The 447,460-nt window shown below is 54.9% G+C and carries 402 protein-coding genes, 3 tRNA genes, 1 other RNA gene, 6 pseudogenes and 1 other annotated feature; of the genes and pseudogenes, 145 read left to right on the top strand and 267 right to left on the bottom strand.

Annotation, left to right across the window (positions count from 1 at the left end):
- Window positions 1-367 precede the first annotated feature (367 nt).
- Window positions 368-1,651 carry a tyrosine--tRNA ligase gene (tyrS, locus tag QGM61_RS09655; protein WP_272907143.1) on the bottom strand — a complete coding sequence of 428 codons (1,284 nt, stop codon included), beginning with the start codon at window positions 1,649-1,651 and terminating at the stop codon, window positions 368-370.
- A gap of 146 nt (window positions 1,652-1,797) precedes the next feature.
- Here tyrS and QGM61_RS09650 point away from each other — a divergent pair, with 146 nt between their 5' ends.
- Together QGM61_RS09650 and QGM61_RS09645 are read left to right on the top strand one after the other, a co-directional pair.
- Window positions 1,798-3,249, top strand: coding sequence for a peptidoglycan DD-metalloendopeptidase family protein (locus tag QGM61_RS09650; protein ID WP_237131983.1), 1,452 nt, complete (start codon window positions 1,798-1,800; stop codon window positions 3,247-3,249).
- On the top strand, window positions 3,249-4,433 hold the full coding sequence (locus QGM61_RS09645; protein ID WP_281132817.1) for an anhydro-N-acetylmuramic acid kinase: 1,185 nt from the start codon (window positions 3,249-3,251) through the stop codon (window positions 4,431-4,433). The genes QGM61_RS09650 and QGM61_RS09645 overlap by 1 nt, the downstream gene beginning before the upstream one ends.
- 6 nt (window positions 4,434-4,439) lie before the next feature.
- Here the strand turns inward: QGM61_RS09645 and erpA are convergent, their stop codons facing one another.
- The 4 genes from erpA to argC form a co-directional block, all read right to left on the bottom strand.
- Entirely contained in the window at window positions 4,440-4,793 is a 354-nt protein-coding gene (gene erpA / locus QGM61_RS09640; RefSeq protein WP_237131985.1) for an iron-sulfur cluster insertion protein ErpA, read from the bottom strand.
- A gap of 88 nt (window positions 4,794-4,881) precedes the next feature.
- The gene (locus QGM61_RS09635; RefSeq protein WP_237131986.1) at window positions 4,882-5,322 is read right to left on the bottom strand and encodes a polymer-forming cytoskeletal protein; all 441 of its coding nucleotides are present in this window, start codon (window positions 5,320-5,322) and stop codon (window positions 4,882-4,884) included.
- Window positions 5,306-6,019, bottom strand: a complete 714-nt coding sequence (locus QGM61_RS09630) for a DUF6776 family protein (protein ID WP_237131987.1) — start codon at window positions 6,017-6,019, stop codon at window positions 5,306-5,308. Before QGM61_RS09630 ends, QGM61_RS09635 begins: the two co-directional genes overlap by 17 nt.
- Before the next feature lie 54 nt (window positions 6,020-6,073).
- A complete protein-coding gene (gene argC, locus QGM61_RS09625; RefSeq protein ID WP_281132816.1) occupies window positions 6,074-7,111 on the bottom strand; it encodes an N-acetyl-gamma-glutamyl-phosphate reductase in 1,038 nt (345 codons plus the stop codon).
- Window positions 7,112-7,250: 139 nt separating this feature from the next.
- Here argC and hemJ point away from each other — a divergent pair, with 139 nt between their 5' ends.
- The 5 genes from hemJ (at window position 7,251) to QGM61_RS09600 (ending at window position 11,535) form a co-directional block, all read left to right on the top strand.
- Window positions 7,251-7,673, top strand: coding sequence for a protoporphyrinogen oxidase HemJ (hemJ, locus tag QGM61_RS09620; protein WP_237131989.1), 423 nt, complete (start codon window positions 7,251-7,253; stop codon window positions 7,671-7,673).
- Window positions 7,670-8,473, top strand: a complete 804-nt coding sequence (locus QGM61_RS09615) for a hydroxymethylpyrimidine/phosphomethylpyrimidine kinase (RefSeq protein WP_281132815.1) — start codon at window positions 7,670-7,672, stop codon at window positions 8,471-8,473. The genes hemJ and QGM61_RS09615 overlap by 4 nt, the downstream gene beginning before the upstream one ends.
- 78 nt (window positions 8,474-8,551) lie before the next feature.
- A complete protein-coding gene (thiE, locus tag QGM61_RS09610; protein WP_237133376.1) occupies window positions 8,552-9,166 on the top strand; it encodes a thiamine phosphate synthase in 615 nt (204 codons plus the stop codon).
- A 32-nt stretch (window positions 9,167-9,198) separates the two neighbouring features.
- Entirely contained in the window at window positions 9,199-10,509 is a 1,311-nt protein-coding gene (hemL, locus tag QGM61_RS09605) for a glutamate-1-semialdehyde 2,1-aminomutase (protein WP_237131991.1), read from the top strand.
- A 30-nt stretch (window positions 10,510-10,539) separates the two neighbouring features.
- Window positions 10,540-11,535, top strand: a complete 996-nt coding sequence (locus QGM61_RS09600; protein WP_281132814.1) for an adenosine kinase — start codon at window positions 10,540-10,542, stop codon at window positions 11,533-11,535.
- Between the two features lie 96 nt (window positions 11,536-11,631).
- Here the strand turns inward: QGM61_RS09600 and dnaJ are convergent, their stop codons facing one another.
- The 3 genes from dnaJ to grpE all read right to left on the bottom strand — a co-directional run bounded on the left by dnaJ (window position 11,632) and on the right by grpE (window position 15,466).
- The gene (gene dnaJ, locus QGM61_RS09595; RefSeq protein ID WP_237131993.1) at window positions 11,632-12,756 is read right to left on the bottom strand and encodes a molecular chaperone DnaJ; all 1,125 of its coding nucleotides are present in this window, start codon (window positions 12,754-12,756) and stop codon (window positions 11,632-11,634) included.
- A gap of 18 nt (window positions 12,757-12,774) precedes the next feature.
- Window positions 12,775-14,709: a molecular chaperone DnaK gene (gene dnaK / locus QGM61_RS09590; protein WP_237131994.1), complete on the bottom strand. Its 1,935-nt coding sequence runs from the start codon at window positions 14,707-14,709 to the stop codon at window positions 12,775-12,777.
- An 85-nt stretch (window positions 14,710-14,794) separates the two neighbouring features.
- On the bottom strand, window positions 14,795-15,466 hold the full coding sequence (gene grpE / locus QGM61_RS09585; RefSeq protein ID WP_281132813.1) for a nucleotide exchange factor GrpE: 672 nt from the start codon (window positions 15,464-15,466) through the stop codon (window positions 14,795-14,797).
- Window positions 15,467-15,615: 149 nt separating this feature from the next.
- Between grpE and recN the strand changes: the two genes are divergently transcribed.
- The gene (gene recN / locus QGM61_RS09580; RefSeq protein ID WP_281132812.1) at window positions 15,616-17,307 is read left to right on the top strand and encodes a DNA repair protein RecN; all 1,692 of its coding nucleotides are present in this window, start codon (window positions 15,616-15,618) and stop codon (window positions 17,305-17,307) included.
- A gap of 19 nt (window positions 17,308-17,326) precedes the next feature.
- Here the strand turns inward: recN and fur are convergent, their stop codons facing one another.
- Window positions 17,327-17,749 (bottom strand): ferric iron uptake transcriptional regulator, encoded by a 423-nt coding sequence (fur, locus tag QGM61_RS09575; protein WP_237131997.1) that lies wholly within the window; start codon window positions 17,747-17,749, stop codon window positions 17,327-17,329.
- Between the two features lie 129 nt (window positions 17,750-17,878).
- Between fur and QGM61_RS15360 the strand changes: the two genes are divergently transcribed.
- On the top strand, window positions 17,879-18,283 hold the full coding sequence (locus QGM61_RS15360) for an outer membrane protein assembly factor BamE (RefSeq protein ID WP_411268238.1): 405 nt from the start codon (window positions 17,879-17,881) through the stop codon (window positions 18,281-18,283).
- Window positions 18,284-18,330: 47 nt separating this feature from the next.
- The gene (locus QGM61_RS09565; RefSeq protein WP_237131998.1) at window positions 18,331-18,810 is read left to right on the top strand and encodes a Fur family transcriptional regulator; all 480 of its coding nucleotides are present in this window, start codon (window positions 18,331-18,333) and stop codon (window positions 18,808-18,810) included.
- Window positions 18,811-18,834: 24 nt separating this feature from the next.
- On the opposite strand, the gene QGM61_RS09560 is transcribed toward QGM61_RS09565, so the two are convergent.
- The 6 genes from QGM61_RS09560 to QGM61_RS09535 form a co-directional block, all read right to left on the bottom strand.
- Window positions 18,835-19,359: a hypothetical protein gene (locus tag QGM61_RS09560; protein WP_281132811.1), complete on the bottom strand. Its 525-nt coding sequence runs from the start codon at window positions 19,357-19,359 to the stop codon at window positions 18,835-18,837.
- Window positions 19,360-19,445: 86 nt separating this feature from the next.
- Complete coding sequence (locus tag QGM61_RS09555) at window positions 19,446-20,426, bottom strand: ArsA family ATPase (RefSeq protein WP_237132000.1); 981 nt, start codon at window positions 20,424-20,426, stop codon at window positions 19,446-19,448.
- On the bottom strand, window positions 20,417-20,689 hold the full coding sequence (locus QGM61_RS09550; RefSeq protein WP_237132001.1) for a cory-CC-star protein: 273 nt from the start codon (window positions 20,687-20,689) through the stop codon (window positions 20,417-20,419). The genes QGM61_RS09555 and QGM61_RS09550 overlap by 10 nt, the downstream gene beginning before the upstream one ends.
- The gene (locus QGM61_RS09545) at window positions 20,686-21,015 is read right to left on the bottom strand and encodes an RnfH family protein (protein WP_281132810.1); all 330 of its coding nucleotides are present in this window, start codon (window positions 21,013-21,015) and stop codon (window positions 20,686-20,688) included. Before QGM61_RS09545 ends, QGM61_RS09550 begins: the two co-directional genes overlap by 4 nt.
- A 2-nt stretch (window positions 21,016-21,017) precedes the next feature.
- Complete coding sequence (locus tag QGM61_RS09540) at window positions 21,018-21,449, bottom strand: type II toxin-antitoxin system RatA family toxin (RefSeq protein ID WP_281132809.1); 432 nt, start codon at window positions 21,447-21,449, stop codon at window positions 21,018-21,020.
- A 14-nt stretch (window positions 21,450-21,463) separates the two neighbouring features.
- Window positions 21,464-22,894 (bottom strand): sodium-dependent transporter, encoded by a 1,431-nt coding sequence (locus tag QGM61_RS09535; RefSeq protein ID WP_281132808.1) that lies wholly within the window; start codon window positions 22,892-22,894, stop codon window positions 21,464-21,466.
- Between the two features lie 111 nt (window positions 22,895-23,005).
- Here QGM61_RS09535 and smpB point away from each other — a divergent pair, with 111 nt between their 5' ends.
- From smpB to QGM61_RS09515, 4 genes are all read left to right on the top strand, one after another.
- Window positions 23,006-23,488, top strand: coding sequence for an SsrA-binding protein SmpB (smpB, locus tag QGM61_RS09530; protein ID WP_237132005.1), 483 nt, complete (start codon window positions 23,006-23,008; stop codon window positions 23,486-23,488).
- Window positions 23,489-23,509: 21 nt separating this feature from the next.
- Window positions 23,510-24,163, top strand: a complete 654-nt coding sequence (locus QGM61_RS09525; RefSeq protein ID WP_237132006.1) for an HAD family hydrolase — start codon at window positions 23,510-23,512, stop codon at window positions 24,161-24,163.
- 66 nt (window positions 24,164-24,229) lie between these two features.
- Window positions 24,230-24,591, top strand: a transfer-messenger RNA (tmRNA) gene (ssrA, locus tag QGM61_RS09520).
- Between the two features lie 173 nt (window positions 24,592-24,764).
- The gene (locus QGM61_RS09515; protein WP_281132807.1) at window positions 24,765-24,944 is read left to right on the top strand and encodes a hypothetical protein; all 180 of its coding nucleotides are present in this window, start codon (window positions 24,765-24,767) and stop codon (window positions 24,942-24,944) included.
- A gap of 126 nt (window positions 24,945-25,070) precedes the next feature.
- Here QGM61_RS09515 and QGM61_RS09510 read toward each other — a convergent pair whose 3' ends face one another.
- Genes QGM61_RS09510 through nirB form a run of 6 tightly spaced genes read right to left on the bottom strand, consistent with a single transcriptional unit; the run spans window position 25,071 to window position 34,606 of the window.
- Window positions 25,071-25,724: a molybdenum cofactor guanylyltransferase gene (locus QGM61_RS09510; protein ID WP_281132806.1), complete on the bottom strand. Its 654-nt coding sequence runs from the start codon at window positions 25,722-25,724 to the stop codon at window positions 25,071-25,073.
- Window positions 25,725-27,740 carry a uroporphyrinogen-III C-methyltransferase gene (cobA, locus tag QGM61_RS09505; protein WP_281132805.1) on the bottom strand — a complete coding sequence of 672 codons (2,016 nt, stop codon included), beginning with the start codon at window positions 27,738-27,740 and terminating at the stop codon, window positions 25,725-25,727.
- On the bottom strand, window positions 27,728-30,421 hold the full coding sequence (locus tag QGM61_RS09500) for a nitrate reductase (protein WP_281132804.1): 2,694 nt from the start codon (window positions 30,419-30,421) through the stop codon (window positions 27,728-27,730). Before QGM61_RS09500 ends, cobA begins: the two co-directional genes overlap by 13 nt.
- The gene (locus QGM61_RS09495) at window positions 30,418-31,725 is read right to left on the bottom strand and encodes an NAD(P)/FAD-dependent oxidoreductase (protein WP_281132803.1); all 1,308 of its coding nucleotides are present in this window, start codon (window positions 31,723-31,725) and stop codon (window positions 30,418-30,420) included. The genes QGM61_RS09500 and QGM61_RS09495 overlap by 4 nt, the downstream gene beginning before the upstream one ends.
- Before the next feature lie 2 nt (window positions 31,726-31,727).
- Complete coding sequence (gene nirD / locus QGM61_RS09490) at window positions 31,728-32,087, bottom strand: nitrite reductase small subunit NirD (protein WP_237132011.1); 360 nt, start codon at window positions 32,085-32,087, stop codon at window positions 31,728-31,730.
- Window positions 32,087-34,606, bottom strand: coding sequence for a nitrite reductase large subunit NirB (nirB, locus tag QGM61_RS09485; protein WP_237132012.1), 2,520 nt, complete (start codon window positions 34,604-34,606; stop codon window positions 32,087-32,089). The genes nirD and nirB overlap by 1 nt, the downstream gene beginning before the upstream one ends.
- Before the next feature lie 625 nt (window positions 34,607-35,231).
- Here nirB and QGM61_RS09480 point away from each other — a divergent pair.
- From QGM61_RS09480 to QGM61_RS09470, 3 genes are read left to right on the top strand one after another with little or no spacing between them, the layout of a single operon-like run.
- Complete coding sequence (locus tag QGM61_RS09480; protein WP_317622172.1) at window positions 35,232-36,638, top strand: CmpA/NrtA family ABC transporter substrate-binding protein; 1,407 nt, start codon at window positions 35,232-35,234, stop codon at window positions 36,636-36,638.
- A 33-nt stretch (window positions 36,639-36,671) separates the two neighbouring features.
- Window positions 36,672-37,637, top strand: a complete 966-nt coding sequence (locus tag QGM61_RS09475; protein ID WP_317622171.1) for an ABC transporter permease — start codon at window positions 36,672-36,674, stop codon at window positions 37,635-37,637.
- A 30-nt stretch (window positions 37,638-37,667) separates the two neighbouring features.
- A complete protein-coding gene (locus QGM61_RS09470; RefSeq protein ID WP_281132802.1) occupies window positions 37,668-38,465 on the top strand; it encodes an ABC transporter ATP-binding protein in 798 nt (265 codons plus the stop codon).
- Window positions 38,466-38,525: 60 nt separating this feature from the next.
- On the opposite strand, the gene QGM61_RS09465 is transcribed toward QGM61_RS09470, so the two are convergent.
- Both QGM61_RS09465 and QGM61_RS09460 read right to left on the bottom strand, forming a co-directional pair.
- Window positions 38,526-39,770: a nitrate regulatory protein gene (locus QGM61_RS09465; RefSeq protein WP_281132801.1), complete on the bottom strand. Its 1,245-nt coding sequence runs from the start codon at window positions 39,768-39,770 to the stop codon at window positions 38,526-38,528.
- A 25-nt stretch (window positions 39,771-39,795) separates the two neighbouring features.
- The gene (locus QGM61_RS09460; RefSeq protein ID WP_237132015.1) at window positions 39,796-40,344 is read right to left on the bottom strand and encodes a DUF2058 domain-containing protein; all 549 of its coding nucleotides are present in this window, start codon (window positions 40,342-40,344) and stop codon (window positions 39,796-39,798) included.
- A gap of 112 nt (window positions 40,345-40,456) precedes the next feature.
- Here QGM61_RS09460 and QGM61_RS09455 point away from each other — a divergent pair, with 112 nt between their 5' ends.
- Window positions 40,457-42,103 (top strand): diguanylate cyclase, encoded by a 1,647-nt coding sequence (locus tag QGM61_RS09455; protein ID WP_281132800.1) that lies wholly within the window; start codon window positions 40,457-40,459, stop codon window positions 42,101-42,103.
- A gap of 429 nt (window positions 42,104-42,532) precedes the next feature.
- On the opposite strand, the gene QGM61_RS09450 is transcribed toward QGM61_RS09455, so the two are convergent.
- Window positions 42,533-42,790: a hypothetical protein gene (locus tag QGM61_RS09450; RefSeq protein ID WP_281132799.1), complete on the bottom strand. Its 258-nt coding sequence runs from the start codon at window positions 42,788-42,790 to the stop codon at window positions 42,533-42,535.
- A gap of 96 nt (window positions 42,791-42,886) precedes the next feature.
- Between QGM61_RS09450 and QGM61_RS15275 the strand changes: the two genes are divergently transcribed.
- Window positions 42,887-45,367: an amidase family protein gene (locus QGM61_RS15275; RefSeq protein WP_317622170.1), complete on the top strand. Its 2,481-nt coding sequence runs from the start codon at window positions 42,887-42,889 to the stop codon at window positions 45,365-45,367.
- On the opposite strand, the gene QGM61_RS09435 is transcribed toward QGM61_RS15275, so the two are convergent.
- Window positions 45,356-46,732, bottom strand: coding sequence for a PAS domain-containing protein (locus QGM61_RS09435; protein WP_281132798.1), 1,377 nt, complete (start codon window positions 46,730-46,732; stop codon window positions 45,356-45,358). The genes QGM61_RS15275 and QGM61_RS09435 overlap by 12 nt on opposite strands.
- A 66-nt stretch (window positions 46,733-46,798) precedes the next feature.
- Window positions 46,799-47,668 (bottom strand): glutathione-dependent disulfide-bond oxidoreductase, encoded by an 870-nt coding sequence (gene yghU / locus QGM61_RS09430; RefSeq protein WP_281132797.1) that lies wholly within the window; start codon window positions 47,666-47,668, stop codon window positions 46,799-46,801.
- 202 nt (window positions 47,669-47,870) lie between these two features.
- Between yghU and QGM61_RS09425 the strand changes: the two genes are divergently transcribed.
- On the top strand, window positions 47,871-50,321 hold the full coding sequence (locus tag QGM61_RS09425) for a PAS domain-containing protein (protein WP_281132796.1): 2,451 nt from the start codon (window positions 47,871-47,873) through the stop codon (window positions 50,319-50,321).
- A 3-nt stretch (window positions 50,322-50,324) separates the two neighbouring features.
- On the opposite strand, the gene QGM61_RS09420 is transcribed toward QGM61_RS09425, so the two are convergent.
- Window positions 50,325-50,819, bottom strand: a complete 495-nt coding sequence (locus QGM61_RS09420; RefSeq protein ID WP_237132022.1) for a DUF6265 family protein — start codon at window positions 50,817-50,819, stop codon at window positions 50,325-50,327.
- 126 nt (window positions 50,820-50,945) lie between these two features.
- Here QGM61_RS09420 and QGM61_RS09415 point away from each other — a divergent pair, with 126 nt between their 5' ends.
- A complete protein-coding gene (locus QGM61_RS09415; protein ID WP_237132023.1) occupies window positions 50,946-51,965 on the top strand; it encodes an aldo/keto reductase in 1,020 nt (339 codons plus the stop codon).
- A 13-nt stretch (window positions 51,966-51,978) separates the two neighbouring features.
- On the opposite strand, the gene QGM61_RS09410 is transcribed toward QGM61_RS09415, so the two are convergent.
- Complete coding sequence (locus tag QGM61_RS09410) at window positions 51,979-53,403, bottom strand: alpha/beta hydrolase (RefSeq protein ID WP_281132795.1); 1,425 nt, start codon at window positions 53,401-53,403, stop codon at window positions 51,979-51,981.
- Window positions 53,404-53,609: 206 nt separating this feature from the next.
- On the opposite strand from QGM61_RS09410, the gene QGM61_RS09405 reads away from it, so the two are divergent.
- Window positions 53,610-54,233, top strand: a complete 624-nt coding sequence (locus tag QGM61_RS09405; protein WP_237132025.1) for a class I SAM-dependent methyltransferase — start codon at window positions 53,610-53,612, stop codon at window positions 54,231-54,233.
- A gap of 68 nt (window positions 54,234-54,301) precedes the next feature.
- Window positions 54,302-54,892 carry a TVP38/TMEM64 family protein gene (locus QGM61_RS09400; RefSeq protein ID WP_237132026.1) on the top strand — a complete coding sequence of 197 codons (591 nt, stop codon included), beginning with the start codon at window positions 54,302-54,304 and terminating at the stop codon, window positions 54,890-54,892.
- A 25-nt stretch (window positions 54,893-54,917) separates the two neighbouring features.
- On the opposite strand, the gene QGM61_RS09395 is transcribed toward QGM61_RS09400, so the two are convergent.
- Together QGM61_RS09395 and QGM61_RS09390 are read right to left on the bottom strand one after the other, a co-directional pair.
- Entirely contained in the window at window positions 54,918-55,721 is an 804-nt protein-coding gene (locus QGM61_RS09395) for an acyl-CoA thioesterase (protein ID WP_237132027.1), read from the bottom strand.
- Window positions 55,722-55,765: 44 nt separating this feature from the next.
- The gene (locus QGM61_RS09390; RefSeq protein WP_237132028.1) at window positions 55,766-56,242 is read right to left on the bottom strand and encodes an SRPBCC family protein; all 477 of its coding nucleotides are present in this window, start codon (window positions 56,240-56,242) and stop codon (window positions 55,766-55,768) included.
- A gap of 187 nt (window positions 56,243-56,429) precedes the next feature.
- Here QGM61_RS09390 and QGM61_RS09385 point away from each other — a divergent pair, with 187 nt between their 5' ends.
- Entirely contained in the window at window positions 56,430-56,855 is a 426-nt protein-coding gene (locus QGM61_RS09385; protein ID WP_237132029.1) for a hotdog fold thioesterase, read from the top strand.
- 77 nt (window positions 56,856-56,932) lie between these two features.
- Window positions 56,933-58,462 (top strand): alanine/glycine:cation symporter family protein, encoded by a 1,530-nt coding sequence (locus QGM61_RS09380; RefSeq protein WP_237132030.1) that lies wholly within the window; start codon window positions 56,933-56,935, stop codon window positions 58,460-58,462.
- A gap of 15 nt (window positions 58,463-58,477) precedes the next feature.
- Here the strand turns inward: QGM61_RS09380 and QGM61_RS09375 are convergent, their stop codons facing one another.
- The gene (locus QGM61_RS09375) at window positions 58,478-59,077 is read right to left on the bottom strand and encodes a YhgN family NAAT transporter (protein ID WP_237132031.1); all 600 of its coding nucleotides are present in this window, start codon (window positions 59,075-59,077) and stop codon (window positions 58,478-58,480) included.
- 74 nt (window positions 59,078-59,151) lie between these two features.
- Here QGM61_RS09375 and QGM61_RS09370 point away from each other — a divergent pair, with 74 nt between their 5' ends.
- The 9 genes from QGM61_RS09370 (at window position 59,152) to QGM61_RS09330 (ending at window position 70,246) form a co-directional block, all read left to right on the top strand.
- Window positions 59,152-60,654, top strand: a complete 1,503-nt coding sequence (locus QGM61_RS09370) for a UbiA family prenyltransferase (RefSeq protein WP_272907145.1) — start codon at window positions 59,152-59,154, stop codon at window positions 60,652-60,654.
- Window positions 60,651-61,964 carry an FAD-dependent oxidoreductase gene (locus QGM61_RS09365; protein WP_281132794.1) on the top strand — a complete coding sequence of 438 codons (1,314 nt, stop codon included), beginning with the start codon at window positions 60,651-60,653 and terminating at the stop codon, window positions 61,962-61,964. Before QGM61_RS09370 ends, QGM61_RS09365 begins: the two co-directional genes overlap by 4 nt.
- A gap of 25 nt (window positions 61,965-61,989) precedes the next feature.
- Window positions 61,990-62,754, top strand: a complete 765-nt coding sequence (locus QGM61_RS09360) for an SDR family NAD(P)-dependent oxidoreductase (RefSeq protein WP_237132033.1) — start codon at window positions 61,990-61,992, stop codon at window positions 62,752-62,754.
- A gap of 4 nt (window positions 62,755-62,758) precedes the next feature.
- Window positions 62,759-64,492 (top strand): hypothetical protein, encoded by a 1,734-nt coding sequence (locus QGM61_RS09355; RefSeq protein ID WP_281132793.1) that lies wholly within the window; start codon window positions 62,759-62,761, stop codon window positions 64,490-64,492.
- Window positions 64,493-64,497: 5 nt separating this feature from the next.
- Window positions 64,498-65,481: an NAD-dependent epimerase/dehydratase family protein gene (locus QGM61_RS09350; protein WP_237132035.1), complete on the top strand. Its 984-nt coding sequence runs from the start codon at window positions 64,498-64,500 to the stop codon at window positions 65,479-65,481.
- A complete protein-coding gene (locus QGM61_RS09345) occupies window positions 65,482-66,786 on the top strand; it encodes an NAD(P)/FAD-dependent oxidoreductase (RefSeq protein ID WP_237132036.1) in 1,305 nt (434 codons plus the stop codon).
- Window positions 66,783-67,190 (top strand): GtrA family protein, encoded by a 408-nt coding sequence (locus tag QGM61_RS09340; RefSeq protein WP_237132037.1) that lies wholly within the window; start codon window positions 66,783-66,785, stop codon window positions 67,188-67,190. The genes QGM61_RS09345 and QGM61_RS09340 overlap by 4 nt, the downstream gene beginning before the upstream one ends.
- 75 nt (window positions 67,191-67,265) lie before the next feature.
- Entirely contained in the window at window positions 67,266-68,246 is a 981-nt protein-coding gene (locus QGM61_RS09335) for a calcium/sodium antiporter (RefSeq protein ID WP_237132038.1), read from the top strand.
- A gap of 41 nt (window positions 68,247-68,287) precedes the next feature.
- Window positions 68,288-70,246, top strand: coding sequence for a NosR/NirI family protein (locus QGM61_RS09330; protein ID WP_281132792.1), 1,959 nt, complete (start codon window positions 68,288-68,290; stop codon window positions 70,244-70,246).
- Between the two features lie 160 nt (window positions 70,247-70,406).
- Here QGM61_RS09330 and QGM61_RS09325 read toward each other — a convergent pair whose 3' ends face one another.
- A complete protein-coding gene (locus QGM61_RS09325; RefSeq protein ID WP_237132040.1) occupies window positions 70,407-72,539 on the bottom strand; it encodes a TonB-dependent receptor plug domain-containing protein in 2,133 nt (710 codons plus the stop codon).
- A 205-nt stretch (window positions 72,540-72,744) separates the two neighbouring features.
- Here QGM61_RS09325 and QGM61_RS09320 point away from each other — a divergent pair, with 205 nt between their 5' ends.
- The gene (locus QGM61_RS09320) at window positions 72,745-74,019 is read left to right on the top strand and encodes a DEAD/DEAH box helicase (RefSeq protein WP_237132041.1); all 1,275 of its coding nucleotides are present in this window, start codon (window positions 72,745-72,747) and stop codon (window positions 74,017-74,019) included.
- On the opposite strand, the gene QGM61_RS09315 is transcribed toward QGM61_RS09320, so the two are convergent.
- The gene (locus QGM61_RS09315) at window positions 74,003-74,656 is read right to left on the bottom strand and encodes a response regulator (protein ID WP_237132042.1); all 654 of its coding nucleotides are present in this window, start codon (window positions 74,654-74,656) and stop codon (window positions 74,003-74,005) included. The two genes, QGM61_RS09320 and QGM61_RS09315, sit on opposite strands and share 17 nt — an antisense overlap.
- Before the next feature lie 165 nt (window positions 74,657-74,821).
- Between QGM61_RS09315 and QGM61_RS09310 the strand changes: the two genes are divergently transcribed.
- The gene (locus QGM61_RS09310) at window positions 74,822-76,687 is read left to right on the top strand and encodes an ATP-binding protein (protein ID WP_281132791.1); all 1,866 of its coding nucleotides are present in this window, start codon (window positions 74,822-74,824) and stop codon (window positions 76,685-76,687) included.
- Here QGM61_RS09310 and QGM61_RS09305 read toward each other — a convergent pair.
- Complete coding sequence (locus tag QGM61_RS09305) at window positions 76,650-77,921, bottom strand: Glu/Leu/Phe/Val family dehydrogenase (protein WP_281132790.1); 1,272 nt, start codon at window positions 77,919-77,921, stop codon at window positions 76,650-76,652. The genes QGM61_RS09310 and QGM61_RS09305 overlap by 38 nt on opposite strands.
- Before the next feature lie 134 nt (window positions 77,922-78,055).
- Here QGM61_RS09305 and QGM61_RS09300 point away from each other — a divergent pair, with 134 nt between their 5' ends.
- Both QGM61_RS09300 and QGM61_RS09295 read left to right on the top strand, forming a co-directional pair.
- Complete coding sequence (locus QGM61_RS09300) at window positions 78,056-80,221, top strand: EAL domain-containing protein (protein ID WP_281132789.1); 2,166 nt, start codon at window positions 78,056-78,058, stop codon at window positions 80,219-80,221.
- Between the two features lie 93 nt (window positions 80,222-80,314).
- On the top strand, window positions 80,315-80,932 hold the full coding sequence (locus QGM61_RS09295; protein WP_237133382.1) for a glutathione S-transferase family protein: 618 nt from the start codon (window positions 80,315-80,317) through the stop codon (window positions 80,930-80,932).
- A 41-nt stretch (window positions 80,933-80,973) separates the two neighbouring features.
- On the opposite strand, the gene QGM61_RS09290 is transcribed toward QGM61_RS09295, so the two are convergent.
- Window positions 80,974-82,896, bottom strand: coding sequence for a hypothetical protein (locus tag QGM61_RS09290; RefSeq protein ID WP_237132046.1), 1,923 nt, complete (start codon window positions 82,894-82,896; stop codon window positions 80,974-80,976).
- A gap of 162 nt (window positions 82,897-83,058) precedes the next feature.
- Here QGM61_RS09290 and QGM61_RS09285 point away from each other — a divergent pair, with 162 nt between their 5' ends.
- Together QGM61_RS09285 and QGM61_RS09280 are read left to right on the top strand one after the other, a co-directional pair.
- Entirely contained in the window at window positions 83,059-83,475 is a 417-nt protein-coding gene (locus tag QGM61_RS09285; protein ID WP_281132788.1) for a hypothetical protein, read from the top strand.
- 5 nt (window positions 83,476-83,480) lie between these two features.
- Window positions 83,481-83,945, top strand: a complete 465-nt coding sequence (locus QGM61_RS09280; protein WP_281132787.1) for a CYTH domain-containing protein — start codon at window positions 83,481-83,483, stop codon at window positions 83,943-83,945.
- 4 nt (window positions 83,946-83,949) lie between these two features.
- Here QGM61_RS09280 and QGM61_RS09275 read toward each other — a convergent pair whose 3' ends face one another.
- Window positions 83,950-85,296, bottom strand: coding sequence for an MFS transporter (locus QGM61_RS09275; RefSeq protein ID WP_281132786.1), 1,347 nt, complete (start codon window positions 85,294-85,296; stop codon window positions 83,950-83,952).
- Window positions 85,297-85,396: 100 nt separating this feature from the next.
- Between QGM61_RS09275 and QGM61_RS09270 the strand changes: the two genes are divergently transcribed.
- Window positions 85,397-86,707 (top strand): parallel beta-helix domain-containing protein, encoded by a 1,311-nt coding sequence (locus QGM61_RS09270; protein ID WP_237132050.1) that lies wholly within the window; start codon window positions 85,397-85,399, stop codon window positions 86,705-86,707.
- Between the two features lie 5 nt (window positions 86,708-86,712).
- Window positions 86,713-87,855, top strand: coding sequence for an SO2930 family diheme c-type cytochrome (locus QGM61_RS09265; protein ID WP_237132051.1), 1,143 nt, complete (start codon window positions 86,713-86,715; stop codon window positions 87,853-87,855).
- A gap of 60 nt (window positions 87,856-87,915) precedes the next feature.
- Here QGM61_RS09265 and QGM61_RS09260 read toward each other — a convergent pair whose 3' ends face one another.
- Window positions 87,916-90,150 (bottom strand): acyl-CoA dehydrogenase, encoded by a 2,235-nt coding sequence (locus QGM61_RS09260; protein WP_237132052.1) that lies wholly within the window; start codon window positions 90,148-90,150, stop codon window positions 87,916-87,918.
- Between the two features lie 248 nt (window positions 90,151-90,398).
- Between QGM61_RS09260 and QGM61_RS15270 the strand changes: the two genes are divergently transcribed.
- From QGM61_RS15270 to QGM61_RS09245, 3 genes are all read left to right on the top strand, one after another.
- Window positions 90,399-90,683 carry an alkaline phosphatase gene (locus tag QGM61_RS15270; protein WP_317622176.1) on the top strand — a complete coding sequence of 95 codons (285 nt, stop codon included), beginning with the start codon at window positions 90,399-90,401 and terminating at the stop codon, window positions 90,681-90,683.
- 73 nt (window positions 90,684-90,756) lie between these two features.
- Window positions 90,757-92,865 (top strand): 3-hydroxyacyl-CoA dehydrogenase NAD-binding domain-containing protein, encoded by a 2,109-nt coding sequence (locus QGM61_RS09250; RefSeq protein WP_281132785.1) that lies wholly within the window; start codon window positions 90,757-90,759, stop codon window positions 92,863-92,865.
- On the top strand, window positions 92,858-94,150 hold the full coding sequence (locus QGM61_RS09245) for an acetyl-CoA C-acetyltransferase (protein ID WP_281132784.1): 1,293 nt from the start codon (window positions 92,858-92,860) through the stop codon (window positions 94,148-94,150). Before QGM61_RS09250 ends, QGM61_RS09245 begins: the two co-directional genes overlap by 8 nt.
- Here QGM61_RS09245 and QGM61_RS15265 read toward each other — a convergent pair.
- Together QGM61_RS15265 and QGM61_RS15260 are read right to left on the bottom strand one after the other, a co-directional pair.
- Window positions 94,151-95,149: pseudogene (locus QGM61_RS15265) on the bottom strand (phosphate acyltransferase); the annotation flags it as partial.
- 72 nt (window positions 95,150-95,221) lie between these two features.
- Window positions 95,222-96,448: pseudogene (locus tag QGM61_RS15260) on the bottom strand (malic enzyme-like NAD(P)-binding protein); the annotation flags it as partial.
- Between the two features lie 392 nt (window positions 96,449-96,840).
- Between QGM61_RS15260 and QGM61_RS09235 the strand changes: the two are divergent.
- Window positions 96,841-99,684 carry a TonB-dependent receptor domain-containing protein gene (locus tag QGM61_RS09235; RefSeq protein ID WP_281132782.1) on the top strand — a complete coding sequence of 948 codons (2,844 nt, stop codon included), beginning with the start codon at window positions 96,841-96,843 and terminating at the stop codon, window positions 99,682-99,684.
- Window positions 99,685-99,757: 73 nt separating this feature from the next.
- On the opposite strand, the gene QGM61_RS09230 is transcribed toward QGM61_RS09235, so the two are convergent.
- The 17 genes from QGM61_RS09230 to QGM61_RS09150 form a co-directional block, all read right to left on the bottom strand.
- Window positions 99,758-100,792: an alpha/beta fold hydrolase gene (locus QGM61_RS09230; protein WP_281132781.1), complete on the bottom strand. Its 1,035-nt coding sequence runs from the start codon at window positions 100,790-100,792 to the stop codon at window positions 99,758-99,760.
- Window positions 100,793-100,888: 96 nt separating this feature from the next.
- Window positions 100,889-102,613 (bottom strand): potassium/proton antiporter, encoded by a 1,725-nt coding sequence (locus QGM61_RS09225; protein ID WP_281132780.1) that lies wholly within the window; start codon window positions 102,611-102,613, stop codon window positions 100,889-100,891.
- 120 nt (window positions 102,614-102,733) lie between these two features.
- A complete protein-coding gene (locus QGM61_RS09220) occupies window positions 102,734-104,026 on the bottom strand; it encodes an adenylosuccinate synthase (RefSeq protein ID WP_281132779.1) in 1,293 nt (430 codons plus the stop codon).
- A gap of 25 nt (window positions 104,027-104,051) precedes the next feature.
- Entirely contained in the window at window positions 104,052-105,263 is a 1,212-nt protein-coding gene (locus QGM61_RS09215; protein WP_281132778.1) for an ATP phosphoribosyltransferase regulatory subunit, read from the bottom strand.
- Window positions 105,264-105,330: 67 nt separating this feature from the next.
- Window positions 105,331-106,197, bottom strand: coding sequence for a protease modulator HflC (hflC, locus tag QGM61_RS09210; protein ID WP_281132777.1), 867 nt, complete (start codon window positions 106,195-106,197; stop codon window positions 105,331-105,333).
- A 6-nt stretch (window positions 106,198-106,203) separates the two neighbouring features.
- Entirely contained in the window at window positions 106,204-107,427 is a 1,224-nt protein-coding gene (hflK, locus tag QGM61_RS09205) for an FtsH protease activity modulator HflK (RefSeq protein WP_281132776.1), read from the bottom strand.
- A 76-nt stretch (window positions 107,428-107,503) separates the two neighbouring features.
- Window positions 107,504-108,772, bottom strand: coding sequence for a ribosome rescue GTPase HflX (gene hflX / locus QGM61_RS09200; protein ID WP_281132775.1), 1,269 nt, complete (start codon window positions 108,770-108,772; stop codon window positions 107,504-107,506).
- Window positions 108,773-108,785: 13 nt separating this feature from the next.
- Window positions 108,786-109,058, bottom strand: coding sequence for an RNA chaperone Hfq (gene hfq / locus QGM61_RS09195; protein WP_237132063.1), 273 nt, complete (start codon window positions 109,056-109,058; stop codon window positions 108,786-108,788).
- Window positions 109,059-109,144: 86 nt separating this feature from the next.
- Entirely contained in the window at window positions 109,145-110,125 is a 981-nt protein-coding gene (gene miaA, locus QGM61_RS09190) for a tRNA (adenosine(37)-N6)-dimethylallyltransferase MiaA (RefSeq protein ID WP_281132774.1), read from the bottom strand.
- A gap of 4 nt (window positions 110,126-110,129) precedes the next feature.
- Window positions 110,130-111,986, bottom strand: coding sequence for a DNA mismatch repair endonuclease MutL (gene mutL / locus QGM61_RS09185; RefSeq protein ID WP_281132773.1), 1,857 nt, complete (start codon window positions 111,984-111,986; stop codon window positions 110,130-110,132).
- A gap of 14 nt (window positions 111,987-112,000) precedes the next feature.
- Window positions 112,001-113,617 carry an N-acetylmuramoyl-L-alanine amidase gene (locus QGM61_RS09180; protein ID WP_281132772.1) on the bottom strand — a complete coding sequence of 539 codons (1,617 nt, stop codon included), beginning with the start codon at window positions 113,615-113,617 and terminating at the stop codon, window positions 112,001-112,003.
- A 26-nt stretch (window positions 113,618-113,643) separates the two neighbouring features.
- On the bottom strand, window positions 113,644-114,153 hold the full coding sequence (gene tsaE, locus QGM61_RS09175; protein ID WP_237132067.1) for a tRNA (adenosine(37)-N6)-threonylcarbamoyltransferase complex ATPase subunit type 1 TsaE: 510 nt from the start codon (window positions 114,151-114,153) through the stop codon (window positions 113,644-113,646).
- Window positions 114,150-115,724, bottom strand: coding sequence for an NAD(P)H-hydrate dehydratase (locus QGM61_RS09170; protein ID WP_281132771.1), 1,575 nt, complete (start codon window positions 115,722-115,724; stop codon window positions 114,150-114,152). Before QGM61_RS09170 ends, tsaE begins: the two co-directional genes overlap by 4 nt.
- Before the next feature lie 7 nt (window positions 115,725-115,731).
- Complete coding sequence (locus QGM61_RS09165) at window positions 115,732-116,172, bottom strand: MarR family winged helix-turn-helix transcriptional regulator (protein ID WP_237132069.1); 441 nt, start codon at window positions 116,170-116,172, stop codon at window positions 115,732-115,734.
- Window positions 116,169-118,229 carry a 2Fe-2S iron-sulfur cluster-binding protein gene (locus QGM61_RS09160; RefSeq protein WP_281132770.1) on the bottom strand — a complete coding sequence of 687 codons (2,061 nt, stop codon included), beginning with the start codon at window positions 118,227-118,229 and terminating at the stop codon, window positions 116,169-116,171. Before QGM61_RS09160 ends, QGM61_RS09165 begins: the two co-directional genes overlap by 4 nt.
- The gene (locus QGM61_RS09155; RefSeq protein WP_281132769.1) at window positions 118,226-119,134 is read right to left on the bottom strand and encodes an FAD binding domain-containing protein; all 909 of its coding nucleotides are present in this window, start codon (window positions 119,132-119,134) and stop codon (window positions 118,226-118,228) included. Before QGM61_RS09155 ends, QGM61_RS09160 begins: the two co-directional genes overlap by 4 nt.
- Before the next feature lie 10 nt (window positions 119,135-119,144).
- On the bottom strand, window positions 119,145-119,873 hold the full coding sequence (locus QGM61_RS09150; protein WP_237132072.1) for a YdiY family protein: 729 nt from the start codon (window positions 119,871-119,873) through the stop codon (window positions 119,145-119,147).
- A 224-nt stretch (window positions 119,874-120,097) separates the two neighbouring features.
- On the opposite strand from QGM61_RS09150, the gene QGM61_RS09145 reads away from it, so the two are divergent.
- On the top strand, window positions 120,098-120,592 hold the full coding sequence (locus QGM61_RS09145) for a SixA phosphatase family protein (protein WP_237132073.1): 495 nt from the start codon (window positions 120,098-120,100) through the stop codon (window positions 120,590-120,592).
- Between the two features lie 12 nt (window positions 120,593-120,604).
- Here the strand turns inward: QGM61_RS09145 and QGM61_RS09140 are convergent, their stop codons facing one another.
- Entirely contained in the window at window positions 120,605-121,420 is an 816-nt protein-coding gene (locus QGM61_RS09140; protein WP_237132074.1) for a DUF4159 domain-containing protein, read from the bottom strand.
- Window positions 121,421-121,529: 109 nt separating this feature from the next.
- On the opposite strand from QGM61_RS09140, the gene QGM61_RS09135 reads away from it, so the two are divergent.
- Entirely contained in the window at window positions 121,530-123,755 is a 2,226-nt protein-coding gene (locus tag QGM61_RS09135) for a DUF6351 family protein (protein WP_281132768.1), read from the top strand.
- On the opposite strand, the gene QGM61_RS09130 is transcribed toward QGM61_RS09135, so the two are convergent.
- The 4 genes from QGM61_RS09130 to QGM61_RS09115 form a co-directional block, all read right to left on the bottom strand.
- Complete coding sequence (locus QGM61_RS09130; RefSeq protein WP_237132076.1) at window positions 123,756-125,717, bottom strand: TRAP transporter permease; 1,962 nt, start codon at window positions 125,715-125,717, stop codon at window positions 123,756-123,758.
- Window positions 125,717-126,943, bottom strand: coding sequence for a TAXI family TRAP transporter solute-binding subunit (locus QGM61_RS09125; RefSeq protein WP_281132767.1), 1,227 nt, complete (start codon window positions 126,941-126,943; stop codon window positions 125,717-125,719). Before QGM61_RS09125 ends, QGM61_RS09130 begins: the two co-directional genes overlap by 1 nt.
- A 245-nt stretch (window positions 126,944-127,188) precedes the next feature.
- Window positions 127,189-127,563 carry a hypothetical protein gene (locus QGM61_RS09120; protein ID WP_281132766.1) on the bottom strand — a complete coding sequence of 125 codons (375 nt, stop codon included), beginning with the start codon at window positions 127,561-127,563 and terminating at the stop codon, window positions 127,189-127,191.
- A gap of 182 nt (window positions 127,564-127,745) precedes the next feature.
- A complete protein-coding gene (locus QGM61_RS09115) occupies window positions 127,746-128,927 on the bottom strand; it encodes an iron-containing alcohol dehydrogenase (RefSeq protein ID WP_281132765.1) in 1,182 nt (393 codons plus the stop codon).
- Window positions 128,928-129,112: 185 nt separating this feature from the next.
- Here QGM61_RS09115 and QGM61_RS09110 point away from each other — a divergent pair, with 185 nt between their 5' ends.
- Window positions 129,113-129,631 carry a (2Fe-2S)-binding protein gene (locus QGM61_RS09110; RefSeq protein ID WP_281132764.1) on the top strand — a complete coding sequence of 173 codons (519 nt, stop codon included), beginning with the start codon at window positions 129,113-129,115 and terminating at the stop codon, window positions 129,629-129,631.
- Window positions 129,628-131,865: a xanthine dehydrogenase family protein molybdopterin-binding subunit gene (locus QGM61_RS09105; protein WP_281132763.1), complete on the top strand. Its 2,238-nt coding sequence runs from the start codon at window positions 129,628-129,630 to the stop codon at window positions 131,863-131,865. Before QGM61_RS09110 ends, QGM61_RS09105 begins: the two co-directional genes overlap by 4 nt.
- Before the next feature lie 55 nt (window positions 131,866-131,920).
- On the opposite strand, the gene QGM61_RS09100 is transcribed toward QGM61_RS09105, so the two are convergent.
- Together QGM61_RS09100 and QGM61_RS09095 are read right to left on the bottom strand one after the other, a co-directional pair.
- Window positions 131,921-133,888: a peroxiredoxin family protein gene (locus tag QGM61_RS09100; RefSeq protein ID WP_281132762.1), complete on the bottom strand. Its 1,968-nt coding sequence runs from the start codon at window positions 133,886-133,888 to the stop codon at window positions 131,921-131,923.
- Window positions 133,889-134,007: 119 nt separating this feature from the next.
- Window positions 134,008-134,919: a hydrogen peroxide-inducible genes activator gene (locus QGM61_RS09095; protein WP_237132083.1), complete on the bottom strand. Its 912-nt coding sequence runs from the start codon at window positions 134,917-134,919 to the stop codon at window positions 134,008-134,010.
- A gap of 214 nt (window positions 134,920-135,133) precedes the next feature.
- On the opposite strand from QGM61_RS09095, the gene QGM61_RS09090 reads away from it, so the two are divergent.
- Window positions 135,134-135,583 (top strand): hypothetical protein, encoded by a 450-nt coding sequence (locus QGM61_RS09090; protein ID WP_281132761.1) that lies wholly within the window; start codon window positions 135,134-135,136, stop codon window positions 135,581-135,583.
- Window positions 135,584-135,599: 16 nt separating this feature from the next.
- Here QGM61_RS09090 and QGM61_RS09085 read toward each other — a convergent pair whose 3' ends face one another.
- Together QGM61_RS09085 and QGM61_RS09080 are read right to left on the bottom strand one after the other, a co-directional pair.
- Complete coding sequence (locus QGM61_RS09085; protein ID WP_237132085.1) at window positions 135,600-136,187, bottom strand: ATP-dependent Clp protease proteolytic subunit; 588 nt, start codon at window positions 136,185-136,187, stop codon at window positions 135,600-135,602.
- A 57-nt stretch (window positions 136,188-136,244) separates the two neighbouring features.
- Window positions 136,245-138,755, bottom strand: coding sequence for an efflux RND transporter permease subunit (locus QGM61_RS09080; RefSeq protein WP_281132760.1), 2,511 nt, complete (start codon window positions 138,753-138,755; stop codon window positions 136,245-136,247).
- A gap of 352 nt (window positions 138,756-139,107) precedes the next feature.
- On the opposite strand from QGM61_RS09080, the gene QGM61_RS09075 reads away from it, so the two are divergent.
- A complete protein-coding gene (locus tag QGM61_RS09075) occupies window positions 139,108-139,713 on the top strand; it encodes a redoxin domain-containing protein (protein WP_237132087.1) in 606 nt (201 codons plus the stop codon).
- Between the two features lie 162 nt (window positions 139,714-139,875).
- On the opposite strand, the gene QGM61_RS09070 is transcribed toward QGM61_RS09075, so the two are convergent.
- The gene (locus QGM61_RS09070; protein WP_281132759.1) at window positions 139,876-140,646 is read right to left on the bottom strand and encodes a ferredoxin--NADP reductase; all 771 of its coding nucleotides are present in this window, start codon (window positions 140,644-140,646) and stop codon (window positions 139,876-139,878) included.
- A 147-nt stretch (window positions 140,647-140,793) separates the two neighbouring features.
- Between QGM61_RS09070 and QGM61_RS09065 the strand changes: the two genes are divergently transcribed.
- Complete coding sequence (locus tag QGM61_RS09065) at window positions 140,794-141,708, top strand: LysR family transcriptional regulator (protein WP_237132089.1); 915 nt, start codon at window positions 140,794-140,796, stop codon at window positions 141,706-141,708.
- Window positions 141,709-141,736: 28 nt separating this feature from the next.
- Here the strand turns inward: QGM61_RS09065 and QGM61_RS09060 are convergent, their stop codons facing one another.
- The 3 genes from QGM61_RS09060 to QGM61_RS09050 form a co-directional block, all read right to left on the bottom strand.
- Window positions 141,737-142,564 carry an inositol monophosphatase family protein gene (locus QGM61_RS09060; RefSeq protein WP_281132758.1) on the bottom strand — a complete coding sequence of 276 codons (828 nt, stop codon included), beginning with the start codon at window positions 142,562-142,564 and terminating at the stop codon, window positions 141,737-141,739.
- Complete coding sequence (locus QGM61_RS09055) at window positions 142,561-143,181, bottom strand: TIGR02466 family protein (RefSeq protein WP_281132757.1); 621 nt, start codon at window positions 143,179-143,181, stop codon at window positions 142,561-142,563. The genes QGM61_RS09060 and QGM61_RS09055 overlap by 4 nt, the downstream gene beginning before the upstream one ends.
- A gap of 69 nt (window positions 143,182-143,250) precedes the next feature.
- A complete protein-coding gene (locus tag QGM61_RS09050; RefSeq protein ID WP_281132756.1) occupies window positions 143,251-144,006 on the bottom strand; it encodes a transcriptional regulator in 756 nt (251 codons plus the stop codon).
- 202 nt (window positions 144,007-144,208) lie between these two features.
- On the opposite strand from QGM61_RS09050, the gene QGM61_RS09045 reads away from it, so the two are divergent.
- Complete coding sequence (locus QGM61_RS09045; protein ID WP_237132093.1) at window positions 144,209-144,772, top strand: DUF4329 domain-containing protein; 564 nt, start codon at window positions 144,209-144,211, stop codon at window positions 144,770-144,772.
- Here QGM61_RS09045 and QGM61_RS09040 read toward each other — a convergent pair.
- The 3 genes from QGM61_RS09040 to QGM61_RS09030 are packed head-to-tail and all read right to left on the bottom strand — an operon-like array spanning window position 144,762 to window position 151,222.
- Window positions 144,762-145,385 (bottom strand): DJ-1/PfpI family protein, encoded by a 624-nt coding sequence (locus QGM61_RS09040; protein ID WP_272907146.1) that lies wholly within the window; start codon window positions 145,383-145,385, stop codon window positions 144,762-144,764. The genes QGM61_RS09045 and QGM61_RS09040 overlap by 11 nt on opposite strands.
- A 4-nt stretch (window positions 145,386-145,389) precedes the next feature.
- The gene (locus QGM61_RS09035; protein WP_281132755.1) at window positions 145,390-147,666 is read right to left on the bottom strand and encodes a PQQ-binding-like beta-propeller repeat protein; all 2,277 of its coding nucleotides are present in this window, start codon (window positions 147,664-147,666) and stop codon (window positions 145,390-145,392) included.
- Window positions 147,653-151,222, bottom strand: a complete 3,570-nt coding sequence (locus QGM61_RS09030; RefSeq protein WP_281132754.1) for a 7TM diverse intracellular signaling domain-containing protein — start codon at window positions 151,220-151,222, stop codon at window positions 147,653-147,655. The genes QGM61_RS09035 and QGM61_RS09030 overlap by 14 nt, the downstream gene beginning before the upstream one ends.
- An 84-nt stretch (window positions 151,223-151,306) precedes the next feature.
- Between QGM61_RS09030 and QGM61_RS09025 the strand changes: the two genes are divergently transcribed.
- Entirely contained in the window at window positions 151,307-153,481 is a 2,175-nt protein-coding gene (locus QGM61_RS09025; RefSeq protein ID WP_237132096.1) for a PQQ-binding-like beta-propeller repeat protein, read from the top strand.
- A 74-nt stretch (window positions 153,482-153,555) separates the two neighbouring features.
- Here the strand turns inward: QGM61_RS09025 and QGM61_RS09020 are convergent, their stop codons facing one another.
- Window positions 153,556-155,322 carry an SLC13 family permease gene (locus QGM61_RS09020; RefSeq protein WP_237132097.1) on the bottom strand — a complete coding sequence of 589 codons (1,767 nt, stop codon included), beginning with the start codon at window positions 155,320-155,322 and terminating at the stop codon, window positions 153,556-153,558.
- A 106-nt stretch (window positions 155,323-155,428) separates the two neighbouring features.
- The gene (locus QGM61_RS09015; protein WP_281132753.1) at window positions 155,429-156,295 is read right to left on the bottom strand and encodes a pirin family protein; all 867 of its coding nucleotides are present in this window, start codon (window positions 156,293-156,295) and stop codon (window positions 155,429-155,431) included.
- A gap of 116 nt (window positions 156,296-156,411) precedes the next feature.
- Here QGM61_RS09015 and QGM61_RS09010 point away from each other — a divergent pair, with 116 nt between their 5' ends.
- Window positions 156,412-157,320: a LysR family transcriptional regulator gene (locus tag QGM61_RS09010; protein ID WP_237132099.1), complete on the top strand. Its 909-nt coding sequence runs from the start codon at window positions 156,412-156,414 to the stop codon at window positions 157,318-157,320.
- On the opposite strand, the gene QGM61_RS09005 is transcribed toward QGM61_RS09010, so the two are convergent.
- From QGM61_RS09005 to QGM61_RS08990, 4 genes are all read right to left on the bottom strand, one after another.
- Window positions 157,302-158,891, bottom strand: a complete 1,590-nt coding sequence (locus QGM61_RS09005; protein ID WP_281132752.1) for a carboxylesterase/lipase family protein — start codon at window positions 158,889-158,891, stop codon at window positions 157,302-157,304. The genes QGM61_RS09010 and QGM61_RS09005 overlap by 19 nt on opposite strands.
- Window positions 158,892-158,979: 88 nt before the next feature.
- On the bottom strand, window positions 158,980-159,831 hold the full coding sequence (locus tag QGM61_RS09000; RefSeq protein ID WP_281132751.1) for a PA2778 family cysteine peptidase: 852 nt from the start codon (window positions 159,829-159,831) through the stop codon (window positions 158,980-158,982).
- On the bottom strand, window positions 159,831-160,223 hold the full coding sequence (locus QGM61_RS08995; RefSeq protein WP_237132102.1) for a PA2779 family protein: 393 nt from the start codon (window positions 160,221-160,223) through the stop codon (window positions 159,831-159,833). The genes QGM61_RS09000 and QGM61_RS08995 overlap by 1 nt, the downstream gene beginning before the upstream one ends.
- A 73-nt stretch (window positions 160,224-160,296) precedes the next feature.
- On the bottom strand, window positions 160,297-161,133 hold the full coding sequence (locus tag QGM61_RS08990) for a mechanosensitive ion channel family protein (RefSeq protein ID WP_237132103.1): 837 nt from the start codon (window positions 161,131-161,133) through the stop codon (window positions 160,297-160,299).
- A gap of 288 nt (window positions 161,134-161,421) precedes the next feature.
- On the opposite strand from QGM61_RS08990, the gene QGM61_RS08985 reads away from it, so the two are divergent.
- A complete protein-coding gene (locus QGM61_RS08985; protein ID WP_281132750.1) occupies window positions 161,422-162,666 on the top strand; it encodes an amidohydrolase family protein in 1,245 nt (414 codons plus the stop codon).
- Window positions 162,667-162,690: 24 nt separating this feature from the next.
- Window positions 162,691-163,839 carry a sensor histidine kinase gene (locus QGM61_RS08980; RefSeq protein ID WP_281132749.1) on the top strand — a complete coding sequence of 383 codons (1,149 nt, stop codon included), beginning with the start codon at window positions 162,691-162,693 and terminating at the stop codon, window positions 163,837-163,839.
- Between the two features lie 8 nt (window positions 163,840-163,847).
- Here the strand turns inward: QGM61_RS08980 and phnE (QGM61_RS08975) are convergent, their stop codons facing one another.
- The 5 genes from phnE (QGM61_RS08975) to QGM61_RS08955 all read right to left on the bottom strand — a co-directional run bounded on the left by phnE (QGM61_RS08975) (window position 163,848) and on the right by QGM61_RS08955 (window position 168,001).
- A complete protein-coding gene (gene phnE / locus QGM61_RS08975) occupies window positions 163,848-164,660 on the bottom strand; it encodes a phosphonate ABC transporter, permease protein PhnE (RefSeq protein ID WP_281132748.1) in 813 nt (270 codons plus the stop codon).
- Window positions 164,660-165,499 carry a phosphonate ABC transporter, permease protein PhnE gene (gene phnE, locus QGM61_RS08970; protein WP_281132747.1) on the bottom strand — a complete coding sequence of 280 codons (840 nt, stop codon included), beginning with the start codon at window positions 165,497-165,499 and terminating at the stop codon, window positions 164,660-164,662. Before phnE (QGM61_RS08970) ends, phnE (QGM61_RS08975) begins: the two co-directional genes overlap by 1 nt.
- Window positions 165,496-166,323, bottom strand: a complete 828-nt coding sequence (gene phnC, locus QGM61_RS08965; RefSeq protein WP_281132746.1) for a phosphonate ABC transporter ATP-binding protein — start codon at window positions 166,321-166,323, stop codon at window positions 165,496-165,498. Before phnC ends, phnE (QGM61_RS08970) begins: the two co-directional genes overlap by 4 nt.
- A 15-nt stretch (window positions 166,324-166,338) precedes the next feature.
- Window positions 166,339-167,322, bottom strand: a complete 984-nt coding sequence (gene phnD / locus QGM61_RS08960) for a phosphate/phosphite/phosphonate ABC transporter substrate-binding protein (protein WP_281132745.1) — start codon at window positions 167,320-167,322, stop codon at window positions 166,339-166,341.
- Window positions 167,323-167,476: 154 nt separating this feature from the next.
- A complete protein-coding gene (locus QGM61_RS08955) occupies window positions 167,477-168,001 on the bottom strand; it encodes a gluconokinase (RefSeq protein ID WP_281132744.1) in 525 nt (174 codons plus the stop codon).
- Window positions 168,002-168,098: 97 nt separating this feature from the next.
- Between QGM61_RS08955 and QGM61_RS08950 the strand changes: the two genes are divergently transcribed.
- Window positions 168,099-168,821, top strand: a complete 723-nt coding sequence (locus tag QGM61_RS08950) for a YebC/PmpR family DNA-binding transcriptional regulator (protein ID WP_237132111.1) — start codon at window positions 168,099-168,101, stop codon at window positions 168,819-168,821.
- Here the strand turns inward: QGM61_RS08950 and QGM61_RS08945 are convergent.
- The 16 genes from QGM61_RS08945 to ftsH form a co-directional block, all read right to left on the bottom strand.
- A complete protein-coding gene (locus QGM61_RS08945; protein WP_281132743.1) occupies window positions 168,797-171,415 on the bottom strand; it encodes an EAL domain-containing protein in 2,619 nt (872 codons plus the stop codon). The two genes, QGM61_RS08950 and QGM61_RS08945, sit on opposite strands and share 25 nt — an antisense overlap.
- Before the next feature lie 107 nt (window positions 171,416-171,522).
- Window positions 171,523-172,104: a tRNA-uridine aminocarboxypropyltransferase gene (locus QGM61_RS08940; RefSeq protein WP_281132742.1), complete on the bottom strand. Its 582-nt coding sequence runs from the start codon at window positions 172,102-172,104 to the stop codon at window positions 171,523-171,525.
- A 77-nt stretch (window positions 172,105-172,181) separates the two neighbouring features.
- The gene (pnp, locus tag QGM61_RS08935) at window positions 172,182-174,296 is read right to left on the bottom strand and encodes a polyribonucleotide nucleotidyltransferase (protein WP_281132741.1); all 2,115 of its coding nucleotides are present in this window, start codon (window positions 174,294-174,296) and stop codon (window positions 172,182-172,184) included.
- A gap of 105 nt (window positions 174,297-174,401) precedes the next feature.
- Window positions 174,402-174,671, bottom strand: coding sequence for a 30S ribosomal protein S15 (gene rpsO / locus QGM61_RS08930; RefSeq protein ID WP_237132115.1), 270 nt, complete (start codon window positions 174,669-174,671; stop codon window positions 174,402-174,404).
- 75 nt (window positions 174,672-174,746) lie between these two features.
- Window positions 174,747-175,670, bottom strand: coding sequence for a tRNA pseudouridine(55) synthase TruB (truB, locus tag QGM61_RS08925; RefSeq protein ID WP_281132740.1), 924 nt, complete (start codon window positions 175,668-175,670; stop codon window positions 174,747-174,749).
- Window position 175,671: 1 nt separating this feature from the next.
- Window positions 175,672-176,133, bottom strand: a complete 462-nt coding sequence (rbfA, locus tag QGM61_RS08920) for a 30S ribosome-binding factor RbfA (protein WP_237132117.1) — start codon at window positions 176,131-176,133, stop codon at window positions 175,672-175,674.
- Window positions 176,133-178,736 (bottom strand): translation initiation factor IF-2, encoded by a 2,604-nt coding sequence (gene infB / locus QGM61_RS08915; protein ID WP_281132739.1) that lies wholly within the window; start codon window positions 178,734-178,736, stop codon window positions 176,133-176,135. Before infB ends, rbfA begins: the two co-directional genes overlap by 1 nt.
- Before the next feature lie 31 nt (window positions 178,737-178,767).
- On the bottom strand, window positions 178,768-180,252 hold the full coding sequence (gene nusA, locus QGM61_RS08910) for a transcription termination factor NusA (protein ID WP_281132822.1): 1,485 nt from the start codon (window positions 180,250-180,252) through the stop codon (window positions 178,768-178,770).
- Between the two features lie 35 nt (window positions 180,253-180,287).
- Complete coding sequence (gene rimP / locus QGM61_RS08905) at window positions 180,288-180,737, bottom strand: ribosome maturation factor RimP (protein ID WP_237132119.1); 450 nt, start codon at window positions 180,735-180,737, stop codon at window positions 180,288-180,290.
- A gap of 197 nt (window positions 180,738-180,934) precedes the next feature.
- Window positions 180,935-181,011 (bottom strand) — tRNA-Met (locus tag QGM61_RS08900).
- A gap of 145 nt (window positions 181,012-181,156) precedes the next feature.
- Window positions 181,157-181,243 (bottom strand) — tRNA-Leu (locus tag QGM61_RS08895).
- A 7-nt stretch (window positions 181,244-181,250) separates the two neighbouring features.
- Window positions 181,251-181,628, bottom strand: coding sequence for a preprotein translocase subunit SecG (gene secG, locus QGM61_RS08890; RefSeq protein WP_237132120.1), 378 nt, complete (start codon window positions 181,626-181,628; stop codon window positions 181,251-181,253).
- Between the two features lie 2 nt (window positions 181,629-181,630).
- Window positions 181,631-182,386, bottom strand: a complete 756-nt coding sequence (gene tpiA / locus QGM61_RS08885; protein ID WP_281132738.1) for a triose-phosphate isomerase — start codon at window positions 182,384-182,386, stop codon at window positions 181,631-181,633.
- Between the two features lie 115 nt (window positions 182,387-182,501).
- Entirely contained in the window at window positions 182,502-183,845 is a 1,344-nt protein-coding gene (gene glmM, locus QGM61_RS08880; protein WP_281132737.1) for a phosphoglucosamine mutase, read from the bottom strand.
- A gap of 91 nt (window positions 183,846-183,936) precedes the next feature.
- A complete protein-coding gene (gene folP, locus QGM61_RS08875) occupies window positions 183,937-184,833 on the bottom strand; it encodes a dihydropteroate synthase (RefSeq protein WP_237132123.1) in 897 nt (298 codons plus the stop codon).
- A gap of 34 nt (window positions 184,834-184,867) precedes the next feature.
- Window positions 184,868-186,805 carry an ATP-dependent zinc metalloprotease FtsH gene (gene ftsH / locus QGM61_RS08870; RefSeq protein WP_237132124.1) on the bottom strand — a complete coding sequence of 646 codons (1,938 nt, stop codon included), beginning with the start codon at window positions 186,803-186,805 and terminating at the stop codon, window positions 184,868-184,870.
- A gap of 280 nt (window positions 186,806-187,085) precedes the next feature.
- On the opposite strand from ftsH, the gene yhbY reads away from it, so the two are divergent.
- Entirely contained in the window at window positions 187,086-187,421 is a 336-nt protein-coding gene (gene yhbY / locus QGM61_RS08865) for a ribosome assembly RNA-binding protein YhbY (RefSeq protein WP_237132125.1), read from the top strand.
- Window positions 187,422-187,476: 55 nt separating this feature from the next.
- Here the strand turns inward: yhbY and greA are convergent, their stop codons facing one another.
- From greA to dapB, 4 genes are all read right to left on the bottom strand, one after another.
- Window positions 187,477-187,953, bottom strand: a complete 477-nt coding sequence (greA, locus tag QGM61_RS08860) for a transcription elongation factor GreA (protein ID WP_237132126.1) — start codon at window positions 187,951-187,953, stop codon at window positions 187,477-187,479.
- Between the two features lie 138 nt (window positions 187,954-188,091).
- The gene (gene carB, locus QGM61_RS08855) at window positions 188,092-191,316 is read right to left on the bottom strand and encodes a carbamoyl-phosphate synthase large subunit (protein ID WP_237132127.1); all 3,225 of its coding nucleotides are present in this window, start codon (window positions 191,314-191,316) and stop codon (window positions 188,092-188,094) included.
- 37 nt (window positions 191,317-191,353) lie between these two features.
- A complete protein-coding gene (gene carA / locus QGM61_RS08850; protein WP_237132128.1) occupies window positions 191,354-192,502 on the bottom strand; it encodes a glutamine-hydrolyzing carbamoyl-phosphate synthase small subunit in 1,149 nt (382 codons plus the stop codon).
- Between the two features lie 162 nt (window positions 192,503-192,664).
- Window positions 192,665-193,477, bottom strand: a complete 813-nt coding sequence (gene dapB, locus QGM61_RS08845; RefSeq protein ID WP_237132129.1) for a 4-hydroxy-tetrahydrodipicolinate reductase — start codon at window positions 193,475-193,477, stop codon at window positions 192,665-192,667.
- A gap of 129 nt (window positions 193,478-193,606) precedes the next feature.
- On the opposite strand from dapB, the gene QGM61_RS08840 reads away from it, so the two are divergent.
- Both QGM61_RS08840 and QGM61_RS08835 read left to right on the top strand, forming a co-directional pair.
- Window positions 193,607-194,179 (top strand): sigma-70 family RNA polymerase sigma factor, encoded by a 573-nt coding sequence (locus tag QGM61_RS08840; RefSeq protein WP_272907147.1) that lies wholly within the window; start codon window positions 193,607-193,609, stop codon window positions 194,177-194,179.
- A gap of 65 nt (window positions 194,180-194,244) precedes the next feature.
- Window positions 194,245-195,012, top strand: coding sequence for a DUF3379 family protein (locus tag QGM61_RS08835; protein WP_237132131.1), 768 nt, complete (start codon window positions 194,245-194,247; stop codon window positions 195,010-195,012).
- Between the two features lie 63 nt (window positions 195,013-195,075).
- On the opposite strand, the gene QGM61_RS08830 is transcribed toward QGM61_RS08835, so the two are convergent.
- From QGM61_RS08830 to bioB, 4 genes are all read right to left on the bottom strand, one after another.
- Window positions 195,076-196,866, bottom strand: a complete 1,791-nt coding sequence (locus tag QGM61_RS08830; RefSeq protein ID WP_281132736.1) for an acyl-CoA dehydrogenase C-terminal domain-containing protein — start codon at window positions 196,864-196,866, stop codon at window positions 195,076-195,078.
- 102 nt (window positions 196,867-196,968) lie between these two features.
- Window positions 196,969-197,634 (bottom strand): dethiobiotin synthase, encoded by a 666-nt coding sequence (bioD, locus tag QGM61_RS08825; RefSeq protein WP_237132133.1) that lies wholly within the window; start codon window positions 197,632-197,634, stop codon window positions 196,969-196,971.
- Window positions 197,635-197,651: 17 nt separating this feature from the next.
- Window positions 197,652-198,899 carry an 8-amino-7-oxononanoate synthase gene (bioF, locus tag QGM61_RS08820; protein WP_281132735.1) on the bottom strand — a complete coding sequence of 416 codons (1,248 nt, stop codon included), beginning with the start codon at window positions 198,897-198,899 and terminating at the stop codon, window positions 197,652-197,654.
- 20 nt (window positions 198,900-198,919) lie between these two features.
- Window positions 198,920-199,909 carry a biotin synthase BioB gene (bioB, locus tag QGM61_RS08815; RefSeq protein WP_411268761.1) on the bottom strand — a complete coding sequence of 330 codons (990 nt, stop codon included), beginning with the start codon at window positions 199,907-199,909 and terminating at the stop codon, window positions 198,920-198,922.
- A 162-nt stretch (window positions 199,910-200,071) separates the two neighbouring features.
- Here bioB and QGM61_RS15355 point away from each other — a divergent pair.
- The 3 genes and pseudogenes from QGM61_RS15355 to bioA all read left to right on the top strand — a co-directional run.
- Window positions 200,072-200,287, top strand: a pseudogene (locus tag QGM61_RS15355) (double zinc ribbon domain-containing protein); the annotation flags it as partial.
- Window positions 200,288-200,407: 120 nt separating this feature from the next.
- Complete coding sequence (locus QGM61_RS08810) at window positions 200,408-200,860, top strand: ComF family protein (RefSeq protein ID WP_237132135.1); 453 nt, start codon at window positions 200,408-200,410, stop codon at window positions 200,858-200,860.
- Window positions 200,850-202,163, top strand: a complete 1,314-nt coding sequence (bioA, locus tag QGM61_RS08805; RefSeq protein ID WP_281132734.1) for an adenosylmethionine--8-amino-7-oxononanoate transaminase — start codon at window positions 200,850-200,852, stop codon at window positions 202,161-202,163. The genes QGM61_RS08810 and bioA overlap by 11 nt, the downstream gene beginning before the upstream one ends.
- On the opposite strand, the gene QGM61_RS08800 is transcribed toward bioA, so the two are convergent.
- From QGM61_RS08800 to pilM, 9 genes are all read right to left on the bottom strand, one after another.
- Window positions 202,164-202,979 (bottom strand): hypothetical protein, encoded by an 816-nt coding sequence (locus QGM61_RS08800; protein WP_281132733.1) that lies wholly within the window; start codon window positions 202,977-202,979, stop codon window positions 202,164-202,166.
- A gap of 123 nt (window positions 202,980-203,102) precedes the next feature.
- Complete coding sequence (folK, locus tag QGM61_RS08795; RefSeq protein ID WP_281132732.1) at window positions 203,103-203,654, bottom strand: 2-amino-4-hydroxy-6-hydroxymethyldihydropteridine diphosphokinase; 552 nt, start codon at window positions 203,652-203,654, stop codon at window positions 203,103-203,105.
- A complete protein-coding gene (gene hemE, locus QGM61_RS08790; protein ID WP_237132139.1) occupies window positions 203,626-204,690 on the bottom strand; it encodes a uroporphyrinogen decarboxylase in 1,065 nt (354 codons plus the stop codon). Before hemE ends, folK (QGM61_RS08795) begins: the two co-directional genes overlap by 29 nt.
- Before the next feature lie 55 nt (window positions 204,691-204,745).
- Window positions 204,746-205,837: a 3-dehydroquinate synthase gene (aroB, locus tag QGM61_RS08785; protein WP_237132140.1), complete on the bottom strand. Its 1,092-nt coding sequence runs from the start codon at window positions 205,835-205,837 to the stop codon at window positions 204,746-204,748.
- A complete protein-coding gene (gene aroK / locus QGM61_RS08780; protein ID WP_237132141.1) occupies window positions 205,834-206,367 on the bottom strand; it encodes a shikimate kinase AroK in 534 nt (177 codons plus the stop codon). Before aroK ends, aroB begins: the two co-directional genes overlap by 4 nt.
- A gap of 92 nt (window positions 206,368-206,459) precedes the next feature.
- Entirely contained in the window at window positions 206,460-207,665 is a 1,206-nt protein-coding gene (locus QGM61_RS08775) for a secretin N-terminal domain-containing protein (RefSeq protein WP_281132731.1), read from the bottom strand.
- A 67-nt stretch (window positions 207,666-207,732) separates the two neighbouring features.
- Window positions 207,733-208,506 carry a hypothetical protein gene (locus tag QGM61_RS08770; protein WP_281132730.1) on the bottom strand — a complete coding sequence of 258 codons (774 nt, stop codon included), beginning with the start codon at window positions 208,504-208,506 and terminating at the stop codon, window positions 207,733-207,735.
- On the bottom strand, window positions 208,503-209,051 hold the full coding sequence (locus tag QGM61_RS08765; protein WP_237132144.1) for a hypothetical protein: 549 nt from the start codon (window positions 209,049-209,051) through the stop codon (window positions 208,503-208,505). The genes QGM61_RS08770 and QGM61_RS08765 overlap by 4 nt, the downstream gene beginning before the upstream one ends.
- Window positions 209,051-209,956 carry a type IV pilus biogenesis protein PilM gene (pilM, locus tag QGM61_RS08760; protein ID WP_281132729.1) on the bottom strand — a complete coding sequence of 302 codons (906 nt, stop codon included), beginning with the start codon at window positions 209,954-209,956 and terminating at the stop codon, window positions 209,051-209,053. Before pilM ends, QGM61_RS08765 begins: the two co-directional genes overlap by 1 nt.
- 224 nt (window positions 209,957-210,180) lie before the next feature.
- Here pilM and QGM61_RS08755 point away from each other — a divergent pair, with 224 nt between their 5' ends.
- The gene (locus QGM61_RS08755; protein ID WP_237132146.1) at window positions 210,181-212,505 is read left to right on the top strand and encodes a penicillin-binding protein 1A; all 2,325 of its coding nucleotides are present in this window, start codon (window positions 210,181-210,183) and stop codon (window positions 212,503-212,505) included.
- A 72-nt stretch (window positions 212,506-212,577) separates the two neighbouring features.
- On the opposite strand, the gene rpmE is transcribed toward QGM61_RS08755, so the two are convergent.
- Complete coding sequence (rpmE, locus tag QGM61_RS08750; RefSeq protein ID WP_237132147.1) at window positions 212,578-212,790, bottom strand: 50S ribosomal protein L31; 213 nt, start codon at window positions 212,788-212,790, stop codon at window positions 212,578-212,580.
- A gap of 142 nt (window positions 212,791-212,932) precedes the next feature.
- Window positions 212,933-213,328 carry a chorismate mutase gene (locus tag QGM61_RS08745; RefSeq protein WP_237132148.1) on the bottom strand — a complete coding sequence of 132 codons (396 nt, stop codon included), beginning with the start codon at window positions 213,326-213,328 and terminating at the stop codon, window positions 212,933-212,935.
- 115 nt (window positions 213,329-213,443) lie between these two features.
- Here QGM61_RS08745 and QGM61_RS08740 point away from each other — a divergent pair, with 115 nt between their 5' ends.
- The 10 genes from QGM61_RS08740 to QGM61_RS08695 all read left to right on the top strand — a co-directional run bounded on the left by QGM61_RS08740 (window position 213,444) and on the right by QGM61_RS08695 (window position 222,422).
- Window positions 213,444-215,489: a primosomal protein N' gene (locus tag QGM61_RS08740; RefSeq protein WP_281132728.1), complete on the top strand. Its 2,046-nt coding sequence runs from the start codon at window positions 213,444-213,446 to the stop codon at window positions 215,487-215,489.
- 64 nt (window positions 215,490-215,553) lie between these two features.
- Window positions 215,554-216,276: an SPOR domain-containing protein gene (locus QGM61_RS08735; RefSeq protein ID WP_281132727.1), complete on the top strand. Its 723-nt coding sequence runs from the start codon at window positions 215,554-215,556 to the stop codon at window positions 216,274-216,276.
- A 64-nt stretch (window positions 216,277-216,340) separates the two neighbouring features.
- Entirely contained in the window at window positions 216,341-216,880 is a 540-nt protein-coding gene (gene hslV, locus QGM61_RS08730; protein ID WP_237132151.1) for an ATP-dependent protease subunit HslV, read from the top strand.
- A gap of 19 nt (window positions 216,881-216,899) precedes the next feature.
- On the top strand, window positions 216,900-218,246 hold the full coding sequence (gene hslU, locus QGM61_RS08725; protein ID WP_237132152.1) for an ATP-dependent protease ATPase subunit HslU: 1,347 nt from the start codon (window positions 216,900-216,902) through the stop codon (window positions 218,244-218,246).
- Window positions 218,246-218,647 (top strand): DUF971 domain-containing protein, encoded by a 402-nt coding sequence (locus QGM61_RS08720; RefSeq protein WP_281132726.1) that lies wholly within the window; start codon window positions 218,246-218,248, stop codon window positions 218,645-218,647. The genes hslU and QGM61_RS08720 overlap by 1 nt, the downstream gene beginning before the upstream one ends.
- Entirely contained in the window at window positions 218,644-219,426 is a 783-nt protein-coding gene (gene ubiE, locus QGM61_RS08715) for a bifunctional demethylmenaquinone methyltransferase/2-methoxy-6-polyprenyl-1,4-benzoquinol methylase UbiE (RefSeq protein WP_281132725.1), read from the top strand. Before QGM61_RS08720 ends, ubiE begins: the two co-directional genes overlap by 4 nt.
- Before the next feature lie 10 nt (window positions 219,427-219,436).
- Window positions 219,437-220,045, top strand: a complete 609-nt coding sequence (locus QGM61_RS08710; protein ID WP_237132155.1) for an SCP2 domain-containing protein — start codon at window positions 219,437-219,439, stop codon at window positions 220,043-220,045.
- 226 nt (window positions 220,046-220,271) lie between these two features.
- Entirely contained in the window at window positions 220,272-220,739 is a 468-nt protein-coding gene (locus tag QGM61_RS08705; protein WP_237132156.1) for a hypothetical protein, read from the top strand.
- 14 nt (window positions 220,740-220,753) lie between these two features.
- Window positions 220,754-221,569 carry a DUF692 domain-containing protein gene (locus QGM61_RS08700; RefSeq protein ID WP_281132724.1) on the top strand — a complete coding sequence of 272 codons (816 nt, stop codon included), beginning with the start codon at window positions 220,754-220,756 and terminating at the stop codon, window positions 221,567-221,569.
- A 34-nt stretch (window positions 221,570-221,603) separates the two neighbouring features.
- The gene (locus QGM61_RS08695) at window positions 221,604-222,422 is read left to right on the top strand and encodes a putative DNA-binding domain-containing protein (protein ID WP_281132723.1); all 819 of its coding nucleotides are present in this window, start codon (window positions 221,604-221,606) and stop codon (window positions 222,420-222,422) included.
- Between the two features lie 6 nt (window positions 222,423-222,428).
- Here the strand turns inward: QGM61_RS08695 and QGM61_RS08690 are convergent, their stop codons facing one another.
- Entirely contained in the window at window positions 222,429-222,848 is a 420-nt protein-coding gene (locus QGM61_RS08690; RefSeq protein ID WP_237132159.1) for an OsmC family protein, read from the bottom strand.
- A gap of 143 nt (window positions 222,849-222,991) precedes the next feature.
- On the opposite strand from QGM61_RS08690, the gene crp reads away from it, so the two are divergent.
- Entirely contained in the window at window positions 222,992-223,627 is a 636-nt protein-coding gene (crp, locus tag QGM61_RS08685; protein WP_237132160.1) for a cAMP-activated global transcriptional regulator CRP, read from the top strand.
- Here crp and QGM61_RS08680 read toward each other — a convergent pair whose 3' ends face one another.
- The 8 genes from QGM61_RS08680 to QGM61_RS08645 form a co-directional block, all read right to left on the bottom strand.
- Window positions 223,628-224,335 carry a hypothetical protein gene (locus QGM61_RS08680; protein WP_237132161.1) on the bottom strand — a complete coding sequence of 236 codons (708 nt, stop codon included), beginning with the start codon at window positions 224,333-224,335 and terminating at the stop codon, window positions 223,628-223,630.
- A gap of 73 nt (window positions 224,336-224,408) precedes the next feature.
- Window positions 224,409-225,206, bottom strand: coding sequence for an indole-3-glycerol phosphate synthase TrpC (gene trpC, locus QGM61_RS08675; protein WP_281132722.1), 798 nt, complete (start codon window positions 225,204-225,206; stop codon window positions 224,409-224,411).
- Window positions 225,203-226,231: an anthranilate phosphoribosyltransferase gene (gene trpD / locus QGM61_RS08670; RefSeq protein WP_281132721.1), complete on the bottom strand. Its 1,029-nt coding sequence runs from the start codon at window positions 226,229-226,231 to the stop codon at window positions 225,203-225,205. The genes trpC and trpD overlap by 4 nt, the downstream gene beginning before the upstream one ends.
- A gap of 7 nt (window positions 226,232-226,238) precedes the next feature.
- The gene (locus tag QGM61_RS08665) at window positions 226,239-226,820 is read right to left on the bottom strand and encodes an anthranilate synthase component II (RefSeq protein WP_281132720.1); all 582 of its coding nucleotides are present in this window, start codon (window positions 226,818-226,820) and stop codon (window positions 226,239-226,241) included.
- Window positions 226,821-226,957: 137 nt separating this feature from the next.
- Window positions 226,958-228,094, bottom strand: a complete 1,137-nt coding sequence (locus tag QGM61_RS08660) for a DUF6607 family protein (protein ID WP_281132719.1) — start codon at window positions 228,092-228,094, stop codon at window positions 226,958-226,960.
- 117 nt (window positions 228,095-228,211) lie between these two features.
- The gene (locus QGM61_RS08655; protein ID WP_281132718.1) at window positions 228,212-229,219 is read right to left on the bottom strand and encodes a hypothetical protein; all 1,008 of its coding nucleotides are present in this window, start codon (window positions 229,217-229,219) and stop codon (window positions 228,212-228,214) included.
- A gap of 91 nt (window positions 229,220-229,310) precedes the next feature.
- On the bottom strand, window positions 229,311-230,276 hold the full coding sequence (locus QGM61_RS08650; RefSeq protein WP_281132717.1) for a radical SAM protein: 966 nt from the start codon (window positions 230,274-230,276) through the stop codon (window positions 229,311-229,313).
- 22 nt (window positions 230,277-230,298) lie between these two features.
- Complete coding sequence (locus tag QGM61_RS08645) at window positions 230,299-230,769, bottom strand: YaiI/YqxD family protein (protein WP_281132716.1); 471 nt, start codon at window positions 230,767-230,769, stop codon at window positions 230,299-230,301.
- Window positions 230,770-230,947: 178 nt separating this feature from the next.
- Between QGM61_RS08645 and QGM61_RS08640 the strand changes: the two genes are divergently transcribed.
- Window positions 230,948-232,447, top strand: coding sequence for a cryptochrome/photolyase family protein (locus QGM61_RS08640; protein WP_281132715.1), 1,500 nt, complete (start codon window positions 230,948-230,950; stop codon window positions 232,445-232,447).
- On the opposite strand, the gene QGM61_RS08635 is transcribed toward QGM61_RS08640, so the two are convergent.
- Window positions 232,428-233,087 (bottom strand): response regulator transcription factor, encoded by a 660-nt coding sequence (locus tag QGM61_RS08635; protein WP_281132714.1) that lies wholly within the window; start codon window positions 233,085-233,087, stop codon window positions 232,428-232,430. The two genes, QGM61_RS08640 and QGM61_RS08635, sit on opposite strands and share 20 nt — an antisense overlap.
- 229 nt (window positions 233,088-233,316) lie before the next feature.
- Here QGM61_RS08635 and QGM61_RS08630 point away from each other — a divergent pair, with 229 nt between their 5' ends.
- Window positions 233,317-234,084 carry a hypothetical protein gene (locus tag QGM61_RS08630; protein ID WP_281132713.1) on the top strand — a complete coding sequence of 256 codons (768 nt, stop codon included), beginning with the start codon at window positions 233,317-233,319 and terminating at the stop codon, window positions 234,082-234,084.
- A gap of 339 nt (window positions 234,085-234,423) precedes the next feature.
- Complete coding sequence (locus QGM61_RS08625; protein ID WP_281132712.1) at window positions 234,424-235,302, top strand: GGDEF domain-containing protein; 879 nt, start codon at window positions 234,424-234,426, stop codon at window positions 235,300-235,302.
- Window positions 235,303-235,338: 36 nt separating this feature from the next.
- Here QGM61_RS08625 and lipA read toward each other — a convergent pair whose 3' ends face one another.
- The 3 genes from lipA to rpe form a co-directional block, all read right to left on the bottom strand.
- Window positions 235,339-236,421 carry a lipoyl synthase gene (gene lipA, locus QGM61_RS08620; protein WP_281132711.1) on the bottom strand — a complete coding sequence of 361 codons (1,083 nt, stop codon included), beginning with the start codon at window positions 236,419-236,421 and terminating at the stop codon, window positions 235,339-235,341.
- 81 nt (window positions 236,422-236,502) lie between these two features.
- Window positions 236,503-238,005: an anthranilate synthase component I gene (gene trpE, locus QGM61_RS08615; RefSeq protein ID WP_411268760.1), complete on the bottom strand. Its 1,503-nt coding sequence runs from the start codon at window positions 238,003-238,005 to the stop codon at window positions 236,503-236,505.
- Between the two features lie 68 nt (window positions 238,006-238,073).
- Window positions 238,074-238,751, bottom strand: a complete 678-nt coding sequence (gene rpe / locus QGM61_RS08610) for a ribulose-phosphate 3-epimerase (RefSeq protein ID WP_237132175.1) — start codon at window positions 238,749-238,751, stop codon at window positions 238,074-238,076.
- A gap of 554 nt (window positions 238,752-239,305) precedes the next feature.
- On the opposite strand from rpe, the gene QGM61_RS08605 reads away from it, so the two are divergent.
- A complete protein-coding gene (locus tag QGM61_RS08605; protein ID WP_281132709.1) occupies window positions 239,306-239,956 on the top strand; it encodes a TorF family putative porin in 651 nt (216 codons plus the stop codon).
- An 81-nt stretch (window positions 239,957-240,037) separates the two neighbouring features.
- On the opposite strand, the gene murU is transcribed toward QGM61_RS08605, so the two are convergent.
- Together murU and QGM61_RS08595 are read right to left on the bottom strand one after the other, a co-directional pair.
- The gene (gene murU / locus QGM61_RS08600) at window positions 240,038-240,769 is read right to left on the bottom strand and encodes an N-acetylmuramate alpha-1-phosphate uridylyltransferase MurU (protein WP_237132177.1); all 732 of its coding nucleotides are present in this window, start codon (window positions 240,767-240,769) and stop codon (window positions 240,038-240,040) included.
- On the bottom strand, window positions 240,766-241,875 hold the full coding sequence (locus QGM61_RS08595; RefSeq protein ID WP_281132708.1) for an aminoglycoside phosphotransferase family protein: 1,110 nt from the start codon (window positions 241,873-241,875) through the stop codon (window positions 240,766-240,768). The genes murU and QGM61_RS08595 overlap by 4 nt, the downstream gene beginning before the upstream one ends.
- Window positions 241,876-242,038: 163 nt before the next feature.
- On the opposite strand from QGM61_RS08595, the gene QGM61_RS08590 reads away from it, so the two are divergent.
- The 8 genes from QGM61_RS08590 (at window position 242,039) to QGM61_RS08555 (ending at window position 252,223) form a co-directional block, all read left to right on the top strand.
- Window positions 242,039-244,582 carry an LPS-assembly protein LptD gene (locus QGM61_RS08590; RefSeq protein ID WP_281132707.1) on the top strand — a complete coding sequence of 848 codons (2,544 nt, stop codon included), beginning with the start codon at window positions 242,039-242,041 and terminating at the stop codon, window positions 244,580-244,582.
- Window positions 244,575-245,918: a peptidylprolyl isomerase gene (locus QGM61_RS08585; protein ID WP_281132706.1), complete on the top strand. Its 1,344-nt coding sequence runs from the start codon at window positions 244,575-244,577 to the stop codon at window positions 245,916-245,918. Before QGM61_RS08590 ends, QGM61_RS08585 begins: the two co-directional genes overlap by 8 nt.
- An 8-nt stretch (window positions 245,919-245,926) precedes the next feature.
- Entirely contained in the window at window positions 245,927-246,964 is a 1,038-nt protein-coding gene (gene pdxA / locus QGM61_RS08580) for a 4-hydroxythreonine-4-phosphate dehydrogenase PdxA (protein WP_237132181.1), read from the top strand.
- On the top strand, window positions 246,961-247,785 hold the full coding sequence (gene rsmA, locus QGM61_RS08575) for a 16S rRNA (adenine(1518)-N(6)/adenine(1519)-N(6))-dimethyltransferase RsmA (protein WP_237132182.1): 825 nt from the start codon (window positions 246,961-246,963) through the stop codon (window positions 247,783-247,785). The genes pdxA and rsmA overlap by 4 nt, the downstream gene beginning before the upstream one ends.
- 40 nt (window positions 247,786-247,825) lie before the next feature.
- Window positions 247,826-248,647, top strand: coding sequence for a symmetrical bis(5'-nucleosyl)-tetraphosphatase (locus QGM61_RS08570; RefSeq protein ID WP_237132183.1), 822 nt, complete (start codon window positions 247,826-247,828; stop codon window positions 248,645-248,647).
- A gap of 13 nt (window positions 248,648-248,660) precedes the next feature.
- Entirely contained in the window at window positions 248,661-249,911 is a 1,251-nt protein-coding gene (locus QGM61_RS08565; protein ID WP_281132705.1) for a multifunctional CCA addition/repair protein, read from the top strand.
- A complete protein-coding gene (locus QGM61_RS08560; RefSeq protein ID WP_281132704.1) occupies window positions 249,908-250,672 on the top strand; it encodes a pteridine reductase in 765 nt (254 codons plus the stop codon). The genes QGM61_RS08565 and QGM61_RS08560 overlap by 4 nt, the downstream gene beginning before the upstream one ends.
- A 144-nt stretch (window positions 250,673-250,816) precedes the next feature.
- On the top strand, window positions 250,817-252,223 hold the full coding sequence (locus QGM61_RS08555; protein WP_237132186.1) for a xanthine permease: 1,407 nt from the start codon (window positions 250,817-250,819) through the stop codon (window positions 252,221-252,223).
- A gap of 40 nt (window positions 252,224-252,263) precedes the next feature.
- On the opposite strand, the gene folK (QGM61_RS08550) is transcribed toward QGM61_RS08555, so the two are convergent.
- Genes folK (QGM61_RS08550) through tsaD form a run of 3 tightly spaced genes read right to left on the bottom strand, consistent with a single transcriptional unit; the run spans window position 252,264 to window position 254,259 of the window.
- Entirely contained in the window at window positions 252,264-252,785 is a 522-nt protein-coding gene (gene folK / locus QGM61_RS08550; RefSeq protein ID WP_281132703.1) for a 2-amino-4-hydroxy-6-hydroxymethyldihydropteridine diphosphokinase, read from the bottom strand.
- Window positions 252,782-253,135 carry a dihydroneopterin aldolase gene (gene folB / locus QGM61_RS08545; RefSeq protein ID WP_281132702.1) on the bottom strand — a complete coding sequence of 118 codons (354 nt, stop codon included), beginning with the start codon at window positions 253,133-253,135 and terminating at the stop codon, window positions 252,782-252,784. Before folB ends, folK (QGM61_RS08550) begins: the two co-directional genes overlap by 4 nt.
- Window positions 253,135-254,259: a tRNA (adenosine(37)-N6)-threonylcarbamoyltransferase complex transferase subunit TsaD gene (gene tsaD / locus QGM61_RS08540; protein WP_317622169.1), complete on the bottom strand. Its 1,125-nt coding sequence runs from the start codon at window positions 254,257-254,259 to the stop codon at window positions 253,135-253,137. The genes folB and tsaD overlap by 1 nt, the downstream gene beginning before the upstream one ends.
- Before the next feature lie 159 nt (window positions 254,260-254,418).
- Here tsaD and rpsU point away from each other — a divergent pair, with 159 nt between their 5' ends.
- The 4 genes and pseudogenes from rpsU (at window position 254,419) to rpoD (ending at window position 259,011) form a co-directional block, all read left to right on the top strand.
- Window positions 254,419-254,634, top strand: coding sequence for a 30S ribosomal protein S21 (rpsU, locus tag QGM61_RS08535; protein WP_058023391.1), 216 nt, complete (start codon window positions 254,419-254,421; stop codon window positions 254,632-254,634).
- A gap of 92 nt (window positions 254,635-254,726) precedes the next feature.
- Entirely contained in the window at window positions 254,727-255,185 is a 459-nt protein-coding gene (locus QGM61_RS08530; RefSeq protein ID WP_281132701.1) for a GatB/YqeY domain-containing protein, read from the top strand.
- 18 nt (window positions 255,186-255,203) lie between these two features.
- Window positions 255,204-257,015: pseudogene (gene dnaG / locus QGM61_RS08525) on the top strand (DNA primase); the annotation flags it as partial.
- Between the two features lie 121 nt (window positions 257,016-257,136).
- Window positions 257,137-259,011, top strand: coding sequence for an RNA polymerase sigma factor RpoD (gene rpoD, locus QGM61_RS08520; RefSeq protein WP_281132699.1), 1,875 nt, complete (start codon window positions 257,137-257,139; stop codon window positions 259,009-259,011).
- A gap of 121 nt (window positions 259,012-259,132) precedes the next feature.
- Here rpoD and QGM61_RS08515 read toward each other — a convergent pair whose 3' ends face one another.
- Entirely contained in the window at window positions 259,133-260,701 is a 1,569-nt protein-coding gene (locus tag QGM61_RS08515; protein WP_281132698.1) for a DUF3612 domain-containing protein, read from the bottom strand.
- Between the two features lie 191 nt (window positions 260,702-260,892).
- On the opposite strand from QGM61_RS08515, the gene QGM61_RS08510 reads away from it, so the two are divergent.
- The 5 genes from QGM61_RS08510 (at window position 260,893) to QGM61_RS08490 (ending at window position 268,296) form a co-directional block, all read left to right on the top strand.
- Complete coding sequence (locus tag QGM61_RS08510; protein ID WP_237132193.1) at window positions 260,893-263,085, top strand: malate synthase G; 2,193 nt, start codon at window positions 260,893-260,895, stop codon at window positions 263,083-263,085.
- 58 nt (window positions 263,086-263,143) lie between these two features.
- Entirely contained in the window at window positions 263,144-264,739 is a 1,596-nt protein-coding gene (locus tag QGM61_RS08505) for an isocitrate lyase (RefSeq protein ID WP_237132194.1), read from the top strand.
- A gap of 247 nt (window positions 264,740-264,986) precedes the next feature.
- Window positions 264,987-266,543, top strand: a complete 1,557-nt coding sequence (locus QGM61_RS08500) for an alanine/glycine:cation symporter family protein (protein WP_281132697.1) — start codon at window positions 264,987-264,989, stop codon at window positions 266,541-266,543.
- Between the two features lie 156 nt (window positions 266,544-266,699).
- Entirely contained in the window at window positions 266,700-268,139 is a 1,440-nt protein-coding gene (locus QGM61_RS08495; protein WP_281132696.1) for a sodium:solute symporter family protein, read from the top strand.
- Window positions 268,140-268,219: 80 nt separating this feature from the next.
- A tRNA-Ile gene (locus QGM61_RS08490) sits at window positions 268,220-268,296 on the top strand.
- A gap of 403 nt (window positions 268,297-268,699) precedes the next feature.
- On the opposite strand, the gene QGM61_RS08485 is transcribed toward QGM61_RS08490, so the two are convergent.
- The 4 genes from QGM61_RS08485 to QGM61_RS15350 all read right to left on the bottom strand — a co-directional run bounded on the left by QGM61_RS08485 (window position 268,700) and on the right by QGM61_RS15350 (window position 271,419).
- Window positions 268,700-269,931 (bottom strand): IS3 family transposase gene (locus tag QGM61_RS08485; protein WP_281132695.1). Its coding sequence is split into 2 segments (ribosomal slippage): window positions 268,700-269,634 and window positions 269,634-269,931, totalling 1,233 coding nucleotides; the frame shifts between segments, so codons are not numbered across the junction.
- Window positions 269,528-269,644 (bottom strand) — a sequence feature (AL1L pseudoknot). It overlaps the preceding gene by 117 nt.
- 218 nt (window positions 269,932-270,149) lie before the next feature.
- A complete protein-coding gene (locus tag QGM61_RS08480) occupies window positions 270,150-270,647 on the bottom strand; it encodes a hypothetical protein (protein ID WP_281132694.1) in 498 nt (165 codons plus the stop codon).
- A gap of 1 nt (window position 270,648) precedes the next feature.
- On the bottom strand, window positions 270,649-271,164 hold the full coding sequence (locus QGM61_RS08475) for a type II toxin-antitoxin system HicB family antitoxin (protein ID WP_281132693.1): 516 nt from the start codon (window positions 271,162-271,164) through the stop codon (window positions 270,649-270,651).
- A gap of 3 nt (window positions 271,165-271,167) precedes the next feature.
- Complete coding sequence (locus tag QGM61_RS15350; RefSeq protein ID WP_411268757.1) at window positions 271,168-271,419, bottom strand: type II toxin-antitoxin system HicA family toxin; 252 nt, start codon at window positions 271,417-271,419, stop codon at window positions 271,168-271,170.
- Window positions 271,420-271,813: 394 nt separating this feature from the next.
- Between QGM61_RS15350 and QGM61_RS08470 the strand changes: the two genes are divergently transcribed.
- From QGM61_RS08470 to QGM61_RS08435, 8 genes are all read left to right on the top strand, one after another.
- The gene (locus QGM61_RS08470) at window positions 271,814-272,431 is read left to right on the top strand and encodes a restriction endonuclease subunit S (RefSeq protein ID WP_281132692.1); all 618 of its coding nucleotides are present in this window, start codon (window positions 271,814-271,816) and stop codon (window positions 272,429-272,431) included.
- Between the two features lie 2 nt (window positions 272,432-272,433).
- A complete protein-coding gene (locus tag QGM61_RS08465) occupies window positions 272,434-273,972 on the top strand; it encodes a type I restriction-modification system subunit M (protein ID WP_281132691.1) in 1,539 nt (512 codons plus the stop codon).
- A gap of 12 nt (window positions 273,973-273,984) precedes the next feature.
- A complete protein-coding gene (gene dinD, locus QGM61_RS08460; RefSeq protein ID WP_281132690.1) occupies window positions 273,985-274,845 on the top strand; it encodes a DNA damage-inducible protein D in 861 nt (286 codons plus the stop codon).
- Window positions 274,846-274,907: 62 nt separating this feature from the next.
- Entirely contained in the window at window positions 274,908-276,110 is a 1,203-nt protein-coding gene (locus QGM61_RS08455) for a restriction endonuclease subunit S (RefSeq protein WP_281132689.1), read from the top strand.
- Window positions 276,110-277,489, top strand: coding sequence for a KAP family NTPase (locus QGM61_RS08450; protein ID WP_281132688.1), 1,380 nt, complete (start codon window positions 276,110-276,112; stop codon window positions 277,487-277,489). The genes QGM61_RS08455 and QGM61_RS08450 overlap by 1 nt, the downstream gene beginning before the upstream one ends.
- Before the next feature lie 24 nt (window positions 277,490-277,513).
- Window positions 277,514-278,221 (top strand): UPF0149 family protein, encoded by a 708-nt coding sequence (locus QGM61_RS08445; RefSeq protein ID WP_281132687.1) that lies wholly within the window; start codon window positions 277,514-277,516, stop codon window positions 278,219-278,221.
- Window position 278,222: 1 nt separating this feature from the next.
- Window positions 278,223-281,513 carry a type I restriction endonuclease subunit R gene (locus tag QGM61_RS08440; RefSeq protein WP_281132686.1) on the top strand — a complete coding sequence of 1,097 codons (3,291 nt, stop codon included), beginning with the start codon at window positions 278,223-278,225 and terminating at the stop codon, window positions 281,511-281,513.
- Window positions 281,514-281,518: 5 nt separating this feature from the next.
- Window positions 281,519-282,274, top strand: a complete 756-nt coding sequence (locus tag QGM61_RS08435; protein WP_281132685.1) for a M48 family metallopeptidase — start codon at window positions 281,519-281,521, stop codon at window positions 282,272-282,274.
- A gap of 310 nt (window positions 282,275-282,584) precedes the next feature.
- Here QGM61_RS08435 and istB read toward each other — a convergent pair.
- A pseudogene (istB, locus tag QGM61_RS08430) lies at window positions 282,585-283,118 on the bottom strand (IS21-like element helper ATPase IstB); the annotation flags it as partial.
- 53 nt (window positions 283,119-283,171) lie between these two features.
- Window positions 283,172-284,119 (bottom strand): IS3 family transposase, encoded by a 948-nt coding sequence (locus tag QGM61_RS08425; RefSeq protein WP_281132684.1) that lies wholly within the window; start codon window positions 284,117-284,119, stop codon window positions 283,172-283,174.
- 6 nt (window positions 284,120-284,125) lie between these two features.
- On the opposite strand from QGM61_RS08425, the gene QGM61_RS15345 reads away from it, so the two are divergent.
- Window positions 284,126-284,461 (top strand): response regulator transcription factor, encoded by a 336-nt coding sequence (locus QGM61_RS15345; protein ID WP_411268759.1) that lies wholly within the window; start codon window positions 284,126-284,128, stop codon window positions 284,459-284,461.
- On the opposite strand, the gene ggt (QGM61_RS08420) is transcribed toward QGM61_RS15345, so the two are convergent.
- The gene (ggt, locus tag QGM61_RS08420; RefSeq protein WP_281132683.1) at window positions 284,443-286,269 is read right to left on the bottom strand and encodes a gamma-glutamyltransferase; all 1,827 of its coding nucleotides are present in this window, start codon (window positions 286,267-286,269) and stop codon (window positions 284,443-284,445) included. The two genes, QGM61_RS15345 and ggt (QGM61_RS08420), sit on opposite strands and share 19 nt — an antisense overlap.
- 350 nt (window positions 286,270-286,619) lie before the next feature.
- Here ggt (QGM61_RS08420) and QGM61_RS08415 point away from each other — a divergent pair, with 350 nt between their 5' ends.
- A complete protein-coding gene (locus QGM61_RS08415) occupies window positions 286,620-286,865 on the top strand; it encodes a hypothetical protein (RefSeq protein ID WP_281132682.1) in 246 nt (81 codons plus the stop codon).
- Between the two features lie 4 nt (window positions 286,866-286,869).
- On the opposite strand, the gene QGM61_RS08410 is transcribed toward QGM61_RS08415, so the two are convergent.
- The 3 genes from QGM61_RS08410 to QGM61_RS08400 all read right to left on the bottom strand — a co-directional run bounded on the left by QGM61_RS08410 (window position 286,870) and on the right by QGM61_RS08400 (window position 289,687).
- Complete coding sequence (locus QGM61_RS08410) at window positions 286,870-287,262, bottom strand: DUF4345 family protein (protein ID WP_281132681.1); 393 nt, start codon at window positions 287,260-287,262, stop codon at window positions 286,870-286,872.
- Between the two features lie 88 nt (window positions 287,263-287,350).
- Complete coding sequence (locus tag QGM61_RS08405) at window positions 287,351-288,634, bottom strand: EAL domain-containing protein (RefSeq protein WP_281132680.1); 1,284 nt, start codon at window positions 288,632-288,634, stop codon at window positions 287,351-287,353.
- 138 nt (window positions 288,635-288,772) lie between these two features.
- Window positions 288,773-289,687 (bottom strand): LysR family transcriptional regulator, encoded by a 915-nt coding sequence (locus tag QGM61_RS08400; RefSeq protein ID WP_281132679.1) that lies wholly within the window; start codon window positions 289,685-289,687, stop codon window positions 288,773-288,775.
- Window positions 289,688-289,855: 168 nt separating this feature from the next.
- On the opposite strand from QGM61_RS08400, the gene QGM61_RS08395 reads away from it, so the two are divergent.
- From QGM61_RS08395 to QGM61_RS08385, 3 genes are all read left to right on the top strand, one after another.
- The gene (locus tag QGM61_RS08395) at window positions 289,856-290,344 is read left to right on the top strand and encodes a hypothetical protein (protein ID WP_281132678.1); all 489 of its coding nucleotides are present in this window, start codon (window positions 289,856-289,858) and stop codon (window positions 290,342-290,344) included.
- Between the two features lie 14 nt (window positions 290,345-290,358).
- Window positions 290,359-291,285, top strand: coding sequence for a sulfate adenylyltransferase subunit CysD (gene cysD / locus QGM61_RS08390; protein ID WP_281132677.1), 927 nt, complete (start codon window positions 290,359-290,361; stop codon window positions 291,283-291,285).
- A 75-nt stretch (window positions 291,286-291,360) separates the two neighbouring features.
- Complete coding sequence (locus QGM61_RS08385) at window positions 291,361-291,723, top strand: diacylglycerol kinase (protein WP_281132676.1); 363 nt, start codon at window positions 291,361-291,363, stop codon at window positions 291,721-291,723.
- On the opposite strand, the gene QGM61_RS08380 is transcribed toward QGM61_RS08385, so the two are convergent.
- Window positions 291,724-292,203 (bottom strand): TetR/AcrR family transcriptional regulator, encoded by a 480-nt coding sequence (locus tag QGM61_RS08380; RefSeq protein WP_281132675.1) that lies wholly within the window; start codon window positions 292,201-292,203, stop codon window positions 291,724-291,726.
- Between the two features lie 67 nt (window positions 292,204-292,270).
- On the opposite strand from QGM61_RS08380, the gene QGM61_RS08375 reads away from it, so the two are divergent.
- Window positions 292,271-292,576, top strand: coding sequence for a hypothetical protein (locus QGM61_RS08375; protein WP_281132674.1), 306 nt, complete (start codon window positions 292,271-292,273; stop codon window positions 292,574-292,576).
- On the opposite strand, the gene QGM61_RS08370 is transcribed toward QGM61_RS08375, so the two are convergent.
- Window positions 292,573-293,745: a serine hydrolase domain-containing protein gene (locus QGM61_RS08370; RefSeq protein WP_281132673.1), complete on the bottom strand. Its 1,173-nt coding sequence runs from the start codon at window positions 293,743-293,745 to the stop codon at window positions 292,573-292,575. The two genes, QGM61_RS08375 and QGM61_RS08370, sit on opposite strands and share 4 nt — an antisense overlap.
- Window positions 293,746-293,820: 75 nt before the next feature.
- Here QGM61_RS08370 and QGM61_RS08365 point away from each other — a divergent pair, with 75 nt between their 5' ends.
- Window positions 293,821-295,311 carry a LytTR family DNA-binding domain-containing protein gene (locus QGM61_RS08365; protein ID WP_281132672.1) on the top strand — a complete coding sequence of 497 codons (1,491 nt, stop codon included), beginning with the start codon at window positions 293,821-293,823 and terminating at the stop codon, window positions 295,309-295,311.
- A gap of 16 nt (window positions 295,312-295,327) precedes the next feature.
- On the opposite strand, the gene QGM61_RS08360 is transcribed toward QGM61_RS08365, so the two are convergent.
- The 8 genes from QGM61_RS08360 to pqqA all read right to left on the bottom strand — a co-directional run bounded on the left by QGM61_RS08360 (window position 295,328) and on the right by pqqA (window position 302,458).
- Window positions 295,328-296,461 (bottom strand): zinc-binding dehydrogenase, encoded by a 1,134-nt coding sequence (locus tag QGM61_RS08360; protein WP_281132671.1) that lies wholly within the window; start codon window positions 296,459-296,461, stop codon window positions 295,328-295,330.
- Window positions 296,462-296,577: 116 nt separating this feature from the next.
- A complete protein-coding gene (locus QGM61_RS08355; protein ID WP_281132670.1) occupies window positions 296,578-297,354 on the bottom strand; it encodes a glutathione S-transferase family protein in 777 nt (258 codons plus the stop codon).
- A 138-nt stretch (window positions 297,355-297,492) separates the two neighbouring features.
- Window positions 297,493-298,350 carry a zinc-dependent peptidase gene (locus QGM61_RS08350; protein ID WP_281132669.1) on the bottom strand — a complete coding sequence of 286 codons (858 nt, stop codon included), beginning with the start codon at window positions 298,348-298,350 and terminating at the stop codon, window positions 297,493-297,495.
- A gap of 869 nt (window positions 298,351-299,219) precedes the next feature.
- A complete protein-coding gene (pqqE, locus tag QGM61_RS08345; RefSeq protein ID WP_281132668.1) occupies window positions 299,220-300,371 on the bottom strand; it encodes a pyrroloquinoline quinone biosynthesis protein PqqE in 1,152 nt (383 codons plus the stop codon).
- A complete protein-coding gene (gene pqqD, locus QGM61_RS08340; RefSeq protein WP_281132667.1) occupies window positions 300,343-300,615 on the bottom strand; it encodes a pyrroloquinoline quinone biosynthesis peptide chaperone PqqD in 273 nt (90 codons plus the stop codon). The genes pqqE and pqqD overlap by 29 nt, the downstream gene beginning before the upstream one ends.
- Window positions 300,612-301,352, bottom strand: coding sequence for a pyrroloquinoline-quinone synthase PqqC (gene pqqC, locus QGM61_RS08335; RefSeq protein WP_281132666.1), 741 nt, complete (start codon window positions 301,350-301,352; stop codon window positions 300,612-300,614). Before pqqC ends, pqqD begins: the two co-directional genes overlap by 4 nt.
- A 33-nt stretch (window positions 301,353-301,385) precedes the next feature.
- Window positions 301,386-302,303 (bottom strand): pyrroloquinoline quinone biosynthesis protein PqqB, encoded by a 918-nt coding sequence (gene pqqB, locus QGM61_RS08330; RefSeq protein WP_281132665.1) that lies wholly within the window; start codon window positions 302,301-302,303, stop codon window positions 301,386-301,388.
- A gap of 83 nt (window positions 302,304-302,386) precedes the next feature.
- Window positions 302,387-302,458 carry a pyrroloquinoline quinone precursor peptide PqqA gene (gene pqqA / locus QGM61_RS08325; RefSeq protein WP_156412798.1) on the bottom strand — a complete coding sequence of 24 codons (72 nt, stop codon included), beginning with the start codon at window positions 302,456-302,458 and terminating at the stop codon, window positions 302,387-302,389.
- 253 nt (window positions 302,459-302,711) lie between these two features.
- Here pqqA and pip point away from each other — a divergent pair, with 253 nt between their 5' ends.
- Genes pip through QGM61_RS08310 form a run of 3 tightly spaced genes read left to right on the top strand, consistent with a single transcriptional unit; the run spans window position 302,712 to window position 305,728 of the window.
- On the top strand, window positions 302,712-303,665 hold the full coding sequence (pip, locus tag QGM61_RS08320; protein ID WP_317622174.1) for a prolyl aminopeptidase: 954 nt from the start codon (window positions 302,712-302,714) through the stop codon (window positions 303,663-303,665).
- 9 nt (window positions 303,666-303,674) lie between these two features.
- Complete coding sequence (locus QGM61_RS08315) at window positions 303,675-305,093, top strand: HAMP domain-containing sensor histidine kinase (protein WP_281132664.1); 1,419 nt, start codon at window positions 303,675-303,677, stop codon at window positions 305,091-305,093.
- Entirely contained in the window at window positions 305,090-305,728 is a 639-nt protein-coding gene (locus tag QGM61_RS08310; RefSeq protein ID WP_281132663.1) for a response regulator transcription factor, read from the top strand. Before QGM61_RS08315 ends, QGM61_RS08310 begins: the two co-directional genes overlap by 4 nt.
- A gap of 176 nt (window positions 305,729-305,904) precedes the next feature.
- Here the strand turns inward: QGM61_RS08310 and QGM61_RS08305 are convergent, their stop codons facing one another.
- Window positions 305,905-308,880, bottom strand: a complete 2,976-nt coding sequence (locus QGM61_RS08305; protein ID WP_281132662.1) for a TonB-dependent receptor domain-containing protein — start codon at window positions 308,878-308,880, stop codon at window positions 305,905-305,907.
- 336 nt (window positions 308,881-309,216) lie between these two features.
- Here QGM61_RS08305 and QGM61_RS08300 point away from each other — a divergent pair, with 336 nt between their 5' ends.
- Window positions 309,217-309,816 (top strand): 2OG-Fe(II) oxygenase family protein, encoded by a 600-nt coding sequence (locus QGM61_RS08300; protein ID WP_281132661.1) that lies wholly within the window; start codon window positions 309,217-309,219, stop codon window positions 309,814-309,816.
- Window positions 309,817-309,921: 105 nt separating this feature from the next.
- Here the strand turns inward: QGM61_RS08300 and ggt (QGM61_RS08295) are convergent, their stop codons facing one another.
- From ggt (QGM61_RS08295) to QGM61_RS08285, 3 genes are all read right to left on the bottom strand, one after another.
- Window positions 309,922-311,691 carry a gamma-glutamyltransferase gene (ggt, locus tag QGM61_RS08295; protein ID WP_281132660.1) on the bottom strand — a complete coding sequence of 590 codons (1,770 nt, stop codon included), beginning with the start codon at window positions 311,689-311,691 and terminating at the stop codon, window positions 309,922-309,924.
- A 170-nt stretch (window positions 311,692-311,861) separates the two neighbouring features.
- Window positions 311,862-312,458 (bottom strand): outer membrane beta-barrel protein, encoded by a 597-nt coding sequence (locus QGM61_RS08290; RefSeq protein ID WP_281132659.1) that lies wholly within the window; start codon window positions 312,456-312,458, stop codon window positions 311,862-311,864.
- A gap of 196 nt (window positions 312,459-312,654) precedes the next feature.
- On the bottom strand, window positions 312,655-313,833 hold the full coding sequence (locus QGM61_RS08285) for a PQQ-dependent sugar dehydrogenase (RefSeq protein ID WP_281132658.1): 1,179 nt from the start codon (window positions 313,831-313,833) through the stop codon (window positions 312,655-312,657).
- Between the two features lie 301 nt (window positions 313,834-314,134).
- Here QGM61_RS08285 and QGM61_RS08280 point away from each other — a divergent pair, with 301 nt between their 5' ends.
- Together QGM61_RS08280 and QGM61_RS08275 are read left to right on the top strand one after the other, a co-directional pair.
- Entirely contained in the window at window positions 314,135-314,329 is a 195-nt protein-coding gene (locus QGM61_RS08280) for a PLDc N-terminal domain-containing protein (RefSeq protein WP_281132657.1), read from the top strand.
- A 59-nt stretch (window positions 314,330-314,388) separates the two neighbouring features.
- Window positions 314,389-314,976, top strand: coding sequence for a DUF488 family protein (locus QGM61_RS08275; RefSeq protein WP_281132656.1), 588 nt, complete (start codon window positions 314,389-314,391; stop codon window positions 314,974-314,976).
- On the opposite strand, the gene QGM61_RS08270 is transcribed toward QGM61_RS08275, so the two are convergent.
- From QGM61_RS08270 to QGM61_RS08240, 7 genes are all read right to left on the bottom strand, one after another.
- Window positions 314,963-316,591, bottom strand: coding sequence for an alkaline phosphatase D family protein (locus QGM61_RS08270; RefSeq protein ID WP_281132655.1), 1,629 nt, complete (start codon window positions 316,589-316,591; stop codon window positions 314,963-314,965). The genes QGM61_RS08275 and QGM61_RS08270 overlap by 14 nt on opposite strands.
- Before the next feature lie 98 nt (window positions 316,592-316,689).
- Window positions 316,690-319,278 (bottom strand): M14 metallopeptidase family protein, encoded by a 2,589-nt coding sequence (locus tag QGM61_RS08265; RefSeq protein ID WP_281132654.1) that lies wholly within the window; start codon window positions 319,276-319,278, stop codon window positions 316,690-316,692.
- 17 nt (window positions 319,279-319,295) lie between these two features.
- Window positions 319,296-320,012, bottom strand: coding sequence for a flagellar brake protein (locus QGM61_RS08260; RefSeq protein ID WP_281132653.1), 717 nt, complete (start codon window positions 320,010-320,012; stop codon window positions 319,296-319,298).
- Window positions 320,013-320,108: 96 nt separating this feature from the next.
- Window positions 320,109-320,876, bottom strand: a complete 768-nt coding sequence (gene djlA / locus QGM61_RS08255) for a co-chaperone DjlA (protein ID WP_281132652.1) — start codon at window positions 320,874-320,876, stop codon at window positions 320,109-320,111.
- Window positions 320,870-322,237: a ribonuclease J gene (locus QGM61_RS08250; RefSeq protein WP_317622168.1), complete on the bottom strand. Its 1,368-nt coding sequence runs from the start codon at window positions 322,235-322,237 to the stop codon at window positions 320,870-320,872. The genes djlA and QGM61_RS08250 overlap by 7 nt, the downstream gene beginning before the upstream one ends.
- 69 nt (window positions 322,238-322,306) lie before the next feature.
- Window positions 322,307-324,784, bottom strand: coding sequence for a DUF305 domain-containing protein (locus QGM61_RS08245; protein WP_281132651.1), 2,478 nt, complete (start codon window positions 324,782-324,784; stop codon window positions 322,307-322,309).
- A gap of 70 nt (window positions 324,785-324,854) precedes the next feature.
- Window positions 324,855-325,349 (bottom strand): GNAT family N-acetyltransferase, encoded by a 495-nt coding sequence (locus QGM61_RS08240; protein ID WP_281132650.1) that lies wholly within the window; start codon window positions 325,347-325,349, stop codon window positions 324,855-324,857.
- A 51-nt stretch (window positions 325,350-325,400) separates the two neighbouring features.
- On the opposite strand from QGM61_RS08240, the gene QGM61_RS08235 reads away from it, so the two are divergent.
- From QGM61_RS08235 to QGM61_RS08220, 4 genes are read left to right on the top strand one after another with little or no spacing between them, the layout of a single operon-like run.
- Window positions 325,401-327,050, top strand: coding sequence for an N-acyl-D-amino-acid deacylase family protein (locus QGM61_RS08235; protein ID WP_281132649.1), 1,650 nt, complete (start codon window positions 325,401-325,403; stop codon window positions 327,048-327,050).
- A gap of 44 nt (window positions 327,051-327,094) precedes the next feature.
- A complete protein-coding gene (locus tag QGM61_RS08230) occupies window positions 327,095-327,679 on the top strand; it encodes a hypothetical protein (RefSeq protein WP_237132253.1) in 585 nt (194 codons plus the stop codon).
- Between the two features lie 26 nt (window positions 327,680-327,705).
- Entirely contained in the window at window positions 327,706-328,083 is a 378-nt protein-coding gene (locus tag QGM61_RS08225; protein WP_281132648.1) for a FixH family protein, read from the top strand.
- Window positions 328,084-328,099: 16 nt separating this feature from the next.
- On the top strand, window positions 328,100-329,377 hold the full coding sequence (locus QGM61_RS08220) for a cytochrome-c peroxidase (RefSeq protein WP_237132255.1): 1,278 nt from the start codon (window positions 328,100-328,102) through the stop codon (window positions 329,375-329,377).
- Between the two features lie 23 nt (window positions 329,378-329,400).
- Here the strand turns inward: QGM61_RS08220 and QGM61_RS08215 are convergent, their stop codons facing one another.
- Window positions 329,401-330,570, bottom strand: coding sequence for a dicarboxylate/amino acid:cation symporter (locus QGM61_RS08215; RefSeq protein ID WP_237132256.1), 1,170 nt, complete (start codon window positions 330,568-330,570; stop codon window positions 329,401-329,403).
- 157 nt (window positions 330,571-330,727) lie between these two features.
- Between QGM61_RS08215 and QGM61_RS08210 the strand changes: the two genes are divergently transcribed.
- The 6 genes from QGM61_RS08210 (at window position 330,728) to QGM61_RS08185 (ending at window position 337,314) form a co-directional block, all read left to right on the top strand.
- On the top strand, window positions 330,728-331,978 hold the full coding sequence (locus QGM61_RS08210) for a serine hydrolase domain-containing protein (protein WP_237132257.1): 1,251 nt from the start codon (window positions 330,728-330,730) through the stop codon (window positions 331,976-331,978).
- A gap of 335 nt (window positions 331,979-332,313) precedes the next feature.
- Window positions 332,314-333,588: an efflux RND transporter periplasmic adaptor subunit gene (locus QGM61_RS08205; RefSeq protein ID WP_237132258.1), complete on the top strand. Its 1,275-nt coding sequence runs from the start codon at window positions 332,314-332,316 to the stop codon at window positions 333,586-333,588.
- 12 nt (window positions 333,589-333,600) lie between these two features.
- Window positions 333,601-334,293, top strand: coding sequence for an ABC transporter ATP-binding protein (locus QGM61_RS08200; RefSeq protein ID WP_317622167.1), 693 nt, complete (start codon window positions 333,601-333,603; stop codon window positions 334,291-334,293).
- Window positions 334,294-334,308: 15 nt separating this feature from the next.
- The gene (locus tag QGM61_RS08195; protein ID WP_237132259.1) at window positions 334,309-335,616 is read left to right on the top strand and encodes an ABC transporter permease; all 1,308 of its coding nucleotides are present in this window, start codon (window positions 334,309-334,311) and stop codon (window positions 335,614-335,616) included.
- 9 nt (window positions 335,617-335,625) lie between these two features.
- A complete protein-coding gene (locus tag QGM61_RS08190; protein WP_237132260.1) occupies window positions 335,626-336,837 on the top strand; it encodes an ABC transporter permease in 1,212 nt (403 codons plus the stop codon).
- A gap of 36 nt (window positions 336,838-336,873) precedes the next feature.
- Entirely contained in the window at window positions 336,874-337,314 is a 441-nt protein-coding gene (locus QGM61_RS08185) for a DUF3429 domain-containing protein (protein WP_281132647.1), read from the top strand.
- 4 nt (window positions 337,315-337,318) lie between these two features.
- Here QGM61_RS08185 and QGM61_RS08180 read toward each other — a convergent pair whose 3' ends face one another.
- Entirely contained in the window at window positions 337,319-338,707 is a 1,389-nt protein-coding gene (locus QGM61_RS08180; protein WP_237132262.1) for an MFS transporter, read from the bottom strand.
- A gap of 105 nt (window positions 338,708-338,812) precedes the next feature.
- Entirely contained in the window at window positions 338,813-339,427 is a 615-nt protein-coding gene (locus tag QGM61_RS08175; RefSeq protein WP_237132263.1) for a YbhB/YbcL family Raf kinase inhibitor-like protein, read from the bottom strand.
- 127 nt (window positions 339,428-339,554) lie between these two features.
- On the opposite strand from QGM61_RS08175, the gene QGM61_RS08170 reads away from it, so the two are divergent.
- A complete protein-coding gene (locus QGM61_RS08170; protein ID WP_281132646.1) occupies window positions 339,555-341,312 on the top strand; it encodes an ABC transporter transmembrane domain-containing protein in 1,758 nt (585 codons plus the stop codon).
- 59 nt (window positions 341,313-341,371) lie between these two features.
- Window positions 341,372-342,955, top strand: coding sequence for a diguanylate cyclase (locus QGM61_RS08165; RefSeq protein ID WP_281132645.1), 1,584 nt, complete (start codon window positions 341,372-341,374; stop codon window positions 342,953-342,955).
- Here QGM61_RS08165 and QGM61_RS08160 read toward each other — a convergent pair.
- Both QGM61_RS08160 and QGM61_RS08155 read right to left on the bottom strand, forming a co-directional pair.
- The gene (locus QGM61_RS08160; RefSeq protein ID WP_237133388.1) at window positions 342,945-343,676 is read right to left on the bottom strand and encodes a TrmH family RNA methyltransferase; all 732 of its coding nucleotides are present in this window, start codon (window positions 343,674-343,676) and stop codon (window positions 342,945-342,947) included. The genes QGM61_RS08165 and QGM61_RS08160 overlap by 11 nt on opposite strands.
- Window positions 343,677-343,691: 15 nt before the next feature.
- A complete protein-coding gene (locus tag QGM61_RS08155) occupies window positions 343,692-345,311 on the bottom strand; it encodes an NAD(P)/FAD-dependent oxidoreductase (RefSeq protein WP_281132644.1) in 1,620 nt (539 codons plus the stop codon).
- Between the two features lie 89 nt (window positions 345,312-345,400).
- Between QGM61_RS08155 and rlmE the strand changes: the two genes are divergently transcribed.
- Complete coding sequence (rlmE, locus tag QGM61_RS08150) at window positions 345,401-346,024, top strand: 23S rRNA (uridine(2552)-2'-O)-methyltransferase RlmE (protein ID WP_237132267.1); 624 nt, start codon at window positions 345,401-345,403, stop codon at window positions 346,022-346,024.
- Here the strand turns inward: rlmE and ggt (QGM61_RS08145) are convergent.
- The 5 genes from ggt (QGM61_RS08145) to QGM61_RS08125 all read right to left on the bottom strand — a co-directional run bounded on the left by ggt (QGM61_RS08145) (window position 346,021) and on the right by QGM61_RS08125 (window position 353,700).
- The gene (gene ggt / locus QGM61_RS08145) at window positions 346,021-347,724 is read right to left on the bottom strand and encodes a gamma-glutamyltransferase (RefSeq protein ID WP_281132643.1); all 1,704 of its coding nucleotides are present in this window, start codon (window positions 347,722-347,724) and stop codon (window positions 346,021-346,023) included. The two genes, rlmE and ggt (QGM61_RS08145), sit on opposite strands and share 4 nt — an antisense overlap.
- 48 nt (window positions 347,725-347,772) lie before the next feature.
- Window positions 347,773-348,639 carry a D-amino acid aminotransferase gene (locus QGM61_RS08140; protein ID WP_281132642.1) on the bottom strand — a complete coding sequence of 289 codons (867 nt, stop codon included), beginning with the start codon at window positions 348,637-348,639 and terminating at the stop codon, window positions 347,773-347,775.
- Window positions 348,640-348,671: 32 nt separating this feature from the next.
- Window positions 348,672-350,666, bottom strand: a complete 1,995-nt coding sequence (locus tag QGM61_RS08135; protein ID WP_281132641.1) for a DUF885 domain-containing protein — start codon at window positions 350,664-350,666, stop codon at window positions 348,672-348,674.
- Window positions 350,667-351,082: 416 nt separating this feature from the next.
- Window positions 351,083-352,492 (bottom strand): Na+/H+ antiporter NhaC, encoded by a 1,410-nt coding sequence (nhaC, locus tag QGM61_RS08130; RefSeq protein ID WP_281132640.1) that lies wholly within the window; start codon window positions 352,490-352,492, stop codon window positions 351,083-351,085.
- A gap of 5 nt (window positions 352,493-352,497) precedes the next feature.
- On the bottom strand, window positions 352,498-353,700 hold the full coding sequence (locus QGM61_RS08125) for a serine hydrolase domain-containing protein (RefSeq protein WP_237132272.1): 1,203 nt from the start codon (window positions 353,698-353,700) through the stop codon (window positions 352,498-352,500).
- Window positions 353,701-353,893: 193 nt separating this feature from the next.
- Between QGM61_RS08125 and QGM61_RS08120 the strand changes: the two genes are divergently transcribed.
- Window positions 353,894-354,820, top strand: coding sequence for an NAD-dependent protein deacetylase (locus QGM61_RS08120; protein ID WP_317622166.1), 927 nt, complete (start codon window positions 353,894-353,896; stop codon window positions 354,818-354,820).
- Window positions 354,821-354,895: 75 nt separating this feature from the next.
- Here QGM61_RS08120 and QGM61_RS08115 read toward each other — a convergent pair whose 3' ends face one another.
- A complete protein-coding gene (locus QGM61_RS08115; protein WP_237132273.1) occupies window positions 354,896-356,092 on the bottom strand; it encodes a pectinacetylesterase family protein in 1,197 nt (398 codons plus the stop codon).
- A gap of 125 nt (window positions 356,093-356,217) precedes the next feature.
- Between QGM61_RS08115 and QGM61_RS08110 the strand changes: the two genes are divergently transcribed.
- The 3 genes from QGM61_RS08110 to QGM61_RS08100 all read left to right on the top strand — a co-directional run bounded on the left by QGM61_RS08110 (window position 356,218) and on the right by QGM61_RS08100 (window position 359,608).
- The gene (locus QGM61_RS08110; protein WP_237132274.1) at window positions 356,218-356,538 is read left to right on the top strand and encodes a 2Fe-2S iron-sulfur cluster-binding protein; all 321 of its coding nucleotides are present in this window, start codon (window positions 356,218-356,220) and stop codon (window positions 356,536-356,538) included.
- Window positions 356,539-356,559: 21 nt separating this feature from the next.
- Window positions 356,560-357,825 (top strand): cytochrome P450, encoded by a 1,266-nt coding sequence (locus QGM61_RS08105; protein WP_281132639.1) that lies wholly within the window; start codon window positions 356,560-356,562, stop codon window positions 357,823-357,825.
- 133 nt (window positions 357,826-357,958) lie between these two features.
- Window positions 357,959-359,608, top strand: coding sequence for a methyl-accepting chemotaxis protein (locus QGM61_RS08100; protein ID WP_281132638.1), 1,650 nt, complete (start codon window positions 357,959-357,961; stop codon window positions 359,606-359,608).
- Between the two features lie 72 nt (window positions 359,609-359,680).
- On the opposite strand, the gene fabV is transcribed toward QGM61_RS08100, so the two are convergent.
- The 18 genes from fabV to metE all read right to left on the bottom strand — a co-directional run bounded on the left by fabV (window position 359,681) and on the right by metE (window position 375,803).
- Window positions 359,681-360,892 (bottom strand): enoyl-ACP reductase FabV, encoded by a 1,212-nt coding sequence (gene fabV, locus QGM61_RS08095; RefSeq protein ID WP_281132637.1) that lies wholly within the window; start codon window positions 360,890-360,892, stop codon window positions 359,681-359,683.
- Window positions 360,889-361,422 carry a GNAT family N-acetyltransferase gene (locus QGM61_RS08090; RefSeq protein WP_237132278.1) on the bottom strand — a complete coding sequence of 178 codons (534 nt, stop codon included), beginning with the start codon at window positions 361,420-361,422 and terminating at the stop codon, window positions 360,889-360,891. The genes fabV and QGM61_RS08090 overlap by 4 nt, the downstream gene beginning before the upstream one ends.
- 113 nt (window positions 361,423-361,535) lie before the next feature.
- Window positions 361,536-362,810 carry a M20/M25/M40 family metallo-hydrolase gene (locus QGM61_RS08085; RefSeq protein WP_272907149.1) on the bottom strand — a complete coding sequence of 425 codons (1,275 nt, stop codon included), beginning with the start codon at window positions 362,808-362,810 and terminating at the stop codon, window positions 361,536-361,538.
- A gap of 33 nt (window positions 362,811-362,843) precedes the next feature.
- Window positions 362,844-363,143: a hypothetical protein gene (locus QGM61_RS08080; RefSeq protein ID WP_237132279.1), complete on the bottom strand. Its 300-nt coding sequence runs from the start codon at window positions 363,141-363,143 to the stop codon at window positions 362,844-362,846.
- A gap of 1 nt (window position 363,144) precedes the next feature.
- The gene (locus tag QGM61_RS08075; protein ID WP_281132636.1) at window positions 363,145-363,900 is read right to left on the bottom strand and encodes an SDR family NAD(P)-dependent oxidoreductase; all 756 of its coding nucleotides are present in this window, start codon (window positions 363,898-363,900) and stop codon (window positions 363,145-363,147) included.
- A 42-nt stretch (window positions 363,901-363,942) separates the two neighbouring features.
- The gene (locus QGM61_RS08070; RefSeq protein ID WP_281132635.1) at window positions 363,943-364,491 is read right to left on the bottom strand and encodes a GNAT family N-acetyltransferase; all 549 of its coding nucleotides are present in this window, start codon (window positions 364,489-364,491) and stop codon (window positions 363,943-363,945) included.
- Window positions 364,484-365,488, bottom strand: coding sequence for a mechanosensitive ion channel domain-containing protein (locus tag QGM61_RS08065; protein ID WP_237132282.1), 1,005 nt, complete (start codon window positions 365,486-365,488; stop codon window positions 364,484-364,486). The genes QGM61_RS08070 and QGM61_RS08065 overlap by 8 nt, the downstream gene beginning before the upstream one ends.
- A complete protein-coding gene (locus tag QGM61_RS08060; protein ID WP_237132283.1) occupies window positions 365,489-366,229 on the bottom strand; it encodes an aspartate/glutamate racemase family protein in 741 nt (246 codons plus the stop codon).
- Window positions 366,226-367,251, bottom strand: a complete 1,026-nt coding sequence (locus QGM61_RS08055) for an asparaginase (protein WP_281132634.1) — start codon at window positions 367,249-367,251, stop codon at window positions 366,226-366,228. Before QGM61_RS08055 ends, QGM61_RS08060 begins: the two co-directional genes overlap by 4 nt.
- Window positions 367,248-367,757, bottom strand: a complete 510-nt coding sequence (locus QGM61_RS08050; RefSeq protein ID WP_281132633.1) for a DNA-deoxyinosine glycosylase — start codon at window positions 367,755-367,757, stop codon at window positions 367,248-367,250. The genes QGM61_RS08055 and QGM61_RS08050 overlap by 4 nt, the downstream gene beginning before the upstream one ends.
- Window positions 367,758-367,796: 39 nt before the next feature.
- Entirely contained in the window at window positions 367,797-368,372 is a 576-nt protein-coding gene (locus QGM61_RS08045) for a YbhB/YbcL family Raf kinase inhibitor-like protein (RefSeq protein ID WP_281132632.1), read from the bottom strand.
- A 47-nt stretch (window positions 368,373-368,419) separates the two neighbouring features.
- On the bottom strand, window positions 368,420-369,043 hold the full coding sequence (locus QGM61_RS08040) for a hypothetical protein (protein WP_237133391.1): 624 nt from the start codon (window positions 369,041-369,043) through the stop codon (window positions 368,420-368,422).
- A gap of 48 nt (window positions 369,044-369,091) precedes the next feature.
- On the bottom strand, window positions 369,092-369,934 hold the full coding sequence (locus tag QGM61_RS08035) for an ABC-type transport auxiliary lipoprotein family protein (protein WP_281132631.1): 843 nt from the start codon (window positions 369,932-369,934) through the stop codon (window positions 369,092-369,094).
- Window positions 369,931-370,848 carry an MlaD family protein gene (locus tag QGM61_RS08030; RefSeq protein ID WP_281132630.1) on the bottom strand — a complete coding sequence of 306 codons (918 nt, stop codon included), beginning with the start codon at window positions 370,846-370,848 and terminating at the stop codon, window positions 369,931-369,933. The genes QGM61_RS08035 and QGM61_RS08030 overlap by 4 nt, the downstream gene beginning before the upstream one ends.
- Window positions 370,848-371,615 (bottom strand): ABC transporter ATP-binding protein, encoded by a 768-nt coding sequence (locus QGM61_RS08025; RefSeq protein WP_281132629.1) that lies wholly within the window; start codon window positions 371,613-371,615, stop codon window positions 370,848-370,850. The genes QGM61_RS08030 and QGM61_RS08025 overlap by 1 nt, the downstream gene beginning before the upstream one ends.
- A gap of 2 nt (window positions 371,616-371,617) precedes the next feature.
- The gene (locus QGM61_RS08020) at window positions 371,618-372,745 is read right to left on the bottom strand and encodes an MlaE family ABC transporter permease (protein WP_281132628.1); all 1,128 of its coding nucleotides are present in this window, start codon (window positions 372,743-372,745) and stop codon (window positions 371,618-371,620) included.
- Between the two features lie 29 nt (window positions 372,746-372,774).
- Complete coding sequence (locus QGM61_RS08015) at window positions 372,775-373,317, bottom strand: pyridoxamine 5'-phosphate oxidase family protein (protein WP_237132291.1); 543 nt, start codon at window positions 373,315-373,317, stop codon at window positions 372,775-372,777.
- 140 nt (window positions 373,318-373,457) lie between these two features.
- The gene (gene metE / locus QGM61_RS08010; RefSeq protein WP_281132627.1) at window positions 373,458-375,803 is read right to left on the bottom strand and encodes a 5-methyltetrahydropteroyltriglutamate--homocysteine S-methyltransferase; all 2,346 of its coding nucleotides are present in this window, start codon (window positions 375,801-375,803) and stop codon (window positions 373,458-373,460) included.
- 95 nt (window positions 375,804-375,898) lie between these two features.
- Between metE and QGM61_RS08005 the strand changes: the two genes are divergently transcribed.
- The gene (locus QGM61_RS08005) at window positions 375,899-376,813 is read left to right on the top strand and encodes a LysR family transcriptional regulator (RefSeq protein ID WP_281132819.1); all 915 of its coding nucleotides are present in this window, start codon (window positions 375,899-375,901) and stop codon (window positions 376,811-376,813) included.
- Window positions 376,814-376,825: 12 nt separating this feature from the next.
- Here QGM61_RS08005 and QGM61_RS08000 read toward each other — a convergent pair whose 3' ends face one another.
- From QGM61_RS08000 to QGM61_RS07910, 19 genes are all read right to left on the bottom strand, one after another.
- Complete coding sequence (locus tag QGM61_RS08000; protein WP_281132626.1) at window positions 376,826-377,515, bottom strand: VIT family protein; 690 nt, start codon at window positions 377,513-377,515, stop codon at window positions 376,826-376,828.
- Window positions 377,516-377,644: 129 nt separating this feature from the next.
- Window positions 377,645-378,460: a RimK family alpha-L-glutamate ligase gene (locus tag QGM61_RS07995; protein WP_281132625.1), complete on the bottom strand. Its 816-nt coding sequence runs from the start codon at window positions 378,458-378,460 to the stop codon at window positions 377,645-377,647.
- A gap of 33 nt (window positions 378,461-378,493) precedes the next feature.
- The gene (locus tag QGM61_RS07990; RefSeq protein ID WP_281132624.1) at window positions 378,494-379,114 is read right to left on the bottom strand and encodes a hypothetical protein; all 621 of its coding nucleotides are present in this window, start codon (window positions 379,112-379,114) and stop codon (window positions 378,494-378,496) included.
- 53 nt (window positions 379,115-379,167) lie between these two features.
- A complete protein-coding gene (locus QGM61_RS07985) occupies window positions 379,168-380,247 on the bottom strand; it encodes a VOC family protein (protein WP_281132623.1) in 1,080 nt (359 codons plus the stop codon).
- Window positions 380,248-380,298: 51 nt separating this feature from the next.
- Complete coding sequence (locus QGM61_RS07980; RefSeq protein WP_237132297.1) at window positions 380,299-381,285, bottom strand: arsenic resistance protein; 987 nt, start codon at window positions 381,283-381,285, stop codon at window positions 380,299-380,301.
- Window positions 381,282-381,821: a cytochrome b gene (locus tag QGM61_RS07975; RefSeq protein WP_281132622.1), complete on the bottom strand. Its 540-nt coding sequence runs from the start codon at window positions 381,819-381,821 to the stop codon at window positions 381,282-381,284. Before QGM61_RS07975 ends, QGM61_RS07980 begins: the two co-directional genes overlap by 4 nt.
- A gap of 40 nt (window positions 381,822-381,861) precedes the next feature.
- Window positions 381,862-382,836, bottom strand: coding sequence for an alpha/beta fold hydrolase (locus QGM61_RS07970; RefSeq protein ID WP_281132621.1), 975 nt, complete (start codon window positions 382,834-382,836; stop codon window positions 381,862-381,864).
- A gap of 24 nt (window positions 382,837-382,860) precedes the next feature.
- On the bottom strand, window positions 382,861-383,715 hold the full coding sequence (locus tag QGM61_RS07965) for a bifunctional transcriptional activator/DNA repair enzyme AdaA (RefSeq protein WP_237132300.1): 855 nt from the start codon (window positions 383,713-383,715) through the stop codon (window positions 382,861-382,863).
- 27 nt (window positions 383,716-383,742) lie between these two features.
- A complete protein-coding gene (locus QGM61_RS07960) occupies window positions 383,743-384,372 on the bottom strand; it encodes a DUF998 domain-containing protein (RefSeq protein ID WP_237132301.1) in 630 nt (209 codons plus the stop codon).
- A gap of 64 nt (window positions 384,373-384,436) precedes the next feature.
- Window positions 384,437-385,087, bottom strand: coding sequence for a hypothetical protein (locus tag QGM61_RS07955; protein ID WP_281132620.1), 651 nt, complete (start codon window positions 385,085-385,087; stop codon window positions 384,437-384,439).
- A 44-nt stretch (window positions 385,088-385,131) separates the two neighbouring features.
- Entirely contained in the window at window positions 385,132-385,446 is a 315-nt protein-coding gene (locus QGM61_RS07950; RefSeq protein ID WP_281132619.1) for a cupin domain-containing protein, read from the bottom strand.
- Between the two features lie 34 nt (window positions 385,447-385,480).
- On the bottom strand, window positions 385,481-385,942 hold the full coding sequence (locus QGM61_RS07945; RefSeq protein ID WP_281132618.1) for a GNAT family N-acetyltransferase: 462 nt from the start codon (window positions 385,940-385,942) through the stop codon (window positions 385,481-385,483).
- A gap of 22 nt (window positions 385,943-385,964) precedes the next feature.
- Window positions 385,965-386,573 carry a class I SAM-dependent methyltransferase gene (locus QGM61_RS07940; RefSeq protein ID WP_281132617.1) on the bottom strand — a complete coding sequence of 203 codons (609 nt, stop codon included), beginning with the start codon at window positions 386,571-386,573 and terminating at the stop codon, window positions 385,965-385,967.
- A gap of 85 nt (window positions 386,574-386,658) precedes the next feature.
- Entirely contained in the window at window positions 386,659-387,375 is a 717-nt protein-coding gene (locus QGM61_RS07935) for a ZIP family metal transporter (RefSeq protein WP_281132616.1), read from the bottom strand.
- 52 nt (window positions 387,376-387,427) lie between these two features.
- Window positions 387,428-387,886 (bottom strand): helix-turn-helix domain-containing protein, encoded by a 459-nt coding sequence (locus tag QGM61_RS07930; protein ID WP_237132307.1) that lies wholly within the window; start codon window positions 387,884-387,886, stop codon window positions 387,428-387,430.
- A gap of 183 nt (window positions 387,887-388,069) precedes the next feature.
- Window positions 388,070-388,477: a DUF1801 domain-containing protein gene (locus QGM61_RS07925; protein ID WP_281132615.1), complete on the bottom strand. Its 408-nt coding sequence runs from the start codon at window positions 388,475-388,477 to the stop codon at window positions 388,070-388,072.
- A 32-nt stretch (window positions 388,478-388,509) separates the two neighbouring features.
- Window positions 388,510-388,878: an STAS/SEC14 domain-containing protein gene (locus QGM61_RS07920; protein WP_281132614.1), complete on the bottom strand. Its 369-nt coding sequence runs from the start codon at window positions 388,876-388,878 to the stop codon at window positions 388,510-388,512.
- Window positions 388,879-388,915: 37 nt separating this feature from the next.
- Window positions 388,916-389,698, bottom strand: coding sequence for an amidohydrolase family protein (locus tag QGM61_RS07915; RefSeq protein WP_281132613.1), 783 nt, complete (start codon window positions 389,696-389,698; stop codon window positions 388,916-388,918).
- 14 nt (window positions 389,699-389,712) lie between these two features.
- Complete coding sequence (locus QGM61_RS07910; protein WP_281132612.1) at window positions 389,713-391,785, bottom strand: 7TM diverse intracellular signaling domain-containing protein; 2,073 nt, start codon at window positions 391,783-391,785, stop codon at window positions 389,713-389,715.
- A 264-nt stretch (window positions 391,786-392,049) separates the two neighbouring features.
- Here QGM61_RS07910 and QGM61_RS07905 point away from each other — a divergent pair, with 264 nt between their 5' ends.
- The 3 genes from QGM61_RS07905 (at window position 392,050) to QGM61_RS07895 (ending at window position 407,658) form a co-directional block, all read left to right on the top strand.
- Window positions 392,050-404,016, top strand: a complete 11,967-nt coding sequence (locus QGM61_RS07905; RefSeq protein ID WP_281132611.1) for a YDG domain-containing protein — start codon at window positions 392,050-392,052, stop codon at window positions 404,014-404,016.
- Window positions 404,013-405,833, top strand: coding sequence for a ShlB/FhaC/HecB family hemolysin secretion/activation protein (locus tag QGM61_RS07900; RefSeq protein ID WP_281132610.1), 1,821 nt, complete (start codon window positions 404,013-404,015; stop codon window positions 405,831-405,833). The genes QGM61_RS07905 and QGM61_RS07900 overlap by 4 nt, the downstream gene beginning before the upstream one ends.
- Before the next feature lie 97 nt (window positions 405,834-405,930).
- Window positions 405,931-407,658, top strand: a complete 1,728-nt coding sequence (locus QGM61_RS07895; protein WP_281132609.1) for a methyl-accepting chemotaxis protein — start codon at window positions 405,931-405,933, stop codon at window positions 407,656-407,658.
- Window positions 407,659-407,701: 43 nt separating this feature from the next.
- Here QGM61_RS07895 and QGM61_RS07890 read toward each other — a convergent pair whose 3' ends face one another.
- From QGM61_RS07890 to QGM61_RS07880, 3 genes are all read right to left on the bottom strand, one after another.
- Window positions 407,702-408,424 carry a carbohydrate porin gene (locus tag QGM61_RS07890; RefSeq protein WP_281132818.1) on the bottom strand — a complete coding sequence of 241 codons (723 nt, stop codon included), beginning with the start codon at window positions 408,422-408,424 and terminating at the stop codon, window positions 407,702-407,704.
- Window positions 408,425-408,473: 49 nt separating this feature from the next.
- Window positions 408,474-408,899 carry a hypothetical protein gene (locus tag QGM61_RS07885; RefSeq protein WP_281132608.1) on the bottom strand — a complete coding sequence of 142 codons (426 nt, stop codon included), beginning with the start codon at window positions 408,897-408,899 and terminating at the stop codon, window positions 408,474-408,476.
- A gap of 142 nt (window positions 408,900-409,041) precedes the next feature.
- Complete coding sequence (locus QGM61_RS07880; protein ID WP_281132607.1) at window positions 409,042-410,010, bottom strand: sensor domain-containing diguanylate cyclase; 969 nt, start codon at window positions 410,008-410,010, stop codon at window positions 409,042-409,044.
- 255 nt (window positions 410,011-410,265) lie between these two features.
- Here QGM61_RS07880 and QGM61_RS07875 point away from each other — a divergent pair, with 255 nt between their 5' ends.
- Entirely contained in the window at window positions 410,266-410,754 is a 489-nt protein-coding gene (locus tag QGM61_RS07875) for a pyridoxamine 5'-phosphate oxidase family protein (protein WP_237132317.1), read from the top strand.
- Between the two features lie 49 nt (window positions 410,755-410,803).
- Here QGM61_RS07875 and QGM61_RS07870 read toward each other — a convergent pair whose 3' ends face one another.
- From QGM61_RS07870 to QGM61_RS07740, 27 genes are all read right to left on the bottom strand, one after another.
- Window positions 410,804-411,415 (bottom strand): alpha-ketoglutarate-dependent dioxygenase AlkB family protein, encoded by a 612-nt coding sequence (locus QGM61_RS07870; protein WP_281132606.1) that lies wholly within the window; start codon window positions 411,413-411,415, stop codon window positions 410,804-410,806.
- 32 nt (window positions 411,416-411,447) lie between these two features.
- Window positions 411,448-411,819, bottom strand: a complete 372-nt coding sequence (locus QGM61_RS07865) for a VOC family protein (protein WP_281132605.1) — start codon at window positions 411,817-411,819, stop codon at window positions 411,448-411,450.
- 26 nt (window positions 411,820-411,845) lie between these two features.
- On the bottom strand, window positions 411,846-412,217 hold the full coding sequence (locus tag QGM61_RS07860; RefSeq protein ID WP_281132604.1) for a DUF6768 family protein: 372 nt from the start codon (window positions 412,215-412,217) through the stop codon (window positions 411,846-411,848).
- A 24-nt stretch (window positions 412,218-412,241) separates the two neighbouring features.
- Complete coding sequence (locus tag QGM61_RS07855; RefSeq protein ID WP_281132603.1) at window positions 412,242-412,760, bottom strand: RNA polymerase sigma factor; 519 nt, start codon at window positions 412,758-412,760, stop codon at window positions 412,242-412,244.
- Between the two features lie 70 nt (window positions 412,761-412,830).
- Window positions 412,831-413,325: a GNAT family N-acetyltransferase gene (locus QGM61_RS07850; protein WP_317622165.1), complete on the bottom strand. Its 495-nt coding sequence runs from the start codon at window positions 413,323-413,325 to the stop codon at window positions 412,831-412,833.
- The gene (locus tag QGM61_RS15340; protein ID WP_237133393.1) at window positions 413,295-413,555 is read right to left on the bottom strand and encodes a YdeI/OmpD-associated family protein; all 261 of its coding nucleotides are present in this window, start codon (window positions 413,553-413,555) and stop codon (window positions 413,295-413,297) included. The genes QGM61_RS07850 and QGM61_RS15340 overlap by 31 nt, the downstream gene beginning before the upstream one ends.
- Window positions 413,556-413,622: 67 nt before the next feature.
- Window positions 413,623-414,159: an MOSC domain-containing protein gene (locus QGM61_RS07840; protein ID WP_281132602.1), complete on the bottom strand. Its 537-nt coding sequence runs from the start codon at window positions 414,157-414,159 to the stop codon at window positions 413,623-413,625.
- A gap of 23 nt (window positions 414,160-414,182) precedes the next feature.
- A complete protein-coding gene (locus QGM61_RS07835; protein ID WP_281132601.1) occupies window positions 414,183-414,623 on the bottom strand; it encodes an ion channel in 441 nt (146 codons plus the stop codon).
- 31 nt (window positions 414,624-414,654) lie between these two features.
- Window positions 414,655-415,239, bottom strand: a complete 585-nt coding sequence (locus QGM61_RS07830; RefSeq protein WP_281132600.1) for an outer membrane beta-barrel protein — start codon at window positions 415,237-415,239, stop codon at window positions 414,655-414,657.
- 47 nt (window positions 415,240-415,286) lie between these two features.
- Window positions 415,287-415,889: a LysE family translocator gene (locus QGM61_RS07825; protein WP_281132599.1), complete on the bottom strand. Its 603-nt coding sequence runs from the start codon at window positions 415,887-415,889 to the stop codon at window positions 415,287-415,289.
- 2 nt (window positions 415,890-415,891) lie between these two features.
- The gene (locus QGM61_RS07820) at window positions 415,892-416,281 is read right to left on the bottom strand and encodes a cupin domain-containing protein (protein WP_281132598.1); all 390 of its coding nucleotides are present in this window, start codon (window positions 416,279-416,281) and stop codon (window positions 415,892-415,894) included.
- Between the two features lie 59 nt (window positions 416,282-416,340).
- Entirely contained in the window at window positions 416,341-416,805 is a 465-nt protein-coding gene (locus QGM61_RS07815) for a VOC family protein (protein WP_281132597.1), read from the bottom strand.
- A gap of 71 nt (window positions 416,806-416,876) precedes the next feature.
- Window positions 416,877-418,430, bottom strand: a complete 1,554-nt coding sequence (locus QGM61_RS07810; protein WP_281132596.1) for a glutamate synthase-related protein — start codon at window positions 418,428-418,430, stop codon at window positions 416,877-416,879.
- Window positions 418,431-418,548: 118 nt separating this feature from the next.
- Window positions 418,549-419,259 carry a GNAT family N-acetyltransferase gene (locus QGM61_RS07805; RefSeq protein WP_281132595.1) on the bottom strand — a complete coding sequence of 237 codons (711 nt, stop codon included), beginning with the start codon at window positions 419,257-419,259 and terminating at the stop codon, window positions 418,549-418,551.
- A gap of 18 nt (window positions 419,260-419,277) precedes the next feature.
- Window positions 419,278-420,390 (bottom strand): DNA glycosylase AlkZ-like family protein, encoded by a 1,113-nt coding sequence (locus tag QGM61_RS07800; RefSeq protein WP_281132594.1) that lies wholly within the window; start codon window positions 420,388-420,390, stop codon window positions 419,278-419,280.
- A 5-nt stretch (window positions 420,391-420,395) separates the two neighbouring features.
- A complete protein-coding gene (locus QGM61_RS07795) occupies window positions 420,396-420,743 on the bottom strand; it encodes an SH3 domain-containing protein (RefSeq protein ID WP_281132593.1) in 348 nt (115 codons plus the stop codon).
- A gap of 48 nt (window positions 420,744-420,791) precedes the next feature.
- The gene (locus QGM61_RS07790; RefSeq protein WP_237132333.1) at window positions 420,792-421,181 is read right to left on the bottom strand and encodes a VOC family protein; all 390 of its coding nucleotides are present in this window, start codon (window positions 421,179-421,181) and stop codon (window positions 420,792-420,794) included.
- An 18-nt stretch (window positions 421,182-421,199) separates the two neighbouring features.
- Complete coding sequence (locus tag QGM61_RS07785) at window positions 421,200-422,678, bottom strand: carboxylesterase/lipase family protein (RefSeq protein WP_281132592.1); 1,479 nt, start codon at window positions 422,676-422,678, stop codon at window positions 421,200-421,202.
- A gap of 262 nt (window positions 422,679-422,940) precedes the next feature.
- Entirely contained in the window at window positions 422,941-423,273 is a 333-nt protein-coding gene (locus QGM61_RS07780; protein WP_281132591.1) for a hypothetical protein, read from the bottom strand.
- Between the two features lie 164 nt (window positions 423,274-423,437).
- Complete coding sequence (locus QGM61_RS07775) at window positions 423,438-423,839, bottom strand: GFA family protein (protein WP_281132590.1); 402 nt, start codon at window positions 423,837-423,839, stop codon at window positions 423,438-423,440.
- Between the two features lie 50 nt (window positions 423,840-423,889).
- Window positions 423,890-424,516 carry an FMN-binding negative transcriptional regulator gene (locus QGM61_RS07770; RefSeq protein ID WP_281132589.1) on the bottom strand — a complete coding sequence of 209 codons (627 nt, stop codon included), beginning with the start codon at window positions 424,514-424,516 and terminating at the stop codon, window positions 423,890-423,892.
- Window positions 424,517-424,739: 223 nt separating this feature from the next.
- Complete coding sequence (locus QGM61_RS07765) at window positions 424,740-425,834, bottom strand: serine hydrolase domain-containing protein (RefSeq protein WP_281132588.1); 1,095 nt, start codon at window positions 425,832-425,834, stop codon at window positions 424,740-424,742.
- Window positions 425,835-426,006: 172 nt separating this feature from the next.
- A complete protein-coding gene (locus QGM61_RS07760) occupies window positions 426,007-426,939 on the bottom strand; it encodes a DUF5694 domain-containing protein (protein ID WP_281132587.1) in 933 nt (310 codons plus the stop codon).
- Window positions 426,896-427,633 carry a class I SAM-dependent methyltransferase gene (locus QGM61_RS07755; RefSeq protein WP_281132586.1) on the bottom strand — a complete coding sequence of 246 codons (738 nt, stop codon included), beginning with the start codon at window positions 427,631-427,633 and terminating at the stop codon, window positions 426,896-426,898. The genes QGM61_RS07760 and QGM61_RS07755 overlap by 44 nt, the downstream gene beginning before the upstream one ends.
- 80 nt (window positions 427,634-427,713) lie before the next feature.
- The gene (locus QGM61_RS07750; RefSeq protein WP_281132585.1) at window positions 427,714-429,126 is read right to left on the bottom strand and encodes an erythromycin esterase family protein; all 1,413 of its coding nucleotides are present in this window, start codon (window positions 429,124-429,126) and stop codon (window positions 427,714-427,716) included.
- Between the two features lie 70 nt (window positions 429,127-429,196).
- Window positions 429,197-429,640: a hypothetical protein gene (locus QGM61_RS07745; RefSeq protein WP_281132584.1), complete on the bottom strand. Its 444-nt coding sequence runs from the start codon at window positions 429,638-429,640 to the stop codon at window positions 429,197-429,199.
- 51 nt (window positions 429,641-429,691) lie between these two features.
- On the bottom strand, window positions 429,692-430,600 hold the full coding sequence (locus tag QGM61_RS07740) for a lipid kinase (RefSeq protein ID WP_281132583.1): 909 nt from the start codon (window positions 430,598-430,600) through the stop codon (window positions 429,692-429,694).
- A 202-nt stretch (window positions 430,601-430,802) separates the two neighbouring features.
- On the opposite strand from QGM61_RS07740, the gene QGM61_RS07735 reads away from it, so the two are divergent.
- From QGM61_RS07735 to QGM61_RS07720, 4 genes are all read left to right on the top strand, one after another.
- Window positions 430,803-431,159 carry a DUF6249 domain-containing protein gene (locus QGM61_RS07735; protein WP_281132582.1) on the top strand — a complete coding sequence of 119 codons (357 nt, stop codon included), beginning with the start codon at window positions 430,803-430,805 and terminating at the stop codon, window positions 431,157-431,159.
- A 138-nt stretch (window positions 431,160-431,297) separates the two neighbouring features.
- Window positions 431,298-432,382, top strand: a protein-coding gene (locus tag QGM61_RS07730; RefSeq protein WP_281132581.1) for an IS3 family transposase whose coding sequence is annotated in 2 segments (ribosomal slippage) — window positions 431,298-431,559 and window positions 431,559-432,382 — 1,086 coding nt in all. Because the reading frame shifts where the segments join, the coding sequence is not laid out codon by codon here.
- Window positions 432,383-432,439: 57 nt separating this feature from the next.
- Window positions 432,440-432,976, top strand: a complete 537-nt coding sequence (locus QGM61_RS07725) for an RNA polymerase sigma factor (protein ID WP_281132580.1) — start codon at window positions 432,440-432,442, stop codon at window positions 432,974-432,976.
- Window positions 432,969-433,316 carry a hypothetical protein gene (locus tag QGM61_RS07720; RefSeq protein WP_281132579.1) on the top strand — a complete coding sequence of 116 codons (348 nt, stop codon included), beginning with the start codon at window positions 432,969-432,971 and terminating at the stop codon, window positions 433,314-433,316. Before QGM61_RS07725 ends, QGM61_RS07720 begins: the two co-directional genes overlap by 8 nt.
- A gap of 59 nt (window positions 433,317-433,375) precedes the next feature.
- Here the strand turns inward: QGM61_RS07720 and QGM61_RS07715 are convergent, their stop codons facing one another.
- The 21 genes and pseudogenes from QGM61_RS07715 to QGM61_RS07620 all read right to left on the bottom strand — a co-directional run bounded on the left by QGM61_RS07715 (window position 433,376) and on the right by QGM61_RS07620 (window position 447,356).
- Window positions 433,376-433,687, bottom strand: a complete 312-nt coding sequence (locus tag QGM61_RS07715) for a hypothetical protein (RefSeq protein ID WP_281132578.1) — start codon at window positions 433,685-433,687, stop codon at window positions 433,376-433,378.
- Window positions 433,688-433,729: 42 nt separating this feature from the next.
- Window positions 433,730-434,940, bottom strand: a protein-coding gene (locus QGM61_RS07710) for an IS3 family transposase (protein ID WP_281132577.1) whose coding sequence is annotated in 2 segments (ribosomal slippage) — window positions 433,730-434,616 and window positions 434,616-434,940 — 1,212 coding nt in all. Because the reading frame shifts where the segments join, the coding sequence is not laid out codon by codon here.
- A gap of 510 nt (window positions 434,941-435,450) precedes the next feature.
- On the bottom strand, window positions 435,451-435,828 hold the full coding sequence (locus QGM61_RS07705) for a hypothetical protein (RefSeq protein WP_281132562.1): 378 nt from the start codon (window positions 435,826-435,828) through the stop codon (window positions 435,451-435,453).
- Window positions 435,825-436,205, bottom strand: coding sequence for a HEPN domain-containing protein (locus QGM61_RS07700; protein WP_281132561.1), 381 nt, complete (start codon window positions 436,203-436,205; stop codon window positions 435,825-435,827). The genes QGM61_RS07705 and QGM61_RS07700 overlap by 4 nt, the downstream gene beginning before the upstream one ends.
- Before the next feature lie 102 nt (window positions 436,206-436,307).
- Complete coding sequence (locus QGM61_RS15335) at window positions 436,308-436,772, bottom strand: DUF5946 family protein (protein ID WP_411268758.1); 465 nt, start codon at window positions 436,770-436,772, stop codon at window positions 436,308-436,310.
- Window positions 436,773-436,905: 133 nt separating this feature from the next.
- Complete coding sequence (locus QGM61_RS07695) at window positions 436,906-437,304, bottom strand: hypothetical protein (protein WP_281132576.1); 399 nt, start codon at window positions 437,302-437,304, stop codon at window positions 436,906-436,908.
- Complete coding sequence (locus QGM61_RS07690) at window positions 437,294-437,866, bottom strand: hypothetical protein (protein ID WP_281132575.1); 573 nt, start codon at window positions 437,864-437,866, stop codon at window positions 437,294-437,296. The genes QGM61_RS07695 and QGM61_RS07690 overlap by 11 nt, the downstream gene beginning before the upstream one ends.
- A 128-nt stretch (window positions 437,867-437,994) precedes the next feature.
- On the bottom strand, window positions 437,995-438,360 hold the full coding sequence (locus QGM61_RS07685; protein WP_281132574.1) for a nucleotidyltransferase domain-containing protein: 366 nt from the start codon (window positions 438,358-438,360) through the stop codon (window positions 437,995-437,997).
- 9 nt (window positions 438,361-438,369) lie between these two features.
- Entirely contained in the window at window positions 438,370-438,810 is a 441-nt protein-coding gene (locus tag QGM61_RS07680) for a hypothetical protein (protein WP_281132573.1), read from the bottom strand.
- 100 nt (window positions 438,811-438,910) lie between these two features.
- Window positions 438,911-439,294 carry a DUF1232 domain-containing protein gene (locus tag QGM61_RS15330; RefSeq protein ID WP_281132572.1) on the bottom strand — a complete coding sequence of 128 codons (384 nt, stop codon included), beginning with the start codon at window positions 439,292-439,294 and terminating at the stop codon, window positions 438,911-438,913.
- A 62-nt stretch (window positions 439,295-439,356) separates the two neighbouring features.
- Entirely contained in the window at window positions 439,357-439,632 is a 276-nt protein-coding gene (locus QGM61_RS07670) for a hypothetical protein (protein WP_281132571.1), read from the bottom strand.
- Window positions 439,633-440,203: 571 nt separating this feature from the next.
- Window positions 440,204-441,022 (bottom strand): alpha/beta hydrolase family protein, encoded by an 819-nt coding sequence (locus tag QGM61_RS07665; RefSeq protein ID WP_281132570.1) that lies wholly within the window; start codon window positions 441,020-441,022, stop codon window positions 440,204-440,206.
- 146 nt (window positions 441,023-441,168) lie between these two features.
- Complete coding sequence (locus QGM61_RS07660) at window positions 441,169-441,777, bottom strand: hypothetical protein (protein ID WP_281132569.1); 609 nt, start codon at window positions 441,775-441,777, stop codon at window positions 441,169-441,171.
- A 77-nt stretch (window positions 441,778-441,854) separates the two neighbouring features.
- Window positions 441,855-442,607: an endonuclease/exonuclease/phosphatase family protein gene (locus tag QGM61_RS07655; RefSeq protein WP_281132568.1), complete on the bottom strand. Its 753-nt coding sequence runs from the start codon at window positions 442,605-442,607 to the stop codon at window positions 441,855-441,857.
- Between the two features lie 91 nt (window positions 442,608-442,698).
- A pseudogene (locus QGM61_RS07650) lies at window positions 442,699-443,424 on the bottom strand (DapH/DapD/GlmU-related protein); the annotation flags it as partial.
- Between the two features lie 267 nt (window positions 443,425-443,691).
- Window positions 443,692-444,075 carry a VOC family protein gene (locus tag QGM61_RS07645; RefSeq protein ID WP_281132566.1) on the bottom strand — a complete coding sequence of 128 codons (384 nt, stop codon included), beginning with the start codon at window positions 444,073-444,075 and terminating at the stop codon, window positions 443,692-443,694.
- A 104-nt stretch (window positions 444,076-444,179) separates the two neighbouring features.
- Complete coding sequence (locus QGM61_RS07640; protein ID WP_281132565.1) at window positions 444,180-445,151, bottom strand: hypothetical protein; 972 nt, start codon at window positions 445,149-445,151, stop codon at window positions 444,180-444,182.
- Between the two features lie 131 nt (window positions 445,152-445,282).
- Window positions 445,283-445,873: a hypothetical protein gene (locus QGM61_RS07635; protein WP_281132564.1), complete on the bottom strand. Its 591-nt coding sequence runs from the start codon at window positions 445,871-445,873 to the stop codon at window positions 445,283-445,285.
- A 73-nt stretch (window positions 445,874-445,946) separates the two neighbouring features.
- Entirely contained in the window at window positions 445,947-446,486 is a 540-nt protein-coding gene (locus QGM61_RS07630) for a hypothetical protein (protein WP_281132563.1), read from the bottom strand.
- Between the two features lie 115 nt (window positions 446,487-446,601).
- Window positions 446,602-446,979: a hypothetical protein gene (locus QGM61_RS07625; RefSeq protein WP_281132562.1), complete on the bottom strand. Its 378-nt coding sequence runs from the start codon at window positions 446,977-446,979 to the stop codon at window positions 446,602-446,604.
- Window positions 446,976-447,356 carry a HEPN domain-containing protein gene (locus QGM61_RS07620; RefSeq protein ID WP_281132561.1) on the bottom strand — a complete coding sequence of 127 codons (381 nt, stop codon included), beginning with the start codon at window positions 447,354-447,356 and terminating at the stop codon, window positions 446,976-446,978. Before QGM61_RS07620 ends, QGM61_RS07625 begins: the two co-directional genes overlap by 4 nt.
- Window positions 447,357-447,460 lie beyond the last annotated feature (104 nt).

Here is a 447,460-nt window from a genome sequence, read left to right as displayed (position 1 = left end):
ACTACTGTCTATAAGACTTAAATAATTAACTCAATAATTAACGCAGTTGCTTACCTTTGATATCTTTACGAAATGACGCAAAAACACCTCGGCAAGCACCCACCTCTATTACTTAATCTCTGTCTTTTAAAGAACCTTTCCTCGAAGCCTTCGTGGCTAAGAGGCCGCGTATTATACGCGTTTGAATCAGTCTGGCAAGGCTTTTTTCGAACAATTTTTTGATCAACCGTCGATCAAAATTCCTTACCGGGCCTGCCTGCTGAAGTTGCCCTTCAGCTGTCAGGGGCGCGCATTATGCCACAGTTTTTGATGCCTGCAAGCGATTTTTATGACAGCACTGTCATTTTCTTTAAATCGCGCCGCAACACTAGCAAATACGTAATAGATGAAACTGCTTCTTGCCGCGCTTGAGGATAATGAAGCGACCAAAGCGAGCCTGCTCGCGACCTATGCTCGCCTCAAGGTCGGAGATCTTTTCCCCATTCACTGACACGGCACCGGCATTAATGAACTCCCTGGCGACACGATTGGACTGCGCCAGCCCGCTGTCCACCAGGGCCTGAACCAGCGTGAGCGCTTCGCCACCGATATCTGTGGCTGGCAAGCCATCCAGACGCAGCTGCTCGAAATCTTGTTCCCGCAGATCATCCAGCCTGCCCGAGAACAGAGCCGAACTGATTCGCTCGGCCGCCTCTACACCTTCTTGCCCATGGACCAGTCCAGTCACCTCGCGCGCCAGAATGCCCTGCGCCTGCGGCCGACCGCTGGCACCCACATCGGCGGCCTCGATTTCATCAATCTGTGCCGGCGTCAGAAACGTAAAGTAGCGCAGAAATTTATAGACGTCCGCATCTGCGGCATTTAACCAGAACTGATAAAAAGCATAGGGAGATGTCTTTTCCGCGTTCAGCCACACAGTGCCCGTTTCAGTCTTGCCGAACTTCTGTCCATCGGCCTTGGTGACCAGCGGCACTGTCAAGCCATACACCTGCCCCTGATAAAGCCGGCGGGTCAGATCAATACCGCCGGTAATGTTGCCCCACTGATCACTGCCACCGACCTGTAAAGTACAGTTGTGCTGGTGATAGAGCTGCGCAAAATCATAGGACTGCAGAATCATGTAACTGAACTCAGTAAAGGAGATGCCTGAGCCCTCTCTTTCGATGCGTTGCTTGACCGACTCTTTCTGAATCATTGCATTGACCGAAAAATGCTTGCCAACATCCCGTAGAAAATCCAGCACACTGAGCTGCTTGGTCCAATCCAGATTGTTTACCACCACTGCCGATGCAGCACCGCAGTCAAAGTCGAGAAACTGCTCCAGCTGCGCTTTAAGGCTGGACACCCAACCGCTGATCACTTCAACAGAGTTTAACTGCCGCTCGGCCGCCTTAAAGCTGGGGTCACCAATCATGCCAGTCGCACCGCCGACCAGAGCCAGGGGTTTATGGCCGGCCAGCTGAAAGCGGCGCAGCACCAGCAATGGAACCAGATGGCCAATATGAAGACTGTCTGCCGTCGGGTCAAAGCCGCTATACAGAGTGCGGCTACCACCCGCCAGGTGCGCTTTTAATTCATCTCCGGAAGTAGTCTGGGCGATCAAACCACGCGCCTCCAGATCGGCAACAATTTCCACTTTATTTACAGACATATCGGTCATTCCAATCATCGAGTTTCTACAAGGCGGACAATTCTACACCATACGTTGGAATAAGACTTGACCTTGCCCGTGAAAGCCTTAAGAATTGGGGGATAATTTGGTCCGCCAGCCAGTAATATCGAGACAACAAGAATTCCATGGAACCGATACACCAAAGAACAACCGTACCTCGCAAAAAGCCAACGCTTCAGAAGCGATACCAAGCCAGCGCCATACCCGGGCCCCAGCAGGGCAAGCGTCTCAGCCTGAAACAGATTCCCCGACAGCATATTGTGCTCGCGAGCATACTCAGCGCAGTGCTGTTTGCCGTCACAACAATGATGCCGGAAGAGTCCGCCCACGGGGACAGACTGGCATCCGACCAGCAATTGCCAAGACTGGCTTCGATGCAGAGCCAGCTGGCAGATCAGGTCGGGCCGCAACCAATGATTGGCCCCATGCAGCCTAAAAATCACGGCTGGACGGAATTGACGGTCGCCCCCGGCGACACACTTTCATCTATTTTCAACGAAGTGGGCCTCTCGGCTCAGGAGCTGCACCGGCTGATCGACACCACAGATGAAGCCACTGTGCTGAACCGTCTTCGGCCTGGCTATCAACTGAGCTTTCACATTCCCAGCCCCGGCGAACTGCGACAACTGCAGGTTCTGACGTCCCCACTGGAAGGCTTTGTCTACAAGCGCTACGACGCACGTTATGAAGTTGAGCCGGTTTTGCGGACTCCAGATATCCGGGAAGTCGTCAGACAGGGCGAGATATCAGACAGCCTGTTCCTGGCCGCACAACGAGCCGACATCCCCGCCAATGTCATCATGGGCATGGCCGATGTGTTTGGTGGCGTAATCGACTTCCTGCTCGATCCGCGACAGGGCGACCGCTTCAGTATCATTTATCAGGAAAAGTATCTCGACGGCGAATACGTCGGCCCTGGTGAAATAATAGGTGCACAATTCATCAACCGCGGTCGCGAGCATATCGCGGTCCGATATGAAAACACCCAGGGTGAAAGCGGCTTCTTTAGCCCAACTGGCGAAAGCATGCAGAAGGCCTTCCTCAGGAACCCGCTGGATGTATTCAGAATCAGCTCCAATTTCAACCCGAACCGCCGCCACCCAATTCTGAACACCATACGTGCGCATAAGGGCACCGACTACGCAGCACCGACTGGAACACCAGTACGCGCAACTGCGGACGGCACTGTAACCTGGGCAGCCCGTAATGGCTCATTTGGCAAGCTGGTCGTTATTGAACATCACGGCTCCTACGAGACCAAGTACGCGCACCTGAATGACTATGCCGATGGTATTCGCAAGGGCAGCCGGGTCAGACAAGGCCAGGTAATTGGTTACGTTGGTGCCACTGGCGGCGCCACTGGCCCGCACCTGCATTATGAATTCCTGGTGAGCGGCGTTCACAAGGACCCACGCACTATCGTCGATCAGCTGCCCCAAGCCGTTACACTGGAGCCTGCTGAAATGCCGAGATTCCTGGAACGTTCACGAGCAATTATTGAGCGCTTCCCACCATCCAGTGCCGACAGTCGCCTGCTGACACTGGCCGGACCAGCACTGCCGTCGCTGGAACACTAGTGAGCAACCGGGCGGATCCTTCGGGTTCAGCCCGCCACGGGCCGGCCGGGCTTTATATTGGGCTTATATCCGGCACCAGTGTCGACGGCATTGACTGCGCTCTGATTGAAACCGGTCCTGAGGGTACCCAGCTGCTGGCCACGCAGGCGCTCGAGTACTCGCCCGCGCTTCGCTCAAAGATTCTGGCCATCTGCCATGATGGACAGGTATCACTATCGGATCTTGGCGACACCGACGTCGCAATCGGCAAGGCCTTTGCGGCGGCAGCCAATGCGCTGATGCGACAGGAAGGACTGACCGCAGGTCAGATAGTCGCCATAGGCAGTCATGGACAGACCATCTATCACCAGCCGCAAGGCACTCACACCTTCAGTCTTCAGCTGGGGGACCCGAACACCATCGCTGCACTTACTGGCGTGACAACAGTTGCCGATTTTCGCCAGCGCGACATGGCGATGGGAGGTCAGGGTGCGCCGCTGGCTCCCCTGTTTCATCAGCACTTCTTTCATTCTCCAGGGCAGCACACCCTGGTGCTGAATATTGGCGGCATGGCCAATATTACAGTTGTGGATATGAATCCTGCTGCCTGTCCAACAGGGTTTGATACCGGTCCCGGCAATGTCCTGATGGATCTGTGGATAGAGCAGTATTGCGGCAAGCCCTACGATGCTGATGGCGCATGGGCCGCCAGTGGTCAGGTGCTGCCAGCACTGCTTTCGGTCTTGATGGCGGAACCCTATTTCTCGCTACCAGCCCCAAAAAGCACCGGTCGAGAATTGTTCAACGCTCGCTGGCTTGGGAGTGCGATGCAACAGGCTCTGCAGCTGGAGGGCGTCGCCAGCTATGCACCAGAGGATGTACAACGCACTCTACTGCAGCTTACAGCTCTCAGTATCGCCGAAGCTGTCGCGGGCTGCGTAGACCAATCAACAGATGCAGGCATAATCGCAGTGTGTGGTGGAGGCGCCCACAATCGCAGCCTGATGTCGCAATTGCAGACCGAACTCCCGACCTATCAGGTAGTCTCCAGCGATCATCTCGGTATGCCGGCCGACTGGGTAGAGGCTGCGACCTTTGCATGGCTGGCCAGCAATACTATCGGCGGCATTGCCTTAGACTGCAGCAAACTGACCGGATCACGCAGCCCCGTGATTCTGGGTGGTATTTATCAGTCGGAGAGATAGGTCGTTTCAGATGGAGAACGACGAGCCACAACCACAGGTAGTGGCTGCCATTGGATTGTTGACAACAAAACGTGAGCCTTCAAGATTCTCGACATAGTCGACGCGCGCGCCGACCAGATACTGATAACTCAATGGATCAACCAGCAGGGTTGCCCCCTTGTGATCCACCACGGTATCTTCGTCCCCAACTTCCTCGTCAAAGCTGAAACCGTACTGAAAACCTGAGCAACCGCCGCCGGTTACGAATACGCGTAACTTCAGGGATGGCTTGCCTTCTTCCTCGATCAGGCTTTTTACTTTGTCGGCCGCGTTATCTGTTAACGCAATAATGACCGGATCGTGTGTCTGTACCGTGGACATATTTCAACTTACTCAAAACAACTGCAGAATATTTCTCACGAAATTATGGACATATCCGAGTATTTTAGTCAACTATTGTGCAGCAGCTTCAGCTGCCCTGGGCGACACTGGAATGGGCGCCATCATCGTGCGTCAGGGCTCTCAATTGAGACTTAGCCTCATCACCGCAGACAAGACTGCCGTTCACCTGGGCGCCCGCCACCATTTCCAGCAATCGATACTGCACCGAGCCAGTAATGCGGGCTTTTGCTGCAAGTTCAAGGTGGGAGGCAACTTTGACGTCACCTTCTATTTCGCCATTAACCACAGCGTTGGGAACGCTGATGTTGCCATTGACCCGTCCTGTCTCTGCTATTCGCAATACGGCCGCGCTATCATCGGCAGCCTTGATGTCCCCAACCACCAGCCCTTCGATAATCAACTCCCCCTTGAAGGCAAGGTTACCGGTCACCTCGGTATCTACCGAAATCAGCGTATGTGCGTCGGTTCGACTTTTGGATACCAGCTTGTTGTCATTCGATTTGAACATGAACGGGCCCCTGTTGTTGCCATTCGGCATTGATAGACGAAGCAGGCAGTGTCGCGCTCGCATCCGCAACACTTATTTCTGCCGCTGTCGGTACAAACCCCTCGGGCAACACAATGCTGCCGGAAAAGCGATACAGATAGTTAAAGCTTGCCTTCAGCTCCTGAGGCAGCACTGCGATGGTATCCAGATCAAACGATTGCGGCTCACCGGCCAGCTCACCATTGATAACTATGTTGGCTTCTACGTCCACCACAGCATCCTGATTGCCATGTACTGCAACCAGTAATTGATAGGCGTAGCCACGTTCTACCTGCGCTACATCCGAGAGCTTGAACTGAACAATAGTCAGCGCGGGCGTCGCACTGCTTGCCAGGCTCATTACCTGTCGGTAGAGCCCGTTGTCACGCTGCAACTCGATATTGCTTTCACGCAGGGACGCGATTGTCGTCTGTGCCTGGCTCAGTGCCTGCTGATCAAGTTCGCGATTGCGTTCACTGACGGCGAGCTGTGCCTGCAGGTTCGTTAGCTGGGTGGCATTCTCCGGCTCCATCGCGCGCAATTGGGCGAGCTGCTGCGCCAGTTGCTGGCGATCGTCGCTGCCATACCAGTAGCCAGCCGCAGCGGCCAGGGCAATAATAACCAGAGCAGCCAGACCGAGGATATACGGCTGCCATGGCCGATACCTGACAACCCGCATCCGATATTGCTTGCTACCCTTGACGGCCCCAGGCATCGCCAGTCAGCGTGTCGTTTACAGTAACAGCGACAGCGTGTCCAGACCGCTGCGCTCACTGAGACCAAACATGATGTTCATATTCTGCACCGCCTGCCCGGAGGCACCTTTAACCAGATTGTCGATGACCGATAGAACCACAATGGTATCGCTGTCAGCCAGATAGTGAACAGCTATCTGGCAACGGTTCGAGCCTTTGACATTGCGTGTAGCTGGATGGCTACCAGCTGGCATCACATCTACAAACGGTTCATCGCGGTAGCGATCTTCAAACAGACTCTGTAGTTGCTGCGCTGTCACATCAGAGGTCGGCCTGGCATAAAGAGTCGCATGAATGCCGCGAATCATTGGTGTCAGATGTGGAATAAAGGTCAGATTAACATCCGTGCCTGCCGCATTTCGCAAACCCTGAGAAATCTCGGGCAAATGACGATGCCCCGCCACGCCATAGGCGCTCATCGACTCTGATGCCTCACACAGGAGACTGCCCACTTTGGCGCCGCGGCCAGCGCCGCTGACACCCGACTTGGCATCGGCAATCAAATGCGCTGGATCTACCAGGCCTTTTTCCAGCAAGGGAATGAGGCCCAACTGCACAGCTGTCGGATAACAACCCGGAACAGCAATCAGCTGTGCATCGCGAATCGCGGCACGATTGACTTCGGGCAGGCCATAAACAGCCTTTTCGATCAGCTCCGGGCTTTCATGCTCCTCTTTATACCACTTCTCCCAAAGCTCGCGATCTTTCAGGCGAAAATCGGCCGACAGGTCGATTATCCGCACGCCGCGCGCCATGAGGCTTGCCGCACTTTTCATCGCAACGGTATGGGGTGTGGCATAAAACACCACATCGCAGGCAGCCAACGCATCATCGTCAGGAACCGTAAAGCGGATATCAAGATACCCCCGCAAATTAGGGAACAGGTCTGCTACAGAGGTCCCCTCAAGCTCGCGCGAGGTGACAACGTCTATTCGCACGTCATCGCGAAGCGCCAGCAAGCGCAGCAATTCAACGCCTGTGTATCCGGTGGCACCGACAATTCCGACTTTGATCACAACTTTCTCCTGATCCCAATAATGGCTTTGTTCCGTATTCTAACACCAGCGAGCAGCTTTTTGCCGGATGCGGCTGTACTCAGGCTGCTGCCATCTGCATAATCGTGAATTCATCAATCCAAGTTTTTGAAGGACAGACATGGCCTGGCTGGAAGCATTTCATTTGATCTCGGTAATCTGCTGGTTTGCAGGTATTTTTTATCTGCCGCGGCTATTTGTCTATCACGCCATGAGCGACGACCCCATCAGCAAAGAGCGCTTTGTTATCATGGAGCGCAAGCTGTACAGGGGCATCATGACGCCATCTGCCGTGGCCACTGTGTTCTTCGGCGCCTGGCTGATCTATAGCGCACCGGATTTTTATCTGCGCCAGGGCTGGTTGCACGTGAAGCTCGTCATCGTTGCCCTGCTGATCGCTTACCACATCAGCTGCGGCTGGTTCTGGGCACGGTTTCGCGACGATCGCAACACTCATAGCCACAAGTTCTTTCGCATCTACAATGAAGTGCCAGTGTTCGCCCTGGTCGCGATTGTCATCCTGGCCGTGGTAAAACCGTTTTGAGCAGGTCAGCGCATACAAAACCCATGGTGCTGTGTCTGAGCGGACTGGATCCCAGTGGTGGTGCCGGCATTCAGGCGGACATGGAGGCAATGCTGATGACCGGCTCACACTGCCTGCCGGTCATTACATCACTGACGGTTCAGAACACCCAGAACGTGCAGGCCACACAGCCCGTTAACGGCGAAATATTGCGTCACCAGGTCGAATCACTCCTGTCCGACCTCAGCATTTCGGCAGTCAAGATCGGCCTGCTTGATGGTCCCGACAATGTCCGTGTGGTGGCGGACATTCTCAAGCAGTTGCGCGACGTCCCAGTGGTTGCGGACCCGGTATTGATCGCGGGAGGCGGCTATGATTTTGGCGCCGTCGATATTATCGACCTCTATCTCGAACAGATCGCTCCTCACGCCACCATCATGACTCCCAATACCCATGAACTTTTCCGGCTCGCCAAGGGATCTGATTCTCAGTCAGAGGCGGCCGAAAGATTGCTGCAGGCCGGTGCGAAACATGTACTTGTGACGGGCGGTCACGAACCCGGCGAGCTGATCACCAACCGCCTCTACTCTAGCCAAAAGGGCGACGAACCCTCTCAGTGGCAATGGGCACGCCAGCCCGGGGAGTATCACGGTTCCGGATGCACACTGGCCGCAGCGTTGGCGTCGTATCTTGCTCAGGGCCATATCGTCACAGACGCCGCCAGCCTGGCGCAGGACTTCACCTGGCAAGCCATCAAGTACGGCTGGCAGCCTGGTGCCGGACAGCTCATTCCCAATCGCCGGTATCCGCTTGAGATATGATACGGCCGCCTGCTTTGCTAGAATGGCGGGCGGTGCAGACAACCCAGGATTAAACTTTTGACCGACCAGCAGGCGCAAATGCTTCGCGGCGTATATGCAATCACTGACGCAAAGCTGCTCGGCGAGAAGCGATTGCTTCCTGCAGTCGAAGAGGCCCTGGCAGGTGGTGTGAGCCTGGTCCAGTACCGTAACAAGAGTGCAGACTGGTCAGTGCGACTTGGCGAAGCGACGAGCCTGCAGGCCCTCTGCAGCAAATTCGGCGCAATGCTGCTGATCAACGATGACATTGAATTGTGCCTGGCGGCCGGCGCAGCCGGTGTGCATCTTGGCCAGAGTGACACCAGCCTTGTGCAGGCCAGACGCACACTCGGCCCGGATGCCATTATCGGCATCACCTGCCACAATCGGGACGAGCTTGTAGTCAAAGCAGAACAGGAAGGTGCAAGTTATATTGCTCTTGGCCGGTTTTTCCCGTCAGAGACCAAACCTGATGCACCAGCTGCAAACCTGAATGACTTGCGACGCGTAAGACAGTTGACGACTTTGCCAATAGTCGCGATTGGCGGTGTCACTGCTGATAATGGCGGCGCTTTGCTGGATCTTGGTGCCGACATGCTGGCAGTCATTCATTACCTGTTCGCCAAGCCAGATGTAAAAAAACGAGCCGAAGCCCTGGCCCAATTATTTGCCTGACAGAACATCCAGACAGAAGGATTAAACCCGATATGACTGAATCACACGTACCCCACCACGACCCCAAACGCTCTGCGGCCCTGTTCGAAGAAGCTCAACAGTATATCCCCGGTGGCGTTAATTCACCGGTCCGGGCATTCCGCGGTGTGGGCGGCACGCCACTCTTTTTCAGTGGCGGACAGGGTGCTTACCTGATAGACGAAGACGAAAACCGTTACGTAGACTTTGTTGGCGCCTGGGGCCCCATGATTCTCGGCCATTGCCATCCGTCCGTCATTCAGGCACTGCAGCTGCAGCTGAACAAGGGCCTCGGATATGGGGCCTCAACAGCAGCGGAAGTAGAGATCGCCAAAACCATCTGCAAGCTGGTTCCGTCCATAGAAAAGGTCCGCCTGGTAACCTCCGGTACAGAGGCAACCATGAGCGCCATTCGCCTGGCACGCGGTTACACCCGCCGCGACAAGGTGGTCAAGTTTGAGGGCTGCTATCATGGCCATGTTGACGGATTGCTGGTCAAAGCCGGTTCAGGGGCACTGACACTTGGCGAGCCTGACTCTTTGGGTGTGCCGACATCGTACACAGATCAGACCTTTGTGCTGACCTACAATGATATCGACGGGATGCGCGAGTTATTCGATCAACGGGGCGAGGAAATTGCCTGCGTCATTGTGGAGCCAGTAGCCGGCAACATGAACCTGGTACCACCAGTGCCCGGATTCCTGGAGGCGATGCGCGAGCTTTGCACCAAGTATGGCGCAGTGCTGATATTTGATGAAGTCATGACTGGATTCAGAACCGCACTGGGTGGAGCCCAGTCGGTTTATGGTGTGACACCCGACCTGACTACATTGGGCAAAGTTATTGGCGGAGGCTTGCCGGTGGGCGCTTTCGGTGGCAAGGCCGAGATCATGAATTGTATTGCTCCACTCGGTGGAGTTTACCAGGCCGGCACACTGGCGGGCAGCCCGCTCGCAGTGGCGGCTGGCCTGGCCATGCTGACAGAGATCCAGCGACCCGGTTTCCATGACCAGCTGACCGCACGCACCGCGCAGATGCTGGCCGGCCTCCAGGAACTGGCAGACGCCGCTGGCATACCCTTCACAACCAATCAGGTGGGAGGCATGTTTGGATGTTTCTTCTCGGAGGAAGAGCAGGTAACACGTTTCGACCAGGTCATGGCCTGCAACGTGGAGCAATTCAAGCGCTACTTCCATTTGATGCTGGAAAATAACATCTACCTGGCGCCATCTGCTTTTGAAGCTGGTTTTGTTTCAGCTGCGCATGGCGACAAAGAAATCGAACTGACTCTGGCAGCTGCCAAAAAAGCTTTTGCCGCTCTGTGACACATCAGGAACCAAAATCAGGAACTATCAATGACAACATATGACGTGTACGGCATCGGCAATGCGCTGGTCGACAAAGAATTCGAAGTAGACGACAACTTTTTTGTCGAAGCAGGTATCGAGAAAGGCTTCATGACACTGATGGATGAGCACCCCCAGCAGGTCATTCTGGACCTGCTGAGCCAGCGCTATCCGTTGAAAAAGCAGGCCGGTGGCGGTTCCGCTGCCAACACGCTATACGCCGTAAGCCAGTTTGGTGGTAAAACATTCTATGCCTGCAAAGTAGCCAATGATGAGACAGGCGACTTTTACGTAAGCGCCCTTGGCGACCATAACATCAGCACCAATCTGGGCGCTCAGCGCGAACCTGGTATGACTGGCCGCTGCCTGGTCATGGTGACACCTGATGCTGAACGGACCATGCTGACACACCTGGGCATCTCATCGCAGGTCTCCCCGTCAGACGTTCAGGAAGAAATCGTGGCTCAGGCCAAATTCGTATATATCGAGGGTTATCTGGTTACATCTGATTCGGCGCGCGCGGCTGCAAAAAAACTGAAGGCCTGCGCAGAGCAGCATGGCGTCAAGACGGCATTGACCTTCTCCGATCCTGCGATGGTCGAGTATTTTAAAGATGGGGTTAATGAAGTGCTTGGTGATGGCGTCGACCTGCTGTTCTGCAATGAGCAGGAGGCCAAGATCTGGGCCGACGAAGACGATTTCGAAAAAGCCTGTAAAAAAATTGCCACAGTGGCCACTAGCTTTGTGATTACACGTGGTGCCAGAGGCGCGTTATTATTCGATGGTCAGAATTACATTGATATTGCGCCACACAGCGTCAAGGCGGTGGACACAAACGGGGCGGGAGACATGTTTTCCGGTGCATTTCTTTATGGCATCACACAGGGCATGTCATTCCAGAAAGCCGGTGAACTTGCCAGTCTGGCATCAGCAACGGTGGTCACTGAGTTCGGCCCACGACTGGATCCGGAGCAGCACTTACGCTTGCTGGAGAAGTTGAACTAGGACTTGTTTTCAGCGGGCCACTGAGTGTAGGCCCGGATGGCAACTTGCCCGGCCCTGCAGGCGTTTAGCCAGCGGGCCGGGCAGCACAGTCACGATTCAGGCACGAAGATCGTCGACGAACTTCTTCACACCATCAAACCAACTGGTTTTCTTTGGAGACTGCTGACCTTCGGTATCTCCGATGGTCTGGAACTCCTGCAGCAATTCTTTCTGGCGGCGCGTCAGTTTGACTGGCGTTTCCACCACAACCCGACACAGCAGGTCGCCCGGGCCACCACCTCTGACAGAACTGACGCCCTTGCCACGCAGACGGAATAATTTCCCGGTTTGTGTCTCGGCAGGAATTTTCAGTTTGACACGGCCATCGAGAGTCGGGACTTCAAGTTCCCCGCCCAGAGCCGCGTCAACGAAACTGATCGGAATTTCGCAGTGCAGGTCTCGGCCTTCACGCACAAATATCTTGTGAGGGCGCATGTGAATCTGCACGTACAGGTCGCCGGGAGGTCCTCCGTTTACACCGGCCTGACCTTCGCCGGTGAGCCGGATTCGGTCACCCTCATCCACGCCCGCAGGCACTTTAACCGAGAGAGTCTTCTGCTCTTCAACCTGACCGCGGCCGTGGCAGGAGTTACAGGGATCCTTGATCTGCTTGCCACTGCCATGACAGCGTGGACAGGTCTGCTGCACAGAGAAAAATCCCTGCTGCATTCGAACCTGACCCAGGCCGTTACAGGTTGAACAGTCAACGGGCGCCGAACCTTTTTTGGCGCCTGTGCCGTCACAGCTATCACAGGTGACCGCGGTTGGGATGCGAATCTTGACCGTTGTTCCCTTGACGGCGTCTTCCAGATTCAGCTCCAGGTTGTAGCGCAGATCCGAGCCCTTGCGGACACCGCTGCGGCCGCCACCAGCGCGGCCGCCTCCACCAAAGATGTCTCCAAAGATATCACTGAAGATATCACCGAAATCACCGGCTCCATGAGCACCACCCTGCTGGTTAACACCAGCGTGCCCGTACTGGTCGTAGCGGGCACGTTTATCCGGGTCGGACAGCACTTCAAATGCTTCGTTGGCCTGTTTGAACAGTTCTTCCGACTCTTTGTTGCCGGAATTCCTGTCAGGGTGATGCTTCATGGCAACGCGCCGGTAGGCCTTTTTGATATCGGCCTCCGACGCATCGCGGGCTACACCCAGTACTTCGTAATAATCTTTTTTCGACATAGTCCGTCAGCCAGTATCTTATTTATCGTCCTTCACTTCCTCGAACTCCGCATCCACTGCGTCATCCGCACCTGAGGACTTGTCGTTGGCTCCAGCGTCATCAGCACCAGCATCTGCAGCTCCGGCGGCACCCTGCTGCTCAGCATACATCTTCTGAGCCAGGCCTGATGATGCTTCGGTCAAGGCTTTGGTCTTTTCCTCGATCTGCTCAAGCTCGCCAGCTTTCATGGCCTCTTCCAGATCGTTGATGGCAGACTCAATCTTGGCCTTTTCATCAGCGTCCACCTTGTCACCGGCATCAGCAAGTGTTTTGCGGGTGGCATGGATCAGACCATCGGCTGTATTGCGGGCTGTCACCAGTTGCTCAAACTTCTTGTCTTCCGCTGCGTTAGCTTCGGCATCCTTGACCATACGCTCGATCTCTTCGTCGGTCAGACCGCTGGACGCCTTGATGACAATCGACTGTTCTTTGCCCGTCGCCTTGTCTTTGGCAGATACGTTCAGAATACCGTTGGCATCGAGGTCGAATGCTACTTCAATCTGTGGCATGCCACGCGGTGCCGGCGGGATATCGCTCAGGTCGAAACGGCCCAGAGACTTGTTCTGGTTAGCCTGCTTGCGCTCACCCTGCACGACGTGAATGGTCACCGCAGTCTGGTTGTCGTCCGCCGTCGAGAAGACCTGTGTCTTCTTGGTGGGGATCGTTGTGTTCTTATCGATCAACACACTGGTTACACCGCCCAGTGTTTCGATACCCAGAGACAGCGGAGTTACGTCCAGCAACAGTACGTCATTCACTTCGCCTGACAGTACGGCAGCCTGAATTGCGGCGCCCATCGCAACCGCCTCATCCGGGTTAACGTCACGACGTGCTTCCTTGCCGAAAAAGTCAGCGACTTTTTTCTGCACAAGAGGCATACGTGTCTGACCACCCACCAGAATGACGTCGTTGATTTTGCCAACATCCAGACCAGCGTCTTTCAGTGCGGTACGAACCGGCTCCAGTGTGCGCTCAACCAGCGCTTCCACCAGTGATTCGAACTTGGCACGGGTCAGCTTTTGCACAAGGTGCTTGGGACCTGATGCATCAGCAGTAATGTAAGGCAGATTCACCTCTGTCTGCTGTGACGATGACAGCTCGATCTTGGCTTTCTCAGCAGCTTCTTTCAGACGCTGCAGTGCCAGCGGATCGCTGCGCAGATCCATGCCGGACTCTTTCTTGAACTCATCCGCCAGGTAGTCGATCAGACGCAGGTCGAAGTCCTCACCACCGAGGAAGGTATCGCCATTGGTCGACAGTACCTCGAAGGTATGTTCACCATCTGTTTCGGCAATTTCGATGATGGATATATCAAACGTACCACCACCCAGGTCGTATACTGCAATGGTGCTGTCGCCGGACTTCTTGTCCATACCATAAGCCAGCGCCGCTGCGGTCGGCTCATTGATGATGCGCTTGACCTCAAGGCCCGCGATTTTGCCAGCATCCTTGGTTGCCTGGCGCTGTGAATCGTTAAAATAGGCAGGCACCGTCACCACCGCCTCAGTGACTGGCTCGCCCAGATAGTCCTCAGCAGTCTTTTTCATCTTTTTCAGCACTTGGGCTGAAATCTGGGGCGGTGACATGTTGTTGTCGTTCACACGAACCCAGGCATCACCATTATCTGCCTTGGTAATTTCGTAAGGCACCATCTTGATGTCTTTCTGAACAACTTCGTCTTTAAACTGCCGGCCAATCAATCGCTTGATGGCAAACAGCGTATTTTTGGGGTTGGTGACCGACTGGCGCTTGGCGGGCTGACCCACCAGCGTTTCGCCATCTTTAGTGTAGGCGATGACGGACGGCGTTGTACGATCCCCTTCCGCATTCTCAATGACCTTGGCCTTGCCGCCTTCCATAATGGAGACACAGGAGTTGGTTGTACCGAGGTCAATACCGATTATCTTGCCCATAATATCCTCTCCAGAAAACCTTTGATTTCTATATTGGTTCACAGCCGCTGATTTCAAGGGCTGCAGCAAATTTATTTAAGCCCGTTCAGGCTTTGACGCTGACGCCATCGTGACCGCCAGCGCCTGATGGCGCCTTGGCGACCATGACCATGGCAGGGCGCAGCACGCGACCATTGAGTGTGTAACCTTTCTGCATAACCGCTACCACGGAATCGGGCTCTGCCGTATCGCTCTCCATCATGCCCATGGCCTGATGGAATTCAGGGTTGAAGGGCTCACCCACCGGATCCAGCGCCGATACATTGAACTTCTGCAGACAGTTGGTGAAGCTCTTCAGCGTCAGCTCCACACCCTGCTTGAGTGCCGTTACCAGCTCATCATCCTTGTCCGCTGCCGCCTGCAGCGCACGCTCCAGATTGTCAATGACAGGCAACAGTTCAGAGACCAGCTTCTCCTGGCCATATTTGTGCGCTCGCTCTACATCCTGTTCGGCCCGGCGCCGAATATTTTGCATGTCAGCATGCAGGCGCAGAACTTCGCTTTGATGAGCCGCCATTGTCTCCTCCGCCTCTGCCAGGCGGTCCAGTGCCTGCTGCAGGGTCAGCCCGTCATTACCGGCCGCATCCTGCTTGTCTGCGGAGGCTTCTTGTGCGCCATCAGACTCAGTGCCGGCAGCCTGCTCGACGCCCTCGTCATTCGGCTGCAAGTTTTCTTCCTTTGTATCCTGCTTGTTGGTTTCAGGCGTTTGCTCACTCATATCTATGCAACCTCAATCCTCTGCAATCTTGATTCTGTAGCTCATCGAATTTCTGCCACGCGGGCTATCTGCTCAATATGGGGGCGTCGTGATATGATTCAAGGCATCAACACAGCGATTTTTCAAACCAGGCACTATAATCAAATTAAATGCTGATACTTCTGTCCATACGCAACTACGCCATCGCCGAGAGCCTGGATATTGAACTGTCGGCGGGCATGACCGCCATTACCGGCGAAACCGGCGCCGGCAAGTCAATCATCCTGGGGGCCATGAGTCTGATCCTCGGCGATCGTGCCGACCGCGACGCAGTTCGCAGCGGCTGCGACCGTGCCGATATCACAGCCGAGTTTGATGTCTCCCGACTGACGGCAGCGCGCCAATGGCTGGCGGACAACGCTCTGGATTCGGACCATCCGGACCAGTGCCTTATCCGGCGCAGCGTATCAGCCGATGGGCGCTCAAGAGCATGGATCAATGGGGCACCAGTAACCCTGCAGTCGCTAGCCGAGCTCGGCGCTCTGCTGATGGACATACACAGCCAGCATGAGCATCACTCTCTGCTCAAGAAGGCTACCCATCAGCAGCTGCTGGATGATTACGCTGGCCATGCGCCAGCAACGACCAGGCTGCGCGAACTGGCAGAGCAATGGCGCCAGACGCATAAAGAGCTGGAGAGCCTGCTGAATGACAGTAATGAACAGTCTGCTCAACTTGAACTTGCCCGATACCAGCTGGAAGAGCTGGACCAGCTGAACCTGCAGGACGACGAGCTGGACAGCCTCGACCACGAACTTGATGAGTTAACTCACGCCGAATCGCGCCTGGCCAAACTGCAGGCGCTGCTTCAGCTATGTCGAGAGGATGACGAAGCCAATATTGTGCAGATGCTTCAGCACAGCCAGGCACTGGCCGCCGAATGCGGGCAGAGCAGCGCACTGCAGAATATTCAGGACATGCTCAGCACAGCCCTGATACAGGTTGAAGAGGCCGCCAGCGAGATCAACCGTCATCTGGACAGTATCGAGATCAACCCGGAACGACTGAATGAAGTAAACGAACGGCTTGGACAGATTCATCAACTGGCGCGCAAACATAAAGTCAGACCCGAGTCACTGGTCGAGATGCGGGCACAGCTGCAGCAACAACTTCAATCTCAGGCGAGCAGCGCCGAAGCAATCACTCACTTACAGGAAGCAGCCGACCGCTTGCAGCGCGAGTGGCAGGATCAGGCCAGCCAGATTAGCTCCGCGCGCTCAAAGGCAGCCGACCTTCTCTCAGAGGCCGTCAATAAGCAGCTCGCTGCACTTGCCATGCCAGACGCGCGGCTTTCAGTTGAGCTGGTCGCACAGGACAGCGCCCACCCGCAGCCCTTCGGCCTGGAACAGGCGGAGTTTCTGATCAGCACCAACACCGGGCAGTCCGCCAAACCTCTGGCCAAGATTGCCTCAGGAGGCGAATTGTCCCGCATCAGCCTGGCCATTCAGGTAATCACGGCGATGACTTCGGACACACCAACGCTGGTATTCGACGAGGTCGACGTGGGCATTGGTGGCTCAGTCGCACGAACCGTTGGCAGACTTCTAAAGCAACTCGGAGCGCGCAGCCAGGTACTATGTGTGACGCACCAGCCGCTGGTTGCCAGCCAGGCCAATCAACACCTGTTTGTCAGCAAGCAGACGCAGGGCAATCAGACACAATCAAGTGTCTCATTGCTGGGCGATGAGGACAGACTGACAGAAATCGCCAGAATGCTGGGCGGTGACAGCGGCTCAAAAGGCCGACCCAGCGAAGAGTCGCTTGCCCATGCACGGGAACTGACGGCTATCAGTATCAGTTGAAAGAATCGTTAGGCAGATCTCAGGCAGAGCGCTGACACTCAGAGCATATGCCGTACAGGTAGAGGCTGTGATCGGTTATTTCGAAGCCAAATTCGGCGGCAATCTTGTCCTGCCGATCCTCAATGACCTCATCAAAAAACTCTTCCACACGTCCACACTTGTTGCAGACCAGGTGGTCATGGTGCTCGGCTGTGTGAAGTTCGAAAACAGAATGTCCGCCCTCGAAGCGGTGTCGCATTACCAGGCCAGCCGATTCGAACTGGGTCAGCACGCGGTACACCGTAGCCAGGCCGACTTCCTCACCAGCTTCAATCAATGCCTTGTAGACATCTTCAGCACTCATGTGGCGGGTTTCGGAACTTTCCAGCAATTGCAGAATCTTTACCCTCGGCAATGTGACTTTGAGGCCCGCTTTGCGTAGTTCCTGATTTTCTGAGGACATTTTGATTCTCGCACAGTTTTTGGCTAAAGGTGTTATCCTGCCTTGTTTTACCGCAGGCAACTGCATACGCTATTATGCACTCTAATCAGGTGAGTTAAAAGTTTGGACCCGTTATCCATGGTTGATCATATGAATACATCCCGCCATCCAAAATGGCGCTTAGCGCCAATGGCCATCATGGCATGCCTCATCCTGGGCGCGTGCTCTTCCCTGCCCGTGCCACAGTTCCCGGGGGTCTATAAGATTCCAATCGCACAGGGCAATATCATTACCCAGGAAATGGTTGACCAGCTTGAACCTGGCATGACGCCCCGGCAGGTGATCTTTGTCATGGGTTCACCGCTGGTGCGTGACCCATACAATCAGCAGCGCTGGGATTACGTCTACAACTACCAGCCAGGCGGCGGCGAACGTGGCCAGGAACGCCTGACACTGTACTTCGAAAACGATGAACTGGTCCGCTTTGAAGGCGACTTTGAGCCAGGCCCGGATGCTGCGTGGCACAGTGTCAGCGAAGCCCAGGAGGCTTCCTGAGCATTTCCACCAGCTATTCGAAACCACTCAAGCGAAGGGTTTAATTCATGATCAGCGACATCGACAAAACGCTTGAACATGCTCAGCAGATCTGTACACAACAGGGTGTGCGGCTAACCGAGAAGCGCCGTCGTGTCCTGCAGGTTGTTCTGGAATCGGCAGAGCCACTGTCCGCCTACCAGATAGCCGACAACTATAGAGATCTCTACGGAAAGACGCTGTCCGTCATGTCTGTGTATCGAATGCTTAACTTCCTCAAGGACAATGAGCTGGTCCATCGCCTGGAGACTACCAACCAGTACCTGCCATGTTCACATATCCGCTGCCAGCACGACCACGAGGTGCCGCAATTCCTGATCTGCGACAGCTGCAAGGGTGTAGAGGAAGTAGGTATCCGCAAAGAAATTCTCAGCGAGCTCAGCGCCAATATCAAAGACACCGGATTCACACTGGCCCGCCAGCAACTTGAATTCAGGGGTATATGTAGCGCCTGCCAGCGGGCTGGCGCTACACTCAAGCTCAACTGAAGAGCTGGGGGTCAGAAGAACCAGTTAAAGAGATACACCCGGCGCAGGTGTAGCATTGCTTAACTGATCCAGTGTTGGCAGCTCCGGAGCAAACTCCCGGTGACAGGTTTCACAGGTCTCAATCAGTTGCCCACCTGCGCGCTGCATCAAATCTGTATTGCGACTACGCACCGCATTGACCGCACGGGCACCGTCCTGGCTCAGCTGTTCCGCCAACTCCAGCCAGCGAGGATCTGCCGCAAGCTCAGCATCGGCCTGCCCCGTGCCTGGCACTTGCAGCAACTCACCACCAAGCTGAACCTGAAAGGCGAGATGCTCCAGCTCTCGAAAGTCGCGGTCAGTCTGTGGATTGTTCCAGGTAGCGGACCAGTAAGGGTCTGAGGCCTTATTGATCAAGGCAACCTTGATTGCATCAAAAGCGACCGGCAACTGGTTGACCACCGTATTGCCACCGCCATCACCGCCGCCGCCACAAGCGCTCAGTGTGGCCATCAGGGCAATCGCTGCCAAGGTTTTACCTGCAAGCTTTTCATTATTATCGTGCCGCATTTGCCAACTCCTGTCAGTTTAGGATCAATCAGTCAAACCAATGCTATGCGTAACACGCAAGCATTACAACCATTCCCCAGCCGCCCTCAGAACTGACTCGCAAAAGCCCGCAGCGCGTCAACTCCAAGCACGTCAGCCGGTGCCAGTTGCAGGTCCTGTCGTGTCACCTGCCCCAGACTGTCATTCAATGTTGCAAGATGGATATCCTCCTGCGACTTTCGCTCTGCCAGGAAACCCTGCAGACCATCTGGCAGCCGTTTATTCACCACCAGGCCGGCAACATCCACGCCGGCGCGAACGAGCTGCGCATGCAGCTCTATCGTCTCCAGCACGGGCAGGCGTTCCGCCGCCAGAACGATCACAAAACCTGTCTTGCCGGCGTCGGAGAGCGCATCACGCAAGCCCGCAAAACGTTGCTTGCGACGATTTAACAGGCGCCGGATCCGGCTTTCGCGATCCTGGTCCTGCTGTGCGGGTTCATCCCCCAGCGCATTTGCGCCGACACTGGAGTCACGGGCCAGACTCTTGAGGACGGCGCTAAAGCTGTCTGCTTTGTCTCGTCTCTTGATCAAACCTTCGGTCCACGCGGACATCATTTCCGGCAATGCCATCAAGCGGGCAGTATGACCTGAAGGCGCCGTGTCAAACACCACCAGATCATAGTCCGATGCCTGTTCAATCACTTCTGCAATACGCTCCAGCATGGCAGCCTCCTGCATCCCGGGGGCATCGCGGGACAGCTCCATGTGCTTGTCAATTTCACCACTCAAATGAGCCGGCATCATACGTCGCAACGCAGCAGTTACCTCCTCAAGGTGGCGATCAACAGTCTTCTCCGGGTCCAGCTCCAGACCGTCCAGCCCTGAAGCCAGCTTTACCGGCTTGGGGCCGATACGTCGATCAAACAGATGCCCCAGATTATGGGCGGGGTCTGTCGAGACCAGCAGCACATTCTTGCCCTGGTCCGCTGCGGCCAACGCAGTCGCTGCGGAAACAGTGGTCTTGCCGACACCACCCTTACCACCAAAAAAAAGAATCTTCCGTGAGCTGGCAAGTTTCAGCAACATTTGATGTGATCCAATGGAGAGTGTTCAAGACCCATGCGGTGGTGCCATTCATGGAAACGGTCGTAGACCACTGGCAGCAGTTCCAGCGTGTAGTAGGCAGCCGGATTCGGTACGCCCAATGTTTCTGCAAACACCATCAGCATAAAAAGATCGTCTTCATCTCTTTGAGCACGCGCAAACGACTGGCGATAGGGCGCCACATAAAACTCTCGCAGCCCTTTCTCCAGCTGCCTGAAAAAGCTGCCGGGCGACTCCTTACTCATGATTTCTCCGTCGATCTTCTTGCGGTGACTTTCTTCGCGCGTTTCGCCCTGAGAAGCCGGGCCTCTTTCGGATCAATGATCAATGGCCGGTATAACTCTACGCGATCGTGGTTGGCGAGCTGGTACTGCTCTGCTGTAGGGTTGCCACGGCCATCGAGCAGACGTGCATAAATCCCTACTCTGACTGTCTCCGGGTCGATTTCCGGAAACTGCTGCAACAGCCCGGAAAGCTCAACTGCCTGCCATGCAGTCGTGCCATCAGGTACCTCAAGGGGCACCTGATGCTGCTGATCCGGCAATGCGTATATCACTGTTACTTCAAGCATAACTACCCGTAGAGTACCCGTGCACGTGCGATGACCGAGTCGACCTGCGAATTGGCCGAATGCTGGAAGAGCTTTTCCATAGCGGCACCCAGCAAGGATCCCGACCACTCAAAATGCATTTCCAGACTGACTTTGCAGGCCGAATCGGACAGCGAGGTAAAGCGCCATGTCGCATCAAAGCTTCGGAACGGCCCCTCAACCAGCTTCATATGCATTGACTCATTGGACACGAGAGTATTGCGAGTAGTGAAACTGTAGCGAATTCCAGCCTTGCCCAGCGTCAGCTTACCCACCACCACATCTTCGTCACGCTCCAGAATCTCTGCCGCAATGCAGCCCTGCATGAAATTGGGATACTGTTCGATGTCGTTCACCAGCGCATACATCTGGGCGGCGGAATAATTGACCAGCGCACTGCGCTCTATGCTTACCATCCTCCGGCTCCCGGCTAGCCCGCCAAAAAGGCAATCAGATCAATAGCGAAATACTTCGCCGCCACTGAATTGATGAATACAAACAACAGCACGACAGGCACAAAGGTGCGCAAAGAGAATGTCAGATAGCGGGCCAGCCCCGAACTGCTGAAACCCGCATCGCCAGAGCTTAGCTCGGCGGCAAAACCGTCACGCCAGCGATAGGCACAGATGATACAGGCAAAGAAACCAACCAGCGGCAGAATCACTTCAGAGAAGGTATCCGCAATCAGATCGAACAATGACTTGGGACCACCGCCATAGGGGATAAAATCCGTCAGCATCGGTGACATGCCGAATGACAGCGCCGCCAGCACGGCACACAGAGTCACCAGTGTTGCCTGCACTAGCACGGCCTTGCGACGTGAGAAATTCAACTCGTCAATCATGTAAGCAATCGGGATCTCCAGGATCGACACCAGAGAAGTTACGGCAGCAAAAAACACAAGTGCAAAAAACACCGTGGCCACCATGCTGGCGCCAAAGTAACCGACCGCATCCTGCATGGACAGGAATATCTGCGGCAGATAGGTAAAGATCAATCCCACGCTGCTGGTAGACAGATCATCCGGATCAGTGGCGGGATTGAAAGCAAAGATAGCTGGCAATATCAGCAGGCCTGCCATAAAGGCAACCGAGGTGTCAGCGATGGCAACCATCTTGCCTGAATTGGGGATATTATCCTCCCGGCTGAAATAGGAGCCGTAAGTAATCATGATACCCATGCCCAGAGACAGCGAGAAGAATGCCTGATTCAAAGCGGCATTGATCACCTGACCATTCAGGCGACTGAAGTCAGGCACCAGGTAGTACTGTACCCCGAGCATTGCATCATCGAGTGTCATGACAAAAAGTATAAGTCCCACCAGCATTAAGGCCAGAGTAGGCATCAGCACACGTGCGAGCCTCTCGATGCCTCCTTTGACACCGCCGAGCAGCACTCCGAACACGAGTATCTGAAGCAGTACAAACCAGGGGAAAATGCCTGGGGACCCAATCATTTCTCCAAATGCGGCATCGGTAGCGAGCTCCGACAGACCACCGGTCAGCGCACGAAACAGAAATATGAGAATCCATACTGTCACGACCGTGTAGAAAACGGCGATCATGAATGGAGTGACTATGGCCAGTTTTCCCGCCCAACGCCAGCCAGTGCTATTGTTGGTCAGGGCAGAAAATGCGCCAACCGGGTTTCGCCGTGTATGGCGCCCGATAGCGATTTCAGCCAGCAATACCGGGAAACAGATCAAGGCGACGAAGAGAATATAGACCATCAGGAAGACAGCACCGCCGTTTTTCGATGCCATGACCGGGAATGCAACCAGATTGCCCAGACCCACTGCCGAACCTGCTGCCGCCAGCACGAAACCCAGGCGTGAACTGAACTGACCCCGATCTATTGCCATGATGTGTCCTCTTGTTGTTGATCTGCGGATTTTAGGGAGTCTGCCCAGCAACCGCAAATATAGGCCGGCAATTTTAGCGAAGGCATGGAAATAAATGTATAATCCGCCGCCATGGCCAAAGCAAAGAAATCCAAAGTCCCCGATACTACCATTGTCCGCAATAAAAAGGCGCTCCACGACTATTTTGTGGAAGACACTTTTGAAGCCGGTATGGCACTGGAAGGCTGGGAAGTAAAAAGTCTGCGCGAGGGGAAAGTGCAGCTGGTGGACAGCTATGTCATTCTGAAAGATGGCGAGGCATCCATTATCGGCTGTCGCATTAACCCGCTGAACAGCGCCAGCACACATGTAGTTGCCGATCCGGATCGCACCCGCAAGCTGCTATTGCACAAGAAGGAGCTGGCACGGATGTTCTCCAGCGTGCAGCAGAAAGGCCACACCTGCATCGCCACCAAGCTTTACTGGAAGGGACACTTGGTCAAGTGTCAGGTAGCGCTGGCAAAAGGCAAGAAGGATCACGATAAGCGTGACACGATCAAGGATCGCGAATGGGCGATTCAGAAACAGCGTGTCGTTCGCCATCAGAACCGTTGAAGCCCGGACACTGATTAATCCATGAGAACCCAGCCCTTCAAGGTGGCGATATTTGACTGGGACGGCACCGTTGTCGACTCCGTCGAACACATCACTGACTGTCTGCATCACGCCGCCACTACCATTGGCTTTCCAGCGCTGGAGCGGGCCGCTTACCGTAACATCATCGGCCTGGGGCTTGTAGAGGCACTGAAACAGCTTTATCCCGGCATAACAGCTGAGCAGATGGGCAGCATGCGTGAGGCCTATAGCCGGCATTTTATGGCAACCTCTGCTGCAAATCAGCGCGTATTTCCCGGGATTACCGGCATTCTGGAAGCACTGCACAGCAGCAACCGCCTCTGCGCCATCGCCACCGGTAAAAGCCGCCGCGGACTCGATCTCGCTCTGCAGGCCAGCGGGCTGGCACACTGGTTTCACCTCAGTCGCTGTGCGGATGAAACACGCTCCAAACCGGATCCCGCAATGCTGCTGGAAATACTGGCACACTTCCAGATCGAGCCAGATGAGGCGGTCATGATCGGAGATACTGTCTACGACCTGGCCATGGCAGAGGCAATTGGTATGCCCGCCATCGGCGTGACCTGGGGCGTTCATGAGTCCGAAGCCCTGGCGGCGCACAAGCCCATCGCGATCACTGGCGACATGGCAGAGCTTCAGGCCCTGCTGCGCTGACAACCACCCACGGTGAAATAAATCAACGGGCTGACCTGTCTTATGTGATACACTGAAAGTCATTTCGGGGCTGATTTGGATTCGACGCCGGTATCAAAATCCGAGGTGCATGCCGAGAGGGTATAGACTCTCGTAAATCAATCTATGCAACTTCTATAGTTGCCAACGACGAAAACTACGCTCTCGCAGCCTAAATAGAGCCGCGAGCGATTGCCACCGGGATGCCTGTAAACCAGTGATCGCAATCGTCATATAGAACAGGATCGCTGTGGAGTGTGCCTGGCGCAAAGCAGCTAAAACTCACCAGGCTCGCCCAAACCGCCCTGCCCGTCGGGCCGGTACGGGTTAACTCAATAGACGACGCTAAGCATGTAGATCCGAGGACAGCGGACTGACGGACGCGGGTTCAACTCCCGCCAGCTCCACCAATTGAAAAGCAAAGGGGCGGTATCGCGAGATACCGCCCCTTTGCTTTTTCAACCCGGGATATGCGCGCTGTTGATCTCAATACGCCCGAGTCCACTCCCGCCACCCCAAAGTTTTGTAATCAGCGGTCGATATCAAAGGATAACTACAACAGGAACCTGTTGCGGAGACTATTGTGTTAAATATTGGCAACAACAAGCTGACCGGCGTTATCCTGGACCGAATAAACACTATCTGTGTAGACTCCAACCAGGAACAGGAACTGATCAATCAGCTTACAACTGTTTTTGCGAGCATCAAAAAGTCGTCCGACCGCGTCAACAAGGCAATGGCAGAGCTGGACGCAATAGGCTGACAACAGCGTAAATGTGGCTTACCTGGGCTGGTTTATTATCACCCATTGCTCATGTCAGGCGTTGAGCACCTCTTGCGTTGGCCCAGGCGGCACGGTCTTTTGCCTAGTCCTACGACACTGGCGCTTTCAGCCAGTCAGTATCTCGAATCTATCGTAATCTTGTGTTTGCCCGCAAACGGCGGCATAGTCGTGCGGGTGATTGATATTGGCAAATTGAACAGCATCGACCCCAGGTAATCGCACCTCGACTACAGGCTTATGTTCCAGCCAGCGGTGCACGGAGCGTCCCCCACTGTCCAGCCAGTCACGCAGATCAGCTCGCCAGTGCCCCGGATTCAACGCCAGGCACAAAGGCTGCCGCTGTGTGCCATCGTGCAACACCGCTATTGTGTCCGGTGAGCACAGGCTGCTCACCAGCTCTAGCGGCAGCAGCGCAGGCAGCAACGGCATATCACAGGGAACAATCACCAAGGGTATGTTGCCTGAGGCGACCGCCAAGATTGACTCAATGCCGCCCAGAGGCCCCACACGCTCCGGTCTCAGGTCAGCAACTACAATCCCCGGCATGCGCCCGTAGATGCTCAGGTTTCGGTTTGCGCTGATAATCACAGAAGTATCTGGCAAGCCGGGACAGCGAAATCGATCCGCAAGCATCTCGACAAATGTGACCTGACGCTCTAGCAGGCGCAGGCCGAGCAGACCTTTATCCTGCCCGCCCATTCGCTGCCCGGCGCCGCCACAAAGAATCGCCAGATCGTATCGGCCGTTGCCGTCAAACATTCAGAACCGTGCCTCTGCCATCAACCAGAACTTACTGGTGTCCCGGGCAAACTGCTCAGCCGTGTAGCGAGCGTATTTGGCTGTTAACGTGTAACGTGGACCTATAGCCCTGCCTAGCTGTATATTCCACTCTTTCCCGTAATCGAGGCCAGATACATCTGCCTGATAGTCATGATGATGCAACTGCAGAGCAAATCCTGCGACGACACCCGATACGCTGAACTGGTTATCCCGCATGCCGGCAGTGGGCGTCGTCAGAAATTTATCTGCCCAGCCCTGAAAAGCGTGCAGTGTCGCCAGTGGCGTCTGCATGGCAACGCCAGCACTGCTGTCCGCGCCCAGCGACTCATGCGCCCAGCCAATCCGCCATCCGGCATGTGTAAGCCCCAGGCCCGCATGATGGTAATTCACGTCAAAACTGGCCGGGTTATTGGCTGCATCCGTTTGCTGTGCAACTTCAGCTCTATAATCCAGCCGCAGATTCTCTCTGGCATCAAACGCCCCGCTGACGATCAGACCCGTGGTTGCAGAGGACAATGCAGCTGCATCGTCGAAATCCAGCGCGATATGATAAGCAGCCACATCAATAGCCGGGCTGACCGTCCAGCGTGCGTTCAGAATATGATGATCGCTGTCCAGCGATGCTGCCGGCACACCTGACTCGGGTCCAAAGATACGTTGAGTATCGTCAACCCAGGCGTAGTTGAGCTGCACCTGCTCAGCGGGTTTATAAGCAACATCAATGGCATCGTAGGTCTGTTCGTTCTGACGCCAGCCGACGCCACCAATCATTCGCTGATTTTCCCGCAGCAGGCGCTGTCGGCCTGCCGTCACGGTCAGCCGGTCACGTTCCAGTCGCAACGCAGCCTGATTAAGATCGGTCCCGTCCGGATCAACAATGACTGGTCGCATTATCATGCCATTACGAGTGTTGTTGAAGCTGTCGTCACCCAGATAACTGACATTGTCCACTTCCACCAATAGCGACAGGCTTTGCCAGCTTCCACTTCGATACGTCAGTCGGGTACGCAGCGTATTGGCCACTGCATCTCTGGGCAGAGCATCGTCGTCAACCTGTTCACTTCGCGCCCTGAATGAAATTGACGTGCTACCTTGCGCCAGCGCTTCGGCGACACTGTCTGAATCTGCAGCGCCTGCCAATGCTGGCGCTGTTGTCAGCATCATGGCAGCAGCGACGTTTCTGCCCAGTGCCATTTTGCTGCGAGACACTTGATGCGATGCCTGTTCAACGGCAGCCCTCGCTTGCTGGGCCAGGGTGATCACTTTGCCCACCACCAGCAGGCAGGGTGTCTGAAGATTGTGCTGTTTTGCCATTTGCTCGATTTCCTTAAGTTTGCAAGTAATAGTTCTCTGATGTGCGTAGCTTCCGTTCTCGATTAGCGCGGCCGGTGTATCGGGCGACATGCCATGAGAGCCAAGGTTCTTCTGAATTCGCTGCAGGGAACTCAGCCCCATGTAAAAGACAAGCGTGCGTTGCGGATCTGCAGCCAGCGAAGCCCAGTCGGTGTCATCCCCATCGTCACTGTGGTGAGCGGTCGTCAGGCAAACGCTATCGGCGACCTTACGCTGTGTCAGCGGAAAGCCCGATGCCGCTGCACAGGCAGCCGCAGCTGTGATTCCCGGCACGACATGTACGGGGATCCCCGCTGCGCGCAGAGTCAACATTTCCTCGCCGCCGCGACCGAAAATAAATGGATCACCGCCCTTTAGCCGGACCACTTTGCAACCACGGCGGGCATGCTTGACCAGCAGCGCCTCGATTTCGTGTTGGGGCACCCGATGAAAGCCCGGCCGTTTACCAACATCCAGCATGACGGCGTCATCGCGCGCCTCTTCTAATAACTGTGGCGAGACCAGACGATCATAGACCAACACGTCCGCCTCTCGGATCAGGCGTAAACCACGCACGCTGATCAGCTCCGGGTCGCCCGGGCCTGCGCCAACCAACCACACCTCACCTACCCTGTGAATATCACTCTGTACTAGTGACAACATACCGCCTCCTCGGCTTCAGCCGGCTGGTTCTCAGCCAATAATCTTTTGATCTCTGGTATGCAGGAACCACAATTGGTACCCGCCCGACAGCATGAGCCGACTTTTTCAACTTCGTCACAACCCGCATCAATCGCAGCCATAACAGTACTTTGATAAACGTTGTGGCAGCTGCAGACCAGGGGTCCGGCTTGTTGTGCAGACTGGTCGGCAGGAATACCCAGCAGTAGCGCCGGCATCGACATGCTCGTTGCAGCAGCGTCCTCTGCCAGCAGTGCGTCAAGCAACCAGGATTCGTCGATCTGTGGAGGCTGGGGGGCTTTGGCAAACCACAGCTGAGCACCGTTTTCACCAGTACCCAGCAATCGCAGGTGTTCGCCGTCATCATCCTCCACTTCCGTCCAGGCTGTGACATGCTCACCCCACAGTGTCCGGCACGTATTCATACTGACAGGTTCGGTGCCTGCCAGCGTTACCACCTGCCAGTCACCCATTTGTCGTCGGCTCCAGTACTGATTTTCCGGCAGTGGCAACGTCGTCCTCGCAATCAGCAAGGCGTGCCACTGAACATTGACAGCCTGCAGTTTCACCGCAATCTGCTTGAATGCCGGCTGCCCAGAATATGGATCGACGCGAGAAGGAGCCAGGGCACCCACTCGTGCCTTGCTGGCAAAACAATCATTCCAGTGGATAGGCATGAACACACAGCCAACCGCCTGACCTGGTTGGGGGCGAGCGCGGACAACACAGTGCCCATGGACGCTGGACACTTTTACAATTGTACCTTCAGCAATATTCAGCTCTGTCATATCCTTCGGGTTCAGCTCAACAAATGGCTCTGAGATATGTCGCTGCAGCCGGGAGCTGAGACCTGTGCGTGTCATCGTGTGCCATTGATCACGGATGCGGCCGGTGTTGAGCACGAACGGGAAATCGACATCAGTCACATCAAGCGTTGCCGGGATGTTGACCGGTACAACATTGGCGCGGCCATCGCGGGTAAAAAAGCGGCCATCAGCAAGCATTCTTGATGTGCCCTGCAGTTGTGTCAGAAAAACGCTTGCCTGGTGAGCAGGGACGGGCCACTGAATAGGTGTCAGCTGGTCGTACTCGGCATTGGACAGTGTGGCTAGCGCACCGATATCAAAATCGCGGCTGCCGTTGTTCTGATGACCGGACAGGGCTGCGTGCTCTCGAAAGATATCGGCTGCGCAGTGGTAATCGAAGGCGTGTCCATAGCCAAGCTTTTCGGCCACCCGACTGATAATCTGCCAGTCCGGCAAAGCCTGGCCAGACAATGGTAGAAAGGCGCGTTGTCGCGAGATACACCGTTCCGAGTTGGTGACGGTACCATTCTTTTCACCCCATGCGGCTGCAGGCAATTGAATGTGCGCCAGACGCAGCGTGTCTGTATCCGCAACACAGTCAGACACCACTACATGATCACATCCGGCAAGGGCGCGAATAATCGTGTCTGATTCGGGCAGGGACACGACCGGATTGGTTGCCATGATCCAGATAAATTTTATTTTGCCATCGGCGACTGCGCGGAACATGTCCACCGCTTTTAGTCCGGGTTTCTCTGGCAGTTTGTCGCTGCGCCAGAATTCACCTACCAGCGCGCGATGCTCTGTATTGTCAATGTCCATGTGCGCAGCGAGCATATTGGCAAGGCCGCCGACCTCGCGCCCACCCATGGCATTGGGCTGCCCAGTGATGGAGAACGGGCTGCTGCCAGGCTTTCCAACACGGCCCGTGACAAGGTGGCAGTAAAGAATCAGACTGGCCTGATCAACGCCATGCGCAGACTGATTAATGCCCTGGGAGAACACGGTTACTGTGGACTGCGTTTGCGCAAATTTCTGATAAAACGCCGCAAGCTCTTCAGCTGTCAAACCACAGCAGCCGGCTATCTCACCAAGGTTGCCACTGCGCGCCTGACTTGCAGCGATCATGTCATCCATGCCATTGGTATGCTGGTCAATGTACTGACGGTCTAGCGCATCATGAGTACCAAGATAGGCAAGCAAGCCATCAAACAGCCACACATCACTGCCAGGTGCAATCTGCAAATGCAGGTCAGCCTGTTCTGCTGTCACGGTGCGTCTTGGATCGATGACAACTATCGTCATTTCCGGACGTTGCTGTTTGGCCGCCATCAGTCGTTGAAAAACAACTGGGTGTGTCCATGCCATATTGGACCCGGTCAACACGACCAGGTCAGCCAGTTCCAGATCCTCATAGCATCCCGGCACTGTATCACTGCCGAATACCCGTTTATGCGCTGCCACCGCTGTCGACATACACAGACGACTGTTGGTATCAATATTGGCGGAGCCCAGAAAGCCTTTGATCAGCTTGTTGGCAACATAATAGTCTTCAGTCAACAATTGACCTGATACATAAAACGCAACCGATTCAGGCCCGTAACGCTTGAGTGTTTTTTCCAGCCGTTTGGCAACTTCGGAGGTCGCATGATCCCAACTGGCCAGCAGACCGTCTACTCGAGGCTGCAGCAGTCGGCTCTGCGATCCAAGAGTCTCTGCCAATGCGCTGCCTTTGACACACAGCCTGCCGCCGTTGGCCGGGTGCTGCGTGTCTCCAAGCAATTCACTGGATTTCGAATCCATTTGAAGACCGCATCCCACACCACAGTAGGGGCATGTCGTTCTGATACTGTTCATGAGGCAGCCCGGCTTGACGGCGCCAACAGCGTGGCAGGATTGGAATCAGCCTTGCACCCATCTTCGATCATACGCAGATAGTGACTGCTGTCTCCTATGTCTCCAAACATCACAGCCCCAACCAGCTGACTGCCACGCCACCAGAGACGTCGATAATGGCCAGTGCGACCATCACGCATTGCCATGCTGCGCAAGGGGGCACTGTTGTCCGGTGACGCCAGCATGCCAGCAGAGAAAACGTCCACACCGCTGACTTTTAAGCGTGTTGGCAGCGGCTGACGCTGGTAATGAGGGAGCACACTGGCATGGTTGTCGACATCAGGCGAGATTCTCTCAGTGCCAGTTGTCGCTTTATATAGCAGCACTGCGGAAAGAATGTCGGCCTGCTGATAGATTGGCGCTACCAGCCCAAACATTTCACTTTCAATCTGGCAACATTCACCCAGAGCGAATACACGCTCATCACTGGTCTGCAACCACTTATCAACGACTATTGCACGCTCTACTACCAGGTCCAACTGACGCGCCAGCGATACCTCCGGAATAATGCCCAGCGCCATGACGGCGGTAGTACACGGCAGGCGCCGGCCGTCAGCGAGTAACAATGCAGAGACAGTCTCACCCGTGGCGTCCGCCTCGAATCTCACGCAGTTTGCTTCTGGATTAAAACCGATTCCACGCTGCTGCAGCGTGCGCCGAAGCAATTCACCAGCTTCACCATCCAGTTGGCGATTCATTGGCCAGGATTCATTGTGCACGACAGTCACTTGCATGCCGCGAGCCTGCAGCGCACACGCCGCTTCCAGGCCAAGCAGACCGCCACCAACCACCACAGCATTTTTGTCAGATTCTGGATTGCCAGCGTCTCGCGAGCGGGCGATAAGCTGCTTTGCCTCCTGGAGCGTACGCAGCGTCATGACGCCATCAAGATCAGTACCGGGGATAGGTAAGCGTGCCGCACGCGAACCAGTTGCCAGAACCAGATAGTCCCAATTCAGTTTCCGTCCACTTTCAGTGGTGGCGCTCTGTGTGTCCAGTTCGATGCTACAGACTGCATCACCGGCGATCAGCTGTATATCATGTTGGCGATACCAGCTCCGGTCCTGCATGGCCAGTGCGGCTTCATCCGATTCTCCGGCAAGCAAGGATGACAGCAGGACGCGGTTGTAGCCGCCAAGCTTCTCGTCGCCAACGATGGTTATGGCAAATTGCCCCGGAGACTTTTCTTCAAGATCGCGGACCAGCCGGGTCGCGGCCATGCCATGTCCAACAATCAGCAGTCGCTTTCTGGATGAGACCAACATAACTACTCCCCGGCTGCGATCCAGACGCGTGAATCACGAACTGTCACAGCGAAGGTCTGCAACCTGACAGAACCATCTTCAAGACATTCTCCACTGCGCAGACAGAAGTGCTGCTTGTAGACTGGAGAAGCCACAACCAGCCGGCCTCCTATATCACCGACAATCCCGCGCGAAAGAACATTGGCGCCACTGAAAGGATCATGATTCTGAACCGCGAAGATTCCATCCCGCGTATTGAATATGGCAACCTGCGCCTTGCCCAGGCGTGCTGCAGCACCTGTGCCCGGGACTATCTGATCGATATCCGCGATATCAAACCAATCGCTGCGCTGCACGGCAGCCGCTTCCATTTGCTGACTCATCACACTACCTCCACGAGTTCTACCTTGTCTTTTTCCTCTGCCCGCGCGGGACGCTTTTGACCGCGCTCGCGCACATAAACGATCTGTTCATCGGGATTGTCGTCGTTCAGGAATGGCCGGAAGCGTTGTAGCGCCACCGGATCTTCGATAGTTCGTTTCCATTCGCACACGTAGGTATCAATGACACCCTGCATTTGTGCCTCCAGTTCAGCGGCTATGCCAAGCGAATCATTGATGATGACGTCCTGCAGGTACTCGAGCCCGCCCTCGAGGTTGTCGCGCCATATTGACGTGCGCTGCAGGCGATCCGCGGTGCGAATGTAAAACATCAGGAAGCGGTCGATGTATCGAATCAGTGTCTCGTCGTCGAGGTCACTTGCAAACAGCTCGGCGTGCCGGGGCCGCATGCCGCCATTTCCACAAACGTAAAGATTCCAGCCTTTTTCCGTCGCAATGACGCCAACATCTTTACTCTGGGCCTCGGCGCACTCCCGTGTACAACCGGAAACTGCCATCTTCAGTTTGTGCGGTGATCGCAGTCCGCGATATCTTTCCTCAACGTAGATGGCCATGCTGACAGAGTCCTGTACGCCGTACCGGCACCAGGTTGATCCGACACAGGACTTCACTGTTCGCAGCGCTTTACCGTACGCGTGGCCCGATTCGAAACCAGCGTCGACCAGATCACGCCATATAAGTGGCAGCTGCTCTACACGTGCACCAAACAGGTCAACACGCTGACCGCCGGTAATTTTTGTATACAGGTCATATTTCTGTGCGACCTGTCCCAGTACGAGTAACTTCTCCGGGGTAATCTCACCACCAGGAATTCTAGGTACGACAGAGTAGCTGCCGTCTTTCTGAAGGTTGGCCAGGAAGTTGTCATTGGTATCCTGCAGACCAACGTGTTTAGGGTCGAGGACGTAGTCGTTCCAGCATGATGCGAGAATGGACGCCACTGCTGGCTTGCAGATGTCGCAACCGCGGCCGGTACCGTGACTTTCAAGCAGCTCATCGAAACTGCGGATCTTGTTCACTCTCACCAGATGGTAGAGACCCTGCCGACTGTAAGCAAAATGCTCGCAGATGTGATCATTGACCTCGACACCACGACGCTTCAGTTCGGCGTCGAGAACCTGTTTGACCAGTGTGGCACAGCCACCGCAGGTCGCTGACGCTCGTGTTTCGGTTTTTAACGCGCCGATTGTCATACAGCCACTTTCTATTGCCTGACACAGGGCGCCTTTCGACACATTATTGCAGCTACAGATCTGGGCCTGCGCCGGCAGGGCATCCACACCCAACACAGGCTTGTTGTCCGAAGGCAGTATCAGGCTGACGGGAGACTCAGGCAAATCAAGTCCATTCAGGGCGTATTGCAGCAACATGTCATAGTCACTGGTATCACCTACCAGCACGGCACCCAACAGGCGGGTAGCGTCCTGGTTGATAACCAGTTTTTTGTAGAAGCCCTTGATGCTGTCTTCAACAACGCACACCCGACTCCCTTCGGTATTACCGTGAGCATCACCGATAGATCCCACTTCTACGCCTAGCAGTTTTAACTTTGTGCTCATGTCGGCGCCACTGAAAGGCTCGCCCTGGTCGCACAGATGGCCGGCAAGTTTGCGTGCCATGTCGTAACCGGGTGCTACCAGACCAAATATGCGAGACTGCCAGAGCGCCACTTCGCCGATGGCAAAAATGGCAGGATCGGATGTCATACAGTGATCATCGATGACAACACCACCGCGATCGCCTATGGTCAGGCCACAGTCTCTTGCCAGTTTGTCCTGAGGACGTATACCGGCTGAAAAGACAACCATATCGGTCTCCAGCTCACCATCAGCAAACACCAGCCGATGCCGGGCCTTATCACCCGCCTCGATACGCTGAGTAGCCTTCGACGTGTGAACATTCACACCGAGTGCTTCAATTTTCTCTCGCAACAACTGACCACCCCGGGCATCCAGCTGCACCGCCATCAGTTGTGGTGCAAATTCAATTACATCGGTCGTCAGGCCCAGGTCTTTCAATGCCTTGGCTGCCTCAAGCCCGAGCAGGCCACCGCCGATGACTACCCCTCGACGACAGCCTTCGGCAGCCGCCTTGATCTGGCGCAGATCTTCCAGTGTGCGGTAAACGAAACAGGCTTCACGGTCGTGCCCTGGGATTGGCGGAACAAAGGGATAGGAACCGCTTGCCAGGACCAGTACATCATAGTCAACGACAGTTCCTTTGTTTCCAGAGACCTTGCGTTCAGCCCGGTCGATCGTTGCTGCCGCTTCGCCAATGATCAGGCGAACACCGTGGCGCTCAAAAAAGGCCAGGTCTGTCAGCGCAAGATCCTCATCAGTGGCGCCGCTGAACCAGCTGCTGAGCTGGACTCGATCATAGGCTGGACACGGCTCTTCACAGAAAACAGTAATCTGAAAATCCTGATCCATGGCGACCAGCTCTTCCAGGAAGCGCTGCCCTACCATGCCATTACCGATCACTACCAGCTGTTTCGTTTGCATCTCTATTCCCCTGCGCTCGTGCGGGCCATTCGATTTTCTGTAAGCCAGAAAACAAAAAAGGCGCTCATCACACGAATGTTCGTGTCATGAGCGCCTTTGCCCGGTGTACTTTTGTCTGCAGTATCTGCTCGCCGTTGAGCAGGACTGATTAAATGAATCCTGCTATGACGCCAGCAATTCCTGTGCCAGATGTTTTGACTACATCAGATCGAGAGTCTCAATTGCCGGAAAATCCTGTGTATAAAGGATCAAATCCTGCCCTTGTCCTTTTGTACTGACTATTCCTGGTTTGCAAAAATCACATTTCCCCAGTCCACTGATGCTTGATTTTTGTGCATGACGCACCAAAAGAATGCGGATTCCTGCCGAATTAGAGACACATACCGGGTCACTGAATTGCAGCCCAATTCCGGATCAAGTTTCCGCCTGGACAATGAGTTAAGTGTGATACCCGTAGTCTTGCCATGGCTCTGGCACACTTCCTGCATTGCCCTTCCTGACATTTGTCGGTAGTCCAATGAAGGGCCAGCCGATCCGATAACGGGCAATGGCGCCCACAGACGCAAGGCACTTAAAACGCCTGACGACTGTGGGCGCTTTTTTATTTATAGCGAGGGGGTTTACCGTGAAGCAGCAAGGAAAACCAGCACAAATTCTGAACCGATTCATCAAAAGTATACGCGCAGTTACATTGTTACTGGGTTCACTGACAGCTGGTGCAGGGACAGCAAGTATTGCTCACGCTGAAACTGGCTGGCCAGAAAAAGCAGAGCTTACTATTGGCTTTATCAAACTGACCGACATGGCACCCCTGGCAATTGCCTATGAGAAATTCTACTTCGAGGACGAAGGTTTATATGTCACTCTCGAGCCACAGGCAAACTGGCGTGTGCTGCTGGATGGCTTGATTGACGGGCGCCTGGATGCAGCCCACATGCTCGCCGGGCAGCCACTTGCAGCGACAATCGGCTATGGCACTCAGGCAAACATCATCACACCGCTTAGCCTGGACCTGAATGGCAACGCCATCACAGTTTCCAACGACATCTGGTCAAAGATGCTGCCACATCTGGAAACCGAGAATGGTGAGGTCAAGCGACCAGTCTCAGCCAGCGCGTTGCGTCCGGTAGTCGACCATTACCGCCAGCAGGGAATGCCCTTCAATATGGGCATGGTATTTCCGGTATCGACGCACAATTATGAATTGCGCTACTGGCTGGCGGCAGCCGGCATTCACCCAGGCTTCTATGCTCCACATAAAGGCGATACCGCTGGAACACTAAGTGCCGAGGTTCTGCTCTCAGTGACACCACCGCCGCAGATGCCTGCCACTCTGGACGCGGGCACGATCCTGGGTTACAGCGTTGGCGAGCCATGGAACCAGCAGGCTATCTACCGCGGAATCGGTGTACCGGTAGTCACCGACTACGAAATCTGGAAGAACAACCCGGAAAAAGTGCTCGGCATGACAGAGGAGTTCGCACGTGAAAATCCGAACACCGCCGTCAGACTGGTAAAGGCGCTGCTACGCGCTGGCAAATGGCTTGATGCGGAGAATAATGCAAACCGGGAAGAGGCCGCTCAAATTCTGTCTCGCAGTGAATATGTAGGGGCCGACTATGAGGTCATCGCAAACTCCATGACTGGCACCTTTGAGTATCAAAAGGACGAGGTTCGATCAGTCCCGGACTTCAACGTATTCTTCCGACATCATGCGACCTATCCCTATTACTCGGATGCGATCTGGTATCTCACCCAGATGCGTCGCTGGGGTCAGATCAGCGAACCCAAAAGTGATGAGTGGTACTTTGAAACTGCAGCAAAAGTCTATCGGCCTGACATCTATCAACAGGCCGCTGAAGACCTGATCAACGAGGGCATTCTGAGCCTTGAAGATTTTCCTGACTTCTCCACCGAGTCCGGTTACAGACCCACTCAGGACGAATTTATAGATGGTATCCCCTACGACGGTAAACAGCCGAATGCGTATCTGCAGTCACTGTCCATCGGATTGAAAGACGAAATATTGTAAGAGGTAGTAACGATGTTGCAACGAGCCCGAGTAATGACCAGCGAACTTCTCAACCGCATGTCTGGCGTCGACATGTCGGCATTGCTCAGGTCGTGGACGCTGACCGTATTTGGCATCATTGCCTTTGTCCTGCTTTGGGAGCTGGGCGCCAGCCGTATCGATACGGCACTGGGTAAATTCCCGGGTCCTCAGCAGGTATGGAGCCAGACCCAGAGTCTGTATGATGATCATGTGCGAGAACAGGAGCGGCGCCAGGACTTTTATGAGCGACAGGACCAGCGCAACGCCGAACGCCTGGCAGCCAACCCGGATGCAGAGGTTCAGTTCCGCGACTACACAGGCAGACCCACGTTCCTGGATCAGGTAAAAACCAGTCTGATCACCGTCGCATTCGGATTCACACTTGCCATGCTGGTAGCGATACCACTTGGCATCGTCTGTGGCCTCAGCAATACCATGTACAGTGTCGTCAACCCGGTGGTGCAGGTATTCAAACCAGTGTCTCCACTGGCCTGGCTGCCGCTGGTTACCATGGTTGTCAGCGCCCTGTACGTTACGGAAAGCCCGCTGGTCAGCAAGGCATTTCTGACCTCCGCCATTACTGTTGCCCTCTGTTGCCTCTGGCCTACGGTCATAAATACAACTGTTGGTGTCGCCAGCGTAGACAAGGACCTGATCAACGTCAGTCGGGTCATACAGTTACCGGCACTTCAGCACGTGCGAAAGATCGTTTTGCCATCAGCCATTCCGATGATCTTTACCGGCATGCGTCTGTCACTGGCGACTGGCTGGATGGTGCTGATCGCGGCAGAAATGCTGGCACAAAGCCCAGGGCTGGGTAAGTTTATCTGGGATGAGTTCCAGAACGGCAGCTCGGACTCACTTGGAAGAATTATGGTGGCCGTGCTCGCGATCGGCCTGATCGGATTTCTGTTGGACAAACTGATGCTGCTGTTGCAGCGCCGCATGAGCTGGGACAAAACCACGGCATTGCGGTAGAGCATCACAAAAAAAGGATAGGAGAGACTCATGAGAAGTTATCTGGAACTCAGCAACGTAAGTATCGAATTCACCTCCAAGAACAGTACATTTCGTGCTCTGGATAAAGTCAATCTGCATGTCAACAAGGGTGAATTCGTATCCTTGATTGGCCACTCCGGTTGTGGCAAATCGACGGTCCTGAATATTGTGGCTGGTCTTTATCAGGCAACTGAAGGCGGTGTCATTCTGGAGGGCAAAGAGATTGATGCGCCAGGGCCCGATCGCGCGGTGGTATTTCAGAACCATGCGCTGTTGCCGTGGCTGACGGTCTATCAAAACGTTGAACTTGCTGTTGCACAGGTATTCAAGGGGAAGCGCAGCCCATCGGAGATTCGGGACTGGATCTTACACAACCTTGACCTGGTTCATATGACACATGCCATGGACAAGTATCCGCACGAAATCTCCGGCGGTATGAAGCAAAGGGTTGGCATCGCACGTGGACTTGCCATGGAACCCAAAGTATTGCTGATGGATGAACCATTTGGTGCCCTCGACGCGCTTACACGCGCTCACTTGCAGGACGAGGTCATGCGCATTCATGCCAGCCTCAACAACACCGTCATCATGATCACCCATGACGTCGATGAGGCCGTGCTGCTCTCGGATAAAATCGTCATGATGACGGTTGGTCCAAACGCGCGTATTGGCAATATTCTGGATGTAGCGCTGCCCAGACCACGTGATCGTCTGGCCATGGCCAACGACACGCAATACAACCACTATCGCCAGGAAGTACTCAAGTTTCTGTATGGCGGCCACAGCCAGCAGGAACTTGCAGCCTGACCAGCCTTAAGTGGCCGGCAGCGCTGGCCAATACTTTGGCAGCTTGACCGCCGGGCACGGTTACGGCTGCAGAATGTCGGCCATCTCTATCACTGAACGTGCCACATCTGTCAGGCGACGGCTCTGGTTCATCGCGGCCTGGCGCAGCGCCCGGTAAGCTTCATCTTCATTCAGCCCTCGATGCTTCATAAGAATCAGCTTGGCGCGTTCGAGCACTTTGCGCTCCTCCAACGCCGATTTGGCTGCATCCAGCTCGGCTCCCATCTCCTGCAGGCGCCGCGCCTGAAATTGCAGCAACTCCATCATTGAGCGTCCCACAGGAGGTTGTTCAGTAACTGAGCTATTGGCGTCTGCCGCGCTGACCGGCACCAGAAAAACGGTATTATCAGGGCCAGCCTGCCTATCCAGCTCTTCGAGCGCAAGCTGATTGCAGCCCAAGAGCTGCCTGGCCTCAGAGAGTTGCACCTGGCACAACTGTTTCAATGCCAACTGAAGTTTCTGTTCAATGTCATGCATGGCATCAATGCGCTCGGTGGCTATCCGAAACCATCGATCAGCCAGCGACTCATCACCAAGACTGCCACCGCGGGCGGCAAGCGCTCGCAGGCCCTTTAACTCAGGAATAATGGCTGCGCTTCCAAGCTCAGACCATAGGCGCAATGAACGCTCATCGGCAAATTGGGCAAAGACTTCAAAGCAGCGCTCCTGGGATTCAACCAGGTGTTGCAGCCGGCTTACCTGATCTGCGGTGAACTGGCGGGCTGCGAAACCAGCCGAGCCGACAGCTCGCTCCTGACCAGCCAGCTCCTTGCCCTGCATGAAATTGAACAGAGCGACCAGGCCTCGCGTAATTGCAGGATCGGACGCGGCATCTGCTGTTTCAAACACAACCCCCAGCAATGATTGAATCACCTGCGAATACGCGTCTGTCACTTTATTCAGCGCAAGCTTTCGCGACAGCACCTGGTCACGCAGCACTGCAATACCGGTCAACAGGTGCACTGCACTGGCTATCCGGCTAAACAGGCGTGCGCCGCCCGGAAACACGCCCAGCTCAGCGTTGGCGCGGCTAAGTGTCAGGTGAAAACTGCCTGTTTCACTGTCAACCTGCTTCTGAATGACCTGCAAACGGTCCTGGTAGTCCTGACCGCCTGAAGCCAGATACACATTCGATGCACCGCGCTCTCTCTGCAAAGCATGCACCAGCGCACCGATAGCTGACACGAGTTCGCCCAGCGCAAGAAAACTTGTCAATCCCTGTATTTCGCACCGTTTGGAGGCAACCAGAAAATCTGCCGCACTCATAGCCAATATCCTTTAGCTTACTTGCTTACCACATCAGGTCATCAGGAATCGGGTAATCCTTGTAAGGATCGTCATCATCCGCACCGTCCGTTGCTTTGTCGGCTCTGAAAATAACCGCATCCGCGAAACGCTCGGCTATCTTGTCCGCTATTGTCGCTGGCACGATAACATAGCGTGTGCCGTCACTGCAGATTGCCAGCATACCGGCAGCCAGTTGGTCCTGCTGCTTCTGGCTGACATAGATCTGTTTGATTTTACTGGTGTTAGGATCCGTGAAATTAAACCGGACGTCACCATCTGTCTTGATACCGCTGTGCTCCAGCATCTGTTTAACCTGCGCCCGCATGGCCTTTTGTCGTTCGGCCTCGACTCGCTGCAGGTTTAACTGTCTGTCGCGCTCGGCTTTCTCCGCACGTTGCTGCTCAATACGAAGCTGTGTGTCATTTGGAGTCGCAACGCCCTTTTTCTGTTTTGGCTGTTTGTTCTGTTGACGCTGCTCTTTCTGCGCCTGCTTGACTTTTTTCTGATCAACCAGGCCGGCTTTCAAAAGTTGGTCGGCGAGTGATTTTGGCATACTAATCGTTCTCTTAGCGTTCCGTTTATGACGTTTATAGCGTTTTCCCCGGGCAAAAACCGGTTTTGAGAAGCCGGGATTGTCGCCATCACCATTATCAGTTCATAATGTGATGACTACCTCGTTGATAGTCTCGTTTATCATGCCCAAGCTGCAACGTCTGCTTGCTATTCTATTCAGCATTATATGCCTGATCACGGTCTTTATCACCGTCAGCGCCGCATCAAAGGCGCGCGAGGAGCGCACCAACCACGCGCTGGCAAGTGATGCCTATCAACGTATTCTGCAGATTGAAAACCTGGTGACAGCCCTGTTCGAGGCCGAATCCAGCCAGCGAGCGCTGCTGGTGACTCAAGACAATGTCTATTTCCTGGAGCATCAAAGTCGGCGGCAAGTGGTCGAGTCCTTACTTGCGCCCTTTCAGACCAACAGTACATCAGGCAATGACAGCACGGCGCAGGAACTGGTATCCCTGACGAATGAGCGCCTGGCGTTGATGGATCGTATCAGTCAGACCCTGCAGTCTAGTGGTGTCGCGGCCGCCGCAGAAAGTCTGCATGCTTACGAAGGTAAGTTTTTGATGGACCAGATCGTTGCCGTAGCTGCGGAACTGACAGCCAATGAGCGGGACGGGCTGCAGGCACGCAGTGCTCTCTCCAGTGACCATACAGATCAGCTTACATGGCTTTTAGCATCAGTGGCTGCTCTGAATCTCATTCTGCTCTCAGGTGCATTTCTGGCGATCAGCAATACGCTTCGCAAAAACTCAACGCTGATGTTCAAAGCGAAAAGCACAACTGATGATATTTCCCATATAAATCAGCTCAGTAGCAGCCTGCAATCATGCAATTCGCTGCCTGAGAGCGTACCGGTACTGCAACACTATTTGCTGCGGCTGTTTCCTTCCAGCAGTGGCGGGATCTATCTGCTTCGTGCATCGCGTAATCTGCTGCAATTATCAGCCTCCTGGGGTGACATCACCGGCTTGCCGGATCCGATCGAACCAAATGACTGCTGGGCACTGCGACTTGGTAAATCACACATCATGCCGGATCGCGGTTCGGCGCTGCCCTGCCCCCACCATGAGTCTGACGCCTCCAGCATCTGCATTCCCTTGCTGGCACAAAGTGACATTGTAGGCCTGTTGACCCTGCGGTTTGAAAACGCCCGATTGCTTGTGGAGTCACAGGTTCGCGCCGAACTGGTCGCAACACATACCAGTGCGGCACTGGCCAGTATTATCCTGCGCGAGGCGCTCCAGCAACAGAGCATCCGTGACCCGCTAACCGGACTTTTCAATCGGCGTTATCTGGAAATCACGCTGGAAAGGGAGCTGACGCGAGCCGAACGCAGTAAAGCCTCACTCAGTATCATGATGCTGGATGTCGACCACTTTAAGTCCTTTAACGATCAGTTTGGCCACCAGGCAGGTGACCATGTACTAAAAGAATTTGGTCAGGTTTTGCGCAAACAGGTCCGGGGGGAGGACATCCCATGCCGCTATGGCGGTGAGGAATTTCTGGTCGCTATGCCCAACACTTCGGCCGACGAGGCCAAAATGCGTGCCGAGGAAATACGACAGCAACTGACAAACCTGTCACTGGCTTTCCAGGGACAGCCGCTGCCCCGCATCACAATTTCAGTCGGTGTCGCAGCATACCCGATGCACGCGAGCGATCGTGATGCGTTAATACACATTGCCGACAATGCGCTGTACAGTGCCAAAAAACAGGGTAGAGACCGGGTAGTGGTTGGCTGATTGACGATCACTTTAACCGGTACTATTGATGATCGACCTGATTGTTGGTGAGTTCTCTGATATGCGGTGCCAACAACTTATTTCGCGCCCAGTTGTAGGCAATAAGGTTTACCACTATAAACACTGGCAGACTCCACTCCACATAGACTAACAACGGATATGTAATCCAGGAAGGCTCCCAATATCCAGCAACGATCCGTGGCAACAGGTAAAAGAGTATGAAATTCGTGATCAAGCAAATTGGGATGAGCAAGTGAAAAAGGGTACTCCTCGGACCTCTTGAAGCGCGGCGAACCGCCTGCTGGAGCAGATAAGGATCCAGTTTTTCTCTTGGCCGGAGCGGCCATGCTTTTCTCAGAAAACTATTCACTTTCCACATCACCGCTCCGGTCTGCTGTTGGCGAAAACTATCTGCTGGAGAGATCCACGTCAGCTGGCCATATGGCAGGACATTCCGTCATCCCGGTACGCCCCTCCTGGAGACGTTGCCAGTGAATAACCAATTGACGCTGTCATCCCAAGTGTAAAACCGGCAACCGCTCCCACTATACCGCCCACGGGACCCGCGACTGTCAAACCTACTGCCATACTGGTGATTCCCGAAGAAAACGCTATAGCAACATCCATTGGGTCGATTAGCTCTCCACCGCCCACCATTCCAACCTCCTGCACACTTAACTCTCTCATCACACTTACTCCCTGTGTATTAATGAAGCCTGCAATAGTGGTATAGACTAGCCAGCAGCACATTGCCCAAAAAAAATCACAACTCAGGCCAAGACAATGCCAAATCTGCTTCCGACATCTGCGCTGTTCCTGCTACTGACAACCAGCACCCTGGTCGTCGCCCAGCCGTCCGACAACACTGATTTTGACCTACAGGCCCACCGCGGCGGTCTGGGGCTGGTGACCGAAAGCACGCTGCAGGCTTTTGCTAATGCGCTTGAGCTGGGTGTCAGCACGCTCGAGCTGGATACTCAGGTAACGGCCGACGGTTATGTGGTTGTCACTCATGATCGTCAGGTGCTGCCACACCGATGCCTGGATACTGCCCCTGCCACAGCTGACGATCCGCAGTTTCCATACGTAGGCAAATACATCAACGACCTGAGCTGGTCTCAGGTCAGAACACTGGATTGTGGCTCACAGCGGGCATCTGCCCATGCCAGTCAACAGACGGTGCCTGGTGCGCGGCTGGTTCTGCTCAGCGAAGTCTTCGATCTGGTCAAGCGTCATCGCGCCTTCGATGTCATGTTGAACATCGAGACCAAGGTCGAGGCTGGTGCACCTGAGGAAACAGCGCCACGTGAGGTCTTCGTGCAGGCAGTCATTGACCAGATCTACGAGCACGATATGCAGCACCAGGTCAGCATCCAGAGTTTTGACTGGGGCGCCCTGATGCATGTGCGTGAGTTGGCTCCTGAGTTGCCCATTATTGCACTGTCCAATGAGCAGTCCTTCCTGCAGTGCGGTATGCCCGGCGCCTCGCCGTGGACTGGCGGCATCGACATGGACGATTTTGACTGCAATCTGCCCGCCGCTGCCGCGTCGTTTGGCGCTGATGCAATCTCTCCTGTGCACGGGCACCCGCAGGATGCCAGCGTGACTGAAGCCAACTACCAGCCTTTCACTACGCCGGAGATGGTCACGCAGGCGCAAACGCTGGGAATAAGAGTGATCCCATGGACCATCAATGACACGGCCACCATGGCACATCTGATAAGCATTGGCGTTGACGGCATCATCACTGATTACCCCGATCGTTTGCGCACCATCCTGGCCACTGAAAATCTTCCACTTCCTGCACCACAGGCGGCTGTTGAACCAGAAACCAGCGACCTTGGCGAGCAATCCATTCTGAGCCTGCAACAACAGATGGCAACTGGCACGCTCAGCGCGGAACAGCTTACCCGGCACATGCTGGGCAGAATCAGTCGGTACGATGATCAGGGACCGGCGCTGAACACAGTCATCACACTGAACCCGGACGCTGTTGCGCAGGCCCGGCTACTGGACGAAGAACGTCAGTTCAGTGGACCGCGCAGCCTGCTGCACGGAATACCGGTTTTCTTGAAGGACAACTACAACACAACGGATATGCCAACGACCGGCGCATCGCGCGCACTGGCTGACTTTACGCCCAGTGCGGAGGCCACGCAGGTCAGGCTGCTGCGGGAAGCGGGCGCGGTGATACTGGGCAAAACCAATCTGCATGAGTTTGCCTACGGCATTACTTCCATCAGCTCGCTGGGAGGACAGTCACGCAACCCTTACGATCCATCAAGAGTGCCAGGTGGCTCCAGCGGCGGCTCGGCTGCGGCTGTGGCTGCCGGTTTCGCCACCATCGCAACCGCATCGGATACCTGTGGCTCAATCCGTATCCCTGCGGCCTTTAACAATCTGGCAGGGCTTCGTCCGAGCAAAGGCCTGAGCAGCATTTACGGCATCATGCCGCTGGCCAGTACGCCTGATGTTGGTGGTCCGCTGGCTCGCCATATCGAAGATCTGGCCATCGTATTGGATCTGACCACGGGTTACGATCCGCTAGATGAGGCAACCACGGTCATGCTGAGCCGCAGTCGTCAGCAGTTCCAGCGTCACCTGCAGACAGCAGATATCGAGGGGCTGCGTGTTGGCCGTCTGAGCAATTATATGGATAGCGCGACTCCCGAAGTTGCACGGATGATGGCGCAGGCTTTCAGCGAGTTTGACCGACTAGGTGCGGAGATAATTGATATTTCGATTGAAGGCATGTCTGCCCTGATCAGTGCCTCAGGCTTGATTGGTCACGAATTCGAAGCTGACCTGAACCACTACCTCCAGACCTTTGGCAGTGTGCGCTACCCGACCTTGCAAAGCATTGTGGACAGTGGCCTGTATCATGAAGCCGTCGCCACCCTGCTGCAACGAAGCGCCGCCGGCGAACAGGACCCGGAAGCCTACCGCCAGGCTCTGGCAGCTCGTCAGCCCTTACAGGCGGCCATTGATTCCGTGATGGCAATGCATGAACTGGACGTGATTGCCTACCCACCCATTGGCGCACTGCCAGTGCTGACAGGTGAGAGCCAGCCAGGCAACAACTGCAGCCTCAGCGCCAATGCGGGCTACCCGGCACTTTCTGTGCCGGTCGGATTTTCTGCGGATGGCCTGCCGATGGGAATCGAGCTGCTGGGCGGCTATATGAGCGATGTACGTCTGCTGTCGATTGGCCACGCCATCGAGCAGGCGTGGCCACAGCGCCGCGCGCCAACATTAGACCAGTGACAACTGAATATTGAATGTCGTGCCGAGGCTTTCATCCGAGGTGACGGACATATGGCCCCGATGATGCTCAGTAACAATAAAGTACGGATACGAGAGGCGCTGTTCAACCGGGCACGCCTCTGCGCCATCGGCGGACGCGAAGAAGGGCTCAAAAATGCAAACCTGAGCCTGCTCGCTCAGCACCTGTCCTTTGTGCTCTATCTTGATCCATATCGAATCAAAAAACTTGCCGATACCGATCTTGATCTGAGGGCGCTGCCCCTCCGCCAGTGAGTCGGTTTTCAGCGCATAGAAGGCACTGCGCAGCACACGCAGGAAGACCTGCTGCAACTCATTTGGATAACAGGCAATTTCCGGTACGTCACTGCCATAGTCGCGTCGAATATCGACATCTGTAAAGTCCAGCCCGTCAACGTCTACCAGTAGTTTTGATGCCAGTTCTATGCTGCGTTCGACGATATCAGGGATCGCAGCGGTCTGTTTGACATCACGGTGACCACGCGACAGATCCAGCAGGTTCTGGACGATAGTATTGGCCTGCCGTGCACTCTGACCAACGACATCAACTTCGCGCAACAGGAAGGTTTTTACATCGCCCAGGTCGCTGCTATCAAGGCGCTCGCGCGAGCGGTCCACGCGCTGCAGTATGGCGTCAATCGGCCTGCTGATATCGTAGGCCATTGCCGATGCAAGTTCTCCCAGTGCCGAGAGCTTGTCCCGCTCGGCAACTTTGTTTTCGGCGTTCACCTGCTTGGTGACGTCGGAAATCAGGATCACGATGCCCGTCTCGTCATTGTGCTTGAGACGGTACAGCGTAATGTCATAGGTGTACTGGCCGCGCTGGCTGTGCTTGAGCTGCAGTGTCTCGCCACGCTCAAGCACGTCATTGACCTGTTCTTCCGTCAGGGTGATTCCAGGATAGGCCTGCCACAGGTTTTCACCCACCACATCCGCGTAGGGCCGGCCAGTAAACTCTTCTGCCGTTTTATTCCATTGGGTGACTTTGAGCTTGTCATTGATACCAACCAGCATCACCGGCATCGAGTTGACGATGCTGGCGATGTAGGCTTCTCGCTTGCGAAGCTGTTCGGCAGTTTCCTGCAACACCTGGGTGCGCTGCGCAACCCGCTCCTCGAGCGTGGCCTTGATCTCGGTCAGCGCCCGGTTGGAGCGTCGCGCCCTCAGGTGAGCTCGAATCAAAAACCCCATGACAATCAAGAGGATGATGATCAGCAGGCTGGCACTGGTGTTGGCAATGTATTGCCAGTTGGTGCGCCCGTCCTCATAGCGAAATACCGCGAAGATATCAGCGTATGCGCTGACACTGACGCTCAACAATGCAAATAGGCCCAGTACCCGCTTCATGCAATCATTCCTACCAATCATGCAGACTTGAAAGGCGCAGATTATATCACGTATGTACGTCAGCGCTCAGCGCCCACCAAGTACGGCATCAATATCAGCAGCGTCATGACGTTCACGCAGCTGGTTTTCCTCTTTGCCCCAGGTTGTATTTACGATACGTCCGCGTCGCACGGCTGGTCGTTCAGCGATCTCATTGGCCCAACGCAATACGTGTGTATAGGAGTGTGCCTCCAGGAACTCGGCAGCATTGTAGACTTTGTTAAGCACCAAAGCGCCATACCAGGGCCAGATGGCAATATCAGCAATGGTATAGCTGTCACCTGCAATAAAGCGATTGTCTTTCAACTGGCGATTGAGGACATCCAACTGTCTTTTGATCTCCATCGTGAAACGATCAATCGGATACTGCCACTGCTCGGGAGCGTAGCAGTAAAAATGTCCGAATCCTCCACCCAGATAAGGCGCGGACCCCATCTGCCAGAACAGCCAGTTAAGCGTTTCGGTCCGTGCAGCCGGCTCTGAGGGCAATAATTCACCAAACTTTTCCGCCAGATAGAGCAGGATGGAACCTGACTCAAAAACGCGCTGTGCGGGCTGTGCACTGGTGTCCAGCAACGCCGGTATTTTGGAGTTTGGGTTAATCCCCACAAACCCGCTGCCGAACTGATCTCCCTCGGTGATGTTGATCAGAAAGGCGTCATATTCCGCGCCAGCATGGCCCAGTGCCAACAGCTCCTCCAGCATGATCGTTGCTTTGACGCCATTGGGTGTACCCAGCGAGTACAGCTGCAACGGATGTTTACCAATTGGCAATGGTTTTTCATGTGTCGCGCCGGCTATTGGCCGGTTGATGCTGGTGAACCGGCCGCCACTCTGTTTGTCCCATTTCCATACAGCTGGTGGCGTGTAACTTGCCGGGTTGTTTTTAGATGGCATAACAGACTCCTTACTTTTTCCCTAACCGGATTACAACAGTGTATGCGTTGTAAAACAATCACTGATGAATACATAACGTTACGCACCGGTTTTCAGCCTGGACTGGACAATTGCACAAAATCGGTGAAGAATGAGTTTAGAGACACGCTGGATTGATTAAACCAATTACAATATTACTATCTGAGCGGGTGTCCTGATTGTCATGATGACGCACGACCAAAGTCAGCTCGATACCGACCAGCAGGCATTGCTGGATCTGGTGGCAGAAGTACTGCCCTCTACTGTCTGGATAGCAAGCGCAGACGGCAAGATCTCCTACATCTCTTCTGATATCAGCGACAAGACCGGCGAACCACCTTCTGTCCTGCTGGGAGATGGGTGGACTCGAACAATTCACCCAGATGACCTGAATGACATTCTTATCAAGTGGCACGCCAGCGTGCAGAGCGGCGCGCCATACGATACTCGGTTTCGCCTCCTGTCTGTCAACTCAGGTGATTATGAATGGCATGAGGCACATGCCCGTGCACAGCGTGATACAACAGGCACCATTATTCGATGGGTCGGCACCACCACAAACACGCACGCTCGCGTTTCAGCCGAAACACGACTGACATTAGATAGGGAAATCGGAGAACTGGAGGCGCGGGTACTTGCGAAAATCAGCCGTGATGATCCGCTTAACGACATTCTGGATGAGATTACCCTCGCCGTTGATCACACAATGTCAGGTGCTCGCTCCTCCATACTGCTGGTCGCGGACGGTTACATCACGCAGTGTTCCGCCCCCGCCCTGCCCAAAGCCTTGTGTCAGGAACTCATTGGGCTGGAAATTGGTGAGTCCGTCGGATCCTGTGGCACTGCCGCCTACAGACGCGAGACTGTCATTGTAACGGATATTCGAACGGATCCGCTCTGGACGAACTACCAGCACATGATTGAGGGCACCCCCCTGAGGGCATGCTGGTCTGTGCCAGTGCTCGATACAGAAGGCAAATGTATCGCCACCTTTGCCGTCTATTTTGACTCCCCAAGGTCGCCAGCCTATGAAGAACTGAAGACTATCGAACGCATAGCGAAATTCGTCCGACTTGCAATCGAGCGCAGCCAGCAACACCAGGCACTGAAGCTTCAAGAAGAGCGACTTAAAATTATTACACAAGGCACCCATGATATCGTCTGGGATTGGGATATCGTGAATGACTCCCTGTGGTGGAGTGACGGCATCAAGGTCCAATTCGGATACGATCCGGCTGAACTGACAGCAAGCTCCGACGCCTGGCTGAAACTGATTCATCCCGATGACCTGCAGCAGCTCCAAATCAGCGTACAACGCGCGTTTGATGGCGACCTGGATCACTGGCAGGGCGAATATCGCATGCGACACAAAGATGGCAAGTACCGGTACGTGCTGGACCGAGGCCATATCATCAGAGATCAGACGGGCAAACCAATCCGTGCGATTGGTTCACTAATCGATATTAGTGAACGCAGGGCCATGGAGGAGAAACTACATCATGCCCAACGGCTTGATTCGATCGGCAAACTGACGGGCGGTATTGCCCATGATTTCAATAATCTTTTGACTGTCATCCTTGGTAACTCAGAGTTACTGGCAATGGAGCTGACATCCAATCCTTCACTCTTGGCGCTGGCTGAGATTACACAAACTGCTGCGACACGCGGCGCGGAGTTGACCAACAGATTACTTGCATTTGCAAGGCGTCAGCCACTTGACCCAAGCGTAACGGACATCAATCGCCTGGTCAGCAACTTTGAACCGCTATTAAGGCGGACTCTCGGCGAAAGTATTGAGATTGAAGTCGTTCAACGTGCCGGCCTTTGGCGCGCCATGGTTGATTCATCTCAACTTGAAAACGCCATTCTTAACCTTGCCATCAATGCCCGGGATGCCATGCCGGCGGGCGGCCGCTTAACCATAGAGACTGCGAATGTCGCCGTCGATGACCACTATGCTGATCTGAACGACTTGAATGCAGGCCAATACGTGCAGCTCGCCATCTCCGACACAGGCGCGGGGATGGATGCCGACACGACCGCCCATGCCTTTGATCCCTTCTTTACAACGAAAGCCACAGGCAAGGGTAGTGGCCTTGGTCTTGCCATGGTGTATGGGTTTGTCCGGCAGTCGAATGGCCATGCCAGGATCTATTCTGAACCTGGGCACGGTACAACTGTAAAGTTGTACCTGCCCCGCTCGTATGAAATTGACCATGACGACGCAGCGGTTTCAAACACATCCGGCATCATTACCGGACATGAGAAAATATTGTTGGTGGAAGACAACGACCTGGTTCGTCGTCACGTGGAAGGCTTGCTGAAATCGTTGGGCTACAGCGTCTTAAGCGCCAGCAATGGCGCAGATGCAATCGTGATACTGGAGCAGGATTCGAGTATCGACATGATATTAACTGACGTCGTCATGCCAGGTGGCATAAGCGGCAAGGTGCTGGCCGACAGGGCCCAGGCCATACGACCGGGTCTGCCAGTTCTGTTTACGTCGGGGTATACCGAGAATGCCATTGTTCACCACGGTCGTCTGGACCCTGGCGTGCAACTGCTACAAAAACCCTTTCGCCGCCAGGAGCTTGCGAGCAAAGTTCGACGCGTGCTCTCCAGCGGCAATCGTTGACTCTTACCAAAGGCTGCGTTTGGTCAGTTGCAGATTGGTTCTCGAACCGTCCGGCTGCTCGATGTGAATGGTGAACGTGTCGCCATCCAGTGTATAACCCAGCGAGCGCATGCCGGTCTCACCGACATTGTTGAAATGCACATGATTGTCCATGATCATGGCCAGCTCCATTTTCATGGGCTCGGGCGTTCGAGGCTGAAAGCCCGGATTGAACTGCTGCAAATGTAATACCAGCGAGCCATCTACTTCTTCAATGGTGATCATCTCGAACATGCTGGTGCCATTGGGACCAGTCATACGGACCATTGCGGCGATGGAGCCACCTTCAGCGCCAATCCAGTTCTCTTCCAGCACATTCGGGCCCAGCTGACCGGCATAGTTGCCCGTCATCCAGTCCAGGTCTTCGATTGTCGCCGCTGGTGGCTGTGCCAGGGCAAAACTCGCGCCCAGCCCCAGAATAGCCGCTGCACACCAGGACGTCAGTTGGGTGATTTTCATGTTGATCTCCATTCGGTTGTTGTTACTGTGCTCAAATCGTATCCGATACGCTCAGCGTTTGACAGTCCACAAGTCACTAATGCCATAATCGGACGCTTGGATGATGATCAACATGGTGGAACAACAATGAAATATCGTTATATAGGCAACAGTGGATTGCGTGTCAGCCCCATTTGCATGGGCACCATGAGTTTTGGCAGCTGGAGCGACGAAGCAGAATCTTTTCGTATCCTGGACAAGGCGTACGAGCGTGGTATCAATTTCTACGATACCGCCGAGGTCTATCCAGTACCGCCGCGCAAGGAGACCGTTGGCGACACCGAGACCATTTTTGGCAAATGGATCAAGACCCGCAACCGCGATTCCCTGATCATCGCGACCAAAGTCGCCGGCGCCGCTTCTGGCTGGTTTGTGCCGCCAATCCGCCACGGCCTGACGGCCATTGATCGTCATCACATTGAGCGCGCCGTTGAAGGCAGCCTGAAACGCATGGGCATTGATTACATTGATCTCTACCAGGTGCACTGGCCCGATACCGTGGTACCGATTGAGGAATCCATGGCGGCACTGGATCGGTTGGTAGAATCGGGCAAGGTCCGCTATCTGGGCACATCGAACGAAAACGCCTATGGACTTACCAAAGCCAATACAGTGGCCCACTACGAAGGTCTGGCGCGCTTCCAGTCAATACAGAACAACTTTTCCTTGCTGCATCGCCGCTTTCTGGATGAGCTCGCCACCGTCTGCCGTCGCGAAAAAGTATCGCTGCTGCCCTACTCGCCCATTGGGGGCGGTGTGCTCAGCGGCAAGTACAATACTGACAATTATCCGGAAGTGGCTCGTTTCAGCGAGTATCTCAAGCTGGAAAACCCGCGCCAGCGTGCCATGGCTGACCGCTTCCTGAATCCCGGTACGCTGGCCGCCACGGCCCGCTATATAGAAATTGCCAAAGAAGCTGGTATCACACCAACCACATTGGCGACTGCCTGGAGCATGAACTTTGATTTCGTGGCATCCACCATCATTGGTGCGCGCACCGCAGATCAGCTTGATGACTCACTGGCGGCACTGGATGTGACCCTGAGCGAAGAAACGCTCAAGGCCTGCGACCAGGTCCATAAAGATATCCCCTACCCCATGGGCTGAGGATATAACACCGTCACGGACGCGAGCAGGCCGGCAGGCCCTCGCGATCCGGCGTCGTGAATGCACATCCATAGCTGTCCTGCGCGACGGCCACAGGATCAAGCACCACATCACCGGCGGGTTTGGGCCCACCATTGACCCAGATCAGCCAGTCGCTCAGCGCAGTGCGAATTTCGTCAGCCGAGAAATCGCAGTGACCGGGCGCCCGGATCGCGCGCTGCACCAGCAGCTCATCATTGCCATTACGAATCGCACCCTGCCGGTAGAGCTGCTGGTGCCGAAACGGCACATAGAAATCACCCAGGGTATGCAGTGTCAGCACCGGGACTGAAAAGTCGCCGTGTATCTCCGGCAGCCAGCGCACGCCATCATTGCGGATGGCATTGACACCGCGGGCAGCCTCTTCCCGCATCATGATGTCATTGAATGACACTTCCATTTCGGTCGGACTTGTATTGTCAGTCCAGCGATAAACACGATCGGCGTTATCGTAAACATTGCGATCGAGAATCCCGCGCACAGAGCCGTCATCCCCTCCGCTGCCCATGACAGTGTATTGATAGCGGGACTGGAAGCCGTACTCAAAGATGGGCCGGTCACCGCCTGTCAGATTCATGGCCATGGCCATCAGGCGCTCACCATTGATATTGGCTGGCTCCCAGGTGGACTGGCCAGTGGCCGGATCAATCACGAACAGATTGCGGACTACCGGACCAGGGGCATCGGGCGTGCCAACCAGCTGTGGGAACTCTGAATATGGCAGATAACTGAATCCGGCCAACGTCATGGCCAGTCGATTGTAGTCCCCCAGCCATTGAAACTGGTTCTGTTCCGCCTGACAGAATGGTGCGGCACCGGCATAGGGCACCGGATACAGGGTGCGCTGCATATTTTCCCACTCTACAGCGGCAGCAGCCGTATGTCCGCCCAGCGACGTGCCGGAAATCAGGTACTGAGCGGGCTCGGCAAGCTGCTGTTGCCAGTCGCGCTGCAGATAGCTGGTAAGCTCACGCGCCAGCTTGTTGGTATCTTCAATACCGGCGCGTACATCATAATAGTTGGCCGAGTAGGATGAAGCGGCCCAGGCATAACCAGCCGCCAGCACTGCCTCGCGAAACGCGGCAGGTGGCAAGGATGGCGCCAGCTCAGCCCCCGTCCCACGATACCCGTGGGTGTACATGACCAGACCGTCGCCGTCCCAGCCAGCGGGGAACTCTGCGGTGTAAACAGCTGAACCCTGCAAACCCTCATAGGTGCCATAAAACGCCCGTGCGCCGGGCTGCGCATCAAAGGCCAGCACAGCCATAGGCGCGAATGTCCGTGCATCATGCTCTCTCTGCCCGGTCATGCCGCCGCCTGCACAGGCGGTCAGAATCGTGGCACTGACAGCCATGGCCAGCAGTTGAGATTTACGGTTGGTTGTGCCATTGAGGGTCATGTCGTAGTTCCTGTCTGAGGCTAGCCGGGAGCTGACATTTGAGGTTCATCGCTCCGGGCAAGCATTATTATTGTGGATGCGGGCCAGTATATGGCTCGCCCCGTCAAATTGCCAATTGGCCCAGCGTCATACGTGACTAAGGGCATGTTTGCATGGGCGACGCTTCGGGTTATGATGCTCGACCTGACTGAGTGACCTGAGCATCAATGCTGATTCAACTGTACCGCCACATCCAGCGCAATATCAAAGAAGACGGCCTGATCGTAAGCAGTTCCCGATTTCTGGTATCGGCCATGCTGAAGCGGGTGGATTTCTCCCGTAACCTGCGTATTCTCGAAATTGGCAGTGGCCGTGGCGCCATTACCGATCAGCTGATTCAACGCATGTCGAACGGTTCAAGTCTGGACATCTGTGAAATCAAGTCTGAGTACAACGACTCGATTCACCGCCTGATGGCATCCCATCCGGATAAACAGGTCGCTCTCTATAACAGCTGTGTGACCCAGCTGCTGACCCGCCCCGGCCACTATGACGTGATCATTTCCTCATTGCCATTGAAGAATTTTGAGGATGCAGCCAGCGCCAACGCCTTCCTGTACCAGATACTGAATGCTGTGCAGTATGGTCTCAGGGAAGGCGGCCTGTACCTGCAATATCAATACTTCAAGAGCAACCAGAGCGATATCGAGCAGGTTTTTGGCAAATCCATGGATGATGTCAGCTTCGTGCCTCTGAATATCCTGCCAGCTTTTGTGTATCAGATGTCCAAGCCAGCAGCCATGGCAACGCCGGCTGTACTCGATCGGGCGCCTCTTAATGAAAGCTCGTGAGTCATGAAACCGTGCAGGCATCCGTCCCACTGAAAGCCAACAACGACCAAGCGGATCGCTGAAACTCCATGGAAAAAGAAAAACTTGAACACCTGAACTTTTTTGGCCTGTACACCTGGCTGGGACTGGTGACGATCTGCCTGTCACTGTACTTCTTTCGACCCGACCTGTTTGAACCCCAGTTTATCCGTCAGTTCTTCAGTGAAAATCTGGTCAGTGGACTGTTTATTTATTTCGTGATCTCTACACTGCGCGGCTTTACGCTGATCCCCTCCACGCCAATTGTGCTGGCGGGCATCCTGGTATTTCCGCCCCTGCCGCTATGGCTGGTCAATCAGCTGGCCGTATACACATCGTCTGCAATTGTGTACTACATGGCACGACATTTACGATTCGATCGCTACTTTCATGCGCATTATCCAAAACAGGTCGCTCAGCTGAGCGGGCTCCTCAAGAAAGCAGAGCTGACGGTGATCTCCACCTGGGGGTTCCTGCCGTTTGTGCCCAGCGACATGATTGTTTATGTGTGCAGTGTTCTGCGCGTCAGTGTCTGGAAAACCCTGTTCGGCATTTCGATCGGGGAAGGTGTTATCTGCGCCATTTACATTTTTGGCGGTGCCTACAGCCTGAATGCTATTCTGCAGTACTTTGCCGGGTGACCTGCGCGGCGGCACCGCCGCGCGCTCAGTCCTTGAAATACACCATTTGATGAGATGTGGCCAGCAGCTCACCTTCTGGTGACCAGACCTCTGCGCTTTGATCGAAGAACCCGTCGCGGTAAGCCTGCGCGCGCGCGACACCCAGAAGGTGTCTGCTGCCCACTCGGCCAAGTGTTTGGCTGTCAGCATGAAAGTATGAAGTCAGTGTTACGGTACCGATGGGAGACCAGCGCTGGCGTCGTATCATGACCCTGGGAAAGAACACATCACAGATGGATGCCAGCGCCGGGAAATCCAGTGGCCGCTCTGGCACATCGCGCACCCAGAGTTGAGATGCGCCATTTTCCCTTTCCGGCTCGGTAAACGTTTTCGGAAGTGAATCGTCGCTATAACGCAGATCGTAACGATGCGTGAACTCCGGGCGTTTGTCCCAGTTCATGGCAGCTACCGATTCCGGCGCCGGCGCATCAGGAAACTTCGCATCTGTGCCGGACCACGTCGGGCGACGAATGGCGAACACAGCTGTCGCCATGGCCACCAGTTTGTCGTCCTGAATGGCATTGATAAGCCAATGCTGTGTGGACCTATTGGTACGAACCGGGCGCGCCTCAATACGGAAAGCCCCATCAGCAATCGGTGCAGCAAAGTGCACGGTCTGCGATACGGGTTCACCTAAACGTTCCTCATGCAGCAGAGCCGCATTCAGCAGTTGCGCCGCAGTTATACCGCCAAATGGCCCGACAGCGTTGGCGTAGCCCGGATGTGTACTGGCGGCAAACATGCCCGGCGCCACGGGTTGCATAGCTATAGCTTCATCCAGCGGATGCATTCCTGTCTCCTGTTTCCCTGTGACCCTGTATCACGTGCACGCGATTACATATGAGCGTCCGACCAGCCCTCTGCAATCATTTCACGTATGACTTCAATGGCTTCCTGGTCATTCTGCACGTAGGCCGATTTCAGAAATTCGTCGGCATCCACACCACTATCGGCACCACTGATGGAGTCGCGCCGGTAACGGAATCGCACCAATAGCTCACCGGCGCCCGCCGACTCAATGCGCGTTACACTCTCGGCATGCATGGGTTGATCGCGACCGTCGATCAGCGTTCTGATCTCCCGGTCTTCGATGACAGTAACCACATCGGTAAACTCCAGTTCACCGGCAAAGATCCGGCGCGTAAACCCCTCAGCATGTTCATCAACAAGCCGACACTTGATGGCCGGATTGAAGTGGCCCGGATAACGTGCGCGAAACAGCAAACCCTTCCATAAGGACTCGCGGGAAATTCGCTGATGATCAGGCTGCCCTTTCTCATTAATGACAATGGTATGTTCGAAATCCAGCACCTGGGCCCCCTTTGACTTAATCGAATGGCAATAATACACAATCAGGCCTGAGCGAGCCCGCTTTCAGCCCTGTCATTTGCAATCCATCAACCCACGGCTTGGCAGCCGCCACCTTGCCCGCGTATTATCCATGGCCTGCCTATAGCACAGTTGATGACCCTGCATGACGTAACAGGAGTAAATACCCATGGCCATCTGGAAGCGCACACCCTCACTGGAACGGCTTGCCGAGAACGCTAAAAACACCGCTGTCGCCCACCTTGGCATAGAAATTACAGAGATTGGCGATGATTTTCTGACCGGGCGTATGCCCGTTGACCATCGCACAGTGCAACCACATCGTATTCTTCACGGTGGCGCCTCGGTGCTGTTTGCCGAAACGCTGGGCAGCATGGCCGCGAATCTGTGCCTTGGCTCTGAGACTCAGGCAGCGGTTGGTCTCGACATCAATGCCAACCATCTCCGCCCTGTCAGCAGCGGCTGGGTGTATGGCACGGCCCGCCCGGTTCATATCGGAGCCACCACACAGGTGTGGGAAATCAAGATCAGTAATGAAGCAGGCAAGGCAGTGTGCATTTCGCGCCTGACCATGGCAGTAATCAAGGCACGTTAGAACCAATTCGGGATTGAATACACCCACCCCCTCGGTTATTGTTTGGCAGCGGCCTAACAATAACACAGGGTACTTAGATGGAAGCTCTCGTCAACACGATCAATAATATCGTCTGGAGTCCGGCACTGGTGTTCCTGTGCCTGGGTGCCGGTCTCTTCTACTCCATCCTCACTCGCTTCGCCCAGCTTCGACATTTCAAAGAGATGTGGCGCCTGCTGTTTCAGGGCAGTGAATCAGCCGAGGGCATTTCATCTTTCCAGGCGTTGGCGGTTTCCCTGTCGGGTCGTGTTGGCGTCGGCAACATTGCAGGCGTCGCGGCAGCCATAGGATTCGGCGGGCCCGGCGCTGTTTTCTGGATGTGGGTCGTGGCATTCCTCGGGGCGAGCACAGCCTATGCAGAATCCACATTGGGCCAGCTCTATAAAGTCGAGGAAGATGGCCAGTATCGGGGTGGCCCTGCCTATTACTTCGAGCGATGTCTTGGACAGCGCTGGCTGGCCGTCCTGTTTGCAATTGCCGCCATTGTGGCCTGTGGTGTGTTTCTGCCGGGTGTTCAGGCCAATGCCGTCGGCAATGCCGTCACTCAGGTTTTTGGCGAGGGCAACATTGTTTCGACCCAGTTTGGCGACGTTGGCACCAATAAACTGGTGGCGCTGGCAGTCATCCTGATGATCCTGGCATTTATCATTTTTGGCGGCATCAAGCGTATTGCCCATTTTACCCAGATCGTTGTTCCGTTCATGGCGCTGGGTTACATCATCATGGCGCTAATCATCGTGTTCATCAATTTTGACCAGATTCCGGGTGTATTTGCGCTGATCGTGGGCGATGCGTTTACTGCCCAGGCCGGTTTTGGCGCGGCAATAGGCTGGGGCGTGAGACGCGGCATCTATTCAAATGAGGCTGGCCAGGGAACCGGGCCGCATGCTGCCTCTGCAGCTGAAGTCGACCACCCGGCCCAACAGGGCCTGGTGCAGGCATTCTCCGTGTATGTCGACACGCTGTTTGTCTGCTCGGCAACCGCATTCATGATACTGATCACTGAACAATACAATATTCAGGGCACCCTGGAAGCCGGTCAGTTTGTCCTGCAGAATGTGCCTGCTGACACCGAGATAGCCTCTGCCGCCTTTACACAGATGGCGCTGTTCAGTGTGTTTGGTAACTTTGGCCCCGTCTTTGTGGGCATTTCCCTGTTCTTCTTTGCCTTCACCACCATACTCGCCTACTACTACATCGCCGAGACGAATGCAGCCTACCTCAATCGCTATTTCAAGGCTCGCATCCCACTGGTTCTGGTCAAAGTTGTGATCATGATGATGGTCAGCTATGGCATGGTGAACAGTGCAGGTTATATCTGGATGATTGGTGACATTGGCGTGGGCCTGATGGCCTGGATTAATATCGTTGGCATCCTGGCCATCTTTTTTGTGTCAGGGCCTGCCATGGCATGCCTCAAGGACTATGAGGAGCAGCGCGCTGCTGGCGGCCCCATTCATTTCGACCCCAGAAAGCTTGGCATCAAGAACGCGACTTTCTGGGAGCAGCGCATGGACAAGCAGGTAAAGCAGGCTGAAGAACAGGCTGATGGTGAGACCCGGCACTGATTTAACATCAGTGCCTTATGCCGGAGCTGAGCTCAGATAACTGGCAATGCCATTGAGCAGCATCTGCACCGATACAGAAATGAGGATCATGCCCATCAGGCGCTCGATGGCCTTCAAACCACGGGCGCCCAGCACCTTGTAAAGTCGCTGCGACATCATCAGGATGATGGCCGTGACAGTCCACGCGCCACCCAGCGCGATCAGCCAGTCAACACTGCGGTCGGGGCCGGATTCGGCGAGTAGAATGAGCGTAGCAAGCACCGATGGGCCAGCAATCAGGGGAACCGCGAGTGGCACGACCAATGGTTCGCCATCATCGTCATCGGAGCCCATGACACCGCCCCGCGACGGGAAAATCATACGTACGGCTATGATCATCAGTACCAGACCGCCGCCGATGGAAACGGCCTCGCGTGACAGGGCCAGCAAATGCAGAATGCCTGGCCCCATGAAGAGAAACAACAGCATAAGCCCCAGGGCGATCAGCAGCTCGCGCAGCAGGACTCGCCTGCGACGTTGCTCAGGCACCCTCGACAGCACGCTGAGGAATATGGGTATATTGCCCAGAGGATCCATAATCAGAAACAGAGTGACAGCAGCAGCGAACGTTTCCATGTACAAGATCACTATGTGTGTAGTGGCTGAAACCGTTATCTTACGCCGGTCTGTAAAAAATTCCCACGGATTTTATGATTACTGCTACCATACCGCCTCATCAGACATGGCTGGCGGATACGTATGCCTGCGCTTTTCAGGGACTGGAGACATTGCGACCACTGGTAGTTGACCTCGACGGCACGCTGATTCATACCGATATGTTGCACGAATCAGCATTGAAGGTGTTCCGGGAATCACCCTGGAGCGCCTTGCTGCTGCCTGTCTGGTTGCTGCAGGGAAAAGCCGTCTTGAAACAACGATTGGCGCAGCGCACCGCGTTCAACGCTGGCGTCCTGCCCTATAACCAGACGCTGATTGACTGGTTGCGCGAACAAAAGCAGCTGGGTCGTGAGATCGTGCTGTGCACCGCATCCGACCAGCGTTTCGCAGAGGCTATCGCTGAGCAGCTGGGGCTGTTCGACAGCGTGCTGGCCAGCGACGGTCAGACAAACCTGTCGGGGCGACAAAAAGCTCAGGCACTGGTTGATCGCTATGGCGAACAGGGATTTGACTATGCAGGCAATTCAACCAAAGACCTGCCTGTCTGGGCCAGCGCGCATCAGGCTGTTGTGGTGAATGCCTCCACGGCAGTCACCGAACGCGCCCAACAGTGTGCGCGCGTAGAGACGGTATTCCCTCCTGCACCCACCGGTATCATGGCCTGGCTGAAAGTAGTTCGTGCTCACCAGTGGCTGAAAAACCTTCTGCTATTTTTTCCGGCTATCGCCGCACACGACCTCAACGACCCGGCGATTCTGGGGGTCCTGGCTTTGGCGTTCTGCTCATTCAGCCTCTGTGCGTCAGCGGTTTACATTACCAATGACCTGACTGACCTGGAGAGTGATCGCCTGCATCCACGCAAGCGCAACCGTCCCTTTGCATCAGGTGCGATTGCAGCCTGGAAAGGTGTGCTGCTGTCACCCATGTTGCTACTCGGCAGCGTTGTGATCGGAAGCCTGGTAAGCATGGAGTTTCTAGGCTGGCTGGCAGTATATTTCCTGCTGACGCTGGCCTACTCATTCGGACTCAAGCGCCTGATGATCGTCGACTGCCTCGTGTTGGCAATGCTGTACACGCTGCGAATTATCGCCGGCGCGGCAGCCTCCGAAAATGCCCTGACCTTCTGGCTGTTGACCGAGTCCGTTTTCCTGTTTTTGTCGCTTGCTTTTGTCAAACGCTATGCGGAACTGAAACTGCAGTCGAAGGCGGGTGCCAGTCAGGCACATGGTCGCGGCTACCTGACCAGCGACGCGCCGCTGATTCAGAACCTCGGGATCAGTGCAGGATTCATTGCGGTGCTGGTACTGGCACTTTACCTGAATAGCGACTCCGTGCTTGGCCTTTACCAGAATACGGCGTTGGTTTGGGCCGCCATCCCTATCCTGCTGTTCTGGATCAGCTGGATGTGGATGCAGGCTAACCGCGGCAATATGAACGACGATCCCCTGGTTTTTGCCGTGAAAGACAAGACAAGTCTGATGGCAGGCGCGGCGTTTGCTCTGGTTCTGGCGCTGGCAACACTGGGGTGGCCATGATAAAACTCAGCTCCTGGGGCCGCCTTAGCCGTCAGCCGCATACCTGTATTGCCTTAAACGACCGCAGCAGCGTGGCAGGCCAGCTTGAACAGTTCCAGCCCGGCATTTGTTATGGCATGGGGCGCAGTTACGGGGATGTGTGCCTGAACAGCGAGGGAATAAGCTGGCAGACTCGCGGTCTGGACCGCCTGATTGAATTCGATGCAGAGACTGGCGTGCTCGTCTGCGAATCAGGAGCCCTGCTAAAGGAAATCCAGGATCTGATGGTACCCCGAGGCTGGATGCTGCCGGTGACACCTGGTACCCAGCTGATCACCGTGGGGGGAGCAATCGCCAATGATGTTCATGGTAAAAACCATCATGTGCACGGCACCTTCGGCGAGCATGTGCAGGAGCTGATTCTGCAGCGCACCGATGGCCAGCTGCTGCGCTGCAGCTCTGCGGAAAATGCCGATATGTTCCGGGCCACCATCGGAGGCCTTGGATTAACGGGCGTCATTCTGCAGGCAAGCCTGAAGCTGCGGCCGGTCGGCTCCGCCTGGCTGGACACAGACACACTGGCTTACCAGTCGCTACCCGAATTTTTTGAACTGTCGCAGGCGTCGGAGGCAGACTGGGAACATACTGTATCCTGGATCGACTGCCTGTCCGGGGACACGCCAAGGGGCATTTTTCTGCGAGCGAACCACCGGGAACAGGTACCCCCTGATCATAAATCACAGTCTTCACGAAAAAAATCAGGCCTGCAGATGCCATTGGTCCCACCAGTGTCTCTGGTCAACCGTCTTAGCCTGCGGCCCTTCAACACTGCCTACTACGCGCTTAACAAACGCAAAGAGGGTGCCGGTATCGCACATTACCAGCCATTTTTTTATCCACTTGATGCAATCGGTCACTGGAACAGAATGTACGGCCCACGCGGCTTCTATCAGTACCAGTGTGTGGTGCCAGAGGACAACATGCATGGAGCGATAGGCGAAATGCTGACTGCCATTGCCCGCAGCGGTCAGGGTTCTTTTCTGGCTGTACTAAAAACATTTGGCAAGCGGCCAGCGGCCGGCCTGCTGAGTTTCCCTATGCCAGGCGCGACACTGGCGCTGGACTTCCCCAATCAGGGGCAAAAAACACTTTCATTGTTTACCAGGCTGGATGACATCGTCAGTCAGGCTGGCGGCCGCCTTTATGCTGCCAAAGACGCACGCATGCCGGCGGATATGTTCCTGCGCGCGTACCCTGCTTTGTCCGAATTCACTAACTACCGAGATCCTGGCATCAGTTCCGACATGTCACGTCGGCTGATGGGCAGTTAAAACAACGGTACGGAGAACTCCACTCATGAGCAGTCCCTCTGCCAATAAAGTACAGCGAATTGTCATCGTCGGCGCCACCTCGGCAATAGCCGAACGTTGCGCCAGATGCTGGGCCGAACAGGGCGCCACGCACTTCTACCTGCTGGCCCGTAATCAGGAGAAGCTGTCGGCAATTGCGGCAGATTTGAAAGTACGACAACCGCAGGCGGAAATCGTCACAGCCGTTGGCGATTTTGTTGACCCTGCAGCCATACAGTCGCAGGTAACTGAAATCATGACGCAGGCGGCAGATATCGTGCTGATTGCGCATGGCAATCTTCCTGACCAGCAGCAGTGCCAGGCCTCACTTTCAGAGACTGCCGAGGCCATACAGATTAATGGCATTTCTCCGGTGTTATTCGCCGAGGCGTTTGCGACATTAATGAGTCAGGCAGATCGTGGCACTCTGGCAGTCATTGGTTCAGTTGCGGGTGACCGGGGACGAAAGTCCAATTATGTTTATGGTTCGGCAAAAGGCCTGGTGACCCGCTATGTGCAGGGTCTGCAACACCGCACTGCCGGCTCCGGGTTTAAAGTGGTGCTGGTAAAACCAGGCCCGACGGACACCCCCATGACTGCGCATCTGAAGCAGAATGGCGCCGCACTGGCCAGCGTAGAGGATGTCGCTGACGACATCGTAAACGGCATAGCAAAAGGCAAACCGGTAATCTACACGCCATCAAAATGGGCGTTGATCATGATGATCATTCGCCATCTGCCACGTTTTATTTTCAACAGAATGGATATCTGATCTCATGCAATTGCAATGGATGCGCCGCAATCCCGCGATGACCGCTGCCTGGTCGTTCGCAATCATTATTGTCCTGCTTGCCGTCATCGGCGCAATTCGTGCGTTTTCGGTAGTGCCGTACTGGGACATGTGGGGTGGCACGCTTGGTTTCTACATCGCCGCTGCGCTGGACGGTAATTCGGCGGCTTGGTGGGCACAACACAATGAGCACCGCATCGTACTGTCGCGACTGTTGTTCTGGCTGGACTATGCCCTGTTCGGCGGGACCAGCGTATTTCTCATCATCATGAACTTCGTGATTGTTGGTCTGGCATTGCTGACCTTTTACCGTATCGTCAGACAACGCATGAGGGATGTGTCTGGCGGCAATCAGTCAGCAGACGTCACGGTATGGGCTGCCATGGCCTTCCTGGTCGCCTGGCTCTACCACTGGATGCAGTGGGAAAATCTGGCCTGGGGATTTCAGAGCCAGTTCTTTCTGGCACAGTTGCTGCCACTGGTCGCTCTTTATTTGTTAAGCGCTGCGCGACAGGCTGACGCGGCGGGGCGCAATCGTTTTGTCCTGGCCTGCATCACTGGGTTTGCGTGTATAGGTACCATGGCAAACGGCGTCATTGCCCTGCCACTGATGACAGTGTATGCCCTGCTCACACGTTTCCCATGGCAGCGCAGTCTGACTCTTGTCCTGCTAACCCTGTTCGCATTATCGCTGTATTTTTATGGCTATAGCTCGCCAGGCAATCATGGGTCGATTCTGGAAACCTTTCTGCGTCAGCCCGATGACCTCGTCTACTATGTTTTACTCTACCTTGGTACGCCGTTCTACTTCTTGACCGGCGGTGATGTCGGCATGCGCTTTGCCGCCGTAGGCACTGCGGTGATGGCGGCACTGACCGTTTACGCTCTGGTTAAAAGTCTGCGCTCTCCGACGCAGAACCTGCTTGCACTGGCGCTGGTGTTTTACATTGCGTACATCGCTGGCACGGCGCTGGGAACCGGTGGTGGTCGACTGGTGTTCGGCGTAGAACAGGCTGCCACTAACCGCTACACCACACCTGCGTTGATGGCATGGGCAGCATTGCTGGTGCTTTTTCTGCCTGCGGTGGAGCGTGCCTGGCGGCAATACCGGCCGGTGGCGCTGATCGCGATAGTCTGCCTCGGCGCAGCCATGCTATGGCGTCAGACACTTGCTCTGCAGCCACAACAGCAAGTGGTATTCAACCGCGAAGTGGCCGCGCTCGCATTGGAACTCAGAGTGAGGGATGAGCAACAGATCAACTCGGTATATGTCATGGACCAGGGATTGTTCAATACCGTTGCAGTCGCTTCGGAATATAATATCGGCATATTTGATCGCTTCCCATGGCGGGATCTGGCACCGCAACTGGGGGATATTGTTCGAGCTGGTGAAGCGGCAAGCTGTCAGGGACATATTGATCAGGTCAGCGCCATTGATGGTGATACCAACTACCTGCGTGTTGACGGCTGGCTCTTCAGCAACACTGAGGACAGCGCGCCTCAACTCATTCAGATACGTAACCCGATCGGAGAAATAAGCGGCTTTGCGCTCACTGGCCAGCCGCGCCCGGACGTCGCCGAAGCAGTTGACGACGACGCTGGACGCTCAGGCTTCCGTGGTTATATTCGCCGTGAATACAGCCAGCCACAAATGATACTCAGTGGTGTTGATGTCGGCTGCGACTTGCAGGTCGACATACCTGCCACTTTGTTAGAGTAAATACAATGACAGCTCAGCCCTCTGAAAAAGACAATTCAGTAAAGTTTGGCACGGAGGCCAGAATAGTGCTCCCCGGCGGCGCCGGCCTGGTCGGCCAGAACCTGGTAGCAAGGCTGCGCGACCAGGGCTTCCACAATATTGTCGTGCTGGACAAACATGAAGCAAATCTGAGCATCCTGCGCCAGGTTCAGCCGGAAATTTGCTGTGAATATGCAGACCTGGCTGAGCCAGGTCCCTGGCAGGAGCACGTTCGCAGCGCAGATGTCGTTGTCATGCTGCAGGCGCAGATCGGTGGGCTGCATTACGACGAATTCATTCGCAATAACGTCACAGCAACCGAGCTGATTCTTGAGTCGATAAAGGACGCTACCGAACAACCCTACCTGGTGCATATCAGCTCTTCGGTAGTCGAGTCGGTAGCCGACGACTTTTATACGCGCAGCAAGCGCGCGCAGGAGCAATTGATTCTCGATAGCGGTATCACTTGTCCCATTTTACGGCCAACACTGATGTTTGGATGGTTTGACCGAAAACACCTGGGCTGGCTCTCACGTTTCATGCAAAAAGTACCGGTTTTCCCTATCCCAAGTCACGGCCGCTATATGCGACAGCCTCTCTACGTTGGCGATTTTTGCGATATCATCATCAGCTGTATTCGCAGCCGCCATGAACAGGGTATCTACAATATTTCCGGGCATGAAAAAATCGACTATATCGACATGATTCGCCTGATAAAGCGGGTTACGGGCAGCAAGACACGCATCATCAAGATCCCCTACCGGCTGTTCTACGCCTTGCTGTGGGTGTGGGCCCTGTTCGATCGCAAACCGCCATTTACTACCCAACAGTTAGAGGCACTGGTCGCCCGGGACGAGTTCGAGGTCATAGACTGGCCTGAACTGTTTGGTGTTCAGTTCACGCCTTTTGCACAGGCACTCGAAGAAACCTTTCACGATTCACGTTACAGCGACATAGTACTGGAGTTTTAAATGCGGATAGCCGTCATTGGCGCCGGCCCGATGGGCCTGGCCGCAGCCTACCAATTGACACGCGACGGCCATCAGGTGGTTGTCTACGAGGCGGATGACCGTCTTGGCGGCATGACGGCGAGTTTCGATTTCTCGGGTCTGAGTATTGAACGTTATTACCACTTTCACTGCACCTCGGACCGCGGCTTTTTGCAGATGCTGGATGAACTCGGCATTGCGTCGTCGATGCGCTGGACTGAAACGCGCATGGGGTACTGGTACGGTGGTTTGTTGCAGGACTGGGGCAACCCGGTGGCCCTGCTCAAATTCAGGGGACTTGGACTGCTCGGCAAACTACGCTACGGGCTGCACGCTTTCGCTTCAACCAAACGTCGTGACTGGCAGCCACTGGATCGTGTCGAGGCCAGTGGCTGGATCAAACGCTGGGTGGGTACGGCGGCCTGGGACGTATTGTGGCGCACACTGTTTGACTACAAGTTTTATCAGTACGCAGACAACCTTTCGGCTGCCTGGATATGGAGCAGAATCAACCGCGTTGGCCGATCACGATACAGCCTGATGCGGGAAAAACTGGGTTATCTGGAGGGTGGATCCGAGACACTGCTGCAGGCGATGGCAGCGGCCATTAAAGCAGCTGGCGGGGAAATCCACCTGTCCTGCCCTGTACAGCAGGTGGTCAGCGCAGACTCCGGTCAGTCGGTCGCAGGGATTCAGCTGACTGGTGACAAATTTGAAGCCTTTGACCGGGTAGTCAGCACCATACCGCTGCCATTTGTGCCAAGGCTGATCCCGGACCTGCCTGCTGAAGTACAACAGCAGTATCAGGCCCTGAACAATATCGCCGTGGTCTGTGTGATCGTCAAACTGGACCAGCCGCTTAGCGACAAGTTCTGGCTGAATATCAACGACCCTGAGATGGACATCCCGGGACTCGTTGAATACAGCAATCTGCGTCCTCTGGATCAGCATGTGGTCTATGTGCCATTTTACCTGCCTGGCGATCATCCCAAGTTTCAGGAGCCAGACAGCAACTTCATAAACAAGGTAAAAAGCTACCTGAGAACAATCAATCCGGGATTAACGGACGACAGCTTTATTGATATACGCGCCAGCCGGTATCGCTACGCGCAGCCAGTCTGTCAGCCGGGTTTCCTGGACAGCCTGCCACCCTACCGCAGCTGCATCGACGGACTGTGGGTAGCAGACACTTCCTACTACTATCCCTACGACCGCGGCATTTCTGAAAGCATAGACTTTGGCCGCAGGCTGGGCCGCGAAGCCGGCAATACCGGGAACAGTCAATGATCAGACAGTTTGCTTCACGTCAATTTCTGATTTTTCTGGCCACCGGCGGCACTGCAGCGCTAGTCAATTTTGTTTCCCGTATCATTTACGACCAGTGGCTTGCATTCTCCACGTCCGTATTACTTGCTTACATGACGGGCATGGTGACTGCCTATGTGCTGGCCCGCGCATTCGTGTTCAAGACCAGCGTTCAACCTCTGTATCGATCGATTGCCTTTTTTGTGCTGGTCAATGTCCTGGCCATTGTGCAGACCTGGGCCATCAGCCTGCTGATGCTCTACCAGGTGCTGCCCGCGTTGCAAATTGACCTGCTCGCGCCAGAGCTGGCGCATGCTACCGGCATCGTGGTGCCTGTATTCACCAGTTACCTCGGGCACAAATACTGGTCATTCCGCTCCGGTTAAAGCTGACAGCCAGCGTCCTTTCAGCATACACTGCAAGGTTCAGTTTTCTGGATTGTTTTGCCAGGTTAGAGCGCTATGTTGTTACCCGTTGTTGCAGTTGTTTCCGGTTTGCTGGTGCTGGTCTGGAGTGCAGACCGCTTTGTTGATGGCGCCGCCAGTGCAGCCAGACATTTCAACGTGCCCGCCCTGCTTATCGGTATCGTCATTATCGGATTCGGTACCTCAGCCCCAGAAATGGTGGTCTCCGCGCTTGCCTCATCGCAAGGTAATCCGGGTATCGCACTGGGTAACGCCTACGGCTCTAATATCACCAACATCGGTCTGATTCTGGGCATCACCGCAGTGCTGGCACCGATTGCTGTAGATTCGCAGGTCCTGCGCCGCACACTGCCTCTGTTGACCATCGTGACCCTGCTGTCTGCTGTGCTGATGCTTGATGACAATATCAGCCGCATTGACGCAATCATCCTGCTGGTGCTGTTTGCCGTTTTGATGGCGCTCACCATCATTCAGGGCATGAAGGATCAAAAACGCCCGGTTCACGATGCCTGGGCGGATGACGTCAGCGAGGCCACTGCCCACCCGATGCCGCTCAAAACGGCCATCATCTGGGTTGTTGTTGGACTCATACTGCTGATTGCCAGCTCCCGACTGCTGGTCTGGGGTGCGGTAACAATCGCGCAGAGTCTTGGTGTCAGCGACCTCATCATCGGCCTGACGATAATCGCCGTGGGTACCTCACTGCCCGAACTGGCCTCATCCATCATCGCCGCTCGTAAAGGCGAACATGACATGGCCGTTGGCAACATCCTCGGATCCAACCTGTTTAACACGCTTGCGGTGGTGGGTATTGCCGGTGCCATCCACCCAATGGCGGTGGGTCACGAGGTGCTGACGCGTGACATGCTGGTCATGGTAGGACTCACCCTGTCACTGTTTGTATTCGGTTTCGGTTTCAAGCGCCGTCAGGGTTGTATCAATCGATGGGAAGGCGCTATTCTTGTGGCGGTTTATCTGATGTACACCGCCTGGCTGGTCCGGACAGCATTTGCCTGACGCGGTGTGTGGTCCTTTTGATCCGGGAACAATAATAAAACATGACACTTCATATCCTGTCGCCAGGATCTCTCCTGCGACCCTTCCTGGCGACCTGCCTGATAGTCATCAGTTCGCTTTTGAATCATACCGCTCTGGCTCAAACACCCTTTACCACTCAGGTAGATGAGGAGCTGCTAAGACAGGTATTCCCGGCTGCCAGCAGCTTTAGCGCAAAAGCAGGTGAACCACCCGTGTTCACCGCTTATGGCACCTCCCAGGGTTCCGAGCCGCCGCCTGTGCTTGGTTATGTCTTCCAGACATCCGACCTGCCACCTGAGGAGATCGGCTTCAGCGCGCCGATTGAGGTGCTGGTGGGTCTGGACAACTCGGCCACAGTGACCGCTATCAAGGTTCTCGACTACCACGAATCATTTCGCTCAAGTCGTGGTGACTTTATGGGAGGGCCGGTTTTCCATGGTCAATTCCGCCAGAAACCACTTAGTGATGACTTCCGCGTGGGGCGGGACATCGACGGCGTTTCCCGGGCAACCATCACTAGCTGGGCAACCACCCGCGGCGTATACAACGCGGCGCGACGTGTGGCCGCCGTTTACCTGCCCGACAGTGGTGTGACTGCCCAAGCCGATGACGCCGAGCGAGTGCGCACCATTCTCGAACCGCTGAGCTGGCAGGACATGCTCGACACAGGCCTGATCAGACAGCTTAAGCACGATTACCCCGATGGCACACAACTGACCTTGTCGATGACCTATATGGGCAATGAAGTGCTGGGTGAAATTCTTGTCGGGCTGGATGCCTACTCGACTGCAGAGCGCGCCGCCAGCGCCCGCTTTGACGACGGCCGGCTGTTTCTGGTGGGCATAGCGGGCAATGCATCCGATCCCTTCCGTCAGGAGCGTTTATCCATCACGCAGGGAGATACCGTTTATCCGATGCCGCGACTGCGCACGGTCTATGCCGGCAGTGCGAACGCCGGCAAAATTGCGGAGATGGAGAACGGCACGTTTGCGGTTGCCATGGTGCTGGATCCAGCGATGGATTTCAGCCAACCGTTTACTGTCTACTACGACCCGGAGAATGGACAGCCTCCTGCCAGTGCAGACGTCGAGATTCTGGGCGTTCAGCGCAATCTGGCGCTGGGGCAGGAAGTGCCTGACCCGAACGCGCAGCTGGCAGCAGACTCGGGCAGTGATACCAACTGGGTACGGGTTGCCGGATTGATCGCCATACTCAGCCTGGTCATGCTCACCTTCTGGCGGAAAAGTGCAAAACTGCGCTGGGTCACGCTGTCTGCAACCCTGGTTTATCTTGGCTTTGTTACCGGCGGATTTCTGTCAGTCTCGCATATCACCAATACCATCAACCTTGGTCCATCGATGATTCTCAGCGATACGCCTTTGCTGATCATGGTCCTGTTTACGCTGATCACAACGCTGATATGGGGGCGCATCTTCTGTTCGACGGTCTGCCCATTCGGTGCTTTACAGGATTTTATTACCCGCTTGAGCCCAAAGCGCTGGCAGATTACCGTACCTGCACACATCCATGACAAAGCGATCTATCTGAAATATGCATTCCTTGGCCTTATCGTGGTGATGGCTATCGTGCAGGGCAGCGTCAGCATTTTTCAGTACTTTGAACCCTTCGGCACACTCTTTTTCTACAGCACCTCACTGGTATTGTGGGCGATCCTGATTGCCATCCTGTTGGCCTCAGTTGTGATCAAGCGCTTTTACTGCCGCTACGTATGCCCGCTGGGCGCCGCACTCGGTGTGCTTTCACTGATCAGCCTGAAACGCATCAAACGCGTCCCGCAATGCACAGCCTGCAAAGTCTGCGAACACAGCTGTCCAACCGGAGCGATCCGCAGGGAGGCAATCGATTTCAAGGAGTGCGTGCGCTGTGACGTTTGTGAAGCAAAACTGATTCAACGCGCAGGGGTATGCCGGCACTCAGTTGAGTCGCTGCAGCTGCGTGGCGTGATAGCACGCGGCTGAGCAGCAACGCCTGTGCCGAGGATCTGATCGATAGACGGTGATTCGCAAGGCGACTCACAGCTCATACTGCACGAGCCAAAACAAAACGCCCCCGGATGATTCAGCCATCCGGGGGCGTTTTTCTTAGGTCAGGTCTGTTCAGATCGATGGTCAGCTCCGGTCAGAACGTACCGTTGATCTTGATTGATACAACTCGCGCAGCCTCAAAACAATAGTTCTCAATCTCGCGGATGCTGCCAGTGCTGATGCGTCCATCATAACGGGTACGAATGCGACACTGGTCATTGTTGGTTGCATTGCGCGCGTCGAAGCGGATTCGAATATTGCTGGCTGTGACAAACTCCAGGAATGCGGTAACGTTCGGATCACCATAAACCGACTCGATATTGTCGATATCATAGCGCTTGATATTGCCATCGAGACGATTGTTCCAGTTCAGGCCGTAATTCATGCGCCACTCCGGGATGTCATGACGGAATCCAAGCTGGAATCGACCTCGATCATAGTCCTGGAAGCGACGGGTGATGCCCAGGAACGGATCGGTAATCTCCGAATCCTTGACATTGAACCGGCTGGTGATCATCAGATTTGGCATGTTGATCATGGCCATACGGATACTGGCGTTCAGCTCCATACCCCACATTTCGCCGTCACCGATGTTGCCATTGGCGGACTGCAGGGAACCACCCTGACGTGTCACGTCAACACGCTCAATGACGTCGTAGTGCTCCATGTAGAAAACGCTGCCATCAATTACGCCGAGGTCATTGGGCAGACGGTATTCACCGCCGACGTTGAAATTCCACACCTGCTCCTGACGCAGGTTGGCATTTCCGGCCATGGTGTTAGCATCATCATCGCGAGTGTCACTGGAAGCAACAAAGTCCGAAAAGCTAAGCTGCCGCACCGCTTTAGTAGCCGAAGCACGCAGCTGCATGCCCGGCATGATGTCGAAACGCCAGTCCAGCTTGGGTTTGACAAAGCTGAAATCACGCTGGTTATTTACATCACCAGTCTGGGTTATCTCAGAGGCTTCATAGATAACAGAGGTTTCCAGCGACATGCGCGGACTGATCTGCCAGTTATGAACAACGAAAGGTTCGTAACGGATCTCTTCAACCATAGAGTCGGCATTGCTCACTGCGACTGGCGTCAATCCACCATGACTGGGCGACCCGGCACCTGAGCCAGCAACACCAAGTTTGAGCAGAGAGTCCAGAGTTGTCTGAGCGCGCTCGACACCAAACTCAACATCCTGTGTTTCAGCAACGCCAAGCGAATACGAGGTACGGACAATCTTCTCTTCCAGAGTGGAGTCCGAGCTTACGTAAAGATCTTTCTGCTCGGAGCCATCAGCAGCTACCTGGAATCGCTCACGTTCACTGAACTCATTGCGCTGGTTGGTAATAAAAAGAATCTTGAAACGATGGTCGTTGGCAAGACGTAGTTCATAGTCTCCGCCTATTTCCCAGTTATTGTTCTCGCCGGGCGTCTCTTCCCGCTGCAGATTTGTCTGCGGTGGATTGACAGTCAAATCGGTAATTGAACGATCAACTTCCAGGGTATTATCGAAGTCGGAATACAGCATGTTGAGGCGAGCGCTGCTGTCGGCGTTGATGTCGTACGCCAGGTTAGCCGCGTAGGTATAGGTATACTGATCGCGTGTACGTTCTTCGACAATCCGGTCGTTTGGTGTGAAGTCGCCAAGAATACTTGATTCGCGGCTGGGACGATAATCGTGGCGCGGCTCTGCCTCAGCGCTTAACAGATAATTCAGCCCACCCTGTGTGCCGTTGACAGAGAACTTGCCACCCGGCTGGACATGGTTATCCATGTAACGATCAGTGTTGATTTCGTACGCATAGCTGCGACTCGACAATGCTTCTGTCAGGACAATATTCAGGATCTGGTCGCCACGCACATCCAGCTCGGCGGAGGTACCACGTATCAGTTCGATATGCTGTACTTTGTCGGCAGAAATACGTTGCAACTGGCTGTTGGCCTCGTTGCTCTTGCCTGCCACGCGTTTGCCGTTAATGAGAATCTGATTGCCTCCGCCACCACCCAGGCCACGGCCAGAGTTGTTATTGGCAAAGTTACCGCCTGTCGGTGACCCGATTCCTGGAATACGATTGATCATATCCTGAGCGGTTACTGGAGCCCACTGAGCAAAATACTCTGATGTGTAGACTACCGTGGAATCTTCAGCGCTGGTCTCCTGAGCCTGCAGCAACACAGGTGCTGCAGCCAGCGTGAGGGTGAGTACGACGCGGGGGAATACAGAAAAACGCATTATTACTATCTCATTATTTTTTAGTTATTGGTTGGTTAAAAACCCGGTAACTTAAGCAATATGGCTGCCTCTGGCAATCAATTTGTATCGGCAAGTTGCGCCAATGTGTTACAATCTTCGATCGTCGATTTAACTGCACAGCGGGCAATCATTGCCTGACTCGATTGATGCTCAATTCCTGAGCTTCCTAATTCCCGGATATTTAATGACTTTTAATGACCTTGGCCTGTCTCAGGCACTTTTGAAGGCTGTTGCCGAACAACAGTACACCCAACCTACTCCCATTCAGGAAAAAGCCATTCCGGCGGTATTGCAGGGCCACGATCTATTGGCCTCGGCCCAGACCGGCACTGGAAAAACCGCAGGGTTTACGCTGCCAATTATCCAGCGTCTGAGTGGCGGAGAAACTGTTGGACGAACACGCATTCGGGCGCTGGTTTTGACACCGACACGAGAACTGGCCGCCCAGGTTCACGACAGCATCAAGACCTATGGCAAATATGAGCGCACGCGAAGCGCGGTGGTGTTTGGCGGCGTCAAAATAAACCCGCAGATCAGTATTCTGCGCGGCGGCCTGGACATTCTGGTTGCGACACCCGGGCGCCTGCTGGACCTGCACCAGCAAAATGCAGTCAGCTTTGATCAGCTAGAAATACTGGTACTGGACGAAGCCGACCGGATGCTGGATATGGGGTTCATCCGGGACATTAAAAAAATCCTCGCGCTGCTGCCAAAGAAACGGCAGAACCTGTTGTTCTCGGCAACTTTCTCGACTGAAATTCAGGCACTGGCCAAAGGCTTGTTGAATCAGCCTGTGGAAATCAATGTGGCACCTGCCAATGCTACTGCAGACCGCGTTGACCAACGTATTCATCCGGTCGACAAGTCCCGTAAAACAGCACTGCTCAGCCACCTGATCAGCAGCAATAACTGGTATCAGGTACTGGTTTTCAGCCGTACCAAACATGGCGCCAATAAACTGGTCAAAATGCTTGAAGGCGATGGTATTGACGCTGCAGCCATCCATGGCAATAAAAGCCAGGCGCAACGGACTCGTGTACTGGAGTTATTCAAAAATGGTGGCCTGCAGGTACTGGTCGCAACCGACATCGCGGCCCGCGGTATTGATATTGAACAACTGCCACATGTGATCAACTATGACCTGCCCGATGTTCCAGAAGACTATGTCCACCGGATCGGTCGAACTGCCCGCGCAGGCTCGGACGGTGAGGCCATATCACTGCTGTCAGAAGACCAGACCAAGCAGATCAAGGCCATCGAGAAAGTCCTGAAGCGCTCATTGCCTCGCACTGTCATCCCTGGTTTTGAGCCCAGCGCGAGACCAGCGGTGGCGGCCGAAGACAAACCGGCTCGAAAAGCACCGGCAGCAAGGCGAAGACGCCCCCAGTCTCGCCCTGGCCGTCAGTCGTCTGAAAATTCACGTTTTGATGCGGACCGTCCGGTCAATCGGCGTCGATAATACCGAGCCGGATAGCCTCAAGGGTTGCTTCTGAGCGGTTGGATACACCAAGTTTGGCATAAATACTCTTGATGTATCCCTTCACGGTATCGGACGACAGCGCGAGCATCTGCGCGCTGTCATCCACGCTGTAACCTTTGCCAATCAAGCAAAGCACATCCGTTTCTCGCGGCGTGAGTCTGGCATCCTGCAGCGCATCGCCTTTGCTGTTGAAGTGCTGAATCAGTCGCTGTGAAGAGGCTGGCGACAGTGGCGGTTGATTCTTCTTGATGCCCTGCAGATAGCTGACAATCCGGGCTCGATCCTGATCCTTCAGGATATAGCCCCTGGCACCTGCCTTGAGCGCAGAGAAAAGGTTTTTGTCGTCGTCATAGATCGTCGCCACCACGACATAGCAGGCACCAGACGCCTGCTGCAAAGCCCGTACGACATCCATCCCACTGCCGTCAGGCAGGCCAAGATCCACCAGCGCCAGATCAAACTGCCCCGTCGAAACAAGCTCCATGGCGGATGCAAGGTTGGCCGCATCGACCACCTGCAGCTCGGGAAATGCCGAATTGACGCACGAAACCAGCCAGGCCCGAGTCTCGGCATTGTCTTCAACTACCAGTGCGCGGGCGTGTTCTGACGACCACATGTTGCGTTTTCCTTGGTCTCAAGCATTGCTTTTCCGTGCCGACTGTAGACAATGACCTGACGGTTGTATACCCCACAATGAGGGGGACGCGAACAGATACCTTGAATACCTGCGGCGCTCCTCGCAGCGTCCAGACCAAAACCGGCTACCAGGATTCACTGACACGTGTTGAGAATCGCGACTTTTTGGGTGTTGTTGCTAGCGGCCGCTGCCGGTTGGCCACAGACAGATGATACCACTGAACTGGAAAGTGCCAGTCAGCTGGTGTTCTCCGGCGCTGGGCTGCCACCGGTCAGTGCCGACTGGCAGCCGACCCGACTGCCATTCAGGGGCATTGATGTCGAGCCTGATGTTTGGCAACAGGCGGTAGAGGAAGGTGCCATCTGGCTGCGTTTCCGGATCGAACGACCGACACAAAGCCCCAACATCAGCCTGCTATTGTGGCGATACAATCATTCTGTAACTGTATATTTCAATCGAGTTGAAATAGCTGGCAATGCCTATCGCGAAGGCAGGCTTACAACAGCATGGAACCGACCTCTACTTGCCAACATTGACGATGACCAGTGGCTGCCGGGAGCCAACGAGGTTTTGATCCGCTTGAATGTTACGGAATGGGGCGGCTTGCTGGCACCGCCTCTGTTGGGTAATAAAGCCGAGCTACAGCAGATTCAGGAACAGCGCCTGTTTCAACAGGTCGATATCAACCGCATATTGCTGGCGTTTGCTTTCTCGATGGGGTTGTTTACGCTGGGCCTGTGGGTGATACGCCGGTCTGATACGGTTTACCTGTGGTTTAGCGGCATATGTTTTGCCTGGGCAACTGGCGCTGCTCACACCGTGATTCTCTACAATCCGCTTAGCTATGACATCTGGCTGCCGGTTGTGCATTCGGCCATGGACCTGACCATCTTTTTCCTCTATGGCTTTATTGGAAGACTTGCGCGTGCCAGACGACCTGCTCGTGAACGCCTGTTTTTTGCATGGACATTGGCAGCCTGTATTGCGCATGCTCTGATGCCAGCGCAGCTGTTCTGGTACAGCGCTTACCTGGCGCACCTGGTCGGTGTGACAGTACTGCTCATTCTGATCGGACGTGTCTCAGTTATTGCGTGGCGCCGGCGCGAGCCAGAGGCGGTCATCCTGTCTGTCGCCATCGTTGGCCAGATAATGCTCTTTCTCACCAATGCCTTTCAGATGTTTTTTGAGGGCGGCTCCGGCTGGGATGGGACATTGGTCTACGCGCACTTTGGCATACCAGTGCTGTTATTGATCTTTGCCGCAGTGTTGTTACATCGGTTCACACAGGCACTGACGGTTGCGGAATCTTTGAATCGTGAACTCGAAAATAAAGTCGAAGTCAGTCGTCAGATAATCGCCAAGAGTTTTGAAGAGCGCAGGTTGCTGGAGATGAAGCAGGCAACCGAACAGGAGCGCCAGAAAATCTATCGTGACCTTCACGATGATGTCGGCTCCCGTCTGCTGTCAATGATCCATGCCAGCGACGATCAAAAAGTAGGCAACATGGCACGATCCACTCTGGAAAGCCTTCGCCAGGCGGTTTCCAGAGCGAACACTCCTGATCAACTGCTGGAGGACATGCTGCATGACATCAACGAGGAGTCAGCGCTCCGATTGCAGGGTGCCGGGCACCTCGTTGACTGGCACCAACCAAACCTGATGCCGGCGCTCATGCTGCCATCGCTGGTGGCATTCAATATCAATCGCATCATGAAGGAACTGGTCAGCAATATTATTCGTCATGCCCAGGCACATGCTGTGAAAATCGATATTGATATATCCGATGACTCACTGGTTATCAGTATCACGGATGATGGCGTTGGATTTGGCGCCAACAACATGACGTCACGCAGTGAGGGCAATGGCCTGAGTAACCTGCGCGCCAGGGCAGTCGAAATCGACGCGCAGATCGACTGGCAGAGCACGCCACACGGCACCCGGACGCGACTGGTGCTGCATGAGCTGAGTCAGCTTATGGACAAAAGTATGCCTGAGTCCCCACCGCTTTGATGGCATCAACAAGCCGCTCCAGACCCAGAACATACGCCGCAGTACGCAGGGTAATTTTCTTGGATTCAGCGAGATCCCAAACCGCCTGACTCTCGGTCTCCATCATTGGTTTCAAGCGGTCGTATACTTCCTGCTCGGTCCAGTAATAGCCTTGCTTGTTCTGTACCCATTCAAAATATGACACAGTAACACCGCCCGCGTTAGCCAAAATATCCGGCACGACTATTACATCATTTTTCTGCAAAATCTCATCGGCATCCGAGGTCACAGGCCCGTTTGCCAGCTCCAGAATCACGCGGGCCTTGATTGCCGAAGCATTGTCACGGGTAATCTGGGACTCGAGCGCCGCAGGTATGATCAGGTCACAGTCACACGCGAACATCTCATCGCGCTCAATCGACTCAATCTTGCCACCGCCGCAAGATTTATCGTAGTCACGAACCGATCCTTTCTTGCGTTTGCGCTCGGCCAGCGCGACCGGGTCCAGTCCCTCTTTGCAATAGATACCGCCCGACGAATCTGATACTGCCACAATTTTCCAGCCGTCTTTATGAAGCATCTCCGCCATCGTGGCCCCGGCATTTCCGAAACCCTGGATCACAACCCGCTTTTCGCACTTGTCGAGATCGAGGGATTTCAAAAGCTGCTGCAGCACGTAGAAACCACCAAGAGCCGTTGCGATGCTGCGTCCCTGAGAGCCGCCTATGGCCAGAGGTTTGCCAGTAATCACCCCGGGCACATGCTGCCCCACCAGCGAGCAGTACTCATCCATCATCCAGCCCATGACCATGGGGTTGGTATACATATCAGGAGCCGGGATATCCCGGTCCGGTCCGATAAGACCCGCGAAGGCATGTACATAGGCGCGTGACAGGCGTTCCAGCTCGGCCTTGGAAAGCTCCCGGGTATCCACTTTAACTGCGCCCTTGGCACCACCATAAGGGACACCGATTACGGCACATTTGAATGTCATCCAGAACGCCAGACTCACTACCTCGTCCATGTTGGCATCAGGATGAAACCTGATACCGCCCTTGGTTGGCCCCCGCGAGCCGTCGTAACGACAGCGCCAGGCCTGGAAGGAGCGGCGGGCGCCATTATCCATACGAATGGTAAGACGTGAACTGAGGACTTCTGCCGGGAACTGCAGGATGTCCAGGATCTCGTCTGGAACTTCGGTGTACTTGGCTGCTTTGTGAAGTTGACTGATAGCTCCTTGCAATGTCTCAGACATACTTGTTTCCCCTTCAGCTGTAGTGAAATTGCGAACCACGTCTCACTATTGTGAGACGATTTACTATCTGTGTTAACGTGCTGCTACAATGATTGGATCATAATAAATTCCGTGCAAGTACAGCGGCCTCTACGATGTTGCCTACCACACCTGCCGAAAAACCCGAACGCCTGTTGATTCTCGACGATGATGCGCTGACCGGGCAAACCATTCTCAATATGGCTCGCATTGCAGGTATTGAGGCGCAATTCACGGACATGCCCGATGAGTTTTTCAGGCTGGTGCAGAGCTGGCAGCCTGACTTCATCGCTATAGACCTCATCATGCCACGAATGGATGGCGTGCAGGTGCTTATCGAACTGGCAAAACTCGACTGTGAGGCTGGGATCATAATCTCCAGCGGTGTGGGTGGACGCGTACTTGACGCCGCAGCCCGCTCGGCAAGCGAACACGGACTCAAGTTACTGGGCGTGCTGGCCAAACCATTCTCACCGGCCAAGCTGAGGGAAATTTTGCGACGGAACTTGCCAGCCGCATCTGCTGACGCTGCACCTGTCCAACAAACCGAGAAGGCGCCATATATTCCTAGCAAAGAGGAGCTGATGCTTGCCTTGCAAAACAGGGAAATCCACGTCGCCTATCAACCCAAGATCAATTGCCGAACCCGTCTGCTGGCAGGCTTTGAAGCTCTCGCGAGATGGCGCCACGCTGAGCATGGACTGATCCCACCCGACACATTCATTCCCCTGGCGGAGGAGAGCGGTCTGATCGATCCGCTAACCGAGTATGTCGTTGCCGAGGCGCTCAGCTGGCTGGCTGCTTTGCCCGACCAGTTTTTTGTGCTCCCCGAGCACCAGTACCTGGTGCGCAGACTGAACGAGGTTTCTCTGGCAATCAACATTTCCAATCGATCGCTGAGCAACCTTAACCTGTTCGAAACTCTTGAAGATCTATGTTACGCGACAGGAATTGCGCCGCAGCGGCTGATATTCGAATTGACCGAGAGCTGCGCGACAGAAGACCCGGTGACGGCGCTTGATGTTTTAACTCGCCTGCGCATGAAAGGGTTTCAATTATCGATTGACGATTTCGGTACTGGCTACTCCTCCATGGTACAGCTGGCACGGTTACCTTTTTCCGAGATCAAAATTGACAGATCTTTTGTGACCACTCTCTCGAAATACAAAGAGTCACGAACCGTTGTCAAAGCCATCATCGACCTTGGGCACGGTCTGGGTCTTTATACTGCAGCCGAGGGCATCGAGAGTTTCGAAACACTGGAATATCTGCGCAGCATCGGCTGCGATCTTGCGCAGGGATATGCCATCAAGGAACCGCTGGACGCCCAGGGCATACATGAATGGTTAAGAAGCCAGCACAGGGATGACGAACAACACCGACTCAGAGTGCTTCACAGCCTGGGGCTGCTTGACACTCCAACTGATGAACGCTTTGACCGCATAACCCGTCTGGCGACTCGTCTGTTCAATGTTCCTGTCGGCCTGTTCAGCCTGGTAGACGAGAACCGGCAGTGGTTTAAATCCCACACCGGCACTGACGTGCGGGAGACCCCGCGCGAATACTCCTTTTGCAGTCATGCCATTCAGAATGATCAGGTCATGGTGGTCGAAGACACCTGGCTTGATACCCGGTTTCAGAATAATCCCCTGGTTACCGGAACACCGCATATACGCTTCTACGCAGGAAGCCCGGTCCGCGCAGGCATGGGCAGTCGGCTTGGCACACTGTGTCTGATTGCTGAACAGCCTAGAACGCTCGATGACGACGGTCGCATGCTGCTCAAGAATATGAGCGTGATGATAGAGAGTGAATTGGCAGGAGACTATCTGGCTCATATAGACCCGATGACGCGCCTGCTCAACCGCCGCGGATTCGATGCGCGCTGTGACGATGTGATCAACATATGCAAACGATCTGGCCTGCGTGCCTGCCTATTCCTTATTGATCTGATCGATCTGAAGCGGTTTAATCAGGAGCATGGACCGGCGGCAGGCGACCGTGCTCTGCGCGAATTCGGCCAATTGCTTGGCAGGGTTTTCCGGGGTTCGGATCTGAGCGCGCGCTACGGCGATGATGATTTTGTTGTCTTACTGATTGATACTGCACCACCCGGCCCGGAGAAGGTTCTGAGTCGCTTCCATCACGCGGCGCAAAGCCTCTATCATCGCATCCCGATTCGTTATCAGGTCGGATGGACAATGCTGGAGCCAGACGACAACATGCAACAAGTGGTCGCACGCGCGAGTCAACGTATGCATGCCCACAACGAAGCAGTCTGACACTGACACATCTGGTTTCGACGCCATTGCTGTGCCAAACTCAGAATCACAAAAATACAAGCTATCAGCGACATAAACAGGTCAGCCATCATGATGAAACTTTACGAAACCCGCGTTGCACCCAATCCCCGCCGAGTGCGGATTTTTCTGGCAGAAAAAGGTCTGCTTGATCAGGTCGAATTGATCGAAGTGGATCTGCAGAAGGGTGACAACCTGACCCGCGAATACGCCGCTCGCAATCCATTAAAAAAAGTTCCGGTGCTGGAACTGGAGGACGGTACCTGTATCGCAGAAACGATGGCCATCTGCCGCTACGTCGAGGAAGCATTCCCCGATACGCCCAGGCTTTTGGGTACAACGGCTCTGGAAAAAGCACATGTAGAGCAGTGGCTACGCTGGATCGACTTCTACTTCATGATGCCTACCGGGATGGCGTTTCAGCATACGACTGGCTTCTTCAAGGATCGCATGACGCCGTACCCTGAATGGGGTGAAGAATGCAAGCGCCAGGCAGCGCGCTTTTTTGATTTCCTTGACAGGTCACTGAGCGATTCTCGATATCTTTGCGGCGATGAGTTTACAGCGGCCGACATCAATGCGCTGTGTGCGCTGGACTTCAACAAAGCGATTCAGCAACGTATAACTCCAGAGCAGCAGAACCTGCGCGCCTGGCATGAACGCCTGTATGAACGCCCATCTGTATCAGCATGAGTGTCAGTCGAAGACGCAGTGAGAGTTAGCAGCGATAACGCTCACTCGTCGCCGACCAGACGACGCGCCAGTACAAGGCTGCGATACCATCGGCGATGTGCATTGGGCACCGCGGTAGGTCGCACCGTCAGCAGGCTTTGTGAAGGCGGATTGTCGGTCTGTTGGTACTGAACCAGGATATCCAGCACTGATTCACGTGCACCATAGGTTTCATAAAGAAACCTGCGCGCTTCATCGCTGAGACTGACGCGGTAGTGGCGTACCAATGCAACGGCCAGGTATTCAGCCGCCTGACTCATATCCTCTTCAACATCCTGAGCCATGGACTCACCCAGAAGCTTTTTATCCTGAGCGCTCATCCCTGGCTCCAGCCCACCCAGATAAGAAGCAAGAGTCGCACTGATGCCACGCTGAACTTCCGGATACGAAAGATGGATGTGTGGTTCAAGAGCAAGAGCAACTTCGATTGCAAGCTGACGTGCTGAATCGAATGTAAGTGGGTTGTCCCGCTCCGCCCGGCGTTTAAACAGTCCCTTGGTTTCGTGTGACTCCAGGTGCTGATGACGCATGTAACGCACCAGGTGCTGACAGACCTCCTTGCGCTCTTCGTCATCCAGTCGAATTACTTTCTCCAGAATATGCACACCGCGACCGCGCGGCCCAATACGCAGCTCAGCGGTATCCAGCTCGACCGAATCCAGCATACGGTTCCAATCTTCCGCTGCAAGCAGAAATTCAGCGTGCAGCTCACCGATCCGACGAAACGAGTCATTTGCGTTGCGATACAGTCTCAATGCGGCAGTCATGATCTCTGCGTACTCACGCAATTGCGCACGGTACTCGACCTGACCATCATTCACCTTCTCGACCAGCAGCTTCATGGTATCGGCAAGGTCATCCAGCGCCGCTATTACGCGATCCGTAAGCAGGTTTGCTGCAACTCCTTCGGGGACGTCCTCATATTTCATGACGTCAACCTCAACCAGCCAGGAAGCCAGGCTCCGAATACGATTACTGCCGGCCGCCTGCGCGATACGGTATCGACTTCGCTTGCGCTCCATTCGGTCAAGCGCCGCGGCCAGCCGCCAGCGGCCTCGGTAATCGAATATCAGCGTGGGTATCTCGCGACCATTGATCAGCTCGAATGCCAGCACCAGCATCGACTCCACGTCCTGCATGGTAATCAACAGCAGATTATCCTGTTCGATTGCAGCCAGGACCCTGGCGATGAAATGCTCAGTGCGTGGCACACCATGACGCAGCGTGGCAATATCACCATGGTATCGATGCCTGAGCACCTCCACCGCCTGCGGAAGTGTCGTGGACAGCTCCGTGATCAGAATATCGAACCGCTGATCCCAGTCACGATGAATATCGCGGATTCGCGAGAAAAGCCCGGCCCTGCGAAAATTGTCGATGTTCGCCAGCATCTGGCTGAAAGCCGGATCACTGGTCAGTTGTTCTGCCGCCATCGCCACACCACCAGGTGACAGATCTACGCGCTGCAGCAGCTGGATGGCTGCCTCTCGCTCACGTATCTCACCCTCATAGCTGGCCACTACCAGGTTTTTTACCGAGAGTATCAAGTCACCCAGTTTATCGATTGCCTCAACAACAGAGCGCTGTGCCTGCTCCGATCTGACGCCCCAGGTACTGTCATAGACAATCTTGGCAATCAGCGCGATAAGCCCGCTCAGAACCGTGAAGCTGACGAAATAGATTAACTGCTGTCTGGACGGTGCCTGACCAAAGCCTATGTAGTAACCGCCGTAAAGTCCCAGTGCAGTCACCGGACCTGCCGTCCAGGCCAGCCCCAGCAGGCTGCGGGAGATTCGCACCCGTCGTACACTACGGGCAATCTGATCCAGTTGCTCAGTATCTTCCCGATTTAGAGAGATACCCTGCTTTACCTGCTTTCTGCGCCAGGACCAGCGCAGCAGATTTGTAATTGATCGATTCAGCAAGTGATCACCCGATTTTCTGGTCTTGGTTCGTGTCGGCAGTATACATGAGCAACTCTGGTGCATCGAACAATGCAATCGCCCTGATAAACCGACTTACTGTGTGGTTATAATGCAGTCCGTATTGAGTAACAACAAATCTTATGACTCTCAGGAGCCAGTTACATGAATAATTCTGCTCAGCCCTCTGCGCGCGCTCGCCTGGTCCGTGTCCTGGTCACTCTCGCCTGCCTGGTCGTTGTCGCGACCATACTTTGGCAGTTATTGCCCAAAGCGGCGTTTTCCAGCGATCTGAGCCAGGTCGGTCAGGGCCGCCCGGCCCTGGTCATGCTGCGAGAGGTAAATTTTGTCGGTGGTGACCGTGTGATAGAGCATATGCTGGAAATTTACCCCGATTACGAGCAAAACATGGTGTTTCTGGTCGTCCATACCGGTAATCCGACGGGACAGAATTTTGCGGCTGAGCATGGGGTCACTGACGGCGATCTGGTACTGTTTGATGCTGAGGGCAACGCTCAGAGTCAGCTATCGCAGCCCTCTGGCACCAACGACATCCGACAGTTTCTGCAGCAGGCCCTGTAAGGGATATGGCTACAGAGATTGAGCGCAAATTTCTGGTCGTTAGCGACAGCTGGCGCGCTCACAGCTGCCGCCAGATCGTTATCCAGCAGGGGTATTTGTGCCGTGGAGCCACCACTGTGCGTGTCCGACGGGCTGACGATGAGGCATGGCTGACGATCAAGGGACCCACCACCGGCATCAGCCGCAGCGAATTCGAATATCGAATACCGCTGGCAGACGCCGAACAGCTGCTCAAGGAACAGTGCCAGGGTCCGCTGATAGACAAGACACGCCACTGGGTATTGTTTGATGGGCATCGCTGGGAAGTCGACGAGTTTCGAGGTGCCAATGCGGGGCTGGTGCTGGCAGAGCTGGAGTTGACATCAGAGAATGCCCGATTCAGTAAACCGGAGTGGCTGGGCCGCGAAGTATCGGCAGACCCCAGATACTCCAACTCAGCACTATCGTTAAATCCTTTGCTGGAGCAATAGGGGCTCAACCCGACACTTCACGCCAGCGCAGACTCAAAATCGCTCCCAGAAGTCCGGCAATCGCCAGCGAAACGATTGTCAGCTGCACCGAGATCACAGCTGCCAGCGCCCCCAGCAGCCCGGTCAACAGTAACAACACACCGATAACCGAGTTGCTGACTGCCACGTAGTCGGTCCGCTTGTTACCGCCTGCCATGTCGACCAGATAGGTTTTGCGCCCCAGCCGGACCCCGGCATGCGCGATGCCCAGCACAAAAAATGCCAGTGGATAAAACCATACGGAGGCCTCACTTGGCAGCCCTGAAACTGACCAGGCCGCTACCGCCAGCGATGTCAACGCTGCCAGACCGCAGGCAACTGCAAACACCTGGCGACTGGAACGGTCTGCCCAGCGCCCCCACACTGGCGAGCTTACCAACCCTGCCAGCCCCTCCGCGGCGATGAATATACCAAGTAATGAGGCGGCGCTACCGAGATCCTCTCTGGCCAGCGTCACATAAAATGGCGCAACCAGACCGGAGCCCATGGCCAGGGCTCTACCGATAACAAACTTGCGAAAGGGTGCGTCTTCGCGCAACAGGGACAAACTCGAAAACGCCTCTGAAAACCCATTCGCCCCCCCATCAGTGGCGCCCGGAAATTCGACTATTCGCGCATAGCTGGCTATTGCCAGAAACCACAGCATGGCAGCCACCGCCAGCAGATCAAGATAGAGGCCGGAAGCGGCCTCGCCCTGCCCAAACGCACCCAGTGCCAGACCGGCGGCAAACGCTGCCAGTCCTGCGATGGCGCTGATCCAGCCAGACAGGCGACCACGACGGGTTTTGGGAATCGTCTTGCCCAGCACGTCCTTGTAGGCTACCGAACAGGCACCACGCGCCAGACTGAACAGTATCAGCAGCCCGGTAACTGCCAGCCCGGCCTGCAGGCCTTCAAGCGTCATACCACACCAGACCATCAGCAGCAGGGAGAAACCCTGCACCGAACCACCTGCCACCCATACCCATTTGCGCACCGCCTGTCGACGGACCACAGCGCCAATGAGCATCTGCGGCAGCATGGAGCCGGACTCACGGATAGGCACCAGCAGACTGATGATCCAGGCCGGCGCACCCAGCTGCATCAACAACCAGGGTAGCGTAGTTTTGGCGCTGGCCAGCTTGTCCGCAATGCTGCTGCAGGTATTGGCCAGCAGAGTGGCCAGGAAATTGCCTGGCGTCTCGCGACAGGCGTCATCACTGATATCCTTGCACACCCGCCCCTCATCATCTTCGGCGAGGCGTTCATACAACAGGGTTTTCCAGTCTTCTTCGGCACCAGCAGCCGTTCTTTGATCGTTGCTCTTAGTCATGACCCGGAGCATAGCCCGATGCGAAGGTGCCGACAAGTTGCAAAAAATACTGGAGCGGCGTAGCTTTAGCAGGTCACTACAGCTTAACCTGAGGTGTTCCATGACAATAAGAACATGCTGGACCCGCCTGACAAGCCGCGTATCTGATTTCACACCGAAGCAACTTACGATCCCTGCTCACAGCCGGCTTCTGCTTCTTGCTATTGCTTCAGTGCTGGCAGCCTGTTCGCCGCCTGCCGATTCCCCGCCCTCTGCTGCATCCATAAACATCGAAATCAATGATCCTGTGTCAGAGTTGCAACTGGCGCTCCTGGAAGCAGAACCAGGTTCCGTCATTACATTGCCCGCAGGCCGTTATGGCTTTGATCGCAGCCTGACACTGAACACTGACGGAATCACGCTGCGCGGCGCCGGAATGGACGAAACGATTCTCACATTTCAGGATCAGGTGGCCGGAGCCGAAGGTCTGCTGGTTAACGCCAGCAACTTTACAATCGAGGATATCGCTATCGAGGACACCCTGGGCGACGCACTCAAGATTGCCAGAGGCGATCATATCGTGATTCGTCGCGTCAGAACTGAGTGGACCAACGGCCCCGATACCAGTAATGGCGCTTATGGAATCTATCCCGTCCAGACACAACACACACTGATTGAAGACTCTGTGGCAATCGCTGCCTCCGACGCTGGCATCTATGTCGGCCAGTCCCAAAACGTGATTGTGCGTGGTAATCGGGCAGAATATAACGTGGCAGGCATAGAGATTGAGAACACAGTTGGTGCAGATGTTTATAACAACACTGCCATCAACAACACCGGCGGAATACTGGTATTTAACATGCCCAACCTGCCGGTCGCCGGCCATACCACCCGCGTTTATGAAAATGATATCCGGGATAACAACACCGCGAATTTCGCACCACCGGGGACCGCTGTTTCCAGCGTGCCGGCAGGTTCTGGACTGATCATAAACTCCAACGACAAAGTCGAGATCTTCAATAACGAGTTCGACAACAATGACACTGCCAACATTCTGATCTCCAGTTATTTCAGTGCTGGGTATTCGGACCGGCAAATGGCTGAAGCTTTCGACCCCTACCCTGAAACGATTTTCATTTATGACAATCAATTCGGCAGCAGCGGCGCATCACCTTCCCGACCGGAACTGGATGCACTGCGGCTCGCCATGTTTGGTGAGCAGGGTCGTCTGCCTGATGTTGTCTGGGACGGAGTCACCCATCCGGAACGGATGGCGGCAGAGTACGCAATCTGTATCGACAATGGCGAGGCTCAGTTACTCAATATAGATGCTGCAAACAACAGTGCCAATCCACACATGGGTGGTGAAGCGCACCAGTGCCGGCATTCGGCACTGCCTGCTGTCAGCCTGCCGACCACCATGGATATGTAAGATCGATGAGTTGGCGTTTTTCATTACTGGTGACGGCGCTGGTTCTAGGCGCCTGCCAGGATCCGTCGGCACCGAAACTGTATGCCCGCGATAGTATTCCGACCCAACTGTCTGACTGGCAGATTGCGCAGGTAGCGGACCGACAGCTGATCCTGAATGCTGCCGTTCTTCCTTACGATCTGGCGACCCCGCTGTTCAGTGACTATGCATTAAAACTCCGCACGTTGTGGCTGCCCGACGGTGCCACTGCCGAGCTGACCGACACCGGCAGCCTGGACTTCCCGGTTGGCACGGTGATCAGCAAAACATTCTACTATCCGCGCGCCCGCGACGCCGCCGACGCCGCGGATGTACAGCTGACCGAACAACGACTTGTTGCATTTGATGGGGCGAGTCTGGCACTGGACCAGGTGCGGCTGATCGAGACCCGACTGCTGGTTCATCAGGCGGATGGCTGGCAGGCACTGCCCTATGTGTGGAATGAGGAGCAGACTGACGCAACGCTGCAGATAACCGGGGCCGTCAAGCGCCTGCGATTACACAGCAACGAAAATCCACGCGCGACGGTTGAATCATTTGCCTACGTGGTTCCCAATCGCAACGAGTGTGCCGCCTGTCACAATCTGGATCAGAATCAGGACACACTCTCGCCAATCGGCCCCTCAGTAGCCAATCTGAATCACGCAATGGTCGCCGACGGCTCTGCGGAAAATCAGTTGGCCGCGCTATGGTCGCGACAATGGCTTGATGAAGAGCCTGCTGTCAACGAGCTGCCTGCCGCGGCAGTATGGCAACCGGGCGCTACTGATAATCTGGAGCAACGCGCCCGAAGTTATCTGGATGTTAATTGTGCACACTGTCATCAGCCTGGCGGTAGCGGCGACACATCCGGCCTGTTTCTGCACTCTGGCGCGAGCAAGCCTCTGGAACTTGGGGTATGCAAACCACCCGTTGCAGCGGGCCGAGGTTCGGGAGGGCGACCTTACTCAATAGTACCAGGTCACCCTCAAGATTCGATTCTGAGTTTCAGAATCGAAAGCAATGAGGTCGGAGTATTGATGCCGGAGGTGGGACGCAGCCTGACCCACGACAGCGGATTGTTGCTGATCGATGAGTGGATCCGGCAGCAGACAGGCAATTGCAGCTAAGGCATCAAAAGCACCTTAGTCCACTATTGCCTGTCTGGCGACCAATCCGGACCCTGCAACTCAGGCAGCGTTTCTGGCTGCCGTCTGCTGTATCTGAAAGTACTCTTCAGGCCTGAACTCATCAACCTCGATGGCATCCATCGCCGCCTGATTGGCCGCTTTTAATGCCTCTCCCTCAGCCTTGCTGATGACCTTTGCTGACACAGCCTGATCAGCCAGTGCGTACGCTGTGCCGCGCGGCAGGTTCCGTTCTTTTTGAGCCTTGACGATTTTCTTCACGATGGGTTGCACTTCTGTGTACAAGCGGAAGGCCTTCAGCAGACGCCCCATACCTGGGGCGTCCTCGGCGAATGGCGCGATTCCCTGCGTCACTCTTGCGTATTGCTCGTTCATTAGCTGAATGGACGCTGCTGCCTGCTTCATGACCTTGTCTGAAGGCCCACGTGACAGTGGGTTCAGGCGCAGGAACAGGGCGGAAGGTCCGCGCAGCCACCAGCCTACAACGGGCACGTCAAAATTCGCGTGAATGCCTTCAAATGCCTCCTGAATCTGCGCCAGGGCGAATTCACAGCTGAACTGCACCAATGGGAGGTCTTCAGGCTTGTTGCCTTCCGCTTTGTAGCGGCGCAGTGCGGCCAGCGCCAGCACCTGCCAGGTCAGTGCATCAGCAAAACGCCCGCCCAGGCTTCCGCGTGCCTTCAGCTTGCCACCAATCAGGTAAAGTGCAAGATCGGCGAGCAGTGCAAAGCGCGATGAGGCCCATGCCAGCCGTCGATAATAGGTGGCCACCGGACCTGATTCCGGGCTGCCGGCGCTGAAACCACGCGTCAGGCCCCGCAGTTTGCTGCGACCAAAATTGCTGGTCGTGTGCCACAACCAACCCAGCAGCTTATTGCGGAATGCCGTTGCGTCGTTGTCTTCAACCGCTTTCACAAGCGGCAGAGCGTAAGGATGACAGCGGGTTGCACCCTGTCCGAAGGTGATCAGCGTCCGCGTCATGATGTTGGCACCTTCCACCGTAATGCTCACCGGTGCACTCGCATAACCGCCACCCAGGATGTTGTTCGGCCCCTGCATGACACCGGCACCGGAAAACACATCCATACCGTCGATCAGGCTGCGCTGCCCGTAGTCAGTGCTGCTGGACTTCAGCAAGGCAGACACCACCGGTGGCTGCTCTCCGGCATCCAGTGCGGAGCACGAGTAGATACGCGCGCCTTCAAACAGGTAGGCAAATGCGGCGATGCGGGCAACTTTTTCCTGCACGCCTTCCATCAGGCCAATCGGAATATCGAATTGATTCCGGATCATCGAGTAGGCGCCTGTTGCCGCAGCGGCAATCTTCATACCTCCAATCGCGCCGGCTGGCAGGGACACGGCACGTCCACCTGCCAACTGTTCCATCAACATGCGCCAGCCCTGCCCGGCATACTCTGGACCACCAATGATCTGATCCACGGGTGCCACCACGTCTTCGCCAATGATGGGGCCGTTGTAAAAGCTCATGCCGATGGGCAGGTGGTGATTGCCGGTGGTCAGGCCAGGCGTGCCTTTATGAAGCAGCATCACTGTAATACCAGGATACTCGCCTTTGCCGAGGAGGTTCTCCGGATCGTGCATTTGAAAGGCCAGTGAGATCAGGTTGGCAATCGGCGCGAGCGTAATATAGCGCTTGCGGAAATTCAGCTTAACCTTGATTACCCCGTCGTCGTCCTTGAAGACCACACCTTCAGCCTTGATGGATGCTGCGTCAGAGCCAGCTGTTGGTTCTGTCAGGCCAAAACATGGCACATACTCACCACTGGCCAGTTTGGGCAGATAGGCGTCCTTTTGCTCCTCAGTACCATAGTGCTTCAGTAGCTCGGCGGCACCCAGCGAATTTGGAATGACTACGAGCGTACCCACGGTGGGGTTGTAAGCGTTGATCTTGGCCATGATGGAGGATATGGCCAGTGTCGAAAACTCTTTGCCACCGTACTGCTTGGGAATCAACAAACCCATAAAACCCTGCTTTTTCAGGAATTTGATGACTTTATCGGGCACTTTCCGGGTTGTAACAACCTCATAGTTGTCGATCATGCGGCACAACTCTTCGACTGGCCCGTCGATAAATGCCTGCTCTTCCTCGGAATGCTGGTTATAGGGCTCAGCCAGCATCTTGCTGAAATCGGGATTACCGGAGAAGATCTGGCCATCCACCCAGACGGTGCCCGCCTCCAGTGCCTGTCGTTCGGTATCGGAGATACGCGGCAGCACATTGTTGTCGCGCATGAACTTCATGATTGCACCAAACATAGCTTCCTCTCACCTTGTCACAACAAATGAACAAAAACGTGTTATCCACATTGTACGCATTAAACGACCGATCGTCTTTATGAATATATTCACTTTTTTACAACACCATTGTTTTTCCGTCCAGGAGTAATAATGGTCGCTCTTGCTAAACTGTCAGTCGCTCTGCTGGGCCTGTGCGTCCCACTAGTGCTCACCGCCCAGAATCTGCAGACTGCCCCATACCCCGCTCCTGCGAACGAAACCCCTGAATACTGGTTCAACAGCGGCCGGCGGGCCCTGGAACAGGCGCTGGCGTTGCACTTTCCAAGACCTATAACACCAATCAGCAAACACCGGACTGTGCCGGCACCATGACAGCCATGATGAGCGGCATCAAGACACGTGCTGGTCTTATCGGCGTTAACCAGCATGTCAATCGGGCCGATTGCGCCTCAGCCATGGGCAATGAGGTACCATCACTGATGCTGCAGGCGGCGAGACATCTGACATCACTGAACCCTCGCTGCCGGAAATGGCACGCGCTGGGCTGGTAGAAGCATTTGTCAGTCTTGGCCCGCTCAGGCAGAATGAGGTAAGGAAGTTCTTTTCAGACTGAGTGAGGTCGCCATGACAGAGACGTCTGCCACGTCAGTACCCGAAGCCGTAGACGCCAATGCCAACAAGTTCCGACACTGGCGTCTGTCGCGTGATCGCGACAATATCATCTATGCCTATCTGGATCGTGAGGGAGAGCGCGTCAATTCGCTTTCCCGCGCCGTGCTTGAGGAGTTTGAGCAGCTTGTCGCGCTGGCTGAGACGTCTTCGCCGCGCGGCCTGGTGCTGATGTCCGGCAAAACCACTGGCTTTGTGTTCGGCGCCGACGTCAAGGAATTTGAAGGTTTCGACGACGCCAGCGCTGTGACACGCGAAATAGAGCGCGTCCACGAGATGTTCAACCGGCTTGAACGACTCAAGTGCATCACCGTCGCCGCAATTGAGGGCTACTGCCTTGGCGGCGGCCTGGAAATGTCGCTGGCCTGTGACTACCGCATTGCCAAAGATGTGCCGTCGACCAAGCTTGGATTCCCTGAGACACAACTGGGTATTTTCCCTGGCTTCGGCGGCTCGGTGCGATCAGTGCGGACCATCGGCGGCATCAAGGCCATGGAACTGATGCTGACGGCTCGCCAGATCAGTGCGCGCGCGGCCCGCTCGATTGGCCTTGTGGATCAGGTGATCGGTCGTCACGAAGAACTGCTCTGGGCGGCCCGTGACGCCGTTCTTAAAGGCAAAAAGCACCGCGGGCCTGGTCTGATGCGCAGCATGAGCAACGTCTGGCCGGTAAGATCGATTCTCGCAGGCCAGATACGCAAGCAGACCCAGCGCAAAGCGCGTCCCGAACACTACCCTGCTCCTTTTCGCTTGATCGATACCTGGCAGACCTATGGCGGTAACCGCAAGAAGATGATGCGGGAGGAGGCACGGGCTGTCGGTGAATTGATGGTATCGCCGACCGCCAAAAGTCTGCGTCGCGTCTTCCACTTGATGGAACGCCTGAAATCTCAGGGCAAGAATGTCGATTTTGCCGTTCGTCACGTTCATGTAGTGGGAGCTGGCACCATGGGCGGTGATATCGCCGCATGGTGTGTTCTGCGAGGCCTGACGGTCACTTTGCAGGACCGCGACATGAAGAGCGTCAGCGCAGCCATAAAGCGGGCCGAGAAGCAGTTCCAGAAAAAACTGAAGGACACTGCAAAGGTCAGGGCAGCGCTGGATCGATTGCGTCCCGATGTCGAGGCCGAATTTGTGGGTCAGGCCGACATTGTCATCGAAGCCATCTTCGAGAACGCCGAAGCCAAACAGTCACTGTTCAAGGATATCGCGCCAAAAATGAAATCAGGCGCGGTACTGGCTACCAATACATCCGCCATTCCGCTTGAGACGCTGGCCAGCGTGCTGGACGACCCAAGTCGTCTTATCGGCCTGCATTTCTTCAACCCGGTCGCAAAAATGCCACTGGTAGAAGTTGTATCCGGGCCAGATACCTCTCAGAAAGAAGCACAGAAAGGAGCAGCCTTTTGCCAGCAGATCAGCCGTTTCCCACTGCCCGTCAAAAGCAGCCCCGGCTTTCTGGTTAACCGTGTGCTTGCGCCCTACATGATGACAGCCCTGCGATTGCATCGCGAAGGTGTGCCAGCCGAGGCGCTGGATGCTGCCGCCGAGGCCTTTGGCATGCCGATGGGGCCTGTCGAACTCGCCGACACAGTAGGCCTTGATGTCTGTCTGATGGTTACCGATGTGCTTCAGTCCGACCAGGAAGACGGTTTGCCTGAAAGCCCGGAAAAAGCATTTATCCAGAAGCTGGTAGATGACGGCAAACTGGGTAAAAAATCCGGACATGGCCTTTACCGGTGGGAAAAAGACAAACCCCAGAAAAACAGCAACAATGTGTCCGGGCACAACCTGGCCGAACTCGCCGAGAAGCTGGTCGATGCCTACATCAACGAGTGCCGCGCGGCACTTAATGATGAAGTAGTCAGTGATGCAGACCTTCTTGATGCAGGCATGATCTTCGGCACTGGCTTTGCGCCGTTCAGGGGTGGGCCACTTTATTACCTGGAACACCAGGACGAGCAATATCGGATTGCATCGCCTGCGAATCAGGAGACATCCGAAAAAACGCCCGACGACAACGCGTCAGAAGAGCCTGAGCAGGAGACCGAAACCCGTGTATAACGCTGATGCAAATACGTCCCTTCGCAAAGTAGTCATTGCTGGCGGCGTGCGGCTGCCATTTTGTCGGTCAAACACGGCCTATGCTGAACTCAGCAATCTGGACATGCTGGCTGACACACTGCAAAAGCTCAGTGACCGCTTCGAGCTGTCCGGTAAAAAGATTGACGAGGTAGTCGCAGGCGCTGTAACCACACACAGCAAAGACTGGAACCTGGCACGTGAGGCAGTGCTGAGCACCGATCTGTCACCGGCCACACCCGGCATTACTCTGCAGATGGCATGCGGCACCTCGCTGCAGGCGGCCCTGATGTCTGCAGCAAAAATAGCCACCGGCCAGATCGACTGTGCGATCGCCGCAGGAACAGACACCACCAGTGATGCGCCGATCGTGTTTCAGCGACGCTTTGCACGCCGCCTGATCAAAATGGGCCAGGCCCGCACCTTCAAGCAGCGGCTTGCAGCCTTCAAGGGCTTTGGACTTTCTGAACTTGCACCACGCCCGCCTGCCAATGGAGAGCCACGAACGGGTCTGTCCATGGGGCAACATTGTGAATTGATGGCGCAGGAGTGGGGAGTGACGCGCGAAGAGCAGGATCAACTGGCACTGGAAAGCCATCAGAAAGCCGCGGCAGCCTACGACGCCGGATTTTTTGATGATCTGGTGAGTCAGTATGAAGGCGTGGCACGCGACAATAACCTGCGGGCAGACTCATCGCTGGAAAAACTGGCATCACTTAAGCCGGCATTCGATCGTAAACACGGCACATTGACAGCTGGCAACAGCACACCACTGACCGACGGTGCTGCAGCAGTACTTCTATGCAGTGAGGAATGGGCAAAAGCCAATAATCTGCCCATACAGGCATACTTGACGGCTGGCCGCAGCAGTGCTGTCGACTTTGTGCATGGCGAAGGCCTGCTGATGGCACCTACGGTCGCCGTCAGTGAATTACTGCAGCAGGCAGGGCTGTCATTGCAGGACTTCGACTGTTATGAGATTCATGAAGCTTTTGCCGCTCAAGCCCTGTGCACACTCAAGGCCTGGGAAGATGATGACTTTTGCCGCTCGCGACTCAATCGAGACAAGGCCATGGGCGCTATCGATCGGGAAAAGATGAATATCAAAGGCGGTTCTTTGGCGTTTGGTCACCCCTTTGCCGCAACGGGTGCCCGCATTCTCGGCTCACTGGCCGCCATCCTCGAGGAGAAGGGCAGCGGCCGTGGCCTGATATCAATATGCACCGCTGGCGGCATGGGAGTTGCCGCCATCGTCGAGCGCCCGTAATCAGGCGCCCGAATGGCTGCTTTGATCGCGCTGGTAGATATCTGCCGATGCCAGCGCAGTCAAATTCAGGATGCCCCTGCCTGACACTGACGGAATCAGGATGTGCACTGGCTTCTCCAGCCCGTTAAGGAAAGGTCCGATCAGGCGGGCGTTTGTCAGCGAACGCAATAGCCCCAGGGCAATACTGGCCGCGTCCATATTAGGCATGACCAGAATGTTTGCACGCCCCTTGATATTGGCGCCGTCAAACACAGTCGCGCGCATCTCAGGATTCAATGCGGTCAACGAGTGCATTTCCCCGTCTATCTGAACCTCTGGCAGTTCCATGCGCAGACGATGCGCAGCGCGCTTCATCTTGATCGCCGAACTATCTTCATAAGTTCCGAAGTTTGAATGTGACAGGAGTGCTACTACCGGTTCGATGTCGAATGACTGCTGCACAAAACGGACAGCATCCTTGGCAATCTCGACAACATCCTCTTCGGTCGGATCCACATTAACAAAGGGATCGGTCAAGAAAAGGGGGCCATCATCCATCAGCAATACACATATGGAAGAGAGGCGGCCTCCCGCCTTGGTAGATCGAATGATGGGCCGAATATCGTGCAGGTGCGTATCAAACCGCCCTACTTTGCCACACACCATGCCATCTGCCTCACCAAGTGCCACCATCAGGGCTGCAAGCACGGTGGTGTTGCTGTGAACAGCTGTTTTGGCTGCCTCGACCGAGACGCCTGAACGGCCGACATGCTGATGATAAAACTGCCAGTAGCGTTCGTGGACGTCAGCTTCCTCAGAGTTGAATACCTGGAAGTCCTTGCCCGGCTCCAATCGCAGACCAATCTTTTTTATCTTGTCATTAATGACCGGAGGCCGGCCGATCAGAATGGGTTTGGCGACCCCCTCGTCCACCACAGCCTGCATGGCAAGCAGTACATCGTCGTTTTCACCCTCGGCATAAACGATTCGGGCCGGGTGTCGGCGCGCCAGGTCTATATTGGGCTGCATGAACAGACGACTGCTGTTTACGTATGCACTGAGCTTGTTGCGATAGGCGTCCAGATCTTCAATTGGTCGGGTAGCGACACCACTTTTCATGGCCGCCTTCACGACAGCCAGTGGCACCTCTTCGATCAGGCGTGGATCGAATGGCTTGGGAATCAGGTACTCGCGCCCGAACTTGAGATCCTCGTCAATATACGCTTTGGCAACTGTCTCGGATACTTCCCGCAACGCAAGGTCAGCGATCGCCTGCACACAGGCTCGCTTCATTTCATCATTGATATGCGTGGCGCCACAGTCGAGTGCGCCGCGGAAGATGAACGGAAAGCACAGAACGTTATTCACCTGGTTCGGATAATCTGAGCGACCGGTGGCAAGAATGGCGTCAGGGCGGGCTTTACGCGCTTCCTCAGGCATAATTTCCGGAATCGGATTAGACATGGCCAGAATAAGAGGGTCACGTGCCATACTTTTGACCATCTTCGCATCCATGACACCTGGACCCGACAGGCCCAGAAACAGATCTGCATCTTTGATTGCATCACTTAAAGTACGATCTTCGGTATCAACAGCGAACTTTTCCTTCCAGGGGTTCATGCCTTCCTGGCGACCTTTATAGATCACCCCATTGCGGTCCAGCATCCGCACGTTATCTTTGCGCACGCCCATGCTCAGCAGCAACTCGACACAGGCAATACTGGCAGCACCCGCACCGGAAGCAACCAGCTTGATGTCTTCGAACTTCTTGTTGACGATTCTAAGTCCGTTATAGACCGCCGCGGCCGCCACGATTGCCGTGCCGTGCTGATCATCATGGAATACCGGAATCTTCATGATGTCGCGCAGCTTGCGCTCGACCAGGAAACATTCTGGCGCTTTGATGTCCTCGAGGTTTATACCGCCGAATGTTGGCTCCAGCGATGCAATGATCTCAACCAGCTTGTCGACGTCTGTCTCATTGATCTCGATATCAAAAACATCGAGATCAGCAAATTTTTTGAACAATACCGCCTTGCCTTCCATGACTGGCTTGGCTGCCAGCGGCCCGATGTTACCCAGTCCCAGCACGGCGGTACCATTTGAAATAACCGCAACCAGATTGCCACGCGAGGTAAGACGCGCAGCTTCGGCGGGGTCTTCCACGATGGCCTCACAGGCAAACGCAACACCGGGTGAATAGGCACGGGACAGATCCCGATTGTTCGCCAGTGGCTTGGTGGGACGAATGGCCAGTTTGCCGGGGACAGGTTCGGCGTGGTAGCGCAGTGCGCTGTCCTTGAAAGAGTCGTCTGACATGAATTCCTTCCTGATCCTTCACAGTAAAAAGTTAACGACACTGTCGCTGCAATGCCCGCGATCCAGCACACTCTATGATGTCCAACACACTGAACGATCGCTCGAGCATTATAGCTGTCCAGCTGTTCTAAATCGAATGCAAAACTACGGGGCGTGTTTTGGTTTGTGGCCGACCGTCATTCGCCGCATATTCAGTTCAAGCTGGCGTATCGGGCTCATGAATAGTGCATATTTGCTTTATTAATAACCAGTCTCGCTGACGATAGCTGGCAAGGAGCGCCACTGCAGCCCTCCAAGTCATTTCTGTCTATCAGCAGGATAGATACGCAAGCAGTCCCGCCCCGGCGGCATGTATCCATAAATGACAATAAAAATAGAACTTGGAGAGCATAATGAAGTCATTCCGACCCTCAAAGTCACTGCTGCTGACGCTTGGCATAATGGCCGCGCATCAGGCAGTTGCCCAGACCAACGAAAACGCCCGAGAAGGTGATATTGAAGAAGTTGTTGTCACCGGCTCATTTATCCGCAACAGCCAGTTTACCAATGCATCGCCTATTGAGACCATCAGTACGGATGACATATGGCAATCCGGTGCAGCAAACCTGGGTGAGTACATCCGTGACCTGCCCTACATGGAGAACATCGATACCGTTGCCAATATCCTGGATACCGCCGATGGTCAGCAGGATTCGAACTCTGCGCGTTTTAACCTTCGCGGTCTGGGCACAGAATCAACCCTGACCCTGATGGACGGTCGCCGTACCGCCAACGAAGGCGCGGTTGCCAGCTTGCTGCCGAGTATCGCTCAGGAACGCATTGAGATCGTTACCGACGGCGGTGCAGCGCTTTATGGTGCCGACGCAGTTGCTGGTGTGGCCAATATCATTCCGTACAAGGAATATGAAGGTCTGCGCTCCCGTGTCTACTACAAGCGGGATGAACGCGGAGGTACCGAGCAGAGTTCCCTGGAACTGATGACCGGTTTGAACTTCGACAGCATCGGCGTCAACTGGGTGGGTGCTTTTGAGTACTCCAATCGTACCTCGCTAATGGTCGCCGAGCGTCCGCGTTACCTGGAAATCGCGGATCAGGATTCATCTTACGGCAATCCGGGCGCCTGGCGCAGCTGGGGCAGTGTCAGCCCGCTTGGCTCACAGGATCCCAGTTGCGCGACCTTCAACGACGGCGCGCAAGACCTGAGCCAGATCGGGGCGCTTCCCAGTGGCACACCGGCCTCGCTCGGCCGGTGCTTCCTGTACTTTGGCGAATGGCAGGACTTTGCCCGCCCGTCCGTAAATTACACGCTATTCAACAACTTCACCTACGAAGCGACGGACTGGCTGAATCTGGAATTCCAGATGAGCCACAATTACCGTGAGTCGCAACTGATGAGCTCGCCCAGCAACGCGGTGACACCGCGAGCTAACCAGCTTCAGCTTCGAGTTCCGGCAAGCCATCCTGCGAATCCTTTTAATCGCGACGTCATGCCCTATTTCTGGCGTCCATTTACCAAGATTGGCACACTGCCCAGCGTGACTGAGGGCAATGGCTATTTGCGAACTATCTACCCCTACTACACAGATGCCTATAAATTCGGTGGCGACTTTGAAATTGGCGACACGTCCTGGCGCGGTCAGTCCTGGGTGGGTTACCAGCAGTCACGACGCTCCATCAAGGATGACGCCTATTCTCTGTCGCGTATGTCAGCAGCGCTTCGTGGCCAGGGCGGCCCCAATGGTAATGAGTGGTTCAATCCCTTCGGCTCGGCTGATCCTCGCTCACCGTTTTATGAAGCAGGTGTCACTGATAACAGCCAGGAATTGGTGGACTGGCTGCTTGTCGAAAACTTCCACGAAACAGACCGTACCCGCCTGACGTACTGGGATACGGTGTTTGATGGCGAAGTAATCGACTTACCCACCGGTACCGTTCTGGGCGCGGTAGGATTCCAGATCCGCAAAGAGCGTATCTGGAACAACAACTCTCCACTGACAGAAGCCAGGGATAGCCTGACGTCCGATATCACTGCGTACATCAATCCCATCGAAGCACGCGATTCGAATGTCCGATCAGCCTTTGTTGAACTGGAGATTCCGCTGCTGCAGAACTCACCTATCGGCAGCATGGGCATCAAGGCCGCTGCTCGACAGGAAGACTTCTACACACTGGGTTACAAGACCACCAAACCCAAAGTCTCACTGTTGTGGGAACCTCTGGACAGCCTGGCGCTGCGCGCCAGCTATGGTGAGTCATTCCTGGCACCTTCAGCCTCACAGCTGCGCCCAGCGCTGATTGAAAACTGCACAGATGTCACGCATGACAACCCTGACCCAATCACAGGCCTGGTGATGACGGGACTACCAAGCTGTTCGTCGGGCAACCCTAACCTGGGCGCGGAAGAGTCCGAGATTGTCAACGTGGGTTTCAGCTGGCTGCCTATCGAAGGCCTCAGCATCGATCTGGATTATCAGGAGATTGAATACTTTGACAAGATTCAGAGCCTGACCAGTGAAGAGGTCACCACGGTGCAGTTTAACGACTTCCTGGCAGCCACCAACTATACCGCTGAGACTTACGACCCAAGCAACCCCAGCAATCTTGCTGATGGTATTGCCTGGGTACAATCCAACCCGAATCCACTGGTTCTGCGCGACAGCAATGGCGCGGTGAACACCATTATTCGTGCGCCAATCAACTACGCGTCACAGTTTGTTGAAGGTTTTGACCTGCGCGTACGTTATGGTTTCAGCGTGAATGACTGGGGCCGATTCAGCGTCAGCTTCAGTGGCAACTACTACACTCGCTGGGAATACCAGCAGTCTCCCACATCTCCGATCGTCGATGCGCGGGGTTCATCCAACTCCGACACCGCCTTTGCACCGCCAATCTCCAAGTGGAAAGGCAATCTGGGGCTTAACTGGTTCAACGATAACCACTCTGTGGGTATTACGACCCGTTACCTGGATAGCATGATCTACGATGAGACCACATCGACACTGGGCTACAATCTGGCTGATTACCCGGAAATCCGGGCCATCACCAAGGTGGATGCACGTTACTCCTATCGCTTCACGGTCGATCGCTTCCTGCGGGCTGATGCCAATCTGACACTCGGTATCAGCAACCTGTTTGATCGCATGGCGCAGCGACTGCCACAGAACGGCGGTATGGAAACCCGTATCGACGATCCATTCGGCAGACAGTTCTACATGTCGGTAGACTTCGAGCTGTAATCGATTCACCGCAACAAAAAAGGGAGCCCTTCAGGCTCCCTTTTTTGTTGCTCTTGAAATTATGCAGCAATAATTACCAATCAGTTGCTTCCGTATCAGGATCTGAACTCAGAAAAGCAATCAGGTCCTCATGATACTGCTCTGGATATTCAAAGTGCGGGTTGTGGCCGATGCCTGGATACTGATGAATATCAGCGTTCTGCAGCGTATTGGCAATATGCTGTGACTGCTCGGCAAAGTTCGGAGTCAGACGGTCATCCTGACCACCCAGCACCAGTGCTTTGGTATCGATGTGCTGCCAGTCATAAACAACAGGATCGAAGTACAGAATACCCTGCTGCCAGGCGCGAATGCGGGCCAGCTTTGGCCATGAGTCAATCAGGGTCTGACCGTACTGCATACGGACGAATTCCAGATACTCAGGTTTTACTTCGGTATTGTAGTAACGCATATGGTTGGCGAGAATGGATTGATAGCTGGTGCCAGTTCTCACACCCTCTGCAGCCTCATGGATATCGCGCCATGGGCGACCCTGGCGCTGGTCGCTCATGCCAATCTGGTTGACCAGCACCATATGTGTAGTGGTATCCGGATAGGTCATGGTGAAGCGCGCGGCCAGCATGCCACCCATGGAATGGCCCACGATGGCGGTCTGTTCAATTCCCAGATGATCGAGCAGCTTCTTCGCGTCCGCGGCGAACATGCTCAGGTTGTAGGGAATATCCAGTTTTGACGATTTACCGTAACCGACACGATCCGGCACGATCACCCGGAAGCCTGCCTCTGAGAGGGCGTCAATAGTCGGCGCAAAACCAATTCCACCAAAGTTCATACCATGGAACAACATCACATTCTGGCCGTTTGGCGTGCCAGTTGGTGCGACATCCATATACGCCATTACACCTTGCTGGCTGAAGTGTTCGATATCCATGAATTCGACGGGGCGGGGGTATTCAATCTCCTCCATCATCTCCGATACGGGGCCCCAGTCGGCTGGTGGCTCATCTGGAGGTGTATAACCTTCCTGCGCAAACACAGGCTGAAAGGCTAGCCCGGCCGACATCGCTGCAGCAACGCCCAGGCGGGTAATCAGTTTACGGAAGGGCATGTAAGTCTCCTGTTATACTCAATTCTTATAGTTGGTAGTAGTCTCTATCAGGGTAGCTCAGTGTACCTGAAACGGGATCAATTGACAGGTGGCCGCTCAGCGCGCCAGCTTCATGCCAACCCGTTTAATCTGTCCTTCGTCCATTGCAGCGATGGTCCAGACAAATCCCTGCCACTCGAGCTGATCGCCCAGTACTGGCTTGCCACCCATGCGGCGGTTAAGGTACTCGCCAATCGTCTGATCGCTGATATCAGTGCCTGGATGCAGACCATAGACCGGCGCCAGATCGGCAAGTCGGGCGGCGGCGTCCAGAATGAAGTCACCGAAGAACCAGTCATCCATGCCGCGCGCAGGTGCTTCGCTGAACAGCTTGCCCAAAGCCGGGAGATCGTGTTCATGGCCAACAATACACAGAATATCGTCAGCCAGAAGTCGTGTGCTACCGGTAGGGTGCAGCAGCTCACGGCCGCGGAACAGCGCCGCAATCCGCGTGCCCTCGGGCATGCGCAATTTGCGCAGCTCTCGCCCAATGCACCACTTTTCCGCCCCAAGCCGGTAAACAAACAGCTCCCATTCACTGGTCGGGTGTATTTCCAGCCCAGAACGCGAGATCGGCTGCGGCTGTGAAGGCACCTGCACCCGTGCCAGGCGGGTGGCCATTGGAATGGAGGCGCCCTGGACGAGCAGCGATACCAGCACCACAAAGAAGGCCAGATTAAAGTACAGCTGCGACTCTGGCAGCCCTGCCATTACCGGGAACACCGCCAGAATGATGGGCACCGCACCACGCAGACCCAGCCAGGAGATATACCACCGCTCGCGCCATTTGAATCGGCTAAAAAATGCCAGGCTCAGCATCACTGCCAGGGGGCGGGCAATCAGAATCATCCAAAGTGCAAGCAGCATTCCCGGCAATGCGATTGGAAGCAGATCGCTGGGCGTCAGCAGCAGCCCCAGGATCAGGAACATGCTGATCTGGCTAAGCCAGGCAAGCCCATCCAGAACGCTCAGAATGGAAACGCGGCTGCGAAGCGGCCGGTTACCCAGGAACAGACCACACAAATAGATGGCCAGAAAGCCGCTGCCACCGGCGTAGTTGGTCAGGGCGAATAACAACAGCCCACCACTGACTGCGAGCAATGGATACAGACCGTTGGCAAGGGTTGAGCGGTTGATAAGCTTCAACAGCAGCCAGCCACCGGCGATACCGAACACGATACCAAAACCAAACTGCTGCGCCAGTTGTATGGCAAAGCTCAACACCGAGGTCTGACCTGCCTGTTGCACCTGTGCCAGCATGCCAATCAGCGTGACCGTCAGGAAGATTGCCATCGGGTCGTTACTGCCTGACTCGATTTCCAGCGTGGCCTTGACCCGCTCATTGATGTGTTTACCACCCAGCAGCGAAAAAACCGCGGCGGCGTCAGTGGACCCAACGATGGCACCGATCAGCAATCCCTGTAACAGGCTGAGCTCAAATAGCCACGCGGCCACCAGTCCAGTGAGGCTGGCAGTAATGACAACGCCGAAGGTAGCCAATGACAGTGCAGGACCCAGAGCGACTTTAAAAGTAGCCACCCGCGTGCGCATACCACCGTCAAACAGGATAACCGCCAGCGCGAGATTGCTGGCGATAAACGCCAGGGTGTAGTCATCAAACTGGATGCGGCCAATACCCTCTTCGCCCGCAAGGATACCTACGCCGAGAAAAATGACCAGGATGGGAATACCCAGCCGGGATGACAGGGCACTGACCAGCACACTGAAACCCACCAGCAGTGCGCCAATCAGAAAAAGACTGTTGATGGACAGAAAATCCATGCTTACCCCGGACTGTCTATTTAGCGTTGACTATCAGTTTAGCAGGCCAACCGCATCATGCGTGAAGTTGGCCAACGCTTATTTTGCAGACAGTCAGGGTACAGGACAATGCCGGCGGTATCAGGCGCCGAAGGGGTGTCTGAGGATGATGGTCTCATCACGATCCGGACCGGTGGAGATAATATCCACCGGCGCCTCAATCACCTCTTCAATATATTTGATGTAGGCGCGAGCATTTTCCGGCAGCTCCTCCAGAGAGCGAATGCCGACGGTGGACTCGCTCCAGCCCGGCAATTCCTTGTAGATTGGCTTGAGCTGTTCGTAGCGATCAACGGTCATCAGGCCGTTCTGAGCTTCATCCTGGCCTTCATAACCAGTGCACACTTTGATGGACTCCAGACCATCAAGCACGTCCAGCTTGGTCAGACAGATACCCGAAACGCTGTTGATGCGTATGGCCAGCTTGACGGCGGCTGCGTCAAACCAGCCACAGCGGCGATCTCGCCCTGTTGTCGCGCCTTTCTCCATGCCTACAGTTGCCAGATGTTTGCCGACATTGTCGAACAGCTCGGTCGGGAAAGGACCTGAGCCTACACGGGTTGTGTAGGCCTTGGTGATACCAAGCACGTAATCCAGATACAGCGGGCCGTAACCACTGCCAGTGGCTGTGCCACCGGCAGTTGTGTTGGAAGAAGTTACAAACGGGTAGGTGCCATGGTCAATATCCAGCAATGAGCCCTGTGCACCTTCGAACATCAGGTTATCACCGGCCTTGCGGTGAGCGTGAATCAGGTCCACGGTATCTGCCAGCATCGGCCGCACCTGCTCAGCGTAAGCCAGACACTCTGCCAGTGTCTTGTCATAGTCAACGGCGTCGACCTGATAGTACTGAGTCAGCATGAAATTATGGTACTCCATGACTTCACGCAGACGCTCCGCGAAATGCTCAGCATTAAACAGTTCGCCGATTCGAATACCGCGCCGGGCTACTTTGTCTTCATAGGCCGGGCCAATACCACGACCGGTGGTGCCGATCTTGCCGGCGCCAAGTCGCTGTTCACGCGCCTGATCCAGGGCCACATGGGATGGCAGAATGACAGGGCTGGCACCACTTATTTTGAGGCGTTCGCGCACCGGAATGCCTTGCGCTTCCAGTTGTCCGATTTCTTTGAGCAGGGCTTCCAGGCTGACTACCACGCCATTGCCGATAACACAGGTCACGTCTTCGCGCAGAATACCAGAGGGAATCAGGTGCAGAACTGTTTTCTTGCCACCAATCACCAGCGTGTGTCCGGCATTGTGTCCGCCCTGAAAGCGGGTCACCACCGCCGCCTGCTCAGTCAGCAGGTCGACAATCTTGCCCTTGCCTTCATCTCCCCATTGTGTGCCCAAAACAACAACGCTTTTACCCATGGTACTAATCTCTGTGCGATAAATTTCAAACGGTAGTGGATGTCAGTGCGACCAACTGCCAGCCACCCTGCGGCGCGGCAATTATACGATGTGTGCACTGTAATTCATGCAGTAATTCTTCCGAAACAGTTGTCTCGTCGAGCTGTGTGATGACAATCGCACCACTGTCCCTGAGTGCTTCGATCTGGGCCAGCAACGCCGGATCCACGCTTGCAGGCGCCAGAATGCGCTGGCCAGTCGCCATTTCCCTGGCGCTGAGCCGCGTCAGAATCTTCAGATCTGCGTCGAATCCCGACGCAGGGCGTGCTCGCCCGAATACCTGTCCGATATCATCGTAACGCCCGCCTCTGGCGATGGCCTTGCCATATTGGGGGGTGTAAGCCGCAAATACGATACCGGTATGGTATTCATACCCGCGTAACTCCGACAGGTCAAATCCGACTGAAATAGATGGATCGAGACGCTGGCCCAGTGCGTCGGCAATACTCACGACTTCTTCCAAAGCTTCCCGCACCTGAGGTGGAGCGTGTGCCAGCGCTTCGCGCGCCTGATCCAGCACCTCGCGACCACCACTCAGACGCGCCAGCGTGCGTAACATCTGCGCATGATTGGGATTGGCTATCTGTGCATCAACCCATTCATCAATATCATTGTAGGCCTTGCGCTGCATGGCGTCGAACAGTTCGGTCTCCAGCTCTTTGCTAAGACCGGCGGCAGCAACCAGGCTGCGGAAAATACCCACGTGCCCAAGCACAATGTGAATCGGCCCGGCATCAGCCACTTGCAGCGTGCGTGCCATTAGCGCAATCAATTCAATATCACAGGCGACACTCTGGTGACCGAACAGCTCCGCGCCAATCCGGATCGGCACGCGTGATGTGAGTAGTCCCTGCGGGCGGGTGTGCACAACACTGTCGGCATAACACAGGCGCACCGGGCCATTGCGATGCAGGTTTCTGGCATCGATACGGGCAACCTGTGGGGTGATGTCAGCACGCAGGCCCATCATTCGCCCGCTTAATTGATCCGTCAGTTTGAAGGTATGCAGATCCAGATCGTGAGAGGATCCAACCAGAAGTGAGTCCAGATATTCGATCAGTGGGGTCATGACGAACTCATAGCCCCAACTTCGGTACAGATCGAGAATTTCGCGACGCAGAGTTTCCAGTTTCTGGGCTTGCGGGGGCAATAATTCCTCTACCCCTTCCGGCAAGAGCCAGCGGTCAGCGCGTGTCATGATGTCATCCTGTGTTCAAGCATTGCCCGACGAGTCCCGGCCCGTTAATCCGGGCCGGGACAAGCAGTCATGGCGTCTGATCTTCTCTCATGTATCGGAAGTAATCGCTGTCTGGTTCCAGCAACAGCACATCCTGTTTTGAAGAGAACGTATTACGGTAGGAGTTAAGGCTGCGCGTGAAGGCGTAAAACTCCTCATCCTTGGTGAATGCTGATGAGTAAATACTGGCCGCCTGAGCATCGCCCTCACCGCGGATTCGTTCTGCGTCCCGGTATGCTTCTACCAGCAGCACTGCTTCCTGGCGGTCAGCATCAGCTTCGATGCCAATGGCCAACTCGTTACCACGAGAGCGCAGCTGCTGCGCTTCACGCTGACGCTCTGAGGTCATACGCTCGTAAACAGATGAGCGAACGTCATCAGGCAGGTCGATACGCTTTACGCGCACATCAATAACCTCAATGCCGTACTCGTCGGACGCGTAGGTATTGAGCTCCTGGGTCAGCTCCATCATCAGCGCATCACGTTGACCGGACACCACTTCCTGCAGATCACGCTCACCAAACTTGTTACGCAGACCGTCGTTCACCCGCTGCGCCAGCAGCTGGTTGGCGCGTGTCTCGTCGCCAGATGTAGCCGTGTAGAAGCGCTGCACGTCAGAAATCCGCCACATGGCATAGGAGTCCACCAGCAATGCCTTCTGCTCGAGTGTCAGGTAGCGCTGGGGAGACGAATCAACTGTCAGCACCCGTGCATCAAATTTGCGAACGGTATTCACGTAGGGAATCTTGAAATGCAGTCCCGGTGGGATATCTGCCTCAACGATGTTACCGAAACGCAGCATCACGGCACGCTCGGTTTCCTTGACCACAAAAATCGAGTTGGCACCTACCAACACGGCAACAATAACAAATGCTCCAACAAAGATATTCTTCATGTACTGTTACCTCCTAACCGGCAGGTTCTGGACTCGCGAGCGATCCGACCCTGCCTGGGCATTGAGTTCACGCGTCACCTGGTCAGCCAGATCACGCAGCTGCTGGCTGTTCAATTGCAGTCGTCCTGACTGCTGCTCGCCAGTTGCTGAATCCATGCTGCCTGACATCAGACGATCAAGAGGCAGGAACATCATGTTGTTACCGCCCTCCACATCAACCAGCACTTTGCTGGTATTCGACAGAACGTCTTCGATGGCGTCGATGTAAAGTCGCTGACGGGTTACCGATGGGGCTTGTTGATACTCGGTCAGCAATTGCTCAAAGCGGAAGGATTCACCCTCGGCCCGGGCAATCACTTCATCACGGTAGGCATTTGCCTGCTCTATGATTCGCTGCGCCTCACCGCGCGCCTCCGGAATCACCCGGTTGGCATAGGCGAGTGCCTGGTTCTGGGCACGCTGCTCATCTTCACGGGCGCGGATCACATCGTCAAACGCTGCCTGCACGGCAACCGGCGGCTGCGCGTTTTCAACGTTGACCTGAGTAACCATGATACCGGTCTGGTAATTCTCCATGTAGCTCTGGGTGCGTTCGCGAACTTCGGCAGCGACGTCTGCACGACCCTGAGTCAGAACACGGTCCATGGTGGTTCCACCTACCACGTGGCGAATCGCGGACTCGACGGCCTGGTCAAGACCGCGCTGAGGTTCACGAACCTGCACAACATACTGCACCGGATCATTTACCACATACTGCACAGACACAGACACAGTTACGATGTTCTCGTCAGTGGTCAGCATGTCGTTTGAGTAGGAACGGGTATTTACACGCGAGATGTTAACCTTGGTAACTTCGTCGATCAGCGGGGGATTCCAGCGCAGACCGGGCATCACCACTTCTTCACGCAACTCACCGAATCGGAGAACAACACCGCGCTCCGCTTCGTCGATCGTGTAGAAGCCCATTGCAGCCCAGACCACGGCTACCAGTACGATAACTCCGCCCAGCATGCCGGCAGATACGCCGGAACCACCGGAGCCTGAGGAGCCACCACCAGACCGACCACTTTTGCCGCCCAGCAGCGAGTTTACCTTTTTGCTCAGATTACGCAGCACCTCATCCAGGTCGGGCGGACCCTGATCGCCGCCACGACGACCGCCGCCACCACCACTACCACCCCCCCAGGGGTCGTTGTCGTTACCTTTGTTTCCAGGTTCGTTCCAAGCCATCGTTTACTCCATACCCAGCGAATGCCGGTCGATTTTAACGAATTATTGTCTATTAACCCAGCATTACTGCCGGTGATTAGCGCCTGTCGTCTTCCTGCAGCAGCCGTTCGAAGTCGGCACGTGGCATCTTGATCCCGAGCACAACCTGACCCTGCTCATCGACGCGTTCGGCGGTCACGGCCCCACGCGCGTAAAGCTTGGCTCGCAGCCGCCCCTGATCAGGCGCCAGCGTCAAATGCTGATTGACTATATCGTGACCCAGCATTTCGCTGATTGCTTGCAAGAGCAGATCAGCACCTTCACCAGTGCGGGCTGACATCCAGACACGCTGGGGTTGCCCCTGATCGTCACGATCGATGCGCGGTACGAATCCGTCCAGCAGGTCGATTTTGTTCAGGACCTGCACTGTGGGTATCTCATCCGCACCGATTTCTGTAAGAACTTCATGGACCTGTTCGATGTAATAATCATGATCTTCATTGGCGACATCAACGACATGAAGCAGCAGGTCCGCCTGGCTGGTCTCTTCAAGCGTCGCACGAAATGCCTCGACAAGCTTATGAGGCAAATGACTTATGAAGCCAACCGTATCGACCAGAATCGCCTCGCCGAAGGAGGGAACGTCAATGCGTCGCAGCGTCGCATCCAACGTCGCGAACAGTTGATCGGCGGCGTAAATTTCCGCTGATGTCATGCGGTTGAAGAGTGATGATTTGCCCGCGTTGGTATACCCAACGAGCGAAACAATCGGAACCTCGGCACGCTTGCGCGAGCGACGACCCTGTTCACGCTGGGCACGCACCTTCTCCAGGCTCTTGTTGATATTCTTGATGCGCTGACGAATCATGCGCTGGTCAAGTTCCAGCTGGGTTTCACCCGCACCACGCAGGTTCACGCCGCCCTTCTGGCGATCAAGGTGCGTCCAGCCACGCTTCAGCCGGGTCACCGTGTGCTGCAGCTGCGCCAGCTCGACCTGGAGTTTGCCCTCGTAGGTTCTGGCACGCTGAGCGAAGATATCCAGGATCAGGCCTGTGCGGTCAAGCACCCGGCATTTGAGCGCTTTTTCAAGATTCCGCTCCTGGCTGGGGGACAGGGCGTGATTGAACAGCACCAGTGCTGCCTCATACTCCTTGACCGCAGCGGCGATTTCTTCGAGCTTGCCCTGACCCACAAAAGTCCGCGCGTCCGGCGTTTTCCGGCTGCCTTTAATAAAGCAGACTGGATCGGCACCGGACGACCTGACCAACTCTTCAAACTCTATCGGATCTTCCTGTTCTCGCTCGGAATCCAGGTCGATATGAACAAGAACGGAGGTCTCACCTCCTTCAGGACGCTCAAAAAACAATCATGCCCTCGATTCAGGCAATATTACCTGGTGCAGACTCATCGTCATCTTGGTTCAGGTCGCTGCCCTGGGTCGGGATCTTGACCGTTCGGGCCGGGACGACCGTGGAAATTGCGTGCTTGTAGACCATCTGGTTCACGGCGTTTTTCAGCAGGATCACAAACTGATCAAAAGACTCGATCTGGCCCTGCAGCTTGATGCCACTGACCAGGTAGATGGATACGGGAATACGCTCTTTTCTGAGCACATTCAGGAAAGGGTCTTGTAAGGAATGCCCTTTTGACATTGCTATTCTCCTTAAAATTTACGCTAAAACCGTGTTAACCAGCATTTGGGATCCGTCCAGCCGAACTAAGTTCCGTCACGGCCATGTCATCTAAGCGAAGATATGGAGGCAGCCTGGATGGTTTTCAAGACCTTGTCCAAAACGTCGCTGCTTTCACTGTCAAAGTCCGTCAGATCGGCCCAGCCTCTAAGCCAGGTTACCTGCCGTTTAGCCAGTTGCCGCGTCGCAATGATACCTCTTTCCAGCATCTCATCATAGCTGAATTCGCCATCGAGATACTGCCATACCTGACGATATCCCACGCACCGGACCGAAGGCATCGTGGTGTCCAGATCACCGCGCCTGTACAACCGCTCTACCTCTGCCACCAGGCCATCGGCAACCATCTGTAAAAAGCGTCTTTCGATCTTCATGTGCAATACGCTGCGCTGTGACGGCTGGATCGACAGGAACAGTAATGGCTCAGATGTAGCCGGCGAAGCCTGTTGCTCGTGCAGCTCGGACATGGGACGACCACTGACCATAAAAACCTCCAGCGCCCGCTGCAGACGTTGGGGGTCATTGGGGTGGATCCGTTGCGCGGAATGCGGGTCGACCTCGGCCAGACGCTGATGGACCGCGGGCCAGCCCTCTGCATCAGCAATCCTGATAATCTCATCACGCACCGCCTGATCTGCCGCCGGCATGTCTGCCAGCCCATCCCGCAAGGCCTTGAAGTAGAGCATGGTGCCACCAACCAGCAATGGCACTTTGCCTTGTTGGCGGATGTCCTGCATTTCCCGGCGGGCGTCAATGCAGAACTGAGCTGCCGAATAACTCTGCGCAGGATCCAGAAAATCGATGAGCCGGTGGGGCGCCAGTGCCAGTGTCGCCGCATCTGGCTTGCCCGTGCCGATATCCATATCGCGAAATATCTGTGCCGAATCGACGTTGATAATTTCCATGGGCAGTCGTTGGACGAGCTCTATTGCCAGCGCGGTCTTTCCGGACGCGGTGGGTCCCATCAGGCAAATGGCAGGACAGTTTTCGGGCTGAAAACCTGCAAGATCAATTTTGGTGACTGGCATTGGCCTACCTGCCACGCAGGAAAAGTTTGTCCAGGTCACTCATACTCTGGTAGACCCAGGTGGGACGCCCGTGATTGCACTGTCCGCTGCGTTCGGTCTGCTCCATCTGGCGCAGCAGTGAGTTCATCTCGGGGATACTCAATTGCCGATTGGCGCGCACTGACCCATGGCAGGCCATGGTCGACAGCAACTCGTCACGATAGGCACTTATTCGTTCACTCTGGCCGTGCTCGCGAATATCAGACAACACATCGCGTACCAGCTGCTCAACATTTGCGCGGGCCAGCAGAGTCGGTACCTGGCGCACGACAATCGATTCTTCGGCAACTCTTTCCAGCTCGAAACCCAGCTCGGCCAGTGACTGTGACTGCTCCTCAGCACAATCCGCCTCGGCGCGACTGACCGCCAGAGAGACCGGCACAAGCAGCGGCTGAGCCTTGATGCCCTGCGTGTCGCAGGCGGTTTTCATGCGTTCATAGGTGATGCGTTCGTGCGCAGCATGCATATCCACAACAATCAGCCCTTCAGCATTCTGCGCCAGAATGTAGACGCCGTGCAGCTGCGCCAGGGCAAATCCGAGTGGCGGAATTTCCTTGTCTTCACCCAGGCTCTGATAGAGCGCCGCCTGGTCAGCCAAGACGCGACTGTTGCTGCTGGCCCCGCTGTAACTGGAAAAGCGCTGAGCACTGTTTTGCGACACCGGCGCAGAATCAGTATGGAGAATTTCGCCCGTGCTCTGATCAACACGCAAGCCCAGGGATGCCTGCTCAACCGGCTTCTGCCAGTTGTCAGCGCTCGACTGCCCCATGACATTATCGTCGCGATCTGACGAGCCCTGCATGTGATCGCTGGGGCGCACATCGGCCAGGGCCTTGTGTAATGAGCGGAACAGAAAGTCATGAACCAGGCGCTGGTCACGGAATCGCACCTCATGCTTGGTCGGATGAACATTGACATCGACCAGCGATGGCTGCAGCTCCAGGTATAAAACAAACGCCGGATGCCGGCCGCCAAACAGCACATCACGGTACGCCTGCTTGATAGCATGCGAGACCAGCTTGTCGCGTATCACACGGCCATTGACGTAAAAGTACTGCAGGTCTGGCTGACTGCGCGAAAACGTCGGCAAACAAACCCAACCCCACAAACGCAGACCGGATGCTTCCATCTCGATAAAAACAGCATGCTCCAGAAATGCAGGCCCACAGACCAGGCCAATGCGTCGCTGTTTCTCCTGAATAGTCTGCGCGGGCTGCAGTTGATGCACCGTGCGCTGGTTGTGACGCAGGGTCACTCCGACATCAAAACGGCTCAGCGCAATACGTTTGACAACCTCATCAATCCGGCCGAACTCGGTATTTTCAGTCCGCAGAAATTTTTTGCGCGCCGGTGTATTAAAAAACAGATCACGAACTTCAACGCTAGTACCTTGCGGGTGTGGCGCCGGGCTTAGCGTGGCAGTCATTTCCTGTCCTGCTGCTTCGACCTGCCAGCCACCCTCTTCCTGGGCGTGCTCAGACCTGGAGACCAGCATCAGTCGTGAAACCGAGCTGATACTGGCCAGAGCCTCACCACGAAAGCCCAGGCTTTCTATGTTCTCCAGATCGTCCAGCTCGACAATCTTGCTGGTAGCGTGACGGCTCAGCGCCAGCGTCAGGTCGTCGCGGGGAATGCCCGTCCCGTTGTCGCGAATCCGGATCAGCTTGCTGCCGCCCTGCTCGACCTCAACATCTACACGGCTGGCCCCTGCATCGAGACTGTTCTCCATCAGTTCCTTGACGACCGAGGCTGGGCGCTCGACGACCTCGCCGGCCGCAATCTGGTTGGCCAGACGTTGGCTGAGCAGTGCAATGCGTTTCATGGGTAAACCTGTTGTTACGATGCCGGGATGATCAGGATCTGACCGACCCGAATTGTATCACCCCTGAGCTGATTGGCCTCGCGCAATCGCGACAGACTGACCTGATATCGGTCGGCAATACCGGAGAGCGTCTCACCCCGGCTGATGGTGTGTTCGTAAACGGTCGGTGGCGCAGACAGCGCGATTGTCTGCGGCCCGCCGCCCGGAATCAGCAGGCGTTGACCAACATGAATAGTGTCGCCACTCAGGCTGTTGGCGGCACGCAGTTGGGCCAGACCGATATTGTGGCGCTGCGCAATCATGGAGAGACTGTCGCCACGGACCACAACATACTGCCGATCCGGCCCCTGATTATTGGCCTTTTGCCATGCCAGTAGCGAGCCTTCCGGCGGGCGTTCGTAAAAATAGTTCATGACACCCTGGACGATGGCGTCGGCCAGACGCTGCTGGTAAGCAGGCGAGGTGAGTTTTCGAGCCTCGCTCGGATTGGAAAGATAGCCGGTTTCGATCAGCAGTGACGGGATGTCTGGCGAGCGCAGCACCCAAAGATTGCCCTGCTGGGGCTTGTCGCGACGCAGGGTGGCGACCTGACCCAGAGAATTTAAGATGTAGGAGCCGGCCGCCATGCTTTGCTCAATACTCCAGGACATGGAGATATCCAGCAGCGTCAATGCCAGATCATCCTCAAAGTCGCGCAGACTGGTGTCACCGGCGCTGCCACCCAGCAATGCGGCAGAGTTTTCTTTCTCGGTGACCCGACGGATATTTTCGTCTTCGGCGGTGGTTTGCGACAGCGCGTAGACCGTTATGCCCTCAGCTCGGGAGGTGCTGTAGGAATCTGCATGGATGGACAGGAATATGTCGGCCCGATTGTCACGTGCCAGCATCGGGCGCTCCTGCAGCTGCACATGGAAATCTGCATTGCGAATCATTACCGGCTGGTAGCCCGGCAGTGAGCGCAGGCGATCACTGATTGCCTGCGAAATTGCCAGCGCCACGTCTTTCTCGCGGATTCGCCCATCATAGCCGATGGCACCGGGATCGCGGCCACCGTGTCCGGCGTCAATCGCCACGACGATATCCCGGAGGCTCACCGTGTTCTGCTCAACGGCTGCTGGCGTGCTGACCATCTGTGCGGGCGGCGGCACTTCGCGATCAAGCCCGTAAAGATCGATCACCAGCCGGTCGCCAGCCTCAACATCAGGCGGCAGCAAGTAGCTGCTCGGGTTAACCGCTTCGGCCATATCCAGCACGATTCTGGTGTCGGTCTGGTTGCGCGCAGCGCTGCGGATATTGCGCACCGGCACATCAGTCAGGGGAACGCGACCCGTATCGACTCGCAATTGGGAGCGTTCGATGTCGATCACGACACGATGCGGGTTATCAAGTACAAACACTGAGTACTGGGCTGGTTCACTCAGGTCCAGCACGACCCGTGTGTAGTCAGGTGACTGCCAGACGCGCAGATCGTCAATATCAGCGGCCAATACCGAGCCGCTCATCAGAGCCGACAGAAGCAGTAAAACCAGGCGGGACGCTGCAGATTTTCGGTCAGCATGATTCGAACGACAGAAGACATGGCCTCTGACGTTTCTGACATGACACTGGAAAACTGCTGCCTGCGATCGCATCGACCGTAACCCTGCTCATAGCTGCTTCAGCGAGCGGGGCTATGCGGCCACACGACTCGCTCCATAATTTCTCGACCTGCCTGCGTCGTTGCACGACACTGAATCTGCCGTCCGCGCTGTTTCACTCCCGGACCACTGGACAAGGTCAACTCGATGTCCGGCAGCGGCAAAAATCCTTTGCCTTTCTCAGCCCATTCGATCACGCAGACCGCGGGCGGCTGGAAGTAGTCGTCAACGCCCAGGAATTCTACCTCTTCAGGATCTGATAGTCTATACAGATCAAAGTGATAGAGGGGAAACTGAAAATCTTCGTAAGGTTCTACCAGCGTGTAGGTCGGACTTTTCACTGCGCCCTGATGCCCGAGGGCCCTGATCAGTCCGCGACTGAGTGTCGTCTTACCCATACCGAGATCACCGTGCAGGTAGACAACAGCGCCATGTCCGGCAGCAGCACTTACACTTATCGCATTGGCCAACACAGCACCAAACTTCTCGGTCTGGCCTTCTGTTTCAAGATAGTAACTACTCACATTCATACCAGGCTATCCTGCATTTTATTGAGCAGCTTGCGGAAAGTGGCGGGCAGGTCGCTGGCCAGGAGGCCGCGCTCGCCGAATTGCGCCGCCAGCAAATCTGCTGCCTTTGCGTGCAGACACACCGCCAGCCGGGCGGCGTCGGCAGAGGGCAGTCCCTGAGCCAGCAGCGCCACCATAAACCCTGACAGCACGTCGCCCATGCCGCCTGATGCCATGCCCGGATTACCATGCATGCATACATCAATCACATCCGAATCGGGGAAAGCCAGAAGAGATCCCGCTCCTTTCAACAGACAGACCGTACCCGCCAAAGACTGCAACTTGCGAACCGCGGCGAAACGATCAGACTGGATTTCCGCCACGCTACAGCCCAGTAGCCTGGCGGCCTCGCCAGGATGAGGCGTGATGACCCAGCGCGCTCGCGCCTCAGCCGGCGCCAGATCACCCCAGGCCAGTTTTTGCATAGCCAGCAGATTCAGCGCATCAGCATCCAGAACCAGCGGTGCGCCAGCGTCAGCCACCCAATCCAGAATTTCGCGCAATACATTGATTGACCAATCACTTTTTCCGAGCCCGGGGCCAATTGCCAGTGCGCTGGCCTGAGTGAGCAGTGATCGCAACGCTGCGCCCTGCAGGACATGCCAGTCATCCACTGGCTGAACCATTACCTCGGGCTGGCGTACCAGCATCGCTGTTCGATGCTGGCTTCGCGTCAGCAGGGTTACTGTGCCGGCTCCCCCCCGGACTGCAGCGCCCGCCGTCAGGAGCGCAGCACCACCAAAACCGTCATCGCCTCCGACTACCACCGCACGGCCAGCCGCACCTTTGTGGGCGCTCTTTGCGCGGGGTTGCAATGCCTCAAGAGCATCATCAGCGAAAATGGCGCGCGCGACTGGTGGCCAGCTCGCTGTCATGTTACCCAGACGTTCAGGCAGGCCAAGATTGTCGAAGCAATGCCTTCCGCAGTAGTCGACAGCATCCCCGGTATACAGCCCCTGAGTCCGGGCGATGAAACTGATGGTCGCGCTGGCGCGAACTGCCACGTCCTTGACCGACCCTGAATTGGCATTGACGCCGGTGGGCTGATCGATGGCCAGCACAGGAAGATCCAGTGAATTGACACGTTCAGTGGCAGCCAGGAAGTCACCCGTCAGGCCAGCGCGCGCCCCATTGCCAAGCATGGCATCGACAATCACCACTGACGCCGACTCGGAGCGGCAATAATTATAAAAATCATCATTTTGCCAGGGCTTAATGGCGACTTCAGACTGCCTTGCCAGTTGCCACGCCTGAGCAGCAGCACCCTTCAACCTGGAACTGTCGACCATCAGGAACGCTGTCACGTCCAGCCCCTGTTCACGGGCAAGTGAGGCCATCACAAGGCCGTCACCACCGTTATTGCCTGGACCGCACAACACGGCAATCCGCTCGGCATCGGGCCACAGTTTCTGCATCTGTCGCCATGCTGAGGCGGCGGCCTGACACATCAGATCAAACGCATCAATGCCAGAGGCGATGGCTCTGGCATCCATATCCCGAATCTGGTCGGTACTGTAGAGCAGCTCCGCCATGAATGGCCTACTCCATCCGGTTGATCAGTCGCTGAATCAGACGCAGACTGGTTTCCAGCTCTGCTGTTGGAACGTCATCCGTTAACCCAATGGCCCAAGGGTCCTGAAGTGACCGCAAGGCGCTATAGACCTCCTGCCCGTGTTCGGTCAGCTGTACCAGTGCCGAGCGTTTGTGGCGCGGATTTTCAACATAGGCAAGCAGGTCATCAGCCGCCATGACGTCAGTGATTCGCTGCACTGCCTGACGCGATTGGCCAAGCGACCTGGCGATGGAAGGAACCGTGACACCAGAGTTCGACAACGCCACGATACCAATAACCTTCCAGCGGGCGCTTGTCAGACCAACCCGCTCGGCCATTCGGTCACCATCAGCAAGCAATAGTCCGTTAAGCCGGAAAACGGCGCGCACCAGATCCAGAAAGAGTTTACGTTTGGGGGAATGCATCATCGTCGCCGCAGCGCTGCTCGTTTTAATGCCTTGTGTATAGAGGCAGGGTTGATGGGGAACTCGCGCAGATTGCCACCCACAGCGTTGGCTACCGCATTCGCGATCGCTGCTGCCGCAACAGCCGTGGCAACACCCAATGCACTTTGTGTACTGGCACCAGGCTCTGCTTGTTCTGTGTTTTCACTGCTGGCAAGCCACACGGCCTCGACTGCGGGCAAATCCAGCACAGCCGGCATACGATAATGCATGACGTCAATATCGTGCAAACTTCCATTTTCGTCGAACATGACCGCTTCGTTCACTATCTGACGAAATGCCTCGGCCAGCGCCTGCTGAAAAAGATTGTCATCCCCACCGGCTTTTGCATCGGCAGCGCCCACGAACACAGTATATCGCGTGACCCTGACCTGCCCGGACAGGGCATCCAGCTCGATGTCACACACATGCGTGCAGCCCATGGCGTGAGCGATACCCCGCCCACCTGTTGCAGCCACTGGCTGCCGATATTGTTCGTGCTCACTTGCTGCCATCAGCGAGTCGCGCTGCCTGGCATTTTGCAGACGCAAGGCCAGAGGGTCGATCCGCAGCTTGCGTGACAATGCATCCATCGCGGTTTCGGTAACAAGCAGTGCGGCCATAGCTGCTGCTTCCAGATGCAGGTTCTGCGGCGGCGTATTGGCAATAACGTCGTAGGCGATCAGGTTCTGATTCGGCAATTGATAACTGGCAAACGCGAGTGCGCATATTTCAGCTGCCAGGGGTGCCGCCGCTGCCCCCGATTGACAGCAAAACACGGCTTCCGCAACCTTCAGAGTGCCATCATTGAGCGCACCCAGACGAAAGCTGGCAAAAACGGCCGGCGTCAATGAGAGCACCGATGCAGGATGTGACTTGATGCAGACAGGCTGTCCTGTCTGCAGGCGCAACAGCTCGGCCAAAGGCAATACCTGCCTGGACAGCGAACGGGCTGGGGGCGAACTATCGTCGTCGCAGCCGACCCGGTCCTCCCCAGTTTCATTCAAGGCAATGCTGACAGCTGGCTCAAAACCACCAGTCAGCACCGGCAGGCACTCGATTTCATCACCCAGCATGACCTCAGCAAGGGCAAAGGCCTTGTCGGGCTGGCCCTTTCGGGAAGTATGGCGCCGGGCAATATTTGATGGTTGCGCAGGCGCCGGATCAACACCTTGTGTGAACAGTGTCTCATCAAGTAGCGGCGCATCTGGCTCCATGGCCGCACGTACAGAGGTAACAGAGGGTAAAAGCGCATATTCTATATCGATCGCAGCAAGAGCGCGTTTTGCGGTTTCAGCATCCTGCGCGGCCACAATGGCAACCGGCTGCCCCTGATACCGGACCTTGTCCCGCGCCAGCAAATTCCCACACAGTTCTGGGTTATCCTTTGCACTGAGAACCGCTGCAACACCATCCATCTGTGCCGCACAACTCAGGTCCACTCGCAAGATTCGGGCATGTGCGAACGGACTTCGCAGGATTGCCCCCTGCAGGGCAGCCTCGGGCCGCAGCTCCACCTGGCACACTGCTGCCCCCTTTACTCGTGCCAGCGCCGCACGACTGCAACCACCTGGCTCGGTCGATGTCTTTACGGCTTGCGACAAGGCACTGACGATCTGCGGATAGCGCGAACAGGCGCACAGATTGCCCGATAGCGCTTCAGCGACCGCTGAACTGTCCGGCTGTGGATCTTTTTTGAACAGGGCCGCTGCCGCCATCAACATACCGGGGCCGCAGGCTCCACAGCTTAACGCCTGATGTTCAGCCAGCGCCTTCTGCAGTGGGTGGAGCCTGGTATCAGAGCCCAGACCTTCAACTGTGGTGAGATGCTTTCCCTGTACTTCTGCAGCCAGGACCAGGCAGGCACATACCGGATCGCCTTCCAGCAAAACGGTGCAGGCGCCGCAGGAACCACTCTCACAGCCGATTTTAGTGCCAGTCATTCCCAGCACCTTGTGCAGCACCGACAGCAGTGTCTGTCCCGGCTGACAGTCCAGCGTTACCGACTGCTGATTGATCACACATGACACATGCATGCTCATCCGGAATCTCCAGAACGACTGATGACAGATCTCTGCCAGGCGGTTCGCGCTGCACTGATGGCCAGTTCTGACGCCACATGGGCCTTATGATCAGCAGTCTGCATGGAATCAGTGCCACCGCGACAGGCGCCGGCGACCTGTCTCCGAAAACGAGCCAGCACATCGGCTTCAAGCCGATTGCCGATTAACATACTGGCCGCACGTTCAGCCGATGCCGGCACCAAAGTCACTGCGGCCAAAGCGACACGGCAACTGTCAATACGGTCGTCTTTCAGGGTGAGGGCGACTGCGACACCAGCATAAGTTTTACCCAGACTGGAACGTGAAGCTACTCTGGCGTAAGCATCTGCAGTACCTGCGCGAGGTGCTGGCAACTCAATACTGACCAGCAGTTCATCCGTCCGCAGGCAGGTTCGACCCGGTGACAAAATCAATTCGGAAACAGGAATGAGTCGCTCACCGCTGACACTGACAACCCGGCAGCACGCGTCAATTGCCATCAAAGCAGCAGCAGCGTCCGCTGTCGAGGCGGCCTGACAAAGCTTACCGCCTATTGTCGCACGGGATCGAATCTGAGCAGGTCCTGTCGCAGCCAGCGCTTCGGCAAGACCTTGCCAGCTTTTCTGAATGGCCGGGTGACTCAAAGCCTCCTGACAGGTGACTGCAGCACCCAAAATAAGGGCACCGTCAGCCAGAACCGTAACTGATCTCAGTTCGGCAAGGCGTTTGATATCGATCAGAACCGGTGCAGAGCCTGATTGTTTGTCGCCACCGGCAAGTGCTGTAGATGTATCATTCAGGGCGGGCAGGACACTTGTGCCTCCCGCCAGAACCCTGGCACTGCCCCTGTGTTGATGCAGACTGCGCAAAGCTTCAACAATAGATGTGGGCGCCAGGTATTCCATTATGCGCCAATCAGAATCGCAGCAGCAGGGTCACGGAAGCTTCAGTGTCTGTCTTCTCACGGGTCACCGGTACTTCCGTCTGATGCTTTACATTGATCGCAAATTTCATCGACAGATTTGACAGTATGTCTGACTCCAGGGCGGTCTCAGATCGTGCAATGGTGGTGCGCTCACCAACATCGGCACTCAGCGTCTGCAGGAAGCGCGCATTGTCAGACAGGTCCCAGCTATAATCTGCAGACAGTCGGATAATGGCTTCTTCAAAGTCACCTTCGTCACTGTCGGAACCTCTGGAAACACGCATACCAGCACCTACTGTGTAGCTGAGTGTCATGTCTTCGAGATCGCGGAATACAACCTGACCATAACTCACCGATACATCAGACTGGCTGTCGTAGCCACTGAACTTGTCAGTCTCATGAGCCACCCTGGTCATGACAAAATTATCAGGATCGAAGTTGTAGGTGGCGCTACCAACCGTATAGAGTCGCTGCGCAGCCAGCTCGTCATCTTTCGATGAGCGGAAACCATCCAGCGTAAGCCGATAGGACCACTGTTCACGAATGGCATCAAATGCAGCCCGAAACCGCAGACTTTCATTGTCCGTGTTACCTGAGGTGTAGACAGCACCAAGTTCCAACTCGCTGGCCAGGTCCCAGGTCTGGGCCTGCAGGGGCAGCGCAAACAGCGCCAGGGTCAACAGTGCCACTCGCACGCTGTTGCGGTAAATTCCAGGCATAACTTCATCCTCTTGATTGTTCAGGTCTGGCCTCATTAGCGTTGGTCCGATTCAAGTCCGGGAACTGTCATAATCGAACGATGTTGTTGCGAGACCGCGTCAGGTCGATGATTCTGAGCAATTAGGCCGATATTGTCCAGCCAGCAAACCGACTGATTCATGGTGTTTTTTGCGCGAGTTTATGGATACAATGCCAGAAATTAAGATGGCTGGAGTTCATCTGTATGAAAACGCTGATTCTGGTGCGTCATGCCAAGTCCAGTTGGAATGATCAGACACAACGCGACATCGACAGGCCATTAAACGAGCGTGGTCGCCATGATGCTCCCATGATGGCTGACAGAATGCTGGCCCGCGGCACGCAACCGCAGCGAATCATCTGCAGCCCCGCACTGCGAACCGTTTCGACCGCAGAAATTTTTGCCACTCACCTGTCCATTCCCAACGAACTGATCCACATGGAGCGCCAGATCTATCTGGCCAGCAGCGGCCACCTGCTGCACCTGCTGCAACATCAGGATGAAAATATAGACGTCATCATGCTGGTCGGCCACAACCCGGCACTGACAGATCTGTTCAACGATCTGTGCGAATCAGCGCGACTGGACAATATGCCAACCTGTTGCGTGGCAGAATTAACGTTTGAGGTGGACAGCTGGGCGCGCCTGGAGTTTGGCAAAGCGCAGCTCAAGCAGATTGATTATCCCAAAAAAGTCTAGTCACGCCGCTGCTCAGTGCGTCATAGAATAGATCAGAAAATTGACACCGAGCTGATACGCTGTATTTGCATGCCGCGTTGGATAATTCGGGTGGTAGGTGTGCTCCCAGCCATCACCCATATCGCTGTTAAAATTGATTAACACCATTACGCGCCCCATATCATCGAGTATGGCGTGCGTTGTCGCGACACTGGCATCCCGCTCGGGAATATTCTCCGGGTTGCCCAGCGCCGGTATCATCTGCGGCCCATTGGTATCGTAGTAGATACGGAAAATCTCATGGTCCGGCGGCAGCTGAACAATGTCACGTTCAGGAAAAACCATTTGAAACGAGTTTTCGAATGCCTGCCATTCGCGCGTACCCCAGAAGTCATCGATCAGCAGGAAACCACCTCGCAGCAGGTACTCCCGCAGGTTCTGCAACTCGGGCGGAGAAAAGTATGGGCCACCATTGCGCCCGACTTCGAGCATGTACAGGAATGGATACTCGAAGATCTCGTCATCGTCCAGTCGCAGGACGATAGGTTCGGACATTACCCTGATATTGCTAAGCCGTGAGACGCCTCTCAGAAAGTTGCGGTCGGCTGCCGGAAAGTCGACAGACCAGGGACCATATCCGAACCCCCCCCGGTAATATGAGTCGTATTGCACTCTGACAAACGCGAATTCGCCGGCGAGGTCGGGCGCATCTTCAGGCAGCTGCGACTGGCCCGGCGAACGCTCGGGCGGTGGCGCCAGAAGTGGCTGGGCATCAAGGAAAGGTGAGAGCAGCATGCCCAGCAAAGACAACACGGCCACCCACTTAACACTGTATTTTCGAATGGACATTTATCAGCTCAATTGCCAGAGACGACAGGGTGTTCAGCTCGTCAGTTTGGTGTAAGCTGCCAAATAATTCAACCTAAACAATAACAACAGTAACACCGGGAGAACAGCCATGCCCCAGGCATTCACCACTTCGCGAACCCCTTCGATTCTGGCCCTTAGCATTGCCGGCCTGATGCTGACAGCCTGCTCTGGCCCAGAGCAAACGGCCACAGAGTCAGTCAATGTGCAGATGCTTTCGAGCGCGCCGCATCTGGTCACCGGTGGTTCAGCGCTGGTAGAACTTGTCTACGACAGCCAGGGCGCCCTGCCACAGATTCATGTCAATAATGATGCATTTACCTGGCCCGCTCCGGCAGATGCTGACGGTCTGCAGACCGCCAGAGTCCTTATCGAGGGTCTGAAAAACGGTGACAATGAGGTGCGGGTGACCGTTGGCGCGGCCCAGGCTGCCCTTACTCTGGTCAATTATCCGATAACCGGACCCGTCATCTCAGGCGAGCATCAACAGCCCTACCTGTGTCTTTCTGAACTCGCCCCGCGGCAGGCTGAGGACGGCAGTGAACAGCCGCGGCGCTTCGCAATCGGCAACGGAGAGTATCTCGAAACTAGTCAGTCCGCCGGCGACTGCTCTGTACCCACCCGGGTCGATTACCTGTACAAAAGCGTCTCAGACGAAGGCTTTCAGCCGCTGCAAGACCCGACCCGGGTACCCACCGATGTGGCTACCACTGAAACAACTTCAGGCCAGCAGCTACCATTCATCGTCAGACTGGAAACCGGCTCCATTAACCGGGCCATCTACCAGATTGCCACACTGTATCAGCACGGACAGACCGTGAGTGCCGTCGAGCCCGCTCCTGATGGATGGAATCAGAGACTGGTATACACCTTTGGTGGCGGCTGCGAGGCTGGCTATTTTCAGGGTACCAGCACAGGAGGCGTTCTCAGAGAGAGCATTCTGGCGAAAGGCTATGCCGTGGCATCGTCAACGCTCAATGTAAATGCCCAGGGCGGCTGCAACGATGTCCTGTCAGCAGAGACAGCCATGATGGTGAAAGAGCACTTCAGTAAGCACTACGGTGTGCCGGTGCACACGATCGGCAGCGGCGCCTCTGGCGGCGCCATGCAACAGTTACTGATAGCCGGCGCCTACCCCGGCATTCTTGATGGGCTTCTGGTAGGCATGACATTTTCGGATGCGGTCACATATTTCACAGATGCCCAGGAATGCAGCGGACCATGGCGCCAGTATGCAAACAATCCCGATAATGGCCTCGATGAAGCAACACGCACGGTGCTTGGCGGCTGGCCAAACTGGTATTTGTGCGATGAGTCGCTGGGGGATCGACCAGACCGAATTTCACCGTTCGACTGTCCCGCCGAAATTCCGCAGGCCATGCAGTATCATCCCGAGCAGAATCCGGACGGCGTTCGTTGCTCAATCTACGACGGCATGCGTAACATATTTGGAGAAAAGTCCTTTCCTTCGATTCCCACACAGCGCCAGGTAGCCCGCAGCCCGCACGACAACACAGGGGTGCAGTACGGACTGGAGGCACTGAACGCCGGCCGGATCACCAAACAGCAGTTTCTGGATATCAATGAGAATTTCGGCGGCTGGAATATCGACTATCAGCTGACCCCGGAACGCACACAAGGTGACCCGGACGCGATACGTATCGCCTATGAAACGGGACGAATCACCAGCGGAGATGCCGGTCTGGCACGTGTGCCCATCATTGACGATCGCCTCTACCTGGACGATCAGGGAAACTTCCACGCAAGCGTCTACTCGTTCACCACCAGGGCACGCCTGCAGCGGGATAACGGTCATGCTGATAACTATGTCATCCGACGCCATGGCAGCGAAATATCACTGGCGGATGAGAATCTGTCCCTGATGGATGAGTGGTTGAGCAATATCGATCGTGAGGACGAGTCGACCCCCTTGCTAGAAAGAATCGTGGCAGCACGCCCACCGCAATTGCTGGACGACTGCTTTGCCGCTGACGGCGAGCGAATTGTTGAGCCAGCACAGTTCGATACTCAGCAACTGTTTGACAATACTGCCGGACGCTGCAATCACTTGTATCCGCCACATGCGGGTCTGCGACTGGTGGCCGGCGGCCCTCTCAGCAATGACATCATGAAGTGCCAGCTTAAACCAATAGAGATCAGTGATTATGCGGTCACGTTTACTGATGCTGAGATGAATCGCCTGCAGAGCATATTCCCGGAAGGGGTGTGCGACTGGAGCCGGCCGGGCGTGGGACAAACCAGTACCCAAACCTGGTTATCCTTCGGGCCGTCTCCAGTCAATCGCTATCAGCCCTGATCAGGACAGGGCGCCCTTATTTTCAATAGCCTGTGACGGCCGTCTGCACAATAGGATGCCGACGGCCGATAGCAGAACGCCAGCGCCAAGCAGCGTCGCATCACCTACCGCCAGCCCGAAAGTCTCAAGGCCGGGCAAGGCAACTAAAATCCCACCCAGACCTGTCAGCAGGCGCCCGCCAGTGCCAGGCACCCCAGTACGATCCAGAAAACCCAATCCCGGCAGGTAGTCCTGCAAAGCTCCCGCAATCAGCACGATTCCAAGCGCCACAGTTGTCGTACCTGTTATCACCTGCCACCAGCTAGCTTCCAGGATCAATGCCGGATCGAGCACAAAAAAGAAGGGAATAAAATAGATCACACTTCCCAGACGCATGGCCTTGAAACCCGTGGTCAACGACGAAGCGCCAGCGATACTGGCCGCCGCAAACGCGCCAAGTGCCACAGGTGGCGTAATGAATGACAGCATGCCCCAGTACAGGATGAACAGGTGCACACTCATCGGACTGAGACCGCCCTGCACAAGCGCTGGCGCCAGCACAATGGCCAGAAAGATGTAGGCTGCAGTCACTGTCATGCCGATACCAAGTACAAAACTGGTCAGTGCGCCCATCAGTAGTAGCAACCAGATGGAGTCACCCGCCAGATATAACAGGTCATTAACCAGTGTGCCTGACAGCCCGGTGACGGAGAGGGCTCCAACAATCAGACCGACACCAGCCATAATGGCCAGCAGCTCCACGAGCAAGCGTCCAGCTGCCACCAGGAATCGACCTGTAGCCGCCAGGTTCCAGCGATGAACACGCGACAGTTGATTCAGTGCCAGCAGCATGCCTGTCGCAAAATACGGCGCAGCTGCTTCGCGCTGCATGACGATCAACAGGAAAATCAGGACTGCGAATGACGCGATGTAGTACCAGCCATCCCGAAACGTTTCTCCCAGTTTTGGCAATTGCTCGCGCGGCGTGCCTTTCAGGCCGGTGCGGGCAGCGTAGGCATCCACCTGCACAAACAGCCCAAAAAAGTACAGCAGCGCAGGTATTGCCGCCGCCAGTGCTACCGAGGTGTAGGGCACATTCAGAAATGTAGCCATGACAAACGCGGTGGAGCCCATGATTGGCGGCAGCAGCACGCCACCCGTTGAAGCACAGGCCTCGACCCCACCGGCGTAAGCTGGTGACATACCATCCTTCTTCATTGCCGGAATAGTCATCTGGCCAGTCGTTAAAACGTTAGTGATGACACTGCCGCTCATGGAACCCATCAGTCCACTGGACACGATGGCGACTTTGGCTGAACCACCTCTGACATGGCCAAACAGGGCAAACGCCAGGTTAATGAAAAAACGACCACCTCCCGTATGCTGCAAAGCTACACCAAAAATCAGGAAACCGATCACCAGTTGTGCAAAGGCTCTAAATGGCAGACCCAGGATACTCTCGATACTCATCACGTGGTACGAGGCAGTATTGGCCAGAGTTGATGACATTCCAGAGATCGGACCGGGCATCAATTCAGCAAAAACCGGATAAACTGAGAATACCAGCACCAGTCCAAACAGGGTTGTTCCACCGCAGCGACGCACGGCTTCCAGGGTCAGTGCCCAGAGCGCGTAAGCCATCCAGACCGCATGGGTCGGTGCGGCGAACTCCCAGCCATAGTCAAGCATGGTCTCTGCACTGAAAAAGAAGAAAGCACATATCCCAAACGTGACAAGCGACAGGATGATGTCGTACCAGTAGCGCCGAGCTTTGGCGAATGGGGGAAACACCAGAAAACTCAGCGGCAACAACAGCCCAAGCAGAGCATAGTAATAATGATTCTGAACAGTAATCACAAAATCCATCAGTGGCTGTTCAGAAAGCAGTCGCTGTGAATCCATGGCAAGGAAAATACACAGTATCGCTGACAGTGCCAGCAGCCAGCGTACCGCAACTGGCATCTCGGTTGTGGATCGCGACATCAGTCCCAGGTCTCCCATACAGGATCAAAACCGGCTGCCTCGAGCCGCTGGGCACGCAGCTGCTGCCAGTGCTCGCTGAACTCATCGCGGTCCCGGATACCGGCTGATTCTGCTTCCTCCCAGGCTTCGGCCAGCACACGCTGCCGTTCCAGCAATGACTGATTATGCGCATCCAGCTCGTCGGTCCAGACACCGATTTCACGCCAGTAGCGAACCGCACCCGCATGATAGGGAACAACCCAGTCAAACACCTGCCGCTCCAGCTGCCAACCTATTGCACCTGGGTCAGCGTCCTTGAAGTCATCGAAATTTTCATGAATCACTCGGGTCATCCAGTACACCATTTCTTCATCCTGGGTGGACTGGGCGATCAATGCGGGATAGGGATAGGTGCCTGCTTCCTGCGGTTGCTCGTCACTGATGCCGGGACCACGGGTTGCCATATGGCGCGTGAAGTATGGAGCTACCGAATGCATGCCCTGCCAGCATGCCTCATCATCATGAGGCGCAGGCAGCCAGGCAATACCTCTTGGCGAAGCTTCCAGACGCCGGGTCGGGCCGGACACTGTTGTGCCAAAGGCAACATCGACATCGCCATTGATGACGCCCTCCCACATGGCCTCGTAGCCAGGAAAGTCAACGCGTTCAACATCTTCCCAGGTCAAACCGCCGCAGGCCAGGTAGGCCTCCATGGAGATATTAAGCGCGGGCGCCGCCCTGACAAAGGGCACACGACGCCCGCGCAACTCTGCGAAACTGGTAACGCCGGTATCAGCCGCCACTGCAACAGCCTGATTACTCAGGCCGTTGGAGGTCATCAATAACTGCAGCGCCTGTGGGCCCCACTGGGGATCGGCGAATTGATAAACACCTTCCTGCGCAAAATAGGTCGCTACCCCGTTGGCAGAGAACTGGACGCGGTTGCTGACCAGAGGCAGTAGTCGCGACACATCATTCTGACCGGGGATGACCCGCAGCGTAATGTTGTAGCGGTCACGCAACATCGCACCAATCGCGACCGACTGATTGTATCCGGTTGTTCCTAGATTGTAGGCTGTCCAGGCCAGCTGGCGTGGCAACTCCGGTGAGGCGGGCTGCTGAGCCGATACTGTCCCGGCAAAACTCAGCGTCAGTATGAATGGCGCCAGCAGTGTAATGATGCCGCGAGGCCCCTTTGCCCTGTTACAGCGATTACGCAGCATGGCGCTGCATGGTGTGCGGTGCATCGCGACTCCCCCTGATAGTTCTTTTAATTGTGCACAGTACAAGCTTGTCATCGATGTCGATAACATCTAGTCAGAGGTTAGCAGGGACAACAGAGAAGTGAAAGAAATAGCGGAACGATCGGGCGCGGCGCAGGAGCAGGTGCAGGTGCAGGAGCAGGAGCAGGCAAACGTTAATTGTCATCGAAGCCGGGCCTCAGGCGAGACCCGGCTTCGATGTATTAGTGGCAAGCTGGACGCTAGACCAATCAGTTAGTGGCGCGACGACCAGTAACAGGGATCGGACCGAAGTCGGTATCAAACGAACCACTCATCATATCCCCGTCAACTGTGCCGGTGAAGGCCAGCGTCATGGAGGTACCCTGGGCGTCAATGTCGGTAGCAAATGACAGTGTGTCACCGGCGATCGCTACAGAGTGAATCGGGGATGAACCCATATCCTGCGAGCTCATGTTGCCAGTCAGATCTTCATTGATAGTCAGATCGGCGTTCATGGCACCAATGGGTGTATCGATGGTAATTACCCACTCACCCACTGCCGGGTGCGGGCCTGTACCAGCACAGGCTGCCAAAAAGAGTGCTACCAGCATACCCGCTACCAGCTTTCCTGTTTTATTGATCATTATGAGTTCCCCTTCTTTTCAATAAGCATAAAATTAAGATAATTGCTGTACCACATCGCTAAATATGCGGCCCTACTTTGATCCCGAATGGCGCGGCCGTCAACGCCTAATTCGTTGAATTAGACGATTTCCGTGACAGATACCTGGCAGTTTCCGAAAACCGCCAATCGTTCACAATTTTTCTACCAGGCTAACTCCAGTATTTGCATGACCTCATCTGATGATTGGATGCTGCGTGGATTGTTGCGCACGACCGGATGTCGCGCAGCAGACTCTGCGATCCGCGCCAGCTGCTCTCTGCCGACGCCCAGGTCCCGTAGGCTGGCTGGCAGATCCATGCCTCTAACCCAGTCCTGCAGCCAGTCTCCCAATGGTGTCTCGCCGGCACCCATCGCCTCAGCCATTTCACGTTGTTGAATGACTGTTTCCTGCGCATTCCATTTGAGCACCGCGGGCAACATGACACAGGACGTATACCCGTGCGGCACACCACATTGTGCGCCCAGAATATACCCAATGCCATGACTGGCGCCATGGCGCACTTTTCCAAGCGCGGCACCCGCCAGCCACACAGCATGCTGTAAAACTGTCCGCAGCTCATCGTCCTGCGGTGATCGCAGGACATCAGGCAACGACTTTGAAAACAGTCTCATGGCGGCCAGGTACTGCCCCTGCAGGTACGGATAGGCATCCGCAGAGCAGTAACCCTCCACAGCATGATCCAGTGACCTGACAGCTGTAGACAGCCATAACCACATTGGGGTGTGCTGAGCCAGGTGCGGGTCGTAAATAATGGCACGTGGACTCAATCCAGCACCGCGATATCCTTCTTTACTGGCTGTTACCGGATTCAGAATGCCAGCATTCTCGCTGAACTCGGCGCCAGACAGGGTACTGGGTACGGCGATCTGGCAAACAGCACTCCTGGACGATTTATCAGCCGAGGCTCCATAAAGATCTCCCGTACTGCCATCTCCGCGTCGAGCATAACGCAGCAGCTCATCTTCGTCCTGAATATCAGCGTTCAGGCAAAGCTGGATAAGCTTGCAGGCATCCATAATGGATCCGCCCCCGATCGACAGCAGCACATCAGCATCGTGCTGTCTGGCCATCTGCATGGCCTGCCAGACAGCCGGTCTGGGTGAGTGCGCCGGAATTCCATCATGACAGGCTACCAGTCGGTCACCTATGATGCTTCTCAGCTGTTGTTCCAGATTCAGATTGCGTTGCAGCGTTGCAGAAACAAACGCCATTACCCGATTCGCGGACTGCCCGCTGCGTTCCAGTTGCCCAAGCGTGACCGGCAATGATTCAGCCAGCGACATGCCAAAGCTTACCTGTGCGAGGGTAGTCTGAATATACATTCCGGCCTTCACGCAACTGCCCTCATACATGCACGGTTTGCGGCACCTGCAGCTCTGTCTGCCGCATAAAAATATCCTGCAATCCCGCGAAAATTGAAGCAATTCATATTCTGCTATATTCTCTTATCTTCCCTGACACGAATACCTTTCTTAAGCACCCGAAACATTACTTGCCGAGGCCCTCAATGATCGAGCTCACTATCAACGGACAGCAACACTCGCTGGACATCGAACCGGAGATGCCCCTGCTCTGGGCGCTACGCAACGAGCTGGGACTGACCGGCACCAAATTCGGCTGTGGTATTGCCGCCTGCGGCGCATGCACAGTGCATGTGGACGGCCGCGCCGTGCGCAGCTGCGTAACACCCGTCAGCGCTGTGCAAAACACAAACGTTACCACCATCGAAGGACTGGCCCATAGTGCCACTAGTCATAGTGCCGGACAGAGCTCCGTCAGCGCTGCGCGCACAGATGTGCAGAATGCCTGGATCGAGCATCAGATTCCGCAATGCGGATACTGTCAGTCTGGCATGATCATGGCAGTCAGCGCTCTGCTTGACAGCCAGCCCGACGCCAATGAAGAGGCCATAAAAAACAGTCTTAGTAATGTATGCCGATGTGGCACTTACCCGCGCATCAGTCGAGCTGTGCGCGATCTGATCGCGGCAAGACAGGCCAGCCGCAGCCAGGAGGAAACCGTATGAAACTTAATCGTCGTCGTTTTCTGCTTGGCACCGCCCTCGCCGGTGGCGCTCTGCTGGTAGGTTACGCTGCCAGCCGTCCAAGCCGTCAAAGTCTCGCGAATGAAAATCACGCCGCACAGGGCCAGACATTTCTGACCACCTGGTTGCGAATAGATCCGGACAATCAGGTTACCGTCATCGTGCCCCACTCCGAAATGGGGCAGGGCGTACTTACATCGCTGCCTATGATGGCTGCCGATGAACTTGATGCCGACTGGAACCTGGTCCGCGTTGAGCAGGCACCGGTAGATGACCTGTTTGCCAACGGCGTCCTGATCAAAGGCTTCGCCGCCTCAATGGGCTTCAGCGTGCCCGCTCTGCTTGATCGCGGTATGGACGCTCTGACATTGAAAGCCGCTGAAATCATGAACATGCAGATCACCGGCGGCAGCAGTTCAGTCCGCTTCACCGGAGAGATGGGTATGAGGACAGCCGGTGCGGCAGCCCGACAGATGCTGGTGAGGGCTGCTGCCGAGCAGTGGCAGGTACGCGAGGACGAGATTCAGGTCGCCAACAGCGTAATTTCGCATCCCGGATCAAACCGTACCGCGAACTTTGGAGAAATGGCGGCGCTGGCTGCCACTTATGAACCACCTCGCAGTCCGGTACTCAAGCGCCCCGAGCAATTCACGTTGATGGGCCGGTCCCTTCCACGCGTCGATATTCCAGCCAAGGTAGATGGCACTGCCCAGTTCGGGATCGACGCCCGGCCAGAAGGCATGCTTTATGCCGCCGTTACCACAGCGCCGGTATTCGGTGGCCAGCTGCAGCGGGTGGAAAATATTGATGCCGTCATGCAACGCCGCGGCGTGGTCCGAGTGGTCGAACTGGAAGACGCCGTGGCTGTTGTCGCCGACAATTACTGGCGCGCCAGTGAGGCTTTGAAGCAGCTGGTCCCGCACTTCACCAGCACCGAACACGATCAGCGCTCCAGTGCCGACATCTTTGCAGAATATGATGCCGCGCTTGAATCTGGTGAACGTAATGAAGACGTTGCCGTCGGAGACGCGTCCGGGGCGCTGCAGAGCGCTGCCAGCGTTGTTGACGCCAGCTATCGCGTACCCTATCTGGCTCATGCCGCCATGGAGCCAATGAATTGCACCGTTCATTTTGCGAATGGCCGCTGTGAGGTCTGGACCGGTACGCAGGACAATCTGGGCATTCGGGGTCAGGTCGCCAGCGCCGCCGGGCTGGATGAGACAGAGGTGACAGTGCACCCATTTTACCTGGGTGGTGGCTTTGGTCGGCGTTTGCCAACATCAACCAACACCATTATTCAGGCAACACAGATCGCCCGGCAGTTTGACGTGCCCGTGCAGACCCTCTGGAGCCGTGAGGAAGATACCCGCCACGACTATTACCGTCCAGCGGTTGCCAGTCGTTTCCGCGCCGGTTTCGATAACGACGGGAAGCTGATCGCGTGGGAAAATGCCTACATCGGCAAGAATGAACCCGCCGAGGCAGCTCATATTGCCTACCAGATTCCCAACCAGAAAATCGATTATGTGGAAAGCCCGACGCACGTGCCATTTGGTGCCTGGCGAAGTGTGGCGCACTCCCAGCACACATTCTTCCTGGAATCGTTTACAGACGAACTGGCCTGGCAGCAACAACGCGACCCTCTTCAGTTCCGTCTGGACTATCTCAGCGACAAACCCCGACACCAGCGGGTGCTTCGAGAGGCTGCGAGTCGGGCTGGCTGGAACACACCACCGCAGGCTGGCCGCGCGCGCGGCATCGCCCTGCAGGAAAGTTTTGGCAGCATTGTTGCCGAGGTTGCTGAAGTCAGCCTGACCGAGGCGGGTGAAGTGAAAGTTGAAAAAGTGGTCTGTGCCATTGACTGCGGACGAGTGGTGCACCCCGACAACGCTGCATCGCAGGTTGAAAGCGGGATCATCTATGGATTGACCGCAGCACTTTATGGCCAGATCACAATTGAGGAAGGCAAAGTCAAGGAAAGCAACTTCCATGACTACCCAATGTTACACCTGGCACAGTCGCCGGAAATTGAGGTTATAATTCTGGAAACGGAGGGTGCCCCGGTCGGCGGTCTTGGTGAGCCAGCCACCCCGCCAATTGCCGCTGCCGTCACCAATGCACTGTACGCATTGACGGGTCAGCGGGTCAGGGAGTTGCCGTTGCGGCACTATCAGTTTTTGCCAACACCGGAAGAGCGTGGCGGGAATCGCGCCTGATCAGAAAAGATAGAAGGGTCGATGGTCGCGCATTGCGGCCACCGACCCTCTGGAGTCACTCAACCAGGGAGCGGTTCTGTGACATTCCAGTCTGAACCATAAACTGACGGAACTGGTCAAAATCCAGCCCACCCGACTTGTCCTTGTCCAGAATGGTGAACGGCAGAACCATGGACTGACGGGCACCCTCGGGCATTTCTGTCAGGGCAATCTGCCCATCCATGTTGGTGTCCATGTAACCCATGACTATGGAAGTCATGTAGTCATCCACATTGATCTCGAAATCATTTTCGCCGGGCTCGGCGTAGCGGAACGAAACGCCACCATAAAGCATCTCTTCCCAGGTCTGCTCACCAAAGGTGACATCCACGCTGGGATCAGGGTTGCTGAGATTTGCCGTGGAGTTATCGTAGGTCGTCCGGTGAATGATCTTGGTACCGGCTGGCGCTTCGATAGGATCTTTGAACTGGAAGTAACGCTGCCAGTTGAAATCGTAATCAGGCGACGATAGCACCACTTCCTCACGACCATCCGGATAACGGATCGCAAACTCGGACGCCCGGCCTCGATAGTGCGCATGCGGGAACAGGGCATAAATCACTGCATCACGCTGCAGCTCGAAGTAGGCTTCAGCCTGGTGCTCAGCCTCGCCTGCCGGAATCTCCAGCTCCAGGTTCAGAATCGAGTAGTGCTGAAGTACATGCTCCGGCGGTTCGTCCGCGAAATAAAGGCCGATACGCGTCTGGTCGCTGGTTGCACGGCCATAGGTTGTGTAATGCATCTGCGTAAAGAAGGAGCTGTTGGCAGGTACGTAAACACCCGTGTCTTCTGGGTAAATGTAGGTTTCATTACCTGGTACGAACGTCATTAACTGCGGCTGGAACAAAGACTCTCCACTGTCAGAGTCAGCGCCCAGCGTGGAGCTGGCACCAAAGGTTGCAATCGCGTGATGTACAACCTGACGATCGCCGGGTGATATCTGCACCGCCTTCACCCAGACGTCTCTGTCCAGAGGGTTTTTAACCTCAAAGAACTGGTAATCCAGCACACCAGTTGCAGGGATATCAAAGGCAGGTAAATCAACAATCAGATCTGGCTCGCCAAGCTCCCATTCCGTTTCTGCTGCCGGAATCTGCGTCAAGGGGTCTGCCCCTTCGCCACGCGGTGAACCTGCATCTATCCAGCCGACCAGCTGTCGCTTCTCATCAACGCTCAGGCTCAGATCATGTTCAAACTCACCAATTTCCGGGTCTGCGTGCCACGGTGGCATACGGCGCGTGAGTACCGTTTCCCGAATCATCGGTGAAAAGCCCTGCACCATGGCATGGCTGGTCATTGCCCAGGGAGCTATGCCACCAGTGCGATGACAGTCCGCACATTTTTCTATCAGCATTGGCGCAATCGTGTCGCTGTAGCTTGCAGTAGCAGGCTGCGCTGCGTGCCGAGGCAATGGCATTGCATCCGTCATGGCCACCTCGCGGTAGTCTCCGGGCTGCTGCTCCAGCAACTGGGCCACAGAAGCCCTCAGTTCCGGATGCACAGAGCCATCAGCAGCCAGTGCAGGACCGCGATATTTGACTTCCCAGCGATTGGGATCAATCACCAGCGTTTCGCCTACCAGATCGAGCTGATAAGTATGCGCAATCAGTCCGGCATCGTCTGCCAGGATTGGTAATTCAATATTCTGCTGCTCGGCATGCGCCAGCAGTGTTTCCCGGGCCGTGTCCGGGACGGGGTTGATCAGCGCAATCGGAACTCCGCGCTCCAGCCATGGCTGCGCCTGCAGAGTCCGGGCGACCTCTGCTGACTGCCCGGTATCGTGACTGTGTGCCGACAGGATGACGGCGCGGCGTTGACCGTAATAGTGGAGATTGAATGCCTTGCCATGTTGATCCATCAAGGTGAAATCAGCAGCGCGCATCGCGTCCTGATCGCTCGATTGGGCCACCGCTGGGGTGACCGCCAGCGCCAGCATCATGCAGCTGGTCGTCAGCAGGGAATTCAGGGTGTCAGAAAACTTCATGGGAAAACCTCTTACCCAGAACAACAAAAATGAATGGATTCATACACGTTGTACTACAACAGAGACCGCCCATAAACGTCAATCGGTCAAAAGTCACGCAAGGAAACGCGCGACGTTGTTCAGGTTTCCGCGGCGGGACGATAGTGACTGCGGATAAAATCACCCAGCATGGCAAATTCGTCGTGGCGTGTGCTGGCCTTACGCCAGACCAGGCCGATCTGACGATAACTGCCCGGCTCCAGCGGCTCTGTCGCAATCTGGGTATTCTTGAGCAGTGGACTATGGATGGCCATCTCCGGCAGATAGGTGACACCCAGATCCGCATCGACCATCTGTACCAGCGTCAAAAGACTGGTGGCGGTAATACTGCTGACTTTGTCGGCGTTTTTGATGTTGCAGGCTGATAGCGCATGATCGCGCAGACAATGCCCGTCCTCCAGCAACAGCACACTGTCACTGGGCAGCAGGCTGACATTGGCGTAGTCGGCGCTGACGAATCGGCTGCGCTTGTGGTGTGCCAGAAAGAAATGATCATCAAACAAGGGCATCTCCACCACATTGCGCAGCTCATACGGCAATGCAACCAGCAGCAGATCCAGCTCACCCTCCATCAAGCGCTCGTAGACACGCTCGGTAAGGTCTTCTTTCAAATAGAGCCTCAGGTCGGGGTAGGCCTCGCGTAAAGCTGGCAACAGCGCAGGCAGCAGGAATGGAGCGATGGTCGGAATAACCCCCAGCTTCAGCTGACCGGTCAGTGGAGCCTGATTTCCCCTGGCCATCTCCACCAGGTCTTCCAGATCCCTCAATACCACACGTGCCTGCCTGGCGATATCGCGTCCGAGACTGGTGATGGTCACATTCTTGTTAGTGCGATCGACCAACTGAATATTGAGCATGTTCTCCAGTTCTTTGATCGCCACACTGAACGCAGGCTGCGACACAAAACAGGATTCTGCTGCTTTTCCGAAGTGTTCATGATGCTCCAGTGCAACGAAATAGCGCAGCTGTTTAGTGGTCGGCAAATGACTCATAGTCTCCCCGTTAACGATACATTTACCATATCAGTTTAATATATTTAATTCATTTTATCTATTCACTGCCGCGACGTATGATTGCTCCATCGTTTAGGAAGGTTCATTGAACAACGATCCCTCATTGCCGGAGTGTGCCCCAAAGCACTCCGGTTTTTTTTTGCCACAGGATTTACTGATATACTGGCTTTCCAGCTTCGTAATGGAGATTGATATGCAGCAACGAACGTTTTTCGACAAGTGCCTGTCTGCAGTTAATCCGCGACGTACGTGGCTGGCAATCGGCACGCTGGGATGTCTGTGGCTGCTGCCAGCACTGGCACAGGCAGCTGATGACAGTTACTCCGGAGATGTTTGGCACGGGCAGTGGCTTGCGGAGGGTACGCTGTTCAGCCTCGAACTGCAGGCAAGTGGTGACCGCTTTCAACTGCTGCCCCGGACCCCGGCCGGCCTGCAATGGCAAGCCAGCGAGGGACGCATAAATGGCAACTCAGCGACGGTTGATGTGCACTATCAGGGCGTTTCAGCAACTGTACTCGTGCAACTGCAAAGCCCGCTGAGCGCCATTGTTCGCCCCATGAGCTGCCAGCCAGACTATCATGTGATCTGCACGCTGGTCAGTAACCAGCAGGCGCGCTTTATCAAGCTGGAAGGCAGCGACTGAGCCCTTTCAGGCCAACCTAGGCCAGCTCATCCATGGAACGGATGCACTTTCCAACAATACCGTATTCAATTGCCTCATCAACCGTCATCCAGTAATCGCGATCAGTATCTTTGGCAACTCGCTCTACTGGCTGACCGGTTTCCTCGGCAATCAACTTGTTGATACGAGCCCGCATTTTGACAATCTGCTCAGCCTGAATCTTGATGTCCGACGCACTGCCTCGCGAACCACCTGAGGGCTGGTGTACCAGGAAGCGGGTATTGGGCAGGGCAAAACGATGCTCTTTCCTTGCCGCCAGATAGATATTTGTCGCTGCGCTGGCCACCCAGCCGGTTCCGACAACCCGCACCTCAGGCCTGATGTATTTGATGATGTCGTAAACAACATCACCAGACTCAACGTGCCCGCCCGGGGAGCTGATGTAAAGTGTGATGGGATCGTCATTCTCACCAGCCAGCGCCAGTAGACGCTCGGTTACCTGTCGGGCCAACTTGTCGTTGATTTCGCCAAAAATGGTAACCGCGCGGGCCTGGAACAGCTTTTCATCCAGTAAACGCCCAGTGGCTGGTTCCCGCGCTTCAGGGGCGGACAACACTTCTTGCATAACAGACTCTCCAAGTATCTTTGACAAATTGCGATAGGCAAACAAAACAGCGCAATATCATACCACGGCCTGGCGATGCTCCCCGTCAGGATGCTGTTCGTCGCCAAGCGCGTTAAATGTGATAAGCAGCTGCGGCAGCAGTGTCAGCGCACCAATTAATGCAACCACCATGGCGACACTGGTCAGCAGACCGAATACCATCGTTGGTATGAAGTTTGAAAGCACCAGAATCGAGAAGCCGGCCACGATCGTCAGCGATGTGAAATACATGGCACGGGCAATACTGTTATGACAGTAGTGCATGGTCTCGCGGTAGTTGCCAATGCGATGGAATTCGCGACGGAAACGATGCATGTAGTGGATTGTATTGTCGACACCAATACCAATCGAGATAGCTGCAATGGTGATGGTCATGATATCCAGCGGTATTCCCAGCCATCCCATGATGCCGAGCACCAGCGCCGCTGCAATCGCATTCGGAATGATGCACAACACAGCAATTTTCAGCGAACGGAACAGCACCAGGAACATCAGCATGATGGCACCCAGGACCACACCCAGTGTCAGGATCTGCGACTGATACAGGCTTTGCAGCACATTGTTGTAAAGCACCAGCATGCCGGTGACGCGCACCTCATCGGCCTCCAGGCCAAATTCTTCCTGCATGCCCTGCTGGACTTCCCTGATCAACTGATCCCTGTTCAATTCCGGGTCGGATTCAATCACCCGGACATTAAAGCGCGCCTCATTGTGCTCAACGGACACAAATGGCGTCAGCACCGTGGAGCGCAGGTCCTCCGGCAGCATGGTGTACAAAAGCGCCCACAGAAAGCTATCTACCGGCTCTCCGCCATTCAGCTGCTCTGCCAGTTGCACAACAGCCCCAAATGAAAGCACTTTGCCGGTTCGCGGATGCTCGTCGAGGTATTCGTGCATACGTCTGATTTCATTCATTTTATCGGCAGTAAACCAGTACGCATTGTTGTCCTGATCAGACCCGCCGTCGTCGAAACCATCGTCAAAACCGTCATCAAACCCATCATCGAAGCTGTCCTGCACCTCAGGCAACTGGACCAGCACATCAAAAGACAGCGTTCCACCCAGCTTGTCATCAAACAGCTTCATGCCCTGGTAGATTTCGGTTTCTTCATCAAAGTAATCAATAAAGCTGTTTTCCACCTGCAGCCTCGAGATGCCCACTGCACTGACAACAAATACCAGTCCGTATACCCATAGCAGGGCTTTGCCGTGACGCTCAGTCAGTGTCGCCAGTGCGCCTGTTACATTCAGTTTGCGCATAGGTCTGTCAGCCAGCTTTTCTTTGGGTAGCAGGCTCATCAAGGCCGGGAACAGCAGGAACACTACGATCAGCGCTGTCAGCACGCCCATGACCATGATCCAGCCAAAGGAAATGATGGGCGTGATACCACTGACTACAAGCGAACCAAACGCCACGATAGTGGTCAGCGCCGTGTACAGACAGGGTCTGAACATGACCAGCACCGCGTGGCGCAGAAGCCGATCGTGAGGACTGTAATGCCGCGATGCCCTTAGCTCGCGGTAGCGCACTATCAGATGCACTGTCAGCGAGATGGTGATGATCAGCAGCAGCGACATGAAATTGGATGAAACGACTGTCACCCGCCAGTCCATGACACCGAGGATACCGACCACGATGAGCCCGGCTATGGCACAGCAGGCCAGCGGCAGAAACACCCAGCGCAAACGCCGAAAGATCAGCCCCAACGCAATCACTATAAAGGCAAAAACGCCAAGGCTGAATGTCGCCAGATCATTCTGGACAAAGGTGACCAGGTCGTCGGCGATCATCGGCGCTCCGCCCAGGTAAAGCTGGACCTCATCCTGATAGCCATTGAGGATTTCGCGTATCTGCGCGATATCCTGATGACGCAATTCGGCTGTCTCAACGCTATAGGCGTCAAACTCTGCACTGACTTGCGCCAGCTCTTCGCGTTCCTGCGCACTTAGGCCTTCCGCGGCCTCCTTGTTAAGCAGCTCGGTACGGCGATTTATCAGTTCAATGTAGCGCTCATCCTGCTGGAACGTCGCAAGCATGGCTCCCGTCTGACCATCAGGGCTGATAATCGCATTGTTAAATACGGGATTGTTCAGCAGCTCCTGACGTGCCGCCTCGCGATCGATGTCATCATCGGTCACGGTGGCATAATCCTCGGATATCCCGGTCAGCGGGGTATCCCCAAAAATTGGCACGTTAAGAAGGCTGTCGACAGAGACAATGCGCTCCATGGCCAGCAGTTCATCACGGATCGACGCCATGATGGCCAGCGATTCGTCGCTAAGCAGGTCCATATCCCGTGGCGTGAATGCGATCGTGACCGAGTCGCGCACTCCATAACGCTGATTGATGGTTCGTGAGTACTCGAGGTCCTCATCATCCTCCATCATCAAGGAATCCGCCGAAACATCCAGCCGAAAGTACTGGGCATACCAGGCGAACCCGCCGGTTATCACCAACAATAGCGCGATAACAAGCCAGGGTTTGTCGAATACCAGACGGGAATAGAATCGCGATACAGCAGAACGCATACAGGTCAACTTCCTTGAAAGGCCATTAGTCTGAACAGTGGCAGCACTATACCCTGTTACGGGCACTTCGTACCAACTGGATTGGAGCACAGCATCGGTGACGGCCAGCACTGGTGCCGCCCCCAGCCCTCTGCTATCTTCGTCGAACGCTCGATCTGTTGCACTACTTACTGAAATATCTCACAAATCGTCACAATTAGAGCCTTGATGCAGGTCAAGATTGTTGGTCTATTAGGGTGTGTAAGTCGTACAACAGCTATCAAAATACCGCTGCTTGGGAGTACCATGAAATTAATTCATGAGAAGAGCGGTATAAAGTGAGGCTGACAATGTCATTAAAGGAGTTTAAACCATGCGCAAGCTGATAACGGCAGTAATGATGTTGGCGATGCTGGGGGGCTGGTCGTCACTTAGCATGGCCCAGGAAGATGGCTACCTGAAAACCATCAAGGAATTTGAGCTGCAGGACCATATGGGTCAGATGCACACGCTGGATGAATACGCAGACAAGGAATATGTTGTCATGTATGTGCACGGCTCCGGCTGTCCAATCGCCCGCCTGTCAGTACCCAAGTACCAGGAAATTCGTCAGGAATACATGGACAAGAACATTGAATTCCTCATGCTGAACGCATTTGTGCAGGATGACATTCCGCGCATCGCTAAAGAAGCTGAAGAGTTCAATATCACATTCCCGATCCTGAAGGATGCTGACCAGTCTGTGGCACGTTCGCTGGGTGTGGAACGTACTGCAGAAGTATTCATCATCGACCCTCGCACACGTGAAGTGCACTATCGGGGCCCGATCGATGACTCGCTGGGCTACGAGACACAGCGCGTGACCACCGAGAACCATTATTTGCGTGATGCGCTGGATACCATCATGGCCGGCGGATCCGTCAACATGAACGACATCCCGGACGCCAAAGGCTGTCTGGTTGGTTACTTCCTTAGCTGATATCGCTGGGCTGGCCCACTGTGGTCAGCAGCGAAGGCCGTGACCGAATGAATTTCACGGCGGCACAAAAAAAAGCCCGTTGTTATATGACAACGGGCTTTTTTATTGGGCTTTCAGCAGCTGGTACGTGCAGTCATGACCACAGAGTCATGCGGCTCGCCTTTACTCCACGAAAGCGCGCTCAATTACATAATCTGCCTGAATGCCATGGCGAGACTCTTTAAACCCGGCAGCTTCCAGGATGCGGACCATATCCTTGAGCATGGACGGGCTGCCACACAGCATAAAGCGATCATGCTCCGGGTCAGGCTGGGGCTGGCCAATTTTTTCGGCCAGTGCGCCATTCTCCAGAATATCAGTTACACGCCCCTGGTTTTCAAACGGATCACGCGTCACGGTCGGATAATAGACCAGCTTCTCGCGAACGATATCTCCGAAGAACTCATTGTTGGGCAGCTCATTGGTGATGTAGTCACGATACGCCAGGTCGATGATACGACGAACACCGTGCACCAGCACAACACGCTCAAATCGCTCATAAACTTCAGGGTCGCGAATGATGCTCATGAAAGGCGCCAGGCCAGTGCCGGTGCCAACCAGATACAGGTTACGGCCAGGCAGCAGGTGATCGGCAACCAGCGTGCCGGTCGGCTTGCTGCTGATCAGCAGCTCGTCGCCCACCTTGATGTTCTGCAGGCGTGAGGTCAGCGGACCATCCGGAACCTTGATGCTGAAGAACTCCAGCTCTTCATCGTAGTTTGCGCTGGCGATACTGTATGCGCGCATCAGGGGTCGTCCATCGACTTCCATGCCAACCATGACAAAATGGCCATTCTCGAAACGCAGGCCCTTGTCACGTGTGGTGGTAAAACTAAACAGGGACTCGTTCCAGTGATGAACACTGGTAACACTCTGTTTTGATATTGCCGCCATAACTTCACTTCCTCGTCGTTCATACAGGATGGATTAGATGGCGCCATGGTAAGGTCGACATCAATATAAATAAAATGATTTAATAAAATATCCTTTATCGATTTTATAGATATAAGGTTCACGACGCGGATAAGACGGAGATCTGCCATGCATTACACCATCAGACAGCTCGAAGTGTTTCTAGCCATTGCCTGGCATGAGAATGTCTCTCAGGCCGCCGACGCCCTGTCAATGTCGCAGTCCGCGGCCAGCGCCTCACTGAAAGAGCTGGAGCAGCGATTCGACATACAACTGTTTGACCGTATCGGCAAACGACTGCAGCTAAACGATTTCGGCAAAAGTCTCAGACCGCGCGCTGAAGCCCTGCTCGCCCAGGCCGCCGAATTCGAAAATCTGCTGGCCGAGCGTGGCGAAATAGGCCATATCCAGGTAGGTGCAACACTGACAATTGGTAATTATCTGGCCGTCCCCATCATGGCGGAGTACATGAATCGCTACCCGGGCTCGCGCGTTGATCTGACTGTAGAAAATACGCGTGCGATCACCCAGCGCGTATTGAATTTCGAACTTGATGTCGGCCTGGTCGAGGGTGAGCAACAGGACGACAATCTGGACGTCATCCCCTGGTATCAGGATGAACTGGCCCTGTTTTGCGCGCCAGACCATCCGCTTGCCGGACGGCCGACGCTGGATGATGATGACCTGCGGACCGCCGACTGGATTATCCGTGAAGCAGGCTCCGGTACGCGACAGGGCTTTGAACACGCGATGTACGGCCTGATGCCACGCATCAATGTGAGACTGGAACTGCAGCATACCGAGGCAATCAAACGTGCTGTCGAGGCTGGCCTGGGTATTGGCTGTCTGTCACGTATTACGCTGCAGGAAGCGTTCCGGCGTGGCAGCCTGCTCCCGCTGTATGCGCCCCATCGCGACTGGGTGCGCCAGTTCTACTTTATTATTCACAAGCAGAAGTATCGAACGGCAGGTATTCGCAACTGGCTGGCTCTGTGCCAGGAGGATGGTGCCGGGAATTTCAGCCACTATGGTCCTGATCAATAGGACGGACGCCAGCAGTTTAAGAAGGCTATCAGCCAATTTCAGCGAGCAGCTCGCGGGCCTTTTCGAACAGTACCGGATTCGCCACCAGGATGTTTTTATTATGCAGCACAGGGCTCACCCCCTCTGGTACTGGCAGAAAATGTCCGTATTGGGCACCAGCCTCGCGGGCAATCAGCTGAGCTGCCGCGAAATCCCAGACACTGAGGTTTTCGTAATAGATATCGAGCCGTCCCACGGCTACCCAGCAGATATCCAGAGCCGCCGATCCAATCCGACGCAGATCCGCGCAGTGCTGCAGCATGACGTCCAGGCGTTGCACCAGTAGCTGCATGTCTTCTTTGATGTAGGGAAAACCCGTTGCAAACAGTGCCCGGCGCAAATCCTGCTTCTCGCCAACCTTTATGCCTGTGTCGTTGATGAAGGCACCCTGGCCTTCTATGGCGTGAAACATTTCATCGCTGAAAGGGTTGTAGACGACCGCACTAATCACCCTTCCCTCTGACAACCACGCGATAGAAACGGCAGAATGGCCATGATCATGGGCATAGTTCACGGTGCCGTCGATCGGATCAATAATCCACAGAGGCGAGGTGATACTGCTGAGCTGATTAATATCCGGCGCCGACTCCTCAGCCAGTATCTGATGGTCAGGATATCTGTCACGTATGGCATCACAGATCAGCCGATCCACTTTGATGTCAGCCTCAGTCACCATTTCCTGGCCGGCATGCTTATAGGATTTCTCCGGACCACCCTGTGCCTGAAGCTCCGCCAGCATCATTGCGCCTGCCTGTCGGGCAATGGCCTGGCTGAATGCCATCAGTTGCTTGATATCAATACTGGTCTGTTCCTTCATGACACCTCTATGTTCAAAGCATTGGAGAACTCATCCCGTCCCAGCTTGCCGGAGAAGAATGTGTTGAACGACAGGCTGACGCGCTGAATATCCTCCTGCACTGGAGGCACACCATGTCGAATGTGTGATGGAAACAGCAGCAAATCACCCGGCTCGGCCTGAATAAAGTAGTGCTTTGCGTTGTAATAGGTTTCCTGCTCGCGCATCAATTCAAACCACAGCTGATCCTCATTGCGATAGAAATTGATACCGTCACGCTGAGCCAGATTGATATAGAGAACACCGCTTACGACACTGTTGGGATGGGTGTGGATGTGATGCGACTGATCCTTGCCCGACAGGGTCAGCCAGGACTGGGTGATTTTCAGGCGGACGTCATTGGAAGTCTTGAATACGGTATCCATATACGCAGCAAGCTGTGTCTCGATCATGGCCTTGATCTGCTGCATCGGTAGTGCGTTCAGAACATGTTTGTCCTGAGAAGAGAAATTGGAGATGGCCGCCACTGGCTGCTGCAGCGCTTCCCGAAAAAATGCCTGTTCGCTTTCACTGAATGACCGCCCCAGTTGTGCCCGACAAACCGGTACGGCAAACAGGTTCATCATCTGCTGGTCCATGGGAGCCTCATCCTGCCTGCAATCGTCTGGGTTGGCACTTTTGCAGGCGCGGACAAGTCTGTCAACTGATCAGGAGAGTTTGTTGTTGTAAAGCCCTACCGTTGTGGAGCGCTCACCTGCGTAGTGGAGGTGGGTTTCCTCTTCGTCAACTGCGTTGCACTCTAGCGTTTGCTGGCTTGAATGGCCATCCGTGACAACCGACACAACACGCCGGGTCAACCAGCCAGAGTCATAGTCGTGCGACGCCTGCACGGGCAGCATCAGTAATGTCTCTGCCTTGTCGGATACCACTTTGGCCAGCGACACCTCTGTCATGCCGTTATCGGCAAGCTCCCAGGTAAGCGTTGCAGTTGCTGCCAGGAAGACGTAGCCAACTGTCATGGCGGTGGCGTGCATCACACGCACTGCTGCCAGAGCCCAGGCTGGCATGCGCAGCGCTGGCCAGGAACGTGCTGTTGGCGACGAATTTGTGGCTACCTTAGCCTGGCTGATGTCGCATTCGAGTGCCTGCGGCTGCGCGATCAGACGATAACCTCGCTTGGGCACAGTCACGATGTAACGTCGCTCTCTGCTGGTATCTCCCAGCAAGGTTCGCAGTTCCGACACGGCACGTGTCAGCACTTCTTCATTGATCACCACGCGCGGCCACACCTGCGACAGTAACTGCTCCCGGCTGGCAAACTGGCCGGGTGCGGCAATCAGTGCCAGCAATAAATCCATCAGCTTGGGCTCAACATGAACATGATGCCCGTTTTTGACAAATACTCCTGCCTCCGGAATTATCTGCCACTCCCCCAGTCGAAATCCTTCCCGATCATTCTTCATTATTAGCTCTCCGGCACTTGTTTGACAGTTACATTGACGCACGAGTGCACTGAAAGGTTTAAATACGCCTAAATTTTCTTCGGGTCAACGTACGAACGTAATCCGAAGGTTTTCCGAAGCATTCTTCCGGATACCCAAAGGCTCTGCGAAGTAATGACTGAGATCCTGACCTCACTGATCAATCAGCCACGAGGTACCAGGTATGAGTCTGAACTTCTCATTTGCCATGATTCTGGCAGGCGTCAACATGCTGGTTGCGGGTGCTGCCCATGCCGGCCAATCGTCAATCATTATGCCTGCGCAGTTTACTTCCGAAACACAGGCGGTGATCCATGCCGCAAATATTTACAACCCGGTGTCTGTCGAAGAAGATCGTGAATTCATGGGCATCATTTTTAGCGAGACAAGCAACGGGATTACGCTGTACGGCTACACGGTGGGTGCAGGCCATGCTGGACATGACCAGGTAACCGTCACTATCCAGGTGCCGGCCGGTGCACAGAAAGTCGCTTTCTGGCATACACATGGCGCACCACACTGGACCCGCAACTACTTTTCTACTACTGACACGGAACTGGCAGAGCAATGGCAGATCCCGATCTATCTTGCAGCGCCTGATGGCAAACTGCGCGTGTATGAGCCAGGTGACTCAACCCTGGGCTGGCGACGAGCCCGGCAACTGGGACTGGCAGGCGAAGACGGAGCCAGCAGCGGAAAGCTGGTCAAAGCAGCCGGCTCATCCGACCCCGTGAGGATCAGGGCATAAGGTCCAGAGCAGGGCTGCTGAACTCCATCTGGGTTGCAGTGGCCCGTGCCAGGGACGGCGATATTAATCGCGACACCAGATACAGACTCATGTCGATGCCTGCTGTAATCCCCGCTGAGGTCACAATATTGTCAGCAACGACCCAGCGTGTTTCCGGGTCGGGATCGACCTGCAGATGCGGGAACTGGCGTTTCAGATCGGCTTTGTCTTCCCAATGGGTGGTTACATTTTGATTTTTTAATATGCCTGCCGCCGCGAGCAGAAAGGCGCCGGTGCAGACAGAAGCGACCACCCCGGCTGTGGCAGCAGCGCCAGCCAGCCACTGCTGCACTGGCCGCTTGTGCATTTCATCTGTGTGGTCGCCTCCGGAAATCAGCAGCACATCAAGGTGTGGATGTTCCTCCATGCTGAAGTCTGACATGACCTGATAGCCAGCCCGCGCAGTCACCAGGCCGCCGTGCTGGCTGATCAGCCAGGTATTAAAGACTGGCTCGCCGTGCTTGAAAGCCTCGCGTCCTGCAATACGAGTGGCGGTTGTGAACACCTCAAAAGGGCCCGAAAAATCCAGCACCTCCGCCCGTTCATAAATATAGATACCGATATTGATAGTCATCGGGTCACTCCGGGGCTGATGAGGGCAAAGACAGAACATAACGACTCAGCAGGTTAATCTGCGTGTCATTCAGTTGCAGCGCAAACGCTGGCATTTCCACACCCCCATCGCTGATCATGCGCTGAACCCGGGTCTGGTCAACAAGACCGGTCAGCGATGGCGCCGAGCCGCCGGGCAATCCCGCTCCGGCATTTCCATGACAGGCCGCACAGGCTTGTTCGAAAAGAGCCATTGCAGACTGTCGTTCTTCTTCAGACAAACTAACCACCGCCATACTTGCGGACGCGGAAGTGGTCACTGCAGTCCCGGAGCCCGTTGTGCCTGCACCGCTTGCAGAGTCGGCCACCGGCGCGCCCGGCAGTGCCAGCGCAACCAGTTCGGCCGGGTGCTCTGCCGTTGCTACCGCAATCACGATGTATTGAAAGCCATCATGAAAATACGTCATCGGGGCGCCGCTTGCTTTAGCGGGCAGCTCCAGCTCCGCCAATACTTCCCCTGTTGCTTTGTTGTAAGCCCTGAACATCGGCCCGCCAGGGTCTCCGCTCAGATGGCCTGCCTCAGCCAGAAACAATAATTCGGCCGTCAGGAGAGGCGATGGCCGGATCATGGGGTGCCCCATATTGGCAAAGTCCAGATCCAGACCCTGCAGGGCCGGGTGTTCCTTAATGTAGTCAGAAGCCGGACCAATGCTGCGCGACCAGATGTGCTCGCCACGGTTCATATCCGTTGCGGTTATCAGACTCCATGGTGGACGTGTAACAGGCAAACCGCGCGGACCCTGAATGAACACTGATGGTGCACGCAGGAACCGCCAGTCAGTGCGACCTGGCTCCGGGTCAAGCAGACCAGCCGCCATCGGCGCGTTGCGTAACGGCACAAACATCATGCCCGTCTCTGGGTCGAAGGCAGCGCCATTCCAGTTGGAGCCGCCTTGATAGCCAGGGTTAACCCAGGTGCCCTGTGTACCACCCTCTCTTATTGGAGTCGGAGGCATATACATGGGGCCGGTCACATACTGGGCCGCAATCGCCAGGGCCTCTGAGCGTAGCTCGGGAGTGAAATCGATCAGGTCCTCTTCGTGAAAACCCTGAGAGAGATAAGGTGGCGGCCGGGTCGGAAAGGGTTGTGTCGCCGAGCTTTGTTCGCCAGGCACTTCGCTTTGAGGCACCGCACGGTCCTCTATCGGCCACAATGGCTCACCGGTGATGCGGTCGAATACAAATGACATGCCCTGCTTCGTCAGCTGGGTAACAGCCTTCACGTGGCGCCCATCCACAAGCACATCACCAAGGATCGGCGCAGCTGGCGGATCATAATCCCACAGCCCGTGTCGCGTCAGTTGATAGTGCCAGACCAGCTCTCCAGTGCGGCCATCGAGACAGACCAGACTCTGCGCAAACAGATTGTCACCGTGTCGATGACCACCATAAAAATCATTGGACCCTGCTTCTACCGGCAAGTAGATATAGCCCGTCTCCTCATCGACGCTCATCATTGACCAGACACCGGTATTTCCTGCATAGCGCCAGGAGTCACTCTCCCAGGTCTCGTGCCCCGGTTCACCAGGCTGCGGTATTGTATTGAAGCGCCAGAGCAGCTCACCTGTGCGAACATCGAAGCCGCGGATATGACCCGGCGTTGCGGCCACATTGGGTGCGGTGATTGTACCGACAACCTGAGCCACAACCACATCACCAACAATGGCAGGAGGCGATGACGAGCCTACGGAATCAGCATCAGATCCATCAGGGTAGAGACCTTCTTTCAGAAGCACGGCGCCGTTTTCGCCAAAAGCCGTGTCCGCCCGTCCAGTCCTGGCATCTATGGACAACAGACGCCCATCGAGAGTGTTGTGAAATATTCGCGCCTGCTCGCCGTCCGTCCAGTACGCCAATGATCGACTACCCAGTCCCAGACCGCGGTCATCCACAGACGCCGGTTGTGGATCGTACTGCCATAATACCTCGCCATTTGCCGGGTCCAGAGCAACCACCTGGTGCTGACCACTTGGCACATACAGAACGCCATCCACCATCAGCGGTGTTGCTTTCAGGTTTCGATCCGGCCGATCGCCCAATGGCAGGGCTTGCCAGCGCCACACGGCCTGAAGGGAATGAACATTTTCGGCGTTGATCTGCGACAGGTTCGAGTAGCGAGTGAAGCCCTGATCACCACCCCAGGTGTGCCACTCACCATCGGGGGCCCCATATTGCGCCCCCGCCGGGACAGCCAGCGCCATCAGTATCAGAACACCGGATGACCGTGAGCTAGTTGAGCGCACGCTGTTCCACAATCTCCTGCAAACGTCCGACCGACGTCTCGAGGGCATCTCTGGCCTCTTCATCATGATTAACCTTGGACAAAACGAAGTATGCAGTACGGGCCACCTGACGCCATCTAGGATTGGAGGGTAGTTTCTCAAGCGACAGGTAACGATTCATTGACCGCGTACGCAGACGCCCGTTATCGACGCTGACACTCCATATTCGGCTCTTTTCTGCCAGATCAATAATGGACTCGCCGGTGATTTTCTGCCAGTAGTAGTGACAGTCCTGCATGACTTTCACCAAAGCTTCGCGATAAGCCTCCTCGCTGTCCTCATTGTCCACACTGAGTGTGGTAGAGAGTTTGGAGATCAGCGAGTCTATATACTTCAGCTCGTCGACCAGCTCACTGTGTTTGTGCAGATCCTCGGGTTTGATATTCGACAGATATTCGCCAAGGGTCTGTGTCCGCTCCACGTTGCGGTTAATCTCGGCAACAATCTGCGGCAGGCTGAGCGACTCCGGATCATTGTTTTCCGTTTCCTGATCAGGAGACGCCGACATAGCTGCCGATCTGTCTTTTTCGAATACGATCAGATAAAACTCCTGATCCATCTGATCAATAGTCAACAGACAGAAACGACCTGTTTCTCCCGCAAGCTCAAAGTCGAAATATTCAATGTCCTCACGCCGCGAAATCATCGCCTCGTTAAACGGAAAATGAACCGCATCAGCAAGCGCCGGTGAACGATTGATCAATGCATCAGCGACGCGATTAACTGACTGTTGCAGATAGTCCTGACTATTGATATCGAGCAATTCCTGGGCAGGTTCGTTGGCATAGATCAAAACCCCGGCTTCATCAACCGCAAGCAATGGGTCACCTGTCACATCCAGCAGCGCTGCAAGCCGCTGCTCTCGTTGGCGCAATCGTTTCTCATTTTCTTCGTATCGCTGCAATTGCCAGTTGAGGCGCTGGTTGTCGCGCCGGACCTGCTGCAGCAACATCAACTCAAACTGCTTATCAATTCTGACTCGCAGCTCTTCTTTGCTGAAAGGCTTGGTTATGTAGTCGTTCGCGCCCAGACTAAGACCTTTGACAAGGTCCTCAGCGCGGTTTTTAGCAGTAAGAATCACAATTGGGAGTTCATCCGCGTCATAGCGTTTACGCATGATCTGGCATACCTGGTAGCCGGTCATGACGGGCATCATCAGATCCAGTATCACCATATCAGGCTTGACCTGACTGAGCTTCTCCAGCGCCTCTGCGCCACTGAGAGCCGTTATCAGGTCGTAGTGTTCCGACAAGTGTGATTCCACAATCCTGAGGTTCAGATACTCATCGTCAACCACCAGAATACGCCCGCGTGACTTGCGGTTCCGGGCAGGACTCTCCATTACATTCGTATCTGATGCATCGTCAGATGCCCGACGTCGATCAACATTCAGACCGGTTGCCTTCAGCGCCGCAGACAGCTCAGCCGGAGCATTTATATCAACACTGAGGTCCTTACTGGCCTGGGCATTGTCCTGCTTTGCTGCTTTCTTGCCTTCAGGCAGGGCCTTCTTCAGTGGGAGATCGAAGTAGAACAGTGATCCCTCGCCCTGCGTGCTGCGCAACACAATCTCCGAGCCATGCAGTTCAAGCAGGCGCTGCGAAATAGAGAGTCCTAGCCCTGTTCCACCTGCTTTTCGTGCCTCGGCAGAGTCAACCTGGTAGAAACGCTGGAATATCTGTTTCTGATCCTCAGCCGAAATGCCGATACCGGTATCACGAACGGAAACCCGCACATCCAGATCCAGAACTTCAACCGCAATAGTGACACTGCCATGCGGCGTAAACTTGATGGCATTGGCCACCAGGTTGAACAACACCTGCTGCAGCCGATCCTCGTCTCCTTCAACAATTACCTGCCCCGGCGGATAATTTTCAACCAGCTTGATGGGTTTCTCACCAATCAAAGGACGCGTCATGCGGACCACAACCTCACAAACCTCTTTCAGGTCAGTGTCGTTACGATTAAGCGCCAGCTGTCCATTTTTCATGGCGGAGAAGTCAATGACATCATTGACCAGACTTGAGAGCCGTTGCGCGCTGACCTTCATCAAGGTCAATGTTTCACGCTGCGATGTTGTCAGTGTGGTCGACTGCTGATCTGCCAGCATGATTTCGGCCAGGCCGATGATGCCAGTCAGTGGCGTGCGCAACTCGTGTGACACATTGGCGATAAACTCTTCTTTGACGCTGTCGGCTTGCTGTAGAGCATCAATTTTTAACTGATTGGCCTTCAGCAGGTCTTCCTGAGCCGCGCGGTAGCCCTCCATCATGTTCTGCAGTCGATCACTGAGTCCGACGGCCAGCACGGTGATCGCCAGCAGTGATGCCAGCTGAATGCCGTTGTAGGCGAGCAGTGGCGGAATCAATACACCCAGACGCTGAGTCAGTTCCAGCAACACACCGACCAGCAGTATGATCCATGCAGAGATGAAAAAACTCGCTGCCCGAGAACCGCGCCGCTGCGCCCGCAGTGCTCCAATCGAGATGATCAGCATATTGAAGGCCGTTGCTGTCAACGCCATACGATTAACCAGCGACGCGTTTAGCACGAATGAAATCACGATGGCAGCCGCCACCACCAGAATATAGATTGTGGCCGCACGGTCGATACGTCGGTCAATCTGTGGCAGATTGAGGAAGCGCTGGACAAAGGCCATGACAAACAGACAGACCAGTAATGCGATGACTCCGGTGGCTTTATTGGACCACTGAGGACTTTCTGGCCACAGGTACTGATAGGCCAGCCCCATGGAGGTCAGTGAGTACAGGCCGCCGAACAGCACGATCAGACCGAAGTACAGGAAACCTGTTTCACGGCTGGTGTGCCAGACAGTAAAACTGTAGATCGCAATCATCAGCATCAGGCCAAAATAAAGACCCGAGGTGAACAGGGATCGCTGGGACTCTGATGCAAAGAACTGCTCATCACCCAGCATCAGTGGGAATTGGAGTGAGCCGGAAGTCTCTACCCGGAAATAGATTGACTGCGCCTGGTCAGGCAACACAGGGAATTCAAAGTTGATACTGCGGTGTGCACGATCGCGGGCACGAAATGGCAAGGAGGCGCCGGCTGACTTTTGTACCCATTCACCTTCTTCCTGAAAGTAAAAGTCCACGCGAGTCAGTTGCGTGAAGGTTGTGAAAGCAATCCACTGTTCCGGTTCGTCAAAGCGATTATCCAGATCGACCCTCACCCAGAGGGCACCGCCGCGATAACCGAGATTTGGCTGTCCTGGAGCAACCCAGGGCTGGCCCTGCGTTTCCAGCTGCAGACGTGCCTGATCAAAGCTCAGTTCGCCCTCGGCATCGTCCAGCAGCAGCATTTCGGAACCTGGCACCATACCGCCGCCAAAGCTGTCCAGATCCAGAGCGCTGACAGGCCTGGCGAACAGCAAAAGCAGCAGGATTGCCCATAGCAGGAACATCACCCCAAGGTGAATTTCCCCAGGATGAGCGGCCGCACTCACCGTTCTGGAATCGGTTTTGTAGTTATCGCAATGCTCTCTGGTTTCCATACCGGGCCTGTGACGCTGTCGGGTATACTCAACCACTCGAATCATATAGAGTTTATGTCAACAATAATACCAGCGGATAGCATCATGCCCATATCAAAAGCCCGTCGAAGCCCATCAATTATGAACAACATCATGTCTGGCAGAATCTCCGCATTGCCGCTTGGCCTGAGCCTGATCGGTCTGGTGGCTGCGTGCAGCCCGTCTGAAGACGCCTCCGAAGCAGGTATCGCTACCTACCATGCCGAACAGGCTGAGCGAGGCGCCATGGTTTACCAGGCGCAATGTGCTCTTTGCCATGGCACAGCGCTGCAGGGCGGTGGCGCGGGGCCAGCCTTGAGCGGCGAGGCATTTGACAGCCGCTGGTCAGACCAGTCCATGAGTGCGCTGGTCCAGCTGATCAGCACCAGCATGCCTCCGGCAGGTTCCTCGGACCTGAGCCAGGAGGACTATCTGGACGTTACCGCCTACATACTGCAGAACAATCAGATTCTGGCCGGTGAACAGGCCCTTGTGGCTGACAGCAGCTACACATTGAGTGATTTTCCGCGCAGTACTGCCGCCGCCGCTGCCCCCACAGAGTCTGCCAACAGCGTGTTCCCGCAAGGGTCTGCTGAGCAGGAGGAATTGGGAGTGACCGTCGCCGGCACAGTAGAAGACTTTACGCCGCTGTCCTCCGCAGAGCTGATGAACCCTTCTCCAGAAGACTGGCTGATGTGGCGCGGCAATCCGCAGGCCTGGAGTTACAGCGCTCTGGACCAGGTCAACGTAGACAACGTCAACTCGCTGCGGCTGGAATGGGTGTGGAATATGCATGAAGGCGACTCAGAGCCAGCGCCAATTGTTTATGACGGCATCATGTACCTCATTAACCCCGGCAATGTCATTCAGGCTCTGGATGCGCGAAATGGTGAGCTGATCTGGGAGCATGCGGCCGGACCCAACAGTGGCGAAGATATGCGCAGCATTGCCATCTATGACGACAAGATCATTCAGGCAACCACCGATGCCCGCCTGGTCGCACTCAATGCCCGAACCGGAGAACAGGTCTGGGAACAGGTTGTCGCCGACAGCAGCAAAGGTTTTGCCAACTCAAGCGGCCCGCTGATTGCAGACGACAAAGTCATCGTGGGCCTGGCCAATTGCGCAACTTACATCCCTGAGGACTGCTATATCAGCGCCTATAGCGCGGATACCGGAGAGCTTCAGTGGCGCTTCAATACGATTGCCAAGACTGGCGAACCTGGCGGCGACACCTGGGGTGATCTGGATGACCTTTATCGTGCTGGTGGTGAGACCTGGATCACTGGCAGCTATGACCCGGAAACACGCCTGACGTACTGGGGGGTTGCGCAGGCAAAACCCTGGGCGCCACCCAGCCGCCACATGTCCATACACGATGCTGGCCTCTACACCAACTCCACCCTCGCGATTGATGTCGATACCGGCGAGCTGGCCTGGCATTTCCAGCACGTGCCGGGCGAAGCCCTGGACCTGGATGAAGTGTTCGAGCGCGTTCTTGTCGACCGTAATGGACGAAAGCTGGTGCTGTCGCTGGGCAAGCACGGCATCCTGTGGAAGAACGATCGCGAAACAGGCGAGTTCCTGGGCTTCAAGGAAACCATGTATCAGAACGTGTTCAGCCACATCGACCCTGAGACCGGTGCCGTGACCTATCGGGAGGATATCGTCAACGCACAGCTTGATGAGTGGATTCCGGCCTGCCCCAGTAGCGCCGGTGGCAAGAACTGGCACTCCATGAGCTACCACGCACCAAGCAACTCTCTGATTGCACCCCTGAGCCAGACCTGTCTGGACAACCGTGCCCGGGAAGTCGCTCTGGAACCTGGCTCCGGCGGACTGGCCAGCAACCGTCGATTCTATGAAATGCCTGATACCAACGGCAACCTGGGCAAGCTCGCAGCCTACGATGTGGACACTATGGAAGAGCGCTGGAGTTACGAACAGCGCGCCTCGTTCATAACCGGCGTGCTCTCCACTGCCGGCAATCTGGCATTTGTGGGAGACCTGGACCGACGCTTCCGCGCGTTTAACGCCGAGACAGGGGACATTGTCTGGGAAACCCGGCTTGGCACAGCTGTACAGGGCCATCCTCTGACATTCAGCATCGACGGCAAGCAATACATAGCAGTTACAACCGCGAATGGTGGCACGAGTCCCAGAATGGTGCCACGGGTGGTAGCAACTGACATTAACCCACCGCGTAGCGGCAATGCCGTGTACGTGTTTGCTCTACCCTGAGCTGCAAAGTCCGCTGGAAGTCGGTAACACGCAAAAGCAACTTGTTACCGTTTCCAGCAGTCCGGGAGCAGATTTTACTGCAACGGGTAGAACAACAGTAAAACGGTGAGGGTGGTTACGCCAACAATTATGTTCATCGGGATACCTGCACGCAAAAAGTCAGAAAACCGGTAGCTACCTGGGCCGTAAACCATCAGGTTGGTCTGATAACCCAGTGGCGTCGCGAAACTGGCCGATGCCGCTACCATGATCGCGAACATGAAAGGCTCTGGATCAAGCCCCGCTTGCTGCGTGATGGCCAGCGCCAAAGGCACCATGATCACTGCGGCCGCATTGTTGGTGATTACCTCGGTCAGCAACGAGACCGCTGCGTATATAAGCACCAGCAGCAACCATGGACGCCCACCACTCAACTCCACAATAGCCAGGGCCAGCGCCGCCGCAACGCCAGTTTTTTGCAGGGCCGCACCCAGGGCGAATGAAGCGGCAATAGTGATCAGCACTGGCAATTCAAGACTTTTCTCCGCCTGGCTGATTGTCAGGCAGCCTGTGGCCATCATGACACCGACTGCAATAAGTGCAGCATCCAGCATGCTCACCAGATTCATTCCGGCCGCGCCTACTGCCAGCAGCAGGATGGTCCAGGCCAGTCCAGCCTTCTCGTGCCTCGGCGCGACTTTATCCAGATCGTTGACGACCAGAAAGTCCTTGTTGTACTGCTGACGCGTAACAAACGCAGGACGGGCCTCCAGCAACAGCGTGTCACCTGGTTTTATAATGATATTGCCCAGGTTGCCCTCTATACGCTCACCGTTTCGGGCCAGTGCCATGACAACCGCACCATAGCGATCATGGAATCGCGAGCTTCGAATGGTCTCGCCAACTGCCGCACATGACTGGGAAACAACGACTTCTATCAGCCGCCGCTCTGCGCGGTCCTGCTGCATCAGGGTATTCTCGCCGGCAGATGCCGTCAGGCCATTAATGCGTAGTAGATCTGTCACGGCCTCTGTTTCCCCGGCGAATACCAATCGGTCACCCGCCAACAATGTCTCTTCAGATGGCGCGGCAGTAACCACCGAATCACCACGGCTGATTTCCACCAGGTATAGTCGCTCCAGATCTCGCAGACCTGCCTTTTCAACGGTCAGTCCAACCAGAGGACCATGGGGGTCGACAGCTACCTCAACAGTAAATTCACGCATGTTGGCAAACGGTCTGCGGGCACTTCGATCGGGCAGAACCCTTGGCAGGACCAGCAGCATGAATATAGCGGAGACCAATGCAACAGGCAGACCAATCATTGTGATGGAGAATATGCCAAACGCATCATTACCTGTGAGCGATTGATATTGACCAGATACAACCAGGTTGGTGCTGGTGCCGATCATGGTCAGTGTTCCACCTACGATGGCAGCATAACTAAGAGGTATCAGCAGGCGCGAAGGCGCAATACCTATCTTGCGTGACCAGGAATTGATGGCCGGTATCATGGTGGCCACGACGGGTGTGTTATTGAGAAATGCACTCAGCGGCAGCACGGGCAAAAACAGGCGCAGCATGGCGCCTCTTATGGACTGTGGTTTACCCAGAAAACGATTGACCAGCAGGTCGATGCCGCCCGAACCATGCAATCCGGCGGCGACCGCAAACATTGCCGCGACTGTAATCAGCCCGGGATTCGCGAATCCTGCAAGCGCCTCAGTCGGCGTCAGAACCCCGGCCAGACTCAGGATTGCCAGGGCCGTCATCAGTACCACGTGAGCGGGCAATCGAGTAGTGATCAGCGCCAGCAGAACGCCGGCGGTCAACCCGAGAGACAACAATGCCTGCCAATCCATAATAATTCACCTGAAAGCCCATTGAGGGAAGGAACGGATTGGCAGTATAGAGCAGCGTTTATATTACATAAAAGAATATTTAATTATAATTAAATCGACTTTGAGACTAAAAAGTCTGTGCCAAAACACCGCGGCGATAGTCATCCAGCGCCTGCTCAATCTCCTGACGGGTGTTCATTACGAACGGCCCGTACTGGACGATCGGCTCGTTTAATGGCTGACCCGCAAGTACCACCACACGTGTGTTGTCCGCCAGCGTGCGCAGATCAATGCGACTGCCATTTCGAGACATTCTTGCCAGCTTGCCTCGCTGCACAAGACTGCCCTGCTCGCCCAGTGCTATTTCGCCTTCATAGACATAGATCAGGGTTGTGGCGCCGTCATTCACTTCAATGGTGTGCGTATCCGACGCCTTGTCGAAATGCAGATCAAGGTATACCGGCTCTGTGTCAGGCCTGGAGACCAGCCCCTCCAGCAACTCTCCGTCCAACTGTGCACGCCCTGCGATCAGTTTGCCGGAGACTGCGGCACCGGCGTATTCCGGAATGCTTGCCGAAGGAATATCTCGGTAGTCCGGCGCCTGCATCTTGCTGTGTGCCGGCAGGTTGAGCCAGACCTGAAAGCCGCGCATACGCCCTTCAGTCTGCTTGGGCATCTCTGAGTGTATGATGCCAGCGCCCGCAGTCATCCACTGCACATCGCCGTTTTGCAGATCACCTACATTGCCCATGTGATCCTGATGCTCCATATGGCCCTGCAACATATAGGTAATAGTTTCAAAACCCCGGTGCGGGTGCGGTGGAAAACCACCGATATAGTCGCTTGCCTCAGCGGAGCCGAATTCATCCATCATCAGGAAAGGGTCAAACCGCGCCGGATCACCGGCCCCTCCGAACACGCGAAGCAGTTTTACCCCATCGCCGTCCGAAGAAGGGCGAGCGACAATCAGTTCTTCCAGTTTTTTCGCCGTCATGATCAATCTCCTGTGAACGCATCGATCAACATTTTAGATACCATTATAATAGCCGCAACAATTTGATGTTATGATGCAAAAAAACCGACCCATACATTAAATTTTTAGATATAACTATGAAGCAGCCACGTATATCTCTGGAACAGTGGGCAGCATTTGTTGCTGTGGTCGATGAAGGCAGCTTTGCCCGGGCTGCCGAGCAACTCAACAAAAGTCAGTCAAGTATCAGCTATGCCATCTCACGTATCAACGAGCTGCTACCCACTGCCGTCCTGACACTGTCGGGCCGCAAAGCCACATTGACGCGTGAAGGCAAGGTCATGTATCGACGTGCCAAGCAGTTGTTACAACAGGCACAGACTGCCGAGCAAGTGGCAGCCACACTGGCACGTGGCACAGAACCTGAGGTTGTACTGGCCGTCGATGGCCTGCTGGAACCGGGGCAGTTACTGCCAACTCTGGAGAAGTTCTCAGCGGCATTTCCGATGACCCGATTGCGAATCCTGGAAACGCAGCTGTCTGGCACGGAAGAAGCCATCCTGGAGCGCAAGGCTGATGTAGTTATCAGCCACCAGGTGCCCGTGGGCTACATGGGAACCCCGCTCAAAGTGGTGCGCATGATTCCGGTCGCGCATCCAGATCACCCCTTGGCGCAGCAGCATGAATCCACGGGAATCAATGATTTTGAGCTCCGCAGCTGGCGGCAGATTGTGCTGCGCGACAGTGGTCAGCGCCGTGAACAGGATGCCGGCTGGCTAGGTTCGGAACAGCGCTGGACTGTCAGCCACTTCTCTACCACGATCAAAGCGCTGCGTGCCGGACTTGGATTCGCCTTCTTGCCGACGGACTGGGTGAAGCGAGAGCTTGCAAGTGGTGAACTGAAGCAGTTGAGCCTAAGTATGGGCGCCGAGCGGCGTCTGCCTCTCTATCTTGTGATGGCGGCGGCTGACAGCGTCGGACCAGCGACCAAAGCGCTGGCCCGACTACTCATCGAATCGCTTGGTGATCAGTCGGAAACTGGCTGACGCCGACGATCCATCACGCGGTCAAACACAGCCCAGTTATCAGGCATCAGATCTGTTTCAGCACTGACCTCAGTGCCCATCAGCAGATAATTGCGCTCGGCATTGCTATAGGGCAGCCATTCTGCCTGGCCAGGCGCAGACGGCTGACCATGGTGAGCAAAGTTGACCCAGTAATCGGACATGATGTCTGCCAGACGATAATCCAGGGCCGTACCACGCGATGACAAGGTCTGGACATTGTTAAATGCGTAGGCAATTTCAGAGGCATGGTAGGCCCCAAGGTTCGCTTCAGCGGCACCGGGCGGTTGATGCGTAAAGTAGTATAGGTACGCGGGCTGCCCAACATGTCGAGTCAGATTTGCCCAGGTCACCATATTCCAGCCGAAGGTGGCGTCACGAAAACTGGCCAGCACTGATTCGCGGATATTGTCCTCAGGGTAAACATCCAGCACCAGGTCAGCGAAGTCGCCAAACTGCGCCTGCAGTCTCGCACGATAGGCTTCGGCCGTTGATGGCAGATTGGCCGCCGCCCCCAGCGTAGTGCCCTCGTCGCTGTTGAACCCCACCATCACGGGAACTGCGCGTTGTCTGCCTTCAGAAAAAATCTCATACGGCTGGGCGGGAATGATCCAGCCATCCACAATGCCGTCCGTGCGGAATCCAGCTGCCATCGCATTGTCCAGCAGTTCCCGGCCGGGCATGTTGCGCAGGTCCGCGAGGCTGGCTGCGCCCAGCTGCGTTGCCAGTTCAACTCCTGAATTGATGGCGGGAGGGCCCGCTGAGGTCTGACGATCCAACGCAACCCGGGTATCAAGACGGGCCCCACTTTGGGCAATTACTTTGTGAAACAGCCCTTCGGTCAATGGACTGGCTGTTAACAGATTCACCGACCAGGCACCCGCTGACTCCCCGAAGATTGTGACGTTGTCCGGATCGCCGCCGAACGCAGAGATATTCTCTTGCACCCAGCGAAGTGCCTCTATCTGGTCAAGGATGCCGTAATTGCCTGCTGAAAACTCTGGTGATTCGGAAACCAGCTCAGGGTGAGCAAAAAAGCCGAACACACCGAGGCGGTAATTGATCGTAACGACCACCACGTCTTTGGCGGCCAGGTTGGTGCCGTCGTAGGTCTCGATGGCGCCTGAGCCACGCGTCAGCGCACCGCCGTGAATCCAGACCATGACAGGCCGGTCGGCCCCGGGTTCTGCTGCACTCCACACATTGAGGTATAGACAGTCCTCGCTGCTGACACGGGCGGGTCGGTAAAAGAAAGAACCTTCTGGATAGGGCTGCTGAAGGCAGTCCGGACCAAAACTATCAGCCAGTCGCTCCCCCTGCCAGGAGGGTGCGGGTTTTGGTGCCTGCCAGCGTGCCTGACCTACGGGTGGCATTGCATAGGGTATGCCCTTGAAGATGGATACCTGAGGATGCCGCTCCGAAGCGGTTCCAAGCAGCGCACCCTGAGGCGTGTCGAGACGGACCAATGCTGTCTGAGTGGGTTGTTGCGCTACGATTGCGCCGGCCCACAGGCCAACGGCGGCAACGAGGAGCGTTTTCAACGTCTTTCTCATGTCCAGTTCCTGTTATTCTGCTGATTTTGACGGAGACCAGACGATGCAGGAATTTGGCATGGAAAACAAGTATTCCGCCAGGCGATGCTCAGCTTTGCATCTCGTTGCGGATGGCAGACAGGTTCTGTTGGGCTGGCTGGTAATCGGGCTGAATCGACAGTAACTGTTCCAGCACACTGGCAGCACGGGCCAGGTCACCCTGTTGATAGAGCCAATTGCTATAGCCCATCGCGATAACAGCCTGATCAGGCCACTGTTGGTAGCCCGCCTGCCAGGCTGCTCCGCTTAGTTCCGGATGCAGCCGCTGAAAATCTGCCACTGCCATAAAATAATCTGACACTTCCGCCGAGGCTGGTAGATCTCCTGGTGTCAGCGCTACATAAGCCCAATGCTCGGCTCGCTGCCAGGTCCGCTCGAACACCGGCAGCGCCACCCGATGTTCACGAACGGTGCCTGAGCGAAGAATTAACTCCTGTTGTTCAGGGTCAAATCCGACAACAACCGCATAGTGCCATTGTGGCAACACGCTTAGTCCCAGATTCTGAAACACCAGCACCGGGTTACCTGCATCCAGTTCATTGATGATGGCAGTCAGCGTGCCCGGTATAACGTATGGAATGCGCTCAAACGTTCGCGTCGCCGCCAGCATTTCCACCTGCAGAGAGCCCTGCCTTGATGGAATATAAACGTGGGAAACGAGCTCATCTGGCTGCACTGCAACCTGATTGTATTGCAGGATTGTCGCCAATGCGGCCGGACCACACTGGTAAAGCTCCTGAGGAAAAAAGGGGACATCGACCAGTTCGACACCCTCAGGCAACTGGTCAGACGGACGGGACAGCAGCTGCTGACTTTGTGGTGTCGCAGCACACGCTACCAGCAGGGAGGCGAGAAACAGGAGAAAAGGCACCCGCAAGCGGGTGCCTGATCGCATTGACATCAGAGTCCCGGGAAAATATCGGTAACGCCAGCGATGTCCAGCAGCATGAAGATTACCAGCAGGAACAGAACGGTTTCCAGCAGGCCCTCACCCGCAGGCAGCTCATCTATCTGTGCTGAAAGCGCTGCCAGTTCCGCCTGGCTCATCGCGTTTACACGCGCCTGGGCATCCGCAGCATCCACGCCACGAGCGGCCAGTTGAGCCTGCACATCGGCTCGACTCAGAAAGTTATTTACCGAGGCTCGCTGATCAGCGACCTGCATCTCCTGCATCAGCTGTTCGGTAGTTACCATGGTTTGCGGCGCAGCGTATGCCTGCTGGAACATTGCTCCGAATGCAAAAACTGTAGCCAACATCCAGGTCGTGACGGACTTAAGTGTTCTGATTTTCATGACTGACTCCTTTTCATTGAAAACAAAATTTACTGCTATCGAACATCTATGTTCAACGGGCAAGCCACCGGAATTATTCCGAGGGCGGTACCTGGTGGACATAGATATCCCGCTGCGGGAACGGAATACTCAAACCTGCTTTATCAAATTCTTTGTAGACCAGCTCATTCATACGGAAATGGACACCCCAGAAATCGGCCGCGTTCACCCACACCCGTACGACAATATTGACAGAGCTGTCTGCAAGCGCCGACACGGCCATAAAAGGGGCCGGGTCTTTGAGGATGCGATCATCGGCTTCAATCAAACGCCCCAGAACACCGTATGCCGTGTCGACGTCGTCGCCGTATGCGATACCAAAGGTCCAGTCGACCCGTCGCGTAGGCTGTGCTGAATAATTGATCAGAGAACCCGTGGACAAAGGCCCATTGGGAACAAATATCGTTTTGTTGTCTGGAGTGGTCAGCTCGGTGACAAAGATCTGGATCTCCTTGACGGTTCCCATATGCCCTTGAGCTTCAATAAAGTCACCGACCTTGAAGTACTTGAAAAACAGGATCATGACGCCGCCAGCGAAGTTCTGCAGCGTGCCTGACAGGGCGAGGCCGATGGCCAGACCAGCCGCACCAAGGATGGCTATAAAGGATGTCATCTGAACACCCAGCACACCCAGTGCCGTGATATATACCAGTACCTTCATCAATATCGACATCAGGCTGGCCAGGAAGGAAGCCAGTGATGGATCAACTTTGCTGCGCTTCAATAAGCGTTTGACCAGGCCAACCAGGATGCTGACGACCCACAGTCCAAGCACCAGAGTGGCCAGCGCACCAACAATTCGTGGACCGTAGGTCAACGCGTAGCTGATGAATACCTCGGTTGAAAAGTTAAGATTCTCTAGTGATTCCATAGTTGTTATTGACTCCCGGAAGGCTTGATGGACACGGACGACATGGCCTGTTTCGCAACATTAACCTACACATCAACTGCGGCTGTCAAACAACTTTTTGCCATGCTTGTCTCGCCGCCGGTCTGACCGCATAATGACTTTTCGCACGCTGTGCCAGGTCAATTTACTGAAAATAGCTGTGTTGTCTGTCGGACGCAGACGTATTGCCAGGAGAGTATGATGTTGCACGCGAGATTGCACTCGACAATTAGAACAGGCCGAACCATATGTCAGGCTGTGCTTCTGCTGATGGCCTCTTCCATGACGACCGCGCAGACAGACACTGTGGCTCTGGTGGATGCCCGTATCATCAATGGCACCGGCACAGCCCCGGTTGACGACGGCGTCATAATTATCAACGCAGGCCGGATTACTGCTATTGGCAACTCAAACGATATCGACATCCCTGACCAGGCCAATGTGGTGTCCATGGCTGGCAAAACCATTATCCCCGGCCTGATCAATGCACACGGTCATGTCAGTGACGTGCTCGGCCTCGAGTCCGGCCACTACAACACAGAAAACCTGTTGCGCCAGCTGAATCTGTACGCCAGCTATGGGGTAACCACGGTCATCAGCCTGGGCGGCGATGAGCGTGAGGCTTTTGAGCTTCGCGACACCCAGCAAACTCCCGCTCTCGACCGGGCACGGATATACGTTGCGGGCCCCGTCCTGTCAGCCGATTCGCCCGACGAGGCGGCAGCTCTGGTCGACGAAGTCGCCAGGTCGAATCCCGATTTCATCAAGATTCGAGTGGATGACAACCTGGGTCGCACCGCCAAGATGGCACCGGAGGTCTATCAGGCTTTCAGCGATCGCGCCGACCATCACGGCCTTCCACTGGCAGTGCACATTTATTACCTGGATGACACGCGACAGGTAATTGAGGCGGGTGGCGACTTTGTCGCCCACAGTGTAAGAGACAGACATGTCGACCAGGCATTTGCCGATCAACTCATAGCGGCAGATATCTGCTACAGCCCGACGTTGACCCGGGAAGTGTCCACCTATATCTACGAGTCGGAACCCGATTTCTTCAGCGACCCCTTTTTCCTCGCTGGTGTTGATAGCGAAATTCTGGACACGCTGCGGGAACCTGCGCGCCAGCAGCGACTTCGCGACAGTGCCATGGCACAGCAATACAAGGCAGCACTGCCAATCGCAATGAGCAATCTCAAGATACTTGCCGACGCCGGCGTGACAATAGCCATGGGCACCGACAGTGGTCCCGCCGCACGTTTTCAGGGATATTTTGAGCACCTGGAAATGTGGATGATGCAGGATGCAGGCCTGACGCCGATGCAGATCATCACCTCTGCCACCGGAGATGCCGCACACTGCATGGGTATCAGCGACGAACTCGGCACACTCGAGGCAGGCAAGTGGGCCGATCTGGTGGTTCTATCAGCTGACCCGCTCGAAGATATTCGCAATACCCGCAGCATCGACCAGGTCTGGATAGCCGGCAAAGCGCTGCCCCGGCCCGGTTTTTAGCATGGATCATAGTAGAGATAATTAATGATGGAAGACTTCTGGAACAGTGATCGGACGCAGAGCCTGATCGGCGCAGCCGTGCTGGTTATCGTGTCCATGCTTTCGGTTTATCTTCTGTCGCAGGGCGGCCCATGGTCCGCCGAGTTGAGCCTGATCGCCGGTTTATTCCTGGTCAACATCGTTTGTTTCTTTTTGTCGACGTCAGACTGGGCTCAGCAACAGCGCCACAGGATGATGGTGGTCATCTGGCTGGAAGCGGCAATTATTGTCAGTCTCTATTTCCTGGTCAGCATCAGTTTTGTGGCGATACTGGGCATTATCTGGGTGGTTCAGATCACTGAACTGTTCCCGATCCGCACAACCAGCTGGATACTACTGGCGGCGGTCAGCATCTTTTCATTCACGCAGATCTTCCACTGGAACGACAGTAGCCTGATGCTGGCCTTGACCGGCTCCATCACGCTTAGCCTGTTTCATCTGTTTGCCGTCATAGCAACCTATCGCGCCAAACGCGAACAGGAATTACGCGAGGAAACGGCCGCGCTCAACCGTGAGCTGCTGGCCACACGCGAATTGCTGACCGAGCACTCGCGGCAGACCGAACGCCTGCGCATAGCACGCGATCTGCACGACCTGCTGGGACATCACCTGACCGCACAGATTCTGCAACTGGAGGTTGCAACACATGTCACCGATGGCACTGGCCGACAGAAAGTCGAACAGGCTCTGGCACTTGGCAAACTGCTGCTCAGCGACCTGCGAACAGCGGTCAGTGAGCTGCGCGAGGACGAACCAATCAATTTCCGAGATGCGGTGAAAAAACTCGTCATTGGTGTTCCGAATATCGACATTCACCTGAACTTCAATTCAACACTTGGCGAGATGCACCAGGCGGAGACCCTGCTGCGGTGCACACGGGAAGCGCTCACCAACATCCTCCGGCATAGCGGCGCCAGCAGATGTGATATCAGTTTCAATAGCACAGACAGCCATTATCATCTACAGATCCGTGATGATGGCCAATGCCGCGATTCTGTGACACCTGGCAACGGGCTTAAGGGAATCAAAGAGCGTGTTGAGGAAGCCGGCGGTGATGTTCGCTGGTATGCAGACAGCGGCTTTGTTATCGATATATATCTGCCTCTTGAATCAGAACTGGCCGAAGCCAGTTGATTCAGCCATCAGAGTACGGCGTGACGCACTTTTGCAGACACCCACTCAGACAGCACCACCGTCGCAAATATCAGCACGAATACGGTAGCGACCTGCGCCCAGGCCAGGTTGTTGATGGCGGCATTCATTTGCAGCCCTATGCCGCCAGCCCCGACCAGCCCAAGAGTTGTCGCTTCACGAATATTAATATCCCAACGATAGACACTGATGCCGGCAAAGGCCGGCAGGATCTGTGGCCAGACGGAGTAAGCAAGCACCTGCGGGCCACTGGCACCAGTCGCCGTGATGGCTTCAACAGGGGTCGGGTGAATCTCTTCAATAGCTTCGTACAGCAGCTTGCCCACAAAACCAATCGAGCGCAACGCGATGGCCAGCATTCCGGCAAAGATGCCAGGCCCGACAATTGTCACCAGCAGCATTGCCCAGATCAGAGCATTAATGGATCGTGAACTGACAATGATGGCCAGTGCGACCGCGCGCAGAGACGCGTGAGGTGTCGTGTTACGCGCGGCCAGAAACGCCAGCGGGAAGGCAATCAGGATACCCAGCGCGGTACCAACCGTTGCGATATTGATCGTATCCCACAAGGGCATCATTAATGAGCCGGTAATACTCCAGTCGGGCGGGATCATGCGGCCAATCAGGCTGGCAGCCTGCTCGTCGGCATCGTACAGAAACTCCCAGATGGTATTTTCGGAAATTAACGCCCAACACCACACAAACAGCATGCCACCGAACATCCAACCCGCCCAGATTGCGTATTGCTTTGCCGGCTCACGCCGCTGCCATTCCTTAAGGCCGTCTTTTTCGCGGATAGGCATTATTGAGTCCACCTTCTCACATAACCAGAGAAATACTCACTCAGCAGGACGATGGCAATGATCAGCAGCAGGATGGCCGCTGAGGTGTCATAGTCATAGCGATTGATCGACGTGTTAAGAGTCGCGCCGATACCACCGGCACCAACAATACCGATAACGGCCGACTCCCGGAAGTTGATATCCAGACGGTAAAGAGACAGACCTATCAGCCTGGGCATGACCTGGGGCTGCACGGCATAGTTGACCCATTGCAGCCAGGTGCCACCCGTTGCCCGGACCGCCTCCAGCGGCTCGCGCTGGGCGTCTTCTATGTCCTCCGCGAGCAACTTGGCCATAAAACCTATTGTCGCGAATGCCAGAGTAATCACACCAGCCAATGGACCAAAACCAAACATGGCAACAAACAGAATGGCGATGATGATTTCCTGAAACGTACGCGACAGGGCAATGATGGTACGACAGAAGTAGTAAACGGGTGCCGGCGCAATGTTGCGCGCTGCGCCGAGCCCCACCGGGACAGCAAGCAGCACTCCGATGATGGTAGCCGTAAAAGTCATCGTCAGACTTTCCTGCAGACCAATAAATATCTCGCCACTGCGGCTGACAAAGTCCGGAGTCATGAACGAGGCTACAAACTCGACGCCACGATCCATGCCCTGAGCAACCCGATCCCAATTGACATCAACACTGAGCCAGGCCGCTATGACATAGGCCAGGACACCCAGATTGAGTGACACACGCAGCCAGCGACGTCTAATCAAAGGCAGCGGTGACCAGACACCTTGCTGCAACTGTTGTAGCCGCTGCACATCCGCGACAGGAGTACTGTGCTGGCTCATGGGTGCGCATCCACTGTCAGTGAACGCACTCTGTCCTCAGGCGAGGCACGCTCTTCATCGTCCTCATTGTCAGCAGGAATCTCCCAATCCTCCTCTCCATAGATGCTTGTCAGAATCGCGGGGCTCAGGTCCTGCGGCGAGCCGTCGAACACGATCCTGCCAGCGCGCAATCCGACAACCCTGTCGACGAACTGCTGGGCCAGCACAACATCGTGGATGTTGATGATGGCCGCCAGTTGCTGCTCCCGACACAGATCGCAGATCAGGCGCATGATCTGCCTGGAAGTTTTTGGATCAAGACTGGCTGTGGGCTCATCAACCAGCAATAGTTTGGGATTCTGCATCAGGGCTCGGGCAATGCCAACGCGCTGTTTCTGCCCGCCCGACAGCGCATCACCCCGTTTGTCGAACATGGTTTCCAGACCGACCCTCTGCAGCAGATGAAAAGCCTGCTGAATATCGGATTTAGGGAAGCGACGAAAGTAGCTGCGCCAGAACCCTACATAGGCCAGGCGTCCCGATAACACATTCTCCATCACGGACAGACGCTCAACCAGGGCGTAATTCTGGAATATCATGCCGATCTGGCGGCGAGCCTGCCTCAGCTTAGCACCTCTGACCCGGGTAATGTCGTCGCCGTCCAGCTGGACTTTCCCGTCAGTGGGTTCTATCAAGCGGTTAACACACCGAATAAGTGTGCTCTTGCCTGCACCAGAAGGTCCGATCAATGCAATGACCTGGCCCGCAGGGATAGTCAGATCGATATCGCTGAGGGCGAGCTCACCGGTCTGGTAGCGTTTGCTCACGCCTGTTAGTGTCAGCATGCTGCGTGATCTCCCTCAGTCACAGTTGTAAATCGTATCATTGGCTTCATCGATATCCCGAATGACCTGCCAGTGCTGCTTGTAGCTGATCGGAATAAACTGGGCCATACCCGCATCGGCAAACTCCTGCTGCAGTGCCGACCCTTCCCAGTCAAAGCTAAAAAAAGCCTGGCGAATGTTCTCGGCGAGTTCCGGCGCCAGGTTGTGTGCCATACCATAAGCTGTGGTGGGAAATGTCAGCGAACGATAAATGCTGCGATACTGATCAGCACTGACAACATCCCTGCCCTCCATTCGGCGCAGGACCTCATTGGCAATGGCTGCCGCCTCGTAGTCGCCGTTAACAACGCCCAGAATCGAGTTATCGTGACTGCCAGAATAAGTGGTCGTGTAGTCGCGATCGGCCTGCAGCCCAAACTCCCGGTCCAGCAGTGTCGACGGTGCTTTAAATCCTGAGTTGGATGTTGGTGATGTAAACGCAAGCTGACGTCCCTGCAGATCAGCAGCGTTGTTAATCCCGCTGTCAGGATAGGTAATTATCTCCATCTCGTAGCCGAAGCTGCCGTCCTCGGCAGCCATCATGGCAAACGGCACAAACCCTGTGCAATTGACGGCAACCGGTGTCGACCCGGTATTAAAGCCGGCAACATGCAGGCGACCTGCCCGCATCGCCTCGAGTTGGGCGGCATTGGACTGCACCGGGAAAAATCGGATCTCTTTGCCAGTCAGGGTTTCCATGTGGGTGATAAACTCGTCCCATACCTGCGAGTACAGCGCCGGGTCTTCCACTGGAGTGTAGGCAAATACCAGAATTCGTGGATCGCGCCATGCTTCCGGGTCCGCCGGGCGGTCAGCGACCAGATCGGCGTCGCTGTCCTCATAGCGCGGCGACAGCTGAGCTGAGGCTACCAGCGGCAATACCGCCGCAAGCAGGCCCGCTGTCACGCGTACCAGGCTGCGGCGAAGCGTCAGCGCTGAGTCGATGGCCTTGAATAACATGATGACTGCCCTATGACTGCATTGAACGGCTGCATGGATGATATAGATGCAGCTGTATATCGCAGATTGTTTATTATTGTCGGTATTTCACCCGCTGTGTCGCCTGATGCCAGCGGGAGGGTGACTGTGGATCATAGCAGGTGGTGGATTGCCGTCAACCGCGCAACAGGGCCTGAAACTGAAGCAGAATATCGTCTGCACTGCCATCATTGACCAGCACCTCTGCGGTCGGGCCTGGCGCCTCAAAATCATTGGTGAGCGCAGTTGCACTGGCAACGCTGATGCCATCACGACGACTGCGTAGCCGGTCAACTATTAACTGTGGGTCCGATTTCACCCAGACAAACCGTGTCTGTGGCAGTCTTGCCTGCAACCAGTCCCGATGACGCTGTTTGTAGGCACCCTGGGTTACAATCAGGGGTTTGTCAGGCTCCCTGGACACTCGCTGACGAATGGTTTGCAGCAGCACCGCAAAAAACTCATCGCGCATCGCGTCGGTAAAGGGTTGAGCCGTATTCAGAGCCTCACGCATGGCAGAAGTAATGTCATCGTCCGCATGGTACACAGGCCAGCCATAGTGCCGGGATAAAACATCACCGGCAAATGACTTGCCGCTTCCAGACAACCCGAACAAGAACCATACCGTTGGCAGGGTCATACCATTTATCGCTTGCTGCATACTGAGACTATCCTGAAACATTCCCCGGAATGGATTTTAGCGTACACCTGCGTGTATTATTCGGCTTTTGCAAATCGATCTGTTGCAGGAACCAAAGATGGGCAGAGCATACCAGAACCGTAAAGAGTCGATGGCCAAAACGGCGGCGGCTAAAACAAAAGTTTACAGTAAATATGCGCGTGAAATTTACGTTTGCGCGAAGTCTGGCGGCACAGACCCCGATGGCAATCTGACTCTGCGCAGCCTGCTGGATCGTGCCAAGAAAGACCAGGTACCCAGCCATGTTATTGACAAGGCGCTGGAGAAGGCACGGGGCAGTGGTGGAGAAGACTTTTCGCCTGCTCGCTATGAAGGGTTTGGTCCTGGCAACTGCATGGTCATCGTTGAGTGCCTGACCGACAATCCCAACCGCACCTTCGGTGATGTCCGTCAGTGTTTTACCAAAACCAAATCGAAAATTGGCGCGCAAGGCAGTGTCAGCCACATGTTCGATCACTGTGCCATTCTGGCCATCATGGGCGATGATGAAGAGAGTGTGCTGGAGGCACTGCTGGGCGCCGACGTCGACGTTACTGATATTGAAAACGAAGACGGCCGTATCACGGTCTTTGCACCTCATACAGAGTATGCAAAGGCGCGCCAGGCATTACGCGACGCTTTCCCTGATGTCGAGTTTGAAGCCGATGAAATTCAGTTTCTGGCGCAGACGCAGACCGAATTGAGCGGCGACGATGTCGCACTCTTCGAGCGTTTTATGGATATGCTGAACGATCTGGATGACGTCCAGAACGTTTATCACAACGCGGTATTACCCGACTGAGGCAAACGCGGCAGCTCTGGCGCAGCCTGTTCAAACACCGGCTGCCAGGCTTCCTCTGGTTGTGGTGCTCCGAAATAATACCCCTGTTTAAAGTAGCAGCCGAGTTCCGTCAGACGCTCGGCTTGAGCTGCTGTTTCCACACCCTCGGCTATCACCCGCAAATCCAGACTGGCACCCAGCGCAATAATGGTTTTCACGATGGCCTCATCGTTAATATCATCCATCAGATCGCGCACAAATGACTGATCAATCTTCAGCTGCGACAGTGGCAGCCGTTTCAGATAACTCAGAGAGGCATAGCCAGTACCGAAGTCATCCAGCGCGAACCTGATGCCCATGGCCCTCAACTCACGCATGCGCTCTATTGTCGACTGCACGTCTTCAATCAACAGGCTTTCAGTCACTTCCAGTTCCAGAAGCCTGCCATCCACACCTGACTGTTCAATACAGTCGGCAATCTGTCGTACAAATTTGGGGCTGCGGAATTGTCGCGAGCTGATATTGATGGCAAGCGTCATTGACCGCGTCGCGCTGTGTTGCTGCCAGCGCTTAAGGATACGACAGGCCTCAGCGATCACCCACTCGCCAAGTGGAACGATCAACCCGGCCGACTCGGCAACTGGAATAAAATCCCCGGGCGGGACGCGTCCAAGCATGGCATCCTCCCAGCGCAGTAACCCCTCCATGCCGACCATTCTGCCGTCGCCATCAACCTGAGGCTGCAGATGCAGATCCAGACCAGTGCCATCGAGTGCGCGCCGCAGGGCTTTTTCGATATTGGTACGTCTGGTGACCTCAATCTGCATAGTGGGGTTAAAAAACTTCACGGTATTGCGCCCTGCATTCTTCGCGGCGCCCAGTGCCAGGTCCACTGCCTTTAGCAACTCATCGACTGATTCGGCATCAGAGAACATCGCCACACCAACACTTACTGATGTGGTGACTTCGTGACCATGCAGATCAATTGGATCACTCAACTGCACGCGCAGAGTTTCGGCCAGATCATTGACACGGTTGACTGCATCATCAAGTTCCAGTGCCAGGTCTTCCACTATGATGACAAACTCGTCAGCACCCAGTCTGCCGGAAGTATCGGTAGGCAGCAGGCTGCGTTCAATTCGATGTGCTACGTGCTTCAATAGCGCATCCCCATGATTGTGGCCCAAAGAGTCATTGATGCTTTTGAAGTTATCCAGATCGAGCAGCACCAGCGCGCCCTGATACCCTGTTATCTCGTGCCCCCCCAGGGCATGCTCCAGTCGCTCCAGTATTAAACGACGATTGGGAAGCCCGGTCAGCGAGTCAAACGAGGCAAGTTGCTGAAGCTGACTGTTCATTTTGCGGTGTTCTGTAATATCAGTCGAAATACCACAAAGAGAAGAGATGGTATTGTCCGGATTGCGCAGTGGAATCTTGACTGACAGGAATGTGTATTCGTCCTTGCCATCGCGGGAAACACTGTGCTCCTCATGGGCAACGCGCTCGCCCTGGCGTATGACACGCATATCATTCTGTCGAATCTGTTCGTAGGTGCGGCTATCAAAGAATGACTCATCGGTCTTGCCAATGATTTCATTCTCTGGGCGCCCGAACAATTCGCATACCTTACGGTTTACGTATTGATAACGCAGTTTGTAGTCCTTGATGTAAATATAGGCATCGACGCTATTGAGGATAACGTTCAGTCGCTGCTCACTTTCCTGCAGACTTCTGGTCCGTGCTTTTACCCGGTAACTCAACGCCAGGCTGAATGCGACTGCCACAAGCAATGCCAGGCCCAATGCTATTGAGCCCCAGATTACCCAGCCCGGGAGACTGCGGTCATTCTGGTAGTTCCACTGCTCCAGAATCCGGTAGTAAACCGAGCCGGGGTCAGCTCGCCACAGGGACAGGTAGTTATCTATCGCCGTAAGCACTGCCTCATGTCTGCCGGCAGGCACCGCATAATATAACTGGCTGGGTTGAAACAGAATGGGTGTGGGCGTCAGCCCGAAGCGACTGGCTTCCATATCACCCGAGTGGGAGCTTGACACCACCGCATCGGCAACGCCCTCAGAAACGGCGCTGAATGCCTGTGTCTGATTGTCGTAAGCCAACCAGTCAACATTCAGGAAAAAATTGTCTGCCAGTGATTCAAGATAGGCTTGCTGAATGGAGTCCTGCAGCAAGGCAATGCGTTTTCCGTCAAGATCCAGCAAGCCCACAATGCCCTGACCACGCGATTCATAAATCTGTGACCAGCTCAGTAGAGCCGGCTGCTGATGGAAATCAAACCGCTGTTGCCTGTCTGAATCAATAGCGACATCCGGCATGATGTCGATCTCGCCGCGCTCCAGCAGCGTCAGACATTCACTCCATTGACAGGGGACGGGTCTCAGTTGCCAACGTTCGGCACGGGCGATTTCACGCAACAGGTCTCCGTGTATGCCGGTAATCCTGCCTTGCTCATCCAGGAACAATTTGGGTGGGTTTTCGTAAACCCCTACTCGCAGTACACTGTTTACCGGCTGTGCATATGCCACCGACATCAGGGTGGTCAACACCGCCAAAGTGATCAGAAATCCAGCACGTAAAAGTGACTTCTTGTCGCACATCGCTATTAGACCAGCCTGCTCCCTGATAATGACAATCAGTCTACCGCGCCGTTGCCCAGACAACCTTATCTTTTACTTTTCTAGCCGGAACCCGGGGTGCGGGAATTCTACCGGTAATTACGTTGATACACATCAGACCCCATGTATTCAATCTGCCTGTCGACCATGCGATCCATGGCCTGCAGCACCCTGTCATGGGTAACTTTGCGACCTTCCAGTTCTTGCAGGGTATACACTATCGCCTCCAGTGTCGATAAGGCGTCGGGCTCGCTCGCCCGACGAATGCGGTATCGACTGACCGGTACGGCATTGAGACTGAATCTTGGCAGGGACTGCAACATCGGCCAGGTATACAGCATTTTCCGACTGCGACGCCAACTGGCATCAAGAAAAACCAGGGGTCTGGGGCTGTGTTCGCGAAGTTCTTCAACCGGCAGGGACTCATCGCCCGGGTAGATCAGCACACAATTTTCAGGCAGCGATGGCAAAACGTCCTGCTTTACAGCAAGCGTTTGCAGGAGACAGTCAGAATAGCTGAGTGATGCGAGCCGGGCTGTCCCCAGCGGGTGTGTCGCCTCGCGTAAATCCTGCAGTATGACCAGCGGCCAGGTATTGGTTGCGGCTACAATGTCGGCGCAAAGGCAGGTTGAGATCGGTCTCTGACATCGGCTGCAGCGTTGTCGAGCCATGGCGAGTCCATTAAGGTGGGAATGATGATGCACCAGCGCCGTCAGTTAATGCACGACGCTGGCTTCATCTGCCGCAATCAGCTTGCAGCAAAAGCTTCTTTTTCGTCTTCGGTCACTTCTTTGATGCTCAGCTTGATTCGGCCGCGCGCATCAAGGTCCATGACTTTAACCAGCACATCCTGTCCTTCACTCAGATACTCACTGATATCTTCAACGCGATCAGAAGAAATCTGCGAGATGTGAACCAGACCGTCTTTGCCCGGCAGAATGGTTACAAAGGCACCGAAATCAACGATACGGGCAACCTTACCCATGTACAGCTTGCCTACTTCGGCTTCCGCTGTAATACGCTGAATCAGCTCAATGGCCTTGTCGCGAGAATCAGCATCTTCGCCATAAATGCGAATATTGCCATCATCGTCGATGTCCACAGACGCGCCACTTTCCTCTGTGATAGAGCGAATGGTGGCACCACCTTTACCAATGACATCACGAATCTTGTCGGAATCGACTTTCATCGTTGCCATGGATGGAGCATTCTCGGAAACGTTCGGACGGGCAGTAGCCAGTACTTTGTTCATTTCGCCGAGAATGTGCAGACGCGCTTCCAAGGCCTGGTTCAGAGCGATCTCCATGATCTCTTCATTGATGCCCTGGATCTTGATGTCCATCTGCAGTGCGGTCACACCCTTGTCAGTACCCGCCACTTTAAAGTCCATATCGCCGAGGTGGTCTTCATCACCCAGAATATCGGTGATCACCGAGAAGCGCTCACCATCCTTGATCAGACCCATTGCGATACCCGCAACCGGGGCAGTCAGCGGCACACCCGCATCCATCATGGCCAGTGAGCTGCCGCATACTGAAGCCATGGAGCTGGAGCCATTGGATTCGGTAATTTCCGACACCACACGGATGGCGTACGGGAATTCCTCTTCGCTCGGCATGACCGCCTGCACACCGCGCTTGGCCAGCTTGCCGTGGCCGATTTCGCGACGCTTGGGACCTGACATGAAGCCAGTTTCACCCACACAGAAGGGTGGGAAGTTGTAGTGGAACATGAAAGCTTCTTTTTTGGAGCCTTCCAGACCTTCGATCATCTGCGAATCACGAACAGCACCCAGAGTGGTAACTACCAGTGCCTGGGTCTCGCCACGCGTAAACAGGGCTGAACCGTGAGCCTTGGGCAGAACGCCTGTCTCGATCGCAATCGGACGAACTGTTTTGCTATCACGACCATCGATACGTGGCTGACCGTCAAGCACGCGATTGCGGACTACTTTTTTCTCGAGTTTTGCGAACACGCCTTTCACGTCGTCAGATGTGACACCTGACTCTTCGCTGACGAACTGCTGCTTGGCCTGCTCCAGCAACTGACCCAGTGCATCGTAACGCTGCATCTTGTCAGAAATCTGGTAAGCGTCGGTAATACCAGCAGTGAACGCATCGGCGATTGCCTTGACCAGTGTTTCGTTCTCTGGCTCTGGCTGCCATTCCCAGACCGGCTTGCCGGCTTCTGCCTTGAGCTCGTTGATTGCCTTAATAGCGCCCTGCATGGCTTCATGGCCATACAGTACCGCGCCCAGCATCTGGTCTTCGGTCAGTTGCTTGGCTTCTGATTCAACCATCAATACGGCTGATTCAGTGCCTGCCACAACCATGTCCAGCAATGAGGTTTCCAGCTGTTTGGCACCCGGGTTCAGGATATATCCATTCTCCGGGTCGAAACCGACGCGGGCTGCACCGATGGGGCCATGGAAAGGGATACCCGAGATAGCCAGAGCAGCTGATGCGCCAATCATGGCTGCTACATCAGGATCTTCGTCCTTGGTTGCAGAGATGACAGTACAGATGACCTGTACTTCATTTTTGAAACCCGATGGAAACAAGGGGCGGATAGGCCGGTCAATCAATCGCGAAACCAGCGTCTCTTTCTCGGTGGGACGCCCTTCGCGCTTGAAAAAGCCGCCGGGGATTTTACCGGCAGCGTAGGTTTTTTCCTGATAGTTGACAGTCAGCGGGAAAAAGTCGGCGCCAGGGGCAGCCGTCTTTTTGCCCACGACTGTAGCGAGCACCTGAGAGCCACCCATGGTGACAATCACAGCGCCGGTAGCCTGTCGTGCAACTTTACCGGTCTCCAGAGTGACCGTCTGGTCACCAAACTGGAAGGTCTTGCTTACAATATTAAACATACTCTGTTCCTGTTTTTTATTTGAGACCCGGGCAGCATTGCAGCAACATCCGTTTTACCAAGAGTCTCTTCTCACTGTCTCATCGTCTTGAAATTGCGATGCGTCTTAGCGACGCAGGCCCAGACGTTTGATCAGATCGGCATAACGGTCAACATCCTTGCGCTTCAGGTAATCCAGCAGCTTGCGACGGCTGTTTACCATGCGGATCAGACCACGACGAGAGTGGTGGTCGTGCTTGTGTTCACGGAAGTGATCCTGCAGCAGATTGATGTTCTCAGTCAGCAACGCAACCTGTACTTCGGGAGAACCCGTGTCATTGTCGCCGCGTCCGTATTCGTTAACAATTGCCTGTTTCTGTTCAGTCGTTAAAGCCATTTTAAAATCTCCAGTTCAATATGCATTAATGTTTAATGACATCCTGTCAGCCAGCATAACCGTGCATAATTACAGTTACCTGGTGTCTTCCTTCATTAATCGGCGTGGAGCCACTCGACCATCATCGAGCACTTCTCCCATACCGAAGAATTCTTCTTCATCGTACAGACGCACCAGACCAGCGTCTGGAAGATGTCTGACCATCACGGCCTGCCCCTGCTTCATGTAGGCTGCAGTCGTTGCTGGCATATGGACTGCCGGCAAGTGCTCAATGGCCTTGTCGGCTGGACGCAATAACGCATCAACAGCCTCCAGCCCCCGGGCTTCATGCAGCTCTTTCAGGGCGTCGAGCGTCACGCACTCGTCAATTCCAAAAACGCCGGCCTGCAGCCTTCGCAGCTCCGTCACGTGCCCGCCGCAACCCAGGCTTTCTCCCAGGTCGTCAGCAATGGTACGCACATAGGTTCCTTTGCTGCAACGTATTTCCAGCTCAGCACTGTCGCCGTCGAACGACACCAGCCGAAGCTCGTGGACTGTCACCAGGCGTGGTGTCCGCTCCACCTGTTGTCCCGCCCGGGCAAGTTTGTACAAGGGCTGACCTTTGTGCTTCAGGGCAGAGTACATCGGCGGCAACTGCTCAATTTGACCGACAAACTGTGTCAGCGCCGTGACAACATCTGACTCACTGACCGAGACCGGTCGGCGACTGATCACTTCGCCTTCAGCGTCTGCAGTGTCAGTCCTTTCTCCAAACTTTACCCGTGTCAGATATCGCTTGTCCGCTTCCAGCAGAAACTGCGACACTTTGGTTGCCTCTCCAAAACACAGTGGCAACACGCCGGTAGCCAGAGGATCAAGCGCCCCGGTATGTCCTGCCTTGGCGGCCTGCAACAACCTTTTGGCTTGCTGCAGACAGGCATTGGAGCTAATACCCTGAGGCTTGTCTACCAGCAGAATACCGCTTATCGGGCGGCCTTTCTGCTTTCTGCCAGCTGCCAATTCAGTGCCTCTCTTCCTGACTGTCACCCGTATCCGGGGTGTCCGCACCTTCACCGTGCTCGCTATCCTCTTCAAGCGCCCTGTCGATCAGGCTGGAGAGGTACCGCCCACGGGCAATACTTTCATCGTAGCGAAACTGCAGGGCGGGTGTTGTTCGCAGGCGCAATTCTTTGCCCAGCAGACTGCGCAGATAGCCAGAGGCTTTGTTGAGAACCGCCAGGCTGTCATCAATCTGCTTGCGGTCCAGCTCGCCCATATCTTTAAGCTGGCTGTCCAGACCAACTGCGTCGCGCGTCATCACAGTCACAAATACTGTGGCATGCGCAAAATCACGACTTACATCAACACCTGTTACCGAAACCATGCCAAGCCGGGGATCACCTATTTCGCGCATGATCAGATCCGCGAGAATTCGCTGGATCTGATCGGCTACCCGTTGTGCGCGCGGAGATGTATTACTCATCAGAGTGTTCTGGCTACCTCAATGGTCTGGTAAACCTCGATCTTGTCGCCTACTTTGACATCGTTGTAGTTCTTCACGCCGATACCACATTCCATGCCGTTGCGGACTTCACTGGCGTCGTCTTTAAAGCGGCGCAGAGATTCCAGCTCGCCTTCAAAGATCACCACGTTGTCACGCAGAACACGGATGGGACGGCTGCGGTATACCGTGCCTTCCACCACCATACAGCCGGCCACCTGGCCAAACTTTGGTGAATTGAACACGTCACGAACCTCAGCCACACCCAGGATTTCTTCACGCAGCTCAGGCTCAAGCATACCGCCAAGAATGGCCTTCACGTCATCAATCACGTCGTAAATGACGTTGTAGTAACGCAGGTTGATGCCTTCGTTTTCGATGACATCACGGGCAGACTTATCCGCACGGACGTTGAAGCCGATCAGCATCGCATTGGAGGTTGCCGCCAGGTGCGAATCGGTTTCGGAAATACCACCGACGCCAGCGGCTACCACGTTGACTTCTACCTCATCGGTACCAAGCTTCTGCAGCGAGCCGACGATGGCTTCCATCGAGCCACGTACATCTGCCTTGATGATGACGTTGAGGATGCTCTTACCCGCTTTGCCGATACCGGCAAACATGGCTTCCAGCTTATTGCCCTGTTGCAGTGCGTTTTGCTTTTCCTTGTGCTTTTCACGGCGGAATTCAGCAACTTCCTTGGCGCGCTTCTCGTCAGCTACAACAACAAATTCATCGCCTGCTTCAGGAACGCCATTGAAACCCAACACCTCAACGGGGATGGAGGGTCCAGCCGACTTAACCTGGCGACCCGCCTCATCAATCAGTGCTCGTACACGGCCAAATTCGTAGCCGGCAAGAATAGTGTCGCCAACATTCAGCGTACCGTTCTGAACCAGAACTGACGCAACCGGGCCACGCCCCTTGTCCAGACGTGACTCGATCACAACACCTTTGCCTGGTGCATCGACAAAGGCCTTGAGTTCCAGCAGCTCAGCCTGAAGCAGAATGGCTTCCAGCAGTTCTTCAATACCCTGGCCAGTATGAGCAGATACCTGAACAAACTGGACGTCACCGCCCCAGCTTTCCGGTATCACGTCTTTGGCAGCCAGCTCACTGGTCACTTTATCAATATCGATATCTTCTTTGTCGACCTTGGTAATGGCGACAACGATTGGCACCTCCGCAGCGCGGGCGTGCTGAATTGCTTCCTCAGTCTGCGGCTTGACGCCATCATCTGCTGCAACCACCAGTACTACAACGTCAGTTGACTTGGCACCGCGTGACCGCATGGCACTGAAGGCCGCGTGTCCCGGGGTATCCAGGAAACAGATCATGCCGTGGTCTGTCTCAACGTGATAGGCGCCAATGTGCTGGGTAATACCACCGGCTTCGCCGGCAGCAACAGATTCTTTGCGAATGAAATCCAGCAACGATGTCTTACCATGGTCAACGTGACCCATGACAGTAACCACAGGTGCGCGTGTGATTGCTTCATCACCGCCTTCATAGACCAGTGACTCGTACAGATCGTCTTCGATTGCATCCGCCGAGACGAATTTTGCGGTATGACCCATCTCTTCAATCAGCAGTGTCGCAGTATCCTGATCCAGAGCCTGGTTGATGGTTGCCATGACACCCATCTTGAACAGCGCCTTGATCAACTCAGCCGACTTGACTGACATTTTTTGAGCGAGGTCGCCAACGGTATTGGCTTCACCGATGGTGATTTCGCGAGAAATAAACTCAGTGGGCTTCTCGAAACCGTGCTGCTTGTTGCGCGACTTCTTGCGGGGACCGCCGCGACGACCACGCCCACCATCGTCGAACTCGCCATCTTCGAGCACAAAATCATCAATCCTGGCTTTACCAGGCTTCTTGCCAGCAACCGCCTTTTTGCGGAAACCGGATTTCTTTTCTTCATCCTTGTCATCGACATCAGCTTTACGCCCGCTTTTTGCAGCGGGTTTAGCTTTACCACGACCGGGTTTGGCGCTGTCTGGATCCTGAGCCGGAACATCGGCAACCGGGGCGGCTGGCTTAGCCTCTGCTGTATCAGCAGCTGGTGCCTTTTCCGGCTCCGCGGCGTCGGAAGTTTCAGCTGGGGATGCCTCAGTAGCAGCATCTTTCTTGCCCACGTCTGCGTCTTTACCAGATTCTTCTGCTGGAGAATCAGTCGTCGCTTCAACTGCAGGCTCTGCTGCTGCCAGTTCCTGATCCAGCGCCTCTGGTGGAACAATCAGTTCCTCTTCAGCCGGCTTCTCTGGTTGCAGTTCACTGCGTTTTACATAGGTACGCTTTTTACGTACTTCAACGCTGACGGTTTTTCCGCGCCCCTGACCGGAGGCGGTTTTTAGGGTTTCAACCGTCTTTCGCTTCAGCGTAATTTTCTTCGGTGAAGCATCGGCGCTGGCCGCGGCTCCATGACTGCGACGCAGGAACAGCAGCAATGTATTTTTGTCTTCATTGGAAATAGGCTCCTCCGCACGCTTATGCGGGAGACCTGCCTCCTTAATCTGGGCAAGAAGCCTTTCTGTGGTCACACCGACCACTTTGGCCAGTTCACCGACTGTTACATCTGCCATCTAGTTACTCCTGTCTGCTCTTGCCGCCTGGTTATTCAAACCACGGTGCACGAGCCGTCATAATCAATTTGCCGGCACGCTCTTCAGTCATGCCGTCAATATCCATCAATTCGTCGATCGACTGTTCAGCCAGATCTTCCATGTTGAGGATGCCTTTCTCTGCCAGCGACATCGCCAGCGCATCATCCATGCCTTCCATGTTCAGCAGGTCTGCTTCCAGATTGGCGCTGGACAGTCCTTCCTCGGATGCTATCGCCTGTGTCAGCAGCGCATCACGGGCACGATCCCTAAGTTCTTTAGCGATATCTTCATCAAAGCCGTCGATACTCAGCAATTCGTCCATCGGAACATAGGCAATCTCTTCCAGTGAGGTAAAACCCTCACTGACCAGCAGTTCGGCGACATCTTCATCCACATCCAGCTTGTTCATGAATGCAGTGATGTAGGTGCTTGCCTCACGCTGCTGTTTGTCTTGCGCTTCCTCAATGCTCATTACATTAATCGCCCAGCCGGTAAGCTCAGCGGACAGACGCACGTTCTGACCGTTGCGACCGATTGCCTGTGCAAGATTGTCTTCTTCAACAGCAACATCCATTGTGTGGCTGTCTTCGTCCATGACGATAGACGCCACTTCGGCAGGCGCCATCGCATTGATCACCAGCTGCGCAGGGTTGTCGTCCCACAGAATGATGTCGATACGCTCATTGGCCAGCTCGTTAGAGACCACCTGCACGCGTGAACCGCGCATACCTACGCAGGCACCAACCGGATCGATCCTGCCATCATTGGTACTGACGACGATCTTGGCGCGCGAGCCAGGATCTCGCGCTGCTGCGCGAATTTCGATTACACCATCAGCAATTTCCGGCACTTCAATCTTGAACAGCTCGATCAGCATGGCCGGAGCGGTGCGACTGAGAAACAGCTGAGGCCCACGGATCTCCTGACGGACATCCTGAAGCAACGCACGAATGCGATCACCAGTGCGGAACATCTCTCTGGGGATCATCTGATCACGAAGCAGAATCGCTTCTGCATTGCCACCCAGATCGACGAGCACACTTTCGCGAGTAACTTTCTTGACAGTACCCGACACCAGCTGACCGATACGATCGCGGTATTCACTGACGACCAGTTCGCGCTCAGCCTCACGCACCTTTTGCACGATAACCTGTTTGGCGGTCTGGGCAGCGATTCGACCGAATTCTACGTTTTCGATTTTCTCTTCCCAGACATCACCGATGTCCAGATCCGGGTTCTTTTCGCGCGCCTGATCCAGAGTCATTTGATGACCTGGCTCTTCCAGATCTTCATCAGCCACTACATCCCAGGTGCGAAATGTTTCGTACTGACCGTTCTTGCGATTAATGGCAACCCGGCAGCTGGCTTCTTCGCTTTCAAAACGCTTTTTGGTCGCAGTCGCCAGAGCAGTCTCAATGGCTTCGAAAATAACGTCGCGTGACACTCCCTTCTCGTTAGAGACCGCGTCTGCAACTGCCAGAATTTCTTTACTCATCATAGTAGTGTCACCTTACAAACGAAACACGCGAATCAGAACGCGATGTTGGCCTTGTCAATCTGGTCAAACGGGATTTCAACCGGTTCGTTATCGACGATCATGGTGATATTGCCCGCTTCAGCGTGCTGCAATAAACCTTTAAATTTACGTCGCCCATTGATCGGACCACGCAAGCGCAAACTGATTACCTCACCAAGGAATTCCTGATACTGCTTGAGCGTAAACAGCGGTCGGTCGAGGCCGGGCGAGGAAACCTCCAATGTATACTCACCAGGGATGGGGTCTTCAACGTCAAGTACCGCACTGACTTGTCGACTGACGCTTTCGCAGTCGTCGATTGTGACACCCTCCGGGCTGTCGATATAAATACGCAGGAGTGATGAGCGCCCTCTGACGAGGTACTCCACACCCCACAGTTCAAGGCCAAGGGCCTTAACCGTCGGTTCCAGCAGCTGTGTAATCTTGTCAGTTGATGTCGCCAAATTTCCGCCAATCCATATCGACTGCACAAACAAAAAGTGGGCCTGCGGCCCACTTTGAAGAATGCTATCACTTGCTTTCGGGGCCAGCCAGTTACAATTCGTCCGCTCTCGGACGACCTGTTTCAGACCACCTAACAAAAAGCCCCATCATGGGGCCTTTTGTAGCAGCGCCGGCAAACGGCTCGGCGGCTGCGAATTGGTAGCGGGGGCAGGATTTGAACCTACGACCTTCGGGTTATGAGCCCGACGAGCTGCCAGACTGCTCCACCCCGCAACAAAACTTTAATTATTTCAATTTGATGCAAAAGATCTTCGCTATTTGCACCCAGATGGCTTCTGGCGTTGCCATCATCTGAGGGTGGGTATTCTAGCGCCGGGCCGGAGAAATAGTCAAGCCCGATTTTACTTTTGCGGTAAGTTGGTGCCGAAGGCGAGACTTGAACTCGCACGACCAAAAGGTCACTACCCCCTCAAGATAGCGTGTCTACCAATTCCACCACTTCGGCTAAAGGTTTACTGCGGCTCCGACTCCGGGACCGCCGGTATATCTGACGAATCTACAGGCGCACTCACCTGCGGAATATCTGATTGCTGCTCCATTTCACGCAGCAACTCCGGATTTACCAATGGCGCGCCGTCTTCCGCACCTGCACCAATGCTGTACTGCTTTGCGTAAATCGCAAGAACCAGACTGGTCGCAAAAAATATCACAGCAGCCACGGTTGTGGATTTAGTCAGGAAGTTACCGCTTCCGGACGCACCGAACACCGTCTGCGAGGATCCGCTACCAAACGCCGCTCCGGCGTCTGCGCCTTTGCCCTGCTGCAAAAGCACCAGCCCGACAATCGCGATCGCGGCGATGACATGCACTACAACTATCAGCGTTTCCATAATTAACTCACGCTCTTACAAATTCGTATAAAGGCCTGCGCGTTCAGCGAGGCACCACCCACCAGACCACCATCTATGTCCGGGCATGCAAACAGCTCTTCAGCGTTATCAGCTGTGACGCTACCGCCATAGACAATCTGCACAGCATCGGCGACCGCTGCATCATGCCTGGCCAGGTACTGCCGGATCACTGCATGCATATGCTGCGCCTGCTCACTGGTTGCGGACAATCCCGTTCCTATCGCCCAGACTGGCTCGTAGGCAATCACCGAACCAGCGAACGCGGAGACTCCGTGTGCCGCTACCACGCTCGCAATCTGCGCCAGCACCGTCTCTTCAGCAGCACCTCTGTCGCGCTGCTCACGCGTCTCACCCACGCATAAAACCGGAATCATTCCCGCTTCCGATACTGCCCCGACCTTGCTGGCAATCAGCTGGTCGGTCTCGCCGTACAGCTGGCGCCGCTCCGAATGCCCTACGATTACATAGCGCACATTGAAGTCGCGCAACATACTGGCAGCAACCTCGCCTGTGTAAGCCCCCGAAGACTGTTCGCAGACATTCTGGGACCCAACAATCAGTTCGCTGCCGTGTGCGGCTTCGGTCACCTGTGTCAGATAGGGGAACGGCGGACAGACAACGACATCGACACCGTTGACTCCCTCGGACAGACCGGTCAGCAGACCCTGCATCAAGTCATTGATATCGGCTCGCGAGCCATTCATTTTCCAGTTGCCGGCCACCAGCGCCCGTCGCATACGCTCAACCCTCTATCCTTCGGCTGCCTGTCCTCGACAGAGCGGGGGCGACACTATAACCACTTTGCTGAAGGCATGCAAGCAGACTCAATACAGGCATGATTCAGCACCTGACCTACTCGACAGCACGCACGATATCTGCCAATTGTGCGGCATACCGGCTGACCTGCTCAGCCTGCTCACCCTCGACCATGACCCTGATCAGAGGCTCGGTCCCTGACGGGCGCAGAAGCACTCGACCACGACCAGCCATTTCAGATTCGAGCTGCTTGACTGCATTGATCACATTGATGTCATTCATCACCCGCTGCTTGTCCGCAATACGGACATTGATCATGGTCTGCGGCATTTTTTGCATTTCAGTGCACAGCGCGTTCAGCGAACTGCCCGTCTGCACCATCGCCGCCAGAACCTGTAGCGCAGAGACGACGCCGTCGCCGGTAGTCGTCGCATCCAGGCAGATGATATGGCCGGATGACTCCCCACCGAGCTGCCACTGGTGCTGCTTAAGAGCCTCCATTACGTACCGGTCGCCCACACTGCTGCGCACAAACGGCACTGCCAGTGACTTCAGGCCCAGCTCAAGACCCAGATTGCTCATCTGTGTGCCAACCACACCACCCAGGTTGACGCCTCGTCGTCGACGGTCCTTCGCAATGATAAACAGCAATTCATCACCATCAACGATGTTGCCCAGGTGGTCGATCATGATGACACGGTCACCATCACCATCGAAGGCAATACCCAGGTCGGCCTTCTCGGACAGCACCTCTCTAACCAGTTGGTCGGGCGCTGTGGAGCCGCAGCCCTCATTGATATTCAAACCATCCGGCTTCACGGAGATTGCCTTGACACTGGCACCCAGTTCAGAAAATACACTGTTGGCAATGTGATAGGTTGAACCGTTGGCACAATCGACCACAATCCTCAGGCCTCGCAGCACACTGCCACCAGGAATCGTGCGCTTGCAGAACTCGATGTAACGCCCAGCCGCATCAGAGATTCGCGACGCCTTGCCCAGCTGCTGGGAAGGAACCGTGGTCAGGTCGCGCTCAAGGTATTCCTCGATGGCAAGCTCGGTTTCGTCAGGCAACTTGGCGCCGTCCCCAGAGAAAAACTTGATGCCATTATCCTGGAAAGCGTTGTGGGAAGCACTGATGACGATACCTGCCTGCGCCTGAAAGGTTCGTGTCAGATACGCAATAGCGGGCGTTGGCATCGGACCAAGCATGTGGATATCTACGCCTGCGGAGGCGAGCCCCGCCTCCAGCGCCGACTCGAACATATAGCCGGAGATGCGCGTATCTTTGCCGATCAGAATCTTGCTACGACCACCACTCTCCCGCGCAAAGACCTTGCCAGCGGCCCATCCCAGTTTCAGCATGAAATCAGGCGTGATGGGATACTCACCTACGTGCCCGCGAATTCCGTCAGTACCAAAGTATCGTTTTTCCTGCATCGTAGACGATTCCTTATTGTTCTTTGATCGTTGTGATATCTGCCATCAGTGTTTACTGCCGCAGATTCAGCCAGCGAACGCCATCAGCGCGCTAGCCATGTTGTACTGTTGCCGCCAGAACCCGCATGGCATCGACTGTCTCTGGCACATCGTGAACACGTATGATGTCTGCGCCATTCGCAGCCGCTATGACTGCCGCCGCCAGACTGCCCGCCATACGCTGATCAACCGGCCGATCCACGACACGACCAATCATCGATTTTCGCGACATACCGACCAGCACCGGCAGATTGTGCCGCCCCCGAAAATAGCTCAAGTGTGCCAGCAGATGATAATTGTGTTCGTCAGATTTACCAAACCCGAAACCAGGATCAACACACAAACGTGATCGGTCGATTCCTGCGGCCTCTGCACTGATAACGCGCCGACTGAGAAAATCATCCACTTCTTCGAGAACATTCTGGTAGCTCGGCTGATCCTGCATATTGGATGGCTGGCCCTGCATATGCATCAGGCAGACGGCCATTTCGCTGGCGGCGGCAGCGGCGAGTGCACCTTCACGCTGCAGGGCCCGCACGTCATTAACCATGCCCGCACCCGATGCAGCTCCCGAGGTGATGACCGACGGCGTGCTGGTGTCGATCGAAATGATGACATCCAACTCTCCGGCAATCGCCTCAACAACCGGTATTACCCGGTCGAGCTCCTCCTGCTCTGAGACCGGTCTGGCGCCAGGCCGGGTCGACTCACCGCCAACATCAAGCAAAGCAACACCCGCCGCGACCATGGACTCTGCCTGGCGCAGTACTTTGTCGATTGATACGGAGAAGGAGGTTTTTCGTGCGGCAAATTGACCGCCATCCGAGAAGGAGTCAGGCGTTACATTAATGACGCCCATGACAACAGGCGTAGAGAGATCAAGCCAGCGGCCTGAACAACACAGCCCCCGTTGCCGGGGGCGTGCCAGATTGGATCTATCAGTTGTCATTCGTGCCGACTAGCTGCCACTCATGAAAGGACGATCAATGTTCGCTGGCCGGACCACCGATCGGATTGTCAGTCCGCTCGCTTTCATCGCTGACCTTGTCGTCGCTCGCATCAGAGCGCGCAGAGCCGGACCCACTGCTCGGGTCAGACCAGTCAGCTGGTGGACGGGGCTTGCGCCCGTCCATGATGTCATTGATCTGCTCAACGTCAATGGTTTCGTACTCCATCAAGGCGTCTTTCATCAACTCAAGCTTGTCGCGGTTCTCATCCAGCAAGCGCTTGGCAGTGCCATAGCAATAATCAATGATACGCTTGATCTCTTCGTCGATCAGTTTTGCGGTTTCGCCCGAATGCTGAGTCTGCGACCCACCAGCTGAGCGCCCCAGGAACACTTCACCATCGTCCTCGGCATACATCAGTGGTCCCAGTTTTTCGGACAGACCCCACTTGGTTACCATGTTTCTGGCCATCTCGGTCGCGCGCTGGATGTCGTTGGACGCACCCGTAGTAACGCCTTCCTCACCCAGAGTCATCTCTTCCGCGATACGACCACCATAGAGGCTGCATATCTGGCTGATAATCGCGCGTTTGCTGATGCTGTAACGATCCTCTTCAGGCAGGAACATTGTCACACCCAACGCACGGCCGCGCGGGATGATACTGACTTTATAGACAGGATCATGTTCCGGCACCAGGCGCCCCACGATCGCATGACCTGCTTCATGGTAGGCAGTATTGGTTTTTTCTTTCTCGGACATGACCATGGACTTGCGCTCTGTGCCCATCATGATCTTGTCTTTGGCTTTCTCGAACTCCTCCATGGTGACCAGGCGCTTGCTGGCACGCGCTGCAAACAATGCAGCCTCGTTAACCAGGTTGGCAAGGTCGGCACCGGAGAAGCCGGGCGTGCCGCGCGCAATCACTGCTGCATCAACGTTGTCCGCGATCGGCACTTTACGCATGTGCACCTTGAGAATCTGCTCGCGACCACGAATGTCCGGCAACCCTACGACAACCTGTCGGTCGAAACGACCAGGGCGCAGCAGAGCCGGATCAAGCACGTCAGGACGGTTGGTAGCTGCGATAACAATAATGCCGTCGTTGACCTCGAAACCGTCCATCTCAACCAGCAACTGGTTCAATGTCTGCTCGCGCTCATCGTGACCACCACCAAGGCCGGCACCACGGTGACGACCTACTGCATCGATCTCGTCGATGAAGATAATACAGGGAGCCTGTTTTTTGGCCTGATCAAACATGTCGCGTACACGAGACGCACCCACACCTACAAACATCTCGACAAAATCAGAACCCGAGATGGAGAAGAATGGCACTTTGGCCTCACCGGCGATGGCTTTTGCAAGCAATGTCTTACCGGTACCCGGCTGACCGACCATCAGAATGCCGCGCGGGATGCGGCCACCCAGGCGCTGGAATTTGTCGGGCTCGCGCAGGAAGTCGACCAGCTCTTTGACGTCTTCCTTGGCCTCTTCAACACCAGCCACATCCGAGAATGTCACTTTGATCTGGTCTTCACCCAGCAGTTTGGCCTTGCTCTTGCCGAATGACATGGGACCGCCCTTGCCGCCGCCAGCACCACCCTGCATCTGCCGCATAAAGAAAAAGAACAGCGCAATTATGATCAGAATCGGGAAACTGGCCACGAGCAGCTGCGTCCACAGGCTCTGCCGCTCAGGTTCCGAGGCCCTGATCTCAACGCCATTGTTAAACAGGTCAGACATCAGTTCATCGTCACCGATCATCGGGATCGTGGTGGTGAAACGGCTGTTGTCAGTACGGACGCCACTGACGGATACGCCGGAAATATTGACCGACTCTACCTGCCCGCTGCGGACTTCCCGAATAAATTCGGAGTAATTAACCTGCGAAGTTGCCGGCTCCTGATTGATATTGTTGAACACTGTCAGCAATACCGCTGCAATCACCATCCAAAGCAGTAAATTCTTCGCCATGTCGTTCAAGGGAGACCCCCTTTTAATGTGTCATTTTCAAACTGATAAGACCGCCTAAACGGCCTTTGCCATTCCCTCAGATCCCGACGTCATTATTGTTGAGTTCGTGACTGCTGCGCTTGGCAACAATGAGACAACCGCGTCTCGCCGGCTGGATTTTCACTATCTGATACGTTATTAAGATGGGGACCGGATTCGATATTACAAGATACAACTCTTGATTGTCCAAGAAATGCTGACCTACAATGCGCGTCCTTTCTTCAAATCACCCGGATTTTTTATGAGCAATCGCAAGCAACCACTGAGTAATCAGGAACTTAAAAAGCTTCGCGCTATCGCACACGGGCTCAAACCAGTCGTGACCATCGCCCAGAACGGGCTCAGCGAGGGCGTTTTGAAGGAAATAAACCGGGCTTTGGCACAGCACGAACTGATTAAAATAAAAGTCAGCGTCGGAGACAGGGATGCTCGTCAGGAAGTAACCGAAGAGGTGTGCCAGCAAACCGGCGCGCAATGTGTGCAGAGTATCGGCAATGTTGTGGTGCTGCTAAAGCCTGCCGCCAAACCCGATCCCAAACTGTCTAATCTGCTTCGTTTTGGCGGAACTCCGCAGTAATCGGGGCGCCATCACCAATCTGGAGGGCCAGGCACTTGGCCCGGCCCGCCAGCGATTAGAGGTGTTCTACCTGATCCACCTCGTACTCGATGTCGCCTGATGGTGCTTTGACCACCACAACGTCACCTTCTTCCTTACCCATGATGGCTCGCGCGATCGGTGAGGCAACAGAGATTTTTCCGGCTTTTACATCAGCCTCATCTTCACCCACGATCTGGTAACGCACGGTCGCATCAGACTCCAGATTCAGCAGCGTCACGGTAGAGCCAAAGATGACCTTGCCAGACTCGGCTATGGTCGTAACATCAATGATCTCAGAATCGGCGAGTTTGCCCTCGATCTCCTTGATGCGACCTTCGCAGAAGCTCTGCTGCTCGCGGGCAGCATGGTACTCCGCGTTTTCGCGCAAATCGCCGTGTTCACGCGCCTCCGCAATAGCCTGGATGATTGCTGGTCGTTTCACCGTCTTCAACTCATTGAGTTCTGCGCGCAGTTTCTCCGCGCCGCCAATGGTCATGGGCACTTTTCTCATATCACTCTCACAGATTCCCCTGGAATCTAAAATCAAGGAATAAAAAAAATACCGGCGGGACTTCCCCAGGGAAGCCCCGCCAGCACTCTCGACTCTATATAATGCTTAGTTTGGACTGCGTTGTCCAGCCACCAGGAATCAGCTCACCGTCAGGCGCGCATGCAGCTCCTGTAGGGTGTAGACGGAAAGCTGATCACCGAATGCCAATGCATCACACACTGCGCTGGCACTGGCCAGTGTCGTCGTGCAGAACACATCATGTCGCAGAGCAGTCCGGCGAATCGTTGATGAATCGGCGATCGCCTGCTTGCCTTCGGTTGTATTGACGATAAGGTCAATTTCCTCATTTTTGATCATATCAACAACATGAGGACGCCCTTCCATCACCTTGTTGACACGCTTGACCTCAAGACCCGCTGCCTCGATGACCGCCGCCGTGCCTGTCGTCGCAACCAGCGAGAAGCCCAGCTCATGGAAGCGTCTGGCAACCGCCGCCACTTTGGGTTTGTCTGCCTCACGAACACTGATGAAGACCGTGCCGCTGCGGGCAATTTCTTCACCGGCACCAAGCTGCGACTTGGCAAAGGCTTCCGCAAAAGTCTCACCAACACCCATTACTTCGCCGGTAGATTTCATCTCCGGACCCAGAATGGGGTCTACACCCGGGAACTTGTTGAACGGGAACACAGCCTCTTTAACTGCATAGGTTTTCGGTATGATCTCTTTGGTGAAGCCCTGTTCCGCCAGTGATGTACCGGCCATGCAGCGCGCCGCAACCTTGGCCAGCGACACACCGATGCACTTGGACACAAACGGCACGGTACGCGAGGCACGCGGATTGACTTCAATCACATAGATTTCACCGTCCTGGTAGGCCAGCTGCGTATTCATCAGGCCAACCACGTTCAATTCTCTTGCCAGGCTGGCAACCTGCTCACGAATCAGATTCTGAACATCCGCCGGCAGGTTGTACGGTGGCAGCGAGCACGCTGAGTCACCTGAGTGAACACCGGCCTGCTCAATATGCTGCATGATGGCACCGACGACGACATCCTTGCCGTCGCTGACCAGATCGACATCGATTTCGATGGCGGCATTAAGGAAGTAATCCAGCAGCACCGGACTGTCATTGCCGACCTTGACGACGTTGCGCATATAACGATTGAGTTCTTCCTCGTTATAGACGATCTCCATCGCGCGACCACCCAGCACGTACGACGGACGCACGACCAGCGGGTAGGAAATACGCTCGGCTTCTGCGATGCACTGTTCGACGCTGCGCACGATACAGTTCGGTGGTTGCTTCAGGCCCAGCTTCTGGATCAGCTTCTGGAAGCGCTCACGATCCTCGGCCAGATCGATGGCATCCGGGCTGGTACCAATGACAGGTACACCAGCCTGCTCCAATCGGGTCGCCAGGTTGAGCGGTGTCTGGCCGCCAAACTGAACTATCACACCCACTGGTTTTTCGACTGCCACAATCTCCAGTACATCTTCCAGCGTTACCGGCTCGAAATACAGGCGATCGGAGATGTTGTAGTCTGTAGAAACAGTTTCCGGGTTGCAGTTGACCATGATGGTCTCGTAACCGTCTTCCCGCATCGCCAGTGCCGCGTGCACGCAGCAATAGTCAAACTCAATGCCCTGACCGATGCGGTTCGGACCACCGCCAAGCACCATGATTTTTTTCCGGTCACTGGGCCGTGACTCGCACTCCGGCTCGTAGCATGAATACATGTAAGCGGTTGTTGACTTGAACTCGGCGGCACAGGTGTCAACGCGCTTGTAGACCGGCCGCACACCCAGAGAATGCCTGCACTCGCGCACGGCCTGTTCGGTCTCAGCGAGCAGATCAGCCAGGCGTGCATCCGAGAAACCCTTACGTTTCAGCGCAAACAGCTGTTCCTTGTTCAGATCCTGCAGGCGCAGCTGCGTTATGTTCAGCTCATCCTTGATCAGGTCTTCGATCTGCGCCAGGAACCAGGGGTCGATGCCCGTCAGCTCAGCCACGGTATCAACTGACCAGCCCTGCCGGAAAGCGTCGCCCACATACCGAATGCGGTCACTGCCCGCATCCATCAGCTCGCCTCTCAGGATATCCATGGCATCACTGACCCCCGTATCCAGAATCGGATCGAGACCATTGATGCCTACTTCCAGTCCACGCAAGGCTTTCTGCAGCGACTCCTGGAAGGTGCGACCTATCGCCATGACTTCACCGACCGACTTCATCTGGGTCGTGATGCGGTCATTGGCTTCCGGGAATTTTTCAAAGGTGAAGCGCGGGATCTTGGTAACCACATAGTCGATGGATGGCTCAAATGAGGAGGGAGTGGCTCCACCCGTGATTTCATTGCGCAGCTCATCCAGTGTGAATCCCACAGCCAGCTTGGCTGCAACGCGGGCAATCGGGAAGCCGGTTGCCTTGGACGCCAGCGCTGATGAACGCGACACGCGTGGATTCATTTCGATAACTACCAGCCGGCCGGTCTTTGGGCACATACCGAACTGAACGTTGGAACCACCGGTTTCCACACCGATCTCGCGAAGTACCGCAATCGACGCGTTTCGCAGAATCTGGAATTCTTTGTCCGTCAGGGTCTGTGACGGCGCCACCGTGATAGAGTCGCCGGTATGCACACCCATCGCATCGAAGTTTTCAATGGTACAGACGATGATGCAGTTGTCATTTTTATCGCGGACAACTTCCATCTCATACTCTTTCCAGCCAATCAGCGACTCATCAATCAGCAGCTCATTGGTAGGGGACAGCTCCATACCACGCGTGCATATTTCAACAAACTCTTCCTTGTTATAGGCAATACCACCACCAGTGCCGCCCATTGTGAACGAGGGACGAATAATGCAGGGGAAACCCACTTCATCCAGCGCTTTGAAGGCCTCCTCCATGCTGCGCGCAATGCCGTGGCGTGGCGTTGCCAGCCCGATGGCTTTCATCGCGTCATCGAACAGCTCCCGGTCCTCTGCCTTGTCGATTGACTCGGCGCGCGCGCCAATCATCTCGACATTGTACTTGGCCAGCACGCCATGCTTTTCGAGATCCAGCGCGCAGTTGAGCGCCGTCTGACCTCCCATTGTTGGCAATATGGCGTCAGGACGCTCTTTTTCGATGATTTTTTCCACGATCTGCCAGGTTACCGGCTCGATGTAGGTCGCATCGGCCATCGCCGGATCGGTCATAATGGTTGCGGGATTGGAGTTGACCAGAATGACGCGGAATCCTTCCTCGCGCAGCGCCTGGCAGGCCTGGGCGCCCGAGTAGTCAAACTCACAGGCCTGGCCGATGACAATCGGACCGGCCCCGATGATCAGGATACTTTTGATATCTGTACGTTTAGGCATAACTGAACCGTATCTGTATGTTGTGTTGGCCGGCGGATCATCGCGCGGCGCGTTTTTCCATCAGGTCAACAAATTTGTCGAACAGCGGTGCAATATCGTGCGGACCGGGACTGGCTTCCGGATGCCCCTGAAATGCGAATGCTGGCTTGTCTGTCCGCTCGATGCCCTGCAGGGTGCCATCGAACAGTGATCGATGCGTTGCCCGCAGGTTAGCCGGCAGCGTTTTTTCATCCACGGCGAAACCATGGTTCTGACTGGTGATCATCACCGTGCCATCGTCCAGGTTCTGTACCGGGTGGTTGGCGCCGTGATGCCCCAGCTGCATTTTGACGGTTTTGGCGCCACAGGCCAGGCCCAGCAGCTGACAGCCCAGACAGATTCCGAATACCGGAATATCTGTTTCCAGTACTTCGCGGATCGCAGCGATTGCGTAATCGCAGGGCTCCGGGTCACCGGGGCCATTGGACAGGAATATGCCATCGGGATTCATGGCCAGCACTTCGCTGGCCGGAGTCTGCGCCGGCACGACTGTCACCTTGCAGTTGCGCTGCGCCAGCATGCGCAGAATATTGCGCTTAACGCCGTAATCGAAGGCCACCACATGGAAGGGTTTCTCGTGCTGCATTTCCGGATAACCTTCGCCACCCGGACGCCACTCACCCTGCGTCCACTCATAAGGTGACTTCACTGACACCACTTTGGCCAGATCCATACCTTTCAGCCCAGGGAAACCCTTGGCCTGGTCGATGGCATACTGTTCACCTTTCTCAGCCAGCATGTCGCCGCTGAGAATACAGCCATTGAGAGGACCTTTGTCGCGTAACAGCTGCGTCAGTGCACGCGTGTCAATTTCTGCAATCGACACAACATTCTGGTCTTTCAGAAATTCTTCGAGACTCTGCTCGCTGCGCCAGTTACTGACAGTCATTGACAGATTGCGGATGACCAGGCCTGCGGCCCAGACGCGATCAGATTCATTATCTTCGGCATTGGTGCCGGTATTGCCGATATGAGGATAGGTCAGTGTAACAATCTGTCTCGCGTAGGAAGGGTCAGTCAATATTTCCTGATAACCGGTCATTGCCGTGTTAAATACCACTTCTCCACTCGCCAGACCCAGGGCACCGATAGCCCTGCCTCTGAAGACACTACCATCCTCAAGGGCCAGAACTGCTGGATTATTCAATGTGATCTCCCGGATAAGTAGACAGGCGAAAAAAAGCGGAATGAAAGCTGTCTCTCATTCCGCTTTTTCAAAAAATCTGTCTTGTGTTGTGCTCAGTGTTAATCATACTGAGGCGTAATTATACGGAAACCGATGCCATACTGTCTATGACGAATCTGGCCTTTATCCGACATTAAGTCCCAGCACATCATCAATTGAGTACAGCCCCGGAGATTTTCCGGATAGCCAGATGGCAGCACGGACTGCGCCACTGGCGAATGTCATGCGACTGCTGGCCTTGTGTGTGATCTCCAGTCGCTCCCCGTTGCCCGCGAAAATGACGGTGTGATCACCTACAATATCCCCTGCGCGAATGGTCGCAAACCCAATGGTCTTGCGATCACGCTCATCGCTGATACCTTCCCGGCCGTATACTGCCACCTCGTCCAGCTTGCGACCCAGCGCATCAGCAATCACCTCACCCATGCGCAGTGCAGTACCGGATGGCGCGTCCTTTTTGTGACGGTGGTGGGCTTCGACGATCTCGATGTCCACATCATCACCCATCGCCCGTGCCGCCAGCTCCAGCAATTTGAGACTGATATTGACGCCAGCACTCATATTGGGCGCCATTACCACCGGCATGCTGCCAGCCGCGGCGCTGATCTGCTGCTTCTGATCCGGCGTAAAACCGGTAGTGCCGATGACGATGGCCTTGCCAGCCGCCTGGCAGATGCCGAGATGTTCGAGCGTCGCCTCAGGCGAGGTGAAGTCGATCAGAACATCGAAGTCCTGCACGCAGTCGGTCAGCGCGGCGCTTGCAGCCACTCCCAATACACCGGTGCCTGCAATCAGGCCGATATCCTGGCCATGCTGGGGGTCGTCCGGCAGTGTTGTACCGGCTCCCACGACTGCCACATCGTTCTTGTCGACAACGGCCTGTACCAGCGTGCGTCCCATGCGCCCTGCGACGCCGGCAATTGCTATACGAATCATTGACTTGATATTACTCATGTTGGAATGGACGGAATGAAGGTCGGAAGTATAACGCGATAACACCTCGGGGCACTAATAGGTCGCTGCCATGGTCAACGGCACGACAGTCAGCTAAGCTAGAAACCGAATATGGAGTCAGCACGGAATAAAATGAGTAAATCTACGGTCTCTGGACCCGACAACGAGCGACGTCAACGCTATCAGGCGATGGTTGATGAGCTGTATCAGGATGTCTATCGTTACGCATTTTGGCTGACACGCAATCAAAGTGTCGCTGAAGACCTGGTGCAGGAGACCTTTCTGCGCGCCTGGCGGTCTTTCGACAGCCTGCAAAGCCAGGGAGCAGCCAAAGCCTGGCTATTCACTATTTTGCGGCGCGAGAATGCGCGCATGTATGAGCGCTACCGCCCCGAGCTGGTCGATATAGAGGATGTGTCTGTCGCTGAAGAAAATGAGATGGAGCCAGACCAGCGCCAAAAACAGGTGGAGCTGCATCAGGCCATCATGCAGCTGGACAAGGATTATCGAGACCCTTTGTTATTGCAGGTAATCGGCGGCTTTAGCGGGAAAGAAATTGCCGAAATTCTCGATCTTAATAACAACACGGTCATGACTCGGCTGTTCCGGGCACGTAGCAAGCTAAAGGCAGTGTTACAGGATGACGAAGCAGTAGACACCGGCGAGGATGTCACTGTCGACTGATCCGGCATTCAAGAGCAGCAAAACAACAATACGATCGGCGAACATCAGAGAGCATACAAACAACTATGGATGATTTGGAATTCCGGACCCGGGCGTATAGCAATCCGAGGGACGACCGGGCGGATTTTATCTCGGCAATTGCCACTGACCCGTCCAGACAGAAGTTAGTCGCAGAACTGCGCGCCCTGGACGACGAGCTGCTGGCCAGTGTCAGCGCTATCAGGGTACCTGACGGCCTGCGTCAGCGGCTGCTTGAGCAGACCCACGGTGAGGCTTCACGGAGCAACACCGTTAGCGACATCCCAGCCGCAAACCAGCCCTGGTGGCGATTCCGCAGCCGCGGTGCCTATGCGCTGGCAGCCAGCATGGTGATCACTGCCGGCCTTGGCTTGAGCCTGTTGCCAAACCGCCCAAGCGCGCAGGACCTGGAGTTTCACGATCAACTTGTCGAACACCTGTACAGCGAAGCCCCCAGCTTCAGCAACAGCGACGCTATAGCCTGGGAGCAGGTCGAACGGGTACTGACTGATGCGGGCGCTTCTCTGGTGATGGACGATGCGACACGGGCATTACACATGACCTTTGCCAACTATTGCGGACTTGGCGGCGCGCAGCATGGCGCCCATCTGGTAGCCCGCGGCGAACACGGGCCAGTATCCATCATCTTTGTAGACAACACCCCGGTCAGCACGCGCGTCAATCTGAAAGACGAGCGGTTTCAGGGTCGCATCATCCCATTGAGCCAGGGCAATATTGCAGTGATTGGGGAAAAGAACGAATCGCTGGACTATTATGAGCAGTTAATGGTCAGCCATCTGCATTGGTCAATCTGACATCTGATAATGCCCGCACCGGCGCCCGACGCGCAGGTGCGGCCCTCATCGTCGACCATTCAATCAGAACAGTTCGGCATCCATCGCCATCAGCACGTCACTGCCCGCCTTGATTTCTGCCGACAGAGCTTTATAGCGCGGCATCAGCCGATCCAGGAAGAAGCAGCCCACATGGATCTTGGCATTGTAAAACGCCGTATCCCCTGATTTGTCAGACAGTGCCTGCTCAGCAGTTTTAACCATCCGCGCCCACATATAGCAGTAAAGCACCAGAGTCATCAGCTCCAGAAACGGCACTGATGCAGCACCAACTTCATGCGGATTATCGTTATTGGCCTGTTTGACCCAGTTGGCAGTGTCTTCCAGACAATCAACGGCGTCGGCAAGGACGCTTGCAAAAGCGGCAACCCGTCCGCTCTTTTCCTTCTCCACAAAAGCGCGAATTTCAGCTGACATCTCGGCCAACAGGCCGTCACGATCAAAAACCACCTTGCGGCCCATGAGGTCCAGTGCCTGAATGCCATTAGTGCCTTCATAAATCTGCGCAATTCGGGCATCCCTTACATGTTGCTCCTGCCCCCATTCGGACACATAGCCGTGCCCCCCCAGAACCTGCTGCCCCAGCACAGTCGCCTCAAAACCACGATCAGTGAAGGCGGCTTTGGCAATTGGCGTCAACAGCGCGACCAGTTTACTGGCTCGGTCACGCTGCGCCGCATCCGGGTGAAAGTAGGCGATATCCAGCTGGCTACCCACATAGGCAGCCAGCGCACGGCCACCTTCGGTATAGGCCCGCATGGTCAACAGCATGCGTCGCACATCGGGGTGAACCAGAAGCGGATCGGCAGCCTTCTCTGGCTGCTCAGGGCCCGCCGGCGAGCGACCCTGGATTCGTTCTTTGGCATATTCAGCTGCCGTGGTGTAGGAGGCTTCTGCCAGACCCAGACCCTGCAGCCCAATAGTCAGTCGCTCATAGTTCATCATCGTGAACATGTAGGTCAGGCCCTTGTGCGGCTCACCAATCAGATAGGCCGTGGCGTCGTCAAAGTTCATCACGCAGGTTGCCGACCCCTTTATACCCATCTTGTGTTCAATCGAACCACAGCTGACGCCATTGGCTGCACCCGGATTACCGTCAGCATCAGGCATCAGTTTGGGGACCAGAAACAGTGAGATGCCTTTCGGACCAGGGGGCGCATCAGGCAGCTTGGCCAGCACCATATGAATGATGTTGTCAGTCAGATCATGCTCGCCACCGGTGATAAAAATCTTGGTTCCGGTCAGCTTGTAGCTGCCGTCTGCCTGCGGCTCTGCGCGTGTTTTGATAATACCCAGGTCGGTGCCCGCATGTGGCTCAGTCAGGCACATGGTGGCGCTCCAGCTGCCTTCGTAAAGTTTCGGCAGATAGGCCTGCTTCAACTCGTCGCTGGCGTGCCGGGCCAGCGCCAGTGTCGCGCCAGCGCTGAGGACAGCGTACAGCGCCAGCGAGCTGTTGGCGCCCATGATCATTTCCTCAAAACAGACTGACAGCATCTTGGGCATGCCCTGGCCGCCATAAGCCGGGTCACCAGACAGACCGATCCAGCCACCGGAAGCAAAGGTGCGATATCCCTCCACAAAGCCTTGCGGCGTTGTCACTTTGCCCTCTTCGAAGCGACAGCCAATCTCGTCGCCCTGCCGATTCAGTGGCGCCAGCAGTGTCTCTGCAACTTTTGCTGCCTCATCTAGAACGGTATTCATCAGCTCGGCGTTTACCTCACTGGTTTTTGGCATTGACGCCAACAGTTGCTCGGCGCCCAGCACCTCATGGAGGACAAACTTCATATCACGCACGGGGGCTTTGTAATCTGGCACAGGTGACTCCACTCACTTAGGAACGTTGGATTGAAAGGGAATGCGAGTCGATAACTTACCGAGACCTGACGTTAACGTCAACGTCAACTTGTCGGACGCAGCTCAGCTCAGCAGCGGGTCCAGATCAAGATGACGGGCAACCTGCCCGGGGTCTGCGCCTGGCTCAAACGGCAGGACCCCCAGCAACGGTCCGGGCAAGAGCGACTGCAGAGTTGCCACGTTGGCATCAGCAACTTCGTCCGCCTCACTCAGATGATTGGCGACCCAGCCCGCCAACGGTACTCCGTCAGCCCGGATCGCCTCTGCCGTCAGCACTGCATGATTGATACATCCGAGACGAATGCCCACCACCAGAACAACTGGCAGCTTGAGCTCAACCGCCAGCGATGACAGCATTTCGCGCGAGTTCAGAGGTACACGCCAGCCACCAGCGCCCTCGATTACAGTAAAATCTGCCGGCGCCATCAAAACGCCGCGCGCCAGCCCCACCAGGCGGGACAGGCTGAGACTTCGGCCCTGCTCGGCAGCTGCCAGATGTGGTGCGATTGCCGATCGCAGAGCGACCGGGTTGATCTCCTGATAACTTAGTGGGGCACTGCAGAAGCGCTGCAAGGTCAGGGCATCTTCGTTGCGCAGCTCCCCGTCTATCTCCTCGCAACCCGACGCAACCGGCTTCATGGCCGCCGTGTTCAGCTCACGCTGTCTGGCCGCCGCCAACAATGCTGCAGCTACTCGGGTTTTGCCCACCTCGGTGTCAGTTCCAGTCACAAAAACGGCAACTCGCCTCAAATCCGCACCTCCTGACCAGCCTTAGTAAGCGCAGCTGGTTGACCCATTGAAAACAATTGCCGCTGAACTGATTCCAGAGCATGCAGCAACCTATACAGCTGTTCGTCACTGTGAGCTGCTGACAGAGTAATGCGCAGTCGCGACTGCCCCTGCGGCACAGTTGGTGGCCGGATAGCACTGACCTGCACACCCTGAGCGCGCAACAGCTGGCTGGCTCTGACGGCCGCCTCGGCAGAACCCATCATGACTGCCTGTACCGGCGTCTCCGATGGCAGCAGAACAAGTCCCAGCTCTGCGGCCCCGCGCCCGAAACCTGAAATCAGTTGCTGCAGACGATCGCGCCGCCACTGCTCGCCGACCACCAGCTTCAGACTGGCCCGGGTCGCCTCTGCCAGAGCTGGCGGCATCGCCGTGGTAAACACGTAAGTCCTGGCGAATTGTGCCAGATAATCGATAAGCACTGCATCACCGGCAACGAATGCACCGGCAGTACCAAATGCCTTACCGAGTGTCCCAATCAGAATCGGCACCTGCGTCTGGGACAGACCCGCTGCGCTCACCGTGCCACTGCCATTTCTACCCAGCACACCCAGCCCATGGGCATCGTCGACCATCAATGCGGCGCGATGCTCATCGGCGATCTCTGCCAGCAGCGCCAGCGGCGCGCAATCGCCATCCATGCTGAAGACTCCGTCAGTAACGATCAGCCTGGATGGGGCGGCTGCGGCCTGCCTCAACTCCAGTTCCAGACTGTCTGTATCACTGTGTGCGTAACGGATACTGCGTCCACGACTCAGCCAGCCGCCATCCAGCAGGGACGCGTGATTCAATGCATCCTGCAGCACCAGTCCATCGGGTTCAGTCAGTGCGTTTATGACGCCCACATTGGCCATGTAACCACTGCAGAACAGCAGGGCTTTTTCTCTGCCAGTGAATGCCGCCAGCTCTTCACTCAATTGATCATGAACGCGGCAGTGACCTGTGATCAGATGCGAAGCACCGCTGCCAACACCATAATCGCGCGCCCCCTTCTGAAGTGCCGCAATAACATCCGGATGATTGGCCAGCCCCAGATAGTCATTGCTGCAGAAACCAAGCAGCTCCTCACCATCGACACTCATGGTGACCTGATCCGCGTTGCCACGGACCAGGTGCGTGCGAAGTAATTGCTGTTCGCGCCTTTGGGCAAGACTGGACTGCAGGCGCGACAGGAGCAGCGCAGAGCCCCTGGAATGATTACTCATGTCAGGCATTAACCGGCCGCTCAAACGGCAGAATAAAAGCGATGGTCACCCGTAATCGGTCGTTCAGGCTGCAGGCCCAGACGATCAAACAGCGCGATGTCCCGGTGCTCTTCCGGCAGCGGCGTAGTGAGCAGCTTGTCACCATAAAATATCGAGTTGGCACCAGCCATGAAACACAATGCCTGGGTCTGGTCGTTCATCTGCTGCCGGCCGGCCGACAGCCTGACGTAGGACTGTGGCATCAGGATGCGCGCCACCGCAATGGTGCGGATAAAATCGAAGGGGTCAATTTCCTCGACATCCTGCAGCGGGGTGCCTTTGACCTTGACCAGATTGTTGATCGGAACGCTGTCAGGGTGCACTGGCATATTGGCCAATTGTTGCAACAGCCCGACGCGATCCTCGGCCTTTTCACCCATACCAACAATGCCACCACTGCATACTTTCATACCAGCATCCCGGACTCGAGCCAGGGTTTCCAGGCGTTCCTGGTAGCTTCGAGTAGTGATAATCTCGCCGTAGTATTCCGGTGAGGTATCCAGGTTGTGGTTGTAATAGTCCAGCCCCGCCTCTGCCAGCGCCGCAGTCTGCTCGCTGCTCAGTGCCCCCAGTGTCATGCAGGTTTCCATGCCCAGCTCTCGCACCTGCCTGACCATGTCAAGCACATAAGGAAAATCTTTTTCCGAGGGATGCTTCCATGCAGCACCCATGCAGAAGCGCGAAGCCCCGCGATCGCGCGCGATACGAGCCTGCGCCACGACTTTTTCGACCTCCATCAACTTCTCTTTCTGCAGACCTGTGTTGTAGTGGCCACTTTGCGGGCAGTACTTGCAGTCCTCCGGGCAGGCGCCGGTTTTTATCGACAACAGCGTACTCATCTGCACTTTGTTGGGATCGAAATGGGTACGATGGATGGTCTGAGCCTTGTGCAGCAGGTCCATAAAAGGCAGGTCAAAAAGCGCCTGAATCTCTTTGCGCGTCCAGTCATTGCGAAGCCCTGTCGCTGGCATGGCATTGTCGGACAGTGGTGCCTGGCGGATGGCTTGTACCTTATCAGTCATCATCGGTGAAATCCTTGTGCCACAGCGACACGGCGGGTCGATGGCTATACTCAATTGGAAAGCGTCCAATTCTAAGTCCAGACAGAACATTGTCAACCAGATACGTATATTTTGATTTACAACCAATTTCATTTCAGGAATATCAGCAGGCGACTGCAACGCGCGGCAAGCACCCTCCTGGGCGAACCCTGTCTTTTTTGTCTGGGACTCGAGGGCGTTGATCGAGGAATCTGCAATCGCTGTCTCGCCTCGCTTCCCTGGCAAGCGCCGGGATGTCTCCGGTGTGGCGTCGTGTCAGAAACCGATGGCGAGCAGGAACCTCTCTGCCATCGCTGTCGCAGCGCCCCCCCTCCATTTGACAGATGTTTTGCGGTGTTCAGCTACCAACAGCCCATATCGCGCCAGATCTCGCGGTTAAAGGATAACGGAGCTTTCCAGGCGGGGCGTGTGCTGGGCAGACTGCTGGCTGACGCCATGTCGGTACACTATCAGGTTGTTGCCTCCACCAAGCCCGGGCTGCTGCTGCCAGTACCCCTGCATGCAGGACGCCTGCGTATGCGTGGCTTCAACCAGGCATCAATTCTGGCTGATTGTGCAGGGCGACGGCTGGGGATACGGGTTCTGCGACAGGCCTGCCAACGATTGCCGGGCAAACATGCCCAGCGCGCACTGAACTCTCAAGCCAGACTCGCCAATCTGGGCAAGTTGTTCACTACAAATGAATCATGCAGGTTGACATATGGCAAGCACGTCGCCATCATCGATGACGTTGTGACGACTACAACAACCACTCGGGATATGGCCCGCGTCCTTCGTGATGCCGGCGCCCGACGAATCGATGTCTGGGCGCTGGCCCAACGAAACCTGACCCTGTCTGATACTCACACTTATGAGCTATAACGCCGAATCGCAGCAACTGCTGGATTTTGACCGCAAACACATTTTACACCCCTACACTTCGATGACTGATCCGCTGCCTGCGCAACTGGTAAACGCGGCCAGTGGTTGCAAACTGCATCTGGCCAATGGCCGGACACTGATTGACGGAATGAGCTCCTGGTGGGCAGCCATTCATGGCTACAATCACCCGGCACTTAACCAGGCGGCCGCTGAACAGCTTCAGTCAATGTCGCATGTTATGTTTGGTGGATTGACTCATGAACCAGCCATCAGGCTTGGACAACAGCTGCTGGATATCTGCCCGGCCGGCATGAGCAAGGTGTTTCTGTCTGACTCTGGCTCGATCGCGGTCGAAGTCGCCATCAAGATGGCCTTGCAATACTGGCATGCCAAAGCCCGGCCGCAGCGGCATCGATTAATCAGTCTGCGCCGCGCATACCATGGCGATACCTTTGCCGCCATGTCAGCCTGCGACCCGGTCACCGGCATGCATACCCTGTTTTCCAGCACGCTCAAGCAACAGCTGTTTGCCGACGCACCGCGCTGTCGCTTTGAAGCCGAGTGGGATCAGACCGATATCACAAGCCTGCAGTCATTGCTGGAACAACATCACGAAGAAGTGGCCGCCGTCATTCTTGAACCAGTGGTACAAGGCGCTGGCGGCATGTTTTTCTATTCGCCAGAATACCTCAGGCAGGCCCGTCTCCTGTGTGATCAATACGATGCACTGTTGATCGCCGACGAAATCGCCACAGGCTTTGGCCGCAGTGGGAAGCTGTTCGCCTGCGAGCATGCCGGCATTACGCCAGACATACTATGTGTTGGCAAAGCGCTGACTGGCGGATACATGACGCTGGCCGCAACGCTGACAACGGATAAGCTGGCCGACACTATCGGGCAGGCGGGGCTGCCGTTCATGCATGGCCCAACCTTTATGGGCAATCCACTGGCATGCGCCGTGGCCTGCGCATCGATCAAGCTGTTATTGGCAAATCCCTGGCAAGATCAGGTCGCTGCGATCGAGACGAGAATGCGGTCATCGCTAGAGTCGTGCCGACACCATGATGCCGTCAGCGATGTAAGAGTCCTCGGCGCGATCGGCGTGGTGGAAATGAAGGAGGCGGTTGATATGCGCTGGATCCAGCAACGCTTTGTGGAATTGGGCGTGTGGGTACGCCCATTCGGCCGGCTGATATATATCATGCCGCCTTATATCATCACTGATTCAGAGCTGGACTTGTTGTGCGGGGCGATTCGGACAGTCGTGGCGGAAATAGACAGCGGGAGCCAAACAGGGCGTTAATCAGAACTGATACTTGATTGTACCGTAGGCAACATGTTCCGAGCCTTCCGGATTGCCGCCAGTTACGGCCCCCGGGCGAAGAGAGTTTACGGGGCGGCGGTCAAACATGTTGCGCACACCCAATGAGAATGAGGCATTACTCTGTCGACCTGTTGACAGATTATAGCCATAGCGCAGATCAACAGTGGTCATCTGTCCGACCAGCTCGTTGAGCTGATCCAGATTCAGCTGCCCGACATTCAGACGCCCGAAGTGATCAAGCCGGTCATTGTAGCTGGTCACTGCTGTGGCAGAGTGATTACCAAACTGCCAGGTCAGCGTTACGCTGCTAAGCAGCTCTGGTGTTTTGCCAAACAGGGCGGCGTTTTCAGGAGCAGTGCGCGCAGCCACCGTGTCACTGACCGCATCAGTGATGCGAGTGTTGTATACATAACTGGTATTGGTGCTGACAACAAACTGCCCGAAGCGTGGTGACTCCCAGACGTAGGAGGCGCTCACATCCAGCCCCGGAACCTGGCCATTACCAATCAGCAAGGCACGCTCATGGCTGACATCAACTGCCTGCAGGGTGTTGTCGGTGGCGCTGAGCGCCGGGAATGCATCCAGCCGTAAGGCCGGAGAAATCAACAGATCTTCAGCCACCTGACCCAGAGGCGATGAATCCACCTGTGAGGCTGCTTGTGTGCTGGCCTGTTCCTGACTCACGGCAGACAGACTGGAGAGACTGTCTGCGATCTGCAGCGTACCTGGTTCGGCATGATTGAGCTGCTGAGATTGCGCGAACACATGCGGCGCGACCAGCATCATAGCTGTCACGATCCCTGTTCGGGCAATATGTCGCAGTGCTCGCGAAGTCAATTTCTGTGGTTCCATGTCCAGGCCGAATGGCTTTTGGTTTTTATCAATCGGCCTTTCAGTATACAGAGTTGCAATCCAGTATCAAGAGTCTGACAGCGCTGTCAGCAGGGATTTTACGGTCTGGTCGGAACCCGGAAATCGATAGTCCGGCCAGATCTGGGAAAGGGGCATCAGCACAAACTCGCGCTGAGTCGCCCGGGGATGCGGAAGCTGTAGTTTATCGTCATCGACGACGGCACCACCAAAGGCCAGCAGATCGAGATCGAGAGGCCTTGCCTCATTACGCAGGCCGGAGCGCTGGCGGCCAAAGACCTGTTCGATACTGTGCAGGTCTGACAGCAGCTGCATCGGAGTGCAATCACCTTTGGGCAGTACAACAGCAACTGCGTTGCAAAAGTCAGGGCTGCCCGGCGGACAGTCGACTGGCCGGCTTGTCATGATTGGCGATAGAAGAACAGGTATGGCAGACAGGCCATCAAGATACCGCTTTGCCGCAACCAGGGTGTCTGACGGGCCACCTGCCAGAGAAGGCAGGTTGGCACCCAGCCCGATCAGGGCCAGCCCCGCCGCCTGATCTGTCGACTGACCAGACTGGCGAAGCCAATCAGCGATGGTAGTCGACAGACAACTCATGGACAGCGTCTACAAATGCAGACACGTTATCCGGGTCCACGTGAGGCGTAATACCATGACCCAGGTTGAAGACATGACCATTGCCGGAGCCAAACGACGATAGAATGCGTGACACTTCTGCGCGAATACTTGCCGGCGATGAATACAGCACTGCCGGGTCCATATTGCCCTGCAGGCAGACACGGTCACCTATCAGTTCGCGCGCCCGACCAATCTCCATGGTCCAGTCCAGACCCACACAGTGGCAACCTGAGCCGGCAATTTCATCCAGCCACAGACCACCATTTTTGGTGAACAGGATAACGGGAACCGGCCGACCGTCTGCCTCGCGCGTCAGCCCGGCGACAATCTTTTTCATATAGGAGAGCGAGAACTCCTGGTACGCAGGCGTGCTGAGAATTCCGCCCCAGGTATCGAATATCTGCACGGCCTGGGCACCTGCCGCGATCTGTGCATTCAGATAGGCAGTCACGGTCTGTGCCAGCTTGTCCAGCAGGGCATGCAGCACCTCTGGCTGGTTGTACATCATCGCCTTGGCATGACGAAAATCTTTGCTGCCACTGCCCTCGATCATGTACGTAGCCAGTGTCCAGGGGCTGCCGGAAAAACCGATCAGCGGGACTGAACCATTCAGTTCACGGCGAATCAGAGAAACCGCATCGGTCACGTAGGCCAGATCTCTTGCCACATCTGGCAGTGGCAAGGCCGCAACGTCCTGTTCGCTGCGCACGGTTTTGCGGAAGCGGGGACCTTCACCGGTTTCGAAATACAGGCCCAGACCCATCGCATCTGGAATGGTCAGAATGTCAGAAAACAGAATGGCAGCATCAAAAGCATAGCGGCGCAGCGGCTGCAGCGTGACCTCACATGCCAGCTCGGGCGACTGACATAGACTCATGAAGTTACCCGCCTGCTCGCGAGTTGCGCGGTATTCAGGCAGATAGCGACCCGCCTGGCGCATCATCCATACTGGGGTGACGTCTACGTCCTGTCCCATCAGGGCTCGCAAAAATCTGTCATTCTTCAACGGTGTCACCAGCAACTCCTGCCTCTAGTCCGTAATGCAATTAAGGGGTCGTTATTCTACACGGTTACGATCGACAAAGCGCGTCGCCGGCCGCCAGTGTCTGCTGCAGCAGCTCTGCGGGAACGTCGCCATCAACCACGGCCTCACCCAGGTTGCGCAGCAAAATAAAGCGAATTTTTCCTGACTGCACTTTCTTGTCAACTGACATCAACTCGACAAAGCGCCCGACGCTGATCTCAGATGGCGGCACGGCGGGCAACCCGGCTCTTTCTATCAATCGTCGCGTTCGTTGCGCATCTTCCTGCGTTATCCAGCCGAGTCGCCAGGACAGATCAGCGGCCATTACCATCCCAGTAGCCACAGCTTCGCCGTGCAGCCAGACTCCGTAACCCATGGCCGCTTCGATGGCATGCCCAAATGTGTGACCAAGGTTGAGCAGGGCCCGTTTGCCACCTTCGCGCTCGTCTTCCGCAACTATCCGTGCTTTTTCCTCACAGCAGATACGAACGGCCTCGGACAGCAGCTTGCCATCCAGCTTCAACAGCTCATCGATGTGTTGTTCCAGCCACTCAAAAAATGCGAAATTACCGAGCAGCCCGTATTTGATGACTTCCGCCAGCCCCGCCTGCAACTCTCTTGGCGGCAGCGTGTGCAACACATCAATATCAGCCAGCACCACCTGTGGCTGATAAAAGGCGCCAATCATGTTCTTGCCCAGGGGGTGATTGACCCCCGTTTTGCCACCCACAGAAGAGTCCACTTGCGCCAGCAACGTGGTCGGCACCTGAATAAAGTTAACGCCGCGCTGATAGCAGGCCGCTGCAAAGCCGGTCAGGTCCCCGGTGACACCTCCACCCAGCGCGATCAGTGTGGTACTGCGCTCATGACGATCACGCAACAGGCGATCAAACACCTGATTCAGGGTATCAAGGTTCTTGGTTTGCTCACCGTCAGGCAGCACCAGCACATCAAAATCGATGCCCGACAGAGACTGCTCCAGCTTCTCCAGATGCAGCGGAGCAACAACTTCATTGCTGACAACCAGCGCGCGGCCGCCTTTAACGTAGGGCGCCAGCAGGCCCTGCTGGCCAAGCAGACCGGGACCTATCAGAATCGGGTAACTGCGCTCACCCAGCTCGACAGTCAATTCATTCATCTTGTTTCATTTCCATCGGTTTTCAGGCGATTGACGATTTCGTTCACGACCGTGCGAGGTCCACGCCGACTGGTTTCAATGATCAGGTCAGCGGTCTCCAGATATAGCGGCTCACGGATGGCCATGAGCTCTTTGATACGCGCCAGCGGATCGGCAGTCTGCAGCAGAGGGCGATTGCGATCTTTGCTGGTGCGCTCAAACTGCTGGGCGATACTGGCTTTAAGGTAAACAACCGTGCCACGCTGCTTCAGGTGCTGGCGGGTCACCGCTGATAAAATGGCGCCACCACCTGTGGCCATGACGATACCGTCCTGCGCACTCAAGGTGTCGATCATGCGCTCCTCACGAACCCGGAAACCGGCCTCTCCCTCGACGTCAAATATCCACGGGATGTCAGCACCCGTGACAGCTTCGATCTCGCGATCCGAGTCCAGAAAGGGTTTATGCAGAGCAGCGGCCAACATTCGTCCGATCGTGCTCTTGCCGACCCCCATGGGCCCTATCAAAAACACATTTGTCTGCTTGCTCATGGATTACCCGTCGACCTGTGCCACGCAAGCGCGCAATCTAACCCGCATGCCTGTCAAACTCAAGCAAAAGCATGTACAAACGCGGCCCTGCGCTAAGGTGCCGGGATGATGGTCGGCGTGATGAATATCAGCAATTCTGTGCGTCGCTCCGACGCTACGGTACGTCGAAACAGCGGACCGATGACAGGAACTGAACGCAGTCCCGGCGTGCCGGTCACGGCCTCGGTCTGCTCCTCACGGAAAATACCGCCGAGCACCAGGGTGTCCTCATTGTCGATCAGGACACGGGTTTGCACGGTGTTTGTGTCAATGGCGGGCGTGTCACCACTGCCTGAAGCCACGGAGTCCTGCCTCACACTCAGGTCCATGATGATTCGCCCATCGGGCGTAATCAGGGGTTTGACATCAAGAGACAACACCGCATCAACAAACTGTGTTATCGAGCCACCAGCAGTCCCGCCCGCCTGGGCCTGATAGGGTATTCGCACACCTGAGCTGATACTCGCTGGCGAGTTGTCCTGTGTCATGACCCGGGGTCGGGCTATCAGTTCGGCCTGGCCGCGCCGCTCAAGCAGGGAGAGCTCCCACTCGAGCAGCCGCGAGTCACGTATCAAAGCCGCTGTCACCGAGCCGGCATCCCGATGCCCGAGCTCAAGGGCAAACTGCGAATTGTCGACGATCGAACCTGCCGCTGCCGACAAACTTGTGGCACCCCAGCGCACACCCAGCTCCCTTCCGGTGTCCAGCGATGCACTGACAATACGAGCCTCGATCAGGACCTGACTGACTGGCACATCCAGCTCGGTCAACAGCACATCTACCTGAGCCAGACCTGCGGGCTGATCCCGGACGATCAGCGTATTGGTGCGACGGTCCAGCATCACCGAACCCTGATCACTCAGAATGCCATTACCTGCAATCAGCTCCAGCAGCTCGTCAGCGTCGGCGTAGTTGATCTGGATATAACGGATCTGCACATCTGCCGAATCTGAAATATAGAGAACCCCGTCATCGACACGGTGGCTCAATCCAGTTGACTCCAGTAGCTGAGAGAGCAGGCCTTCGAATGTCGCGGCTCCGGCAGACACATCCACCTCCTGATTCAGGACAGACTGCGCACCGCTGACATGGAGCTGGAGATTCTGATTCTGTGCCAGCATCTCCAGCACGATCCGCAAAGGCGTAGCTGTCAACTCGAGCGTCAGGTGCTCATCGGCAACTGCCGAGTCCTGCCCTCGCCCGGCAATATCAGCCGTCTGCGCTGACAGCATCCGGTTGCCCGACAGGACGTCATACACAGACGCCGCCATGAGGAGCAGTATGAGGTGGCAACACGTCTTTATAGCTCTCTCGCGCCGGCGGCGCTTACCTGACCTCATTGGCATCGTCCCTGTGATCAACATTCTTGTTATACAGCGGAGATAACTGCCACTGACCCTCAGCATCGACCAGCAGATACCAGCTCTGGCTGCCGCGGCGCACCGCGCCTGCAGACCTTGGGTCATGACTGTTCACGATGGCTGTATCAGGCACCATGCGATCGCTAGTAAGCGGTGCAAACTCCATGACCAGCTGCCATCGTCCGGCGCGAGCTGAAGCTCCGCTGACGTCCCGTGCAAACTGCAAATGATGCAAAACAGCCGTCTGTGCCCCGATGGCATCAGCTCCTGCATACATCGCCAGGAAGCTGGCTGTCTGCGCAAGCGATCCAGACAGATCCAAAACCAGCATGGATTCGCTTGGTCTGATGATTTCTGTGTGAGTGAGACCCGACCTTTCGCCTGCCTGTATTTCGGATTCCTCGTTGCGCATTGGCATCACCGAATGCAGCTTAAGCCCCTGGCGGTCCGCCATATGCATGACGCCCTGGAGTGGCGAAGCGGGTTCTTTTCGTGAGCTGTACCCAGCTCCGGGAAACCAGGCCGACGCTGCCCAGCCTGTCAGCGTGAGGCGTGATCGGCGCCCGGCATTGTCCGACAGCTGCGCCTGCAGCTCCTGCTGCAAATTCAACAGCGCCTTATCAAGTCCGATTCGCTCCGCTTCCAGATCCTCCAGCATAAGCCAATGGAACAGCCCGGCCAGCCCAGTGGCCACAGTTGCCAGCACCGCAGCTGGCAGTAGCACCCACACCCTGCTCATGTTTTCCACACACGGATATCGAGATGCACACCTGTGCCCTGCTGATAGACAGGAGGCTCTGTCTGCAAAAGCCAGCCTGCATCCGATGCCCAGGTTTCCAGCACTTTTCGCAGCCCGGGCAGGTCTTCTGGCTTCTCGATGTATGCTGTAATCGTGAGCTCAAAGTCCTGCCAGTCTATTGTCTGAAATACTGCCGCGTTATCGAAAGGCGCAAGCAAGGCAAACAACTGTGATACCTGCGCTGATCGACGGCGTGATCGCAGGCGCTGCGCAGCACGGCTAAGAGATTCGTCAGCCTCGGCAGCGAATTGGGTCTGCTCATGCAAATACGACCGCATCGCCCGCTCTCGATCCTGCAGTTGCTCGACGATTGCTGACTGTATCACCCATTGCCGCCAAAGCTCTGTCCCTGCCCAGGCCACGACTGCCCCAACCCCCGCCATACTGGCGACCACGACAATCAGCAACCGAATGCGCCGCATCCGGCGCACTTGCGCCCGCCAGGGCAAAAGGTTGAGCTCGATTTCAGCTTCGGTGGCAGACATCAGGATCTGAACCACTGCGAGCCATTTACACCACGACGCATCGCCGCCGCTGTCGCCAGCGCCAGTGCCGGACGTTTGACAACAGAGACTTGCAGGCCAAGTGCCTCAACAGTCGCCCTCACCACAGGCAAGGCTGCGAATTCACCCATGGCCAGCACACTGGTAACTTTGCTGACACTGGTATGCAGCCCGATCCGCTGCAACACTTTGCCAAGCTCTGCAGCGATCCGTCTGCCGGTTTGGCTCTCCGGCCCACCTCCCTGATCAGAGTGCAGTGAAGCCGGGCTGTCTGCAGCGATGGCACTCGAAAGCGCATTGCCGAGCGGGTAATGGCGACTGAAGCTCAACATCTGCTCTGCAAGCAAATGTACGGATATTCCGTCAGCATCAATTTCCAGAAACAGACTTTGCGTATAGTCGACGCCAGAGAGTCGAGAGAATCGCAGCAGGGCCAGGCCCTCCACGTCCAGCACCGAAGGCTGCAGTCTCGCCTCGCCGCAGAGCTCCAGCCATCGTTGCAGCTGTTGCCTGCGGCAGGCATAGATGTGCAGGGTGGCAGTTTCAGACTCATCAGACAGCGATCGACCTAGACCCCGCTCGGCCTGAGTTTCCGCCAACAGATAGTCAATCAGCAGCTCATCACGATCAACGCCCAGCCATTGCCCGCAGTCTGCCCTGACCAGCGCCTGCAGATCCTCATCAGTGAAGGATCGCGGTACCTTTTCCGTATGCGTCAGCATGAAGGACGTTGGTACACAGAGCGCAACGCGGCGCTGATGCCAGGGCAGTTCGCCAAGCAATGGCCTTACCCTGTCTCTCAGCAACTGCGCCATATTGTCCGCGTTTTCTGAGCCGGGAATATCCACAGCAGCTCCAAAACGCCAGCCATCGCTGGGGCTGCGCATTCGACCCGGGAGACTGTACCGGCACCGTGCCTGACACATGGCCACGGCCCTGATACGCCGGCCTCGCAAATCCAATCCCAACATCTCGACATCCTTGTCTGTATGTTTTCATTGTTGTAGACCAAATGTGGCGGTTGTGCACAGTGCATGGCTAGTGTCTAATGGGGAAGAAAATCATTCCGTTTCCGTTATATACTGGTTAGCCGCAGTCTCACTGGCCTGTTATGAAGAAGTTAGTCAAATTCCTGTTCCTGTTCGGCGTATTCTGTGCCTGTGGCATCTTCATGGTTGCCGCAGCCGGCTATTTATACCTGGCCCCACAACTCCCGCCTGCGGAAACCTATCGAAATGTGCAGCTGGAGACGCCGCTGCGCATTCTCACCGCTGATGGCATGCTGATTGAGGAAATTGGTGTGCGACGCGACCCGCTGCGCTATGAAGACATCCCGCCGATGATGGTCAATGCGCTGATTGCCAACGAGGATGAACGTTTTTACTCGCACCCCGGCGTGGATCTGCGCGGTCTTATTCGCGGCTTTATCGGCTTTGTGACCGGGGTAAATCGCGGCGGCGGCAGCACCATCACCATGCAATTGGCCAACAACATCTCCTTTGATAGCGACAGTGTGTACTCGCGAAAACTGAAGGAGATCCCGTTTGCTTTGCGCCTGCAGCAGGAACTGACCAAAGAAGAAATACTGGAACTGTACCTGAACCTGGTCTTTTTTGGTCAGGGTGCGGAAGGTATTGGCGCGGCGGCGGCTGTGTACTACGACAAGCAGGTCAGTGAAATGACCATCGGCGAAATGGCGACCATGGTCTCTCTGCTGCCATGCCCGTCCGTTTGTAACCCGGTCAGCTCGCCAGACAGAGCCGAGCGACGCCGCAATAATGTTATCGATAAAATGCGCGACCAGGGCATGATCACAGCCGCCGAGCACGCCGCAGCGATTGCCGAGCCGATCCAGGCCAGCCGCCATACGCGCAACGCCGAAGTCAGCGCGCCCTACGTAGCGGAGATGGTTCGCCAGGAACTCTTTGAGCAGTACGGCGACGAAATTTACCGGATGGGCATCGAAGTCACCACCAGTGTCCGCGGTGAACTGCAGCGCGCAGCCACCAGCGCGCTGCAAAATGGACTGGAGAACTACTACGACCGCCGGCATGGCTATCGCGGTCCGGAAGCTCATATCCCGCCGGTTGGCGATGACCCGATTGAACGCTGGCAAAGTGAACTGAATGTTGTGCCGACGCTGGGCAATCACGAGCCTGCGTTTGTGACCCGCGTTCGGGAGCGCGCCATTGATGTGCTCAGGCGCGATGGCTCGATCGCCACTATTGAGTGGCCCGGCCTGGAGTGGGCACGGCCATTCATCACGCGCAACAATGCCTGGCCACCACCCCAGCAGGCCAGCGATATAGTCGAAGTCGGCGATCGCATTCGCATTCGCGTGGGGCCTGATGGCAACTGGCAACTCGGTCAGGTGCCGGAGGTTCAGGGTGCAATTGTGTCTGTATCACCTCATACCGGGGACATACTGGCGCTGACCGGCGGTTACGATTTCAGACACAGCCAGGTCAATCGCGCACTGGCCAGTCGCCCCCCAGGCTCTGGATTCAAAGCCTTCCTGTACGGGGCGGCGCTGGAGGCAGGTTATACGCCAGCCACACTGATCAATGACGCTCCCTTTGCACGCGGCGATTATCGCCCACAAAATTACGAACGTAACTTTGTGGGTCCGATTACTTTGCGCACTGCGATAAAGGATTCCCGCAACGTCCCGGCGGTAAGATTGATCGACCAGCTGGGCTGGGAAAAAGTCATCGATTTTGCCGACCGTTTTGGTTTTGATACCCGCAATTTCCCGCGCGGCGATCTGACCATCGCGCTGGGCAGTCAGGATGTGCAGCCGCTGGAAATGGCAACCGGCTATGCCATGATCGCAAACGGCGCCAAACCGCTGACACCAACCCTGATCAAGAAAATCGAAACATTTGATGGCGTCCTCTATGAAGCGCCAGAGCCCTGCCTGGACTGCGACGTGGAACCGGTCACTGACCCACGCGTCACCTACATCCTCAGCACGCTGCTGCGCTCCGTTGTAGTGGAAGGCAGTGGCCGACGCGTTAACCGCGACATGGGCCGTTCCGACCTGATGGGCAAAACAGGTACCACCAATGGTCCGGCCGAACTCTGGTTCACCGGATTCAATGCGGATATCGCCACCAGTGTATTTGTGGGTCTGGATCAGCCGGAACCGCTTGGCGAATCAGAACAGGGTGCGACCGTTGCCGTGCCTATCTGGATCGACTACATGAGCAAAGCCTTGCAGGGTCAGCCTGAACGGGGCGTGACAAGGCCCGAAGGGCTTGTTGATATTCTGATAGACGAGGATTCCGGTCAGGTGGCCAGACCGGGTCAGGCCAATACCATGTTTGAGGTATTTCTGGCCGAGAACGCACCGTCAGTGCGTGATACACCGCGACAGCCGGAAAGAGTGGAAGAGCGCAATAACGAAGATACCCTGTCGACCGAGATCATATTCTGATCAGGGCGGACAGGGTATTGGGTAGCGGGACCGGACTTTTCGGACCCGCTAAAAACAGCGGTCAGGCAGCGATTACTTGAGTGATCGGTTACCGAAGCGCTTGTTGAAGCGATCAACACGACCGGCGCTGTCTACGATCTTCTGCTTGCCGGTATAGAACGGGTGGCAGGCTGCACACACGTCGAGCATCATGTCTTTGCCCAAAGTGGATCGGGTTTCAATCACGTTACCGCAGCTGCAGGTGGCCTTCATGGCCTGATACTTTGGATGGATATCCGCTTTCATTGGTATTACCTCATCAATACTGGCATCGCCACACAGCCCCTGCCGTGCACCATACCTGTAGCGTCAACCAATGCATTCACACTGGTGAACCGTGGAAAAAGGGGCGTCATTGTATCAGAGAATGCAAGGCACGCAAGTAGATTCAGCGCCCGGACTCCAGTCCAGAGCGAATGCGGTCATGATTCTTGACCGTCTCACGCATTATCTGGGCAAGCATCTCGGCAACCAGGTCGCCGTTTACGCCATGCCGTTCGCAAAGCTGACGAATATCGGCAAGTTTCTCTGCCTCACGCTTTGGGTCGAACGACTGCAGACCGACCCTTGCTTTGATGTTGCCGACGCGGCGAGTCAGCGCAAAACGGTTTGCCAGCATCAGCACCAGCCCGTGATCCAGTCGATCGATCTGTTTGCGCAACTCAAGCAGCTCTGCCTGCCATTCTGCCGGACTCCATTCGACCGAGGGTTGCTCGGCGGACGACTGCCCGTCAGTTTTCTGCTCCGCCACAGAAGCATCGGTGGGCGCTGATTCCTGTTTCATTTGTTCTCTCTACCGATTGGGCATTAGTGCACACAGTATAATGGAAGCAGCCATCCGCTAAAACCAGTTATACTTGGCAATCAATCCGCCCTCTGTTCAACTCCGGATCTGCTGCGTGTCCGCTTCCCCAGAATCACAACATCGAATCCTCAGGGTTGCTGTGCCCTCACCCCTGCGGAGGCTGTTTGATTACCGGCTGCCTGATAGCTTTGAAACCCCCCAGCCCGGTACACGGATTCGTGTCCCGTTTGGTTCGCGCGAATTGACCGGTATCGTAGTCGACGTCTCAGTGAGCTCGGATGTGTCGTCAGACAAGATCAAGGATGTACTGGACGTACTGGACGAGGAGGCTCTGTTGCCGCCCCATTTGCTTTCGCTGTGGTTATGGGCGGCACAATACTATCAGCACCCGATCGGTGAAGCGCTGCACACCATTTTGCCAGCCGGCCTTCGCAATAAGGGCGTAGCCACCATCAAGCGGCGAAAATCAGATCTGCGCGACGGACAGGATCAACCTGATCAACCACTTTCACTGAACACCATGCAGCAACAGGCAGTGAATGCCATTGTTGCAGAACCGCAGCGGTTTAACTGCTTTCTGCTGGATGGGGTAACGGGCAGCGGCAAGACTGAAGTTTATCTGCAGGCTATCCAGCAGACGTTGGACCGGGGCAGACAGGTGCTGGTCCTGGTGCCGGAAATCAGCCTGACACCACAAACCGTGTCTCGTTTCCGCCAACGCTTTAAGGTCCCGATTGCCATCATGCATTCTGGCCTGACGCCCCGACAACGCCTGAATGCCTGGCTGGAATCAGCTCAGGGCAGTGCACGCATCACAATTGGCACCCGCTCGGCGATTTTTACACCACTGGCAGACCCGGGCCTGATCGTCATCGATGAAGAACACGATAACTCCCTAAAGCAGCAGGACGGGTTTCGATATTCAGCCCGGGACCTGGGCGTTATGCGGGCGCGTCGTGAGTCCATCCCGATTGTGCTCGGTTCGGCGACGCCGTCACTGGAAAGTCTGTTGAATGCCAGGTCTGGTCGCTACAAACATCTTCGCCTGACTGAACGGGCGGGATCTGCCACCATGCCCCATTACATGCTCATAGACACGCAGCGCCAGCCACCGGCGCCAGACGGGCTGACTCAGGAACTGCTAAGCTGCCTGCAGGATCATCTGCGCCGGGGTAATCAGGCACTTATTTTTATCAACCGGCGTGGCTTTGCGCCTGTGCTGCAGTGCCAGGACTGCGGCTGGACAGCAGAGTGCCGAGACTGCGATGCGCGCCTGACGCTGCATCGACATCCCTCACATTTGCGCTGCCACCACTGTGATCGTCGCGAGCCAGTGCACAGTCATTGCCCCGGCTGTCAGGGCAAAGCGCTGACGACCACCGGCGTCGGCACAGAACGATGCGAGGTCGCCCTTCAACAGCATTTCCCGGACATACCGGTACTCCGTGTCGATCGCGATGCGACGCGCCGAAAAGATGATCTTGATAAACTGCTGGCTAAGGTGGCGACCGGAGAGCCCTGTATCCTGGTGGGAACGCAGATGCTGGCCAAGGGCCATCATTTCCCGAACGTTACACTGGTGGGGATACTCGATGCCGACAGCGGGCTGTTCAGCGCCGATTTTCGTGGGCCGGAATTCATGGCACAACTCCTCACACAGGTATCCGGTCGTGCGGGTCGGGCCGAGCAGCCTGGCCAGGTGATGATTCAGACTCGTCACAGCAGCCATCAGCATCTGCGGACTCTGGTCACCGAGGGGTATCATACACTGGCTGGCACACTCCTGGAGGAGCGGCAGCTGAGCGACATGCCTCCGTTCAGCTACATGGCTGTGCTTCGCGCAGAAGCAATTAACGCCTCAGCCCCGGCCCGGTTTCTGAACGACGCCAGGCAGATGATTGAGCAAATGCATCAGTCACCATCAGGTGCTGCCGGACGCTTGAAGATTCAGTTGAATGGCCCTCTGCCCGCACCAATGGAGCGCAAGGCGAACCGTTTTCGGCAGCAGCTGACACTTCGCAGCCATTCGCGACAGCACTTGCAATCGGTGCTGACTCACTTGTGTAATGAGCTCGAACAACACCCCGGGCAACGACGGGTGCGCTGGTCAATTGACGTTGATCCGCAGGACATGATTTAAGGCACTGGAAAATCGGGGAATGACAAATTGACCCGGACTCATCCGCGACAGGATAATAAGATTCATGGAACAGGATTTTGCAAAGCGCCGTATTCGAACCCCGCTGGCGGAGCCCAGCCCTCCCCCCCGATCATCGGGACTGGCGCTATTGCTGACCGGCCTGATGACCGGCGTTGTCATTGGCCTGTTCCTGGGTCTGCTGATTTATATGAGTGGTATGCTGCCGCCGGCACCGGGCCAGCAAATGGCAAACGCAACGCCGCGAGACTCAGAGTTCCTCACCCAGGATGACGCAACCGTCGCCGAGGATGGCCTGACCGCGGAGCAGGAGCGGGAAGCAGCCCGACTTCAGCTCGAGTTTTATCAGGAGCTACCAAACTACGAAGTAGTCGTTGATGTCACCCCGCTACCGGTGCCAGCGTCCCAGCGTAGCACACCAGATCCAACAACTGAGCCGCCCGCTGAGTCTTCAAACGCTCCAGCGACCGCTGAATCAACTACTGCAACCGTGGTGGCCACATCAGAAACCGTGCCACCCAGCCTGTCCAACGGCGCCTTCCTCCTGCAGGCTGGAGCCTTCCAGCAGCAGGGAGCTGCCAGTGCGCAACTCAACCGGCTGCTGGCACTCGGCCTGGACGCTCGTATCCGCCAGGAAAACATGCCCAACCGCACACTCTACCTGGTACAGGCCGGGCCCTATGACACCCGCGAGCAGATGCTCCAGGCCGAAAGCACATTGCGCGGCAATAATATCGATACCATGCGCATAACGCTCAACCGGCCTTGAAACCAGTCAGCTGCATCCCCACTTAACTATTTAAACATTCCTGCCTGTTTAAAGGAGATGCGGTTTGGAGCAATTCCGTGGAACAACTATTTTATCTGTGCGCCGTGGCAACACTGTCGTGGTCGGTGGCGACGGCCAGGTATCTCAGGGCAACACCGTCCTGAAAGGCAATGCACGCAAAGTCAGAAGGCTTTACAAAGACCAGGTGATCGCCGGCTTCGCCGGCGGCACCGCCGATGCATTCACGCTGTTTGAGCGATTCGAGGAACAGCTGGAGAAGCACCAGGGCAAGCTGGTCCGTGCCGCAGTGGCGCTGGCCAAACTCTGGCGCACAGAGCGATCTCTGCGCCGCCTCGAAGCACTTCTGGTTGTTGCAGATAAAGATGCTTCACTGATCATTACAGGCAATGGCGATGTCATCGAACCGGAAGACGGCCTGATGGCAATTGGCTCGGGCGGCTCATTCGCTCTATCAGCAGCCCGTGCACTTTATTACAACACCGAAATGGACGCTCGCAGCATTGTGGAAAAAAGCCTGGGAATTGCTGCCGACATCTGCGTCTACACCAACCAGCAGCACGTGATTGAAGAACTTGAGTATTAGTGCGACAGGATTTTAATACATGACAACCATGACTCCGCGAGAAATCGCCTCCGAACTTGACCGCCATATCGTTGGCCAGAACAAGGCCAAACGTGCTGTTGCCATAGCCCTGCGCAACCGCTGGCGGCGTATGCAGCTTGGCAGTGAGATCCGCCAGGAAATTACTCCCAAGAATATTCTGATGATCGGCCCGACCGGCGTCGGCAAAACTGAAATCGCCCGACGCCTGGCCAAACTGGCCAATGCGCCGTTCATCAAAGTTGAAGCCACCAAATTCACCGAAGTGGGCTATGTCGGCCGTGATGTGGAATCCATTGTCCGCGACCTGGTGGACATCGCTGTCAAAATGCTTCGTGAAGAACAGATCCGCAAAGTCCAGCACCGTGCCGAAGATGCTGCGGAAGAGCGCATCCTGGACGCCCTGCTGCCGCCAGCGCGCAGTGTCGCGCAGGATGAGTCAGAGCCTCAGACCAACAACTCTGCCAGTCGGCAGATGTTCCGCAAAAAACTGCGCGAAGGTCAGCTTGACGACAAGGAAATTGAAATCAGCGTCAGCGACAATGCGGCAGGCGTCGAGATCATGGCGCCGCCGGGACTGGAAGAGATGACCAGCCAGCTAAAGAACATGTTCTCTTCGATGAATACGGGTCGCAAGAAAACGCGTCGACTGCCCATCAAGGTCGCGTTCCGCATGCTCAAGGAAGAAGAAGCGGCCAAGCTGGTCAATGAAGAAGAAATCAAGAACCAGGCCATCGACGTCACAGAACAGACCGGTATCGTATTCATCGATGAGATAGACAAAGTTACCGAACGCAGTGAGAGCGGACACAGCGGTGGCGTGTCTCGCGAAGGTGTGCAACGTGACCTGCTGCCATTGATAGAAGGCTCTACCGTGACAACCAAGTATGGCAGTGTCAAAACTGATCATATTCTGTTTATTGCATCTGGCGCCTTTCACCTGTCCAAACCTTCGGACCTGATCCCCGAGCTTCAGGGCCGCCTGCCAATTCGTGTAGAGCTTGACGCGCTGAGTGCCAGAGACTTCGAGCGCATTCTGACTGAACCTAATGCAGCATTGACAGAACAGTATCGCGCCTTGCTGGCCACAGAAGGGCTGAATGTCACCTTCACCGACGACGGCATTGCCAAGCTGGCCGAGACCGCCTGGGAAGTAAATGAGCGCACTGAAAACATCGGCGCCCGTCGCCTGCATACTGTCATGGAGCGCTTGCTGGAAGAAGTATCATTCACTGCTGCAGATCTGGGCGTTGGCGAAAACCGCGACCTGACCATCGATGCCGCATACGTTGAAAAGCAACTGGGTGACCTGGCGCGTAACGAAGACCTGAGCCGTTTCATCCTGTAATGGACAAGACGCCCGTCAGCATCCGACTTCGCAAAACCAGCAATGTGCTGGAGCTCGCGTATGCTGACGGCGCCGCTTACCAACTGCCCGCTGAATTCCTTCGCGTACACTCCCCCTCTGCTGAAGTGACCGGTCATGGCCCAGAACAGGCCGTCCTGCAATGGGGAAAACGCCATGTACGCGTGACCGGCGTTCGCGGCGTAGGCCACTATGCCATACAGCTCAGTTTTGATGATGGACACGACAGTGGCATTTTTACCTGGGATTATCTGTTCGACCTCTGCTCCCGCCATGAACAGTTGTGGCAGGACTATCTTGAACGCCTGAGACGGGCGGGTCGATTGCGTGATGATGCACAAGTGATTACCATTACAGATCCGATCAGGACCAATCACTCATGAGCAACCACCAACATAACGATTCCCACAGCACACACGCGGATAGCGAAGCGGGTACCCACTTCGGCTACCAGACTGTAAGTCCCGCGGAAAAAACCCGGCGTGTGGGCCAGGTATTTCACTCAGTCGCCAATCGCTATGATGTGATGAATGACCTGATATCCATGGGCACGCACCGTGTCATCAAGCAGTTTACGGTACAGCTCAGCGGCGTGCGGACAGGCCAGCGTGTTCTCGACCTGGCCGGTGGTACGGGGGATTTTTCCATGAAATTTTCCCCGCTGGTGGGCCCCAGCGGCCAGGTGGTGCTGGCTGACATCAATGATTCCATGCTCAAGGTGGGTCGCGATCGACTGCTGGACCGGGGGCTGACAGGCAATATCAGCATCGCGCAGGTCAATGCCGAACACCTGCCGTTTGAGCCGGAAAGTTTTGACTGCATTGTTATTGCCTATGGTTTGCGCAACGTCACTGACAAGGATGCCGCGCTGCGCTCCATGTACCAGACACTCAAACCTGGCGGCCGCGCGCTGGTGCTGGAGTTCTCAAAACCGGTCAACCCGGTTCTTGGCAAGGCCTACGATGCCTGGTCAGCGCTGTGGCCGGTAGCAGGCAAAGCAGTCACCGGCGATGCCGACAGCTACCGTTACCTGGTGGAATCGATTCGTATGCATCCAGATCAGGAAACCCTCAAGTCCATGATGCAGGAAGCCGGTTTCCGGGATTGCAAGTATCACAACCTGCTGGGCGGAATCAGCGCCATCCATATTGGTTACAAATAGGCAGCCTGCCATGAGCGCACTGTTGAAGTTTGCGATGCTGCAGCCCATTGAGGCGGGACTGAACCTGTTTCTCAAGCGGGACCCCCATATCATCGCCTCACTGCACAAGGTTGCGCCCGACAAGCTGATTCAGCTGGAGTGTACCAGCTCCCCACGCCTTTCACTCGCACTGCAAATAAGCGCCGATCGCATTCACCTGCTTGTCGAACCCGAAGAGCCAATTGATGCCACTATTCGTGGCACCCGTGCCGCATTGCTGGGCCTGCTGCAAAGCGATGACCCGGCTGCTGCACTTTACCATCCGGAACTGCAGCTCAGTGGTGATGTGCATCTGATTCAGGCACTGCACCGCGCGGTGACGCAACTTGAGCTGCAGTGGCAGGATCTGTTCGACAATCCGGCTTTCCACCTGGCTGCCTCCGCACTCACAAAAGCCCGCCAGCAGACAGAGATGACGATTTCGTCACTGCGGCAGGACACCACTGACTTCCTGCAACAGGAGGCCGCGTTGCTGCCCAGCCGACATGAAATTGCCGGTTTTCAGTCCAGAGTTGACGATCTGCGCCTGCGCATTGACCGTCTGGAGGCCCGTACCCGGCTTTTTCTGGAAAAACAGTAGCTCCATCAGGGAAATCGTGACATCAACCCCACTGTGACATATTGACGCAGTGACTTGTTTGCGCGCATGTAGATGCGATAATCCGGGAAACGTTGCCATTCGTAACAATATTAAGGCGCCATTAAGTTGCTCTACGCGCATAATGGTTGCCACATAACGATATGGTTATCGGACTGTTGCGGTGTCAACGCAGTCCGGAATTATAGAAATGTTCAGGAGAGTCAGTATGAATGCAGCAAATAAGTCAGAAGGTTGGAAACTCGCCAGCGCGGCGGCCGCGTTGCTGATGTCCGGTACCGCCGCGGCTTCAGCCTTCGATTCGCTGGATAACAACCCGGACCAGCCGGTCAAGGTCAGCGTGTGTCAGGACGTTCCGGACACTGCCTTTGCCGCCGTCAGCACCGGCAATGAAAACTTTTCCTCAGTCATGTGTCAGGTCATGGGCGGTACTCAGGCCAAAGCGCTGACAGCAGCTGCAGGAACTGACCTGGCATCGGACGCTGTACAGGTGACTTACTGCAATGACGTTTTCACCTGCGCAGGTCTCAGTGCCTGTAAGGGCAATGCCAACGCCAATTGTGCGGGTCAGAACACCTGTCATGGCATCGGATTTGTTGGCGTATACAGCGATAGCAAAGACATCTCTGACTCACTGTGCGAGAAGCTTGGCGGCACGGTGCTGTCGTCGCTGTAAAGCCACCCCCTGCCATGCTTGGCTTCGGATTGGGTCTGCGCAGTCAGCACTACAATGACGTGCTGACTGGGTGGCCCGACGTCGACTGGTTTGAGCTGATAACCGAGAACTACCTGGCCCCTGGCGGGCGCCCGCGCGCGATTCTGCGCCAGGTTCGCGAACACTACCCTGTTGTTTTACATGGCCTGTCATTCAACATTGGCACAGCCGAAGCGCCCGACTTTGACTACCTGAAGCAACTCAAGGCGCTGATTGAAGAAGTACAACCGGCCTGGGTGTCCGACCATCTCTGCTGGACAGGACTGCACGGCAAAACCTCACACGACCTGCTGCCCATCGCCTACAATCAGGAGACGCTGGATCAGGTTGCCGGTAAAGTAAGCCAGATTCAGGACTACCTCGGCCACCACATCGTGCTGGAAAACCCGTCAGTCTACATTCAGTTCCGGTCTGCCAGTATGAGTGAGGCCGAGTTCATCAACACCCTGGTGGAGAGAACCGGCTGTCAGATACTGCTGGATGTAAACAATCTCTATGTCAGCTGTTTCAACCTGGGGCTTGATCCCTATCAGTCCCTGCAGGCACTAAGACCAGACTGTGTTGCGCAGTTCCATCTGGCCGGGCACACGCATAACAGCAGTCATATTATCGACACCCACGATCAGGCCGTCAGCGACCCTGTGTGGGAACTGTATGCCGCAGCCTGCAAACGATTCGGTGCCACAGCAACCCTGCTGGAACGGGACGACAAAATACCCCCGCTGCAGGAGCTGATTGCTGAACTGGCACAGGCCAGAGCGATTCAGCAGCAGGCGCTGGACATCCAATGACATACGCAGCATCGTGCCCGTGGAGAGCAGGCTGATGACCTGGTCAGAGGAACAGGAAGCTTTCTGGAAGTGGATAACCCGGCCGCAGGACCTGCGCGAGAGCGCCGATGATATCCAGCAGCTATTCAAACCTCACCGGGAAATAAGCCAGGTCGAAGCGCTGGCGATTTACAACAACGCCTACCACCAGCGACTGATACAAATTTCCTCCGAGCTTTTCCCAGTGACCTATCACACCCTGGGTCAGGATGTGTATACCCGACTCTGGATCGAGTACCTGGCAAGCTCACCACCGCGCCCCGGGCCTATGGGCCTGCTGGGCGAAAACCTGCTGGCTTTCGTTCGGCAACACCAGCAGTTCGGAAAGCTGCCAGCCCTGATCAGCATCATCGAGCTGGAAAGCCTGCTGATCGAGCTGTTCGATCGCGCTGACGAACCTGCCTACACCCAGGCGCAGCTTCAGTGTCTGCCGCCTGATCAGTGGCCGGAGACGCGCTGGCAGGTTAAACAGGACTGGGCCATCATGAGCAGTGCATTTGACCTGGAACAGTACTGGAGTCAGATGCAGCAACACATGAACTCTCGGGACCCTGTGCCAGGAGAAACCAGCTTCTCTGCAATGAGGTTTACGGATACTGATTGTGCATGGTATCTGGTGCGCAGATCAGATTATCGGATGCAGTTCCACCGTATCAGCGAACTGATGGCAGGTTTCCTGCAGAGACTGCAACAGGGAGTTAATTTCGCTGGACTTTGCGACTACCTGAACAGCGAGCGTCCTGATGAGGACATTCCCACACTCAGCCTGCAGCTGCTGCTCAAGACAATCGAGCTGCAGCTGCTGCATCGCTAGAGTGGCTCAGGCTTCAACGATCTCGAAGGTATGCGTCATCTTTACGCCAGCGCCAGCCAGCATGATGGAAGCCGAACAGTATTTTTCAGCCGACAGCGACACTGCCCGCTCAACCTGTTTCTCACTCAGCTCTTTGCCGGTCACGATAAAGTGCATGTGAATGCTTTCGAACACAGCCGGCACAGCGTCTGCGCGCGTGGCCTGCATGTCGACCTGACAATCAGTCACCTGTTGCCGGGACTTGCGAAGAATATTGACCACGTCAAATGAAGAACATCCCCCGGTGCCGATCAACAGCATCTCCATCGGGCGTACACCCAGATTCCGGCCACCGCTGTCCTCGGGACCATCCATGACCACCGTATGGCCACTGCCGGATTCGCCCAAAAACATCGCGTTGTTAACCCAACGAACTGTTGCTTTCATCACTTGCTCCTGTACTCCTGTCAGCGGGTGCGAAAGATTACCACAGCCTGTGCGTCAGAGTTAGCCGTGAGCTCATGGCTTGCGTTACAATCAAGTGACATCCGGACAAGGGAATTCCGACCAACAACCAGGAGAGCACCGATATGGCGCTGATGGCCATCACTCCCCACATTGATGATCTGCACAATTTTCTGGCCTTCTGCCAGATCCGCAAGTATGAGCGAGGTCAGACTGTCATCTACGCGGGTGATGAACCCACTACGCTCTACTACATCATGAAGGGCACAGTGTCCGTGTATCTGGAAGAAGAGGAAGGCAAGGAAGTGATCATAGCCTATCTGAACCCAGGGGACTTCTTTGGCGAGATGGGCCTGTTTGATTCCCTGCAGTCACGCAGCGCATTCTGCCGCGCCCGCACCGGCTGCGAAATTGCAGAAATTGAGTACGCCAGGTTCAACAGCTATGTGCGGGCCCACCCCGAAATCCTCTTCACCATTGGCAAGCAGATGGCCAACCGTCTGCGACATACGACACGAAAACTGGGTGATCTGGCTTTTTATGATGTGACGGGCCGCATCGCGCGCACGCTGATTGAGCTCAGTAAAGAACCGGCGGCAATGACCCACCCCAATGGCATGCAGATCAAAATTACCCGACAGGAGCTTGGCAGCCTGGTTAATTGTTCGCGGGAAATGGCCGGACGTGTTTTAAAGACACTCGAAGAGCAGCAGCTGATTTCGGTTCACGGACAAACCATTGTGGTTTTTGGAACCCGCTGATTATTCGCCGGAAGCCAGCATCAACAGGCCGCGCCCACCATTGGCAAACAGTTTCTCCCGTTCGGCCTTGATGTAGGCGAGCTTGTCGCGCTTTTCATCCTGCGGCAGCCCCCTCATGCCCAACAGACTCTCGGCACGCCGATAGCATGACATGGCCCGAATGCCATCCTCATGCTCAATTGCTTTCTGAGCCATCAGCAAACTGGAATTAACCGCTACCCGCAGGCCCAGTGTTCGCAGTTTGTCACGGGCTGACTCAAACTGACTGGCACTGATTTTTTCGCCTTTGTACAAATCCATGAATATCTGCAACGCGCGCTGTATGTGTCGCTGGGCAACACTCAGCTCCTGCTCGGTTGCCACCGCAGCACTGCCGCCAGCCGAACCGCTGCCGCGTTTGCGGCCGGAGGTCTCCGCTTCTTTTAGCTGAGCATCCAGGTCACGCCGGGACGGATCGAGGCGTTGAATGGTTTTTATATCGTTTGTCAGGGTTTCGTAGAGCGGCTGCAGGATTTCGGGATCGGTGTCCATCTGCAGCAGGGCACGACTGGCTTCGTATATCTGACGCCGCCGCTCATCCACCGTTGCCAGCTGGCGAAGCCGCCAGTACTGCTCGGACTGATGATGCAAGGCCCACTTGGCCAGCAGTAACCCAGCCCACAGTAGAAGCAGCAAAAAGAAGATGGTCAGCAGGTTGGGTACGAACATTTACGGCCCGGGTCGTCATTATTGAGATCGTTCTCATAGTGACTGGTATCGGCTGTTCGCAGGGAATGTTTAGTCAGTCAAACAATTCGCGCAGCTTTTCACCCGGATCGTCGGCTCGCATGAATGTCTCACCAATCAGGAATCCATAAATTCCACGTGACACCATGTGTTTGACATCAGCAGCAGTGCTGATACCACTTTCGGTGACAATCAGTTTTTCTTCGGGCACCCGCTCTGCCAGGCGCAGCGTGGTATCCAGATCGGTATGAAAGGTATGCAGGTTTCGATTGTTGATACCTATCAGATCGAAACCTGCAGACAGGGCTACATCCAGCTCGGTTTCATTGTGAACTTCAACAAGCACATCAAGGGCAAAGTCTGCGGCGCACTGCGACAGCTCTTTCAGGCGCACCGGGTTCAGGGCCGCTACAATCAGCAGGATACAATCAGCCCCGATGGCCCCAGCTTCTGCCACCTGATAGGGGTCAACGATGAAGTCCTTGCGAATAATAGGCAGGTCACAGGCCGCGCGCGCCTGCTTGAGATATTCATTGCTGCCCTGAAAAAAATGTTCGTCGGTCAGCACAGACAGGCAATTGGCGCCAGCTGCCGCATACTGGGCAGCAATACGTGCCGGGTCAAAGTCTTCGCGAATCAGGCCTTTGCTCGGAGACGCTTTTTTGATCTCGGCAATCACAGCCGTCTTCTGCTGATCCATGCGCTCTCGCAGTGCGCTTATGAAACCCCGCCTGTCGTCCATGGTGTCGCGCGCCAGCTTTTCCTGCATGGCCAGGCTGACCTGCTGGCTGTTCTGCTGAATCTCCCACTGCTTGCGGTCGAGTATTTTTTCCAGAATCGTGCTTGTGCTCACTTGGCAAACCCTTGTGTCATTTCAGCCAGCTGCTGCAGTTTCTCTAGCGCAGCACCACTTTTCAGTATCTCTTGTGCGCGTGCCACACCTGCCGGCAGATCGTCGCAGAGGTTAGCCGCGTAGATGGCAGCTCCGGCGTTCAAAGCCACAATATCGCCTGCAGCCTCGTCCCGGTAGCTCAGTGCTTTTTTCACCAGCTCCAGGCTCTGCTGTGGAGACTCCACCTGCAGGGCACGATAGTCACTGCGCTGCTGCATGCCGAAGTCCGCTGGCGACACGGTATACCGTGTGATATGCCCATCTCGCAATTCACCGATCTGCGTACTCGCGGACAGGCTGATTTCATCCAGTCCGTCGTCAGCGGACAGCACCAGCACATGCCGGCTGCCAAGTTCCTGAAGGACATCCAGTATCGGCTCGATCCATTCCGCAGCAAATACTCCCATCACCTGATTCGGAGCTCCCGCTGGATTCGTCAATGGTCCCAGCATATTAAAGATGGTACGCACACCGATTTCACGGCGCGGGCCAATTACATGCTTCATGGCGCTGTGGTGTCCGGGCGCAAACATGAAACCGACTCCCAGGGTCTGAATACATTGCGCTACCTGTTCCGGACTGATACCAAGGTTGACGCCAGCCGCCTCCAGCAGATCAGCGCTGCCGCTTTTGCTGGTGGCTCCACGGTTGCCATGCTTGGCCACCCGGGCGCCTGCGCAGGCTGCCACCATGGCCGCCGATGTAGAAATATTGAAGGTGTCTGTGCCCGTACCACCGGTACCGCAGGTATCCACCAGATGTGCGTCCGGTGGCACTGCAACAGGCGTTGCCAGCTCCCGCATGACGCGTGCCGCACCCAGCAACTCAGCTGTTTTTATGCCCTTGATCTGCAGGGCGACGAGGAAGGCAGCGATCTGGGCATCAGTGCACTGACCGGTCATCATCTCGCGAATCAGCCCTGCTGTCTGGCCTGCATCCAGATCCTGCCCTGCTGACAGGTGCCGTATCGCCTGTTTGATATCCATGTGGCTGTTATCCTCTTTCCAGAAAGTTCTGCAGCAACTGGTGACCGTGTTCGCTCAGGATGGATTCCGGGTGAAATTGCACGCCTTCCACGTCCAGCGTTTTATGACGCACACCCATAATCTCGTCGACACTCCCATCAGGCAGCTGCGTCCATGCCGTCACTTCGAGGCAGTCCGGCAAGGTTTTACTGTCAATTACCAGCGAATGGTAGCGGGTCGCTGTAAAAGGACTGGGCAGCCCGCTGAATACGCCAACATTCTGGTGGTAGACCGGAGACAGCTTGCCGTGCATCACCTGACGGGCACGGATGACATCACCGCCGTAGGCCTGCCCGATTGCCTGGTGACCCAGGCAAACGCCGAGCAATGGGATTGTTCCGGCAAAGCTCTTGATGACATCAATCGAGATACCCGCCTCAGAGGGGGTGCAGGGGCCTGGTGAAATGACGATTTTCTGCGGCGCCAGCTTTTCAATATCAGCCAGCGAGATGGCGTCATTCCGGTACACCTGGACATCCGCTCCCAGTTCACCCAGGTACTGCACAATGTTCCAGGTGAAGGAATCATAATTGTCGATCATCAATATCATGCGCGGCGGCCCTCAGTGTTCCAGCCGGCTATTTTCGCTGAAATCGGGCAGAACATAAACCATTGAAACACAATTGCGGCTGCGTGAGCGTCTGGGCAGTGCCGGGTCGCCGGTCCATCAGACCTCACAGGCCTGACTCACGGCTGCTGCGTGATATGGTCAGCCAACAGGGCGCGGATTTGTGCCCGACTGGCGCTGGCATCATAAGTCGTCGCTTCTGCCGCCTCACCAGCAAGCCCGAACACAGATACAAAAAGTGGCATGCCGTTGGCCGTTTCCGAAAAGACGAAGGCCTCAACAGCATCTATATATTCCTGCCAGACGGCTCTGACGTCGCGCCAGAATTGCTCGGTTGCCTGCCAGTACTCATCGCCAGCCGTAAAGTCAAAGTCCGCCAGACGCTCATAGCGCGCAACGCCCAGCTCCTTGGAGAGGTAGGGTTGCGATTCGCGCAATTGACCGGGCGCATCCAGTGCCACCTTGAAATTCTCTTCTTCCTGCATCCAGCCAGTGGGCGTGATCGTATGCCGGTTGGTTCCCACAAGAACCTGATAGTCCTGCCGGACACTGGATTCCCTGCGCGGCAATGGTCGCCATGTAGTCGAGCTGAGCCACGAGGAGATATTGTGATCGTGCTGCCAGCGACCAACCGCGGCGTAACGTGGCGAGTCATCGACCTGATAGACCGATTGCGACCAGACGCCCTCCCTCTCCTCCGCGACCAGCGGCTGCGATACGAATTCATCAAGGCCATTAAAGACTCGAATGCTGGACGGCTCGTACTGCCAGTCCTGCCGCCAGTGCTTTTGCACCATCGGCGCTGACACATTCCCCGACTCGTCTACGTACTGCATCACCATGATGTGCTGCAGACTGATAAAGTCATCACGGTCTTCAATCACATAGACATATTCAGTGGCCCAGGACTGATAAGGCCGGTCGGGCTCGAATCCAGGCGTGTATCCGACGGTTTCCAGAAAATCGAAGCTGACCCGATATCCCCCCGCCATTGCCAGAATGGCCAGCCGGTCGCGCTCAAAGTCTTCCAGCCCGTCATTTTGCAGCGCCTGCCATGCATCGCTCGGCCCTTCTGCCAGCTCAAGCTCCGCACCCTGTGTTGTGCCCCCGCGCACCTGCATGTCACAGGCCGGTGAGAACTGCCAACTGAAAGTAAACAGACGTGCCTGCGAGCAGTCCGCGTCTTCACTCTGTGCCGATGCGCTATTGAGCGAGCTCAGCAGCAGAGTCAGCAACAGGACCACATGTGATTTCATCAGAAAACTCCTTGATCAACATACAGATGCAAGTACACATGATATGAGCACGAGTTTACAGTACTGGCAGTATATTCTTAACTGCGGGAGCGCGAGCGCTCCCCGGGAATCAGAACCTCAGTTGGAACTCTGGGCCTGAGCCGCCTCTTCCAGCCGCGCCCCGGCCAGAATGCCGGGCATCGCGTAATTGCCTTCGTGGCAGGCGTATTCGTAAATACCTTCACTCTGCTTCATTTCCAGCTCGCCGGTCCAGGCCTCACGGTACAGGTCAGGATCTTCAATGGTGAACTTGTAATTCAGCACGTTCTCGCGGCTGATGCGAAAACGCTCGGTGATGGTGGCATTTTCCGAGGTATAGCCACCACCTCGGGAAACCTGCAGTGGATGAAACCCTTTGGTAACCACCACCAGTTCATCGCTTTCATAGTAGCCAACGGAGTTACCATGCCACTTGGGAATCATGTTCTCGGGGAACTCGGCATCAATCGCCACAATACGGGCGTCGTTGACCATCTCGGCCATGATCACCACGTGAGTGGGCGACTGCACGATCTGCATGTTGTTGTTATACAGGGAGGGCGTAAACGGGATGACGCTGGAAAAACTGATCAGGCAGCGCTCGGAGAGTGGAAAACCTTCCGGACCTGCGTTTTTTTCGATGTGATCGTAGCTCATGCGGGCGCGCTGGGCATTGCGGTTGTCCCGGCCATCTTCACGCCAGGGGATGCGGCCATCTTCGGGATAGATGACAAAGGAGGTGCGCAGCTCGCCATCCACACTGCCCAGGCCATCACGGATATCAATCCAGAAAGAGTTGTAGGCACCTACATTGTCGGGGCCCGGCGCTTCTGCACCGGTGGCCTCCAGGGCCTCTGCCCACTGCTCGAAACTCGGGACAAGTTCGGCCATGCGCTCCGGACTGATGACCAGCGCACCCTCGAATACCGGCGAGCGTTCCATGCTGGTCCGGGAGGAGTAGTCCCACATACCCTGCACATCAGGCACTCCCCAGGATGTTCTGGGCACTTCAAAATCGTTGGCAAGGGCAATAGTACAGGCCAGCATTGCCGACCCACTCAGGGCTAGACGCAGGAAATTACGAGGTGTTCCATTGAGCACGGTCATACGGTCGGCCTCTTTTTTATTGTGATTGTTTTTTGAGTATAGCCGCCCCAAGCGATCTGACAATAGGCCAGAATACCTATTCTGAATCCGTTCATCCAGCTGGCGCGCTGCATGAAGCGCCAAACCGGTAACAACTGAAGCAGCGCGGGTGACGCAGCATGATGCGCTTCTCAAGGCTCTCGGTCAGCGTTGCACCGAGATCGTAATCCGGGTCATCATCCACCAGTGTGCAGGCGTATACACGGACGCCGGCATTGGTATTGATCAGCATGCGTGTATAGGTGCACATGAAGTGCGCACGACTTTCCTGCGTCGGGTATTTTTCCATGCAGCTGACGGTGACTTCCGGGCTGCCATTCTCTGTGCCAGGTGTCCCCAGATCTGGAAAGGAAGTAAACAGCAGATTCTCCGGCACGTCGTGCTCCCGAAAAACCTCCCGAAAGCGGTTTTCCACCTGGTGAGGATCTTCGTCCGGGTCGCTCTGCCTCGCGATTGATACTTTGAATCCGTTTTCATGCAACCATTTAATACTTTGCAATGATTCCCGGAACGACCCGTCACCCCGGCCGGCGTCGTGACGTTTGATATCAGGATAATCCAGGCTGATACGGAAATGTATTGGATTGGGATTGGCAAGCAACGGCAGTATCTGATGCGATCGCTGCATGACGACTCGTGTCCCGTTGGTCAGCACAAAACAGGGCCGATGACGGCTGGCATAGTCCAGAATGCTTACAAACTCACGGATTACAAAGGGTTCACCGCCAGTGAAAGAAAACTGCTCAACGCCCAGCTCAACCGCCTCGTGAATAAAGGGTTTAAGCTGCTCAAGCGTCATCGCCGGGATCCGGCTGTCGCCAGGGTGTGAGCCCTCCAGACAGAAAGGGCAGGCCAGATTGCATGCTGTGCCTGTGTGAATCCACAGCTCTCGCAACTTATCCGCGTCAATATGACCGCGTGGCTCACCGGCTCGAGTGTGGGTCCAGCTGTCGGCATGTCGCGGTGACAGCAGCTGCTTTACCTCTAATGTCTGCACATCACTACTAATTACTGTCATTTTTGCATCCATTGAGCGCTATTCAGGATTCACGGCTTTTCTGATTTTGCTTTGACTTCGCCAGAATGCGATCAAGGGCGTTGGCAAACTGCATTCGATCACCATGGTTTAATGGTGCTGCCCCGCCGCTCTGAATGCCGCTGCTGCGCATGGTTTCCATGAAGTCTCTGATATTCAGTCGTGCCTTGATGTTGCTGGCCGTGTACTCTTCACCACGCGTGCTCAGCGCCAGTGCACCTTTGCCAATGATTTCGTCAGCCAGCGGGATGTCGCTGGTGATCACCAGATCTCCCGGCTGCACACGCGCAGCGATCCAGTTGTCAGCCTCATCAAAGCCGCTGGCGACCTGCACAAGCTGCAAATTCTTGCGCCGCGACAGATTCAAGGCATGATTGGAGACCAGCGTCATCTGAATTCCTGTGCGTTCTGCAGCCCGTAGCAGAATGTCCCGGATAACTACCGGACAGGCGTCTGCGTCCACCCAGATATTCACGTTGATGCCACTCCCCGGCCAGCTCAGTTGAACAGTTTAAGATATCAGAATTCCATGTGACTTGGCACAGTGCGGGACTGATCCTCAGCGTCGCAAGAATCGTATCTAGGCTGAACATGAATACGCGAGACGCACGCACCAGCGTGCAGCCAACCGTTACAGGGAGTAGAGACATCCAATGAGCCAGCACGCCGAAAACTCACGAATCCTGGTCTGGTTTAGACAGGACCTGAGGCTGGCGGATAATCCGGCCCTCTCAGTTGCCTGCCAGACGGGAAACATCGTGCCGGTGTATATTCTTGACGACACTAATTCATCCGACGCCGCCATGGGTGGCGCCAGTCGCTGGTGGCTGCACCAGTCGCTGCGGTCACTCTCCAAAGACCTGCAGGGTAAACTTGTGGTGTTGGCTGGCGATCCACAAACGCTGCTGCCGGCGCTTGCCAGTGCGTGTCAGGCTACCCACGTCATGTGGAACCGCTGTTACGAACCCTGGCGCATAACACGCGACAAGAACATCAAGGATGCGCTTCGCAGCTCTGACATTGAGGTCAGAAGCTTTAATGGGTCCCTGCTCTGGGAGCCATGGGAAGTGCTGAAAGACGACGGCACAGCCTACAAGGTTTTTACGCCGTTCTACCGCAACGGATGTCTGAAAGCCGGCGAGCCACCATTGCCTCGCCCCCGGCCACGAAACATCGATATTGCCCCTCTTGGAAAAATCGACTGGGACGGCGGCAAACTGCAGGATCAAACTGGAGACAGGGCGCTGGATCGCCTGCAGCTGATGCCGGACATCCCCTGGTACGAATCGCTGGCAGATGCCTGGAAAGTTGGCGAGCAGGCGGCCAATAAGCGGCTGGACTGGTTCCTCGACGAAGGCCTGCCCGGCTACCGGGAGGGGCGCAACTTCCCGGATCAGGCGCATGTCTCCCGACTGTCGCCACACCTGCATTTTGGTGAAATATCGCCACGACAGGCCTGGCACAGGGCCAAGGCCGCCGGTCTGAGCGCACGCTGGGAGAAAGATCTTGAGACCTTTCTGAGCGAGCTGGGCTGGCGCGAATTTTCCCACTCGCTGCTGTATTTCAATCCGGATCTGCCAGAAAGCCCGATACAGGAAAAATTCCGCCACTTTCCGTGGGCAGGCGGCAAAGCCAGCAAGGACCTATTGAAGGCCTGGCAACGTGGCCAGACCGGTTTCCCTCTGGTCGATGCCGGAATGCGCGAGTTATGGCAGACCGGCTACATGCATAACCGGGTACGGATGGTAGTTGGCTCGTTTCTGGTCAAGAACCTGCGACTACACTGGCACCACGGCCAGGCATGGTTCTGGGATTGCCTGGTGGATGCTGACCTGGCCAATAACAGCGCCAGCTGGCAATGGATAGCAGGCTGTGGCGCCGACGCGGCACCATATTTCAGGGTATTCAATCCAATAACGCAAAGCGAAAAATTTGACCCCGAGGGTGAATACATCCGTCGCTATGTGCCGGAAATCGCCAAACTGCCGGATCGCTGGTTGCACGCCCCAATGCAGGCACCGCACAGCGAGTTGGAAAAAGCAGGTATTGTGCTGGGAGAGACGTATCCGAAAGCGATTGTAGATCTCAAGGAGTCGCGCCTTGCTGCACTGGACGCGTTCAAGTCACTTAAGTCTATAGAAGACCCAGATTGATGGCGCGCAGCACCGCCTGCGTGCGATCCCGTACACCGAGCTTCTCGAGTATGGAAGACACCTGATTCTTTACAGTCCCTTCTGATTTGTGAATCGTGCGGGAAATTTCACGGTTGCTAAACCCACCGGCCATCAAGCGCAATACCTCTATCTCTTTTTCACTCAGGGCATCGGGCGCAGTAGAGTTGTCGAACCCGGGCTCCATCGAAGAGAGACCTTTAAGGATGCGTTCCGTAATCGCCGGCTGGACCAGCGTGCCACCGGCGTGCACACTTTCAATGGCGTCTACCAGACTGTCCAGTGACACATCTTTCAGCAGGTAACCCTTGGCACCCGCCTGTATACCCTCCAGCACAAGCTGACTGTCATCAAACGTCGTCAGGATAATGCTGGGCACCATGCAGTCGGCTTCGCCCATGGCGCGAAGGGCGTCAATACCGGTCATTTTGGGCATGCGGATGTCCATCAGCAACACATCCGGTGTAAATCGCCGGATACCATCAACAACCTGGCTGCCATCTTCAACCTGCCCGACGACCTCAATGCGCTCGCTCAGCTCAAGCAGGCTGCAAATGCCGAGACGGACCAGATTCTGATCTTCGGCGATCATCACACGAATTTTTGTCTGTTCGGACGTCATTGATCTACACAGTATTGTGATTGTTGATTTAAAGACACTTTATTGCTCGACTGCTGGTTCAGGCAGTACAACGGCAAACATACCGTGCCAATCGCTGGTCCGCATTATGACACAGGCTTCGGCTGACCGGGGATAGGTCTTAAGTCATCGCCAGTTTAGTGGCTTCTGGCACTGCTGGGGTAACCCTGACAGGAACATACTTTAGCCAGACTATGAAGAGGGGCTTATTGTGCTGATTCACGAACTTGCGTTCTATGTTCACATCACAGCTGGCTGTGCGGGGCTAATCCTGTTCTGGGTACCCATGCTGAGTCGCAAGGGCTCACCGCAACACAAGCAGATCGGGCGCTGGTTCGCGCGCATCATGTATACGGTGGCAGCGTCCGGACTGATCATGGCGAGCCTGGACCTTGCCTGGCCACTTGTGATGCATCCGGCGTCGACCACACTGACCGACGCGCAGGCGCAGATCAGAATTGCTGAAGTGCGCTATACGGCCGGTTTCCTTTGGTCACTCAGCATACTGGTATTGGTGACAACCCGCCATGGCTGGCTGACCATCCTTCAACGTGAAGACCGTGCGCCACTGCGCAGGCCCTTACACGTGGCACTGTGCAGCCTGCTAATGGCCGCCGGACTGCTCATGCTGTATCTGGGGCTGAGAGGCTACGATCTGTTGCTGCTGGCATTCGGTGCCCTGGAAGTCTGGGTGGCTGGCGGCTGCCTGCACTATGCGTTCAAAGCAACACTTCAGCATCCCAGGGAATGGTGGACCGAGCATTTGGGGGCCCTGACCGCATCAGGTATTGCTGCTTACACCGCATTTTTTGTGTTTGGCGGCGCACGTTTACTGCAGGCATGGATACCGGACTCATTCGCCGGATTGAGCATCCTGCTCTGGGTCGGTCCGGGTCTGGTAGGGGGAATCGCGATTGGTCGCATGACAGCGCACTACCGGCGGCGCTTTGCGCAGCCTTCCCAAAACCAGACTGCATAAGACGATTGATACAAAAAATCTTTCGCTGGGGCGTTACAATTTGACATATACTTCTGGTTTGCCATTATAAAAATAATATGTCAGGAAGCGGGGCCCCGAGTGGAGAGCAACACTCACACGGACGAGACTATCAGATCATTCCAGCAGCTGCGTTTCAGACGCATGCTCTGGGGGTTTACGGCACAGTTGCTCACGATTTTCATCGTGGTAGCTCTATTCTCTTATGGAATGCTTCCATCTTGGGTTGTAGGCGTTTACCTGTCTGTCACCCTCCTTGCCTCCTCCAGTTTTCTCCTCCTGCTCAAGACCAATACAAACCTGCGCTTCAAAGATCCGAGCATGACGGCTGGGCAGATTCTGGTCCCGCTGCTGCCCAGCATTTTTGTCATGTTTTTTGTCACCGATCCTCAGGCCCGCACGGCCTTTTTGTTGACCGCGACCAGTGGCCTGGTGTTTGGCATGTTCGCATTGGCGCGCTCAGGCATGTTGATCCTGAGCATGCTGATTGCGGGTGCCTACCTGCTGCTGCTTGTTGCACTGACCCTGTTTGCGCCGCAACGCATCAATTGGCAGGTGGAAAGTGTCATGGTGTTTTCCTACTTCGCCGTGCTTGTCACCATTTCGTACCTGACCAGTTTTATTGCAGCCATGCGCCGCAAATTGCGTGAGCAGAATCATCGTCTGGAGCAACTGGTCATTCGCGACCCATTGACGGAACTGCCCAATCGCCGCTGCCTGATGGAACGTCTGACATCCGAGATGTCGCGTTTTGAACGCCGCACGCCAGAGCCGAGCAGTCTGTGTATCAGCATGCTTGATGTCGACCACTTCAAGCGAATCAATGACACGCTGGGTCACGATGTCGGCGACACGGTTTTGCGACGCATCAGCGAGACTCTCAGTAACGCCTTGCGCAAGAGTGACTTTGTAGGACGTTTTGGCGGAGAAGAATTTGTCGTAATTTTGCCAGAGTCGAGCCTTGAACAGGCAGAGCAATCGGTTATGCGATTGCAGGAGGCCGTGGCTGCGCTGGAGATACCAGAGTTGCCCAATGGTCAACGGGTCACCGTGTCGCAGGGATTAACAAGATACTATCCGGGCGAGCGAATCGAGCAGACCCTGAAACGAGCCGACGAAGCTCTTTACCGGGCCAAGGCCGCCGGACGTAACTGCATTATCGTTGTTGATCCGGACGATGAAGATCCATTCCTGAACTGAGTATTTATCTGCAGCGTTGCGGCCGCCGCTTGTCGCTCAGCCAATCTGCGTCAATGGGATGCGGCCGTCAGCCTGCGTAGCATCAGCAGCCGGCTCAGTCACGGCAACTTCCGGCATGTCGGGCAATGGAATACCCAGATTGTTTTTCTCGAATACACGATCTGCCCGGTAACTTGAACGCACCAGCGGGCCGGACGCTACTTCCATGAAACCTTTTTCCAGGCCAATTTCCCGGTAACGACGAAACGCCTCGGGTGTGACAAAGCGTTCCACTTTCAGGTGATTGCGGGTGGGCTGCAGGTATTGCCCCAGTGTCAGGATGTCGACATTGATGGCGCGCAGATCGTCCATGGTCTGCAAAATCTCTTCATCGGTTTCGCCCAAACCCAGCATCAGGCTGGTTTTGGTCAACACGTCGGGGCGGTGCTGTTTGGCGAAGGCCAGTACATCAAGCGTGCGCTGATATCCCGCGCGGGGGTCACGCACAGGATGTGTGAGTCTCTCAACAGTCTCTACATTCTGGGCAAACACTTCCAGCCCGGAATCCACAACTCGTGCAACAGCCTCAAGATTGCCGCCAAAATCAGGCGTCAGGGCTTCCACCACCACCTGCGGTGTGCGCTGCTTTATGGCCGCGACGCAGGCTGCGTAGTGTGCCGCCCCGCCATCGTCCAGATCGTCACGATCGACAGACGTCAGGACGATATAGCGCAGGCCCATCAACTCGACGGATTCCGCCACGTGGGCCGGCTCGTCCTTGTCCAGCCAGCCATTCGGGTTGCCGGTGTCTACGGCACAGAAGCGACAGGCGCGCGTGCAGACTGACCCCATGACCATAATTGTGGCCGTACCGTTATTCCAGCATTCGCCGATGTTCGGGCAATGTGATTCTTCGCAGACAGTACTGAGTTTGTGCTCGCGAACGTTCTGCCGCACGGCATCAAACCGCTCACCACCGGGCATCCGGGCGCGCAGCCACTGAGGCTTGCGCTGTGTCGGCTCTATGACCGTCGCTTTGCCAGATGATGCCTTGATTCCATCCTTGATGGCAGCAATGCCATGCTCACTGCGGAACTTGCTGCCGCTGGGGATGGATGGTGGGCGCTTGTTACTGCTCATTGACGAGTATCCTGTGGATTACGGTGTTGCTGCACCTGGAACAAAACAGGACCGCAATCATACCTGATTTGTCTCAGACCTTCATGTGCCGCGGGATGGCTCAAGTTTCAGCCCGCGCTGCGCAAGGGCTACTGCACGGAATATGGCACGCGCCTTGTTCATGGTCTCTTCCCACTCTGAGCGCGGCACAGAATCAGCCACCACACCGGCTCCGGCCTGCACAAACAGCGTCTGGTCCTTGATCACCGCAGTGCGAATCGCAATTGCCATGTCCATATTGCCGTTCCAGCCTATGTAGCCCATTGCGCCACCATAAACCCCTCGTTTGACAGGTTCGAGTTCGTCAATGATCTCCATGGCGCGGACTTTGGGTGCACCACTCAGTGTGCCCACCGGAAGAGTCGCCTTCAGCACATCCAGTGCCGTCTTGTCGTCTCGCATTTCGCTTTCAACAATCGAGGCGATATGCATAACGTGGGAATAGCGCTCCACAAACATTTTTTTCGGCACCGTCACGCTACCGGTTTTGGACACTCGACCAGAATCGTTTCGACTCAGGTCGATCAACATCAGATGCTCTGCGATTTCCTTGGCATCGGCCAGCAGCTCCTGCTCCAGCGTCTTGTCCTCTTCCTCTGTCTGGCCACGCTTGCGCGTACCTGCCAGTGGGCGAACCGTGATCGTGCCATCTTCAAGCCTGGCCAGAATCTCGGGCGAAGCGCTGACAATATGGTGGTCGCCCATATTGAAGAACACCATGTAAGGCGATGGATTCAGGTAGCGCAATGCCCGGTAGGCATGTATCGGGTCGCCCACAAAAGGTACCGACATACGTTGCGCCAGCACCACCTGCATGACGTCGCCAGCCAGAATGTAATCCTTGATACTATCAACCGCACTTTCGAAAGGTGCCTGCTGAAAGCTGGATCTGAAATCCTGCTCCTGCAGCTGGGCATCGGGCATCTGCTGTTCGATGATCGGCTGGCTGAGCGGCTGCGCCAGTCGGGACTCAATATCATCGAGGCGTTTCATCGCATTGTTGAAGGCATTAGGCTGTGAGGGGTCGACGTTGCAGACAATGGCGATAGTCCCACGCAGATTGTCAAACACCACCACTTCTTCCGACACCATCAGGACAATTTCTGGCGTGCCGATTTCGTCGGTGCCAGTCGCCGCACCGAGTGTCGGCTCCACATAACGAACAGTGTCGTAGCTGAAATAGCCGACCAGGCCACCGCTGAATCGTGGCACGTCGGATATTGGCGCCACGTTATACTCTTTTTGAAACGACTCAACAAAAACAAACGGGTCATCGTAGCTTTCACTGCTGACCAGCTTGCCGTCGGTTTCCACCTCTACCTGATGATCGCGCACCTTGATCACTGTGCGACAGGGCAGACCGATCATGGAGTAGCGCCCCCACTTCTCACCTCCCTGTACCGACTCAAACAGGTATGTGTATTCGCCGCCAGCCAGTTTGAGGTAGGTGCTCAGAGGTGTCTCAAAATCCGCGAGCACTTCGCGCACCACTGGAATACGGTTGTAACCTTGGGCCGCCAGCTGCGTGAAGCGGCTTTCATCCAGACTGCGTGCCGATATTGCGGGAACATCTTGTTGGGTGGGCTTGGCGCTCATGCCGGATCAATCTCCTGTCACGCGGTCTGTGTCTGTGCCAGCTGCTCGCGCATGGCGGTTATCGTCGAGCGATAGTCATCGCTGTTGAAGATGGCCGAACCGGCAACAAACATGTCGGCTCCAGCGCGTGCGATTTCACCTATATTGGCCGGCGTGACACCACCATCCACTTCCAGACGAATGTCATAACCACTTTCATCAATCAGACTGCGGATCAGCGCCAGCTTTTTGAGTGCCGACGGAATGAACTTCTGACCGCCGAAACCGGGGTTGACGGACATCACTAGAATCAGGTCCACCTTGTCCAGCACATACTCCAGGCATTCCAGTCCGGTGGCCGGGTTCAAAACCAGCCCGGCTTTGCAGCCGCTATCACGGATCAGTTGCAGAGAACGATCAACGTGCTGCGAGGCTTCCGGGTGAAAACTGATGATACTGGCGCCAGCCTTGGCGAAATCCTGAATCATGCTGTCCACCGGTGAAACCATCAAGTGCACGTCGATGGGCGCCGTTACGCCGTACTTGCGCAGCGCCTGGCATACCATCGGCCCGATGGTCAGATTGGGTACGTAGTGATTGTCCATCACATCAAAATGCACCACATCGGCTCCTGCGGCGAGCACATCGTCCACTTCCTGACCCAGGCGGGCAAAATCAGCGGAGAGAATCGAAGGGGCGATCAGAAAGTCTTTCATAATGGATGATCCCTGCGGACAGCGCGTTAAAAAACCATCATTTTAACGTCTATTGCGACAAATTGCCTGACCCATTCTCCGCCTTATTATCTGCAGAGAGCTGGTGGTTCAGCGCAGCAAGCCATTCCAGTGTGCCAATATCCTGCCAGTCGCCATCGAAAACTTCTACCGCGTCATTGTCAGCGGGCTCATTCAGCAGGAAATCGTGGGCATTTCAGCTTGAACAGGGGGGATTTCCCATAGAGTGAGCAACATGAAATGGGCAGGTTATCCGACAAACGCTCGTAAAGGGGCGTTTGTTTGACCCATATTCGCTCGGCACTTATTCGATTGTGTCACATTCTTGTGCAAGCCGATAATGAGCCGCACCAACTTAGTGCAAAACCTGTGCCCGAAATACTCATTCCGTCCGTTAAATGGCGTAGTTGGCCGCAGTTTTCAACATTGGCCCGCTCCTTGCAAAACATCAAATCAAGAAAGTCATTACTTTCGAAAGCGTAGAAATAACGCAGCACAGACTACCATCAAGCAAAGATTTATCTTGGAGAAAACTTATGAAACGATTGACCCAACTCGCAGCAGGCCTGGCACTGGCATCAAGCGCACTGGTAGCTTCCACCAGCGCATCAGCCGAAGTTTCTTACAACATCGGTTATGCATCTGAGTACTACTTCCGCGGTGTTTTGCAAAAGAGCTCCTCCGCCAGCGCTGGCATCGACTACGAGGCCGATGGTTTCTATGTGGGCAGCTGGGCAGCAGACGTGGGCGATGGCCTGGAAGTCGATGGTTACTTTGGTTACGGCATCGAAACTGAATCTGGCGTTTCTGCCAGCATCGGTTACACCGGCTACTTCTACACCGGTGAATTCGACGACACTTACCAGGAAATCAACTTCGGGCTGGGTTATGGCATGTTCAGCCTGGGCTACTCGGTAGGTGAATGGGATGGTTTCGGCGCCAGCCAAGACTACGACTTCCTCGACCTGACCATCACTGGCGAATCTGGCCTGTACGCCACAGTGGGCATCTGGGGTGACGAGTTTGACGGCGAATACCTGGAAGTGGGTTACGGCTTCAGCTTTGCTGACTTCGATATGGGCATCGCGGGCATCATCAACAGCGAAGAGCTGTCTGACGAGTTAAACTCCAGCGGTAGCCCGACTACCGGCGAAGGCATTGTGTTCTCAATCGGCAAATCCTGGTAAGACACACCTGCAGACCCACATCTGCATTTTAAAGGGGACGGAGGGATTTACGCTTAAATCCCTCCGTCCCCTTTAACTTCTCTATTGCAGTAAATTGTCTGACCCACTCTCTGCCTTCTTCTCAACAGAGAGCTGGTGGTTCAGCGCCGCCAGTCTCTCGGGTGTGCCAATGTCCTGCCAGTCGCCTTCGAACACTTCACCCGTCACACCACCTTCCTGCATGGCATTGCGCAACATCGGCCCAAGCGGCAGAAAACGTTCAGACTCACCCGCAAACAAATGTGGATGTAGCACGCTGATTCCGGCATACGTCAGTTTTGGCTCACCGTGCTCTGATACTATGCCGCTGTCGCTCAGGCAGAAGTCTCCTGCAGGATTGTGAGGTGCATTGCGAATCAGCACCAGATGCGCCAGGCGCGAAGGGCCGAGCTGTCTGGCAATTGGCAACAGGCGCTGGTAGTTGAAATCGGTCCACACATCGGCATTGGTCAGGATAAATGGCTGATCCCCAAGCATGGGCATGGCGCGGATTATGCCTCCAGCAGTTTCAAGCCGCTCAGGTTCGTCTGAGAAATGTAAGCGAACGTCATAACGGCTGCCATCGCCCAGCGCAGTCACGATCTGTGACCCCAGGTGATGAAGATTGATAACGATATCCTGTACACCGGCCTGACGCAGCCGTGCGATCTGCCATTCGATAAGCCTGCGGTCGCCAGCAGGCAGCAGGGCTTTGGGGGTCGTTTCCGTCAGCGGCAGCATGCGCTGCCCCAGACCGGCGGCCAGAATCATTGCCCTCGTTGCGGTCGCACTCATGAGATTCCCAGATCGCTCAATTTCTGCTGCATCGCCGGCATCGGTCCACGCCGGAACCAGTCCACAAATTCCGCCAGCTCGGCATGTTCAGCCGCAACTGTAGAAACATAATGCATGACCAGCGGCAGATCAGCCAGATAGCGCTGCTTGCCATCGCGCAGCGCCAGCCGGCAAAAAATACCCAGCACTTTGATATGCCGCTGCAGCCCCATGAGGTCAAAATCCCGCTGCATATCCGCATCGGTGTATTCTGCAGGCACTACACCGCGCTGGCGTGCCAGCTGGGCATAGCTGTTTACCCAGCGACGCACATCCGCGGCTGGCCATGCCACATAACAGTCGCGCAGCAGCGACACCAGGTCATAGGTCACCGGACCAATGACGGCATCCTGAAAGTCAATCACACCGGGGGGCTGATCCTCGTGATGGACACCTTCGGCGTCAATGGGGATCATCAAGTTTCTGGAGTGGTAGTCGCGATGGACTCGGACCTGCGGCTGTTGTAGCGCCGCATCACACAGCAGCTGCCGAGTCTTCTGCAAAAGCGTGCGCTCACTGTCTGATATTGGCCAATTGAGCATTTCAGCGCAGAACCAGTCGTCGAACAGGCGCATTTCCTGCTCAAGCCGACCACGATCATAGGGCGGCAATTCGCTTGCATGCTGGTCTGCCTGCAGATCGAGCAGCGCCAGCATGGCCTGACCGTATAGTTTCTCTACACGTTCCATATCACCGTCGCGCTGGGCTTCCAGAAGCGCCGGCCAGTAAAGCTGATCACCAAAGTCTTCCACTATCAGAAAACCCTGTTCAAGATTCTGGGCCAGAATCTCGGGCGTGCGCATGCCGGCGCGGCTGAACTCTGCGGCAGCACGCACAAACGCCGGGTTGTCTTCCCTGTCCGGCGGCGCGTCGACCAGCAAGCGTGTTACGGCATGGATGCTACAGCGAAAATATCGCCGGAAACTGGCGTCGCCACCCAGTGAATGGGCATGCAACGGCCCAGGGTCCCGCCCGTCGCGCTCTGTTATGGCCTGTCGCGCCCAGTTCTCGAGTTGCTCCTGACGCCTGGCCTGAATGGCGTCAACATCCGATTTTACTGTATTCATTCTGTCTCCACCGAAACTATCCCGGCTTTATATCAAAACCCCAATGAATTATCATGCGGGCGCTACTGCCGACGCCATCGGGCACGGACGAAGCCGCCCTATTATCGCCTTTTCGCCGAGTTTTCGCCGACTGGATTTTTTGCCGACTGGATTGCCTGACACTATGCCACGCCCTTCGTTGTTCACTTTGCTGCCGTCAGGCTCTGTCAGACCCGTCACGGTCACAGCGCTTTCGTTCGGCAGCCTGGTAGCCATGATGACAGCTGGCCAGGCCATTGCTCAGACGCCGACCAGCGAGCACGCCAATACCGCTCCAGGTGCTGCTGGCACCGGCATTATGCGTGACTGGACGCCACGCAGTGAACTGCCGACGGAGCTGTTGCAGCAGTTACGCAGCGCGTGCTGCGGCATGTTCGTGGAACCAGAGCTGACCGGCGAGTACATCGACCTGGAACCCGATCAGGCGCCCACCGAAGTGCAGACTCAGACCCGTGTCCGCCAGCCTGAGCCATATCAGCTTTACGTGGACGGCGCCGTTAATGTGCAGCAAGGCTATCGCAGCCTCACAGCCAGCGATGGCATGCACATGAACGAAGAGACCAACATCCTGACCCTGCAGGGCGACGTGCTGTTTCGCGAGCCTGGCTTTCTGATCACCGGCGAAGGCGCAGTGCTTGATCAAAACACCGGTAACAATGAGATTTCTCAAGCTGCCTACGTAATGCATGAAACACAGATTCACGGCAGCGCTGACCAGCTTAGCTACAACAGTGAAAGCGGCATGCTGACGCTGGATAATGGTGCTTTCAGCCGCTGTGAACCAATGGACCCGTTCTGGGTCATGCAGGCCAGCAATCTGCGTCTGGACAACGCATCAGGCGTTGGTTATGCCAGCAATGTCACACTTCGAATCAGCGACATACCCGTCTTTTACTACCCGTGGACACTGCAGTTCCCGATCAGCGACCAGCGCGTCTCCGGAATACTGCCGCCATCCATCAGTAACAGTCGCGACAGCGGTCTTGATATTGCCGTGCCCTACTATTTCAATCTGGCACCGCACTATGACGCCACCCTGACGCCGCGCCTGATGACCGAACGCGGCCTGATGCTGAGCGGCGAGTTTCGCTACCTGGCAGACTGGTCCATGAATACGGTCAATCTGGCGCTGCTGCCAAAGGACAACACCTACGACGCAGCACGCGCTGCCCAGCCAGGAAGCGACACACCATCGGTGGAAAAGCGCTGGTTTGCCGGCTTTGAGCACGAAGGTCAGCTGGGCGAGAACTGGCGCACTTTCGTGGACTACAGCTCCGTCAGCGATGCCGATTATTTTCGGGACCTGGGCAGCCGCGACCTGAACGTGGAAAGCCGCACCCATCTGAACAAAGAGGGTGTTGTGACCTGGCAGAACAGCCAGTGGCAGGCTCTGAGTCGCGTCCAACGCATCGAAGTGCTGGATCCGTACGTGGCATCGATAGACATCAACAAGCCCTTTGATCGCCTCCCTGAGCTGCAGCTGAACGGACGCTTCGAAGCCGGCTCAATGCTGGAATACGGCTTTGACAGCAGCCATGTCAGCTTTGATCGCTCCCTCAGTCGCGAGCTGCTCAGCGATGAACAGGTCAACCAGGGCGCCCTGGTGACTGGTGAGCGCCTGACGGCAGAGCCCTGGGTCAGTCTGCCACTGAGAACTCCCGGATACTTCGTCGTCCCTACCGCACGCTATCGTTATGCCTCCTGGCAACTGGACCAGCAGGCGCAGCAGACACCCTCCAATCCTGATCGCGGTGTAGGTGTTTTCAGTCTGGACAGCGGACTGGTCTTTGAACGTGACCTGCAGCTGGGCGGACAGACCATGACTCAGACGCTGGAGCCACGCCTCTATTACCTGTACAGCGAGCGCGAAGACCAGCAGTTTTTGCCAAGCTTTGACACTGCCCAGCTCAATCTCAATTTTAACCAGCTGTTTCGCCACGATCGTTTCAGCGGACCTGATCGAGTGGGTGATGCCAATCAGGTCAGCGCCGCCGTTACGACACGATTTATCGACAGCGGCGGCATTGAGCAGGCGCGCTTCAGCGCCGGCCAGATATTTTATTTCGAGGATCGCACTGTCTCGCTGGACAGCCCGCTGCAAAGCTGGCTGCTGTTGCAGCCACTGAACACTGAGCGATCTGCACTGATTCTGGAAGGAAGCTATCGTCCGGCACAGCGCTGGCAGATGATGGCCGACCTGCAGTGGGACCAGGAAAACAGCAATGTGGACGAAGGCAGTGTTGCAGTACAGTTCCGGGTGGACGACGAACGTATAATCAACGCAGCCTTCCGTTACCGGGAACGAACTGATGTGTTTCTGCAGGCTCCGCCGCTGCTGGACCCAGTGATCAAGCAGACTGACATCTCTGCAGTCTGGCCGGTGAACGATAACTGGCGCGTCTTCGGTCGTTGGAACTACGATCACAGCAACAGCCGGAACCTTGAAACGTTTGCAGGGGTCGAATACAGTAATTGTTGTTCCACGATGCGCCTGGTCGCTCGCGACTGGGTGGACGAATACGAATTTTTTGCGCAGGACAGCCGCCAGAACCGTGGCATTTTCTTCCAATTCACGCTGCTCGGCCTGGGCGATCTGACCGGAGGCGGCCTGAGCAATCTGCTCACGCGCGGCATACCCGGATTTAAGGAGTACGATGTTAATGATTGATTTTATGAACCGACTGGCAGGGCAGTCACGCGATCACTTGAGCCGTGCCGCCCTGCTGGGCAGCGCGCTCCTGTTGCTGATGACTGCCACGATCCCGTCTCAGGCGGCAGAACGTCAGGTCCTGGACAGAGTGATAGCAATCGTCGATGACGGCGTCATTCTGCAAAGCGAATATGAAGAGCGGCTTGCCGAAATTCAGCAACGTGCTGCGGAAACAGGCATGCAGTTGCCTCCGCCTGCAGACCTCCGCAACCAGGTCATGGAAAACCTGATTGTTGAGAACCTCCAGCTGCAAATGGCTGAGCGCGTGGGTATCCGCTTTGATGACGACACGCTTAACCGCGTGATTGCCGACATCGCCCAGCAGAACAACATGAGTTTCGATCAATACGTCAGCCTGCTCGAAGCACAGGGCATGTACCTGAACACACGCGAACGCATTCGCCGTGAACTGGCGATCAATGAAGTGCAGCGTGGCCTGGTCAACCGTCGCATCAGCATTACTGACCAGGAAATCGAAAACTACCTCAACTCCGAAGCTGGACGTACCGCAATGGCACCAGACTATCTGGTGGATCAGATTCTGGTTCCGTTTCGCGATACCGACCCCCAGCAGCTGACAGCCGCCAAGCAGGCCCTGGTGCAGGACATTTACCGGCGTGCAGAGGATGGCGAGGACTTCGCCCAGCTACGCATGGAAGCCCAGCAGCGTGCCAGCGAACTGGGCTTTGCCGTCAGCGGCGGTGAGCTGGGATGGCGCAAACGTGAGGAACTGCCATCGCTGTTCGCCGAATTTGTTCCGGACCTGAGCATTGGTGATGTGCAGGAACCCGTGCAGAGCGCCAATGGCATGCATATTGTCAAACTGTCAGACGTGCGCGGCGATTCAAATCGCCTGGTCGAGCAGACTCAGGCGCGACACATCCTGGTGGCACCCAATGAAATCCGCACCGAAGAGCAGGCCCGCCGACTGATCAATGAAATCCACCAGCGCATTAAGGACGGCGAGGATTTCAACGTACTGGCCCGCCAATATTCAGATGACACCATGTCTGTCGTTGCAGGTGGTGACCTGGGCTGGGTCAGTGACGGTGGCATGCCTCCCGAGTTTGCCGCAGAGGTAGCGGATCTGCCGGTCGGCGAACTTAGCGAACCTTTCCGTACCAGCTTTGGCTGGCACGTGGCCGAGGTCACCGGGCGCCGCGAACAGGATCTGAGTCGCGACTACCGTCGACAGCAGGCTCAAAATGCACTGCGTGCCCGTAAGTTCGACCTTGAGCTGGAGAACTGGATTCTGGAAATCCGCGACGAAGCTTACGTCGAATATATTGACTAACGGCGGTGATGGTGAGCCTTCCCCTGCTAATCACACCCGGTGAGCCTGCCGGTATTGGCCCTGACCTGCTGGTCCGCATCATGCAGGAACCGCAGGCACTGCCAGCCGGCGTAAAGCTGGTTGCGGTGGCAGACCCTCTGCTGCTGCAACAGCGTGCGGCGATGCTGAAGCTTCCGCTGACACTGAATACCTGGACGCCGGACTCTGCGCTCTCCCAGGACGCAGCCCTGGCACAGGCGGGGACGCTAAACGTGCTTCCCGTGTCATTAAATAGCCCGGCCATCCCAGGCCAGCTGACGACTGACAACGCTTCCTACGTGCTGGCGACACTGCGAACCGCCGCGCAGGCCTGCCTTGACGGCCAGGCAGCTGCAATGGTGACAGCTCCCGTGCACAAAGGTGTCATCAACGATGCCGGCATCGCGTTCTCCGGGCACACTGAATTCCTGGCTGACTTCTGTGGAGTTGAACAGACAGTAATGATGCTCGCCACTGCCGGGCTGCGAGTGGCACTTGTTACCACTCACCTGCCTCTCAAAGACGTGGCTGCAGCCATTACGGCGCCTCGTCTCACACGGGTGATCAAGATTCTGCATCAGGACCTGCAACAAAAGTTCGGCATCAGAAATCCGCGCATTCTTGTTTGCGGACTGAACCCCCATGCAGGAGAAGGTGGTCATCTGGGACGTGAGGAAATAGAAATCATTGAACCTGTGCTGACCCGATTGCAGTCAGAGGGTATTGATTTGCGCGGCCCACTCCCGGCCGACACCTTATTCACGCCCAAGTACCTGGAGGATGCCGATGCTGTTTTGGCCATGTACCACGATCAGGGCCTGCCCGTTTTGAAGTACCGCGGCTTTGGTCAGGCCAGCAACATCACCCTGGGGCTGCCAATCATTCGTACTTCAGTGGACCATGGCACGGCTCTGGATCTGGCTGGCACAGACAAAGCGAATACCGGCAGCCTGTTGACCGCGATTGCCACCGCCTGCGAAATGGTGAATGCCATCTCGCAGGCCAAGCCAGCGGCAGCCAGCCTATGACCACGCCCGCCATGTCTCTGCCGGAGCACCGCGCACGCAAGCGGTTCGGACAGAATTTTCTGCATGACCAGAATGTCATACAGCGCATCCTGCTGGCGATCGCGCCAGAGGCTGGCCAGCACATTGTTGAGATCGGTCCGGGCCAGGCTGCCATTACCGGGCCACTGGTTGAAAGTGGCGCCCGCGTTGACGCTATCGAACTTGATCGCGACCTGGCGCAATGGTTGACGCAGCGATTCGCTGACCAGCAGAGCTTTTCCCTGCATCAGCAGGATGTACTTAAATTTGACCTCGGCACGCTCTCCGATCAGGCGCGCAGCCTGCGTATCGTTGGCAACCTGCCCTACAACATCTCGACTCCCTGCATATTCCATTTGCTGGAGTATGAGCCGCTGATAGACGACATGCTGTTCATGCTGCAACTTGAAGTGGTTCAACGACTGGCTGCCACCAGCGGAGATCCACAGTACGGCAGACTCTCCATCATGGCTCAGTATCACTGCCAGATCGATCATCTTTTTGATGTTCCACCCGGCGCTTTTCGACCAGCACCAAAAGTAACCTCAGCCATTGTGAGGCTTCGCCCGTGGCGTGAGAAACCATGCGTGGCGGCTGATATCCCGCTGTTCGAGCGCGTAGTGCGTGACGCATTTTCGCAACGTCGCAAGACATTGCGCAATGGGCTCAAGCGCGTGATGCAGGAGTTTGGTGTGAGCGACCTGCCCGTCGATCTTGGGCTCCGCCCTGAAAACCTGTCGCTGGCAGACTACGTAAACCTGTCGAATGCACTGATCAGACAAAAAGCAGCGGACGATAAATGAAGTTACCTGGCACTGACACGAACAAAAGGGATAGATGCTGATGGCTACCTACGCCATTGGTGACATACAGGGCTGTTACAAGCCCCTGCGCAAGCTGCTCAAGGCGGTGGACTTCAAGGTCGGAACCGACGAACTCTGGTGCGTCGGTGACCTGATCAATCGTGGCCCGAAGTCTCTGGATACCCTGCGCTACCTGCGGGACATGGGTGAGTCAGCAACCATCGTGCTGGGAAATCACGACCTGCATTTTTTGGCGCTGTTTTATGGCTGCGCACCTGATGATGTCAGCAACCGCCACACCCTCGATCAATTGCTGGCCGCGCCAGATTGCGGCGAGCTGGCCGACTGGCTGCGCCAAAAGCCTCTGGCGCACTATGACTGCGTCCCGACGCAGCAGGGTGTGGAGCATTATCTGATGGTACACGCGGGCGTTGCTCCTGGCTGGACATTGCAGAAAACACTGGATCTTGCCGCAGAAGTAGAACTGGTGCTGCGCGGCAGCGACTTTAAAAAATTCCTCACCAAGATGTACGGCAACAAGCCGGCCCGCTGGCGTGATGAGGTTACCGGCTACCGACGCCTGCGCCTGATCACCAACTACATGACTCGACTGCGCTTCTGCAATGCCAAAGGCAAGATGGACTTTACCATCAAAGAAGGGGCTAATAACGCACCAGAGGGTTTCCGGCCGTGGTTCGAGTACGAGCAGATCAGCCCTGAGGTCAATATACTGTTCGGGCACTGGGCGGCGCTGCAGGGCATTACCGGTAAGGACCATGTCTTTGCACTCGACACCGGCTGTGTGTGGGGCCGCGAATTGACCATGATGTGTCTGGAAGACCACAAACTCTACAGCGTCTGATAGACTCAGCGCCATGCAAACCTATCTTGTCGGCGGCGCCGTCCGCGACCAACTGCTGAACCTGACTGGCTATGACCGTGACTGGGTCGTGGTCGGTGCTACCGTGGATGAAATGCTGGCACAGGGTTACCAGCAGGTTGGCAAGGATTTCCCGGTCTTTCTGCACCCGAAGAGCAAAGAAGAATATGCTCTGGCGCGTACCGAGCGAAAATCCGGCACGGGCTACAAAGGCTTTGTAGTGCACGCAGCTCCCGATGTCACACTGGAACAGGATCTGCAGCGGCGCGATCTCACGATCAACGCCATGGCGCAGGATGCCGAAGGCAATCTGATCGACCCATGGGGCGGCGCCAGAGACCTGGAGAATCGCAAATTACGCCATGTCTCCCCGGCTTTCAGTGAGGATCCGCTGCGGGTATTGCGCGTGGCGCGCTTTGCCGCTCGCTTCCAACCATTCGGCTTCAGCGTTGCCGACGACACCATGCAGCTGATGCGTGACATGGCTGCCAGTGGCGAATTGCAATCGCTGACCCCGGAGCGGGTCTGGCGCGAGGTCCAGTTGGCCATGGCCCAGCCTGGCGCTGCAGTATTTATAGAAGTTTTGCGAGACAGCCATGCTCTTGCACAGATTTTACCCGAGGTCGATGCCCTGTTCGGCATTCCACAGCCTGAAACCTGGCACCCGGAGATCGACACCGGTATTCATACCCTCATGAGTCTGCGCCAGGCTTGCCGGCTAAGCGACGACCCGATTGTCCGGTTTGCCGTGCTGGTTCACGACGTCGGCAAGGGGCTGACGCCAGAAACTGACTGGCCGCGCCACATCGCCCACGAACACCGCGGTCTGGCGCTGATCGACGAGCTGTGTGACCGGCTGCGGGTTCCCAATGATTATCGGGCGCTGGCGCGACACTGTTGCGAATATCACACACACTGCCATCGCGCTCTGGAACTCAAGCCGGCGACAGTCCTGAAACTTTTTAATGCACTGGATGTGTTTCGCAGACCGGAACGGCTGGAACCATTCCTGATTGCCTGCGAGTCTGATGCACGCGGGCGCACCGGTTTTGAGGCACGTGACTACCCTCAGGCAGACTACCTTCGCACCGCATTCCAGGCAGCCAATGCAGTCAGGGTTGCTGAACTGCTGAAGAACAGCGAGAAACGTCCCAGCGGCGAACAGATTCGACAAAAACTCCAGGAGGCACGTCAGCTAGCCATCGCGGGTGTGTCACAGAGAAACAGCAGCGAGCCAGACAAATGACACACAGCGACCCGCAACACCTTAATCCAGTAGTAGTGATTACCGGCGCGGCACAACGCATTGGTGCAGGCACAGCCAGGTATTTTCATGACCAGGGATTTAGAGTGATCATTCATTATCGCCGGTCTCTACAGGCTGCGGAGTCACTATGTGCCGAGCTTAATCGCGTTCGGCCAGAATCAGCCCTCACTGTGCAGGCCGACCTGGATGACTTTGAACAAGTGACAAAGCTGGCAGAGCAGGCACTGGCAGCCTTTGGTCGCCTGGACGTACTGGTCAACAATGCCAGCAGCTTTTTTCCGACCCCGCTGGGCACAATCACAATAGAGCACTGGCATCAACTGATGGGCAGCAACGCCCTTGCCCCGTTGTTTCTAAGCCAGGCACTGGCGCCAGCGCTGACCGAAACTCGCGGCTGTATTATCAACCTGGCCGACATGAACGCCGAGCGGGGCATGGCGGGCTTCACTCCCTACACCATGGCCAAGGCGGCACTGTTGGCCATGACCCAGTCCCTGGCACGGGAGCTGGCTCCTGCGGTGCGTGTCAATTCTGTTTCACCTGGCGCGATTCTATGGCCCGAATACGCTTGTGATGCAGACGAGGATGCACAAAAGCGTCAGCAGATTCTGGCAGGCATACCTGCAGGGCGGCTGGGAACAGAGGACGATATCGCGGCTACCGTGTTTTTCCTGGCCACTCACGGACACTACATCACGGGTGAAAATATCCGTGTCGATGGCGGTCGCGCGCTAGCCTGAGCCCCTCAGCATCACTGCCATCTCTTACAATCATTCACTAGATGAATACATTCAATTTCTCGACGAATACCTTTGCCCTGGCCAAACTAGTTCGTTAAGATCAGGCGGTCACCTAATAACATCTACAATAAAGAGACTCCGACTATGCTGACCAATCGACGAGAAGGGGATGTACAACCCGGGATCAAATGGGGCCCCTTTGTGTTGCGCATTCCATTTATCCACGCCCGGTTTGCGCTGCCGGAGTTTTTGCAGGGAATCTGCGTCGCCGGAGCAACTGGTCTGGCGCTGGTTCCTGTCATGACCGCATCGTTTGGCCTGACCTTTGAAGAAGCGGTCACCATGGCGATGTATCACACCATGCTCATCTCTGCCGCCTGGCTGATTTTTGGCGACCCAGTCGCACCCGGCTGGCTGACGCCGGCGCTGCCATTCATCTTTGCCTTTGTACTTGGTGGCGGCAATACACCTGAAGAGCAGTTCCAGTTGATGACTGCACTCTCACTAAACTTTGCGGCACTGCTGTTTATTCTGGGGGTGACCGGCTTCGGGGCAAAACTTGTCGCCTGGGTGCCCAACGTGCTCAAAGGCGGCATCATTCTTGGCGCAGCAGTGGCAGCCTTCATCCGTATTTTCGACCCCAGTGATGCCGCCAGCGCCCTGAACCTGACACCAATCGCAGCCGTTGCATCGCTGGCGCTGTGCATGTTCCTGACCTTTTCCAAGCCATTCCAGCGACAGGCGGCGCAGATGCCAATCCTTGCCAAGATCGCTGGCCTGGGGCTGCTGCCGGCCTTCCTGGTAGCAGGTTTTGTGGGTTTCTTTACCGGCGAAATGGACTTTAATATCCGCAGTGGTTTCCTGGATGTTCCGGCTCTGACAGCCTCGTTGTGGCAAAAGGCATCACCACTGGTAATCGGTTGGCCGGCACCCAGCATGTTCATCGAAGCATTGCCGCTGGCATTTATCACCTACATTCTGTTTTTTGGTGATGTCGTAACCGGCGAGGAAATGATCAAGAACGCCCAGCCCATGCGTAAGGATGAAAAGCTGGACGTCAACAGCAACCGCCTGCATATGTCCACTGGCATTCGCAACGCGGCAATGGCGGTGGTCGCACCTTTCTTCGGAACACAGGGCGTGTTGTGGACAGGTATTCAGGTTATCGTTCTGAAGCGCTGGGTATCTGGCCGCGACAAAATGGACTCCATTTTTGATGGCATCTCTGCCTACTATGTCTATGGATTCCCGGCGCTGTTTATTGTCCTGCCGATCGTGACGCTACTGCAGCCACTGCTGCCCATCGCACTGGCAGTGACTTTGTTGCTGACAGGCTTTGCCTGCGCAACTCTGGCACTGACCACGGTGACTGACAGTACCGAACGCGGTGCCATGGTGCTTACCGCGATGGCCTTTGCACTGTTTGACCCCTGGACAGGTCTGCTGGCCGGACTGGCGACCATCGCTGTCGTAGTAGGGCCACATGTATTTCTCAGAAAAACCTCAAGTCCTGTCGAACCCGCCCCGGAAGCGGAATCCGGCAATCAATAAGTGATGGGCGGGTTGATAGCCCGCCCTGAGGCATGGAGAGTCAGGCAGGGGTAGCGCGGGACACGCGATGCCCCTGCCACTCAAAATCAATCGGCCACAGCCGCTGCCGACTCTTGTCATAGGCATCCCACAACTGCTGATAGCTGAGACCTGAGTCCGGATCGACCTTGCTGCCACACACCTGCGCCATTGGCCATAGCACAAAGGCATTGGCCGTTATCTCAGGACGCGGCAAAACAACACCCTCATATTCGCCGTGCAGATCATCATAGGTGAGTATATCGATATCCAGTGTTCTGGATGCGAAGCGGGGACCGCCCCTGCGACGGCCATTGGCATCTTCCAGTGACTTGATAATGTCATTGATGCCGGTCAGCGACAGCCTGGTGTCACAGACCACGACCATGTTCAGGAAGTTGCTGCCATCAAACCCGACAGCTTCACTTTCAAACACGCTGGAAAGCAACAGATCGCCAAAATGATGCTGAAGGCCATCCAGGGCCTGGCGCATGTGAAAGTGCGCCTGTTGATTGCTGCCCAGTCCAAGTGTCAGGCAAGTCATGACTGTCCGCGTTCTATGATCACACCTACATCCCGCGCTCCGGTGACCGCGCCTGGTTTGCCTACGCGCAGCCGCAGCCAGTTGACGGGAAATTCCGCCAATACCAGCTCGGCCACGCGCTCAGCCATGGTCTCGATCAACTGAAATTCGGCTGCTTCGATAAAGGCGATCAGCCGTTTGGACACCGCCTTGTAATCCAGAGTGTTGTTAATGTCTTCAGTATTGGCCGCCGCCCGGATATCGGTGGCCATGTCCAGATCCAGACTGACTGTCTGACGGATCTTGCGTTCCCAGTCATAGATGCCGATGACGGTCTGTATTTCAAGCTCTCTTACATAAACGATATCCATTATTCCGCCCTCGCATTGTGAATACTACCTGCCTGCTGATCAGCGTTTACGGGGACAGACAGCCCGGATGCTGGATCAACCAGCCTGTTGAATGCCGACAGAGGCGACAATGTGCTCATTGGCCAGCGTGCCCGCGCCCGAATGGCTAGCCCCTCGCGCTGCCCGGCCATCAGCCGTTGACAGCCAGCATAGGCAATCATGGCGCCATTATCAGTACAGAATCTGGGTTTTGCATAGAACAGCTTGCTGCGCTGGGATTCAACCATCTTTTGCAGACCTGCGCGCAGGCGGATGTTGGCACTGACACCGCCAGCGATGATCAGGGACTTCATGCCTGTGTGTTCCAGCGCTCTGCGACACTTGATGACCAGTGTCAGCACTACCGCCTCCTCAAAGGCCAACGCTACATCAGCACGATCCTGTTCCGTCAGGCCGCCAGGCGCATCCGCCAATGATTCAAGTGTGTTGCGAACATAGGTCTTCAGTCCGCTGAAACTGAAATCCAGTCCCGGGCGATTAGTCATGGGTCTGGGGAACTTGAATCGCCCTGCCTGGCCTTTCTGGGCAAGTGCCGCCACGCGGGGACCACCGGGATACGCCAGCCCCAGCATTTTGGCGACCTTGTCGAAAGCTTCACCAGCTGCGTCGTCCAGCGATTCACCCAACAATGTGTACTGGCCGATTCCCTGCACGGCCACCAGCTGCGTATGACCGCCAGATACCAGCAATGCCACGAATGGGAACTGCGGTGGGTCCTCCTCAAGCATGGGCGCAAGCAGGTGACCTTCCATGTGGTGCACACCGACTGCCGGCACGTTCCAGGCCATCGCCAATGAACGCCCCAACGCCGCGCCTACCAGCAGGGCACCGATCAAGCCTGGTCCCGATGTATAGGCGATACCATCGATAGACGACACGGGAATGGATTTTTCATCCATCAACTGGCGAATCATCGGCAGTGTTTTGCGGATATGGTCGCGCGACGCCAGTTCCGGAATCACGCCGCCGTAGCGCGCGTGCATGTCGACCTGACTGTACAGCGCATCACCGAGCAGGCCCTGCTCACTGTCATAGATTGCGACACCTGTTTCATCACAGGAGGTCTCAAGACCCAGTATTCGCATAAAAACCCATTGATTTATCGAAAAAGACGTGAATAATACGGCAGCCTCGGCGGTTTAGCCAGCCGGCGCCCGCCCGGATGCAGATAACTTTTGCATTTGCCGACAACTCGCATTAACATATGCGCCCCTTTGAATTGAATGGAAAGGTGTCTGTACACTATGCCAATGGTAAAACTGAAAGAAAACGAGCCGTTTGATGTGGCTCTGCGTCGCTTCAAGCGCTCCTGTGAGAAAGCAGGTGTCCTGGCTGAAGTACGCCGCAAAGAATTCTATGAGAAGCCCACAGCTGCCCGTAAGCGCAAAGCCGCTGCAGCCGTGAAGCGTCACCTGAAGAAGCTGTCTCGCGACAACAAGCGCACCAAGCGCCTGTACTGATATTGATCAGTCCCTGGACTGATCAATGGCTGGCTTAGCCGCCACAGCTTTGCTATAACCTGTAGACCCCTACTTCGATACCGGAATCTGTCATGGCCGATTGTGCGTTGAAAAATCAGCTTACAGAAGCGATGAAAGACGCCATGCGCGCCAAGGACAAAGCCCGCCTGGGCACCATTCGCCTGGCACTGGCAGAGGTAAAGAAGGTTGAGGTTGACGAGCGTATCGAGCCAGACGATGCTCGCGTGCTGTCATTGCTGGAAAAAATGATCAAGCAGCGCAAAGAGTCCATCCGTCAGTATGAAGCCGCAGGCCGTACCGACCTGGCCGACACCGAGCAGGCTGAGATCGATGTACTGCAGACCTTCATGCCGGCGGCACTGAGCGAGCAGGAAGTTGACGCCATCATCACCCAGGCTATGGCCGACACTGACGCCAAAACCATGCAGGACATGGGCAAAGTGATGGCCGCCGTTAAACCCCAGGTTGCAGGGCGCGCCGACATGGCCGCCATCAGCCAGACCATCAAAAGCAGACTCTCCAACGCTTGATCATCTCCGGGGGCTGACATGGCTGGTCTGATTCCCCAACACTTCATCGACGACCTGCTTAGCCGGGTCGATATCGTTGAGGTCATCGACAAGCGCGTCAAACTACGCAAGACCGGCAAGAACTACTCCGCCTGCTGCCCATTCCACCAGGAAAAAACTCCGTCGTTCAGCGTTGAGCCCGACAAACAGTTCTATTACTGCTTTGGTTGCGGGGCGGGCGGCAACGCGCTGGGCTTTGTGATGGACTTTGACCACAAAGACTTCCCGGAGGCGGTCGAGACTCTGGCGAACGACCTGGGCCTGACTGTTCCGCGCGAGCAGGGATCCGGCCAGCAGGATGCCCGCCGCAAGAGCGAGCATGACGCTTTAGTCGCTGCCCTGGAACAGGCAAACCAGTACTATCAGCAGCAGCTGCGGCAACATCCATCACGACAGCGCGCAGTGTCCTACCTTAAGTCCCGCGGACTGACCGGCCAGATAGCCAAACGTTTTGGTATTGGCCTGGCGCCACCCGGCTGGGAAAATCTGCTGCAGGAACTTGAACAGAAGTATCGCATTGATCGGGCCACCATGGAGAAAGCCGGCCTGGTGATCGCCCGTGAAGCGGCCAAACGCAAAAGCGACACCGACAGCCACTATGATCGCTTTCGTGATCGCATCATGTTTCCGATTCGCGATGCGCGCGGCCGGGTGATTGGATTTGGCGGTCGAGTGCTGGGCGACGACAAACCCAAGTACCTCAACTCCCCGGAAACACCGGTCTACCACAAGGGCCGGGAACTGTACGGACTTTATGAGTCCCGCCAGGCGTCACGCAAACCCGAGCGCTTCCTCATCGTTGAAGGCTATATGGATGTCGTGGCGCTCGCTCAGCACGGCATCGACTTCGCTGTTGCAACACTAGGCACCGCCACCAATGCCACGCACCTGACCCGACTGTTCCGCCTGGTGCCAGAAGTCGTATTCTGTTTTGATGGCGATGACGCAGGGCGTGCTGCTGCCTGGCGAGCACTTGCTGCCTCCCTGCCCTTGATGGAAGACGGACGCCAGATTCGCTTCCTGTTTCTGCCTGAAGGCGAAGACCCGGACACGCTGGTCCGCAAAGAGGGGTCCAAAGGTTTTCTGGCACGACTGGACAAGGCTCGCTCACTCTCCGACTACTTCTTCGAACACCTGCTGGAAGAACTGGACGCCACCAGTATGGACGGTCGCGCCAAACTGTTCAGTCAGGCGATCCCCCTGATCAAACAGCTGCCGCGCGGCCTGTTTCAGCAATTGATGCTGGATGAGCTGGCACGTCAGACACAGTCCCAGCGGGAAACCATCAACGAGTTGCTGAACAACGCGCCCGCACCACCAGAGCCGGCGACGTCACCGATGCCGCCAGCTCCGCCGGAATGGCCAGATACTCCGCCAGGTTCTGGCAGCCAGCCCGACGCGGAACCAGCCATAAACACCAGACCAAAACAGCGTGTGCAGAAACCGGCCGCACTGGCTGCACTCGAACTATTGCTGCACCAGCCGGATCTTGCGCATTCAACGGAAATAAATGTCGAGCAGCTTCGTCTACTAGATGACCCGGACACAAGTTTATTGCTGGAGTTACTTGAATTTGCGCGCAGCCACCCCAATACAGGAACGTATGCGCTGCTGGGACACTGTTATGGCACACCTCAGGGTAACCGCCTGACGCAGCTGCTCAAAAATGAGAAGATCACTCCCGAGGCCGGCAGGTCACATGAGTTTTCTTTTATTATCAAGTCATTACAGCAAGAAGCAGAGAAACAGGCCATGCGCCGAAAGCTGCTTGAACGATTAAAACCGCTGTCGCGGTCTGCTAAAAACGAACCAATGGACTAAATTTCTGTCTGGTATAGAGTAGCCTCAACGGCTATAATGCCCGGCTGATTTTTATTTCCACAATGTCACCTGTCTAACCGAATGGGAAGCTATGTCTGATTCGCGTCCGAATGCCACTCAATCCGGCTTAAAAGCCCTTATCGCCAAAGGCAAGGAACAGAGTTATCTGACCTATGCTGAGGTCAACGACCACCTGCCGGATACTATTTCGGATCCGGATCAGGTGGAAGACATCATACAGATGATCAACGACATGGGCATCAAGGTGTTTGAAACAGCACCTGACGCTGATGCCCTGCTGCTCAACGATGGTGATGATGACAGTGGCACCGACGAACTGGCCGCTGCCGAGGCGGCGGCAGCACTTGCGGCTGTGGAAAACGAAGCCGGTCGCACGACCGACCCGGTCCGTATGTACATGCGCGAGATGGGCACGGTTGAACTGCTGACCCGCGAAGGCGAAATCGTCATCGCCAAGCGTATCGAAGAAGGTCTGCGCGAGCTGATGAAATCAATGGCCAGCTTTCCTGGCACAATTGATCACGTTCTCGCCGAATACGACCTGGTAGCCACAGAAGAGCGCCGCCTCACAGACATTATCACCGGTTACCTGGAAGTTGATGATGACACGGTACCGGCGGCGGCTGCAGACAGCAGTGATGACACATCGTCTGATGACGACAGCAGCAATTCCGACAGTGACGATGATGACGATACTGTCAGTGGCGTTACCGACGACGAAGAAACCACTTCAGGCCCGGATCCGGAAGAGGCGCGTCTGCGCTTTGAAGAACTGCGTGCTCAGTATGCGGTCACCGAAGCTGCGCTGAAAAAGCATGGCCGGGGACACAAGAAATCTGTCGCCGAGCTGGATAAGCTGGGCGATATGTTCAAAACATTCAAACTGACGCCCAAACTGTTTGATCACCTGGTCAACCAGGCTCGCGTCGCGCTGTTCCGTGTGCGTCGACACGAGCGCGCCATCATGACGCTGTGTATTCGCAACGCCGGCATGCCACGCAAGGTGTTTGTCACGACATTCCCGGGTTCGGAAGTCGACGAGAAATGGGTGAAGCAGTTCGCCAAGACCAAGGAAGCCTGGGCGGGTCGCCTGCAGGACCTGGCCGAAGAAATCGTGCGCGCCCAGCGCAAGCTGCAGACCATGGAAGAAGAGAGTGGCCTGACCGTTGCCGAAATCAAGGAAATCAACCGCGGCATGTCGATTGGCGAAGCCAAATCCCGTCGCGCCAAAAAGGAAATGGTGGAAGCCAACCTGCGACTGGTGATCTCAATCGCCAAGAAGTACACCAACCGCGGGCTACAGTTCCTCGACCTGATTCAGGAAGGCAACATCGGCCTGATGAAGGCCGTGGACAAATTCGAATACCGTCGCGGCTACAAGTTCTCGACCTATGCGACATGGTGGATTCGTCAGGCCATCACCCGCTCAATTGCGGACCAGGCGCGTACCATCCGTATCCCGGTACACATGATCGAAACCATCAACAAGCTGAACCGTATCAGCCGTCAGATGGTCCATGAGAAAGGCCGCGAGCCTACCCCGGAAGAACTGGGTGAGCGTATGGACATGACTGAAGATAAAGTACGTCGTGTGCTGAAAATCGCCAAAGAGCCCATCTCCATGGAAACACCAATCGGTGACGATGAAGATTCGCATCTTGGCGATTTCATCGAAGACTCTACTGTCGAGTCACCGGTTGACTCCTCCATTGAGGAAGGCCTGCGAGAAGCCACTCGGGAAGTGCTGAATAGCCTGACCGCGCGTGAAGCCAAAGTGCTGCGTATGCGTTTTGGTATTGATATGAATACCGACCACACTCTGGAAGAAGTCGGCAAACAGTTCGACGTCACCCGTGAGCGCATCCGTCAGATCGAAGCCAAGGCGCTGCGCAAGCTGCGTCACCCGACACGTTCGGATCATCTGCGCAGCTTCCTCGACGAGTAATATCAGCGGGGACGGAGTGTCACTCCGTCCCCGGCTTTGCTCACCCCAGACAGTATTACCGCATGCTCCCTCTCTGCGACACTCATTCAGCCCTTCCCGAAAATCTCAAAATTACTAACAACTAGGTCTCCTCGCGAATTTCCTGCTGCATACGCTCCATGACCGTCATCGTGTCAGCTGACTCTGCTGCCGGATAGCAGCTTGGAATACGTGGGCACATTGACCCTCGAGAGCATATCAACCTGGCAGGGTTGGCCAGCCCCCGCTCAACCCAGGCAATATTGAGTATTCGCCCGGCGCTCAATATGGCGCGCCGCACATAGTCAGGCACAGCACTGTCGCCACCTCCCTGTGCACACGCATCTTTTAGCTGCTGGGCAATCTCCCTGGCAGGGCTTCCCGCTGCATCCAGGGCCGGATTGAGGTCTATGCCAGCACACAGCACATGCGGATTATCCGCCATGTCGCGGTCCGGCACCGACTCGCAGCAGTAAATCCGCGGACCGTCGCGAGTGTCCAGTACTGATATCTGTGCAGAGGCACCTCTCTGACTATCCGCCAGCATTCTGAACACCGACCAGTGCTGACAGGGGTCTTCCACCTGACGCATATTCCCCCATGGCAGCGGAATACCGTTGCCGCGATACACCGCCTTCAGGGTACCCGGCGCATAGGCATCAAAGTAATGCCAATGGGGATAAGGTGAGACAGCCGTCATTCGCCGCATGACTACGGAAGGTGACACATCAAGCTGTTTGTGGACACCGACCTCGTAGCTGTTTCTGTCCAGCAACTGCCGAAACGGGACTTTAGGGCACAGCAGTGCGCCAGCGAAAAAACTGCACTCAAAATCACGCCAGGCATTAAGAATATCCTGTGCATCCAGATCCGAACCTGTCTGCCGTCCAGAACTGTTATTGCTCTGGCTTCTACCCGCCAGCAGCACGCTTTTTAAGCCATCCTTGTTGTGCAAAGTAAAATGACCAATATGTAGCGCCAGGTCGTACTTTAACCTTCCAGCCTGCTTTTTTAGTGTTTCATTCAGATACAGGGTTCCTGGAGGATCAAAGAAAGAACGCACCGTTCCCAGAGATTTTACGCCAGCCTCATCTTTGACTTCCTTGGGCGTTCGGGAGAACCATTTTATTTTGACACCGGTTTTGCGGATGATTGACAGCATATCATCGACGTGGATGGGCAGCTGTTTGCCTCCTACCTCCTCTGCGGCGCGTTCGATATCCGGAAAATGATTGCGATGGTGTTCCTGATGCGCTCTTATCAGCAGATGCGCTAACTGACGACCACTGGTGCCGGTCTGCGCCAGCATCTCGGGAATTGCGATCTGAAGAATCTCCTGGGAGAAAAGAAACCCAGGCTCCAGCGCGATGCCGGCTATACCGCCCCGGCCCGACTTGTCGGGCCTTATCTCCTGTTCGGCCTCTGCATCATCCATAAACCACTGCGGATCCTTCTGGAACACCGCGGCGATCACAGCAAGCGTGTCCCGGGCCGGAACCCGCTTCCCCCTTTCAATCATCGACAGATAGGACACTGAAGGCGCAAGCTCAGGATCCAGCTTGACACAACGTGCTGACAGATCCTCCATGGTCAGTCGATTGCGTTTACGCAGATTGCGGATCTTGGTGCCGAGAAAATGCGAGCGCCGGGTGAGTGTCTGACCAGTAACCATAAGCGTCTCCCTGCCTGAAAATCAGGCATGACGGTGGCTGCAAACTCCTGAATTCAAACTTTAAACAGCCTGTTTCTGAGGCCTGTAAAATTCGCCGATTTGTGAAATTCACAATGTGAAATTTTAATTGTGAAATTCCATTAAATGATTTTATACACTACCTGCCGTTCCACACAAGCAGGAGATGACTCATGGAAAATGCATTGCGACAAGCGGACCAGGATTTCAGCGCGATCGATCCGGCATTCAAAACCTTTCTGACAGACGAAGTTCTGCCGCTGACGGGGCTCCAGCCAGAGGCGTTCTGGCAGGAGTTTCAGGCGCTAATTGAAGAGCTGTCGCCAAAGAACCAGGAACTGTTGGCTGAACGCGATCGACTGCAGCGACAGATTGACGACTGGCATAAACATCACCGCCATCAAACACACGATGCAGCAGCGTACCGAAACTTTCTGAGCGCCATTGGCTACCTGCAGGCTGAACCTGCAAAACTCAGAGTCTGCCCAACACCCGTGGACGAAGAGGTCGCCGAGATTGCCGGACCGCAACTGGTAGTCCCGCTGAAGAACGCCCGTTTCGCGATTAACGCCGCCAATGCGCGCTGGGGCAGTCTCTATGATGCCTTGTACGGATCTGACGCCATTGATTTGTCGGGCGATCTTGAGCCTGGCAAAAACTACAATCCTCTACGTGGCGCGGCTGTCATTGAGCGGGCAAGGGATTTCCTGGACGCGACCTTCCCGCTGGTGGAAGGTTCGCACCACGAAGCCACCAGATATCTGGTCAAAGATGGTGAACTGGCCGTTAAACTGCAGCATTGCCGGATAACACACTTAAAACACCCAGAGCAGTGGGTAGGCACGATCGGCGCTGATACAACACTGCGTTCAGTCTTTCTCCGCAACCACGGTCTGCATGTGGAAATTCGCATTGATCGCAGCACAAGCCCTGGCGCGGAAGATCTGGCGGGCATTCAGGACATCATGCTGGAGTCGGCGCTGACAACCATCATGGACGCCGAAGATTCCGTTGCTGCCGTTGATGCTGAAGATAAAATCGACGTGTATCGCAACTGGCTGGGCCTGATGCGCGGCGATTTGACAGCAAGCTTTGAAAAAGACGGCATCCGTCATATACGCACGCTCAATTGTGATCGTGTGATCACCGCACGCGATGGTGCCAGACAGACACTGCGCGGTCGCTCATTGATGCTGATCCGTAATGTCGGCTTACTGATGAGCAGCGAACTTGTTCGTGATCGCGCTGGCAACGAGGTGCCGGAAGGCATCATCGACGCGGTTGTCACAGCCCTGATTGGCTCGCTTGATATCCGTGGCCCTTATCAGAAACGCAACTCCCAGTGCGGAAACATTTATATCGTCAAACCCAAATTGCATGGACCTGCGGAGGTGGCGTTTACCGATCAGTTGATGAGCCGGGTTGAGGATCTGCTGCGATTGCCACGCCACACCATCAAACTCGGCATCATGGATGAGGAACGACGTACAACCGTCAATCTGGCATCGTGCCTGGATCAGGCAAAACATCGCGTGGTTTTCATCAACACGGGCTTTCTGGACCGAACCGGTGATGAAATACATACCTGCATGCAGGCTGGTGCCATATTGCCCAAGGATGAAATTAAAACGAGCCGCTGCATTCAGGCCTACGAGGACCGCAATGTAGATATTGGCCTGGCCAGCGGGCTGAACCGCTGTGGTCAGATTGGCAAAGGCATGTGGCCAAAACCGGATAACATGGCTGAGATGCTGGCCAGCAAGCAGGCCCATCCCCGCGCGGGCGCCAGCACCGCCTGGGTACCCTCGCCCACGGCCGCGACGCTGCATGCATTGCACTATCACCAGGTGGATGTAGCCGCAATGCAAGATCAATTGACGACCCGAACACGCGCCTCACTGGACGATATTCTGACGCCTCCGCTTCTTGGAATCAGTCGCGAGTTGAGCGCAACAGAGATACACAGCCAGCTCCAGAACAACATCCAGGGCATTCTGGGCTACGTGGTACGGTGGATAAACCAGGGCATTGGCTGCTCCAAGGTTCCGGATATTCATCAGGTTGGCCTGATGGAAGACAGAGCCACTCTGCGTATTTCCAGCCAGCATATTACCAACTGGCTATTGCATGGGCTGTGCACGCAGGATCAGGTCTTATCCATCATGGAAGAGATGGCGGAGCTGGTTGATCAGCAGAACCATGGCGACCCCGACTATCGTGCCATGACGCCAGCCCCCGCGGACAGTCTCGCCTTTCAGGCCGCTCGCGAGTTGATCATGCGAGGCACCGATCAACCCAGCGGGTATACCGAACCCATTCTTCATCATTACCGGAAGCTGGCCAAACAGCAGCTGCGTAGCGCATAGATCCAAAATAAACCCATAAACACTTTAAGCATTGAATTTGCACACGGAGAGACCAGCAATGAATTATCAGCAGGAAATGAAACTGTCCAATAACATTCTCGGCCAGCAAGGGGTCAGTTGGAACACTATTAGCCCGGAGCACCTCACGCGCATGCGTTTGCAGAACCGGTTTCGCAGCGGCGTGGATATCGCCCGCTACACGGCGAACATCATGCGCGAAGACATGGCAGCCTATGACCGGGACCCAGCCCAGTACACACAGTCTCTGGGCTGCTGGCATGGATTCGTGGCACAGCAGAAAATGATTGCCATCAAACAGCATTTCGGCACGACACGTGGCCGTTACCTTTACCTGTCTGGGTGGATGGTCGCGGCAATGCGTTCACAGTTCGGCCCCCTGCCGGACCAGTCGATGCACGAAAAAACAGCTGTGCCCGCGCTGATTGAGGAAATTTACACCTTCCTGAAACAGGCTGATGCCCGCGAACTGAATCATCTGTTCAAGGAGCTGGATAGCGCCCGTGAATCCGGCGACCAGGTCGCCGAGCACGTGGCTTTAAGGAAGATCGACAACTTTCAGACCCATGTTGTACCCATCATCGCCGATATAGACGCTGGCTTTGGCAATGAAGAAGCTACTTATCTGTTGGCTAAACGCATGATTGAAGCCGGCGCCTGCTGTATCCAGATTGAGAACCAGGTTTCGGATGCAAAACAGTGTGGTCACCAGGACGGCAAAGTGACTGTTCCACATGAGGACTTCCTGGCCAAGATCAATGCAGTGCGATATGCGTTTCTTGAGCTCGGCGTTGATGATGGCGTCATCGTGGCGCGAACCGACTCACTCGGCGCTGGCCTTACACAGAAGATTCCCGTCTCCAAAGCACCCGGTGATCTGGCTGATCAGTACAACGCCTTTATTGATGGAGAGCCAATCGAATCACTGGAGCAGCTGGCCGCCGGCGAGATGGCGCTGCGACAGGGCGCTGAGGTGATTAAGCCCCTGCGCATGCCGAATGGTCTGGTCCGGTTTAAACCCGGTTCAGGCGTAGATCGTGTAGTACTCGATTGTGTGACCGCGCTACAGCATGGCGCTGACCTGCTCTGGATAGAAACTGAGAAACCCAACCTGGAGCAGATCGCCAACATGGTCTCCCGTATTCGGGAAATCGAGCCATCCGCGAAACTTGTTTACAACAATAGCCCATCGTTCAACTGGACATTGAACTTTCGCCAGCAGGTCTTTGACGCCTGGCAGGCAGAGGGACGCGACACCAGTGCTTATGTGCGCGATCGCCTGATGGAAGACACCTATGATCAGACCGATCTGGCACAGCAGGCGGATCAATTGATACAGCAATTTCAGCGTGATGCCGCAGCCGAGGCAGGCGTGTTCCATCACCTGATTACATTACCGACCTATCACACCGCAGCTCTGTCCACCAATGACCTGGCACGTGGCTACTTTGGAGAACAGGGCATGCTGGCCTACGTTGAGAAAGTTCAGCGGCAGGAGATTCGCCGCAGTCTGGCCTGTGTCAAGCACCAGGACATGGCCGGATCGAATATTGGTGACGACCACAAGGAGTACTTCGCTGGAGACAATGCGCTTAAGGCATCCGGCAAGGACAACACCATGAATCAGTTCGCCTGACTCCAGAGCCTTGTTCCAAGGCCTGGAGGAGTTTCGACCAGGGAAGGTTGTCCAGTTGAATCGCACTGGCTGGCCGCATGGATGCGGCCATTTTTTTGGATCCAACAAATGCTGCGTCTTCGAGCTAGTCGGGCACTGGCTCAACATTCTACGTGGCACAAGCTTGTACCGCGCAGGCCTTACGGGAACCGGCACATTGGTGATAAAGTCTGGCCACAGCCAATAACAAAATCCGGGGCCAGACCACGTGCAGGGACTCTTTGAAAGCATAAACCAGTTCTTCTCATTTATTGGCCCCATCTCCGACGCCGTCTGGGCGTTCCCCACTCAGTTCAGCATCTACAGCCAGATTCCTTTGCTGGGGCAAATGTCGTTTGCTGTGCTGCTGCTATTGGGCATGGGCGTCTGGTTCACCTGGCGCACCGGTATTGTTCAGATACTGAGCTTTCGAGAGGCCGTTCCGATCATGCTGCGCAAGCAGGATCACGACGTAGGCATCAGCGCATTGGCGTCATTCCTGCTGGGCCTCGCCATGCGCGCGGGTCCGGGCAATATCGTTGGCGTCACTGGTGCCATCACCGTCGGCGGACCCGGCGCGCTGTTCTGGATGTGGGTGGCGGCGCTGTTCGGCATGGCAACGGCATTCATGGAGTCGGTACTGGCGCAGTTATTCAAGGAGCGTAAGGACAATGAATTTGTCGGCGGCCTGCCGTTTTACGGTCGTCGAATCCTGGGCAACAGTCGTCCAATCGGTATTATGTTGACGGTGGTTTTTATCACCTACGCACTGTTCAACGTTCCCGCCCAGACCTTCAATGTATTTTCTGCCGTCAGCACCATTGCCACGACTGCGACCGGACTGGAATCGGATCCACAATCACCGCTCTACTACGGCATTGCAATCATCCTGGTACTTAGCTGCGCCTGGATGATCATGGGCGGCATTCGCCGCGTTACCGCCTATACCAACGTGCTGGTCCCGGTAATGGCAGTTATCTTCTGCGGCATTTCTCTGCTGATCATTCTGGTCAATGCACCGCTGGTGCCCGGCTTTTTTGCGGCCGTTGTTACAGGCGCCTTTGCGCCAGACGCTCTGTTTGGTGGCGCCATGGGTGTCGCGCTGGCTGAGGGCGTACGCCGCGGACTGATGTCTAATGAGGCCGGCCAGGGCACCATCACCATGGCGGCCGCTGCAGCAGACAACAAACATCCCTGTGAGCAGGGATTTGTGCAGAGCCTGGGGGTATTTTTCGACACCATTGTTATCTGCACACTCACCGGTTTTATTGTCGTGCTCGCCCAGGTCTGGAGCGGTGCCAGTGACAGTGCGGTATGGCAGGCGATGAGTGCATCACGATTTGGCACCTACCTGGCCTCCGTGCAGGCGTTGCTGCCTGCCGCGCTCACTGCGACGGTGACGATCATTCTGGCGATCTGTTACTGTCTATTTGCCTTCACCACATTGCTCGGCATGATTTCATTTGCCGAAATATCTGCGAACTTCATTTCCCGCTCGCCCCATTTCATTACCGGAATTCGTGTCTCCGGCTCCTTGGTGTTTGTACCTTTTGGGGCGCTGTCTATGCTGGCCGGATTGAATCTTGGCAATCTGTGGGCGATCACGGACCTGACCAACATCATCATGGTGTATCTCAATATCCCCATTCTGCTGCTGGGAGCTCCCATGGTTTATGGCGCGCTGCAGCACTATCGCAAGACCAGTGGCGGGATGTTTATCTCCGAGGAAATTGGCATCAAAACGGTGCACTGGACCAGAGAGAATCAACAAGACCTGCCAAATTGACGTATATGACGGCCTTACGACTAAAAAATGCTTTTTTTTCTGGAATTTTTCTTTATCATGCGCGCTTGGCGGCAACAGAGCCTGCACCCTGGCAGGTGGTCACACAAACGCCTTTAAACTGACCTGTAATCCACAACCTGTTTCCCGAGGTTGCTTATGTTGCTAGCTCTGGTTGTAGTTTATCTGCTTGTTTCCATTGGTATCGGTGTCGCCGCTGCGCGCAAAGTGCATTCTGCCAGCGACTTTATTACCGCCGGTCGCAGCCTCCCCATGTTTATGGTCATTGCCATGGTGTTCGCGACCTGGTTTGGTGCGGAAACCGTTCTCGGCATATCGGCGACCTTTCTTGATGAAGGTTTTCGTGGCCTGATCTCTGACCCCCTGGGTGCCGCCGCCTGTCTGGTGCTGTTCGGTCTGGTGTTTGCGCTGCCCCTGTATCGGATGAAACTGCTGACGCTAGGTGACTTTTTCTATTACCGCTTCAACAAAAAGACCGAGATGGTGCTGTCTGCCTGCATCATGCTTTCCTACCTGGGCTGGGTGTCTGCACAGGTCACCGCGCTGGGCCTGGTCTTTAACGTGTTGTCAGAAGGCTCGGTAAGCATGACCGCCGGCATGGTCATCGGCGCCGGCGTCGTGATGATCTACACACTGGTTGGTGGTATGTGGTCAGTGGCGGTGACAACAACCGTGCAGATGGTGGTCATTGTTGCCGGCCTTCTGCTGGTCACCAGCTCCGCCACCAACATGGCTGGCGGTGTCGGTGAGGTCGTGGCCGCTGCTGCTGCCGAAGGCAAATTCGAATGGCTGCCGGCCATGGACCTGATTGATATCCTGGGCTGGACGGCAGCGCTGTTTACGCTGGCTCTCGGCTCTATTCCCCAGCAGGACGTTTTCCAGCGCGTGAACACTTCCAAGAACGAGCGCGTGGCCGTCTGGGGTACCACCCTAGGTGGCGTGGCCTATTTCTTCTTCGCCGCGATTCCCCTGCTGCTGGCCTACAGCGCCAGTATGGTCGACCCCGCCGCCACCGAAACACTGATGGCGGAAGACTCGCAGCTGGTGCTGCCGAGCTTCGTGTTCAATCACATGCCTTTCTGGCTGCAGGTAGTATTCTTCGGCGCCCTGCTGTCCGTCATCATGAGTACCGCTTCCGGTACATTGCTGGCACCGTCAGTCACGTTTACAGAAAACATTCTGCGCAACTTCCTGCCCAATATGACGGACAAGCAGTTGCTGCTTTACACGCGGCTGACGGTATTTGTATTCACCATTATGGTCATCATCAACGCCGCCGCCTCAGACGGCAACATTCATGCAATGGTCGAAAACGCCTACCGCATTACACTGGCAGGCGTGTTCATCCCACTGACTGCCGGCCTGTTCTGGCGCCGCGCGAGCAACTTTGGCTGCACGCTTTCCATTGTTCTTGGCCTGGGAAGCTGGCTGTTGCTGGAAATCCTGTACCCGGAAATCCCCTTTGAGCCGCAGTTTGTGGGTCTGGCATTCAGCCTGGTGGGCATGATCTACGGCTCAATGGTACGTCCCAATCCGCATCGCGGCAATCACCGGGGCCTGGCTGAGCCGCGCGGTTAACGCCATCACTGGCAACTTGCGGGTTTGGCCTTTATAATCCGCCATTCGTTTTCGCCCCTGCGCTCGCGGGGGCTCAAAACGGGCCTATAGCTCAGTTGGTTAGAGCAGCGGACTCATAATCCGTTGGTCCCTGGTTCGAGTCCAGGTGGGCCCACCATCTTTTTGGCAGTTTTCCGCGTTAAATCCGATACTTTTCATTTAGTTAGAAGCCGAGAAACGGACTTTTGGCCGGTATAAGTGACGGACTATGCATCCGTTGCTTGGGAAATAGTCCTTTAATCCAGCTTATAACACTGCCGCTTGGAGCGGCCGACTCGCAATCGATCACTCGCAGGTTAGCCTCCTGCTGGGGGCGCCGTTGATTCGCCGTTAACGCGCCGAGATTTGCCTGGTCAATCGATGAGGCATCCGTTGCGTTTGTAGCACTCACAAGCTCCAAGTTTTACCGCCACGAGACTAGAGCAGGCAGAAATAGGCCGCTTACAGTCGGAGCCTTTGTTTAGTGGGGTTTTTTACCTATATGAATCGCCCCGGGTTTCCTGGAGGCCATTTGGTTTAAGTTACGCCGCTTGAGCCATTGGTTCACTCAGTTGGCGGTAGTAGGTTGCCTCAGCTTCTGCCGGAGGTATATACCCGATGCTTTCCAACAGCCTGTGTTGATTGAACCAGGTCACCCATTCCAGTGTGGCCAGCTCCACGGCTTCACGACTTTTCCACGGCGCCCGGCGATGTATCAGTTCGGTTTTGTACAAGCCATTGATCGTTTCTGCCAGTGCGTTGTCGTAGCTGTCACCTCGACTGCCAACCGATGGCTCAATACCAGCCTCAGCCAGTCGTTCTGTGTAACGGATAGAGACGTATTGCGAGCCGCGGTCACTGTGATGAATCAGTGCATCGGTTGGCTGACGCGCATACAAGGCCTGCTCCAACGCGTCCAGTACAAAGTCTGTGCGCATGCTGGTACTGACACGCCAGCCAACGATGGAACGAGCAAACACATCAATCACGAATGCCACATAGACCCAGCCTTGCCAGATAGAGACATACGTAAAATCAGACACCCACAGCTGGTTGGGTCTGTCCGCATTAAATTGCCGATGAACCTTATCCAGCGGGCATGCCGCGTTCTGATCAGGGATCGTGGTACGCACAACCTTGCCGCGTCGGGCGCCCTGTATGCTCATGACTTTCATCAACCTTTCCACTGTGCAGCGCGCCACTGTGATGCCTTCGCGGTTAAGCTGACGCCACAGTTTGTCAGCGCCATATACCTGGAAATTAGCGTTCCACACACGGCGAATCTCAACCATCAGCTCCTCGTCACGTTTGGCTCTGGCGCAGCGCAGCTGCGGGCTGCGCTGGCACGCGGCATAGTGCCGATAACCCGATGGGGCAATCTGCAACACCCTGCAGATCGGCTCGACCCCATAGGTGTCGCGGTGACGGTCAACAAACTCTCTCAGGACTTGAATCGGCGGTCGAGCTCCGCCTGTGCGAAAAACGCGCTGGCCAGCTTCAGAATCTCATTGGCCTTGCGCAGCTCTTTGACCTCGCGCTCAAGATCCTTGATGCGCTGCTGTTCGCCGCTGGTGACACCAGGGCGCTCACCGGCATCAACTTGATGTTTGCGCACCCAGTCGTTCAGGGTCTGCGGCACACAGCCAATTTTTGGGGCAATCGACTCGATTGCAGCCCACCACAGGGATGGATACTCACCGCGATGCTCCAGCACCATACGCACGGCGCGCTCGCGGACCTCAGGGGAAAATCGGTTTGACTTTGGTTTGCTCATGGCTCCATTCTCTCAGAGTTAGGAGCCTCCAGGAAACCCGGGGCGATTCAGATTAAAGTTTAGAGGCAGGACTAACCAATACTGTTTTGCAGCTTAGGCGCAAGAGAACAGGTAGCAGGGGTGGCAGGTGTTTATCTTGACTGTCTATTTGCCCAAACTTTGCTGAAGACGGATCAAAGTCGAACCTCGACTTCGAGGGTGGGGTGCTCGATCAAATATTAGTCCTCCGCGTCAGATTCGGCATCTTTTCTTGTGGTCGGTGTTTGGATTTCAAGCAGCTCACGAAAATCCACAGGAAGGGCGAACCCGCGGTAATCAGTTTTCCAAATTGCGTCTTCGACTATGATTCGCATATCATCATAAACCAACGATAATATCTCAACTACGTAAGTTTCCCCGATAGGTGCTTTAGGTTCGAACCCCTCTCTGAACCTGGCCACCATTCTGACCTGGATTTTGCCGCTCAAAGCCAGTGAATCGCGTGATGGATTCTCGGAGTCAAAATTATGGTGATCGTGGTCATGCATATCGAAGTTTAGAGTAAACAATATGCTCAAATTGTCGTCTATGCTGTATTTTTCTTGATAGTTCTCGTCTGCGATATTCAACATCAAGTACACGGCCATGTGTTTAGGTCTTGGCTGAATTTGCTCTAGATTAAAGCGCGTTAAGACCTTCTTTTCTAGGCGGATTTTGTCGATGAAAGACGCTTTCATTTTAGATCTGCCCGATGGGTCGCCGTGCGCCCATGAATTTAACGCGCTCTGACCCAAGTTTTGCGGCGCTATCAACTTCCTTGGCCACAAGGTTCGCAGCACCGGTCATATCCTCATATCCGAATTTATACATATGAGTGTGTTGATGATGGTTGTGAACAACAAATTTTCCATCTGGATGATCGAGGTATGTTCGGCAGGCTTTGACAACCAGGGTATTAAGTTTCAATCCTTCTTCTGCTGCACGATATACAAGCCTTTTGTGCATTGTTTGATCCATGCGAACGTTAAACTGACCTGTAAAAGTTTTGTCCGGCTCCTTTCCGATCTCTTCGCACATAGCAAGATAATCATCAACAGCCTCAACAAAACTCTGGGTCAATTCATCCAGATCCTTTCCCTGATAAAAAATTGAATCATTGATATATTGAACATTGCCAAATAACTTACCGCTTTCAAAATCAGGTTTCACTGTTCCAAGGTAACCTTTATGCTTCAGCAGCTCCTCTGATTTCATTGGCTACAGCTCCCTCAGATCTTGCAATATATTGATGAATTCTAGTCGCGCGCCAACCACCAGCTCATCACCGGGATGCGGTTTGTGGAACATGTGAATGCGCTTTGTCTTAGGATGAAAAAAAGCGGTCCGAGACCCGCTTCTTTGTTTTATTTCATAACCGAGATGTTTCATGATCGCACAAAGCTCCGTCCATGTGACAACCCTGCCTGGATTCGCCTTGATTTTTTCTAGTGCCTTGCTTCCTGCAGTCAAAGTTTAGTCCCCTAAGCTCAAAATCGCAAGCTAATGTAACTAATATTTAGTTACAGGTTTTGAGATGAAGTCAGGCATTCATTGCCTGGCAATCATAAAACACTTATGTGGTAGTCGATATCGTCCGCGCATCAGCAAGAAACTCGTGCCAATATTCCGGATTGCTATCACGATCGTCATCTCTAGAAAGAGGCGCATTTTACCAACATCCTATTGATTCTTCGGCAATTGCATGACGATAGCTTGATTGTTGCTATTGGGCAAGTGCTGCTAGATTCGGCCTTCCATGCCTAGGAAATAGAAATTGGCAGCATTATTTTCTTGACCCAAGCCTAAGCTGGGCAGAAAATATGCGGTAGGTGCTCTACTGCTATATAAATAAATCGAGCTATACATGATACTGCCCCACAACCTGACAAGTCTGGCTCAGATCGCCGATATCCGATCGGGGTTCACCTTTCGCGGCAAGATCGAAGAGCTTAGCAACGGTAATGCCTACGTGGTCCAGATAAAGGATATACGCCAGCGCCAGGATGTGACAGGTGTCGACCTGCTCGACGTAAATCAAATGCCTCAGATTCAGTGGGATGGGCGCGCAAAGACTCTAGTCACACCTAATACCGTCCTGCTACCAGCTCGAGGGGGTTATTTCCGCGCGGCATACACCGGTGCCGAGACAAGTGCTCTGCCCGTGGTCGCCAGCAGCCAAGTCATTCTTATCCGGCCAAGATCTGCCAAAGTGACCGCAGAATTCTTGTGCTGGTCGCTGAACCAACCCCGAATGCAGCGATACCTGGAAGACATCGCCAGCCAAGGCTCCAGTATACCGATGCTTAGCACAGCTGCTGCCAGAGCGCTAAAACTGGATATTCCCAGCCTGGCAACTCAGCACAAGATCTTGCACCTCAACCGGATCTGGGCGCAGGAGCAGCAGCTCACACGCGACTTATTGAATAATAGAGAACGCATGCTGCAGGGCATGTTTTTGCAGCTACTCAAGGAAAAGAACTGAACATGAGCAATCACGACAAAATCAATCAGGACAGCATCAACAAAACCCTGTGGGCCGCCTGCGACACGTTTCGCGGCACCATCAGCGCCGACACCTACAAGGATTTCATCCTCACCATGCTGTTCCTCAAGTACATCTCCGATGTCTGGCAGGACCACTACGACAGCTACAAAGACCAATATGGCGACGAGCCGGAGCTGATCGAAGAGATGATGAAAAACGAGCGTTTTGTGCTGCCGAAAAATGCCAGCTTCTACACGCTCTATGAGCACCGACACGAACCCGGTAATGGCGAGCGAATTGACCAGGCCCTGCACGCTATCGAAGAAGCCAACGGCACCAAACTCAAAGACGCCGGCAAAAGCGTTTTCCAGGACATCTCCTTCAACACCGACAAACTGGGCGAGGAAAAGCAGAAGAACACCATTCTGCGTCACCTGCTGGAAGACTTCGCTAAACCCGAACTCGACCTCAAGCCCAGCCGCGTCGGCACCCTCGACGTGATTGGCAACGCCTACGAATACTTAATCAAGAACTTCGCTGCCAGTGGTGGCCAGAAAGCTGGCGAGTTTTATACACCGCCCGAGGTGTCCGATCTGATTGCCGAACTGCTCGACCCGCAACCGGGCGACAGCATCTGCGATCCAGCTTGTGGGTCGGCCTCACTGCTGATGAAATGCGGCAGTAAAGTGCGCACTCATCACAATAGCAAGAACTATGCGCTGTATGGCCAGGAAGCCATCGGCTCCACCTGGTCATTGGCCAAAATGAACATGTTCCTGCACGGCGAAGACAACCACAAGATCGAATGGGGCGACACTATCCGCAACCCCAAGCTGCTGAACAAAAACGGCGATCTGATGCTCTTTGACATCGTCACTGCCAACCCGCCGTTCAGCCTGGACAAGTGGGGTCACGACGAAGCCGAGCACGACAAATTCAGCCGCTTCCGCCGCGGCGTACCACCAAAAACCAAGGGTGACTATGCCTTCATCCTGCACATGATCGAAACCCTGAAACCCAAAAGCGGCAGAATGGGTGTTGTGGTACCCCACGGCGTGCTGTTCCGAGGTTCAAGTGAAGGCAGGATTCGCCAGCAACTTATTGAAGAGAATCTGCTGGACGCCGTCATCGGTCTGCCAGAGAAACTGTTCTACGGCACCGGCATCCCGGCAGCCATTCTGATATTCAAAAAGTCAAAATCAGATAAAAAGGTACTGTTTATTGATGCCAGCCGCGAGTTCAAAGCAGGCAAAAACCAGAACCTGCTGGCCGAGGACAATATCCGCAAGATCATCGACACCTACCAGGCCCGCAAGAGCGTCGACAAATACGCATATCTCGCCAGCCTGGAAGAGATCAAAGAGAACGACTACAACCTCAATATTCCACGCTACGTCGACACCTTTGAAGAAGAGGAAGAGATCGACCTGATGGCGGTGCGTGCCGAGCGACTAAAACTGAAGGCCCAACTGGCTGAATTGGAAACGGAGATGGAAGGTTATCTGGCCGAATTGGGCTATCTGGATGCCACTAAATAAGGACTTGATGCCATGGAACAGCAACAGATTCAAACGCTGACCACAACCTTTGAAGGTCATGCCCAGCAAACCGACACCGGCGTTGAGTTCTGGCTGGCACGGGATGTTCAGCACCTGCTCGGCTACGGCAAATGGGACAATTTCCAGAGCGTGATCAGCAAAGCTAAAACCGCCTGCGAAGTCAGTGGTCATGCGATCTCGGACCATTTTGCCGACGTCGGGAAAATGGTCGAGCTGGGTTCTGGCAGTCAGCGCGAAATTGACGATGTGATGCTCACCCGCTATGCCTGTTACCTGATCGCCCAGAACGGTGACCCCAGAAAGGCCGAAATTGCCTTCGCCCAGACCTATTTTGCTATGCAGACCCGCCAGGCCGAGCTGATTGAGCAGCGCTTGCTGGAGGCCGAGCGGGTGCAGGCTCGCCAGAAGCTGTCAGCCACTGAAAAGGAGCTGTCCAGCGTCATTTTTGAGCAAACTGGCGGCAACCAGAACTTCGCCCTGATTCGCAGCAAGGGTGATAGCGCCTTGTTTGGCAGCAATACCCAGACCATGAAAGCCCGCTGGAAAGTGCCCGATAACCGCCCCCTGGCAGACTTTGCGCCAACCATCATTCTCAAGGCCAAAGACTTCGCCACCGAAATCACCATTCACAATGCACGCACCAACAACATGCAAAGCGAGCAGGAAATCTCCAGCGAACATGTGACCAATAATGAAGCGGTACGTCAGACGCTCATCAAGCGCGGTATCCGTCCAGAAAGTCTGCCACCGGCAGAGGATGTAAAGAAGGTTGAGCGACGGTTGGCGTCAGCGGATAAGAAGTCATTGAAAAATCCGGATACGTTGGGGCTTGAAGATAATGGAAACGACTAGAGAGATGTGCCGTAAAACGACCTTGCAGAAAAACATGCCCTTTTACCGTGGAGAGTTATGTCGTGGCACGTAGCCTATCTCAGGAAAAAATCCCAGCCGGTTGGAGATACGACCTTCTGGATAGATTTGCAACTCGCTGCAGCGGTCATACACCCAGCAAATCCTTTCCTGAATATTGGGGAGGCGGCATAAAGTGGATTTCACTAGCGGACAGTTATCGACTGGACAAAGGTTACATTTATCAGTCGGATAATGAAATCTCAGATACCGGATTGAAAAATAGCTCCGCCGAACTACACCCGGCGGAGACAGTAATCCTGTCACGAGATGCCGGCATTGGTAAAAGCGGCGTTATAGCAGTACCCATGGCCGTCAGCCAACACTTTATTGCATGGAAATGCGACAACAACAAAACAATCAACAGCTGGTTCTTATATAACTGGCTTCAATTGAATAAAAAGGAATTCGAGCGGCAGGCCGTTGGCTCTACTATCAAGACAATAGGGTTGCCATATTTCAAGAAGCTTAGAATTGCTTTGCCTCCGTATGCAGAGCAAAAGAAAATCGCCCAAATCCTCTCCACCTGGGACAAAGCCATCACCACCACCGAACAATTGCTCACCAACAGCCAGCAGCAGAAAAAAGCCCTGATGCAACAATTGCTCACAGGCAATAAACGCCTGCTGGATAAGAATGGGGTTTGCTTTAGTGGAGAATGGAAACACAGTTACCTCAAACAACTTCTGGACATATCCAAAGGGGTCCAACTTAACAAGGACACCCTCTCCAAAGCAGGTGCTTTTCCTGTAATAAATGGGGGAGTAGAACCATCAGGATACACAAGTGCATTCAACACCCAGGCAAACACAATAACTATCAGTGAAGGTGGAAACTCATGTGGTCATGTTGGCTTCCAAACTAAGAATTTCTGGTGCGGCGGACATTGCTATGCCATCAAAAATTTGAAAATAAATCCCGCCTTCGCGTACCACCTGCTTAAATTCAATCAGATTAGAATAATGAGACTTCGTGTTGGCTCAGGCCTTCCAAACATCCAAAAGAGAGACTTGGAGTCGTTGAACGTCAACTTTCCCTCAGATTCAGAGGAGCAGCAAGAGATTGCCTCCATTCTGTCCGCTGCCGATGAAAAAATAGAAATTCTGCAACAGAAACTCGACGCTCTTAGGAAAGAAAAGAAAGCCCTGATGCAGCAAATACTAACTGGAAAACGCAGAGTAAGCGTTTGCAATGGAGGGGATCACTGATGTCTCAGGATATGAGTCAGCTACGATTTCATGGTGACGATGGTCGCGACGAGTTCAAACGCGCACAGATCGCTGAAAAAGTCATTGCGTTATTAAAATCAGACATAAACGTTTCTCCAATGGTGATTGATGGTCATTGGGGTACTGGTAAAACGGAATTCTGCTTTAAGTTGATCAACGAAATTGAAAATGAGCATGACGGATACAGAACGCTATACATAAATGCCTTCAAAGCTGATCATGCCGACAACCCACTGATGACTATTCTTGGCGAGGTGCTTGGCTTACTGCCCGAGGGCGAGCAACGAGAATCTTTTATAGCCAAGGCGATACCGGTTGCTCGATATGGCATACAAACAGCACTTAAAGCTGGCGTCAGTCATCTACTACGAAAAAATTTCGATGAAATAGCTGAAGGCTTGGAGCAGCATCTTGAAGATGCTGCCGGCAAAGTAATTGACGCATCAGTATCGGCGCTATTAAAAGATCATGAAAAATCTGAGGAAAACATAGCGGCGCTACAAATATGTCTAATGGATATCTCCAAAGATGAGCCAATTTTAATCTTCATAGATGAACTTGATCGATGCAGACCTGACTTTGCAGTAAAGATGCTCGAAGTGGTCAAACATACTTTTGATGTAACAGGTGTTAAGTTTGTTTTGGTGACGAATAGCCACCAACTAAGAGCGGCTATCAATCATTGCTATGGTGACGCCGTTGATGCGCAAAAATATCTCGATAAATTTCTGAAGTTTCGATTTTCTTTGCCTGAAAAAGTACCGTCGGATGTTACGGATAACTTGTTCGCTGCTGTTTCTCATTGTCACTCGCTCATTATTCAAAGCGACGCGCTAAAGGATACAGGAATCGCCGACAGAGACGGTAATTTTGGCTTTCTCAGAGAATTGATTCAGACTCAACACATGACCTTGCGTGAAATAGAAACACTTGTCCGACATTTTGAAATATACCAAACCTTGTCGTCTTACAAAGGCTTTGATAGGGGCTTAATCTTCGGTGTTATGATTCTTAGAATGTTTGCTGTTTATATTTTTTGCATGAAGCCTGAAATAGCTCATTCCATTTCACAAGGGCGAGCCGATGCAAAGGAAATCGGAGAAATCCTTGGCATAGCGAGCTTACCAGATTATCAAGAAAGTAGTGGCGAATACCCAACGTATAGTGAAGTTACCACTGTAATGATAGCCAATGACTGTCCAGTGAATGCCGAGTTGTATCAGTCGCAGGACCCGGAGAAACTTAGGTTCTGGAAAAGTATGATTGCCCAATCATGGGGTGGACGAGTGGTTCATCCGGGTCTGGCAATTCGGCAACTAAGCGACGTCTTGGCGATACTATCATTGGAAAGGCTATAAGAAATTCAAAGATGGGGCGATGACGTGACTGACTACATAAACGGATCCGACATCGATTTCGTCGGAGACATGCTCATGAAATACGGCAACGACGACTCCATTCTGGATGTCTCGGAGCTGGACGGTTTCCTTACGGCCATTGTCTCCGGCCCCAATATGATTATGCCTAGCCAGTGGCTGCCGGAAGTGTGGGGTGGCGCAGAGAATTCTCCGGCATGGGAATCTGAGCAGGAAGTTAGACGCTTCATGAGCACGGTCATGGCGATGATGAACAGCTCAGCTTCCTGTTTGGTGGATGCACCCGAAGAATTTAACGCGATGTTCAACATCAACTATGCGGCCGAGCCGGAAGTAATTGTCGCGGAAGAATGGTGTTTTGGTTATATGCGCGGTGTGCGCCTGGGTAATTGGCCGGAGCTGCCTGACGAGATAAACACCTGGCTGGAGGCGATTGCGCTGCATGGGCTGGAGGAAAATTTCCCGGTGCTTGAGCAATTGACGCTGGAGGAGCACCAGCGGACAGTGGCCGAGATAGAGCCGGCAGTTCGCAAACTGCATAAATACTGGCTGGACAAACGCGCTCACCTTGCGCCCGCCCATCGTGCCAGTGTTAGCAGCAAGACAATGACGAACGTACTGCCGTTTGTGCGCTCACAGCCCAAAATCGGGCCGAATGCGCCCTGCCCGTGTGGTAGCGGAAGGAAATACAAGAAATGCTGTGGGGCGCATTGATATGGTAATCATCCCTAAATTCCAGGAAGAGTTCAGCGCCAAGCTACCGGCTCTCACCTTACTGAACAACCTGGGCTGGTCCTTCCTGTCGCCCGAACAGGCGCTAGCGGCGCGCGGGGGCAGACAGGATGAGGTGGTATTACGCCAGATACTGCGCACTGAACTGCAGAAACGTACCTTTGGTTTTGCTGGTCAAACCTGCTCATTATCCGATAAAGCCATCGATAACCTGATTGCTGAAGTGTGTAGTCCCGCTCTCAACGAAGGGCTGCTGGCAGCCAATGAGCGGCTATACAACCACCTGCTCTACGGCATTTCCGTCACTGAATTTGTGGATGGCAAAAAGGTCAATCCAACGGTCGCCCTGATTGACTGGCAAAACCCGGCCAATAACAGCTTTGTGTTTACCGAGGAGTTTACGGTAACCCGCTCTGGCGGCGTGGAGGCGCGGCGCCCGGATATTGTGTGTTTTGTGAACGGCATTCCGCTGGTAGTCATCGAGGCCAAGCGGCCTGACGGCAATGCTAAAAAAGGCCCAACGATAGATGAGGGTGTCTCGCAAAGTCTGCGCAACCAGCGCCATGACGAGATCCCCCTTTTATTTGCCTACACCCAGTTGTTGCTGTCCATTAATGGCAATGAGGGCCGTTATGGTACCTGCGGCACGCCAGCAAAGTTCTGGGCGTCCTGGCGAGAAGAAGACATCTCCGATGCCGAGATGTACGTCACCAAGAACAAGGCCTTGTCGCAAGAACAACTAGCCGGTCTGTTCAGTCACCGACCGGCAGCAGATATGCATTGGTATAAAAATCTGATTGCCGGTGGCGAGCTTGCTGTGACGGGCCAGGATCAACTTCTGATTAGTTTGTTAAGTCCGGCGCGGCTGCTGGAGATGATCCGCTTTTTCACTCTGTTCGATAAAAAGGTCGGCAAAATCGTTGCCCGGTATCAACAGGTATTTGGCATAAAACGTCTGATTGATCGTATCAATGTCCGCCGCCCGGATGGCGGGCGCGAGGGTGGCGTGATTTGGCATACCACTGGCTCTGGCAAGTCTTTCACCATGGTGTTTTTGAGCAAGGCGCTGATCCTGCACGACAGCCTGAAGCAGTGCCGTATTGTGGTAGTGACGGACCGGGTAGATCTGGAAAATCAGCTCAGTAAAACCTTTGCCTCTGGTGGGGAGCTGGCGGACAAAAAAGACAAAGAAGCCGCTATGGCTACCTCCGGCAAGCGCCTGGCTGAGCAGATTGGCAAAGGCACTGAACGGATTATCTTCTCGCTCATCCAGAAGTTTAATACTGCCACTAAACTGGCAGAGTGCGTGAATACCAGCGCAGACCTGATTGTGTTGATTGATGAGGGGCATCGCAGTCAGGGCGGTGAAAACCATATCCGCATGAAACAAGCGCTGCCAAACGCGGCGTTTGTTGCTTTCACCGGCACACCATTGCTGAAGGATGACAAGACTACCAACAAGTTTGGCCCTATTGTTCATGCCTACACCATGCAGCGTGCCGTGGAGGACCGAGCAGTGACGCCGCTGCTTTATGAAGAGCGTATACCTGATCTGGATGTCAATGAGCGCGCCATCGACAGTTGGTTTGACCGAATTACAGAAGGTTTGTCTGATCAACAGAAAGCCGATCTGAAGCGGAAGTACGCTAAGAAAGGTCAGGTATACGGCGCCGATGACCGCATTCGATTGATCGCGCTGGATATCGCCAATCACTTTGTTAAAAACATCGATGACGGGCTAAAGGGCCAGTTAGCTTGTGACAGTAAAGCCGCCGCCATCAAGTATAAAAAGTACCTGGACGAGGCAGGTCTGTTTGAATCTGCCGTGGTCATGAGCGCACCGGATACTCGCGAAGGTAATACTGAAGTGGATGAGTCAACCGCGCCAGAGGTCACACAGTGGTGGAAATCAACCGTGGGCTCTGGCGATGAACAGACTTATACCAAGCATCTGATCGAACGCTTCGATAAAGACGAATCGCTAAAAATTCTGATTGTGGTTGATAAGCTGTTGACTGGTTTTGATGAGCCTAAAAATGCAGTGCTATACATCGATAAGCCGCTTAAAGAACACAGCCTGATTCAGGCCATTGCGCGAGTGAATCGGCTTCACCCGAAGAAGAAGTTCGGCTTGCTGATCGACTATCGCGGTATTCTGTCTGAGCTCGACACCACTATTCAAAAGTACCAGGATCTGGCCTCGCGTACCCAGGGAGGCTACGACATCAATGATATTGCCGGCCTGTATAACCAGATGAGCACCGAGTACAAGCGCCTACCGCAACTGTACAAAACCCTATGGGCCACATTTGACGGTGTGAAGAATAAAAATGATATTGAGCAGCTGCGCCAGGTGCTCGTTCCGAAAATAGTGGATAGGCAAGGCGAGCTGGTGGATGCAAACCTGAAGGTGCGCGAGGACTTCTACGAGGCCTTGACCGCGTTTGCCAGCTGTCTGAAAGTTGCGCTGCAGTCCGCCACATTCTATGAAGACAAAAGTTTCAGCGACGACGACCGGCGGCACTACAAAGAGACGGTCAAACAGCTTTCCAGCCTGCGTCAACTCGTGCAGCAGGATGCTGGCGAGAAGATCGACTATGACGAATATTCCGAGCAAGTCAAAAAGCTGCTGGATAAACATGTGGTCGGTGTCGAGGTTAGGGAACCCGGTGGCGTCTATGAAGTTGGCAAAATGGGCCAGCAGCAAGACCCAAAAAACTGGAGTGAGGAAAAAACCCGTAATGAAACCGACATTATCAAAACACGGGTCACGCGAAAGATTGAGCAAGACCTAAGGGATGATCCCTATGCCCAAGAGGCTTTCTCCAAATTACTCCGCCAGGCCATTGAAGAGGCTGAAAAACTATTTGATCACCCGCTGAAACAATACATGCTTTTTTGTGAGTTCGAGGAACAGGTTCAGGATCGCCGTTTGCCTGACATACCAAATGCATTCAACGGCAATCGTCACGCCCAGGCCTACTTCGGCGTCTTCAAGAAAATATTGCCCGAGGCATTCACAATCGTTGATCAGCAAGCCCAAGATAAATGGGTGAAACTGGCGTTTGAGATTGACCAGGCCGTTGAAACGTCAGTCGCAGAAAACTCCATCAATCCGCAAAACATTGAGGCCGACATTCGCAAAAAACTGTTGCCGCGCATGTTCCAGGAATGCAAAGCCATCGGCGGCGGCATGGATCAGGCCAAAAAAGTCGTGGAAATGATTGTACAGATTACCCGCGTGGGGCTGAATGCACACGCCAGCGCCTATTAACCGTTATGAACGTACCCATAAAACCCAAAGGCCAGACGCTGACCTTTAGCTACGGCGATGAACGCATCGAGTTTGAGCGCGTCAGACGTGAACACTCTAACGGCAAGGTGCTGATAAAAGTACATCCGGATTGCAGGATTGTGGTGTCTGCGCCAGAAGAAGCCGCCAATGATGCAGTGATTGCCGCCGTAAAGAAACGCGGGCGCTGGATATATCAGCAACTACGAGACTTTCGGGCACGATCTGAACACATCGTACCTAGGCAATACATTAGCGGCGAAAGCCATTATTACCTTGGCAAGCAATACGTGCTGAAAGTTATCGAAGCGCCTGATCAGACTCAGAGCGTCAAACTATTACGCGGACATTTACAGATCACCGTGCGTCAGAAGAGCAAGGAAGCGGTCACGGCACTGCTTTCAGACTGGTATAAATCCAGAGCAAAAGACGTATTCGCGAAGCGCCTAGAGGCGATGCTTGAGCACGCTCTATGGGTCAACTTTCGACCACCGATCAGAGTGCTCAGCATGCAAACCCAATGGGGCAGTTGCTCACCCAACGGCCGCATTACCCTGAATCCGCAGCTTGTCAAAGCTCCCCGCACCTGTATAGATTACGTCATCCTGCATGAGCTTTGCCACATCGCCGAGCATAATCACAGCGAACGCTTTTATCGCTTAATGAGCCAGGTGATGCCTAATTGGGAGCAGACCAAGGAGCGGTTGGATGCAATGGCAGTACTCATCACTAGTCTACGCTAACGACAGGTTCACTCAAAAACAGTTTGCGTCGCCAAAGAGCCCACGATAGACATCATTTATCGCTTTCTTTAGAAGATGTTTTGGCAACCCTGTCGACGAACGAATTACATTAAACGCATGTTTTCTCGATTGCCTGACACTGGGGGCACTAACCCCAGCGAAATATTCAAGTGCTAGCTGCCTGGCCATTCGCGTTTTGCGTAGGCGAAGTTCTTCCCGGTAGTCTTTGTATTTTCTACCGATGTCAGATGTCAATGGCCAATAATTTTGACCCACTTTTGGCCAATAAAATTGACCCACCCAGTTTCGTTTAACTCATGGTTTTCTGCTTCAGCCGGTAGCTTTCACCACCCAGCATAAACACATGCGAGTGATGGATGATCCGATCGATAATCGGTACCGCCACGTTGTCATCATGAAAGAACTCGCCCCAGGCGGTGAAGTCCTTGTTGGTTGTCAGGATGATGGAGCGGTACTCGTATAAACCGTTGATCAGTTGAAACAGGTTGTAGCGAGCCTGCTTGGTCATCGGCAGGTAGCCCAGCTCATCAATGATGAGCAGATCGTATTTGATCAGCTAGCTGATACGTTTTTTCAGCTGGCCTTTCATCTCGGCCAGCTCCAGCTCTTCAACCAGATCCAGCGCGTTGGTGAACAGCACACGGTAACCAGCCTCGACGGCCTTGTGGCCAATCCCAATGGCCAAGTGGGTCTTACCCACCCCCGGCGGTCCGATGAACACCAGATTCTGGCGCTCTTCGATAAAGTTAAAGTCCAGCAGCGCACTGATCTGGCGCTTGGTGACGGTCGTCTGATGCCTGTAATCAAACGCTTCCAACCGCTTCTCTGCCGGGAAGGTGAATCGCCCCGGGTTTCCTGGAGGCCATTTGGTTTAAGTTACGCCGCTTGAGCCATTGGTTCACTCAGTTGGCGGTAGTAGGTTGCCTCAGCTTCTGCCGGAGGTATATACCCGATGCTTTCCAACAGCCTGTGTTGATTGAACCAGGTCACCCATTCCAGTGTGGCCAGCTCCACGGCTTCACGACTTTTCCACGGCGCCCGGCGATTTATCAGTTCGGTTTTGTACAAGCCATTGATCGTTTCTGCCAGTGCGTTGTCGTAGCTGTCACCTCGACTGCCAACCGATGGCTCAATACCAGCCTCAGCCAGTCGTTCTGTGTAACGGATAGAGACGTATTGCGAGCCGCGGTCACTGTGATGAATCAGTGCATCGGTTGGCTGACGCGCATACAAGGCCTGCTCCAACGCGTCCAGTACAAAGTCTGTGCGCATGCTGGTACTGACACGCCAGCCAACGATGGAACGAGCAAACACATCAATCACGAAGGCCACATAGACCCAGCCTTGCCAGGTAGAGACATACGTAAAATCAGACACCCACAGCTGGTTGGGTCTGTCCGCATTAAATTGCCGATGAACCTTATCCAGCGGGCATGCCGCGTTCTGATCAGGGATCGTGGTACGCACAACCTTGCCGCGTCGGGCGCCCTGTATGCTCATGACTTTCATCAACCTTTCCACTGTGCAGCGCGCCACTGTGATGCCTTCGCGGTTAAGCTGACGCCACAGTTTGTCAGCGCCATATACCTGGAAATTAGCGTTCCACACACGGCGAATCTCAACCATCAGCTCCTCGTCACGTTTGGCTCTGGCGCAGCGCAGCTGCGGGCTGCGCTGGCACGCGGCATAGTGCCGATAACCCGATGGGGCAATCGACTCGATTGCAGCCCACAGGGATGGATACTCACCGCGATGCTCCAGCACCATACGCACGGCGCGCTCGCGGACCTCAGGGGAAAATCGGTTTGACTTTGGTTTGCTCATGGCTCCATTCTCTCAGAGTTAGGAGCCTCCAGGAAACCCGGGGCGATTCAGCTACGCACTGTACAGAATAATAGAAAACCCAGCCCTCAATCGCTGCCGCTGACCATTCGAGAGCAGGATGTTCTGCGTGAGCTTGCGCAAGGCAAAAGCAACAAGAAAATCGCCAGAGCGCTGTCCCTCAGTCCGCACACAATTGACGGTTACGTGAAAGACATTTATCGAAAACTTGGCGTTTGCAACCGCTCCATGGCGACAGCGGTTGCATTCCACCACGGGATGCTGAACCCCCTTCCTCCGATCGTCGACACGCTCCAACGCGCCCACTACCACCCCACAGCCTGACCATCCTTGCGATGATCCGACCCCGCCCGATAAACACCGTTAACTGGTGACACCTGATCCCCCGCCGCCGGCGGCATCGTCCCCGGCATTGGCGTGAACAAAATCGCGTTGTAGCCACCAACGGCACTGCCGTCTACGACACGTAAATCATGGCCTTTGCCGCGCAGGGCACTACCAACGAGATTGTAGAGTTCCTGCTCAAGAGACAGAACATTCTGATTCTGACTGTGCGTGAAACGCGCAGCATCGGTGGTCATCTGTACATTCATGCCATGGTCAATCATGTTCACCAGATGTTGAACATGCGTTTCGGGTTGTACACTGCCGCCCATGTTGCCAAAGGCCATGACTGCCTGATCGCCCTGAGTCACAAATCCGGCCATGATGCTGTGGAATGGTCGTTTGCGAGGCGCTACCTGATTTGGGTGCCCGTCTTCCAGAGAAAACCCGGATCCACGGTTATGCAGAATGAATCCATAGGGGGCAACTGTCGCTCCGCTCCCGTAGACTGAAAAAACACTATGCACCAAGGACACCATATTGCCCCAGCGATCGGCCGTGCTCATGTAAATCGTTCCGCCGTCCAGCCCACCTTTAGTTGCAGGCGGCGTGGCTCGGTCCATGTCGATTCGTGCACACTGATCGGCGGCATAGTCTTTGGCCAGTAGCCGATCCAGCGGGATGTCCACAAAATCAGGATCAGCGTTGTAGGCATGCAAATCTGAGTAGGCGATCTTTTTTGCTTCAACCATAAAGTGCCAGTAGTCGGGATTCGCGGGGCCCAGTTCCGCCAGACGCACATCATGCACCGGCGCGCAGACCTCCAGCAGGTTAAGCATCTGGAGTGCCGCAAATCCCTGCCCTGGCGGTGGCAGCTGATGGACTTCATACCCGCGGTAATCTGTTGTTACCGGCTCCACCCACTCCGGCGTAAATTCCGCAAGATCGTCGAGCGTCATCACCCCGCCGTTGGCCTGAACCTTCTCCACAATCGCCTCGGCAATGGGTCCGCGGTAAAACGCGTCGGCGCCCTGCGCCTGAATCAGCCGCAAGGCCTGCGCCAGTCCCGGATTGCGAATAATGCTGTAGAGCGGTGGCGGCTCGCCATCAACCAGAAAAGTTTCAATGGTGTCGGAATCACTTCTGATACGATCCAGCGAACCCATCAAATCAGCGTGACGGCGCTCGCTCAGAGCCCAACCGTCCTCGGCGATCGTTGCTGCACGGTTTAGCGTCCGCTGAAACCCCATGGTCCCGAACCGTTGCAGCATCGCTTCATAACCGGCGATGGCGCCCGGTACCGTGGCACCGTTTACACCACGATTGGGTACACGCTCTACCTGCAGCGTATCGGCGAAAAATTCGGGGGTCCAAGCCTGCGGCGCCCAGCCCGCCGCAGCGATACCGTACAGCTTCTGCTCACTGGCGATCCAGATTAATGCGAACAGGTCACCGCCAATACTGGTGTCATTAGGCGACGTCACGTCCAGCACCGCACTGGCGGCAACAGCCGCATCTATGGCATTGCCCCCCTGCATCAGGATCTCCAGACCCGCCTGCGAAGCCAGCGGATCACTGGTGGCCACCATGCCATGTCGCGCAAGTACTTCCGATCTGCCCTGCGACAGCCAGCCCTGTGCCCGCGAACCGGGCACCGCCGAAACCATGGCAGACGGTGCCGCCACTGTCTCGGTGGGAGCGCCAAAGGCGTTTGGTGACTGAGCGAGACTGGTCTCCGGGCTGAGACCTGAAATGATTGATACCAGCAATAAGTAAAAACGACGAGCGTTAGATTTTCGTTCACGCATAGATGGCGTTCCTGCTTTGATTATTGTTATCAGGCTTGTTGTGAATTTGATCATGCATCTAGAATGCCAAACCGCTAAAAACGTCACAGCCAGACAGCACGTGGTCCGCGTGGTTGAGCTGAATATAGGCGTGTTATTTCAGGCACTGTTTGAGTGCATGACGCCTTGATACGGCGCACAGAAAAGCAGCCTCCAAGTCATAAGCCGCAACGCGCCATGGAGCTCGCTGCAGGGCATTTGGGTGGAATGACGCCCCTGAATGCTGTAAAAAGGAAGACAAGACCACTGAAAAGTCGCCCCCGGACGCACATGTTGCGCTCTAAAGTAGACAGAGGGAGGTCACACCCATCATGAACAAGTTCGACGATATCCTTAAAGATCCAGCATGCAGTTTTGATACGCCCGCTGATGTCCTGGCGGCAGACGAATTCAGCAAGAGCCAGAAAATCGAGATTCTGCGCCGGTGGGATGACGATGCGCGATTATTGCTGACCGCGCAGTCGGAAGGCATGAAACAGGGTAAGAGCAGCGCGGAGGTACTCACAGAGATTCAGGCAGCTCTCGCCGAACTTGGCGCCGAGGTGGGTGATACCTGATCTGTTATGCCTGTACAGCTCTGTATGACTGCCACAGAGCCATCGCTGCCAGCACGACTGTGACCGTCTCATAGGCCAGTGCACCCCATGTATACAGTGTGAGCGCGTCGTTGGTGATGACAGCAGAAATCAGTCGTGCCAGCGCCAGCATGCCGATACCAATGACAAGAACGGCAAGTCCGCCACGATAGTATTCCGGGCGGAAAATGGCCAGCAGGCAGAACAGCCCAACACCCGTCTGCAGACCGCCGTACATGGAGCCAATTTCTGCATAGGCATTGCCGTTGGTCATCACCAGTCCGGCGTAACCGGCCGGAACCGCAGGATTGACCAGACTGACCAGGCCATACGCAATAAACACCATAGTTGAGAGAGCCAGAATAAATTTGCCAAGCATGGTTAACGCCCGTTGAGTCGGTTTGTCATTAACTACGCAGAATCGGGTAAAAGAGATCGCTTTGTTGGTCTGCTTACAATACGCGGCCTTAATCTCCCGACAGGATATCGCAACAGACAATAAAGTCTTCACCGTGCAGGCGGGTAAGTACCGATAGTGTGATGCAAAGGGTGCCGTCCGACACAGAGAAGTACGGCTGTGTCATCTGCACGTTCCCCGGATTGTTGACCGCATTGACATAATAGTCACGACGTTTCCAGCTTGCCCCTTGCGCATTGGCCAGCGCATAAAGTCTGTCTCTGCCTTCAATCTGGATAGTGGGGCTGTTGATGTTGGCATGACACTGTTCTCCATCGAGCGCCAGCTGATACAGGCGGATGCTATGCGGCAGTTTGAACATGAGCTGGGAGATGTCTTCGAGCTGATTCTTCTTTTGTGCACCAACAGTTAATGCTGCAAATCGGTTGCGGTAGGGCTCGAGGCTTTCGCGCTTGCGCTCCTGGATATACAGATTCAGCTCGTCGAATTCATTGTACAGCTCTTTCCACAGACCGCGGCGCGTCGCAATGGACTCGGACAGCAGAAACGGACGTGCGAAGTAATAGCCTTGAATCAGATCAACCTGTGCATCCATCGCGGCCAGGGCCTCATCGGTCGTTTCCACGCCCTCGGCCAGCACCAGGCACTTACAGTTGTGCAGCATGCTGGTAATGCCTTTCAGCAGCTCTTTGACGCTGGTGTCCTGGCCAGCCTTTTTCAGCATGCCTCTATCCAACTTGACGATGTCCGGCTGGATACGCCAGATGCGCTCGAAGTTGGAATGCCCGGCGCCAAAGTCGTCAATCGCAATCAGAAAACCCAGATCCTTGTACTGTCCAATAGTCTGCTCCAGCTCGATTTCATCCTCGATGCTGGATTCGAGTATTTCGATTACAACGCGGTTTGGCGTGTAACCATACTGCACCAGCAGATCGTTAAGAAAGCTGGTGTAGCGCGCACAACGGCTGAGTGTAGATGGATCGACATTAAGGAACAGCCAGGCGTCGGGCGGATCCAGTGCATGAAAGTTCTGGAGATGGACTTGCTGGCAAATCAGGTCCAGCTGATGAACAGCCTCTCCCTGACGCCTGTTGAACAAAGCAGCAGGCGATACCGGATTGCCCTGCTCGTCAACGGCTCGCACCAGCGCCTCCAGCCCTACAATGCGTTTGTGAGCGATGCTGTAAATGGGCTGAAATGCGGAATACAGTCGGCGGCTTTCGAACTCCAGGTAGCTATTCCCGTGATAAAAGCCTGACTTTTCAACAAGCTGTGCGACATGCTCGGCGACCGCCGAAGCTGAATGATCGATAGCTTTCAAATTGGACTTCATTGGATTGTATCTACTGCGTCAAAAGGATCAGTCCTTACAAGATAACAGGCCTTTGTGTTCTATCGGCCGTAACATGGGATTCTGCAACTGTTTTTGCATCAATGAATTTCTTTTCATCCAGGCATCGCCTTCACACTCTTAAGGACTGGTCTCGACGCGTGTCTTGAAAAGACTGTCCTGCGCCGAACGACTGATTGCTTCCAGTGCCGGATGCTTCAAACGCCGCTCCGGCGTGATGGCATAATATCGACAGGTGATCGCCGTTGTCACGCCGGCAATGACCACACCATGTTGCCTGGCCGCCTGTTCTCTGATGACCTCCGGAGCCGGAAAAAGCCCCACTCCTTCCTGACCGAACGCCTTCATCAATCCTGAATCGTCAAATTCAGCTTTGATCTGAGGTGAAATGTCCATGTCACCAAACCAGCGCTCCAGTGCGGGCGGCAATGCGCTGTCCGGTCCTGGCATCAACAGCGGTGCGCCGTCCAGTGACATGGGAAAATCTGGTTTGACGGTTTCGGCAAGCTCGGGTGTACCGTAAAAGGCTAGTGAGCATTCACCTAACAGGTGATTATAACCCTTGACGCCGGTGTCTGCGGACAACGGACGATCTGCAATCACAAGGTCAAGGTTATGGATGGCCAGCTCGGCAAACAGGGCATCGAGCCTGTCTTCATAGCAGTTTAACCTGACCGGGGATGGAAGCTGCAGCGCCGGGGACAACAGACTGAAGGCGATTGATTTTGGCACTACATTGGACACACCCACACGCAGCAGAAGCTCAGAATGGTGCTGTCTGCTCTTGAGCCGTGCTTCCAGCGCCTTGCCCGTCTGAAAGATCTCCTCGGCATGAGCGAATACAAGGTCACCAGCGGGCGTCAGCTTGAGCCGTCGCCCACTCTGGATAAACAGGTCGACACCCAGTGACTGCGCCAGCTCTTTGACCTGACCACTGATGGTCTGCGGCGTCAAATGCAGTTGCTCGGCCGCCCGGCTCACGCCACCGTGCTTTGCCACGTTCCAGAAGTAATACAGCTGTTTGTAGTTCATCATACGGGAGTTTCATCAGTTTTTAACGAATGATTGTTAAAATTTATTCGATTTTTATTTAACAAACAACTGATAGAGAATGTCGGACTTGCCGTTTACCTGCATCAGTATGTCTGTCTGTTTATTGCCACTGGTCTAGTGACAACAGTCAGAACAATAAAGAGGAAAACAGTGAACAACTGGCTGATTGTAAGAAGTGCCGACGACCTGCCTGTCGCCCTGCAACACATAAACAGCATGATCCTCGCCAATTGGAGCCAGCCTGGCGGCCAATTGCCTTTACATGGCATCTGGATCGATTCATCGCTGGCATCTGGTCTGCCGGGCGCAGACAGCGAATTCACAGTGCGAGAATCGATTGGTGTGCAGGGCATCTGGCAACTTTGCAGCCTGCAGGGCACAGATACCCGGACTGGCACATCTGCGGCGCCACAAGATGTTCTGGCTGCGTTCGCGCGGCAGTCACGGGGCGAATCTTCTCGGGCCAGGCCACAGCTCATCCCGATTGTCAGCGTGATGTCAGCCACCGGCACTGACCCTTCGCCAATTGATCATTTGCTCGCTTTTGCCGAATCAAACAGTATCAGCGTGCCGGCTATCTGGTATCAGGATGCGCTATCCGGTCGCTGCCACCCGACAGACAGAAGCGTGATTCACTAAGCTGAGAACAGCCAATGACACAGACAACACTGGCGCACCTGCGCGCACTCGAAGCCGAAGCCATCCACATCATGCGCGAGGTGGCCGCCAGCTACCAGAACCCGGGCCTTTTCTATTCAATCGGTAAAGATTCGACAGTACTGTTACATCTGGCACGAAAAGCGTTCTACCCCGGAAGGATTCCATTCACACTGCTCCATGTTGACACCGGCTGGGAGTTTGCCGAGATGGCGCAGTTTCGCGATGAGATTGCGCAAAGACTGCAATTGAAGCTGGAAGTACACATCAACAGAGAAGCCGTAGAACAGGGCATACACCCCATCACGTCCGGGTCGGTCGCATACAACGATGCGATGAAAACCCAGGCCCTCAAGCAGGCACTGGCACGCCTGAAGTTCGATGCCGCCATTGGTGGTGCAAGGCGTGATGAAGAGCAGTCACGGGCAAAAGAACGAATTTTTTCCGTGCGCGACAAGAACCAGGTTTGGGACCCCAAGAATCAGCGGCCAGAGTTATGGAATGTATACAACACGACGCTGAGGGCGGGAGAATCAGTGCGGGTGTTCCCGTTATCCAACTGGACTGAACTGGACATCTGGCTGTATATCCTGCGGGAAAACATTGACATCGTATCTCTGTATTTTGCCAAACCCCGTCTGAGCTGGATCTGCGAGAGCAGCGGACAGATTTTTGCCATGGACGATGAGCGCATGCTGCCTTTCCTGACACCCGCAGAACGCGAGTCGCTGGAGGAAAGAAGTATCCGCTTTCGGACACTGGGCTGCTATCCGCAGACAGGTGCAACACCCAGCATGGCTACCTCGGTATCTGACATTATTCAGGAACTGCTTCTATCCAGGACCAGCGAGCGCGAGGGACGGACGATTGACAAGGACCAGGCGGGGTCCATGGAACGCAAGAAGCGCAGCGGATATTTTTAGGTTATTATCCGCGCCAGCAGCTGGCCGATATGACCGGCGTGCTGCATTCTGATGCGCAGCCTTGGGGGTAGTCCTATGAAATCAGAGGCCAGAGGGGTCAGGCGCCTGATCCATGCCACGCGTTTTTCCATGCAGGGCCTGAAAGCCTTATGGCGCTCAGAAGAGGCGTTCCGAATGGAGGTCATTCTTGTCATCCTGCTGACGCCGGTCATCATCATGGTTGACGTGACGCCCGCCGAGCGCGCGCTGCTGGTTGGATCCCTGCTGATCGTCCTCCTGACAGAAATGCTGAACAGTGCCATCGAAGTGGCAATAGACCGCATCGGTCACGAATACCATGAGCTCAGCGGGCGCGCCAAGGATATGGGGTCGGCCGCGGTGCTGTTCAGCCTGATCGGCGCGGCCATTGTCTGGGCCATTATCCTCTGGCCGTTCTAGTCAGCGCCCGATCACGGTCAGTAGCATTCTGCCTTCCAGGTGCGCAAACAGGTCGGTCGCACTGTGCCGCTCCGAATCAGGCAGGTGTGCCGCAATCCAGTCTACAAACACATCCGCTATCTGGCCGGCAATGGTCTTGAAAGGTTCACCGCCTCTGGCGGCCAGGCCAACAATTTCAAACCACAGCGTGATCATGGGGCGCCAGTCGGGTTGCTGGCACAGCACAGTCAATGTCTCCAGCAGATCGGCGTAGTCCAGACGCTCAGCGCCAATTTCCTGATCCAGCTGCAAGGCAAGTCCCTCAACGACCAGCATCAGCGATTCACGCAGCAGCTCATCTTTGCTGCCGAAGTAATAAATCAGCATGCGGTCGCTGGTGCCAGCGGCGCTGGCCAGGGCGCGAATGCCATGGCCCGTTAAACCCGTGCTGATGAGGTGAGCCGCAACAGCGGCGCGAATAGCCTGCTTTTTCTCGGTCATAAATTTTGTGTGTAGCAATCGCTACATTGTTTCGCTAATATGTAGCAGTCGCTACAGGAGATCGCCTATGAACGCCTATCGTATCGTATCGCTCGTTTTATTGCTGCTGCTGGGTGCCGTGACAGTCGTCGCCCTGCTTGATGTTGGCTACATCGGGATATTTCAACTATTGGTCGACAGTTCGGCCGGCTGGCAGGTGTTTGTGGATCTGGCTGCCGCGCTGATCCTGGTCCTGCTGTTTCTGGCCCAGGACGCGCGGCGCCGGCGGATTACATTCTGGCCGTGGATCGTGGCGACCCTGCTGCTGGGCTCGATAGCGCCATTACTATACGTGCTCGTTTATGGCTATCAGCCACCTGACACTGAACATTAATCCTGGCCCTGAGGGCTGAACAACGCCGGATCGGTCCAGCCCATGATCAAACGGTCCATTACATCGGGACCGTCCGGGCCCCAGGTATTGGTCAGCATTGCTGCCACGACCTGCAGCTCCGGGAACACCAGCAGCAGGGACAGTGTCCCCGGATAGCTGCCGCCGGCCATCAGAAAGCGGGGCTGCGCCTGCAGCCCTATCATCACCCAGCCATCACTGAACATACTGGGCTGGCCACCGGACGTGAAGTGCGGTGCCTCAAGCTCGGCGCGAACATCATCGCTCAGAAAACCAGGCACGATCAGCTGTCGACCAAAACTGACCAGGTCGCTCGCCGTCGAATACATGTTGCCACCACCCATGTTGTAACTGTGATTCAGGGTCGGCATCACCTGTATAGATGGCAGCGCCTCGCGGCTGTAAAGATCAATAAACGTGTAGTGACGGCTGCGATTTGGCATCGGCGTTCGGACATCTGTAAAGCCAGTATTCGCCAATCCCATGGGATTCAGCACGCGTGTCCGGACGACGTCAGTGAACGGCCTCTCAGCGGCCCGCTCGATCACAGCCGCCATCAGGTTAAAACCGTAACTGGAGTAATGACTTGTCGCGCCCGGCGCGGCCACAAGTGGATCCTCCTTGAACAGATCGAGCGCCTCTATCACCGAATCGTAGTGTGTGGCATAAAAGGCCGCATCGCGCTCGGCCTGGTAGTGGCGAATGCCACCAGTGGCGCCAGCGAGCTGTCGCGTTGTCAGTGTTCCGTCGTGTGTAGCTGGAAATTCTGGCACATAGTCCTGAACGGGCCTGTCCAGGTCCAGCTCGCCTGACTGCGCCAGTAGCAGCTGAGCGAGCCCGGTAAACGCCTTGGTGATAGATGCAATCTCAAATCGTGTCTCTGAACTTACAGGTACGCGGTGTTCAATATCGGCATACCCAAGGTTGAGCTCATGCACACGCTGTCCATCATATACAGCCGCCTGTAAGCCAACCAGTTGCTGCCCAGCGAAGATTGATTCGGCCTGCGACAACATCTGCGCCACCTGCTGCCCATTTAATGACGCTTGTGCCTGTTGTGGCTGAGCGTGCGCGGGTAACGCCAGCGCGAGGCCAATTGTGAGCGTTGTGAGCGCGAGCGATGGCAGCCCGGATAAACGACTGAAATGCATACTTACTCCTGAGATTGTGCAATGGCTCCGGTGACAATAGTCTTTGAAGCCACTGACGCCAGCAAGGCATAATACGTGAAACGTCATTATTCCCATGTGAAATGCACTGGAACCGGTTTGCAGATTCCCGCTTTCGATCGATACCTGGCAGCCTGGGTGATCGCGCCCTACCTGGTCGCGGCCCTGTTGCTCGCCGTACCGCAGCTTCTGCAGCCCGCGAGCACTCAGAACGCACTGGAACTGATCTCCGTCTCAATTGCTGACAAGCGATCCGGCCCATGGCTCCCCACGGAGCTGGACGCGCTGCAGCTAAACAATAACCATGGCTGGCTGCGCGCCGTATTCACCGTACCAGTCGCCAGTGCCGGACCCGATGCCCCCCCGCTTGGTCTTTATCTCTCTGGCACTTTCTCCGCCCGCGTGTTCTGGAATGACCATGAAGTCGGCTTTAAGGGGCTACCTGGCGAAGACCCCGAAAGTGAGTCAGCCGGACCTATTGACGCCATCATCCACCTGCCTGTCGACTCTGTAGCGCCCGGCAATAACATCGCCCTGCTGGAGCTTTCCAGTCACTACCGACAACACAGCCTGAACTCAATTATTCACGGCAGTGAGATACTGCCAGGCTTGCGACTGGCCAGCTACTCATCCGAGATTCGACGACCTATTGGCTACTATTCTACTCCGCTCCTTGGCTTCATTCTTCTTGTCATAACGACCTTGGTGATAGTAAGCACCAACATCTATGAGAGACGCCTGGGACTGGTGATGGTTATCAGCCTGCTCGTGGCTGCCACCGCAGAGCTTTTCCGCGCCATTTACGCCTATCCCTACGGATTACACATGCTGAGATTGGGGCTGGTCGCCAGTGCACTGATGGTGTTTGCCTGCACATTACCATTCTACTTTGGCAGGCGTGGGGGGCTGCGAATGCCCGTCAGCGGACTGTTGGCAGTGACTGCCGCAGGTATCGTGGCCACACTGTGGATTGGGCCGCCACAGGACGTCGTCCATGCCGTACTCTGGGCAAGTGTGCCTGCGTCAATCGCTCTTGTTTGGAAATCACCACAGGCCAGCCAAGGAAACCGCATCATTCTGACATCTGCTCTAGCCTGCCTTTTACTCAGCCTGAGTCTGGACAAGGACCTGTTCTTTGATCAATACCTGTACGCGGCCGTAGTCCCACTGCTTGCAGTGATTTGCAGGCCAACTGCAGTCAAGAAAAGCCTGCCCAGGACAGTCCAGCTTCTGGTCCGCTCCGCTGGCAGAACGCGGATTATAGATTGCAAAGAAATTCTCACTATCCAGGGAGCGGGCAATTATTCCCAGATAAGACTGGTGAGTGGCGAAACGATTCTGGATGATCGATCGTTGAAGGAGATGTTGACCCTTTTCCCGGCAAACTTCATCAGAGCGCACCGGTCGCATCTGGTCAATCTCGATGCAGTTCACGAGCTTCGCTCGCTAGGCGCGGGCAAGTATGAGCTATTGTTAACTCACCAGCAGCGTTGCCCGCTCTCACGAACGCATGTCAAGACCGTACGTGAGAGCCTGGCTCAGCGTTAATTTCCCGTCATGACCTTTACTTCTGCGAGCAGATCAGGAACTTCTCGCCGGTGTGCTTGGCGTAGTATTGACGGACGGTATCGGCATCCAGCGCCTCCACCAGGGAAATCTCGTTAGTGTAGTGACTGGCAAACGTTGTCTTCAATTCACTGGCCACACGCGCTCGCAGGCGTGCAACAACCTCTGTTCCAGCTTTGGCCAGGAAATTGGGAAGCAGCCAGCCACCCACACCCCACGCCATACCGTAGGCTCGCTGCAACACGGTAGGAGAGGTGTCCAGATTGCCGTAAAGATAAACCTGCTTGTGCTTTACCGAGCCGTAAATGCTGTAGGCGCCCGGCGTGCGTGAGGCAGCTGCCTCCATGCAGGCCAGAATGTCAGACGCCAGGGTGCCGCCGCCGGTTGCATCAAACGCAAGCGTCGCACCAGTGGCGTGAATGGCATCGGTCAGCTCTGCTTTGAAATTATCGGAACTGGAATTAACGACGTATTTGGCGCCCATGTCGCGCAATAGTTTCGCCTGCTCTTCTTTGCGGACGATATTAACCAGTTCAACGCCATCTGCCTGGCAAATACGCACCAGCATCTGCCCAAGATTGGAAGCCGCGGCGGTATGCACCAGCGCCGAGTGCCCTTCCATTTTCATGGTTTCGATCATGGATAGCGCGGTCAGCGGATTCACAAAACAGGAGGCACCGTCTTTGGCGCTGTGACCATCGTGCAAAGGCAGGCAGGTAGCCGCATCAACACAGCGGTACTGCGCATACATGCTGCCACCCATGACAGCCACGACCTTGCCTTGCAGGCTGCTCGCCAACTCGGAATCGCCAGTGGCTACGACTGTGCCAGCGCCCTCATTGCCAACTGGCAGCGCCTGCCCCACACGCGCTTTCATGACACGCATACCCTGTTCGGAGACAGGTGCACTGAGAACTGATTTACTCCCATTGCCGGAAGTGCTGGCGGCACTGATATCGGCCCAGCCGAACATCACTCCCTGATCAGATGGGTTGATTGGTGTCGCCTCAATACGCACCAGAACCTCATTGGCTTTTGGTGTTGGCACGGGTTTTTCGACCAGTTCGAGACACAGTTCGCCTGATTCATTTAGCGTAGAAAACATCTGCAGGTAAGTAGAAGGTACTGTCATGGTTGTCCTCTTAACTGATTATCGGTTAATAGATTGATGGCTGTGCAGACGGCTGAACCAGGGCGAGTTAGACACAAGCCCAACCCAGCCCGGCAGCCGACGCGTACGTTAAATTTCTAGCGAGGTCCCGACGGTGCATGGGCGGGCAGCGCTGGCAATGAGCCAATCATGCCATCGGGACGTGCTTTATCCAGCATGGCCTGATAGGCCGGCCGGGCTGTGACTTTTTCCATCCAGGCGTTGATATTGGGAAATTGCGTGCTGTCAACGATATTCAGCACAAAGGCGAAGTTCAATGGAAACAGCATCATGATATCGGCCGCCGAAAAGTCTTCACCGCCGAACCAGGGTTTGTCATCAAGAAAATTTTCCGCGAACTGTACCACAGCCTCTGAATCAACCAGCGGCGAGCGGGCTGTTGGCGGCTGGATCTGCCAGACGCGATAGTCGGCGATGGCGCGCGCAGCCAGTGAACCCTCGGAGTAATGAATCCACATCAGGTGCGTCGCAAAATCCGGGGAGTCCAGCGGTGGAACCAGGCGGCCACCCCCATGGCGGGCAAGAATCATTTCGATAATGGCACCCGACTCAACCAGCACCTGACCATCGTATACGACGGTTGGCGCCACTGGCATGTCAGGGTTGATGGCGCGAATGGCTGCCATGGACGCAGCCAGATCGCCACGCGTGAATTCCAGCTCGTATGGCAGACCCAGCTCTTCCATAAGCCAGACCAGGCGCTCTGAACGGCGCCCCTCAAGGTGGTAAATGGTGAATTCGGGCATCGGCGCGGCGTTTTCCATGCCCGCGCTCTGTGCAGTTGCTGCCGGCACCGCAGCAACGAAATAATTTGCCAGGAGCAACACCGTTGTCAGGCTGATCAACTTTCTCATTTGAATTCTCTCTGTTGTTGACGATTTCTGAAATCGTGTGGGTGACTCGCAATTTATATCGCTTGCGACATAAGTTATACAGCAAATTCGACGTCTTTGCATCCATGCGGCTGCAACTGACGAGTCTGTGGGCCCGTGTCAGTGTCCCCACAAACGCGGATCGATGCCGTAATAATTTTGAAGTTGTTCAAAGAGTTGCGGGTGCTGCACGGCAAGCTCACCTGGCTTCTCGAAAAATGCCTCGGTCGCCACTGCAAAGAACTCCGCCGGTTCGGTAGCGCCATAGAAGTCCAGCACTTCGTCATTAATCATCTGAATAAAGTCAGTGTCGTAGGACATCGCCAGCGCCTGCAGGCGTTCAAACTCTGCGCTGAATACGGCGGCCCATTGCTGATTCGAATGACGGTCTGTCAGCAGCGGCGCCCCATTGGTAGCGCCACTTTGATGGTCGAGCTGGTGGGCAAATTCATGCAGAACGACATTGGTGCCATCTCGGAAGTCACTGGCGCCGTGCTTGACATCCTCCCAGGACAGGACAATGCGCCCATTGCTCCACGACTCCCCTGAAAGTGCGTGCGCATCCTGTGATACCAGCCCGTACTCATCGACATTGTCATGCCGAACCACAAACCCGGCCGGATACACCAGAATGGTTCGCAACTCAGAATAATAGTCGCTGGGCCGGTTGAGGATAAGCAGACAGGCCTGGGCAGCAATACTGACCTTAACATCATCATCAATCACCTGACCGGCACAGCCCTCAAAACGCTTGTCAGCAATAAAGTGTGCGATCCGGACCTGCAGTGCCCTTTTTAGTTCTGGTGACATCGCTCCATAGAACGGCAGTCGTTGCTGAACGATCTTATCCCACTCTACAGGGAAGGGTGTTGCCTCCAGGCGCTGGCGACGCCAGGCGGGGTAGACAAAAAGCCAAAGAAAGACGGCCACGACAATCAGGCAGAGGAAAAGAATGACAATATAGCTTGTGGAATCCATGAACCGCAGACTGATCAGAAGTGTTATCTAAACACAAGCTTGGGCTGGAGAAGCATTCACTAACACCAGAGTTTATATCGCTATCACGCCATCTTCCACTTTGCCACATAGAAAATTCATCGTGAGCGTATAGAACGTCGTGATTCGAATAGTAGTGGGGCAATTGTTATAAGACAACAGAATGCAAGTAACAACCAATCAATCACACCAAATATTGCCTGTCCAAACATCAACTCATAAGCCACGTAAGTGACGAAGAAAACTACCCTCGCAGCAACCCTTACGTGAAGTGGGCCACTCCCGCCTGGCTTAATGGAGGCCCACAGAAAGCCTACTGTGACAATGAACCCGCCTGCTGACAACGCGTCTGCTGAGGGCCGAATTTGGGCATCCAGCAATGGCGCGAAGAATGCTTGAACAAAGAAGAAAAAGACGGCGCTCCAAACGGCAAGAACGACATAAAACCAAGAAAGTCGCATCAGCAAATGCTCCTGGCCAACCAGTCATCGCTCGGCGTTTGACTGGTCGGCGACAATGAATATCAGCTACATTCCTGACAATCTTCGATTGGGTAACGAGACCCACTTGAACCGTCACTGGCGAGGAATGTATCTGCAGCCCAGGACCCGACAAACTTCACACTATCCCATACAGCGCCTCCCAGCGCAGTATTCTTTACGAACTGCCATACATTCCCACCGCCAACCATTGCGATTTCGCTTTCCGTAAGCTCTCTCATTAGACGATCTCCTGTAGAATCTTAATCGAGCCGAAAATCTCGACTCTCTTACGGGTTATAGACGATTCCATCGGGACCTGCACTTATGAGGTGCGACAACTAACAAGCGTAAAGCCACCCGGCTCCATCATCATTCGTTCACGAATGCGCGAGAGTTTTTATCGTCACGAAAAATGATCACCGGCCGCACTTCGTCGTCTGTGGACTGTGCTCGCTGTGCCAGGGCCACCTGATGAGTAACGAGGGAATGGTGTGGGGATTTACTGCATACCGGATCCGCGTTGCGCGCATCGCCCGTCAGCATATAGGCCTGACAGCGGCAGCCACCAAAGTCATTTTGCTTTTCGTCACAGCTGCGACAGGGTTCCTTCATCCAGCTGTCACCCCGGTAGGCATTAAATGCTTCCGACTCATACCAGATAGTGCGTACATCGTGGTCGCGCAGATTGGGAAACTCCAGCCCCGGTAGCATGCGCGCCTCATGGCAGGGCAAGGCAAGCCCATCGGGGGCAATATTAAGAAACACGGTACCCCAGCCGTTCATGCAGGCTTTGGGCCGGTCCTGATAATAATCCGGCACCACAAAGTACAATTTCATCTTGTTGCCCAGGCGCACGCGAAATTGATTACAGACGGCTTCGGCGTGTTCAAGCTGTTCGCGACTCGGCATCAGCTGCTCACGGTTCTTCAGCGCCCATGCATAGTACTGGCTGTTGGCCAGCTCAACATGGTCGGCTTCCATTTCCTCGGCCATCTGTAAAATCTGTTCAATGTGGTCGATATTCAGACGATGCAGGACTACGTTCAGCACCATGGGGTAGTCGTATTGCTTGATCAGCCGGGCGACTTTCCGTTTAAGATCAAATGTCCGGGTACTGGACAGGAAATCGTTCATTTCTTTGGTGGAATCCTGAAAGGACAGCTGAATCTGATCCAGACCACCCGCCTTGAATGCGGCAATACGCTCCTCAGTCAACCCTATCCCGGAAGTAAGCAGGTTGACGTAATAACCCATCTTGCTGGCCTCGGCGACAATCTCTTCGCAATCGTCACGCATCAGTGGCTCACCTCCAGAGATGCCCAGCTGCACAGCGCCCAGCTCACGCGCCTCGCGTAAAGCCTTCAGCCACTGATCCGTCGACAACTCCTTCTCGAAAGTCGAGGCATAATTCAGCGGGTTGTAACAAAACACGCAGTGCAACGGACACTTATAGGTGATTTCTGCATTGACCCACAGAGGTGGCTTGATAGTGTCAGACAGGGGTGATCCAGCCTTTGTCATGGGCATGCTCCAGAAAATCGATGACATCCTGATGCAGGTCAGCGCCAGGAAATGCTGCCTGAAGATTGGCAATTATGTCCTGCGCGCTGCGCTCGCCATCGATACGCGTAAGAATTTCACCGGCGCTGCCGGTCAGCTTGACCATTCCTTCGGGGTACAAAAGCACCCAGGCATCCTGTACTTTTTCCCATTGCAGTTTGTATTGCCTGGCGAGCTTAAGTGGCTGGCTGGTATCAAGGCTCATTGACTCATCCTCGCAATTGCACCAGTGTTGGACTCGCCAATGCCGTAAGTAACCTGCATGGCATCCAGCATGGTCCAGAGCACATTGAGTTTGAATTGCAGAATATTCAGTGCCTTTTCCTGCTCCGCTCTTGTCCTGAAGTGAGCAAGCGTGACCCGCAGGCCATGCTCAACATCACGCCGCGCCTCAGACAGTCGTTTGCGGAAATATTGATATCCGCTGGCATCGATCCACGGATAATGTTCGGGCCAGCTGTCGAGTCGCTTCTGGTGGATGGTGGGTGCAAACAACTCGGTCAGCGAGGAACACACTGCCTCCTGCCAGGGAGAATTTCTGGCAAAGTTGACGTAGGCATCAACAGCAAACTTAACGCCGGGTGTCACTTTTTTAAGCGACAATACGTCATCGCGCGCGAGACCAACCGCTTCAGCCAATGTCAGCCAGGCCTCGATGCCACCGTCTTCACCTTCCAGACCATCATGATCGAGAATGCGCTGCACCCACAAACGTCGATGCTCTTTGTCAGGCATGTTCGACATCACAGCTGCGTCTTTTATGGGAATCATGACCTGATAATAAAAACGATTCAGCACCCACCCCTGCACCTGGGCTTTAGTACACTGCCCACTGTTCATGGCTATGTGGAATGGATGAAAAATATGGTAATTCTTTTCTTTGGCACGCAGGCGGGCCTCAAACTCTTCTACTGACCAGGGTGCAGCAGTATCAGCTGTCATGGAAAACTCCTGCATTAAGCGGAAACGTGGAACTCAAAGACTGAAGTCCATGCCATCAAAGGCCACATCGATTCTCTCCTGCTGCAGCATCGCTCGCTCACGTGAATCCTCGCGCAGGATAGGGTTGGTGTTGTTGATATGGATAAGTATCTTTTTTGAGGCAGAAAACTGTTTCAATGCCTCGATCATACCGTCCGGGCCTGACTGAGGCATGTGTCCCATATCAAGAGAGAGTTTATTGCTGATCCCAAGTGCCTGCATTTCATCGTTCGTCCAGCAGGTGCCATCCACCATCAGGCAATCGGCCTGCTGCATGAACGGCAGCAGATGTGGTTCAATTGATGCCAGCCCGGGCGCATAAAAAAGCTTCTTGCCGCTGCGCGTGTCTTCCAGCTGGATACCAATATTGTCACCTTCGTGCGGGTCGTGACGGTGCGGAGAGAATGGCGGCGCCTTGCTGCTGAGTGGCACAGCCGTAATGCGGATGTCATCAATACCTTCTACTTCAAAGCTACTGCCCGCTGCTGTGGGAATCTGATGCCAGGTCACACCACAAAAATGCCCCAGCACATTGAATATCGGGTTGCCCCTGGTCAGATCCTCGTGGACCATGTCCGTGCAATAGATATCCAGTGGCGTTTTGCCTTCCCTTAGCATGAACAGGCCAGTGGTGTGATCGATCTGCGCATCCATCAAAACAATGCCACGTATAGCGGTGTCGCGAATCGCGCGCCCAGGCTGCAACTCCGGGAACTGTTGAAACTGCGCCAGAATGTCGGGTGATGTATTGAACAGCAGCCAGTTGATGTTATCGCTGCTGACCGCAATTGAAGACTGGGTGCGAGCTGTGGCTTTGATAGTACCTTTGCGCAAACCATCACAGTTCGGACAGTTGCAATTCCACTGCGGAAAGCCGCCGCCCGCAGCGGAACCCAGGACATGAACTCTCATAGGGTATCCTTGGCCAAAAACAAAGAGAAAGCAGTCATTGTTGCCGGCTGCTTTCTCTTTGTGGTTTCACCATTAATTGAAAATTAACGGTTGGCGAAGTACATGGTGACTTCAAAGCCATAACGCATTTCGGTGTAAGCAGGTTTAGTCCACATAGTGTAATCTCCGTGGTAAATGGGTTTTCCCGGCTAAGCGGGGCTACGGCGCCAGAAGAACACATCGACCGGCGTCTGAAGCATCTTGATTGTTGCCCTGAGGGGAGCGTTCAGGCAGCCGCATTATCAGCAATTGCGACTCATGATTTTCATTAGATTGCGCCGCCCACTATTGGCAAAACCATCTCAACCCTGTAAAAAAGTGCCGTCTTCATAACAACTTACAAGCCATTCCGAATAGCCAGGGGGTCATATCAACACGCTTTATCCACATATTGAGCCCAGGGAGAAACAATGGATCCAGGTATCGCCAAGCCATTCACTCTACGTTGAACGTTGCGGACGCAAAGGCGGATACCCTGTTGTGTTCCTGCACGGTGGGCCCGGCAGTCAGATCAACGCCAATCACCGACGCTATTTCGATCCCGAGTTCTTCGACGTTGTGCTGTTCGACCAGCGCGGCTGCGGGCAGTCTCGACCGGCAGGGGAAACACGCGACAACAACACTCAGGCACTAATTAAAGACATTAACGCTCTGAGAGAGATTCTTGGCATCGAAGGCAGGATGATGCTTTTTGGCGGTTCCTGGGGCAGCGCGTTGGCACTCGCCTATGCGCGAAAATTTCCACAATATGTGGCTGCCATGATTCTGCGTGGCGTGTTCCTGGCGACAGACGAGGAAGTAGAGTGGTTCACCAACGGCCTGTCACGCTTTGCTCCAGCCGCATTCCAGCAGTTGACCGACGGTATGTCAGACGACCTGATCCAGTCATATCATGAAGCCGTGTTCAGCAGTGATGAAAGACTCGCGAGCGAGGCAGCTGTGCGCTGGGTAAACTATGAAATGCAGATTATGAGCATCGGTGTTGAGTCAAACGGGCAATCTTCGGCAACGGAACTGCAGCCGAGTCAGGCCTTATTGAATCGTGCCAGAATCCAGTTGCATTACCTAAAGCATCACTGTTTTATAGCGGATGTTTCATTGCTGAACAGTGCAGCGTCTCTCAGCATGCCCGTGACAATCGTTCAGGGCGCGCTGGACATGGTCTGTCCGCCGATCACCGCATGGCAACTGAGCGAGCAACTACCTGACGCCCGCTTTCGCCTGGTAGGCAAGGCCGGGCATAGCGGACTTTCCGATAGCATGGCCAGCGCATTACGCGAAGAAACAGATGCGATGCGCGACCTGTTGCGAATCAAGGAATAAGAGGCTGATATGAATCTGCGCTTTCGGGTTGGCCTGAGTATTTCCCTGGTCGGCATCGCCTGCCTGGCGGTCATGGCCTATATGCTGATTGATTACAAGCGCCGATCAATAGACCAGGAGATTGAGGCCGGCACCCGGGTTGCCATTCAACTGCTGCAGGCTATCACGCCTTCACCGCTGGAACTGACACAAATATCAGACCCGATGGCCAGCCTGGTTGACTACATGAGGAATGTTGGTCGCGTGCGCGCCAATGAAGTACGCATTTATGACACCAATAATGAACTGATATATGAGTCCCCGCCATCGGACTACAAACAGGGCCGGTGGGCTCCTGAATGGTTCAGCGCCCTGGTGGCTCCGGATACCAGTGAAGTCAGGCTGCCGGTTCCCGGTGGCTCCATACTGATTACACCTGACTCTTCAAGATCGGTACTCGACGCCTGGGATGAGCTTTGGCAGTTTGCTCTGTTCGTGCTCGCCATCATTATCCTGCTGAATATTGCGGTCTACCAGATTCTGGGCCGCACGCTAAAACCACTGAACGACATTGTCACGGCTCTGACCGAAATGGAACGAGGCAACTACGACGTCCGACTGCAGCACTACGACCTGCCGGAATTCAATGCGATCTCACAGACGTTTAATCGCATGGCCTCGTCGCTGCAGGAGGCACTGATTGAAAACGCCCGGCTCGCCCGGGAAGAGCAGCAGCGTCTGGCTGCAGAGAAAGAGCTGGAACAGAACCGACGTTTCACGCAGTTGATACAGGTGAAACTTGAGGAAGAGCGCCGCGCGATTGCCAGAGAGCTGCACGACGAACTTGGACAATGCATTACTGCCATCAAGACGGTCGGCACCACCATTGCCAACCGCAGCGACTCTGAAAACGAAGAAACCCGACGCAATGCAAGAACCATTATTGAGGTGGCATCACATATTTATGATGTGGTTCACTCGATGATCCGCCAGCTACGACCCAGCGCGCTGGATCACCTGGGATTGAATGATGCCATCGACGACCTGGTCTCGCAGTATCAGAAACAGCATCCTCAACTCAATATCGTGCTGACCACTGAGGATGCACTTAATCAGTATAATGAAAACGTTAATATCACTGTCTATCGTGTGGTGCAGGAGTCGCTGACCAATGTGGTCAAACACGCCGATGCCGTAAATGTCCAGGTGTCATTGTCGATGCAGGCAGAAAAGCATGAGGCGCAAAAGGCGGATCGCCTCAAGATCGTCATCCGCGATGACGGCAAAGGGCTCAGTGAGGACTTTGCAGAGACTCGCCGTTTCGGTCTGGCAGGTATCAAGGAACGCGTGCAGGCTTTCGGCGGCGAAGTCAGCTTTGAGTCCAAGCCTGAGAGCGGAACAACCATCCGCGCTGAACTACCCGTGGGTCAGGAAGAAATGAAGCCATGAAAAAGATTAGTGTCATGTTGGTGGACGATCATGCTGTCGTCCGCATGGGCTTCAAGCTATTGCTGCAAGGCTCCGATGATATCGAGGTGCTCGGCGAAGCCCAGAGTGGAGAGGACGCGCTGAAACAGCTTCACACACTGGCTCCAGATGTACTGATCATGGACATCTCCATGCCGGGCATGGGCGGGCTGGAAGCCATCGGAAGAGTGCTCGCGAAAAATCCGCAGCAGAGAATTCTGGTACTGTCTGCCCATGAAGATATCATGCACGCCCGACGCGTACTAAAAGCGGGTGCTTCAGGCTACGTGACCAAACGCTCGGCAGCTGATGTACTGATGCAGGCGGTTCGTGCCGTGCACAAGGGACAGGTCTATCTGGAACCAGAGATTGCGCAGGCAATGGCTGTTGAGCAGGTGTCCGGGTCAAAAAATCCACTGGATGCACTGAGCGAAAAAGAGTTCAAGGTCTTTCTGGAACTCGCCAAAGGCCGATCTGTGCAGGAAATAGCTGATGCCATGTCATTGAGCCCCCGCACTATCGGGACTCACCTTTACAACATCAAACAGAAGCTCAATGCGTCGAACAGTGCCGAGCTGGCAATCATCGCGATACGGGCTGGACTTATCAAACCCTGAGACCAGGCTGTCAGGCAGAGAAATCTCGACACCTTCTTCTCACGATAAAATCATATCTTTGCACCACACCCAAATGAAAAAGGCCCCGAGGGGCCTTTTTGCATGAGTCTTTACGTCTCGCAGTTAGTGGGCGCCCGATCAGACCATTGCAGATCAGACGCCCATCACTTGCGGTATTAGAACTCGTATACCGCGCGGGCGTAGATTGAGCGACCCATTGGATCCTGCAGCTCACCCATGACGCCGGCAAAGTCCGGAGTACGCTGAGCCTGACGATCGAACAGGTTGCGTGAACCCAGTGTGAACGCCAGCTCACCGCCGTACAGGTTGTAGCCGCGGTAGGTGTAAGCCAGGTCGAAGTCTGTCCAGGCGCGGATTTCACCGCCTACGATAGACGGGTTTGGATTGGTGTTGGCAAACCAGGCGATGATACGTGTGTAGTCAGTGCCGTCCCAGTCCGTAGCACCGACGTAGCGTACAGTGCCCGTGACCGCGTGATTGTCGAGCGTCCAGCCAATGCGCAGGTTGGCTTTCAGCTCGGGCAGCGCCGGTGCGGTACCGGTCAACAGGTTGGTTTTTCCAACACCATCAATGACCGGGCTATCAACGTCGTCCTGATACAGGAACTCATCAATATAGGTAGCCTGCAGGTTGAAACGCAGATCACCCCAGTCACGCAGACTCATGTTGTAGTTACCCTGGATGTCATACGCGGTTACTTTCACGCTCTGAGCGTTCACGCTGCCAGGTGAAGTAACCTGCAGAACAGTACCCAGGTCGTTCGGGTCACGAATGATGTCCGGGTTGCTCAGACCACTGTTCAGCCACGCCTGCAGCTGCGCACGTGATGGCTGGTTCGCCGCACCTACACCACTTCCGGTAAATCCGGACCAGGCTTTGAAGGCTTCAAAGTCGGCATTCATGACCTGCTGGCCAGTGATACCCACAATACGGTTTTCAAAGTCTGTCTCGTTCCAGGTGACTGACATGTCGAAGTTGCCAAATGCCAGGTCGAAACCGAGCTGCTGTGAGGTAGACACCTCGTTCTCCAGATTGGGGTTACCACCCGAACAGGCCGTGGTGAACGCCGAGAACGACGAGAAGCGGTCAGTTACGGTGGACAGACCACAGCTTACCGGATCCAGCAGCTGGGAAATGGTTGGTGCAATGAATGCATCACCAGTCGTCGCGCGCAGACTCAACCAGTCAGTGGCCGCCCAGGTCACACCGAATTTCGGGTCGGTAGACTCTTGACCTGTGCTGAAGTCTTCGCGACGCACCGCCGCTTCCACTTCAACGTTGCTCAAGACTGGCAGTGCCAGCTCGAGGAAGTAGGCATCCACCTCACGGCTACCTGATGTGACATTTTCTGGTATCGGGCTGCCGATCCAGGTAACACCACGAATCTCATGAACTGACGGCGTGTTGGTGTACTTATCGTCACGACGCTGATAACCCACCGCGGCACCAATGGTACCGCCCGGCAGCTGCAGGCTGCTTGGGAATATTTCACCGTTTAACACGATATCGATGGTGTTCAGCCATTCTTCACTCTCTTCCTTGGAACGTGCAGCAATGGCATTCATCACATGAACAGAGTTGTTGTTGGCCTGATCCACTACAAAGAAGGGGTTGTAGCAGGCATCGCGGTCGTTGACCACGTCACAGGCAAGTCCCTGGTTCATCGCGGTGATGTCGTAGTTCTGGTTCGACATGTAGCGAATCTTGTTGTAGTTCTGGGCATATGCCGCCATACCTTCCCAGCCTTCCAGCATGGGCACTGTAAAGTCGGCCTGCAGCATGAAGCGGCTGTTATGGTCTGTCAGGTCAGAGATGTTGTCCATGTCCTGGGTATGACCGTCTGATGGTGTATGCGTCTTGTTGATCGGACGCAACGTACGTGGACGCACGTCCTCACGCAGTGGCACACCGTTTGGTGTGGTGCCAGATACAATATAGTCCATCAAGCCGTCGTTGTTACGGTCAACGCTGCCGCGATCTGGCACGCCATCGCCATTGGTGTCCACACCGTAAAGCTGCGCACCGGCCGAGTTTCTGGCCATGAAGGGGTTACCCGGTATCTCACCCCGGATAGTCATCAGTTCACCAATCCGTGAGTTACCCGGGTTGGAGGTTGACGTGAACGCACGCTCAGCCATACGAGTATTGAAATACTGCGCACGAAGAGTCAGGTCGTCGCTGACATCCCAGGTGGCATTAGCGAAGATGGAACCGGTTTGTGATGGTTCCCGGTAGCTACGTGTGTCACCGAAATCGAAGAAACAGGTGGTGCCGAACAGCATGCCGTACGGGTTGTTGTTAGCGCCAGCGACATATGACTGACGCTCCGATGCCGGCGCACAGTTAGGATCAGGACGGTTCGCGCGCGCGCCCGTGTACTGCCCGTTGGCATCTCGCACAGGCACCACATAGTTACCTGGCGCGTTAGACGAATAGTTCAGACCGGCCTGAGCCAGATAGGGCCGTTCATCCCAGCCCAGTCGGCTGTTCTGACGGTACTGCCCGGCAAGCACCAGGTTCAGGTCACCGATGTCGGTACCCCACAGCATCTGCAGCGACTCTTCATCGTAGTCACCGCGGGAATCCTGTTCACCATAGGCTTCAATCTTGACGCCATCGTAGGAGGTAAACGGAACAAAGTTGACCACACCGGCCACCGCTTCGTTGCCGTACAGTGCCGCAGCACCGTCAGCCACGATATCAATGCGCGAAATGGCGATCGTGGGGATCATCATGTTGACGTTTTCGTTGGCTATACGCTTGCCGTCCATCAGGGTCAGCGTAGAGCGAGGGCCAAGACCACGCAGGTCAATGTTGGTGCTGCGTGAACTGGTACCCTGAATAGTGTTGGTAACGGATGAAGAAGGACCACCGACGAAAGACATGTTCTGAATAACTTCGCCGAGGTTCATGGTACCTTCGTCCTGAAGATCGTCAGCCGAAATCTGGGTGACCTGGGAGGCCTGGGTGAAACCTTCGCTTCGACGGATAAAGGAACCGGTGACAACCACCTCTTCCACTTCGACACCGCTTTCCTGCTGTTGAGCAAAGCCCTGACCAGCCAGTGGAAGTAATGAAAGGGAGATTGCTGTGCAGAGAAGTCTGCGCCGATGGGGCACGTGGAATCGCATATATCACTCCTTAGTATTTTTATTGTCTGAGACGTATCTATACTGCCAGGACGCGACAATCGGAGTGCGGAGGTCGTGGGTAGCAAACCTTTAGCCCGTCACCAATCGTAACGCCAGTTCCTACCACAAACTTCTGGAACGCTTGAATAATCCCCCAATAAAGGAATAATTGCAACAGCCTGTAACAATTAAGATGAAATGTGTCTGCTTATTGCCACAGAGGTATGTATAGAGAGATGAAAAACTGGACGAGCGCCCGTTTCAATTATATCTTCTTCCACACGTATCAGCGGTCTTGGAAGACCACGTATCACACACAAAAATAAGGAAAAAATCTTGCAGATAATTCCGCAGCCACTGTTTCCAAGCATGGTTTGGAGCACTCGCTTCGATGACCATGCAACACTCAACGCCGAGTTGATGAAATTGATACATCAGATGCAGGAAAAGAATCCGGCGGGCGTGCAAAACACCAACGTCAAAGGCTGGCAGAGCCCCAACAACCTGCAGACGCTGCCAGAGTTTAATCCAATTAACCAACGCATCCTGCAGGCATGCCAGCGAATTGGTGAATCGATTCATTTTATGCCTAAGCTGAGCTACCTGCATCAGGCCTGGGTCAACGTCAGTCCGCCAGGTGCCTCAAATAAGATCCACTACCATGCCAACTGCCATTTCAGTGGCGTCTACTACGTCAGCCTGAAAGCACCGGAGTGCGGCAGCATTTATTTTCGCGACCCAAGAGTTGCATCACGGATGATGACCTATCCAGTCACCCAGCTTTCAGAATTCACTGCCGAAGAAATCCAGATGAAACCGGAGGAAGGGCGGCTATACATATTTCCGGGCTGGCTGGAACATGGCGTGGAGGAGAACAGGAGTGATCGTGACCGGATCAGTATAAGCTTTAACGTGCTGGCAACGCAGCAGCGCTGACTTGTTCAGGCAATTCGCCAGGCTTTAGTATTACACCTGGCCCGTAATATCGCGCAGACAAATCTGGCTGCGCGAATTATGCCAGCGTTGGGAGCGCAGTTATCATCACTCCGGTTGACCCGCCGCCACGGTGCCCTCACGTCGTGGATCGGCCGCACCGACCAGACCATCATCGGTCACCAGAATGACATGCAGACCAGAGTTCTCTCCCTCACTTTCCTGCACATTGTAGCCAGCAGCACGCAACTGGTCGGCAAGCTGCTGGCCCGGTTCAACACCAATTTCCACGCGCACAGTCTCGCCGCGGGCAATAATGTTCGGGAAGTCGATGGCCTCCTGCACACTCATGCCCCAGTCAACAATTCCCAAGACTGTTTTAGCCGTGTACGCAGGAATTGAATTACCGCCCGGCGATCCCGTCACCATGTACAACTGCTGATCTGCATCGAGAATTACCGTGGGTGACATGGAAGAACGGGGCCGCGCGCCAGGACGAATCATGTTCGCCTGTTCAGGTTCATCTGGTCGGTAGTCTCTGGAAAAGTCCGTCATTTCGTTGTTCAGCAGGAAACCAGCTGCCCAGCGACTGGAGCCGAACGGTGACTCAACAGTCATCGTGGCGGAGACTGCATTACCTTCGCTGTCCACAATGGAAAAATGTGTGGTGCCGGCCGCTTCCAGCGTCCGGTCAGGTGCCCACTCGGCCACCACATCCGTGTTCAGCACTGCTGACGGGTCACCATGCATAGGAGTCGCACCTGGCTCAGCCGGGCTGAGGCCACGATGTTCGAGATATTCCGGATCGAGCAACAGGTCCAGCGGCACATCAATGCGATCGGGATCGCCGAAATAATGATCCCTGTCCGCATAGGCCAGACGCTGGGCATCAACAAACGCGCGGACACGATCCTGTTGCGTGGCATTGTCGGGGAGCAGATGGTCATACAGATTAGCTACCATGATCTGCATGGCGCCCGATGAGGGTGGCGTGGCAGAGCAGATATTCAGATCGCGCCAGGGCCCGCAGATGGCAGGTCGCTCAACTGCGCGGTAGGCCGCGATGTCATCCATGGTCATTGTACCACCCAGTGGCGCAGCCTGAGCTGCAGCCACCATCGCCTCGGCAATCTCACCTGAGTAGAAAGCTGCTGGTCCTTCATCAGCTACACGTTGCAATGTCAACGCATACTCCGGATTGGGTATCACCATGCCAGCCTGTAAAGGCTCACCATTGGGATAAAAATACTCGGCGGCCCCGGGGTTTTCATCCAGGTTGGTGATCTGTGCCATTTGTGGCAGGTAACCGGCCATTTTTTCCGAAACCACAAAACCCTGGGAGGCAAGCTCGATGGCTGGTTCAAACAGAGTTGCCCATGGCAATTTGCCATAAGTGTCGTGGGCCAGTTTGTAGAGCGCAATGGTGCCAGGCACGCCAACTGAGCGACCGCTTTGCCAGGCATCAAGATATCCGAGTGGCTCACCGGCTTCTGTAAACATGTTTGCCGTCGCGGCAGCAGGCGCGGTCTCACGGCCATCCAGGAATCGCACCTGCTGACTTTCCTGTTCGTAAACAACCATAAAGCCACCACCACCCAGTCCCGAGCTCTCTGGCTCAACCAGACCAAGCACTGCATGGGCAGCAATCGCAGCATCAACAGCATGCCCGCCTTGCTCCAGCATAAGTGCAGCAGCATCGGTGGCGTATGGATTGGCGACGGCGGCCATGTAACCATGTGGCCATGCCGCCGCACCATCGACTGGCGCCTGCTGGTCGGGAGCGGGTGTGTCGTTTACAGATATTGAATCAGGCGAAGACGGCTGCTCGGAACAGGCAACCAGAATTGAGAGGCTCAAAAGTAACAGAGGAAATTTCATAACAGGGCATTTTCCTGCAGCGGATGATACGTTGACGTAATCCGTTGAGGGTATAGCCCTTTGCGCTCGGCGACAAGCCCCGCCGCGTCCCTGCGGCTGCCAGGAACTCGCCACCATCAGGGCCGGCGGTATGCGGCTGGCCCTGAGGCGGAGTCATTACAAGAGGCGAATCAGAAGTTCAGGCGCAGACCAGCGATCACGCCTTCGGCTGCGTCGCCCTCATCACCGTCAAAATAGCCGATAGAAAGCGAGAATGCAGACGTCAGATAGAATCGTGCATCGGCGCGATAGCCAATTTCCTGCTCGAAATCGTCACCATCGATATAATTCACCATACCCTCCAGCTCAACATTGTCGGTCAGCATGGCACGAATGCCGGCATCTATACCAAAACCATCGGCTTCAACAGTACTGCCACCGATATCCAGCTCACTGCGAATATACTTGGCACCGACGACCACATCTGCCTGCTCACTGAGGGGCGCGTGCACACCCAGGCCGGCGCTGTAGTTCATCAGCTCTGGCTTGCCGGTCCACTGCTGGAAGAAATAGTCCTCATCGTTTTCTGAGGTTGATGCCGTGCCCTTCAGGAACAGCGACTGCCCCAGACCGATACTGGCCTCAACGCCATAACCTGTGAAATCTTCGCCGAGCAACTCACCCTGGGTGTATTCCAGACCCAGGTAATTGTAGCTCGGTTGCGCCGCAGCGGCCGTTGCGCCCAGTAGTGACGCTAAACTCAATACCAGTAAAGTCTTGTACTTCATAGTGTCTCTCTCCATTTGATGATGATCCATGTCGTGCTGATACTGAAACCGTAACGAGTCACGCAGGGTTTTTATTCCACATAATCACAGCCACAGGATGGGAAGACAGATCAATATTGAGGTCTGGTTAAACAAATAACCCCCGATCCGGCACCGGATCGGGGGTTATTTGTTTATTCGCCTGGCCTTCAGCAAATCAGTTCGCTGGTTCGAGCCTCACAATGGCAGTTGGCTGACGTGAGCGGTCTTCAATAGCCAGATAGATATAACCATCCGGGCCCTGACGGATGTCACGCACGCGCCCGATACCTGGCACCAGGGTTTCTTCCGTCACCGCGGCACTGCCATCCGGAGACAGCGTAATGCGGGCAACCTGCTCGCCGCGCAGCGCGCCAGAGAAAACACTGCCGTTCCAGCGTGGGAACTGGCTGCCGTTGTAGATCATCAGGCCCGAGGTGGCGATGGAAGGTACCCAGTAGTGAATCGGGTCAACCATGCCTTCCTGACTCAGCGTCTCGTGGATGGGTGTACCCGGACCGTAGTTAACGCCGTGGCCAACCACTGGCCAGCCGTAGTTCTGTCCAGGCTGAATGACATTCAACTCGTCGCCACCCTGGGGGCCGTGCTCAGTCATATACATGACGCCGGTAACCGGATGGAACGCAAGCCCCTGTGGGCTGCGATGGCCATAACTGTAGATCTCAGGTGCGTAACCGGACATTCCCGAGAAGGGGTTGTCGGTCGGCGTTGAACCATCATCGTTCAGACGCACAATCACGCCCTGATGATTGGTGGTTACCTGCGCTGGATGGCTCTCCAGGTCGCCACTTGGCGGGGCCTGGCGATCACCCAGAGTCAGGTACAGATAGCCGTCAGCATCAAAAGCCAGACGGCCACCGTAGTGACTCGCACCCTGGTGATCGGCAACAAAAATCTCTTCAACGTCCACCAGTTCGTCGTTGACGAAACGGCCACGCACAATCGCCGTGGCGGACGCGCCTTCACCCTGGGGCTTGGAGAAACTGAGATAGAGTAACTGGTTGTTGGCAAAATCCGGGTGCGGCAACACATCAAAGAGGCCGCCCTGCCCGCGCGAGAATACTTCCGGCACACCAGGCACTGATCCCTCCAGTACCTCGCCATTGCGGACAATCCGCAGGTCGCCGTACTTCTCGGTGACCAGCATGTCGCCATTGGGCAACCAGTTCATTGACCAGGGGCTGATGACGCCCTCAGCGTAAGGGACAACGCGAAAATCGTGCAGCACAGATGGCTGGACACCCTCGAATGGCTCCAGGTTCTGGGCCTGAGCCGAGCTGAACATACCGGTCAACAGACCGATGACCAGCGCCTTTTTTACCAATGTACGTGACATATTCATTCACCTTTCTTTGGTTTGATTACAACAGGGTTAATCGTGAATTCTTGTTTCAGGACCCGGCATGTGAACTTATGCCATTCACAATCAGTTACTTATCCTGATGCGGACCCGACTTTTCGGAATCCCTATAATGCACCATTAATACGTCGCTTGGCGAGACCAGGACCACCGCAATGCGGTGAGACGAATTAGTCATGACAATCGGGTACTTGAGCTGGTAGCTTATCCCCGTGGGTCAGCACCCACCACTCGAACGCGACACAAAGACGACTCGTCACTATAAAGGAGACAGGACATGGCAATTGAAGTCGGTGGTCTGCTCGGTTTGATCTGGTTGTGTATCATCATATGGGCAATCATCAAGGTAGCCCAGAGTTCAGCATCGGGCCTGGCGAAGCTGCTGTGGATACTGCTGCTGTTGTTCGTGCCACTCATTGGATTGATTCTGTTTCTGCTGCTTGGACCTCGGCCCAGCAGAGCTGCGCTTTAGAGCCTGCTGCTCCCAGCCAGCAATTTACTGGTTGGGAGCAGCCTTGCTGTTCCTGAACCATGTTCACCATCGGATACGCCACCAAACCCATTGAGCAGTACATTGCCCAGCTGCATCGCTACGGAATCAATGTCGTCGCCGACATTCGCTCGGTTCCCTTCAGCAAAGCGTTTTTTGACTATCACCAGGATGCGCTGCGCGAACATCTGCGCGCCGCAGGGATTCGTTATGTGCATCTGGGGCCGGAGCTGGGACCACGCTCAACGGACCCGGCGCACTACGATGGCACCGGTCAGGTTCAATTCGACCGCCTGATGCAGTCTGAGCTGTTCCGGCAGGGTGTCCAACGCCTGTCCGACGGTGTCAACAAGGGCTTTCGTATCGCCATGACCTGCGCCTGCAAGGATCCGGCCATCTGCCACCGAAGCCTGCTGGTAGGCTGGGCGCTGCAGCACCTGGAAGGCCGGCAACTGCAGCACATCCTGCACGGGGGCGAGCTGGAGTCCCAGTTTGAGCTGGAGCAGCGTCTGCTGCGCCTGACCGGCACTGTGCCCGACATGCTGACCGGCGAAAAGGCAGCGCTGCGGCTGGCCTACGAACGCCAGTGCCAGGCCTGCGCTTACCGAAAGCCTGCTACACCCGCGTGAGCTGGTGAGATCCGACGGCAGTCGTCAGTACTGCACCCGGCTGCACGCTATATTCACGCTCTGTCACTGTCGTAACGAAATGCCAGCTGGCTGTTGCCTGTTCTGGAGTAATACCCACCTCAAGCCAGCCTCGACCATTTGCTTTCATGTACTTCAATTCTGGCGATGCGGCCAGAGTTGCCTGCTCAACCTGCGCATCCGGCAAAGGCAGGAAATTCTCAAACCCTGGCGAGCTGACACTGGGGGTGCCCAGCTCTACAGCCACAGGTGTGCCAGTGTCGTTATGCAGGTCAAAGGCCCATGAGCTATGCGTATCGCCTGCCAGTACGACAACATTGTTGGCATGTTCTTCTATCGCCTGGAAAACACGTTCGCGATTGGCCGGGTAGCCGTCCCAGGCATCCAGATTGAACGGCAGCCCCATCTGGCTGCGGGCCCGCAGCATGCCGTAGCGACCGCTGATCAGCGCATCGCGACTATCCAGCGGCAGCTCACTGTCAGCAAACTGAGGCACGAATAATTTGCCCATCAGCAGCTGCTGCCCCAGCACCTGCCAGGGAATTCCAGCCTCAGCGGAACGCCTCAGCTCATTCTCCAGCCACTGCTCCTGCTCAATTCCCATAATCGTGCGGCTGTCATCGCTCAGCTGGCTGCGCAGTACATCAATCGACATCTCATGGGTCAACTGCTCATCACGCCCGACCAGGCGGGTGTCAAGCATGATCAGTGAGGCCAGATCACCAAAGTCGAAACTTCGGTAGATGATGCCCCGTTCAAGTGAGCCTTGCTCGCGGATCGGCATCCATTCATAAAATGCCTGTATAGCCGCTCGCCGTCTGTCCGCGAACGGACCTTCGCCATCGTTGTGATTTTCGGCACCACTGTGCCAGGTATTATTGGTTATCTCATGGTCATCCCATACGCAGATGAATGGGTGCGCCAGATGCACTGCCTGCAGATCCTCATCCATACGATACAGGCCGTAACGTGTGCGGTAATCCTCAAGACTGACGATCTCGTGTTCAGGTTGAACATTGCGTCCCTTCTCCAGCATTTCGGGGTTGGCGTAACCGCCCTCGGCATATTCGTAAATGTAGTCGCCCAGATGCAGCACGGCGTCATACTGGCGATTTGCTACCTCGCGATAGACATTGAAGTAGCCCTGCGGATAGTTGGAGCAGGACAGCACCGCCAGACTTATCCGCTCAACGCCAGTGGCTGCCAGGGTGCGCGTGCGGCCGACCGGGCTGAACACCCCACCTGCGGTAAATCGATAGTAGTAGGACTGACCCGCTGACAGACCATCGGCATCGACCTTGACTGTGTAATCCCGAGTGGCATCAGTTTGCACCTCACCTTCGGAGACAATGTTGGCGAATGCCTCGTCTGTTGCCACCTGCCACTGCACAGACAGGCGCTCTGCTTCGCCGCTGCCGGGCAGCACGCGCGTCCACAGAATGACGCGATCCTGCAGTGGATCGCCACTGGCAACACCATGCGTAAAATGTGCTGCCGCCGCTGCGCTTACCGGGAATCCACGCAGCGCCAGCACACCCAGCGTGGCAGTTGTGGCCCAGAGAAAATGGCGGCGATTGAATCGAATGGGGGTGCTCATGACAAGTCTCCTGATCTCAAGGCAATAAGCAGAGACCTGTCAATCTATTAGCGTCGCGCGACAGCTTTATGACAGCCATCGCGCGAGCGTTGATCTTCCTATTCGGTGGTGGCCGCGTTGATGGTGTGTCCAAAGAACACAGCATTCATGAACAGCCGGGTTGTGCCGTACCAGAAGGCACGGAAGTTAGGATTGTCGGTCATCGCAATGACGCGACCACTGCCGTGTCGACTGACTACAACGGCTGCGGTTCCCGCAATCTTCTCAAGATTCTGCTCGGAGATATAACCGCTGGACAGAGGATCATCTGTGTAGACCAGCGGTGTTGCATAGGGATTGTCAGCCACCGCCATGAACTGGGCGTTGTCACGGAACAGCTTGATGCCGGAATGATTGTAGCCGTAACCAAGCGGATGGGTCAGATCCAGTTCCGCATTGAATATGCTGCCACTGATCAATTGCTCACCGCTGACCTGCTCTTGCGATGCGTACGGTCGACGACCGGCGTCCTCATCTTCCGGCTCCAGCAGCGTTATGTTGGCGATTTCCTCGCGCGCGGCCCAGCTCAATGCGGTTTTGTAAACGATCAGGGTTCCACCCGCAGACACCCACTCCTTGATTTTATCCGTTGGCAGGGAGTTGTAATTGCCGCTTGGCAGGACCAGCACATTGTAGCGATCAAGATCTGCATCGCGAATGGTTGGCAGAGTCAGCAGTGAGACCGGAATCTGATGCTTCTGGTCAAACACATGCCAGGCTTCGCCTGCCTCGGATGAGCGCACACCGTCGCCGACAGCAATCGCAACCTCGGGCTTGCGCAGAGCCATGTGGGTGCGGCTGCCAAGATCGACACCATCTACACTCAGGCCACCGTTAAGCACCGAGACGTCAATGCCATCCTGCTCGGCAATCGTCTGCATCAAGTCACGAATTGCGGCACCATCCACGTCCTGAGGTCCAGCAGCGACCAGAATGGTGCCATAGTCAAAGCGTCGCTGACCGTTCTGCGTTTGTGCTGTGAAAGGCTCGCTGGCAACTCTTGCCCGAACGCCGGCGTCGAGCAGTCGGAACGCGGCCCGTGGCGCATAGAATTCGTCCCACTCGAACGCGTACAGATAGGCATCGGCGGCGCTTTCCAGCATTCCGCGCGGTGGCGACTCCACTTCGACGGCCGCACCCAACAGCTGTTCGCCGAACTGTCGACCTGACAGTGTCGCAACAGGGGTGTTGAATGCAGACGGAAATGTCCAGGTGGAGATGTCGTAGAAAAGGTTGTCTGGGAATTCAGTGCGATACTCAAATACCGACTCGATCAGCCGGAACTGATCCTGCGCCAGTGGCACAACGTATGCGCCGCCTGCCTCGAACGTCTGGTCTCCGGCCTCTACATCACTGGCCAGCGTGTATACATCTATCTGATGCCGACGCAGTATCTCGGCCATTCGATAGGCAGAAGCACGGTCACGGGCATCACCGAATACATAGGCACGTACCTCAGCATCTGCCGCCAGTTCGCGCGATTCTTCGTAGAAAGCCCGCTGATAGCTCAGCAGCTCTTCGCGCAGGCTGACCGCGCCTTCGAGGGTCGACAGTGAGGCCAGAAACTGGTTCTGGATAGTGAACGGAAAGCGCAGGATACCGTTCTCTGTCTCCCGGGCATGTCCGCGAGAACTCGCCTGCTCAAACAGAATGCCAACACCGCCGGTCACATCCGGATAAGTGGAACCTTTACCGTAATAGAAGTCATCAAAACTTTCACGAGTGTAGAACAGCCGCTTGTCGGCTTCCAGAATATCGGCATGAAACTCCGCAATCTGGCCGGTCAGCTCCTGATTGCGCTGCGGCGTGATCGGATGAGTTCGCGAGGGGATACCAGGCTGAAAGAAGAATGTTGCGTCCGACCCCATCTCATGGTGATCAGTCAACACGTTCGGGCGCCAGCGATAATAACTCTGCAGTCTGGCGATACTTTCTGGATGCTGCAGTGGCAACCAGTCGCGATTGAGGTCGAACCAGTAATGGTTGGTACGCCCACCTGGCCATGGCTCATTCTGTTCAAGATTCTCGGGATCGGTGCTGAGTTGTATGCCGCGACGGCTGTTGACCCAGTTGGCAAACCGGTCCATGCCATCCGGGTTGAATGCAGGGTCTACCAGAATCACGGCTTCGTTCAGCTGACGCTCGATTTCCGTACCCTGAGCTGCCGCCAGATGGTACACATAAAGCAGCGCTGCATTGACTCCGCTGGGTTCGTTACCATGCACGCTGTAACCCTGGTACAAAACAACCGGCATATCGCTGATATCGTTGTCACTGTCAGCCTGAGTGAGTGCCAGGTGGTTGCGACGTATCGACTCGATATTGGCATGATTCTCGGGCGAGGTAATTGTCAGCAACAGCAGCTCACGGTTTTCGTAGCTGCGCCCGGTTCGTTCGATCGTAACCCGGTCAGAAGCCTGTGCGACAGCGTCCATATATCGAACGACCTGATCATGACGCACGTGCCACTCGCCTGGCACCATGCCCAGCACCTGCTCCGGCGTCGGTATGTCCGGATCGTAGCTGACACCTCCCGGCAGGTAGTAATCCATTTCTGCCCGGGCATCGGCAGGATTCTGAGCCTGGGCTGCTGCGGCAACACACAGTAGCAAAAATACGTATTTAGCAATTGCGTAAGCAGGTTTCATAACAGATATCCTACGGGTTACAAATTGTCTTTTAATAGATTCTGGTACACCATGTTCGTCAGGTACAGTTTTTCTTTTTGTCTGAGGTCAACAAACTGCACCCCATAGGCTGTGTCATCCTCGCCCGCATTGATCGCTTTGACTCTTGCTTTGATCTTCATAAGAACATCCATGCCAGAAGGATTGATGCGAAAGGCAATTTTGATTTCATCCTCCAGCACCATGGCATCCTGACGGCAAATCAGTCTGGCCCCTCCACTACTCAGATCGACGATACGAGCCGAATGTTTACCCGCATTAGTCTCGATAGTCGCCACTATGTCAACAGCGACTCGGGCCGACTCCCTTATGCGCATTGACTGAACGGATTCCGGATACGCCAGATGCAGGTATGCGAACGGTGACAGATTGGATTTCAGGATCTGGCTTCTGTAAGCCACAGCATCACGCCCGATAAAGCAGCGAACCAGAACCTGCTGGCCTTCCCTGAAAAAAAGCAGTTTGCCGTTACTTTTTGGGGTTGCAGCCATAACACTCAGTGGCGCATGAATACCTATGACTTTAGCTTGATAACGCTCCGGCTTACCCACCCCGAGTGTCTGTATCTGAATCATGTCCCCGGGCGACAGTTTAAAACTGTCCAACATTGACTCATTTGCTTCCCTGTCTGACGACGGACTTTCAGTAGCCGCGTTGTTAGCACCTGAATTCTCTGATTTATTTTCCAGCGCCATTTTTTATCGTTCGTCCATCATTGTTGTTATTCTCTATTTAAGACTGCGATTTTATTTACCGCTTGTCAATTCATCGAGTGACATCAAACACCTGGTTTACTGCTCTTTTCGGGCATCACGAATAATGTCATAGGCATTGGTAATATCGCGTGCTTTGCGCTCAGCCATTTCGCGCATATTGTCGGGCAGGCCCTGGCTGGCCAGCTTGTCAGGATGATTCTCATTCATGAGCTTGCGATAGGCACGTTTCACTTCGGCGTCACTGGCCGATTCGGGCACACCAAGAACCTGGTAGGCATCTGCCAGTTTCTGGCGCGTCGATACACCGCCACTGCCAGCCTGCCCCATACGCAGCATGGACTCCAGTTGAGCAACCTGAGACTCGGGCAGGCCCAGCCCGCGAGCAATACGCAGCAACATTTGATGCTCTGCCGGATGTACCTGGCCATCTGCAGCGACGGCACTGATCTGCACCTGCAGAAACATGCGCAGCAATGCTGGGTGTCCCCTGCTAATCTGACGGAACTGGCGCAGCTCGCCATCCAGGTCGAACTCGCTCTGTTTGCCGCGATTGAACGCCTTAATCGCTGACTGGCGCTGGTCGGCATTCATGCGCAGCTGACCAAACATGGTCTCTGCAGCTTTGACCTCGTTCTGCGTAACAACACCGTCTGCTTTGCACAGCGCGCCCATTACCGCAAACATGGAGTCAAGGTACGCAGACTGTACCTGAATCAGTTTGGGCCCGGCACTTTGTAGCAGCCAGGCACGCACCAGCAGCGCGATGACAGCACCAAACACAAAACCTGCCGGGCCGCCGAACAGCAATCCCACAAATCCACCTATCAACACGCTGGTCAGCATGGTCTCTCCACCTTGTTTAGTTGTGCGCGCCGTTCATCCAGCCAGAGCCGGCCTACTGGCGCAAATCCTCTTTCCACACGGCCATTGACAACATCGAAAAGGTCGCCGTTCTGCCCCAGTAATGAAAATGGGACGCCTGATGCCTGTGCGATATCAGCATTGCATTTCATATGCCACCGTTCACCATGAACGGGAATGGCGATGCGTGGCAGCACCCATTGATACATCTGTTTAAGCTCATCAGCATAGGGGTGACCCGAAGCGTGCAAGGCACGATCTGAGTGATCAGCATGGACAACGCGAATCTGTTTGTCAGTCAACGCACGAATCAGACCCTCGACATCACCCTCGTTGCCCGGAATCGTTTTGGCACTGAAGATGACAGTATCTCCAGGTGACAGCTCAAGATCCGGATGATCGCCTGCGGCCAGCCGGTGCAATGCGGCCCTCGGCTCGCCCTGACTGCCCGTGGCCAGCACCAGGACATCGCTGGCTGGCAGATATGCCAGGTCCCGCACATCAACCGGATTGAAATAGGTATCCAGATAACCCGCAGAACGGGCACAGGAAACCATGTTGTGCAGAGAGCGCCCCATCAAGCCAAGGTAACGACCGGCAACGTGCGCTACGTTGCCCATGGTCTGCAACCGCGCAATATTACTTGCAAAACACGCCACTACTACCCGGCCGGGAGCATCCCTGACAGTTGCCAGCAGGTCCTCGAACAACTCTGCTTCCGAAAGCGAATGCCCCTTCTGCGGGGCGTTGGTTGAGTCGCACACAATGGCATCCACACCCCGGTGAGCCAGTTTAGTAAAATCGCTGCGCTCCAGAGCCGGCCCCACAACAGGAGCAGCATCCAGTTTCCAGTCGGCAGTATGGAGCACCTGTCCAGCCTCGGTGCTGATCAGCAAGGCGCAGGTTTCAGGCGTTGAATGAGTTATGGAGATCCAGCGCACCTGAAACGGACCTATCGATATCTCCTCGCCTGGCAGCACCGTGTACACAGGCGCCTCTATTCCTTTCTCGCGAAGCTTTCTCAGCAATACCTGGCGCGTGAACGGCGTGGTGTAGACAGGACAGCGAAACTGACCCCAAAGGTGGGCGATGGCGCCTATATGGTCTTCGTGAGCGTGGGTGGCAATCAGACCGGCAAGACGCTCAGTGCGATTGCTGATGAACAGGGGGTCGGGCATTTCAACCCGGTTGAGGCCACCAGACTGCTTCTCGAAGGTCACGCCGCAGTCGACCATCAGCCATTGACCGGCATGGCCATAAAGATTGAGGTTCATGCCGATTTCACCACAGCCGCCCAGCGGTAGAAACCAGAAATCGTTTGAGGAGGGTATCATGGAAGCCATGTTACCACTGCTGCCATGACGGGTGTAACTGGCGCCGTGACGAAGCCGCCACGGCGCCAGTTCGGTGCTTTACTGCAGGCGTGCTGCGATACCTTCCAGCGTATCAGCCAGGCCGTCGTAGCGGCGTTGAGTGGCTCCACTGCTGTCATTGGCAGCGCTTGCAAAGCTGGCAGCCAGATTGGTCAACTGCTGCGCCGCATCAGCGCTGTTGTTCCCGGACTGCAGAGCCGAATCAGCCTGGGCCAGAGCGTCATTCAGCGCCGCCGCCAGACCCGCGTCAATCACATTGCTGCGCTGCAGCTGATCGAGGTAGGCACGCGCAACAACCGGCTCAGCAGGCCATTCCAGACGGCTTTGCGTCTGTACGTTGACGATACCGCCGCTGGACAGCAGCGAGGCTGCCGCCAGTTCGTTCTCAGACAGGTAGTCACTGGGGGCCAGCTCGAATACATCCAGGCCTCGCGCAATTTCAGTGCCGTAGATATAACCGTTGTGCCAGTACGCAGACCAGTAACCACCCATTACCAGCTCTTCTTCATCGATTGGACCACGATCGAAGAACGCGATTTCAACCGGGTTGGAGGAGTCGGTAAAGTCCACCACTGAAATGCCACCCTGATACCAGGACTGCGCGAGAATATCGCGGCCCGGCACAGGCACCAGCGAGCCATTATGCGCTACACAGTTTTCCTGCTCGCTTTGCGGCGCTGGCAGCTTGTAGTAGCTGCGGAACTGCAGCTTGCCATCAACGATATCGTAGATCGCATCGGCACCCCATGTGTCCGGATCCTGCGCACGACAACGGGCACGTGAACCGCCACCCCATTCATCAGTGAAGATCACCTTGGTGCCGTCATTATTGAATGTGGCCGAGTGCCAGTATGCGAAACCGGTGTCCACCACCTGGTCCAGTCGCTGGGGATTCTCCGGATCAGAGATATCCAGAAGGATGCCATTGCCTGAACAGGCACCTGCTGCCAGGCCCAATTCCGGGTAGGCCGTGATGTCGTGGCAGTGGTTGGTCTCGGCGGTGCGCTGTGTTCCGGGGCCGTGATCGCCACCCTCCCACAGACCGGCGAGCACACCCGAATTCGGGTCAGAGAAAATGAACGGACTGTTAACAACACGCGCGTCCTGCGGACGGGCCAGTGGCACTTCGATCACATCGATGCGGAAACGTGATGTCTCCGGATTCTCGAAGGGGTTGTCATTCGCACAGCCTTCCAGCTCTTCGCCATCTCGGACGACGCTGGTACCTGAGTTGTAAACCAGAATGCGGCTGTCATCTTCGGGGTCAGGTATCACTGTATGAGTATGCGAGCCGCGACAGGTCTGTACGGCCGCCACCTGACGTGGTCTTGTGATGTCACTGACATCAAAAATTCGCAGACCACGGAAGCGCTCATCACTGATCGTATCGGCGATGCCCTGCAATCCGCAATCCAGTCGACCACGTGTCTGCTCCACTGACATGATCAGCAGGTTTTCAAACAGTGTCACGTCACCCTGACCGCCCGGGCAGACTACTGAAGCCAGCAGTTCCGGGGATACCGGATTATCGATATTGTAGATATTGAAGCCGTGATAGTTACCTGCAACCACCTGATTTCCAGAGAACGCCAGGTCAGTATTGGCAAAGTCCAGCAGGCTGGGACGTGGTTCGGCTTCTTCGTCATCATCTTCGGCAGCAACCTGCTGTCCACCAGATGCCAGCGCTCTCACGCGGCTCATTGGCAGGCCGGCCGGATTCTCGGGGTCATAGAACCCCTCAGGCTTGGACAGAGCAGCAACCAGATTCATATTCATGGAGGCCTGACCAGCGTCCTGGAAGCCAGCAGCCAGATTGACGCGTGGGTCGGGGGAAAATCCGGCCAGCATCAATTCCATGCGCTCGATCTCGGCGGTCTGATCCGATGTGACCTCGTTGGCGAACTCAAAGAGCACGGAACTTTGTGCCGAGCCCCGCTGGTCCAGAAGGTCTTCCACCATGGCAACCGCACCCTCGTGGTGTTTGATCATGAATTCAAGGAACAGTGAATCAAACTCGGCGCCCTCGGCTGCCTCCAGCCGATCCATTTCTTCCTCGGTTATCATGCCGGGCATCAGACCGGTGTGATTGCGTCCGTGGTGCATGCCGTGGCCACCGTCCGGCAGCTCGGTCGGCTCACCGCGTTCTTCCAGCCAGTCCTGCATCAGGGCAATTTCATCGTCCTGAGACAGGGCGATACGTTCAGCCAGCTGCATGATTGAATCACGTTGCGCACGATCTGGAACCAGGGCAGACATTTCGATGGCCTGCTGGTGGTGCGCAATCATGCCCTGCATGAAGCGCACGTCGGCCTCCACGTACTCCATGGTGGCCAGATTCGTCGCCTCAGCGGCCGTCAGCTCACGGCTGTCCTGGCCAGGCGCTCCTGGCTGGATGATTGGAACCTGCTGCGCAAAGGCAGAAGCGGAAAAGGATGCAATTGCGACCAGCAGTGTGGCTCGTGCGCAGCGCCGAAAGCGAATCGAGCATTCGGCGGACAATGAATTGGACAGTGACATGTTATTCAGCTCCGGGAAAAATTCGGGAATCCCGCCAAGAATAAAACGGTTGGGCGCTGATAACAACGGTTCAGCTCAGTTGTTTGACCATTAACACATGCGGGACTGTGACCTCGGTGAACACGTCACCAAGCGCCTTGTAACCCATGCGTTCGTAGAACCCCTGTGCACTCACTCGTGCGTGCAGACTGGCTTCCAGCATACCTGCGTCACGAATTAACTGTTCTACCTGCTGCATCAGGGCGCGACCCAGGCCCATGCCGCGGCAGATCTCAGCTACCGCCATTTGACGTAGTTTCACGCGTTGTTCACCGAGGGGGACGGCGACCAGGCAGGCGAGCGGACGGTCATTGGTATCCAGAAACGCAAAATGATGCTGCCCCGATTCCTGTTTCAGGTCTTCGTCCCATATTGACAGACCCAGGGGTGCTCGCAGAATCTGGTCACGTAACTCCAGCGTCTGGTAGTAGGCGTCGCTGCCGTAGAGAATATGCTCCAGCTCCAGAGCCTCGACATCAAGCTCGACAGACTGGCCAGTTTGCTCAGTTGTGGTAGTGTGTTTCATATCCCGTGACCATCTCTAGACCGATGGCCGATTTTAACGTAGATTTCAGACATGATAATAAAAATACATCGCTCAGTACTCCTCTCAATTGTGGCCGCTCTCCTGGTTGCCTGCGGCGACAGCCCGGCGCCTGACTCAGCTACGTCCAGTCCAGCCCAGTACGACCTGGTATTGCAAGGCGGCACGCTCTACTCCGGCGCCGATGAGCCTCCCTTCATTGGTGATATCGCAATTAACGGCGACCGCATCGCAGCCGTCGGCAATCTGGGTGAATACCAGGCGACGCAGGCGATAGACGTAACTGGTCTGGCCGTCATGCCTGGCTTTATCGATATTCACAGTCATGCACTGTCGGATCAGCCCGATCAGGGCATCTTTGGCTGGCCTGATGCCGAAAACCTGATTCGCCAGGGCGTCACAACGGTGATTGAAGGCAACGACGGCAGCTCGCCCGTACCTCTCGAACCCAGCTTTGAAGCCATTGCAGCGCTGCCACCGGCCATCAACTTCGGCAGCTTTATCGGCCATGGTTCGATACGAGCGCTGGTCGTTGGCGAAGACGACCGACCACCCACCGAGGAAGAGCTCGAACTGATGCGCGAACAGGTTGCGCTCGGCATGGAACAGGGGGCGTTTGGTCTGTCGTCGGGCCTCATCTACGCACCCGGCCGTTTCGCCGACACCGACGAAGTGGTGGAGCTGGCACGTGTCGCCGGGCAATACAACGGCATGTACATCAGCCACATGCGCGAGGAAGGCCTGGCGCTCCTCGATAGCGTAGCAGAGACAATCCTGATCGGTGAAGAAGCGGGGCTGCCCACACAGCTGACCCACCACAAGGTCGTAGGAGCCCCCATGTGGGGTGCCTCAGCAGACAGTCTGCGACTAGTTGACGAAGCCATTGAGCGCGGCGTCGATGTCTCCATAGACCAGTACCCTTACACAGCGTCGTCCACCAATCTGATGATCCTGTTCCCCGGCTGGGCGCTGGATGGCGGGCGCGAAGCTCTGCTGGCCCGCATGGCCGACCCGTCCCAGCGGCAGCGACTGCGCAATGACATTATCTACAACATAGAGGTCGATCGCGGCGGAGACGACCCGGCTAATGTTGTGCTGGCAGGTTGCCCGCACGACGAAAGCCTCAATGGCATGAATCTTAGTCAGGTTCTGCTTCAACAGGGCCAGGAGGTCAGCAAGGCCAACGCGGCCGAACTGCTGATGGACCTGGTCGCTGCAGGCAACTGCAGCGCCGTATTTCATGCCATGGTTGAGGAGGATGTGCACAATATCATGCGCCATCCACGCACCATGATTGCATCGGACGGCGGTGTGGAAGGACCTTCCAGCCGTGCGGTACATCCCCGCAACTACGGCACCTTTGCGCGACTGATTGGTCATTACGCCCGCGATCTGGAAGTGATTCCCGTGCACACTGCCATTCACAAAGTAACGCAGATGCCTGCGCAGCGCCTGAATATGACAGACCGTGGCATACTGGAACCAGGTGCTGTTGCCGACATTGCCGTGCTCGATATTGCCCGAGTGCGGGAACTGACCACCTTTGCCGATCCCCATCAATATTCGGAGGGCGCGACCCACGTTCTGGTCGCCGGCGAGCTGGTATTGAATGATGGCGCAATGACTGGTGCACGACCCGGGCGTATCGTCCGGTCATCTGATTACAGATTTGCTGCTCAATAGGGAACAAAAACTCACTACAGACATTAAATGCGACAACACCACCTATGTATAAAGGGCTCTGGTTAACCGCGTTACTGATGATACTGGTCGCTCCTTCCGCACGAGTGAGCGCCCATGGCAGCGTAGTGGATGCTGGCGAGGGCTGTACCATATTCATGGACTTCTACAGCGCGCACTTTACCGTCTTTCAGCCCGAGCGGTCTGGCCATCGTGAATACTGTGAAGATCTGCCGGCAACAGGTGAGAGCGTTTTTGTCATGGAATATCTGCATGACTCGCTGCGCCAGGTACCCGTCGAATTCAGGATTATTCGCAATACCACTGAGCTGGGCCGCTTTGTCAAACTAACGGACGTTCAGGCACTGGGCGACCTTGACGACATCACGGTTTTCTACCAGTCCGTTGGCCCCCAGCCAGATGGCGTATTGACGGTAATGCACAGCTTCCAGGATGCGGGCGATTTCATAGGTGTGGTCTCTGCACCACACCCGCAGCAGGACCGCATGTATCATGCCGTCTTTCCATTCAGTGTGGGCGACCCGGCACTGCCAGTCTGGCTTTGGGTACTGATCGTAACCGGATTATTGCTTCTCGCCTGGCGATACCGAAACACACGGGGAGTTCGCTAATGACCGCCAACAGGATTAGGGATTGGTTGACAGGCCTTGCTCTGGTGCTGGCTGTATCTACGGCACAAGCCGCGACTGTGCAGACACAATCCACACCCAGCGGCCTGCAGATCGAGATGCAGAGCCAGCTGCAGCCGCTGACAATCAATCAGATGCATGACTGGGTCATATCGTTGACCGACACACAGGGCCAGGCTGTCAACAATGCCGATATAACTGTCACTGGGGGCATGCCGACACACGACCATGGCCTTGCCACCACTCCTCGTATAACACAGCAGCTCGGCGACGGGCAGTATTTATTGCAGGGTGTACGCTTTCACATGCCCGGCCTATGGCAACTGGAACTATTGATTCAAATTGAGGAGACCACCTATCGGGCACAAGTCGAGTTGAACTTGTGAACAGGCAGGTACCGTAATGCCCCGGAAATCAAAACTCGTCGGCGTCCTGTTATTATCTGCGCTCACCTATCTGGCCTGGCAGTGGGTGCCTGTGCCATTGCCTTCACATTGGAGTGATGAGCAACGCGCTTTGATCGAATCTCTGGCACTCTCGCAGTTGCCGCCGCTGCCGGATGATACCGGGAATGCAGTTGCTGATGACCCGCTGGCCGCCAGATTCGGCCACCAGCTTTTCTTCGACACCCGTCTCAGTGCCAACAATGAAGTTTCCTGTGCGACCTGTCACATGCCAACAGCCGGGTTCACCGACGGCAGACGCGTTGCCGTTGGTATCAGCGCAACCGAGCGCAATACCATGCCGCTGGCAGGTGCTGCCTACAGCCGCTGGTATTTCTGGGACGGACGCAAGGACAGTCTCTGGTCGCAGGCGCTGGCACCGCTGGAAGATGCACGCGAACACGGTACGACCCGGATGGAAGTGGCACGACTGATCAGCTCCACTGACAGCTATCGTGACAGCTACGAACAGTTATTCGGCGAACTGCCTGCTCTGGAAGACAGTGACCGCTTTCCGTCGCGGGCCTCGCCGCTGGGAGATGAGCAGTCGAAACTGGCCTGGCAGCGGATGGACGAATCTGACCGGCATGAGGTCTCATTGATTTTTGCCAATATTGGCAAAGCGCTGGCCGCCTATCAGCGCAAATTGCTGCCTGGCCCAGCCGCGTTCGATCACTACGTTGCTGACCTGCAGCATAGCAGCAGCGTTACTGACAGTTCAGCCATGTCTCGCGCGCAGCTGGCAGGACTGAAACTGTTCATCGGCAAGGCTCAGTGCATCAACTGTCACAACGGCCCCCTGTTCACAAACAATGACTTTCACAACACCGCTGTGCTGTCTGCACCTGGCGTCCTGCCGGCGGCGGGCCGCTCCGAAGGGCTGAGACTGGCCCGCAGCGACCCGTTCAACTGCACAGGCAAGTTCAGTGACGCAGATGCCAGCGAGTGTATCGAACTGGAGTTTGCACGCGGCGGCGATGACATGATTGGGGCACAGCGAACTGCCAGCCTGCGCAACCTGGCAGACTCGGCACCTTACATGCATGCCGGGCAGATCGCGACACTGGAAGAGGTGATTGATCACTACGTCGCCGCCGACATAGCTGTCATCGGTCACAATGAAGCGAAGCCTCTGAATCTGCGGGCCATTGAAAAGCGTCAATTACGAGCGTTTCTTGATGCGCTGAACGGCGATCTGGCTACAGACGAGCAGTGGCTGAATGCACCTTCCAGGTGACGAACAGCTGCAACGCAATACATCTATACGCTCGGTTGTGCCTTCTCAACCGGACCATCGCTGTGATCCACCAGCAATGACAGAGCTCCATCACAGGTGACATTGCAGGCCGTGCCAAAGCTGTCCTGTGCCATGTAAAGGGCAATCATCAGCGCAAGTGCAGTTTCCCCAAATCCAAGCATCGACCCCAGCAAACCGACCGCCGACATCACTGCGCCGCCTGGCACACCCGGTGCGGCCAGCATCACCACACCCAGCGTCAGTACAAAGGGAATCATCAGGGAGAGCGGTGGAATATCAAGACCACTCTGCATGCTGATGACGGCTACGGCGCAACTGACGATTGTGATTGTCGAACCTGACAGATGCACGGTTGCAAACAGCGGCACGGTAAAATCGGCAACCTGTTCACGCACACCATTCCGCTTGCTGGACATCAATGACACCGGAATGGTGGCGGCACTGGACATGGTACCCAGCGCAGTAAAATAGGCTGGCAGCATATTGCGAATCAACCTGACCGGTGACTGACCCGTGCGCAACCCGGCAATTGAAAACAGTGTCACGATCCAGACCCAGTGCAGAATCACCGCCATCGCCAACACCACCCCGAAGGTTCGCAGTGTGACAAACACCGTGCCTGCGGCGGCCATCTCGGCAAACACACCTGCAATGTATACTGGCAGCAGTGGAATAATCGCCTTCTCGAGCAGCCACTGAATAATGTCCCGCCCCTGATCAGCCAGCTTTTGCAGGCCCTCAGCACGCGTTGCGCTGATGCCAAGCCCCATGATGAACGCCAGCATCAAGGCCGTCATTACATTAAACAGCGGCGGGATAGTCACCGTGACGTAGGGCTCCAGAACCACGGCGCCGTCCCCGTTCAGCACATCGGGCGCGGAGGTAAGACCAGGCACAATCAGCGCAGCAACAATAAAAGCGGCCGTACCTGCGATCAGCGTCGACAGATAGGCAAAGCCAAGCGAGCGTCCCAGCATCCGGCCGGAATTTCGCGGTAGCGCGGCAATGCCGCTGCTGATATAAAAAAGTATCAATAGCGGAATGGTAAAAAACAGCAGCTCACCAAACAGATCCTTGACCGTGACAAGAATGCGGGTCAGACCCTGCGGCGCCAGCAGCCCCAGCAATATACCCAGCACAATGCCGGCCAGCAGTTTAATGATGAGCTTCATACTATGGTTCCTGGAGTCGGTTTCTAGAATAGACCGGTCGATACTACCACGCGCTACGGCACCCGATAAGCCGTTCAACGCAATTGCCAGCGACTGCAATTGAGTCTGATCAAAGGGTGGATTATGATCAGTTCACAATAATGACAGGGGAACTTTCATGAAAGCACTATCAATGCCTCAGATGCTGCGCCACACGGCGCTGGCAACCGCCCTGCTGCTTGGTTCGGCGTGGGCCGCGGCACAGGACAGCAGCTCAATCAAGATGATCGACGCCGATAACTTTGGCATTAGCGATCAGGAAATTGCCGAGATTCGTGCGCAGATGCAGGCAGCCGTTGATGGCAACCATATCGCCGGCGCCCTCTTGCTGGTTGGCAATGACGACGGCGTAGGCATGCTGGAAACCGTCGGCACTCAGGGTCCGGGCGACGATACACCCATTGATGCTCAAACCATTTTCCGAATTTACTCGATGACCAAACCCATCATCAGTGTCGCCGCCATGTCCATGGTCGAAGACGGCCTGCTTAGCGTTGATGACCCGGTCAGCAAGTATTTTCCCGAATTCGCAGAAATGCAGGTCATCAACAATGAAACCGGCGAGCTGCGTCCGGCCGAAAACGTGATGACGGTTGAACACCTGCTGACTCATAAATCGGGACTGGTTCAGTCAATTTTCGCGGCCGGAACCCGGCTTGGAGAAATGTATGAAGAGGCACTTCCCGCTGATGGCAGCCTGAGCAACCGCGAGTTCGGTGCCACCATCGGTCAGTTGCCATTGCTGTTTGAGCCAGGCACCGCATGGCACTACGGGCACTCGACAGATACGCTGGGCGCCGTTCTGGAAGTGGCTGCCGGTCAGCCTCTGGATCAGATCCTTAATGAGCGGATTTTTGAACCGCTGGGCATGGACGAAACGACATTCTTCGTGGATCCTGCAAAATCGGCTCGCATCGCCGAGCCCATCCATGGGGAAATGACGGACAATACCGTTGCTCGCGCCCATCTGTCTGGCGGCGGCGGACTGAACTCCACTACTGAGGACTATGTCCGTTTTGCGCAGATGCTGCTGAACGATGGTGAATATCGCGGTGCACGCATACTGGAAGAAGAAACGCTCGAGTGGATGAAAGAAGAGCGCATCACGCCTGATGTATCCCGTGAATACTTCTTTTACGGCAATCGCGGTGGTTGGAGCATGGGCTTCCACCTGCAACCGAATGATCCGGCCAACCCTGATGCCGGCAGCAACTTTGGCTGGCGCGGTATAGGCGGCACACTGTTTGCGGTTGACCCCTACAACGACTACTTCATGATTTACATGGAGCAGAAACGTGGTGGCCCCCGTGGCGCACCGTTCGACAACAGCACTGCACAGCGCGTGGTACAGCAGGCCATTAGCAACTGATTCGTATCGAATCACTCAACAAAAAGGGGCTTAAGGGCCCCTTTTTTTATCTTTCATTTTCGCTAAAGCATTGGCCTGCATTACAACTTTTGGTCAATCCCACCACTCTCGGCTTTATTAAAAATCGTCTAAGAATCTGTTTTCCCTAACTTTATTTTCTTGGCCCCGATCTTGCTATCTCTATCATGCAGAGACTGGCATCAAGCTGCTGATTCCGACCAGACGATGAAGCACCATCAGTCAATCGATACAGCAGAAACTTTTTTACCAGTCGTTAAACGTTTCCGGCAATAGCTACGTCTATCGCTAATGTTCAATAAAAATTCGAGAGATTGATGAAGATTTCCGATACAACCTCCCAGGATACGATCCTGGAGCCACGTCCGCGACGCACCAGACTGCTGTGGATCTCCTTTGGTGCTGCAGTATTGCTGATGACCGTCTGGATGACCGCACCAGCAATTCAGCGCTGGAGCCAGGCACAAGAATCTGTTTCCGAGTCCCGCCTGAGGCTGGCCACTGTCACCCGCGGCGACTTTGTACGGGATATCTCCGTGCAGGGCCGCGTTGTGGCAGCGGTCAGCCCCGTTTTATATGCGAGTGACATGGGCACTATCACCTTTGCCGTGGAATCTGGAGACAGTGTCAGAAGTGGTCAGGTCCTCGCCACCATCGATAGCCCTGAACTACAGAATCGCCTTCTGCAGGAAAAATCACGCCTGGCATCTCTGGAAGTTGAATATCAGCGACAGAATATCAGCACCCAGCAGCAACAGCTGGAGAACCAGAAAGCTCTGGATTCAGCAGGTATCACACTTAAAGCATCGCGCCGCGAACTTGCACGCGCGCAGCAGGCCTTTGACCAGGGCGCCTATACAGCGGTGGAACTCGACAGAGCCAGGGATGACCTTGAGACGGCAGAGGTTCTCCACCGTCACGCCGAGATGGATGCCGAACTGGACAATAATCGACTTGAGTTTGAACTGCAGACCCGCCAGCTGGACGTAGACCAGCAAAAACTGCTGGTGGAGGACGTTGAGCGCCAGGTCAACTCCTTAACCCTGATATCTCCGGTCGACGGCATTGTCGGCAATCTGCTGGTCGACCAGAAGACCAATGTCATTCGCAATCAACCGGTCATGAGTGTTGTAGATCTGTCTGCTTTCGAAATTGAGGTGCTGGTACCAGAGTCCTACGTGGACGACCTGGCAATCGGCATGGTAGCTGACGTGCGCAGTGGCAACCAGGTCAACAACGCCACCCTGGTAGCGATATCCCCCGAGATTATCGACAACCAGGTCACCGCCAGACTTCGCTTTGAACAGCCAGTTCCCGACGGCCTGCGACAGAACCAGCGTCTTTCCACACGTATCCTGCTTGAGCAGAAGCAGGACGTGTTGATGGTACCAAGAGGACAGTTTGTGGAAAGCGGCAACGGACGCGTTGCCTACGTAGTGCGCGATGGAATGGCGTACCGCACGCCAATCGTGATGGGCGCAACCAGCCTCAGCAGCATTGAAATACTCGACGGCCTGCAAGCGGGCGACACCATCGTGGTATCCAGCACCGATCTGTTTAATGGTGCGGATACAGTACTGATCAATAACTAAGGAGAACAAGACATGCTCAAAATGACCGGCATAAACAAGGTGTTCCGAACTGACACAGTCCAGACCCATGCCCTGCGCGATTTTTCGCTGCACGTCGAAGAGGGTGAGTTTGTCACGATCACCGGGCCTTCGGGCTGCGGCAAAACAACCTTCCTCAATCTGGCAGGCCTGCTTGAAACCTACACATCGGGACAGTACCTGCTGGACGGTGAAGATGTCTCCAGTCTCAGTGACGCGCAACGGGCAAGACTGCGCAATCAGAAAATAGGATTTATCTTCCAAAGCTTTAATCTGATGCCTGATCTGAATCTGTTCGACAATGTCGATGTTCCGCTGCGTTATCGCGGTGTCAGTGCAAAAGTCCGCAAGGAGCGCATCGAGAATGCCCTGGCAGCTGTCGGCCTGGCTAATCGCCAGCGCCACCTGCCGTCCCAGCTTTCCGGTGGTCAGCAGCAGCGAGTCGCCATCGCGCGAGCCCTGGTTGGCGAGCCGCGCTTCCTGTTGGCCGACGAGCCAACCGGCAACCTCGACTCCAATACCGCCGAAGGCGTGATGGAGTTGCTGGAGCAGATCAATCAGCAAGGCACCACCATAATCATGGTGACACATGACCCTTCACTGGCAGCAAGAAGCCATCGCAATGTTCATATTCTGGACGGCCAGATAAAAAGCGATGATCGCAACAGCAAAGCCCGCGCGGCCTGAACCGGGAGACTAGCCATGTTCATGTACTATGTCAGACTCGCCGCGCTCAGCTATCGCCGCAACCCGATCCTCAGTTCACTGATGGTGCTTGCGGTCGCGGTCGGCGTTGGCGCCTATATGGTGGTGTTCACACTGAACTACGTGCTGGGGGGCGACCCGATTCCGCACAAGAGTGACCAGCTCTACCACATCCAGTTCGACTACGGCGATCCTGACGTCGTCGATTTTGAGCCACCACCTCAGCTCACCTACCGTGATGCCGTTGAGATGCTGGAGCAAAGCAACGATTTGCGACGTACTGCCACGTCGAAATTTGTCGCCATCCTTGAACCGCCGGGCAATGATCTGCGGCCATTTTTTGTGAATGGCCGTGGTAGCTCGGCGGATTTTTTTGCGATGTTCGACGTCCCATTTCAATATGGTAATGCCTGGGATCGCGCCTCGGATGACGGCCAGCGCCAGGTAGTTGTCTTGAGCCAGGAACTTAACGAGAGACTTTTTGGCGGTGCCGACTCGGTGGGTGAAACCATCAACATGGACGGCCTGGTCTTTACCGTTATTGGCGTGCTGGACTACTGGACACCCACACCCAAGTTTTACGATGTCAATAACGGTCCCATCGACATTGGCGAAGAAGCCTACATCCCCTGGTCATTGATCGCCGGTCAACAGTTGCGTCGCTCAGGCAACACCAACTGCTGGGCCGCGCCAGAGAACTCAAGCTTCGAAGCCTTCCTGAATGCCGAGTGTGCCTGGGTTCAGTTCTGGGTGGAGCTGCCGGACCAGCAGACTTTCGACCGCTACCAGAACCTGGTCAATAATTATGTTGCCCAGCAGCGTGAGTTCGGCCGTATGCAGTTCCCGGTAGACAAGCGGCTTTACGACGTCAACGAGTGGATGGTCTATAACGAAGTGCAGCCAGATGAAACACGGATACTTTCAGCACTTGCAGCGATGTTGCTGGCGGTGTGTCTGCTGAACACAGTCGGGCTGTTGCTCTCCAAGTTTCTCGGCAAATCTGGTGAAATCGGTGTCCGTCAGGCTCTGGGAGCCGGCAAGGGATCGCTGTTCATACAGCATACTATTGAAGCAGGCTTTATCGGCGCCCTGGGTGGCGTGCTGGGCCTGGGCGTGGCTGCCATCGGCCTGGAAGGCATCAAGATATTGTTGGGGCCGGAAGCGCCCACGCAATGGATCACGATCAATTTTACGGTAATCGCCGTGACCATCCTGCTGGCCATTGTCAGTACGATTATCGCCGGGCTGTATCCGATCTGGCGTGCATGCAATATCAACCCCGCCATTCATCTGAAGACGCAATAGGAGACAAACATGGAACTGGGACCTATTACCCGCGCACTGCTGCGCAACAAGCTGGGTGTCATCCTGATTGCGCTGCAGATAGCCTTTACGATGACAGTCATCGTCAATGCGGTTTACATCATCAGTGACCGCGCTGCCAATATGGCGCGCCCCAGCGGTCTGGACGAAGCCAACACCTTTCATATCAGCAGTATCGGTTACGGCAACAGCTTTAATGAAAGTGTCGTCGTCGATGAAGACCTGAATATGATCCGGCAACTGCCCGGCGTGATCGATGCTATGGTCACCAATCAGATTCCGGTCAGCGGCAGCGGCTCTTCAAGCGGTTACAGCCTGGAGCCGGGCCGACGCGATATGCTGGTACCCGCCGCCATCTACCGTGTGGATGATCACTTTCTGGAGGCCATGGATCTCAGCCTGGTTGCAGGTGTCCCATTCACACCGCAACAGATTGTGCGACGCACACCCACGGACGAGCGTCAGCCTACTGAGACAATTCTGTCTCAGGCAATGGCCGAGTCCTTGTATCCTGATGACTGGCGGCAGGCGCTCAACCAGAATATCTACGGACCTGATGGTTCGGCACTGCGCGTGGTCGGCATCGTTGATCGATTACAGGCACCGTGGCCAACATTCACCTACGTTGAAAATTCAATGCTGACGCCCGAAATCACACTTGATAACAGCACCACCTATCTGGTTCGCACCGAACCAGGCTACCGGGATGAACTGATGGTAGAGGTCGAAGAGCGTCTCGCGGCCGCGCCACATCAGCGAATATTGCGCAACAACCAGTCGCTGGAGTACACCCGGACCGAGAGCTATCGCATTGACTCCCTGATGACCACGATTCTGAAAGTTGTTATCGGCACATTGATGTTCATTACCGCGATGGGAATCGTTGGACTGGCAGTATTCAGTATCAATCGTCGTCGCAAACAGATCGGTACACGTCGGGCACTGGGCGCGACGCGCTTCAGTATTCTGCGTTATTTCATGACCGAGAACCTGATCATCAGCGCGGCAGGCGTGACGCTTGGCGCCATCATGACTGTCGGGTTCAACATGTTTCTTGTGCAGACCTTTAACATGCCGCGTATCGACTGGTTCTATGCACCGATAGGTATGCTGGCGCTGCTGTTGCTGGGGCAACTGGCGGTTATCGGACCGGCGCGGAGCGCCGCTGGCATAACACCGGCACTGGCAACCCGGTCGGTTTAAGGGCACACTGTGAGAAACTCACAGTGAGGGTCTGCTATGAAAATGCCATTGCCAATGACATCGAAACTGGCGCTGCTGGGCACCCTGCCGTTTGTGCTTTGCGCCATTTTTCTTGCGCTGGACATCCTCAGCCTGCCATTTCTGGGGAGCGTGCCGGCACTGTTGAGCAGTTATACATTGGTAATCGCAGTGTTTATGTGTGGCGTCCACTGGGGGCAGTATCTCCAGCAGCCCAGTGGACAATTCACCAACCTGTTCATTATCAGCAACATCCTTACCGTGATGCTGTGGGTCGCCTGGCTGATCCTGCCCGTCGACATTTTCCTGATGCTCGCACTGCTGGTGTTTATCGGGCTGTTGTATATCGATACACGACTCAGGCTGCGTGCGGTCATCAGTAAGACCTATTTCCGCACGCGCCTGATTGTCACTTCCGTGGTTGCCGTGTTCCTGCTGCTGTCCATCTACGTCATATAGTGGCTTAGCTGTGAATATCGGTGCCGTGGGTTTCCGTCAGCAGCCACACCGACCCCAGCGTCAACGCACCAGCCAAAGCAATGTAGACAGAGACAAAAAACACGCCATACTCTGTCCATAGCAGGACTGCAATCGTGGGTGCCAATGCGCCGCCGACGATGGCACCAATCTGGTAACCCAGCGACGCTCCCGAGTAACGCACATGCGTTGAGAACAGTTCGGTAAAAAACGCTGCCTGCGGTCCATACTGCATCCCCATGAAGACAAGGCCGCCAGTGATAGCCAGCAGAATCATGGCAAAGTTACCGGTATCTATGAGAGGGAACAGCGCAAAGCCCCACAACCCGGTCAACAGTGCACCGAGCATGAATATTCGACGCCGGCCATGACGATCAGAATAACCGGCCGCCCAGAACTGGAATGGCACCTGAATGGCTGAGCCAATCAGTACCGCCGCCAGCAGGGTATTGCGCGACAGCCCCACACCATCAGGACTGCTGCCATAGGCCACAACAAACGCAATAAGAATATAAAAAGTGACCTGGATAGACAGGAAGGCACCCGCCGCCAGACAGATGCGCCCAGGGTAAAGTCGCAGGGCCTCGAGCACGGGCGAACGAACGGGCCCGGGCGGACTGTCGGCAATCACCTCCGCCAGTGCTTCCTCGGGTGACTGCAGCGGCTCACCGCTGGTCAGGCTGGACTTCTGGCTTGCCCGTTGCTGCTTCAGTCGAGCCAGCTCTTTGAACGCCGGTGTATCCTCAAGATGCAGCTGGACATACATGGAGATGCCTATCAGGACAATGCTGGCCAGGAACGGCACCCGCCAGCCCCAGCTCATGAAGGCCTCTTCAGACACAGAATAGCTGATACTCAGGAAAGCCAGATTCGCCAGAATGACCCCGATCGGCGCACCAGCCTGGGCATAGGCTCCATACCAGCCACGTTTATTTGCCGGTGCTGACTCGGTAACGAGCAACATGGCACCTCCCCACTGACCGCCGATGGCCAGGCCCTGTACAAAGCGCAGGATGATCAACGTCAATGGCGCCAGCGCGCCAGCCGTTTCGTAGCTCGGCAGCAGGCCAATCAGTGTCGTCGCCACGCCCATCATCATCAGCGCAATCACCAGAACCCGCTTACGACCGATGCGGTCGCCAAAGTGACCAAAAATGATTCCGCCGAGTGGCCTGGCAATAAAGCCTATGGCAAAGGTGCTGAAGGAGGCAATCAGTGCCACCGTGGGTGGCATATCAGAGGGGAAAAACAGTACTGGAAAAACAATGGCCGCAGCGGACGCGTACAAAAAGAAGTCATACCATTCGATGGATGTACCCGCCAGCGAGGTCAGAGCGACTTTGCGCATACTGGCTTTGGTATCGTGCTCGTTCATGCTTACCTCATTTACTGTTATTGTTATGGGCTGTTGCAGCGAGCAGGAAGGCCAGTGATGACCGCACTGACAGCCACCACTTCAAGCATCATTCTACGTTCAGCATTATTCTTCGCGCTGATAGTGTCCCATCAGCATACCGGTGCCCAGAATATGACCTTCTATCGCCGCAAGCAAGTCAGCCTTGTTGAGGCCCTCGGGCAGATTCAGAGCGGTATCCAGCGCATAGATGCGGAAGTGATAGGCGTGCAGCTTGCCGTCCACCGGCGGACGCGGGCCAAAGTATCCAGTCTGGCGTATGCCGTTGATACCGTTGATCATACCGGCCAGGGCGGGAACCGTAGTCACCTGCGCGTCACGCGGCAGCCCTTCAGGAATTTCACCAGCCGCAGCGGGAATGTTATAGGCAACCCAGTGGACAAATGGCTGGGGCGTCGGTGCAATCGGATCGTCCATTACCAGGGCCAGCTGCTCAGTACCTTCCGGGAGATCAGCCCAGGTAATCTGTGGCACCAGATTGTCGCCATAGGCGGTATAGGCCAGCGGTATGGTGCCATGGTGATCGAATGCACTGCTGCCCACAGTGATCGTGTCTTCCATCTCGGCCATCGCTGACATCTGATGGTCCTGCGCGGCAGACACATGACTGAGTGTCAGGGCAAAAAGAGCGGATGCCAATATCGCTGGTGCGCGCCATTGAAGCAAAGTGTGTTTTAACATGATCGGGTCTCCTTTATGAGTGACGCAATCAGCATAGTGCAGCGCTGCCAGCGACTCAACTTGGTTCAGCCGAGTTGCGACCAAAGGGGAGCTTGCCGCGCCGAACATTGCATGACAGACTTCTGCCATGACAAACCCGCCTGATCGTAATCAATCTCCCCTGCTACAAGCTCTTCGGTTTGTACGCCCATACTCACGCCAGATTCTGCTCGCTCTGCTGGCACTCATCTTCACGGCAGCCATTACACTGGGCCTGGTGCAGTATGTTCGCATCATCGTTGATGCAGGTTTTGTCGCAGGCTCCAGTCAATCACTGGGCACGGCAATAACCGGGTTTGTTGTGGTCGCCCTGCTGCAGGCATTCGGCACCTTTGCTCGCTTTTACTGGGTGTCCTGGCTGGGTGAGCGGGTGACGGCAGATATTCGCCAGGCAGTGTTCGGTCACCTGCTGTCTTTGCATCCGGGTTATTTTGAGGATAACCGCAGTGGCGAAATACAGTCGCGGATTACGACAGATACCACTTTGCTGCAGACCGTCATAGGTTCCTCTGCCTCCATCGCCTTGCGCAATCTTTTGCTGCTGATCGGTGGTGTCATCTTTCTGTTCATTACGAACCCACGTCTGACTTCTGTAGTGTTGTTGTGCATACCTCTGGTAATCGGTCCTATTGTCCTGTTCGGTCGACGCGTCAGAAAGCTATCACGTCACACGCAGGACGAGATCGCCAGCGTTGGGGCATATGTTGGCGAAAGCATTCAGCAGATAAAAACCGTTCAGGCCTACAACCACCAGGCCACTGACAGACGTCACTTTGCCGAATACGTCGAACGGGCATTTGATGTCGCACTGGCACAGGTTAAAGCCCGCTCCATCATGATTGCACTGGTCATGACCCTGGTGTTTGCGGCGCTGGCGGCGATGATCTGGGTTGGTGGCCAGGACGTGATCAGCGGACGCATGACAGCAGGTGAACTGACCGCCTTTGTTGTTTACGCAGTCATGGTGGCCTCTGCCGTGGGCGCGATCAGCCAGGTAATTGGCGACCTGCAGAGAGCTGCGGGCGCAACCGAGCGACTGATGGAGCTGCTGAACGCCGAGTCGCTGATTACCACGCCAGACCCGGTGGTACCGCTGCCCGCAGAGATCGCCGGCCAGCTGGCCATCAACAGACTGAAATTTACTTACACGACACGGCCTGGACAGCCAGCTATCGACGGGTTGGATCTGAGCGTCCCGGCGGGCTCCAGCCTTGCACTGGTCGGACCCTCCGGCGCCGGCAAATCGACACTCCTCGACCTGGTTTTGCGCTTTTACGACCCTGACAGTGGTGAAATTCTACTCGACGGCATCAATATCCGTCATGTTGACCCACTTGATCTTCGCCAGCATATCGCTCTGGTTAGCCAGCAACCGGCCATGTTCACCGGCACTGTCATGGAAAATATTCGTTACGGGCGCCCCGATGCCAGTGATGCCGAGGTTCACGCGGCAGCCGAGGCGGCCTATGCCAGCGAGTTTATCGAACGGCTGCCAGACACCTGGCACAGCTATCTGGGAGAGGCGGGTATTCGGCTGTCCGGCGGTCAAAAGCAGCGCCTGGCCATCGCCCGCGCCATCCTGAAAAACCCCCGCATCCTCTTGCTGGACGAGGCTACTAGTGCATTGGATGCCGAAAGCGAGTCAAACGTCCAAATGGCTATTGAGAAGTTGATGCCCGGGCGCACCACCATCATCATCGCTCACCGTCTGGCGACGGTCAGGAATGTCGACCGCATTGCGGTCATGGATAAAGGACAACTAGTGGCACTTGGCAGTCACGATGAACTGATGGCAACTAACGCGCTGTACGCTCGCCTTGCCAATTTACAATTCTCAACAAATTGACGTAGACCTGCGGGTCTGTAAGACTGCACCCATCAATAAACCTGTAAACCTGAGCACCTATGACCTGGTGGATATTGCCTTCATTATTGGGCACGGTGATCTGTCTGTACGTGACCCGTCAAACCAGCATGTTCATGCGGCCTCCCGCCGGACAGTACATGGCCGCCATGGGTGGCATGGTAGCCTGGTGGTGCGCAGGGCAATGGGCAAGTCTATTGTGGCAGAACCTGGATTACCGCTATTTCATCGCACAGCTGCAATATGTCGCCATTGCATCAGTGCCAGTGCTCTGGTTTTCCGCGTCGCTGTGTTACGCCGGCTATGACCGGATCGTCAGGCGCTGGGTCCCTCTGATCTGGATACCACCCGCTGTCACCATTTTGCTGGCGTTCACCAACAGCTATCACGGTCAGCTCTGGGCTGATTTTCAGCCGCGAACCGACTCGGTAGGCCTGGATATCACCTACGGCCCCTGGTTCAAAGTTTACGTCGCCTACAGTTACAGCGCGGTCACCATAGGTACGGTGATTCTGGCCAACCGAATTGGTTTTCTGCCGGGTCACCGGCGGCAGTTTTTTTACGTGATCTCAGCGCCTCTGATGGTCCTCACACTTAACCTGCCCTTCATTTTCGGAGTGCAGCTGCTACCCATAGATCCGACGCCTCTGGGGTTCGCCCTTGCCAGCCTGATTCTGATGTCAGCGCTAAAGCACAAAGTGTTCTCTGTCCTGCCAATCGCCAGGCGGCACATCCTCGACAAACTCGAAGATGGTGTTATTACCATTGATGATCAGGGGCTTATCGCCGATGCTAATGCCGCAGCAAAATCCTTGCTCGGCGCTGAGGCTATCGTGTTTGGCAAACCTCTGTCAGATGCCCTGCCGAAGGGTGCATTAGCAACGGGAACGGATCACAGCGAGACCCGACTGACAGACGGTCGATGGCTTGATATACGTATGAGCCCAGTCCAGAGTCTGGACGGACCGGCCAAAGGTCAGATCGTGCTGTTGCGAGACATCACTCGGGATAAACACTTGCAACACACGGTTGAACAAACACAACAGACCCTGGAATCGCTAAACAGCCGATTGCAGGCACAGGCCCACACGGATGATCTGACGCAGCTGTCCAACCGGCGTCATTTATACCAGCGGATGCAGGAAGAGTGGTCACGGAGCGAGCGAAGAAGCCAGCCGGTTTCTCTGATACTGCTGGACTTTGACCACTTTAAAAAACTTAATGATTCCTACGGGCACCAAACCGGCGATCGAGTGCTGGCTCAGGCAGCTACGCTGATAAGACAATCCATTCGCCCAGAAGACTTAGCATCGCGCCACGGCGGTGAAGAACTTGCTGTTCTATTGCCGGATACCGCACTGGAGGATGCCGTGGAAGCAGCTCAGCGCATTCAGCAGACAATCAGTGATCACAAATACAGTTCTACCGACGGTCAGGAATTCTCTCTCACAATCAGCGCCGGGGTCGCTTGCCGTGAGCCTGAAGATGGCTCCGTCGACGCTCTGGTGGCGCGTGCTGACAGCGCTCTGTACCACAGCAAACGGACCGGTCGAAATGCAGTCAGTGTAGCAGGACACAATGATGTACAGCGCATGGGAGCTGACCACAAACAGATCAGCGCATAAGTTCGTAGATGCTCATATTGACCGCACTGGCAAGATTTAGTGAGTCAATGGCACCACTGCCCGGAATCGAATAAACGGTCGCACCTGTCATTGAAATCAAATCCGATGGCAGCCCTCGTGCCTCATTTCCAAATACCAGGCAACGGCTGTGTCGGAACGCTGCCGACTTCAGCGACTCGCCCTGCATGCCGAGACAGGCGATATCCGCGTGGCGCAGCTGCAGCTGCCCGGGCGTAATGTCACATTCAACAGGCACATGGAAGATTGCCCCCATGCTGGCACGAACCACCTTGCTATTGAATGGATCAACACTGCCCGGACTTAACAGACAACGAAAACCACCGAACCACGCCAGTGTGCGCAGTATGGTGCCCAAATTGCCGGGATCCTGTATTTCATGAAAGTAGACTGAGCGTTCCGCTTTTTCCGCTGCCCCACTGCAAGACTGAATCGCGGCTATTGGCACACAGGCTATGATTCCCTGCGGTGAGCGCGTATCTGACAATTTGCTCATGAGTGCATCGCTGACCACACGTTTTCGAAGACGTCCTGGCCAGCCTTCAAAACGCTCTGTTACCAGCAATTCACTCGCCTGCAGGGCAACATTGAACGCAGAAGCTTTCTCCAGCTCCTGAACCAGATGCTCACCCTCCGCAAGAAAATATCCCGCCTGCTGACGGTACTTTTTCTGGTGCAGCTTCCTGATCAGGTCTGTCGTCAATTCACCCATTAGCACTCAGCCTTTGTGTCCCTGTGTCATCGCTAACGCGACTGCTTCAGCAACCTTGATACCATCCACACCAGCCGACAGAATACCACCAGCATAACCGGCACCCTCTCCCGCCGGATACAGGCCTCGCGTGTTCAGACTCTGCAGACTCTGCTTGTCGCGTGTCAGCCGGACCGGAGATGACGTTCTTGATTCAATACCCGTCAGCACAGCGTCGTCCCGATCGAAACCACGAATCTGTCGCCCAAACACTGGCAAGGCCTCGCGAATTGCATCAATCGCATACTCAGGAAGGGCACTGTCCAGCGAGCCTAATCTAATGCCAGGCTTGTAAGAAGGGATCACGTCACCCAATTTTTCGGATGATTTCCTGCGAATAAAATCTCCTACCAGTTGCGCCGGCGCACTGTAGTCTTCGCCACCCAGGTGATAGGCCTGAGTTTCCAGAGCCTCCTGTAAGGCAAGCCCTGCCAGCGGGCCACCCGGGAAATCCTGCTCCGGACTGATGCCAACAACAATACCGGCATTGGCATTGCGCTCATTGCGTGAGTACTGGCTCATGCCGTTAGTCACAACACGACCGGTCTCTGAGGTCGCGGCCACCACAGTGCCACCCGGACACATGCAGAAACTGTAAACAGACCGTCCATTTTTTGCGTGATGAACCAGCTTGTAATCCGCCGCACCCAGTGCCGGGTGCCCCGCGTATTTGCCCAGCCTGGCCTTGTCGATCAGGGACTGCGGGTGCTCAATGCGGAAGCCTATCGCAAACGGCTTGGCTTCCATGAATACACCACGCGCGTGCAACTGACGGAAAGTGTCCCTCGAGCTGTGACCAAGCGCCAGCACAACATGCCTGGACAGGATCTGTTCGCCCGACTCCAGGACCACGCCTTCCATACCGTCGTCGCCTGTCAGAAAGTCCACTACCCGGCTTTCAAAGCGTATCTCGCCGCCCAATGACTCAATCTGTTTACGCATGGCTGCCACGACTCCGGTCAAACGGAATGTGCCGATATGCGGCTTGCTGACGTACAGTATCTCCTCAGGTGCGCCGGCCTGCACAAACTCCTGCATGACTTTGCGACCATAGAATTTTGGGTCTTTGATCTGACTGTACAGCTTGCCATCAGAGAACAGACCGGCACCGCCCTCACCAAACTGGACGTTGGACTCAGGCGTCAGTTGTCGCTTGCGCCAAAGCGCCCAGGTGTCCTGTGTGCGCTGACGAACATTGCGGCCACGCTCCAGCACGATGGGCCGAAAGCCCATCTGCGCCAGAATCAGTGCCGCAAACAGGCCGCAGGGGCCAAAACCAACGATGACGGGGCGATCGGTCAAATTCGCAGGCGCGCTGGCAACCTGATAGTAGTTCGTGTCCGGTGCTGGCCTGATATGCGTGTGATTGACTGCAGCAGCCAATACAGCGGCCTCATCTCGCACTTCAACGTCGACAATGTAGACAAAGGTAATTTCACTGTTCTTTTTGCGCGCGTCGTAACTGCGCTTGAACACAACGATATTGAGGAGATCCTCCTGAGGGATGCCAAGTCGTTGCGCGATGGCGGCTGGCAGGGCCTCGGGGGCATGGTCGAGCGGCAAAGCAAGTTCAGTCAAGCGAATCATGATCAGTCCTGGCCGGCGACACCGGCAGAGGTTTATAGACGGATATGCTATGCTCTGACCCGTCAAAAGTCACTCTTCGAACGTAAATTATGGCCCGATCCAAAAGCAGTGGCCGTTGGCTCAATGAGCATGTCAACGACCCATACGTCAAACAGGCCCAGCGCGACGGTTATCGCTCGCGAGCCAGCTACAAGCTGATAGAGCTGATCGACAAAGACAGGCTTATCAAGCCTGGCATGCTGGTGCTGGACCTTGGCTCAGCGCCAGGCGGCTGGTCACAGGTGGTCGCACCAATGGTCGAACCCAAAGGCCGCGTGATAGCCTCCGATATCCTGCCCATGGACTCCATCGCTGATGTTGATTTTATTCAGGGTGACTTCACTGAACAGGAAGTGTTCGATCAGATCATGGCCAGCCTGGGCGGGCAGCAGGCCGATCTGGTGATGTCGGATATGGCACCAAACATCAGTGGTGTGAATGCGGCTGATCAGGCAGCTTCGATGTACCTGGTGGAACTGGCACTGGATATGGCCCGTGAAGTGCTGAAACCTGGGGGTGATTTTGTCGCCAAGGTATTTCACGGCGAAGGTTACGACGACTACGTCAAGGATGTACGCAGCAGTTTCAACAAAGTTGTAATCCGCAAGCCAGATGCCTCCCGCGCTCGTTCACGGGAGGTGTATCTGGTGGCTAAAGGCTTTAACGGCGCTTAATAGCCCACTGCAGCGCTGTCACCCTGACGCGAATCTGCTGAACCGTGCACAATGCCTGTCTCCCAGTCGTGATAGACACCCATTGCAGAACCCTGGCTGCCTCGCACGCGGACAGTGTGGCCTTTGGCTTCGTAGAGGCGGATGGTATCCGGTGAGAACATCAGCTCTTCCATGCTGGTGACATCGGGCAGCCACTGGTGATGAATGCGGCCAGCTTCAACAGCCTGCGCCACGTTCATGTCGTGATCGATCATGTTCAGGATCACCTGCAGCGTCGTATTGATGATCGTGCGGCCACCCGGGCTGCCGATGGCCAGCACGGGACGCCCGCCTTGTGCGACGATGGTAGGAGACATGCTGGACAGCATGCGCTTTTCAGGCGCCAGCAGATTGGGCGGCGTACCGATCTGCCCGTCTCTGGTAGTGACACCTGGCACTGGATTGAAGTCGCCCATTTCATTGTTGAGCAGATAACCACCACCCTCAGCCACAATTCGTGAGCCGTAGCTCTGCTCCAGCGTGTAGGTCAGCGAGACCATATTGCCTTCGGCGTCCACAACAGAAAAGTGGGTCGTGTCTTCGCTCACATAAACCTGGGAGAAGCGACTCTCATCGCTGATTGAGGCACGATCCATATCAATGCTGGCACGCAGGCTGTCAGCGTAGTCTTTACTGATGAGACGGTCTACCGGCATATCAGGATTGAAGTCCGGATCACCGAGAAATTCGGCACGACTGGCGTAGGAGCGACGCATGGCTTCGGTCAGCACATGCAGATACTGCGCCGAGTTATGCCCCATCTCGGCAAGGTCGAAGCCCTCAAGAATATTCAGCATCTGGATGATACCAACACCACCGGAGCTGGGTGGCGGCATACTAATCACATCATAACCACGATAGCTGCCGCGCACCGGTTCGCGCTCAATAGCCTCATAACGCGCCAGATCTTCCTCAGTAATCAGACCACCATTGGCCTGCATGAAGCTGGCCAGCATGCGGGCGTTCTCACCGCGATAGAAGCCATCGTGTCCCTCATCACGGATGCGCTCCAGCGTGCGCGCCAGATCTGGCTGCACCCAGGTGTCACCCAGCTGATAATGTGAGCCATCTGCCTTGCGGAAGACGGCGGCAGAGGAAGGGTACAGGTCCCAATTGGCCTGATTGCGGTTAAAACCATCGTACAAAGCGTATGTGACGGGAATGCCATCTCGCGCCAGCCGTATCGCCGGCTCTACCAGCGCCGCCCATGGCAGATTACCCTGCTTCTCATGTGCCAGCACAAGTCCAGCAACGGTGCCCGGCACACCAACCGACAGGAAGCCGCGGTGCTGCATGTTGGTACTTTGCCCGTCGGCGCCCACGTACATTCGCTCAGTAGAGGCCAGCGGTGCTTTCTCGCGGAAGTCGAAGGTCGTTGCGTGCCCATCAGCTCCGTGGTAGACCATAAAGCCACCACCACCAATATTGCCCGCTGTCGGCCAGGTAACGGCCAGTGCGAATGCCGTCGCAACGGCAGCATCAACGGCATTGCCGCCCTGCTGAAGAATATCAACGCCTACTTCTGACGCCAGGCGAGACGCGCTGGTCACGATGCCATTCTCGACGCGAAGCGGGGTACGACCTCCTTCGGCGAACAATGTGACCGGCAATAGGACAACCAGAGCAATGACAAATGCGCGGGCGAAAAGACTCTTTTGCATAACAACCTCGTCAGTTGAAGGTTAGCCCCCTAACCTGACAAGGTTATACTATTTTCCGTCCGCTTCCGCCAGCAGACTGGCAACATACAGCTCGCGCAAACGTGCAGCAATTTCGCCCGGTCTGCCATCGCCGATAGCAGTGCCATCCACGTGAGTCACTGGCAACACAAGGGTCGTGGCGCTGCTCAGGAAAGCCTCATCCGCATGAAGAGCTTCCTCGACAGAGAAGGGACGCTGTTCCAGCGCCATGCCGTGCTGATTGATCAGCTCGAGAATAACCCGGCGACGGATACCCGGCAGAATGGTGTTGGACAATGCGCGCGTGATGATACAGCCATCCTTGACGATAAACGCCGACGACGAAGCGCCTTCGGTAATGCGCCCGTCTTCAACCATCCAGGCTTCAAAGGCGCCCGCACTCGCTGCCTGTTGCTTGGCCATACACTGCGCCAGCAGGTTCAGCGATTTGATGTCACGACGCTTCCAGCGCAAGTCTGGCACTGTCACGACCTTGACGCCTTTGGCCGCCAGCGGATTATCCAGTAGCGCGCGCCTGGCCGTGTAAGCCATCAGGGACGTTGGCGTGTCGGCCGGGTAGGCAAAATCACGCTCGGCCACGCCGCGTGTGACCTGAACATAAACACTGCCTTCAACCAGCTCATTATGCGCGATCAGTGTCCGCAGCATCTCAAGATAGGCCTCTGGCTCGCAGGGCCAGGCCATGTCAATTTCATTGAGGCTGCGGTTCAGCCGCTCTACCGAGTAGTCTTCGTCGACCAGTTTGCCACGAATGACCGGGATCACCTCGTAGACTCCGTCACCGAACAGAAAACCGCGGTCAAACACAGAAACTCTGGCCTGCGACTGCGGCAGATATTCGCCGTTCAGAAATACGATGCGCTCCTGACTGCTCATGGTCCAACTCCCTGATTAATTGCTGCCGACTATTACGGCTGTTGTTCTGATTCGATCCAGGCTTCGACACGTTCAGCCAGCAAGGGCAATGGCAGTGAGCCCGCTGTCAGCACGGCGTCATGGAAGCCACCCCAGCTAAACTCGTCTCCCAGCTCCTGCCGGGCCAATTCGCGAAGCTCCAGAATGGTCATCATACCGATCTTGTAGGACACCGCCTGGCCTGGCCATACGATGTATCGCTCCACTTCGGGCGTGATATCACCTTCGGTCATCGGAGTATTGGCCATCATGTAATCAATCGCTTCCTGGCGGGTCCAGCGCAGATGATGAATGCCGGTATCTACGACCAATCGCGCAGCACGGAAAATCTCGTAGCTCAGGCGCCCGAAATCCTTGTAGGGATCCGTGAAGAATCCCATGTCCTTGCCAAGCTGCTCGGCATACAGCCCCCAACCTTCAACATAGGCAGAGTAAAACGTCAGACGCTGCAGCATGGGCAGCTCCTCCAGCTCCTGCGCCAATGCCAGCTGGAAGTGGTGACCTGGGGCGCCTTCATGGTAGGCCAGCGATTCCATAAGGTAGGTCGGGTTGTCATTCATATTGGACAGGTTGACGTAATAGTAACCAGGTCGCGAGCCATCCAGCGCCGGCTGATTATAAAATGCACCCGTCGCTGTTGCCTCACGGAAAGGCTCAACTGCGCGCACTTCAAGCGCTGCTTCTGGCAGCGTGTCAAAGTACTGCGGCGCCACTTCCATGACCTGTTCGATCATTGCGGTTGAATCATCCAGATACTGCTGTCGCCCCTCCGGCGTATTGGGCAGATAGAACTGCGGATCAGTACGCAGGTATTCAAAGAATTCCGCCAGCGTGCCGTCAAATCCGACCTCTGTCATGATCGTGCGCATTTCGTCCTGGATACGTGCGACTTCAGCCAGACCAATATCGTGAATCTGCTGGGCACTCAAGTCATCACGTGTCGTAAACAGGTTCAGCTGGCTGGCATAAAATGCTTCGCCATTGGGCAGCTTCCATACGCCATCGCGACCATCGGACTGCGACTCCATGTCACGCAGCGATGCCATATAACGCTCCACAGCGGGTGCAAATACCTCAGTCATGGCGCTACTGGCGGCTGTCTTGAGCTCTTCCGCACGCTCTTCAGTTACATCCAGCGCATCTACTTTCGCATTGAAGTCTGCCAGCAGTGCACTAGGCTCCTCAGCGTTGCCAAACTCTGCACCAGTTACCATTGCCTGCGCAGAACTCAGCAGCCTTGGATAAGCAAAGGATGGCAGCAGGACGCCCTCTGCGGCACGCCGCTCCGCTTCTTCAATCACGCTGTTGATCACAGTATCCAGGCCCTGCAGCCGCGACACGTAGGCATCGGCATGCGCTTCACTGCTGACACGGTGGTTATTGATCAGAAACGTGACCAGACTCGACAGCACATCCTGCATTGGAGAAAACGCATACTGACTGTCTCGCACCTGAAACTGCCGATCGTCCATCTGCCATTCAAACTCCATAAACCGGTAGGTCAACTGCTCCTGTGGCGTCAGCGCTTCAAGCGAGAAATTCTCACGCATCTCAGCCAGGTAGCGCTGTGTGCGCTGGTGCGCATCAATGGCACCCTGATCTGAAAAATCGTCCCACTGTCCGTAGGCTTCAAGGTCATCGTCGATCATGCCGATCTGCGTTTTGAACAGCGGCGAGGCTTCCAGCTCCTGCTGGAAGACATCCTCCAGAAAAGTCTCAAACTCCTGGCTTGCGGGACTGCCTGTTGCACCCGTGCGCATATCACTGGCGGCGTCGGCTACCTGTTCGCTGATTTCGACAGCCGGTGCATTTGATTCTGGTTCTGAGGGCCCACAGGCGACCAACACCATTGCCAGGCCAGCCAGTAGAAAAAACTGCGCCAGAGGCTTGCGTATACCTGTCAGTGACAGACTCGCGCGTAACGACGGCAATCGGGCAAAGGAAGTGAAAGTAAATCGTGAAAACAGATGTTTGATTAGTTGCATCATGATGGACGCTCCAGGCAGAAAGTTGGGAGCAAAAGACATAGGCGGGTGGAGCATAAACTGCAAGGCATCAACATTGGGAGGGTCACTGGCACATCAATAAACAGCCTCAACCCGATCAAAAAAGGGAGCCGAAGCTCCCTTTCCGTGACGCCTGGTTCCAATGGAACCAACTCTTGATTCGCAAACTACGTGTCATCCGCTTACCACATATTATCGGATGGCTGATGATCCGTTGTCCACTGAGTCAAGAGTGGAGTGTTATCAACCCAGCAGGACGTTACTTCCTGCCAATTTAATACCACCAACATCCATTGAAACCGTAGCCATATCACTAGACATTGGATCACCTCCTCTTCTTTCTCAGTTGAACATGGACTCAGAGTAAAACCCGATGCCAAAAGCTGTCAACCTTTAATTCAGCTAATTTTCGCTTTCAGCAAACCGATGCCCAGGCCTGTCATAATTAACGAAACGATCGGGTTGAGGTAGTTAAGAAACGCATAAGGCAGGTAGTCCAGCACCGGCACTCCCAGCGTCGCCGCATAAAATGCGCCTGCCGTCGTCCAGGGGATGAGACCCGTACTCATTGTCGCCCCCTCTTCGACAGTGCGCGACACCATCACACGATCCAGCCCCAAGGCTTCGTATGCCTTGCGGAACAACTGGCAGTTCAGAATGATGCTGATATAGGCCTCACCCATGGCCATATTGGAGGCGACCCCAGACACCAGTGTTCCGGCGATCAGGGCCAGCCTGCTGCGCAGACGGGCGATAAAACCTTTAAGCAACTCCGGCAGGATTCCTGATTGGAACAGCAGACCACCCAGTGCCAGCGCCATGATCGACAGCAGCAGCGTCCAGCTCATGCTCAGCAGCCCGCCTCGGCCCAGTAACTCATCCAGCATGACGATACCGGTCTGCCCCGGTGAATTGCTCCACAGACTGTTGAGGACAGTCACAGGATTGCCACCTTGATAGATCATCGCCACGGCGACGGCAGTGACGATGCTGGCGCACATGCATACTTCGGCGGCGTAGCGTCGCAGGCTGAGCCCCAGCATGACTATCAGGGGCAGCAGCGTTGGTATCAGGCCAAGCGAATACTGGGACGACAGTCCCTGCTGAATTTCGACAATGCTGGCCTGTGGCAGGTCCTCACCGGCATAACGCATTCCCAGCCACAGAAACACCAGAAAACTGATTACAAAGGCCGGTACCGTGGTGTACAACATGGCACCTATATGGCGAAACAGCGTTGTCTCGGCACTCATCGCCGCCAGATTGGTGGTATCGGAAACTGGCGACATCTTGTCGCCAAAGGTCGCTCCACAAACCACCATGCCGGCTACCAGAGGCAGGGGAATGGACAAAGCCGAGCCAATACCGATCAACACCACGCCCAGCGTGCCTGCCGTCCCCCACGAGGTCCCGGTTGCAACTGACATTAGACTGCACAACACCAGGCCAGCCGCCAGAAACCAGGAGGGCTGCAATATATTGAGACCATGAAAGATCAACGCAGCAACCGTGCCACTATGCATCAGCGCAGCAATCAGAAAACCAATCAGCATGAAGATATAAAGGGCGGGCAATGCACGCACAATGCCTGCATTCATCATCTCGCGAATGGCCTGATAGTCATAACCCAGCAGGCGCACATGAACGGCTGTCCACATCAGACACAGGAACATCAGACTATGCAGGCTGATCGAAAAGGCAAACAGACCAACAGCGATGATTATCAGTATGCCGCCAAAGCATACCAGGCTCTGCCCAAAACCAGGGCTATGTAACGGCGAGCGCTCCTGAGAGTCTGGCGTCGGCATTTGGCTCAGTCTGCCAGCATGTCATCAACTGCCCGGAAGAAGGCGTCACGATGACGGGCAAACATGGCGCCGGTGGCCTGGGGCCAGGCTCCCTGTATCACGATGGCGAGATCCTGTTCAGGGTTAAGATAGATCGCCTGACCGAAAATGCCGCTGGCACGGAACGTATCGTCGCCATTCAGCCACCAAAGATAGCCGTAGTTGTCGCTGCCGGGCGAAGGACTTGTGGAATCCTCTATCCAGTTCGCAGGTACCACTCGGGTCCCATCATGAAGCTGGCCATCATTCAGGACTAACAGTGCCAACCGACCCCAGTCGCGCAGGACCGGGGCAATACAGCAACCGCCTAGCTCGCCACCATAAGGGCCATGACTGATCCAGGTCGCGTCTGCCTCCATACCCCAGGGTTGCCAGATTTTGTTGGTGAGATAAGCGGAAAGGTTATTGCCAATGGCGGCGCGTACGATGGCACCCGCCAGATTGGTCTCACCCGTGTTGTAGTTGAAGCGCTCACCTGGCGGCGCAATACGCGGTTTGCTGCCCATGAACTTCATCAGTTCCAGCATGTCCCCAGGCGAGGTCGCTACATCCGACTGCGGGTCGGCATAGTCTTCGTTCCAGTCGGTACCCGACGCCATCTGCAGCACATGCTTGACTGTCACACCCTCATACGATGTGCCCTGCAACTGAGGCAGATAATCGGTGACCGGATCATCAACACTGTTGATATAACCATCCTGTATGGCGGCCCCGGTCAGCAATGACACCACCGACTTGGTCATCGAGAACGACACCCAGCGAGTCTCCTCATCATTGCCAAGTCCGTAGCGCTCCAATGCTATTTCGCCATCCTTTAATATCAACACACCACCCACATGGTTCATCACCATGTAATCCTCAAGTGAGTACTCGCTACCCTCCACCTGATAGCGAAGCATGGAGAAATCGCGCGGATCACGAGGCAGCTCCAGTACCTCGTCGCCTTTGTAGATATGGCGAACCGGGCTAAGCCGATGAGTATTTCTAAAGCCAGCAATCTGCTCATCACCCTGCCAGAACAGGATACTGCCGCCAGTCGGCAGATTGGCATCGTCATCAGCGGGGTCAACAAAGCGAGGCTGCTGTGCAAGAGCGGTGGTGGCAAGACTCAGGCAACTGATACACAATGACAGGCCAAGGGCGAGGCGCGGGACGTTTATAGTTCTCATTGGCAGGTCTCCAGCATGCGGGGTGATCGTCGAATTCTGCAGATTATCCCAGTAATGCGAACCATGCCAGCGTCTGTAATCCTGACGTCACTATCGTTGGCATACAATCGCGTCCGTTGATCATTTGGCAGTCGCACGTGACAAATCTGCTATTGGTCCGGTCCCGTTGCTCATTGATTGTCAGGAAACCGTAATGAACCCAATGCCAGAAGCCGTATCCACATTGAATAGACAACCTCAACACAAGCGCCAGCAGCGTTCCACCATTGATCCGGTAGGACTCTCCGCGCCAGAAATGGCACATGAGGGAGCGCTGCTGGCACAATTTCTCAGAGACAATTCACCGGTCACCATCCTGACAGGGGCCGGCATCAGTACCGCCTCTGGCATCCCGGATTACCGTGACGAACACGGCAACTGGAAACGCAAACAACCGGTTCAGCACCAGGAGTTCATGCAAAGCCTGGACGTTCGGCGCCGCTACTGGGCACGCAGCCTGGTCGGCTGGCCGGTCATGCAGAACGCCGCACCCAATGGCGCACACCTGTTCATTCAGACGCTGGAGCAGCAGAGCATGGTGCACCAGGTAATCACCCAGAATGTAGACCGCCTGCATCAGAAGGCGGGCAGCGCGCGGACCATCGATCTGCATGGCCGGGCTGATGAGGTGATATGCATGTCATGTGGCGAGCGGCATAACCGTCATGACTGGCATCAGGTATGCGCCTCACTCAACCCGCACTTCGGAAACCTGCAGGCAGATGTTGCCCCGGATGGCGACGCCGATCTGGAAATGGATTTCTCCGGTTTCAATGTACCGGACTGTCAGCAATGTGAAGGTATCATGAAGCCCGACGTAGTATTTTTTGGTGATAATGTGCCGCGCCCCAGAGTTGACGAGTGCTTTAAGGCCATCGATGAGAGCCGGGCCCTGCTGGTGATCGGCTCATCCCTGATGGTGTATTCCGGTTTCCGATTCGCCAGGCATGCCAGTTTGACAAACAAGCCTTTGGCTATCCTGACCCGCGGTCGCACACGCGCCGACGAGCTGGCCACGCTGAAACTTGATGCCGATATCAGCATGACATTGCAGCGTGCATCTGCTGAGCTGACGGACTGAGTCTGATGCGGCCGCCAGCCTGCCCGGTAACTGGCAGCAACTGGCGGCCGCATCAGACGCAATCAGACACATCTGCTATTCGGACACCTGGCCTGCTGGCGGCTCACTGCACTCTTCACACATCACGTTCGGTATAGGCGCACCCTGCAGCAGTCCGGCCAGCCAGTCGACAAAGCGGGTACCATCCACTTCGTAGGTGTAGACATCCGGTCGCAACAGGATGGTGTGCATGGGGCCACCTGCCACATAAAATCTAAAGTCAGGAATAGCCGCACTAATCTCCTGCAGATTCTGCATCAGCAGAGGCTGCAGAGATTCCGTTGGTGTTCCGCCCAGCGCCAGGAATTGCTTCTGGACGTTGTCTTCGGCATTGTCATATGAGGCAAAGCGGATATTCGGATTCTCCTGCTGTGCTCCAAGATACAGGTGATGGAAGCTGAACTCATCAGCGGGAATGCTGGCGATATAGTCCAGGTCACTGACCACCCGATCCACTGCCCAGACATCATATGGGCTGAAGTTGGCAAACCCACGGTAGCCGCCTGAGGCATCACCCAGCTGCACAATGTCAGCCTGGGGGTACTGTTCAGCTATTTTCACGGCATAAAAAGGTGACGGAATGGAGCCGGCACTGGAGCCCGTGACAAACACCTGTGCGGGGCCCTGAACATGTTCGTATAACCAGTCCAAAGCCGCGTTGGCATTGACCATGCCACGGTGACGAATATGCAGTGCGTGCGCCGCATGCTGGTCAAAAGCCGGCATCTCGTAATGCTGTTCGGTATCACCAAGATGGACGTCACCCGAACAGTACGGAGCATAGACCATTGTATAGTCAGCCAACGGATTGCTTACCTGATCGAGTGCCAGAATCCCGTGTGCACGCGACGGATCGGTGTTCACCAGGTTCACTTGATAACTGGGCTGGATATCCGGGTCGCAGTTGCCACCTTCCCAGCAGGCACCACCGCCCTCGAGGTAGAACATCACGCGGGCCGGATCTCCCTGTTTGACAAAAAACTGATACGCGGACCCATCGGAGCAGACGGTATTACCAGCTGGTGCAATGGCATTCCAGCCTTCGCTAAGGCCTTCGAAATTGGCCTGCGCCATCTCGTGTTCGCCATGATCCATTGAGTTTCCGGTCATTGTTTCCGTGGCGGTGTCGGTAGTGGTGTCACTGCCGCAGGCCACCACTCCAGTCAGTATCAACCCACCCAGAAACGCCAATGCCAATGCTTTTCGCATTGAGTTACGCATCAAATCAATCATCGTATGTACCTGTTTTTGTTGTCTAATATCGAAAAGTTGTAATGCGTTCAGTTTTCACTTAGGATCAGTCTCCGAACTGTATCACAGTCATCAGACAAGTAAACGACAGGAGTTCAGGAAGTAGCATGGCAAAGATCACGTACATCGAACACAACGGCAAGGAACACTACGTCGACGCAGCTCCGGGCGACACCGTCATGAGTGCCGCCATCGACAATCTGGTACCCGGCATCGACGCTGATTGCGGTGGCGCATGTTCCTGCGGCACCTGTCATGTGTTTGTCGATGAAGCCTGGTTGGACAAAGTCGGCCCGCCCGGTGAGTTCGAAGAGCCCATGCTGGACCTGAACCCTGACAGGGCGGCCAATTCTCGCCTGTCCTGTCAGATCGATGTCAATCAGGAGCTTGACGGCCTGGTTGTGCGCCTGCCCGAATTTCAGTTCTGAGTCATTGCCTGGAGCCTTCTTATGACTACCGCGACCCGCCCGAACACAGAGCGTCAAAACCGCAGCCTGGTAGGGCGTGACCCATGGAGCATTCCCCTGGACGAGATCGATCTGGCGCATCCAGGGATCTGGCAGGCCAACGAGTTTTTACCCTTCATGGCCCGCATGCGTCGTGATGCGCCCGTCCACTATTGTCCGAACTCGGCGGTTGGCCCTTACTGGTCAGTGATGAAATATCAGGACATCATGACCGTCGAGGCTGCTCCGCATATTTACAGCTCTGAGCCAACCATTGGCATCGTTGACGTGCTGCCCGAATACAGCCTGCCGATGTTCATTGCCATGGACCCGCCCAAACATGACGAGCAGCGCAAGACGGTACAGGGCGTTGTGGCACCGGCCAATCTCAAGAATCTTGAAGGCCTTATCCGCCAGCGTGTCGGGGCCATTCTGGACAGCCTGCCTGTTGGGGAAACCTTCAATTGGGTTGATCTGGTGTCGCGTGAATTGACCACACAGATGCTGGCAACGCTGTTCGATTTTCCATTCGAGGAGCGCCACAAGCTGCCCTACTGGTCGGACGTTGCCACTGCCATTCCCGGTGCTGGCGTTGTCGACAGTTATGAAGAAAGCCTGCAGATCCTGCAGGAGTGCCTGGCACGCTTTAGTGAGCTATGGCGCGAGCGCGCCGCCAAGCCGCCAGGCAATGACCTGATCTCAATGCTTGCCCATGGTGAGTCCACCCGCAACATGCCGCCGCGCGAGTTTCTGGGCAACCTGATACTGTTGATTGTGGGCGGCAATGACACCACCCGCAACTCGATTACCGGTGGCGTGCTGGCCCTGAATGAAAACCCCGACCAGTATCAGAAGCTGCGTGAGAATCCCGCATTGATTCCCTCGATGGTGTCAGAAATCATTCGCTGGCAGACGCCGCTGGCCTATATGCGCCGCACTGCCAAATGCGACACCGAGCTCAATGGCCAAAAGATACGCCAGGGCGATAAGGTGTTGTTGTGGTACGCCTCGGGCAATCGGGATGGCGACGCGATAGAAAATCCCGACTCCTTTATCATTGATCGTCCGCGTGCGCGACAGCATCTCTCATTTGGCTTTGGCATCCATCGCTGCATGGGCAACCGCCTGGCAGAAATGCAACTGCGCATTCTCTGGGAGGAGATCCTGAAGCGCTTCCATACGGTCGAAGTGACTGGTGAGCCGACCCGCATCTACTCCAGCTTCGTCAAGGGTTACACTGAGTTGCCAGTTCGTTTACACCCTTTGTAACACAGGCAGCCGCGCCAGGCTTTCAAGTAGCCTGGCGCGCGCTGATTCATCAAACTGCCACACCAGTCCATTAAGCTAGGCTGAGGTTGTTGTCTCTGGACAATTAGTCCGGAATGTCTCAGGAGTTTAAGATATGGCTGGAAGCAGGCTCACCCTATCGCGCGCCTCTTTGACCACCAAGTTGTTTGCTGGTTTTGCCCTCATTTTGATTGTCATCGTCGCGCTGGCCGTTGGCAGCTGGAGCAGTCTGACCAGAATCGACGACAATATCTCTCTCAATGTTCAGAGCTACGAAATTCTCGACGACAAATCGACCCTGCTGGCCAGTATTGTCACCATTGAGTCGGGGATGCGCGGCTTTGCGCTGACGGGTAATGAGACCTTTCTGGAGCGACTGGACCAGGGCAGCAGCGATTTTCGTGAAGCCATGCAGCGTCTGCAGCAGGCAACCGCCGGTGTGACGGCCCAGCAGCAGCGACTCGACGAAATCAGCACAGTCTTTGAAGACTGGTTTGCCAACGATATTGACCCCATTATCGACATGCGCCGCCGCATCGAACATGGCTTTTTCAACCCGCAACGCATGACCGACCGTATCGCTGAAGCGCGCGACAAGGTCAGAATGGACCGCATGCGTGAGTTGCTGGAAGGCATGACCTTAGACGAGCAGGCGCTTCTGTCTGAACGCCGTAATGAGATGGCTCAGAGCCAGTCACAGGCCATCTACATCCTGCTCGGGTCCAGTGTATTCGCCATCATTCTCGCGGCTCTGGTAGCCAGTGGCCTGAGCCGATCCATCATCAACCGCCTGTCACGGCTGGTTGCTGTCACCCGCGAAATCGCCGATGGGCACCTGGACGTTCAGGCTGATCAGAGCGGTCACGACGAAATCGCCCAGCTGGCGCATGCAGTAGGCCACATGCAGAACAGACTGCGCAGTATGATTACTGACATACACGCCAATGCCGAGAAGCTGTTGCTGGCCGCCGAGCAGGTCTCGTCATCTTCAACCCAACTCTCTGTGTCAACGCGGGATCAGGCTGAAGCAGCCACCACCATGGCGGCCACGGTAGAGCAGCTAACAGTAAGTATCAGTCATGTCGCCGAGAACGCCTCTGAGGCGCGGCGCCTGTCCTCGGTTTCCGGGCAAAAGTCAGAAGAGGGCGGTGCGGTCATCCAGCGAACGCTTCATGGCATGGGACAGATTGCCAGCACAGTCCAGCAGACCGCTGAACGCATTACAGTACTGGGCAAACACTCCGAGCAGATTTCCGGCATTATTCGAGTCATTCAGGAGATCGCCGAGCAGACTAACCTGCTGGCCCTGAATGCCGCCATTGAAGCAGCCCGTGCCGGTGAGCAGGGACGCGGCTTCGCTGTGGTCGCAGACGAGGTTCGACTGCTGGCACAACGTACCAGCAAATCAACTCATGAAATTGCTGACATGATTCAGCTGATCCAGTCTGGTACACGTGACGCTGTCAAACAAATGAACGATGGCGTCAAGCTGGTCAACTCCGGCGTTGAACAGGCCCAGGAAGCTGGCGATGCCATCGTGCAGATCCGTCGCAGTGCCGATGAAGTTTTGCAGGTTGTAGATCAGATTTCCGGCGCGCTGCAGGAGCAGGACTCAGCCACGCTGGATGTATCGCGTCATGTGGAGCGCATTGCAGGGATGTCCGAGCAGAACAGTGTCGCGGTAGCAGGTGCGGCTGACGTCGCGCAATCTTTGCATCAGCTGGCAACCGGCCTGCGTACACAGGTAGCGCGATTCCGGCTTTAAAGTGAACACCCCGGCCAGCTCAGGCCGGGGTGCAAGACTTCACAGTTCAAGTCAGTGCAAAGCACATAAAAGCTAGACTGTCTTGAGATTGACCTCTGTCGCCACGTCGGCTTCGTAGTCCACGTCGCTGCGCTCAAAACCAAACAGCTTGAGAAACTCGTGTTTGTAACCGGCGTAGTCGGTCAGTTGGAACAGATTGTCGTTGTTCACTTTTTCCCAAAGCTGCTTGCACTCACCCTGCACATCGTCACGGAGTTCCTTGTCGTCCATGCGCAGACGGCCAGCCTCATCGACGTCCAGCGCATTGCCATCCGTGCGATAGAGTTGCTCGGTGAACAAGCGGTTGAGTTGCTCGATGGTACCTTCGTGCAGGCCCTTCTCTTTCATCACCTTGTAAACCAGCGCGATATACAGCGGCATTACCGGGATGGCTGCCGAAGCCTGTGTCACCACAGACTTGAGCACCGCCACATTGGCACCCCCGTCGTATTTCTCGGACAGAGATTTATCCAGGGCGTGGGCCGCACGATCCAGATCTTCCTTGGCCTTGCCAAGAGCACCATGCCAGTAAATCGGCCAGGTCATTTCGGTACCGATATAGCTGAAGGCAACTGTGCGGGCGCCTTTTGCCAACACGCCAGCCTTGTCCAGTGCCTGCATCCACAGCTCCCAGTCCTGACCGCCCATTACGGCGATGGTATCGGCGATCTCCTCGTCACTGGCTGGCTCGACTTCGGCGTGGATTATCTGGTCTTTGTTGGTATCAATCGCGGTTGATTTGTATACCTGACCAATAGGCTTGAGCACCGAACGTTTCACTTCGCCGGTATCAGGCAGGCGACGCACCGGCGAGGCCAGCGAGTAGATGACCAGATCGACCTCTTCCAGATCCTGTTTGATCACATCTATGGCCTGCTCACGCACCTCGTGCGAGAAGGCATCCCCGTTGATGGATTTGGCATACAGGCCGGCTTTATGCGCTTCTTCCTCGAACGCCCAGGTGTTATACCAGCCGGCGGTACCGGGTTTGGTCTCCGTGCCAGGCTTTTCAAAGAAGACACCCAGTGTCGCTGCCTGATAGCCGAAGGCCGCGGTAATACGCGCAGCCAGACCATAGCCGCTGGAAGCACCGATCACCAGCACTTTGCGCGGACGTCCAGCGTCACTTTGGGCCCCAGAAACTTCCTTCTGTGTGGTCGCGATCTGGTCCTGTACGTTTTTATAACAGCCCGTCGGGTGGGTCGTAGTGCAGATAAAGCCGCGGTATTTTGGTTTTATAATCATGACTTGTCCTCAATATCAGAACCCGGCACAGTGCCTGGGTTCGCTTCCGTTCCTGCCGCAAATGACATCAGTGCGTCTCCGTCCAGTCGATAACGAATCCATTCGCTTTGCGGGCGTGCTCCAATTGACTCATAAAATTTGATGGCGGGTTCGTTCCAGTCCAGCACACTCCACTCGAATCGACCACAACCCAGCGCTACCGCCTCGCGGGCCAGGTATTGTAACAAAGCCTTGCCCGCCCCCACGCCACGGAATTGCGGCGAGACGTAAAGATCCTCAAGATACAGGCCATTACGGCCCTGCCAGGTGGAGTAGTTAAAAAAGTACACAGCAAATCCCACTACCTGGTCGTCCAGATAACAGAGCAGAGCTCGCACCGACGAATCCGGGGCAAAAATGCTGGCTTTCAGCTCTTCTGGGGTAGTCACGACTTCGTGCTCGGCCTTCTCGTAGATGGCTAGCTCACGAATAAAGTGGTAAATGGCCGGCGTATCAGCGGCCACGGCGGGACGAATCAGTATGTCAGCCATCAGTGCAATCCTGTGTGACCGTATTCGGTTGCGATGTTTTCAGGGCGCACAGTGTACCAGAGTGTCTGCCGCAGGGCTTGTTTCAGGACCGCTGCGGCCGTCATGGCGACCACTCACTGCAGCGGTGCACTGCCACGTGAGACGTCCATGATCATGCGGCTAAGCAGGTACAGCCGCGGAATTACCGAATCCAGATCGACATACTCATCGTTGTTGGAGTGGGCACCAAATCCGCGCAAACCAAAGCGTTCGATGACCGGCGCCTGAGTTTCCAGCGCCGCGAATGCCGCATCGGTGCCACCGCCCTCTGCCTCATCATTCACAACCAGTGTCATGCCCATTTCAGCATAAACCTGCTGAGCATGAGCGGCCAGGCTGCGGGAGGCCTCAGTGGCGGTCAATGGTGGGCGGCGATTCTCGAAGGTCACGGCAACCTGAGTGTCGGGGATAAGCTGATTGGCGATACGCTCCTGAATACGGCTTTCCAGGCGTTCAAAATCTTCCTGGCGCAGCATGCGGATATCTGCCGTCACCACGGCTTCCGCCGGTATGACATTCCGCACCGTGCCGGATTCGGCCAGCGTCCAGTTAACCTTCAAACCGGTCTCCGGGTCCGACAGGTCCCTCAGCTGCAACATCTGATGAGCCATTTCGTAAAGGGCATTGCGACCCAGCTCGGGTGCAGCGCCGGCATGCGAGGCCCGACCCGTAACCGTCATTGTCGCTGCCCCGATGCCGCTGGTGGCCAGCGACAGGGAGTCGTTATCCATGCGCGTCGGTTCAACAGAGAACACAACGTCATGCTCAGTTGCCAGTCGCGTGATAGTGCTGCGCGAACCTGGCGAGCTGATTTCCTCATCGCCATTGATCAATACGGTCAGCGTGCCGTACTCATCAAAGCCCATATCGCGAAGCATGGCAATGACATGCAGAATCACCGCCACGCCCTGCTTGTCGTCGGATATACCCAATCCATAGGCGAGGTTGCCATCAATGCGGAAGGGCTGTTCATCGATCATACCTGCCGGGTAGACCGTATCCATATGCGCTATCAACATGATGTCGCGCTCGCCCCGGCCTTCAAACCGGGCATGTACCATCGGGCCAATCTGTTCCGGAGTATCAAACATTCGGTAGACATCCTGATTGGCATCCAGCAGCTCGACTTCACCACCCATCTCGCGCAGGCGTCCGGCGATCAGATTGCCCAGTTCCACCAGCCCTTCGTAATTGCCACTGCCCGATTCAATTTCGACCACTTCCTGAAGCGTCGATATGAAGTCATTTTTCTGCGCTTCAGCGGCAGCAAACACTGCCATGTTGGGTTGTTGCGCGGTGGCAGGCAGACTCAAAACAACCATCAGGGCAAACAATAGGCGGCGCAACATCGCGATCTCCAGGCAAAAAACAATTAATAAGGGTCAGGGCGCAGGTGGCCACAGTTTATATCTGTTGAGATACCACAGGGCCAGCGGCAGCTCAAGCAGGATGTAACAGCACAGCGCGAACCAGAACCAGTTGAACGACAGCCCCATCACCATGATTTCGACGTTGGTGTCCATGTACAGGGAGCCGGCAACGGTCATCGCCACCACAAAAGCAAACAGATCATTCACCGCCAGCTTCTGCAGGTTGTCACGGACGATAACGGGGAACAGCACCAGGTAGCACAGAAGCAGAATCACACCATTGATCACGATAATGGTCATGGCGGGAGACATGTCAGTTCCTCAGGTACGAAGCGCCATTGGCATCGATAATGGCGCCCGTGAGATATTCCGCATTGTCACTCGCCAGAAACGCTACCACACTGCCGATTTCGTCTGGCCGCCCAATACGCCCCAATGGCGACTGCGCGGCAACACCATCCCAGCCCTGTGCGCGGATTCGCGGGGAGGCGGCGGGTGTTTCTGTCCAGCCGGGTGCCACGGCGTATACACAGATACCTTTGGGTCCCAGAGCCTGCGCCAGGGACTGGGTGGCAGAATTCAATGCTGATTTGGCGGCGCCGTAGGCAGGTGCGGTCGGCTCACCACGGAAGGCGCCACGTGAGGTGATATTAATGATGCGGCCAGAACCGCGTTTAATCATGGACTGGGCAGCCAGGAAAGCCAGATTGACGGGGCCCATCAGGTTCAGCGCCATACTGTGCTGCCATGACTGCTGCCACTGTGAGAACATGTCACCGTCAATGGTCTGATTGGTGAACTGTCCTGCCGCATTCACCAGAACATCAATCCGCCCCAGCGATGACACAACCTCGTCCACCAGCCGACTGGCCTGCTCTGGCTCAGAGACATCCGCCTGAAACAGCTGATGTCCGGTACCGTCCAGCGTCGTCAGCATCTGCTCTGCTTCTTCGCGGCGACTGCGATAATTGGCGGCGATGATAAACCCGCGTGTCGCCAGCGCCTCTGCGCAGGCCTTGCCGATGCCGGTTGCTGCACCAGTCACCAGTGCCACTTTCTGTTCGTTCATATGCGTATCTCTTTGGTCGTGATTAGTCATGGCCCTGAACTGTCAGAACACTTTCTGCCAGTAGCCAACATCCAGCCAACGCCCTGCCTTGAAGCCAATCTCACGAAAACAGGCAATCTGCGTCATACCCATGGTCTCGTGCAATGCGACACTGGCGGCATTGGGCAGTGCAATCCCACCGACGGCGGCATGCACGCCAGCGGCCTGCAGTCGCTCAAACAAATGGGTATACAGCACCCTGCCCAGACCCTGGCCGTGCCAGTCACGATGCACATAAACCGTTATTTCTACCGAGTACCGATAGGCCACACGCTGCTTCCAGCGCGTTGCATAGGCATATCCCAGAATCATCCCGACTGACTGTTCGCTACCAGGCTCACCAGCAGACCGTGCAACCAGCCAGGGCAAACCCAGTGCGGCTACATCACTGATCCGACCCGCCATTTCGATTTCAGTGACCGGCTGTTCTTCAAAGGTGATCACTGTATTGGCGACATAGTAGTTATAAATCGCGGCAATCTGCTCCGCATCAACCACCTGGGCCGCTTCAACGAGAATCGGGCGCATCTGTTCTGGGGCGGATTCAGGCATCGGGATCAGCCTTCCCGGCTGGTTTTTTAGTGGTCTTTTTTGCTGGCTGCGAACGCGCCTGTCTGGTTGACGCCGCAGAGCGTCGCCGCTGTGATGTCTCTGAAACCTGACCGTCCTCGCCTTCCGCTGCAGCATCGTTTAAGGTCTGATCACCTCGACTGAAGTCTCGACTCAACAGCACGTCCGTCAATATCGACTGTTCCACAAAGCCGCGCTCGCCCGATTTCACCGGCACCCTGACAATCAGATGCACCTCTCCGGCGGTTGGTACCTGAATTGTTACGCGCGGATCAACGGACGGTACTTCCAGCCCCCGTCGGATGCTGATGCGGTTCATGTAGCGGCGTACCTCTTCGAGATAACTGCCACAATGCCGCTGTGCCGAGGCCAGAAATGCCTGCTGTGCCTCATACCATTCATCTTCGCGGCGAAAAGGCACGGTAAAGACATGAAAAACGTAATCATGCGTAAAGCTTTCATTGATCACCGGATCCGATACGAACATGGAATTCGGGATGACCACGGTGCGCCCGGTGCGCTGATGGGTATATTTGCCGGGCCCGACTTCCATGATGGTCGTCGCCAGCAGGTTCTGATCAATCACATCGCCACGGAAATCCTTGACCTGTATTCGGTCCCCGAGGTCGAATGAACTGGAAATGGTTTTCACCATTGAGCCAATCATACAAAGAATCAATTCTTTGGTAGCCACCACAAAGGCTACAGCAATCGCGACGATCGACAGCGCGAGTGTCCTAAGCTCCTCGCCCCAGATAATGATCAGGCCCAGCGTCAGCAGCAGCACCATTGCACTGCGGGTCTGCACCATCCAGCGGCGCCGCATCTCCGTCGATGACACATGTTTGACGATGTAGCGATTGACCAGCGCACGCAGTGCGATGACACCAACGATCAGTATCACCGAACTGGTGATCAGACTCAGCAGAGAGTGTGAGACTACAAAATTACTGACAGTGGATTGGATCTGCTCCCACATTTACTCGCCCACCCTGATGTTCTGTTTGCTGCTGAAAATGTTCAAGGCGTCAGGAACAATGGCAGCTTCTACAGCCATGCGCGCGTGAATGGCTGTGGTGTCATACAACGGCACATCAGTATGCTTCGGCTCAACCAGCAAGCCAATTTCCGTACAGCCAAGAATGACCGCCTGTGCACCCTCTTCAACCAGCTCGTCGATCACAGACAAATACACCTGGCGCGATTCGTTTTTGATCTGACCCAGGCACAGCTCCTGATAAATAATGTCATGTACTCGCTTGCAGCCCAGTTGGTTTGGGACAACAACTTCCAGACCGTGATCCTGCAGGCGGCCTTTGTAAAAATCCTGCTCCATGGTGAACTGCGTTCCAAGCAGGCCAACACGGCTGACGCCAGCAGTTTTGAGCTCCATGGCGGTGGCATCAGCAATGTGCAGCAGGGGCAATGACACGCGCGCCTGAATCTGCGGCGCCACTTTGTGCATGGTGTTGGTACAGATAAGTATGAAGTCAGCCCCCGCACGCTCAAGAGCCTCGGCAGCCTCTGACAGAATGACGGCAGTTTCGTCCCAGTTGCCAGCATGCTGCAGCGCTTCGATCTCTGCAAAATCAACACTGATCATGGCAATCCTGGCCGAGTGCAAACCACCAAGGTGCTGGCGAACACCCTCATTGAGGGCGCGATAGTAAGTCTGGGTCGATTCCCAGCTCATACCGCCCAATAATCCGATGGTCTTCATACCGTCATTTCCCCCGCCAGTGGATGTCGCGCATATCTGGCGATCTCTTCAGCATCATAACCGCAGGCAATCAGATAATACAGTTTGGTGACTGCCGCCTCAGTCGTCAAATCATGTCCGCAGATGGCACCTGCACTGGCCAGACCACTGCCAGCAGCGTAGCGAGTGAAATCCACCACACCATCCAGCGGCTGCGACACGACCAGCACAACAATACCGCTCGCTACAGCCTTGCGCACGGCGTCAAGGAATGCGGGATCACGCGATGGACCTGTACCTGCACCGTAGGCGGTAAGCACAATGGCCCGCAGGCCCGGCATGGACGCGACGGCAGAAAAAAGCTTGTCACTGATCCCCGGGAACAATTGCAGCACGGCGACGGCATCATTAGCAGGAACGTCGATGGCCTTATTGGTGGGCTGTTTGCCAATGACCTGCCGGCGTGCACCCGGGTAACGAATCTCGATACCAATCTGGCCAAGCGGCGGGAACCGTGGTGAATCGAAGGCATCGTAGGCCCTGGCGGAAACCTTGGTGACACGACAGCCACGCAAAATCCGTGGCCCGAATACAACACAGACCTGAGCCTGTTGAGCCGGCATGGTGCAGGCAACTTCGATTGCCGAGATCAGATTGCTGCGTGCATCACTGCGGGGAAAACCAAATGGTAGCTGGGCGCCAGTCACCACCACTGGCTTTCCCCAGCGGCGCACAAAAAAGCTTAACGCGGAACTTGTGTAGGCCAGCGTGTCGGTGCCGTGCAGCACAACAAAACCATCGTAGCTGTCGTAGCGCGACTCGATATCCGCAGCCAGCTTTATCCAGAGCGCCGGCGTCATGTCCGCGCTGTCGATCAGCGGATCGTATACAAGCACATCAAGTTCCGGCGCGTGGCGCTGGAAGGCCGGCCCGAGCTCGGCAAGCGCACGCATGTCTGTGGCCAGGTCGCCTGCCGGAGCCAGACCTGACGGTGTCTGTTTCATGCCGATGGTGCCACCGGTATAAATGATGAGTATCTTCATTGTTTTAACAGAGCCTGCTGCCATTGCTGGCATTTTTCCTCAAAGCGCATGGCAGCATGCGCCGGGCTGGTTGACGGCAATACCTGCCATTCGATTTCCCGTGCCTGCGGCAGTTCCTGCAGTACATGGCGACGATACAATCTGGCGGCCGCCTGACCGTTCAGACACACCCTGTGAATTTGCGGGCACGATACAAACAGCGAACCAAAGTCGTTCACCTCGACGGTATCACTGACGATGTCGCTGTCCAGGCTGGTTGTTCTGACACATCGATGCACCACATCCCACAGTGCCACCTTGTGCTGGAGTAGCGAATCCACCCGCCGCTCATAAGGCTGATTGGCGTCAAAGCCGAACACCTGGGCCATGATTGGCCAGAAAGCGTTGCGCGGGTGCGCGTAGTACTCGCTTGCGCCCAGTGACGCCCGCCCCGGCATGCTGCCAAGCACCAGGATGGTGGCCTGATCAGTAAAACGGGGCGGAAAACCAATCAGCTTTTCAGTCACTGCGGCGCCAGGTGATACATTTGAACCTGCTGCTCTCGCTTACTGCGGACGGTTGAAACGCCCGATGTACACTGATTTGCCAAGAACGTGCCCCTCCATCGCCGCCATCACGCGATCACGCATTTCCAGCGGGTCGTCGCTGTACTCCAGATCCAGTGTGGTATCCAGCGCAAATACTTCGAACATATAGTGATGCCTGGGGCGCGTCGCCGGCGCACCTGGTCCCCGGTAAACGCGACCGGTTGCACTGACCTGATAGGCACCGTTGGGCAACTGCATCCCTTCAGGCTGATCTTCTGCAAGCCCTGTTGCATCACCTGGAACGTTCCAGACAACCCAGTGGGCCTGATTGCGGGCACCCTGGTTTGGTGCGAAGTCGAGGTCTTCCATATTAACCACAAAACTCTGGGTTCCGGCCGGCGCATTGACCCAGCTCAGTTGCGGTGAGGTACCACCGCCGGGAGCGGCATCCGGTGCAGCCTGGGAGAATCTCACCGGAATGTCACCACCATCATCAAAACCATGGACGGTCAGTACAAAGTTCTGGGCATTGGCAAAAGCGCTGACACCCAGCCACATCACGGTTGTCAAAACTATCTTACTCATTTTCTTCATAACAACTCTCCTTGCTCATTATTATTGGATCAATGTCTGTTATGGCATTAAGTCTTACTCTCACTTGCATCCGGGGTTTCCCAGTCACAACGCACCTTTTGCAGTTCATTGCGCCAGGCATCCGCGTCTCCATAATCGAAAAATCGCTGCTCGCGATCATGGACGCCACGAGCGCGCTGGGCGTGCTTTATCGGACACCAGTACTGCTCCGTTCGAGCAATAATCTCGCGGGCGTAGGCGATCATGCCGTTGCCATACTCACAGTACAGGCAGTTGATCTTCTGTATGGTATTCAGATAAGGCAGGCGGTGTCTGTCAATGACAATATATTCACTGCGCACAACCCGTGGGATCTTGTAGATTCGAAAGCAGATGTGCTGGTAAAGCGTGATTGTAATATCCAGAAGCACCAACGGAATGATCATGCCATAGATGACGGGAGAAGACAGGATCTTGCCAATCGGGGCGCGCGCTATAAACCGCAGACTTCCGAGTCGTTCCTGTTGGTGAAGCTTGCGTATGTTGCGATCGAAAACAACCCGTCCACGCTTGAGTGTGTAGTTGAATTGTTCCCGTTTACCCTCAAGCAGGCGATCAATCTCGGCTTCCACCTCATCGCGTGTCTGCCTGAGTTGTCGCAACAAGTCGTCAAGTTTATCCTGTGCAGCCATAACACTCACTCGCAGTCCTGCGTTGTTGTTACAGGGTCTTTACTTCAATCAGGCAGCGCGACACTGGATCGGTGCCCGACGACCAATCTCGAGCCTTAGCTCGTCACCCTGGCCACGCACCGCAGTCGGACCATTGGTGTAATGAAAACCAGACGCAGTGCGCTGCTGTTGTAGTTCATGCGTCTCGCCTTGCCTGACCAGCACGGCAACACCCTGCAATGCAAAGAAGCGAACTTCTATCTCTTCACCGTTTTCACAGGAAAATGACACCCGGCGCTGTGCGGTCGGCTCCCCTGTTGCACCCGGCTGCGACTGCAGGACTACCCAGTCAATCAGATCACGTGCCAGTCTGTCAGCAGCTGCACCCAGCGCGCGTGTCGACTCTGCCGGCTCAATTGTGTTCAACGGCTCACGTTCTTCGAAGCGGCGGCTGGCAATGATTCGTCGATCGGACGTGCTGATCAACAAGGCATCATATTGAATCAGGGCCTGCGGGCTGGCACCGTCTTCGATCTGAAACGCGCGCAGCATGCCGCCCAGCTCCAGGCGCGACTGCAGTCCTTCGCTGGCAGCACTGAGACCAGCCACGCGGCCGTCACGCCAGAAAGCATCCAGCACCCAGTCTCGCCACAGCAGTGGCACGGGCGCTGTCCAGCGCGCCTGTGGCAAGGCCTGGATCTGACCATTCGACAGTGCCACCAGCATACGGCTACCACTCAGCGCCTCACTGGTCACCGGGCGATCAATGCGCAGACTGTCGACGCCGTCACCACCGGTTGCCGTTCGCACTGTGCTGGCCGGGAGTTCATAGAGATCAATTGGTTCGCGTTCGGGCAACACATTACAGGCCCCCAGGAACATTATAAGTGCTAGGGTAAAAATGTTTCTCATGGCTGGTATTCCCGGATATTGTCACCACCCAGCACAAAATTGGCGGGGTCATCAGAGATGCGGCGGGTGATGGCATCAACATTGTTCAGAATGCTGCGCAGTTCGCGCATGGCAGGTCCCAGCTCCGCAAAACTTTGGGCACCGGCGCGCAGCGCAGGTTCACTTTCCTGCAGCATTTGATTCAGTTGCTCGCTTGTCATTCTAAGTTCGGCGATCGCATCACTGGCGCTACCCAGCATGGGCTCCTCGTAACGATCCAGAGTGGCATCGACACGCTGCATCAACTCATTCATTGCGCGGGCACCATCCGCCAGATCGCTTATACCCGAGCGCACATTATCCTGCTGATCCGCCAGCGCGCCCGTAACAGCCTCCACATTGTCGAGCACACTCGATATGCGTTGCGCATTTTCTTCTGAGAGCAGGCTGTTGGCGCGCTCCAGCAATGTCGACATATCCAGCAACAGTTGCTCACTGGTCAAGCGTAATTGCGCAAGCGAGGAAGCCGTCGCTTCGATGACGGGCATGTCGCCATTGTCGGCGGTCAGTCGCGGGCTTTCCGGCAGCCCCTGACTCAGTTCAATGGAAGACGCACCGGTCACATTCAGCAGTGTCTGCCTGGCTTCTGTGTCCACTTTGATGGGCGTGTCGGCTTCAACCCAGATACGGGCGCGAACAATGCGTGGGTCTACTGGGTCAAGATCCAGCCGCTCGACAGCGCCGACACGGATGCCGCTGTACTGCACCGGGCTGCCGACCGACAGTCCGGATACGGGCTCGCGAAACAGTACCTGATAGTAGTCTATTTCCCGGTCGGCGCCGGCACCGGTTATCCACAATGCAAAGCCCAGCAAGGCAGCACCTGCACCCAGGGTGAACAGGCCAACCAGAATATAGTGTGCCCGCGTTTCCATCAGTTCCCTCGCTCGTTGGCAGCAACGGCGGCTGCCGCTGCACGGCCTCTCGGCCCATGAAAATATTCCTGAATCCAGGCGTCATCCACAGCCGCAACCACATCCAGTGTATCGTTAACCAGGACTCGTTTTTGCGACAGGACAGCCACCCGGTCACAGGCAGTGTACAACGTATCCAGATCGTGTGTAATGAGGAAGACAGTCAGGTCAAACGCGTCCCGGACGGTAACCAGCAATCGGTCGAAGGCAGCAGCACCGATTGGGTCAAGACCGGCAGTGGGTTCATCCAGAAACAGAATGTCCGGATCCAGCGCCAGCGCGCGGGCCAGCGCCGCTCGTTTGACCATGCCACCGGAAAGATCTGAGGGCAGCAATTGCGCGGCATGTTCGGGCAAGCCGGCCAGCGCAATCTTGACCCGGGCAATGTCATTGGCATCTGCTCGCGACAAACCGATGGTTTCTATCAATGGCAGCGCGACGTTTTCTTCAACAGTCAGCGACGAGTACAGGGCACCGCGCTGAAACAGCACACCGATGCGGGGCTCCATATCGGCTGATTTTCCAATCAGGGACACCGTACCCGCATTAGGTTGATGCAGACCTGCAATCGACCTCAGCAACACTGACTTGCCGGCACCAGAACCACCAACGACTCCCAGGATTTCGCCGCGCCGCACGTCAAGATCCAGATTCTGGTGCACAACATGGGTGCCAAACCGGTTCTCCAGCCCGCACACTGTGATCACTGAGGTTTCAGACGAACTCATCTTTACCATCCCATCTGCATAAAGAACAGGGCGGCAACCGCATCCAGCAGGATCACCACAAATATGGACTGCACAACAGCGGAGGTGGTGTGCTCCCCAACTGACTGCGCGCTGCCTGCAACCTTCATTCCTTCCAGACATCCAATCAGGGCTATCAGCATGGCAAATACCGGCGCCTTGCTGATACCCAGCAGCATATGACGAATCGGTATATCCTGCACAATCGTCAGATACTGCGCGAGAGAAATATCCAGTGAAGCGGCGGCGACCACAGCCCCGCCCGCCATACCGGCCATGATCGACAGAAAGGTCAGCAGAGGCAGGACAATGACCAGTGCCAGGACCCGCGGCAGCACCAGTAGTTCAATCGGGCTGAGGTCCTGAACGCGCAGCGCATCCAGCTCTTCGTTTATTTTCATGGAGCCGATCTGTGCTGCAAATGCGCTGGCTGTGCGACCCGCCAGCAGAATTGCGGCCAGCAGCACACCCAGTTCCCGCATGAAGGCGTAGGCAACCAGATCCACTGTATAAATGGTGGCGCCAAAATCGGCCAGAACAGTGGCGCCCAGAAACGCAACAACAGCGCCGACCAGAAAATTGAGCAGCATGCCAATGGGCACCGCATTCAGGCCGGCATGATGCATCTGCGCGGTCAGCGCCGTCCAGCGCCAGCGCCAGGGGCGCGGGATCAATGAGGCAAGGGTTACCAGCGTAACGCCAAGAAAGTCCAAAAACTGTAATACCTGACGCCACCCACGCATTGTCCAAGCGCCCAGATCGGCCAGCGAGTCGGTAAGCCGCCAGCGCTGCGGAGGTGGGCTGGCTTTCTGCGACGCAACGGCCTGCGCGACAGCCTGGAGCAGGGCCTGACGTTCTGGCGAAAGCCCGTTGGCAGACTGGGTCAGTTTTGCAAGCGTCTCGGCACCAAACAGATTCAGCAATATGGTGGCGCCCGAGGTATCCATGGCCGAGACCTCATTGGCATCCAACTGCAGACTGGTGTCGTTTGCTGGATCGACATCCGGCATCTGAACACGCCTCAGCCGTGAGTAATTCGCCAGCGTCCAGTCGCCGCGCAATATCACGCGTGGCGACTCGCCACGATCCAGCGTCAGCAGTTCATCGGTCACTGTAGGCCTACCAGGCGACGTCGCATGAATCAGTCCAGAATCCCGGTTTCGTAACCATCCAGACTGGCCGTATTCTTCTCCTGCCAGTACTGCTCAATGGCGGGCCGACCGCGATTGTCAGCCCATTTTGTCAAAGTGGGGCGCTCGCCGGTCATTTCGTAGAAGGGAACCGCGTAGCCGCAGGATGTCAGCACCAGATCCAGCTCAACCTCAAATATCTGACGGGCACCGGTAAACTCGGGGAACAGCGCCAGATGCTCGCCCCATTGCGCATCACGCGAGTGAATCACGCTTGCCTGCCCGTAAAGACGCAGTATCAAAGGTTGCCGATCGAAGGAGCAGAACATCAGCGTCATGCGCGGATTCTGCAATATGTGCGCGGCGGTTTCGTTACCGCTGCCGGTTAAATTAAGCCAGGCAACCCGCTTGGGCCCCAGCACTCGAAAACTGTCCATGCCTTTAGGCGATACGTTTACGCGACCCTCTGGGCCCGCAGTGCCAACAAAAAAGAGATGCTGACGCTGGATAAATTCAATATGCGTTTCAGTCAACGCGGGAAACTGCTCGGCCATGGGCTTCTCCTTTGACTGCCTGGGCTGCCTGCCTGGGCAAACTACTGGCACCATCTGCAGGGGCTGGCTGCGATAGACCGGCCATCAAGGCAGATAGCCGGTGCTCAGCATACTACAGTCTCGGGTAGTCAAACAGGTGCTCAGCCCGCGGCAAGCCCCATTTCTCGACGCAGCTGGGTGGCGGCAGCAACCATCTGCTGCAGCGCCGCCTCTGTCTCTGGCCAGCCGCGGGTTTTCAGGCCGCAGTCGGGGTTGACCCAAAGATGCTGGATCGGCAACTTGCGCGCCATACGTCTCAACATGGCCTTGATCGCGTCCACTTCCGGAACGTTCGGCGAATGTATGTCATAAACCCCAGGCCCAATCTGCGCCGGGTAGTCAAAGTCTTCGAAGGCCTGAATCAGGTCGCCGTTGGAGCGCGCGGTTTCAATCGTGATGACGTCAGCGTCCAGTGCCGCGATTGCCGGCATGATGTCATTAAATTCCGAGTAGCACATGTGCGTATGAATCTGCGTCGTATCGCTCACGCCTGCAGCACTGAGACGGAATGCATTAACGGCCCATTCGAGGTAGTGAGCGTGCGCCTGTCGACGCAGTGGCAAACCCTCACGCAAAGCCGGCTCATCAATCTGTATCACGTTGATGCCAGCCGCCTCCAGATCACGCACTTCCTCTCTCAGTGCCAGCGCAATCTGCAACGCGGTTTTTTCGCGTGGCTGATCATCGCGGACAAATGCCCATTGCAGCATGGTAACGGGCCCGGTCAGCATGCCTTTGACCGGCTTTTTGCTAAGCGACTGCGCATAGCGCGCCCATTTGACTGTCATGGGGGCAGGTCGCTGAACGTCACCAAAAATGATCGGCGGCTTGACGCATCGCGAGCCATAACTCTGAACCCAGCCGTTGCGAGTTGAAGCGTAGCCATCGAGCTGCTCGCCAAAATACTCGACCATGTCATTGCGTTCTGCCTCCCCATGCACCAGCACATCGAGTCCCAGGACTTCCTGGCGCTGGATGGCATCGGCGATGTGATCCTGCATGTGTTGCTCATATGCCTCAACGCCTAGTTCACCCTGTTTGAACTGCCTGCGTGCTTTGCGTATTTCCTGCGTCTGCGGAAATGAACCGATGGTTGTCGTTGGCAGCGGCGGCAGCGACAGATGCGCCTGCTGTTTCCGAATTCTGTCGGCAAAGGGACTATGCCGCTGAAAATCTGTTGCATTGATGTCCCTCACAGCCTGTTGAACTGACGGCCGATGTATCAGTGAGGACTGGCGCCGTGCCAGCACACTGTCTCGGCTTTCCTGCAGCCATTGTCTGGCCCTGCCTGAATCGGGCGCCGTCAAAAGACTGGATATGAAAGTCAGCTCATCTAGTTTTTGCCGGGCAAACGCAAGCCAGCCCAACAGATCACGGTCCAGCGCAGTTTCTTCGCGAAGGTCGACCGGACAATGCAGCAGAGAACACGACGGCGCCAGCCACAACCTTGCTCCCAACCTGTCGTAAGCACGTCGCAGCAGATCACGGGATTTCTCCAGATCGTTGCGCCATATATTGCGACCATCCACGATACCCACCGACAACACCTGATGCACTGGCAGATTATCCAGCACCGTGATGAGCTGTTGCGGGGCACGGACCACATCAATATGCAGCCCGGCGACCGGCAAATTCACTGCCGTATTGAGATTCTCGTCCAGCGCACCGAAGTAAGTACTCAGTAACAATTTCGCCGGGACTGTGCGCAAGGCGTGGTATGTCTGCTCAAATGCCTTGTGCCATACACCGGGCAGATCCAGCGTCAGAATGGGCTCATCAATCTGCACCCAGTCCGCCCCGGCATCCACCAGGGCCTGCAGCAGTTGCTTGTAAACCGGCAACAAATCAGACAGCAGGCTCAGCTTATCGAATCCGGATTGCTGCGACTTGCCAATCCAAAGATAGGTCAGCGGACCAATGATGACCGGCTTGGCTGTATAACCGGCGGCCACGGCTTCCCGGGTCTCATCAATGATTTGTGTCCAGCTCAGGGCGAATGTCTGGCCAGACGCCAGCTCCGGCACCAGATAGTGATAGTTGGTGTCGAACCATTTGGTCATCTCGGCAGCAACCGCCGGCTCGCCGCTCGGTGCACGGCCTCGGGCAACCCTGAACAGCGTGTCCAGATCAATATCGTCGCCATCGTCTGAGCGCTGGCTGCGATGCCTCGTTGGCAGGTGGCCCAGCGTGGCGGACATGGTCAATACCTGGTCGTACCAGGCAAAATCACCGGTGGTCACCATATTCAGGCCAGCTTCCTGCTGCGCCTGCCAGTTCTGCTGTCGGATCTGGCGGCCAGTCGCTAACAGTTCCTGCTGGCTGCTGTCGCCACGCCAATAGGCCTCAAGCGCGGTCTTTAATTCCCGATGTGCGCCGATGCGAGGATATCCAAGCGTGTGGCGTACAATCTGTGACGGCTCTGATGGCCGCGTGTCTGTGAAATGCATAACAATCCCCTGTAAAGTCAGGGGCGCTATTGTGCCGATGCCAATAAATTGAATAAACTTCATATTTCTCAGAAACAATATGAATTTTATTCATGATAGTAGATATCAGACACCTTAAAACCATGCAGGCACTGCGCGACACGGGTCGCCTGACCGATGCGGCCGAACGTCTGTGTGTGACGCAATCGGCCCTCTCACATCAAATCAAGGAGCTGGAAAGCCGACTCGGCTGCGAGCTGTTCCTGCGAAAGACCCGGCCACTGCAATTAACTGGTCCGGGACGCCGATTACTGGCACTGGCAGAACAGGTTCTGCCGCTGATTACCGGCGCCGAACATGATATCCAGCGCATGGTGCACGGTGACGCGGGCCGACTGTACATGGCCATCGAATGTCACAGCTGTTTCAACTGGCTGATGCCCACCATCGAAGCCTATCGCAGCAACTGGCCGGCTGTGGACCTGGATTTCTCAAGTGGTTTCATGTTCGACCCATTGCCAGCCTTACACAGCGGGGAGCTCGATCTGGTCATCACATCTGATCCGCGCGACTACAAATCACTGGCTTACCTGCCACTGTTTCAGTACGAAATGCAGATCGCAGTGGCTCCTGATCATGCGCTTGCCGGTCAGGCTTTTGTATCACCCGGCGACCTGGCACAGGAGACCATCATTACCTACCCGGTGGAGCGTCAGCGATTAGACGTGTTTAATGCCTTTCTGAATCCAGCCGGCGTGGAACCTGCAGCGGTGCGCACCACAGAATTGACCGTCATGATGATTCAGCAGGTTGCGAATCACCGGGGAGTATGTGCCCTGCCTAATTGGGTCCTGGATGAGTATGTACGACAAGGTCTGGTCGTGGCTTTACCAGCCACGAAAGCAGGTCATTGGTTAACGCTGTATGCCGCCGTTCGCGCGGAGCAGGAGAACACTGCCTATCTGCAGAGTTTTGTGCAGAGCGCCCGGTCGCACTGTCTGGAAACACTGCGTGGAGTTCGCAATGGCTGAACCTGAATTCGATTAGATGACCACATCAAACAGCGCACCAATCCCATAGGTTACCAGCATCGCGGCAGCACCCCAGAATACAACACGCAACACCGGCTTTAATGGCGCGGCACCGCCCAGATGGGCTGCCAGATAACCAAGCAAAGCCAGCGACATCAGTGCCGAAAGGCTGACGGCCAGGGTAAGTGCTGTCAGCGGCAGCATGACTGCCACCAGTAACGGTAACGCAGCTCCTGCCGAAAATGTCAGCGCAGAAGTCAAAGCCGCCTGGAAAGGACGGGCATTCACCGCTTCCGTAATACCGAGCTCATCCCTTGCATGCGCAGCCAGAGCGTCACGTGACATTAATTGTCGGGCAACTTCCCGGGCCAGTGCCGGTTCCAGACCTCTAGCCTGATAGATCCCTGCCAGCTCAGCCTGTTCCTGCTCTGGCTCTGCGGCCAGCTCCTTTCGCTCCTGAGCCAGGTCAGCCTTTTCAATGTCAGCCTGCGAGCTGACTGAAACATACTCGCCAGCAGCCATCGACATGGCACCCGCTACCAGGCCAGCCAGCCCCGCGATCAGAATACCTCTGGCGTCTGCGCCAGCGGCGGCAACACCCACAATCAGACTGGCAGTGGAGACGATACCATCGTTAGCACCTAGAACCGCCGCTCGCAGCCAGCCGCTGCGATTGATTCTGTGTTTTTCAGGATAGGTCATTGGCTCAGACCAAGGTCAATACATCCGGAAGTCAACACTTCGACCGATGCGCTACAGTGCTTTTAAATCCTGCTCAGTTTCGATGGTCATAACAGTGTCCTCATTGAGGCTGTTATACCCCGGTGGATATCAAACCGCAATCGGCCAGACTGGTTGCGGGCCTTCCGGGTCGCTGTCGTCAGGCTGGGCGTTAGTTTGCAGGTAGTCCAGGATGGCTGCTTTCAACGCCTGACCACCTTCGAGGCCCTGGTTGCCAAACAGGCGATTGAACTCCAGAACGTAAGGATGATCACCTACCAGCGCTATATCGAAACCGGCGTGGTTAACGCCCAGCTGCCGCGCCAGCCTTAACGCCAGATCAGTCGCTGCCGCCGGCACCGGGCTGTGGTCTATGCGGCCACCCTGCGCCACATTATTGTAGAACCCTCGATCCGACTGTGTACGCCAGTATGCAGTAATGACCTTGTCACCCACAATTACGACACGAACATCACGGTCTATGGGCAGATACTCCTGCACATAAAGTACCGATGTTTTTTCGCAGTACTGTTGCCAGTCCTGACGGCTGCTGATCAGCCAGACACCTTCGCCCATGCTGGCCTTGGGCAGCTTGGCAACAAACGGCAGTGGCATAAGATCCCAGAGCCGCTCGCGCGCTTCGGCACAGTTATTTTCTATGATCGTCCATGGCGTGTGCGCCGGCGCAACCAGCTCAAACGCCCGCGTCATCTTAACCTTGTCGTGACCAATACGATAACTGGCCTCGCTGGGAAATACCCGGCAATTCAGGCCATAAACCAAAGCGTTAAGTTGCCAGTATTCGGGATACAACACCCAGTCAGCGTGGCTCAGCAGTTCCTTGTGCTGAAAAATATCCTGGGATTTAAGAACGGTTGTATTGGGAAAGCCGAGAGTTCGAAAGACGTCGAATGACACCAGGTTCATGTTTGCGCGCACGCACAGGGAAAAGTGCGCATTCTATTGGGATTTTTGAATCTGGCAAGTAGTTTTGTGTGTGAGTGAGCTGGTCAGTGAGGAAAGCAGAATCAGAGTGTAGGCCGTCACCTCAGTAAGTTCTTCACAAAACGCTGGGTGTTCGACGCCCTGATAGCCTTCAAAGAAGGCCGCCAGATACAGAAGCAGTCCGGCTGCGACCAGCATCATACCCGCCGGCGTAACCGCGAACTGCAGGGCCTCTTTAAGGTAATGCCTGAAATCAACATAGAGCGCATAGGCGAGTAATGCGCAGAAAGCCACTGCCAGCAGGATATTGCGGCCAGTGCCCGAGGTGAGTGTGATAACAGCTGGCGGCAGGTCGAAATCTTCAACATCGAGCTCGCGCACAATAAAGCTGTAACATAACAGCGCGCATGACAGCATCAGTAGCGTGTTGTATCGACCGTTGCGCGATAGCGTGACGATAAAGGCAATACAGGCTGCCGAAAGTAAGATCACCTGAGTCGTCTCAAGCAGACCGTATTCGGCATAGATCCGGGTTTGCCCATTGCTCAGGGCTAGAAGAGCCCAGGCAGCGTAAGCTGCCCAGGCAATCGCAAAGGCGCTATAAAGAGTCAGTAGTGGCCCAGCTGGCTTCGCCATCCGTCTCCCTGTGTGTGGCGGACGTTATTTTTTACGTGAACCGCAGCGCTGTTTCAGGCGTTACAGGTTCCCCCAAACTCATCGCCGCCACCACAGTAAGTGTGATGCTGAAGCTGCAGGTGCAATCCATCTGGGTCTGAAAAATACACTTCCGGAGTACCATCCGGCTCTGCACCCCCACGCTCTGGCATACGCATGGTTACCCAATGCTGCAGCGGAGCAGGTTCACCGTCGCCGCGTGGCGACAGGCCGTACTGAGTGAGCCTTTCCAGTACCGAGGCTACTGTGAAGTTTTCCATATTTAGACTGACATGATCGATGCGCCCGGTTTGTGACGGTACGCCATCCTGCATGCCGCCCACAAACATCAGAAACTGCGTGCCATTACCAAGACCCAAGGTTGGAAACTGCGCCTGGAAAGCCTGATTCTCCAGTCCGAACAACCTTCTATAGAACTCGTTGCTCAACTGATAATTGGCGACAAAGGTTGTCAAATGGTTGATCTCTCGCAGTTCGATCAGGCCTTCAGTGGGCGCAGGTTCTGGTGTACAGCTTTCGTCACCGGCACCGCAGTCATCCGGGCTGGAAAGTTTGATTGGTACACCATCGCGGTCCGCCACAAAAAGTTCGTGATTGTCCGCCAGCATGGTATCGCTTTCACCCGGCAGTCGACGCAGCCAGGTCATATTGGCGCGCTGCATTGCAGAGGTGCGACTGTCGTAGAAACTGTCCACGGTACGATTGATGCCATGCTCAGAAAGCAGACTCTGCAACTGATAACGGGTGTATCCGGGAACTCGCAGTCCGAAGTTACTGATATTGGGCTGCTCACCCTCGCGGACCTGAGCCAGCGTGAAATACTGCCCGTCATTGCCTACGCCCAGCGAGACTGTGTCGCCGATGCGGGTAAGGACAGGACAGCCAAACAGGCCCTGGTAGAATTCCACGGATCGGTCCAGGTCGCTGACCCGGAGCTCAAAACTGTGCAGACCCGTTGTGGGTATGGGTTGCGCACCCGCCTGTTGCGCCATCGCGCGCATAGCCAGAGGCATGGCTGGTAATGCCAGCAGCAGGCTGCGCCTGGACATGGCCGGCAGTTTCAGGTGCTTGGCTTTGTCTGTGTGTGATGCCATTTTAGGTCTCCCCATCATCGGTGTGATGGTTTGAGCATAATGCGCACGAGGTCAAGAGTCCAGCGGACAGGCGCCGCTGCCAGTTACCGGGTACAGCTTATGCGGCACCCACCAGACAAAAAAAGCCAGGCCAACCAGCTCTATCAGGGACTGAAAAACAACCACCACAGCTGTCAGCTCATACGACGCTGGCAGCGCTAACGCCAGCGGCAGCACAACAAAGGAATTACGACTGCCCAGACTGAAGGCAAGCACCCGGCCCTGCCCTGAAGGCAGCCTGAACCAGTGGCTGATCAGCCTGGAGAGCAGCGCGGCCGCCAACAGAAACAGCACAAAAACCAGCGCCAGCTGCGCCAGAATCGGCCAGGCCGCAATGACTGTTCGCACCTGTGCTGCGGCGATACAGAAAACAACCAGTGCCAGAAGGGGTACCGGCAACCATGCCAGGCGACCAAGAAGCACAGCGCGATCGTCGCGCCGGCTGCACCAGTGCTCGGTAAGCATGGCAAAAAACAGTGGCAAAACAATCAGCCCAAGAAACGCTATCACCAGCTCCTGACGCAGGACATTACCAGCAATTTCATTGTCCAGAAATAACCACAGGTACACCGGCAGCAGCAACAATTGCAGCAGCAGGCTCACCGGTGTAAAAGCGATAGCGTGACGCGTGTCTCCTCTACCCAGGTGCGTAAATGTCACGAACCAGTCCGTGCACGGCACCAGCAGCACCAGTGCAATGCCCAGCTGTACCGCCGGTTGCTCTGGTGCCAGGCGCAGAAGCAGCCATACCACCATGGGCAGAAGGATAAAGTTGCCAATAACCGCAGCTGTCAGAAACCGGCTATCCGAGAAAGCCTGGTGTAGCTTGGTGAGCGGGACCTGTGTGAAGGTTGTATAAATCATCACTGCCAACAGGGGCCACAACAATGCCGGCAGCATTGATTCCAGCACGGGATAATTCAGCCCTGCCAGCAGCCCGGCACTGATGGCGGACAGGTATAAATAGACCTGGTACTTCTCAAACGTTTCGCGTTTCAAAGCATTCGCCTGAATATGCCATCGCCACGTAGCATATGTCGCACGGCCGCCGCGATGTGTCCTGCCAGCAACACGGCCAACATCAACGCGAAAACACCGTGAATCGCAAAAAGCCGTTCTGCCAGCTCTGTGTCCTCGGGCACTCCCGGCATGGCGGGCAGATAGAAATCACCCACAATGATCAGCGCCGGGTAGGCAGTAACACCAGCCCATCCCAGCATTGGGGTGATGATCAGCAACACATAAATGCAGTGATGCAGGCTTTTGGCTGCTATCTGTAAAGACCGCGGCAAGGTCGATGGGTACGGCGGGGCACCAACACGAATTTTCAGGCCAATACGAACCAGCATCAATAACAGGACGGTAAAACCCAGAGCCTTGTGTGAGCTGTACAGAGTGTTGGTCAGTGAGCCCCAGATATTGGCTTCCGCCCGGGAGGCCATCCACAAACCGACTGGCAGCAGAGTCAGCACCATGACTGCCATAAACCAGTGCAGCACGCGCCATCCGATCGGATATTTTTGAATCTGGGACATGAACGTCTCCTGTTTTTCGGTGAACTTGCCAGGCACCCGCTTATCGCCGGGGTTCGGAGGCGATTCGCTCCAGCAGTGTCTGGCAGATTTTCTCACCATGAGTATTCTGGGGAAAATGGCCGGCATCCTGCAAAGGATCAAAACTTGCGCCCAACTGGCTTGCCCACTCGCGTCCCCATGTTTCTGTGAATACGTCATCCTCGCAGCCCCAGATGAAATACACCGGTTTCTGCCAGTTCAACAGCAACCGATAATGCAGGGCTTGCGCAGCGGCATTGCCACTATGGTAGTCCAGTGCCGGAATAGAAAGCGGGAACCGACGGTAGCCGTTAAAAGCCTCATCGGGCAATCCCCGATAGGGCGCTGAGAATCCTCGATACATTCTCTGGGCGCCGTCTTCAAGCGGCGGTGTTTTGCGATTGACCAGCGCAGGTATAACAATGTCACGTGGCGCCAGCCCACTGCTTAGCAACAGCAACAGCGCGACGTCGGGACAGGGTCGATCGAATAGTCCACCTGAGCGCCAGTGATTGAACCACTTTCGGATACCGTCCGAATAGTGAAACCCTGGGTGGTGCAACCAGGTATTCATGATCAACAACCTGTCGAAGCGCTCGGGCATCATTGCCGTCTGCGCCAGACCAGTGGGGCCACCCCAATCCTGACACACCAGGGTGATGCGCTGCAGATCAAGCTCGGCAATCAAACTGGTGAGGACTTCGGTATGCCTGGCAATGGTATACCAGTGAGGGTCGACGGGTTTGTCGGATCGCCCGAATCCCAGATGGTCAGGTGCTATGCAGCGGTACCCAGCAGCCACCAGCAATGGAATCATGTCGCGGTACAGATAGGACCAGGTCGGCATACCATGCATCAACAGCATGACAGGACCATCGCGCGGTCCTTCGTCAATATAGTGTTGACGCAGATCCTGCCACTGGTGGTAGTGCGGCTCGAACGTAAAATCATTCAAGTCAGCAAAGTTGGCATCAGGTGTCCGTATAAACTCGGTCATGCCCGCTTGTTCTCCACATGTTTATCAAGTCGTGACAGTAACAGCCTGCTCCAGATTCTGCACGATTTCCCATGCCTGCACCACGGCCTTGCGATTCTCGCCCCAGCGATACCCGCCAAGCGCACCACTCTGTTGTATGACTCTGTGGCAGGGAATCAAAAGCGCAACCGGATTGGCACCGATTGCGCTGCCAACAGCTCTGGCTGACCTTGGTGCTCCTATCGCTGCGGCGACCTGTCGGTAGCTGGCCAGTTCTCCATGCGGTATGTTCAGCAAAGCGCGCCAGACTGCAAGCTGAAAGTTGGTCCCACTCACGTGCAGGGAAAGCGGGTTGTTGTTGTGCGCCGATGCGTGCTTAAAAAAGCCCTCAATCACCGGCCGTGTGGCGGCCACATCCGCAATGATGGCACTCATTGGCCAATCCTTTTGCAGACGCGACAACAGCTCCGACTCTGGCTCATGATCGACAAACGCCAGTCGGCACACACCACGCGGGGTAACCGCAACAAACAGCTGTCCAAGTGGACTATCGTGCACACCATAACGGATACACAGCTGCTCTCCGCCGCTTCGGAACTCTCCCGGCGTCACCGCTTCCAGTTGCACAAAATGATCGTGCAGGCGGGAACTGCCGCTCAGTCCAAGATCAAGAGACACATCCAGCAGGGAGCGACGCTGTCTGAGCAAGTACTTGCCACGCTCCAGTGTCACTGTCTGCAAAAAACGTTTTGGCGAAATGCCTGCCAGTCGACTGAACTGACGCTGAAAATGATAGGGACTCAGGTTCACGTGGGCTGCCACAGTTTCCAGGCTTGGCTGGTCTGTCGCATGCTCTACAATATAGGTCATGGCACGTGCTATTCGGTCATAATCGGACATGATGCTGCCTCTGTATACTCTACAGCATCATCTTAAATTCTTTGCCTCGCCAGACCGACCCGAATCTTGCTGTCTTGTTATACACCACCAGGCAGATGCCAGCAGCAAGCCAAAGACTATCCATTCTGCCAGACGCTGCAGCAGACCACGCCACTCATAGAGTCCAGGGTCAGCCATCATGCCAAACAGTGTCAACCAGACCATGGCGGCGGCCACCCAGACAACACGCATGAATTTTGAAATACGTGGGGTAAAGGCCAAAAGCACCAAGGCCACGGTGGTGGTCAGGTATGTCACTATGGCAAGCGCGTTATGAATCATCTGACTGGCACTGCCTTCAGCCGGGCAACCGATGTCGCAGGGCGCAAGCGCCGATCCAAGGTAGGCAATCGGCTCTGATAACAGCAGCCAGTACCCCAGGCGGCTGACGCCCTTCACAGGGACCACCGGAGCGGCGGTAACCAGCAGTGCCGCCGACAGGACTGCAAAAGGCACAAAACCAAACCAGCCAATCAACGACGCATAGGGCGTGCCGGCCGCGTTGAGCTCGCTTATGTATTGTCCAAGGTGGGAGTATCCCGGTTTAAGGAGGGCACCACCGAAGAGCATGATAAGGTAACTTGCAACCACCGCCACGATCAGCCAGCGCTTATTCATATCCTATCCTTTTTAACAGTCCGTCCAACCTGATTTTGTGTGGCTGGTTAACGCCTTAAACGCTCTAGTTCTGGAACGCCTCGTCGCCATAGTCCGGGCACGACTGTACAGTCATCGGCTCGAGGGCCTGGCGGCGACTGTCTGCGACCCAGCATTCGTCAAAAATGGAACAATAGCAGTAGGAAATTGAATTCTCAGGGTTCGCAATCATGGCCTGAAACTGTCGCGCGAGGCTCTGCTCTGTCACCGTGATCAAGTCTCGTCGTACGCCTGGGCTAAGCACGCGATCACTCAGGGTGCTTCTGCCAACCTGCTCATTCAATTCACCACCCAATTGCCTCACTACCTGCTCCCAGTCACGCATGGCCTGTCCATCCAGAACCACACGCACTGAACGTACCAGTGCCGGTCCAACTCCGGAATTGGTCACCGACAACATGAAGCCAGCTCTATCGCCGGTATCAAAATCTTCAACTGACAGCTGGACGAAGGGCCAGACCGCTGCCGCCGTCTGCTGACGGACTGCCTGAGACTCCGTCAATGCCGCATAAAGCGCCAGGACTGCGATAAAAACACCCGCCACAGATAACACCGTCTGCCAGAATGACAGGCGAACCAGGCGCCGCTCCGTTCCACTCAGCCCCGGGTCATCGACTACCGATGGGGTATCGGCATCGCCGGAGACAACAACATCCTCATCATTATTATTAGTCACGCTCTTATAACTTCCCTATGCGTATTCTCATTCTGCCGGGTTTATCAACTCGCTGGCTGAAACCAGAATTCCACTTCATCGGTTTCCACATCAAATGTTGCTGCATGTTCCGCATGAGCAGGCACGTGATACCAATCGCCGGGGCCAAACCGTTCAGTTGTCCCATTCATGCTCAGGATCAACTCGCCCCTCGTGATGACACCATAATTATCCGTGTCGTGGGTATGTGGCGGAATCGTGGTACCAGCCGGATAGGATGCAAACAGCACCTCAGCACCGTCTGCTTTGAGTTTGTAAGCGTCAAATCTCCCGTCGTACAACGGTAGCTGTTTTATTCGATTGGGGTATTTCCCTGACATGGCGGCGGCCCCGGCAACAGACTCAGCACTGAGCTTACACCGAATTTAATTCATAGTTAACCAGATCGATCCCTGATTTACGTTCTGCGGATACCAGACGAAAACCAAATTTTGTATAGAGCGTTGTAGCGGGCACATTCAATTTTGCTGTTGACACCTTCACGCTGTGGCCAGATGTCTCTGCCAGCAGTTGACCAAGCAGCCGAGTTGCGAGCCCCAGTCTCTGAAACCTGGGGTGCACTACCAAAGAATCAATATTGCCGTGCTTGTAATGCAATACACCCGCCAGATGATCATCGGCAAAGGCTCCGTAGTAGCGCCCCGTGTCGCCAGCAATATTGGCGGCTGTTCGTTTTAGCGGCGGAAAGTCAGTCACACCCAGCAAGTCTGCTTCCTGCTGGTAGGCAGCCTGCATAACTGCATGAATGGCTATCGCCACATTCAACTCAGCGTGCGCGAGCAATCTGATGGAGGATAAACAGTAGGTAGTGCCCATGGTGGATGTATCGCCCTGATATTCAGCTGGCGGGCTTGCGAGCCACTATCTGAAAAATGTGCCAGCTGTGAGGAACACCTCCTGCCGTCTTGCCGCTTGAACGATGCACCTTAAACCGCAGCACTTCATACGGCCTGAGTATAGCTTCGACGTCTGATTGATCGAATGCTGAGACATGCGGCCAGAACACGCTGGGGTTGTCTCCCGGTTGCGCCATGGTATCTTCTCGCCCCAGCAAAGATCCGCAGAATATTCCACCTGGCAGCAGGCATTCGTAGATATTATCCCAGACAGTGTTGAAGTGATCTGGTGGGCAAAAAAACAGACTGGCGTCTGCCACTACCAATGACGCTGCCGGATAGTCAAACGTCTCAAACGATGCCTTGGACAGGACCACGTCTTTTGATCCCTGGAATCGACCCTGGCAGACTGACAGCGCCTGATCATCCATATCAAATGCATATACGCGAAAACCGCTATCCAATAAATAACTGATGTCTGCGCCAGCGCCACAACCGCAATCAATGGCGGTTCTGGCGCCGTCGATTCTGCTGACAGCGAACTTCAGGTCGTCCCGTGTCGGGCGATCTGTGGTCGCCTGCAGATATTGCGCAATGTCTGCGTCTGACATGATAAATACCTATTGCTACATAGCCTGACTGGCCAGACATCGATCACAGCTTCCACACACGGACAGTTGACCATACTATTTCGCTTCAGGAAACAACCGCCACGTGTCCCAGCAAGCCCAGCATAAAGCCCGCGACAGCGCCCAATGGAGGCGCCCAATGCCGCTTCAGTTGTGCCTGTGGCGCGATATCCTGAAACACGATGTACAGGATGCCTCCCGCTGCGAAAAGCATGATGCAGGAAATCACCACCGTGTATTCGGCAAGAAAAATATGTCCAATAGCGCCGGCGGCAGGCCCCAATAAAGCGAGACCTGTAAAGATAAGTACGATGCGCAAGCTCCGATATTCAGTTGATGACCTGACTTCTCTAAAAGCGTTGAATCCCTCGGGCAGATTCTGCAGCGCAATAATCCCTGCCAACAGAAATCCCGCATCACTGGAAACCGTGAAAGTGGCGCCCAGCGCCATGGCTTCCGGAATAAAGTCAGACAGCATGGCTATCAGCTGATTGAAGGGCGTGTTGTATTTCGCAAGCAGGATATCAATCACCATGAATGTAATCCCACCTGCCGCGAAACACACAACAATCAGCAACAGAGACAGGTTTTCGATTCCCTCTGGAACAAGCACCAAAGCTACTGCGGCCAACAGTGCGCCTCCACCGAAGGCAATCACGCTGTGACGGACTTCCGTCTCTAACCACTGTGGTCGAATTCTCTCAACAGACGCAATCGTTGCCCCTAAGGGCATCGCGACTCCAGCCATAAAGCACAGCAGTATGATCTCAACGAGTTCGCTCATTCGAGTTAAGTGAAGCCAGCCTGTCTATCAAATGGTCATAATCCAGTGAGAACTACAATTTGCGACCCAGCTTGCGCTCGGCCAGCCGACGCTCCCAGCCGGGGCTCATAAAGCTGATCACTTCAAAAGCAATCAGGCCCTGCACGACAAGCCCGGCGCCGAGGCCGGCAAAAATAATATAAACCACCGGCTCACCATGGAAGGCAACCAGAAATACAGCCGCCAGTACTACATAGGTCACCAGAAATTCGTAGAATTCTTTCATCCTTTTGGCGTAAAGCAATGCCTGTTGTTCGTCTGCTTTCAATTGCGAATCGTCTTGCATGGGTTCATCCTCCGCTTGTAAATGAGATAGATCCACCTCAAACACGGAAGCAAGTGCCTTGCATGTCTCCATACTCGGCTTGTGGCCCTGCTCTATACGCTGAATTGTTCGCGTCGTAACACCCGCCATTTCAGCCAGCTGGCTTTGCGACCATCCATTTTTCAGACGTAATTTCCTGATAATCATTACACAGTCCTTATTGGGCCCATCGGAGCCCTGCTGAGTCCGTATCACTGCTTGAGGCAATGCAAGACTGGGCAAATTTCTTCTCAATTAAAACGACACAAACACGACATCATGACGAAATTAACGCGACACTTCTTTTATTTCAAAACCTTAGCAGCACAACTTTGTTGGCTTCGTGCCAATTCAAGAGGCGTGCTCCGCCTCAAGACGCTGCCGGATATCCTCGCAAGACGCCTGCACCAGCTTAAGCAGCGCGTCCTCATCAACGCTGAATTTTGGTGAAAGCTTTACATGACGCATGAACTTGCCGGTGCCAACCAGAAGTCCGTCCGGGTCCGGCAGTTCAACACCATGAAAAAAGCCCAGATTGACATGCGCTTTAAACACATCAACGTAAGCGAATGCAGCCTTGTTGACGCAGGCTGTTGGCTGATTGTCATGCAGCACCTCGGTGACATCATCGCCACACATGCGCAATGCGTCGAACCATTTGAGAGCAATGCCACCCAGTTCGCTGTCATGAGCCTCAAACCAAAGTTTGACCTCAGGGTGGCCTTTCTCTGCATCCCTGAGTCTGAAGAGCCCTCTCACGATTTAACTCCCACTCTGTTGCGCGATTCAGTTCAGTCAGCGGAAAGCCAGGCTTCTGCCACTGGCTTCTCACTCAGTTTAAAGGCCTTGATGCGCATCCACGGTATCAGCATGCCTTCCAGCTCGCTGACGCGCTGAACCCAAGTCTCGTCTGCGAGTACCGCCGCCTTGTTAAAACGTCTGATGACACGAAACATGGCTGGCAGTCGGGAAAATTCCACAGCCATGGCACTGGGCGTAGGAAATCTGAACTCGGGTATCTCAAACAGCATCTCGCCGTCTTCGATGCCTTCAGAATGCGTGATGATCTCGTCCAGTGCCATTTCCATTTCGGTGGAATCCAGTTTGCCACTGAATTCCATATTGAGGCGCTTGGGCCCAACTCGCTCTACCTTAAACATAGTCACTCCTCAGCGGCCAGGACTGTCCTTTCGCCCGTCAACCGCTTAATGGCTGATTTTGCGGTTTGTAGAATGCAATCGCGTTGTCAGTGAGCACCGCCTGAGCGGCTGTTTCTCCCAGCGTTTCTAGGATAATCTCAATATCATGATCTTGGAAGGGAATCGGCGCGCGGGTGCCTGGCAGATCTGTGCCAAACATCAAAGCCTTCGGGTTTGCATCGTGCAGCAGACTGATAGCGTCGGCCGCAGCAAAATCGACTCTGCCAAACCCTGTCGCCTTGACCCTGACGCCGGCCTCAACAAGCTTTACGAGTGTTGGCAAACCAGCCTTCTTCAAGCCCAGATGGTCAATACAGACAGCTGGCAATCGATGTATCGTCGCTGCCAATTGTCCGAGATTGCTGGCGTCGACATACAGCTCCACATGCCAGCCCACCAGTTCATGAACTCTGCTGGCCATTGAAGACAGGTGGCGAAGATCTTCAGAACCGCCGCGATACAGATTAAAGCGAAGTGCGCGGACACCGGCTTTGTTCAATTCGATGATTTGATAATCGGGTGCATCAGAGGGCAGCTGTGTCACACCTACGAAACCAGCGCCAAGAGCATCAAGTGCAGCAAGCAGATAGGTCTGATCAAAACCCTGAAAAGAGCCTGAAACAATGGCACCGCCACACACATCAAATCGTGAAACCCTCTCCAGATAGGCTTCAGCGGTGAAGGCATCTGGCAAATAACCATTATTGGCCACCAGTGGAAAACGGGGATCGATAATGTGCAGATGACTGTCAAATACCCTGATGCGCAGAGTAGGCTTCATGGCTGCACAAGCGTTCAGCTGCGCTCACCGCTGGTTAGTGCCTGCAGCTCCAACAGCGAATATTTCAGGGCCTCGCGGGTTTCTGCAGGCAGGTTCTGCTTGTCCTTGATGGCAGCCAGCACAAAGTATCCAGTGCGGGCGACCTGACGCCACCGTGGTCGTTTGGGAAACGATTCTTCGCCAAGATAACGATCCAGCGTACGAGTCCGCAGGCGTCCATTGTCGATGACAATAGCCCACAGCTTGCTCTCCTGCGCCAGCTCCACTTTGGTTTTACCTGTGTACATCTCCCAACACTCCACCGCCAGGCGCATGGTTTCAATCAGTCGCGACTTCAGAGAGTGGCTGGTCGGCGAATCTGAGCCATTGCCGGTCAGTGAGTTTAAGCTCTCAAAAACTTGCTGCAATTCCCGGCGAACCTGTGGCGCTGCGTCGATCAGCAACGGTTCCAGTGACTGCAGCTGTTTGGAGACAGAACCCAGTCTGTCTCTGGCCTGAGCCATCATGCGAAAGGCCAGAAGCGGATCACCGGATCCTTCTTCATGGCGAGGGTCATTGAGAACCAGTAAGTAAAATGCATCCTCTACGCCAATCTGGGCTAGCTGGCCTCGGACAACAATCTCGGCATCCCGACCTTGAAGTGCCAGATTTTCGATTGTCATCGCAAGTTCGCTGTCATCATCCTGGCCTGACAGGTTGCCTAACACAAATTGCTCCGGATTTGAGGAATCTGCCAGCAACCTGGCGAATTCTGTTTCCTGTAAATCTGCCTTGTTCAACCCCAGCAGACTGCAAAACCCATGGGACGCAAAAGTGATGTAGCCCGCTTCATTGAGCGCCACCAGGCTGAGATCACTGTGCTCGAGTATCTGGTGCAGTCGGTTTTGCGACTGTTTTAGTTGCTGCTCAGCCAATTGGAACTGCTGTATCTCGGACTCAAGGCGTGCTTTTTCCTGTAGCACCAGCTGTTTTTCGCGCTCCAGCAGCCTGAATCGCCAGGCCAGGGCAAACGAAAACAGTACCGTTTCCGCCATCAACCCCAGGAACAGGGCGTTATCGGTAAACCAATTGTGCGGAAAGACACCCAGCACTAAGGTGCCGAAACCAACAATAACACCAATTTCACCTATCAAGGTGACCAGCAAATAAAGTTTGGCCAGCGCGTGTCCTCGCACTACACCATCCACCATGGCGTAAATGATGGCACCTATGGCAAAAAAGCTGAAAATCAGCGAACTGCTCTGAAACAGGCCAAAATCTTCCGGAACAACAGCAAGAAGCAGCAATAGCGCTGCAATCGCAATCAGTACGCTAAAAACCCTGCCGAGCACTTTGTGATAGGAGTCTATGTCCAGAAACGATCGCGTGAACTGCAGGCGGGTCACACTGAGCAGCGCGACAGAGGCGCCGCTTAGGTGACGCATAACATAGTTGTCATTCAAATCCAGAAACACCATGTGGCCGTTTATGCCCAGGTAAACCAGCAACACCGCTGCTGCATAAGCCACATAATAGATGTAATTCCTGTCGCGCACGGTCAGATACAGGAATAAGTTGTACAGAACCATGATACCAATGGTGCCGTAGAACAGGCCCATGATCAGTATTCCCTGAGCTTCATTACGCTTGAACGCGGTCTCGGACCATAGTGTCAGTGGCACATGAAAGTTGCGGAACGAGGTCGCACGAATATAGATGGTCGCGTCGGACTCCGGCTGCAGACGCACCACGAAGCCCCCGGGCAGTGTCCGCACCTCTCTTGGATGGAATTCGGTCTGATTGTTGTGCATGTACATGCTTTCCAGCACGTCACCATCACTGTCGAGAATCCAGACGAACACATCATCGGTGGGCTTGGGAGGGCCGATCTCCAGCAAGTAGGGTGTAGCCTCGTCAACTAATCCAGCCTCCCAGTCCAGATCGAGCTTGAACCACAAAGCGGTATCGGTATACCCGAAATCGAGATCTTCTGGAAAGTTACGACTGAAACGTGAGGCTGAGGCGGGACTCGACACCTCCTCAAACGATAGCGAAGCAGAGTCATCTTCCAGCAATAACACATGCTCAGCCAGTGTGATCGATTCCACTTCCGGCCCAATACTGACCGATTGGGACCAGGCGGTTGAGAATGTTCCTGTAAGAAAAAGGGCTGTAAGCACTAAAAGAGTGCGGATGTACCATTTTGAGCCTGGTCTTGAGTGGAGTGTCATTTTTCTCGTAATAACAAAATCTTGCTGTTTGTTTAACCCTATTTTGGCCCTATTGTTTCAGCGTGTCGAGCTATCGTTCGAGCCTTTTCCTGTAATACTTGGTAACAAACCAAGAAACGCACAATAAAACAGGTAAGCCACGTGCCTCCCAGCCGATTCAAACGTCTCGAACTGGCCGTCGCCATATGCGCCGCCAGCCTCACCATGCATTCCAGTCGCGCTCAGGATCTGCCACAGGGCGCAGATGTCACTCACGGCCGGATAGACATCGACGTACAGGGCCAGCACATGCAGGTCCAGCAGGGCAGCCAGTACGGCATTGTTAACTGGGACACCTTCAGCATCGGCGCTGGCTATCATGTTGACTTCGACAATGGCAGCGGCGCTACACTCAACCGTGTCACTGGCACAGATGTCTCTCACATTTACGGACAACTCACGGCCAGCGGCAGCGTCTACCTGCTTAACAGCAATGGCATCGTCATCGGAGAAGGCGGCCAGGTGCTGACCGGCGGGCATTTCATTGGCTCCACTCTCGATATCCAGGACAGTGATTTCCTGGATGGCGGTGGCTTCACGCTGTTTGGCGAGGCCTCAAGCGGCGTCACCAACCTGGGCAAAATCTCCTCCTCTGGCGGCAATGTCCTGCTGGCAGGCTATACCGTGGAAAACCGCGGCGAGATCAGCGCACCGCAGGGTCATGCCGGTTTAGCCGCGGGTACCCGGGTAGATGTGCTGACCGACACGAGCTGGGCTGGCGGTGCCTTTGCCGTGAAACTCGGCGAGCGCGACAGCTCTGTCAGTAACGAAGGCCGCATCCAGGCCATGGTCGCCGAGCTGCGCACCCACAATGGCAACATCTACGCGCTGGCGGGCAATAACACCGGCCTCATACAAGCCACTGGGGTTCGCAGCGAGGGCGGAAAGGTCTTTTTGACGGCGGAAGACGGCCTGGTGCAAAGCAGCGGTGTGGTGTCAGCGGTCAATGCCGATGGCAGCGGCGGGGATATCGAGATATCCGCTCAGAGCATCGAGAACTACGGTGGTGAGCAGGACGTCAGTGGCAGCACCGGTGGTCGCATTTCCCTGACCGCGGACAGCATTATCAGCGACACCACGATGCGCGCGGACGGGCTTAAAGGCGCCGGAGGGCTCATCACCCTGGAGGCCGAGCATGAGATCCTGTTGACGGCGGCAGGAGAAATAAACGCCCGCGGGGCAACCTCCGGTGGTGAGATCGCGGTCGATGGCGGTGCCGGCAAAACCCTCCTGTCCGGCTCGATAAACGTGTCTGGAGGCCTGCAGGGTGGCCGTGTCAGTCTCTGGGGCCAAAGTGTGTCGATGTTTGGCGGCAGCATCCTGGCAGAGGGTGGCGCACTCGGGGGTGAGGTCTATCTGGGTGGCGGCTGGCAGGGTCGGGACATCTGGCAAGGAAACGCACTGCTCGAGACAAGCAACTCACAATCCACCTACCTCAGCGAGACCAGTCATATCAGCGTTGATGCCAGACAGCTGGGCAAAGGCGGTACTGTCGCCGCCTGGTCTGATGGCATAACGCAGTTTGCCGGCAAAATCACCGCCCGCGGCGGCCTGCTGGGCGGCGATGGCGGCATGGTTGAAACATCCGGGCTGGACGGCCTTGGCGTGTCCGGCGATGTTGATGCCGGCGCACGCGCGCCATACGGCACCAACGGCGCCTGGCTGCTGGACCCCAAAAACATAACGATTTCCGAAACTGCCGCACCACTGGAGGAGTTCCGCCGGGTGCTTAACGAACCCGGCGCCCGTGCTGCCTCTTACACGACCTGGAATTTTGGGCAGGACGTGGATATCAGTGGCAATACTTTTATCGTCTCGACCAGAGAGAGCACGGCGCAGGGCAGGTCAGCCGGCGGTGTGTATGTATTTGAGGACGGCAGGTTCTCAGCCTTGTTGACCAGTGGACTGTCCAGCACTGTGGATTTCGGTAAGACCATCGCCATAGCCGGGGATTTTATTGCAGCGTCTGCGCCCGGTGACCGCCAAACAATTGAAGGTACCATCTCTCAGTATCGGGGCTCGATCTCGTTCTTTCACCGGGGAGATGGCTGGAAAAACGGCACCCAAAGCCTGCTTAGCAAGCAGTACAACCCCTACTCCAAGCAGACTAATGATTTTTCGACTGATGATTGGGGCGCTGCCCTGGTCGGTGCCGAGCGCTCCGGCAACACCTACTTTTATATCAGCAATCCATTGGCAGATCTGAATTCAATCAATGGCGAGGACGCTGGCACAGTGCTGGTCTACAGCTGTTCCTCCCCCACATTCTGTGGATCCGCCGGGGAGCTCACGGCTGAAACCAAGGTCGCCGATCAGCGCTACGGTACAAGCCTGGCTGCAGATGGCGATGTCGTTGCGATAGGCAGCACTAAATCGTACCACCCTACACTTGCCACTAATCAGCTGGATGTATTCGTTGGCTTCAACCGGCTTAATCTGACTATCGAGGGTTTCGGCAGTATCGGCGGGTTTGACGTTGATGACAGAACCCTGGTGGTAAATTCCGGGGACTCGTTCCGTCAATTTGATTTGTCTCTTGGCGATAGTGGGACACAGGCCCAACAAAGCGCAGCCTGGACTATAGCCAAACCCGTCAACCTATGGGTAGCAAATCGGATTGCGGTCTCTGGCGACACCCTGCTGGTGGAGAACGGCTACACAAGCAGCAGTACAAGACATGCGATTTATCAACGGCCGTCTGCAGGTTGGAATAGCTGCCCGGAGTCCGACTGCGCATACAGCCTGAACATCACACTCAGTGGTGAGAGGGCGAATTCGTTCGCTCTGGACGGAGACCTCGCTATTATCGGGCAACAAGACTGGGCCTCCGGAGCCGGCCGAATCAACATATTTACTCGCCACAATGGCACCTGGGGGTATGGCGAAACGCTGGGCGCTACCCAGCTTGACTATACAACAGAATTTGGTGACGCCGTTGCCATCGACGGCGATACCTGGGTCGTTGGCGACTCATCGGTGGCCTTCAATGCCACAAATGAAGGCGCCGCCTACATATTCGAGAATGGCAGCCTGGCCGCCAGGCTGGGTCGTCGTTATCCACGCTTCATCAGCGGTAGCTCTTATGGTTTCGGATTGGACGTCGGCATCGATGGCTCGACAGTGGCAGTCATCAGTCCGGGCGACGCCTACATTTTTGAAAAAGGCGCTGGCTGGAAGAACGGCACCACCAATCTGACCGGCTATAAATTCTTCGGCAGCAACACAGTCAACAGTCTGTCGCTGGACAATAACCTCCTTGCTGTTGGTTTCACCCATCAGAGCAAAACCACGCCGGGGCAGGTGAAACTGTTCCAGAACAGTGGTACGGGATGGCAGAGCGCCCTCGATAACGCTCTTGCCAGCCTGATGCCCAGCACCTCCCAGAACAGCGATGGTTTTGGCATCGACGTCGCGCTGGACGGCAATACACTGCTGGTCGGACAGGCTTCGACTGACAACAGCATCACGCAGCGTGCATTTATATTCGAAAACACCTCCAATGACTGGTCCACTGCGGTAGAGACCATTCTGAACCGTGGTCTCGGTGCCAACAATGACCTCTCGTCTGGTCTGTTTGGTGGTTCCGTCGCGCTGGACGGCAATCTCGCAGTGGTAGGTTTTGGTACACAATTCGGCAATGTGCAGCAATCCAGTACAACGGGCGCCTATGTATTCGAAAAACAAGGCAGCTGGGCCGCGTCAAGCCAGCCGGCAGCGCGTCTGCAGGTAAATCATACTGGATTTGGTGCTGCAGTGGCCGTAGACAACGGTCTGATCGGGGTCAGCGCCTTTCCGGGCAACAATAGTGTCGGAGGCGCAGTTTACCTGTTCAAGAAACAGGGCGGCTGGCAGGACGGCAGCAATAATCTGATCGCGTCACTGGCTGCTGCCAGCAGCGGTGGCAGCGACAGATCCAGCATCGGGTACAGCCTGGCAATTTCTGGTGACAAGGTCGTATCTGGCGGCACGCCCGCAACCGCGCCCGGCTCGAATCCCTGGCGGGCCGGTTTCCTGTATCAGGGCCCATTTGACGTCGAAAGCCGATTTGCTTTCGGCAACCAGCCAGGTGACACACTCAGCCTGAAGGCCAGCTCGCTCGCTGGTGCGCTGTCCCTGGGTACCGATATCACCTTGCAGGCCAACAACGACATCAACGTCATTGATGCAATCACCGTGAACAACCCTGATGGCAACGGCGGCAAGCTGACCCTGGAGGCTGGGCGTTCGATTCTGGTGAATGCGTCGATCACCACGGACAGCGGGGACCTGCACCTGTTGGCTGGCTCTCCCAATGCCAATGCGACTTATCGTGACAGCGGCGAAGCGCGCGTGTTGGTCGGCACCGATTCAAATAACAATTCTGCCACGCTCAATCTGGGCTCCGGCAATTTGCTGATCAACGCGCCGGATCGCTTCGAGAACCGCGCACTGACCAACAACATCTTCCGATTTGATGCAACCAATCCCGGCGTCTTCCGCGTATTCTCAAAGACACCAGACAACACAGGCGCCATCTCGCCCAGTAATTTGCGAAAGAACCTGGATATTACCGGCCGCGACTTTGTGCACTACAACAAGACGTTCGATTATTCCAACCCGATTCCTGACGATCTCCCTACCGGTAGCGGATTCTTCTATACAATTCGTCCGTCGATACGGGTCTCCGTAGGAGACTCTACAGCAACATTCGGTGATGAAGCCGTTGCCACACTGCAACTGGACTCGGCAACGCTGGATGGCAACGACATTGATGCTGACGCTTTCGGTATCACGGCATCCGGGATACTGACTGTCGTCAAGACAACCCCGGCCGATCATGTCAGCAAAACAGCGGGCGGCTTTGCCGAGGTTGGCAGCTATACGGACGGCCTGATCGCGACCTTACGCCAGAATGTTACGACCGGCAGCCTGTTCGGGGTTGACGTCACGGCAGGTGAAGCCGGCGATCTGACGGTCACCAAGAAATCGATTCGCGCTATCGTCGACAATGTGACGCGCGAGTACGGCACCGCAAATCCGCAGTTCACATTTACCTTCAAAAACCTGCAGGATGACGGCGCAGGCCTGGTGGCGGGCGATACCGTGTCAGTATTTGACACGCCGCTGACAGTGACAACTGACGCGGCTCTGGATACGGATGTGCGCCCCCAGCCCTTTGACCTGGTTGCAGGTGGCGGCGCAGACAACAACTACGATGTGACGCTGGTCGACGGCCTGCTGACCATTGTGCAACAACAATTACAGGTTACCGGCCTGAGCGCACAGGACCGGGTGTACGACGCGACTGCAAGTGCGACTCTCAGTGGCGCTGCCACGATTGCGCCGCTGGCCGGGGATGACATCTCGCTGGGTGGCACACTTACAGCGACTGCCAGTTTTGCCAGCAAGCACGTCGGCAACGACAAGCCCGTCACCATCAGCGGACTGCAACTGAACGGCGCTGATGCGCCCAACTATGCTCTGGTACTCCCGAACCTGACTGCCAGCATTACGGCGCTGGCCCTGAATCCTACGGGCCTCAGCGCCGCCGACCGTGTGTACGACAACACCACCCAGGTCAGTCTCAGCGGCACCCCCTCAATTGCGCCGATTCAGGGCGACGACGTCAGTCTGGCAGGAACCGTCAGCGGCAGTTTCTCTGACAGGAACGCGGGTATCAACAAACCGGTCCGGCTCACCGGCCTGACGCTGGACGGCGCCGACGCAGGCAACTACACATTAAACCTCTCTGATGCCCTGTTTGCCTCTATCAGTCCCCGCGAACTGCAGGTTACCGGGCTGACCGCGCAGGACAAGGTTTACGATGAGACACTCAGAGCCACAACGACGGGCACTGCCACCGTCACTGCACTGGGCGAGGACCAGGTGCAAGTGGGCGGCACAGCTCTTTTCCAGTTTTCGGATCGCCACGTCGGCACCAACAAAGTTGTTACCGCCAGCGGCTTTACGCTGCACGGCGCACATGCGGGCAATTACACCTTGCTGCAACCGACCGGGCTGACAGCCAGCATCACCCCAAGGGACGTGGTGGTCACTGGCCTCAGCGTTGTCGACCGAATTTATGATGGCACTGCCGCAGCCAGGCTAGTTGGCAATGCCGGTATCAGCACTTTTGGTCAGGACGATGTTACGCTGCAGGGTGACGGCACGGCCCTATTCGCGGACAAACACGTTGGTAGCAATAAAGCTGTTACTGTTAATGGCTTTAGCCTGACCGGTGCTCACGCAGGCAACTACAACCTGCTGCAACCCAGCGGGCTGAGTGCCAGCATTCTGGCAAGACCTCTGAGCGTAAGTGGCATCACAATAAGCAATCGCGCCTATGACGGAACCATCAACGTCAGTTTCACCGGTGATGCGGCAGTCAGCGGCGCGCTTGACGGTGATGATCTCAGCATCGACAGCAGTGGTTTCACGCTAAACTTTCTTGACAAGAATGTCGGTACAGATAAAAAAGTACGCATTGGCGGCGTAGCACTCAGTGGCGCAGATGCCGCAAATTATGATGCAACCGATGCCGGATTGGTCGCATCAATCACTCCGCGTCTGCTCGACCTGCTCGACGTTAATGTTGCCGACAAAATTTACGACAGGACAACCAGTGCTACCGTTACAGGTGGTCGCATTACTGGCATCCTGACTGGTGACAGCCTCAGCCTGCTGGTGTCTGAGAGATTTGGCATCTTTTCGGACAAGAATGTTGGCCAGAACAAGACCGTAACAATCGCTGGCTTCTCCCTGACCGGCAGCAGTGCAGGAAATTACGCGCTTAATCCACTGACTCTGAATGCCAGCATCACGCCTCATACTCTTAACATCACTGGTCTCAATGGCGATAAGACATACGATGGCCAGGCATCTACCACCTTACGTCACAACGGTCTGGACAGCGCTTTTGTTGGAGACGACGTCAGCCTGGATGGATCAGCAGTCAGCGCTGCCTTCGCTGATAAACACGCCGGAGCGAACAAAAACCTTAGCTTGACTGGCAGTTTCACCCTGCAGGGCAATGATGCCAGCAACTATTTACTGAATCAGCCAGGCGCCCTGACTGGCACCATCAGTAAACGCAACATTACAGTTGACGGTCTGACTATCGCGGACAAAGTGTATGACGGCACAACCACAGCAGAAATTTCCGGTACTGGGACGTTTGGCGGTGCGATAGCTGGGGACGACCTGGCAATCAATGTCGGTGAGGTCGATGTACAGTTCGCTGACAAGAATGCAGGAAACAACAAGCCAGTTGCCATGTCGGGTGTCACACTCAGCGGCGCCGACGCTGAAAACTATTCAGCCGCTACTCCGACCGGTCTTACTGCATCTATCACACCGAAGGCGCTGACAGTATCCGGGATTGGCGCCAGCGACAAAGTGTACGATCTGACCACATCAGCGACCTTGACTGGCACTGGCGTGATTGCCGGTCGTATCGATGGCGACCTGGTCACACTTGATGAAAGCGCCCGTTCGGGCAGTTTTGCCGACCGTCATGTCGGGGAGGACAAAGCCGTCACTGTCTCTGGCCTGGCACTCGCTGGCAATGATCGCAACAACTACGTAATTTCGCCGGTCAGCGACGTAACCGCTTCCATCACACCTGCTACTGTATCGCTTACAGGCCTCACGGCGATAAACCGTGTGTATGACGCAACCACGCTGGTGAATCTGGACGGTGTTGGCACGCTTGATTTTGGCACACTTGGCACCCTCAAAAGCATCAAAGACGATCTCTCCCTGCTCGGAACACCAGTCGCCAACATGAACGACAAACATGTAGGTGACAACAAAGCATTGACCGTCAGCGGTGTCACCCTGGGTGGACAGGACGCTGGCAACTACACACTGAACCTGCCGACCACGCTTAGCGCAAATATCACGCCTCTGGAGCTTACCGTTGTCGGCCTGACGGCGGTGGACCGGGAGTACAATGGCGACAATATTGCGGATCTGTCCGGCACCCCCAGCGCGGCCTTTAAAACAGGAGACGCTGTGAGCATCAGCGGATCACCGCTCGCCACGTTTGATTCCAAAGACGTCGGCGCACGCACAGTGAACGTCACAGGCTTTGAGCTGGATGGAGATGACGCCAGCAACTACCGGCTAAAACAGCCTGAGCCATTGAACGCCTCGATTTCACCCTACCAGCTCGTCCTGCAGGGCGTTGTCGCCGACGACAAAATCTATGATGGCACCACAGTGGCGCCTCTTAGCGGCAGCCTGTCTGTCAGTCCCTTGGGTGGGGATTCTGTTACTGTCAGTGGACAGCCTGTTGCGACGTTCGCCAGCAAGAATGTTGGTGACTCCATTGCTGTCACGCTAAGCGGCCTGGGTCTGTCCGGCGGCGGCAGCAATAATTACATCTTTACTATTCCAGAGTTGCAGGCGTCCATCACACCGCGGACACTGACAGTTAGTGGCATTACCGCCATGGATAAAGTCTATGACGGCACGACTGCTGCTTCCTTCAGTGGCACTGCAACACTACCCGATGTGGTTTCCGGCGACGCCGTGGATTTTGACGCGTCTATTCTTAGCGGCAGTTTCCGTGACAAGAATGTCGGTGACGGCAAACTGGTGACAGTGGAAGGCGGCGGACTCAGCGGAACAGATGCCGGCAATTACCTGCTGCAACTGCCAGGAAGCCTCACTGCATCAATTACACCAAAGCCTTTGAGTATCACAGGAATAAGCGCAGCAGACAGGGTCTATGATGGCACAACAACCGTATCGGTATCAGGTGGCACTCTTGAAGGCATGATTGACGGTGATGCAGTGCAACTTTCAGCTGCCGGTGCCACAGGCACGCTGTCCGACCCTGATGCGGGTGACAACAAACCGGTCACAGTGGCGGGCTTCTCAGTCACTGGCGCAGATTTTACAAACTACTCTTTAGCAGAACCCGAAGGGGTTACTGTCAATATTCTCCAGCGTCTGTTGGAGATAAGCGGCGTCCAGGTAGCTGACAAATTCTTTGACGGCAATACCTCAGCAACCGTCAGCGGCGGAAACCTGCAGGGCGTGATCAGCGGCGATGATGTTGGCCTGGTCGGTGCCAATATCAGTGGTGAGTTTGCCGACCCTGAGGTCGGCGACAACAAACCCGTCATTCTGTCAGGCTTTGATCTGACGGGCAGCGATGCAGGAAACTATTCACTGGGTGACGCGCCAAGCACCACCGGCAACATTAAGCGTGAGCTACAGCTGATCACCGATGTCGTACCACCGGAAGTGTTGCGTGCCCAGGCCGACACGAATCTGGAAGCACAACGGGAAACGCTGACCGCAATGGTCAACGCACAGGCGGACGCGGTAACTGTGGTCGAATATGAAGCGGCGACCGCCAGCGTATTTCAGAGCGTGGCAGCTGCACCTGTCAACAATTCGATTCTGGCAACACCACCCGAGCAACAGGACACTTTCACTCAGACCTATGTGGCGGCAGCGCAGACATTGCAACAACGTCAGCAGGAGTACGCGGCCCTGGAAACCGGCTATCGCAGCGAAGCTCGATACCTGAAGTCACTGACACAGACATTCAATCAGGTGCAACGGGATCTTCAAGTGGCGTCTGCATTGATTCCCGCGATTGAATCCTCCATCGCCGGAGCCACCGCTGCGCTCGCTGATCTTGATACGAATCTGGCCGAAATTCAGGAAGCACGCGAGCGACTGGCGGAATACACACAACTGGAACAGGAAGCTCTGGCCACAGGTCGCGGCGCGGAGGCTGCGCAGTACCGCGAGATGCAAGCCGGTTTACAGGAACTGATCGATCAGGAAGACGAATTGCTGCAGCAACGCGCAGAAACAGAGCAGCTGATTGCAGAGCAGCAGCAGGAAATTGAGAGCACGCGCCAGAGCATCGCTGAGCTGGAAGAGCAAAGCCAGGTGCTAAGCGCCGAAATGAGTGACACCGAAATCGAAGTGCAACTGGCCGCAGAGCGCGCCAGTGCGTTGCGCGAAGGAATCGCTGAGGCCAGTGAGGAAATGGAGACCGCACGCGCGGAAGGTGCGGCAGCTTACGAACAGCGGGCCAGCAACCTTGCCCAGGCCCGCCAGGAAGCCGAGGCCAAGGTAAATAATCTGCAAGCGGTCGTTTCATCAGATCTGGCGCAGCGCACTGCCGCCAGCCTGGTGGATACCGATCCCGCCGTTGTTGCGACGCTGGCTGGACGTGAGCAGGCCACCGCCGCGAAAAATGCGGTAGGCCAGACAATTTCGCAGACCCTGGGTGCCGGAGCACTTAATTACGCGGAACAACTGGCACAGCAGGCGACCTCTGGTCAGGGCCTGGGCGTCAACCCGCAGCAACTGCGAGACGGCCTGGTCAACAGCGTACCTGAACTCAACCAGCTGCAGACCCAGTACCAGTCAGCCATGACTGCCCAGCAGTCCGCCATGACAAGCATTGAGGACATATTCTTTGCAGGCCCCCGAAATGCGGCGCGCAATCTGCTGGGTGTCACAGGTGCCCAGGCTGACAATCTGCCAATGGTCGCTGCTGCACGCGAGCGGATGAATAGTCGCATTGCACAACTTGCAGGTGTTGATCTGAGCACCATTCCAGCCGTGGACGCCAGTGGCAACCCATTGCCCATGGTGGAGCGTATTGCGCTGGGGATGCTGGCCCGCCAGGGTGCCACCGACCTGGCCGCAGCCGCCAACCCCGGCACGCTGGGTTCGGCGGCCGGTGGTTACCAGGCGCGCATTGATGCGGCGGTCGGACGTGAATTTGGCATCACACCCACTCAGGCCTTGAATGACCCCAATGCTGCCTTGAATGCAGCAGCAGATCTGGTACCAACCGATCGGGACAGTGCCATTGATGTGGCCGAGCAAATGTTAGTGGCCCGCGTCCGGCTTGATGGCGCCCTTCAGGACGCCGCCATGCAGGAGGCGGCCGCCCAGGATCCAACGGGCACGCTGGCCGAAGTCAACAATATCGAAGCCGCCGCTGAGCAGGCGTTCGCCGATACCTATGGTCAGACACCCGAAGAAATGCTCATCAGTTATATCAATGGTCAGGCAGATGCCGCACGTGCTGCCGACACGCCCGAGGAAATGCTGGAGCTATACCTGCAGAACAACATGCCTCAGGCAGCGCTGGCAAGAGACGTTATCGAAGGCATGCGCAATGGCACGCCACCCGACCAGTTGCTGGCAATGGTGGCCAGTTCCTCAACGGGCGGCCGCAACAACCCGCTTTCCATCAACAACACAGGCGATGCAGCGAACGCCGGTCGCACTGGGCTGGCCATGCAGGACGCGGCAATCACTCAGGCAGAGGTCGCAGATCGCACAGGTACCTTGAGAGCGGTTAACGATGTGCGCGGCGCGGTCGATGCCGAGTTCGCCGCCGTGTTTGGCGGTAGCCCGGAAGAGCTGGCTCTCAATGCGCTGGAAGATCCAGAAGCAGCGGCCGGCCAATTGCTTGAACTGGGTGAAGACCTGTTCTCTAACCCGGAAGGTGCCACACTGGAGGCCGTCAATATCGTCGGCAGCGGTGCCGTCAGTGCGGCCAGCAGCGCGCTGAACACAGCACGCAATCAACTGGAAGTCCTGGCGGGTCCGCTTGGTGGCGTTGGCGAGGCGATGACCACCATTGCTGATTGGGGCGGAGACATTGTCGGCGGCGCCATCGACTTTGCCGGCGACCTGTTCGGCTTTGGCGGTGGTGGTCCGTCCGATGCAGAAATCGCCGCGGCCCAGGCTTTTGTAGCACAGCAGGCTCGTGTGGCTGAACTGGAGCAACAACAGGCTGAAGATCAGGCGATTATGGCCTACCTCGAGCAGGCCCGTGCGGTCGCTGAATCCAAATACCGTCTGGCGGTCGGCGTTGAAAAAGCCAAAGATCAGGTGAGCCAGTATGTGCTGAACGCCAAGGTAGAGTCACGCCGCGATCAGGAATACCAGGTCACCCGCCAGGCCAGCACCGAGGTGATCCGTGAGTATGTCCAGAACAACCTGGAACAGGAGGCCGGTGCTGCCCAGCGCCAGCTGCAGGCCGTATCCGGCACGCCGGAAGAACTCGCCGCACGCGCAAACGCCTGGAGGGCAGGATCATGAACAACTGTAAACCATGGTCCATCTGCTTGAGCCTGGGCCTGCTGGCAGCGGTGCCAGCCACGGCACAGCAGTCTGAGTCCGGCGTTCAGGTGATTGGCCCACAATCCACGGTGGAACGTTATGATGCGCCGGTACTCCCGATCGGGTCCGCCGAAGGCATGATCGACTTCCCTTCTCTGATCAGTGCGCCCGGCGCCGATGATGGCATTGAAATCATGCCCAGCTTTGACGCCGTCACGATAGAGATACTGGGCACCGGGCAGAGTCGCCATGAGGGCGAATTTGTCGACATTCTGGGTCAGAGTCGCGCTGACAACACCAACCGCGACGCCTTGTATGCGGCGCTTCGCGACGCCCTTTTCGTGTACCAGGGGTTACCGCTGACGCTGGGCGATGTGCGCTTCATTCAGCAGGACATTACTGATGCCTATCGTAGCAACGGTTACCCATTGCTGTCTGTCATCGTTCCGCCGCAGGAAATCGCCAATAATCATCTGCGTGTGCAGGTCAACGAGTTCCGGCTGGCAGAGCTAAGGCTGAGTTATGGTCGTGGTGATGGCAACTATAGCGACGGCGACCCTCGCTGGAGTGATCCTGAAAAAATTCAGGCGCGCTTCGAGCCCGTTCTTGAGGCGCCCATCCTCAACCAGCAATCGCTGGACGATGCCGTCGAACAGCTTAACCGCAGCCCGTTCCGCAGTGCCCGAGTGGTGTTTGAGCCAGGCACGGAACTGGGTCAGAGTATTGCCAATGTGCAGATTGACGAACAGCGCCCCTGGAGTATTCAGGGCGGCTATAACAATCATGCCACGGAAAGCTCCGGCACTAACCGATACTCCCTCAGCGCCACCCTGGGCAACATCCTCGGGGAAAACAACCAACTCTCGCTAAACGCCACCTTCGGCGACAGTATTGAGGAGTTCAGTAATTATTCAGCAGTTTTCACCGTTCCGAACCGCTGGGGACATACATTTACATTAAATACCAACTATTCTGATACGGCATCCAGCACCATTCCCGGCATCGATTCAGCCAGCACATCCCTTCAAATGACTGCCGACTACCGTGTACCTTTGCGACGCGGTGACAGCTGGGAATTGTATGGCAACGCGGCCTTTTCCTTAAAACAATTTGAACGCGCCAGCCTGTTTGGTGGCACTGAAGTGGGTGGCGCCGAGTATGACGGCGCACAACTGTCCGCTGGGCTGACGCTGAACCTGCAGCGTGAATTCAGCTCCAACCAGATCTCGGCGACTGTGTTTAACAGTCTCGCCGGTATAACCGACCTGAACAACGCGGAAAACTATCGCCGCTTCTACAACAGCGCCGATGGTGATCCTGAAAGCACGCATATCAGCCTGAGTATTGCCCACATGCAGCAACTCGGCGTGCTTGGTGATCGTTGGAGCAACTGGCGTACCGAGACTCAGATCTCCGCACAATATGCCATCACCCAGCTGGCAGGCAGTGATAATTTTGCACTGGGAGGGCCCGGCATCCTGCGCGCCTATCAATCCAGTGAAGGCGCCGGAGACCGTGGTGCGTTCATCAACCAGACGCTGCATTTCCCACCGTTGAGCCGCCCAGTCCTGTACGGTCTGATCCAGAACGTACAGTGGTCCGCTTTCGTAGAATCAGGCACGGCGGAATTCGAGAACGGCGGCAGCATCACACTATGGGATGCAGGGCTGGGAATGTCCCTGCAGTTTCGTGGCAACACGCGCTGCAACTTCACGCTTGCGGTTGCCGGCGAGGATTCAGGGCAGACGCAATCGGGAGATAGTCGGTTTTTCGCGGGGTGTAATTTCTCTTATTGACGCACAAGAATTGAATTCTAAACTTATCCACAGGGTGCCGATAACCAGATAGTAACATCTACAAAATCTCTATCGTCGGTAAAAAAGGCTTACCCTCATGTCCGTTAAACAGAAACTCATCGGCATGGCTGCCCTCGCAGTTCTGCTACTGTTGATTGTTGGAGGCTTCGGTTTCACGGGCATTGCACAATTAAACCAATCGACCAGTCATTTACAGCTTCAGTCCAACATTCTTGGCAACCACCTGACCGCAGACATGATGCACGATGCGCTTAGTTCTGACGTGCTCGCCGCGGTGGTGGCGAGCAGCAGTGGTGATCGCGAGGCAATTGAGACAGCGCGCGCTGATCAGCGCGAACACGCACAGACATTCCGCGACATGCTGGCGGCCAATGAGTCGCTTATCACGGACCCGGAAACAGCCACCGCTCTACAGACTGTGTTGCCTGTATTAACCGACTACATCAACTCGGCCGACCGTATCGTTTCGCTCGCTGAATCCGATCTGTCTCGGGCGCTAAGTTCGTCTCCAGCCTTGACTGCCAGTGTTCTGACGATCGATGAGCCTCAGGAACAAAACAATGCCGCAGCAACCGTTGTCGAACCTGTGACAGAAGCCCGGCCAACGCAGGCCCTCGCCGAGCTGGACGACTTTCGGGCAGCATATGCCCGTCTGGCGGATGAGATGGAGAGCCTGACCAGACTCATCGAGCAAAATGCGGCATCCGTAGAGGCTGAAGCCGATGAGACAGCTATAGCATCGAACATGTTGATGAGCCTTGGTCTGGGTGTTGGTGTGCTATTGATGGTTGCACTCGCCTGGCTGATCAGTCGCAGCATTGTTGGACCATTAAACGAGTTGCTCGCCAACGCTGAAATAGCCGCCACCGGGAATCTGGGTACATCTCTTACGATTAATGGCAGTCAGGAAATCGCCAACTCAGCCAGAGCTCTGGAAACGATGCGCTTAAATCTGTCTACCATGGTAGCTGCCATTGGAGACTCGGCCAAACAACTGTCGTCTGCTTCAGATGACATGACGTCAGCCACCTCCAAGAGCCGAGGCAGTGTTGATCAACAGCAGGCGGCGATCTCCCAGGTTGCCGCTGCCATGCACGAAATGACCGCCACATCGCAGGAAGTTGCCGACAATATCAAACGCATTGCGGATGCCGCCGTTGCTGCTAACCAGGAAAGCACCGCTGGTACTGAGGTGGTCCGCGGCACAATCAGTGACGTGCGCGATCTGGCGGCACAAATAGAACAGTCTGCCGCTGTCATCAATCAACTCAATGAGGACAGCGAAGACATCTCCGGAGTACTCAGCACCATTACCGGTATTGCCGAACAAACCAACCTGCTAGCACTAAACGCCGCCATTGAAGCGGCTCGTGCAGGAGAACAAGGCCGTGGCTTCGCTGTGGTCGCCGACGAAGTTCGCACGCTTGCCAGCCGCACACAGCAGTCTATCGGACAGATTCAGGCGACCATCGAGAAGCTGCAGGGCGGCTCCCAGTCAGCGGTCAAGGCAATGGAGAGCAGCCGCAATAAATCCGGCAAAGTGATGGAGCAGGCGCGCCGTGCGGGGGCCTCGCTGGAGGCGATCGTGCGCGGGGTATCTGAAATAAAAGACATGAGCGTGCAGATCGCCGACGCGGCTGCGCAGCAGAGCACGGTGTCTGAAGATATCAGCAGATCTCTGGAGCAGATAGACGGGCAGTCACACATCACCACCGAAGGCCTGGGCCGCACCAGCCAGAGCGCGGTTGCCGTGGCGGATATTGCCTCTGAACTGACAAAGGCGGTCTCAAAATTCCGGTTGTAGGCCTGTGGCTTGTCGACGTCGGCGGGAGAGCGCAGAGAGTCAACTACATCAGCGACAGCTCCAAGCGAAGACCAAATACCAGAGCATCGTCTGAGTCGCGTTCGGCACCCGGATTGACCACGTACTGCAAATTGGTCTGAATTGAAACTACGTCCCCCAATGGTGCACGATAACTTAGTTCGAAATTGGTTTCGTGGGCAGCCGTATCAACTCCTTCAAGACGATTCAGCGATTTAAAGTCTGCGCCCGTCACACCCGTGGCCACCGCCAAACCCACGGCATCATCAGGCCGGGCCGCCAAAAATTCGCTTAACACCAAGCCTGCGCCGGTGTACCCGCTCAGCTGATTTATCTGACTGTCGGCAATACCGACTCGAACAAAACCATTTAACTGCCCGGGCAGCCAGTCAACCGGAGCAAACGCATGATCGATAAATCCGTACAGCCCTTTATTGTGGCGCGTTGACGGATCTCGCTGCACCGGATCGGCCAGTGTCTCAGTTTCCTTCGTGTAGAACCAGGCGCCCAGTCCCAGGCGGCTTTGCGAAAACTGTCGGTCAGCTTCCGCCGCCAGCAGTAACCCCTCATCACTGCTCCAGTAAATGCCACCGTGGTTGTCGTTTTCCGGATTTCCCGGCACGGCGTCCAGAATGGCAATACGGTATGACATGCTTTCCGACACGCTGCCTTGCCAGCGCAGAGCCAGCGATGTCAGGGGAAATAAAGACGGACCGCGCTCACCACTTTGAGCATAGTCCGTACCGATCCCATGAGCGGGATTGAGGAAAAAACCCGCTGTGTCGATCGCATCGAATTCAGAGTTCAGAGTTCAGATCATACAGGCCAAAACGGAGAGAGTGCGCAGATGTCCAGGTTTTGTCTATCCACAGTTCCATAATACCAAGCATGGAGGTCGTATCGATGTTGCTGATGCCATGCACGGAGCTGACTAGCCTGTCAGACAGCGTGTCATTGTTATTGTACAAACCATAGGCAAACACCGTTACACCGTCCCAGCCCCAGGCCCGTTCCGCGTCCAGTGTCAACGTCAAGTCGAGATTATCCAGATAAACCTCGTCCTGAGAGATTCCGCCGCGCTGATTGGACCACAGCTCGCCAGTGTAGATCAGCTCTGTACTGAGTGGTTCTGCGTGCAGCTGGGAACAAAACAATAGCGGCGCTGACGCTGCCAGGACAAGATTTTCAAATGCACGTGAAGAAGGGCTGGTATTGTCTCGCATGAATCAGATCGCTATAACATCGTGACTGGGTATACGAGTAATAGCGGCAGATAGCCGGCAAAGTTGATCACTCCTTTCCTGATTGATGACACGGGCAGGCGTGTCCGTCGGGTCACATCGCGATCACTGGAGCCCTGGAGTGTCAGTCAGCGGCACGCTTCGCCTTTTTGTTCGCATACATCGCCGCATCCGCCTCGTGCAGCATATCCTCAATTGACGCATGTTTGAGTGGCTCATAAGCAACCAGACCATAGGAAAACCCAAACTCGTAAGGTAGCGCCAGCTTTTCACACTGCGCCTGCAGTCGCTCACGAAACTGTTCTATCAGATTCCTGATGGTACCTGGATCAACATTGGTCATCAGGACGACAAACTCATCGCCGCCAAGTCGGGCGAACACATCCGAGGTTCTGAATGAGGAGCGCATCTGGTCCGCAAAAAGCTGAAGTACCCGATCACCCTCCGCATGCCCATGGACATCATTCACTTGCTTGAATTTATCCAGATCAAAATAGACCAGCGTCGCCGGAAACATCTGCCGTCTGCACAATTCCAGACTGTATTTGCTGAGCGTCAGAAAGCCCCGTCGGTTCGAAATTCGTGTCAGTTCATCCGACACCGCCAACTGCACAGCCATTAGCTCGCGCTCTACCATCCCTGCGAGGTCAGCCAGCATCTCTATCTCGTCCTTCTCCAACGTTCGTGGTTCACGGTCGATGATGCACAGCGTTCCCATGGGCTGTCCACTGACGGTTCGCAACGGATATCCAGCGTAGAATCGAATATGTGGTTCCCCGGTGACCAGTGGGTTATCCGCAAAGCGCTCGTCGGCCAAGGCGTTTTCGATAACAAACGCGCCTGAGTTCAGGATGGCGTGTCCACAGAAGGAGATCTGCCGATCGGTCTCGCTGGCTTCCAGTCCAAGGCAGGATTTAAACCACTGGCGATTTTCATCGATCAGACTGACCAGGGCAATGGGCACTCCAAACACCCGCCGCGCCATGCGCGTGACACGGTCGAAGCGCTCCTCAGGTGGCGTATCCAGAATATTTAGCGACTTTAGCTGGGAAAGACGCTCAATTTCGTCGGCGGGCAGTGGGGCAGCAATCATGGTTAACTCCTTGGCAGGATTTCGAAATTTTTCAGGAGGCAACCCTTACCAGCATTAACAATCGCAAGGTAGGTGTTATCGCGCCGTTAATGCAAATGTTGCTTTAGATACAAAGACAACGCAAGTCAAATTGGTGTGAATCCCGATCAGATCAGACCAAACCACTTAAAGGTTCGAGTCGTAGGCCACTATGGAGCTTATTGTTGCGCGTGATGCGTGACATCGACTTTCATCGAAGTTTACAGGAGAAAGACTATGTCCAGCCCCGAGCACAAACAGAAGATCTGGAACCTTATCAAAGACATCAAGAACGCCATGCTGACAACACGTCATGGTGAGGAGCTGCGCTCGCGGCCAATGGTGCTGGTACAGGATGAATACGACGGAACATTGTGGTTCTTCACCGACCTGGATTCAGAGAAAGTATTTGAACTTGAGGATGACAACGATGTCTGCGTGTCTTTCTCTGATCCTCACAACCATGTCTACGTCTCGCTGACCGGCACTGGCCGTGCCACGCGCGATAAAACACTCATCGATCGATACTGGAATTCAGTCATTGGCGCCTGGTTTCCGGAAGGGAAGGAGTCGCCCAATGTTGGCATGCTGGAAATCAAGGTTCACAAAGGCGAGCACTGGAACAGTGACAGCAGCAAAATGGTAAAAAGCATCAAAACCACGGCTGCAAAGGCCAAAGGTGAGCAGCCTGATCTGGGAGAGCACGAAAAATTCGGCACGAAATAAGGCCTGCGCTATCGCGCAGACGACCATATTGGCACAGAGAGAGTTCAAATTAAGACGGCGTGATTATCGTTCTGAAAGTCAGATTGACCCTTGGTCCGCGAGGGCGCGTTTCTTTCGGGATACCATGCTTCCAGTTTCTCTGTGTCTCTCCCGCCATCAATAACAGGCTGCTGGAAGGGAGCGGCAATACCACATTTTCGATGTCTTTGCGGTGCCTGTGTTTCAACACAAAGCGCCGCTCCTCACCTAATGAGACAGATGCGATGACCGGTTGCGCCCCCAGCTCCGGTTCATCGTCGGCATGGAACCCCATACTGTCCCGATGGTCGCGATAATAGTTGACAAGTACACTGTTGAACGAGGCGCCGCTCAGTGCTTCAACTTTCGATTTGATATCCAGCAAAAGATCAGACCATTGCTCGGGCGCAAGTGTTATGCCGGAGTACGAGTATTCCGCTCCCGCATCCCCGTGCCAGGCAAGCAAGCGGGGCTGAAGGTATGACTTCCCCCAGAGGGTGATGCGATCCTGGCGCCAGTTGGTCTCCCGTATCAACCGCTCCAGCAGCTGTCTGTCATCACCGAAATCAACATGGCGCCACAGGAAAATCTCCGCGTCATCAATCGCCAGTGATTCACTGTGTCCTTCATCAAAAAGATCCATCAACACACAACCTGGATAACTGACTATCCGGCTTAGACATGTTGATCAATCAGAATGGGATTGCCGTCCGGATCAAACACCGTAAAGCTCGCCGGTCCTTTATCACCCGAAATGGACGGCTCAACTATTTCAATTCCTTTGGACTCCAGTTGACGGCAAAGCTCACGTGCGTCTTCAAAGTTTTCCAGATTCTCAGCATTCTGATTCCATCCAGGATTGAATGTCAGTATGTTTTTGTCGAACATCCCCTGAAACAATCCGATGTTGGTCTCGCCATTTTTCATGATCAGAAAATTGTGAGACTCTGCGCCAGCGTAGACTTCAAAACCCAGTTTTTCATAAAAAGCTTTGGACTTTTGCAGATCTTTGACTGTCAGACTGATGGAAAAGCAACCCAGTTTCATAGTTCTCTCCGCCTCTTCAACGTGGTTCAGCTGTTGCCAGTATGCAGCTTGCCAACTGCGATTTCCAGGCGCTTGATTTCACGCATCACGGAGTTTCGATTCATCTCCATCCAGCTCCACAGCTTTAACATCCCCTGAGCATTGACTGTCATGACGAACCACACCCCCCAGAAGACCCGCTGGTCGACACTCTCTGCCATAAAGAAGCGATACCCGCACCAGATCAGGACCACGGTCAGCACGGCTATCGCCACGTAGGCAACCACCATCCAATGCCGCAGCCCACCTTTAAACGGACTGGCAGCAAACTGAATCAGCCCCTCCTTTTCTGCCATCGCCTTATCAATCTCTGCCGCATCACTTTCAAGTTCATTTTTAATACGATTGTCCAGATTCATTCTCTGCTCTCCTGAATCAATGGCTTATACGTCAAACCGCTCTTTCAGCAATCTTCGGGCCCGATTCAACCGCGACTTGACTGTGCCCTCCGAGATCCTGAGCACCTGCGCCACCTGCCTGACGGACATTTCCTCCAGGTAGAACAAGTGGATCATCTGCTTCTCCAGCGAAGGCAGTCGATTGATCGCGGCATTGAGCGATTCTTGTTGTTCACTGTTATCATCACTGAACTCGGGCTCAACATCCGACACGTCAAGTTGCTGATCCGAGTCTCTGGTTTTTTTGAGCAGATCGATACAACTCCAATGCACCAGCTGATACATCCAACTCTTGAACGCTTTGGGGTCATCTAATTGACGAATGTTTCTGGCCAGTCTGAACCAGGCTTCCTGGGCTGCATCCTGTGCTATCTGACGATCACCGCTTACTTTGTAACCATAACGCAGTAGAGCGTTCTGATAGCGCTGAAAAAGCTGTTGGAAAGCCCTGTTGTCGCCATCCTGAGCTTCCAGCACCAAAAGCTCTTCTTCAGCCTGTTGCATTCGTCACTCCGATTCACTCATCTCTTAAGACGATGCGAATGGCTGGCGGGTTCATTTAAATTTTCTTGTTTCAGTCAGGCAACGACTTCCGCATCCGTGCATTCGGAACAACAACACCGCGAACTTCCGGCAAGCGTTGCTCGACGATGCAAAAACCGTATTTTGCAAAAAAAGGTTGTGCCGTGCGGCTCACGTCCGCTGTCATTTCTTTGAGCCCCAGTGCCGCCGCTTCGCCAAGCAGCGCTGACATTAGAAGTTTGCCGATACCTTTGGATTGATGATGCCCGGAGACAAAAAAATGGTCCACATATCCATCGGGCTGTATATCTGCGTAACCCACCAGCTGTCCGTTTAACTCGGCCACGAATGGTTTTATCCCTCGAATCTTCTGTACCCATAGCTCAGGATCCAGATCATCGGGCGCCCAGGCCTGTATTTGCTGTGGAGTGTAGTCTCGACTGGCAATCAGGTGGACGGCTGAGTGAAAGACATCAAAGAGCCTGTGTTCTTCGCCTGGCCGGTAGCGACGGATATTCATGCCTTTCTTCCCTGACTCTGCTGCCATGGGCTCGGTTTCTTGTCCGTCCGGTGGACACAGCCCGGCCAACAGCACGGCCGCCGCTTTCCTTCGAGCAGCTCATCCACAGCGCGATCAATTCGCCTTAGTCGTGTTTTTTCCTGCTTGGCATCCTCAATCCAGCATATGAACTCATTGCGGGCAATCGGCGTCAAGCTTTCCCAGAGTTCAACGGTTTTGTCACTTCTCTTCAGCGCAGCGAGGAAGTCTGTCGGCATGTCATGCACAAGTCCGCCAGATAGACTGGACATATGATCACCTTTTGGTCAAATTCGACAAGCAAAGTCAGTCTACTTTTCTGATAGTGTCCCCCGACTTTACGACGCCTGCAACCGTAACCCGCGCATTGATCCCTCGAAGGTTGAGCGCTTTTCCCTCATCAGAATTTACAAATAAAACCGCGTCTTTGCCGAAACGTTCCTTGAACTTCTTGCATCCCAGGTGCGGCTCGCTGGTGACTTCCAACCTGGCAGTCCCTATCTCGAGGACCGTGCCGGCGGGCAAATTTTCAGCACTCAGATCCAGATCCACATAAAACTGATCGCCCGCAAGCGGCCAACGGTCCCTGGTTTGTGCAATCACTGAGATACTGCGAGAGTTCATCAGGTTAATCTGCATATCCGGATTGGCAGTTGCTCTTCTGCCCTTGCCATCACTTCTGGTCAGCCAGTTGTCACCTACCAGCCCGTGAGTTGAATCCAGCTCGGCGTGCGCCAGAACTTCACGCTCACCGGTTTCCGGCCTACGGACGATCAACTCCACCGTACCAACTTCTTTGGGTGAGCTCTTGATGTCACTCAAGCCCTTTTCCAGCTCGTCCATACTTGTAAACATGTCAGTTCCCTTTAATCTTTGTTCCAGTTTCTCTGCATCTCGAGGAATGTGTATGACGCCGACCATGTGATCAGCACGAATCCCACTAGTGATTGTGTGCCATAAAGAAAGCGTATTGGCCCCATGGGAATCATGTCACCATATCCCAACGTGGTGTAGGTCACCGCTGACATGAAGATATAGTCCAGAAATGACATCACCTCATAACCACTGACAACACCCACGTCATTTTTTTCTACCAGCCACCAGGCACTGATTCCGAATATCCAGATAGCGGCGACGTGAATAATAAGTATGCCGAACAATAACAGCAGAATGCGCTGTCGATGGGAAATTGCGGATCTGGCAGTAAAACGGCTAAACAGGATAAAGGCTTCGTAGTGAAGCATCACAGCCGCCACAGAGGCAGCGACTGTCGTAAAAAAAGAAAACACATGATACAGATCAAACACTCATTTCCCTTCCGCGGCAGCAGTCCCTCACCTAGAGTTCATATTTCAGTGACACAGTCAGCGCTGAACTCTTGTTGTTTAGACCAGGCCAATCTGAAAATTCCAGATCGTTTGCATTATATTCCAGATCAATCTCCAGTTGTTGTGACAACTCATAACTGACGCCCAGGCCGTAAACGATATCGGATTCATCAAACTCCAATATAGTTAACTGATTCTCCCCACCATTCCGACTGAAAAAGAAGAAGGAGGAATCAGCGCTCCACCAGAAATTGCCCACCTTGCCATAGACTGCAAGTCGTTCGGACAAGGGAAACTGGGCAATGATAGAAGCAGTTGCACCGGTGACATCAAAATCGCTGTATAACGAGTTCGGCGCAGGGTATTCACCCAAATCCTTGTACCCAAGCTCCAGGGCAAGATAAGGATTGAATTGCCAGCCGGCTGCGACTTTTAAAACAGTGGTGTTCTCTTCAGGGAGGCCCGATTGTATCCAGTTCTGCCCGACACCAGCGCTCAGATACAAGCCCGTGTCAGTAAGCTGATCGGCCTGCACCACACTCATTGGACATACCAGGCAAATAACCAATCCAGCCTTTTGTAGTCTATTCATCATGTATATACCCGTCCCTGTTGATTTACTTATGTAGGCTTATGCCGACGTCAATCTTGTCCCACTGTCGCCAGTGCGGCGCCCGCACCAAGATACAAACCGCCACTAAAGAGGCCTGTGGCACGACTGTCCGGCAGAGACTTAAGTTTGCTCGCGATTTTGCTGCTCAGCAACGCGTAAAGTGAGTCCAGTGTGACTGCCATCACCCAGAATAACGATGACAGGACAGCAACCTGAGCCAGGTAGGATTGGCCGGGGGAGACAAACTGGGGAAGGAACGCGCCGAAGAAAAGGATGGTCTTGGGGTTCGTCAGGGACACCCAGAACCCTCTGTTAAATGAGCCCAGGGCAGTGGGTGGCGTCGCCGCCACGCGTTGCAAAGACGCCTTAAGATGCCTGAATCCAAGGTACAACAGGTAAGCCACGCCCAGCCATTTCAGCCACCTCAGCCCTTCGCTTATCGCCATGACGAACCAGGCTGTTCCCAGCGCGGCGACCATTAACTGGATAATCATCGCTGCGCTGGTTCCCGCGACTGTCTGCAGGCCTCTTGACCTGCCATGCACCACGCTGGTGGTGATGATCACGATCACATTGGGACCCGGAACTATGATCAGGCCCAATGAGACGAGGACAAATAGCGCCAGCTCCATAATTACAACGCTCTGTTTTGAGTTTCCTGTCCAGGCGTAATGAAGAGCACGCGTGAGAACTCCGGTGTTTTTGCAGTATGCCAGATGCCTTTTGGCACTATCACATACTGCCCGGGCTCCGACAGCTCAATCGTCTTATCACCGTCCTCAGCTTGCAGATGAAACGTTGTCGAGCCAGCCAGCAGCACGACAATTTCGTCTCCATGCGGATGCATCTCCCAGCTTGGCCAGTCAACATCAAACTCATGACAGGAGATCAGGTCGTGCCCCTCGAAGCTGCCGTAAGTTTTATCGAGTCGTTCGTAAAGCCCCGGATCAAAGCGCTCTACCGTAGCAGCCTTGTTTGGGTTCATGACAACAAAGTCTTTCAACAGATTCAGCGGCAGCTCCATTTAAATATCCTTGTTATAGAAGTCTGATTATTGCCTGATTAAACCAGTATTGGCTACCGTCATGCCTGATCATATGCTCTCTCAAGCGCGGCAACATCAATCTTAACCATTTGCATCATGGCGCCCATCACAGCCTGAACCTTGTCGGCGTTCCCGTCGTTGATCAGTTCCATGAAACGCCTTGGAACAATCTGCCATGTCAGTCCGAACTGGTCTGTAATCCAGCCGCACTGCATCGGTGTTGCACCCGCATCGATGAACTTGTTCCAGTAACCATCGAGTTCCACCTGATCTTCACAGTCCACATAAAGTGAGAAACCTTGGGAGAAGCTGAAGTAAGAACCTCCGGCCTGATAGCCCATGAAGGACTGACCACCGATGTCGAACTCTGCTGACGTAATCGGGCCGTCTTCCCCATTGCGTGCCATTTTCCGGACTCGGGAATCCGGAAAGGTTTCAGTATAGAACCTGATCGCCTCTTCCAGGCGATCATTAAACATTAAAAACGGCGTCACTTTTGACATGGATACAGCTCCTTTGTGTTGATCCTTCTGTAGTCGTCCATGACAGGCTTATTTCGACACGCACCTGGCTGTTATTTACCCGGATAAATCGATTCTGCGCCTGAGTAGCGCACACCCGACAGCAACGCCATATCCCGGTTCCAGGTCGCCAGATCATCCGGATTGAACTTACCCAGCGAATCATGCCCACAGGCGCGCGCCATCACCTGCATCAGTTCTACCGAGGCTCGCAGAAAGTTGTTGAGCCGCTCTGCCGACGCGTCGACGTCCAGGCGTTTGCGCAGGTCCTCTCGCTGCGTCGCGATTCCTGCCGGGCAATTGTTGGTGTTGCACATTCTTGCGCCGACACAGCCGATCGCCTGAATAGCACTGTTTGCCAGTGCAACACCATCGGCACCCAGGGCCATCGCCTTCACAAAATCAATCGGCACACGCAAGCCACCTGTGATAATCAGCGTCACGCGGCCGCTGGCTTTTTGAGCATCCAGATAGCGGCGCGCACGCGCCAGGGCCGGAATGGTTGGTACACTGATGTGGTCGCGGAACATTTCCGGCGCAGCCCCCGTGGCACCGCCACGACCATCCAGAATAATGTAGTCGGCGCCCGCGTCCAGCGCAAATTGAATATCACGTTCGATATGATTGGCGCTCAGTTTGAAGCCAACCGGTATGCCACCGGTAATCTCACGCACGCGGCCAGCAAAGCGCGCAAAATCCTTGACCGTGGACAGATCCTTGAACGTGGGTGGCGACACAGCCGCTTCGCCTTCCGGAATCCCGCGTACCTCAGAGATCTTTCCCTTGTTCTTGATACCCGGCAAGTGCCCACCAGTCCCGGTCTTCGCCCCCTGGCCACCTTTAAAATGGAAGCTTTGAACCTTCTCTAACAGTTCTTCCTTATAGCCAAACTGGGCACTGGCAAGCTCATAGAAATAACGGGAGTTCGCCGCCTGTTCCTCGGGTAACATGCCGCCCTCACCTGAGCAGATGCCGGTTCCTGCGAGCTCCGCACCCTTGGCCAGTGCAATCTTGGCTTCTTCTGACAGAGCGCCGAAACTCATGTCGGAGACAAACAGGGGGATTTTTAATACCAGTGGCTTTTTGGCTTCCGGACCGATGACCAGTTCGGTCGTGACCGCGGCATCTTCCATCAGTGGTTTAGTAGCCATCTGCGCGACCATTAACTGCAGGTCATCCCAATGGGGTAAAGTGTGCCGCGGCACACCCATCGCGGTCATCGGGCCATGGTGGCCCATTTTGGACAAACCCTCGCGCGCCAACTGATGAATAAATTCGACTGTGGGTTCTTCTTTGGTTGCTTTGGGAGCCGGGGCCTCGGAATCGGAATCCGACGCGCCGGGCCCCTCCTTGCCGACCTGTTCTGACGTGAACTGTTTATGCGTGCCATCGCAGTAAGGCGCATTGGCTGTATGCTTGCATCGGCACAAATAGGCGTCGCCGCTTTCTTCTGCTTTAAAGGCTTTGGGTTTGAAATCCGTTCCTTTGTGCGACCCATCACAGAAAGGCTGATCCTTGGAACGCCCGCACATGCAAAAGTAATATTCGGAACCCTGTTTGAGTTCGACTTTGATCGGCTTGTTGTCAGCGATGATCGGGTTGCTCATACGGAAGCTCCCTGTGTTGCAAATGGGTTGCTCAAACAGGCGACTCAGAATACCGCCCTGTCAGCCGGTTTGAGGTCTTGTCTCTTAATTTCTTACGCACGCCGGCAAGAAGGAGATGTCAGCTGCCAGTATCCTCGCGGCTTAACACCCAGAGTTCATCAACTTCGCGGAAGCCCAGGTGTTGAGCCAGCTTTACGGAGGCCGGGTTGCTTTGTAGCGCCCCCCACACTGCCGTTTTACCGCGCTTCTCCATAATGCCCATGAGCGCGGTCACCGCAGAAGCAGCAAAGCCTCGGCGTCGATGGCTTGCCAGAGTATCAATGGAGATGTCCCACAGGGCTTCAGTTTCGGACGCTGCGTAAGCAAATGCAACGGGCAACGCGCCATCGAAGGCTGCCACCACTGGAACGTCATCTCCCAATACATCTAAAATTTCTTTTTTGAGAGCCTCAGGAAGGTGATCCAGCAGTGCTGCATCTGTTTGCTGCATTCTGCGGCAATCGTGTCTGGTTGTGGTGGGAAGTTCGGGTGGGGAAGCAAAAATGATGGCGAGCTCTGCTCGAAAGTCCTTAAGCACACGGCATGCTTCTGAGACATTATCCGCGAATACCAAGAGCTCAGATACCTGATTGGCCGCGTGCAACAACGGCAAGGAATCGATCTTTCCAACCACCGAGCCTATATCGTCTTCGGTGCTCCAGACGATGAACCCATCCTGGGTCGGATTCTCCAGGGCCAGTGACCGATCTGAAGCCAAAAGATCGCGCGTTTCCACCCACCGAGGCTCGTCTGCCAGACGCTCAAGGTATTTTTGCTTCACGTCATGCATGCCATGACACTCCCTGATTCAGGCCCGGTCCAGCGACAGAAAACGCTCCAGACGGATCTGCTCATCCTGCAGCGCTGATTTAAAGCCCGCTTCTTTGGGGGCGCGCCCACTGACATACCCAGGCTCCAACACCAAAGCCCCGTCATGGATCGTGGCATTGGCCCAGCCGATCACCTGGCCACGCCACAGCATCGGCAATGCGTAATAGCCACGCACCCGTTGTCTCGCCGGTGTGTAGGCCTCGAAGCGGTAGGCCCAACCCCAGAACCGCTCAAAGCGATCTCGATCCCAGACTATCGGATCAAAAGGCGCCAGGAGGCGCAACTTTTCATCCAGACTTTCATCATGGGCGAAACGGCGAACACCCGGATTATCGCCAACTGGCCAGAACCAGCTGCTACCGTCCACTGTTGCCTGCGGCAAACGAGCCCTGGCCCGCGCGAGAGCCTCACCCCGTCGCTCACGCCACTGAGGGACTGCCGAAGAACACACGCTGCTTATCAGACGGCCCAGCGTAGCCGCAGGCAGTGGGGCATATTTGGCCACGACGACGTCAATTAGTACATCAAGCACCATATCTGGCGCAACGGGCTCTTGAGCCTCAGTCGAAGACGGCGCATACAGGCGCACGCCAGCCTCACGTCGCGCCACACGCAGCAGGCCACGATAGTGCATACCATCAAGCAGTTGCGTACTGGCGCGGCTGTTACCACCAAACCAGTTTTTTGTGGTGCCATGCTGAAAAGCCGCGTCCACTTCGCGCGGATGCACAACACCGCCGCTCTTTACGAATTCCAGCACTGCCTGAGCCTGTTCCCAACGTGCAGATGACCACTCTTTGCGCGCCGTGCGCGGATGCATCAGCTGCTGCGTGTTGCGCGGCAGGATGCCATAGTTAACAAAGAAGTCTTCTTCAACAGCCAAGCGCGGATACCGGGCCTCCAGATCGCCGGCATGGTAGTCGTCAACGCGATGGCGCAGTGTCAGATCCTGGGCACGCGCAGGCGCACGTATCGGGTCAAGCTGGACAAAACCCAGCCTGGCAATCGCACGAGAGAGGGTGGTCGGTTTAAAGAGGCTGCGCGAGATGGCGTAGCGGCGCAGGTGATCTATGGTGAGGGGAGTTGCCATGCCGGTTAAATCTGTTGCAATAGTGCTGATGGCAGCCAACCATGTCTGCCTTCGTCGTTCAGGCACCACGCCCAGCCATCAAGCTGTTTGATTAATTCTAAGCTCTCGCCGGCTTCCGCGCTAAGCTCTTGGGCCGAATATTGCGATCTTGCAATGGCATCATTCGGCCCTGAGCTGACGAGATACTTCAAAGGCGCCCAACCAGTATTGCCATTTGCTGTCGTTACCCTTATCCAGCCCGGATACTCGTCATCCATCTCACCTAGACTGACGGCCTCACCGACCTCAAATGAGATCGGTTCGGGGTAGGCTGATTTGTATGATTTTATGACTCTGACTTTCATAGAGGCCATGAGCAGCGCTTAAACCTTCAGTCATGCGTTAAAGAGTATTGTTGACAGCTATGCAACGCCAAGGTCACTAATCATGACGTAGTACCCATCAGGATCTCGCAACGCGAATTCCTGCGTGCCAGTGGCAGGATTTGTGTTGGGCTCCTCCTCAAGACTGGGAACCAGCGTCCGGGCCCGCGCTAGCGCTTCGTCAAAGTCGTCAACTCTGAAAAACAACAAAAGTCCATTGCCAGGCGTGGCGCTGGCCGGGCTGGTGAGCGTGGGATGATCATGATCGCCCCATCTATGCAGACAAAGGAGCACGGTTCCATCGTCATCCAGAATCTGCCCGAAGTAGTCGTGGGCAGGCTCTCCCAGAGACTGCCCAAACAACTGTTGATACCAGCGATAACTTCTGGCGACGTCAGCAACGCCAACAATTGTCCAGGTTCTTTTCATCTAATGTCCTGAGTTACTTTACGTCAGATTCATGACTCGCTGCATTATCTGCCGACGCTCGCTGATCGGGTCTTCGACTATCTGGCTCTCGTTATTCAGCACCATGACTTGACGCGACGCACCGGTATAGACAGGCCAGTCCGGGAGTTTGCCAGTATCGGGGTTGCCGCTTCGCGCGAAGGCAATCCAGCTGTCGCTGATCTTGTCCGCCATCGCACGCTCTTCGGCGGTGCCGGTTGTGAATCCATACACCGTACGCTCAGCATGAGTGTTGTCAAAGACAAATGGAATGTCCAGCGCATGGGGCGTCATCAGACGACCATTAAGCGTCTGGGTTTCCCAGGTCAGATAGTAGGAACGGACTGGCGCAGCATTCAATGCAGCACGACGTTCAGCAATAACCGTGCAAGGCACTACGTAAGCGCGATCGCTGACAATCAGGAAGAACAGTTCGCTGGGCGAGGCATCCGGCTCGGCGCTGCGATAGACATCAACGACTTCACGTGTCATGTCTCCCAGTATTGACTCTAGCCGCTGCATCATCGTGGCTTCATCAAGGTTAAATGCTTCAGTGTCGCCTCGCATTTGCAGGGTCAGCTCAGTGCGATTGGCGCCCACGATCAGGGGCACATCCGGATTAACGGCGGAGGCGGTCGGGTGAAACGGTGAGGCAGGCAGGGCATCGCCATCCACAACCGGCGCAAAACTGCTGGTTCGTGAAATGGCCTGATATGCGGCGATACTACGTTCGACCGGGGCGTTCTGCAGGCCCTGCATATCACCGGTTTGCAGACCCAGTTCCTCAAATAGCGAGGTAGCCTGACGTGTGCCGGCCTCTGCCGAGGCCAGACGAATGGTGGGCCCGCTTTGAATCACTGCACGGTGAAACAGCCCCTTGGCGGCAGGCATGGCCAGCAATGTACCGACCTTGCGACCACCGCCGGACTCACCGAATATCATTACATTGTCCGGGTCACCACCAAACTGTTCAATATTGCGTTGCACCCACTGCAGTGCCGCGACCAGATCCAGCATACCTGCTGTCCCGGCATGCGCAAATGGCTCGCCACCCAGTTCCGCCAGATGGGTGAAGCCCATGATATTGAGGCGATGATTGACCGTGACGACAACCACGTCACCACGATTGCAAAGATTGGTGCCATCGTAGCTGGGGCTGGAACCGCTGAGGCTGGTAAAACCACCGCCATGACACCAGAACATCACTGGCCGCCTCCGGTTGCTGTTGGCTTCCGGTGTCCAGACATTGATCACCAGGCAGTCTTCACTCTGACCGGCTGCCAGCTGACCGTCGCTACCGAGTGTTTGTGGTGCTGTTGGTCCGTACTCGACCGACTCGCGGATTCCCGCCCAGGCCGTTGCTGGCTGCGGTGGACGAAAGCGGTTCTCTCCCGCGGTGGACGCGCCATAGGGTATGCCTTTGAACACGCTCACCCCTTCATTGACATAACCACGCACTCTGCCAGTGTCGATCTCCACGACCGATGAGGGTGAGCTTTGCGCGGCAACACGGCCGGGCAGCCACAGACCACTGGCACCGATAGCACCAACGGCACCCAGCTGTATGGATTAACGCAAGAACCGGCGACGGCTTTGCAGTCTTGGGGATTGTCCGCGTGATGATCCTGTCATGATTAGAGTTCCAGTCAAAAATTACTTGTCTAGCATTCAGAATCAGAGATTACAATAGAAATCCGGCAGCTTACTGGAAGGACGAGATGAGGCCTTTAGGCGGCATTGACTAGGCCTGTAGTTTATCTTCTTGATAATCCGCAGCCTCAATCAGCAGGGCTGCCAGCTCCCGCGCTTCGCCTGCCGGAAACGAAACGGTATACCCTCTCATACTTCCCAATGAGGTCGTTGAAATTTCCAATCCAACAAGTCGCACTGGCCCACCATCAACAGCGTGTACTTTAACCTCGTAGGAAACTATTTTTCTTTTGGAGGAAACGCTATCAAACGTCTTGATTATTTTACCACCCAAGAGGACACCTTTGCCGCGTTTCGTAAACGCTGCAATAAAAACCCAGGCGAATGCTATAATGAAAAATGCTAATGATATTCCTTCGGCCATAGCGCCTCCTCACTCCGAGCATATCGCGTATTCATTTTGGCACCATCGATATCTGTGGCCGGCAGCTCAATGTAATTGATTTTTACTTTTGTCATCTCGGCCTCGTAAGCCTGACCGTCTGTAATCAACGTAAAGTGCTCGACGGTTTGCTACATTGCGTCAACTTACTTCGGCAGACCCTCAAACTCTGGCGCGTCACCAATCGAATCACTCCACGACGCTCTGCTTGATGTAAAGATACGTGCGGTTGGCAACAGAGCTACTTCCGTATCCAGACACCCGGCCGGAACGACTACTAGACCTGCTGTGTCCGCGCTTGGCAGCGCGGAACCACAAAACTTACAGAAACATTTGTTGTGACGAGTACCCGGAAGCGTAAAGGAGCTCACAGCCGACTCACCGGCAAGCCACTTCAACTCTGCCGACTGTGAGAATAGATTCGCCGCATGGGCAGAACCCGTATCCTTTTGACAGTGCCTGCAATGACAAAGGTAAAAGCTGTCGAAGTCTCCAAGGACTTCAAATTTCACAGTGCCGCAAAGGCAAGACCCTTCATGCCTGGTCATAGAATTCCTTTCTGTTTTCTGCAGATGACACACATATGGCGCCCTTCATGTTAGCTGATGAGCCCTGCCATCTCACGGCTGTGTGCTCTATCCCCGGCCTCGAGTCCTGCTTTAACACCTGCACGATTTCTTTCTGGCTGATTCTGACTTGCTTTCAGTTTGCCAGTCAAAGTCTCAATGGTGATTTCAACACCAACGATTGCCGTTATCAGCCGATCTGTATATTCCGATGGCGCGTCATCAACAGACCAGGGATCACTCATACCAGACTCATGCTGATCTGTCAGCTGATGAAGATGCTGTTGCAGCCAGTTACTGTTCTCGATAATTCGGGCGCTGCCCTGCGCGTGTACAGCAAGATAATTCCAGGTTGGGACCACCCGGCCTGTTTCTGCCTTCGTCTCATACCACGACGGTGAAATGTAGGCATGTGGCCCCTGGAAGACCACAAGAACGCGCGCCCCTTCTTGTAGTCGTTTCCAGGCGGGGTTGCTGCGAGCCAGATGACAGTGAAGCTTGCCAGGAGAACCTTCTGGATCAGCAACTAACTGGAAGGGAACATGGTTCGCCTCAATGCCAGCACCATCCGCAACCACCAACAGACCAAACCCATAGTCACGAATATACTGCTGAAGCTTTCCGATGTCGTCTTCCTTGAAATGAGCTGGCACATACATGCTTTATTACTCCCTGCAATCTCTTGTTAGAAACCTTTTTTCAAAATGTTTCGGATCCGTGCCTTTACGGACGGTGCCTCATCACGCATAGCCATCTCAAAGTATTGCCCGGCCTCTTTTTTATACTCTAAATGGTGTTTACTTAATTCATAGAAGCCGTTGTATGACCAGGAGCGCTGCTCCATGATCTTTCGAGTGGTGACGTTCAGCCATATAGATCATTTCAATAAACGAACGATCGAAGAAATGTCTGCGCGAATTCCGAACGCTGAACTTCGGCCCGGTCAAGTGGATTGTCCCACCAGACACCCTCACTGTTGGCCAAGAGAATGAAACAAAGACCCAGGGCAGGCACCTTAAGATACAGCGCTGAATAGGCATCCTCCCACCATCCCGAATGCCAGACGAGTGTGTGCCCCTGATACTCCTGCACATACCAGCCAATGCCATACGGGAAGAGCTCACCGTTGCGCGACGTGGTGGCCGCCATCATTTCTGCCTTCGACTCTGCTGAGATTAACACCCCCTGATCAAGCGCGATGTCGAACCTGGCAAGATCGAGAACGGTGGTGATGACTCCTCCGGCAGCGCCGTCACCCTGAGGTGGAGGTGCAGGCGCGCGCTGCGGCGCTCCAGAACTGTCAATTCGATAAGGAGGGGCTAACTGCTGAGCCAGATCGTCACGTAGCGGCAGGTTCCTGTGCCTGCGCGCCGACTGCTCCATTTCAGCCACATCGAAAATATGCTGCTGGATAAGAGTCGAGAAAGACTCGTCAGCGGCTGCCATGATGGGACGCGATGCCCATGAATAGAGAATGGGGTTGTACGAGAAACGGGTATTGGGCACTCCCGTCGCCGTGTGAGACAGCAGATGTCGAAGCGTATGGCCGGCGGGCTGGCATCGCAGTTCTTGCGCAAAGATGGACGGTTGCTGGCTGAAGTCTGCACAAAAGCGTGACCATTCACTGTAGTCAACAATTGGCCTGTCAAGATCAAGTATACCTTGCTCCGCGAGCCTGAGGGCCAGTACGGCAGAGAGTGGTTTCGAGACAGATGCGACGTCATAAACGGTAGTGGCAGTAGCTGGAATGCCATTTTCGACATCAGCATAACCAAGTCCTGTGGCAAGGACGACTGCGTGATTTTTCACGACAGCCACAGACATTCCGGGAATATTGGCCGCTTCTCGCAGTTTGTCGAGCTGTTGGGCAAAAGCTTCGAGGTCGTATGACTCCCCGCCTGCTGAGGTTTGACTCTGCGCGGATGACAGACTTGGAAGCGAGGCCAGCAGGAGCGTGAGAATGATGATTTTCTTCATTTGATTATGGCCTTTCATGTCTGACGCCTATTGAGGATAGATCGGTGTCCCTCAGGAGATGTCTGTTATAAGTAATCGCTCCATTAATTTAGGTTTCTCCTTTCAAATTTAACCCGCACTCGTCAGTGCTGGACGCCGGTCCAGTCGGTCTGCAATTTTTTGTTAGATGCCATCACCGGAGAACGTCACTCGTATTGACGACTTTAAACGCGCCCGACTCAATAGCAAACTGTCTTAACGAGTAGGCGTGCGAAGCTCCGTAGATTACGAGAACGCGGTCATCGGTATTTTGTGCAAGCCGAACCAGGTTATTGAAGATCATAAGATTCCGGACGTGCCAGTGACCAACCCAGATTGCGCCGGGAGAATAGTCCTCTGTACCTATCTGGGCAACATCGTAATACATTCGATGAAATGCCAGCAGACCGTCCTCGCTATTCATGTCCCGAATCCATTCCGTCATACTGCGTGAGCCTGGCTGCAGGTAATCCGCAAGCCCCAGCACGTCAGGATTGTTCAGCGCAGCCACGCGCTCATCGTGTCCGTTAGCCTCGCCATAGTCATGCCAGTTGTAGTCTTCGGTATAGCCACCCGGAGGCGCGCCTTGCCAATCGACAGGATAAACAGTCTCGTGGCCCAGCATCTTCGCCAGCCGCAGCCCGATTTGGCTGGCTTCCGACCTATCCAGATCCGCGGCCCCGGTCACGTAATCCTGGTAGTAGCCGTTAAATCGATCATGGTTTTCATGTGATACTTCCACCGCGATATGGGTCGGCCTGAACTCCGCCAGTTTGTCAACCAGGTTCTGAATTTCATTCTGGCGAGCAGCCGTCAAAACATCATCAACTTCAGCATTGATGTTATCGAGCCCGGGATTAGAGAAATGCATTGAGCCGAGCACTAGAAGCGTTGGACGGTTTGCGTCAGTGCGCTCGACAAGCAGTTGCGGGACGGGCTCAGCGGAAGCCCACATCGTGTAGAACACCAAGAAGGCGAGGCATTTTGATTTAATCCAGCAGCCATGCTTCATATTTTCAATCTCCTGTTGGAAACGCCAGTCTTTATCGAGGAGCCTTCGCGACCACAAGTCGGTACCCTGCATCATATGATTTTGCAGTAAGCAACGAAGCGTAACGGCGCTCCCACTCACCGGTTTCGAGGTCACGCCCAAGCTTCTCCAGGCCTGGCTTCGCATTGCGGATCGACCAGAACGAGGAGCTGCCCGAACGAATCTTTTCATTAAGATACGCCGCAGGCCGACGCCAGTACGCGTATAGAAAACCATCACTACAATCGTGTGGAATGGGCACCGGTGAAACATCGACCGGTCCCAACCATCGCTCATAATCGGACATGCGTGGCATCTGAGCGTCGTCCAGTGCAGACAACTCGGGGATGTAGTCTGTAAGCCAAGGCCTGTGTTCAGGATCGAAAGTAAAAAGTACGATCTGATCTCGTGTCACCCGACGCATCTCACGCAAACCAGCCTCTTTGTCTGGCCAATGATGAATGGTAAGGATTGCCATGGCAGCGTCAAAACTTTTGTCATCAAACGGCAGGTCTTCGGCACTCGCCTGAATCACATGGGCAGCTGTTGGGCTGCGCTTTCGGATCATCTCTCGCGAAGGCTCAACAGCCGTAACGGTCCTATCGACTGGCTCGTACGACCCTGTGCCAGCGCCCACATTCAGAATATTCTGTGCAGACCCCAGCGCATCAGATATCAGCCTGCCAATTCGCCGATCTGGTTTGCGAAGTTCCGTATAGTTGATACCGATAGTGTCGTACTTCGCGTCCATTCCTGTCTTCTCCGCGATTTCCGTCGCAATAGGGTCAGGCACTGCATTCACTGTCTATCCGCCCGCTGCGAGGGCAATTATTAAATACAATCCGGCGATACCGAACCCAGGAAATATGCCAAGTCGAATGAAGGTGTAGTAGGAAACGCGTAACTGCCAAACCCATTCCAGTGATCCTGCACCTGTTGAAGCCATGATGCCACATTAGACGGAGCAGTTCTTAGATCAACCAGGTAATCCGGTTTAGTATCCAAGGCAAACATCGCTTCGACCGACCCGGCAGGCGGAGGTGCAAGCTCCCGTGAAATACGTTCGTCGATGGGCATCGCGCAGATATCAATCTCTCCACTCTCGATCAGGCTAAGTATACTGACCCAGTCGTCACCGTACTTATCGCGAGCATATCGCCCGAATGGCGCAACACCGTCATCATCTCCTCCTGAAGTCAGATACCATGGGGAGGACGTAATATGAGAGACCGATGCAAAGACAAGCAATCGACCATCTTGACCGAGCTGCTCCAGAATCCATTCTAAATTGTCGAACATGATACGATCGCGCATCTCCTGAGCTGCAATATTCCAATCGAAACCGTCGGACGACTCCCAGCCGACAGGAATTTCACGAAACCAGGCGTCAGTCTGACTGGCAGCAGTGGCCGCATGAGCGCTCCACTCATACTCATCTAGACTGCTCGCTGCGATGTATTGAAAACGGTGTCGCTCGAAAAGTGATACTAATTCTGATATTGAAGCAGTAAGGTCTTTTCGCTCTTCGTTTGAGAGTGTCCCGTAAGCGAATATTTCGGCCAGAACTGGCAAATAGGGCTCAAATCGGTCGCTGAACTCATCAGCGGATTGTCGATCCACCTTTTTTAGATATTCAAGCGCTGTTCGAAGGGCTGTATCGGGGTTTCTGGCGGCCGCACTGTTGTAAGGGCTACCCGAAACGTCCATCCCAAAAAAGCGAATTTTTTTGGAACCAGCAGGTAGGCTCTTATTGTGTTGTCTAATCCATGATATCAGCTCTCGGTTCTGCTGAAACTGACCAAAGCCGTTTGAAAACCCAAGGTCAAAGAGCAAATCAGGATCGCCATCACCGCCTGCAACATAGTCATCCAACAACTGGCTCTCGATGACACCAGACTCAATCGCAATTGCGTCGAAACCAATCTCTTCGACCAAATACCTAAATACCCGATTGCGAAATAGCATTGGCTCTCTCGCCGCGTGCACACTTTCACTCACGGCAACAATACGAGCATCACCCACCATCTCTCTAAGAGGGCTTAGATCTTCAGTACTGGCAGACAATTCATCTAGTGATAGCTCATGGGCGGCTTGATTCAACCAGTCTGAAAATTGAACTTTTTGAATTGATTCTTGCTGAGCAGCAGCACTGGCACCAATAAGCACGAGAATACTGGAAAGAATTGCAGCCGACATCGTTAAGCGCCCGGGTTGATGCCTCTTAGTCTCTTCAGTTTTGAACATCACACTGCCCTCGAATAGAGTCTGTTGCGTCACTGCTCCACTAGCGCAATTGCTCGCATGCAATCAAGGGTCAAGCCGTCTTTGCCCGTTCCAGCTTGGCCGTCGCCTCTTTGATACTTGTCAAACACTCTGCCCGTAACGACGGAAACTCTTTGTCGATCACAGACATTTCGGAATCGTTTAAAAGCTGTTCGAGTTGAGATTCTTCAGCCAGTCTTTGGTCAATAATTTCGACTGTCTGATCGGCAGAAAATGCGGCCTCCAGTCGCTGCAATAAATGCTGGCCCGTTTGTCGGTCCGGATCGGGGACCGAGGGCAGGTCGTCACTGGCCCGGATGGCCACGGCTACTGATTTCTCCAGAACCTGTCGGCTTTCTGCAAGCTGCATAAACAGTTCCTTGACTGCACTGTCACTCACAAACTCAGCAGCGTCACGATAGTCTTCGTCACTGCTTATAAGCGCAACATGTAAGTTGTTCAGTGCAACCTGTAGGTCATTGCGCAATAAACTCATATTCATTTCCCTTCTGATGGTTTTTTACCGCAGACGATAAATCAGCAAACTCTATTCAACCAAAGAAATCGGTTTGGGTGCTAGAATTTCGAGTGCATCTGGTAACACTTTAAAATGTGCCGGTGTGCTAGTCACCGGTTCGCCATCGGCGTGAATAGCCATCACTTTCCGCCCTGTTGTCAGGGTGATGCTTTCGGCCTGCAGATTGAACACCCGTGCGTTGTATCTTTGCCGACCATCACGCAGTAAAGGCGCCAACGTTAACAGCTCCCAAACCCCCTGCGGGCGTAGACTGTACAATGATAACTTTCCATCATCGATGCGTTTTTTTTCATCAATCACATTGCCACCACCATAGTAGCGTCCATTGCCAACCGCAATCTGTATAGAGCGCTGGCGGTGAGGAACGTCATCGGCAGTTATGGTGACCTTAAATTGCTTTATCCGCAGCAGTGCCGAAAAGAATGCCTTCAGGTAGCTAAAAACGCCCCAGTGCTTTTTCACTTCATCGCTTAACTCTTCGGTAACCTGCACTCCCAACCCGAGATGCGCGACATTAAAAAAGTAGTGGTCGTTTACCATACCCAGGTCAATCGACTGACGCACACCCGACACAATGACATCAAACGCTTCGTCCAGTTCGCCGGTAAGCCCTAGCGAACGAGCCAGATCGTTGGCCGTACCCAGGGGCAATATGGCCAGCACCAGGCCACTCTCATGCATTGTGCCAGCCATGGAACTGATTGTGCCATCGCCCCCGCCGACGATCACCAGATCCAGTCGTTCTTTACGATCCAGCACCGCGCGGCGGCTTTCCTCAGGGCTCTTTGACACCAATCGCTCAATTTCAATGCCAGCCCGCTCCAGCTTTGCAATGCCTTCGTCCAATTGTGCGCCGGCGCACTGTCGGGCTTTGGGATTAGTGATAAGCAACGCCTGGCGTATATCTGTTCGATTCATTCGATTTCGCTTTCCCTGTTTGCTCACTGTCTCAGGGTCACAGTAAACGAGTTTACATTCAAGACCCTTTAGCTGCCTGGCTCAACAGCGATATCTCAAAATTAATCGTTCATCACTACATCCAAATGCCGGAATCACAGCATTGTCAGGGTAAGAGTGGCTGAAAAGCCTGATTTTAACCCCTGCACTGAGGATACATACGATGGGCGGAGATACACTTATTGCCATGACCTTGTTTATCGGTTTGTTCGGCAGCCCGGTTGCGATGCTTTATATTTACCTGAAGTACCGTAGCAAAAAGCTGAAAATCATCGAAAAGATGCTGGACGGTAATCGGGAGGTCACACCCGAAATGCTGTCTGTGCTCAATCAACCCAACACCAGCACGCCGGGCACTGACATCCGCATGGCTGTGTTCTACCTGACGATTGGTATCGCTATCTTTTTAATGCTGATGTTTGAAGTGTTTGGCAACCCTGCCCGACTGAGCCTGTTAAGTTTACTGCCTCTGAGCATTGGCATAAGCTATCTCATCGCATCGCGCCTTAAAGAAAGCTGATCTGTTTACCAACCCAGGCGGCAACGGTTTGCCAGACAACAATGCTCGTCACATGTCCAAGCTGAACTGTAATCCCCCCAATAATCCGGGGCAGTTATAAGTAGAAAATTCCGTTAAAATTAACGAAAGGAGTTTTCTATGAGAAAGTCACGTTTTACCGACAGTCAGATCCTGGCCATCCTGAAGCAAAATGAGCAAGGTGTGCCGGTTCCCGATCTTTGCCGCGAGCATGGCATGAGCTCAGCGCAGTTCTATAAATGGCGCGCCAAGTTTGGCGGCATGGATGCTTCAATGATGAAGCGTCTCAAGGAGCTGGAAGACGAGAACCGCCGGCTCAAAAAGATGTATGCCGAAGAGCGTATCAAAGCTGAGATTCGCCTGGAGGCCCTTGAGGGAAAGCTGTAAAGCCATCTGAGCGTCGCCAGATGGCGCAAAATGCAATTGAGCGTCACGGCATCAGTATTCGTCTGGCTTGCCAGGGTATGGGCATCAGCGAGTCGTGCTTTCGCTACCAGCCGACGTTGTCGACTGAGAATATGGTCATAGCCGATTGGTTGCTGCGCCTGACAACGGCTCACAAGCGCTGGGGATTTGGTCTTTGCTTTTGGCATCTTCGTAATGTTCGCAAGTTTACATGGAACCATAAGCGGATCTATCGCATTTACAAGGAGCTGGAGTTGAACCTGAGAATCAAACCGCGACGCCGGATAAAACGGGATAAACCTGATGCCCTCAGTGTGCCAGTGGCAGTTAACCAAGTCTGGTCCATCGACTTTATGAGTGACTCCCTAGCCGATGGCCGCACGCTACGCACATTCAACGTAATTGACGACTATAACCGTGAAGGCCTGACCATTGATGTGGATTTATCCATGCCCAGCGCTCGAGTCATTCGCTCTTTGGAGCAGGTTATCGAGTGGCGAGGCAAGCCGGCGGCAATTCGTCTGGATAATGGCCCCGAATACATTTCGCAAACGCTGATTGACTGGGCCAATCAGGAGCAGATTACGCTGATGTATATCCAGCCTGGGAAACCAACCCAGAATGCATACATCGAAAGGTTCAATCGCACGGTGCGTCACGAATGGCTTGATCTGCACCTGTTCCATTCTGTTGAGCAGGCGCAGGCATTGGCGACTGAGTGGTTATGGACCTACAATAATGAGCGGCCTAATACGGCGATCGGTGGTATTCCACCGAGGCAGCTGTTGATGGCCGCATAAAGTTTCTACTAATAACTCCCTCTCAAAATGGGGGGATTACAGAACGATTTATCTGATATGAATCTGGTAAACCGCGTTCAGCTTCTGGGCGATCAGGCTGCCTTTAAAGCCCTTGTGCTGCGACATAACGCCAGGGTACGTGGCTTTCTGAGACGGCTATGCCAGGACAAAGATCAAGCCGACGACCTGGCACAGGAGTGTTTTCTGCTGGCGTTCCGCCATATTGGCAAATACCAGCCGAGCGGGCAGTTTTCAAGCTGGTTATTGAAAATTGCCCAGCGTTGCTACTTTCAAGAGAAACGGTTGAATTCCAGGCGCTCTGAAAAATGGCAGCAGTTCCAATCCCTGGAAACTGATAACAGTCACAGTGACAACCCGGTTGATATGAGCCTGGACCTGGAAAAAGCCTTCGAAATGCTTTCGGAGAATGAGACCATCTGCCTGACACTGTGTTACACGATGGGGTATTCGCACTCAGAAGTTGCCGAGATCAGTGGATTTCCTTTGGGTTCTGTGAAAACCTACATCAAAACAGGAAAAGATAAACTGCGGGATCTTCTGGAGCCTCAATTGACGGAGAACCACAATGTCTGATCATGAATCAATTGATGCCCGGCTCGAGCAAGCGCTTTCAGCTGAATTTTCAAATATCGATTCAGATCTCTTTTCTGAAAAAGTGGCCAGTCGGGTTTCACGCATGGTTTTTTTGCGATACCTGGTGCTTTCCATTGGCTGGCTGACAGGTCTGGCAGTATTTTTTTGGATTCTCCCTGTTCTCAACACCTCACTCATGTCCATGAATAGTGTCTTGCCGGCCTGGGCCCACCAGGAACTCTTGTTCCGCCTGTCTCAGTGGTTAATCCCAGCCAGCATCATGCTTGCGATAGCGATCATGCCCGCTCTGCTGTCCAGGCTCCATTCAAGGGTCAATTAACGGCGATGTGTGGTTTGGCAGCAAGACTACGAGATCAATACTCATCTAAGGCGTATTATTTAGAATGAGCGCTGGATTATCTCAACAATTTCCCGGGTGTTTTCTATGACTCTGAATATCTCACCCTCTACATTGATTGTAACGTGACCATCCTCTCTTAGAATGATTCGTCCCCGGTCATAGATATGTTGGTCGACAATCTCGCCTACCACAAGTTTCCTTTGCCAGCCCGGAGGCAGTTCCCTACCCCTCTCTACCTGTTTTTGCAAACCCGGGGGTAATTCCTTCTTTTTCTCTTGACTGGAAAGTGCGCCATCACTTAAACCGAAAGTCAAGATTACGGCTGCAACAATTACATAAAAATGTTTCATAGTATTCCTTGTAGTTGCCCCTGCTAAACCGAACACCACCCATTAGCCAGTGGACATCGTTAATGCTCGATATTCGCGTGGCGATTTCATTTTAAGACCCTTATGTGGATGAGTCTCGTTATAGTCTTCAATCCAGTGCGCCAACTTCTCCATAACCGTTCTCGCATCTGGCAGATCATTCAGGTAGACGTAATCGCGTTTAAACGTTTTTACGAAGGCTTCTGCCATGCCGTTGCTTTGCGGACTGCGAACGGGTGTCGTGCAGACAACAAAGCCCAGGCTTTTGGCAAACTCGCGCGTCTCCTTTTTGATGTAGCAACTGCCGTTGTCAGTCAGCCACTCAATTGGGTGTGGCGTGCTTATCGAACTGCCAAAACGATACTCAAGACTTTCAACCAACAGGTCTTGCACCATCTGACCGTTAATGCCGGCAGTGGTCGCTACATAGCGCATCACTTCCCGGTCACAGCAGTCCAGGCTGAACGCAACACGGACCACTTCATTGTTCCAGCAGCGGATCTCGAAGCCATCGGAGCACCAGCGCAGGTTCGACTTCAGCGTGATAACCGTGCCGTTATGACAACGCTCATCGACTCGTCCGGTGTATCTGGGCAACAGCAACTCGTTCTGCTTCATGATCCGGTAAATCCGTTTGTGGTTGACCGTCGGCTCGTTAGCCGCTCGCCGAAGGCGGTTCAACCTGGCAGTCACCCGCCGGTACCCATTGCTGGCTCGCCTGGCACAGACGTTCTTGATGGCCGGCAGCAAGGCCGCATCAGCCTCGATGTCGTATCGTGCCGGACGTCCTGTCTGACGCCCCTTAAGCCGGTCAATCAGGTTGGAGCGCGAGACCTTGAGCACCTGCGCCACCTGCTTTACTGGGAATCGTCCGGTGGCAGCAACGGCGTGCGCGATATCAACTTTTTTGTCTGCGCTACCTCAAGCGCCTCACGAAGGATCTCCGCCTCCATGGTTTTGCGTCCCAGCATGCGCTCAAGCTCACGGACCTTTTTGTTCAGTGCTTTAACTTCCGAGGCGCTGACCACCTCGTCCCCCGACTCAATGGCCGAGTATCCACCATCGTTCATCAGCTTCTTCCACTTAAACAACAGGCTGGCAGATATACCATGCCTTCTGGCGACAAGCGAGACTGACATACCTGGCTTTAAACACTCGGTAACCATGACCGCTTTCTCTTCAGCGGAATATCGTCTGCGGCGCTGTACACCGGTAAAAACTTCAATTCTATCCATTCTTAGACACTCCTTAAGCCTAGTGCTATGCCTAGGCCTTAACTTCCAACGAAGTGTCCGGTTTAATTTGGGGCTAGTTCAGTAGGAGCGAACTGGTGCTTATTGTTATGAATTAGTGACGTAACCAAAATACTGGACCCGCCTCCAATGTTTGAGGGTTAACATAGATACCGCCTTCTCCGTGGTGGATTACAGTGCCTGGTTCCACCCCCTTTGGGGCTATAAAAGACCAACAGCCCTCGCTATCCCTATTCAAATTTCCGGTTTCTCGGAAGTAAGTGCCGACCTCATAGAGCACCTCTCTATTCGAATACTCCTGCAGGGCAAGATTCATATTTGCAATTGCTTCTTCCCGATGCTCCACTGGAATCTCGCACTGGTTGGCGCCAGTTTGTGTCGAACAGCTAGCAAAAACCAGCGAAAGGCACAGGAGTGGCAGAAATTTATTCATAACGCCGTGCTCTGGGGTAAACCGGAGCGCAGCGTAGGTTTGTCCCTAGCAGCACTTTGTTATGAGTTTGCACGCTTTGATGTAATAAGGTAGGCATGTTTAATTGCCAATCCAAAGAAATTACTATCTGATATCTCGGCAACACCATGTTCCACATGCATTGCTCCATGTAGCGCATTCAATGCAGCGTCATCCTTATTTAAGATAATAATTCGTGATAATTTAACAGTCTCTTCTGCACTCAATGTACCTTGTATTTTTGAAACTATTACATTTAGAGCTGACTTTTTATCTTTACGTGCCCAGTCGGAAGAAATAATTAAATCCCATTTATCCGCTGCGTCCTCACGCAAGAACAAAGCAAATAGCTCAAAGTCGCCATTTTCTTTGCTCAATTCGATTTCCACATCTCGGAGCTTTTCTGCTAGTTCTTTCATAATATCTTCAGAAGCTCCTTTGTTGATTCGAGCATATCTTTTGCATCAGAGTTCTGAACACTACCAATCGGGTTGTACCTGGCCTCGGGGTTCCATTGAGCAACAATTGACCAATCTGCCAAGTGCTTTAATTTAACTTTGTCTTCGCAGCCTGTGAGGTGCAGAAGGACGTCGAGGTCGTGAGTCTTAAAGGAATTATATTTTCCAGAAGTTGGATATTCATCCCATTGCAAAGTCCTACAGATCCGTGCCTTAAGCCCCAGCTCTATTGCGTACCCACACAAGTATACCGAGCCATCGTATCTAGATGATTCGTAGAGTACTTGAGCATCTTCCACTCTCGCTTGAACGATTTTCTCTATTTCATCTTTCTTCATTCAATACTCGAAGCTATCAAAGACTCATAACGCCTTTTATTAATAGGCAAACTGCGCAGCAGTTTGTCCTTAAGCCCGCTCGGCGGGCGATTGAATTAATTGTTAGGCAGCATTCTGCGCTTCTTTTACCCACGCCCGAGTTTGCTCCCAGGCATGAGACCAGGCAGTCCAAGCAGAATTTGCCCATTCTCTTGCTTTGATCAAGTATTCGTCTGGGTCTGACAATTCATTAAGATGCGTTATATTGATAGAACCTCGGTGCAGCTCAGGAGGAACTGCTATGCGGGTAAATGTGCGAGGGCCATCAACAAAACGCTTAAGTGTAGGCGGCAGGTGTAAACTCTCACCGATTTCGATAGACCAGCATATTCCTGTTAGATGGGCTGTAGCTGATTTAGTGGATATCATATATTTCTCGGGGTGTTGTAAACAATATGCGTCAACTGTTAAACGATGCGCACGAAAAAGTAGAGGGTTAGAAAATTCTCTGCCAATAAGTTTGGAGAATAATTCATCACAGCTAGTTAGCCCATCTACGTTTGGCGCTCCACAAGAGGGGCAATCCATAATTGAAGTCACAATCCTACCTACTGATGCCTAACGCAAAGCGCAGCGGCAGTTTGTAGAGTGGCATTTTGTGCTAGCGTAGCGACCAGCACAAAAAGAGCCACGGAACAAACTGTCCGGCTGACGCGTATTGTTATACCTTGCCAAATTCGAACCATTTATTAACCAGTTTTATTATATTCACCATCGAAGCTATCGTGTAAAAAGCTACTATGATCCAGATTATCTGGTAAAGCGTTATCATAAAATCAAAGTTGATCAAACTAAGTTTCGTTGTACTTATATGCTTCACCGCTTGAGGAAGCATTACGAACGAAATTGCACCTAGCATCGCAAAGTTAGGCATACTGCTTAGCAAGATAGTCGTTGCTATTGTAGATCGCTGCTTTTTAAGAGTGGTAACTTGTTCCTTAGGCGGCTTATCAATTGCAAGCGCTTCTTTCACTTTATTTGCATTCGCGCCCATATGGAAAACCGCAACACCAAAGAGAACACTTAAAGCAGATATGATGTTTGGTAGGCTAGTTTCCAAAATGATTCCCTAGGGCGGTGTGAGTGTCAGAAGCAATGAAATACTTTCTTGAACCTACTGATCTTTTCCTTATGGGATTATAACCAGCCCCTTCTTTGGCAACGATAAGGTTTAAATGCTCGACGAAGACATCCGACAATATTGTCACATCATAGCCTTCACCACTAACCTCAGCCGATCGGTATATTTCCTCTAAAGTTTGGTGGAGCTCTTCATGCAGCTTAGTTCGATACCTAGAAAGAGTATTTCGCAGAAGAGTTTTAGATTGAGTTGTAGTCAATTGGAACATGATAGAAATATCATCTTCACTAGGGAGACGAGGAGAAAATACTTTCTTTATTATATAGAGGAGGCGATCTTGCTTCGCTTCGTCCGCTCGGTTGGGCATTCCTTTTCCAGCTAGCATTTCTAGATATTCGATTAGTCCTGCGTGGGCCAAATTGGTTAAGCGTGGAGCGAGATCATCTGTATCAGCTAGGCTCATCGAAGCACGCAGCAGGTCAAGCTTTTCTTGCGAGACCTCTAGCCCGTCAAGTTCTCTCAAGTCAAATCGTATTTCCATAGGCTAGTGTCTCTCCGTGCTGTGGGTATAACGCCGCTATTCAGCGGCGAAATTGCCGTGGCGCAGCTTTTGCGTACGCAAAAAGTGTGACACGGAAACTTGGCCCGTTGGAATGCTTTGTTAGTCGTTCACACACTCAGAAAGTTCTTTTCGTTGATAGAAATAAACTCTCTGCCCGGCACCGATGCCCTGTCTACAAGCAAGATATGGAATGGGGCATCGTCCTGTGATCCACCAGGCTTCGGAGGCTTCGGAGGCCTAGGGGGCATCGGCTTATACGGCGGCATTTGAATTTCGATCTTCCGCTTTAAGTTAAGGGCGCGGAGGTTTGATTCCAAACGGCTAAAATCTATATCTTCGGAAAGTACAGCTATATCAATGTCATTGAAGGGCGTCTCCTCCCTCTTGGCATACGAGCCGAATAGCATCAAATCACACTGAAACCCTTCAACAATCCCCTTAATCCTTTGAATATCACGATCGACCTTTTTCATAGTCATGTCCTATATGTTTAATGATGCCACCGCGATTAACGAAATGATGCCGACAATGAAGAGTATCGCCGATCCGTAAATACATACCACTCGCGGATAGGTCCAAGGATTCTCTCTGCGGAAATAGCCATCATCACCCTCTAAATAGTACTTCTTTGCATATTCGCTTTGCTTATTGAGCGAAAGGATAGAAATTATGAAGGCACTTAAAGTCCCGACGACTGAAAGCGCAAAGGCGCTGAGCGCAACGACCAATACTTGTGGGTAACTAATCTCACCCTGGTCACCAAACGTCTTGATCATGACCAGTGAGAGTGCAAGTGCACCGCTAGATAAAGTTAGAATTGCACCCGTCAGTTGCTTAAAAAACTCCAGCCGGGTGGAATTGAGATAGTCCTCATATGCGACGTAAGCGCGCTCTATCTCGTCTTTATAGTCTTCTGGGCTCAATGGAGGCTCCTTGTACGACTAACGCCTTGCTAAGGGGCAAAATGCGCAGCAGTTTGTCCCGTGGAGGCCACTTGTGGCCGGAACGTACTTGAGCAACTCGTTAGGTGTTGAGTGCAATAAATACCCACCTAGCAAACACCCAAAGTAGGACAAGCCATGTAGTAATGATAATGACAGCAGCAGAATAACTGACAGGCTTTTCGGCTGCCTCTTGCGCTTGAAGCCGAGCGGACTCCATTACTGAAGGTGGCGTTAAACGCATGATAAGAGCCAAGCCAGCAGGAATGATTATGATGTCATCTAGGAGGCCGATGATCGGAATGAAATCAGGGATTAAATCTATTGGGCTTAATGCATAAGCGGCTACGAGGATTGCTAAAACCCGAACGAAGAAAGGCATGCGTGGATCTCTAGCTGCATAGTAGATTGCTAGAGTTTGTGCCCTGATATTTCTAGCTTGCTCTTTTATGAACTGGAGCTTCATAGACACCTAACGCCTAACTCACAGGAAAATTAGGAGCGCAGCGAGTAATTTTTCCTGTGCAGCTACTTGTTACGTTTCTTTCGCAATCTAGCTGAACGTTTGGCTTTAGCAATTTTAATTTCATTATTCCACTTTTCGGCTTGAATAGCGGCATTCTCATATAACTTATGCTTAGAGCCAACACGTTCAAAAAAAGTGAGGAAACCTAAAGATGGTGACATCTCAGAATTTTCAATAAAGTAAACTAGTCGTCCCACCTCAACTAACACAAACATAGACACCACTAATAAAGTGATTTGAAGCCATATCGATTGCCATATTTCAAGTTCACCTTTCATGATTTCCGATAACGAGAATAGCATTAAGATAATGAACCCGAAAATACATGAAGCCATAAATAATATGAACTTGGTGTTAATTGGCATACCTACAATCTTGCATCTTGAAACTTTGATTAGCTTTAACATGCCTAATATCACGAAAGACGCGCCAAACACACCAATGTCGATTGACGTGTTAGAGTAATTAATGCCAGACAGGTAGAAAAGGGCAATTATAAATACAGCTAATAGAACGCCAGTAACTAGATCTAACAAAATAGACTTGTAGTAACTTGCGACTTGCTTCGAATTCTTCCCAGATATCGTAAACCATAGATCGTACGATAGTATTAGAGGGTAAGCCCAGAATGGTACTGAATAGCAAATCTTATACGTCAGTATCCAGATATTACCCGATTGAGTAAAAATCCCCCAAATAAGCCCTATCGTAAGTACTCCATAGAGTGTTAATCGTTCCATATCTAACTTAAAACGTAACGCCCCGCACAAGGGCTGCCAAATAAGCGCAGCGTTTTGGCTGTCCCAGCGACCAGCGGGAGCGATTGCTGCGGATTGTTATGCTCGGACCCTATTTCAGTAAATGCTCAGTGAACCACTGTACTGCGGAGCTATCTGCTAATTGTTTTACTTCACCGGAAAATAGCTCGTGTCCTGCATCAACAGTCAGAAGCTCTGTTTTGACCCCAATCGAAACCAGGCGCTCGTGCATTGTAAGGCTCTCTTCTGGGAGCACTATTTGGTCCCTGCTACCATGAATAAACAGTATGGGCGGATCTTCGGGGGATACAAAATCAATTGGCGACAATTGAGGTGCAAGTTCAGGATCAAACCCTAAAGACGGCGTAGCCCTCACATTACCTACTTGCGGGCGGATATCTGTAACCGGCATATATGCCACAGAAGCCGATGGTCGCAGACCATCAACCAGATTTGCCGACTCCGGCTGATCTACGGCTAGCAGCAACGAAAGAAGGCCGCCCGTACTCATCCCCAGAGTTCCGATGCGAGATGGATCTACACCAAAATCAGAGGCATTCTCCAATATGTGTGCCATACCAATTTTCAGAGCATCGTAGATCTCAGGTGCGAGGTATTTTGGCGTACTTGGATGGCGAAGATAGAAAACGGTAAAGCCAGCTTCGTATAATGGAGAAACGACTGGCGAAATCATTTGTTGTTGCTGGATACTTGATAAGAATCCGCCACTAACAACGAAAACAATGCCAGCTCCGTTTGCATTGCTAGGTACGGCTACGTCATAGACCATAGCCATTCCGTCTTTGTGGCCGTAAACGATATCCCTGTGATTGATACCATCCTGAGCGAGAGAACTCATCGAGAAAATATATGTTGCCAGCCAGAGTGCTGCCCCAATTTTTGTTTTCACGTTGCAACTCCTGTATTGGCTGGGTTAGATCGAGTGAGCATAACGCCTTTCTTCAGCGGTCAAATCGTGCTGGCGTGGGTTTTGCGTCTTTTGCAAAAGCCATGACAGTGTGATCTGGTCCGTCTGCAAGAATTTGTTAGGCCTTTTCAATTGATTCCCCAAAAGCCAAAATCTGTGAACTCACTTTTGTAGAAATCTACCAATTTCGTCAAGCCTCTTGTGCTAGGTTCATGCTCTGGAGTCCAGCGCACAAAAACACGATGCTCTTTGCTGCGAACTGTTTCGATTATTAGCTGAGATCCATCCGTTCCAGAGACGTCGTCCTGGTCAGAAAGATCCCAATATCCAGAGTCTTCTAACGCTAGCAACAATTCCGCAATGTCCTCTGAAGAAATATCACTCGAAACCTCGTCTCGAATTGTTCCGGGAGCGTAACCTCCAGACCCAGAAAGTATAACCGCGCGACGCGTAGCAGTCCCGTTGCGTAGCTCATATCGAAATGCAATTGGTCTGCCCCATGTCGGTAGATAAAGCACCCTCAGTGCAAAGTACTCTGTATCTTCGTCTGCCTGGAGTATCGGCTCCTCCATTGCCGATAAATGAGATGCATACCAAGTCTGTTCAAACTCGCTGACCGAGCCGATTGGAAAATAGGTAGGGCCATCTGAAGCGACCGGCTCGTCTGAATCTTGTGCCCAGCAGACACTGGTACCTATCAGAAATATAAAATATGTAACTGTGCAAAGTAACTTCATCGTTGGCCTAACGCCCGGCTCACGCGCCGGTTTGGAGCCGCGAAGCGGCGGAAAATCGGGCGCAGTGCAGCCGATTGTTAATTGTTGATGTTCAATATCAACGGCACGTGGTCACTAATCGCAATCCAATCATCATGCTGGCCTATTTGCAAACTACATTCTTCTGAAAAGTCTGCAGAAGTAAAAACGTAATCAATGTGGTAGGCCTTTTCCCGGTTCCGCTGCAAGAAAAATGTGGGGTTGGATTCGTTGCCTTGTTCTTCCTCAAAGACTCGATGATACTGGCTTTCGAAACCCATATCGCCGAGCTCAGAAACTACATCAGAGTGGTTCCACCACCGGTCCCGCTTATCCCAGCGCACATTGCTGTTAAAATCGCCAACGATGATTGTTTTAGACTGGCTAAGATCCTTACGGTGGATTTGGAGATACTTCCAGAATTGCCCCATGTACCCAAATGCTTCGTTATCTCTACCCTTAGTCCAAACGGCCAGCACAGTTAAATCTTTATTTATAGTGAAAGGAAGGAAAATCCTAAGATCTTCCGTTCTCCAATTCAGTGTTTCACTTTTGCTAAGCAGTCCAAGTATGGAAAAGCTGCCACTCCAATTCAACTTTTCTAGTCGATGACCGTTTCGTGGGAAAACACCGATGCCACGATTTTTCGACTCGCCCACCCACAAGTAAGAACCCGCCCACTCTCTATATGCCTGCGTTGATAGCGCAGGGTCTTCACATTCCTGAATCACCAAGATATCGGCCTGCAAACTATCTGCCTTTGCAAGCTTCCTTCTGAGCGCTCCATTACAGTTCCAGGTAACCACTTTCATAAATAGAGACAATTAACGCCGCCGTAAGCGGCGGCAACTTGTTTGCCGCCCGAGCCCGAAGGGCGACTTAACGGCTTTGTTATGCATCTGCTCAATCATTGCTATGAAGTGCGACATTGATGCCACCCCATCGAGTTGAGTCTGTCGGCAATACTTCGACTGCTCCCGTTTGGCTATTGCGTCGAAATAACAGGCCGGGCCGTCCAGACAATTCTCTAGCCGGTACCACCTTACCGTCAGGAAGCGTGACCTTTGTACCTGCGGTGACATACAAACCAGCCTCCACAATTGAGTCGTCACCTAAAGAAATGCCTATACCAGCATTTGCCCCGAGTAGGCTCCGTTCCCCAATAGAGTTCACTCGCTTCCCACCTCCGGACAATGTGCCCATAATGGAGGAGCCAGCACCCACATCCGACTTCTCGCCGACGACAACGCCGGGCGTCACTCTTCCTTCAATCATGCACTCGCCCAAACTGCCGGAATTGAAGTTCACGAAACCCTCATGCATCACGGTCGTACCTGGGGCCAAGTGAGCTCCAAGCCTTACACGGTCGGCATCTGCGATTCGAACACCTGGCGGGACCACGTAGTCCACCATACGAGGAAACTTATCGATGCCAAACACAACCAGGTGATGGTGCTCACTAGCGATACGCCTTCGCAGCTCAGAAACTTTAGTCGGTAATACCGGGCCCGCGGAAGTCCACGCGACATTGAGAAGTAACGAAAAAATGCCGTCCAAATTTAGTTCATTTGGCTTGACCACGCATTCCGAGAGCAAATGTAATCTGAGATAAGCGTCTTCGGTACTGGTAGGGGCATCGGAGAAATCGCTTATCGCGACTTCCACAAAGTCGTCATTAATTAACCCAACCTTTTTAGCCAGGCAACTTCGTTCAATGCGTTCACCATCTGGAGCAAACCAACAATCCAACGCCGCTCCCGATTCAGCGTCTAAGTATCGATGTCCTATTCTTTTTATTGTCATTTTCTCTCATTGGCTTAGGAGGTTGATGCATAACGCCCGTGGATAACCGGCACGAGCGCAGTTCGTGCCCGGCGCCGAAGGCGCGTAGTTGATCTAATTGTTATGTCCAGACACCTTGCCATCTTGAATAAACTCTATACGGTTTCCAAAAGGGTCATGGGAAAAAGCTCTAACCACGCCGGGGATGCCAGTGTCTTCTAGAACCTCATACCCATTCGCAGCAAGGGTTTTCATTAGTTCGCCTAAGTCTGTCACTACTAATGCTGGATGTGCCTTTCTTGCAGCTCTAAATTCATCTTCTACTCCCAAATGAATTTTCACCACACCTCGCTCGAACCAAACACCACCTCGCCCAGCTAATGAAGCTGGCTTTGGTACCTCCGGCATTCCGAGAATGTCGCTATAGAATGCTCTCGCCTGAGGTTCTTTTCCCCTCGGCATTGCAAGCTGAACATGATCAAGCCCAACTATCTGCATTTACTATCTCCAGGCGGAGCCACAATTCTTGAAGAGGGACATAACGCCTCAATAATGGGCCGACCGAAGGGAGGTCCAGCCGTAAGGCGACATTCATTGATTTGTTATACCTTTTCTCGATATTCATCGTCTACTTCACTAGCAATTTGCTCGAAATGCTTATGTTGTTCTCGAATGTAAAAGTAGTAGATTCTAGCATCGCTATCACACAGGTCAGACGCATTACCAGCCAAGTAATCCTTCAGTCTAGAAAGTGCATGGTTGTATTCATCTAAGTCATACTTTGTGTAATCATTTAACTCTCCACGCTCCTGCAAAGCATCTTCAAATTTTTTGTAGGTCTTTTGTATTGAGTTCAGCATGGATAATGCGAATGTGACATTACTGCCATGGGGAGAGTGAATTCCCTCTGCAACTTTGCTAATGGTATAGCTCATGGACGAATGAAATATATCCGAAAGTAAATTATCTTTGTATTTTTCACGATGCACTTTATCGGCCTCAGCCAGTTTTTCAGATAGGATCTTGTAGCTTGATTCTATGTCTTTTAATTGATCATCTATGATGGGGTATATTTCTATATCAATGAATTCATTGTTTCCCTGATCAAAGCTTCGCATTAAGGTAAATCCGTGCTTTTCGAGACTCATTCTTGAAATATAGTTGTAGTAAGTAGAACCCTTAGTCTTATTCTTTGTGGGATGGCCAATCGATGCATTGCGTAGTGATCGAATTTCCTCAAGGCGGTCGGTTAGTTGAAACTCAATTCCGAAAGCTTCTGATAAATGGCGCATTGCATCTTGTTGAATGAACAAAGCTTGGAGAAGTCCATAAGTAAATACGTATTTCAATCCATCGCTCGAAGGGTATTTCGCACTCAAGTAATCCTGCTGAGAATAGAGCGTGTCATCAATCGTATCTAGTGAACAACAAATCTGGTTCCAGTTATCCGAATCTTTTAAAAGATCGTTTTGGTAACGCGTAGTATTGATATAGCCACGGACGGAATCCTCAAGTTCACCAATATTTTTTATTCTCTTTTCAATACTTCGAGTTAATTCATCAATTTCTGGCAATGCTCAAAACTCCGTAGAGGTATAACGCCCATGTTCTGGCGCGAAAGTATGTTGGCGTGGCTTTTGCACCCTTTGCAAAAGGCATGAGAACATACTTTTGTCGCTAAGAAACTGATTGTTAGTGGCTGATTTCAACGTATCGCCTCGATCTTATAGATTCTCAGTTCGTGATCATGGGGCAACGATTTTGAAATAATGCAAGTGATACCTGCCTCGAACTCTCCACCGAGCGACGTCATGAAAGTCATTGGTTTCCCAGAAAAGTAGCCGTGATCAATCTGAAATTTCTGATCAGGCTGTAGCCCAAATATGGTTTGATAGCCATTGTTCGGGTTGTTGAAATACACAGCCATTTCTTTTGTTGTCACGTAGACAAAATAACATTCTGCATTGGTTTTTTGGCACGTCAGTAGTTGCCTGTGTATGTCTCGAAATACTGATCCTGCCTTCTGCGTTTTAGGCTGGTTCTTGCCGCTTGGCGGATCTCGGTCATATTTGAACTCGATTGAGACTGGCCTTCCACGGAAGTTGGGCAGCCAGGTATCAATTTGTCCCCTTTCGATCGCAGGATGCGGGAACTCCAGAACAACCTCGTCCGGCGAAATACCGTTAGAGAGCATTGCTGCGAAAAGAGTATACCGGACAGAATCCTCTGTCGTAGATACCTTTGAAGCTAGCCGCAACTCCAATAATTCTGAAAACTTGTCGAATGCTTTACGCATAGGGGCTACTAACGCCTTCCAACAAAGGCGCGAACGCAGTGAGCGTCCATTTGTTTGGAATTGTTAAGCGGCATTAGTTTCTGTTGTTCCTTTGTTCAAGTAGCTGCAGTGACTCTGAAACTGTTGGCACAGACCATGCGGTTCGTTGTTCGTCGGAGATTACGTCGGGCTGCATTTTATACAGAGTGAGGTTTCCATCGCCATCTCTGACAAACTGAGTGCCGAACCACTGCGGTTGATCGAAGTTTAAAAGCAACCTATCCCAGGTTGCTGCTTTAAGCCAATTAACATTCTCCAGGCTTGAGTCCAACGTTGCCGCGATTGTTGCGAATGAATGAGCAAGTCGAATATCCTCAGGAGAATTGCCATGCTGGAAGATCATGGCTGCATGAAAATAGTCTCTAGCACTTTGAATGTCGCCATTCCGCAAAATTGATAGAACGTGCTCCCGTCTTGCTTCATCCTCTTCACGCAACTCTTCCCAATTAATAGGTTGGGTTTGGCGAGCCGATTGGTCAGATATATACAACTTCTCAAGTTCAGTATTGTCTTGGCCGAAAGTGTAACCACTCAAAACACTGAATGTGATATAGCGTAAAAGAAGTGCTCGCATCTGTCGGTCCTCTTACTTATATACCTAAGGATTGGCACAACCTCTGAGTGCTGCTTAACGCCGTGCTCTGGGGTAAACCGGAGCGCAGCGTAGGTTTGTCCCTAGCAGCACTTTGTTATGAGTTTGCACGCTTTGATGTAATAAGGTAGGCATGTTTAATTGCCAATCCAAAGAAATTACTATCTGATATCTCGGCAACACCATGTTCCACATGCATTGCTCCATGTAGCGCATTCAATGCAGCGTCATCCTTATTTAAGATAATAATTCGTGATAATTTAACAGTCTCTTCTGCACTCAATGTACCTTGTATTTTTGAAACTATTACATTTAGAGCTGACTTTTTATCTTTACGTGCCCAGTCGGAAGAAATAATTAAATCCCATTTATCCGCTGCGTCCTCACGCAAGAACAAAGCAAATAGCTCAAAGTCGCCATTTTCTTTGCTCAATTCGATTTCCACATCTCGGAGCTTTTCTGCTAGTTCTTTCATAATATCTTCAGAAGCTCCTTTGTTGATTCGAGCATATCTTTTGCATCAGAGTTCTGAACACTACCAATCGGGTTGTACCTGGCCTCGGGGTTCCATTGAGCAACAATTGACCAATCTGCCAAGTGCTTTAATTTAACTTTGTCTTCGCAGCCTGTGAGGTGCAGAAGGACGTCGAGGTCGTGAGTCTTAAAGGAATTATATTTTCCAGAAGTTGGATATTCATCCCATTGCAAAGTCCTACAGATCCGTGCCTTAAGCCCCAGCTCTATTGCGTACCCACACAAGTATACCGAGCCATCGTATCTAGATGATTCGTAGAGTACTTGAGCATCTTCCACTCTCGCTTGAACGATTTTCTCTATTTCATCTTTCTTCATTCAATACTCGAAGCTATCAAAGACTCATAACGCCCCGCAACAGCGGCGCGAACGAAGTAAGCGTCCGGGCGCAAAGCGCCGAACTGTTTGCCATTGTTATGTGC

The organism is Pseudohongiella sp. SYSU M77423 (genome assembly GCF_029911965.1).
GTDB lineage: Bacteria > Pseudomonadota > Gammaproteobacteria > Pseudomonadales > Pseudohongiellaceae > Pseudohongiella.
Note: the sequence above shows the minus strand (reverse complement) of the source record. Positions and strands in the feature narration are given on the sequence as shown.

Coding starts and splice junctions, on each gene's coding strand:
- tyrS (WP_272907143.1), bottom strand. CDS start 1,651: ATGTCTGTAAATAAAGTGGAAATTGTTGCCGATCTGGAGGCGCGTGGT.
- QGM61_RS09650 (WP_237131983.1), top strand. CDS start 1,798: ATGGAACCGATACACCAAAGAACAACCGTACCTCGCAAAAAGCCAACG.
- erpA (WP_237131985.1), bottom strand. CDS start 4,793: ATGTCCACGGTACAGACACACGATCCGGTCATTATTGCGTTAACAGAT.
- QGM61_RS09635 (WP_237131986.1), bottom strand. CDS start 5,322: ATGTTCAAATCGAATGACAACAAGCTGGTATCCAAAAGTCGAACCGAC.
- QGM61_RS09630 (WP_237131987.1), bottom strand. CDS start 6,019: ATGCGGGTTGTCAGGTATCGGCCATGGCAGCCGTATATCCTCGGTCTG.
- hemJ (WP_237131989.1), top strand. CDS start 7,251: ATGGCCTGGCTGGAAGCATTTCATTTGATCTCGGTAATCTGCTGGTTT.
- thiE (WP_237133376.1), top strand. CDS start 8,552: ATGCTTCGCGGCGTATATGCAATCACTGACGCAAAGCTGCTCGGCGAG.
- hemL (WP_237131991.1), top strand. CDS start 9,199: ATGACTGAATCACACGTACCCCACCACGACCCCAAACGCTCTGCGGCC.
- QGM61_RS09600 (WP_281132814.1), top strand. CDS start 10,540: ATGACAACATATGACGTGTACGGCATCGGCAATGCGCTGGTCGACAAA.
- dnaJ (WP_237131993.1), bottom strand. CDS start 12,756: ATGTCGAAAAAAGATTATTACGAAGTACTGGGTGTAGCCCGCGATGCG.
- dnaK (WP_237131994.1), bottom strand. CDS start 14,709: ATGGGCAAGATAATCGGTATTGACCTCGGTACAACCAACTCCTGTGTC.
- grpE (WP_281132813.1), bottom strand. CDS start 15,466: ATGAGTGAGCAAACGCCTGAAACCAACAAGCAGGATACAAAGGAAGAA.
- recN (WP_281132812.1), top strand. CDS start 15,616: ATGCTGATACTTCTGTCCATACGCAACTACGCCATCGCCGAGAGCCTG.
- fur (WP_237131997.1), bottom strand. CDS start 17,749: ATGTCCTCAGAAAATCAGGAACTACGCAAAGCGGGCCTCAAAGTCACA.
- QGM61_RS15360 (WP_411268238.1), top strand. CDS start 17,879: ATGAATACATCCCGCCATCCAAAATGGCGCTTAGCGCCAATGGCCATC.
- QGM61_RS09565 (WP_237131998.1), top strand. CDS start 18,331: ATGATCAGCGACATCGACAAAACGCTTGAACATGCTCAGCAGATCTGT.
- QGM61_RS09560 (WP_281132811.1), bottom strand. CDS start 19,359: ATGCGGCACGATAATAATGAAAAGCTTGCAGGTAAAACCTTGGCAGCG.
- QGM61_RS09555 (WP_237132000.1), bottom strand. CDS start 20,426: ATGTTGCTGAAACTTGCCAGCTCACGGAAGATTCTTTTTTTTGGTGGT.
- QGM61_RS09550 (WP_237132001.1), bottom strand. CDS start 20,689: ATGAGTAAGGAGTCGCCCGGCAGCTTTTTCAGGCAGCTGGAGAAAGGG.
- QGM61_RS09545 (WP_281132810.1), bottom strand. CDS start 21,015: ATGCTTGAAGTAACAGTGATATACGCATTGCCGGATCAGCAGCATCAG.
- QGM61_RS09540 (WP_281132809.1), bottom strand. CDS start 21,449: ATGGTAAGCATAGAGCGCAGTGCGCTGGTCAATTATTCCGCCGCCCAG.
- QGM61_RS09535 (WP_281132808.1), bottom strand. CDS start 22,894: ATGGCAATAGATCGGGGTCAGTTCAGTTCACGCCTGGGTTTCGTGCTG.
- smpB (WP_237132005.1), top strand. CDS start 23,006: ATGGCCAAAGCAAAGAAATCCAAAGTCCCCGATACTACCATTGTCCGC.
- QGM61_RS09525 (WP_237132006.1), top strand. CDS start 23,510: ATGAGAACCCAGCCCTTCAAGGTGGCGATATTTGACTGGGACGGCACC.
- QGM61_RS09510 (WP_281132806.1), bottom strand. CDS start 25,724: ATGTTTGACGGCAACGGCCGATACGATCTGGCGATTCTTTGTGGCGGC.
- cobA (WP_281132805.1), bottom strand. CDS start 27,740: ATGTTGTCACTAGTACAGAGTGATATTCACAGGGTAGGTGAGGTGTGG.
- QGM61_RS09500 (WP_281132804.1), bottom strand. CDS start 30,421: ATGAACAGTATCAGAACGACATGCCCCTACTGTGGTGTGGGATGCGGT.
- QGM61_RS09495 (WP_281132803.1), bottom strand. CDS start 31,725: ATGTTGGTCTCATCCAGAAAGCGACTGCTGATTGTTGGACATGGCATG.
- nirD (WP_237132011.1), bottom strand. CDS start 32,087: ATGAGTCAGCAAATGGAAGCGGCTGCCGTGCAGCGCAGCGATTGGTTT.
- nirB (WP_237132012.1), bottom strand. CDS start 34,606: ATGCAAACGAAACAGCTGGTAGTGATCGGTAATGGCATGGTAGGGCAG.
- QGM61_RS09475 (WP_317622171.1), top strand. CDS start 36,672: ATGACCAGCGAACTTCTCAACCGCATGTCTGGCGTCGACATGTCGGCA.
- QGM61_RS09470 (WP_281132802.1), top strand. CDS start 37,668: ATGAGAAGTTATCTGGAACTCAGCAACGTAAGTATCGAATTCACCTCC.
- QGM61_RS09465 (WP_281132801.1), bottom strand. CDS start 39,770: ATGAGTGCGGCAGATTTTCTGGTTGCCTCCAAACGGTGCGAAATACAG.
- QGM61_RS09460 (WP_237132015.1), bottom strand. CDS start 40,344: ATGCCAAAATCACTCGCCGACCAACTTTTGAAAGCCGGCCTGGTTGAT.
- QGM61_RS09455 (WP_281132800.1), top strand. CDS start 40,457: ATGACTACCTCGTTGATAGTCTCGTTTATCATGCCCAAGCTGCAACGT.
- QGM61_RS09450 (WP_281132799.1), bottom strand. CDS start 42,790: ATGAGAGAGTTAAGTGTGCAGGAGGTTGGAATGGTGGGCGGTGGAGAG.
- QGM61_RS15275 (WP_317622170.1), top strand. CDS start 42,887: ATGCCAAATCTGCTTCCGACATCTGCGCTGTTCCTGCTACTGACAACC.
- QGM61_RS09435 (WP_281132798.1), bottom strand. CDS start 46,732: ATGAAGCGGGTACTGGGCCTATTTGCATTGTTGAGCGTCAGTGTCAGC.
- yghU (WP_281132797.1), bottom strand. CDS start 47,668: ATGCCATCTAAAAACAACCCGGCAAGTTACACGCCACCAGCTGTATGG.
- QGM61_RS09425 (WP_281132796.1), top strand. CDS start 47,871: ATGATGACGCACGACCAAAGTCAGCTCGATACCGACCAGCAGGCATTG.
- QGM61_RS09420 (WP_237132022.1), bottom strand. CDS start 50,819: ATGAAAATCACCCAACTGACGTCCTGGTGTGCAGCGGCTATTCTGGGG.
- QGM61_RS09415 (WP_237132023.1), top strand. CDS start 50,946: ATGAAATATCGTTATATAGGCAACAGTGGATTGCGTGTCAGCCCCATT.
- QGM61_RS09410 (WP_281132795.1), bottom strand. CDS start 53,403: ATGACCCTCAATGGCACAACCAACCGTAAATCTCAACTGCTGGCCATG.
- QGM61_RS09405 (WP_237132025.1), top strand. CDS start 53,610: ATGCTGATTCAACTGTACCGCCACATCCAGCGCAATATCAAAGAAGAC.
- QGM61_RS09400 (WP_237132026.1), top strand. CDS start 54,302: ATGGAAAAAGAAAAACTTGAACACCTGAACTTTTTTGGCCTGTACACC.
- QGM61_RS09395 (WP_237132027.1), bottom strand. CDS start 55,721: ATGCATCCGCTGGATGAAGCTATAGCTATGCAACCCGTGGCGCCGGGC.
- QGM61_RS09385 (WP_237132029.1), top strand. CDS start 56,430: ATGGCCATCTGGAAGCGCACACCCTCACTGGAACGGCTTGCCGAGAAC.
- QGM61_RS09380 (WP_237132030.1), top strand. CDS start 56,933: ATGGAAGCTCTCGTCAACACGATCAATAATATCGTCTGGAGTCCGGCA.
- QGM61_RS09375 (WP_237132031.1), bottom strand. CDS start 59,077: ATGGAAACGTTCGCTGCTGCTGTCACTCTGTTTCTGATTATGGATCCT.
- QGM61_RS09370 (WP_272907145.1), top strand. CDS start 59,152: ATGATTACTGCTACCATACCGCCTCATCAGACATGGCTGGCGGATACG.
- QGM61_RS09365 (WP_281132794.1), top strand. CDS start 60,651: ATGATAAAACTCAGCTCCTGGGGCCGCCTTAGCCGTCAGCCGCATACC.
- QGM61_RS09360 (WP_237132033.1), top strand. CDS start 61,990: ATGAGCAGTCCCTCTGCCAATAAAGTACAGCGAATTGTCATCGTCGGC.
- QGM61_RS09355 (WP_281132793.1), top strand. CDS start 62,759: ATGCAATTGCAATGGATGCGCCGCAATCCCGCGATGACCGCTGCCTGG.
- QGM61_RS09350 (WP_237132035.1), top strand. CDS start 64,498: ATGACAGCTCAGCCCTCTGAAAAAGACAATTCAGTAAAGTTTGGCACG.
- QGM61_RS09345 (WP_237132036.1), top strand. CDS start 65,482: ATGCGGATAGCCGTCATTGGCGCCGGCCCGATGGGCCTGGCCGCAGCC.
- QGM61_RS09340 (WP_237132037.1), top strand. CDS start 66,783: ATGATCAGACAGTTTGCTTCACGTCAATTTCTGATTTTTCTGGCCACC.
- QGM61_RS09335 (WP_237132038.1), top strand. CDS start 67,266: ATGTTGTTACCCGTTGTTGCAGTTGTTTCCGGTTTGCTGGTGCTGGTC.
- QGM61_RS09330 (WP_281132792.1), top strand. CDS start 68,288: ATGACACTTCATATCCTGTCGCCAGGATCTCTCCTGCGACCCTTCCTG.
- QGM61_RS09325 (WP_237132040.1), bottom strand. CDS start 72,539: ATGCGTTTTTCTGTATTCCCCCGCGTCGTACTCACCCTCACGCTGGCT.
- QGM61_RS09320 (WP_237132041.1), top strand. CDS start 72,745: ATGACTTTTAATGACCTTGGCCTGTCTCAGGCACTTTTGAAGGCTGTT.
- QGM61_RS09315 (WP_237132042.1), bottom strand. CDS start 74,656: ATGTGGTCGTCAGAACACGCCCGCGCACTGGTAGTTGAAGACAATGCC.
- QGM61_RS09305 (WP_281132790.1), bottom strand. CDS start 77,921: ATGTCTGAGACATTGCAAGGAGCTATCAGTCAACTTCACAAAGCAGCC.
- QGM61_RS09300 (WP_281132789.1), top strand. CDS start 78,056: ATGTTGCCTACCACACCTGCCGAAAAACCCGAACGCCTGTTGATTCTC.
- QGM61_RS09295 (WP_237133382.1), top strand. CDS start 80,315: ATGAAACTTTACGAAACCCGCGTTGCACCCAATCCCCGCCGAGTGCGG.
- QGM61_RS09285 (WP_281132788.1), top strand. CDS start 83,059: ATGAATAATTCTGCTCAGCCCTCTGCGCGCGCTCGCCTGGTCCGTGTC.
- QGM61_RS09280 (WP_281132787.1), top strand. CDS start 83,481: ATGGCTACAGAGATTGAGCGCAAATTTCTGGTCGTTAGCGACAGCTGG.
- QGM61_RS09275 (WP_281132786.1), bottom strand. CDS start 85,296: ATGACTAAGAGCAACGATCAAAGAACGGCTGCTGGTGCCGAAGAAGAC.
- QGM61_RS09270 (WP_237132050.1), top strand. CDS start 85,397: ATGACAATAAGAACATGCTGGACCCGCCTGACAAGCCGCGTATCTGAT.
- QGM61_RS09265 (WP_237132051.1), top strand. CDS start 86,713: ATGAGTTGGCGTTTTTCATTACTGGTGACGGCGCTGGTTCTAGGCGCC.
- QGM61_RS09260 (WP_237132052.1), bottom strand. CDS start 90,150: ATGTTTGGTGCAATCATGAAGTTCATGCGCGACAACAATGTGCTGCCG.
- QGM61_RS09250 (WP_281132785.1), top strand. CDS start 90,757: ATGACAGAGACGTCTGCCACGTCAGTACCCGAAGCCGTAGACGCCAAT.
- QGM61_RS09235 (WP_281132782.1), top strand. CDS start 96,841: ATGAAGTCATTCCGACCCTCAAAGTCACTGCTGCTGACGCTTGGCATA.
- QGM61_RS09230 (WP_281132781.1), bottom strand. CDS start 100,792: ATGCCCTTCCGTAAACTGATTACCCGCCTGGGCGTTGCTGCAGCGATG.
- QGM61_RS09225 (WP_281132780.1), bottom strand. CDS start 102,613: ATGGATTTTCTGTCCATCAACAGTCTTTTTCTGATTGGCGCACTGCTG.
- QGM61_RS09220 (WP_281132779.1), bottom strand. CDS start 104,026: ATGGGTAAAAGCGTTGTTGTTTTGGGCACACAATGGGGAGATGAAGGC.
- QGM61_RS09215 (WP_281132778.1), bottom strand. CDS start 105,263: ATGACACGCGCTGACCGCTGGCTCTTGCCGGAAGGGGTAGAGGAATTA.
- hflC (WP_281132777.1), bottom strand. CDS start 106,197: ATGAAGAATATCTTTGTTGGAGCATTTGTTATTGTTGCCGTGTTGGTA.
- hflK (WP_281132776.1), bottom strand. CDS start 107,427: ATGGCTTGGAACGAACCTGGAAACAAAGGTAACGACAACGACCCCTGG.
- hfq (WP_237132063.1), bottom strand. CDS start 109,058: ATGTCAAAAGGGCATTCCTTACAAGACCCTTTCCTGAATGTGCTCAGA.
- miaA (WP_281132774.1), bottom strand. CDS start 110,125: ATGCCAGTCACCAAAATTGATCTTGCAGGTTTTCAGCCCGAAAACTGT.
- mutL (WP_281132773.1), bottom strand. CDS start 111,986: ATGAAACGCATTGCACTGCTCAGCCAACGTCTGGCCAACCAGATTGCG.
- QGM61_RS09180 (WP_281132772.1), bottom strand. CDS start 113,617: ATGCGATCGCAGGCAGCAGTTTTCCAGTGTCATGTCAGAAACGTCAGA.
- tsaE (WP_237132067.1), bottom strand. CDS start 114,153: ATGAATGTGAGTAGTTACTATCTTGAAACAGAAGGCCAGACCGAGAAG.
- QGM61_RS09170 (WP_281132771.1), bottom strand. CDS start 115,724: ATGGCGGAGCTGCTCTACAGTACCGACCAGATTCGGGATATGGATGCC.
- QGM61_RS09165 (WP_237132069.1), bottom strand. CDS start 116,172: ATGATGCATTCCCCCAAACGTAAACTCTTTCTGGATCTGGTGCGCGCC.
- QGM61_RS09160 (WP_281132770.1), bottom strand. CDS start 118,229: ATGAGCATGCATGTGTCATGTGTGATCAATCAGCAGTCGGTAACGCTG.
- QGM61_RS09155 (WP_281132769.1), bottom strand. CDS start 119,134: ATGGAATACCTGGCGCCCACATCTATTGTTGAAGCTTTGCGCAGTCTG.
- QGM61_RS09150 (WP_237132072.1), bottom strand. CDS start 119,873: ATGCCTGGAATTTACCGCAACAGCGTGCGAGTGGCACTGTTGACCCTG.
- QGM61_RS09145 (WP_237132073.1), top strand. CDS start 120,098: ATGAAAACGCTGATTCTGGTGCGTCATGCCAAGTCCAGTTGGAATGAT.
- QGM61_RS09140 (WP_237132074.1), bottom strand. CDS start 121,420: ATGTCCATTCGAAAATACAGTGTTAAGTGGGTGGCCGTGTTGTCTTTG.
- QGM61_RS09135 (WP_281132768.1), top strand. CDS start 121,530: ATGCCCCAGGCATTCACCACTTCGCGAACCCCTTCGATTCTGGCCCTT.
- QGM61_RS09130 (WP_237132076.1), bottom strand. CDS start 125,717: ATGTCGCGATCCACAACCGAGATGCCAGTTGCGGTACGCTGGCTGCTG.
- QGM61_RS09125 (WP_281132767.1), bottom strand. CDS start 126,943: ATGCACCGCACACCATGCAGCGCCATGCTGCGTAATCGCTGTAACAGG.
- QGM61_RS09120 (WP_281132766.1), bottom strand. CDS start 127,563: ATGATCAATAAAACAGGAAAGCTGGTAGCGGGTATGCTGGTAGCACTC.
- QGM61_RS09115 (WP_281132765.1), bottom strand. CDS start 128,927: ATGTATATTCAGACTACCCTCGCACAGGTAAGCTTTGGCATGTCGCTG.
- QGM61_RS09110 (WP_281132764.1), top strand. CDS start 129,113: ATGATCGAGCTCACTATCAACGGACAGCAACACTCGCTGGACATCGAA.
- QGM61_RS09105 (WP_281132763.1), top strand. CDS start 129,628: ATGAAACTTAATCGTCGTCGTTTTCTGCTTGGCACCGCCCTCGCCGGT.
- QGM61_RS09100 (WP_281132762.1), bottom strand. CDS start 133,888: ATGAAGTTTTCTGACACCCTGAATTCCCTGCTGACGACCAGCTGCATG.
- QGM61_RS09095 (WP_237132083.1), bottom strand. CDS start 134,919: ATGAGTCATTTGCCGACCACTAAACAGCTGCGCTATTTCGTTGCACTG.
- QGM61_RS09090 (WP_281132761.1), top strand. CDS start 135,134: ATGCAGCAACGAACGTTTTTCGACAAGTGCCTGTCTGCAGTTAATCCG.
- QGM61_RS09085 (WP_237132085.1), bottom strand. CDS start 136,187: ATGCAAGAAGTGTTGTCCGCCCCTGAAGCGCGGGAACCAGCCACTGGG.
- QGM61_RS09080 (WP_281132760.1), bottom strand. CDS start 138,755: ATGCGTTCTGCTGTATCGCGATTCTATTCCCGTCTGGTATTCGACAAA.
- QGM61_RS09075 (WP_237132087.1), top strand. CDS start 139,108: ATGCGCAAGCTGATAACGGCAGTAATGATGTTGGCGATGCTGGGGGGC.
- QGM61_RS09070 (WP_281132759.1), bottom strand. CDS start 140,646: ATGGCGGCAATATCAAAACAGAGTGTTACCAGTGTTCATCACTGGAAC.
- QGM61_RS09065 (WP_237132089.1), top strand. CDS start 140,794: ATGCATTACACCATCAGACAGCTCGAAGTGTTTCTAGCCATTGCCTGG.
- QGM61_RS09060 (WP_281132758.1), bottom strand. CDS start 142,564: ATGAAGGAACAGACCAGTATTGATATCAAGCAACTGATGGCATTCAGC.
- QGM61_RS09055 (WP_281132757.1), bottom strand. CDS start 143,181: ATGGACCAGCAGATGATGAACCTGTTTGCCGTACCGGTTTGTCGGGCA.
- QGM61_RS09050 (WP_281132756.1), bottom strand. CDS start 144,006: ATGAAGAATGATCGGGAAGGATTTCGACTGGGGGAGTGGCAGATAATT.
- QGM61_RS09045 (WP_237132093.1), top strand. CDS start 144,209: ATGAGTCTGAACTTCTCATTTGCCATGATTCTGGCAGGCGTCAACATG.
- QGM61_RS09040 (WP_272907146.1), bottom strand. CDS start 145,385: ATGACTATCAATATCGGTATCTATATTTATGAACGGGCGGAGGTGCTG.
- QGM61_RS09030 (WP_281132754.1), bottom strand. CDS start 151,222: ATGGAAACCAGAGAGCATTGCGATAACTACAAAACCGATTCCAGAACG.
- QGM61_RS09025 (WP_237132096.1), top strand. CDS start 151,307: ATGCCCATATCAAAAGCCCGTCGAAGCCCATCAATTATGAACAACATC.
- QGM61_RS09020 (WP_237132097.1), bottom strand. CDS start 155,322: ATGGATTGGCAGGCATTGTTGTCTCTCGGGTTGACCGCCGGCGTTCTG.
- QGM61_RS09015 (WP_281132753.1), bottom strand. CDS start 156,295: ATGACGGCGAAAAAACTGGAAGAACTGATTGTCGCTCGCCCTTCTTCG.
- QGM61_RS09010 (WP_237132099.1), top strand. CDS start 156,412: ATGAAGCAGCCACGTATATCTCTGGAACAGTGGGCAGCATTTGTTGCT.
- QGM61_RS09005 (WP_281132752.1), bottom strand. CDS start 158,891: ATGAGAAAGACGTTGAAAACGCTCCTCGTTGCCGCCGTTGGCCTGTGG.
- QGM61_RS09000 (WP_281132751.1), bottom strand. CDS start 159,831: ATGTCAATGCGATCAGGCACCCGCTTGCGGGTGCCTTTTCTCCTGTTT.
- QGM61_RS08995 (WP_237132102.1), bottom strand. CDS start 160,223: ATGAAAATCAGAACACTTAAGTCCGTCACGACCTGGATGTTGGCTACA.
- QGM61_RS08990 (WP_237132103.1), bottom strand. CDS start 161,133: ATGGAATCACTAGAGAATCTTAACTTTTCAACCGAGGTATTCATCAGC.
- QGM61_RS08985 (WP_281132750.1), top strand. CDS start 161,422: ATGGCCTCTTCCATGACGACCGCGCAGACAGACACTGTGGCTCTGGTG.
- QGM61_RS08980 (WP_281132749.1), top strand. CDS start 162,691: ATGATGGAAGACTTCTGGAACAGTGATCGGACGCAGAGCCTGATCGGC.
- phnE (WP_281132748.1), bottom strand. CDS start 164,660: ATGCCTATCCGCGAAAAAGACGGCCTTAAGGAATGGCAGCGGCGTGAG.
- phnE (WP_281132747.1), bottom strand. CDS start 165,499: ATGAGCCAGCACAGTACTCCTGTCGCGGATGTGCAGCGGCTACAACAG.
- phnC (WP_281132746.1), bottom strand. CDS start 166,323: ATGCTGACACTAACAGGCGTGAGCAAACGCTACCAGACCGGTGAGCTC.
- phnD (WP_281132745.1), bottom strand. CDS start 167,322: ATGTTATTCAAGGCCATCGACTCAGCGCTGACGCTTCGCCGCAGCCTG.
- QGM61_RS08955 (WP_281132744.1), bottom strand. CDS start 168,001: ATGCAGCAAGCGATAAATGGTATGACCCTGCCAACGGTATGGTTCTTG.
- QGM61_RS08950 (WP_237132111.1), top strand. CDS start 168,099: ATGGGCAGAGCATACCAGAACCGTAAAGAGTCGATGGCCAAAACGGCG.
- QGM61_RS08945 (WP_281132743.1), bottom strand. CDS start 171,415: ATGTGCGACAAGAAGTCACTTTTACGTGCTGGATTTCTGATCACTTTG.
- QGM61_RS08940 (WP_281132742.1), bottom strand. CDS start 172,104: ATGGCTCGACAACGCTGCAGCCGATGTCAGAGACCGATCTCAACCTGC.
- pnp (WP_281132741.1), bottom strand. CDS start 174,296: ATGTTTAATATTGTAAGCAAGACCTTCCAGTTTGGTGACCAGACGGTC.
- rpsO (WP_237132115.1), bottom strand. CDS start 174,671: ATGGCTTTAACGACTGAACAGAAACAGGCAATTGTTAACGAATACGGA.
- rbfA (WP_237132117.1), bottom strand. CDS start 176,133: ATGAGTAATACATCTCCGCGCGCACAACGGGTAGCCGATCAGATCCAG.
- infB (WP_281132739.1), bottom strand. CDS start 178,736: ATGGCAGATGTAACAGTCGGTGAACTGGCCAAAGTGGTCGGTGTGACC.
- nusA (WP_281132822.1), bottom strand. CDS start 180,252: ATGAGTAAAGAAATTCTGGCAGTTGCAGACGCGGTCTCTAACGAGAAG.
- secG (WP_237132120.1), bottom strand. CDS start 181,628: ATGGAAACGCTGATAGTTGTAGTGCATGTCATCGCCGCGATCGCGATT.
- tpiA (WP_281132738.1), bottom strand. CDS start 182,386: ATGCGACGGGCGCTGGTGGCCGGCAACTGGAAAATGAATGGCTCGCGA.
- glmM (WP_281132737.1), bottom strand. CDS start 183,845: ATGCAGGAAAAACGATACTTTGGTACTGACGGAATTCGCGGGCACGTA.
- folP (WP_237132123.1), bottom strand. CDS start 184,833: ATGACAACTGATAGATCCAATCTGGCACGCCCCCGGCAACGGGGGCTG.
- ftsH (WP_237132124.1), bottom strand. CDS start 186,805: ATGGCGAAGAATTTACTGCTTTGGATGGTGATTGCAGCGGTATTGCTG.
- yhbY (WP_237132125.1), top strand. CDS start 187,086: ATGAGCAATCGCAAGCAACCACTGAGTAATCAGGAACTTAAAAAGCTT.
- greA (WP_237132126.1), bottom strand. CDS start 187,953: ATGAGAAAAGTGCCCATGACCATTGGCGGCGCGGAGAAACTGCGCGCA.
- carB (WP_237132127.1), bottom strand. CDS start 191,316: ATGCCTAAACGTACAGATATCAAAAGTATCCTGATCATCGGGGCCGGT.
- dapB (WP_237132129.1), bottom strand. CDS start 193,477: ATGATTCGTATAGCAATTGCCGGCGTCGCAGGGCGCATGGGACGCACG.
- QGM61_RS08840 (WP_272907147.1), top strand. CDS start 193,607: ATGGAGTCAGCACGGAATAAAATGAGTAAATCTACGGTCTCTGGACCC.
- QGM61_RS08835 (WP_237132131.1), top strand. CDS start 194,245: ATGGATGATTTGGAATTCCGGACCCGGGCGTATAGCAATCCGAGGGAC.
- bioF (WP_281132735.1), bottom strand. CDS start 198,899: ATGAGTAATCATTCCAGGGGCTCTGCGCTGCTCCTGTCGCGCCTGCAG.
- bioB (WP_411268761.1), bottom strand. CDS start 199,909: ATGCCAGCGACAGGGCTTCGCAATGACTGGACGCGCAAAGAGATTCAG.
- bioA (WP_281132734.1), top strand. CDS start 200,850: ATGAGCTATAACGCCGAATCGCAGCAACTGCTGGATTTTGACCGCAAA.
- folK (WP_281132732.1), bottom strand. CDS start 203,654: ATGAGTTGTCTGTCGACTACCATCGCTGATTGGCTTCGCCAGTCTGGT.
- aroB (WP_237132140.1), bottom strand. CDS start 205,837: ATGAATGAATTGACTGTCGAGCTGGGTGAGCGCAGTTACCCGATTCTG.
- aroK (WP_237132141.1), bottom strand. CDS start 206,367: ATGAGCAAGCAGACAAATGTGTTTTTGATAGGGCCCATGGGGGTCGGC.
- QGM61_RS08770 (WP_281132730.1), bottom strand. CDS start 208,506: ATGAGCAGGGTGTGGGTGCTACTGCCAGCTGCGGTGCTGGCAACTGTG.
- QGM61_RS08765 (WP_237132144.1), bottom strand. CDS start 209,051: ATGTCTGCCACCGAAGCTGAAATCGAGCTCAACCTTTTGCCCTGGCGG.
- pilM (WP_281132729.1), bottom strand. CDS start 209,956: ATGCGCAGCCCCAGCGATGGCTGGCGTTTTGGAGCTGCTGTGGATATT.
- QGM61_RS08755 (WP_237132146.1), top strand. CDS start 210,181: ATGAAGAAGTTAGTCAAATTCCTGTTCCTGTTCGGCGTATTCTGTGCC.
- rpmE (WP_237132147.1), bottom strand. CDS start 212,790: ATGAAAGCGGATATCCATCCAAAGTATCAGGCCATGAAGGCCACCTGC.
- QGM61_RS08745 (WP_237132148.1), bottom strand. CDS start 213,328: ATGAAACAGGAATCAGCGCCCACCGATGCTTCTGTGGCGGAGCAGAAA.
- QGM61_RS08735 (WP_281132727.1), top strand. CDS start 215,554: ATGGAACAGGATTTTGCAAAGCGCCGTATTCGAACCCCGCTGGCGGAG.
- hslU (WP_237132152.1), top strand. CDS start 216,900: ATGACAACCATGACTCCGCGAGAAATCGCCTCCGAACTTGACCGCCAT.
- QGM61_RS08720 (WP_281132726.1), top strand. CDS start 218,246: ATGGACAAGACGCCCGTCAGCATCCGACTTCGCAAAACCAGCAATGTG.
- ubiE (WP_281132725.1), top strand. CDS start 218,644: ATGAGCAACCACCAACATAACGATTCCCACAGCACACACGCGGATAGC.
- QGM61_RS08710 (WP_237132155.1), top strand. CDS start 219,437: ATGAGCGCACTGTTGAAGTTTGCGATGCTGCAGCCCATTGAGGCGGGA.
- QGM61_RS08705 (WP_237132156.1), top strand. CDS start 220,272: ATGAATGCAGCAAATAAGTCAGAAGGTTGGAAACTCGCCAGCGCGGCG.
- QGM61_RS08700 (WP_281132724.1), top strand. CDS start 220,754: ATGCTTGGCTTCGGATTGGGTCTGCGCAGTCAGCACTACAATGACGTG.
- QGM61_RS08695 (WP_281132723.1), top strand. CDS start 221,604: ATGACCTGGTCAGAGGAACAGGAAGCTTTCTGGAAGTGGATAACCCGG.
- QGM61_RS08690 (WP_237132159.1), bottom strand. CDS start 222,848: ATGAAAGCAACAGTTCGTTGGGTTAACAACGCGATGTTTTTGGGCGAA.
- crp (WP_237132160.1), top strand. CDS start 222,992: ATGGCGCTGATGGCCATCACTCCCCACATTGATGATCTGCACAATTTT.
- QGM61_RS08680 (WP_237132161.1), bottom strand. CDS start 224,335: ATGTTCGTACCCAACCTGCTGACCATCTTCTTTTTGCTGCTTCTACTG.
- trpD (WP_281132721.1), bottom strand. CDS start 226,231: ATGGATATCAAACAGGCGATACGGCACCTGTCAGCAGGGCAGGATCTG.
- QGM61_RS08665 (WP_281132720.1), bottom strand. CDS start 226,820: ATGATATTGATGATCGACAATTATGATTCCTTCACCTGGAACATTGTG.
- QGM61_RS08660 (WP_281132719.1), bottom strand. CDS start 228,094: ATGAAATCACATGTGGTCCTGTTGCTGACTCTGCTGCTGAGCTCGCTC.
- QGM61_RS08655 (WP_281132718.1), bottom strand. CDS start 229,219: ATGACCGTGCTCAATGGAACACCTCGTAATTTCCTGCGTCTAGCCCTG.
- QGM61_RS08650 (WP_281132717.1), bottom strand. CDS start 230,276: ATGACAGTAATTAGTAGTGATGTGCAGACATTAGAGGTAAAGCAGCTG.
- QGM61_RS08640 (WP_281132715.1), top strand. CDS start 230,948: ATGAGCCAGCACGCCGAAAACTCACGAATCCTGGTCTGGTTTAGACAG.
- QGM61_RS08635 (WP_281132714.1), bottom strand. CDS start 233,087: ATGACGTCCGAACAGACAAAAATTCGTGTGATGATCGCCGAAGATCAG.
- QGM61_RS08625 (WP_281132712.1), top strand. CDS start 234,424: ATGACGGCTGGGCAGATTCTGGTCCCGCTGCTGCCCAGCATTTTTGTC.
- lipA (WP_281132711.1), bottom strand. CDS start 236,421: ATGAGCAGTAACAAGCGCCCACCATCCATCCCCAGCGGCAGCAAGTTC.
- rpe (WP_237132175.1), bottom strand. CDS start 238,751: ATGAAAGACTTTCTGATCGCCCCTTCGATTCTCTCCGCTGATTTTGCC.
- QGM61_RS08605 (WP_281132709.1), top strand. CDS start 239,306: ATGAAACGATTGACCCAACTCGCAGCAGGCCTGGCACTGGCATCAAGC.
- murU (WP_237132177.1), bottom strand. CDS start 240,769: ATGAGTGCGACCGCAACGAGGGCAATGATTCTGGCCGCCGGTCTGGGG.
- QGM61_RS08595 (WP_281132708.1), bottom strand. CDS start 241,875: ATGAATACAGTAAAATCGGATGTTGACGCCATTCAGGCCAGGCGTCAG.
- QGM61_RS08590 (WP_281132707.1), top strand. CDS start 242,039: ATGCCACGCCCTTCGTTGTTCACTTTGCTGCCGTCAGGCTCTGTCAGA.
- QGM61_RS08585 (WP_281132706.1), top strand. CDS start 244,575: ATGATTGATTTTATGAACCGACTGGCAGGGCAGTCACGCGATCACTTG.
- pdxA (WP_237132181.1), top strand. CDS start 245,927: ATGGTGAGCCTTCCCCTGCTAATCACACCCGGTGAGCCTGCCGGTATT.
- rsmA (WP_237132182.1), top strand. CDS start 246,961: ATGACCACGCCCGCCATGTCTCTGCCGGAGCACCGCGCACGCAAGCGG.
- QGM61_RS08570 (WP_237132183.1), top strand. CDS start 247,826: ATGGCTACCTACGCCATTGGTGACATACAGGGCTGTTACAAGCCCCTG.
- QGM61_RS08565 (WP_281132705.1), top strand. CDS start 248,661: ATGCAAACCTATCTTGTCGGCGGCGCCGTCCGCGACCAACTGCTGAAC.
- QGM61_RS08560 (WP_281132704.1), top strand. CDS start 249,908: ATGACACACAGCGACCCGCAACACCTTAATCCAGTAGTAGTGATTACC.
- QGM61_RS08555 (WP_237132186.1), top strand. CDS start 250,817: ATGCTGACCAATCGACGAGAAGGGGATGTACAACCCGGGATCAAATGG.
- folK (WP_281132703.1), bottom strand. CDS start 252,785: ATGACTTGCCTGACACTTGGACTGGGCAGCAATCAACAGGCGCACTTT.
- folB (WP_281132702.1), bottom strand. CDS start 253,135: ATGGATATCGTTTATGTAAGAGAGCTTGAAATACAGACCGTCATCGGC.
- tsaD (WP_317622169.1), bottom strand. CDS start 254,259: ATGCGAATACTGGGTCTTGAGACCTCCTGTGATGAAACAGGTGTCGCA.
- rpsU (WP_058023391.1), top strand. CDS start 254,419: ATGCCAATGGTAAAACTGAAAGAAAACGAGCCGTTTGATGTGGCTCTG.
- QGM61_RS08530 (WP_281132701.1), top strand. CDS start 254,727: ATGGCCGATTGTGCGTTGAAAAATCAGCTTACAGAAGCGATGAAAGAC.
- rpoD (WP_281132699.1), top strand. CDS start 257,137: ATGTCTGATTCGCGTCCGAATGCCACTCAATCCGGCTTAAAAGCCCTT.
- QGM61_RS08515 (WP_281132698.1), bottom strand. CDS start 260,701: ATGGTTACTGGTCAGACACTCACCCGGCGCTCGCATTTTCTCGGCACC.
- QGM61_RS08510 (WP_237132193.1), top strand. CDS start 260,893: ATGGAAAATGCATTGCGACAAGCGGACCAGGATTTCAGCGCGATCGAT.
- QGM61_RS08505 (WP_237132194.1), top strand. CDS start 263,144: ATGAATTATCAGCAGGAAATGAAACTGTCCAATAACATTCTCGGCCAG.
- QGM61_RS08495 (WP_281132696.1), top strand. CDS start 266,700: ATGTTGCTAGCTCTGGTTGTAGTTTATCTGCTTGTTTCCATTGGTATC.
- QGM61_RS08480 (WP_281132694.1), bottom strand. CDS start 270,647: ATGAAAGCGTCTTTCATCGACAAAATCCGCCTAGAAAAGAAGGTCTTA.
- QGM61_RS08475 (WP_281132693.1), bottom strand. CDS start 271,164: ATGAAATCAGAGGAGCTGCTGAAGCATAAAGGTTACCTTGGAACAGTG.
- QGM61_RS08470 (WP_281132692.1), top strand. CDS start 271,814: ATGATACTGCCCCACAACCTGACAAGTCTGGCTCAGATCGCCGATATC.
- QGM61_RS08465 (WP_281132691.1), top strand. CDS start 272,434: ATGAGCAATCACGACAAAATCAATCAGGACAGCATCAACAAAACCCTG.
- dinD (WP_281132690.1), top strand. CDS start 273,985: ATGGAACAGCAACAGATTCAAACGCTGACCACAACCTTTGAAGGTCAT.
- QGM61_RS08450 (WP_281132688.1), top strand. CDS start 276,110: ATGTCTCAGGATATGAGTCAGCTACGATTTCATGGTGACGATGGTCGC.
- QGM61_RS08440 (WP_281132686.1), top strand. CDS start 278,223: ATGGTAATCATCCCTAAATTCCAGGAAGAGTTCAGCGCCAAGCTACCG.
- QGM61_RS08435 (WP_281132685.1), top strand. CDS start 281,519: ATGAACGTACCCATAAAACCCAAAGGCCAGACGCTGACCTTTAGCTAC.
- QGM61_RS08425 (WP_281132684.1), bottom strand. CDS start 284,119: ATGAGCAAACCAAAGTCAAACCGATTTTCCCCTGAGGTCCGCGAGCGC.
- ggt (WP_281132683.1), bottom strand. CDS start 286,269: ATGCGTGAACGAAAATCTAACGCTCGTCGTTTTTACTTATTGCTGGTA.
- QGM61_RS08415 (WP_281132682.1), top strand. CDS start 286,620: ATGAACAAGTTCGACGATATCCTTAAAGATCCAGCATGCAGTTTTGAT.
- QGM61_RS08410 (WP_281132681.1), bottom strand. CDS start 287,262: ATGCTTGGCAAATTTATTCTGGCTCTCTCAACTATGGTGTTTATTGCG.
- QGM61_RS08405 (WP_281132680.1), bottom strand. CDS start 288,634: ATGAAGTCCAATTTGAAAGCTATCGATCATTCAGCTTCGGCGGTCGCC.
- QGM61_RS08400 (WP_281132679.1), bottom strand. CDS start 289,687: ATGATGAACTACAAACAGCTGTATTACTTCTGGAACGTGGCAAAGCAC.
- cysD (WP_281132677.1), top strand. CDS start 290,359: ATGACACAGACAACACTGGCGCACCTGCGCGCACTCGAAGCCGAAGCC.
- QGM61_RS08385 (WP_281132676.1), top strand. CDS start 291,361: ATGAAATCAGAGGCCAGAGGGGTCAGGCGCCTGATCCATGCCACGCGT.
- QGM61_RS08380 (WP_281132675.1), bottom strand. CDS start 292,203: ATGACCGAGAAAAAGCAGGCTATTCGCGCCGCTGTTGCGGCTCACCTC.
- QGM61_RS08375 (WP_281132674.1), top strand. CDS start 292,271: ATGAACGCCTATCGTATCGTATCGCTCGTTTTATTGCTGCTGCTGGGT.
- QGM61_RS08370 (WP_281132673.1), bottom strand. CDS start 293,745: ATGCATTTCAGTCGTTTATCCGGGCTGCCATCGCTCGCGCTCACAACG.
- QGM61_RS08360 (WP_281132671.1), bottom strand. CDS start 296,461: ATGACAGTACCTTCTACTTACCTGCAGATGTTTTCTACGCTAAATGAA.
- QGM61_RS08355 (WP_281132670.1), bottom strand. CDS start 297,354: ATGAGAAAGTTGATCAGCCTGACAACGGTGTTGCTCCTGGCAAATTAT.
- QGM61_RS08350 (WP_281132669.1), bottom strand. CDS start 298,350: ATGGATTCCACAAGCTATATTGTCATTCTTTTCCTCTGCCTGATTGTC.
- pqqE (WP_281132668.1), bottom strand. CDS start 300,371: ATGACAAAGGCTGGATCACCCCTGTCTGACACTATCAAGCCACCTCTG.
- pqqD (WP_281132667.1), bottom strand. CDS start 300,615: ATGAGCCTTGATACCAGCCAGCCACTTAAGCTCGCCAGGCAATACAAA.
- pqqC (WP_281132666.1), bottom strand. CDS start 301,352: ATGACAGCTGATACTGCTGCACCCTGGTCAGTAGAAGAGTTTGAGGCC.
- pqqB (WP_281132665.1), bottom strand. CDS start 302,303: ATGAGAGTTCATGTCCTGGGTTCCGCTGCGGGCGGCGGCTTTCCGCAG.
- QGM61_RS08315 (WP_281132664.1), top strand. CDS start 303,675: ATGAATCTGCGCTTTCGGGTTGGCCTGAGTATTTCCCTGGTCGGCATC.
- QGM61_RS08310 (WP_281132663.1), top strand. CDS start 305,090: ATGAAAAAGATTAGTGTCATGTTGGTGGACGATCATGCTGTCGTCCGC.
- QGM61_RS08305 (WP_281132662.1), bottom strand. CDS start 308,880: ATGCGATTCCACGTGCCCCATCGGCGCAGACTTCTCTGCACAGCAATC.
- ggt (WP_281132660.1), bottom strand. CDS start 311,691: ATGAAATTTCCTCTGTTACTTTTGAGCCTCTCAATTCTGGTTGCCTGT.
- QGM61_RS08290 (WP_281132659.1), bottom strand. CDS start 312,458: ATGAAGTACAAGACTTTACTGGTATTGAGTTTAGCGTCACTACTGGGC.
- QGM61_RS08285 (WP_281132658.1), bottom strand. CDS start 313,833: ATGTCACGTACATTGGTAAAAAAGGCGCTGGTCATCGGTCTGTTGACC.
- QGM61_RS08280 (WP_281132657.1), top strand. CDS start 314,135: ATGGCAATTGAAGTCGGTGGTCTGCTCGGTTTGATCTGGTTGTGTATC.
- QGM61_RS08275 (WP_281132656.1), top strand. CDS start 314,389: ATGTTCACCATCGGATACGCCACCAAACCCATTGAGCAGTACATTGCC.
- QGM61_RS08270 (WP_281132655.1), bottom strand. CDS start 316,591: ATGAGCACCCCCATTCGATTCAATCGCCGCCATTTTCTCTGGGCCACA.
- QGM61_RS08265 (WP_281132654.1), bottom strand. CDS start 319,278: ATGAAACCTGCTTACGCAATTGCTAAATACGTATTTTTGCTACTGTGT.
- QGM61_RS08260 (WP_281132653.1), bottom strand. CDS start 320,012: ATGGCGCTGGAAAATAAATCAGAGAATTCAGGTGCTAACAACGCGGCT.
- djlA (WP_281132652.1), bottom strand. CDS start 320,876: ATGCTGACCAGCGTGTTGATAGGTGGATTTGTGGGATTGCTGTTCGGC.
- QGM61_RS08250 (WP_317622168.1), bottom strand. CDS start 322,237: ATGGCTTCCATGATACCCTCCTCAAACGATTTCTGGTTTCTACCGCTG.
- QGM61_RS08245 (WP_281132651.1), bottom strand. CDS start 324,784: ATGTCACTGTCCAATTCATTGTCCGCCGAATGCTCGATTCGCTTTCGG.
- QGM61_RS08240 (WP_281132650.1), bottom strand. CDS start 325,349: ATGAAACACACTACCACAACTGAGCAAACTGGCCAGTCTGTCGAGCTT.
- QGM61_RS08235 (WP_281132649.1), top strand. CDS start 325,401: ATGATAATAAAAATACATCGCTCAGTACTCCTCTCAATTGTGGCCGCT.
- QGM61_RS08230 (WP_237132253.1), top strand. CDS start 327,095: ATGTATAAAGGGCTCTGGTTAACCGCGTTACTGATGATACTGGTCGCT.
- QGM61_RS08220 (WP_237132255.1), top strand. CDS start 328,100: ATGCCCCGGAAATCAAAACTCGTCGGCGTCCTGTTATTATCTGCGCTC.
- QGM61_RS08215 (WP_237132256.1), bottom strand. CDS start 330,570: ATGAAGCTCATCATTAAACTGCTGGCCGGCATTGTGCTGGGTATATTG.
- QGM61_RS08210 (WP_237132257.1), top strand. CDS start 330,728: ATGAAAGCACTATCAATGCCTCAGATGCTGCGCCACACGGCGCTGGCA.
- QGM61_RS08205 (WP_237132258.1), top strand. CDS start 332,314: ATGAAGATTTCCGATACAACCTCCCAGGATACGATCCTGGAGCCACGT.
- QGM61_RS08200 (WP_317622167.1), top strand. CDS start 333,601: ATGCTCAAAATGACCGGCATAAACAAGGTGTTCCGAACTGACACAGTC.
- QGM61_RS08195 (WP_237132259.1), top strand. CDS start 334,309: ATGTTCATGTACTATGTCAGACTCGCCGCGCTCAGCTATCGCCGCAAC.
- QGM61_RS08190 (WP_237132260.1), top strand. CDS start 335,626: ATGGAACTGGGACCTATTACCCGCGCACTGCTGCGCAACAAGCTGGGT.
- QGM61_RS08185 (WP_281132647.1), top strand. CDS start 336,874: ATGAAAATGCCATTGCCAATGACATCGAAACTGGCGCTGCTGGGCACC.
- QGM61_RS08180 (WP_237132262.1), bottom strand. CDS start 338,707: ATGAACGAGCACGATACCAAAGCCAGTATGCGCAAAGTCGCTCTGACC.
- QGM61_RS08175 (WP_237132263.1), bottom strand. CDS start 339,427: ATGTTAAAACACACTTTGCTTCAATGGCGCGCACCAGCGATATTGGCA.
- QGM61_RS08170 (WP_281132646.1), top strand. CDS start 339,555: ATGACAAACCCGCCTGATCGTAATCAATCTCCCCTGCTACAAGCTCTT.
- QGM61_RS08165 (WP_281132645.1), top strand. CDS start 341,372: ATGACCTGGTGGATATTGCCTTCATTATTGGGCACGGTGATCTGTCTG.
- QGM61_RS08155 (WP_281132644.1), bottom strand. CDS start 345,311: ATGATTCGCTTGACTGAACTTGCTTTGCCGCTCGACCATGCCCCCGAG.
- rlmE (WP_237132267.1), top strand. CDS start 345,401: ATGGCCCGATCCAAAAGCAGTGGCCGTTGGCTCAATGAGCATGTCAAC.
- ggt (WP_281132643.1), bottom strand. CDS start 347,724: ATGCAAAAGAGTCTTTTCGCCCGCGCATTTGTCATTGCTCTGGTTGTC.
- QGM61_RS08140 (WP_281132642.1), bottom strand. CDS start 348,639: ATGAGCAGTCAGGAGCGCATCGTATTTCTGAACGGCGAATATCTGCCG.
- QGM61_RS08135 (WP_281132641.1), bottom strand. CDS start 350,666: ATGATGCAACTAATCAAACATCTGTTTTCACGATTTACTTTCACTTCC.
- nhaC (WP_281132640.1), bottom strand. CDS start 352,492: ATGCCGACGCCAGACTCTCAGGAGCGCTCGCCGTTACATAGCCCTGGT.
- QGM61_RS08125 (WP_237132272.1), bottom strand. CDS start 353,700: ATGAGAACTATAAACGTCCCGCGCCTCGCCCTTGGCCTGTCATTGTGT.
- QGM61_RS08120 (WP_317622166.1), top strand. CDS start 353,894: ATGAACCCAATGCCAGAAGCCGTATCCACATTGAATAGACAACCTCAA.
- QGM61_RS08115 (WP_237132273.1), bottom strand. CDS start 356,092: ATGATTGATTTGATGCGTAACTCAATGCGAAAAGCATTGGCATTGGCG.
- QGM61_RS08110 (WP_237132274.1), top strand. CDS start 356,218: ATGGCAAAGATCACGTACATCGAACACAACGGCAAGGAACACTACGTC.
- QGM61_RS08105 (WP_281132639.1), top strand. CDS start 356,560: ATGACTACCGCGACCCGCCCGAACACAGAGCGTCAAAACCGCAGCCTG.
- QGM61_RS08100 (WP_281132638.1), top strand. CDS start 357,959: ATGGCTGGAAGCAGGCTCACCCTATCGCGCGCCTCTTTGACCACCAAG.
- fabV (WP_281132637.1), bottom strand. CDS start 360,892: ATGATTATAAAACCAAAATACCGCGGCTTTATCTGCACTACGACCCAC.
- QGM61_RS08090 (WP_237132278.1), bottom strand. CDS start 361,422: ATGGCTGACATACTGATTCGTCCCGCCGTGGCCGCTGATACGCCGGCC.
- QGM61_RS08085 (WP_272907149.1), bottom strand. CDS start 362,810: ATGTTGCGCCGCCTATTGTTTGCCCTGATGGTTGTTTTGAGTCTGCCT.
- QGM61_RS08080 (WP_237132279.1), bottom strand. CDS start 363,143: ATGTCTCCCGCCATGACCATTATCGTGATCAATGGTGTGATTCTGCTT.
- QGM61_RS08075 (WP_281132636.1), bottom strand. CDS start 363,900: ATGAACGAACAGAAAGTGGCACTGGTGACTGGTGCAGCAACCGGCATC.
- QGM61_RS08070 (WP_281132635.1), bottom strand. CDS start 364,491: ATGCCTGAATCCGCCCCAGAACAGATGCGCCCGATTCTCGTTGAAGCG.
- QGM61_RS08065 (WP_237132282.1), bottom strand. CDS start 365,488: ATGTGGGAGCAGATCCAATCCACTGTCAGTAATTTTGTAGTCTCACAC.
- QGM61_RS08060 (WP_237132283.1), bottom strand. CDS start 366,229: ATGAAGACCATCGGATTATTGGGCGGTATGAGCTGGGAATCGACCCAG.
- QGM61_RS08055 (WP_281132634.1), bottom strand. CDS start 367,251: ATGAAGATACTCATCATTTATACCGGTGGCACCATCGGCATGAAACAG.
- QGM61_RS08045 (WP_281132632.1), bottom strand. CDS start 368,372: ATGAAGAAAATGAGTAAGATAGTTTTGACAACCGTGATGTGGCTGGGT.
- QGM61_RS08040 (WP_237133391.1), bottom strand. CDS start 369,043: ATGGCTGCACAGGATAAACTTGACGACTTGTTGCGACAACTCAGGCAG.
- QGM61_RS08035 (WP_281132631.1), bottom strand. CDS start 369,934: ATGAGAAACATTTTTACCCTAGCACTTATAATGTTCCTGGGGGCCTGT.
- QGM61_RS08030 (WP_281132630.1), bottom strand. CDS start 370,848: ATGGAAACGCGGGCACACTATATTCTGGTTGGCCTGTTCACCCTGGGT.
- QGM61_RS08025 (WP_281132629.1), bottom strand. CDS start 371,615: ATGAGTTCGTCTGAAACCTCAGTGATCACAGTGTGCGGGCTGGAGAAC.
- QGM61_RS08015 (WP_237132291.1), bottom strand. CDS start 373,317: ATGGCCGAGCAGTTTCCCGCGTTGACTGAAACGCATATTGAATTTATC.
- metE (WP_281132627.1), bottom strand. CDS start 375,803: ATGCATTTCACAGACACGCGGCCATCAGAGCCGTCACAGATTGTACGC.
- QGM61_RS08000 (WP_281132626.1), bottom strand. CDS start 377,515: ATGACCTATCCTGAAAAACACAGAATCAATCGCAGCGGCTGGCTGCGA.
- QGM61_RS07995 (WP_281132625.1), bottom strand. CDS start 378,460: ATGAACCTGGTGTCATTCGACGTCTTTCGAACTCTCGGCTTTCCCAAT.
- QGM61_RS07990 (WP_281132624.1), bottom strand. CDS start 379,114: ATGGCGAAGCCAGCTGGGCCACTACTGACTCTTTATAGCGCCTTTGCG.
- QGM61_RS07985 (WP_281132623.1), bottom strand. CDS start 380,247: ATGGCATCACACACAGACAAAGCCAAGCACCTGAAACTGCCGGCCATG.
- QGM61_RS07975 (WP_281132622.1), bottom strand. CDS start 381,821: ATGTCCCAGATTCAAAAATATCCGATCGGATGGCGCGTGCTGCACTGG.
- QGM61_RS07970 (WP_281132621.1), bottom strand. CDS start 382,836: ATGACCGAGTTTATACGGACACCTGATGCCAACTTTGCTGACTTGAAT.
- QGM61_RS07965 (WP_237132300.1), bottom strand. CDS start 383,715: ATGTCCGATTATGACCGAATAGCACGTGCCATGACCTATATTGTAGAG.
- QGM61_RS07960 (WP_237132301.1), bottom strand. CDS start 384,372: ATGAATAAGCGCTGGCTGATCGTGGCGGTGGTTGCAAGTTACCTTATC.
- QGM61_RS07950 (WP_281132619.1), bottom strand. CDS start 385,446: ATGTCAGGGAAATACCCCAATCGAATAAAACAGCTACCGTTGTACGAC.
- QGM61_RS07945 (WP_281132618.1), bottom strand. CDS start 385,942: ATGGGCACTACCTACTGTTTATCCTCCATCAGATTGCTCGCGCACGCT.
- QGM61_RS07940 (WP_281132617.1), bottom strand. CDS start 386,573: ATGTCAGACGCAGACATTGCGCAATATCTGCAGGCGACCACAGATCGC.
- QGM61_RS07935 (WP_281132616.1), bottom strand. CDS start 387,375: ATGAGCGAACTCGTTGAGATCATACTGCTGTGCTTTATGGCTGGAGTC.
- QGM61_RS07930 (WP_237132307.1), bottom strand. CDS start 387,886: ATGATTATCAGGAAATTACGTCTGAAAAATGGATGGTCGCAAAGCCAG.
- QGM61_RS07920 (WP_281132614.1), bottom strand. CDS start 388,878: ATGTTTAAGGTAGAGCGAGTTGGGCCCAAGCGCCTCAATATGGAATTC.
- QGM61_RS07915 (WP_281132613.1), bottom strand. CDS start 389,698: ATGAAGCCTACTCTGCGCATCAGGGTATTTGACAGTCATCTGCACATT.
- QGM61_RS07900 (WP_281132610.1), top strand. CDS start 404,013: ATGAACAACTGTAAACCATGGTCCATCTGCTTGAGCCTGGGCCTGCTG.
- QGM61_RS07895 (WP_281132609.1), top strand. CDS start 405,931: ATGTCCGTTAAACAGAAACTCATCGGCATGGCTGCCCTCGCAGTTCTG.
- QGM61_RS07885 (WP_281132608.1), bottom strand. CDS start 408,899: ATGCGAGACAATACCAGCCCTTCTTCACGTGCATTTGAAAATCTTGTC.
- QGM61_RS07880 (WP_281132607.1), bottom strand. CDS start 410,010: ATGATTGCTGCCCCACTGCCCGCCGACGAAATTGAGCGTCTTTCCCAG.
- QGM61_RS07875 (WP_237132317.1), top strand. CDS start 410,266: ATGTCCAGCCCCGAGCACAAACAGAAGATCTGGAACCTTATCAAAGAC.
- QGM61_RS07870 (WP_281132606.1), bottom strand. CDS start 411,415: ATGGATCTTTTTGATGAAGGACACAGTGAATCACTGGCGATTGATGAC.
- QGM61_RS07865 (WP_281132605.1), bottom strand. CDS start 411,819: ATGAAACTGGGTTGCTTTTCCATCAGTCTGACAGTCAAAGATCTGCAA.
- QGM61_RS07860 (WP_281132604.1), bottom strand. CDS start 412,217: ATGAATCTGGACAATCGTATTAAAAATGAACTTGAAAGTGATGCGGCA.
- QGM61_RS07855 (WP_281132603.1), bottom strand. CDS start 412,760: ATGCAACAGGCTGAAGAAGAGCTTTTGGTGCTGGAAGCTCAGGATGGC.
- QGM61_RS07850 (WP_317622165.1), bottom strand. CDS start 413,325: ATGGCAGCAGAGTCAGGGAAGAAAGGCATGAATATCCGTCGCTACCGG.
- QGM61_RS15340 (WP_237133393.1), bottom strand. CDS start 413,555: ATGCCGACAGACTTCCTCGCTGCGCTGAAGAGAAGTGACAAAACCGTT.
- QGM61_RS07840 (WP_281132602.1), bottom strand. CDS start 414,159: ATGGACGAGCTGGAAAAGGGCTTGAGTGACATCAAGAGCTCACCCAAA.
- QGM61_RS07830 (WP_281132600.1), bottom strand. CDS start 415,239: ATGATGAATAGACTACAAAAGGCTGGATTGGTTATTTGCCTGGTATGT.
- QGM61_RS07825 (WP_281132599.1), bottom strand. CDS start 415,889: ATGGAGCTGGCGCTATTTGTCCTCGTCTCATTGGGCCTGATCATAGTT.
- QGM61_RS07820 (WP_281132598.1), bottom strand. CDS start 416,281: ATGGAGCTGCCGCTGAATCTGTTGAAAGACTTTGTTGTCATGAACCCA.
- QGM61_RS07815 (WP_281132597.1), bottom strand. CDS start 416,805: ATGTCAAAAGTGACGCCGTTTTTAATGTTTAATGATCGCCTGGAAGAG.
- QGM61_RS07810 (WP_281132596.1), bottom strand. CDS start 418,430: ATGAGCAACCCGATCATCGCTGACAACAAGCCGATCAAAGTCGAACTC.
- QGM61_RS07805 (WP_281132595.1), bottom strand. CDS start 419,259: ATGCATGACGTGAAGCAAAAATACCTTGAGCGTCTGGCAGACGAGCCT.
- QGM61_RS07800 (WP_281132594.1), bottom strand. CDS start 420,390: ATGGCAACTCCCCTCACCATAGATCACCTGCGCCGCTACGCCATCTCG.
- QGM61_RS07795 (WP_281132593.1), bottom strand. CDS start 420,743: ATGGCCTCTATGAAAGTCAGAGTCATAAAATCATACAAATCAGCCTAC.
- QGM61_RS07790 (WP_237132333.1), bottom strand. CDS start 421,181: ATGAAAAGAACCTGGACAATTGTTGGCGTTGCTGACGTCGCCAGAAGT.
- QGM61_RS07780 (WP_281132591.1), bottom strand. CDS start 423,273: ATGGCCGAAGGAATATCATTAGCATTTTTCATTATAGCATTCGCCTGG.
- QGM61_RS07775 (WP_281132590.1), bottom strand. CDS start 423,839: ATGACCAGGCATGAAGGGTCTTGCCTTTGCGGCACTGTGAAATTTGAA.
- QGM61_RS07770 (WP_281132589.1), bottom strand. CDS start 424,516: ATGTATGTGCCAGCTCATTTCAAGGAAGACGACATCGGAAAGCTTCAG.
- QGM61_RS07765 (WP_281132588.1), bottom strand. CDS start 425,834: ATGAAGAAAATCATCATTCTCACGCTCCTGCTGGCCTCGCTTCCAAGT.
- QGM61_RS07760 (WP_281132587.1), bottom strand. CDS start 426,939: ATGATGCAGGGTACCGACTTGTGGTCGCGAAGGCTCCTCGATAAAGAC.
- QGM61_RS07755 (WP_281132586.1), bottom strand. CDS start 427,633: ATGGACGCGAAGTACGACACTATCGGTATCAACTATACGGAACTTCGC.
- QGM61_RS07750 (WP_281132585.1), bottom strand. CDS start 429,126: ATGTTCAAAACTGAAGAGACTAAGAGGCATCAACCCGGGCGCTTAACG.
- QGM61_RS07745 (WP_281132584.1), bottom strand. CDS start 429,640: ATGAGTTTATTGCGCAATGACCTACAGGTTGCACTGAACAACTTACAT.
- QGM61_RS07740 (WP_281132583.1), bottom strand. CDS start 430,600: ATGAATCGAACAGATATACGCCAGGCGTTGCTTATCACTAATCCCAAA.
- QGM61_RS07735 (WP_281132582.1), top strand. CDS start 430,803: ATGGGCGGAGATACACTTATTGCCATGACCTTGTTTATCGGTTTGTTC.
- QGM61_RS07725 (WP_281132580.1), top strand. CDS start 432,440: ATGAATCTGGTAAACCGCGTTCAGCTTCTGGGCGATCAGGCTGCCTTT.
- QGM61_RS07720 (WP_281132579.1), top strand. CDS start 432,969: ATGTCTGATCATGAATCAATTGATGCCCGGCTCGAGCAAGCGCTTTCA.
- QGM61_RS07715 (WP_281132578.1), bottom strand. CDS start 433,687: ATGAAACATTTTTATGTAATTGTTGCAGCCGTAATCTTGACTTTCGGT.
- QGM61_RS07705 (WP_281132562.1), bottom strand. CDS start 435,828: ATGAAAGAACTAGCAGAAAAGCTCCGAGATGTGGAAATCGAATTGAGC.
- QGM61_RS07700 (WP_281132561.1), bottom strand. CDS start 436,205: ATGAAGAAAGATGAAATAGAGAAAATCGTTCAAGCGAGAGTGGAAGAT.
- QGM61_RS15335 (WP_411268758.1), bottom strand. CDS start 436,772: ATGGATTGCCCCTCTTGTGGAGCGCCAAACGTAGATGGGCTAACTAGC.
- QGM61_RS07690 (WP_281132575.1), bottom strand. CDS start 437,866: ATGGAAATACGATTTGACTTGAGAGAACTTGACGGGCTAGAGGTCTCG.
- QGM61_RS07685 (WP_281132574.1), bottom strand. CDS start 438,360: ATGAAAAAGGTCGATCGTGATATTCAAAGGATTAAGGGGATTGTTGAA.
- QGM61_RS15330 (WP_281132572.1), bottom strand. CDS start 439,294: ATGAAGCTCCAGTTCATAAAAGAGCAAGCTAGAAATATCAGGGCACAA.
- QGM61_RS07670 (WP_281132571.1), bottom strand. CDS start 439,632: ATGAAAGGTGAACTTGAAATATGGCAATCGATATGGCTTCAAATCACT.
- QGM61_RS07660 (WP_281132569.1), bottom strand. CDS start 441,777: ATGAAGTTACTTTGCACAGTTACATATTTTATATTTCTGATAGGTACC.
- QGM61_RS07655 (WP_281132568.1), bottom strand. CDS start 442,607: ATGAAAGTGGTTACCTGGAACTGTAATGGAGCGCTCAGAAGGAAGCTT.
- QGM61_RS07645 (WP_281132566.1), bottom strand. CDS start 444,075: ATGCAGATAGTTGGGCTTGATCATGTTCAGCTTGCAATGCCGAGGGGA.
- QGM61_RS07635 (WP_281132564.1), bottom strand. CDS start 445,873: ATGCGTAAAGCATTCGACAAGTTTTCAGAATTATTGGAGTTGCGGCTA.
- QGM61_RS07630 (WP_281132563.1), bottom strand. CDS start 446,486: ATGCGAGCACTTCTTTTACGCTATATCACATTCAGTGTTTTGAGTGGT.
- QGM61_RS07625 (WP_281132562.1), bottom strand. CDS start 446,979: ATGAAAGAACTAGCAGAAAAGCTCCGAGATGTGGAAATCGAATTGAGC.
- QGM61_RS07620 (WP_281132561.1), bottom strand. CDS start 447,356: ATGAAGAAAGATGAAATAGAGAAAATCGTTCAAGCGAGAGTGGAAGAT.